The 446090-nt window shown below is 62.6% G+C and carries 420 protein-coding genes, 2 tRNA genes, 1 other RNA gene, 4 pseudogenes and 1 riboswitch (1 of these 428 running past the window's edge); of the genes and pseudogenes, 183 read left to right on the forward strand and 244 right to left on the reverse strand.

Features of this window, described 5'->3' with window-relative positions; genetic code table 11:
• The first annotated feature begins 40 nt into the window (after positions 1-40).
• The gene (locus tag LNV08_RS10005; protein WP_263533560.1) at positions 41-340 is read left to right on the forward strand and encodes an EamA family transporter; all 300 of its coding nucleotides are present in this window, start codon (positions 41-43) and stop codon (positions 338-340) included.
• A 66-nt stretch (positions 341-406) separates the two neighbouring features.
• Entirely contained in the window at positions 407-1063 is a 657-nt protein-coding gene (locus tag LNV08_RS10010) for a peroxiredoxin-like family protein (RefSeq protein ID WP_263533561.1), read from the forward strand.
• Positions 1064-1122: 59 nt separating this feature from the next.
• Here the strand turns inward: LNV08_RS10010 and LNV08_RS10015 are convergent, their stop codons facing one another.
• The 3 genes from LNV08_RS10015 to LNV08_RS10025 form a co-directional block, all read right to left on the reverse strand.
• Entirely contained in the window at positions 1123-1731 is a 609-nt protein-coding gene (locus tag LNV08_RS10015; protein WP_263533562.1) for a uracil-DNA glycosylase family protein, read from the reverse strand.
• Positions 1732-1767: 36 nt separating this feature from the next.
• Positions 1768-2229 (reverse strand): YHS domain-containing (seleno)protein, encoded by a 462-nt coding sequence (locus tag LNV08_RS10020; RefSeq protein ID WP_263533563.1) that lies wholly within the window; start codon positions 2227-2229, stop codon positions 1768-1770.
• Positions 2230-2349: 120 nt separating this feature from the next.
• Positions 2350-2901: a carboxymuconolactone decarboxylase family protein gene (locus LNV08_RS10025; RefSeq protein WP_263533564.1), complete on the reverse strand. Its 552-nt coding sequence runs from the start codon at positions 2899-2901 to the stop codon at positions 2350-2352.
• Between the two features lie 123 nt (positions 2902-3024).
• Between LNV08_RS10025 and LNV08_RS10030 the strand changes: the two genes are divergently transcribed.
• Positions 3025-3852, forward strand: coding sequence for an AraC family transcriptional regulator (locus LNV08_RS10030; RefSeq protein ID WP_263533565.1), 828 nt, complete (start codon positions 3025-3027; stop codon positions 3850-3852).
• Between the two features lie 374 nt (positions 3853-4226).
• Here LNV08_RS10030 and LNV08_RS10035 read toward each other — a convergent pair whose 3' ends face one another.
• On the reverse strand, positions 4227-4508 hold the full coding sequence (locus LNV08_RS10035; RefSeq protein WP_263533566.1) for a hypothetical protein: 282 nt from the start codon (positions 4506-4508) through the stop codon (positions 4227-4229).
• Entirely contained in the window at positions 4505-5050 is a 546-nt protein-coding gene (locus LNV08_RS10040; protein WP_263533567.1) for a transporter substrate-binding domain-containing protein, read from the reverse strand. Before LNV08_RS10040 ends, LNV08_RS10035 begins: the two co-directional genes overlap by 4 nt.
• 385 nt (positions 5051-5435) lie before the next feature.
• Here LNV08_RS10040 and LNV08_RS10045 point away from each other — a divergent pair, with 385 nt between their 5' ends.
• A complete protein-coding gene (locus tag LNV08_RS10045; protein ID WP_263533568.1) occupies positions 5436-6587 on the forward strand; it encodes a hypothetical protein in 1152 nt (383 codons plus the stop codon).
• A 34-nt stretch (positions 6588-6621) separates the two neighbouring features.
• Positions 6622-8235 carry an alpha/beta hydrolase gene (locus LNV08_RS10050; RefSeq protein ID WP_263533569.1) on the forward strand — a complete coding sequence of 538 codons (1614 nt, stop codon included), beginning with the start codon at positions 6622-6624 and terminating at the stop codon, positions 8233-8235.
• 351 nt (positions 8236-8586) lie between these two features.
• Here LNV08_RS10050 and LNV08_RS23145 read toward each other — a convergent pair.
• A pseudogene (locus tag LNV08_RS23145) lies at positions 8587-8801 on the reverse strand (transposase); the annotation flags it as partial.
• 241 nt (positions 8802-9042) lie between these two features.
• Here LNV08_RS23145 and LNV08_RS10065 point away from each other — a divergent pair.
• Complete coding sequence (locus LNV08_RS10065) at positions 9043-9546, forward strand: DinB family protein (protein ID WP_263533570.1); 504 nt, start codon at positions 9043-9045, stop codon at positions 9544-9546.
• 277 nt (positions 9547-9823) lie between these two features.
• Complete coding sequence (locus LNV08_RS10070; RefSeq protein WP_263533571.1) at positions 9824-11086, forward strand: M28 family metallopeptidase; 1263 nt, start codon at positions 9824-9826, stop codon at positions 11084-11086.
• 27 nt (positions 11087-11113) lie between these two features.
• Here the strand turns inward: LNV08_RS10070 and LNV08_RS10075 are convergent, their stop codons facing one another.
• The 3 genes from LNV08_RS10075 to LNV08_RS10085 all read right to left on the reverse strand — a co-directional run bounded on the left by LNV08_RS10075 (position 11114) and on the right by LNV08_RS10085 (position 16277).
• A complete protein-coding gene (locus LNV08_RS10075; protein WP_263533572.1) occupies positions 11114-13582 on the reverse strand; it encodes an alpha/beta hydrolase family protein in 2469 nt (822 codons plus the stop codon).
• Positions 13583-13596: 14 nt separating this feature from the next.
• The gene (locus tag LNV08_RS10080; RefSeq protein ID WP_263533573.1) at positions 13597-14646 is read right to left on the reverse strand and encodes an AEC family transporter; all 1050 of its coding nucleotides are present in this window, start codon (positions 14644-14646) and stop codon (positions 13597-13599) included.
• A 74-nt stretch (positions 14647-14720) separates the two neighbouring features.
• On the reverse strand, positions 14721-16277 hold the full coding sequence (locus LNV08_RS10085; RefSeq protein WP_263533574.1) for an alkaline phosphatase D family protein: 1557 nt from the start codon (positions 16275-16277) through the stop codon (positions 14721-14723).
• A 60-nt stretch (positions 16278-16337) separates the two neighbouring features.
• On the opposite strand from LNV08_RS10085, the gene LNV08_RS10090 reads away from it, so the two are divergent.
• The 3 genes from LNV08_RS10090 (at position 16338) to LNV08_RS10100 (ending at position 21399) form a co-directional block, all read left to right on the forward strand.
• Positions 16338-18416 carry an ATP-dependent helicase gene (locus LNV08_RS10090; RefSeq protein WP_263533575.1) on the forward strand — a complete coding sequence of 693 codons (2079 nt, stop codon included), beginning with the start codon at positions 16338-16340 and terminating at the stop codon, positions 18414-18416.
• Between the two features lie 155 nt (positions 18417-18571).
• A complete protein-coding gene (locus LNV08_RS10095) occupies positions 18572-20869 on the forward strand; it encodes a SulP family inorganic anion transporter (RefSeq protein WP_263533576.1) in 2298 nt (765 codons plus the stop codon).
• Positions 20870-20913: 44 nt separating this feature from the next.
• Positions 20914-21399: an FKBP-type peptidyl-prolyl cis-trans isomerase gene (locus LNV08_RS10100; protein ID WP_263533577.1), complete on the forward strand. Its 486-nt coding sequence runs from the start codon at positions 20914-20916 to the stop codon at positions 21397-21399.
• Positions 21400-21633: 234 nt separating this feature from the next.
• Here the strand turns inward: LNV08_RS10100 and LNV08_RS10105 are convergent, their stop codons facing one another.
• The gene (locus tag LNV08_RS10105) at positions 21634-21900 is read right to left on the reverse strand and encodes a hypothetical protein (protein ID WP_263533578.1); all 267 of its coding nucleotides are present in this window, start codon (positions 21898-21900) and stop codon (positions 21634-21636) included.
• Positions 21901-22507: 607 nt separating this feature from the next.
• Here LNV08_RS10105 and LNV08_RS10110 point away from each other — a divergent pair.
• Entirely contained in the window at positions 22508-22948 is a 441-nt protein-coding gene (locus LNV08_RS10110) for a hypothetical protein (RefSeq protein ID WP_263533579.1), read from the forward strand.
• Between the two features lie 66 nt (positions 22949-23014).
• On the opposite strand, the gene LNV08_RS10115 is transcribed toward LNV08_RS10110, so the two are convergent.
• From LNV08_RS10115 to LNV08_RS10135, 5 genes are all read right to left on the reverse strand, one after another.
• On the reverse strand, positions 23015-25387 hold the full coding sequence (locus LNV08_RS10115) for a tetratricopeptide repeat protein (protein WP_263533580.1): 2373 nt from the start codon (positions 25385-25387) through the stop codon (positions 23015-23017).
• 76 nt (positions 25388-25463) lie between these two features.
• Positions 25464-26504 (reverse strand): HAD family hydrolase, encoded by a 1041-nt coding sequence (locus LNV08_RS10120; protein WP_263533581.1) that lies wholly within the window; start codon positions 26502-26504, stop codon positions 25464-25466.
• A gap of 124 nt (positions 26505-26628) precedes the next feature.
• Complete coding sequence (locus LNV08_RS10125) at positions 26629-28188, reverse strand: arylsulfatase (RefSeq protein WP_263533582.1); 1560 nt, start codon at positions 28186-28188, stop codon at positions 26629-26631.
• A gap of 155 nt (positions 28189-28343) precedes the next feature.
• Positions 28344-28532 carry a penicillin acylase family protein gene (locus tag LNV08_RS10130; RefSeq protein WP_318014122.1) on the reverse strand — a complete coding sequence of 63 codons (189 nt, stop codon included), beginning with the start codon at positions 28530-28532 and terminating at the stop codon, positions 28344-28346.
• Positions 28528-28704: a cytochrome c family protein gene (locus LNV08_RS10135; RefSeq protein ID WP_263533583.1), complete on the reverse strand. Its 177-nt coding sequence runs from the start codon at positions 28702-28704 to the stop codon at positions 28528-28530. The genes LNV08_RS10130 and LNV08_RS10135 overlap by 5 nt, the downstream gene beginning before the upstream one ends.
• A 646-nt stretch (positions 28705-29350) precedes the next feature.
• On the opposite strand from LNV08_RS10135, the gene LNV08_RS10140 reads away from it, so the two are divergent.
• The gene (locus tag LNV08_RS10140; protein ID WP_263533584.1) at positions 29351-30937 is read left to right on the forward strand and encodes an arylsulfatase; all 1587 of its coding nucleotides are present in this window, start codon (positions 29351-29353) and stop codon (positions 30935-30937) included.
• Positions 30938-31019: 82 nt separating this feature from the next.
• Here LNV08_RS10140 and LNV08_RS10145 read toward each other — a convergent pair whose 3' ends face one another.
• Positions 31020-31820: a hypothetical protein gene (locus LNV08_RS10145; RefSeq protein WP_263533585.1), complete on the reverse strand. Its 801-nt coding sequence runs from the start codon at positions 31818-31820 to the stop codon at positions 31020-31022.
• A gap of 626 nt (positions 31821-32446) precedes the next feature.
• On the opposite strand from LNV08_RS10145, the gene LNV08_RS10150 reads away from it, so the two are divergent.
• Complete coding sequence (locus tag LNV08_RS10150) at positions 32447-33265, forward strand: transporter substrate-binding domain-containing protein (protein ID WP_263533586.1); 819 nt, start codon at positions 32447-32449, stop codon at positions 33263-33265.
• A gap of 55 nt (positions 33266-33320) precedes the next feature.
• Here LNV08_RS10150 and LNV08_RS10155 read toward each other — a convergent pair whose 3' ends face one another.
• The 5 genes from LNV08_RS10155 to LNV08_RS10175 form a co-directional block, all read right to left on the reverse strand.
• Positions 33321-34514 (reverse strand): PEP-CTERM sorting domain-containing protein, encoded by a 1194-nt coding sequence (locus LNV08_RS10155; RefSeq protein WP_263533587.1) that lies wholly within the window; start codon positions 34512-34514, stop codon positions 33321-33323.
• A 22-nt stretch (positions 34515-34536) separates the two neighbouring features.
• Positions 34537-35871: a PEP-CTERM sorting domain-containing protein gene (locus LNV08_RS10160; RefSeq protein WP_263533588.1), complete on the reverse strand. Its 1335-nt coding sequence runs from the start codon at positions 35869-35871 to the stop codon at positions 34537-34539.
• 144 nt (positions 35872-36015) lie between these two features.
• Positions 36016-37758: a LuxR C-terminal-related transcriptional regulator gene (locus LNV08_RS10165; protein ID WP_263533589.1), complete on the reverse strand. Its 1743-nt coding sequence runs from the start codon at positions 37756-37758 to the stop codon at positions 36016-36018.
• A 127-nt stretch (positions 37759-37885) separates the two neighbouring features.
• Entirely contained in the window at positions 37886-38785 is a 900-nt protein-coding gene (locus tag LNV08_RS10170; RefSeq protein ID WP_263533590.1) for a DUF2950 domain-containing protein, read from the reverse strand.
• Positions 38786-38817: 32 nt separating this feature from the next.
• Positions 38818-40158 carry a DUF3300 domain-containing protein gene (locus LNV08_RS10175; protein ID WP_263533591.1) on the reverse strand — a complete coding sequence of 447 codons (1341 nt, stop codon included), beginning with the start codon at positions 40156-40158 and terminating at the stop codon, positions 38818-38820.
• Between the two features lie 340 nt (positions 40159-40498).
• On the opposite strand from LNV08_RS10175, the gene LNV08_RS10180 reads away from it, so the two are divergent.
• Positions 40499-41344: a MipA/OmpV family protein gene (locus LNV08_RS10180; protein WP_263533592.1), complete on the forward strand. Its 846-nt coding sequence runs from the start codon at positions 40499-40501 to the stop codon at positions 41342-41344.
• Between the two features lie 205 nt (positions 41345-41549).
• Here LNV08_RS10180 and LNV08_RS10185 read toward each other — a convergent pair whose 3' ends face one another.
• The 7 genes from LNV08_RS10185 to LNV08_RS10215 form a co-directional block, all read right to left on the reverse strand.
• Positions 41550-42497, reverse strand: a complete 948-nt coding sequence (locus LNV08_RS10185; protein WP_263533593.1) for a carbohydrate kinase family protein — start codon at positions 42495-42497, stop codon at positions 41550-41552.
• The gene (locus LNV08_RS10190) at positions 42494-43741 is read right to left on the reverse strand and encodes an AGE family epimerase/isomerase (protein ID WP_263533594.1); all 1248 of its coding nucleotides are present in this window, start codon (positions 43739-43741) and stop codon (positions 42494-42496) included. Before LNV08_RS10190 ends, LNV08_RS10185 begins: the two co-directional genes overlap by 4 nt.
• Positions 43742-44080: 339 nt before the next feature.
• Positions 44081-47677: an ABC transporter permease/M1 family aminopeptidase gene (locus LNV08_RS10195; RefSeq protein ID WP_263533595.1), complete on the reverse strand. Its 3597-nt coding sequence runs from the start codon at positions 47675-47677 to the stop codon at positions 44081-44083.
• 11 nt (positions 47678-47688) lie between these two features.
• Entirely contained in the window at positions 47689-48591 is a 903-nt protein-coding gene (locus LNV08_RS10200; protein WP_263533596.1) for an ABC transporter ATP-binding protein, read from the reverse strand.
• Between the two features lie 168 nt (positions 48592-48759).
• The gene (locus tag LNV08_RS10205; RefSeq protein ID WP_263533597.1) at positions 48760-49635 is read right to left on the reverse strand and encodes a LytR/AlgR family response regulator transcription factor; all 876 of its coding nucleotides are present in this window, start codon (positions 49633-49635) and stop codon (positions 48760-48762) included.
• A 9-nt stretch (positions 49636-49644) separates the two neighbouring features.
• Entirely contained in the window at positions 49645-50070 is a 426-nt protein-coding gene (locus LNV08_RS10210) for a hypothetical protein (RefSeq protein ID WP_263533598.1), read from the reverse strand.
• Positions 50067-51494, reverse strand: a complete 1428-nt coding sequence (locus LNV08_RS10215; RefSeq protein ID WP_263533599.1) for a sensor histidine kinase — start codon at positions 51492-51494, stop codon at positions 50067-50069. Before LNV08_RS10215 ends, LNV08_RS10210 begins: the two co-directional genes overlap by 4 nt.
• A 122-nt stretch (positions 51495-51616) precedes the next feature.
• Here LNV08_RS10215 and LNV08_RS10220 point away from each other — a divergent pair, with 122 nt between their 5' ends.
• Together LNV08_RS10220 and LNV08_RS10225 are read left to right on the forward strand one after the other, a co-directional pair.
• The gene (locus tag LNV08_RS10220) at positions 51617-51958 is read left to right on the forward strand and encodes a hypothetical protein (RefSeq protein ID WP_263533600.1); all 342 of its coding nucleotides are present in this window, start codon (positions 51617-51619) and stop codon (positions 51956-51958) included.
• A 369-nt stretch (positions 51959-52327) separates the two neighbouring features.
• The gene (locus tag LNV08_RS10225; protein ID WP_263533601.1) at positions 52328-53041 is read left to right on the forward strand and encodes a PEP-CTERM sorting domain-containing protein; all 714 of its coding nucleotides are present in this window, start codon (positions 52328-52330) and stop codon (positions 53039-53041) included.
• A gap of 72 nt (positions 53042-53113) precedes the next feature.
• Here the strand turns inward: LNV08_RS10225 and LNV08_RS10230 are convergent, their stop codons facing one another.
• From LNV08_RS10230 to LNV08_RS10240, 3 genes are all read right to left on the reverse strand, one after another.
• Complete coding sequence (locus LNV08_RS10230; RefSeq protein WP_263533602.1) at positions 53114-53683, reverse strand: YceI family protein; 570 nt, start codon at positions 53681-53683, stop codon at positions 53114-53116.
• Positions 53684-53746: 63 nt separating this feature from the next.
• Positions 53747-54307, reverse strand: a complete 561-nt coding sequence (locus tag LNV08_RS10235) for a YceI family protein (protein WP_263533603.1) — start codon at positions 54305-54307, stop codon at positions 53747-53749.
• A complete protein-coding gene (locus LNV08_RS10240; protein WP_263533604.1) occupies positions 54304-54888 on the reverse strand; it encodes a cytochrome b in 585 nt (194 codons plus the stop codon). Before LNV08_RS10240 ends, LNV08_RS10235 begins: the two co-directional genes overlap by 4 nt.
• A gap of 180 nt (positions 54889-55068) precedes the next feature.
• Between LNV08_RS10240 and LNV08_RS10245 the strand changes: the two genes are divergently transcribed.
• Positions 55069-55656 carry an HD domain-containing protein gene (locus LNV08_RS10245; protein ID WP_263533605.1) on the forward strand — a complete coding sequence of 196 codons (588 nt, stop codon included), beginning with the start codon at positions 55069-55071 and terminating at the stop codon, positions 55654-55656.
• 255 nt (positions 55657-55911) lie between these two features.
• On the opposite strand, the gene LNV08_RS10250 is transcribed toward LNV08_RS10245, so the two are convergent.
• Positions 55912-56772, reverse strand: coding sequence for an MBL fold metallo-hydrolase (locus LNV08_RS10250; protein ID WP_263534068.1), 861 nt, complete (start codon positions 56770-56772; stop codon positions 55912-55914).
• Between the two features lie 416 nt (positions 56773-57188).
• Between LNV08_RS10250 and LNV08_RS10255 the strand changes: the two genes are divergently transcribed.
• From LNV08_RS10255 to LNV08_RS10300, 10 genes are all read left to right on the forward strand, one after another.
• Positions 57189-58607, forward strand: coding sequence for a patatin-like phospholipase family protein (locus LNV08_RS10255; protein ID WP_263533606.1), 1419 nt, complete (start codon positions 57189-57191; stop codon positions 58605-58607).
• A gap of 39 nt (positions 58608-58646) precedes the next feature.
• Positions 58647-60023, forward strand: coding sequence for a TolC family protein (locus LNV08_RS10260; RefSeq protein WP_263533607.1), 1377 nt, complete (start codon positions 58647-58649; stop codon positions 60021-60023).
• A 15-nt stretch (positions 60024-60038) separates the two neighbouring features.
• The gene (locus tag LNV08_RS10265; protein ID WP_263533608.1) at positions 60039-61010 is read left to right on the forward strand and encodes an HlyD family secretion protein; all 972 of its coding nucleotides are present in this window, start codon (positions 60039-60041) and stop codon (positions 61008-61010) included.
• 3 nt (positions 61011-61013) lie between these two features.
• Complete coding sequence (locus LNV08_RS10270; protein ID WP_263533609.1) at positions 61014-62168, forward strand: ABC transporter permease; 1155 nt, start codon at positions 61014-61016, stop codon at positions 62166-62168.
• 1 nt (position 62169) lies between these two features.
• A complete protein-coding gene (locus LNV08_RS10275) occupies positions 62170-63315 on the forward strand; it encodes an ABC transporter permease (protein WP_263533610.1) in 1146 nt (381 codons plus the stop codon).
• A 200-nt stretch (positions 63316-63515) separates the two neighbouring features.
• Positions 63516-65804, forward strand: a complete 2289-nt coding sequence (locus LNV08_RS10280) for an Orn/Lys/Arg decarboxylase N-terminal domain-containing protein (RefSeq protein ID WP_263533611.1) — start codon at positions 63516-63518, stop codon at positions 65802-65804.
• A 67-nt stretch (positions 65805-65871) separates the two neighbouring features.
• Positions 65872-67209: a putrescine-ornithine antiporter gene (potE, locus tag LNV08_RS10285; protein WP_263533612.1), complete on the forward strand. Its 1338-nt coding sequence runs from the start codon at positions 65872-65874 to the stop codon at positions 67207-67209.
• Positions 67210-67232: 23 nt separating this feature from the next.
• Positions 67233-68147: an amino acid ABC transporter substrate-binding protein gene (locus LNV08_RS10290; RefSeq protein ID WP_263533613.1), complete on the forward strand. Its 915-nt coding sequence runs from the start codon at positions 67233-67235 to the stop codon at positions 68145-68147.
• Positions 68148-68187: 40 nt separating this feature from the next.
• Positions 68188-70503 (forward strand): Orn/Lys/Arg decarboxylase N-terminal domain-containing protein, encoded by a 2316-nt coding sequence (locus LNV08_RS10295; protein ID WP_263533614.1) that lies wholly within the window; start codon positions 68188-68190, stop codon positions 70501-70503.
• A 146-nt stretch (positions 70504-70649) separates the two neighbouring features.
• A complete protein-coding gene (locus tag LNV08_RS10300; RefSeq protein WP_263533615.1) occupies positions 70650-71771 on the forward strand; it encodes a hypothetical protein in 1122 nt (373 codons plus the stop codon).
• 76 nt (positions 71772-71847) lie between these two features.
• Here the strand turns inward: LNV08_RS10300 and LNV08_RS10305 are convergent, their stop codons facing one another.
• Positions 71848-75417 carry an indolepyruvate ferredoxin oxidoreductase family protein gene (locus LNV08_RS10305; RefSeq protein WP_263533616.1) on the reverse strand — a complete coding sequence of 1190 codons (3570 nt, stop codon included), beginning with the start codon at positions 75415-75417 and terminating at the stop codon, positions 71848-71850.
• Between the two features lie 288 nt (positions 75418-75705).
• On the opposite strand from LNV08_RS10305, the gene LNV08_RS10310 reads away from it, so the two are divergent.
• From LNV08_RS10310 to LNV08_RS10320, 3 genes are all read left to right on the forward strand, one after another.
• Positions 75706-76209: an Lrp/AsnC family transcriptional regulator gene (locus LNV08_RS10310; RefSeq protein ID WP_263534069.1), complete on the forward strand. Its 504-nt coding sequence runs from the start codon at positions 75706-75708 to the stop codon at positions 76207-76209.
• Between the two features lie 36 nt (positions 76210-76245).
• Positions 76246-76848, forward strand: a complete 603-nt coding sequence (locus LNV08_RS10315; RefSeq protein ID WP_263533617.1) for a hypothetical protein — start codon at positions 76246-76248, stop codon at positions 76846-76848.
• A gap of 82 nt (positions 76849-76930) precedes the next feature.
• A complete protein-coding gene (locus LNV08_RS10320) occupies positions 76931-77542 on the forward strand; it encodes a DUF1566 domain-containing protein (protein WP_263533618.1) in 612 nt (203 codons plus the stop codon).
• Between the two features lie 83 nt (positions 77543-77625).
• Here the strand turns inward: LNV08_RS10320 and LNV08_RS10325 are convergent, their stop codons facing one another.
• Positions 77626-77784, reverse strand: coding sequence for a DUF3149 domain-containing protein (locus LNV08_RS10325; protein WP_263533619.1), 159 nt, complete (start codon positions 77782-77784; stop codon positions 77626-77628).
• A 143-nt stretch (positions 77785-77927) separates the two neighbouring features.
• Between LNV08_RS10325 and LNV08_RS10330 the strand changes: the two genes are divergently transcribed.
• On the forward strand, positions 77928-78827 hold the full coding sequence (locus tag LNV08_RS10330) for an EamA family transporter (protein ID WP_263533620.1): 900 nt from the start codon (positions 77928-77930) through the stop codon (positions 78825-78827).
• Between the two features lie 63 nt (positions 78828-78890).
• Positions 78891-80666 carry an arsenical pump-driving ATPase gene (gene arsA, locus LNV08_RS10335; RefSeq protein ID WP_263533621.1) on the forward strand — a complete coding sequence of 592 codons (1776 nt, stop codon included), beginning with the start codon at positions 78891-78893 and terminating at the stop codon, positions 80664-80666.
• A gap of 33 nt (positions 80667-80699) precedes the next feature.
• On the opposite strand, the gene LNV08_RS10340 is transcribed toward arsA, so the two are convergent.
• The 4 genes from LNV08_RS10340 to LNV08_RS10355 all read right to left on the reverse strand — a co-directional run bounded on the left by LNV08_RS10340 (position 80700) and on the right by LNV08_RS10355 (position 84231).
• Complete coding sequence (locus LNV08_RS10340) at positions 80700-81620, reverse strand: VirK/YbjX family protein (protein WP_263533622.1); 921 nt, start codon at positions 81618-81620, stop codon at positions 80700-80702.
• A 298-nt stretch (positions 81621-81918) separates the two neighbouring features.
• Positions 81919-82437: a tail fiber domain-containing protein gene (locus tag LNV08_RS10345; RefSeq protein WP_263533623.1), complete on the reverse strand. Its 519-nt coding sequence runs from the start codon at positions 82435-82437 to the stop codon at positions 81919-81921.
• A gap of 112 nt (positions 82438-82549) precedes the next feature.
• Positions 82550-83356: a PEP-CTERM sorting domain-containing protein gene (locus LNV08_RS10350; protein WP_263533624.1), complete on the reverse strand. Its 807-nt coding sequence runs from the start codon at positions 83354-83356 to the stop codon at positions 82550-82552.
• Between the two features lie 56 nt (positions 83357-83412).
• Positions 83413-84231 (reverse strand): PEP-CTERM sorting domain-containing protein, encoded by an 819-nt coding sequence (locus LNV08_RS10355; protein WP_263533625.1) that lies wholly within the window; start codon positions 84229-84231, stop codon positions 83413-83415.
• Positions 84232-84499: 268 nt separating this feature from the next.
• On the opposite strand from LNV08_RS10355, the gene LNV08_RS10360 reads away from it, so the two are divergent.
• From LNV08_RS10360 to LNV08_RS10380, 5 genes are all read left to right on the forward strand, one after another.
• Positions 84500-87490 (forward strand): ATP-binding protein, encoded by a 2991-nt coding sequence (locus LNV08_RS10360; RefSeq protein ID WP_263533626.1) that lies wholly within the window; start codon positions 84500-84502, stop codon positions 87488-87490.
• A gap of 16 nt (positions 87491-87506) precedes the next feature.
• On the forward strand, positions 87507-87854 hold the full coding sequence (locus LNV08_RS10365; RefSeq protein WP_263533627.1) for an Hpt domain-containing protein: 348 nt from the start codon (positions 87507-87509) through the stop codon (positions 87852-87854).
• Positions 87851-89149, forward strand: coding sequence for a response regulator (locus LNV08_RS10370; RefSeq protein WP_263533628.1), 1299 nt, complete (start codon positions 87851-87853; stop codon positions 89147-89149). Before LNV08_RS10365 ends, LNV08_RS10370 begins: the two co-directional genes overlap by 4 nt.
• A 39-nt stretch (positions 89150-89188) precedes the next feature.
• Positions 89189-89932, forward strand: coding sequence for a hypothetical protein (locus LNV08_RS10375; protein WP_263533629.1), 744 nt, complete (start codon positions 89189-89191; stop codon positions 89930-89932).
• An 88-nt stretch (positions 89933-90020) separates the two neighbouring features.
• Positions 90021-90194: a hypothetical protein gene (locus LNV08_RS10380; RefSeq protein WP_263533630.1), complete on the forward strand. Its 174-nt coding sequence runs from the start codon at positions 90021-90023 to the stop codon at positions 90192-90194.
• Positions 90195-90225: 31 nt separating this feature from the next.
• Here the strand turns inward: LNV08_RS10380 and LNV08_RS10385 are convergent, their stop codons facing one another.
• From LNV08_RS10385 to LNV08_RS10405, 5 genes are all read right to left on the reverse strand, one after another.
• Complete coding sequence (locus LNV08_RS10385) at positions 90226-91002, reverse strand: substrate-binding periplasmic protein (protein ID WP_263533631.1); 777 nt, start codon at positions 91000-91002, stop codon at positions 90226-90228.
• Positions 91003-91083: 81 nt separating this feature from the next.
• Positions 91084-93714, reverse strand: a complete 2631-nt coding sequence (locus LNV08_RS10390) for a TonB-dependent receptor (protein ID WP_263533632.1) — start codon at positions 93712-93714, stop codon at positions 91084-91086.
• A gap of 111 nt (positions 93715-93825) precedes the next feature.
• Complete coding sequence (locus LNV08_RS10395; RefSeq protein ID WP_263533633.1) at positions 93826-95109, reverse strand: MFS transporter; 1284 nt, start codon at positions 95107-95109, stop codon at positions 93826-93828.
• 3 nt (positions 95110-95112) lie between these two features.
• Positions 95113-96057: a carbohydrate kinase family protein gene (locus LNV08_RS10400; RefSeq protein WP_263533634.1), complete on the reverse strand. Its 945-nt coding sequence runs from the start codon at positions 96055-96057 to the stop codon at positions 95113-95115.
• An 88-nt stretch (positions 96058-96145) separates the two neighbouring features.
• The gene (locus LNV08_RS10405) at positions 96146-97396 is read right to left on the reverse strand and encodes an ROK family transcriptional regulator (RefSeq protein WP_263533635.1); all 1251 of its coding nucleotides are present in this window, start codon (positions 97394-97396) and stop codon (positions 96146-96148) included.
• Between the two features lie 354 nt (positions 97397-97750).
• Here LNV08_RS10405 and LNV08_RS10410 point away from each other — a divergent pair, with 354 nt between their 5' ends.
• A complete protein-coding gene (locus LNV08_RS10410) occupies positions 97751-99541 on the forward strand; it encodes a glycoside hydrolase family 9 protein (protein ID WP_263533636.1) in 1791 nt (596 codons plus the stop codon).
• Here LNV08_RS10410 and LNV08_RS10415 read toward each other — a convergent pair.
• Both LNV08_RS10415 and LNV08_RS10420 read right to left on the reverse strand, forming a co-directional pair.
• Entirely contained in the window at positions 99510-100202 is a 693-nt protein-coding gene (locus tag LNV08_RS10415) for an SDR family NAD(P)-dependent oxidoreductase (protein ID WP_263533637.1), read from the reverse strand. The two genes, LNV08_RS10410 and LNV08_RS10415, sit on opposite strands and share 32 nt — an antisense overlap.
• Positions 100203-100222: 20 nt before the next feature.
• Positions 100223-100462: a TIGR02450 family Trp-rich protein gene (locus LNV08_RS10420; protein ID WP_263533638.1), complete on the reverse strand. Its 240-nt coding sequence runs from the start codon at positions 100460-100462 to the stop codon at positions 100223-100225.
• Positions 100463-100612: 150 nt separating this feature from the next.
• On the opposite strand from LNV08_RS10420, the gene LNV08_RS10425 reads away from it, so the two are divergent.
• From LNV08_RS10425 to LNV08_RS10460, 8 genes are all read left to right on the forward strand, one after another.
• On the forward strand, positions 100613-101623 hold the full coding sequence (locus LNV08_RS10425; protein WP_263533639.1) for an NAD(P)/FAD-dependent oxidoreductase: 1011 nt from the start codon (positions 100613-100615) through the stop codon (positions 101621-101623).
• A 104-nt stretch (positions 101624-101727) separates the two neighbouring features.
• Positions 101728-104835: an EAL domain-containing protein gene (locus LNV08_RS10430; RefSeq protein WP_263533640.1), complete on the forward strand. Its 3108-nt coding sequence runs from the start codon at positions 101728-101730 to the stop codon at positions 104833-104835.
• Positions 104836-105195: 360 nt separating this feature from the next.
• A complete protein-coding gene (locus LNV08_RS10435) occupies positions 105196-106758 on the forward strand; it encodes an ABC transporter substrate-binding protein (RefSeq protein ID WP_263533641.1) in 1563 nt (520 codons plus the stop codon).
• Positions 106758-107768, forward strand: a complete 1011-nt coding sequence (locus LNV08_RS10440) for an ABC transporter permease (protein ID WP_263533642.1) — start codon at positions 106758-106760, stop codon at positions 107766-107768. Before LNV08_RS10435 ends, LNV08_RS10440 begins: the two co-directional genes overlap by 1 nt.
• 29 nt (positions 107769-107797) lie before the next feature.
• Positions 107798-108676 carry a nickel transporter permease gene (gene nikC, locus LNV08_RS10445; protein ID WP_263533643.1) on the forward strand — a complete coding sequence of 293 codons (879 nt, stop codon included), beginning with the start codon at positions 107798-107800 and terminating at the stop codon, positions 108674-108676.
• Positions 108673-109602: an ABC transporter ATP-binding protein gene (locus tag LNV08_RS10450; RefSeq protein WP_263533644.1), complete on the forward strand. Its 930-nt coding sequence runs from the start codon at positions 108673-108675 to the stop codon at positions 109600-109602. The genes nikC and LNV08_RS10450 overlap by 4 nt, the downstream gene beginning before the upstream one ends.
• A complete protein-coding gene (locus LNV08_RS10455) occupies positions 109599-110372 on the forward strand; it encodes an ABC transporter ATP-binding protein (protein ID WP_263533645.1) in 774 nt (257 codons plus the stop codon). Before LNV08_RS10450 ends, LNV08_RS10455 begins: the two co-directional genes overlap by 4 nt.
• Before the next feature lie 37 nt (positions 110373-110409).
• Positions 110410-110781 (forward strand): methylglyoxal synthase, encoded by a 372-nt coding sequence (locus LNV08_RS10460; protein ID WP_263533646.1) that lies wholly within the window; start codon positions 110410-110412, stop codon positions 110779-110781.
• Between the two features lie 5 nt (positions 110782-110786).
• Here LNV08_RS10460 and LNV08_RS10465 read toward each other — a convergent pair whose 3' ends face one another.
• Positions 110787-111083 (reverse strand): hypothetical protein, encoded by a 297-nt coding sequence (locus LNV08_RS10465; protein ID WP_263533647.1) that lies wholly within the window; start codon positions 111081-111083, stop codon positions 110787-110789.
• A gap of 356 nt (positions 111084-111439) precedes the next feature.
• Between LNV08_RS10465 and LNV08_RS10470 the strand changes: the two genes are divergently transcribed.
• On the forward strand, positions 111440-111607 hold the full coding sequence (locus tag LNV08_RS10470) for a hypothetical protein (RefSeq protein ID WP_263533648.1): 168 nt from the start codon (positions 111440-111442) through the stop codon (positions 111605-111607).
• Between the two features lie 148 nt (positions 111608-111755).
• Positions 111756-113426, forward strand: a complete 1671-nt coding sequence (locus tag LNV08_RS10475; RefSeq protein WP_263533649.1) for an NAD(P)/FAD-dependent oxidoreductase — start codon at positions 111756-111758, stop codon at positions 113424-113426.
• Between the two features lie 4 nt (positions 113427-113430).
• Here the strand turns inward: LNV08_RS10475 and LNV08_RS10480 are convergent, their stop codons facing one another.
• From LNV08_RS10480 to LNV08_RS10495, 4 genes are all read right to left on the reverse strand, one after another.
• Positions 113431-114297: a hypothetical protein gene (locus tag LNV08_RS10480; protein ID WP_263533650.1), complete on the reverse strand. Its 867-nt coding sequence runs from the start codon at positions 114295-114297 to the stop codon at positions 113431-113433.
• 114 nt (positions 114298-114411) lie between these two features.
• Complete coding sequence (locus LNV08_RS10485) at positions 114412-115290, reverse strand: TIGR02285 family protein (protein ID WP_263533651.1); 879 nt, start codon at positions 115288-115290, stop codon at positions 114412-114414.
• Between the two features lie 77 nt (positions 115291-115367).
• The gene (locus tag LNV08_RS10490) at positions 115368-116234 is read right to left on the reverse strand and encodes a TIGR02285 family protein (protein ID WP_263533652.1); all 867 of its coding nucleotides are present in this window, start codon (positions 116232-116234) and stop codon (positions 115368-115370) included.
• A gap of 62 nt (positions 116235-116296) precedes the next feature.
• A complete protein-coding gene (locus tag LNV08_RS10495; protein ID WP_263533653.1) occupies positions 116297-116536 on the reverse strand; it encodes a hypothetical protein in 240 nt (79 codons plus the stop codon).
• A 59-nt stretch (positions 116537-116595) separates the two neighbouring features.
• Here LNV08_RS10495 and LNV08_RS10500 point away from each other — a divergent pair, with 59 nt between their 5' ends.
• Positions 116596-116877 (forward strand): DUF427 domain-containing protein, encoded by a 282-nt coding sequence (locus tag LNV08_RS10500; protein WP_263533654.1) that lies wholly within the window; start codon positions 116596-116598, stop codon positions 116875-116877.
• 45 nt (positions 116878-116922) lie between these two features.
• Positions 116923-117867: a DedA family protein/thiosulfate sulfurtransferase GlpE gene (locus LNV08_RS10505; protein ID WP_263533656.1), complete on the forward strand. Its 945-nt coding sequence runs from the start codon at positions 116923-116925 to the stop codon at positions 117865-117867.
• Between the two features lie 48 nt (positions 117868-117915).
• On the opposite strand, the gene LNV08_RS10510 is transcribed toward LNV08_RS10505, so the two are convergent.
• Together LNV08_RS10510 and LNV08_RS10515 are read right to left on the reverse strand one after the other, a co-directional pair.
• On the reverse strand, positions 117916-118437 hold the full coding sequence (locus LNV08_RS10510) for a potassium channel family protein (RefSeq protein ID WP_263533657.1): 522 nt from the start codon (positions 118435-118437) through the stop codon (positions 117916-117918).
• A gap of 168 nt (positions 118438-118605) precedes the next feature.
• Positions 118606-119808 carry a murein transglycosylase A gene (locus LNV08_RS10515; protein ID WP_263533658.1) on the reverse strand — a complete coding sequence of 401 codons (1203 nt, stop codon included), beginning with the start codon at positions 119806-119808 and terminating at the stop codon, positions 118606-118608.
• Between LNV08_RS10515 and LNV08_RS10520 the strand changes: the two genes are divergently transcribed.
• Positions 119807-119941 (forward strand): hypothetical protein, encoded by a 135-nt coding sequence (locus tag LNV08_RS10520; protein WP_263533659.1) that lies wholly within the window; start codon positions 119807-119809, stop codon positions 119939-119941. The genes LNV08_RS10515 and LNV08_RS10520 overlap by 2 nt on opposite strands.
• Here LNV08_RS10520 and LNV08_RS10525 read toward each other — a convergent pair.
• Positions 119938-121962: a site-specific recombinase gene (locus LNV08_RS10525; protein ID WP_263533660.1), complete on the reverse strand. Its 2025-nt coding sequence runs from the start codon at positions 121960-121962 to the stop codon at positions 119938-119940. The two genes, LNV08_RS10520 and LNV08_RS10525, sit on opposite strands and share 4 nt — an antisense overlap.
• A complete protein-coding gene (gene apaG / locus LNV08_RS10530) occupies positions 121962-122336 on the reverse strand; it encodes a Co2+/Mg2+ efflux protein ApaG (RefSeq protein WP_263533661.1) in 375 nt (124 codons plus the stop codon). The genes LNV08_RS10525 and apaG overlap by 1 nt, the downstream gene beginning before the upstream one ends.
• 84 nt (positions 122337-122420) lie before the next feature.
• Here apaG and LNV08_RS10535 point away from each other — a divergent pair, with 84 nt between their 5' ends.
• Positions 122421-123056, forward strand: coding sequence for a DNA-3-methyladenine glycosylase I (locus tag LNV08_RS10535; RefSeq protein ID WP_263533662.1), 636 nt, complete (start codon positions 122421-122423; stop codon positions 123054-123056).
• 43 nt (positions 123057-123099) lie between these two features.
• Here the strand turns inward: LNV08_RS10535 and LNV08_RS10540 are convergent, their stop codons facing one another.
• Positions 123100-124071: a fasciclin domain-containing protein gene (locus LNV08_RS10540; protein WP_263533663.1), complete on the reverse strand. Its 972-nt coding sequence runs from the start codon at positions 124069-124071 to the stop codon at positions 123100-123102.
• A gap of 182 nt (positions 124072-124253) precedes the next feature.
• On the opposite strand from LNV08_RS10540, the gene LNV08_RS10545 reads away from it, so the two are divergent.
• Together LNV08_RS10545 and rpe are read left to right on the forward strand one after the other, a co-directional pair.
• Positions 124254-124949 carry a TetR/AcrR family transcriptional regulator gene (locus tag LNV08_RS10545; protein WP_263533664.1) on the forward strand — a complete coding sequence of 232 codons (696 nt, stop codon included), beginning with the start codon at positions 124254-124256 and terminating at the stop codon, positions 124947-124949.
• Positions 124950-125003: 54 nt separating this feature from the next.
• Positions 125004-125690, forward strand: a complete 687-nt coding sequence (gene rpe / locus LNV08_RS10550) for a ribulose-phosphate 3-epimerase (protein ID WP_263533665.1) — start codon at positions 125004-125006, stop codon at positions 125688-125690.
• An 18-nt stretch (positions 125691-125708) separates the two neighbouring features.
• Here the strand turns inward: rpe and LNV08_RS10555 are convergent, their stop codons facing one another.
• Positions 125709-126254, reverse strand: coding sequence for a hypothetical protein (locus tag LNV08_RS10555; protein WP_263533666.1), 546 nt, complete (start codon positions 126252-126254; stop codon positions 125709-125711).
• A gap of 30 nt (positions 126255-126284) precedes the next feature.
• Positions 126285-126572, reverse strand: coding sequence for a DUF2917 domain-containing protein (locus LNV08_RS10560; protein WP_263533667.1), 288 nt, complete (start codon positions 126570-126572; stop codon positions 126285-126287).
• 152 nt (positions 126573-126724) lie between these two features.
• Here LNV08_RS10560 and LNV08_RS10565 point away from each other — a divergent pair, with 152 nt between their 5' ends.
• Positions 126725-128182 (forward strand): PLP-dependent aminotransferase family protein, encoded by a 1458-nt coding sequence (locus LNV08_RS10565; protein ID WP_263533668.1) that lies wholly within the window; start codon positions 126725-126727, stop codon positions 128180-128182.
• Positions 128183-128210: 28 nt separating this feature from the next.
• On the opposite strand, the gene LNV08_RS10570 is transcribed toward LNV08_RS10565, so the two are convergent.
• Positions 128211-128552: a zinc ribbon domain-containing protein YjdM gene (locus LNV08_RS10570; RefSeq protein ID WP_263533669.1), complete on the reverse strand. Its 342-nt coding sequence runs from the start codon at positions 128550-128552 to the stop codon at positions 128211-128213.
• Between the two features lie 148 nt (positions 128553-128700).
• On the opposite strand from LNV08_RS10570, the gene LNV08_RS10575 reads away from it, so the two are divergent.
• Genes LNV08_RS10575 through LNV08_RS10590 form a run of 4 tightly spaced genes read left to right on the forward strand, consistent with a single transcriptional unit; the run spans position 128701 to position 132395 of the window.
• Positions 128701-129564 (forward strand): class I SAM-dependent methyltransferase, encoded by an 864-nt coding sequence (locus LNV08_RS10575; RefSeq protein WP_263533670.1) that lies wholly within the window; start codon positions 128701-128703, stop codon positions 129562-129564.
• Between the two features lie 10 nt (positions 129565-129574).
• A complete protein-coding gene (locus tag LNV08_RS10580; RefSeq protein ID WP_263533671.1) occupies positions 129575-130462 on the forward strand; it encodes a Rossmann-like and DUF2520 domain-containing protein in 888 nt (295 codons plus the stop codon).
• The gene (locus LNV08_RS10585) at positions 130459-131694 is read left to right on the forward strand and encodes a sensor domain-containing diguanylate cyclase (protein ID WP_263533672.1); all 1236 of its coding nucleotides are present in this window, start codon (positions 130459-130461) and stop codon (positions 131692-131694) included. The genes LNV08_RS10580 and LNV08_RS10585 overlap by 4 nt, the downstream gene beginning before the upstream one ends.
• A 5-nt stretch (positions 131695-131699) precedes the next feature.
• On the forward strand, positions 131700-132395 hold the full coding sequence (locus tag LNV08_RS10590) for an HPP family protein (RefSeq protein WP_263533673.1): 696 nt from the start codon (positions 131700-131702) through the stop codon (positions 132393-132395).
• A 9-nt stretch (positions 132396-132404) separates the two neighbouring features.
• Here LNV08_RS10590 and LNV08_RS10595 read toward each other — a convergent pair whose 3' ends face one another.
• Entirely contained in the window at positions 132405-133241 is an 837-nt protein-coding gene (locus LNV08_RS10595; RefSeq protein WP_263533674.1) for a zinc-dependent peptidase, read from the reverse strand.
• Between the two features lie 64 nt (positions 133242-133305).
• Here LNV08_RS10595 and LNV08_RS10600 point away from each other — a divergent pair, with 64 nt between their 5' ends.
• The gene (locus tag LNV08_RS10600; protein WP_263533675.1) at positions 133306-134496 is read left to right on the forward strand and encodes a YbfB/YjiJ family MFS transporter; all 1191 of its coding nucleotides are present in this window, start codon (positions 133306-133308) and stop codon (positions 134494-134496) included.
• Between the two features lie 15 nt (positions 134497-134511).
• Here LNV08_RS10600 and LNV08_RS10605 read toward each other — a convergent pair whose 3' ends face one another.
• Both LNV08_RS10605 and ylqF read right to left on the reverse strand, forming a co-directional pair.
• On the reverse strand, positions 134512-136185 hold the full coding sequence (locus tag LNV08_RS10605; RefSeq protein ID WP_263533676.1) for a sialidase family protein: 1674 nt from the start codon (positions 136183-136185) through the stop codon (positions 134512-134514).
• A 41-nt stretch (positions 136186-136226) separates the two neighbouring features.
• Positions 136227-137216, reverse strand: coding sequence for a ribosome biogenesis GTPase YlqF (gene ylqF, locus LNV08_RS10610; RefSeq protein WP_263533677.1), 990 nt, complete (start codon positions 137214-137216; stop codon positions 136227-136229).
• Between the two features lie 246 nt (positions 137217-137462).
• Here ylqF and LNV08_RS10615 point away from each other — a divergent pair, with 246 nt between their 5' ends.
• Entirely contained in the window at positions 137463-137870 is a 408-nt protein-coding gene (locus LNV08_RS10615; RefSeq protein ID WP_263533678.1) for a cold-shock protein, read from the forward strand.
• 19 nt (positions 137871-137889) lie between these two features.
• Here the strand turns inward: LNV08_RS10615 and LNV08_RS10620 are convergent, their stop codons facing one another.
• The 6 genes from LNV08_RS10620 to LNV08_RS10645 all read right to left on the reverse strand — a co-directional run bounded on the left by LNV08_RS10620 (position 137890) and on the right by LNV08_RS10645 (position 143448).
• Entirely contained in the window at positions 137890-138399 is a 510-nt protein-coding gene (locus LNV08_RS10620; RefSeq protein ID WP_263533679.1) for a hypothetical protein, read from the reverse strand.
• Between the two features lie 69 nt (positions 138400-138468).
• The gene (locus LNV08_RS10625) at positions 138469-138810 is read right to left on the reverse strand and encodes a TonB family protein (RefSeq protein WP_263533680.1); all 342 of its coding nucleotides are present in this window, start codon (positions 138808-138810) and stop codon (positions 138469-138471) included.
• A gap of 60 nt (positions 138811-138870) precedes the next feature.
• Positions 138871-140430: a methyl-accepting chemotaxis protein gene (locus LNV08_RS10630; protein ID WP_263533681.1), complete on the reverse strand. Its 1560-nt coding sequence runs from the start codon at positions 140428-140430 to the stop codon at positions 138871-138873.
• A gap of 341 nt (positions 140431-140771) precedes the next feature.
• Positions 140772-142043 carry a c-type cytochrome gene (locus tag LNV08_RS10635; protein ID WP_263533682.1) on the reverse strand — a complete coding sequence of 424 codons (1272 nt, stop codon included), beginning with the start codon at positions 142041-142043 and terminating at the stop codon, positions 140772-140774.
• Entirely contained in the window at positions 142040-142753 is a 714-nt protein-coding gene (locus LNV08_RS10640; protein ID WP_263533683.1) for a c-type cytochrome, read from the reverse strand. Before LNV08_RS10640 ends, LNV08_RS10635 begins: the two co-directional genes overlap by 4 nt.
• Positions 142750-143448: a YggS family pyridoxal phosphate-dependent enzyme gene (locus LNV08_RS10645; RefSeq protein ID WP_263533684.1), complete on the reverse strand. Its 699-nt coding sequence runs from the start codon at positions 143446-143448 to the stop codon at positions 142750-142752. Before LNV08_RS10645 ends, LNV08_RS10640 begins: the two co-directional genes overlap by 4 nt.
• 29 nt (positions 143449-143477) lie before the next feature.
• Between LNV08_RS10645 and LNV08_RS10650 the strand changes: the two genes are divergently transcribed.
• The 3 genes from LNV08_RS10650 to LNV08_RS10660 all read left to right on the forward strand — a co-directional run bounded on the left by LNV08_RS10650 (position 143478) and on the right by LNV08_RS10660 (position 146639).
• Positions 143478-144521 (forward strand): type IV pilus twitching motility protein PilT, encoded by a 1044-nt coding sequence (locus LNV08_RS10650; protein ID WP_263533685.1) that lies wholly within the window; start codon positions 143478-143480, stop codon positions 144519-144521.
• A 77-nt stretch (positions 144522-144598) separates the two neighbouring features.
• Positions 144599-145735: a PilT/PilU family type 4a pilus ATPase gene (locus tag LNV08_RS10655; RefSeq protein WP_263533686.1), complete on the forward strand. Its 1137-nt coding sequence runs from the start codon at positions 144599-144601 to the stop codon at positions 145733-145735.
• Positions 145736-145745: 10 nt separating this feature from the next.
• Positions 145746-146639, forward strand: coding sequence for an NAD(P)-dependent oxidoreductase (locus tag LNV08_RS10660; RefSeq protein ID WP_263533687.1), 894 nt, complete (start codon positions 145746-145748; stop codon positions 146637-146639).
• Between the two features lie 14 nt (positions 146640-146653).
• Here LNV08_RS10660 and LNV08_RS10665 read toward each other — a convergent pair whose 3' ends face one another.
• From LNV08_RS10665 to LNV08_RS10675, 3 genes are read right to left on the reverse strand one after another with little or no spacing between them, the layout of a single operon-like run.
• Positions 146654-147313 (reverse strand): BON domain-containing protein, encoded by a 660-nt coding sequence (locus LNV08_RS10665; protein ID WP_263533688.1) that lies wholly within the window; start codon positions 147311-147313, stop codon positions 146654-146656.
• Between the two features lie 24 nt (positions 147314-147337).
• Positions 147338-147913: an SIS domain-containing protein gene (locus LNV08_RS10670; RefSeq protein WP_263533689.1), complete on the reverse strand. Its 576-nt coding sequence runs from the start codon at positions 147911-147913 to the stop codon at positions 147338-147340.
• Positions 147914-147943: 30 nt separating this feature from the next.
• Entirely contained in the window at positions 147944-148324 is a 381-nt protein-coding gene (locus LNV08_RS10675; protein ID WP_263533690.1) for a YraN family protein, read from the reverse strand.
• On the opposite strand from LNV08_RS10675, the gene rsmI reads away from it, so the two are divergent.
• Positions 148317-149243 (forward strand): 16S rRNA (cytidine(1402)-2'-O)-methyltransferase, encoded by a 927-nt coding sequence (gene rsmI, locus LNV08_RS10680; protein ID WP_414858717.1) that lies wholly within the window; start codon positions 148317-148319, stop codon positions 149241-149243. The genes LNV08_RS10675 and rsmI overlap by 8 nt on opposite strands.
• 23 nt (positions 149244-149266) lie before the next feature.
• On the opposite strand, the gene LNV08_RS10685 is transcribed toward rsmI, so the two are convergent.
• Positions 149267-149764, reverse strand: a complete 498-nt coding sequence (locus LNV08_RS10685) for a DUF4188 domain-containing protein (RefSeq protein WP_318014114.1) — start codon at positions 149762-149764, stop codon at positions 149267-149269.
• Positions 149761-150747, reverse strand: coding sequence for an NAD-dependent epimerase/dehydratase family protein (locus LNV08_RS10690; RefSeq protein WP_263533691.1), 987 nt, complete (start codon positions 150745-150747; stop codon positions 149761-149763). The genes LNV08_RS10685 and LNV08_RS10690 overlap by 4 nt, the downstream gene beginning before the upstream one ends.
• A gap of 115 nt (positions 150748-150862) precedes the next feature.
• Between LNV08_RS10690 and LNV08_RS10695 the strand changes: the two genes are divergently transcribed.
• The 4 genes from LNV08_RS10695 (at position 150863) to LNV08_RS10710 (ending at position 154954) form a co-directional block, all read left to right on the forward strand.
• Positions 150863-151735 carry a LysR family transcriptional regulator gene (locus LNV08_RS10695; protein ID WP_263533692.1) on the forward strand — a complete coding sequence of 291 codons (873 nt, stop codon included), beginning with the start codon at positions 150863-150865 and terminating at the stop codon, positions 151733-151735.
• Positions 151736-151779: 44 nt separating this feature from the next.
• Positions 151780-153243: a metalloprotease TldD gene (tldD, locus tag LNV08_RS10700; RefSeq protein WP_263533693.1), complete on the forward strand. Its 1464-nt coding sequence runs from the start codon at positions 151780-151782 to the stop codon at positions 153241-153243.
• 226 nt (positions 153244-153469) lie between these two features.
• Positions 153470-154597 carry a 3-deoxy-7-phosphoheptulonate synthase gene (locus tag LNV08_RS10705; RefSeq protein WP_263533694.1) on the forward strand — a complete coding sequence of 376 codons (1128 nt, stop codon included), beginning with the start codon at positions 153470-153472 and terminating at the stop codon, positions 154595-154597.
• Between the two features lie 45 nt (positions 154598-154642).
• Positions 154643-154954 (forward strand): hypothetical protein, encoded by a 312-nt coding sequence (locus LNV08_RS10710; RefSeq protein WP_263533695.1) that lies wholly within the window; start codon positions 154643-154645, stop codon positions 154952-154954.
• Between the two features lie 2 nt (positions 154955-154956).
• Here the strand turns inward: LNV08_RS10710 and LNV08_RS10715 are convergent, their stop codons facing one another.
• Positions 154957-155628, reverse strand: coding sequence for a trimeric intracellular cation channel family protein (locus tag LNV08_RS10715; RefSeq protein ID WP_263533696.1), 672 nt, complete (start codon positions 155626-155628; stop codon positions 154957-154959).
• A 168-nt stretch (positions 155629-155796) separates the two neighbouring features.
• On the opposite strand from LNV08_RS10715, the gene htpG reads away from it, so the two are divergent.
• Positions 155797-157680 carry a molecular chaperone HtpG gene (gene htpG, locus LNV08_RS10720; protein WP_263533697.1) on the forward strand — a complete coding sequence of 628 codons (1884 nt, stop codon included), beginning with the start codon at positions 155797-155799 and terminating at the stop codon, positions 157678-157680.
• Between the two features lie 16 nt (positions 157681-157696).
• Here the strand turns inward: htpG and LNV08_RS10725 are convergent, their stop codons facing one another.
• The 3 genes from LNV08_RS10725 to LNV08_RS10735 form a co-directional block, all read right to left on the reverse strand.
• The gene (locus tag LNV08_RS10725; RefSeq protein ID WP_263533698.1) at positions 157697-158767 is read right to left on the reverse strand and encodes a serine/threonine protein kinase; all 1071 of its coding nucleotides are present in this window, start codon (positions 158765-158767) and stop codon (positions 157697-157699) included.
• 77 nt (positions 158768-158844) lie between these two features.
• On the reverse strand, positions 158845-159720 hold the full coding sequence (locus LNV08_RS10730) for a DUF2726 domain-containing protein (protein WP_263533699.1): 876 nt from the start codon (positions 159718-159720) through the stop codon (positions 158845-158847).
• A 128-nt stretch (positions 159721-159848) separates the two neighbouring features.
• Positions 159849-160487: a GNAT family N-acetyltransferase gene (locus tag LNV08_RS10735; RefSeq protein ID WP_263533700.1), complete on the reverse strand. Its 639-nt coding sequence runs from the start codon at positions 160485-160487 to the stop codon at positions 159849-159851.
• 495 nt (positions 160488-160982) lie between these two features.
• Here LNV08_RS10735 and rplM point away from each other — a divergent pair, with 495 nt between their 5' ends.
• The 3 genes from rplM (at position 160983) to erpA (ending at position 162419) form a co-directional block, all read left to right on the forward strand.
• The gene (gene rplM, locus LNV08_RS10740) at positions 160983-161411 is read left to right on the forward strand and encodes a 50S ribosomal protein L13 (protein ID WP_263533701.1); all 429 of its coding nucleotides are present in this window, start codon (positions 160983-160985) and stop codon (positions 161409-161411) included.
• 9 nt (positions 161412-161420) lie between these two features.
• Positions 161421-161813, forward strand: a complete 393-nt coding sequence (gene rpsI, locus LNV08_RS10745; RefSeq protein WP_263519022.1) for a 30S ribosomal protein S9 — start codon at positions 161421-161423, stop codon at positions 161811-161813.
• Positions 161814-162044: 231 nt separating this feature from the next.
• Positions 162045-162419, forward strand: coding sequence for an iron-sulfur cluster insertion protein ErpA (gene erpA / locus LNV08_RS10750; RefSeq protein ID WP_263533702.1), 375 nt, complete (start codon positions 162045-162047; stop codon positions 162417-162419).
• Positions 162420-162474: 55 nt separating this feature from the next.
• Here the strand turns inward: erpA and LNV08_RS10755 are convergent, their stop codons facing one another.
• Complete coding sequence (locus LNV08_RS10755; RefSeq protein ID WP_263533703.1) at positions 162475-163590, reverse strand: anhydro-N-acetylmuramic acid kinase; 1116 nt, start codon at positions 163588-163590, stop codon at positions 162475-162477.
• Positions 163591-163613: 23 nt separating this feature from the next.
• Complete coding sequence (locus LNV08_RS10760; protein ID WP_263533704.1) at positions 163614-164996, reverse strand: M23 family metallopeptidase; 1383 nt, start codon at positions 164994-164996, stop codon at positions 163614-163616.
• A 240-nt stretch (positions 164997-165236) separates the two neighbouring features.
• Here LNV08_RS10760 and tyrS point away from each other — a divergent pair, with 240 nt between their 5' ends.
• Complete coding sequence (tyrS, locus tag LNV08_RS10765) at positions 165237-166478, forward strand: tyrosine--tRNA ligase (protein ID WP_263533705.1); 1242 nt, start codon at positions 165237-165239, stop codon at positions 166476-166478.
• Here tyrS and LNV08_RS10770 read toward each other — a convergent pair.
• The 13 genes from LNV08_RS10770 to gspG all read right to left on the reverse strand — a co-directional run bounded on the left by LNV08_RS10770 (position 166475) and on the right by gspG (position 181420).
• On the reverse strand, positions 166475-169798 hold the full coding sequence (locus LNV08_RS10770; protein WP_263533706.1) for a S41 family peptidase: 3324 nt from the start codon (positions 169796-169798) through the stop codon (positions 166475-166477). The genes tyrS and LNV08_RS10770 overlap by 4 nt on opposite strands.
• A gap of 59 nt (positions 169799-169857) precedes the next feature.
• The gene (locus LNV08_RS10775) at positions 169858-170754 is read right to left on the reverse strand and encodes a 5'-nucleotidase (RefSeq protein WP_263533707.1); all 897 of its coding nucleotides are present in this window, start codon (positions 170752-170754) and stop codon (positions 169858-169860) included.
• A 3-nt stretch (positions 170755-170757) separates the two neighbouring features.
• Positions 170758-171969 (reverse strand): type II secretion system inner membrane protein GspF, encoded by a 1212-nt coding sequence (gene gspF / locus LNV08_RS10780; protein ID WP_263533708.1) that lies wholly within the window; start codon positions 171967-171969, stop codon positions 170758-170760.
• 5 nt (positions 171970-171974) lie between these two features.
• Positions 171975-173396: a type II secretion system ATPase GspE gene (gspE, locus tag LNV08_RS10785; protein WP_263533709.1), complete on the reverse strand. Its 1422-nt coding sequence runs from the start codon at positions 173394-173396 to the stop codon at positions 171975-171977.
• Between the two features lie 27 nt (positions 173397-173423).
• Positions 173424-175664: a type II secretion system secretin GspD gene (gspD, locus tag LNV08_RS10790; protein WP_414858718.1), complete on the reverse strand. Its 2241-nt coding sequence runs from the start codon at positions 175662-175664 to the stop codon at positions 173424-173426.
• Positions 175661-176581 (reverse strand): type II secretion system protein N, encoded by a 921-nt coding sequence (gene gspN, locus LNV08_RS10795; RefSeq protein WP_263533711.1) that lies wholly within the window; start codon positions 176579-176581, stop codon positions 175661-175663. Before gspN ends, gspD begins: the two co-directional genes overlap by 4 nt.
• The gene (locus LNV08_RS10800; protein ID WP_263533712.1) at positions 176578-177087 is read right to left on the reverse strand and encodes a type II secretion system protein M; all 510 of its coding nucleotides are present in this window, start codon (positions 177085-177087) and stop codon (positions 176578-176580) included. Before LNV08_RS10800 ends, gspN begins: the two co-directional genes overlap by 4 nt.
• Positions 177084-178364, reverse strand: coding sequence for a type II secretion system protein GspL (gene gspL / locus LNV08_RS10805; RefSeq protein ID WP_263533713.1), 1281 nt, complete (start codon positions 178362-178364; stop codon positions 177084-177086). Before gspL ends, LNV08_RS10800 begins: the two co-directional genes overlap by 4 nt.
• 107 nt (positions 178365-178471) lie before the next feature.
• Entirely contained in the window at positions 178472-179467 is a 996-nt protein-coding gene (gene gspK / locus LNV08_RS10810; protein ID WP_263533714.1) for a type II secretion system minor pseudopilin GspK, read from the reverse strand.
• Positions 179464-180117 (reverse strand): type II secretion system protein J, encoded by a 654-nt coding sequence (locus LNV08_RS10815; protein ID WP_263533715.1) that lies wholly within the window; start codon positions 180115-180117, stop codon positions 179464-179466. Before LNV08_RS10815 ends, gspK begins: the two co-directional genes overlap by 4 nt.
• A gap of 1 nt (position 180118) precedes the next feature.
• Positions 180119-180478: a type II secretion system minor pseudopilin GspI gene (gene gspI / locus LNV08_RS10820; protein WP_263533716.1), complete on the reverse strand. Its 360-nt coding sequence runs from the start codon at positions 180476-180478 to the stop codon at positions 180119-180121.
• Positions 180475-180933 (reverse strand): Tfp pilus assembly protein FimT/FimU, encoded by a 459-nt coding sequence (locus LNV08_RS10825; RefSeq protein ID WP_263533717.1) that lies wholly within the window; start codon positions 180931-180933, stop codon positions 180475-180477. Before LNV08_RS10825 ends, gspI begins: the two co-directional genes overlap by 4 nt.
• A gap of 28 nt (positions 180934-180961) precedes the next feature.
• Positions 180962-181420 (reverse strand): type II secretion system major pseudopilin GspG, encoded by a 459-nt coding sequence (gspG, locus tag LNV08_RS10830; RefSeq protein ID WP_263533718.1) that lies wholly within the window; start codon positions 181418-181420, stop codon positions 180962-180964.
• Between the two features lie 83 nt (positions 181421-181503).
• Here gspG and LNV08_RS10835 point away from each other — a divergent pair, with 83 nt between their 5' ends.
• Positions 181504-182079 carry a hypothetical protein gene (locus tag LNV08_RS10835; protein ID WP_263533719.1) on the forward strand — a complete coding sequence of 192 codons (576 nt, stop codon included), beginning with the start codon at positions 181504-181506 and terminating at the stop codon, positions 182077-182079.
• Here LNV08_RS10835 and LNV08_RS10840 read toward each other — a convergent pair.
• Entirely contained in the window at positions 182076-183092 is a 1017-nt protein-coding gene (locus LNV08_RS10840) for a nicotinate-nucleotide--dimethylbenzimidazole phosphoribosyltransferase (RefSeq protein WP_263533720.1), read from the reverse strand. The two genes, LNV08_RS10835 and LNV08_RS10840, sit on opposite strands and share 4 nt — an antisense overlap.
• A 93-nt stretch (positions 183093-183185) precedes the next feature.
• Positions 183186-184778: a threonine ammonia-lyase, biosynthetic gene (gene ilvA, locus LNV08_RS10845; RefSeq protein WP_263533721.1), complete on the reverse strand. Its 1593-nt coding sequence runs from the start codon at positions 184776-184778 to the stop codon at positions 183186-183188.
• A gap of 331 nt (positions 184779-185109) precedes the next feature.
• On the opposite strand from ilvA, the gene LNV08_RS10850 reads away from it, so the two are divergent.
• Entirely contained in the window at positions 185110-185532 is a 423-nt protein-coding gene (locus LNV08_RS10850) for an OsmC family protein (protein ID WP_263533722.1), read from the forward strand.
• Between the two features lie 13 nt (positions 185533-185545).
• Here the strand turns inward: LNV08_RS10850 and coq7 are convergent, their stop codons facing one another.
• Positions 185546-186193 carry a 2-polyprenyl-3-methyl-6-methoxy-1,4-benzoquinone monooxygenase gene (coq7, locus tag LNV08_RS10855; RefSeq protein ID WP_263533723.1) on the reverse strand — a complete coding sequence of 216 codons (648 nt, stop codon included), beginning with the start codon at positions 186191-186193 and terminating at the stop codon, positions 185546-185548.
• 262 nt (positions 186194-186455) lie between these two features.
• Between coq7 and LNV08_RS10860 the strand changes: the two genes are divergently transcribed.
• The 7 genes from LNV08_RS10860 to LNV08_RS10890 all read left to right on the forward strand — a co-directional run bounded on the left by LNV08_RS10860 (position 186456) and on the right by LNV08_RS10890 (position 193977).
• Positions 186456-187484 carry a porin gene (locus LNV08_RS10860; protein ID WP_263533724.1) on the forward strand — a complete coding sequence of 343 codons (1029 nt, stop codon included), beginning with the start codon at positions 186456-186458 and terminating at the stop codon, positions 187482-187484.
• Between the two features lie 192 nt (positions 187485-187676).
• Positions 187677-188918, forward strand: a complete 1242-nt coding sequence (locus LNV08_RS10865; RefSeq protein ID WP_263533725.1) for a porin — start codon at positions 187677-187679, stop codon at positions 188916-188918.
• 269 nt (positions 188919-189187) lie between these two features.
• Positions 189188-189841, forward strand: a complete 654-nt coding sequence (locus LNV08_RS10870) for a DUF3047 domain-containing protein (protein WP_263533726.1) — start codon at positions 189188-189190, stop codon at positions 189839-189841.
• A 191-nt stretch (positions 189842-190032) separates the two neighbouring features.
• Complete coding sequence (locus LNV08_RS10875; RefSeq protein WP_263533727.1) at positions 190033-191010, forward strand: ABC transporter permease; 978 nt, start codon at positions 190033-190035, stop codon at positions 191008-191010.
• A 46-nt stretch (positions 191011-191056) separates the two neighbouring features.
• A complete protein-coding gene (locus tag LNV08_RS10880; RefSeq protein WP_263533728.1) occupies positions 191057-191992 on the forward strand; it encodes an ABC transporter permease in 936 nt (311 codons plus the stop codon).
• Positions 191993-192010: 18 nt separating this feature from the next.
• Positions 192011-192994 carry an ABC transporter ATP-binding protein gene (locus LNV08_RS10885; RefSeq protein WP_263533729.1) on the forward strand — a complete coding sequence of 328 codons (984 nt, stop codon included), beginning with the start codon at positions 192011-192013 and terminating at the stop codon, positions 192992-192994.
• Entirely contained in the window at positions 192991-193977 is a 987-nt protein-coding gene (locus LNV08_RS10890; protein WP_263533730.1) for an ABC transporter ATP-binding protein, read from the forward strand. Before LNV08_RS10885 ends, LNV08_RS10890 begins: the two co-directional genes overlap by 4 nt.
• 7 nt (positions 193978-193984) lie before the next feature.
• Here LNV08_RS10890 and lptM read toward each other — a convergent pair whose 3' ends face one another.
• Positions 193985-194194, reverse strand: coding sequence for an LPS translocon maturation chaperone LptM (gene lptM, locus LNV08_RS23150; RefSeq protein ID WP_414858719.1), 210 nt, complete (start codon positions 194192-194194; stop codon positions 193985-193987).
• A 57-nt stretch (positions 194195-194251) separates the two neighbouring features.
• Between lptM and cyaY the strand changes: the two genes are divergently transcribed.
• A complete protein-coding gene (gene cyaY, locus LNV08_RS10895) occupies positions 194252-194581 on the forward strand; it encodes an iron donor protein CyaY (protein WP_263534072.1) in 330 nt (109 codons plus the stop codon).
• On the opposite strand, the gene LNV08_RS10900 is transcribed toward cyaY, so the two are convergent.
• On the reverse strand, positions 194571-196955 hold the full coding sequence (locus LNV08_RS10900; RefSeq protein ID WP_263533731.1) for a penicillin-binding protein 1A: 2385 nt from the start codon (positions 196953-196955) through the stop codon (positions 194571-194573). The two genes, cyaY and LNV08_RS10900, sit on opposite strands and share 11 nt — an antisense overlap.
• A 319-nt stretch (positions 196956-197274) precedes the next feature.
• Here LNV08_RS10900 and LNV08_RS10905 point away from each other — a divergent pair, with 319 nt between their 5' ends.
• From LNV08_RS10905 to LNV08_RS10960, 12 genes are all read left to right on the forward strand, one after another.
• Positions 197275-198312, forward strand: coding sequence for a pilus assembly protein PilM (locus tag LNV08_RS10905; RefSeq protein ID WP_263534073.1), 1038 nt, complete (start codon positions 197275-197277; stop codon positions 198310-198312).
• Positions 198309-198968, forward strand: a complete 660-nt coding sequence (locus LNV08_RS10910) for a PilN domain-containing protein (RefSeq protein WP_263533732.1) — start codon at positions 198309-198311, stop codon at positions 198966-198968. Before LNV08_RS10905 ends, LNV08_RS10910 begins: the two co-directional genes overlap by 4 nt.
• Positions 198969-198975: 7 nt before the next feature.
• On the forward strand, positions 198976-199674 hold the full coding sequence (locus LNV08_RS10915; protein ID WP_263533733.1) for a type 4a pilus biogenesis protein PilO: 699 nt from the start codon (positions 198976-198978) through the stop codon (positions 199672-199674).
• 20 nt (positions 199675-199694) lie between these two features.
• On the forward strand, positions 199695-200198 hold the full coding sequence (locus LNV08_RS10920; RefSeq protein WP_263534074.1) for a pilus assembly protein PilP: 504 nt from the start codon (positions 199695-199697) through the stop codon (positions 200196-200198).
• Positions 200195-202381: a type IV pilus secretin PilQ gene (gene pilQ, locus LNV08_RS10925; RefSeq protein ID WP_263533734.1), complete on the forward strand. Its 2187-nt coding sequence runs from the start codon at positions 200195-200197 to the stop codon at positions 202379-202381. Before LNV08_RS10920 ends, pilQ begins: the two co-directional genes overlap by 4 nt.
• 65 nt (positions 202382-202446) lie before the next feature.
• Entirely contained in the window at positions 202447-204882 is a 2436-nt protein-coding gene (locus tag LNV08_RS10930) for an Ig-like domain-containing protein (protein ID WP_263533735.1), read from the forward strand.
• Between the two features lie 17 nt (positions 204883-204899).
• Positions 204900-205460 (forward strand): shikimate kinase, encoded by a 561-nt coding sequence (locus LNV08_RS10935; RefSeq protein ID WP_263533736.1) that lies wholly within the window; start codon positions 204900-204902, stop codon positions 205458-205460.
• A gap of 57 nt (positions 205461-205517) precedes the next feature.
• Positions 205518-206639 (forward strand): 3-dehydroquinate synthase, encoded by a 1122-nt coding sequence (aroB, locus tag LNV08_RS10940; RefSeq protein ID WP_263533737.1) that lies wholly within the window; start codon positions 205518-205520, stop codon positions 206637-206639.
• Between the two features lie 10 nt (positions 206640-206649).
• Entirely contained in the window at positions 206650-207804 is a 1155-nt protein-coding gene (locus tag LNV08_RS10945; protein ID WP_263533738.1) for a deoxyguanosinetriphosphate triphosphohydrolase, read from the forward strand.
• A 68-nt stretch (positions 207805-207872) separates the two neighbouring features.
• Positions 207873-208595: an REP-associated tyrosine transposase gene (locus LNV08_RS10950; protein WP_263533739.1), complete on the forward strand. Its 723-nt coding sequence runs from the start codon at positions 207873-207875 to the stop codon at positions 208593-208595.
• Positions 208596-208712: 117 nt separating this feature from the next.
• Entirely contained in the window at positions 208713-213521 is a 4809-nt protein-coding gene (locus LNV08_RS10955; RefSeq protein WP_263533740.1) for a glutamate synthase-related protein, read from the forward strand.
• Between the two features lie 10 nt (positions 213522-213531).
• Positions 213532-215010 (forward strand): glutamate synthase subunit beta, encoded by a 1479-nt coding sequence (locus tag LNV08_RS10960; protein ID WP_263533741.1) that lies wholly within the window; start codon positions 213532-213534, stop codon positions 215008-215010.
• Between the two features lie 25 nt (positions 215011-215035).
• Here the strand turns inward: LNV08_RS10960 and LNV08_RS10965 are convergent, their stop codons facing one another.
• Genes LNV08_RS10965 through LNV08_RS10995 form a run of 7 tightly spaced genes read right to left on the reverse strand, consistent with a single transcriptional unit; the run spans position 215036 to position 223346 of the window.
• The gene (locus LNV08_RS10965) at positions 215036-215680 is read right to left on the reverse strand and encodes a hypothetical protein (RefSeq protein ID WP_263533742.1); all 645 of its coding nucleotides are present in this window, start codon (positions 215678-215680) and stop codon (positions 215036-215038) included.
• A 52-nt stretch (positions 215681-215732) separates the two neighbouring features.
• Complete coding sequence (locus tag LNV08_RS10970) at positions 215733-220013, reverse strand: pilus assembly protein (protein ID WP_263533743.1); 4281 nt, start codon at positions 220011-220013, stop codon at positions 215733-215735.
• A 49-nt stretch (positions 220014-220062) separates the two neighbouring features.
• Entirely contained in the window at positions 220063-220737 is a 675-nt protein-coding gene (locus LNV08_RS10975; RefSeq protein WP_263533744.1) for a hypothetical protein, read from the reverse strand.
• Positions 220731-221765: a PilW family protein gene (locus LNV08_RS10980; RefSeq protein ID WP_263533745.1), complete on the reverse strand. Its 1035-nt coding sequence runs from the start codon at positions 221763-221765 to the stop codon at positions 220731-220733. Before LNV08_RS10980 ends, LNV08_RS10975 begins: the two co-directional genes overlap by 7 nt.
• Before the next feature lie 9 nt (positions 221766-221774).
• Complete coding sequence (gene pilV / locus LNV08_RS10985; protein ID WP_263533746.1) at positions 221775-222281, reverse strand: type IV pilus modification protein PilV; 507 nt, start codon at positions 222279-222281, stop codon at positions 221775-221777.
• Positions 222282-222294: 13 nt separating this feature from the next.
• Positions 222295-222912 carry a GspH/FimT family pseudopilin gene (locus tag LNV08_RS10990; RefSeq protein WP_263533747.1) on the reverse strand — a complete coding sequence of 206 codons (618 nt, stop codon included), beginning with the start codon at positions 222910-222912 and terminating at the stop codon, positions 222295-222297.
• Entirely contained in the window at positions 222906-223346 is a 441-nt protein-coding gene (locus LNV08_RS10995; RefSeq protein WP_263533748.1) for a type IV pilin protein, read from the reverse strand. Before LNV08_RS10995 ends, LNV08_RS10990 begins: the two co-directional genes overlap by 7 nt.
• A gap of 295 nt (positions 223347-223641) precedes the next feature.
• Here LNV08_RS10995 and LNV08_RS11000 point away from each other — a divergent pair, with 295 nt between their 5' ends.
• The 6 genes from LNV08_RS11000 to LNV08_RS11025 all read left to right on the forward strand — a co-directional run bounded on the left by LNV08_RS11000 (position 223642) and on the right by LNV08_RS11025 (position 227601).
• Positions 223642-224478 (forward strand): ABC transporter ATP-binding protein, encoded by an 837-nt coding sequence (locus LNV08_RS11000; RefSeq protein ID WP_263533749.1) that lies wholly within the window; start codon positions 223642-223644, stop codon positions 224476-224478.
• Complete coding sequence (mlaE, locus tag LNV08_RS11005) at positions 224475-225263, forward strand: lipid asymmetry maintenance ABC transporter permease subunit MlaE (protein WP_263533750.1); 789 nt, start codon at positions 224475-224477, stop codon at positions 225261-225263. The genes LNV08_RS11000 and mlaE overlap by 4 nt, the downstream gene beginning before the upstream one ends.
• 25 nt (positions 225264-225288) lie before the next feature.
• Entirely contained in the window at positions 225289-225777 is a 489-nt protein-coding gene (gene mlaD / locus LNV08_RS11010; protein WP_263533751.1) for an outer membrane lipid asymmetry maintenance protein MlaD, read from the forward strand.
• Positions 225774-226550, forward strand: coding sequence for a VacJ family lipoprotein (locus tag LNV08_RS11015; RefSeq protein WP_263533752.1), 777 nt, complete (start codon positions 225774-225776; stop codon positions 226548-226550). The genes mlaD and LNV08_RS11015 overlap by 4 nt, the downstream gene beginning before the upstream one ends.
• 73 nt (positions 226551-226623) lie before the next feature.
• Positions 226624-227274: a phospholipid-binding protein MlaC gene (locus tag LNV08_RS11020; RefSeq protein WP_263533753.1), complete on the forward strand. Its 651-nt coding sequence runs from the start codon at positions 226624-226626 to the stop codon at positions 227272-227274.
• Between the two features lie 12 nt (positions 227275-227286).
• Complete coding sequence (locus LNV08_RS11025; protein ID WP_263533754.1) at positions 227287-227601, forward strand: lipid asymmetry maintenance protein MlaB; 315 nt, start codon at positions 227287-227289, stop codon at positions 227599-227601.
• Here the strand turns inward: LNV08_RS11025 and LNV08_RS11030 are convergent.
• On the reverse strand, positions 227598-228455 hold the full coding sequence (locus tag LNV08_RS11030) for a MurR/RpiR family transcriptional regulator (protein WP_263534075.1): 858 nt from the start codon (positions 228453-228455) through the stop codon (positions 227598-227600). The genes LNV08_RS11025 and LNV08_RS11030 overlap by 4 nt on opposite strands.
• A 2-nt stretch (positions 228456-228457) precedes the next feature.
• Positions 228458-229903, reverse strand: coding sequence for a glucose-6-phosphate dehydrogenase (zwf, locus tag LNV08_RS11035; RefSeq protein ID WP_263533755.1), 1446 nt, complete (start codon positions 229901-229903; stop codon positions 228458-228460).
• Positions 229904-230148: 245 nt separating this feature from the next.
• Between zwf and tal the strand changes: the two genes are divergently transcribed.
• The 3 genes from tal to LNV08_RS11050 are packed head-to-tail and all read left to right on the forward strand — an operon-like array spanning position 230149 to position 233346.
• Complete coding sequence (gene tal, locus LNV08_RS11040) at positions 230149-231093, forward strand: transaldolase (protein ID WP_318014115.1); 945 nt, start codon at positions 230149-230151, stop codon at positions 231091-231093.
• A 1-nt stretch (position 231094) separates the two neighbouring features.
• Complete coding sequence (gene pgi, locus LNV08_RS11045; RefSeq protein WP_263533756.1) at positions 231095-232738, forward strand: glucose-6-phosphate isomerase; 1644 nt, start codon at positions 231095-231097, stop codon at positions 232736-232738.
• The gene (locus tag LNV08_RS11050; RefSeq protein WP_263533757.1) at positions 232735-233346 is read left to right on the forward strand and encodes an HAD family hydrolase; all 612 of its coding nucleotides are present in this window, start codon (positions 232735-232737) and stop codon (positions 233344-233346) included. The genes pgi and LNV08_RS11050 overlap by 4 nt, the downstream gene beginning before the upstream one ends.
• On the opposite strand, the gene LNV08_RS11055 is transcribed toward LNV08_RS11050, so the two are convergent.
• From LNV08_RS11055 to LNV08_RS11095, 9 genes are all read right to left on the reverse strand, one after another.
• Positions 233335-233526 carry a DNA gyrase inhibitor YacG gene (locus LNV08_RS11055; RefSeq protein WP_263533758.1) on the reverse strand — a complete coding sequence of 64 codons (192 nt, stop codon included), beginning with the start codon at positions 233524-233526 and terminating at the stop codon, positions 233335-233337. The genes LNV08_RS11050 and LNV08_RS11055 overlap by 12 nt on opposite strands.
• Before the next feature lie 178 nt (positions 233527-233704).
• Complete coding sequence (gene zapD / locus LNV08_RS11060; RefSeq protein WP_263534077.1) at positions 233705-234460, reverse strand: cell division protein ZapD; 756 nt, start codon at positions 234458-234460, stop codon at positions 233705-233707.
• Between the two features lie 117 nt (positions 234461-234577).
• Positions 234578-235180 carry a dephospho-CoA kinase gene (coaE, locus tag LNV08_RS11065; RefSeq protein ID WP_263533759.1) on the reverse strand — a complete coding sequence of 201 codons (603 nt, stop codon included), beginning with the start codon at positions 235178-235180 and terminating at the stop codon, positions 234578-234580.
• Positions 235177-236103: a prepilin peptidase gene (locus tag LNV08_RS11070; protein WP_263533760.1), complete on the reverse strand. Its 927-nt coding sequence runs from the start codon at positions 236101-236103 to the stop codon at positions 235177-235179. Before LNV08_RS11070 ends, coaE begins: the two co-directional genes overlap by 4 nt.
• Positions 236104-236110: 7 nt before the next feature.
• Positions 236111-237325 carry a type II secretion system F family protein gene (locus tag LNV08_RS11075; RefSeq protein ID WP_263533761.1) on the reverse strand — a complete coding sequence of 405 codons (1215 nt, stop codon included), beginning with the start codon at positions 237323-237325 and terminating at the stop codon, positions 236111-236113.
• A 23-nt stretch (positions 237326-237348) separates the two neighbouring features.
• Complete coding sequence (gene pilB / locus LNV08_RS11080; protein ID WP_263533762.1) at positions 237349-239070, reverse strand: type IV-A pilus assembly ATPase PilB; 1722 nt, start codon at positions 239068-239070, stop codon at positions 237349-237351.
• Positions 239071-239208: 138 nt separating this feature from the next.
• The gene (locus tag LNV08_RS11085; RefSeq protein WP_263533763.1) at positions 239209-241989 is read right to left on the reverse strand and encodes a CHASE domain-containing protein; all 2781 of its coding nucleotides are present in this window, start codon (positions 241987-241989) and stop codon (positions 239209-239211) included.
• Complete coding sequence (locus LNV08_RS11090; protein ID WP_263533764.1) at positions 241989-244298, reverse strand: ATP-binding protein; 2310 nt, start codon at positions 244296-244298, stop codon at positions 241989-241991. The genes LNV08_RS11085 and LNV08_RS11090 overlap by 1 nt, the downstream gene beginning before the upstream one ends.
• A 31-nt stretch (positions 244299-244329) precedes the next feature.
• Positions 244330-245205, reverse strand: coding sequence for a phosphate/phosphite/phosphonate ABC transporter substrate-binding protein (locus LNV08_RS11095; protein ID WP_263533765.1), 876 nt, complete (start codon positions 245203-245205; stop codon positions 244330-244332).
• A 233-nt stretch (positions 245206-245438) separates the two neighbouring features.
• Here LNV08_RS11095 and LNV08_RS11100 point away from each other — a divergent pair, with 233 nt between their 5' ends.
• Positions 245439-245804, forward strand: a complete 366-nt coding sequence (locus tag LNV08_RS11100) for a response regulator transcription factor (RefSeq protein WP_263533766.1) — start codon at positions 245439-245441, stop codon at positions 245802-245804.
• Between the two features lie 11 nt (positions 245805-245815).
• Here LNV08_RS11100 and LNV08_RS11105 read toward each other — a convergent pair whose 3' ends face one another.
• The 15 genes and pseudogenes from LNV08_RS11105 to LNV08_RS11180 form a co-directional block, all read right to left on the reverse strand.
• Positions 245816-246988, reverse strand: a complete 1173-nt coding sequence (locus LNV08_RS11105) for a protein-glutamate methylesterase/protein-glutamine glutaminase (RefSeq protein ID WP_263533767.1) — start codon at positions 246986-246988, stop codon at positions 245816-245818.
• Positions 246985-247602: a chemotaxis protein CheD gene (locus LNV08_RS11110; RefSeq protein WP_263533768.1), complete on the reverse strand. Its 618-nt coding sequence runs from the start codon at positions 247600-247602 to the stop codon at positions 246985-246987. The genes LNV08_RS11105 and LNV08_RS11110 overlap by 4 nt, the downstream gene beginning before the upstream one ends.
• The gene (locus LNV08_RS11115; protein ID WP_263533769.1) at positions 247595-248407 is read right to left on the reverse strand and encodes a CheR family methyltransferase; all 813 of its coding nucleotides are present in this window, start codon (positions 248405-248407) and stop codon (positions 247595-247597) included. The genes LNV08_RS11110 and LNV08_RS11115 overlap by 8 nt, the downstream gene beginning before the upstream one ends.
• A 29-nt stretch (positions 248408-248436) precedes the next feature.
• Positions 248437-248985, reverse strand: coding sequence for a chemotaxis protein CheW (locus tag LNV08_RS11120; protein ID WP_263533770.1), 549 nt, complete (start codon positions 248983-248985; stop codon positions 248437-248439).
• 307 nt (positions 248986-249292) lie between these two features.
• Positions 249293-249970: pseudogene (locus LNV08_RS11125) on the reverse strand (methyl-accepting chemotaxis protein); the annotation flags it as partial.
• Between the two features lie 768 nt (positions 249971-250738).
• Positions 250739-251713 (reverse strand): annotated as a pseudogene (locus LNV08_RS23155) (PAS domain-containing protein); the annotation flags it as partial.
• A gap of 65 nt (positions 251714-251778) precedes the next feature.
• A complete protein-coding gene (locus LNV08_RS23160) occupies positions 251779-253500 on the reverse strand; it encodes a methyl-accepting chemotaxis protein (RefSeq protein WP_414858732.1) in 1722 nt (573 codons plus the stop codon).
• Positions 253492-254658 (reverse strand): annotated as a pseudogene (locus LNV08_RS23165) (HAMP domain-containing protein); the annotation flags it as partial. The gene LNV08_RS23160 and the pseudogene LNV08_RS23165, both read right to left, overlap by 9 nt.
• 63 nt (positions 254659-254721) lie before the next feature.
• On the reverse strand, positions 254722-257205 hold the full coding sequence (locus LNV08_RS23170) for a methyl-accepting chemotaxis protein (RefSeq protein ID WP_414858721.1): 2484 nt from the start codon (positions 257203-257205) through the stop codon (positions 254722-254724).
• A gap of 18 nt (positions 257206-257223) precedes the next feature.
• Positions 257224-259494, reverse strand: a complete 2271-nt coding sequence (locus LNV08_RS11155; RefSeq protein ID WP_263533771.1) for a chemotaxis protein CheA — start codon at positions 259492-259494, stop codon at positions 257224-257226.
• A complete protein-coding gene (locus tag LNV08_RS11160) occupies positions 259485-259874 on the reverse strand; it encodes a lipid asymmetry maintenance protein MlaB (protein ID WP_263533772.1) in 390 nt (129 codons plus the stop codon). Before LNV08_RS11160 ends, LNV08_RS11155 begins: the two co-directional genes overlap by 10 nt.
• Before the next feature lie 39 nt (positions 259875-259913).
• The gene (locus LNV08_RS11165; protein ID WP_263533773.1) at positions 259914-260276 is read right to left on the reverse strand and encodes a response regulator; all 363 of its coding nucleotides are present in this window, start codon (positions 260274-260276) and stop codon (positions 259914-259916) included.
• 41 nt (positions 260277-260317) lie between these two features.
• A complete protein-coding gene (locus LNV08_RS11170; protein WP_263533774.1) occupies positions 260318-260818 on the reverse strand; it encodes a hypothetical protein in 501 nt (166 codons plus the stop codon).
• A 422-nt stretch (positions 260819-261240) separates the two neighbouring features.
• On the reverse strand, positions 261241-261765 hold the full coding sequence (locus tag LNV08_RS11175) for a hypothetical protein (protein ID WP_263533775.1): 525 nt from the start codon (positions 261763-261765) through the stop codon (positions 261241-261243).
• A 100-nt stretch (positions 261766-261865) separates the two neighbouring features.
• Entirely contained in the window at positions 261866-262423 is a 558-nt protein-coding gene (locus LNV08_RS11180) for an HNH endonuclease (RefSeq protein ID WP_263533776.1), read from the reverse strand.
• A gap of 281 nt (positions 262424-262704) precedes the next feature.
• On the opposite strand from LNV08_RS11180, the gene LNV08_RS11185 reads away from it, so the two are divergent.
• The 7 genes from LNV08_RS11185 to LNV08_RS11215 all read left to right on the forward strand — a co-directional run bounded on the left by LNV08_RS11185 (position 262705) and on the right by LNV08_RS11215 (position 270823).
• On the forward strand, positions 262705-263436 hold the full coding sequence (locus tag LNV08_RS11185; protein WP_263533777.1) for a TetR/AcrR family transcriptional regulator: 732 nt from the start codon (positions 262705-262707) through the stop codon (positions 263434-263436).
• Between the two features lie 28 nt (positions 263437-263464).
• On the forward strand, positions 263465-265255 hold the full coding sequence (locus LNV08_RS11190; RefSeq protein WP_263533778.1) for an acyl-CoA dehydrogenase C-terminal domain-containing protein: 1791 nt from the start codon (positions 263465-263467) through the stop codon (positions 265253-265255).
• Between the two features lie 53 nt (positions 265256-265308).
• Positions 265309-265749, forward strand: a complete 441-nt coding sequence (locus LNV08_RS11195) for a DUF2147 domain-containing protein (RefSeq protein WP_263533779.1) — start codon at positions 265309-265311, stop codon at positions 265747-265749.
• Between the two features lie 59 nt (positions 265750-265808).
• Positions 265809-268205: a 3-hydroxyacyl-CoA dehydrogenase/enoyl-CoA hydratase family protein gene (locus tag LNV08_RS11200; RefSeq protein WP_263533780.1), complete on the forward strand. Its 2397-nt coding sequence runs from the start codon at positions 265809-265811 to the stop codon at positions 268203-268205.
• A gap of 66 nt (positions 268206-268271) precedes the next feature.
• On the forward strand, positions 268272-269486 hold the full coding sequence (locus LNV08_RS11205; protein ID WP_263533781.1) for an acetyl-CoA C-acyltransferase: 1215 nt from the start codon (positions 268272-268274) through the stop codon (positions 269484-269486).
• 1 nt (position 269487) lies between these two features.
• On the forward strand, positions 269488-270018 hold the full coding sequence (locus LNV08_RS11210) for a DUF1569 domain-containing protein (RefSeq protein ID WP_263533782.1): 531 nt from the start codon (positions 269488-269490) through the stop codon (positions 270016-270018).
• A gap of 40 nt (positions 270019-270058) precedes the next feature.
• Complete coding sequence (locus tag LNV08_RS11215; protein ID WP_263533783.1) at positions 270059-270823, forward strand: enoyl-CoA hydratase; 765 nt, start codon at positions 270059-270061, stop codon at positions 270821-270823.
• Here LNV08_RS11215 and LNV08_RS11220 read toward each other — a convergent pair.
• A complete protein-coding gene (locus LNV08_RS11220; protein WP_263533784.1) occupies positions 270807-271226 on the reverse strand; it encodes an acyl-CoA thioesterase in 420 nt (139 codons plus the stop codon). The two genes, LNV08_RS11215 and LNV08_RS11220, sit on opposite strands and share 17 nt — an antisense overlap.
• A gap of 61 nt (positions 271227-271287) precedes the next feature.
• Between LNV08_RS11220 and LNV08_RS11225 the strand changes: the two genes are divergently transcribed.
• The 6 genes from LNV08_RS11225 (at position 271288) to LNV08_RS11250 (ending at position 277348) form a co-directional block, all read left to right on the forward strand.
• Positions 271288-273144: an ABCB family ABC transporter ATP-binding protein/permease gene (locus LNV08_RS11225; RefSeq protein ID WP_263533785.1), complete on the forward strand. Its 1857-nt coding sequence runs from the start codon at positions 271288-271290 to the stop codon at positions 273142-273144.
• 18 nt (positions 273145-273162) lie between these two features.
• Positions 273163-274074 carry a LysR substrate-binding domain-containing protein gene (locus LNV08_RS11230; protein ID WP_263533786.1) on the forward strand — a complete coding sequence of 304 codons (912 nt, stop codon included), beginning with the start codon at positions 273163-273165 and terminating at the stop codon, positions 274072-274074.
• Between the two features lie 117 nt (positions 274075-274191).
• Positions 274192-275088: an amino acid ABC transporter substrate-binding protein gene (locus tag LNV08_RS11235; RefSeq protein WP_263533787.1), complete on the forward strand. Its 897-nt coding sequence runs from the start codon at positions 274192-274194 to the stop codon at positions 275086-275088.
• A 94-nt stretch (positions 275089-275182) separates the two neighbouring features.
• Positions 275183-275926: an amino acid ABC transporter permease gene (locus LNV08_RS11240; RefSeq protein ID WP_263533788.1), complete on the forward strand. Its 744-nt coding sequence runs from the start codon at positions 275183-275185 to the stop codon at positions 275924-275926.
• On the forward strand, positions 275926-276591 hold the full coding sequence (locus LNV08_RS11245; protein WP_263533789.1) for an amino acid ABC transporter permease: 666 nt from the start codon (positions 275926-275928) through the stop codon (positions 276589-276591). The genes LNV08_RS11240 and LNV08_RS11245 overlap by 1 nt, the downstream gene beginning before the upstream one ends.
• A gap of 22 nt (positions 276592-276613) precedes the next feature.
• Positions 276614-277348, forward strand: coding sequence for an amino acid ABC transporter ATP-binding protein (locus LNV08_RS11250; protein ID WP_263533790.1), 735 nt, complete (start codon positions 276614-276616; stop codon positions 277346-277348).
• A gap of 142 nt (positions 277349-277490) precedes the next feature.
• Here the strand turns inward: LNV08_RS11250 and LNV08_RS11255 are convergent, their stop codons facing one another.
• Positions 277491-278849 (reverse strand): methyl-accepting chemotaxis protein, encoded by a 1359-nt coding sequence (locus tag LNV08_RS11255; RefSeq protein WP_263533791.1) that lies wholly within the window; start codon positions 278847-278849, stop codon positions 277491-277493.
• Between the two features lie 277 nt (positions 278850-279126).
• Between LNV08_RS11255 and pyrC the strand changes: the two genes are divergently transcribed.
• From pyrC to LNV08_RS11275, 4 genes are all read left to right on the forward strand, one after another.
• Positions 279127-280185 carry a dihydroorotase gene (gene pyrC / locus LNV08_RS11260; protein ID WP_263533792.1) on the forward strand — a complete coding sequence of 353 codons (1059 nt, stop codon included), beginning with the start codon at positions 279127-279129 and terminating at the stop codon, positions 280183-280185.
• A 71-nt stretch (positions 280186-280256) separates the two neighbouring features.
• Positions 280257-280937, forward strand: coding sequence for a DUF3025 domain-containing protein (locus tag LNV08_RS11265; RefSeq protein ID WP_263533793.1), 681 nt, complete (start codon positions 280257-280259; stop codon positions 280935-280937).
• A gap of 26 nt (positions 280938-280963) precedes the next feature.
• The gene (locus LNV08_RS11270; protein ID WP_263533794.1) at positions 280964-282499 is read left to right on the forward strand and encodes a S1 family peptidase; all 1536 of its coding nucleotides are present in this window, start codon (positions 280964-280966) and stop codon (positions 282497-282499) included.
• The gene (locus tag LNV08_RS11275) at positions 282454-283476 is read left to right on the forward strand and encodes an FHA domain-containing protein (protein WP_263533795.1); all 1023 of its coding nucleotides are present in this window, start codon (positions 282454-282456) and stop codon (positions 283474-283476) included. Before LNV08_RS11270 ends, LNV08_RS11275 begins: the two co-directional genes overlap by 46 nt.
• Before the next feature lie 63 nt (positions 283477-283539).
• Here LNV08_RS11275 and LNV08_RS11280 read toward each other — a convergent pair whose 3' ends face one another.
• The 3 genes from LNV08_RS11280 to LNV08_RS11290 are packed head-to-tail and all read right to left on the reverse strand — an operon-like array spanning position 283540 to position 285693.
• Positions 283540-284430: a rhamnan synthesis F family protein gene (locus LNV08_RS11280; RefSeq protein WP_263533796.1), complete on the reverse strand. Its 891-nt coding sequence runs from the start codon at positions 284428-284430 to the stop codon at positions 283540-283542.
• A gap of 56 nt (positions 284431-284486) precedes the next feature.
• The gene (gene cysK, locus LNV08_RS11285; protein ID WP_263533797.1) at positions 284487-285404 is read right to left on the reverse strand and encodes a cysteine synthase A; all 918 of its coding nucleotides are present in this window, start codon (positions 285402-285404) and stop codon (positions 284487-284489) included.
• Entirely contained in the window at positions 285394-285693 is a 300-nt protein-coding gene (locus LNV08_RS11290) for a helix-turn-helix domain-containing protein (RefSeq protein ID WP_263533798.1), read from the reverse strand. The genes cysK and LNV08_RS11290 overlap by 11 nt, the downstream gene beginning before the upstream one ends.
• Positions 285694-285743: 50 nt before the next feature.
• Here LNV08_RS11290 and rnpB point away from each other — a divergent pair.
• An RNA gene (rnpB, locus tag LNV08_RS11295) (RNase P RNA component class A) lies at positions 285744-286120 on the forward strand.
• Here the strand turns inward: rnpB and LNV08_RS11300 are convergent.
• Positions 286115-287080 (reverse strand): Gfo/Idh/MocA family protein, encoded by a 966-nt coding sequence (locus tag LNV08_RS11300; protein WP_263533799.1) that lies wholly within the window; start codon positions 287078-287080, stop codon positions 286115-286117. The genes rnpB and LNV08_RS11300 overlap by 6 nt on opposite strands.
• Before the next feature lie 101 nt (positions 287081-287181).
• Here LNV08_RS11300 and LNV08_RS11305 point away from each other — a divergent pair, with 101 nt between their 5' ends.
• Positions 287182-288387 carry a multidrug effflux MFS transporter gene (locus tag LNV08_RS11305; protein WP_263533800.1) on the forward strand — a complete coding sequence of 402 codons (1206 nt, stop codon included), beginning with the start codon at positions 287182-287184 and terminating at the stop codon, positions 288385-288387.
• Between the two features lie 108 nt (positions 288388-288495).
• On the forward strand, positions 288496-289476 hold the full coding sequence (locus tag LNV08_RS11310) for a carbonic anhydrase (RefSeq protein WP_263533801.1): 981 nt from the start codon (positions 288496-288498) through the stop codon (positions 289474-289476).
• A 10-nt stretch (positions 289477-289486) separates the two neighbouring features.
• Here the strand turns inward: LNV08_RS11310 and LNV08_RS11315 are convergent, their stop codons facing one another.
• The 5 genes from LNV08_RS11315 to LNV08_RS11335 all read right to left on the reverse strand — a co-directional run bounded on the left by LNV08_RS11315 (position 289487) and on the right by LNV08_RS11335 (position 295557).
• Positions 289487-290221, reverse strand: a complete 735-nt coding sequence (locus LNV08_RS11315) for a substrate-binding periplasmic protein (protein WP_263533802.1) — start codon at positions 290219-290221, stop codon at positions 289487-289489.
• Positions 290222-290253: 32 nt separating this feature from the next.
• Positions 290254-292563 carry an ATP-binding protein gene (locus LNV08_RS11320; protein ID WP_263533803.1) on the reverse strand — a complete coding sequence of 770 codons (2310 nt, stop codon included), beginning with the start codon at positions 292561-292563 and terminating at the stop codon, positions 290254-290256.
• 150 nt (positions 292564-292713) lie between these two features.
• Complete coding sequence (locus LNV08_RS11325; RefSeq protein ID WP_263533804.1) at positions 292714-293283, reverse strand: DUF1415 domain-containing protein; 570 nt, start codon at positions 293281-293283, stop codon at positions 292714-292716.
• On the reverse strand, positions 293276-294364 hold the full coding sequence (locus LNV08_RS11330) for a M14 family metallopeptidase (RefSeq protein ID WP_263533805.1): 1089 nt from the start codon (positions 294362-294364) through the stop codon (positions 293276-293278). Before LNV08_RS11330 ends, LNV08_RS11325 begins: the two co-directional genes overlap by 8 nt.
• Positions 294361-295557 (reverse strand): M20 aminoacylase family protein, encoded by a 1197-nt coding sequence (locus LNV08_RS11335; protein WP_263533806.1) that lies wholly within the window; start codon positions 295555-295557, stop codon positions 294361-294363. The genes LNV08_RS11330 and LNV08_RS11335 overlap by 4 nt, the downstream gene beginning before the upstream one ends.
• A 147-nt stretch (positions 295558-295704) precedes the next feature.
• Here LNV08_RS11335 and LNV08_RS11340 point away from each other — a divergent pair, with 147 nt between their 5' ends.
• The 3 genes from LNV08_RS11340 to LNV08_RS11350 are packed head-to-tail and all read left to right on the forward strand — an operon-like array spanning position 295705 to position 299129.
• Positions 295705-297747 carry a molybdopterin-dependent oxidoreductase gene (locus LNV08_RS11340; RefSeq protein ID WP_263533807.1) on the forward strand — a complete coding sequence of 681 codons (2043 nt, stop codon included), beginning with the start codon at positions 295705-295707 and terminating at the stop codon, positions 297745-297747.
• Entirely contained in the window at positions 297744-298805 is a 1062-nt protein-coding gene (locus tag LNV08_RS11345; protein WP_318014117.1) for an aminopeptidase, read from the forward strand. Before LNV08_RS11340 ends, LNV08_RS11345 begins: the two co-directional genes overlap by 4 nt.
• Before the next feature lie 3 nt (positions 298806-298808).
• Entirely contained in the window at positions 298809-299129 is a 321-nt protein-coding gene (locus LNV08_RS11350) for a polyhydroxyalkanoic acid system family protein (protein ID WP_263533808.1), read from the forward strand.
• Between the two features lie 53 nt (positions 299130-299182).
• Here LNV08_RS11350 and LNV08_RS11355 read toward each other — a convergent pair whose 3' ends face one another.
• Positions 299183-299434, reverse strand: a complete 252-nt coding sequence (locus LNV08_RS11355) for an acyl-CoA-binding protein (RefSeq protein WP_263533809.1) — start codon at positions 299432-299434, stop codon at positions 299183-299185.
• A gap of 116 nt (positions 299435-299550) precedes the next feature.
• Here LNV08_RS11355 and LNV08_RS11360 point away from each other — a divergent pair, with 116 nt between their 5' ends.
• Positions 299551-300972: a wax ester/triacylglycerol synthase family O-acyltransferase gene (locus tag LNV08_RS11360; protein ID WP_263534079.1), complete on the forward strand. Its 1422-nt coding sequence runs from the start codon at positions 299551-299553 to the stop codon at positions 300970-300972.
• Between the two features lie 14 nt (positions 300973-300986).
• Here the strand turns inward: LNV08_RS11360 and LNV08_RS11365 are convergent, their stop codons facing one another.
• The 3 genes from LNV08_RS11365 to LNV08_RS11375 all read right to left on the reverse strand — a co-directional run bounded on the left by LNV08_RS11365 (position 300987) and on the right by LNV08_RS11375 (position 302997).
• Positions 300987-301337, reverse strand: coding sequence for a hypothetical protein (locus LNV08_RS11365; RefSeq protein WP_263533810.1), 351 nt, complete (start codon positions 301335-301337; stop codon positions 300987-300989).
• Positions 301338-301551: 214 nt separating this feature from the next.
• Positions 301552-302325: a hypothetical protein gene (locus LNV08_RS11370; RefSeq protein ID WP_263533811.1), complete on the reverse strand. Its 774-nt coding sequence runs from the start codon at positions 302323-302325 to the stop codon at positions 301552-301554.
• Positions 302326-302343: 18 nt separating this feature from the next.
• Positions 302344-302997 (reverse strand): TetR/AcrR family transcriptional regulator, encoded by a 654-nt coding sequence (locus tag LNV08_RS11375; protein WP_263533812.1) that lies wholly within the window; start codon positions 302995-302997, stop codon positions 302344-302346.
• A gap of 171 nt (positions 302998-303168) precedes the next feature.
• Here LNV08_RS11375 and LNV08_RS11380 point away from each other — a divergent pair, with 171 nt between their 5' ends.
• From LNV08_RS11380 to LNV08_RS11460, 17 genes are all read left to right on the forward strand, one after another.
• Positions 303169-304089: an ABC transporter ATP-binding protein gene (locus LNV08_RS11380; protein ID WP_263534080.1), complete on the forward strand. Its 921-nt coding sequence runs from the start codon at positions 303169-303171 to the stop codon at positions 304087-304089.
• Complete coding sequence (locus tag LNV08_RS11385) at positions 304086-304859, forward strand: ABC transporter permease (protein ID WP_263533813.1); 774 nt, start codon at positions 304086-304088, stop codon at positions 304857-304859. Before LNV08_RS11380 ends, LNV08_RS11385 begins: the two co-directional genes overlap by 4 nt.
• A 100-nt stretch (positions 304860-304959) precedes the next feature.
• Positions 304960-305226, forward strand: coding sequence for a BolA family protein (locus tag LNV08_RS11390; protein ID WP_263533814.1), 267 nt, complete (start codon positions 304960-304962; stop codon positions 305224-305226).
• Between the two features lie 62 nt (positions 305227-305288).
• On the forward strand, positions 305289-305927 hold the full coding sequence (gene hisG, locus LNV08_RS11395; RefSeq protein WP_263533815.1) for an ATP phosphoribosyltransferase: 639 nt from the start codon (positions 305289-305291) through the stop codon (positions 305925-305927).
• A gap of 18 nt (positions 305928-305945) precedes the next feature.
• Entirely contained in the window at positions 305946-307268 is a 1323-nt protein-coding gene (hisD, locus tag LNV08_RS11400) for a histidinol dehydrogenase (protein ID WP_263533816.1), read from the forward strand.
• 2 nt (positions 307269-307270) lie between these two features.
• Positions 307271-308155, forward strand: coding sequence for a substrate-binding periplasmic protein (locus LNV08_RS11405; RefSeq protein WP_263533817.1), 885 nt, complete (start codon positions 307271-307273; stop codon positions 308153-308155).
• A gap of 100 nt (positions 308156-308255) precedes the next feature.
• Positions 308256-308480 carry a CopG family transcriptional regulator gene (locus LNV08_RS11410; RefSeq protein WP_263533818.1) on the forward strand — a complete coding sequence of 75 codons (225 nt, stop codon included), beginning with the start codon at positions 308256-308258 and terminating at the stop codon, positions 308478-308480.
• Positions 308477-308923 carry a PIN domain-containing protein gene (locus tag LNV08_RS11415; protein ID WP_263533819.1) on the forward strand — a complete coding sequence of 149 codons (447 nt, stop codon included), beginning with the start codon at positions 308477-308479 and terminating at the stop codon, positions 308921-308923. The genes LNV08_RS11410 and LNV08_RS11415 overlap by 4 nt, the downstream gene beginning before the upstream one ends.
• A complete protein-coding gene (hisC, locus tag LNV08_RS11420; RefSeq protein WP_263533820.1) occupies positions 308920-310002 on the forward strand; it encodes a histidinol-phosphate transaminase in 1083 nt (360 codons plus the stop codon). Before LNV08_RS11415 ends, hisC begins: the two co-directional genes overlap by 4 nt.
• Positions 309999-310595 (forward strand): imidazoleglycerol-phosphate dehydratase HisB, encoded by a 597-nt coding sequence (gene hisB, locus LNV08_RS11425; RefSeq protein WP_263533821.1) that lies wholly within the window; start codon positions 309999-310001, stop codon positions 310593-310595. Before hisC ends, hisB begins: the two co-directional genes overlap by 4 nt.
• Positions 310596-310597: 2 nt before the next feature.
• Positions 310598-311245 carry an imidazole glycerol phosphate synthase subunit HisH gene (gene hisH, locus LNV08_RS11430; protein WP_263533822.1) on the forward strand — a complete coding sequence of 216 codons (648 nt, stop codon included), beginning with the start codon at positions 310598-310600 and terminating at the stop codon, positions 311243-311245.
• 21 nt (positions 311246-311266) lie between these two features.
• On the forward strand, positions 311267-312010 hold the full coding sequence (gene hisA, locus LNV08_RS11435) for a 1-(5-phosphoribosyl)-5-[(5-phosphoribosylamino)methylideneamino]imidazole-4-carboxamide isomerase (RefSeq protein WP_263533823.1): 744 nt from the start codon (positions 311267-311269) through the stop codon (positions 312008-312010).
• A 14-nt stretch (positions 312011-312024) separates the two neighbouring features.
• A complete protein-coding gene (gene hisF, locus LNV08_RS11440; RefSeq protein ID WP_263533824.1) occupies positions 312025-312804 on the forward strand; it encodes an imidazole glycerol phosphate synthase subunit HisF in 780 nt (259 codons plus the stop codon).
• On the forward strand, positions 312801-313424 hold the full coding sequence (gene rsmD, locus LNV08_RS11445) for a 16S rRNA (guanine(966)-N(2))-methyltransferase RsmD (protein WP_414858723.1): 624 nt from the start codon (positions 312801-312803) through the stop codon (positions 313422-313424). The genes hisF and rsmD overlap by 4 nt, the downstream gene beginning before the upstream one ends.
• A gap of 42 nt (positions 313425-313466) precedes the next feature.
• Positions 313467-313967 carry a pantetheine-phosphate adenylyltransferase gene (gene coaD / locus LNV08_RS11450; protein ID WP_263533826.1) on the forward strand — a complete coding sequence of 167 codons (501 nt, stop codon included), beginning with the start codon at positions 313467-313469 and terminating at the stop codon, positions 313965-313967.
• 10 nt (positions 313968-313977) lie between these two features.
• Positions 313978-314229 (forward strand): YfhL family 4Fe-4S dicluster ferredoxin, encoded by a 252-nt coding sequence (locus LNV08_RS11455; protein ID WP_263533827.1) that lies wholly within the window; start codon positions 313978-313980, stop codon positions 314227-314229.
• Positions 314230-314356: 127 nt separating this feature from the next.
• A complete protein-coding gene (locus LNV08_RS11460; protein ID WP_263533828.1) occupies positions 314357-314815 on the forward strand; it encodes a DoxX family protein in 459 nt (152 codons plus the stop codon).
• On the opposite strand, the gene LNV08_RS11465 is transcribed toward LNV08_RS11460, so the two are convergent.
• The 7 genes from LNV08_RS11465 to LNV08_RS11495 are packed head-to-tail and all read right to left on the reverse strand — an operon-like array spanning position 314805 to position 321688.
• Entirely contained in the window at positions 314805-315620 is an 816-nt protein-coding gene (locus LNV08_RS11465) for a 3-keto-5-aminohexanoate cleavage protein (protein ID WP_263533829.1), read from the reverse strand. The two genes, LNV08_RS11460 and LNV08_RS11465, sit on opposite strands and share 11 nt — an antisense overlap.
• On the reverse strand, positions 315617-316000 hold the full coding sequence (locus LNV08_RS11470) for a hotdog fold domain-containing protein (RefSeq protein ID WP_414858733.1): 384 nt from the start codon (positions 315998-316000) through the stop codon (positions 315617-315619). The genes LNV08_RS11465 and LNV08_RS11470 overlap by 4 nt, the downstream gene beginning before the upstream one ends.
• Before the next feature lie 8 nt (positions 316001-316008).
• Complete coding sequence (locus LNV08_RS11475) at positions 316009-316779, reverse strand: OAM dimerization domain-containing protein (RefSeq protein WP_263533831.1); 771 nt, start codon at positions 316777-316779, stop codon at positions 316009-316011.
• Position 316780: 1 nt separating this feature from the next.
• On the reverse strand, positions 316781-318328 hold the full coding sequence (locus LNV08_RS11480) for a lysine 5,6-aminomutase subunit alpha (RefSeq protein WP_263533832.1): 1548 nt from the start codon (positions 318326-318328) through the stop codon (positions 316781-316783).
• Positions 318309-319418, reverse strand: coding sequence for a hypothetical protein (locus tag LNV08_RS11485; RefSeq protein WP_263533833.1), 1110 nt, complete (start codon positions 319416-319418; stop codon positions 318309-318311). Before LNV08_RS11485 ends, LNV08_RS11480 begins: the two co-directional genes overlap by 20 nt.
• Positions 319411-320454, reverse strand: coding sequence for a zinc-binding dehydrogenase (locus LNV08_RS11490; RefSeq protein ID WP_263533834.1), 1044 nt, complete (start codon positions 320452-320454; stop codon positions 319411-319413). Before LNV08_RS11490 ends, LNV08_RS11485 begins: the two co-directional genes overlap by 8 nt.
• 19 nt (positions 320455-320473) lie before the next feature.
• A complete protein-coding gene (locus LNV08_RS11495) occupies positions 320474-321688 on the reverse strand; it encodes a KamA family radical SAM protein (RefSeq protein WP_263533835.1) in 1215 nt (404 codons plus the stop codon).
• A gap of 164 nt (positions 321689-321852) precedes the next feature.
• Between LNV08_RS11495 and LNV08_RS11500 the strand changes: the two genes are divergently transcribed.
• A complete protein-coding gene (locus tag LNV08_RS11500; RefSeq protein ID WP_263533836.1) occupies positions 321853-322320 on the forward strand; it encodes an Lrp/AsnC family transcriptional regulator in 468 nt (155 codons plus the stop codon).
• A 75-nt stretch (positions 322321-322395) separates the two neighbouring features.
• On the opposite strand, the gene LNV08_RS11505 is transcribed toward LNV08_RS11500, so the two are convergent.
• From LNV08_RS11505 to LNV08_RS11625, 24 genes are all read right to left on the reverse strand, one after another.
• Positions 322396-324138, reverse strand: coding sequence for an SUMF1/EgtB/PvdO family nonheme iron enzyme (locus tag LNV08_RS11505; RefSeq protein WP_263533837.1), 1743 nt, complete (start codon positions 324136-324138; stop codon positions 322396-322398).
• Positions 324139-324258: 120 nt separating this feature from the next.
• Positions 324259-324798: a histidine phosphatase family protein gene (locus LNV08_RS11510; RefSeq protein WP_263533838.1), complete on the reverse strand. Its 540-nt coding sequence runs from the start codon at positions 324796-324798 to the stop codon at positions 324259-324261.
• Positions 324788-325585, reverse strand: coding sequence for an adenosylcobinamide-GDP ribazoletransferase (gene cobS / locus LNV08_RS11515; RefSeq protein ID WP_263533839.1), 798 nt, complete (start codon positions 325583-325585; stop codon positions 324788-324790). Before cobS ends, LNV08_RS11510 begins: the two co-directional genes overlap by 11 nt.
• A 77-nt stretch (positions 325586-325662) precedes the next feature.
• Positions 325663-327213, reverse strand: coding sequence for a DUF3369 domain-containing protein (locus LNV08_RS23065; RefSeq protein WP_273599975.1), 1551 nt, complete (start codon positions 327211-327213; stop codon positions 325663-325665).
• A gap of 151 nt (positions 327214-327364) precedes the next feature.
• Positions 327365-328402: a nicotinate-nucleotide--dimethylbenzimidazole phosphoribosyltransferase gene (gene cobT / locus LNV08_RS11530; protein WP_263533840.1), complete on the reverse strand. Its 1038-nt coding sequence runs from the start codon at positions 328400-328402 to the stop codon at positions 327365-327367.
• Positions 328390-329190, reverse strand: coding sequence for an ABC transporter substrate-binding protein (locus LNV08_RS11535; protein WP_263533841.1), 801 nt, complete (start codon positions 329188-329190; stop codon positions 328390-328392). The genes cobT and LNV08_RS11535 overlap by 13 nt, the downstream gene beginning before the upstream one ends.
• Complete coding sequence (locus LNV08_RS11540; protein ID WP_263533842.1) at positions 329187-330671, reverse strand: cobyric acid synthase; 1485 nt, start codon at positions 330669-330671, stop codon at positions 329187-329189. Before LNV08_RS11540 ends, LNV08_RS11535 begins: the two co-directional genes overlap by 4 nt.
• Entirely contained in the window at positions 330668-331678 is a 1011-nt protein-coding gene (locus LNV08_RS11545; RefSeq protein ID WP_263533843.1) for an aminotransferase class I/II-fold pyridoxal phosphate-dependent enzyme, read from the reverse strand. Before LNV08_RS11545 ends, LNV08_RS11540 begins: the two co-directional genes overlap by 4 nt.
• Complete coding sequence (gene cbiB / locus LNV08_RS11550; RefSeq protein ID WP_263533844.1) at positions 331675-332619, reverse strand: adenosylcobinamide-phosphate synthase CbiB; 945 nt, start codon at positions 332617-332619, stop codon at positions 331675-331677. Before cbiB ends, LNV08_RS11545 begins: the two co-directional genes overlap by 4 nt.
• A 3-nt stretch (positions 332620-332622) precedes the next feature.
• A complete protein-coding gene (gene cobO / locus LNV08_RS11555; RefSeq protein WP_263533845.1) occupies positions 332623-333183 on the reverse strand; it encodes a cob(I)yrinic acid a,c-diamide adenosyltransferase in 561 nt (186 codons plus the stop codon).
• Positions 333184-333210: 27 nt separating this feature from the next.
• Positions 333211-334500 (reverse strand): cobyrinate a,c-diamide synthase, encoded by a 1290-nt coding sequence (locus tag LNV08_RS11560; protein ID WP_263533846.1) that lies wholly within the window; start codon positions 334498-334500, stop codon positions 333211-333213.
• Between the two features lie 5 nt (positions 334501-334505).
• Entirely contained in the window at positions 334506-335378 is an 873-nt protein-coding gene (locus tag LNV08_RS11565; protein ID WP_263533847.1) for an ABC transporter ATP-binding protein, read from the reverse strand.
• A complete protein-coding gene (locus LNV08_RS11570) occupies positions 335375-336379 on the reverse strand; it encodes a FecCD family ABC transporter permease (RefSeq protein WP_263533848.1) in 1005 nt (334 codons plus the stop codon). Before LNV08_RS11570 ends, LNV08_RS11565 begins: the two co-directional genes overlap by 4 nt.
• A gap of 10 nt (positions 336380-336389) precedes the next feature.
• Positions 336390-337289, reverse strand: a complete 900-nt coding sequence (locus LNV08_RS11575) for an ABC transporter substrate-binding protein (RefSeq protein ID WP_263533849.1) — start codon at positions 337287-337289, stop codon at positions 336390-336392.
• Positions 337286-337855 carry a bifunctional adenosylcobinamide kinase/adenosylcobinamide-phosphate guanylyltransferase gene (gene cobU, locus LNV08_RS11580; protein WP_263533850.1) on the reverse strand — a complete coding sequence of 190 codons (570 nt, stop codon included), beginning with the start codon at positions 337853-337855 and terminating at the stop codon, positions 337286-337288. Before cobU ends, LNV08_RS11575 begins: the two co-directional genes overlap by 4 nt.
• A 15-nt stretch (positions 337856-337870) precedes the next feature.
• Positions 337871-339715, reverse strand: a complete 1845-nt coding sequence (locus tag LNV08_RS11585; protein WP_263533851.1) for a TonB-dependent receptor plug domain-containing protein — start codon at positions 339713-339715, stop codon at positions 337871-337873.
• A 165-nt stretch (positions 339716-339880) separates the two neighbouring features.
• Positions 339881-340120, reverse strand: a riboswitch (cobalamin riboswitch).
• On the reverse strand, positions 340117-340620 hold the full coding sequence (locus LNV08_RS11590; RefSeq protein ID WP_263533852.1) for a hypothetical protein: 504 nt from the start codon (positions 340618-340620) through the stop codon (positions 340117-340119). (Overlaps the previous riboswitch by 4 nt.)
• Entirely contained in the window at positions 340617-341291 is a 675-nt protein-coding gene (pth, locus tag LNV08_RS11595; protein ID WP_263533853.1) for an aminoacyl-tRNA hydrolase, read from the reverse strand. The genes LNV08_RS11590 and pth overlap by 4 nt, the downstream gene beginning before the upstream one ends.
• 90 nt (positions 341292-341381) lie before the next feature.
• Complete coding sequence (locus LNV08_RS11600) at positions 341382-342002, reverse strand: 50S ribosomal protein L25/general stress protein Ctc (RefSeq protein ID WP_263533854.1); 621 nt, start codon at positions 342000-342002, stop codon at positions 341382-341384.
• A 157-nt stretch (positions 342003-342159) separates the two neighbouring features.
• Complete coding sequence (locus LNV08_RS11605; protein WP_263533855.1) at positions 342160-343122, reverse strand: ribose-phosphate pyrophosphokinase; 963 nt, start codon at positions 343120-343122, stop codon at positions 342160-342162.
• 85 nt (positions 343123-343207) lie between these two features.
• Positions 343208-343284: transfer RNA gene (locus tag LNV08_RS11610), tRNA-Gln, on the reverse strand.
• An 80-nt stretch (positions 343285-343364) separates the two neighbouring features.
• Positions 343365-344363, reverse strand: coding sequence for a 4-(cytidine 5'-diphospho)-2-C-methyl-D-erythritol kinase (gene ispE / locus LNV08_RS11615; RefSeq protein WP_263533856.1), 999 nt, complete (start codon positions 344361-344363; stop codon positions 343365-343367).
• A 25-nt stretch (positions 344364-344388) separates the two neighbouring features.
• Positions 344389-344928, reverse strand: coding sequence for a lipoprotein insertase outer membrane protein LolB (locus tag LNV08_RS11620; RefSeq protein ID WP_263533857.1), 540 nt, complete (start codon positions 344926-344928; stop codon positions 344389-344391).
• On the reverse strand, positions 344925-346733 hold the full coding sequence (locus tag LNV08_RS11625) for a tetratricopeptide repeat protein (protein ID WP_263533858.1): 1809 nt from the start codon (positions 346731-346733) through the stop codon (positions 344925-344927). The genes LNV08_RS11620 and LNV08_RS11625 overlap by 4 nt, the downstream gene beginning before the upstream one ends.
• Before the next feature lie 85 nt (positions 346734-346818).
• Here LNV08_RS11625 and mutM point away from each other — a divergent pair, with 85 nt between their 5' ends.
• From mutM to LNV08_RS11640, 3 genes are read left to right on the forward strand one after another with little or no spacing between them, the layout of a single operon-like run.
• Complete coding sequence (gene mutM / locus LNV08_RS11630) at positions 346819-347652, forward strand: bifunctional DNA-formamidopyrimidine glycosylase/DNA-(apurinic or apyrimidinic site) lyase (protein WP_263533859.1); 834 nt, start codon at positions 346819-346821, stop codon at positions 347650-347652.
• Positions 347637-348668 (forward strand): A/G-specific adenine glycosylase, encoded by a 1032-nt coding sequence (gene mutY, locus LNV08_RS11635; RefSeq protein WP_263533860.1) that lies wholly within the window; start codon positions 347637-347639, stop codon positions 348666-348668. The genes mutM and mutY overlap by 16 nt, the downstream gene beginning before the upstream one ends.
• Before the next feature lie 15 nt (positions 348669-348683).
• A complete protein-coding gene (locus LNV08_RS11640; RefSeq protein ID WP_263533861.1) occupies positions 348684-348992 on the forward strand; it encodes a hypothetical protein in 309 nt (102 codons plus the stop codon).
• A gap of 4 nt (positions 348993-348996) precedes the next feature.
• Here LNV08_RS11640 and rapZ read toward each other — a convergent pair whose 3' ends face one another.
• Genes rapZ through LNV08_RS11655 form a run of 3 tightly spaced genes read right to left on the reverse strand, consistent with a single transcriptional unit; the run spans position 348997 to position 352524 of the window.
• On the reverse strand, positions 348997-349923 hold the full coding sequence (gene rapZ / locus LNV08_RS11645) for an RNase adapter RapZ (RefSeq protein ID WP_263533862.1): 927 nt from the start codon (positions 349921-349923) through the stop codon (positions 348997-348999).
• Complete coding sequence (gene recN, locus LNV08_RS11650; RefSeq protein WP_263533863.1) at positions 349920-351614, reverse strand: DNA repair protein RecN; 1695 nt, start codon at positions 351612-351614, stop codon at positions 349920-349922. Before recN ends, rapZ begins: the two co-directional genes overlap by 4 nt.
• A gap of 34 nt (positions 351615-351648) precedes the next feature.
• Positions 351649-352524: an NAD kinase gene (locus LNV08_RS11655; RefSeq protein WP_263533864.1), complete on the reverse strand. Its 876-nt coding sequence runs from the start codon at positions 352522-352524 to the stop codon at positions 351649-351651.
• A gap of 82 nt (positions 352525-352606) precedes the next feature.
• Here LNV08_RS11655 and hrcA point away from each other — a divergent pair, with 82 nt between their 5' ends.
• Positions 352607-353626 (forward strand): heat-inducible transcriptional repressor HrcA, encoded by a 1020-nt coding sequence (hrcA, locus tag LNV08_RS11660; RefSeq protein ID WP_263534082.1) that lies wholly within the window; start codon positions 352607-352609, stop codon positions 353624-353626.
• Positions 353627-353702: 76 nt separating this feature from the next.
• Positions 353703-353779, forward strand: a tRNA-Ile gene (locus LNV08_RS11665).
• Positions 353780-354028: 249 nt separating this feature from the next.
• Here LNV08_RS11665 and LNV08_RS11670 read toward each other — a convergent pair.
• From LNV08_RS11670 to LNV08_RS11685, 4 genes are read right to left on the reverse strand one after another with little or no spacing between them, the layout of a single operon-like run.
• The gene (locus LNV08_RS11670; protein ID WP_263533865.1) at positions 354029-354328 is read right to left on the reverse strand and encodes a hypothetical protein; all 300 of its coding nucleotides are present in this window, start codon (positions 354326-354328) and stop codon (positions 354029-354031) included.
• Entirely contained in the window at positions 354325-355467 is a 1143-nt protein-coding gene (locus LNV08_RS11675; RefSeq protein ID WP_263533866.1) for a tail fiber domain-containing protein, read from the reverse strand. The genes LNV08_RS11670 and LNV08_RS11675 overlap by 4 nt, the downstream gene beginning before the upstream one ends.
• Complete coding sequence (locus LNV08_RS11680; RefSeq protein WP_263533867.1) at positions 355467-356360, reverse strand: hypothetical protein; 894 nt, start codon at positions 356358-356360, stop codon at positions 355467-355469. Before LNV08_RS11680 ends, LNV08_RS11675 begins: the two co-directional genes overlap by 1 nt.
• On the reverse strand, positions 356357-361273 hold the full coding sequence (locus LNV08_RS11685) for a tape measure protein (RefSeq protein WP_263533868.1): 4917 nt from the start codon (positions 361271-361273) through the stop codon (positions 356357-356359). Before LNV08_RS11685 ends, LNV08_RS11680 begins: the two co-directional genes overlap by 4 nt.
• A gap of 17 nt (positions 361274-361290) precedes the next feature.
• Between LNV08_RS11685 and LNV08_RS11690 the strand changes: the two genes are divergently transcribed.
• A complete protein-coding gene (locus LNV08_RS11690; protein WP_263533869.1) occupies positions 361291-361563 on the forward strand; it encodes a hypothetical protein in 273 nt (90 codons plus the stop codon).
• A gap of 18 nt (positions 361564-361581) precedes the next feature.
• Here LNV08_RS11690 and LNV08_RS23175 read toward each other — a convergent pair whose 3' ends face one another.
• The 16 genes from LNV08_RS23175 to LNV08_RS11765 all read right to left on the reverse strand — a co-directional run bounded on the left by LNV08_RS23175 (position 361582) and on the right by LNV08_RS11765 (position 374148).
• Positions 361582-361794 carry a DUF1799 domain-containing protein gene (locus LNV08_RS23175; protein WP_414858725.1) on the reverse strand — a complete coding sequence of 71 codons (213 nt, stop codon included), beginning with the start codon at positions 361792-361794 and terminating at the stop codon, positions 361582-361584.
• Between the two features lie 134 nt (positions 361795-361928).
• Positions 361929-362300, reverse strand: a complete 372-nt coding sequence (locus LNV08_RS11695) for a hypothetical protein (protein ID WP_263533870.1) — start codon at positions 362298-362300, stop codon at positions 361929-361931.
• Positions 362301-362381: 81 nt separating this feature from the next.
• Positions 362382-363353: a phage tail tube protein gene (locus LNV08_RS11700; protein ID WP_263533871.1), complete on the reverse strand. Its 972-nt coding sequence runs from the start codon at positions 363351-363353 to the stop codon at positions 362382-362384.
• Positions 363354-363432: 79 nt separating this feature from the next.
• Positions 363433-363654, reverse strand: a complete 222-nt coding sequence (locus LNV08_RS11705) for a hypothetical protein (RefSeq protein ID WP_263533872.1) — start codon at positions 363652-363654, stop codon at positions 363433-363435.
• A gap of 3 nt (positions 363655-363657) precedes the next feature.
• Positions 363658-364077, reverse strand: coding sequence for a hypothetical protein (locus tag LNV08_RS11710; RefSeq protein WP_263533873.1), 420 nt, complete (start codon positions 364075-364077; stop codon positions 363658-363660).
• Between the two features lie 12 nt (positions 364078-364089).
• Positions 364090-364521, reverse strand: a complete 432-nt coding sequence (locus LNV08_RS11715) for a gp436 family protein (protein WP_263533874.1) — start codon at positions 364519-364521, stop codon at positions 364090-364092.
• A 6-nt stretch (positions 364522-364527) separates the two neighbouring features.
• Positions 364528-364854 (reverse strand): hypothetical protein, encoded by a 327-nt coding sequence (locus LNV08_RS11720; RefSeq protein ID WP_263533875.1) that lies wholly within the window; start codon positions 364852-364854, stop codon positions 364528-364530.
• A gap of 12 nt (positions 364855-364866) precedes the next feature.
• Positions 364867-365820, reverse strand: coding sequence for a major capsid protein (locus tag LNV08_RS11725; protein WP_263533876.1), 954 nt, complete (start codon positions 365818-365820; stop codon positions 364867-364869).
• A 55-nt stretch (positions 365821-365875) separates the two neighbouring features.
• On the reverse strand, positions 365876-366331 hold the full coding sequence (locus LNV08_RS11730; RefSeq protein WP_263533877.1) for a capsid cement protein: 456 nt from the start codon (positions 366329-366331) through the stop codon (positions 365876-365878).
• 35 nt (positions 366332-366366) lie between these two features.
• On the reverse strand, positions 366367-367593 hold the full coding sequence (locus LNV08_RS11735) for a peptidase (protein WP_263533878.1): 1227 nt from the start codon (positions 367591-367593) through the stop codon (positions 366367-366369).
• 340 nt (positions 367594-367933) lie between these two features.
• Positions 367934-368521, reverse strand: a complete 588-nt coding sequence (locus tag LNV08_RS11740; RefSeq protein ID WP_263533879.1) for a phage virion morphogenesis protein — start codon at positions 368519-368521, stop codon at positions 367934-367936.
• Positions 368522-368537: 16 nt separating this feature from the next.
• Entirely contained in the window at positions 368538-368891 is a 354-nt protein-coding gene (locus LNV08_RS11745) for a hypothetical protein (protein WP_263533880.1), read from the reverse strand.
• Positions 368888-370498 carry a phage head morphogenesis protein gene (locus LNV08_RS11750; RefSeq protein WP_263533881.1) on the reverse strand — a complete coding sequence of 537 codons (1611 nt, stop codon included), beginning with the start codon at positions 370496-370498 and terminating at the stop codon, positions 368888-368890. The genes LNV08_RS11745 and LNV08_RS11750 overlap by 4 nt, the downstream gene beginning before the upstream one ends.
• Entirely contained in the window at positions 370498-371991 is a 1494-nt protein-coding gene (locus tag LNV08_RS11755; protein WP_263533882.1) for a DUF935 domain-containing protein, read from the reverse strand. The genes LNV08_RS11750 and LNV08_RS11755 overlap by 1 nt, the downstream gene beginning before the upstream one ends.
• Positions 371992-371994: 3 nt before the next feature.
• A complete protein-coding gene (terL, locus tag LNV08_RS11760) occupies positions 371995-373632 on the reverse strand; it encodes a phage terminase large subunit (RefSeq protein ID WP_263533883.1) in 1638 nt (545 codons plus the stop codon).
• Positions 373633-373644: 12 nt separating this feature from the next.
• Positions 373645-374148: a DUF1804 family protein gene (locus LNV08_RS11765; RefSeq protein WP_263533884.1), complete on the reverse strand. Its 504-nt coding sequence runs from the start codon at positions 374146-374148 to the stop codon at positions 373645-373647.
• Between the two features lie 67 nt (positions 374149-374215).
• Between LNV08_RS11765 and LNV08_RS11770 the strand changes: the two genes are divergently transcribed.
• The gene (locus LNV08_RS11770) at positions 374216-374413 is read left to right on the forward strand and encodes a hypothetical protein (protein WP_263533885.1); all 198 of its coding nucleotides are present in this window, start codon (positions 374216-374218) and stop codon (positions 374411-374413) included.
• Positions 374414-374578: 165 nt separating this feature from the next.
• On the opposite strand, the gene LNV08_RS11775 is transcribed toward LNV08_RS11770, so the two are convergent.
• The 8 genes from LNV08_RS11775 to LNV08_RS11810 all read right to left on the reverse strand — a co-directional run bounded on the left by LNV08_RS11775 (position 374579) and on the right by LNV08_RS11810 (position 378457).
• On the reverse strand, positions 374579-374842 hold the full coding sequence (locus LNV08_RS11775) for an ArsR family transcriptional regulator (RefSeq protein WP_263533886.1): 264 nt from the start codon (positions 374840-374842) through the stop codon (positions 374579-374581).
• Between the two features lie 32 nt (positions 374843-374874).
• A complete protein-coding gene (locus LNV08_RS11780) occupies positions 374875-375195 on the reverse strand; it encodes a hypothetical protein (protein ID WP_263533887.1) in 321 nt (106 codons plus the stop codon).
• A gap of 14 nt (positions 375196-375209) precedes the next feature.
• Positions 375210-375806: a hypothetical protein gene (locus LNV08_RS11785; protein ID WP_263533888.1), complete on the reverse strand. Its 597-nt coding sequence runs from the start codon at positions 375804-375806 to the stop codon at positions 375210-375212.
• The gene (locus tag LNV08_RS11790; protein WP_263533889.1) at positions 375799-376575 is read right to left on the reverse strand and encodes a transglycosylase SLT domain-containing protein; all 777 of its coding nucleotides are present in this window, start codon (positions 376573-376575) and stop codon (positions 375799-375801) included. The genes LNV08_RS11785 and LNV08_RS11790 overlap by 8 nt, the downstream gene beginning before the upstream one ends.
• Entirely contained in the window at positions 376572-376892 is a 321-nt protein-coding gene (locus tag LNV08_RS11795) for a putative holin (RefSeq protein ID WP_263533890.1), read from the reverse strand. The genes LNV08_RS11790 and LNV08_RS11795 overlap by 4 nt, the downstream gene beginning before the upstream one ends.
• A 124-nt stretch (positions 376893-377016) precedes the next feature.
• Positions 377017-377592: an ankyrin repeat domain-containing protein gene (locus LNV08_RS11800; RefSeq protein ID WP_263533891.1), complete on the reverse strand. Its 576-nt coding sequence runs from the start codon at positions 377590-377592 to the stop codon at positions 377017-377019.
• 293 nt (positions 377593-377885) lie between these two features.
• Positions 377886-378173: a hypothetical protein gene (locus LNV08_RS11805; protein WP_263533892.1), complete on the reverse strand. Its 288-nt coding sequence runs from the start codon at positions 378171-378173 to the stop codon at positions 377886-377888.
• Positions 378170-378457 carry a hypothetical protein gene (locus LNV08_RS11810; RefSeq protein ID WP_263533893.1) on the reverse strand — a complete coding sequence of 96 codons (288 nt, stop codon included), beginning with the start codon at positions 378455-378457 and terminating at the stop codon, positions 378170-378172. Before LNV08_RS11810 ends, LNV08_RS11805 begins: the two co-directional genes overlap by 4 nt.
• Before the next feature lie 72 nt (positions 378458-378529).
• Here LNV08_RS11810 and LNV08_RS11815 point away from each other — a divergent pair, with 72 nt between their 5' ends.
• The gene (locus tag LNV08_RS11815) at positions 378530-378694 is read left to right on the forward strand and encodes a hypothetical protein (protein ID WP_263533894.1); all 165 of its coding nucleotides are present in this window, start codon (positions 378530-378532) and stop codon (positions 378692-378694) included.
• A 5-nt stretch (positions 378695-378699) separates the two neighbouring features.
• Here LNV08_RS11815 and LNV08_RS11820 read toward each other — a convergent pair whose 3' ends face one another.
• The 11 genes from LNV08_RS11820 to LNV08_RS11870 form a co-directional block, all read right to left on the reverse strand.
• The gene (locus LNV08_RS11820) at positions 378700-379302 is read right to left on the reverse strand and encodes a DUF3164 family protein (protein ID WP_263534083.1); all 603 of its coding nucleotides are present in this window, start codon (positions 379300-379302) and stop codon (positions 378700-378702) included.
• On the reverse strand, positions 379235-379672 hold the full coding sequence (locus LNV08_RS11825; protein WP_263533895.1) for a hypothetical protein: 438 nt from the start codon (positions 379670-379672) through the stop codon (positions 379235-379237). Before LNV08_RS11825 ends, LNV08_RS11820 begins: the two co-directional genes overlap by 68 nt.
• 36 nt (positions 379673-379708) lie before the next feature.
• Complete coding sequence (locus LNV08_RS11830) at positions 379709-380233, reverse strand: hypothetical protein (RefSeq protein ID WP_263533896.1); 525 nt, start codon at positions 380231-380233, stop codon at positions 379709-379711.
• A 13-nt stretch (positions 380234-380246) separates the two neighbouring features.
• Positions 380247-380762, reverse strand: coding sequence for a regulatory protein GemA (locus LNV08_RS11835; protein WP_263533897.1), 516 nt, complete (start codon positions 380760-380762; stop codon positions 380247-380249).
• Positions 380759-381034 carry a hypothetical protein gene (locus LNV08_RS11840; RefSeq protein ID WP_263533898.1) on the reverse strand — a complete coding sequence of 92 codons (276 nt, stop codon included), beginning with the start codon at positions 381032-381034 and terminating at the stop codon, positions 380759-380761. Before LNV08_RS11840 ends, LNV08_RS11835 begins: the two co-directional genes overlap by 4 nt.
• Positions 381031-381678, reverse strand: a complete 648-nt coding sequence (locus LNV08_RS11845) for a hypothetical protein (protein WP_263533899.1) — start codon at positions 381676-381678, stop codon at positions 381031-381033. Before LNV08_RS11845 ends, LNV08_RS11840 begins: the two co-directional genes overlap by 4 nt.
• Positions 381675-382139 carry a hypothetical protein gene (locus LNV08_RS11850; RefSeq protein WP_263533900.1) on the reverse strand — a complete coding sequence of 155 codons (465 nt, stop codon included), beginning with the start codon at positions 382137-382139 and terminating at the stop codon, positions 381675-381677. Before LNV08_RS11850 ends, LNV08_RS11845 begins: the two co-directional genes overlap by 4 nt.
• Positions 382136-382879, reverse strand: a complete 744-nt coding sequence (locus tag LNV08_RS11855; RefSeq protein ID WP_263533901.1) for a hypothetical protein — start codon at positions 382877-382879, stop codon at positions 382136-382138. The genes LNV08_RS11850 and LNV08_RS11855 overlap by 4 nt, the downstream gene beginning before the upstream one ends.
• A gap of 80 nt (positions 382880-382959) precedes the next feature.
• The gene (locus LNV08_RS11860; protein WP_263533902.1) at positions 382960-384939 is read right to left on the reverse strand and encodes a Mu transposase C-terminal domain-containing protein; all 1980 of its coding nucleotides are present in this window, start codon (positions 384937-384939) and stop codon (positions 382960-382962) included.
• A gap of 212 nt (positions 384940-385151) precedes the next feature.
• On the reverse strand, positions 385152-385487 hold the full coding sequence (locus tag LNV08_RS11865) for a hypothetical protein (RefSeq protein ID WP_263533903.1): 336 nt from the start codon (positions 385485-385487) through the stop codon (positions 385152-385154).
• Positions 385484-385807, reverse strand: a complete 324-nt coding sequence (locus tag LNV08_RS11870) for a hypothetical protein (protein ID WP_263533904.1) — start codon at positions 385805-385807, stop codon at positions 385484-385486. Before LNV08_RS11870 ends, LNV08_RS11865 begins: the two co-directional genes overlap by 4 nt.
• A gap of 470 nt (positions 385808-386277) precedes the next feature.
• Here LNV08_RS11870 and LNV08_RS11875 point away from each other — a divergent pair, with 470 nt between their 5' ends.
• The 4 genes from LNV08_RS11875 (at position 386278) to LNV08_RS11890 (ending at position 389928) form a co-directional block, all read left to right on the forward strand.
• Positions 386278-386784, forward strand: coding sequence for a helix-turn-helix domain-containing protein (locus LNV08_RS11875; RefSeq protein WP_263533905.1), 507 nt, complete (start codon positions 386278-386280; stop codon positions 386782-386784).
• 463 nt (positions 386785-387247) lie between these two features.
• Positions 387248-388006 (forward strand): MerR family transcriptional regulator, encoded by a 759-nt coding sequence (locus LNV08_RS11880; RefSeq protein WP_263533906.1) that lies wholly within the window; start codon positions 387248-387250, stop codon positions 388004-388006.
• The gene (locus LNV08_RS11885) at positions 388003-389349 is read left to right on the forward strand and encodes an MFS transporter (RefSeq protein ID WP_263533907.1); all 1347 of its coding nucleotides are present in this window, start codon (positions 388003-388005) and stop codon (positions 389347-389349) included. The genes LNV08_RS11880 and LNV08_RS11885 overlap by 4 nt, the downstream gene beginning before the upstream one ends.
• A gap of 60 nt (positions 389350-389409) precedes the next feature.
• The gene (locus LNV08_RS11890) at positions 389410-389928 is read left to right on the forward strand and encodes a hypothetical protein (protein ID WP_263533908.1); all 519 of its coding nucleotides are present in this window, start codon (positions 389410-389412) and stop codon (positions 389926-389928) included.
• 117 nt (positions 389929-390045) lie between these two features.
• Here the strand turns inward: LNV08_RS11890 and LNV08_RS11895 are convergent, their stop codons facing one another.
• On the reverse strand, positions 390046-390456 hold the full coding sequence (locus LNV08_RS11895; protein ID WP_263533909.1) for a GFA family protein: 411 nt from the start codon (positions 390454-390456) through the stop codon (positions 390046-390048).
• 171 nt (positions 390457-390627) lie between these two features.
• Between LNV08_RS11895 and LNV08_RS11900 the strand changes: the two genes are divergently transcribed.
• Positions 390628-391449 carry an AraC family transcriptional regulator gene (locus LNV08_RS11900; RefSeq protein ID WP_263533910.1) on the forward strand — a complete coding sequence of 274 codons (822 nt, stop codon included), beginning with the start codon at positions 390628-390630 and terminating at the stop codon, positions 391447-391449.
• A gap of 3 nt (positions 391450-391452) precedes the next feature.
• On the opposite strand, the gene LNV08_RS11905 is transcribed toward LNV08_RS11900, so the two are convergent.
• Positions 391453-392061 (reverse strand): LysE family translocator, encoded by a 609-nt coding sequence (locus LNV08_RS11905; RefSeq protein ID WP_263533911.1) that lies wholly within the window; start codon positions 392059-392061, stop codon positions 391453-391455.
• Positions 392062-392155: 94 nt separating this feature from the next.
• A complete protein-coding gene (locus LNV08_RS11910) occupies positions 392156-393049 on the reverse strand; it encodes a dienelactone hydrolase family protein (RefSeq protein WP_263533912.1) in 894 nt (297 codons plus the stop codon).
• 185 nt (positions 393050-393234) lie between these two features.
• Between LNV08_RS11910 and LNV08_RS11915 the strand changes: the two genes are divergently transcribed.
• The 5 genes from LNV08_RS11915 (at position 393235) to LNV08_RS11935 (ending at position 397752) form a co-directional block, all read left to right on the forward strand.
• Complete coding sequence (locus LNV08_RS11915) at positions 393235-394155, forward strand: alpha/beta fold hydrolase (protein ID WP_263533913.1); 921 nt, start codon at positions 393235-393237, stop codon at positions 394153-394155.
• Between the two features lie 321 nt (positions 394156-394476).
• Positions 394477-395334 carry a phosphonate ABC transporter ATP-binding protein gene (gene phnC, locus LNV08_RS11920; protein ID WP_263534084.1) on the forward strand — a complete coding sequence of 286 codons (858 nt, stop codon included), beginning with the start codon at positions 394477-394479 and terminating at the stop codon, positions 395332-395334.
• A 46-nt stretch (positions 395335-395380) separates the two neighbouring features.
• A complete protein-coding gene (phnD, locus tag LNV08_RS11925) occupies positions 395381-396361 on the forward strand; it encodes a phosphonate ABC transporter substrate-binding protein (protein ID WP_263533914.1) in 981 nt (326 codons plus the stop codon).
• A gap of 27 nt (positions 396362-396388) precedes the next feature.
• Positions 396389-397186 (forward strand): phosphonate ABC transporter, permease protein PhnE, encoded by a 798-nt coding sequence (gene phnE / locus LNV08_RS11930; RefSeq protein WP_263533915.1) that lies wholly within the window; start codon positions 396389-396391, stop codon positions 397184-397186.
• A gap of 20 nt (positions 397187-397206) precedes the next feature.
• A complete protein-coding gene (locus LNV08_RS11935; protein WP_318014119.1) occupies positions 397207-397752 on the forward strand; it encodes a phosphohydrolase in 546 nt (181 codons plus the stop codon).
• Between the two features lie 434 nt (positions 397753-398186).
• Here LNV08_RS11935 and LNV08_RS11940 read toward each other — a convergent pair whose 3' ends face one another.
• The 9 genes from LNV08_RS11940 to phnG form a co-directional block, all read right to left on the reverse strand.
• Positions 398187-399149, reverse strand: coding sequence for a GIY-YIG nuclease family protein (locus LNV08_RS11940; RefSeq protein ID WP_263533916.1), 963 nt, complete (start codon positions 399147-399149; stop codon positions 398187-398189).
• Between the two features lie 496 nt (positions 399150-399645).
• On the reverse strand, positions 399646-400788 hold the full coding sequence (locus LNV08_RS11945; RefSeq protein ID WP_263533917.1) for an alpha-D-ribose 1-methylphosphonate 5-triphosphate diphosphatase: 1143 nt from the start codon (positions 400786-400788) through the stop codon (positions 399646-399648).
• Positions 400785-401558, reverse strand: coding sequence for a phosphonate C-P lyase system protein PhnL (phnL, locus tag LNV08_RS11950; RefSeq protein WP_414858734.1), 774 nt, complete (start codon positions 401556-401558; stop codon positions 400785-400787). Before phnL ends, LNV08_RS11945 begins: the two co-directional genes overlap by 4 nt.
• Positions 401559-401560: 2 nt before the next feature.
• Positions 401561-402352 carry a phosphonate C-P lyase system protein PhnK gene (phnK, locus tag LNV08_RS11955; RefSeq protein WP_263533919.1) on the reverse strand — a complete coding sequence of 264 codons (792 nt, stop codon included), beginning with the start codon at positions 402350-402352 and terminating at the stop codon, positions 401561-401563.
• Positions 402349-402807, reverse strand: a complete 459-nt coding sequence (locus LNV08_RS11960; RefSeq protein ID WP_263533920.1) for a GNAT family N-acetyltransferase — start codon at positions 402805-402807, stop codon at positions 402349-402351. Before LNV08_RS11960 ends, phnK begins: the two co-directional genes overlap by 4 nt.
• On the reverse strand, positions 402800-403666 hold the full coding sequence (locus tag LNV08_RS11965; protein WP_263533921.1) for an alpha-D-ribose 1-methylphosphonate 5-phosphate C-P-lyase PhnJ: 867 nt from the start codon (positions 403664-403666) through the stop codon (positions 402800-402802). Before LNV08_RS11965 ends, LNV08_RS11960 begins: the two co-directional genes overlap by 8 nt.
• Complete coding sequence (locus tag LNV08_RS11970) at positions 403663-404772, reverse strand: carbon-phosphorus lyase complex subunit PhnI (protein ID WP_263533922.1); 1110 nt, start codon at positions 404770-404772, stop codon at positions 403663-403665. Before LNV08_RS11970 ends, LNV08_RS11965 begins: the two co-directional genes overlap by 4 nt.
• Before the next feature lie 4 nt (positions 404773-404776).
• Positions 404777-405436: a phosphonate C-P lyase system protein PhnH gene (phnH, locus tag LNV08_RS11975; RefSeq protein ID WP_263533923.1), complete on the reverse strand. Its 660-nt coding sequence runs from the start codon at positions 405434-405436 to the stop codon at positions 404777-404779.
• Entirely contained in the window at positions 405433-405915 is a 483-nt protein-coding gene (gene phnG, locus LNV08_RS11980) for a phosphonate C-P lyase system protein PhnG (protein WP_263533924.1), read from the reverse strand. Before phnG ends, phnH begins: the two co-directional genes overlap by 4 nt.
• 77 nt (positions 405916-405992) lie before the next feature.
• Between phnG and phnF the strand changes: the two genes are divergently transcribed.
• From phnF to LNV08_RS11995, 3 genes are all read left to right on the forward strand, one after another.
• Entirely contained in the window at positions 405993-406754 is a 762-nt protein-coding gene (gene phnF, locus LNV08_RS11985; protein WP_263533925.1) for a phosphonate metabolism transcriptional regulator PhnF, read from the forward strand.
• On the forward strand, positions 406754-407431 hold the full coding sequence (locus tag LNV08_RS11990) for a DUF1045 domain-containing protein (protein WP_263533926.1): 678 nt from the start codon (positions 406754-406756) through the stop codon (positions 407429-407431). The genes phnF and LNV08_RS11990 overlap by 1 nt, the downstream gene beginning before the upstream one ends.
• A 139-nt stretch (positions 407432-407570) precedes the next feature.
• Positions 407571-408116 (forward strand): DUF2799 domain-containing protein, encoded by a 546-nt coding sequence (locus LNV08_RS11995; protein WP_263533927.1) that lies wholly within the window; start codon positions 407571-407573, stop codon positions 408114-408116.
• A 180-nt stretch (positions 408117-408296) separates the two neighbouring features.
• On the opposite strand, the gene LNV08_RS12000 is transcribed toward LNV08_RS11995, so the two are convergent.
• The 4 genes from LNV08_RS12000 to LNV08_RS12015 all read right to left on the reverse strand — a co-directional run bounded on the left by LNV08_RS12000 (position 408297) and on the right by LNV08_RS12015 (position 411979).
• Positions 408297-409175 carry a hypothetical protein gene (locus LNV08_RS12000; RefSeq protein ID WP_263533928.1) on the reverse strand — a complete coding sequence of 293 codons (879 nt, stop codon included), beginning with the start codon at positions 409173-409175 and terminating at the stop codon, positions 408297-408299.
• Positions 409176-409323: 148 nt separating this feature from the next.
• Complete coding sequence (gene chrA / locus LNV08_RS12005) at positions 409324-410685, reverse strand: chromate efflux transporter (RefSeq protein ID WP_263533929.1); 1362 nt, start codon at positions 410683-410685, stop codon at positions 409324-409326.
• A gap of 176 nt (positions 410686-410861) precedes the next feature.
• A complete protein-coding gene (locus LNV08_RS12010) occupies positions 410862-411536 on the reverse strand; it encodes a glutathione S-transferase family protein (protein ID WP_263533930.1) in 675 nt (224 codons plus the stop codon).
• Positions 411533-411979, reverse strand: coding sequence for a DoxX family protein (locus tag LNV08_RS12015; protein ID WP_263533931.1), 447 nt, complete (start codon positions 411977-411979; stop codon positions 411533-411535). Before LNV08_RS12015 ends, LNV08_RS12010 begins: the two co-directional genes overlap by 4 nt.
• Positions 411980-412057: 78 nt before the next feature.
• Between LNV08_RS12015 and LNV08_RS12020 the strand changes: the two genes are divergently transcribed.
• Positions 412058-412954, forward strand: coding sequence for a LysR family transcriptional regulator (locus tag LNV08_RS12020; protein ID WP_263533932.1), 897 nt, complete (start codon positions 412058-412060; stop codon positions 412952-412954).
• Between the two features lie 14 nt (positions 412955-412968).
• Here LNV08_RS12020 and LNV08_RS12025 read toward each other — a convergent pair whose 3' ends face one another.
• A complete protein-coding gene (locus LNV08_RS12025; protein WP_263533933.1) occupies positions 412969-413961 on the reverse strand; it encodes an LLM class flavin-dependent oxidoreductase in 993 nt (330 codons plus the stop codon).
• Positions 413962-414074: 113 nt separating this feature from the next.
• Between LNV08_RS12025 and LNV08_RS12030 the strand changes: the two genes are divergently transcribed.
• Complete coding sequence (locus LNV08_RS12030; protein WP_263533934.1) at positions 414075-415073, forward strand: 2-hydroxyacid dehydrogenase; 999 nt, start codon at positions 414075-414077, stop codon at positions 415071-415073.
• A 170-nt stretch (positions 415074-415243) separates the two neighbouring features.
• Here LNV08_RS12030 and LNV08_RS12035 read toward each other — a convergent pair whose 3' ends face one another.
• A complete protein-coding gene (locus LNV08_RS12035) occupies positions 415244-415975 on the reverse strand; it encodes an SDR family NAD(P)-dependent oxidoreductase (protein ID WP_263533935.1) in 732 nt (243 codons plus the stop codon).
• A gap of 205 nt (positions 415976-416180) precedes the next feature.
• On the opposite strand from LNV08_RS12035, the gene LNV08_RS12040 reads away from it, so the two are divergent.
• On the forward strand, positions 416181-417305 hold the full coding sequence (locus LNV08_RS12040) for an ABC transporter substrate-binding protein (protein ID WP_263533936.1): 1125 nt from the start codon (positions 416181-416183) through the stop codon (positions 417303-417305).
• Positions 417306-417317: 12 nt separating this feature from the next.
• Here LNV08_RS12040 and alkB read toward each other — a convergent pair whose 3' ends face one another.
• Positions 417318-417956 carry a DNA oxidative demethylase AlkB gene (alkB, locus tag LNV08_RS12045; RefSeq protein ID WP_263533937.1) on the reverse strand — a complete coding sequence of 213 codons (639 nt, stop codon included), beginning with the start codon at positions 417954-417956 and terminating at the stop codon, positions 417318-417320.
• Positions 417957-418017: 61 nt separating this feature from the next.
• Between alkB and LNV08_RS12050 the strand changes: the two genes are divergently transcribed.
• The 9 genes from LNV08_RS12050 (at position 418018) to LNV08_RS12090 (ending at position 435700) form a co-directional block, all read left to right on the forward strand.
• A complete protein-coding gene (locus LNV08_RS12050; RefSeq protein ID WP_263533938.1) occupies positions 418018-419418 on the forward strand; it encodes a hypothetical protein in 1401 nt (466 codons plus the stop codon).
• 92 nt (positions 419419-419510) lie between these two features.
• Positions 419511-422261, forward strand: a complete 2751-nt coding sequence (locus tag LNV08_RS12055) for a hypothetical protein (protein ID WP_263533939.1) — start codon at positions 419511-419513, stop codon at positions 422259-422261.
• Positions 422262-422397: 136 nt separating this feature from the next.
• On the forward strand, positions 422398-425925 hold the full coding sequence (gene recC, locus LNV08_RS12060) for an exodeoxyribonuclease V subunit gamma (RefSeq protein WP_263533940.1): 3528 nt from the start codon (positions 422398-422400) through the stop codon (positions 425923-425925).
• A complete protein-coding gene (gene recB / locus LNV08_RS12065) occupies positions 425922-429719 on the forward strand; it encodes an exodeoxyribonuclease V subunit beta (protein ID WP_263533941.1) in 3798 nt (1265 codons plus the stop codon). The genes recC and recB overlap by 4 nt, the downstream gene beginning before the upstream one ends.
• Positions 429716-431740, forward strand: coding sequence for an exodeoxyribonuclease V subunit alpha (recD, locus tag LNV08_RS12070; protein ID WP_263533942.1), 2025 nt, complete (start codon positions 429716-429718; stop codon positions 431738-431740). Before recB ends, recD begins: the two co-directional genes overlap by 4 nt.
• A gap of 2 nt (positions 431741-431742) precedes the next feature.
• Positions 431743-433017 (forward strand): metallophosphoesterase family protein, encoded by a 1275-nt coding sequence (locus LNV08_RS12075; RefSeq protein WP_263534086.1) that lies wholly within the window; start codon positions 431743-431745, stop codon positions 433015-433017.
• A gap of 70 nt (positions 433018-433087) precedes the next feature.
• Complete coding sequence (locus LNV08_RS12080) at positions 433088-433801, forward strand: DUF3313 domain-containing protein (RefSeq protein WP_263533943.1); 714 nt, start codon at positions 433088-433090, stop codon at positions 433799-433801.
• Positions 433802-433837: 36 nt separating this feature from the next.
• Positions 433838-434068, forward strand: coding sequence for a hypothetical protein (locus LNV08_RS12085; RefSeq protein ID WP_263533944.1), 231 nt, complete (start codon positions 433838-433840; stop codon positions 434066-434068).
• Positions 434069-434200: 132 nt separating this feature from the next.
• Positions 434201-435700, forward strand: a complete 1500-nt coding sequence (locus LNV08_RS12090) for a serine hydrolase domain-containing protein (RefSeq protein ID WP_263533945.1) — start codon at positions 434201-434203, stop codon at positions 435698-435700.
• A 120-nt stretch (positions 435701-435820) separates the two neighbouring features.
• Here LNV08_RS12090 and LNV08_RS12095 read toward each other — a convergent pair whose 3' ends face one another.
• From LNV08_RS12095 to LNV08_RS12120, 6 genes are all read right to left on the reverse strand, one after another.
• Positions 435821-436171 (reverse strand): hypothetical protein, encoded by a 351-nt coding sequence (locus LNV08_RS12095; protein ID WP_263533946.1) that lies wholly within the window; start codon positions 436169-436171, stop codon positions 435821-435823.
• A 43-nt stretch (positions 436172-436214) separates the two neighbouring features.
• On the reverse strand, positions 436215-436910 hold the full coding sequence (locus LNV08_RS12100) for a PEP-CTERM sorting domain-containing protein (protein WP_263533947.1): 696 nt from the start codon (positions 436908-436910) through the stop codon (positions 436215-436217).
• A gap of 482 nt (positions 436911-437392) precedes the next feature.
• Positions 437393-438607 (reverse strand): pyridoxal phosphate-dependent aminotransferase, encoded by a 1215-nt coding sequence (locus LNV08_RS12105; protein WP_263533948.1) that lies wholly within the window; start codon positions 438605-438607, stop codon positions 437393-437395.
• The gene (locus LNV08_RS12110) at positions 438604-439230 is read right to left on the reverse strand and encodes an RraA family protein (protein ID WP_263533949.1); all 627 of its coding nucleotides are present in this window, start codon (positions 439228-439230) and stop codon (positions 438604-438606) included. The genes LNV08_RS12105 and LNV08_RS12110 overlap by 4 nt, the downstream gene beginning before the upstream one ends.
• Positions 439227-439892: an RraA family protein gene (locus LNV08_RS12115; protein ID WP_263534087.1), complete on the reverse strand. Its 666-nt coding sequence runs from the start codon at positions 439890-439892 to the stop codon at positions 439227-439229. The genes LNV08_RS12110 and LNV08_RS12115 overlap by 4 nt, the downstream gene beginning before the upstream one ends.
• 11 nt (positions 439893-439903) lie before the next feature.
• Positions 439904-440569, reverse strand: a complete 666-nt coding sequence (locus LNV08_RS12120; RefSeq protein WP_263534088.1) for an RraA family protein — start codon at positions 440567-440569, stop codon at positions 439904-439906.
• A gap of 102 nt (positions 440570-440671) precedes the next feature.
• Here LNV08_RS12120 and LNV08_RS12125 point away from each other — a divergent pair, with 102 nt between their 5' ends.
• The gene (locus LNV08_RS12125; protein WP_263533950.1) at positions 440672-441598 is read left to right on the forward strand and encodes a LysR family transcriptional regulator; all 927 of its coding nucleotides are present in this window, start codon (positions 440672-440674) and stop codon (positions 441596-441598) included.
• A gap of 251 nt (positions 441599-441849) precedes the next feature.
• Here the strand turns inward: LNV08_RS12125 and LNV08_RS12130 are convergent, their stop codons facing one another.
• Together LNV08_RS12130 and LNV08_RS12135 are read right to left on the reverse strand one after the other, a co-directional pair.
• The gene (locus tag LNV08_RS12130) at positions 441850-442029 is read right to left on the reverse strand and encodes a hypothetical protein (protein ID WP_263533951.1); all 180 of its coding nucleotides are present in this window, start codon (positions 442027-442029) and stop codon (positions 441850-441852) included.
• Positions 442030-442234: 205 nt separating this feature from the next.
• Positions 442235-442837: a 2-hydroxychromene-2-carboxylate isomerase gene (locus LNV08_RS12135; protein WP_263533952.1), complete on the reverse strand. Its 603-nt coding sequence runs from the start codon at positions 442835-442837 to the stop codon at positions 442235-442237.
• Positions 442838-442946: 109 nt separating this feature from the next.
• On the opposite strand from LNV08_RS12135, the gene LNV08_RS12140 reads away from it, so the two are divergent.
• Positions 442947-446090 carry the 5' portion of an ATP-binding protein gene (locus tag LNV08_RS12140; protein ID WP_263533953.1) on the forward strand. Its footprint extends 357 nt past the window's final position, so the window shows 3144 of its 3501 coding nt (coding positions 1-3144); it begins with the start codon at positions 442947-442949; the stop codon falls past the right edge of the window.

Genomic DNA, 446090 nt, shown 5'->3' on the forward strand with positions numbered 1-446090 from the left:
GAGGTGGGCGAGTTTGCGGAGCGGGTTATGCAGCGGTCTCGTGGCAGAGGAAGCAATCCCGAAGGTCAGCGCCGTAGCAACTCCCGTGCTGCTGATTGAACTGCTGGTGCAGGGCCTGATTGCAGGCGCGGGCACGCTCTACACCTACTCCAAGATGGTGGCCTTGCTGGGCCCGGCGCGAGCCGCGGTGTTTCCGGCATTGGCGCCCGGTATTGCCGCCTTCCTGGCCTGGCCGGTGCTGGGGCAAATGCCCTCACGCATCGAGTTCGCGGGCTTGTTGATCGCCGTGATGGGTTTGTTGATCACCGTCACGGCAGGCGGCTTGGTGCGCGCGCGCTGACTGCGCTGCGCATTGCATTGCATCCCACTGTTTCTATTACATCGACCCGAAAAAGAGGATTTGAAAATGTCTAGCTTGCAAGAACAATTGGCCGACTATCAGACCGCCTTCAAACAACGCGCCCCCACCGAACGGGTCGCAATGATGGAGGCCGCTACTGCGCAGCTGCGTGCCAGCGGCATCGAGTCAGCAGCCTTGAGCGTTGGCGCCCAACTGCCGGCCTTGAGCCTGCCCGATGCGAGCGGAAACCCCGTTGATCTCAGGGCGCTGAACGCCGCTGGGCCGCTGGTGATCGTGTTCTATCGAGGCGCTTGGTGCCCGTACTGCAATTTGGAACTGCGCGAGTGGCAGCGCCTGCTGTCGCAGGTTCAAGCGCTGGGGGCCACACTGGTGGCCATCTCACCGCAGACGCCGGACAACTCGCTCTCGACCAGCGAAAAGAATGCGCTGGCCTTCCCGGTGCTGAGTGACAGCAGCCTGGCGGCGGCCAAGGCTTTCGGCATCATGTTCACTTTGAGCCCCGACTTGGTCGAACTCTACGCCGCCGCCGGCAATGACCTGCCTCGCTTGAACGGCAACGGTCAATGGGCACTGCCCATTCCTGCGACCTTCGTGATCGACCGGGCGGGTCTGCTCAGCTATGCGCATGTCGAGGCGGACTACCGGCAGCGGGCTGAGCCACAGGCCGTGCTGGACCAGCTGAGACTGGCCATCTCGAATTGAACGCGGCCGCTCCTCGGTTGATTCGTTGATTCGATAGCGAACTTGCCAGGCTTGCCAACTCACAGCGCATGCCGTCCCAGCACCGTCGCAACCCGTGCTTGCAGTGCCGGCACGACTTCTTGCTCGAACCAGGGGTTCGCCTTGAGCCAGATATTGTTGCGCGGGCTGGGGTGCGGCAGGGGCAGCAGTTGCGGCCAGTGCTTGCGCCAGTTGCGCACGGTTTCGGTCAACGTTGCTCCGGCTTTCTGCGGCAGATGCCAATCAATTGCGTACTGCCCAATCACCAACAGCAATTCAAGCTGGGGCATGGCGGCAAGCAGCGGTGCGCGCCACTGTGGCGCGCATTCCTTGCGGGGTGGCAAGTCTCCCGACTTGCCCGTGCCGGGGTAGCAAAATCCCATCGGCAGGATGGCTACTTGAGCCGGGTCGTAAAAGACGCTGGCGTCAACCCCCATCCAGTTGCGCAGGCGCGCCCCGCTGGCGTCGTCAAAAGGCAGACCGCTGGCGTGCACCTTGCGTCCGGGCGCTTGACCCGCCACCAGGATGCGAGCGCCAGCGGCGACCTGCAAGATCGGCCGCACACCGTCTGCCAAATGCGCCGCGCACAAGGTGCAGCTGCGCACTTCGCGCAAGAGCGCGGGGAGCTGAGCTGTCGCAGGCCTGGGCATTTGCGTGAGCAGTTCTGCGCGGATCAATCGACGAACTTACAGTTCAGACGGGCTGAGGTTGACGATCTTTTTCCAGTTGTCATCACCATGCTTGATACGGCCCGGCACGTCTTTGAGCCAGATGGCGCGAACCTTGCTGTCCAGGTTGAGGTAGAGCTTGCCGTCCACGATGTCGAACTGCTCAGGGTCTGACACGAACTTCTTGCTGACAGAGGCACCGTAGGCGCAATAGCCACCGTACTGCGGCAAAAACTTGCCGGGATTCGCCAGAAAGGTCTTCTTGTTTTCATCGGTGGCGAACACATAGGTCACGCCGTCGTGTTCAGCGACATGGTTGCCATTGCCGCGCTGCGGCTTTTCCTGACTGAAGTAGGTTGTCAGGTCATAGCCCGAAGCGCCAATGACGTTGTCACGCGGGCCGCCCGCCATGCTCAGGCCGGGCGACAAAAGCGCAACGCTGAACAAAAATCCAAAAACATGTTTCCAAATACTTCGCATGAAATGACTCCAGTGGGGATGTAATTCAACGGATCGGCGCCATCAAGCCGGCTTCAACAGGGTTGAAGCTGGACATGATGCGCTTGAATGACGCGTTTGAATGAAGCGTTTGTGTGATGTTCAGGCCGCCGCGAGCGCAGCGGCCTTGACCAGCGGGAAATCAACATCAGTGGCCGACACATGGTTGAAGTAGTTGGTGAAGATATTGGCTGCCACGGTGGCCACGATTTCCGTGATTTCCGCTTCCTGATAGCCGGCCGCGCGCACAAGTGCCAGGTCCGCATCGGAGATGCGCCCCCGCTCCGCCACGATCACCTTGGCAAAGGTCAAAGCGGCTTTGACTTTGGCGTCGCCGGAATCGCCGCGCAAATTGGCCGCCAGTTCAGGAGCTGCGATGCCAGCGCCTTTGCCCATCAGGGTGTGGGCAGAGGCGCAGTAATCGCATTCGTTTTCACCTGCGGTGACCAAGGCAATTTGTTCACGCAGGGCAGCAGAAATGCTGGTGCCTGAGAGCGCTTCGCTGCCACTCAGATAGAACTGAAGCACGGCCGGCGAGTGGGCGAAGGTCTTGAACAGATTGGGCACCATGCCCAGCTTGGCTTTGACCGCCGCCAGCATTGGCTGGCTTTGTGCGGGGGCGTCGACGGGGTTGAGAGCTGCAATACGCGACATAGGGTTCACCTTGAGATTTGGCTGTTTGTGCGGGTTTGCACAAGACAGACTTTGCCGGGGTGCGCCCTATCATGGGGCACTCAGCGTCTCGCTTTAGCCACCCTCAGTCTTCTTCGCTTGCTCATGGACCGTCTGTCCCTCTTGTTTGATCGCATGAATCTCAATGCCCGGATTTTTCATTCCGGCGCGCTTTGCGGCATTGCCAGCTTCTCCAATGACACGGGGCAATGCATGCTGCATGTTTTGAACCGGGGAGTGGTGCGCGTCAGCAATGCTCGGGCGGAAGAATCATTTGAAATCACGCAGCCCTCGCTGCTGTTCTACCCTGCTTCAAGCCCGCATCGTTTTGAGGTCAATGACGCCAGTGGCGCTGACTTGGTCTGCGCATTCATCGATTTTGGGCCTGGCATGGGTAAGCAGATTTTGCTCGGCATGCCCGAAAAATTGCTGGTACCGCTCGCCGCGATGGCGGGTGTCGAATCCACCCTTGCCTTGTTGTTTGATGAGGCTTTTGCCCAGCGTTCCGGTCGGGCGGCAGGCATCGAGCGCTTGGTCGAGTTCTTCACCATTCTGTTGCTGCGCCACACGCTGGACGCAGGCCTTGTCAACAGCGGCTTGTTGGCGGGGCTTGCCGACGAAAGATTGACCAAGGCCTTGATGGCTATGCAAGCCAGACCCGAGCATGCATGGGCCTTGGAGGAATTGGCTGCGACAGCCCATATGTCGCGCGCCCGCTTCGCCCTGCATTTTCATGCGATTGTCGGCGCTACCCCTTTGGACTATTTGACGGACTGGCGCATCAGCGTGGCGCAAGCGCTGCTCAAGCGCGGCAAGTCCCTCAAGATGGTGGCGCCCGCCGTGGGCTATACCAACCCTGCTGCCTTTGCCCGCGCTTTCGCCAAGCGCGTCGGTTCTTCTCCTGTGCAGTGGATGGCTCTGGAGGATGAATAGCTGGGGCACAGCACCTCAGGAAGTAGTGGCCCATTCGTCTGATGAAACTGATCGACCGCAGGCAGCATTTCGGCGTTGGACGAGCTCGAGCGATGGGCGACAGCAATGGGCACTCAGTCGCTACGCAGTCAGTGCCCTAGAAACGTCCCGTCCTGCACCAGGCCGACAGTTCTATCAAGCACCGCACAGCTGACGTTTGTTTCGCCGACCGTTTTTGTCAACGGCGGCGAACTGGCGGGGATTCGGCCTCACGGTCCTGCCTAGTTCTTGTCATTTGGATGCGCAGCGGGGGCAGCAGCAGGGGGCGCCTAGGCGTCTCTCGGTTGGTTCAAGTCACCGGTGCAATTGCGTGCATCGAGTGCATGACTCACTCTTCAGAAATCATGGCGTTTCTGGATGGCGGCAAGCACACCGGAGTGTTCAAGGCGTGCCTGTGCTTCGTCAAAGGCCTTGATGATCTTGTCGATCCCAGGCTTCATTTTTGAAAATGAAACGAAACAGTCAAGCGGATCAAGGTACCCTACGACTCGGAATCTTCCGGCAAGGGGCTTGAGGGCCGGTTCGGATGCCATGTTGAACGCCATGATGCGCTCTTCAAGAATGGCGTAGTCGGCGCGTTTCTTATTCAGCATCTGCAATGCGACCACGTCGTTCACTGCGTTCTCCAACTTAAGATGCGGCTGCGCAACGTAAAAATCATCCGCATAGGATAGCCGTTGACGGCTATCACCCGTAGCCCATAGAGATCGCTAAGCGTCAGATTTTCGGGGCCATCATCGGATCTGACCACGATTGCCATTTTTTGCCGCACGAATGGCTTGGAGTGCCAAGCATAGTCAGCAACAATTTTCTTGTTCTTCGCCGTCGTGAAGCAACCTGCGCCATTGCCGTACTTGGTTTGAACCATACAAGGGGCATAGGGCATCAAACGGTATTCGACATCGATCCTAGCCTCCAAGAATATGGCAGCGACCAGATCAAAGGCAAGTCCGACCGGCTTGCCGTTCTCGCTGCGGGAATATGGGCCCGCAGCGTTCTCCACATTGATGACGATGGGGGCAGGGGATTGCGCATAAGCACTCAGCCAAGACGCAAAGGCAAGTACGGCCATTGCAACTCGAAGCACGAAGACCCGCCTGTGATTCCTGTTTGCCAAGATCTGCTCCCAAGCAACTTTCACAATGATCGTGGGACGCATCTTGTCTCGTCGTAAGAGATTCGACAAGTCACAGCCTGTACAAGCAAGTTGAATCCATGCGATTGCCGCGGACGACCGAGCGCCTATCAGAGATAGCACGCCATTCTCACCTCAACATTGCGTTGAAGGAAGGCAGCATTGGGCACCCTGGCGCCGCCCCCCCTACGTGTCCGAAGGACAGAAATTGGCCAGGAACGCGAGGCCGCAACATCGCCAGTCAGCACCCGTTGACCAAAACGACCGGCAAACCGAACATCAGCTATGCGTCGCTTGGTCGAACTGTCGGCCCGGCGCAGGCCAGGACATTCCGGAGGCAATGAATGCTTAGCCAGCTGGCCGCATAACTCGCGTACTCTACGGCCTATAACCGACAGAAAATGCACGCATGAAAACATCGTCGAACACGCACCCATCTCCCGGCACATCCGCTGCTGTGCCCCCGCCACTCTGGCGCATCCGCCTGCAAGCGATTGCCTTGTTCGTGCTGGTCGCCGCGTTCGTCCTCGGACTGCCCATCCTCCTGGGTTGGGGCTATGGCCTGCTCACCCTGTTGGTGCTCGGCGCGGCGATACTCGCCGTCGCGAGCGCATGGGTCCTGCGACGATTCTCCCCCACAGCAGCAGGCCGACCGTTCGCGTTGGTCTGGTCGCGCAGCCTGATTGGCTGGACGCTGGTCCTCGGCGTCGTGGTGGCGGCGCCTTTCTACTATCTGATGGTCGTCACAGATACCCGGCCAGCAACGGTCCCGCAGGTGTCACTGACGAATGGCTCGAAACGCGTCGTTTTCCAGGGCATGCAGCACATCGGCTCCGAGCGCTTCTACCAGGCCGTCATTTACGACGTGGAGAAGGCGTTGTCGGAGGGCTATGTCAGCTACTACGAAGGCGTGCAGACCCCCACGCCGGAATCAAAGGCCTTTTTTGAAAAGCTGTCGCACGAACTCGTGGGCGGCAGCGACCTGAGCGGAACCTACAAGTCGATCGGTGAGGTCTGCGGGATGAAGTTCCAGCTCGACTACTTCGGCCTGCTGGAAGCCGACAAGGCCGAGCATCCGAAGCGCCACCTCGTGGCCGACGTCGATGCCATCGAGCTCAAGGCGGAGTACGACCGTCTGATGCGCGAGGATCCAGTCTTCGCGAAGGCGCATGCCAACGACTTCCAGCCCAAGCCTGCCGCGAACGACAACGCGTTCATGCTGAAGATGGTGGAATGGTTGAAGAGTGGGAGTGAGTCACAGAAGACACTCGGCGGCGTGACCTGCCGGGGGCTGTTCTCGCTCAACCAAGCCGCCGCAAGCACGACGCCGGGCCGAATGGAGCCAGTGATCCTGGACTTCCGCAACCGCGCCCTCGCGCAGCGCATCATGCAGTCGCCGGATGACAAGATCTTCATCACCTACGGGGCGGCGCACCTGCCCGGCCTGGTGGCTGAGTTGCGCAAGCTCGACCCGAAGTGGGAGGTCGGTTCGGTAAAGTGGCTGCGTACCATCGAGGCCCCCGAGCACATTGAGGGGCAACTTCGCGGCCTCGGGAACTGATCCCTGCAATCGACACCAACCGGAGAATCCAACGATGACGACACCTTCACGTCCAGCGCCCGGCCCGGGCCCCAGCATCCTCGCCGCGGGGCCGACACGCGCGCTGTTGCCTCGCTTCATGCTGCTGGGGATCACGGTCGGGGCTGTCCTGGCCGGCAGCCCTGCCGCACAGGCCGCGAACTTCGCCCGTGCCGAATTCGGTGCGGCATGGCAAACCGTCGACTGCAAGACCTTCGACATGCCTGCCGCCGTGGCGGCCAAGTCTGATTGCGGGTACGTCACGGCTCCGGAACAGCACGCATTGCCCAAGGGGCGCACCATCCAGCTTGCCGTCGTGCGCATCCGCAGCACCAGCAACAACCCTGCTGCCGACCCCCTGTTTGTTGAACAGGGCGGCCCGGGGGACTCCACCATCGGCGTGATCGTCGATTGGGCAGTGCCGTCTCTGCCCGAACTGCAAGCCGTGCTGAGGAGCCGTGACCTCGTCTTCGTCGAGGAACGGGGCACCCGGTATTCCAAACCTTTCTTGTCCTGCCCGGAGTACGACGCCAAGAACATCGCCGTCGCCAAGGGCGAGATGGCATACACCGACCCGAGCTGGTTCAAGACCTGCCAGGAGCGTTTCAAGGCGCAGGGCATCAACCTCAACGCCTTCAACACCCGCGAGAATGCAGCGGATGTCTATTTCGTCGCCGAGACCCTGGGCTACAAGGCATTCAACTACTACGGGGTTTCCTACGGCACGCTGCTGGGGCAATACGTCATCGCCCAGGCGGACAAGCACAAGGCGAAACTCCGGAGCGTGATCATCGATGGCGTCGTCCGGCCAGACATCGACTTCAATCTGGCGGGGGGGCACACACTGAGCTATGCCCTGCGCAACCTGTTTCACGCCTGCGCCCAGGATCAACGTTGCGGCCAGGCCTATCCCAACCTCGAGCAGAAGTTTCTGGCCATCGTCGATCAGCTCAACCAGAAGCCGGTTCCCCTGACCCTGACCACGCCGATGAGCAAGCAGGCAGTCGTGACCCAACTTGATGGCAATGCTTTTGCCACAGCCCTTTTGTCTCCGCTGGTCCGACCCTATTCCGGCAACACCGCCCGCGGCACGTCCATCCCCAAAAACATCCAGGCAGCAAGCCAGGGGAACTTCGGCTGGGTGGCAGACAACCTGTCCGCAGACCTGGAAAGCAGTGACGGCAGCGCCAAGGGGATGTACCACAGCGTGCTCTGCACTCGGGCCAAATCGGTGCAAGCGACGCCCACCCAGGTCTTACCCCCGCCCTTTCCGCAACTCATTGCTTGGGGCATTCGCGAAGGCGAAACGGTGGCGAAGGTCTGCTCCATCTTCCAAGCCGACTTGAAACCTCCCTTTGTTTACGAAAATCCCGAGATCCCGACGCTGGTGTTGAACGGCGCATACGACCCAGTGACTCCCCAGCCTTACGGGGAAGCCGTGGCAAGGAACCTGAAAAGTGCCTATGTCTACACCTTCCCCGGCCTAGGGCACGGGTCGTTCTTTCCGCCGCCGGGTATGCCGGCGACAGACTGTGTGATTCAGATCGCCACCGATTTTCTTGCCAAGCCCAAGCAAGCGCCCAACAGCAGTTGCCTCACGCAGATCAAGCCGCTCTTCGTGGTGGAGTAGGCCCGAATCGGTCAGGCGGCGGTCAATGTCGCCTCGATCGTGGCCTGCGTCCCACTCGCGCTGCGGATCAGGACTGCGAGCAAAGCGTTCGCTGCGCATGACCGTTTTTTAGACGGCTGCAGCGTCATCTGCTGGCGACGTGCCGAACAAAGTCAGCGCACTTGGCAAATGCACAAGATCCTCGGGCCCGTCGAGCGAGCTAGTCTGGCTCGAGAACTCCGTCCTGATCTGGTCGCAAGTCAGCGTGTGAGCCAGCATCTCGCGCGCAAGGTCGAATGCAGAGGATTGCATAGAGAGTCTTGCCTACCTGAAGGCGGTCGGTGGTGGCCGACAGCTTGTGGCCGGGTGGACATGCTGCTGCATGAATGCGTACTTCAACCGGACTCCCTGGCAAAGTACGCGGCGGCCTTTTTTAAGATGTCGCGCTCCTCGGTCGTGCGCTTTAGCTCTGCCTTGAGCTTGGCCATTTCACTGCGCAGGGATGCCGCCTCAGTGGCCGCCGGACCGCTATCCTGATCCTTGGCCTGCCTAACCCACAGGTACAAGCTTTTATCCGAAATCCCAAGGNGTCATCAGCAATGGGACCTAGTCATTTTCAGGCATTTGTTCAGGTCCGCTGTGTGGCAACGGCAAGCAGGTCAGCGCGTCAAGCGGACTGCGTACATTTGTGCCGCCCAGCTTCAGCACAAGCGTGTAACCTTGCGCTCGAATGGACCTCATCCAGCTGGCCGCGCTACGCTGCCTGTATATTTTCAGCACTGCGCGGCAAGCTGGCTCCGGCCCCTCGGCGTCAACGTTAGGCATCAAATGGAAATTTCATTGCTACTGAAGGCACTTGAATACAAGAGCTGGGCGGATCGAAGAACGCTGGATGCGGTAGGAACACTTGATTCAGTCCAAGGCGCCGCATCCCTCGCGTTTGCTCGACAACAACTCAATCACATGGTGAGAGTCGAAGAGAACTTTAGGGCGCGCCTCCTGTCGAAACCCGGTCTGCACTCGTCTACAAACACCGAAGTGGTCCCCGACCTCGCAGACCTTGATCAACGACTGACAGCTTCAAATACATGGCTGGCGAGCTATGCAGCGGAACTGCGAACAGATCAGGTTCACCAGAAACTGAGCTTCACATTTGTCGATGGCTTGCGGGGATCAATGACACCAGAGGAAATTCTGTTTCATATCGTCAATCATGGAACATATCACCGTGGTGCCATCGGTCATGCACTCGATCTCGCACGCGCAAAGCGGCCCGCCGATACATATACCGTATTCATTCACGCACTCGAGCCACAGCGCCGTGATGCCTAATCATTCTTTCAAACGGACACGTTGCGGCATGCGGTTAACTCGAACGTTGAACGAGTGCAGTCGGGTGATGCTCCGCACGCTCGCCGTTTCCGCCAGCGGCGTCTTGGTGCTGTTTCGCAGCTTGTGAAAGCTGTCGTTGGTACGGCCTGCGTCTCGCGCCTAGTGATTTGTGCGCATTTGCTGTTTGTTTTCTGGTTCGCTAACAACCCTGGAATTGCCGGTATAAACCTAGCTAAGCGGCCAAATGTCTTGGCTTCACTCAGCCCGAGCCCACGATATGGCCTTCCAAACTACCCGTGCCTGCGCCAAGCGACGCTTGGCTGTTATCTTCCTTGCGCAGACCTGCGCCGGCTCAATGGCTTTTGCGCAAGCGCAGCCCGCCCCGCTGGCCAACCCAGCAGACCCTGTCGCCGCGCTGGTCAGCCAACTCGATCTGGAAAAATACAAGGCCACCATCAAGGGCTTGACGCAGTTTGGTGACCGTCGCCAAGGCACCGAGCGCAACCGCAAGGCCCTGGATTGGATCGAGGCCCAGCTCAAGTCCTATGGCTGCAGCAATACCGAGCGCTTGCAATACCAATACACCGAGCCGGCCAAGCGCACGCCTGCCGCGCCGCAGCCTGCGCGCGCCGGCGGCCCCGCAGGGCAGGGCGGCAGCACCCTGTTCGGCCAGCGCGCCCCGACGGGCGTGAACACCGACCCGATGGCCCAGCCCGATGAGCGCCTGCGGGCACTCAATGCCGAGCCCACGCCGGTCGGCACCTCGCTGCGCGAAAACGTCTATTGCACCAAGGTCGGCAGCAGTCGCCCCGATGAGATGTACATCGTCGGCGCGCACATGGACGGCATTGGCTGGGGCGAGGCGGCCAATGATGATGGCTCGGGCACCGCCTTGGTGATGGAGTTGGCGCGCATCTTCAGCCAGCCCGGCGTCGCGACCGAGCGCTCGATACGCTTTGTGCTGTGGAACAACGAAGAGACCGGCCTGCAGGGTGCGTCGGCCTATGTGGCCCAGCGCAAGGACTTGCAAGGCATCGAGTCACCCAAAGGCTCGGGCTTGTATCCCGAGCCGAAATGGCTGGGCATGATCCAGCACGACATGATGTTGTTCGACCATGGCATGCCGGTGGCGCAAGTGGACGCCAAGGGCAAGACGGTGTTTGCGCCGCCCAAGGCCCAGCGCGCCGAAGCGGACGTCAATATCGAGTACCAATCAAGCTCAAAGTATGCGGACGGTGCCGCCGCGCTGGCCTGGGCCTTTCGCGCCGCCAATGACAAATACGCCAGCCATTACCCGGCCGCCGTCGGCTTTCATATGACGAACACCGACTCCACTCCGTTCATGGACTGGGTACCGGCGATTTCGCTGCGCGAGAACGAGCGTGGCATGCAGATAGGCGCCGGCTGGAACCCGCATTGGCACCAGCCGACCGACCTCTACTCGGCTTTTTCGGACCAGGATTTTTTACTCGGGCTCAACGCGGCTCAAACCACCTTGGCCGCCGTCGCGCAGTTGAGCGGGGCCAAGCTCAAGCCCTGAGTGGCCTGGTTTGGATAAACCCAAAACTCAGTGCAAGTCCCTGGGGTCGCCCAGGTGGGCGCGCAGCCATTGGCGCATTTCCCACTGCACATGGCCCACCGACTCGCGTGCGGTATAGCCATGTGCCTCCAGCGGCAGCAGCACATAACGCGCTGTGCCGCCGGTGCCAGAGAGCGCCTGGTAGAGCCGCTCGGACTGCATGGGCAGGGTGCCGGCGCGATCATCGACCTCGCCGTGGATCAGCAGCAGCGGCTCTTTGATCTGGTTGGCATACAAGAACGGCGATAGCTTCAAATAGCTGTCGCGCGCGTCCCAGAGTGAGCGCCGCTCGCTCTGGAAACCGAAAGGCGTCAGCGTGCGGTTGTAGGCCCCGCTGCGCGCGATGCCGGCCTTGAAGAGATCGGTGTGGGCCAGCAGATTGACGGCCATGAAAGCGCCATAACTGTGGCCGCCTATGGCCACCCGCTTGGGGTCGGTGACGCCCAGGTCCTCGGCCTTGTCGATGACGGCTTTTGCGCTCAGCGTTATCTGTTCGATGAAATCATCGTTGACGGATTTGGCATCGCCGACGATGGGCATGGTCGCATCCATCAGCACCACATAGCCGTCCAGCACCAGCATCAAGGGGCTGAGGCCGCTGAAGTTGGGGTAACGGTTGCTCGAGCCGCTGAGCTGGCCGGCCAGCGCCGGATCATTGAATTCCAGCGGGTAGGCCCAGACCAGCGTGGCCCGGGCTTCGCCCTCTTTGTAGTCGGGCGGCAGATACATCCAGAAGGACATGTCCACGCCATCGGCGCGCTTGAAGCTGATCAGCTCGCGGCGGATCTTGCGCATCAGCGGGTGCGGTGCGCGTGCCTTGGTCAAGGCTTGCGAAGCCACCCCTGGCGAGCCCAGTGCCTGTACATGCAAGCTGGGCGGCTGATTGGTGCTTTCTTGCAAGCTCAGCAGGCGGCCGTCACCGAGCAGCTCAAGCGGCTGCGTGTAGACGGCTTCGCCAGACTGGAACAAGCGCTGCACGCTGCCGTCCTGTAAATTCAAGCGGTCCAAAAAGGGCCGGTCGCCCTTGGGGCTGGCGCCCGCGCCTTGCAGCAGCAGGCCGCCGCCATGGGTTTGCGCCAGCAGGTGGCCGCCCGGCGACATGCGCATCATCGGGCTGCCGGGGTGGCGGTAGCGCTCGCGCTGGGAGTGATCAAACACCGTGCGTATGCTGCCGCCGCGCAGGGCCAGCAGGTAGCTGCGGGTCCAGGCGCGCAGGCCATCGTCTTCAGTGACCAAGGCATGCTGGCCATCGTCGATGAAGCGCATGGTGTTGAAGCGCTGTGGCAGGCGCAGCAGCTCCTGCGCCTCGCCCGTGTAGGGCGCGTCCAGGCGCATCAGGCGGTCGCGGTGCGCGACGCGGTTATTGGGGTTGCCGCCGTCCAGCGCCTCGACCCAATAGACCGCCGCGTCTTTGTTAGGCGAGGCGTAAAAAAGCCGCGGCCCCGGCAACACGCCGTTGATCGCCACGCCGCGCTTGAGCGGCAGCCGGGCAATCTCGCGCTGCACCACCCCGTCCGGGCGACGCACCTCCACCACCTGCGGAAAGTCATCCCAGGTCAGGCTGTAGCTGAAGGGGCGGGTGATGCGCTCGGTCAGCAGACCCTCGGCATCGCCCAGGCTGGCGACGCTGAAGAACAGGGCCGGCATGCCGAGTCTTTTGGTCTGCAGGCTGCGCAGGTCAACACGGACCAGCTGCGACAGCGCGTGATACTCCAGCAGGCGTTCGTCATGCGGGTTTTGCAGCAGGTCGGCATGGGTGCGCTCCGGTGATGCACGGCCGGTGGTTTCCCGGATCAAGGGCGCATTCGGCACGCTGGGCTGTTTGGGTGCTGCGCCGCGCCGCTCGACTTGGGCCAGCAGCACCAGCTCGGACGCATTCAGCCAGGCCAGCTCCCCTTGCGCCAGGGCGTTGTTGAGGCGCAGCCCCTTGATTTGTTGCAGCTCGCCGCTGCCGGCGTTGCCGACCCAGAGCTCATTGGCCTTGTCGCTGCGGCGTTCCAGCAAAAAGCGTTGGCCGTCCGGTGACCAGCTGAAGCTGTGGAAAAAGCTCTTGTCGGCGGCCTGGCCTTGGGCCAAGTCGATGATTTGCTCGGCAGCCTGCGGCTTGAACAGCGGCCGCAGGCGCAGGCGTGCGATGGCCGTGGTCTGGCTGGGCACGCTGCTGGCCTCGTCAAAGCGCAGGCCGGCCAGCTTGAGCGTCGGGCGGGCCAGCTCCGCCAGGCTGTTGAAGCGGCGCGGCTCCAGCAGCGCCAGATATTGCTTGTTGGGCGAGACCAGATGCTTGGGCAAAGCCGGCGTGTCCAGCAGCTCGCGCACCGACGCAGGCGCTTGCTGGTAGATGGCCTGCTGCGGCGCGGCCATGGCGCCCACGCCCAGCAGGGCCAGGCCCGCACCCGTCAAAGCAAGACGGGCAAAACGCTTGAAGTGAGGCAGCAAGAAGGGGAGTGAGGACAACATGGCGGCAAAGCGTATCAGACCGGGGCAGTCTGGCCGGCGGCCATCAGCCACCAAGCCAGCGCCGAGAAGCTCGCGAAGGCCAGCACCGTGGACGCCATGATGATGCGGGCCACGCGGCCGTTGTCGGCGCCATAGCGCTCCGCCAACAGCGACACATTGCTGGCGCTGGGCAGGGCGGCGGCCAGTGTCAGCACGGTCAGCTGAAACCCACTCAAAGGGGCGCCCAGGGCCTGCACCAAGCTGCCCAGGCCAAAAACCAGGCTCGGATGCAGCAGCAGCTTGAGCAGGGCCACCGGCAGATAAAGCCGCACAGGCGTGCGGCTGTGCGCATGCTGACCTGCCCGCCAGAGCACCGCGCCAATGGTGAACAAGGCCACCGGCGAGGCCGCGTCGCCGAGCATATTGACCACCGTCATCAGCGGCCCCGGCAAGCTCAGCCCCAAGCCAGCGACGCCCAGCCCCAGGGCAATCGACCAAGGCAGCGGATTGGAGAGCGCGCCACGCAAGGCCTGCAGCAGCGCTGTTTGAGGCGCAGCCGGCGCGGCGTCATGGCCGACCGTTTGGCCGACCGTGTGGCCGTCCGTTTTGTCGTTTGTCTTGCCGCTGATGTTCCCGCTTGTATTCCCGCTTGCCAGCGCGATGCACAAGGAGCTGGTCAGCAATAGATCGACCAAGATGGTGCAGATGACAGGCCCGGCCGCCGCCGCGCCCAGCAGCGCCACCAAGAGCGGCACGCCCATGAAGCCGGTGTTGGGGAAAGCGGCGACCAGCGCACCGAAGGCCGCGTCCTTCATCGGCACCCGCTCGGACCGGGTCAGGCGAATCGTCAGCGCCACCATGATCAGCGCCGCAGGTACATAAACCGCCAGCACCGCAGGGCTGAGCATGACGGCCAGCGAGGTGTTCAGGCCGAAGCGAAACAAGAGGCAGGGCAGGGCGAAGAACAGCACAAAGCCGTTCAAGCCGGGGATCGCCGCTTGCGCCAGCAGGCCGCGTTGGGCGGCCAGATAGCCGCACAAGATCAGCGCAAAAAAGGGCAGGGTGACGACAAGGATGGCTTGCATGCAGGGCGCGAGTATCGCAAGCCCGGCTTGCAGGGGGCTGAACGGGCCGCCCGCCCGGCGGGCGGATTGCCTCTTTAAACCGGGCTGGCGCCGGCCCGCCCAGCTTCCACCGCAAAGCGCGCCGATACGTCAACGGCGCTGTTGGCGTCCCAGAGTTCGCGCACCGTGCGCAATTCGACGCTCAGGCCGCCGGCCGCCAGATCGAAGCACATATAGCCATGCTGATCACCTCGGCCATAGCGCAGATGCGGGTTGTGCGGCAGCGCGCGATCAATGCGGGACTGATCCAGGCCCTGGCTGCTGATGGAAGTGCCGCAGAACTCGGTCGCCAGCACCCTGCTCTTGGCGTCGTTGAAGTCTTGCTTCAGGTCGGCCACGTAGTTGGCGTGCACATCGCCGCCCAGCACCACCGCGTTGGCCAGTTTCTTGTCGACCAGGCCTTGCAACAAGCGCTCGCGCGCGGCGGGGTAGCCGTCCCAGCCATCGGTCCAGTGCACACGAGGCGCGTCGGGGTTCTCTTGCCAGTTCATCTGCGCCATCAAGGTCGATTGCGCCAGCAAATTCCAGGGCCGCGTTGCGTCCCAGCTCTGCGCCAGCCAGCGCTCTTGCGGCAGACCCAGGAAGGTGCGCTGGGGGTCTAAAAAAGCCGGGCAGTCCTTGATCGACAGCGTGTTGGAGCCGCCGCGCCCCGGCTTCGGGCAGACCTGTGGGTCGCGGTACTGGCGGCAGTCCAGCGTCATGATGCGGGCCAGCTTGCCCCAGTCATAGCGTTCATGAATGCGGATCTCGTGCCCTTGGGGCCGCATCGCTTTCGGAAACGGCATGTGTTCCCAATAAGCCTTGGTGGCGGCCACGCGGCGCGCCGGGAAATCGGGCTCCAGGCCTTGCGAGCTGTCGCCGGCCCAGTCGTTGTCCACTTCATGATCATCCCAGGTGATGATCCAGGGGGCGCGCGCATGCATGGCTTGCAGAGCCGGGTCACTCTTGTACTGGGCATAACGCTGACGGTACTCGGGCAGCGTGCGGCACAGGCCGCCTATATGGACGCGCGGCGATGGGCCGCTGGCCGAGGCGTTCGAGATGGCGGCGCTCTCGTAGATGTAGTCGCCCAGGAACAGCACGAGATCGAGATCTTGTTTTGCCATATCGGCCCAAGCCGCATAACGGCCATGGTCCCAGCGCTGGCAAGAGGCGATGGCGAAGCGCAGCCGCGAGACGTCGGCATCGGCGGCGGGCGCGGTGCGGGTGCGCCCGACCATGCTGCGCGCGCCCAGGGCGCTGAAACGATAGAAATACCAGCGGTCGGGCTTCAAGCCTTGGGCTTCGGCGTGCACGCTGTGGGCATCTTCAACAATCGCTTGTTCGATGCCGCGTGCGGCAATGCGGCTGAAGGTTTCGTCCTCGGCCAACTCCCAACTTACCTCGGCCTTGGGCGGCAGGTCGGCGCCGGTCAGCCTGGTCCACAAAACCATGCCGCCCGGGCGCGGGCAACCGGAGGCCAGGCCCAGGGCGAAGCGATCGACCGCGTCGGCAGCAAAGGCGTGGCGGATGAAGAGCGGCGCGCTGGCGGCGGCAATGGAGGCTTGCAGCAAGCGGCGGCGACGGGAGTCTGGCGTGGTGATGAGGCTCATGCCCGACAGCATAACGGCCCCGCATGGCTATCATGCCGGGCTGCCCCCCCGCTCAAAGCCATGTCCGCCAAACCCGCCACCACGCTCAATCCCGCCCAGCTCGAAGCCGTCCACCATCTGGACGGCCCCTGCCTGGTGATTGCCGGTGCGGGCTCGGGCAAGACCAGCGTGATCACGCAAAAAATTGCGCGCCTGCTGCAAGCCGGTTACGCGGCCAAGCATATCGGCGCCATCACCTTCACCAACAAGGCCGCGCAGGAAATGCGCGAGCGGGCCAAGAGCCTGATCGGCGCGCGCGCCGCCAAGGACCTGGGTATCTCGACCTTTCACAGCTTGGGCGTGCGCATCCTGCGCCGCGAGGGGCCGCTGGTCGGGCTGAAGGAGCAGTTCTCGATTCTCGACAGCGATGATGTGCAGGGCGTGCTGCGCGACGCCGGCGGCACCTTGGACGCCAACCAGGCCAAGGCCTATCAGTGGACGATCTCGGGCTGGAAGAACCAGGGCTTGACGGCCAAACAGGCGCTGGCCATGGCCAAGGACGAACATGAGCGCGCCGCTGCCATCGTGATGGAGCGTTATCAAGAGCGGCTGGCGGCTTATCAGGCGGTTGACTTTGATGACCTGATCAGCCTGCCGCTGCGGCTCTTGAACGAACACGCCGAGGCGCGCGGCCGCTGGCAAGATCAGCTGCGCTACATCCTGGTGGACGAGTACCAGGACACCAACGCCGTGCAGTACGACTTGCTCAGGGCGCTGGTCGGCCCGCGCGCGATGTTCACGGCCGTCGGTGACGACGACCAGAGCATTTACGGCTGGCGCGGTGCCACGATCGAGAACCTCAAGCGTCTGCCGGTCGACTACCCTCGCTTGAAGGTGATCCCGCTGGAGCAGAACTACCGCTCGACCGGCGCCATCCTGCGCGCCGCCAACAACGTCATTGCGGTCAACCCGAAGATATTCGAGAAAAAGCTGTGGAGCGAGTTCGGCGATGGGGACCCGGTTTCGCTGGTCGAGTCAGACGGCGAGGAGCATGAGGCCGAGCGCGCGGTGCAGCGCATCCAGGCCTTGCGCGCGGAGGGCAAGGCGCAGCACTTTGCTGACTTCGCCATTCTTTACCGCGCCAACCACCAGGCCCGCAGCTTCGAGAAAGCGCTGCGCAAGGCCGAGATCCCCTACAAGGTCTCGGGTGGTCAGAGCTTCTTCGACAAGAGCGAGATCAAGGATCTCTGCGCCTGGTTGCGCCTGCTGGTCAACCAGGATGATGACCCGGCTTTCTTGCGCGCCATCACCACGCCCAAGCGCGGCATCGGCCACCAGACCCTGGGCTCGCTGAGCCAGTTCGCGGGGCGCTGGAAGAGCAGCATGTTCGAGGCGCTGTTTGCCGAGTCGCTGGGCGAAGTGATGAGTGCCAAGGCGCTGGGCTCGCTGCATGAGTTCGGCCGCTACATCACCGATCTGGAGTTCCGCGCCAAGCACACCGAGGGCAGCGAGCCGGCCAAGGCCTTGCTGCTGGAATGGGTCAAGGACATCGGCTACGAAGAACATCTGCTGGGCAGCGAGGACAACGAGAACGTCGCAATCGCGCGCTGGAACAATGTGCTCGACTTCATCGATTGGGTGGCCAAGCGCTGTGGCGGCCAAGTGACGCAGGACGGCGGCGCCACCGTCGAGAGCGAAAAGCAAACCGTGCTGCAGGTCGCGCAGACCATCAGCGTCATCATCTCCTTGGCCGAGCGCAATGAAGAGCAAGACCAAGTCACGCTGACGACGCTGCACGCGTCCAAGGGGCTGGAGTGGCCACATGTCTTTCTGGCCAGCGTCAACGAGGGGCTCTTGCCCTTCAAGGCCGACGATGAAGAAATGACCGCGCAGCGCTTGGAGGAAGAGCGCCGGCTGATGTATGTGGGCATCACGCGGGCGCGCAGCACGCTGGCTGTGGGCACGCTGCGCCGGCGCAAGAAGTCGCGCGAGACGGTGATGGGCATACCGAGTCGTTTCATCACCGAGATGCGCTTGAATGAAGGCAGCACCAAGGAAGACCCGCGTGAGAAGCTCAAGCGGCTGCGGGAATCCTTTGCCGCCAAGGGTGCGGCCTCAAACGCGGCGCAGGCGGCCGAAGGCAAGACGGGGCCGAATTAAACGCGGTCTTGCAGCGCAATGCCTGCATGGCTTGACGGCATAGCGGAAACAGGGTCAAGTCTTGCCCTCAGACTTCGTCCGTCCGTGCTTGGTGGTTTTTCCAGATCCTCAAGCTTGTCCTTCATGCCCGCAGATCGCAATCGACCGCAGCCGTTTTGACTTCGCCTATTGCCACCCCGAGCCATCGCCTCGCCTCTGTTTTAGCCTCGCTGCATGCCTTGTTGGGCGGTGCGGTGGGTGCGGTCGTAAGCCTGGCCATTGTGTTGACGCTGGGCGTGCTGGCGCTGGCGCCCATGGGCAGCCGAGCGGCTTTGATAGGTGTTCCCGCGGCCTTTGCCTGCGTGATCGTCGGCGCCGGGATTTTCTCCATTTGCAGCCGCAGTCGCATGGCGGCCGGTGGCCCCAGCTCTCCAACGGCCCTGATCATTGCCTTCTTGCTCAGCCAAGTCTTGCGCCAAGAGCAGGCCAGCGGTGGCGCGCTGGCGCTGACGCTGGTGTTGGCGGTCTTGAGTGCGGCGGTCATGGTCATGGGCCTGTTGCAAATGCTGATGGCGGCCATGAAGCTCGGGCGTCTCGCACGCTTTGTCCCGCAGCCGGTCTTGGCCGGGTTTATGAATGGGGTTGCCTTGCTGGTGCTGCTGGCCCAAGTGCCGGCCTTGCTGGCTGTGGCGCCCGAGCTGTGGCCGGGCCAAGGCTGGCGAGCGTTACAGCAAGCGCATGGCGGTGCCCTGGCTCTGGGCCTGGGGACGGCCGGGCTGGTTTGGCTGCTGGCTTGGCGGGCGCCGCGCTGGCCGGCGGCCTTGGCAGGCATGCTGCTGGGGCTCTTGGGCTTTCATCTGGCCAGCGCTACTTGGCCCGCGCTTGACCTCGGCGCCACGCTTGGTGCCTTGGAAGCCGAGCAATTTTTGTCGGGCTTGTTCGCCGTTTGGGCCGAGCCCGTGGCAACCCTGTCCTTGCTGGCCCCGCATGCCCGGGCCATAGGCCTAACGGCTATTTTGCTGGCCATGGTCGGCAGCCTGGAGTCTTTGCTGAATCTGCGCGCTGCTGATCAGCGCAGCGGCGAACAAAGTGATGAAAACCGCGAACTTTGGGCCTTGGGCCTGGCCAATATCGGTGGCGGCTTGTTTTGTGCTTTGCCAGTGACGCGTTCCCGAAGCCGAGCCATGGCCATCGAGATGGCCGGCGGGCGCGGCGGCCTTGGCGCCATCGGAGCTGTGCTTTGTTCGGCCTTGTTGGTCGGCTTTGCGGGAGATTGCTTGGCCTATTTGCCGCGTGCCGTCTTGGCTGGTGTGATGCTGACCGTCGCCTTCAGCCTCGTGGATCGCCGTTCGATCCAGCAGTTGTTGCAGCAGTTGTTGCAACAGCTGGGCCGGCCGAATAGCCCACACAGCCCGAGCAACTCGGATGGCAGAGCCAGACGGGAAGGCCTGCTCACCATGAGTCTGGTCTGTCTGTTGACGCTGTGGCAAGGGCCGGGTGCGGGCGTGATCTTGGGCTTGCTCTTGTCGATCTTGTTGTTCTTGCGTGGCCTGAACCGCAGCTTGGTGCGGGCTCGGTTTTCTGCGCAGCAGCGCCCCAGCCGGCGTGTTTATCCGCCGCAGGTGGAGCTGGCTTTGCGCGAGGCGCGGCCGCATATCTTGGTGGTGGAATGGGAGGGCGCGCTCTTTTTTGGCAATGCCGACCGTGTTCAAGATGAAGCCCGGCATGTGCCTGCCGACGCGCGCTGCTTGATCGTCGATTTGCAGCGTGTCTTGTCGATTGACGAGTCCGGTGCGATGGCCTTGCTGCAACTCCATGCCGCCTTGGCACGCAGAGCTTGTCGCCTGCTGCTGGCCGGGCTGGGGCCCAACAGCCCGCTGCGTAGCCAGCTGATGGACCATCTGCCCGAGGCCAAATCTGCCACTTCGGGCTTGATCTCAAACCAATGCCACCTGGATGTGGATCACGCGCTCGAAGCAGCCGAGCGGCAAGCCTTGCAGAAATGTCTTGGCTCGGGCCAAGTGCATGAATTGGGCGGCGCTGTGCCCCTGGCACAAAGCAGTCTCTTGCGAGACTTGTCCGCCGCGCAGCAGACCGTCGCCACGGTCTACCTGCAGCCGCTGAGTTTGAAGGCCGGCGAGCGCCTGTTCAGCGAGGGTGAGCTCGGTAATGGCGTCTATGTGCTAACGCGTGGTTCGATCAGTATTGTGAGCGGCAGCGGCCAGCGTTTCATGAGCTTTTCTGCCGGCACGATGTTGGGCGAGCTGGCCCTGCTGGACGGCCAAGGCCGCAGCGCCGACGCTGTGGCCGACCAAGATGCGGAGCTCTTTTTGCTGACGTCGCAAGCGCTGAGTGCCATGGCTGCCGCCGACCCTTTGCTGTGCAGCCAGCTCTACCGCAATATGGCGCTTCATCTGGCCACGCGCCTGCGGGTGGCGACCAGCGCTTGGCGCAGTGCGGCCGGGCTGCAATGACTTGCAAGCCTGCGATGATGATCGCTTTGCCGGAAACCCAATCTATGACCAAGTCAACACTGGCCGTTCTGGCCTTGCTCCTATCGTTTGGCGCTGCGGCCGCCACTGCCAAGAAGCCTGCCAAAGCAGGCTCCGCCCCCGAAGCTTCGGCATCGGCGGCGTCCGCGCCGGCCGCGACTGCAGCGCAGGCCGTGACGACCGCCTCCGGCCTGCGCTTCGAGCCGCTTACCGTGGGCAAGGGGCCGCACCCGACGGCCACCGACAAGGTGCGCGTGCACTATGTAGGCCGCTTCCTGGACGGGCGTGAGTTTGACAGCTCGATCAAGCGCGGCGAGCCGGCCGAGTTCCCACTCAACCGTGTCATCAAATGCTGGACCGAGGGCGTGCAACTGATGCAGGTCGGTGGCAAGGCGCGCCTGCATTGCCCCTCAAGCATCGCCTACGGCGAGCGCGGTGCGGGTGGCGGCGAGATCCCGCCGAACACGCCGCTGGTGTTCGAGGTGGAACTGTTGGCGATTGTGGGCAATTGAGAGCTAGCCCGCGTAGGCCCTGTAGCCAAAATGGATAGAACGTCGAAGCGAAGGAACGTCGTGCCCATCGGTGCTGTGGAGCAGCCGGGGCCGACCCCGTGAAATATCCGGGCTAGCGCAAGGCGCGCCGCTCGCTGGCGCGTTGATGGCGCTTCAAAGGCCGTTCTGTGCCCAATGCGGGGGCATTGCTTGAGTGTGCGGGTTAGAAACTCCAAACCAAGAGACTGGCCGCGCTCAGGGCCGACGCCGCACAGTTTTCCTCTGTTCGAGGTTGATCCACCAAAGGCTGAGGCGCCAAGCCAGGGCCAAGCTGCCGGCCGCGACCGCAAAAACCCTCACCGCCGTTTGAAAATCCCTGATGAACCAGCTGATGCAGACCACGGCCAGTGATCCTGCGACAGCCAGCAGATAGGACATCAGAAGCACGAATCCATTGGCGCCATTGACGCCATTCCTGATGCCTCCAACTTCTATGGCGGTTGAACCAAAAGCCAAGATCAAGGCAAGGATCGCCCAAGCCCACCAAAGCCACTCCATTTTTCAACCCTCGTTCATTTCTGCCTTTGAAGTCGTCATGACGGCCACCAGGCGATGAGCAACTGCTGCGTTGGGCGCAGACGACGGATGCGCAATTCAACTTTTCGTGCTCAGTGTGCCCGAGTTTGGCTCGAACATACGCTGCGCTCCTTTTCAGTACGGCCGACATTGCCTGAGCAAAACAGGGCGCAAACAAGGCGCCCTTGTTCAGCTGACGGCCTGGCAACTCAGCGCCCATAGCGGCCGGCCCCATCTTCGGCCTTGCGGTCGTCGACAGTGCGTTATGGAACTTTCTCGATCATTTGCAGCCGGCCGGAGGCGGCTTCACTCGAGCCAGGTCCAGCCGACCGCTCGCCTCTGATAGGGGCTGTTCGAGTCGGAGAGGCCGCCGCATGGCTCCAATCTCCAAGAGTCAGCATCTAAGGATGCACTCAACTCTTGTCGGTGGCCACCCCGACCCTCGGGCCCTTGACGACCCCTCGGCGTGCCTACAGGCACAATCCAGCTGATCGGGGCGATCCTGGCGTCAGGCCTGCTGGGAAGCCCGCCGTAAAAAAATGGAGCAGCATCAATGGCACTGACGAAGAAGGGCGAGTTCTGGTACGGGACGACGTCCGGCGACACCCAAGCCGAGCTGCGCAGCTATAGCGTTGCGAATCGCCATGAGGCCGTCCGGTTTGCCGCGTCAAAATGCGATTGCGGGTGCCGTACCTTCGCGTTGCAGACCGATGAAGAAGCCGGCGTGGCGATCCGCACCTGCACCGACTGCGGGCAGGAACACCTGATGGGCGACAGCGCGGACCACCTTGAACAAGCCGCGCCCGAAGCGCACGAGTGCGTGTGCGAGAACGAGGTGTTCGAGCTGATGTCCGGCGTCTCCGTGTACGAGGGCACACATGACGTACGTTGGTACTACATCGCTTGCCGCTGTGTGGAATGCAATCTGGTCGGGGTCTTCGCAGACTGGAAGTGTGAAGCGGGTGATGCGGCGGCCTTCCTCGCCAAGGTATGAGCGGCCAAGGGCCGTCATGAAGTGGTCGGCGGACTTGGCTGTATCAATGACGGCTAGCGTGCCCAGCTATTCCCCTCTTTTTAGCCGTGCAATGAACTGCTCCAACTGCGCATCCGGAGCCCCAGGCCGGCGCATCTTCTCTGCCCATTGAATGGCCTGCGCACGCTGGCCGCCTTGCGCATAGAAGACCGCCAAGGCATAAGCCATGGATGGGTCGGCAGGCTCCAGCTTTTGCGCCGTCAGCAGCGCGCTTTCGGCCTGCTTGCGCTGGCCCAGGCCTTGATGGACCAGGCCCAAGTTGTAGTGCACTTTGGCGCGCTCGGGCAGCAGTTTGGCGGCGCGGGTCAGCGCTGTAGCCGCCTCGGGCATGCGCTTCTCTTCGGCCAAGAGCAGGCCCAAGGAATACTGCAGCTCACCGAGTGCAGGCATGCGCGTTAGACCTTCGACCAGCACGGCCTCGGCCTTGGCGTTGCGGCCGGTGGCGCTGTAGAGCTGGCTGAGGTTGGCGCGGGCCGGCGTGAAGTCGGGGTCTATCTTCAGCGCGGTCAGGTAATGCTGCTCGGCTAAATCGTTAGCGCCTTGGTTTTGCCGAATAACGGCCAAATTCAGTTGCGCGCCGGGCATGTCGAGCGAGACGTTTTGCGTGGCGATGTACTCGGCCAAGGCGGCGTCGAAAGCCGGCTTCAGGCTGAAGCCTATCTCGTTGGCGGGCAAGCTGGACAAGCTGCGTGCGGCGGCGATGCGCACCGCCCGCACTGGGTCGCTCAGCATCGGCCCCAGAGTGGCCAGGCGTTGGGCGGCGGGCGCGGCCTCCAGGCTGTCGGCGGAGGCGGCGCGCACTTCGGGGCTCTTGTCGCGGCTGGCGTCCATCTTGATGTCCAGCCCCACATCGGCGGCATAGCGCAACTCGGCCAGGGCGGTGGCACGCACGATGGACGGCTGGCTCAGGTTCGCGGCCAGCTCGATCAAGCCGGGTGTGGCCTCGGCCTTGCCGGCGCGCGCGGCTGAAAGGGTCTCGGCGAAATGGGGCCGCTGTGAACTCGATTTAGGCCCGTACCACTTCAGCACCCAGTCGGCCGCCCATTGCGCCGGTTTGTCCGAATGGCATTGAGTACAGGCGTTAGGTGTGCCGAGCTTGACGCTGAGGTCGGGGCGCGGTATGCGCAGGCTGTGGTCGGGCCGCGCCTGTATCTGCATATAGTTGGTCGACGGCATATGGCAGGCCACGCATTGCGCGCCGGCCGAACCTTGCTTGTGGAAGTGATGGGCCGGGCCGTCGTACTCGCCGCTGGCACTGGCGAACTTCTGGTTCTGTGCCGGCTTCGGGCTCGCCGCCGGCGCATGGCATTGCAAGCACAGCTGATTGCCCGGCAGTTTCACTTTGCCGGTATGGGCGTTGTGGCAGTTGATGCAGGTCACGCCCATCTGATGCATCTTGCTTTGTCGGAAGGAACCGTCGACAAAGACCTCGTCTTGCTGCTGGCCGTCGGCGTGGTACAGGCCGCTGGTGAGCAGTGTGGGCAAGACGTTATCCAGCAGCGGCTGGCCGGCGAAGGGCTTGCCGTCCAGCTCGGTGCGGCGGGCATGGCAGCTGACGCAAATTTCGCCCTGTTTGGCGCCGTCCTGAACCTTGGTGTCGACGTTGAGGCCGTAGTTGGCCACGCTGGTCGGCGCTTTGCCCGCGGCTTTCAGTGCCGCCCATTCCACATGCGACTTACCCGGCCCATGGCAGGCCTGGCAACTCACATTCGGCTCGCTCCAGCGCGAGGCGAACGTGTCGGTCTTGGCGTCGTAGTTCTTTTCAAAGTTGGTGGTATGGCAGCCAATGCACATGGTGTTGGCGGTCTGGTAGCGGCCGGTCCAGTGCAGCACGTCGCCGGCCGGTGCTTTCTCTTTGGGCAGCAGATGGAACCATTGCTTTTTAGGCGCATCCCAGGCGATCTGCAGCGGCTGCAGGCGCCCGCCGGGCATCTCGATCAGGTATTGCTGCAGCGGATCGTGGCCGAAGGCGTACTTGATCTCGAAGTCAGCCAACTTGCCGTCCGGCCCGTCCGTATTGACGAAGAATTTACCCTCGCGCATGAAGAAACGGGTCTTGATGCCTTGGTGCTTGAACTCGGTGTTATTGAAGTCACCGCGCACTGACTCTGGGCTAGCCGCCGCCATCGCCTTGGCGTGATGCGAGCCCTCCCACTGCTTTGCTTGATCCGCATGGCAGCTCAGGCATTGTTTGTTGTCCACATAGGCGGCGTGGCCGACGGGCATGCTGGCGCCGGCAGCCGCAGTTTGCAACAACTGTGCCGGTGGGCTGTTGAGGGCGCTCAGCCACCACCACGCCGCGAGGCCCAGCATGCTCGCGAAGGCCATCATGCCGATGATCCAGGCTCGTTTGTGGGCGCGGGGTGGGGTGGTCGGGCTGGCTACGGTTTTCTTGCTCATCTTCTTCTATCGATCAAACGCCAGCTTCGATTCAAAGCTGGGTGCAGCGCGCACTGTACCCAGCTTTGGCAAGGGATTAGCGCGCGGGCGCGAACACCTGTGTCCAATCCGACTTCATGCTGACCACCGTCCAGCCGCGCGCGCCAGCCGCATCCAGCCCGCGTGCGAGGCGGCCGACCTTGGACTCACGGTCATAGGCATATTCGCGCGTGCCATCGTCGTGGTGAATGATGGCCGACAGGCGCGGGCCGGGGCCGGCGCTGGTCCATTCCAACATCTGAAAGTCGCCGTCGGAGTTGCCGAAGGCCATGATGGGGCGCCTGCCGATATGGCGCTGGATGCCGACCGGCTTGCCTTCCTTGTCGTCATTGAGCACCAGCTGAGCCGTCTTGATCAGCACCGGTTTGCCGTCACGGAGCTCGTATTTGAGCCCCAGGCTGGAGCCGACCACCTGCTCGGGCGGAATGCCATAGGTCTTCTCGGCCCAGGGGCGCATGAAGTCGATGCCGCCGCCGGACACGATGAAGGTCTTGAAACCATTGCCGCGCAGATAACTGAGCAGTTCCAGCATGGGCTGGTAGACCATGGAGGTGAAGGGCCGGCCCGTTGTTGGATGCTTGGCGGTGGCGATCCATTCGGACACAGAGCGTTCGAATTCCTCGCTTGTCATGCCGGTATGGGTGGCGGCGAGCAGGGCCAGCAGGCCTTTTTCACCGCCGGCCGCTACGGCTTTAAGGTCGCCCTTCAGCAAGGAGGCAAAGGGTTGCTTGGTTTTCCATTCCGGATGCTTGGGTGCCAAGGCCTTGATGCGGTCCATCACGAAAAATGCCTGGAAGTACATCGGCTGCTCGGCCCACAGCGTGCCGTCGTTATCGAACACGGCGATGCGCTCGGCCGGTGGCACATAGTCAGGTCCGCCGGATTCGGTCACGGCGGCGACGAAGGCCAGAATTCGTGCCTTGGCAGGGCCGGCGTTCCAACTTGGCAGCGGGTCAGTGGCTTGGGCGCTGGCCATGCCGGGCCTGAGGCCCAATCCGGCCAAACCCGCCCAGGCGGCTGCACCGATCAAACAATCCCGACGAGTCTGCCCCTCAGGGGCGAATACCTTGTTCTTCATTGCGCGCTCCTCAAAAAGTTGTTTGAAAGAATGAAGGAAGAAAAAAAGAAAGCCTCGCTCCAGGGCTGAAGCGAGGCTTGCGGGTCACCAGCCTCGGTGTGGTTTGGGGCTCGGCTTGCCCGGCTTACTTGCCGCCGGCGCTGGCTTTCAGTTGTTCTTCAATTTTGCTCAAATTGAAAGAACCAGCGGTGGCGCTCGGGGGGTAGTCCTTCATTGACAGCAGGAACTTGGCCGCCATGGCCTGGATAGGCACACCCACAAAGGAGCGCTCCAGGAACCAGTCGTTGTAGACGGTGGCATTGTGCTGAGCCTTCTCGAACGGGTCGCGGCGCAGATTCGTCAACAAGGGAATACGCAACTCAACAAAGGGCTCACGCCAAACCTCGAAGGCCTGACCGCGGTTCTCCAGGAAGGTCAACTTCCAGTCTTGGTAGCGAGCGGCGACGATCTGGCCGTCGTCGTTGACATACCAGAACTCATTGCGGGGCGACTTGTCGGTCTTGCCGCTCAGGTAGTCGAGCTGGTTGTAGCCGTCAATGTGGTTCTTGTAGCTGCGGCCGTTGATGGCGGTGCCCTTCAGCAGGCGCTCTTTCACGTCGGTGTCGCCTGCGGCTGCTGCGAAGGTCGGCAGCCAGTCTTCATGCGACACGATGCCGTTGAGCGTCTTGCCGGCAGGGAAATGGTCGGGCCAGCGAACGAAAGTCGGCACGCGGTAGGCACCTTCCCAGTTCGAGTTCTTCTCGCTGCGGAACGGGGTCGTGCCGGCATCGGGCCAGGTGTTGTAGTGCGGGCCGTTGTCGGTCGAATACATCACGATGGTGTCTTTGCCCAGGCCCAGCTCATCGATCAAAGCGAGCAGCTCACCGACATGGCGGTCATGCTCGACCATGCCGTCGCTGTACTCGTCTTGACCCGACTTGCCGCGGTTCTCGGCCTTCACATGGGTGCGGAAATGCATGCGGGTGGCGTTCCACCAAGTGAAGAAGGGTTTGCCGGCCTTGGCCTGCGTGGTGATGAAGAGCTTGGCGGCCGCCATGGTCTCGTCGTCGACCGTCTCCATGCGCTTCTTGGTCAGCGGACCGGTGTTCTCGATCCGCTGGCCACCCTTGCCGTCGGCCCAGGTGTGCAGCACGCCGCGTGGGCCGAACTTCTTCAGGAAGGCCGGGTCCTTGGGGTAGTCCATGTTTTCGGGCTCTTCCTCGGCATTGAGGTGATACAGATTGCCGAAGAATTCGTCAAAGCCGTGCATTGTGGGCAGATGCTCATCGCGATCGCCCTGGTGGTTCTTGCCGAACTGGCCGGTCATATAGCCGCGGCCCTTGAGCACGGTGGCCATCGTCACATCGACCTTCTTCCAGCCTTCGGCGGCGCCGGGCAGGCCGACCTTGGTCATGCCCGAGCGCACCGGCACCGAGCCGCCGATGAAGGCCGCACGACCCGCCGTGCAGCTCTGCTGCGCGTAGTAATCGGTGAAGGCGACGCCTTCTTTGGCGATGCGGTCGATGTTCGGGGTCTGGTAACCCATCATGCCGCGGTTGTTGTGGCTGATGTTCCAGGTGCCGATATCGTCACCCCAGATCACCAGAATATTGGGTTTTTTGGCCGCTGCCGGGGCCTGAGCATGGGCGCTTGACGCCACGCCGACCACCGCCACCAGCAAGGCCGCGAATTTCTTCAAAAACATAGGAGGTCCCCTTTTCTGGAAAATTTGCGTCAATCATCGCGCGGCTGACGGGCTCAGCCAGTGATTAACGCGCGAACAGCATAACCCAGGTGTGAGACGGATACCCCCTAGAACATGAATGAACTCTTGATCTTGGCGGCCAGGCCACTCGCGCCTCAGCGCGGCGGCTGCAAGCTCAGCGTGCAGCGCGTGTGCGCCGCTACATCGGCCTTGTCCAGGTGTTGCCGGCGGTACTGGCCTTGTGCATGCAGTTGGGCCTGATCGGCAAAGTGCTTGTCTCCCCAGACTCCGCTTTGGCCCACCGGGTTGAGGCCAAGCGACTCGGTCGGCTTGGCCAGATCAATAGTGCGCCGCGTCGACGGGCTGCAAACAACAGCTCAGGGCGCCGCGCACGGTCTCCGGGCCGGCGGCCGCCATTGCCTTCGCGTGGTGGGACTGCTGCCACTGAGTGGCTTGGTCAGCATGGCAGCTCAGGCATTGCTTGTTGTCCACATAGGCGGCGTGGCCGACCGGCATATTTCCGACGGTGGCTGAAAGTGAGCTTGGGGCTGCTGCTGGCGCTGCTTCGCCCCAATTGGCTCGACTACCACCAACTGGCGGAGGCCAGCAGCAAGCTCTAGAGACCCAGCAGGCCCAAGACGAGGCCGCGTTTCGAGGCTGGCGCGGTGGCCGGAGTTTCAGTTGGCGGGGCTCTTTTGCTCATTGTTCCAAAAATCCAGTAGCTACAGCTGTGAAGTGCGACCAAGCCGTGCACTGTCCCCAACTTCAGATACAAGGGCGTTGAATTTTTTTGGCTGCCCTTCACTCATCGGCGCCAGCGCAGGATGCACTGCATAACGCTTCATGGCGTTTGCCGGTCGGGCTTAGGGCGGACTGCAGCGTTGGATCTACCGCAGTTGGCTGCAGAACGCGTTTTGACTCCCGCCCCGATCCTCACTGAACTTGTTCACCTTGAGTTATGTCGAGCACCCGCATTGCCCCCGGGAAGAACTTGATATCACAGCTAGGCTGCGGACTCTAAATACACCGTTGCATGTTAAATTGGTCGGGCATGGGTAGGCGGACTAACTCGCAATATCCCCGCAAGAACGAGTCTTGCCAAATTAGCGCTAAGAGATTGGCCTTGCGGGCTACCAATCAATGATCGAACAAGGAGTTCAATGTGAAGAAATATGCGCTGCTATTGATAGGCCTGCTGGGAGCGAACATCGCCGCACCAGCGCTGGCTGCCCCCCCGGCGAGTAAACCAAACATTCTGGTTATCTGGGGTGACGATATAGGCTGGCAAAACGTCAGCGCTTACGGTATGGGCACGATGGGCTACACCACGCCCAATATCGACCGCATCGGCAAGGAAGGCGTGCGCTTCACCGACCATTACGCGCAGCCTTCTTGCACGGCCGGCCGCGCCGCCTTCATCACCGGCCAATATCCGATCCGCTCAGGCATGACGACGGTGGGTATGCCCGGCGACAAGCTGGGCCTGCAGGCCGCTTCGCCGAGTCTGGCTGAAGTGATGAAAAAAGCCGGCTATCGCACCGGCCACTTTGGTAAAAATCACCTCGGGGACCGCAACGAACACCTGCCTACCGTGCATGGCTTCGACGAGTTCTTCGGCAATCTCTATCACCTGAACACCCAGGAAGAGTCTGAGCAACGCGACTACAAAGCTTTCGCCAAGGCCTACCCTGGTGGCATCGAGGCGTACGAGAAGAAATTCGGCACGCGCGGCGTGCTTCACACCTTCGCCACAAGCCAAGACGACGCCACCGTGGACTCACGCTTTGGCAAGGTCGGCCGCCAGACCATCAAGGACACCGGCCCGCTGACGTCCGAGCGCATGAAAGACTTTGACGCCGCCGAGACCATCCCCAAGGCGACCGATTTCATGAAGAAATCCAAGGCCGATGGCAAGCCCTTCTTTGTGTGGCTGAACACCACGCGCATGCACTTGTACACGCGCCTGAATGACAAATGGCGCTATGCCGCCGAGAAGCACACCAGCGAGGCCGACACCCACGGCAGCGGCATGATGCAGCATGACCACGACATCGGTCTGGTGCTGGCCTTCCTGAAGGAAAACGGGCTCGACGAGAACACGGTTATTTGGTACTCGACCGACAACGGCCCCGAGCACTCCTCATGGCCGCATGGCGGCACGACGCCGTTCCGGGGCGAGAAAATGTCCACCTACGAAGGCGGCATTCGCGTCGTCTCGATGCTGCGTTATCCCGGTGCCGTGCAGCCCGGTACGGTGCTCAACGGCATTCAGGGGCATCAGGATATGTTCACCAGCCTGGCCGCTGTGGCCGGCGTGAAGGATGTCGCCAAGGACATGATGGCCGAGAAAAAGCAGTACATCGACGGCCTCAACAACGTCGATTACTGGACCGGCAAGTCCCCCGAGTCGGCCCGCAATCACATCTTCCATTACTACGAAAACAAGCTGATGGCGGTGCGTATGGGGCCGTGGAAGTTCCACTTCTCGACCAAGGACGACTACTACGCCAATGTGGTGCCGCGCACCATGCCTTTGCTGTTCAATCTGCGCATGGACCCGTTCGAGTCTTATGGCACCACCGATTCCTACGGCCACCTCTTGCAAAAAGTGTCCTGGCTGTCGGCTCCGATGGGTGAACTGATGGGTGCGCATCTGAAGACCTTGGCGGACTATCCACCGGTGCAGGGCGGCAATAGCTTCGATATGTCCAACGTAGTGCAAGACTTCCTCAAGAAGTCCCAACAGTAAATTGGGCTTGGCGAGTTGAACAGGGGCGGCGCTGAGCCGCCCCTTTTTCATTGGGATGCAACTCCGTGACGGGGCCTCTTGCTCAGAAGCCAATCAGCTTGTAGCCCAACTCAACACCCCAATCCCCCGGCCGATCAGCGCCGGCAAAGGCAGAGGGTTTGACAAACACAATGCTATTGCCCCCGAACGCCTTGCCGATCACACGGCCCATCGTGACGGCCAAACTCACAAAGCGCTTGTCGTGCTCCCAGTCAAAATTGAGTGCCGGGTCCAAGGTCATCAGGTTGTGAGGATCGGAAAACTTGGGCACATAGTAGAAATCGATGGTCGTGGTGTTGACCTTGGGGCGATTTTTATCACCTGAGAAGCTATTGCTCTGCACGAAAGCAGGCGCAAAGATGGACCCGTCTTTCAGGAATTTTGCATAGATCAAGGTACCTTTGAAGACGTTCTTGCCAGTCCCCAACTCTTTTCGTTGTGCGCTGTCGAAGGTCAGCTCGCCTTGCGCGACAAAGCCATGCTCTTTCGTCAAGCCAAAAACATGTGCAAGCTGAATCGATACGTCACCGAGTTCATGCCTGTCGTTCCCGAGTGTGTTGACGCGCGTGATCGGTGCACGAAAACGTAGGCTGTAGTCCTGCTTTTCACCCAAGGGCTGGGTGTAACTCAACCTCAGTGCGCCACTGCTGAATCCGTCATTCAGATCCAGGTACTCATACTTCGCTTCCGCCAACTTGGAAAACTTGGTGGGGTCGGTACCGTTGTCAACAGCCTTGGCTGCTTCCTGTCCCGCTTGTTCCTTTTTTTCTGTTTGCTGCCCAAACGCGGCGCTAACGAGCAAACTGCAGGCGACCAGGACCATGCTTGAAAGATGCAAATTCATGTCTAGTTCACCTTTGTTGGTGTGAGTAAAGCTAGCACCTGCGTAGCTTGTTTGTTGACTTCACCGCTTTGAAGCGCGGCTCTACTTTGTTTGGTGTTTTCGATCATTTTGATGTCTTTGAGCTTAAGGCTGCGTCGTGACGATAGTCGATTCGTGAGGCTAATTTGCGTCACGTATTGTTGCATCCAAGGCCAGGCCGCCGTACTGCCCGGTCGACGTAGCAGTTGAATTCAACCAGTTCTTGCAAAACCTTTTGACCCGTTGAAAAGGCAGCAGAAGTTGAAACCCGACCATGAGTGAGGCCCAGCTAGCTGTAAAGATGCAGGCCACCGACACTGCACTTCAAATAGGGGTCGCCGTGCCGGGTGGAAGTCGCGTTAGAGCATACCAGCGAGAGGCCCATGCCCTCGTTTTTCGAATGCAGGATTGACAGCGAAATGAGGCTTGAGGTGACCACCGACGAAGCGGCCTTGCTGAGTCTAGTCAGGCCCTTTTGACGTCGGCCGGGTGTTAAGCAACCGTGCAGCGCAGCCCAGAAACTGATTGGCTGGTCGCACCTTGGGCAGGAGCCGCCCCTTGGCCCGGCAAGGCCATAACTGCCGAAAATAGAGTGTGAATCATCGGGTATGCTGGCGCGCATGCGGCACCTGATGCATAACCTTCCATACCATTGGGCGTGCTCGATGTTCGGCGCGGTGCTTTCGGTCGGTGCTCAAGCAGCAATGGCGCAGGAAGCCTCAAACCTGCCGCTCAGCCGACATTGGCGTGTGTGCCTGGGCGTACCCGTACCGCCCTTTGTGACGCTTGATGCGAAGCACCCTGGCTTCTCAGAGAAGCTATTGGTGGAGTCGGCCAATCAAGCTGGTTTGAGCGTCGAGATCGAAGCCTATCCGCTCAAGCGTTGCCGCCAGCGACTGGCCTTAGGGCAGACAGATGCCACGATGGCGGCAGCAACTGCCAACAATCAGGCCGAGTTGCAATTTCCAATGCAAGCCGGCGAGGTGGATACCAACCGAAGAGTCACGAAGATTCAGCTCTTGTGGATTAAACGAAAAGACTCCGCATTGGATTGGGATGGCCAAAGCTTGCGGGGCGGCGATGCCGACCAAGTCGTGGTCGGAACACGCGCTTCGTTTCGTGCCGCCACTGAGGCCTTGATGAAGCTTGGCCTGAAAGTGGATGATGTTGCCTTCGATGTACCTCAGCTATTGCGCAAGCTCGCGGCTGGACGGGTTGATCTTGCGGTCGTGGCGAAAGCAGAAATGCAAACCCATCTACCCAATCCTGAGCGAGAGGGTTTGCAAGTTCTGGCCACTCCCTTCTTGACCAACAATCTATATCTGGCCCTGCGCCCCGGGCAATCCGCCGCACGCCAGGCTCAAGCTGAAGCTTGGTGGGATGTCATTGGCAGATTGCGCGAGAAAGCTGAGTTTTTGCCGCGTTAGCAAGCTGGCAGTTGGCAGTTGGCAGTTGGGCCGCATACTCAATGCCGAGCGTCCCTCAGACCGACTTGCGGCGCTTGGCCAGCCAAGCCAATGCAAACAAGCCGCCTGCCAGCATCACATAACTCGACGGCTCCGGCACCGCCGCGGCGATATTGACGATAAAGCCCACCGATGAAGGCGAGCCGTTGACGTTGCCAAAGCCGACAAAGGTCTTGCCATCGGCCGACATCGCCAGCGGCGTGCTGAAGTTGAAGCTGTCGCCGACGTCAATGCCGTAGCTGGCCAAGAATGCATCAAAACTCTTCATACCGGCAGCGGCGGTCCAGATGAAGCCCTTGCCAAAGGAGGCGGAGGCGGCACCCTGCGGACGCTCATAGCCCAGCACTGTCATGCCGTCTTCGCTGACGGCCGTGGCCGAGCCGACGGCGCCAAGGGGCATGAGCGTGCCGAGATCGACCGTGCCGGTCGCGGCGCTCCAGCGCCAGGCTTGCTTGGCATTGCCCGTGCTGCCCATCCCGACCACCCATTTGCCATCGGACGACATATCGGTCGCTTCGCTCAAGGCGCCGCCGCTGGACGACATGATCTCGGTGCGCACATAACTCCCGTCGCCGTCGGCATCCGTCCACAGCATCGGACGGCGGCCCAGGCCCCAACCCACCACCGTCTTGCCGTCATTGCTGACGGCGGCAGCGCGGGTCGAGTTGTTGCCGCCGGTGATGCCGGAGTCACCGAGATTGGTGATGGCGTTGCTGCTGGCGCTCCAGACCGATGCACGGCCACGGCCGGTGGCGGTGCCGGGCGCCCAGGCGGCACCGGCGACGAACTGGCCGTTGTCGCTGATCGCCCAGCCGGCCGACACTTCCACCGTCGTTGTGCCGTTGCTGCCGCCGATGCCGCCCAGCGTCGTCCATTGACCCGTCGACATATTGCGATAGGCCATTTCATAGCTGTTGTTGGCGGCATTGAGGGCGACGCCGCTGACCCGGCTGGCATCGGCCGAAATACGCGGCGAGCCGCCGACGCCATTGCCGGCCGCTTTGCCGCCGATATCGACCAAGCCCGCCTCGGCCGTCCAGCTGAAGTAATGGCCGCTGACGGCATTGCTGCCGACAACGACGCGGCCATCGGCGCTGACGTCGGTGGCCAGCAGGCCGGCACCGGTTTGGGTGAATGACGCCGCTTGCGCGAGGCCGCTCGCCAGCAGCATGGCGGCGGCGAGGGGGCTGAGTTGTTTGCTGATCAACATGACTGAATCCTGTTTGGTTTGTTTAGGCTTGTGTCGAAACTTGGCTCGAAACCTGATTTTTGGCGGCGCGGCGCAGCATCAACAAAGGCAGCGCCAAGGCAAACAGCAGCACGGTGGCCGGCTCGGGCACGGCGGTGGTGTGCAGAATGAAGGCCGAAGTGGTGCCGGTCGCTTTATCAAAATACAAGCCGCTGATGGCCGAGCCGTCGGCCGCCATCGAAGTCAGGCTCCAGACATGCTTGTCCGCGCCCAGGCCCATGCCAATGTCCGTCAAGTAGCCGTCAAAGGACTTGGTGACGCCGCTGTTGTTGTCATAGATCCATGTATCGGCCGTCAAGGTGCCGGCGTTGGTGCCGGGGAAGAACAGAGAAAAGCTGCCGATCACCAGGCCGTTGTCGGAGACGCCGGTGACGACCGCCTTGTTGTTTCTAAACAGATCCACGGCAGCCGGATTGGTGAAGTCGGGCACTGCGTCAAAAGGGATCAGCTTGCCGGAGTTGCTGGCCACATCCCAGAAGGTCGCCTGGCTATAGGTCATGGTGAAGCCCGAACCGGGCGGGGCGTAATTGGTGGCCAAGCCATTGATCGAGCCACCGGCGCCGTACTTGCCATTCGCGCTGAGTGCGGCGACCTGGATGTTCACCGCTGTGCCGGCGGCATTGTTGACGGTGGGCGTGCTGACCGCGTAGCTGTTGGTCGCCGCATTCCACTGCCAGAGCCTGTCTTGGTTGGCCTGGCCGGCGCGCAAGGTGCCCGCGACGACGCTGCCCTGGTCGCTGATGGCAAAGGCGCGGCCGGCGCCGACGGTGGCGGTCGGGGTCAGGTCAATCACGCTGCCGTTCTTGAACACCACCGCGTGCGCGACCGAGCTGGGGGTGCCGGCGGCGGAATAGAACGCTTGGCCCGCCACAGCGCTGCCGTCGGCAGAGATCGCGAAGGCCATGCTTTGCTGCTTCAGCGTCGAGCCTGCGATCACGGTGTTTGAGTTGACGCCCAAGCTGCCCAGGGTCGTCCAGGACTGCGTGGCGGTCGAGTAGGTGGCTGCCTGGCTGAAGCCATTGGCGGCGGTTGCGTTGCTGCTAATGACCAAGCCATTAGCGCTGATGCCGGTCGAGCCGCCAAAATTCTGAGCGGCGGAATTGCCGCCGATGTTCGTGATGAGGCCGCTCGCGGCGCTGTAATGCAGATTGCCGGCCGTGCTCGCCGTGACCGCGCCCGCACCATGGGCGGCCAAGCCAGACCAGCTGTGATTGACGGGGGGCGCAAACACCTCCATTTGGTAGCCGGCTTGCGCCATCATGGCTGCGGCGGCGAGGGTCGAGAAGACAAATGCCTTAGGCAAAAACGTGGTGGACATGGGAGACCTTTCAGTGGGCATGTCCAAATTGTCAGAGCGCGAACCGACCGCGTCACTCGGGTCTAACTCGCTTCGCTCCCCCCCCGACTCCCCCCCATCGGGCTTGACCAAGGCTTGCTTCACCCCTCAGATGAGGGGGGCAGCTCACTGGCCCGTCAGCAGCCCAAGCGTATGCGCGCGCATCACCGCCTCGCGGCGCGACTTGACGGCGAGCTTTTTGTACAGGCCCTTCAAATGCCATTTGGTGGTTTCGTCGCTGACGCCCAAGGCCTGCGCAATGTCCCGGTTGGCATAACCGCGCGCCAGCAGTTGCAGCACGGCCGCCTCCTTCGGTGTCGGCAGCATCAGGTCCGGCGCGCCGCCGCTCTGTGCAAGTTCAGCCAGGGCCGCCTGCTCCGGCTCGGCATTCGGGCCATTTTTGGCACCTACATAACCCAATAGTTGCAGCACCGCCTGTGGATTCTTGAGGTGCAACATCCCGTTCTGTGCGCCGGCCAGATGCGCCATGCGTGAATAGGAATAGGCCTGCGCCATGTGGTCGGCCTCGGCCCAGGCGTCGGCAATAAAGGCCAACAGCGCCGACGGCGGCCGCCAGCCCTGCAAACCCATGCCCCGGTCCAAGGCCGTTTGTGCAAAGTGGACGGTGGCCGTCGGCGCCGTCATCCCCGTTGGCTCGGGCAATTTGCGGTGCCGGTGCACCTCGGCCAAGGCTTCGCTGACGTCGATCGCCACGGCCGCATAGCCGTAGCGCTCGATCAGGCCTTGCGCCTCCTCGATGGCAGCGATGGCTTCACCGACTCGCCCAGCTTCGGCCAGTGCGCGCCCTTGGCGCGCCAAGAGCTTGGCCAGATTGGCATTCGACTTGGCCTCGCGGTGCAGGCGGATCGCCTCGGCCATCACGTCAATCGCCTCCAAGGGCCGGTCCAAGCCAGCCAAGGTCAAGGCCATTTCACTGCAGGCAAAGGCGCTCGCCCCGCCGGCTGGGGCCACGCGCAACATCGTCAAGGCATCGCTGAGCACCGCCCGGCTTTCCTCAAAGCGGCCCAGATGGCGCAGGACACGGCCGATCTGAATCTGGCTGGTGCCGACCAAAACCGGCCAGCGGCTGTGCCGGGCCATTTCGGCGGCGGCCTCGAAGCAAGTCGTGGCCTGATCCAGCTCACCCAGCTCCAGCCACGCATTGCCCTCATTCATCTTCACCACGCAAGCCAAGCGCAGCAGCCCCATATCTTGGGCCATGGGCGCGGCGCGCGCGAACAAGGCGGCCGCCTCGGCCGGCTCACGCAGGCACAGCGGCAGCGCCTGCGCGACCAAATCAAGCGCCTGACAGGCAGCATCAGCGGCCAGGGTGCTGGCGGCACGAAGCAAATCCGCCTGCGCCGTATCTGCTTGGGCGGTGCTGACGCTGGTCTCGCAGCGCAACAGGCCCTGGGCAATCCCGCTGCGCTGGGCATCCTGACCCTGGGCAAAAAAGTCCCTGGCCTGTTCGAGCGCCCGCAACTCGCGCTCACGCAGGCTGGCCGCTTTGGCAACACTGGCTTCGATCAGCAGCGCATCACCTTCGGCATCGGGGTCGATGGCCGGCGTCAAGTGCTCGCGGGCACGTGCCAGCAAACCCTCCGCCTCGCTCAGGCGTGAAAACAAGGCCGAGATCTCGCTCGCCGCCAAGCAAAGCCGGGCCGTCAAGGCGCTGCTGACCGCAGCGTCCAAGGGGTGCGAGCGCAAGCGCCGTTCCGCCTCGGCGATCAAGCTCATCGCTCGCAGGCTGTCGCGTTGGCGCAAATGCCAGGCCAGCTCGGTCTGGGCCTGCACGCGCGCACCGCGCGTGGCCGACTCCAGGCTTTGCTCAAGCAAGCTCAGTTCTTGCTCCGTAATCGCGAACTTCATGGGACTATTTTAGAGGCCGCCCACCGACGGCTCGATGCCGGCTTCGGCGAGGCCGTCTGACCCTTGGCTCGCCCAACGAATTGCAGCACTCAGGCCGAGGCGGCCAAAAAGTCGAGTGCCTCGGTCATCAAGGCAGCACGACCGCCTGCCATCCCGGGCTAGGATTAAAGCTTGTGATTGCCGCCGCAGCCTTGGCCGAATTCGGGCCCAGATCGGCCTCGAACACCTGGCCGGCCTGGTTGACCATGAAGCTCATCACACCGCTATCGCCATACTTCAGCGGCCAGGCCAGCATCGCAAAGCCGGTCTCCATGCGCTTGCCGATCAGGTAGCTGCGTGCGCCACCCTTGGCTGCGTCGCCCTGCGCGGTCAGCAGCTTGAAGCGGTAGCCGTGATAGCCCTCGCCAGCTTTCTTGGGCAAGAAGGCTTCACCCAAAGGGCTTTCATCGCCCAGGCTGGCGGGCCAAATCAGACCGTCCCGCTGGCCTGCCGTGCTGATGATGCGCTGGGCATACTCGAGCACACCGTCGCCATTGCGATCGACCGACGCATACTCGCGCTGGGCATCGACCGAGGCCAACAAGGCCTGGATGGTGGCGTGCTCATTGGCGCCAATGCGGCGCTCCAGCACATTGAGTTTGCCGCCCGCCATATCAAAGCGCCACTGGCCGTCTTTGCCCTGCAGCAGCGGAATCGGCAGCGCCCAAGGGTCGGTGCCGACGAGCATCTCGCCCAGGCCTTGCTTGACCGTGACCGAGCGGGCTTGATGGGCTTTTTCCAAGAAGGTGTAGCGATCATCGGCCGACACTTCGCCCAGCGGCATCAGCTTGGCCCAGTCTTTGCCCAAGACCTTTTTGAGCGCGACAGGGTCACTGCTCGCGACCGCGTCGATGAAGGCATCGGCCGCCGCTTCCGGCTTGGCGAAGGCGGTCTGTGCGTGTGCAGCACCGCTAAGCGCCAGACCAGCAACCAAGGCCAGGTGGCGGAGTTTAAGCAGAGGCTTGAGGGATGTTGTTCTGAAATTCATGGCTATTCCTTTTGCTTTTCTGTGGCCCGTGCTCAGCGATGCCGTCCGCCGCCGCCGCCGGCACGCCCGCCGCCACCGGCTGGCCTGCCGCCACCCCCCGAATGCTGGCTCATGGAGCCACGGCTCGCTTGGCCGCGCGAAGCATTGGCCCGCGAGGCACCGCTGTCATGCACGCCCGACAGCGCGCCGCTATGGCTATTGCTGCCGCCACTGCTGCCACGGTTGGCCGCCCTGTTCGAGGCTGAGGTGTCGCGCTGAGTTGGGCGACTGTCAGCGCCGCCCCGATCCACCTTGTTGACGGCCTGATGGGCCTTGTCACGGTCGGCACCTTGCAACTTCTCGCGCCCGGCGACCGGATCGGCACCGCGGTCCTTCAAGGTGTCAGCGGCGCGCGCGCGGTCCGCATCCCGTTGGCCGTCCTTGCCTTTGAAGGCATCGCGGTCCTTGCCACCTGCTGCTTGAGCCTTGTTGCCATACTGCTCGCGGCTCTTGGCATCGCGGTAAGGCACATCTTTGCGCCGCTCGGGGTTGTGCTTGAAGCTGTTGTTATTGTTGGTGATGTGGCGGTTGCTGACGTTGATATTGTTGTAACGATTGACGTTGATATCGACGCTGTGGTGGCCCCAGTTATAGCCACCCCACAGGGAATTGTGAATGCCGACAATGGCCGCACCCCACACCACGCCCGCAACAAATGCGCCGCCTGGATAGTAGTAAGGGGGCGGCGCCCAGTAGTAAGGCGGGTAGGTCGGATACCACCAGCTGCCGTACACCACAGTCGGCTGATAGACCGGCACATAAACCGTCTGCGGCTGCGTCGGCTCGATGATGATGACTTGCTTGTTGTTCTCGGTCTGGGTCGTGACCTTTTGCTGTTCGTTCGCCTTCAGGTTGCCGGCTTCTTGCGCCTTCTTGCGCATGAACTGCACCCGGTCCATCAAGTGAGCAGGGTCGGCCAAAAAGGCGTCGCCCAGGCGCTGCACATCGCCGGGGTTGGCGTCCATCATCGCCAAGACCTGCGGGAAGGCGACCAGCGATTGCACGGAGGGCTCCCAGGGCTTGGTCTCGATCTGCTTGACCGCAGCGTCACCTTTTTCATCCGGATGGGCTTTGGACCAGGCGGCAGCTTCCTTGACGTCGCTGGGGTAGGTCGAGGCCATCAAGATCTGCGACAGCAGCGAGTCCGGATAGAGCGCAATCGGCGCCAACATCTGGTCCAGCTCTTCATCCTTGAAAGTCGCATCGGCAGAGCGCGCAGCGCCCATCATGCCGATGGCGCATAAAGTTAGCATCAGCAGGGCGCGCAATAAACGCCCCCAGCTCGGGCCCCAATTTGGGCCTGCGGCAGTTCGATGTAAGGCAGCAGTCTTCATATTCCGTTCCTTCGAAGGACAGTCATTCTTTTGAGCATCGGTAATATAAGCGATCGAGGGCTGTGTAGAAACAGGGTTATGAGTGGCCGGTGAAACGGCCTTTAAGCTGCTCTCAATCTGCCCTCAATCTACTCTACCGGGCTCCGAAAAACGCGGGCCAGAAGTGGTGGGGCGCCGATTCGAGACGGGAGGGCCGCGCTGAACCGCTTTACCATTCGGCCCGTCGAGCGCAGTCGCGCTTCTGACTTAGTCGCCCTGCAGACCAATTTCGGGACACCCTCGCGCCTTGAGCAAGCCACATGGCGGCGAGCGCCCTCACTGATCAAAGCATCGAACTCCAATGCACAACTTCAAATCCAATTCAAGCCAGATCAAGGTCGCGGCTTGCCGTAGCAACTCACTCGCGGCCTTGCTTGCGCTTGGCCTTTGTAGTGCGATGCCGGCGGCGCATGCCGATGATTTGTTGGCCATCAGGGCCATGTTGGGCGACACAGAGCGCTCGCCGGTGCCGGGCGGTTGGACAGTGGGCGGCGTGGCCTACACCGGCTCTTCGGTCTACAAGGACGGGCCCAACACGACGCTGCCCGTCCCCGGCGGCATCTATATCGGCAAAGACTTTATGTATCTGGGCGACCGCGCTTTCTACACCTTTGCGCGCCAGGGGTCCATGCAGTTTTACGGTCGCCTCAGGCTGCGTTTGGGTAATCTCGATCCGGCGGATACGTCCAAATGGGAAGGGATGGAAAAGCGCAAGGGCCAGCTTGAGGCGGGTTTGGGCGTGGGCCTGGTCAGCGACGTTGGCCTCTGGACCGCGCGCTTCAGCAGCGACGTCAGCGGCCGCAGCAAGGGCACGGAGTTGCTCTTCAACTGGTCGGCGCCCTTGGTGCATGAACGCTGGATGGTGATGCCGGGCGTGGGCGCGATGTGGCGCCAAGACAAGCTGGCCAACTACTTTTTTGGCGGCGTCTCGGCGGCCGAGGCGGCGCCCGGTCGGCCGGCTTACAACGTCGGCCATGCATGGTCTGTTGTGCCCAGTTTGGTGGCGTCGTACCGAATCAACCCGCAATGGTTGATCGGCGGCGTGCTGAGCGCTGATGTGTTCTCTGACACGATCAAGAACAGCCCGCTGGTGCAGCAAAGAGCACGCTACGACATTTTGTTCGGCGTGGGATACGTCTGGCGCTGATTGGCCAGGGGCTGCGCTTCTAGGGGGGGCATGTCGCTCAAATGGCGCAGGGGCTGGCAAGCGTCAGTCAGCTGTGAAAGCGCATGCCTCGCAAAAACCACCCTGCAGCGATTCTGGGCAGCCCAGGCCCAATCTCCAAACGAGTCAACAGCGCGGAAAAAAACAGTATTTCTCGGCCTCAACCTGTCAGTTCTGACAGTTGAATTCAGACCCGAACACAGCTATTCGACACCTCGCTGACCACAACTTGACCCGCCAACAGCGCCAGTTGCTGCAGGCTCAAGGGCGCCGCCCCCGCCACTTGGCAAGCGGCCGCGCCGGCTGCTACCGCCCAACGCAGATGTTGCTGCGGCGGCGCTCCGATGGGTTCGCGCAGCAGACTGAACAGCAAGCCGGCCATGGCGGCATCGCCGGCGCCGACCGTGTCAACCACGTCTATCTCCGGTGGGCGCGCCTGCACTTCTCCTTCATCATGAAATAGACTCGCCCCGTCAGCACCACGCGTTAGCAGCACCAGCGCATGCGGATTCCAATCGGTGATTTGCGCCAGCCCGAGCCTATGGTCGGGGCTGCGGAACAGGCCGCAGAGGTCTTCGTCCGAGACCTTGATCACGTCGGCGATGCGGCACATGCGCTGTAGCGTAGCGTCGTATCGCGCATCCATGGCCATGGCGCGGAAGTTCGGGTCATAGCTGATGCGCTTGCCCGCGCTTTTCAGCGACTCGGCCAAATCGAGCAGGCGCGCAGCCAATGGTTCGCGCGTCAGGCTGATGCCGCCGAAATGCGCCCACAACAGATCGTCGCGCCAGCCACGGGGTAGCGCATCCGGCTGAAAGTACAGGTCGGCGCTGTCGTCGCCGACAAAGAAATACTGCGGCGGCGCGGTCTCGTGCACCACGGCCAGCAAGGGCGACTTATGGGCTAACTGCTGAGTGAAGCGCATATCGAGGCCGGCAGCTTGGGCTGCCTGCCACAGCGCCTGGCCGAACACATCGGCGCTGATCGCTCCGCCAAAGGCCGTGGGCACACCCAAGCCCGCCAGCGCTCTCGCCAGATTCCACGGTGCGCCGCCGCAGACCGAAGTCCATTGCTCGGGCCCGCTGCGTATCAGGTCGGTCAGCGCCTCGCCGAAGGAAACCACGCTTGGCATCATGATGCCGCCCGCTCCAGCGCGGCCAGCATCTCATAGCAGGCGCCCATGGTGTGGTAGTCGGTCTTGCCGGCCGGGCTCTTCTCGTCGCTATAGGCGCTGTTGTCCGGCTTGAGGATGCGAAACCATGCGCCGTGCTGATGGTCGATCATGTGATCCCAGGCGTAAGACCAAATCAAGTCGTACCAGGCCCAGTACTGGGCCTCGCCGGTGCGCAAGGCCAAGAGGCCGGCGGCGGCCAGGCTTTCGGCCTGCACCCAGAAATACTTGTCGGCATCGCAGACCTCGCCGTCTGGGGCAAAGCCGTAGACCAGGCCGCCATGCTCGCGGTCCCAGGCGTGGCGCATCGCCTGGCTGAACAAGGCCTGCGCACGCGGCAGCAGCCAGTCGCCGTCGTCTGCCAGCAAAGCGCGGTGGCGCTCCAGCGTCAGCAAGAGCTTGGCCCATTCGCTCAAATGACCCGGCTGTATGCCCCAGGGGCGGAAGATATTCGTCTTGTCTTCGCGGTTGTAGTCCCAATCGGGCAGCCAGTCGGATTTGTAATGCTCCCAGATCTGGCCATCGGACAGTGCTGCTTGGCGCATGGTGATATTGCGCGCCAGGGTTTCGGCGCGCAGCAAATAGCGCTGATCGGCCGTTGCGTCAAAGGCCGCCAGCATCGCTTCACAGGCATGCATATTGGCGTTCTGACCTCGGTAGGGGTCAAGTCTTGACCAATCTGCGCTGGCCACGTCGGCATACAAGCCGGCCTCGGGGTTCCAGAACCGCGCCTCCATCAAAGCCCAGGTTTCGTCCATCCAAGCCACGGCTTCGGGCTCACCCGCCAGCGCAGCATGGGCATAGGCCAGCATCACAAAGGCCAGGCCGTAGCAATGGTTGTCGGCGTCAATGGGCTGTGCAGCGCCGTCTTGCCAGCGCAAGCACCACAGGTAGCCGCCAGTGTCGGGTTGGCGATGGGCGTCGCGCAGGAAGCGCAGACCGTGACGCATCATCTGCCGGTATTGCTCGCCCCCAAAGTGACGATAGGCCATCGCATAGTTGAAAACAAAGCGAGTGCTGCTGACCAGATGGCGGGTTTGTGAGTCATAGACCCTTCCGTCATCGCGGTAGAAGTGGAAGAAGCCGCCACTTGCATCGACGCACACCGGATCGTAAAAACTCAAGGCGTGGCGCACATGGGCGCGCAAGGTGGCGGGGTCGCGAAAATTCGGGGAGTCCGGCTGACCGGTTTTTGCAGGCGTATTCATTCGGCAATTAGAAGCCAGGATAGGCCCCAATAGTGACTGCACCCTGCGAGCCTTGCTAGCCCTTATCCTTAGAAATGCTGCGCTTTGAGTTTGCCAAAGGGCTGCTTGCGGACCTGCTTCGGACATGCGATCGCCGAGTCGCTGAACGGCCGGACTCGAAGGAAGCTGCTATGGACTACCTGAAAATGAGCGTCAGCAATTGGCCTAACGCTAGATTTGGGCGAGCTTCGGCAAAGGGCACTTTGATGCCATTTTTCGCCCTTTTCCGCCCTTTTCCGCCCATTCCCGCCCGCATCAGCGCTAAGTTGGCTGGCTGGCTGGCCGCCAGCAGCCAGCCCCTTACTGCACCTCCACCTTGCTCAAGTTGTCATCCGAGTTCCGGTCGATCCGCATGTTGTAGGGGTCGACGCCGACCCAGGCAGGCGCTTTGTCGAGCAGCAAGGTAATCTGCTGCTTGCCCGACTTCAGCGGCCGGCGCTCCATCAATAACACCGAGTCCCGTGTGAAGCCCTTTTTGCCCGGCTCGGCGCTGAAGGCGCCAATGTCCAGTGCCTCGTTCAGCGGACTCTCGGTCTCGCGGCCCTTGCCGTCGGCATACAGCTTCTTGGCCTCGACGGTGAAAGTGACTTCGAACTTGCCGTCGGTGCGCTTGCTGGCTTTGGCGTCCGTCGCCTTCAGATCCAAGAGCGTGATTTTCTCGAACAGGTCAACGATCAAGGCCTCATGTTCCGGCCCGGCCTCGGCGCGCAAGAGGCGCAGAAAGTCGCGCGTGTCGGCATAGGGCGCGGCCTTGAAGGCGAACTCGGCCAGCAGCTTTTGCAGTGCCCGGTTGACCTTCTCTTCGCCTATCAGCTCTTTGAGCGAATACATCACCACAGCGCCTTTGCGGTAATGGATATAGGCCTGGTTCTCGACGCGGGCCAGTGGCAGCTCTTCCACCGCCTCGCCGGCACGTCCGCTCAGGTAACGGTCCAGTTCATATTTTAGGAATTTGCGGATCTGGGCCTTGCCATAGAGCTTTTCCATTACCAGCAGCGCCGAGTACTGGGCGAAGGACTCGCTCAGCAGCGTCATGCCTTGCTTCTCGGCACCATTGATTTGGTGGCCCCACCACTGGTGTGCCATCTCGTGGGCGGTGACGAAGGTGACCAGATCCACTTTTTCGTCACGATCCGCGTCCTTGAAGTTCTGGATGAAGCCGATCGCTTCAGAGAAAGGCACCGTGCCCGCGAACGCCTGGGCGAAGCGCTCATAGGCGGGGAACTCCATGATGCGGGCCTGGCCGAACTGGTAGGGCGAAAACTGCTCGCTGTACAGATCCAAAGAGGCCTTCATCGCCGTGAACATGCGCTGCACATTGGTGTTATGGGCCGGGTGGTGATAGATCTCCAGCGCCACCGCTTTGCCGTCCTTGCCGGCCCAGCTGTCCTGCGCTTTTTGATAGCGGGCCGATTGCATCGAGAAGAAGTGGGCGGTCGGCGCATCGCTGCGGGTGACGATGGTGCGCCGGCCATGGGCCGTGCTGTCGCTGATGGTGGTGCCGGGGGCAATCGGGGTTTGATCGGCATCGGTGCTCAGCGTGATCTCGGCGTTGACCAGATCGCTGTCATGGCGCAGATAGTTGTGGGTATTGGCGCCTTCGTCCTCCAGTTTGGCGACGCGCAACTCGGGCGGCAGCCCGTGCTTGCGGCGAATGGCGCGGTCTTGCAGCAGCAGGCCGCGCGGCACGCCCAGCATGGGCGCGAACTGCTGGTTGCTGATGAAGCTGCCGTTGGGAGCGATCTGCGTCTGCGGCCTGCCGTTGACAAAACCTACTTGCTCCATGCGGATGGCAAAGCTCAGGCCGAGCTTCTCGCCCGCTTGCAGCGGTTTGCTGAGTCGGTAGATGCGGTGCGCCAGGTCTTTGTATTCCTTCTCCAGCACGGCATCGTCCAGCGCCATGGCCTGCACCTTCAGACCCGGCGCCCATTGCACATGCACCTGGCTGATGGGTTTGCCGCTGCGGTTCTCCATTTGGTAGCTGCCCTCAATGTCGGCGCGGGCTTGGTTCGGGTAGAGCTCGACCTTGAGCTTGACGTCGGTGATGGTGGGTTGCGGCAGCTCGGCAAAACCCCATAGGGTCTTCTCGTAGTCCGCCTGGCGCTGTTCCTGTGCGGGGGCGGTGACGTACTCGTTCAGCACATTGCTGTTGTAGTAGATGTAGGCGCCGGTGCCTACCCAAGCCAGCGTGGCCGCGCCCAAGAGCAGGCCCGGCGTGCCGGCCAGGCGTTGGCGCAAGAGGTTCAGGCGTGGCTGCAGCCGGGTCTCAACCCCGCGCCGCCACATCAGGTGGGTGGCGACCAGGAGCATGGCGCCAAAAGCCAGCCAATAGGCCTGGTGCCAGGCGCGGCCTATCCAGAAGCGGCCCATCTCGTTCATGTCCGACAGCGGCACCTCCGGCATGCCGGCATAGGTGTAGAGCTTGTGCTCAAACCCCATGCTGCCCATCACCATGCCCAAGACCATCAAGACCATCATCACGGCCCAGCCGACGAATTTGTGCGGCACCATGGCCTGCACAAAGATCGAGAGAATTGCCAGCAAGACGGCCGAAATCAGGCCCGGCAAGACCAGCCACAGCAGATAGGCCGCCGGCTGAATCTGGGTGAAGCCATGGCCCAGCTGGAACAAGATGCCGGTCAGCATGGCGGTCAAGTAACAAGCCAGCAGCACGCCACTGATGGCCAGCACTTTGGGCAGTAAAAAGGCCCAGTTCGGCGCCGCGCTGGCGTCCACAATCTCGTGCATGCGGCGCTCGCGGTCCCGCCAGACCAACTCGCCCGCGTAGTAGATCGCGATCAAGAGCGGGATGATGCCAAAGCTGCCTTCCAGCGCATCCACCACCGACCTTGTCACAGGCAAATAGGCAACGCCACGCTCCGAGGTGGTTAAAAGCAGACCAGCCATTGCGTTCAACACGCCGATGGCCAGCAGCACAAAAAAGGCCGGACTCTTGAACACAAAGCGCATATCGAAGCGGGTCAGCGCGCGCAACTGCAGCCAGGCGGTACTGCCGCCATGGCTGGGGCTGGCCAGACGCTTAGGGCTTGGCAATGCGTCGCTCTTGTCAATCTTCTCGGCCTTGGCTGCAGCTTTGGCGGGCGTCTCGAACTGGAACAAACGGTAGGCCAGGCCAAACAGCGCGGCGGCCACACTCAGCCAGATCAGCCGGTTGTAGAGCAGCATGCCGCTCAAGCTCGGCAGCAGGGTGTTGCGGTCGGCGGCGGTCCAGTACTTGGTCACGCGGTTCAAGGCGCCGATGGCGAAGGGGTCGGCCAGGCCCGAGGCGAGGTCCAGCGAGGGGTCCTTCAGCAAGACCCGCGAGGCACCGAACAGGACGATGAAGGCGACAGCGCCGACATAGGTCCACATCATCGAGCGCGTGATGGTGGCCAGCGCGAAGAAGCCCGCGCCCAGCACCAATAAGGTGGGCACGCTCATCACCAGTTGGCCGAAGATGTAATGGCTCAGCACCAATGGGCCTAACTGCTCTGCGTCCAGCCAAGGCATCATGGAGCCGATCAGAATGGCCAGGGGCACGGCGGTGGTGACCAAAAATGCCACAAACATCGCGCCCAAGAAGCGGCCAATCAGATAGTCGAATTTGCTCACGCGCGTGGAGCGCAGGATGGACGCGAAGCCGAATTCCTCGTCGCGGACCACCACATTGGCCACAAAGGCGGTGACGATGAAGATCGCCATCAGGTTCATGGTGACGACGATCTGCAAAATGGCAAAAGGCGAGTTGAGATTGCTGGCACCCTTGGGGCCGCCGATCTGAATATCGGTCGAGACGATGGCGCCAAAGCTCATCAGGAAGAAGATCACAAAACTGATCAGGAACAGCGGCGAGCGCAGTTGGTAGCGCGCCTCGAAGGCGAAGATTTTGCTGAGCATCTCTTGCTCCCTCAAGCCGCAGCGGCTGGGTTTGCTGCACTGGACTTGCGCGCTTGCACCAGTGTGGCGAAGTAGAGGTCCTCCAGGTCCCCATCGACCGCCTCGAAGCCAGCCTCGGGCGCCGAGTCGGCCAGCACATGGATGACGGTCTGGCCGCCGCGCAGACGGTTGGAGATGACATTCAGTTCGACCTGGTAGCGCGGCAGCGAAGCGCTGTCGACGGTGCGCCGCCAGACTCGGCCCTGCAACTCGCGGCTCAACTCCAGCGGTGCGCCGGTCTGCACAATCTTGCCGTTATTGATGATGGCCATGCGCGGGCACAGATCGGCCACATCCTCGACGATATGGGTGGATAAAATCACCACCACGTTCTCGCCGATCTCGGCCAACAGATTGTTGAAACGGTTGCGCTCCTCCGGGTCGAGGCCGGCAGTCGGCTCGTCGACGATGACCAGCGTGGGGTTGCCGATCAAGGCTTGCGCGACACCGAAGCGCTGGCGCATGCCGCCCGAATAGCCGGCCACTGCCTTTTTTCGCACGCCCCACAAATTGACCTGCGCCAGCAGGGTTTCGACGGTGTCTTTGCGCTCGCCTGCGTTGGCGATGCCTTTCAAGACGGCCAGATGGTCGAGCAACTCGTAGGCGGAGACGCGGGGGTAGACACCAAAGTCCTGCGGCAGATAGCCCAGCGTAGCGCGCAGCTTTTCGGGCTGCTTGACCACGTCAATGTCACCAAACTGGATGCTGCCGGAACTGGGGGTTTGCAGTGTCGCGATGCAGCGCATCAAAGAGGACTTGCCGGCGCCGTTGGGGCCAAGCAGGCCGAACATGCCCTTGGGAATTTCAAGATTGACGCCATCCAGCGCTTTGGTCCCGTTGGGGTAGACGTGGGTGAGATTGGTGAGTTGTAGCATCGGTGAGCGCCTGGTGTTTTTGCTGAAGCAGCGTTGAGTGGCGCCAGTTTGCTCGCTGCCGATTCGCAAATCCAAGGCCTTGCGACACACTGCAAAAAATTTGGCCCGAGTTGCATCTGGTGCAACTCGGGCCAAATAGGCTTGGTGTTCAGCGCAACGAAGCGGCGCTTACATGCCCTTGAACAAATGCGTGTAGCTGCGGCTGACTTCGAGCTTCTCCGTCAGGCCTTTGACGCCGACCATCTGGCGGCCCCGGAAGTCGCGGGTGATGCCGTCGATGGCGCGGGCATTGACCAGGGTCGAGCGGTGCACCTGCCAGAACAGCGCCGGGTCCAGCTCGTCCACCAGCTCCTTGATCGGCTTGCGGATCAGGGCCTCGACGCGCGCCGTCTGCACCCGCGTGTACTTCTCGTCGCTGATGAAGAACAGCACGTCCTCGACCGGGATCATCTGGATCGCTTGGCCCACGGTGGCCTGAATCCACTGCAGATACTTCGGTGCGGAGGCGGGGTTGATTTGGGCGGAGAGCTTGTGCAGCAATTGCTGCAGCGGTGCGGCGGCCCGGCTGTCGCCGGGCGCATCGGCTGCTGCCGGGCCATCGCTGCCATCGCGCATGGCCAGGCGTTTCTTGATGCGCTGCACGGTCAGCGCCAAACGATCACGCTCGGCCGGCTTGAGCACATAGTCGGCCACACCTTGCTCGAAGGCTTCGACCGCGTATTGGTCATAGGCGGTGATGAAGACGATCTCGGGCAACACCCAGTCTTCACCCTCGGGCACATCATCGCCGCCGCCCATCTGGGCGATCTGGCGTGCGGCGTCGACGCCGGTCAGGCCAGGCATGCGAATGTCCAGAAAGACCAGGTCCGGCCGGTGCTGCCGCACCAATTCGACGGCTTCGAGACCATTTTTGGCCTCGGCCACAATCTCCAGATCGGGCCAGACTTCGCTCAGGCGGGCGCGCAGTTGCTCGCGCATCAGGCGCTCATCGTCGGCCAAGACGGCGCGTATGCGCGGGGAGTCGGAATGTTGGGTTGAATTCATCGGGCAATGCTAACGGGTGTGGGCTGGTGTGGGTGGGTTTGCTCGGCGCGGTGACCTTGGGCGCTTGTTTCGCAGCACCAGCCACAGCAGCAGCCCCAAAATGATGACTGGCGAGAACAACATCGCACCGAGGCTGAGCAGGCCCACGGCCACAAAGCCCAAGATCAGCACCGTCAGCAGCAGCGGCAAGCCGACGCTGAAGAGCAAGACCAGCGGTATCACCAGGCACAGCACGGCGCCGGTCGCCAAAACTCCCAAGACGGCGCCGACCCCGGACATCGCGTGTAGCCCCTCGATGTCCAGATCCTCGCCATTGATGCTGATGCTGACACCGGGCTGGGCCATCAACTCCTGCCATAAGGCGCCGCCCGCCAGCAGCCCCAGCAAGGCCAGCCCCAGGCTCAGAATCAGCAGCCATCTGAAAGTTGTTTTCATACCGAAGCTCCTTGTTTGTCATCAGAATCATGGCCGCGGCTGCGGTAGGGCACGGTGATCGTCACCTTGGTGCCGCTGGGCTGGTTTTCGCTGACGGTGACGCTGGCCTTGGCGCCGTAGAGCAGCATCAAACGCTCGCGGATATTGGCCAGACCGACGCCGGTGCCGCCGGTGGCAGCGCGGCCAAAGCCCAGGCCGGTGTCGGCCACTGTGACCGCCAGCTTGCCATGGTTGATCTCGGCCTTGACCGTCAGCATGCCGCCTTCGGCTTTGGGCTCCAGGCCATGCTTGATCGCGTTCTCCACCAGGCTTTGCATCATCATTGGCGGGAACTCGGCCGACAGCAGGCCCTCGGGCACATCGATCGAGGTCATCAGCCGCTCTTCCATGCGCACCTTGAGAATCTCCAGATAAGGCTTGATGACGGCCAGCTCGCGGCCCAAGTCACGCACGCCGCTGGCATTGGCTTCGCGCATGGTCGGCATCGAGGCGCGCAAGAGCGCGATCAAATTCTTCTGCATCTGCGAGGCACGCGGCGGGTCGGTTTCGATCAGATGATCAATCGAGGCCAGGGTGTTGAAGAGGAAGTGCGGCTCGACCTGCGCTTGCATCGCGGCCATGCGGGCCTCGACGACTTGGCGTTTGAGCGACTCGGCCTCGGCCGTTTCGGTCGCCTGCGCGGCCTTCACTTCGGCCTGCAGCCGTCCCTTGTACGTCACCTTGATGAGGGCCGAACCGAGCGCAAAGAAGAAGGCCAGCTTGACCAGAAAGTCACCCAGATGCACAACCGTGGTGTGGCGTCGCGGCTGGCGCTGCGCTTCGCGAGCAGCGCGGCGGGCTTCTACGGCGGCTTCATGGGCGCTGGTCTTGGCCGCTTCAGCGGCAGCCTCCAATGCTTGTTCGATACCCGACTTGGCCTCTTCGATCGCCCGCTTGACCTCGGCCGACTTGGCCTCCTTGGGCAGCTTGATGGAAATCGAGGGCAGGTCAGGGTCGACCTCCGTGTTCTCGACGTCAGCCGACTCGGCAGACGACGCGGCGGCGTCTGGGGCCGAGGCGCCTGACTTGGCCTTGCGCGGCTGCACCTTGACGCCGTTCTCGTCGATGGTGATTTCGTAGTGAATCGGCTTGTCCGACTTGAGCAGCGGCTTGGCGGCGCGACGCGCCTCGGCCGAGGGCGCAGGCGGCGCCGGCGGCTCAGGTTCGGCGGGCTCGAAGACTTCGTCCGGCGTGATGGTGGAGCTGATGCGCCAAGTGAAGGGCGGCAGGTCCTGCAAGATATTGACGCCAATCATCAGCGCGATGGCGTAGACGACAAAGCGCTTCCAGCTGATGCTGACCAGCCAGCCGGCATAGACGTGAAAGACCCGCAGCACGGCGGCGGAGAGTCGTTGCCAGCGCTGATAAAGCGTGGGCTGATTCATGGACGAGGGACCTTGTTGCATGGCCCGCACTGTACTGAAGGCTTTGGCTGATGGCGGCCTGAGAGCGATACAGCGCAGGTCTGAGTGGCCGAAATGCACCGAAACGCGACAGTCGGCATACCTTGTCGCGAGGCGCTGGTACCGTTGGCGGCGGCACATCGGCACTGCTGCGCTTTGATCTGAGTACCTTGCCGCCGGCCGTCACGGCCGCCAAACTGGTCAAGGCCAGCTTGGTGATGTATGTCAACAGGGTCGGTGCGCCGGGTGCCATCGGCATCAAGTCCTGGACTGGCCAGGCGACGAAGACGGTCATGAGTGCTGCAAGCTACAGCGCCATCGGGCCGAATGCCTTGTTGACCTTGGGCGCCGGCCAGCGCATCAGCGCGACCGGGACATGTTGCAACTGTTCATATCGCTCACATCGTGCCCTCGGCCCAATCTGTGGATGGCGCGCCGCTGATTGACTGAGTTGCGGGCATGCGCGCGCCATTTCCCTGTGGCGCCCCCCTGGCAGCGCATTCCTTGGGGCTTGCTCGAGCTTGCGCAAAAGCCTAACAGCAGATTCAAAGTGCGATCAGCATCTGGCGTCGCTGCGGCGAGGATTAGCTCGGGCATGGCGCTAACGTCGCTCTAAGACGGGGTGATGTCAGGGCTCCAATTTGACACCTGCAAAGGAAATATTCACTTAACTCACGAGCGCACCCCCTGAATGAGGGGGGGTGTATGCGTTGGATATCGAGGTTAGACAAATATGATGCCGGCCGACGCAGAGTGGCCTGTGAGGGGGCCAAAAATTTGCGTCGGAAGTCATTTCAATATTCTCAGGGAAATTCATGAAACGTACATTTATTTTGGCTATAGCCGCCGTTTGCAACCTGGCCAACGCGGCTGTTCTTTTTGACAACGGGCCGGTTGTCAATGCGCAAAAAAAATCGGTTATCGCTGTCGGTGAAACCACAACTGGTCTCGGCGCCAATGGTCCACTCTATGTGGCCGACGACTTCAGCATCGAAGCCGGCAAGAGCTGGAATGTCACCAGCATCGATTTCTTCGCATATCAAACCAACGCCGCTGGATTCACTTTTGGCAATGCCAATTGGAGCATCGTTAAGGATGATGTGAACGGCGCGGTGGTGGCCTCTGGCACGACGGCGGTGACAAACGGTGGCCTTGTGGGCTATCGCGTGTCCAGCAGCCAACAGAACGCTACCACTCGCCCGATTTATGACCTGAATGCGGATATCGCTGACCAGAAATTGGATGCCGGCAACTATTGGCTGCGTTGGAATCTGACTGGTACCTTGTCTTCCGGCCCCTGGGTTGCCGTTACCTCGGACAATCGCCCAGGCAACGCGGCCCAAAAGACCTCGGTCAACGGGATTTTCAATACATGGCAAGAGTCCTCTACAAAAAGGAAGCATGATCTGCCTTTCGTCTTGAACGGCAATGTGGTTGCGGTGCCAGAACCACAAACCTATGCCTTGATGCTGGGCGGCCTGGCCTTGTTGGCCGGCGCGGCTCGCCGTCGCGGCAGCAAGCAAGCGTAATTTGTGCGCTGAGTTCGGCAATTAGAAAAGCGACCCTCGGGTCGCTTTTTTCTATCTTGAGCCGGTCTTTGTTTATTGCTTGACCGCTTCCACTTGAATGATCAGTTTGACGTTCTTGGGGAAGCCCCAGGCCAGGCCGTAGTCCACGCCCCACTGGGTGCGATCAATGGTGGCTTCAAAATCGCCGCCGCAGACTTCGCGCTTGAGCATGGGGTTGTCATAACAGTTGAAATGCGAGGCTTTGAGCGTGACCGGGTTGGTCTTGCCCATCAAGGTCAGCTGACCCTGCACTTCGCTGACCTTGTCGCCGTCAAAGACGAATTTGTCGCCGACGAACTTGGCGGTCGGGAACTTCTCGGCGTTCAGCAACTCGGCGCTGAGCAAGTGGGTGTTCATCGGTGCGAAGCCGGTGTTGGCCGAGGCGATCTCGAAGCTCACTTCAACGCGGCCGGTCTTTGCGGCGCGGTCAAACTGCACCGACCCTTCTTTCTTGTCAAAGCGGCCACGGTTGGTGGAGGTGCCGAAGTGGGTGATCTCGTAGGTCACAAAAGTGTGGCTGGGATCGATGGCATAGGTCGCTGGGGCGGCTTGGCAAAGGCCGGCGCTTGCGGCCAGGGCAAAAGTCAGAAGAAATTGTTTCATGCTGAGGATCTCGTGAGGAGTGGGAATTGAGGGTTGAGGGTCAAGGGGGAGGGAAGAGAAAAACTACAGTGCAGGGACGCCGTTGAAGGCGAGCTTGAACTTCACTTGCACCTCGTTGGCGACCAAGGAGGTGTCGGCCCATTCGCCGTCGCCGATCTTGAATTCGAGGCGTTTGAGTACAAAGCCGCCGCTGGCTGCGGTGATGCCGCCGGCCTGGGCCAACTGAACCGGTACGACGATGTCGCGGCTGAGGCCCTTGATGGTCAGCTTGCCGGCGACATCGAATTGATTGCTGCCTCGGGCCTTGATGGAGCTGCTTTGAAAATGCGCCAGCGGCAGCTTTTTGCTGTCAAACCAGGACGCTTTGGCGAGCTCGGACTCAAGCTCAGGCGCACCCAGGCTCACGCTGCCTAACTCGATATTGAAACTGACCTGACCGGCTTCGGGTTTCTTGGGGTCAAAGTTCAGCTTGGCGTCGAAGCGCTTGAAGCGGCCTTCTACCGGCACGCCCATCTGGCGGCTGGTGAAGCTGAGTTCGCTCAAGGCCGGCGCCAAATCCGCCGCGCTGGCGGGGCCGGCCGCGCTGGCCAGGCCGATCAAAAAAAGGGCAAGAAGGTTTCTCATGGGGCAGTTTTCCGCGTTTGCTTGAAAGGCGACATGCGTTGCAGCAGGCCGTCACGGTCGATGAAGTGATGTTTGAGGGCGGCGCCCAGATGCGCCAAGATCAGCGCGGCCAAGCCATAGGCCAGCAGTTGGTGGGCCTGCTTGAAGCTGGCCGCCAGCGCCTTGTCAACCGGCACAAAATCCGGCAGAGGCAAGACCCCGAACCACACGATGGGGAAACCCGCCGCCGAGCTGTAAGCCCAGCCCGCCAAGGGCACCGCAAAAAACAGCAGGTAGAGCAGACCGTGGGTCATATGCGCAGCCCGCGCTTGCCAGGCAGGCATGGGCAGCTCAGCCGGCGGGCGATGTGTCAAACGCCAAAGCAGGCGCAAGGCCGACAGCAGCAAGATGCTCACGCCCGCCCATTTATGCCAGTTGTACAGCTTCAGCCGGCTGGGCGAGAAGGGCAGGTCGCTCATATACAGGCCCAGGCCCAGCGCGCCGATGATGGCGATGGCGAGCAGCCAATGCAGGGCAATTGCGATTGCGCTGTAACGCAGGGGCTTGGCCTTAGCTGCGATGGGTGAGAGCTGTTGATCCATAGCCTGCAGTGTGCGTGATGGACCTCTGCGCATGGTTCAGCAGGCTTGTGTCTACTGTTCATGGTTTTTGAATGATCCGCGGCGTAACCATTCACGTTCACCGCGAATTCACCGTTTTGTCACGGTGCGGTCATCGCACGGCAGGCAAGATGGCGACACTGATTTTCAGAGGTGAGCGCAATGGACGTGGTACGCAAGATCGAGGCGCTGTTCGAGCGCCGGGGCGCATCGATTTACACCGGGCAGCGCCTGGAGCGGCGGGAAAGCGTGTCCGCGCTGGAGCATGCTTTGCAATGCGCGCAACTGGCCGAGTGGGCTTATGCCGACAACGCCTTGGTGGCTGCGGCCTTGCTGCATGATCTGGGGCAGTTGATCGATGCGCCGGCCGAAGCGAGCCTGTACAGCGACGAACATGAGCTGCGCGCACTCAATATGCTGGCGGCCGGCGGGTTCGGAAGCGATGTGCTGGAGCCTATCCGCTTGCACGTACAGGCAAAGCGTTACCTGATCTCCACCGACGAGCGTTACGCGGAGGGCTTGTCGGCGGCATCTCTGCATTCATTGGGCATGCAAGGTGGCCGCATGAATGCCGAGGAACGCCTCATCTTCATGGCCCAAACACAGTCTTCGCGCGCCTTGCAGCTGCGCCGCTGGGATGATTTGGCCAAACAGCCGGGCAAGCGCACGCCGCCGCTGGCCTATTACTTGAATCTGCTGGACGAGGTCTTGCGCGCAGCGCGTCAGCCGGCGCGGGTCGTGCTGGCCTGAGTGCCTGCGCAGCACGCATCCTACTTGAGGGGGATGGCGCTTTGTCAGAGCAAGCCAGATACTAGCAACCGATCGATACGCCGCCTGGACCTCGGCGTGTTGGTTGAAGGGGGAGGACGACGACGCCGACAAGCAAAGCCCGCAAGGGCCCCGCTTGTCGGCTTAGTTTTTTGTGCCGCCCGTTTTGTCTCCACCTGCGAGACTCGCTGCGGAGTCCTCATCGGGCCTTGACTGCCGCAAGCCGAGCCCACGGGCTCACCATTTCATTTCGCCCTTGTTGACCTTGGCGCCGATCTCCAAAGCGATGTCCAGGCCCGCCTGTGGGTAGGCTGTCTTCATGGTCTTGATCAGGGTTGCGGCGTCTGCTGCCTTGGGCAACTCGGTCTCGAAGCGCTGCAAATAGTTGATGGTGGCGGGGATGTGGCTGGCGTCCCAGTTGCTGCCCGGCAGCATATGACCAGGCACCACCACCTGCGGCTGCAAGGCGGCCATGCTGCCCAGCTTGCTGATCCAGGCTGCGCGTTCGGCGGCAGTTTGGGTGTCGGCCGTCCAGGCATGCAGGCCGCCGAAAACATTGACGCCGCCGACCACTGCCTTGATGGAAGGAATCCAAACATAGCTGCGATGCGCCAGACTGTCGTCCAGGCCGCGCACTTCCAGCGTCTGGCCTTCCAGTGTCAGCTGATTACCGACCAGGGCTTCCGGTAAGACCGGCGTGCGCGGCGCGTTGGCGCCCAGGCGTGGGCCCCAAACCTTGAGTTTGTTCGGCAGGGACGCTTCAATCTTCTTCAGCGTCGGCGCGGCAGCAAGGATGCGGGCCTGCGGAAACTCAGCGTGCAAGACCTCCAGGCCGAAGTAGAAGTCCGGGTCGGCTGCCGACACATAGATGGTGCTGAGCGTCTTGCCGCTGTCCAGCACCGCCGCCGCGACGCGCAGCGCATCGGCACGGGTGAAGCCGGCGTCCAGGAGGATGGCTTCCTTGGCACCCATCACCAGGACCGAGTTGACGTGAAAACTCTGTGGACCGTGATTGATCACCTTGAGACTGAGTGCGGCTGGGGCCGGGCTGGTGGCAGTGGCCGAGGCTGTGTTTGTTTGCGCCTGGGCGCCGACCATGCCGCTGGCCAAAAGCCCGGCGATGCCGAACTGCTTGAGCAGGCGAGGCAATTGCAAAAGCGTTGTGCGGGAGAGAGCTGGCTTGTTCATGTCTGATCCATTCGTTTGCGATGGGTCAGACTGTATTTGCGCGAAAACAATTGATAAACAGCGAATGCAGGACTAGTTTGTTGTCAAATTCGGGCGAATCCAACGGGGTGGCGGCACTGCTTTGAACAGGTACTCAGCGGTGCAAAGCCCGAGCGCGAGCCCCAGCTTGCGAGCGCGACAGAGGGCTGCAATCACTGCGTTCTTTGCACCGAAGCGGCCGCGCAAATGGACGGGCTCGGTTATGCTGCGCGCCGACTGCTGAGATGAGTTTTAGCCTCAGCGAGCGTGCCGCAGCCACCGTGGAACTTTAGTCAGGCTAACCCGCAATGTGCATTGACCTTTTTGCCCCTCAATACCTGCGTCGCGGGCTCGGGGTGCTGCTGCTGCTGATCAGCGGCTGCGCTTCGCGGCCCGCTAATCCGCCCCTGCTCAAACAAGATCATGAGCATGGCTACCGCTTGTCGAGCTGGCAGGCCGAGCGCGGCGACCCCGAATTTGGCCTGGTGGTGGCGATGTCGGGCGGCGGCACGCGTGCGGCGGCGTTCTCTTACGGCATCTTGGAGGAGTTGCGTCGCACCCCGGTGCCAACGCCCTCAGGGCAGGGCCGCATGCTGGACGACGTCAATATCGTGACGGGCATTTCCGGCGGCAGCTTCACCGCCCTGTCTTATGCGCTTTACGGCGAGCGCCTGTTTGACGAGTTCGAGACGCGCTTTCTCAAGCGCGATGTGCAGGGCGACTTGATGCGCCTGGTGCTCAATCCGCTGTCTTGGCCGCAGATGGCGGGCGGCAGCTTCACGCGCACCGATCTGGCCGCCGACTATTACGACCGCATCCTGTTCGAGGGCGCCACCTTTGGCGACCTGCGCAAGCGCGGCGGCCCGTTCACCAATGTCGCGGCGACCGAAGTCAGCACCGGCTCGCGCATCACCTTCAACCAAAACACTTTCGATCTCTTGTGCGCCGACTTGAGCCAGGTTCGGCTGGCGCGAGCGGCGGCCGCGTCGTCGGCGGTGCCGGGGCTGTTCGCGCCAATAGGCTTTGACAACTACGCGGGCAGTTGCGGCTTTGATTTGGGTGCCAATGTGGCTCGGGTGTTCGGCAACAAGGTCGACAAGGACGCGACCGGTCGCGTCAGCTTGCGCGACCGCGAGTTTGTCGCCTTGCAAGACGGCACACAGCATCGTTACTTGCACCTGATCGACGGTGGCCTGTCCGATAACGTGGGCCTGCGTTCGCTGTTGGAAGGGCTGGAGGCCTCGGTCGCCAGCGAGCGCTTCCGCGATGTATCGGGCTTCAACAAGCTCAAGCGCATCGCCGTGATTGCCGTCAATTCGCTGGCCGACGGTGAGAACGATTGGGGCATGCATGAAGCGCCGCCGAATATGCTGTCCATGCTGGTGCGCGCCGCCGGCGTGCCGATTGACCGCTACAGCTATGAGCAGATCGAGCTGCTGCGCAATTTTGTGCGCACCTTGCAGCATCTGAAGGGGCCGGACGGGCAGCCGATCGCGGTCGAGTTCTACGCCATCGACATCAATTTCGACCAGATCACCGACCCTGAAGAAAAGCGCTACTTCCGCAATTTGCCCACCAGTTTTGTGCTCAGCGCCGAGCAGGTGGACCGGCTGCGCGAGATGGCAGGGCGCTTGCTGCGCCAGTCGCCCGACTACCAGCGCCTGCTGCGCGACCTGAGCGCCAGCGCCCTGGCCGAAGCCCCGCCGACATCCAAAACTCAGCCCTGAATCGGTTATGCTCCGCGCAACCATATGCTTAGCTTGCGGATGAAAACTGTCTCCATCTTGTCACTGTGTTTGCTGTGGGCTTCTGGCGTTAGCGCCGAGGCGCTGAGCTGGCACGAGGCCACTCAGCTGCTGCGGCAAAACTCGGATCAAATGGCCGGCGCCCGCGCTGCGGTGGACAGCGCGCAAGCCCGCTCCGAAGGCATCGCCCGCGCCGGCGGCCCCATTGTCAGCGTCTACGGTGCGGCCTACAGCTACAAGGCCAGTGTCGATCTGAATCTGGACCCGCTCAACCACGGCTTGGGCAATGTGATCAGCCTGCTGCCGCCGGGCTTGGCAAGCCAGTTACCACCCTTGCCACCGCTGCCGCACAACACCACGCTCTCACACAGCAATACCAATCAAGCCGCCTTGGTGAATGCGGTCTGGCCTATCTACCTGGGCGGGGCGACCGATGCGCTGCGCGGTGTGGCGGCGGGGCAAACCGCCGAGGCGCAGGCCGAGCTGAGCCATACCGAAGAAGAGGCGCTGGCACTGCTGGCGCAGCGCTACTTCCAGACCCAGATGGCGCGCCGCGCTGCCAGCCTGCGCGAGGCGGCCGCCGCCGGCGTGTCCGAACATGACGCTGCGGCCGAGAAGATGCTGCAGGCCGGCGTGGCCTCCAAGCTGGAGCGCCTGCAAGCGCGCGCCGCCTTGCAAGATGCACAGCACCAGGCCCGCAAGGCGCGCAGCGACGCAGAGCTGGTCGCGGCCGCCCTGGCCCGAACCGTCAAAATAGACGGCGTGCCGACGCCCAGCACGCCTTTGTCGGTCAGCTCGCAGCCGCTGCCCCCGCTGCAAGACTTCATCAACACCGCGATGACCCTTCACCCTGGCCTGGCCAAGGTGGCCGCCAAGCGTACTCAGGCCGAGCAACTGAAGGCAGGCTCCAAGGCGCTGGAGCGCCCGCAGGTGTTCGCCTTCGGCCAACGTTCGCTGACGCATAACGGCGACTGGCTGGCCGGTGTGGGCATACGCGTCAACCTCTGGGATTCGCTAGACCACGACGCGCTGGATCGGTCACACCTGAAGCAGATCGCGCAAGTCGACGCGGCCGATGCGCAGGCGCGCAGCGACATCGCCTTGCTGGTCGAGCGCCAATGGCGCAGCGCCGAGCAGGCGCGCTCGCAATACCTGAGCCTGGCCGCGCAAGACGAATTGGGTCAGGAAATCTTGCATCTGCGCCGGGTAGGCCTCAAGCAAGGCAGCAGCACGACGCTGGATCTGATCGACGCCGAGCTGAACCTGGCCAAGCTGCGTACCGAGCGCGCGCAGGTCGCCTATGAACATGTGATGGCCTTGGTCGGCCTGTTGCAAGCCAGCGGTCAGCTCGAGAGTCTGGGCGACTACCTGGCCCGCGCCGATGTGCGCGTCGAATAGAACAAGAGATTGCCGATGAATTTGCCTAAGTTTTTAGTGCCGGCTATTGCCGTGACCGCGCTGGGAGTTGCTGTCTACGCGATGCTGCAGCACAACCCTCCTGCGCCTGAGCAGCTGCAAGGCATGATGGAAGCGCGCGAGACCGATATCGCGCCCAAGCTGACCGGCCGAGTGCTTGAGCTCTTGGTGCAAGAAGGCCAGCGCATCGAAAAAGGCGCGCTGATCCTGCGCATCGACAGCCCCGAGGTGGCGGCCAAGATGGCGCAGGCCAGCAATGCGGCCTCGGCGGCAGCTGCGGTCGCTCAAAAAGCCAAGAACGGCGCGCGCCCTGAAGAAATCCGCATGGCGCAAGCTAACTTCGAGCGTGCGCAGGTCGGGGTTGATTTGGCCCGCAAGAGTTTCGAGCGAGTTGACGGCCTTTACAAAGAAGGCCTGGTGTCGGCGCAAAAGCGCGACGAGGCGGAGGCGAATTGGCGTGCGTCGCAAGGGCTGGCCAATGCGGCTCGTGCCCAGGCCGATATGGCCCGTGCCGGCGCGCGCAGCGAAGACCAGGCCGCCGCTAACGCCCAAGCTGCTCAGGTGAAGGGCGCCGTGCAAGAGGTGGAAGTGGCCCGCGCCGAGACCGAGCTGAAAAGCCCGGTGGCGGGCGAGGTGGCCAAGCTTTTGGCCAAGGTGGGCGAGCTGTCGCCGGCCGGCGTGCCGGTGATCACGGTGGTGGATCTGGCCGATCAATGGATGCTCTTGAACGTGCGTGAAGATCAGCTGCAGCGCTTTGCCGTCGGCCAGGAGTTCGACGCCACGCTGCCGGCGCTGCCGAATCAGACCGTGCGTTTCAAGGTCCTTGCCTCGCAGGCGCTGCCCGACTTCGCCACCTGGCGCGCCACCCGCAGCAACCAGGGCTATGACCTGCGCACCTTCGAGATCAAGGCGCAGCCGCTCAAACCGATTGCGCGCGCGCGGCCCGGCATGAGCGTGCTGGTCAAGTAAATCATGGGCACTTTGGCGAGGGAATGGGCGCGGCTGCGTGCCAGCCCTTTCGATTTGGCCATGTTGTCTTGGTTGCCGCTGCTGATGGGGCTCTTGCTGATCTGGACCTTTGCTGCGGGCTTGCCGACGCGGCTACCGATTGGCATCCTGGACGCTGATCACAGCGCGCTGTCGCGCCAGCTCGGTCGCATGCTGGACGCTGCACCTGGCCTGCAGCTGGCGGCGCAGTTCAGCGACGAAGGCGAGATGCAAAGGGCGCTGCGCGCCGGCCATGTGTACGGCGCGCTGGTGATTCCGGCCGGCATGAGTCGCGACATCAAACAGGGCAGAGCGGCGCAATTGGCCCTTTTGCATAACGCCCAGTTCGCCACCCACTCGGGCCTGATTCAAAAAGACGTGCGCACGGTGGTGGGCACGCTGTCGGCCGGCATCGAGATCGTCTCGCGCGAGAAGCGAGGCCAGAGCATGCAGGCGGCTAGCCAAGGCTTCGAGCCCATGCGCGCCAATTTGCAGGCGATCTACAACCCGACGCTGAACTATCAGCAGTTTCTCGCCGCTGTGCTGCTGCCGGCGCTGCTGCATATGCTGGCGATGGTGGGCGGCGCCTGGGCCGTCGGCAGCGAGCTGCGCGATGGGACGGCGCCCGCTTGGCTGGCTGCGGCCAAGGGTCAAGTCTTGCCTGCCGTGCTGCTCAAGCTGCTGCCGGCGATGTTGCTGCTGAACGGCGTCAATCTGATCTTGTGGCTGCTGATGCAGCAGCTGGGCTTGGTGCCAGCTGCAGCCATGCCGGTCTTGCTGAGCCTGCACGCGGTGATGCTGGCCTTGTACTGGGGCTTGGGTGGCTTTGTCGCCTTGGCCAGCAGCAGCTTGCGCACGGCGCTGTCGGCGGCCGGCTTCATCACCGCGCCGGCCTTTGCCTTCTCAGGCCTGGCTTTCCCCTTGATGGCCATGCCAGTCAGCGCGCGCCAATGGGCCGAGGCCTTGTCGCTGACCTGGGTGCTGGAGGGACAGGTGGGCTTGCTGCAACAGGGCCGCGAGGCGGCCGCGCTCTTGCCGCTGGCGGGCTGGCTCAGCCTGGCTGCCGCGCTCTTTCTGCTGGCCTGCGCTGCGCTGCTCAAGCGCGCCGCCGTGACACCGGCCTGCTGGGGGAAGCGCTGAAATGTGGGCCTGGTTTAAGACGGTGGGTCTCACCTGGCGCAGCGCGCTGACGGACAAGGGCACGCTCTTGATGTTCATCGTCGCCCCCATCATTTATGCCTTCTTCTACCCCTGGCCCTATCTGACGCAGGAACTGCGCCGCGTACCGGTGGCCATCGTCGATCAGGACCACAGCAATATCGCCCGCCAGATCGGCCGCTTCACCCAGGCCAGCCCGCGTCTGGACCTGCGCTTTGTCACCAGCAGTGAGGCGGAGGCCAAGGCGGCGCTGGCAAGGCGCGAGATTGAGGGCTATGTGCTGCTGCCCCAGGGGCTCAAGCGTGATGTGTTGCGAGGCCAGGCGGTGGTGGCACCGGTCTTGGCCGACGGTGCGTATTTCTTGATTAACAAGGTGGTGCTGAGCGGCTTCGGCGAGGTGCTGGGCACCGTCTCGGCCGGCATCGAGTTGCGCCAGTTGCAAGCCAAGGGGGCGTCGCCCTTGGGCGCAGCAGCCAGCCGCAGCCCTTTGAATCTGAGTACGGTAGCGCTTTACAACAAGACCCAGGGTTATGGCAGTTATGTGGTGCCGGCGGTGGCGGTGCTGATCATCCAGCAGCTGATGCTGATCGGCACAGCGATGTGGGTCGGCACCTGGTTTGAGAGGAGGCGCCCGGACGCCGACTCGCTCGCCACCTGGGCTGCCCGCACCTTGGCCTTTGCTTGTCTGGGTCTGCTCTCGGCGGCCTGGTTCTTCGGCCCGGTGTTCCGCTTTTTTGACTACGGTCACAGCGGCAATGTGGCCGGCGCGGCATTGCTGCTGCTGCCCTATTGCTGGGGCATCGCGGCCCTGGGCGTGGCGCTGGGCGCCTTGCTGGCCGACCGAGAGCGCAGCATGCAAGCGCTCTTGTGCACCTCGCTGCCGATTGCTTTTTTGAGCGGCTTCTCCTGGCCGCGCGAGGCGCTGCCGGCACCGCTGTTCGCGCTGGGGGACTTCATACCAGCGGTGGTGGGCATCCAGACCTTTGTGCGGCTGAACCAGATGGGCGCCACACTGGCCGAGGTGCGGCCGTTTGCTGAAATTTTGCTGCTGCAAGCGCTGGGTTTCAGCGTGCTGGCGGCATGGGCGCTGCGCAGGCGCCAGATGGGCGAAGCAAAGAACGTGGCCTGATTCGGAGCTGCGAGCCGTCGGGCGCTTCAATGAGGCATCGGTACAAACCCTGGACTTTCTTGCTGGCCACAGAAAGTTCACTTTGACCTAGACGTTAGGCGTTAGCATCGCCATCAAATACAAAAAGAATAGGTCTGTCGTAGGCTAAATCCGGCCGAGCAGCACATCTGCCTGCAGGGCCAAAACCAGGGGTAGTGGAAATGGGTCAAGGCACATTGATCGTCGGCATGAAGGTGCTGGTCATCAGCGATGAGTTTGGCGGCCAGACGGCGGTGGGCCGCACGGTGCGCTCGCTGGCGCAGGCGCTCGCCGAGCGTGATATCGAAGTGTTGGAGGCCACCTCGGCCGAAGATGCGCGCGCGGTGATTCTGTCCGACCCCTCGATCCAAAGCGTCTTGCTGAGCTGGACGCTGGGCAGCCAAGACCCGCAGCATCACGCGGCGCAGGCCTTGCTGGATTTGATCCGCTCGCGCAATACCGATGTGCCTGTGTTCCTGATGGCCGACAAAGACGGTGCGGCGCTGACGGCCGCCGTGATGCGCCAGGTCGATGAGCTGATCTGGTTCCTGGAGGACACCACTGGCTTCATCGCCGGCCGCGTGTTGGCCGCCATCCAGCGCTATCGTGAGGCGGTGGCTCCCCCGTTCACCAAGGCGCTGATCCAGTTCGCGCAGAAGTATGAGTACTCCTGGCACACGCCGGGCCATGCCGGCGGCACGGCCTTTCTGAAGTCACCGGTGGGCCGCGCCTTCCATGACTATTTTGGCGAGAACCTCTTGCGCTCGGATCTTTCGATCTCGGTTGGCGAGTTGGGCTCCCTGCTGGACCACAGCGGCCCTATCGGCGAGAGCGAGAAGTATTGCGCCAAGATCTTCGGCGCCGACCGAGCCTACACGGTGACGAATGGCTCCTCGATGTCGAACCGGGTCATCATGATGTCTTCGGTGACCCGTGGAGATTACGCCTTATGTGATCGCAATGCCCACAAGTCCACCGAGCAGGCGCTGACCATGACGGGGGTGGTGCCGACCTATCTGGTGCCTTCGCGCAACCACCTCGGCATCATCGGTCCGATCTACGCCAAGACGCTCAGCGAAGAAGGGGTGCAGGCGGCTATCGCAGTCAATCCGCTGGCCAAGGACAAGGCGCAAAAAGCGGTGCACGCCATCGTCACCAACTCGACCTATGACGGTCTGATTTACCTGGTGCCGCGCGTGGTGGAGCTCCTCGACAAGAGCGTCGACCGCATCCACTTTGACGAGGCCTGGTACGGCTATGCGCGCTTCAACCCGCTCTACCGCAACCGCTTCGGCATGTATGGCGAGGCCAAAGACTACCCGCGCGACAAGCCGACCATCTTCACCACCACCTCCACGCACAAGCTGCTGGCTGCGATCAGCCAATCCTCGCTGATCAGCGTGCGCGACGGCCGCAACCCGGTGCCGCATGCGCGCTTCAACGAGAGCTACATGATGCACGGCTCGACCTCGCCGCTGTACGCGATCATCGCGTCTAACGAGGTCTCGGCGGCGATGATGAGCGGCGTGGGCGGCCGCACGCTGACGACCGAATCGATCCAGGAGGCCGTGTCCTTCCGCAAGGCGGTGCGCACGATCAAGCGCGACGCAGAAACCACCGGCGACTGGTTCTTCAGCACCTGGAATGCCGACACCGTCACCGACCCGGTCAGCGGTGCGCAAATCGCGTTCGAAGATGCGCCAAACGAGCTGCTGATTAGCGAGCCCGACTGCTGGACCCTGCATCCGGGCGCGGCCTGGCATGGCTTCAAGGACATCGAGGCTGGCTACTGCATGCTGGACCCGATCAAGGTCTCCATCGTCAGCCCCGGTGTGGCCAGTGACGGCACATTCGAGCAGATGGGCATCCCGGCGATGCTGGTCACTGCCTTCTTGAGCAAGCGCGGTATCCAGGTCGAGAAGACCACCGACTTCACCATCCTGGTGCTTTTCTCGCTGGGCGTCACACGTGGCAAGTTCGGCACGCTGGTGAATGCGCTCTTGCGCTTCAAAGATGCCTACGACGCCAACACGCCAGTGGCCGAGGTCTTGTTTGAGCATGTGGCCGATGCACCGGCGCAGTACGCGGGCATGGGCTTGCAAGATTTGGCCCGCGCCATGTTCGAGCAGATGAAGGCGAGCGACATCTTGCGCGCTCAGGCGCAGGCCTTCTCCAGCCTGCCGGTGCCGGTGATGACGCCGGCCGATGCTTACTCCAAGCTGGTGCACAACGAGATCGAGGAAGTGGCGCTGGAGAACCTGGCCGGGCGCGTGATCGCCACCGCCGTGGTGCCCTATCCACCGGGCATCCCGATGTTGATGCCGGGCGAGTTGGCCGGGCCGGACGATGGCCCCTTCATCGGCTATCTGCGCGGCCTTCAGGACTGGGGCAATCGCTTCCCCGGCTTCGGCCATGACACCCACGGCGTCGAGGACCGCGACGGCCGCTACTACGTTCAGTGCCTGAAATAAGGCGTTAGGCCCCACGCCAAGGCATCAGCGTTGGCGCTGTCCAAGACATTCAAACCAGGAGGCCTGCATGGCTGACTCCAGCAAGAAAATGAGCCTGATGGGACTGACCACCATCGTGGCGGTCAATATGATGGGCTCCGGCATCATCATGCTGCCGGCAAATATGGCGCAGATCGGCGCTGTGTCGCTGCTCTCATGGGCGATCACCGCCGTCGGCTCGATGGCGATTGCCTACAGCTTTGCGCAATGCGGGCTGTTCTGCAGTCGCTCGGGCGGCATGTCGGCCTATACCGAAGAGGCGCATGGCAAGTCGGGCTTCTTCATGGCTTCCTTCTTGTATTACCTGTCCTTGGCGATCGGCAATGTGGCCATCGCCATCTCGGCGGTCGGCTACATCACGCCCTTCATCCCTTGGCTGGGCACCGGAGCTACTCCGCTGTTCGTCGGCGTGGTGGGGCTGCTGTGGCTGACCACGGTGGCCAATTTCGGTGGCCCCAAGGTCACGGGCAAGATCGGCGCCATCACCGTCTGGGGCGTCATCATCCCGGTCGCTGGTTTGTCGGTGATAGGCTGGTTTTGGTTCAAGTCGGATGTGTTCGCGCAGGCCTGGAACCCGCATAACGTGCCCATGGCCGAGGCGATCTCGTCCAGCATTCCGCTGACTCTCTGGGCCTTCCTGGGCATGGAGTCGGCGGCCGCCAACTCCGACGCGGTCGAGAACCCCAAGCGCAATGTGCCACTGGCCTGCTTGTTCGGCACCGGCGGCGCGGCGGTGGTCTACATTCTTTCCACCACGGTGATTCAGGGCATCGTGCCAAATGCCGAACTGGCCAATTCGACGGCACCATTCGCGCTGGTCTACTCGACCATGTTCTCGCCCATGGTCGGCAATGTGATTCTGTTCCTGGCGGTGGCGGCCTGCGTGGGCTCGCTCTTGGGCTGGCAGTTCACGCTGGCGCAGGTGTCCAAGGCAGCGGCCGAGCAGCGCATGTTCCCCAAGTTCTTTGCCCGCGTGACTGCGGCCGACGCGCCCATCATCGGCATGGTGGTGGCCGGTGTGTTGCAGACGCTGATGGCGGTGTCGACGATGTCGCCCGATGCAGCGGCGCAGTTCGGCAAGCTGGTCAATCTGGCAGCGGTCACCAACTTGATTCCTTATGTGACGGCGCTGTCGGCGCTGATGATCATCATGCACAAGGCCGACGTCACGCCGGCGCTGTTCAAGCGCAATGTAGCGGTCTTGATGGTCGCCATGATCTACAGCTTTTATGCGCTCTACGCCTCGGGCCAGGAGGCGGTGTTCGGCGGCATGATCGTGATGGCGATCGGTTACTTGATCTACGGTTTCATTGCCAACCGGTTCATCGCGCAGCCAAGCGCGGTAGCAGCCGCAGCTCGGCCATGAACCCCATCAGCAGGAATCCCATCATGAGTAACTTTCGCAAACTTTGTACCGGCCTGCTTGGCCTGGGTCTCCTGGCCAGTTTGGTCACGCCGTTCGCCGCCTCTGCCCAGACGCTGGATCGCATCAAAAAGGCCGAGACCATCAAGCTCGGTTTCATCGACCGCGCCGCACCTTACTCATCGCTGGGCGCCGACGGCAAACCGGTCGGTTACGCGATCGAAGTCTGCCAAGTGGTGGTCGAGGCCATCAAAGCCAAGCTGTCCCAGCCCGGCTTGAATGTGCGTTATGTGGCGTTGAAGGCCGAAGACGCCGAGGAGACGGTCAGCCAGGGCGGCGTTGATCTGCTGTGCACCGCGACGGTCGAGACGCTCAAGCGCCGCGAGCGCATGTCTTACTCGATCCCTGTCGTCAGCGGCGGCATCGGCGTGCTGTTGCGCACCGACGCGGCGAGCAGCTTGCGCGACGTGTTGAGCGGCAAGCCGGCGCGCAGCGGCCCGGTGTGGCGCGGCACCGTCAATGGCGGCTTGGCCAACCACACCTACGCGGTACGCGCCGGCACCACCACCGAGGCGTGGGTGCGCGAGCAAACCCGCCGCCTGGGCGTGACCGTCAGCGCGATCACGGTAGACGACTACGGCAAGGGCATCGAGCTGGTGCGTGCCCGCCAGGCTGACGCCTTCTTCGGCGAGCGAGCGCTTCTGAAGGACTATGTGCAGCGCAACAAACTGAGCGGCGAGGTGGTGGTGCTGGAGCGCCGCTTTGCGGCCGAACCGCTGGGGCTGGCGATGGCGCGCAACGACGATGACTTGCGCCTGTTGGTGGACGGTGCTTTGAGCCGCTTGCTCAAGAGCCCTGACTTTGCCAAGCTGTACGAGCGTCATTTCGGGCCGCTGGACGAAGCCAGTCGCTTGATTTACACCGGCTTCGCGCTGCCTTGAACTGAAGCACTCAACCGCCATTCCGATCAGGACTTCAATCATGGCCAGCTCCAACTCGATCCCCTCCCGCGTGCTCTGTGTTGACGGCGATCTCGCCGGCGAATCGAGCACCGCCAGCCGGCGCATCCGCGCCATCGTGGACGCGCTGCGCGAGCATGGCGTTGAAGTGATCGAGTCGCTGTCTTATGAAGACGGGCTGGCCAATCTGGTGTCGGACACCGCCATTCACTGCCTGCTGCTGGATTGGTCCTTGGGGGCGAATGACGAAGGCAGCCATGCGGCGGCCACCGAGCTCTTGCGCAAGCTGCGCAAGCGCAATGAGGCCATGCCGGTGTTCTTGATGGCCGATCGCAAGGCCTTGAGCGGGCCGATGACGGTCGAGGTGGCCAGCCTGGCGGATGAATTCATCTGGACGCTGGAAGACAGCCCGGCCTTTATCGCGCGCCGCGTTGAAGCGGCGCTGGATCGTTACTTCGACGGGCTGCTGCCGCCCTTTGCCCGCGCGCTGGTCAACTACAACCGCGATGCCGAGTACTCCTGGGCGGCGCCCGGTCACCAAGGCGGCGTAGCGTTTACCAAGTCGCCGATCGGCCGGCTTTTTCACGACGCCTACGGCGAGACGCTGTTCCGCACCGATATGGGCATCGAGCGCGGCGCTTTGGGTTCGCTGCTCTCGCACAGCGGCCCGATCGGTGAGAGCGAGCAATACGCGGCCCGTGTGTTCGGTAGCGACCGCAGCTACTCGGTGCTGAACGGCACCTCGGCGTCCAACCGCACCATCATGTCGGCCTGCATCGGCGAGCAGCAGATCGCCTTGTGCGACCGCAACTGCCACAAGTCGATCGAGCAGGGCCTCGCTATCACCGGCGGCATCCCCGTCTTCTTGCAGGCCGGCCGCAACCGCTATGGCGTGATCGGCCCCATCCACCCCGATCAGATGACGCCCGCCGCGATTGCCGCCAAGATCGCAGCCAACCCGCTGGCGGCGCAGGCCCGAAACGGGTCGCAAGCGCAGCGCGCCGTCTACAGCGTCGTGACCAATTGCACCTATGACGGCATGTGCTACGACGCCAAGAGCGCGGAAAGCCTGCTGGGCCAGAGCGTTGACCGCATTCATTTCGACGAAGCCTGGTATGGCTACGCTCGCTTCAACCCCATGTACAGGGACCGTTATGCGATGCGCGGCGCGGCGTCCAGCCATGCCGATGACGGCCCGACCGTCTACGCTACGCACTCGACCCACAAGCTCTTGGCGGCGCTGTCGCAGACTTCCTTCATCCATGTGCGCGACGGGCGCGGCGCCATCGATCATGGCCGCTTCAACGAAGCCTATGGCGCGCAGGCTTCAACCTCGCCGCTGTATGCGTTGATCGCCAGCAATGAAGTCGCGGCGGCGATGATGGCCGGGCCGTCCGGTGAGGCCTTGACGCAGGACGTGATCGATGAAGCGATTGCCTGCCGCCAGGCCGTGGCCCAGGTGCAGCGCGAGCTGGCCGCAAAGGGTGAATGGTTCTTCACGCCCTGGAACGCGCCCGAGGTCACCGACCCCGCCACGGGTGTGCGTTATGCCTTCGCCGACGCGCCGGCCGACTTGCTCGCGCATGAGCCCTCGTGCTGGGTGCTGCATCCGGGCGAAAGCTGGCATGGCTTTGATGCATTGCCCGACGGCTGGTGCCTGCTCGACCCGATCAAGTTCGCCGTGGTGGCGCCCGGCATGCAGGCTGACGGCCAACTGGCCGAGCAAGGCATTCCCTGCGACTTGGTGACGGCCTATCTGGGCCAGCACGGCATCGTGCCATCGCGCACCACCGCGCACATGGTGCTGTTCCTGTTCTCGATGGGCGTGACCAAGGGCAAGTGGGGCACCTTGATCAACACCTTGCTGGACTTCAAGCGCGACTACGACGCCAACAAGCCGCTGGCCGAGGTCTTGCCGCGCGTGCTGGCCGCTGCGCCGGCGCGTTATGCGGGTTTGGGTTTGAAGGACCTGGGTGATCAGATGTGGGCCGAGCTGCGCGCCGGCCGCATGGGGCATTGGGAGGCCGAGGCCTATGCGCAGTTGCCGCTGCCGGTCTGTACCCCGCGCGTCGCCTTCCAGGCCTTGATGGCCGGCGAGGTGGAGTTGGTGCCGCTGAATGAGATGGCGAATCGCGTCGTTACCGTCGGCGTGATCCCTTATCCACCTGGCATCCCCATCGTGATGCCGGGCGAGAACATCGGCCCGGCCGACGGCGCCTGGATCAGTTATTTGCGCGTGCTGCAGCATTGGGCCGAAGCCTTCCCCGGCTTCGCCAAGGAGGTCGAGGGCACGATAGAAAAGGACGGCGTGTACAGCGTCTATTGTTTGAAGTCGTGATCTTTGGAACAGTCCGAGAAGAGCTGATTTAGGTCAAACCGCTAGCGCGCCCAAGCTTTATCGTTAGGGGGAAGGCGGCATCTTTGTGCGATTTGCCGCCCGAGTTCTCAGCTATGAACAAGGGGGCAAGGATGAAGCGCTTCTCGATGACTTTGCTGGCAAGCCATCTGTTGATGGCCTTGGGCGCAGGTAACGCGGCTGCGGCCAGCAGCTGGACCATCACCGATCTGGGCTCGGCCTATAACGTGCAAACCATGGCCTTGAACGATCAAGGCGCGGTCATCCTGGGCAACCGCATTCTGAGCCCCGTGGCCGGCGGCGGTTACGCGGTCACAGAAGTCTTCAATGCGCAGGGCAATGCCAATAACTTCGCCCTCTACGGCATCAATAACAGCAACACCGTGATCGGGGTGGATCGCAACGCGGGCTCGTCGCAAGCCTTTGTCTGGCAAGCCGGTGTCAGGACCAATTTGCCGCGCTTGGCGAATTGGGATCACTATGTCTATTCCGAAGTGCGGCAAATCAATGCCAAGGGTCAGATCATCGGCAACACCGGTGATGGTGCTGCGATCTGGACGCCCGATGGCAGCGGCGGCTATGCCATCACGGAACTGGATAAATGGAGCACGGGCAGTGCCATCAATGACGCCGGCATGGGCCTGATGAGCAATTTCAATTCACCCACGGCTAGTTTCCAAACTGGCTATTCAAACGGGGTGGGCGGCACGACTTTTGTGCCCGAGCGGGCTGGCTATAGGCCGGCGGGCGCGGCCATCAACAATTCGAACACGGTGGCCGGCGCGGCTTTTTATGAAGCGGCGGGCTATAGCTGGAACCAGACCTATGTCTGGCAGGGCAGCACGGTGACGCCCTTGCCGGTCAGTGCCACGGCGGCCAATTGGCAGATGAATGTCGGCGGTGTCGGCGGCATCAACGAAGCCAACACCATCGTCGGTTATGGCTCTTACGGCCCCTATGACGAGCGGGCCATGATGTGGACACCGGGCGCCTTGGGCTGGAACGAGATCGACCTGAATACCGTGGCCTACACGGGGGCAAGTTTTGGCAAGCTGACCCAAGCAAGAGCCATCAATGAGAGCGGGCAAATCCTCGGCGCCGGTGATTACTTCGACAAGGCCAGCGGCCAATGGGGCCAGCATGTTTTCTTGCTCACGCCGGTGCCGGAGGCGACCAGTTCGGCCATGTTCGTGGTGGGCTTGCTGAGCCTGTTTGGATTGATGCGGCGGCGGCAGCTTCGCGCCGGGTAAGACTCGCAGCCCCCAAAAGAGAAACCCGCAGGGCTTGCGCGCTGCGGGTTTCCTTTTTACTTCATGCCGGCTCAGTTCAAGCAGCGGCCTTCCACTGCGCCATCAGCCCGTCCCACTTGCTGCGGGCCGCATGCACATGGCGCTCCTTGACATGGCCGTAACCGCGAATCTCCTCGGGGATGCGGGCAATCTCGGTAGCCAAGCTCAGGCGCTCAGTTGTCAAGCCCTTGGCCAGAATCGCTTCGATGCTGGCGCGGTACTCTTCAATCAAGGCGCGTTCCATCTTGCGCTCGGCTGTGTAGCCGAAGATGTCAAACGTGCCGCCGCGCAGGCCCTTGAACTTGGCCAGCAGGCCAAACGCAGGGCGGATCCAGCCGCCCATCTGCTGCTTGATCAACTCGCCCTTGGCGTTCTTCTTGGCCAAGAGTGGTGGCGCCAAATGATGGACCAGCTTGTAGTCGCCTTCGAACTGGCTGGCCACTTGATCCAGGAACTTCTGGTCGGTGTGCAGGCGCGCGACTTCGTACTCGTCCTTGTAGGCCATCAGCTTGAACAGATATCGGGCCACCGCCTCGGTCAGCTTGTTCGAGACGCCACCCAACTTGTCTTCGGCTGCGCGCACCTTCTCGACGAAGGCTTTGTAGCTCTCTGCATAGGCCGGGTCTTGGTAGTCAACCAAGAAGTCGATGCGCTTGGAGAACATCTCGTCCAGCGCTGGGCGCTTGACGATGTTGATGATCTGGCGCGCCTCGAACAGCGCCCGCACGGCAGCCAGATCCTGCGCGCAGTGACGGCCCCATTCAAAGGCGATCTTGTTGTTCTCGATCTGCACATTGTTCAGCTCGATCGCCCGCATCAGCGCCGCATAGCTCAAGGGCACGCGGCCTTGCTGCCAAGCATAGCCCAGCATCAGCGGGTTGGTGTAGAGCGAGTCGCCGACCAGCTTGACCGCTACTTCCTCAGCGTCAAACATGCCGACGCCGGCCTTGCCAACGGCCGCCGCCACGGCGCTCTCGCAAGCAGCGCCTGGGAATGACCAGTTAGCGTCATTGACCAGCGCGGCGGTCGGCGAGCCATGGGTGTTCAGGGCGACAAAGGTGCGGCCCTCGCGCATCACCGCCAGCGTGGTCTTGTTGGCGGCGACGATGGAGTCGCAAGCGATCACCAGGTCGGCTTCGGCCGTGCCGACCTTGGTGCAGTGGATCGCGTCTTCGCTATTGGCGATCTGGATATGGCTCCAAGTGCTGCCGCCCTTTTGCGCCAAACCGGCCGCGTCTTGGGTGATCACGCCCTTGCCTTCCAGGTGCGCGGCCATGCCCAGCAGCTGGCCGATGGTGATGACGCCGGTGCCGCCGACGCCGGCGACAACGATGCCCCAGGCTTTCTCGGGGTTAGGAATCAAAGGCAGGGGCAGGGCGCCCAAAGCGGCGTCGAAGGGGCTCAGGCGCTTGTCCTTCTTGGGCTTCTTGAGCTGGCCGCCTTCAACGGTGACGAAGCTCGGGCAAAAGCCCTTGACGCAGGAATAGTCCTTGTTGCAGCTGTTCTGGTTGATCTGGCGTTTGCGGCCGAAGTCGGTGTCCAGCGGCTCGATGCTCAGGCAGTTGGACTGCACCGAGCAATCGCCGCAGCCTTCGCAGACCAGGTCGTTGATCACAACGCGCTTGGCTGGATCGACCAGCTTGCCCCGCTTGCGGCGGCGGCGCTTTTCGGTCGCGCAGGTCTGGTCATAGATGATGGCCGAGGTGCCGACGATCTCGCGGAACTCGCGCTGGATCGCATCCAGCTCATCCCGGTGATGCACGGTCACGCCGGGCAGCAGCGCCACACCGTCGTACTTCTGCGGCTCATCCGTCACGATGCTGAGTTTGGCCACGCCTTCCGAGATCACGCTTTGCATGATTTGCAAGACGCTGTGGCCTTCCGCGCGCTCGCCCACTTGCTGGCCGCCGGTCATCGCGACCGCGTCGTTGTAGAGAATCTTGTAGGTGATGTTGACGCCGGCAGCGATCGACTGGCGGATCGCCAGGATGCCGCTGTGGAAGTAGGTGCCGTCGCCGAGGTTGGAGAAGATGTGCTTCTCGTCGGTGAAGGCCGACTGGCCTACCCATGGCACGCCTTCGCCGCCCATCTGCGTGAAGGTGGCGGTGTTGCGGCCGGGCATCCAGGTGACCATATAGTGGCAGCCGATGCCACCCACTGCACGCGAACCTTCGGGCACGCGGGTGGAAGTGTTGTGTGGGCAGCCGCTGCAGAACCACGGCGTGCGGTCGGCACCGGCGGCTGTTTTTTCCTCGGCCTTGAGGGCATTCTCTTTGGCGTCAATGATGGCGACGCGGGCGTCCAAACGTGCCATCACATCGGCGTCGACGCCGAGCTTTTTGAGGCGTTTGGCGATTGCGCGGGCGATGATGGCCGGCGTCAGATCGGCCTGTGGGCGTAAGAGCCAGTTCTTGCTCGGGCTGGCCATGCCCCATTCGCCGCCCAGGGCACCCGAATCGGCGTCGTCATCGAACTTGCCCAGCACATGCGGGCGCACATCTGGTCGCCAGTTGTAGAGCTGCTCTTTGATTTGATACTCGATGACCTGGCGCTTTTCTTCCACCACCAGAATCTCTTGCAGGCCGTCGGCAAAGTCGCGCGTGATCGTCGCCTCTAATGGCCAAACCACATTGACCTTGTGGACGCGGATACCGAGCCGGCGGCAGGTGTCGTCGTCCAGGCCCAGGTCGTGCAAGGCCTGGCGGGTGTCGTTATAGGCCTTGCCGGAGGCGATCAGACCAAAGCGATCCTGTTGGGTCGAGATCACGTTGTAGTTGAGCTTGTTGGCGCGCACATAGGCCAGGGCGGCGTACCACTTGTGGTCCATCATCCGTGCTTCTTGCTCCAGCGGCGCGTCGGGCCAGCGGATGTGAAGGCCGCCGGCCGGCATGGGGAAGTCCTCCGGCATGATGATCTTGACGCGGTCCGGGTCGACGCTGACCGAGGCCCCCGATTCGACGATTTCCTGAATCGTCTTCATGCCCGACCACAGACCCGAAAAGCGGCTCATCGCGAACGCGTGTACACCCATGTCCAGGATGCCTTGCACGCTGCTCGGGAAGAAGACCGGGAAGCCGGCCGCCTTGAAGACGTGGTCGCTCTGGTGGGCGGCGGTGGAACTCTTGGCGATATGGTCATCGGCGGCGATCGCGATCACGCCGCCATGCTTGGAGGTGCCGGCCATATTGGCATGCTTGAAGACGTCGATGCTGCGGTCCACACCCGGGCCCTTGCCGTACCAGATGCCGAACACGCCGTCGAACTTGGCCTTCTCGGGGAACAGGTCGAGTTGCTGCGAGCCCCACACCGCAGTGGCGCCAAGTTCCTCGTTGACGCCGGGCTGGAACACGATGTGCTGCTTGGCCAGATGCTTTTTGGCTGATTGCAGCGCCTGGTCATAACCACCCAGTGGCGAGCCCCGGTAGCCGGATATGAAACCGGCGGTGTTGAGGCCGGCCAGCGCGTCGCGTGTGCGTTGCAGCATCGGCAGGCGCACAAGGGCCTGCACCCCGCTCATGAACGCGCGACCGGAGTCCAGCGCGTATTTGTCGTCCAGCGTGACTTTTTCTAGCGCGCGCAGGATGTGATCGGGCAAGGGTGCATTCATGGTGGTGTCGCTTGTCTCTTGGTTTGGGGCAGGGCTGGCGCAGGTCGCTTGTGGCGACTTCGCCCCCAACGGGTATGGGCAGTATTACCGGGTAGGGCAGTGTAGGGAAAGCGCGGCGTCAGGTGCTTGCTTTTTGCTGTTGCATTTTTGATTCAAGCGCAATAATCATGCTGTAAACATCAAAAGGAGTGCAGATTGGCATCTCGAAAGCCGGAAACAGGGCATGGCCGGGCGAAAGCCTTGGCCAAAACAGCGCTGAACATTGCGCCGTCGGCGGCTGGCAGCCCAATGCTGGATGGCGAAGGCGCCGGTGGCGACACCCTGGATCGCTTCCACATCGCCATCCTGGCCGAGCTGCAACGCGATGCGCGCTTGTCGAATGCCGAGCTGTCGGCGCGCATTGGCCTGTCCACCGCGCCGACCTGGCGGCGGGTGCGTTGGCTGGAAGAGCAGGGCTTCATCACCGGCTACCGCGCCGAGATCGACCGCCGCAAGATCGGCCTGGGCGTGCTGGCCTTTGTGCGTTTGGACGCCGATCGCAACACGGGCGCCTCGACCAAGCCGCTGGAAGATGCGATCCGGCAGTTGCCCGAGGTGATCTCCTGCCACTACATCTCGGGCGCCGGCACCTTCGAGCTGCAGGTCTTGGCGACCGACCTCGATGCCTTCAGCCGCTTTACCATCGACACCTTGTTGAATCTGCCTAACGTCAAAGATGTACACACCAGTTTTTCGCTTGGCGAGGTGAAGGCCAGTGGCGGTGTGCCCTTGGCGCATCTGGGTGGCGGCTGAGGTCGCAACTGTGTTTATGCTTAAAAAGGAATGCCTATGTTCGTGACCTCACTAGGGGCCAAGGATTTGGAGGCGATGCCGAGGCTTGCGTGGTTAAAGAAAGGTTCCCGCTGGGCGGGCGCCCTCTTGCTTTTGTCACTGTTCTTGATCCTCGGGCCTCTGCATTTGAAGGAGCCCTGGAACTTCGTTTCCTACTTTGGGGCTTATTTCAGCGGCGTCGTTTTGCTGCTGCGCGTGTATACCTTGCCCGCCAAGCAATGGTGGACGAAGCTGATCAAGATCCTTGTGCTTCTGCTGATGGGCCTGATCTTGCTGGTGCTTACTTTTGTGATTCCTTTGTCACTTTCCCTCATGGCGACACCGGGCAGGATCCAAGACATAGATTGCGGCCCTTCGCTGGAATGCCGCGTGTACCACCGGGGTGCTTTCGGAAAATACTGGCAAGACCTGGTCCAGCGTCAGCGATACCTGGGCTTCATCTATGTGGAAACGCCATTGACGCAGTTTGACCGTGAGGTCGTCAACAGCTTGCGTTTCGATGCGCAGGCGCAAGGCCTGATTCTGGAGGTGGAGGAATATGGGCAGGCGCCGCGCACGGTGAATATTGCTTTGCCTCTGCCGGCCCGGGCGGTTCAGTGATCCGCGGCTCAGCTTTTCAGCGGCCTATTCGGGTATCAAGCGCTACATTTGAAGCCCAAGACCTTGCCTTTGCTGCCCGCCCATGGAACTCCTGAAACCAACTTGGATGAGCGCTGTCGCAGCGGCAGCAGCAGCGATCGCTGTCTGGGCGAGCCCTGCAGCCTGGGCCGCCCAGCCTGAAGCGCCAGCAAACTGGGCGCCGTCGGAAGATGGCGCTGCTGTGATCGACACAGCGACTCAGCAGATCTGGCAGCGCTGTGTGGCCGGGATGCAGTGGACGGGCAAGACCTGTGTTGGCGAGGCCCTCTTGATGACGCGTGCCGAGGCCGGCGCATGGGCCCTTAGCGCGGCCAAGGCTGAGGGCCTGAGTTGGCGCCTACCCCGGGTGCCTGAGTTGAAGCGACTGGCGGCACATTCAGCCCATTCGGCCCCTGCGGGCGAGCGAGCCGGCGCGCAGCAGGCACTCTTCCCGGCGGCGCCCAGCGGCTGGTATTGGTCTGTCACGGTCAGCATCAACACCACGCCCGTCAACCAATACGACTATGCCAATATCGCCCGAGGCCGGACGAACGAGAACGCCGACCGGCTGTCCGTCCGCCAAGGCTGGGCCGTCAACTTGGCCAGTGGCGAAGCGCGGGCCGACACCGACAAGCAGCGCAAGCTGGCCGTGCGCCTTGTGCGCTCAGCGCCCTGAGGGACGCAGTGTTGAGCGGTGGACGCCTCGCCACCGTCCCTGCATCGCACCGCGCGGAGGGTGGCGGGAACTAGGCATTTAGCTCAATGCCTTGGGCTTTGGGCTGCGGCGCGGGCTTCGTCCGCATGCATATGGGTGATGAAGTAGCGCACAAAGAAGGCGCCCATGCCGAGCACGATGCCTATGGTGGCGACGCTGAAAAGACCGACATCGCTGCTGAAGAGATCCATGAAGAGTTTCATCTGTGCGCCTTGGGGTTTGAAGGTGTGAACTGATTGGATGCCTCAGCGCGTGCCGCGTCTCTGACTTGGCGCAAGCTTTTTGCAGGCCTTGCGCTCTGACGAAAACTTTGGGCATGGCGTCGGCTAGCCCTCAGAATTCGCGCATGAGTTCAAGTGCCCGTCTACCTTTCAAGCATTTTTTGTTGGCCTTGGCCGTGGTGGCCATCTGGGGCAGTAACTTCGTCGTCATACGGCTCGGGCTGAACGCCTTGCCGCCGCTGCTGTTCGCAACTCTGAGATTCAGCTTCGCGGTATTGCCGGCGATCTTCTTCCTCAAGAAACCCGATCTGCCCTGGCGCCATCTGGCCAGCTACGGGCTTTTGATCGGCGTTGGCCAGTTCGGCCTGTTGTTCTTGGCCATGCGCAGCAATATCTCGCCCGGCCTGGCCTCCTTGGTGATACAGACACAAGTCTTCTTCACGCTGATGCTGTCGATGCGGCTGAACAAGGAAGGCGTGCAGGGCTATCAATGGTTGGCCTTGGCTCTGGCGGCCGGCGGCATCGGGTTGATTGCCAGCCATACGGACGGCAGCGCTACGCCGCTGGGGCTGGTGATGATTCTGGCCGCCGCCTTCAGCTGGGCCTGCGCGAATATGCTCGGCAAGAAAGCCGGCCGGGTCAATATGCTGGCCTATATGGTCTGGACCAGCGTCTTCGCCGTGCCGCCTTTGCTGGTGCTGTCTTTGATTGTCGAAGGGCCGGCGGCGATGTCCGCCGGCTTGGCCCGGGCTGACGCGACGACCTGGGCCGCCGTGCTCTGGCAAGCCGTCGGCAACACCTTGTTCGGCTATGCCGCCTGGGGTTGGCTGCTGGCTCGCCACGCGCCGGCCACTGTTGTGCCCATGGCCTTGCTGGTGCCGGTGTTCGGCATGAGCACGGCGGCCTTGGTGCTGGGCGAGAGCCTGCCGGCCTGGAAGCTGATCGCAGCCGGCCTGGTGTTGAGTGGCCTGGCGCTGAATCTGCTGTGGCCGCTGCGGCCGTGGCGGGTTCGCGCCGTACATTGATCTAAAGCAGGCGGCGCTCATTGGCTGGGATTTGGCGGGCGGGCTGGAGATTAGGATGGAGCGATGAACTCCTCATACCCACTCGCCTTGCTCAAGCACCCGCCCCGCTACTTGTTCTTCACCGGCAAGGGCGGCGTGGGCAAGACTTCTTGCTCGACGGCGGTGGCGCTGGCCTTGGCGGACAGCGGGCTGCGGGTCCTGCTGGTCAGCACCGACGCGGCCTCCAATTTGGACGAGATGCTGAACGTGCCGCTGCGCAACCACCCGGTGGCTGTGCCCGGCGCTTTGGGTTTGTCGGTCTTGAATATCGACCCGAATCAAGCCGCCGAGGAATACCGCCTGCGGGTGCTGGCTCAGTTGGCAGTTGACGTTAGCGAGTCCGAGCGAGGCACGGTGCGCGAACAGTTGTCGGGCGCCTGCACGACCGAGATTGCCGCTTTTGACGAGTTCGCGACGCTGCTGGCCGAGCCGCCGGCGGACTTTGATCACATCATTTTTGATACCGCGCCAACCGGTCATACGCTGCGCTTGCTGAGCCTGCCCAAGGCCTGGAGCGGATTCCTGGCCGACAACGACCGAGGTGCTTCCTGCTTGGGTCCGCATTCGGGCCTGAAGATGCAAGAGCAGCGCTTTCAAGCGGCCTTGGCCGCCCTGACCGACCCGGCCTTGACCGAGGTGGTGCTGGTGACGCGGGCCGAGGTGGCGGCCTTGGCCGAGGCCGGCCGCACATCTGCGGAGCTGCGCGAACTGGGTTTGAACCGTCAACGCTTGCTGGTCAATGGTGTATTCAAGGCCAGCGATCGAAGCGATGCAGTCGCGCTGGCGCTGGAGGCGCAAGCTGAAACCTCGCTCGCGGCGATGCCGGCGGCCTTGCGCGAGTTGCCGCGTGACCAAGTGCCGCTGCGCTCTTTCGACACCGTGGGTTTGGTGGCCTTGCGTGGCTTGTTGAGTGAGTCGCCCGTTGGCCATCCGACTTCAGCCGCTTTGTCGCCTCCCGCTCAACTCGACGCCGCCAGCCTGGGCGTGCTCTGCGATGACTTGGCTGCCGCCGGCCATGGCCTGATCATGGTGATGGGCAAGGGCGGCGTCGGCAAGACCACAATCGCGGCGGCGCTGGCCATTGGCCTAGTGCAGCGCGGCCATGCGGTGCACCTGACCACCACCGATCCGGCCGCCCATGTGCTGCCGACCGTGCACGGCGATTTGGCCGGGCTGCGCGTCGACTGCATAGACCCCAAGCGCGAAACCGAGATGTACATCGCCAAGATCATGGCGGCGCGTGGGCGCACGCTTGACGATGCTGGGCGCGCGCTCTTGCTGGAGGACTTGCAATCACCTTGCACCGAGGAGGTCGCGGTGTTTCATGCCTTCTCGCGCGTGGTCAGCGAAGCGCGCAGCGCCTTTGTGGTGATGGACACCGCGCCGACGGGCCACTCGCTGCTCCTGATGGACGCCACCGGCGCCTACCACCGCCAGATGATGCGCGAGTTCGAGGGCCGCAACTCGGCGGGCAGGGTACTGACGCCGCTGATGCGGCTGCAAGACCCGCATCACACCCGCATCATCATTGCGACGCTGGCCGAGCAGACGCCGGTGTCGCAGGCGGCGGCGCTGCAAGACGATCTCAAACGCGCCGGCATCACGCCGTTTGCCTGGGTCATCAACCGCAGCCTGCTGGCCGCTGGCGCGCGTGACCCTTTGCTAACGGCTCGGCTGATCGGTGAGCAGCGCCAGGTGCAACGCATCCGGGCCGGCCTGGCCGAGCGGCTCTATGTATTGCCTTGGTCGGCCACACCGCCGGTGGGCGTGGCGGCCTTGGCGGGTTTGACGGCCTCGTGAATCGCCGCAGCTCGTGAGTGCAAGCAAACGGCTTCAGTTCGCGTGCTCGTGCGTATGCGTATGCACCGTTTGAGCTTGCAGGCCGTTGCTCAAGGCATGGGCCAGCGCGAGCAAGGTATCAAAGCGCTTGCGAGCCTCGGAACGCTTCTTCGAGGCGATCGCAGTCAGGTCGGGCGGGCTCAGCGGCTCGCAGCTCAATTGATAGTCGCCGTCCGCGCGTTGTCGCGCCCCCATTTCTTTCCATAGGCTGTTGTAGTCGGCAAAAATCTTGCCCTTGCGCGCAGCGCTTCGATGGGCGAGGTTGGCGTTGCCAACCAGCAATAGCTGGCGACAACCATAGCCATGACCTAAATGTGCCAGCAGTCGCAGCATCAGGCATTTGGGACGCAGGCCATGGAAGTCTTGAGTGGCTTGGCGGATGTGTTGGAGGCCGTCTTCGCCCTGCGGCCCTTGCATGCAGCCTATGCCCAGCGCCAGCTGGGTGCCCTCGCGGAAGAAAGAAAACGCCGCCGAGTAGATCAGCGTCTCGCCTTGCACCAGGCGCAGCACCAGTTCGCCTTCACGTTCGAGTGGCGCGATCGCCGACAACTCAATGCCGTAGCTCGCGCCGCTTTTGCCCTCGACTTGGGCCAGTAGCACTGCTTGCTGCGCGGCGCGCACGACCAAGGGGGCCAGGCCTTGACTGAAGATGAAGTGGTAATGCGCCTGCAGCAAAGCCAACCTTTGGCTGCAGTTCAGGGTGTTGCTCAGGTAGGGGCGGTAGATCTTCAAGACCAAGCTCGGCTTGTGCTTGACCAGCTCGCTGAAGGGTGAGTGGGCATTCAGCAACTGCAACCAGGCGGAAGTGGCCGGCCGGTTGGCGAAAGCTCGCCAGCCGATCTTGATGCTTTCACGTAAACGGGGCAGGCCTTGCCTTCCGCTCAGGCCCGAATTGAGGGTGATGGTTTGCGACAAAGTGGGGTCTTCAGCGTGGCGGTGGACGGCCGCGGATGGAGCAGCTGGTGCGATGGAGGTCTAGGACGCGAGGGGCAAGACTTCTTGCTGGTCTGTGGCCCCAAGGTAATGAATTGTAAATCTTTGTGTTTTGGTAAAACTGCCTTGACACCCCCTCTGATGGGGGGTGTCGGGCGGCAAATCGTCACGATTCAAGGCATGTTTCGCGTCAGCTCCAGCTCCAGCACCAGCTGGGCCATGCAGCCCATACTGAAGAGCGACCCGGGCCAAGCGGAGTTCCGGCGCGTCCCCATCCCGGCTAACGCCGCTGGGCTGCGACCCATTGTTCGAGCGTGACAAGTTCAAGCCCGAGGCGCTGATAATCCACCGCGAGATGCCCGTCCGGGGCCACCGTCACGGCCTCAGGTACCGCCACCGCAACTTCTTGAGCCAGCACGCCGACATAGACGGTGTCGCTCCAGACGTAGCGATAGGCGTACAGGCCCAGTCCCGCAGGTGTGCGCTCCAGCAAGCTGATGTCTTGCTTCAGGCCTTGGTCTGAAAGCCAATACCAGCATGCGCGAACGGGGCCGGCGTAGCTGCTATTGCTGCCCCAAAAACCGTTGGGCGACTTGCGCGGCGATTTGAGCTCGGCTTGGGCGGCATTTTTGTGCTTTGTGATCTGTAGCCGAGCTTGGTTTGAATGCCCGCCAGTTGCCGAGGCTTGCCAAGCTTCGGCCGAGCGCGGCTCGCCGGCGGCTTTTGCGGTGCCGGTGACGGCTGCCGCCAGAAGGCAAAGCAATGTGGCGCAATGCCTCAGGGTAAGGGTCGTTTCCATAGGGAGTCCTTGTTGTTCAGTGGTCTATCAGCGCGGGGCGACGGGGCGACAAATTGGCGAAAGTGCGAGACGCCTCGCGCTTGAAGGCCGATCGCCGCCTGGGCTGCCAATCTCAGCCGCGCCGCCGATGAATCGCGCCAGCGCCGATGGCCAGCAAGCCCAGCCCCATCAAGGCCCAGGTGCCGGGCTCGGGCACGGCTGTGATGTTGTAGGTGATGTCCTGCTCAAAGGTCCACTGGCCCGCAAACGGGCCGGTCGGCGAAGAATTGACCGTCCAGCGCACTTGATGATTGCCTGCGGACAGTCCCTCCATCGCGATCAGGTAGCCATCCGAAATGGCCGGGAAGATGCCGGCAGGCCAGCCGCCCAGATTGTCTGCGCCGACATGCAGCGGGAACAAGTCGGTTGATTGGCGGAATTGGCCCAGCGACGAATAGCCGGCTGGCAGCAAGGCGGGCGCGCCGTCGACGGTGATTGACATGCTGTTGATCGTGCCCAATACATGGCCGGCTATGAAGCGAAGGTCAGCTTCGGTTTCGTTAGCGTCGGGCCAGCCGGTCACGACCTGAAGATTCAGCAGCAGGGTCTGGTCAGGGCGCACAGTCACGTTGCGAACAACCGGGGTCGCGTTGAAGGAGCCTGGCAGAAAGAAATACCCACCTTGGTCGCCGAGCTGTGTGTTGGCGCCGGGCCCGTCGAGGAGGGGGTTGGTTGCGGCTGGAATCGAGATCCACCATTGGCTGAACTGGGCTAATCTGAAGCGCTGGTCGTAGCCGGCGACGAGGGCGTCGGGCGCGATCAGCTGCTGTGCCAGCGAGGGGCCGGCCGCGATGGCAAGCAGGGCGGCCGCAGCCAGCGGCAGCAGTTGGCGCCCGACGCCGTGAGCTGCGTGGCCATGTTGTGTTGCTAAGTTTGTCATGTCGTACATCCTTTGAATTGAGGTTCGAAGATGGTTCTCGGCCTGCGCCGCCAAGCTCAAGCGCGCCGGCGGTGCAGCGTGCCGGCGCCGATGGCCAGCAGGCCCAGGCCCATCAAGGCCCAAGTGCCTGGCTCGGGCACGGCGGTGATGTTGTAGGTGACGTCGTACGAGGTCGGCGGGCCACCGGCGTAGGGGCCGGTGGAGACAAAGGTCGAGGTGAAGCGCAGCTGATGTTGGCCGGCAGTCAGACCCTCCAAGGCAAAGGTGTAGCCCAAGGTGACGGCCGGAAAAATGCCCGGTGGATAGCCCCACATGGTGTCAATAATGCCGCCGGGTGGCAGGCTCAGCGGAAACAAGGGGCTGGCTTGCAGGAACGGATTTCGCGAGCCGGGGTCATTGGACAATAGGTCCGCACCATCAACCGTCACCGTCAGACTGCTGACGTCGCCAAGTGCGTAGGCGGCATGTGTGCGCATATCCGCCTCGGTGAAGACCTGGGCATCCGCCCAGTAGAGGATGGTGACCGGGCTGAACACCAGCGTTTGATCTGTGCGCACGGTCACATTGCGGACCACGGGAGCTTGTGAAAACGTGGAGGCTAGAAAGAAGTAGCTGCCATGATCGCCTTGCGCGGTATGGGCGCCGGTCATGTCCAGTATGGGGTTGGTCGCCGCGGGGATGGAGAACTCCCATTGCGCCATCTGGGCCGACAGGAAGCTCTGGCTGTAGCCGCCAACCATGGCGTTGGGTGCGATCATTTGCTGCGCCCGCAATGGCGCAGCCGAGATGGCGAGCAGGGCCGCCGCGGCCAACGGCAGCAGTTGCCGCACCAGGCTAGGGGCGGCTTGGCGATGTGAAGCGTGTTGGTGTGACATTTTATTCATCCCTTGAATCTGGGCTTGAGGGTTGGCGGCAGCGTGCACTGCCTCGGGCACGGCGAAGTTCGTTTGCCGTGATGCCAATGTCCTACTTGGCCGGCGCGTCGTACTTAAAGCGTCTGAAACGGCACTTAAAAATTCTTAAAGTTTGCGGCCAGCGTTCAGATGCCGTGCTTTGGATCCCTATGATCGGCAGCGCTGTGTCCGGGAGTTAGTCTCCGCGCCAGCTTCTCAGTCCGCCAAGATTTCCGAGGAGTAGCCCGCCATGCCAATGGACTCTGCCAGTCTCGATGTGCCAGCAGCGCCGGCCACAGCTTTGGCGCCAGCGCCTGCCGGCCCTAACGATGCGCTGCGCTGGAAGGTGCTCTTGCTCGCCTTTTGCCTGATTTGCGGCGGCCTGCGTTTGTGGGCCTTGGCCTACATCGATCGCAGCGTCGTGGCCGAGGCTGCGGGTGGGATGGGGGCGGAGTTCAATTGGAAGTTCAAGGGCTTGCTGTGGATGAACGAGGTGGTGAGCGTTGAGCCCGACTCGGACTTGGCCCGTCAAGGGGTACGGCCGGGCGACCGTATCTCCTATGACCTGCCGGCAGACACCTGGCGATACAAGGGCATCGGGGAGCCGATCGCGGTCACGATCGAGTCGCAGGGTCAGCTCCGGCACCTGACTGTGCTGACCATTCCAGACCCAGGCCGCATAACGCCGCTTGCCGTGGCGGCCTTGCTGGGTGACTGGATCGACAGTTGTATGGCCCTGCTCGTCGCAACGATCTTGGCTTGGCGCGGCGCGGCAAACAAGCCGATACGCGCGCTTTCAATCGCGCTGGCCATCTACAGTGTGGTTGGCATGACCCAAGGTTTGCCGGGAGGCATGGTGCAAAACCTACTTTCCGTATTCAGCATGAACGTTCTGTTCGTGCTGAGTACGGGGGCTTACCTGTATTTCGCCATCACGTTTGGGGATAGACAAAATCGACTGTCACAGACGTGGGTGCACAGAGGTTTTGTCGTGCTGATGGGCTTGGGCTTGATCATTGCTCTGTTTGATGCGGGCTTGCTGCTGCGTTGGTGGCCGCTGCCGGCTGAATGGAAGCGTTTCAGTGAAACCTTGACGAACAACTATGCAGCGTTCATCAACGTGATCTCCTTGACCTTCCTGTTTTCGACATGGCGCCGAGCCGCAGGGGCCGAACGATATCGTGCCGCATGGGTAGGTATCTGCGTGGGCCTATTGCTCTTGAGCGGCATGGTGTTCGGCGTGGCGTCGGCGCTCATAGTGCGAACTTTTGAGAATGAATTCATGGTCAGGCTGGCCCAGGTCGGCTTGGACATTGTCGCCATGCTTGGCCTCGCCTACGCCGTCCTGCGCCACCGTGTCTTCGGCTTCGGTTTCGCGCTCAACCGCGCCTTGGTCTGGGGCCTAGTGCTAGCGGTCCTGCTGGCCGGGGTGGCCTTGCTGCGCCTGCTGGGTGCGCGCTGGCCCGTGCTGGCCGACCCCAGGGTGGCAGCCGGCGTGACCGTGCCGCTGGCGCTGCTGTTCGCAGGCGCCGTGCCGCGCTTGCGCGGCTGGGCCGACGGTGTCGTGCAGCAACTCTTCTTCAGCAATTGGCGCAACCGGGAGGAGCAGCTCTGGATGGCCGCGCGGTCGGCCGCCACCCTGCAGGGGCAGGACGCGCTGTTGCAGCATTACCTGGCTGCGATCGGCGGCTTTGCCGACGGCGCACGGGCGGCGGTGTATCGCGTCGGCGCCGAGCAATGCGAACGCTTGGCCTCGACGGCAGCCTCGGCAGCCAGCGCGCCCGAGCTGCCCGTTGACCTGACGCTGACGCCAGCTGATCTGCGCGGCATCCTCGCCCACCGCCTGCCGGCCGCGCTGGCAGCGCTGGTCGGTGTGGACGGCCTGGCCATTCCAATCAAACACCGCGAGCTTTTGAGCGGATTCTTGTTGTTGAATACAAGGCCGGATGCGGCGCCGTATCGACCCGACGAGGTGCGCGCCTTGGCCCGCGCTACCGAGATGATGCAAGAGGATTTGCAGGCCGATGCTGGGCGCTCGCAAGCGCAGCTGCTGGAGCAAAAGCTGGCCGCCGAGTTGGCCGCGCGCGAGGCGGCGCAATCGGCCAATGCGGCCAAGAGTGCGTTCTTGGCGACCGTCAGCCACGAGATCCGCACGCCTATGAATGGGGTGATAGGCATGAGCGGCCTCTTGCTCAGCTCGACTCTCAGCGAGGAGCAGCGCGACAACGCGCAAACCATCCGCGACTCGGCCGAAGCCCTGCTAACCATCATCAACGACGTGCTCGATTTCTCCAAGATCGAGGCCGGCAAGATGGAGCTGGAGGCGCAGCCTTTTGACCTACGCGAATGCGTGCGGCTGGCGCTTGACCTCGTCAGCGTACGTGCCGGCCAAAAGGGTTTGCGCCTGAGCTGCCATATCGGCGCGGAGGTGCCAGTGGCCGTGGTCGGCGATGCAGCGCACCTGCGCCAGATCCTGCTCAATTTGCTCAGCAATGCGGTCAAGTTCACCGATGCCGGTGAGGTGGCACTCTGCGTGACGGCGCCACGCAGCGGGCGGCTGGCGTTTGAGGTTCGCGACACCGGCATCGGCCTGAGCGAGGCCGGCCGCGCGCGGCTGTTTCAACGCTTCAGCCAAGCCGACAGCAGCATCAGCAGCCGCTACGGCGGCACCGGCCTGGGCCTGGCCATCAGCCGCCAGCTTGCCGAGCTGATGGGTGGAGCGATGGGTGTGGAGAGTGCGGGGCTCGGCCAGGGTTGCCGTTTTCATTTCGAGATCGACGCGCCGGCCGCCGACGCCGCCTTGTTGCCCCAGCGCAGCGCCGCGCCACCCAGGGCGCTGGACCCGCAGATGGCAGCGCGCCATCCGCTGCGCATTCTCTTGGCCGAAGACAACGGTGTGAACCAGAAGTTGGCGCTGCGCCTGCTGGAGCAGATGGGCTACCGGGCCGATCTGGCTGGCAATGGGCGCGAGGCGCTGGACTGCGTGGCGCGCCAGCCCTATGACCTGGTGTTGATGGATGTGCGCATGCCGGTGATGGACGGGCTGGAGGCGACCCGCGCCATCACGGCGCGCTGGGCGGCCGGGCAGCGCCCGCGCATCGTCGCGATGACGGCCAACGCCCTCAACGGCGACCGGCCACAATGCCTCAGTGCTGGCATGGATGAGCACTTGAGCAAGCCTTTGCGCGTCGAGGCTTTGATCGCCGAGCTGAGCGCTACAGCCCGTAGAGTTGATGCGTAATGTCGAGATGAGAGCCATGAACCCGCCCTTGATAGATCCGCTAGTTTTCGAAGCCCTGCAGGCCAATGCCGGCGCCGATTTCGTGCTGCAACTTATCGAAGCTTTCGCCGAGGAGGCACCGCTGTTGGCGCAGCAATTGCGCGAGGCGGCGGCTGCCGGCGACAGCGCTCAGTTCGAGACCATCGCGCACAGCTTGAAGAGCAATGGTGTGACCTTTGGTGCCGCGCGCTTGGCTGAGCTGGCCGGCCGCTTGGAGTGGCAAGGCTTGGCGACGGGTGGCGCGGCCACAAGCGCGGCGATCGATGAATTGACGGCCGAGATTGCTGCCGCCTTGCTGGCCCTGCAAGCGGCTGCGCGCGCATGAACGGCGGCCCTGCTTCGAGACTGGTGTTCCGCCATATTGAGCTGCGCCTGGACGAGCGCCGCGTGCTGGTCGATGGCCAAACCGTCGCCTTGGGCAGCCGCAGCTTTGATCTGCTCAAGGCTTTGGTCAACAAGCGCGAACGCGTCGTCAGCAAGGAGGAGTTGCTCGACGAGGTGTGGCCAGGCCTGGTCGTCGAGGAAAACAATCTGCAGGTGCAGATCTCGGGCCTGCGCCGTGTGCTGGGCGCGTCCGCGATCGCGACGGTGCCGGCCCTGGGCTACCAATTCACGCTGCCTTTGGGGCCGGCCGAAACTGCAGATACTGCCGAAACAGCAGACGCTAGCGAAAAGAGGCAACAAGCCCAACAGGCGCAACATAAGACGCCGGCTTTGGCGGGCAGCCTGTCCGCGCGCGTGCTGGTGGCCGATGACAACCGGGTCAATCGGCTGCTGCTGTGCCGCTCGCTGGAGCTGATGGGGCATCAGGTCAGCGCAGCCGCCAATGGTCGCGCGGCGCTCGACTTGCTCAGGCAGCAGCCTTTTGACCTGCTGCTGCTCGACCTCGCGATGCCCGAGTTGGATGGATTTGGTTTGCTGCAAGAGCGGGCCGGTGACGCGGCGCTGCGCGAGGTGGCGGTGATCGTGACCAGCGCCTTGGGCGGCGTGGCGCCGGTGGCGCGCTGCATCGAGCTGGGGGTGGAGGACTTTCTGCACAAGCCGGTCGATCCCTGGCTGCTCAAGGCGCGGGTCGATGCCAGCTTGAACGCCAAGCTGCAACGCGACAGCCAGCGCGCCGCGCTGCGCCGCTTGATGCCCGGCGGCCCCAGCGAAGCCCGCAGCTTGCCCGATGTGACGGTGTTGGTCGTCGGTCTGCATGGCTTGGCCGCGCTGGAGTTCTTGCCCGAACAGATGCAAGAACTGCTTAGCGACTGGTGCACGCTGATGTTTGACGCTGTCGAGGGGCGCGCTGGCGAGGTGGCGCAGTTTTGCGGCGATAGCCTGATGGCTTTGTTTCGCACGCCGCAGGCGGCTGTATTGGCGGCGCAGGACATAGGCGAGCTGATGGGCGCATTCAATGAAGAACGGCTGGCCGCCGGTTTGGCGGCTGTCAGCTCGGGCTGCGGCCTGGCGCGCGGTCAGATCCTGGCCTGCACAGCGGCCGCCAGCAGTCGCGCGGCCTATGCCTGCATAGGTACACCGGTGGCGCAGGCGCAGCGGCTGGCGCGAGCCAGCGGGGAGGGCGGCCAGGGCTTTTTGATGGATGAAGCGGTGCGGGCCGGGCTGGCTGATCAATGAGGCGGCCGCGAGCCAGGATTTGGCGGGTATGCTGATGCAATGAAGATTCAGCCTGCATGGGCCTCGGCGCTGGCCTTGTTCGCGCTCTCGTCAGTGGCGGTCGACGTGCTTGCCGAGGCTGGCGGTTCCAGCGCCGCTCAGCAAAACCTCTGGGTCGAAGTGCGCTGGGTGGACAGCGCGCTCAGCGGCGCGGCGCTGTCTGCGGTGCGCGAGGGCTCGGTCGTGGTGGGCACGGCCGGTTCGGTGTCGGCGCGGGGCAGCGTTGGCTTCAACACGCAGCGGCGTGATGATCAGCAGGTGCAGCGCCTCTTGGTGCTCAACGGCCATCAAGCCTCGGTGCAGCTGACCGAATCGACGCCGGTGCAGTGGGTGGATTTCGCTGTGCCCTTCAATGCCGGGGGCGGCGCAGGTGGGGCTGTGCCTTTGCCGGCGGCGGGCGCTGGGGCGAACTCGAACCCAGGCTGGGCCATGCCGCGTAACGGTGTAACCGAGCAGACTCAGGGTTTCACTGTCACGCCCCATTGGCCGGGCGGCCAGCAAGCGGTGCGGGTGGAGTTGCGCGCGCAGGGAACGAGCGGCTCCGGCTCGCTGCTGCAAGGCCAGACTCAAACTCAGACGCAGGCACAAGTCATCAGCACCGTTTCGGTGAGTCTGGGTCAATGGCTGACCGTAGCGCGCAGCGGCGCGGCCACCCAGCGTCAAGAGCGCGGCGTCATCAGCAGCCGCAGCGCCGAGACACAGAGCACGCGCGAGCTGCAGCTGCGGGTGGATTTGGCGCCTTGAAAAACAAGCGTGGCGCTTGGCCGGCTTCGAGCAGCTATGCTCAGCCACCGGTCGCGCGGGTCGCGAAGTCAATCGTTAGGACTGCCCCATGACCCTTTGCCCAATCGCTATCGCCGTCGGATGCCGCAAATGCCCGATCTTCAAGCTCTGCCCGGTTAAGGGTTTGATTGGCGATATGGGGGATTCGGGGGACACCCCCGCCGCCCCTGAAAAGCCCAAGGCCGCTGCCAAGAAGACCAGCGCCGCCAAAAAGAAGGCTTAGCCGCTGTTGCTGCCGCAGCTTTTCCCCTGCGCTACTGCATGCCGTAATTGCGCCTGATCTGCTTGAGCACACCGCGTGCTTCAAGGCGCTCGGCGGCGGCGTCGAGCAGCGAGACATCGGCCTCGGGCACGGTCTTCTTGTTGAACATCATGTGGACCGGCGCGTGCGAGATGTTGTGGGGCAGCGGGGTCAGGTCCATTTTGAGCCGTGCCGCTTCGGTCAGCAGCGTGGCGTGGTCGGCCATGATCAGCTCGCCGCGTTCCTTGCTCAGCATGACCAGGCCTTGCGCGAAGCCCTCGAAGGTGGAGCTGAGCTTGGCCTCGCGCAGCCGGACTATGTATTGCTCGTAGGCCGGCCCGAACCAACCCGAATTCAGGCTCAAGAGGGTGATGCGGCGATTCAGCACATCTTCAAAACCACGCACATCGCGGTAGCGCTCCAGCTTGGCCGGCAAGGTAAAGAAGCTGACCGTTTCGTTGCGATAGGGCTTTGAGAACCAAGCATATTCACGCCGCTCCGGCGTATCGGACGAGCCCGGGATCATGTCGAGCTCGCCGGCCATGAACATGGCCAAGCGGCGCTTGCGCGGCACTTCCTCGCCGATCTCCAGCTTGCAGCCGGCCTCTTTGAAGATGGCCTGCATGATCTCGACATCACCGCCGACGGCGGAGCCGAGATCGCCGGCGTAGAAGTAGGGCGGCCAGGCCATCATGGCCACCCGCACCGGCTTGGAGCAGGCCTGTGCCGCAGGGGTCCACAGGCCCAGCATCGAGAGGGCAAGGGCAGATGCAGCGGCGGCAAACTTCATGCTTGTGATCCTCACGCCATGTGTCGGTCATTCCTGCACCGATTTTGCGCTTGAATCGCCGCCCTCAAAGCCCAAAGCTCATCAATAGTCGATGCCAACCCTCAGGCCATACATGCGTGGGTCGTTCCACATCGCCCGCACAAAGCCACCGCCGTCCTGGGCCGAGTTCTTGGTGTACTTGTTGGTGGCGTTGAAGACATAGACCTCGGCATACCAGCTCTTGGGCGCCGACAGCTTGATCGAGGCGTCGATCTTGGTGAAGGCTTTTTGCGCATCCGAGATATGCGGGTTGTCGAGGTTGCGCAGGGTGAAGTACATCTTGTCCTGCCACTTCAGGGCCAACCAAGGTGTCACCGAATAGCCGTCACCGAAATCGAATTTCTGCGAGAAGTTGACGCCCAGGCTGTACTTGGGTGAGAAGGGCAGGTGGTTGCCGGTGATGTCATAGATATTGCGGCCAATCAGATTCGGGTCGGTGCCCTCGTTCGCCGGCGGGCAGTCCGGTGCGCCCATCTCGTGGCGGTAGTCGCAGTTCCAGGTGTCGCTGAAGTTAGGAAAGTCTTTCACCTTGGAGTTGATGTAGGTGAAGAAGCCGCCGATTCGCCCGCCTGCCCATGGCTTGTAGTCGAACTCCAACTCCAGGCCGGGGATATCGACCTTGCCGACGTTGATGGTCTGGTACTTCTTAACCAGGTCGCAGTCAAAGGTATTGGGCGTGCAGCCGGCTTCGGGCTTGACCTTGGCCGAGAAGAACTCGTCTGTGACCTGCATGTCCTTGTAGCGGCTGAAAAACGCCGTGGCGGAAATGCTCAGGCGGTTGCTCAGCATCAGCCCCTTGTAGCCGAACTCCAGGTTGGTGACGGTCTCGGGCTTGTAGGGGAAGAAGGTGTACTGGGGCGACGGGCCTTCAACGCAAGTCTTGTCACCGCAGCGGTCGTCCTTGTCACCGAAGCCACCGGCCTTGTAGCCGGTCGACAAGGAGCTATAGACCATGTCCTTGGGTGTGATCTGCGTCATCAGCCCTAAGCGATAGGTGAACTTGCGCCAGGATTCGGAGTGGTCGTTCTGCGCTGGATCGCCCCAGTGCGAATAGGCGCCGGTGCCGGCGAAGGGGCCCATGGCATTGGTCAAATTGGCACTGTTGTGCGGGCGGAACTCGGGCGTGCCGGGGTGGCCTGGGTCGAAGTGGCCGTTGTAATAGGCGTCGCTATCGTCGGCCCAGCCGCCGAAGACCTTGCCGCCTTGGTCGGTCTTGCTATCCCAGCTGTAGCGCCCGCCGACGGTGGCCGTCCAGGTCGGTGCAAACTTCCAGTCCATCTGGCCGAACAAGGCCTTGGCATCGATCTGGCGATTCGGCTGGTTGTAGAACTGGCTGTTGGGCAAGCCCCAGTTGTTGTTGGTCAAGAATTCCTGTGCGTAGTCAATGGCATTCTTCTCGCGCATCCAGAATCCGCCGACCACGTATTGCAAGGTGTCGGTTCTTTGCTTGTATTGCAGCTCCTGGACCAGGGACTTGTAGCGGGAGTTCAGCGTGATCGAGGAGTTGTCTTGCACCGGCCAAACGCCGGGCTGCAGGCCTTCGGCGGTCCACTCAGCCGTGACCTGGCTGGACAGGCGGTGATAACCCGCATCATCATCGGTCTGCTGGCTGCGCCGCTGATCGGCATAGGCAAAGTTGTATTCCAGGCTGCTGGACTTGGACAGATTCCAGTTCAGGCCTCCGCGCACGGTGTCGATCGACATATCGATCTTGCCGGGTAAATTGACATTGACGTCCCATTGGCTGCCTGGGCAGGCAAAGCGCGTGCCGGCGGCTTGAGCGCAGTCTTTCAGCGCGATCTCGCCAGCGCCGGAGTTCTGGAATTTTTCATAGCTCAGCGAAGCCTCGAAGTCGGGGGTGACTCTCCAGCGGCCGGACAGGCGACCCGCCCATTGGTCCTTGTTGTTGTAGGCTTCGGCCTTGCTGACCGGCGTGTTGCGGCGCTGGTCCACATCGGGGATGCCGTCTTTGTGGAAGCCATGCTCGGGCATGTCGATATCGGTCTTGTCCTGCGTCTGGTTCAACCAGCTGTCGCGGGTCAGATGCATCAGCGTGGCGCGCAGCGCGAAGTTCTCGCCGATGCCGATGTTCTGGATCACATTGAGCTGGCGCTTGTTCAAATTGCCCAGGTCCAGCTCGGCGCTGCCGTAGCTTGCGCCGTACTCGGGCTTGGCCGGCATGATGTTGATGGCGCCGGCCGTGGAGTTACGGCCGAACAAAGTGCCCTGCGGGCCGCGCAGCACTTCGACCTGCTCCAGGTCGAACATCAAAGCCATCGCACCCTGCGGGCGTGGCGAATACAGGCCGCCCACATGCAGGCCAACTGCCGGGTCGCCGATCTCGGTGAAGTTGTTCGAGCTGATGCCGCGGATGGCGATCTGCACGCCGGAGTCGGCGCCGGTCGAGAACTGCAAATTGGGCACCGTGCCGGCCAGGCCGCGCACATCGGTGACGCCTTCGCGGGTCAGCCGGTCCTGCGTGATCGCCGTGACGGCGACCGGCGTTTGCAGCAGGCTGGAGCTGACGCGTGTGGCGGTCACCACCACCGTTTCCAGCTCGTTCTTGTTCTGTGCAGGCTGCGCAGTCTGTGCGTTCGCATGCTGGGCAATGCAGCCCAATGCCGCTGTAGCCAATGCCGTCAAGGCCAGGCGGGAGGGGTGGCTATTCTTCATTGAAGTCTCCTGAAAAAATTCAAAGTGTTTGAGGACAGGCGAAGGCGGCTATGCCTTGGCGGCACGGGACGGGCAAGAGTCAGGGAAAGAAAACGAAAATCAGGGCGAAAATCAGGGCGGGTTCTGGGCAGGCGATGCCGCCGGACGGCGGCGGCTGCTCAAGAGCTCGGTCAGTCGGACGGTCTTGTTAGCGACCAGGGGGCGGGCCCAAAAGGCCACGCTCAGGATGTAGGCCAGCGAGATGAAAACGCTGCTCATCGCCAGGCGCAGACCTATCACTTCGCCCAACTGCCCGACCAGCATGGGCAGCACCGCACCACCCAAGATGCCGGTGCACAAGATGCCGGAGAAGGCGCCGTGATGCATGGGCACCGAATTCAAGGCCAGGGAAAACAGCACCGAGAACATCACCGAGAGGCAAAATCCCGCCGCCGGAAAGGCCCACAAGGCCGTGGCCGCCGGCCCGTAGAGTGCTGCGGCCACGCAGGCCATCGCCCCCAGCACGAACAGCATCAGCACCCGGCGCGAATCCATCAGTTTGAGCAGCAAGAGGCCAAGCAGGCAGCCCAGCGACATCAGGCCCCAGAACTGCCCGACCGCATCGGCGCCTTCGGCCGTGGCGGACAAGCCATGTTGGCTGCTGAGGAACTGCGACATCCAGTTGGCCAGTGTCTGCTCGGTGCCCACATAGGCGACGATGGCGAGGAAGTAGAGCCAGACATCGGCGCGCGACAAGAGTTCGCGGTAGGCCTTCATGCCGCCCATGCGCTCGTCATCTTTCAGATCCACGGTCGGCAAGGGTAGGCGCTGGTTGAGCAGCAGCAGGGCCACGAAGGCGGCGACAAAAGCCCAGTAGAAATCGACCCACACCAGGCCGCCGGGCGCAGTCACCGGGCGCGTCATCATCCACTGAAAGACCCAGGGGCTGATGAAGGAGGCCAGGCCGAACACCAATTGGCCCATCACAGAGAAGAAGGCGAAATTTGCCTCGCCGCCTGCGGTGCGCATCAGCGGGTTGATGACGACTTGCAGCAGCGCCATCCCCAGCCCAATGACGAACAGGCCGCCGATCACGACGGCAAATACCGGCTGCACGGCGATCGCCAGCGCACCGATCAGATTCAGCGCAAAGGCCAGCATCAAGGTGAACCTAGCGCCCCGGCGTTCGACCAGGATGCCGCCCGGAATCGACACCAAACCGTAGGCCAAAAAGAAGGAGAAGGGCAGGAAGCCCGCCATGCCCAAGCTGAGCTTGAAATCCTGGATCAGCACCGGCATCAGCGGCCCGATCAAGTTGGTCACGAAGGAGATCGCGAACCAGATGACCAGTATGTAGATCACGATGCCATAACGCTGCGCCATATTGCTCATCTTGTCGCTCACCTTCTTGCTCAACAATTAAGCCGGCAGTGCCAGCAGATCACTGAATTCACCCGGCTTGATGGTCTGGCGCGGAAAGCGCGAGAGCACCGCCGTGGCGATACTGCAGGCACTGGACAGCGCTTGCGCAAGCGAGGCACCTTGCAAGAGCGCCGCCAGATAGCCGGCATTGAAACTGTCGCCCGCGCCTATGGTGTCAAACACATCGGCAGCCTGCGTGGCCTGACTCAGCTGCTGCGTCCCTTGGCATGCCAGGGCGCCGCGTGCGCCGGCTTTGACGACCAGGGTGGCCTCGGGGCGCAGCCAGGTCTGCAGCAGGGGCATGGCCTGGGCGACCTCGTCGACGTCGGCCAATTTGCAGACCTCCAGCTCATTGAGCAGCAGGTGATCGCATTGGCTCAGCCAGCCCCGGACCTCGGCGCGAACGGCCGGTGTCCAGCCTTCGCTGGGCCAGCCGGTGTCCAGGGCCACTTGGTAGCCCCGCGCGCGCAGCTCGCTCAGCAGCGTGGCGTAATGGGCGCGCAGGCCCGGCAGCAAAAACACGCCAGTCAGCAGCGCCAAACTGCCCGGCACGGCCTCGGGCAGTTGACTGAGCACCTGTTCCAGCGTCAGTGCCGCCAGATGCCCCTCGGTGGTGAAGAAATTGCGTTCGCTGCAACTGTGCATCAGGCCGACCGACACCGTCGATGCGCAAGGGCAGACAGCGAGGCGTGCATCGACGCCGTGGAACTGCGCGCTCAGCCAGCGGCCGAAGTCATCATTGCCCACGGCAGACACCAGCCGAGCCGGCACGCCGAGATGGCGCAAGGCCAGCACGGCATTGCCGGCCGAGCCACCTGCGCGCAACTCGCTGCGCGGCAGGATCAGCTCGGTGCCGATTTGTGGCCATTGTTCGAGCATGCCCATGACGAGGTCGACGCCGACATCGCCTATGACACAAATAAAAGGGTTGTTGCGTTCCATGGGGGCGACTATAGGGCGCCATTTATCTCCGTGTCAATAAATAAAACCAATGGATGTGTTTATTTATTTGCAGGTGCGTTGGCGGCCTTTATCCGCCCCAGCGCCCCCCGCTGCGGTGCCCCAGCAGCTCCGCCACATCGGTATCGGGCCGCCTGTCCTGCTGTACCGTTTCCAGCCGGGGAGAGAGCATTTCGTAGATCGGCAGCACGGCCGCGCCGAGGATGGAGCTGTCTCCTTGATGCTTGGACAGCAGCAGGCGCAGCTGCGGGTCGCTGACGCCGCCGCGCACCGAGCGGCGCAGGGGAAGTGCTGCGGCCATGAGGCGTTCGACCAGCGCCTTGGGTGCGGCGCCGCCGATGATGATGGCGCCGGGGTCGAGCATGTTTTCAATCATGCAAATGGCGTCCCGCAGGCGTTCGCCGGCCTGGCGGCACCAGGCGTTGACGGTTTCGTCGCTGCTGTCTTCCAGCCGCGCCAGCAACTCGGGCGAATGCAGTTGCGGGTCTTCAATGCCCAGTGCTTCGGCCAGCGCATGCATGGAGACATAGCGTTCCAGGCAGCCCGAATTGCCGCAGTAGCAGGGCAGGCCGCCCGGCACCACCGGCACATGGCCGAGCTCGGTTGCATTGCCGTTGGAGCCTCGGTAGGCCGTCCGATTGACGACCAGCGCCCCGCCCAGACCCAGACCCAGGTGGAGGTAGAAAAAGTTATCCAGCGATTTGGCGACCCCGAACAGCGTCTCGCCCAGGGCGCCGGCCACGCTGTCCACGCTATAGAACAGGGGCAGGCGGACCGCCTCGCGGAGCTCGTCCAGCAAAGACAAATCTGCCCAGCCCTCCATGGCCGTAGGCCCAAGAAAGCTGATGTCGGTGGCCCCCAGGGGCCCGGGCAGCGCGACGCCTATGCCCCATAGGCGCTCTCTGGCCCCTTTGCGCAGCTGCGTCACCTGGGTCAGCATGGTGGCCAGCAGCTGTTGCCGGTGGCTGGTGTTGACCGCAGTTTCGGTGCGCTCCAGCACGTCTCCGACCAGGTTGACTCTTGCCGCCGATACGCGCCCGGGCTCCAGACTGATGCCGATGGCATGCCCGCCTTCGGGGTTCAGCTCGAAGGCCATTGGGGGCTGGCCCCGCAATTTGTCGCCTTTTTGGCGGCGCGACACGATCAGGCCTATCGACTCCAGGTCATTGGTGATGTTGACCACGGTCTGCGGGCTGAGCGAGACCATATCGGTGATGTCTTTGCGCGAGGCAGCGCCTTGCTGCCGAATGAAATCCAGCACCACGCGCCGGTTATAGGGCGCGCTCGATTGTTGGGTGGCGCCACGGCCGATATTTCGCATGAATGAGGTCCTGATCAGCTAGGGCAAATGATATGGCAGGGCTACCTGCAGCCGCCTTCAATGGCCGGCTTCGTTTTGCAATTATCTTATTACTTCTAGTGGTTGTATGTATTGACGAATGAAAAACTGCTTGCTATGGTTGCCCGCGACCGGTCGATTGTCGGCCCACTCAATTCTGCTCAGCGAGACTCGCCGATGTTCCTGCTTTTATCTTCTCGATTCAGTCCTGCCGCTCGCCCCTTTCGACGCGCTCTTCGACGCGTCCTTTGGGCCGCCCTGCATTGCGCATGCCTGAGCCAGGGCGTCGCGGCTGCAAGCCCGCGTGTTGTCAAAGCAGAGAAGGTGGAGGGCTTGGTGAGCCTGCCCAGCGCTGCGCTGCAAGTGCATATCAATCAGGTCGCGCTGGAGCGTTTAGGCCCCAAGGTGGCCGTGGTGAGCGCCAAAGGCCCTGCTGTGTCGGGCCGTTACCGCGTGCTGCGCGATGGCCAGGTGCAACTCGAAGGAGAGCTCACCGCGCTGCCGGCCTTTGAGGCCTGGACGCCGGGGCGCCAGCATTTTGAGCTCGACTTTTCGCAGCTGACGCAGCCCGGGCGCTATCAGCTTGAGGTCTGGGTTGGCGGGCGCCATGCCCGCTCGGCCCCCGTGCAGGTCGAAGATCAAGCGCTGTTTAAGCGCACCGCTGCGGGCTTGCTCGATTACTTCAAGCAGTCCAGGCATACCGATGCCGGTGACCACCGTCGCCGCGTGTTTGAGACCGATCGCTATGTCGATGTCTGGGGCGGCTGGAATGATGCGGGTGGTGACACCGGCAAATACCTGTCCCATCTGGGCTACGCCAACTACTTCAACCCGCAGCAAGCGCCCATGGCCGCCTGGGTGCTGGCTCACAGCGCGCATGAGTCGGCCGCGCTCTACGCCCGCGCCGGGCTGCTGCGCCAAGCGCAGGATGAAGCATTCTGGGGCGCCGACTATCTGCACCGGGTGCTGGACCCGGCCGGCTATTTCTACACCACCGTCTTTGACAAATGGGGCGCCGAGGGCGCCGAGCGCATGGTCGTGGGCTACGAGGGTGAGGACGGCGTTTACACCAGCGGCTACCGCAGCGCTTACCGGGCCGGCGGCGGCATGGCGATCGCGGCCTTGGCGCGGGCCGCCATATTGGCCAAGAGTTCCGGGCGCCAGGGCGAGTTTTCGGCGCAGACCTATCTGGATGATGCCCGCCGCGCCTTTGCCCATCTGCAAACCCACAACATCGGCTACACCGCCAATGGGCAGGAGAACCTGATCGACGACTACACCGCCTTGCTGGCGGCCGTGGAGTTGCAACGCGCCACCGGTGAGGAGGAATACCTCCAAGCCGCCCGCGAGCGGGTCGCGCAGATGCTCAAGCGCCAGGACGCCGATGGGCATTTCTACAGCGACGCGATTGGGCAGCGGCCTTACTACCATGCGGTTGAAGCCGGCTTGCCCGTGATCGGTCTGAGCCACTATCTGAGCATCGAGCCCGACGCCGCACGGCAAGCCATCGCCCGCCAGGGCATTGGCAAGGCTTTGGAGGCGCAGCAGCGCCTGGATCAAGCAGTCGCTAACCCCTATGCCTACGCTCGCCAGCGCTTCCGCCAAGCCGCCCCGGGCACCGAGCCCGGCCCCGTCCAGAGCGGCTTCTTCATTCCGCATCGCAATGAAACCGGCTATTGGTGGCAGGGCGAAAGCGCGCGCCTGGCTTCACTCAGCACGGCCGCCGTGCTGGGTGGCAGGGCTCTCGATGCCGTGAACGGCCAAGCGGCGCCGAGTGGGGCTGCCAACTTCGGCGTGACTGCCGCACAAGCGCGCAGCGCCCAAGCGCAGCTCGACTGGACCCTGGGCCGCAACCCTTATGGCATCTCGATGTTGTACGGCTTTGGTGCGCTCAATCCGCCGGCTGCGCCTAGCGCGGCCGGCGTGATGCTGCGCGGCGGCGTCTCCAACGGCATCACCGGCGCGCCCGACAGCGATGGTGGCACAGGCATCGCCTTTGCCAACGGCCCCACCGACGACCAATGGCGCTGGAACGAGCAATGGCTGCCGCACACGGCTTGGCTGTTGATGGCCGCTGTGACGATGGCCCAGCCACCTACCAAGGCAGGCGCTCACCCGAGTAACTGATGAACTGGCCGGTGTCAGCCGGGCTCAGCCCGTCCAGCACCGCCAGCATCTCGGCCACTGCGACATCGGCGGGCCGGCCAATCTCGGCGCCGCGAAACGGTGCCGATAGCGCCGAGCTGACCGTGCCCGGATGCAGCGCCACCAGCACGGTCTGCGGCTGGCTGCGACGCAACTCAATGGCGGCGGTTTTGATCAGCATATTCAGCGCCGCTTTGGATGCGCGGTAGCTGTACCAACCGCCCAAGCGGTTGTCCTCGATGCTGCCGACCTTGGCCGACAGCATGGCCATCACGCCACGCCGACGGTCCAGCAAGGGGCTGAAGTGGCGCAGCAGCAGGGCGGGGCCCAAGGTGTTCACGGTGAAGCTGCTGAGCAGCTGCTCGTAGCTGAGCTGGCCGAGCTGCTTTTCGGGCATGAAACCGGGGCGGTGCAAGACGCCGGCGGCGTTGATGATGAGCTGAAACTGCCCTTGCGGCGCCAGCTCGGCTGCGGCTGCGGCTGCGGCGATGCTGCTCTCTTGCTCGAAATCAATCGCCGGCAACGTCTTGCGCCCCAGGCCCAGCACCAGGGCGCAGCGTGGGTCAGCTTGAAGCTTTTGGACAAACGCCGCCCCGATCGCGCCGCTGGCGCCTAGCACCAGCGCCCGGTAAGCCTCGGGCATGGAGGCGAGCAGCGGCCCGCTCACAGCCAACCCTGGCGCCACTGCGCCGAGTCTTGCAGTTCGCGCCAGTCAATGCGCTGGCTGCGCTTGGACATCACCGCCTCCAACTCGACCGCTTCCACCGCGAGAGTTGCTTGAAGGCGCCCGGGCAGGGGGTCGGCATGGATGACGCGGGTCACAAGAAAATGCTTTTCTTTGGCCTGGGGCCGCACGGCCGTCCATTTACTCAGGTGCAGCTTCTTGGGATGTATCGGATTCATGGTCTTGAGGCTAGCCGAAATCGAAACCTTGAGCCTCCGGCCGGCGCTATACCTGGTCGGGCCGGCGGGGGATCGCGCCCAAGCAGCCGCGAGAATGGCGGGCGAAGCAAGAATGCCGAGCCGAGGATGCTTAAACAGGAGTTTTTATCTATGCCTTCAGCTCAGCATGTGGCCGTCATCGGCGCCGGCCTGGCCGGCTTGTCTTGCGCGACGGCGCTGCAGGCGGCGGGTCACCGGGTAACGGTTTTTGACAAAAGTCGGGGCGTGGCCGGACGCATGAGCACCCGGCGCGGCGAGGGCTGGGCCTGCGACCATGGCGCTCAGTACTTCACCGCTCGCGACGGCGCGTTCGTCGCCGAGCTGGCGCGTTGGCGCCAAGCGGGGGTGGCGGCCGTCTGGTCGCCGCGCTTGGCGGTGTTTGGCGAGGCTGAGCAGCACCGGCAGGACGGGGCCTTGCAGCGTTTCGTGGGTACACCGCATATGACGGCGCCGGCCCAATGGTTGGCCGGAAATTTGGCGCAAGCGGTGCGTTTAAGTCAGCAGATTGAGGCGATCTTGCCTGCGGCCAAGGGCTGGCGGCTGCAGGCCGGCGGTACTGCGCTGGACGATGTTTTTGACGCGGTCGTGCTGGCGCTGCCCGCGCCTCAGGCCGCGGCGCTGCTGCAGGGGTGTGCGCCTGAGCTGGCGCAGCAAGCGGCGGCGGTGCGCATGCGTGCCAGCTGGGCCGTGATGTTGACCTACGAGCAAGCGCTGGAACTGGGCTTCGACGCCGGTTTCGTCAATGCCGGGCCGCTGCGCTGGCTGGCGCGCAACAGCAGCAAGCCGGGCCGCATGGGTGCGGAAAGCTGGCTGCTGCATGCGCAAGCCGAGTGGAGCGAGGCCAATCTGCAAACGCCGCCCGAGCAGGTGGCGGCCGAGCTGCAACAAGCCTTCAAGGCGCTGGGCGGGGTCGTGAGCGAGCGCTGGACGGCGCACCGCTGGCTCTACGCGGACATGGCGCCGAACCCGACGGGCGTGGCCGAGCTTGGCTCGGCCGGCCCAGCGATCTGGGACGCGCGTCTGAGCCTGGGTTTGTGTGGCGATTGGCTGGGTGGCGGCAAGGTCGAGGGCGCCTGGCTGAGCGGGCAGGCCGCAGCGCGGCGGGTGATTGCTGGCGCTTGAATTGGCAAAAAACCCAATTGGGGCGAACACGAGTAGGCGGCGCACTTTGTTGCTTCACAATATGCCGTCGAAAGTCAATGCTATGTAGCCCTGAGGTTTGATTGATGAAACCAGCCCAAGCCCAGCCCAAGCCAGAGCGGGACTCGAAGCAGGATGCACAGCAGCACAAAGAGCAGGAGTCAGCGCGACTGAGCGCCCTGCAGGCCCTGCAAGTGCTGGACAGCCCGCCCGAGCCTGAGTTCGACGCCTTGGTGCAGGCCGCCGCCCTGGCTTGCGCCGTGCCGATCGCACGCATAGGCCTGGTTGACGAGCAGCGGGTCTGGTTCAAGGCCGGTGTTGGGCTGGAGGGGCTGGATGAGCTGCCCCGCCATGAAGCGTTTTGCGCGCTGACGATTTTGCAAGATGACATCTTCGAAGTGGAAGATGCCAGTCACGATGAGCGCTTTCGCCAGCTGCCGGCCATTGCCGGCCCGGTCGGGCTGCGTTTTTATGCAGGAGCGGCCTTGCGCTTGAGCGGGGGCCAGATCGTGGGCACCTTGTGCGTGCTGGATGTGCAGCCGCGCAAACTCAATCAAGCGCAGCGCGACGTGTTGCTGCACCTGGCTCAGGCCGTGGTGCATGCCCTGGAGTTGCGGCGCAGCGCCCTGGCCGAGCGGCAAGCCGCGAACGCTTTGGCCGAGCGCAATGCCTGGTTTCAAACGCTCAATGAGGCGGCGCCTATCGGGATCTTTCACAGCAATACCAGCGGTGCTTGCAGCTATACCAACCCACGCTGGCAAGAGATCTTCGGCTTGGCTGCGGAGCAAGTGTTGGGGCAGGGCTGGTCGCAGACGATCCACCCTCAAGACCGGGCGCGGGTTGTCGAACATTGGTTGAGCTGCGCCCGCTCGCAGCGCGAGTTCGAGATGGAGTTTCGTGTGCATGCGGCTGGCTCGGGCCTGCGCCATGTGCATGTGCGTAGCCGGCCGGTGCTGGGGGCGGCGGGTGAGTTCATAGGGCATGTCGGCGCGGTGGAAGACATCACCGAGCGCATCCGCTCGCAGGCAGAGCTGGCGGCCAGCCAAGCGCGCTTGAGCATGGCGCTGGACAGCGGCCGCATCGGCATCTGGGAGCTTGATCTGCATAGCGGTCAGCTTGTCTGGGATGACTGGATGCACCGTCTTTATGGGCTTGAGCCCAGCGGCAAGCCGATGACTTACTCCGCTTGGGCGGCCTGCCTGCATCCGGATGATTTGCGGCGCGCCGAGCATGAGGTGCAGCAGGCGATCAAGGGCCTGAAGCCTTTTGATACCGAGTTCCGCGTGGTCTGGCCTGATGCCAGCGTGCATCATCTGCGCGGCTCGGCGCGGCTGATGTTTGATGAGCAGGGCCGGGCGCTGCGCATGGTGGGCGCCAACTGGGATTTGACCCAGATTCGCCAGCTGGCCGAAGAAATGGCCGCGCGCATGGGCTCGGTGCTGGCCGAGCAGCATGAACTGCTCTTGGTCACGCTGCGCTCGATCGGGGACGCGGTCATCACGGTTGACTCATCAAGCCAGGTGGTTTGGCTGAATCCCGCGGCCGAACAGCTGACCGGCTGGGCGGCCGAGGAGGCACGCGGGCGGCCGCTGGAGCAGGTTTATCACATCGTCAATGAACAGTCCCGCATGCCGGTCGAGAACCCGGTGCTGGCTTGTTTGAAAGAAGGCCGCAAGATCGCGCAGTCCGCCCCGATCTTGCTGATCTCCCGCACCGGCGAGGAATATGGCGTGCAGGATTCGGTGGCGCCGATCCGCAATGATCAGGGCGCCATCTTTGGGGTCGTGCTGGTTTTTCATGATGTCACCGAGCAGCGCCGGCTGAGCGGCGAGATGACTTACCGCGCCACCCATGATGCCTTGACGGGCTTGATCAACCGCTCGGAGTTTGAGCTGCGCCTGCGCCGCGTCCTGGAGCAAGCGCAGGGCGACCGCAGCCAACATGCCTTGCTCTATATCGATTTGGATCAATTCAAACTGGTCAATGACGCCTGCGGGCACGCGGTCGGGGATCAGCTGCTCAAGCAAGTGGCCGGCATCTTGGCGGCTGCGGTGCGCAACCGCGATACCTTGGCGCGGCTGGGCGGCGATGAGTTTGCGGCGCTGCTGGAGCATTGCTCGCCCGCGCAGGCGCAGCGAGTGGCGCAGCAGATTTGTGATCGCATGGAAGAGTTTCGCTTCGCCCACGAAGAGCGCCGTTACCGCATCGGTGCCAGCATAGGCCTGGTGCCGATCAGCGGGCGCTGGCCCTCGGCGGCGGCGATTTTGCAAGCCGCAGATACCTCTTGTTATGCCGCCAAAGAGCAGGGGCGCAACCGCGTGCATACCTGGTTCGACACCGATCTGGCGATGCGGGCGCGCCACGGTGAGATGCAGTGGACCGGGCGCATCGAGCAAGCCCTCGATGAAGACCGCTTTGTGCTGTATGCGCAGCGCATCGAGGCCTTGCATCTGGCGCCGGTGGCCAGCACGGCGCAAGCGTCTGCCTTGCCCGTCTTGCCTGCCGCTGGCCTGCACGCCGAGATCTTGTTGCGCATGGTGGAGCCGAGCGGGGCCTTGGTCTTGCCGGGCGTGTTTTTGCCTGCGGCCGAGCGCTTTAACCTGGCCACCCGGATAGACCGCTGGGTTTTGCGTCATGTGCTGGACTGGATGGCGGCCGAACCCGAGCTGGCGGCGATCAAGATGCTCAGCGTCAATTTGAGCGGGCAGTCGATCGGTGACCGGGCCTTCCATCGCTGGGCCATTGCGGCCTTGACCGAGGCCGGGCCGGCCTTGTGTGGCCGGCTGTGCATAGAAATTACCGAGACGGCCGCCATCACCAGCTTGGCCGATGCGGTGCTTTTCATCGAGCAGGTGCGTGCGCTGGGCGTGCGCGGCGCGCTGGATGACTTTGGCGCCGGCGCCTCGTCTTTTGGCTATCTGAAGCATTTGCCGGTCGACTATCTGAAGATCGACGGGCAGTTTGTGCGCGACCTTGTCAATGACGCGCTGGACGAGGCCGCCGTGCGTTGCTTTGTCGACGTGGCGCAAGTGGTGGGCATGCAGACGGTGGCCGAGTATGTGGACAGCCCGGCGGTCTTGGCGCGGCTGCGCGAAATCGGGGTGAACTTTTCGCAGGGATTTTTGCAGCATGAACCCATGCCGCTGAGCGAGCTGATTGGCTCCAGGCTCAATGCGCTGCCGCAACCGGCGTGAGTCGCCGGCGCGAGCGGGCCGGAGCAAGCCATGCATTTGCCGCACAATGCGGGCCTTCGCCGCAGCCCCTCACGCTTGATCCTAGATTCGGCAGTTGACCGCTCCCCAATGTGAATAGACATCGATGACCATTGAGAACACTCGCGTTTACGAAATTCACCAATCAGGTGAGAACGCTAATCGCCCGCCTGAGCCGAACCGGAACTCGCTGTACAGCGTTGCTTCTCCTCGTGGGCAGGAGCCCACTTCGTCGTCGCGCCTTGCCAGCAAGCCCCGGCTCGACTCCTTCGGGTGCTTTCAACTGCCGAATCTAGGATGAGTTCTCCAAATCCTGATCGCCGTCGCCTTCTGAGCAGCGCCATGCTGCTGGCCACGGGTGGCCTGACCGCTTGCGGCCATGTCGGCACGCCCAAGGACACGCTGGTGCAGGCCTTCGCCTTCGATGACATCACCAGCATGGACCCGGCCACGTCCTTCGAGATCTCCGGCGGTGAGATCCTGGGCAACACCTACGAGCGCCTGGTGGGCTTTGATCTGGATGAACCCAGCCGCATCGTCGGGGTCTTGGCCGAGTCCTGGCAGATCTCAGCCGACGGGCTGGAGATCAGCTTCCAACTCAAGCCGGGCCTGCGTTTCGCTTCGGGCAATCCGCTCGGCGCCGAGGATGTGGTGTTCTCCTGGCAGCGGGCGGTGCGCATGGACAAGACGCCGGCCTTCATCTTGACCCAACTGGGTCTGAGCAAAAGCAATGTGGGCGAGCGCGTGCTGCAGACCGGCCCGCTGGCGCTGACGCTGCGCATCGGCAAGCCCTTTGCGCCCAGCTTTGTCTTGAATTGCCTGACCGCAACGGTGGCCTCGGTGCTGGACAAGCGGCTGCTCTTGGCCAAGGAGAAGGACGGCGATTTGGGTGCCGGCTGGCTGAAGCTCAACCACGCCGGCTCCGGCCCCTGGAAGCTGCGCGACTGGCGCGCTAACGAGATTTTGGTCATCGAACGTAATGATGTATTTCATGGCCCCAAGCCGGCGCTGACCCGCGTGATTTACCGCCATGTGAAGGAGGCCGCGACGCAGCGCCTGCTGCTGGAAAAAGGCGATGTGGACATCGCCCGCAACCTGGCGCCGCAAGATCTCGGCCCGCTGGCGGCGCAGCCAGGCATCTTGCTGACCCAGCAGGCCAAGGGCGTGGTGTATTACCTGGGGCTTAACCAGAGCAACCCGCTGCTGGCCAAGCCTGAGGTGCGCGAAGCCTTCAAATGGTTGGTGGACTACGACGCCATTGGCGCCACCTTGATCAAGGGTATTGGCCGGCCGCATCAGAACTTTTTGCCGCAGGGACTGTTGGGTGCCAGCAGTGAGCAGCCCTTCAGGCTGGATGTGGCCAAGGCGCGCGCGCTGCTGGCCAAGGCCGGGCTGGCGGACGGCTTCAAGATCACGATGGATGTGCGCACGATTCAGCCGGTGATGGGCATTGCCGAGGCCGTGCAGCAAACCGCTGCCCGCGCCGGCATAGCGATCGAGATCATCCCCGGTGACGGCAAGCAGGTGCTGACCAAATACCGCCAGCGTCGCCACGATATTTTCATCGGCGACTGGGGCACAGATTATTGGGACCCGCACAGCAATGCCGATACCTTCACTCGCAACCCCGATAACAGCGACGGCGCCAAGAACAAGCCGCTGAGTTGGCGCAATAGCTGGGACATCCCCGAGCTAACGCGTCAGACCGACGCTGCCGTGCTGGAGCATGACGGCGAGCGGCGGGTGCAGATGTATGCGGCGCTGCAGGCCGAGTTCCGCAAGACCAGCCCCTTTGTGATGCTGTTCCAGCAGACGCAGGTGGCGGCGCTGCGCAAAGGCGTGCAGGGCTTCCGCTTGGGGCCCACTTCAGATACGACCTATATGGCGCCGGTGAGCAAGCTGTGATGCCTTTTCTTAAAGCCCTGATTCGCTTCTTGCCGGTCGTTGCGCTGACCTATCTGGGTCTTTTGGCCGTTACCTTCTTCATCGGCCGGGTGGTGCCGGTGGACCCGGTGCTGGCCGTGTTGGGTGACCGCGCGACCGAGGACCAGATGGCGCAGATGCGCGAGACCATGGGCCTCAACAAGCCCCTGTGGGAGCAGTTCGGCAGTTACGTGGCCAAGGTCGCGCAGGGCGACTTCGGCGTCTCGGTGCTGACCGCACGTCCGGTGCTGGACGACATCGTCCGTGTCTTCCCTGCTACGCTGGAGTTGGCGACGCTGGGCATCCTGATCGGCGTCGGCGTTGGCGTGCCGCTGGGGGTGTGGGCGGCGGTTCGTCGTGGCCGTCTGGCCGACCAGCTGGTGCGGGTAATGGGTTTGATTGGTTACTCGGTGCCCATCTTCTGGCTCGGACTGATGGGCTTGGTGCTGTTTTATGCCAAGCTCGATTGGGTCAGCGGCCCCGGGCGTATAGGCATCGCCTTCGAGTACAGCGTGCCCCGCGTCAGCGGCCTGATGCTGCTGGACTGCGCCTTGGCCGGCGAATGGCAGGCCTTCAGGAGCGCGCTCTCGCATCTGGCCCTGCCCGCAGGTTTGCTCGGCTACTTCTCGCTCGCCTATATCAGCCGCATGACGCGCAGCTTCATGCTGAAGGAGCTGAGCCAGGAATACATCGTGGCGGCGCGCGCCAAGGGCTTGAGCGAGGCGACCATCATCTGGCGCCATGCGCTGCGCAATGCGGCCGTGCCTTTGGTGACGGTGATCGCGCTGTCCTACGCGGGTCTGCTGGAAGGCTCGGTGCTGACCGAGACGGTGTTCGCTTGGCCGGGTCTGGGTCTCTACATCACCAACTCGCTGCAGAACGCCGATATGAACGCGGTACTGGGCGGCACGCTGGTGGTCGGCTCCATCTTCATTGCTTTGAATCTGTTCTCCGACCTTATGTATCGTTTACTGGACCCGCGCACAAGATGAGCGGAGCGTCTTCTTTTCACCGTTGGTTGATGAGCGAGCAGCCGGGCTCGCGGCGGCAGGCTGCGTTTGGCCGTGCGTACGCCGGCTGGCGAGCTTTTGCTCGCAACCGGCTGGCCTTGGTAGGCCTGGCCATCGTGCTCGGGCTCGTGCTGGTGGCCGCCTTGGCCCCATGGCTGGCGCCCTATGCACCGAATGTCGGCGACCTCATGACGACGCGCCTGCTGCCGCCGTCGGCAAGCCATTGGCTGGGCACCGATGACCAGGGCCGCGATATCTTGTCGCGCATCCTGCATGGCTCGCGCATTACCTTGTTTGTGGTCACCTTGGTGGCCTTGTTGGCGGCACCGATTGGCTTGTTGGTCGGTACCGTGGCTGGCTATTTCGGCGGCGTGGTCGATGCGGCGCTGATGCGGGTGACCGATATCTTCTTGGCCTTCCCGCGCCTGATTCTGGCCCTGGCCTTTGTTGCTGCGCTTGGCCCCGGCATCGAGAACGCAGTGCTGGCGATTGCCATCACCTCCTGGCCGGCCTATGCCCGCATCGCTCGCGCCGAGACGCTAACGATTCGCCATGCCGACTACATCGCCGCCGCGCAACTGCTGGGCGCCTCGCGCTGGCGGATTGTGTGGCGCCACATCATGCCTTTGTGCCTGCCTTCGGTGATCGTGCGCGTCACCTTGGACATGGCCGGCATCATCCTGACCGCCGCCGGCCTCGGCTTCTTGGGTCTGGGTGCGCAGCCGCCCAGCCCCGAATGGGGCGCGATGATCGCGGCCGGCCGGCAATATGTGCTGGACCAATGGTGGGTGGCGGCGGGGCCGGGTCTTGCCATCTTCATCGTCAGCCTAGGCTTCAACTTGCTCGGCGATGGCCTGCGGGACGCGCTTGACCCTAAGGCTGGCGAATGAGTGATTCGAAAAACATGCTGGAAGTCGAAAACCTGCGGGTGAGCTTTCCGAATCGCGACGGGACGTTCAGCGAAGCGGTGCGCGGCGTGTCTTTCCAGCTCGGCCGCGAGCGTTTGGGCATCGTTGGCGAATCCGGTTCGGGCAAGTCGCAGACCGGTCGCGCCATCTTGGGCCTGTCGGCGCCCGAGGCGCGGGTCAGTGCGGATCGCCTGCGCTTTGACGGCATTGATCTCTTGGCCTGCAGCCCGAAGGAGCGCCGCAGCCTGCGCGGCCGGCGCATCGCCATGGTTTTGCAAGATCCGAAGTATTCGCTCAACCCGGTGATGCGCATAGGCGCGCAGATCGCCGAGACCTTGCTCGCGCATCAGCGTTTGGCAAAGGACGAGGTGCAGCGCCGGGTGATGCAGGCGCTGGCCGATGTGGCGATCGAAGATCCCGAGCGGGTGGCGCGTCTCTACCCGCATGAGGTGTCCGGCGGCATGGGGCAGCGGGTGATGATGGCGATGATGCTGATCGCCGAGCCACAGCTCTTGATCGCCGATGAGCCGACCTCGGCCCTGGACGTCACCGTGCAGCTGCAGGTGCTGGGCATTCTCGACAAATTGGTAAGGGCTGATCGACCCCTGGGCCTGGGCGAAGCGCAGGCCGTCCCTCAAGGGGAGTCGGGCGGCTTGGGTCGGCCCGGCACCGCCCAGCGCGGCATGGGCCTGATCTTCATCTCGCACGATCTGCGCTTGGTGGCGACGTTTTGCGACCGCATCCTGGTCATGTATGCGGGCCGGGTCGTCGAAGAGGTCAAGGCCAGCGAGCTGCATGCGGCCCAACATCCTTACACGCAAGGCTTGCTGAATTGCCTGCCGCAGCTGGGGGCGCCGCGCCATCCGCTGCCGACGCTGCAGCGCCAAGAGGCCTGGAAAACATCATGAGCATAGGCTTGAAAATCAGCGGCCTGCAGGTGCGCTTCGGCGCTTTCACCGCCGTGCATGACTTGAACCTGGAACTCGCGCCGGGTGAGAGTTTTGGCCTGGTCGGTGAGTCGGGCTCGGGCAAGTCCACCGTGCTGCGGGCGATTTGCGGCTTGGCGCCCCTGGCAGCAGGCGCGGTCCAGCTGACCGGCGCTGGTGAGCTGCCAACTCCCGGTAGCAAGGCCTTCAGGCGCGCGGTGCAGATGGTGTTTCAAGACCCTTATGGCTCACTGCATCCGCGCCAAACGGTCGACAGCATGTTGGCCGAGGCGCTGGCCATCCACGCGATAGGAGATGCCGAGCGGCGCATCGAAGCGGTGCTGGGCGCGGTCGGGCTGGGGGCGGGCTTTCGATTCCGTTACCCGCATCAGCTCTCCGGCGGCCAACGCCAGCGTGTTGCGATTGCGCGGGCGTTGATTCTGGAGCCCAAGGTTTTGCTGCTGGACGAGCCGACCTCGGCGCTTGATGCCTCGGTGCAGGCCGAGGTCTTGAACCTGTTGGAGCGCCTGCGCGCCGAGCGCGGCCTGACGTTTTTGATGGTCAGCCATGACTTGGCCGTGGTCACGCATTTGTGCGAGCGCCTGATGGTGATGCGGCAGGGGCGCGCGGTCGAGAGCCTCAGCGCCGCCGATTTGGCCGAGCGGCGCGTCAGCGCCGACTACACCCGTCAGCTGATGCAGGCCTCGGCCGGTTTTGTGCGTGGCGCCTCTCTTGGCCCTTCTTCGTCTTGACGCTGCGCTGTAACCGCCAGTCTCTAAGATGAGCGCCATGAAACTCGCACTGATCGCCCACGACGGCAAAAAGAACGATATGGTGGCCCTGGCCGCCAAGCACCTCGCCTTGCTGCAGACTTGCAGCCTGATGGCCACCGGCACCACCGGCCGCCGCTTGAGTTCGGAGTTGGGCCTGACGGTCGACTGCCTGCTCAGCGGCCCGCATGGCGGTGACCTGCAAATCGGTGCCCGCCTGGCGGTGGGCGAGGTGGATGCAGTGATTTTTTTGCGCGACCCGATGACGCCGCAGCCGCATGAGCCCGATATCAATGCGCTGGTGCGCGCCTGTGACGTTCACGATGTGCCCTGCGCCACCAATCTGGCCGGTGCCGAGTTGATGCTGCAGGCCTGGACGCAGCGAGCCTGAGGGTTTCAGTCCGGCGCCGGGCCGGCTGGGGCACCCAGCACGGCCTTGATCAGCCGGTTCAAAAAGCTGTCAGGTGCCAATTCTTTGCTGGCGCTGGGCTTTCTGGCCTCAATGGCCAGCTTGCGGTAAAGCGCTTGTTGTTCCTCGTTGACGCCCAGGCTTTGCCAGCCGTCGGCGGTCAGCTCGAAGTTGTTGGCGATTCTTTCGCGCTCGGCCCGGGCCGCCTGCAGGTCGGCGGGTGAGGCCGCACAACCTGCCAGGGCGAGGGCGATCAACAGGGCTTGCAGTAGGGCTTGTTTCAATGGAGGGCGAGAGTTTGGCTGGACTTGCGCCAGTCTTGCCTTGGAGTGCGGGCGCGGCAAGCGGGTTCGTCAAAGTGCAGATTTCAGCCCTGCAAGAGGGCGTTTTGGGGCACCTTGGCGGCGGCGACTGCACAAAAATATGCGTGCGGCTTGGGCGAATCTCGTTTCCAAAGTAAAATGCCGGATTCTCTCCAACTCAGCCGGGTTGAAATTGGGCGCATTTGAGGCCCGATCGCGACTGCGGCTTCCGCTGAGCGTGCTTGCATTCAAGCAGCGCCTGAGTGGAAAAGGGGTTGGTGAATTTTTGCATTCAGCTTCGCTGTCAGCTTTATCAATCCTTTGTACTGGAGCCACTCATGGGCAACAAAATCATCACCGAAGCCGCTCGTCGTGCTACTCCTCGTCCTGCCGCTCCTGTTGGCGTGACTTTCACCGCCGGCCACGGCCAGAAGTGCAGCCTTGAGCGCGGTGTGCACACTCGCAGCAAGAAGAACCCGGGCAAGCGCCCAAGCAAGGGCGGCTGATTGGCCGAAACCCTGTGGCACCAACATCCGGCGAGGATTTGGTGCCCGCGATAAGAATTGACACGAGGCCCTGGACGGGGCCTTTTGTCATTTCTGCAACAGCTTTTCATCAGATCGGGTTTGCAGCCCAAGCCCTTGAGCGACCACCATGCTTCGCATCACCGAACTCCGCCTGCCCTTGAACCATGCCGAGGACGCACTGCGCCCGGCGATCGTTCAGCGCCTGGGTGTGCTTGATGCGGACCTGCGAGCCTTCACCGTTTTCAAACGCAGCTACGACGCACGCAAAAAGTCGGCCATCGTGCTGACCTATACGGTGGACTGCGAGTTGACCGGTGAAGCTGTGGTGTTGCAGCGTTTCGCCGGCGACAGCCATATCAAGCCGACGCCGAACACCGACTACCATTTCGTCGCTCAGGCGCCTGCGAGCTTTTATGCCGGGTCGAATCCGCAGCCGCGACCCCTCGTCATCGGCTTTGGTCCCTGCGGTATTTTTGCGGCGCTCATCTTGGCGCAGATGGGTCTTCGCCCTATCGTGCTGGAGCGCGGCAAGGACGTGCGCCAGCGCACCAAAGACACCTGGGGCCTGTGGCGCCAGGGCGAGTTGGACCCGGAATCCAACGTGCAATTTGGTGAGGGCGGGGCCGGCACCTTCTCGGACGGCAAGCTCTGGAGCCAGATTTCCGACCCACGCTTTCTGACCCGCAAGGTCTTGACCGAGTTCGTCAAGGCCGGCGCGCCGGAAGAAATTCTCTACGTCAACAAGCCGCATATCGGCACCTTTCGTTTGGTGTCGATGGTGATCAAGATGCGGGCCGAGATCGAGGCCTTGGGCGGCGAGATCCGTTTCGAGCAGAAGGTCTCGGATGTGTTGATTGAGGATGGCCCCGATGGTCAACATATTCGCGGTGTGACGCTGGCCTCGGGCGAGCAGATCGCCAGCAACCAGGTGGTGCTGGCGCTGGGGCATAGCGCGCGCGACACCTTCACGATGCTGCATCAACGCGGCGTCTATATGGAAGCCAAGCCGTTTTCTATCGGCTACCGCATCGAGCACCCGCAAAGCATCATCGACGCGGCTCGTTTTGGCGCCAGCGCCGGCCACCCTATCCTGGGTGCTGCCGATTACAAGCTGGTGCATCACGCCAAGAACGGCCGCTCGGTCTACAGCTTTTGCATGTGCCCCGGCGGTACGGTGGTGGCGGCGACCTCGGAGCCCAACCGTGTCGTCACCAATGGCATGAGCCAATACTCGCGCAATGAGCGCAATGCTAATGCCGGCATCGTCGTCGGCATCAACCCGCAAGATTACCGCCAGGATGGCAAGGCAGATGGCCCCGTCAATCCGCTCGACGGCATGGCCTTCCAGCGCATCTGGGAGAGCCGCGCCTACGAGTTGGGCGAGGGCGGCTACAAGGCGCCCGGCGCGCTGGTGGGCGACTTCATCAAGCGCCAACGCAGCAAGGTGTTTGGCAATGTCGAGCCGTCCTACAAGCCCGGCGTGACGCTGACTGACCTGCAGCAAAAAGGCCATGGCAGCTTGCCCGACTACGCGCTTGAGGCGATCCGCGAGGCGCTGCCGGCCTTCGAGCGCCAGATCAAGGGTTTCTCCATGGCCGACGCGGTCTTGACCGGCGTCGAGACGCGCACCTCATCGCCGCTGCGCATCACGCGCGGCCGTGACTACCAAAGCCTCAACGTCAAGGGCCTGTACCCCGCCGGTGAAGGTGCGGGTTATGCCGGCGGCATCATGTCGGCCGGGGTGGACGGCATTGAAGTGGCCGAGGCCTTGGGCGCGGCCATGCTGCAGCCATCTTGAGGAATCATTCGCTGTAGTGCGGCTTGCTGCGGCGCAGATAGAACTGCTCGATTTGCGGTTTCAGTCGCTCTAGCGCCGCTCCGCTGAACCAGTCGGCGCTTGTTTTTCGCATATGAGCCGCGCCGGCGGGCGTGCCGAGCACCTGGTCGATCGCCTTGACGGCGGCCAGCCCCCAGGCCGTGCGAGGGCAGGCAATGCCCAGCACCAGCGGCTCAGAAGCGCCTTGGATGGGCAGATCGACGAAGGGCTTGACGTCAATATTGCGGGCGCTCATCTGCGCCAAAGCGCCATTCGATTCGATCAGATAGTCGGCGCGATCACGCGCCAGCATGTCTTGCAAGCGCGAGCCATAGCCTGCCATTGAATAGTCGACCAATTGCTTGTTTTGGCCTTGGCTGGCCAGCAGGCGGTCAATAGCCTCGCCGTAGCTGCGCCCGCGGGCATATGCACCGCGCAAAGAACCTTTGTTGATCAGTAGTTCCAGATCGACCTCACCCGCTGAGTTGCGCGGCACAAGTGCCAGTTTGTCGCGCCGCACCAGCAACTCTGCCGGCGGCGCTAGATGGGTGTCGGCAAAGTAAGCTTGCTGCTCGCGCTGTGCGGTGCGCACCGTCACCGGGCGGCAGGCATGTTCGCCGCGCTCAATCATCTGCCAACTGCGCAGCGCGTTCACCGACAAGTATTCATGCTGAATCGCCGGCAGGCGCTCGACTATATAGGCCGTCGCCGGGTTGATTGCTTTGGCGTCGGCCTTCATCCAGATGATGCGTTCAAGCGCGGGCGGCTGCGCGTCGGGCTGCGAGATGCCTTGTGAAGCCAAAGCCGTCAATGGCCAGGCGAACAAAGCCAGCAGCAGCGCAGGCAACTTCATTTTGATGGCCTCCATGGCTGAGTGGCTTGGTGCGGACCAGTTTAGAGCATGTTCTTGGCCGCGCAATCCCCGCAATCCCCGCAGTTGGCGCAGCGCCTGGAGTGCCTAGGGTGCTTAAGGGTAATGCGTTAGTTTGCTGCGCTCTTTGTAGAACTGCTCCAAGCGGGGCCCATAGATGCGCAAGATCTCCGGTGTGGCCCAGCGCGTGCCGGCGCTTCTGAGCAGGCCCAAGCCGGCCGGTGAGGACATCAGCTTGTCGATCTGCCGAATCGCGCTCAAACCCCAGGCATTGCGTGGGCAGGCGATGCCGACAACGAGCGGTTCACTGGCTCCTTGAATCGGTAGGCCGACGAGCTGACTGCGCGCTATGCCGCGTTCGTCCAGTGTGCGCAGCGCGACATCAAAATCGACGGTGAAGTCGGCATGCCCTTTGAGCACCATCTGCAGCACATTGTCACCAAAGCCTTGGGAAGAGAAGAACTTCAGCGTCCCGCCGGCCGGGCGGCTTGCCACCGCTGCGTCTACCGCTGCACCATAGCTTCGCCCTTCGACCAGAGCCCCTTGCAAGTTGCCCTGGCGCAGCATCTGAGGCAGATCGACTTCACCCTTGGTGTTGAGCGGCAGCGCCGCCAGATGAGCTCGGTTGACGATCAATTGAGCGGGTAGCACCAGCAAGATATCGCTGAAATAGGCCAGCTTTTCGCGCTCGGCGGTGTGCACGGCGGTGGTGTGGCAGGCCGGCTCGCCATTGCCTATCATCTGCCAGCTGCGCTTGGAATTGGCCGTGAGCAACTGATGCTGAACTTGCGGCCATTCGCTGTCCATGAAGGCGATCAGCAGCTCGGTGATACCGTAGCTCGGCCCCTTGCTTTTGTGGGCGGGCGCGTCGGATGAGAGCCATTGGATGTGGCTCACCACGTCGCTGGCCGCACGGCTGCTCCCGGTCGGGCACGCACCGAGTATCAGCAGGGCGAGGGCGGCAGCAAAGCGCATGGGTTAGGCTCTCCTTGATCGCTGCGCTGAAGCCTAGGCAGCGGTGGAAGTATCGGTCCAAATTTCTTGGGCTTGATTCAGGGGCCAAACTGGGTCGCTTGAGCGCGGCTCTTGTAAAACGCGTCGATCTGCACGGCAAAGCGCGGCAGTTCATCTCCAGTGGCCCAGCGTGCACTCGTTTGCCTCAACATGGCGACACCCGCGGGTGTGCTCAGCGCCGCGTCTATCAGCTGAATCGCAGCCAATCCCCAGTGGTTGCGCGGGCAGGCCACGCCAACCAGCATCAGCTCGGAAACGCCTGCAATGGGGAAGCTCAGCAAGGTTTGCTGCCGATTTTCAACCATCAACATCGCTTGGTGGTACTCGATGGTGTAGTCCGCCCGGTCGCGCGCGATCATTTGCAGCACTTGAACGCCGAAGTCGCTGGGCGTTATCACGCTGATGGCCTGGTTCGGCGGTCGCTCGGCCAGCAGCTTATCAATGGCTGTGCCGTAGCTGCGTTGGTTCACCAAAGTGCCGCGCAGCTGCGTCGTATTCAATAGTGAGCCCAAGTCCACTTCGCCGAACTTGTTCAGTGGCAAGGCAGCCGCCTTGTCTTTGCGCACGATCAATCGCAGCGGCGGCGTCAGTTCTGTGTTCGAAAAGTAGGCCAAGCGTTCACGCTCAGGATTTCGCACTGCCGATGCAATGCAAATTCGGTCGCCCTGCCGCAACAATTGCCAGCTGCGTTTGGCATTGGCGGTGATGAGCTGATGACTGATCTGGGGTGTTTGCTGCTTGATGAATTCAAGCATTGGGTCGACAGAGCCCGCGCTGCGCAAAAAGTCTTTCGACATGGATGACTCGGACTTTAACCATGTAATGCTGTCGAACGTGACCGTTTGAGCCTGCGCGAGCAAGGTGCTGGCGCATAGCATCGAGGCAACGAGGGCTTTGACGATCATGGCTTTCAGGTCTTTGTCTGTTTGTTTGTTTTTCTTGCTTACTTGCTTGCTCGGCCAGTCCTTTAGCTTTGTTGCAGCATCTCGATCAGCTCCTTCAAAAAAGCCAGCGCTTCTTCCGGCGTGGCAAAGTAATACTCGCCGCCCAGGTCGGCGGCATCGCCGTCGGGGCCGATATGCACGACCGACCAGCCCTGTGCGCCGCCGTCGATGGCACAGATGCCGAATGAGCCGGGGCTGAGGTCCTTGGCAGAGCCGGAGGTGACAAAAATGTCGCGGTCAAGGTGGGAGTGGTAGCGTTTCACCGCTGCATTGTCGGCTGTCCTATAGTCCGCCCCATATTGTTCATGGCAGGAGACTCAAGATGAAAGCAATTTGGCAGGGTGTGGTCGTGGCCGAAAGCCACAAAACGGTTGTGATCGAAGGCAACCACTACTTCCCGCCCGAGTCGCTCAAGCGTGAATACACGACTTTCAGCAACCACCGCACTGGCTGTGCCTGGAAGGGCCAGGCCCATTACCTGAGCCTTTTCGTCAACGGCGAGATGAACCCGGATGCGGTCTGGTTCTACCCTGAGCCGACCGAAGCTGCCGCCGAGATCAAGGGTCACTATGCGTTTTGGAAGGGCGTGCAGATTCAGGAGTGATGGTGCACTTGAGCGCTCGCCGGCTGGACGCAGTCAAGGACGCTGATGCGCGAATTGATTGAGCTTTTGGTCGCGCATGGCGTGCTGCTGGTCTTTCTCGTGACCCTGACCGCAAGAGCCGGCCTGCCGCTGCCGGCCGCGCCCATGTTGGTGGTGGTGGGCGGCTTGGCGGCCGAGGGCCAACTCTCGGGCTCGGCATCGCTGGTGGCGGCCGTGCTGGCCAATATCGGCGGCGATGTGATCTGGTTTGTGGCCGGGCGGCGCCATGGCTACCGCGTCATGAAGCTGCTTTGCCGCATTTCGCTATCGCCCGATGCCTGCGTGCGCCAAAGCGAGGGCCTCATCTTGCGCTGGGGCGGGCAGGCTTTGCTGGCGGCCAAGTTTTTGCCCGGCGTGTCGGTGGTGGCCGCACCGATGGCCGGCGCCCTGGGTTTCAGTTGGCGGCGCTTTATTGCCTATGACTTTGTTGCCGGCCTGCTGTGGAGTGGCACTTTTCTGCTCTTGGGTTGGATGCTGTCGGATCAGATTCAACAGGTCTTGGACATGCTGGCCAGCGCTGGCTTTTTTGCGCTAGTGGCACTGGCCTTGATTGTTGTCGGTTTGGTTTTGCGCCGCTTGTGGCAGCGCCGTCGTTTTGCCCGTCGCATTGTGGGCGCACGCATCACGGTGGCCGAGGCCGCGGCGCTGCAAGACAGCGGCGCCGGGCCGGTTTTCATTGATGTGCGCGCCGCCGGCGGCCGGGCGGTGGACCCTCGTCACATTGCTGGCGCGCTGCTGCTGGAAATTGACCAGCTCAAGGCACAGGCCGCCAGGCTGCCGCGCGACCGCGAATTGGTCTTGTATTGCAACTGTCCTAACGAAGTCAGCGCGGCCCTGGCGGTGACGGTGCTGGCCGAGCAGGGCCTGCCGCGTGCGCGTGCCTTGGTGGGCGGCTTGGACGCTTGGGCGCAGGCGGGCCGGGCGGTGGTGGCAGACCCGAGTCCCATTTGAAACCTCCGCATAGCGGCGAGGGAGAGATCTTGTCTCGGTGTCTAAAGCCTATCGAGTTTTTGGGGCTTCTTGGTCTCTGGCCGGAAAGATCACCCGGCTAAAAATCAGCGTAATGAAGATGCCGAAATGGGTCGAGCCGATGATGGACTCGGCGATGAACAGCATCTTGCCGTGGGCATTGCAGGGTAGGAAGTCGCCGAAGCCAACGGTTGCGAAGATCGTGGTCGAGAAATACAGCGAATCAAGAAAGTCGGTGTTGTTATTGCAGCCCGCGCTCGTGCCGTAGACATCAAAGACTTGCCAGCCTGCCGCAAAGGTCAGGATCAGCAAAACATTGCTGAGCAGAAAAAGCCAGACTGCTTGTGCCGGATGCAGGCCCATTTGCATGCGCTGGCCGTAAGCGATGCTGAAGATGAAGGACAGGTAATTGATGTAGGTCGCGGCAATAAACCAATACAGCGTCGTGCCGCCCGGGTCCAGAATTTTCGATCTGATCAAAAATGGCCAGAGGAACATGAACACCAGCGTGTAGAGCGGTATTTGCCGCCAATCTATGTTTTTGAATGACATCGGGGCGCGCGCTTTTTTGGGGGCGAACGGGTTGATTGCTGAGTTTTAGGCCGGCATTACCGGCGTCGCCTTGCCCGCTCAACAAAGAGCTGGAGTGCGGCAGCATACACAGCTTTGCGACCCAAGAGACCTGGCGGCCGAGCGGGATTTCCCGCAAGCGAGGCAGGCTTACATGGCCCCTACCGGCCACAAGGCCCACAGCCGCAGCGGCTGCTTCATGCGCCCGGCCTGCTGTTCCGCTTCACCACCCCAGCCCCAGAAATAATCGGCCCGCACCGCGCCGGTGATGGCGCTGCCGGTGTCTTGTGCCATCGCCAATTTGCGCAAGGGCTGCTTGGACAGCGGCTCGGTGGCGTCCAGCCAGACCGGCGTGCCGTAGGGGATGCTGGCGCGGTCCACCGCGATCGAGCGGCCCGGCGTCAAGGCCACGCCTTGTGCACCGCGCGGGCCGATGGCCGGGTCGGGCAACGCTTCTTCGCGGAAGAAAACATAGCGTGGATTGCTCCACAGCAACTCTTTCGCTAACGCTGGATTGCGGCGCAGCCAGTCGCGAATAAGGGGCCAGGACGCTTCGCCGGCACGCAGCTCGCCGCGCTCGATCAAGGCCTTGCCGATGGACTGATAGGGATGATCGTTATGACCGGCAAAAGCCATGCGTACCCATTGCGTGCGCCCGCTCGCGTCGCTGACGCGCAAACGCCCCGAACCTTGGATCTGCAGTACCAGCAAGTCCAGCGGATCTTCCAAAAAGGCCAGCTCGTGCGCCTTCAGGCGCGCCCGCAGCGCGGCATCGGATTCGATTTGCTGGCGGGTGAAATAGGGACGGCGCTGCATCAGGTCGGCGGGTGCTGCATGCACCGGCACCTGAAAGCTCGCTTGTGGGCGACGTGTGGCCTCCAGCATCGGCTCGAAGTAGCCGGTGAGTAGGCCCACGGCTTCGCCTTGATGCGACTCAACCCGGTAGGGGCGCAGATGCTGCATCAACCAAAGCGAAGCTTGGGCGTCATCGGCGGGCGCGGCGTTGCTCTTGGCCTGCGCGCAAACCTCGGCCCAGCCTTCAGCCGGACGCGCGCAGCCGCGCAGCAGCGCCGGCCACAGCTCGGCCGCGCGGTCGCCGCCCCAGCCGGGCAATTCGCTCCAGTCGGCCTCGACCCAGCGGGCCCGCTCGCGCAGCAGCACGGCGCGCTGGCGCGTGGGGTCACCATTGGCAGCGGGCGCGGGCGCGGTCGCTGCGGCTTCGCCCGCCGGGCTGGGCTGCAGCGGTTTGGGCGGGCTGCTGCAGCCGGCGACCAAGCCCCCTAGAATCGCGGCCACTGCGGCAGTCCGCCGCAGGACGTTGAATTTGTAGATCATCGAGGTGGCCGCAGCCATGACATTGCTTTTGTTGGAGGCGCTGGGGGCCTTGTGTGTTTTCGTGTTCATCATCTGGTGGACGATGTTTTCAGGCCGCAAGGGCGGCGAGCGGCGGCTGCCGGATGAAGACGGCAGCGACAAAAAGGATTAGGACGCTGGTGGGGAGGCATCGCTGCTGGCCTTGGGCGGCAGTAGAAAGCTGCGCGGTTGCTCGCGCAGGCGCCGCCAGATGGCCGAACTAACCCGGGCTCGGTCGGCCAAACGGATGCCGCGCGAACGCAGCGCCACCTTCAGCGCCAGGTAGAAGCTAACGCTCAGATTCAAGATGCCGGTGACCGCAATGCCGGCCACGCACCACCAAAAGTCGGCCAAGCGGAAGATGTCTGTGCCCAGCGCGCCGACGGCGGCTGCCAATTGACCGGTCGAGAGCGTGACGTGCCGCACATCGAGCGGCAGCCCAATGAAGTCCAGCAGCACCGGCACCAGGCCCAGCATCATGCCCAGCGAGACATTGGCGGCGATGCCGGATACATTGTCCCGCCACCATTTGGCCCAGCGCTGGGCCCGCGAGGCGCCCAGCCGCGCGATGATGGCCGGATTCCAGGCGATGGCACTCTCCAGTCGGTGCAGTACAAACCAGTTCTCGAACCAACCCGCCACCATGGAGCTGGCAAACAGCAGCACGCCGGTGAAGGCTGCGTACAGCGCCGAGGGGCCCAGCAGGGTCAGCGAATGCAGGACGTAATGGGCCGACTTTTCGCCGACCAAGGGTGAGCCGAAGAGCAAGCTGCTGAGCAATTGCACGCCCAGCACGACCGGGGCGACCACGGCCAGATTGCCCAGGATGCCGGCAAACTGCGAACGCAAGAGATTGGCCACCTCGTCGACAAAGCTTTGCAGATCGGCGTCGCGCTCGATGTGTTCAAGCTTTTGCGCCATCGCCGGTGCGGTCATGGCGGGCTGCTTGGTGGCGACCGTCCAGTGCAAGAGATGGATGATCAAAAAGCTCATTGCATAGTTGGCGCCGGCCCAAAAGCCGGTCCAAAAAGCACTCATGCCGATGGCGATGACGGTGAATTTGGCAAAAGTGGTGCCCACGATGATGGCGCCGCCGCCGGCCGCATGCTTGAGCATATGGCCATAGTCGGCGCGGTCGCGGGTGATGTAGTGCTCGCCGGTTTCGGCACTGCGCTCGGCGACCTTGCGCGCCAGCAGCGAATAATGGCTGGAGAACAGCTGTGTGATGCTGCGCCGCTCATGCACCACGCGCACCAGGCTGGCCAGCAAACGCGCCAGTTCGCGTTGCGGCTGCTCAGCCACCAGGCAGATCAGCAGCGCTTCGATACGTTCGATGCGCGCTTGCATCTGTTCCAGCGCGAAGACGATTTCGACCGAGACGCCATGAGCTTCCAGATGGTCGGGGATGGTGGCAGCGGCTGCCCGGCAGGCTTCCAGCAAGGCGCGCAGGTACTGCAAGGCTTGCCCGGTTTTATCGGCGTCCCCGGCGCGCAAGGCGTCGACCATATCGTCGCAGGCGCTGGCCAGTTGCTCAAAGGGCTGATTGGCCAGCAAGTCGGCGCTCATGCGCCGGCGCAGCGTGGCGGATAGACCAGAAGCCCGCACCGTGCTGACCAAGGTGGTCAGCCCGCTGAGCATGGGTGCTTGCCAGGCTTTGTTGCGCGCCTGCCCCAGCAGCACATGGCTCAGGCGTTGCAGCAATTCATCATCGAGTGCCAGCAGCCACTGCTCGTCGGCCTGCTCGGGGAAGAGCAGGTCGAACAGTTCGGCCAGGTCGGTGGTGTCGGCGGTACGCGGCAGCAAATGCTGGCGCAGGCGGTGCACAAACTCGCCCCACAAGGCCACCCGCGGCGCGAAGCCGACATCGGCAAACAAGCCGATGGCGTCCACATCGCGCCAGATCGAGGTTAATACGCCGGCGAAGGCCCGGGCATGTTCGGGGTTGCGCTCCAGCACATTGAGCAGGTGCTTGATCCGCAACACCGGCAGCAGCGTGGTGCCCGTGCTGGCCTCATCGCGGGATACCGGGTGGCGCAGCCACTCAAGCAGGCGCGCCAGCCAGAGATTGCGTTTGGCCAGGCTTGCGCGGGGTTCGGCGGCATTCAGCAGCGCGGTCAAGTCCCAACCGGGTGCCGCTCGAAAGAGTCCGAACATCAATGCAGCGCGCCGCTGTCGGCCAGCATGAATTCAGGGACCTCGGTGTAGAAGATTTCTGCCTCCTCGGTCACGCACAGCAAGCGCCCATGCATGCTGCCTTGGGGCGTGGCGATTTGCGCCCAGCTGCTGTATTGAAATTTTTGGCCCGGCGCCAGCAGCGGTTGATGGCCGACCAGGGCCAGCCCGTCCACGGTTTGCTCGAAGCCGCGCGCATCGGTGATATGCCAGTGCCGCGCGATGACCTGGGCGGCGATGTCACCGGTGTTCTCCAAGGTGATTGCGTAGCTGAAGGCGTAGACGCCTTGCTGTGCATCGGTTTGCTCGGGCAGGACTTGCACGAGCACGGTGCATTTGATTTGCGGATTAGCCATGGCTGGATTCTAGGGGCGCCGGTAAACCCATGCCCTGGGCGGGGCGCTATGCTGCGCGGGTTCAAGCCGATCCGACCTTCAGCCATGAGTGCAACCCAACCCCTTTTCTTGCCCAGCGACGGCCAGCCGCGCTGTTTGTGGTGTGCCGCTGCGGCGGGTGACGCCGGCTACCTGCGCTATCACGACGAGGAATGGGGTTTTCCGGTCGACGAGGATAGACGCCTGTTTGAAAAGCTCTGCTTGGAAGGTTTTCAGTCCGGCCTGTCCTGGCGCACCATTCTGAACAAGCGTGAAGCCTTCAGGGCCGCGTTTGCCAACTTCGAAATTGAGCGGATGGCGCGATTCGATGGCGCTGACATCGGGCGTTTGCTCCAAGACGCCGGCATCGTGCGGCATCGCGGCAAGATCGAGGCGGTCATCAATAACGCGCAGCGCTGTATCGAGCTGGTCGCCGAGCAAGGCAGCTTGGCCGCCTATATATGGAGTTTTGAGCCGGCCGCGTTGGATCAGCCGCTGATGGCGACCGAGTCGGAGGCTTCGCGCGCGCTTTCCAAGGATTTGAAGCGGCGCGGCTGGAAGTTTGTCGGGCCTACCACCATGTATGCCTTTATGCAGTCCATGGGTTTGTTCAACGACCATGCGCTGGGCTGCGTCACCCGCAGCCGGGTTGATTTGGCGCGTCAGCGTTTCAAACCGCCAAAGGTCTCTGTGCGGGCCTGAGCCAGCCCTGCGCTCAGAGAAGGCAGGGCCGAGTCGAATGCTGTCAGGCCAGGCTATTCGGGCAGGCCAAGCGATGCAGCACGCCATTGTTGGCAATTCTGTCACTGCCCGGATGCAGCGACTGGGGCTGGGCCCAGCTTGATGGGCCACAACTGATCAGCCCCAAGGGGCTCAGGCTGACGGCCTCACCGCTTAGGTTGGGGATTTGGCCGCCCCAGGGTATTTCGTCGCTGAGCCAGCGGCCCGCCACGAGGTGGCGGCCAAGCATATCTTCCAAGCGAAACGCAGCGCGAGCCTCGGCGGCGGCATATTGGCCAGCTTCCACTTGCGCGGCCCAAGCGCTATTGCAGGGGGCCAACACGGTGATGGGGCCTCCCCCGCTGAGCCAGCTGCTCAGGCCGGTGCTGCGCAGCGCCTGAAGAAAATCGCTGTGCGCGGGACTGTCGGCCAGCAGATCCAGCAGACCGCGCTCGGCGGGGCGCAACACGCGATCGATCAGATGGGCGACGGGCCCAAGCTTTTGCCGCGGGGCGATGACGCCGAGCGTCTGGGCATGCCGGCCCAGGGCGTCACGCAAGCGGCCGTCTCCGAGCAATTGCAGCACGCCTTGGTCGGCGGTGCGCAGCAAGGCGCCGGGGCGCGCGGCCGTCAGGGCTGAGCCGTCCATCAGCACATGACCCAATAAGAGGCGACGCAGGCGCGGCAGATCCGCACAAAGCTCAGGCCAGCTCAGCTTCAGCTCATGCAATAAATCAAGGAAGGCGCGGTCGCTGGGCACCAGCAGGGCAAGGTTGCCGGGGCTGTGCATCAGGCTGCTCAGGCCGGCGGCCTGCAGGGCCTCGCGCCAACAGCCATCGCCCAAGTCCAGCGCCGCCGGGTGCCGCAGCGCTCGCGCAGGCGGGTCCAGCAGGATTGCCGCGGAAGACGCAGAGCTTGGTGATGGCGATGATTCGATCAAGCGTGAAGCAGGGCGCGCCGGCGAGGGCTGAGCGGTGTTCTTGAGCCAGTTCAACATGGTGGGTGCTTTCGATGGGTGTCTGCAGATGGGGGTCTGGAGCGACCGGAGCAGCATTAGCGATTGGCGTAAATGTGAACGATGTAGTTCAAAATGTCAACTGTGCGGTACATATTGTGAATTATCGGTTCTTGTAAAGACTGGTTTGTATTTTTTGTGGGTAGGCAGCCTAGAATGGCGGCATGGCAAAAACCTCCTTCCGTGAACAACAGCTGCAGCTGCGCGAAGACGCGATCGTGGCGTCGGTCAACCGTTTGCTGGCCGAAAAAGGCTTCGATCTGATGACGGTTGACGAGGTGGTGGCCGACGTCGGCATTGCCAAGGCCAGCCTGTACAAGCACTTCAACTCCAAGGAGGATCTGGCCGCTGCGGCCATGGTGCGGGTGCTGGAGCGGGCATTGGCCGAGTTGGCCCGGCTGCGCGAGCAAGAGCCCGCTGCGCCTGCCCTGGTGCAACTCAAAGCGGTGGCGCGCTGGACCATGCAGGTCCAGCTGGCAGGCGAGATGCCCTCGCTGCCGGCACAGAATTCCAGCTTGCGGGCGGCGTTGCTGGGGCACAAGGTCTATTTGGACCGCTTGATGTGCTTGTCCGATGAACTGGGCGTTTGGATCACAGCGGCGCAGGCCGCCGGAGACTTGCGGCCCGAGCTGCCTCCTGAAGTAGTGCTCTACACCTTGTTTGCCCGGGCCTGCGACCCGGTGCTGGGTTTGCTCAAGGCCGGCGGCCAATACAGCGATGAGCAGATCATCGAGATCTTGCTGCTGAGCTGTTTCGGAGGTCTCGCGGCAGCGCAGCCTCTGTTCGAAAGCGAGCCCAAGGCTGCGCTTGCGCCGGTGAAAAAGCGCGCGCCTGCAAGCCGTGGTCGCGCCAGTCCTTAAAATCCGCCATCGCCCAATTCAACGCGCAGGCCGCACAGGCCCCGCCATATCGCCATGAGCAAGAGCAATTTCTGTATCGCCCCCAGCCTGTTGTCCGCTGACTTTGCCCGCTTGGGCGAGGAGGTGCGCAATGTGTTGGCGGCCGGCGCCGACTGGATTCACTTCGACGTGATGGACAACCATTACGTGCCCAATCTGACCTTCGGGCCCATGGTCTGCGAGGCTCTGCGCAAGCACTCGGTCAAGCCCGACGGTACGTCCGCGATGATAGACGTGCACCTGATGGTGGAGCCGGTGGATGCCCTGGCTGTCGCCTTCGCCAAGGCCGGCGCCGACATGATCACTTTCCATCCCGACGCATCCAAGCATGTGGATCGCACGCTGCAGTTGATCAAGGCTGAGGGCAAGCAAGCAGGCTTGGTGTTCAATCCGGCCGAACCGCTGGATGTGCTGGAGTGGGTGATCGACAAGGTCGACATGATTTTGATCATGAGCGTCAACCCCGGTTTTGGCGGGCAGAGCTTTTTGCCCAGTGCCTTGAAAAAGCTTGAGCAAGCGCGCCGCATCATCGAGCAAAGTGGCCGTGCCATCCGCCTGGAGATCGACGGCGGCGTCAAGATCGACAACATCCGGCAAATCAAAGATGCCGGCGCCGACACCTTTGTGGCCGGTTCAGCCATCTTCGGCAAGCCGGACTACAAGGCTGTCATCGACGCGATGCGCGCCGAGTTGGCACGGTAAAACTTGCCGGCACCCGCATCAGGGCGCGCTTGCTTCCGGCCCAAACATATTCAAGACCGCCTTGTCGCCATAGAGCGATTCATAGTGCAGCGTGAGTTGCAGCCTGGACAAGAGCAGCTTCAATTCCTCTGAAGTTTTGGCGCAGCGCTTGTCTAGCGTCCTCAACACCTGCTGGCGCTGGTTGACGCGGTAGAAATGCACCAGGCTGCCGGTGCCATAGCATTCCGCCGGTTCACCCAAGGCCTTGAGCGCGTCGCTCAAACCTTCAACTGCCTTGCCGTCGACCCGGTAGTCGACGCGCAACACCTTGGCCGGGCCGAGGCCGCTGTTGAGTACATAGCTCTCCCACCGGCCGTCAGCGTCGGTGTTGATCTCTTCGTCCAGAATCGGCTGCACCATCAAGCGGTTGTGCTTTTGAATCGTGTAACCCTGCCAGAGCGAGGTGCCCAAGGCGCAGAGCGCGATGATCATCGTGCGGGCGCGAATCGCCGATATCGTGGCCCAGCGATGACTACTGCGCGGCAGCGGTGCTGCCTCGTTGTTGGACTCGGAATTGCTGCTCATGAAAGCGGCTCATGAAGTAGGAATTGGGCATTATCGAGGTGCCGACCAAGAGGTCACCGCCGCATCTGCCGGGCCGAAGGCGCCCAAGCGGTAATTGCCCGGCTCTTGCAATTGCAAGCGTGAGCCTGGTGGCAGGATGATGTCATCGAGCTCCCCGTCCCGCGTCAGCCACAGCCAGCCCTGGCTGACCTGCACCAGCAGGCTTTGGCCACACCGCAGCTGCAACAATTGGCTGGCGGCATTGGCAGGCAGTTTGAGCTGCTTGCACAGCGAGCCCGGTTCAGGGGTGATGTCGGTTCGGGTCAGGGTGTTGTCCATGGCCTTGACTTTGCGGCCTTTGTGCCTGTTCAGCCAGCCACAGACGCCGACCAATCTGTACCGTACAGACTCTGTGTTGCGCTGGGCTGTATGGCTCGGCTTGCCCATCATCTGTACTGCTCGCAATACCGGAGCCTGGTACAGAATGCGGCATGGATGATGTCTCGAACGAGGGCCCGCTGTACCTGCAGATCGCTGAACGCTTGGCGCGCGCCATTCGCGCAGGTACCTTGAAGCGGGGCGAGCGGCTGGCCTCGGTGCGTGAACTGGCGTCGCAGCAGGCGGTGTCGGCATCCACGGCGGTGCAGGCGCTGCGTTGGCTGGAGGATGCCCGACTGATCGTCGCCAAGCCGCGCTCGGGTTACTTTGTGGCCAGCCGGCCGACGGCCTTGCCCGAGCCGCAGCTGTCGCGCGCACGACCGCGCTCGCGGGTGGTGCATTTGGACGAGCTTGGACAGGAAGTTCTGCGGCAATCGGCTGTGCCGGGCCTGATCTCCTTTGGCGCGGCCTGCCCGGAGCCCGAGCTTTTTGACCAGGACCGCGTGCGCCGGGCCTTCACGAAAGTGGTGCAACGCCACCGCGAACTCCTGTGCACCTACCCGCTGGGGCCTGGGCGAGAGGAAGTACGCCGCGCTGTTGCCCGATACGCACTCGGGCTGGGATGTGAATTGCAGGCCGGCGACCTGGTCATGACCAATAGCTGCATGGAAGCGATCACGCTATGCCTGAAGGCTGTCACCAAGCCTGGCGATGTAGTGGCCCTGGAGTCGCCGACCTATTTTGGCTTTCTCGAGATCTTGCAGAGCCTGCATCTGCGCGCCTTGGAAATTCCTACCCATCCGCGCCACGGTATCTCGCTGGACGCCCTGCAGCTGGCGCTGGATACGCAGGCCATCAAGGCCTTGTTGGTGGTGCCTACGCTGTCCAACCCGATGGGCTCTTGCATGCCCTTGGCAGAGCGCAAACGGCTGGCGCAGATGGTTGCCCGGCACGATATCGCCTTGGTCGAAGATGTGATCTACAACGACTTGGCTGAGCAGGAGGACAAGCGGCGCGCCGTGCGCTCTTTCGACAACACCGGCCATGTGATGCTTTGCGGGTCCTTCAGCAAGACCATGGCTCCTGGCCTGCGCCTGGGTTGGGTGGATGGTGGGCGCTGGGCGCAAGCCATTCACAAAATCCAGTCGGTGCAAGCCGGCGCGCAAACAGCTGTGGTGGAGCTGGCTCTGGCCGATCTCCTGAACCAGGCCGGGGCGGCCGCAGCACTGCGGCAATTGCGCGCCAACTTGGCTCGGCGGGTTGACGAGGCGCGCAGCCTGATCGCCGGCAGCTTCCCCAGAGGAACGCGCGTCAGTGACCCGGGCGGGGGCTTCATTCTGTGGGTGGAGTTGCCGGCCGGGCTGGATGCGGTGGCCTTGTACGAGGCCTGTATGGCAGAAAACATCTGTATCGCACCGGGCTCAATGTTCAGCGCCAGCCCGCGCTTTCGGCATTGCCTCAGGCTGAGTGTGGGTGGGCGCTGGGGCAAGGAGCATCCGCAAGCCTTGTGCCGAATCGGCGCCTTGGCCACACAGATGTTGGAAGCGGCTTTGCGCAGCCGCGCAGCCTGAGGCTGCCTCAGGCTTGCTTCAGTCCGGCTCAGGCTTTTTTCAAAAACTCTGACTTCAGCATCAGGCTGACGCCGTCGATCTTGCAGTCAACGTCATGGTCACCATCGACCAGGCGTATGCCCTTGGCCTTGGCGCCTTTTTTGAGCGTGATGGACGAGCCCTTGACCTTCAGGTCCTTGACCAAGATGACCGAGTCGCCATCGACCAGAATCTGGCCATTGGCGTCGCGCACGACCTTGGCGCCTTCGTCAGCTGGGGCCGCTTCGGCCGCATCGCTCCACTCATGGCCGCAGTCGGGGCAGATGTTCATGTCGCCGTCGCGGTAGGTGTTTTCAAGTGTGCAGACGGGGCAGGCGGAGGGCGTGGGCATGGTCAATGTTCGGAACAAGATGCGGGGCGTCTAATGTACGCGAGCGCAGGTTCCCTCAGCAGGTGGCGATGCCTTTCGGCACAAGTCACCGACACACGTCATACTGCGGCTGGCAAAATTTTTGCAAGTAAACAGTCGGAGCATCATCATGACCTTGACATTGAAAACGAGCCGCAACTTGACTTCGGGCCTGCTTATCGCTTGCTCGGCCTTTGCCGCCTTGAGCTTGACCGCGACAGCGCGGGCTGCAGCGGCAGAACCGGTGGATCAAGCCTTGAAGGCCGCGATTGCCGCGCCGCATCGCACGCCTGCCAATGTGGCCCGCGACTCGGCTCGCCACCCCTACGAAACGCTGAGCTTCTTCGGCATCAAGCCGAACTACACCGTGGTCGAGTTGTCGCCAGGGGGTGGTTGGTATACCGAAATCTTGGCGCCCTATTTGCGCGACAAGGGGCAGCTGATCCTGGCAGGTGATGATCCCAGCTCCGAGATTCCTTACTTCCAGCGCAGTGCCGCCCGCATGAAGGAAAAATTAGCGGCCCTGCCGGCCGTCTATGACAAGGCGCAGGTGACGGTGTTTGCGGCCGGCGCCGGCAAGCTGGATTACGCCAAGCCCGGCTCGGCCGACCTGGTGCTGACCTTCCGCAATGTGCACAACTGGATAGGCAATGGCGAAGAGAAGACGCAAGCCGTGTTCAAGAGTGCCTTCACTGCGCTCAAACCCGGCGGCACGTTTGGCGTCGTCGAGCATCGCCGCCCGGCTTCGGCCAAGCAGGACGAAAAGGCCGAGAGCGGCTATGTGCACCAGGCTTATGTGATCCGCATGGCCGAAAGCGTGGGCTTCAAGCTGCTTGCAAGTTCCGAGATCAATGCCAACCCCAAGGACACGGCTGACCACGAGGGTGGTGTGTGGTCTCTGCCGCCCAGCTACGCGCTGAAGGACAAAGACCGGGCCAAGTTCGAGGCGATCGGCGAAAGCGACCGTATGACGCTGAAGTTCGTCAAACCCTGAGTTCACACGGATGAGCAGGCCCTTGTCGAGCCGTCGCATCGCCTTCATCGGCGCCGGTCGCCTGGGCCAGACCTTGGCGCGGGCCTTCTGCGCTGCGGGCTTGGACGTCGTCGCGGTTGCTAGCCGCAGCGCCGAGGCCGCCAAGGCGCTGGCGGCCCAAAGCCCTGACTGCCGGGCGGTGGCAGCAGCCGAGGCGGTGGCGGCTGCGGACCTGATCTTTCTCACCGTGCCCGACGATGCGATCGCTTCGCTGGCCGCCACACTGCCTTGGGGCCCGGCCAAAAGCGCCGTGCATTGCAGCGGCGCCACCGAGTTGACGGCGCTGAGGCCGGCCGCAGCGGCCGGCGCCCAGACGGGTGGATTCCACCCGCTGCAGATTTTTTCAGACCCCACGCGCGCGGTCGCCTTGCTGGCCGGCAGTGCGGTGGCTATCGAAGTTAGCCTTGACTCACCGGCCTTGGCGTCCGACTTGCATGAGCTGGCCCGTCTGCTGCAGATGAATCCGCTGCAGCTGCAGCCCGGCACGCGAGCGGCCTATCACGGTGCGGCCAGTTTTGCGGCCAGCTTTTTGCTGTCGATGTTGGATGAAGCGACCCAGGTGTGGGCGCAGATCGGCTTACCGCCCGAGGCCGCGCTGCAAGCGCTGCTGCCGCTGGCGCGCGGCACCTTGGACGCGGCCGGGTCGCGGGGCTTGGCCGGCGCCTTGTCCGGCCCGATTTCGCGCGGCGACCAAGGCGTGGTGGGTGCGCATTTGCAGGCCTTCGACCGGCTCGGCGGCGCGCATGGTGAGTTCTACCGCGAGCTGGCCCGGCGCCAGCTCGGCCTGGCGCGCGCAAGCGGACGCTTGGACGAAGCCGCTTTGCAACATATGGCCAGGCTTCTAGAATCCAGGCCATGACGCTGGACCCTGCGACGCTCTACCTGGTGCTGACCGTGGTCGGCCTCTTGATGGCGTTCTGGGTTTGTTTCATGGCCTGGGGCCAGCCTCTCGGTCATGCGCTTTGGGCCTGGGCGCTGGCGCTGCTGGCCTACACGGCAAGCCATGTCATTTTCGGCCTGCAAGCGCTGCTGCCGGAGCTGGTTTTTTTGGTCGGCGGCAGCACGGCTTATGCGGTCTCCCTGGTCTTGATGCTGCAAGCAGTGCGGCGGTTTCAGGGGGTTGAGCAGCTCAGCCGCTGGTACATGGCGCCCTTGCTGCTGGTGCCGCTCGTTTGCATCACGCTGGCGCAACACAGCACTTTGCGGGTGGTCATCTCCGCCTTGATTTACGTCTGGCAAATCGGCCTCATCATGGCGTCCTTGTTGGACCGGAGGCAGCCCCAGCATGGTCGCGGCCGCTACATCCTGGTCGGCGCATTTGCGACCATGCTGCTGATGCTCTTGGCGCGCGCTCTGTCGGCGATGTTTGGTTTGATCGACACCCATAATCTGAGCGCCAGCAGTGCCAGCTTGGGCCCGGTCTTTTTGGTTTCACTGTGCGCCGTCTTGAGCATCACGCTGGGCTTCGTCTATATGACCATGGAGCGGGCCGAGCGGCGCAACTTCGAGCTGGCGATGAAGGATATGTTGACCGGCCTGGCCAATCGCCGCGCGATCGGCGACCAACTGGCGTCCACGGTCGCCCGGGCGCAACGCCAAGGGCAGTACCTGAGTGTGTTGATGTTGGACATTGATCATTTCAAACGCGTCAATGACAGCTACGGACACCAAGCCGGCGATGTGGTCCTGCGCAGCGTCGCCCAGGCCTTGCAGAGCCGCTTGCGGGCACAAGATCAGATCGGGCGCTTCGGCGGCGAGGAGTTTTTGGCCATCCTGCCCGACACCAGCTTGGACGGTGCGCTGGTGCTGGCCGAGGCGCTGCGCGTGGCCGTCGAGGCGACGCCGACCCAGTGGGGCGCCCACCGTATTGCCACCACCATCAGCATAGGCGTGCGCGGCGGCGCCATCACCGGCAGCGACACGGCGGACAGCCTGGTGGCGGCCGCCGATGCGGCGCTGTACCGGGCCAAGCAAGGCGGGCGCAACCGGGTCGAGGTGGGCCACGCGCTGGTGCTGCCGTCGGCCTTTGATCTGGCGCCAGCCAATGCCTCAACGCTGGCCCCCGCACATGACATGAATAGCGAGGCCTGAGCACTATGTTTACCGTCTACGGCCTCAATGGGCGCATCTTCAGCGGCAGGCTCGAAGGCCTGCGTGAGCTCAGCGCCGTGCAGTCGGTGGCGCGGGTGCGGGCGGTTGAGGCCGTCACAAGGCGCGGGGACGACGCAGCAAGCGGTGTGATTCTGGCCGGGCCAGCGCCCGACACTACCTTGGCCGCGCTGGGCGGCGCGGAGCCGGCGCCACGGGCCGCCATTGCCGCTTACACACAGGCGCAGGCACTCACCGTCGACGGCGGGGCCGAGCGACGCGTCTTGAGTTGGGTCGAGCAGTTGATGAGCCTGGAATTGCACACGGTGCCGCTGGCCTCGACCGTGGCGCAGGGCTTGGCCATACTCAGTCAAGCCCGCGTCGGCCAAGCGCCCGTGGTGAACGAGCAGGGCCGCTTGGTGGGCCTGCTTTTGCGGGCCGACCTGTTGCCGGAGCCGGCTAACTTTCAAGATGCGCTGGCTTGGAGCGAGTGGTTGGCCGCGCCGGTGTCGGCCGTGATGTGGAGCCCGGTGCCGGCGGCAAGACCCGACACGCCGATCCGGGAAGTGGCCCAGGCCCTGCTAGAGCTGCGTCTGCCGGGCCTGCCCGTGGTGGACGACCGGGGCGATATGCTGGGCTTTCTATCTCGCACCGATATTCTGCGAGCCTTGACCCGCGAAGCGCCCTTGAATCTTTGGAGCTGAAGCCTTGGCTTATTGCCAGGTCAGCGGATTGATCCGGTAATAGTCGCTCAACACGCCGTAGAGCTCCGGGTGCTGCTGAGCCAGATCCAGCGGCCGTTCGAAGAACAACTCGCTGCTGACGGCGAAAAACTCTGCCGGGTCTGTAGCGCCATAAGCGTCAATCAGGCCCGGCTCACCTGTGCTTAGCCGAGCGCGCAAGGCGTCGTATTCGTTTTGCATCACCGTCGACCAGACTCGGTAGGCCCGTTTATTGGCCAGCTGTGGCGCGCCATTGGCATGTCCCTTGGCTTGATCGAGTTGGTGGGCGAATTCATGGATGACCACGTTGTGGCCATCATCCGGGTCGGCAGCACCTGCCTGCACATCGCTCCAGGACAGCAAGACCTGACCCTGCACCCAGCTCTCGCCGGCCAGGGCTCGGCGCTGCTCCATCTGCACACCGCCCGCCTGATTGACCGGCCTGTCCACCACAAACGCGCCCGGGTAAAGCAGGATTTGCTTCAGCTTGGGGTAGTAGCCGCGGCGCGCGCCCAAGAGCGGCAAGCAGGCCTGGGCGGCGATGCTGACGCGCATTTCATCGGTGACCGTCAGGCCGCCGCAACCCAAGATGGGTTTTTCGGCCAGAAACACCTGGATATCCTGCTTCAGGCGCATTTGCAGGTTGGCCGGCAGGCGCTGGAACAAGGGCATGCGCCGCCGCAAAATGCGCCGCCAGGCTTGGGGGAAGGGCTGTTCCCGCAGCTTTTGGCGGCGCCGGCGCTGCAATAGCGGGCCGCCGGCCAGCCAGCCGATCAGGCCCAAGCCAAAGGCGATGGTGAGCAACAGTGGCAGGGCGTTGATGTCCATGGCTCACCACATGGGCGCGTTTGTGTTGATTGCAAGGGTGACTCAATGCCTTAGGCTTGGGGTCATGCAAAGCCCCAGCTCACTCACCACAGCGCGGCCACTACAGGCTTGGCAAGTCATCGTGGGCGGCATCTGCGGCCTGATTCTGACCATAGGCTTGGCGCGCTTTGCCTACACGCCCTTGCTGCCCCTGATGCAGGTGCAGGCGGGCTTGTCCGATGTGGCAGGCGGTTGGCTGGCCTCGATCAATTACCTCGGTTATATGAGCGGCGCGCTGCTGGCTGCCTGGATTGATGATGCCCGGCTGCGCCAGCGCCTCTACAGCGGCGGGCTGATCTTGAGCTTGGTTGTCACCGCACTGATGGGCCTCAGTGGCAACTTCTGGGTCTGGGCCCTATCGCGTTACCTGGGCGGCTTGTGCGGCGCGGCTGGCATGTTGCTGGGTTCCGGCCTGGTGCTGAATTGGTTGATGCGCCATGGTCGCCGGCCCGAGCTGGGCCTGCATTTCACCGGCCTGGGGCTGGGCATTGTGGTGTCGGCGCTGGGTGCCTTTGTGATGAGCGGGCTGTTGATGACTTGGGCGCAGCAATGGTTGGGCTTTGCGAGCCTGGGCCTGCTGTTTTTGCTGCCTGCTTGGGCCTGGCGGCCGCCAGTGCCCCCCGCCCTGACCGGCACACATGCGGCGCCGAGTGCCCCGTCTAGGCGCTGGATGGGTTTGATGACCTTGATGTATTTTTGTGCAGGTTGGGGCTTTGTGATCAGTGCCACCTTTACCGTTGCCATCGTCGAGCGCCAACCCTTGCTGGCGGGCCAAGGCCCCTGGGCCTGGGCGCTGGTGGGTCTGGCCGCCACGCCGGCGGTGTTCTTGTGGGACAAGCTGGCCCGCCGCTGGAGCGAGCTGACGGCCTTGCTGCTGGCTTTCGCGCTGCAGACGCTGTCGGTGCTCTTGCCGGCCTGGTCCAACAGCCTGGGCGCCGCGCTGGCGGGTGCCTTTTTGTACGGCGCAACCTTTATCGGCATTGTCAGCCTGACCTTGGCCTTGGTCGGCCGCCGCGCCCCCAACAACCCCGGCAAGGCGATGGCCAGGCTGACGCTCAGCTACGGATTGGCGCAGGTCTGTGCGCCGGCTTTGGCGGGGGCTATGGCGCAGGCCAGCGGCAGCTATCGCGGCGCGCTGTGGATCACGGCGGCGGTGCTGTTCTTGGGCATGGGCTTGTTGCTGCTGTTGCTGCGCGAAGTCGCGCAAAACCCTTGAGCTGAAAAAACGCGATCAAGGCTCGACCGGCACAAGCCCGCTGCGCCTGGCCCAGCCGGGTAGGCGGCGTTCCATGGCGGTGACGATTGCAGCGTGCCGGGCGCGTGCAAACGCTTCATCGCTGAGCCCGGCAGCGGGCTTTGTCGCGGGCATAGTGCGCGCCAAAATCTTCGCCCTGGGTGCGTTGCTGGCGCTGGCACTGGCCGTTGGCATGACGCGTAGCGCGTAAATGTCGCTGCGGTTATTGCTGTCTTGGCCGGACAGGGCCAGCACGGGCAAGAAGCCGCCTCTGCTGCCGACCAGACCTTGATAGTCGCCCAGAAAGAGCCCGCGCGCATCGGCCGCCTGGGCCATGTCGAAGGGGCTCCAGATTTTGGTTTCGACCCAGTTGACGCCGTTGCGCGAGCTTAGCAACCAGGCGCCGGCGAGCAAGGTCGAGGCGTCGGCGGTGTCGGCGCGCAAATCGTAGTGGCTGATGGCAACGAGGCCATCGGCATTGACGGCCACCGCCGGCGTGAAGGCGGCCACATTGGGGTCGCGGTTGATCGCGACCGGCGCCGACCAGCTGAGGCCGCCGTCGCTCGAATGCGCGACAGCAATCGCATCGCGCAGGCCGCCGCTGAAGCGAGCATCCTGCCAGGTCAGCCACAAGCTGCCGGCGAGACCAACGGCGATGGAGGCCAGCGTCGCGCCGTCCCGAATAGCCTTGCCGGTTTGCGGGTCGCGGGCGCCAACGGCCTGGACATCGCTGATGCGAATCGGCGCCGACCAAGTCAGGCCTTTGTCACTGGAGCGCAGCACGCCTAACCAGCTACTCGACTGAGCGCCGACCGTGTCGATTTGTGTGAACAGATTGACCAACGTGCCGTCTTGCAGCACGACGATGCGGTTGCCTATGGTCTGGCTGATGCCGCCACTGACGCTGGGGCTGTAGATGATGCGGGCCTGCTCCCAACTGGCGCCACTGTCGATCGAACGGGCCAGCAGCGTCGGCCCGAAATTCGTCGCTTCCAAGCGGTCCCAAACGGCGTAAACATAGCGCGCATCGGTCGGGTCGGCGGTCAGTGTGTTCTTGTCGTTAAAGAGCGTCTCGCCGTCGCGCAAGAGCGTGGCCGGCGTGCTCCAGCTCAGGCCGCCATCGACTGAGCGGCTGGCCAGCAGGGCCGAGCTGGCGCCTGGCGTGAAGGAAGTGCCGGTGAAGGCCAGCGCCATCGAATACATCACGCCGCTGGGGCCTATATCGACCCAGGGGTCGCTGGCGCGCTCGTAGTCACCGCTGCTCCCTGTTGCCGCGCCGCCGCAGCGCGAGAAGGGCAAGAGGTGGCGGGTCCAGGTGTTGCCGGCGTCGCTCGACACGGCGGTGACCAAGGCGCGCGCGCCGCCATTGCTCCAGCGGTCTTGCTGCCAGGCGCTGATCAATACATTGGGATTGCCGGGGTGGGCGGCGACGAAGGGTTCGACCTCCGCATTGGCGTACAAGCTGCCGCCACTCGTGCCACCGGTGCAGCCTGCGGCGACCGGGCTGTCGGCGCTGATGCGCGTGCTGGGCAGCGCAGGGGCGGGGTTTGGCGCGGGGGCCGGTGCAGGTGCCGGAGTACTGGCATCGCCGCCACCTCCGCCGCCGCAGCTACTCAGGCCCAAGCCGGCAAGCGCCAAGGCCGCGAGGCCGACACATCTGTGCAAACTCATGGCAGTCTCCCATTGGCATGCAGCGCCCCAAAGGCGCATTTTCAATCGTCGGCGCCTTCTTCCTTGCTGCGCTCATTTTCGCTGTTTGGCTGTGCCGCCATGGGCGCGCGCTCTTCGGCAGCTTTCTTTCTGCGCTTGCTGGTTTTGTCCTTGCGGGCTTCTTCGGCTGCGTCGGCGGCCGCCGACCATTGCTTGAACTCGTCCGGCGTCTCCAGCGTGATGCGCCCGAGTATGCATTGGCGGAATTCGTAAATCAGCACCTCGGCGGCTTTTTGCAAATTGACGCGGCCGCCGCTGAGCATGGCGCCGCGTTTGCGGCCGATGGCGGTCAGTAACTCCTCGTCGCTCAGGCCGGCCACATCGCCGAGCTTGTAGCGCTCTTCCACCTGGCCGGCATAGTGCTGGCGCAAGCGTGCCAATAGCTCCAAGGCCACCTCTTCTTCTTCAAAGGCATTGCGGCCAATCGCGCCACTGGCGGCCAGGTTGTAGCCGCTTTCTTCGATCGTGATGCGGGGCCACAGCATGCCGGGCGTGTCGAAGAGGTAGAAATCATTCTCCAGCACGATCTTCTGTTCGATCTTGGTGATGCCGGGCTCGTCGCCGGTCTTGGCGATGCGCTTGGTCGTGATGGTGTTGATCAGCGTGGACTTGCCCACGTTCGGAATGCCGCAGATCAACACCCGCACCGGCTTGACCATGCCACCACGCAGCGGCGCCAACTCGCGGCAGGCCTTGATCAAAGCTTGGGCGGGCGCTTTGATCGAGGCGTCCAGGCCAATTGCGCGCGTGTCGGGCAAGGCGTTGTAATGGTCCAGCCACATGGCGGTGCGCTCGGGGTCGGCCAGGTCTTGCTTGTTCAGCAGCTTGAGCGTGGGCTTGCCCTCGGTCAGCTTGGCCAGCAGCGGGTTGGCGCTGGAGCCGGGCAGGCGCGCGTCCAGCAGCTCGATCACCACGTCGAGGCCGGCCTTCATGCGATCGTTGATCGCATTGCGGGTCGAGTTCATATGCCCGGGGAACCAGTGGATGGCCATTGTTCTTGTGTCTTTCTAAAGCGCGAGCTCGTTGTCGCAGGCTGTCGCGGCCAGGTGGCCGGACGAATTCAAGAGCCGATTGTCGCGGGTCGGCGCCTGAAACATTGCTTACCTGTTGTTGCATCGTTGCCGCGCTGCCGCTGCAAGATGGTGGCACAGGTAAAAATGAGAGGCGCCCCCAATGGGCTAGGCCTCGCTCCTAAGGCTCAAAGAGGTCAGGGGGTTTCAGAGTGAGTGAGGTCCATCATGCGTTTTGAAGGCAATCTGACGGTCTGGCATATCGATCGAGGCTATGGCGCGGTCACGCCCGATCAAGGCGGGCAAGAACTGTTTATTCACGTCTCGGCCTTCCCGCCCGAGGGGCCGCAGCCGGTCGTGGGTGAGCGGCTGAGCTTCGAAGTTGTGAGCGGACGCAACAATCAGAAACAGGCCTGCCGTGTGCAGAGACTCAAATCCAGCATGGCAACGCCGCCGGCCTTGGCGCCTGCGCGCAGTCACGCCCGGCGGCCACCACTTAAATCGGAGCGCCCGACCTTGGCCTATGTCTTGCTGGGTTTGGCGCTGGCGGCCGGCGTGCTGAGCTGGTTTGAGTTCAGCCAAGCGGATGGGCGGCACTTCGCCCGCCTGGTGAACAGCAGCACTACCTTGCGCTGAGCCTGTACCGTCGGTCGGTTCAGTCCGTGTGCTTGCCCCAGGGCAGTGAAGCGGCCTTGCGGTCCGCGCCCTTGCGGGTTCGCAGTACCGCATCAAAAGCCTGATTGGCGCCGTTGACGACGCTGGTGAGCAGACCCACGACGTCCTCTTGGCTGAGTGCATCGGCATCACGCCGAAACTGTTTGATGGCCATGGCCAGCATCTCGCGTGAGACCGCCGGGTGAGTGACGACCACCGCCTGCATCGCGTTGAAAAGATCGGGGAAACGCCCGCACAAGGCCTTGATGCGGCGCAATGACTGGGCCGGCGTGCTGCGCCCGCCTGGGGCGATCCAGCTCAACTCCTCGTCGGCTGCCTTGAGGCTGAGCTCAAGGCAGCGGATGCGGGTCAGCAGGTATTCGGTATCGCGCGCCTCGACCGCTTGCAACTCGGCCTCATCATCGCTCTCGGCCTCGAAGTAGCGCTGATGCACCATGGTGGCCAGGGCGGCCTCCAGTTCGGGCAGGGTGAGGCGGCGTGCTGCATCCATAGGGGCTGTGGTCTAGCGACTTGATCGCTGTATTTCGGCCTCTGGGTGCAGGACTTGAGCGCCCGGCAATCAATCTTCGTTATTGAACACCAGCTTGACTTCGTGCGACTGCTTTTCGCCGCTGGCTTCAAAGCGCCAGTCCATCAAGGCGCGGGTGACGGCCTTGTCGAAGACCTTGCGCGGCTGCGCTTCCAGGATGTCAACGCCGGTAACGGCACCTTCCGCATCAATCGACATCTTGGCTTTGACCACGCCATTGGAAACCGAGGCCTTGGCGGCTTCGGCTGGAAACTCGGGCGGCACTTTCTTCATGATCTTTGGCGCGGCCGCTTGGGCGCTGAAGGCTAGGGCCAGGCCGGTGCAGAAGAGGGTGGCGGCGCGTGTCAGGGTCGAGCTTGTAGTCTTGGACATGATGATTTTCTAGAACAGGGAAAGGAAAAAAGGGGAAGGGAAATAAAGGGAGTGCTGGCCTTAGGCCAAGGCGTCGGCCGCTCGGAAGAAGCCAACGGCGTCCAGCAGGCGGGAGGAGCTGTTCTTCAAGGCGTCGGTGGAGCGACCCAGGTCGTCTACCAGCGTGGTGTTTTGCTGAGTGGCACGGTCCAACTCGTTCATCGCGTTATTGACCACGCCCACACCGGCCGCTTGCTCATGAGCGGAGTGCGAGATTTCCTCGATCAGCTGGCCCATATTGTTGACCTCGTCGACGACGCTGCGGATGGTGATGCCAGCGTTGTTGACCAGAGCAGTGCCGTTCTCGACCTTGACCGAGGATTCCTGGATCAAGACCTTGATTTCTTTGGCCGCCGAAGCCGAGCGCGAAGCCAGGGCGCGCACCTCGGAGGCGACCACCGCGAAGCCGCGGCCATGCTCACCCGCGCGCGCCGCTTCCACCGCCGCGTTCAGCGCCAGGATATTGGTTTGGAATGCGATGCCGTCGATCACGCCGATGATGTCGCCGATCTTCTTCGAGCTGGCGCTGATGTCTTCCATCGTCGCGACCACTTTGGAGACGACCGCGCCACCCGCCGTAGCGGACTGGCGGGCCTTGGTGGCGATGTCGGCGGCCCGGCGCGTAAGGTCGCTGGCGCCGTTCAAGTTGGCGGCAATCTGTTCCACCGAGGCGGCAGTGTTTTGCAGGCTGGCGGCGGAACGGGCGGTGCGGTCGGACAGATTGACATTGCTGTCAGCGATATCAGACGAGTTCTGCACCACTTCGCCGGCGGCTTCGCTGACGCTATTGACCACGCCCGACAAGGCGCGCTGCATTTCCTGCATCGCGCGGAGCATCTGCGAGAGCTCGTCCTGGCCATGTGCCTGAATGACTTGCGTGAGGTCGCCGGCGGCGATGGCCTCGGCAGCGGCCTGCGCTTGCTGTGCCGGCAGCACGATGGAGCGGGCAATCACCAAGCCGCCGCCGATGCCGATCACCGCTGCGACCGCCACCAACACTGCGGTCAGGAGTACCGAGGAGCGCGCCAACTCGCCGCCACTGACGGCCAGGTCACGCGCGGAGTCGAACTGCAGGTCGACCAGGCCTTTGAGGCCGTCTTGATAGCTTTGCTGGGCCGGGCGCACGTCGGTGATCAGGCTCTCGCGTGCCTCGTCCGGGCTGCCGTCCTTTTGAATCTTTTGGAACTTGGCCACGGCGGCGAAGAACTTGGCCTGGTTGGCCCGCACTTGACTGATCAGCTCTTTTTCCTTGCTGCCGTCGAGGCTTGCTTCCAAGGCGCTCAGCTGCTTTTCACTCTCTTGCAGCGCGCCTTCGATGGCGGCTTTTTGCTTCTTGATCTGGCGCGCTTCGTCGAGCAGCAGCAGGTCGCGGGAAGCACGTGCGATCACATTGACTTGACCTTCTAGCCCATTGGCCGAGGCAATCTTGACCAGGCTGATATTGGCCGTGTGGTCCAGATCCTTGGCCAGGTGGCTGGCGGTGCCGGCGCCGTAGCTGCCAATCGCGACCAGCAGCAAAATCAGCAGGCCATAGCTGACCGCCAGGCGCTGGCTGATGCGTAGTTTCGTCAGTAGATTCATTTATCGGGACCCTCGTCAACGATTGTTTCTTTTTGGCGCCTTTGGCACCTCTTCGGCAATTTGTGCGCTTTCGGCCCGGCTTGCTCAAGACTTGAGAGCTTGTCGCTCGCCGCACATTGGCTTCGTGAAATTTGACGCATTTCAGAGTCGGCAGTGCAGGTCTGGCTTGAGGCTGTCGGCGCCAAAAAACGCGGCAGAGGCAGTGTCGGAGGGTTTGACTGTTTTGTGACCAAAGCTATCCGCCACATGCGTGACAAAGTACCCGCTTGGTGCGGGGGAAACCCCCGAATGGGGGCTTGCGCGCAGCGGCGCTTGGCTGGGAGGCCGGGCGCAGCCGGGTTTCAGTTGACGCGTTGGGTCTTCAGTTGCAAGACGTCAAGCGGCCGCACGTCGGCGGCCTGGTTACCCCAGGCATTGCGTACAAAACTGGCCAAGGCGGCCTGCTCGGTGTCGCTCAAGATGCCGGCAAAGGGCGGCATGCCGTAGGGGCGTGGATTGCCGGCGGTAGCGGGGGCGAAACCGCCGCGTTGAATGATGCGTAAAAGATTGGCCGGGTTTTGCATTTGCACGCTGCGGCTGCCTGCCAGCGCGGGGTAAGCGGCTTTGACGCCCTCGCCTTGCTCGCCATGACAGCGTGCGCAATGGTCGGCGTACAAGGCTTTCCCGAGTTCGCGCAGCGCCGGCTCGGGTCGCCTCTGCGTGCTTTTAGCGGCAGCATGTTGCGGCAGGCTTTGCAGATAAGTGGCCATGGCCGCCAGATCAGCCTCGTTCAAAAACTGCGTGCTGCCCAGAATCACCTCGCCCATGGGGCCGAGCGCGCTTGAGCTTGCGCTGCTGCCCGTCTTCAGCCATTGCCGCAAGTCTTGCGCCGGCCAGTCGGCCACACCGGCTTCGGCGGGGTCGTGCAGCGACGGGGCATACCAAGCCAAGGGCGCCAGCATGCCGCCCGAGAAATCGGTGGCCGCTGGCGTGGCGCCCAGGCTGTTGCGCGGCGCGTGGCAGGCATTGCAGTGGCCCAGGCCTTGAGTCAGGTAGGCGCCCCGGTTCCATTCGGCGCTGCGTCCGGCGTCGGGTTTGAATACGGCCGGGCGGAAATAGAGGGCGCGCCAGACCGCCATGGCCGGCTGGGTGTTGTAGGGGAAGCGCAGCTCATGGGCGCGATTCGCCTGGGCGACGGCCGGCAAGCTTTGAAGATAGGCGAACAAGGCATCGGCATCTTCACGCGTGACCAAGGCGTAGTTGGTGTAGGGGAAGGCGGGCGTCAGCAAGCGGCCGTCTTTGCTGCGGCCGTTGTGCAGCGCAGCCCAGAAATCATTGCTCGTCCATTGACCCAGGCCGGTCGCCGGGTCGGGCGTCAGATTGGGCGCGAAGACGTCGCCAAAAGGTGTGGGCAAGGCGCGCCCGCCCGCATAGGGGGCGCCGCCGCGCTGGGTATGGCAGCCCATGCAGTTGCCGGCGCGGGCCAGGTAGGCGCCGCGCTCGACCATGGCCGGGCTTGTTGCCGCGGCGCTTTGAGTTGGCGCGGCCTCGTCCAGATGATTGAGCCCGTAGACCACCGCGCCGGCGAGCGCCAGCGCAGCGAGCAAGGCCACAGCAAGCAGACGGGCCTTCATTGCAGACCACCGCATTCAAGCGGCAGGGCCGCGGGCAGGCTTGCCAGTGAAGCCAGCGCCGGTTTGCTGCCCAGGGCCAGGTCTTGCCCTGCCAACCAATGCGAGATCGCGTTGATCTCCTCGGGCTGCAACTGCTTGGCAATCTTGGCCATACAGTCCGGTGCGACGGCGCTGCGCTGGCCGCTGCGCCAAGCTCCTAACTGCCCATTCAGATAGTCGCGCGGCAGGCCCAGCAGGCCGGGGATGAAGGGCTGCACGCCCGTCAAAGCCTGACCGTGGCATTGCACGCAGGCAGGTAGCTTGCGGGCCGCATCACCATTGAAAATCAGCTGCTTGCCCTTGGCCAAGGCCGCGGCGTCCAGACCGGGCTTTTGCGCCGGCGGATAGGGCAGGCTCAAGCCCGCGAAGTAGCCGGCCAACTCATTCAAATAAGCGTCGCTCAAGGGGTCGATCAGATCGCTCATCAAGCCGTAATGGCGTCGGCCATCGCGAAAATTCAGCAATTGCTTGTAGAGATAGCCCTGCGGCTTGCCGGCCAGGCGCGGGTAATAGCCGTCTGCCGCCGCGCGGCCTTCTCGCCCGTGGCACAGCGTGCAAGCTTGCGCGCGCTGGGCGATCGAGTCCTCGAACTTGGCCGGCTCGGCCTGGCTGCGTGGTGCCTGCAACAAGGCCGCAAAGACCGCCAAGGCGTAGATGAGTTTTGTACTCATCCGTATTGGCGCGCGCCAAAGATCGCCGAGCCCACGCGTACCAGCGTCGCGCCCTCGGCAACCGCCGCTTCCAGATCGGCGCTCATGCCCATAGACAGGCTGTCCATCTGCAGGCCGAGTTGCTGATTCACCTCGGTCAGCAAGGTGGCCAGGGCGCGGTGCGCTTGCCGCTGAGTTTCGAAGTCAGCGGCCGGCTCAGGAATAGCCATCAAGCCGCGCAGACGAAGGCGAGGCAGTTCGCTAACGGCCAAGGCCAGCGCCGCCACCTCAGCCGGCAACAGTCCGCTTTTGCTGGCCTCGCCGCTGATATTGACTTGCAAGCAGACATTCAAGGGCGGCAGTTCGGCAGGGCGTTGCTCGGCCAGACGTTGCGCGGTCTTGAGCCTGTCCACGCTATGCACCCAATCGAAGTTCTCGGCTACCGGCCGGGTCTTGTTGCTCTGCAGCGGGCCGATCAAATGCCACTCCAGCTGCTGGCGCAGCGCGCTCAACTCTGCGATTTTGTCCAGACCCTCTTGCACATAGTTCTCGCCAAAGCGCCGCTCGCCGGCTTCATAAGCTGCTTGCACCGCGCTGGCCGGAAAAGTCTTGCTGACGACCAGCAATGTGACGCTTTGCACGGCTCGCCCGGCTTGGGTGCAGGCCCGATTGATGCGCTCGTGCTGTTCTTGTATGTTTTTTGCGATCGTCGCCATAATGGCCCTCAGCTCATCTGCCCACACATATGGACATCACTCAATTACTGGCATTCTCGGTCAAGAACAAGGCCTCCGACCTGCACCTCTCGGCCGGCCTGCCGCCGATGATCCGCGTCAACGGCGACGTGCGCCGTATCAATGTCGAGGCGCTCGAGCACAAAGATGTGCACGATATGGTCTACGACATCATGAACGACTCGCAGCGCAAGGCATACGAGGAGATTCTTGAGGTCGACTTCTCGTTCGAGATTCAGGGTCTGGCGCGCTTTCGTGTCAATGCCTTCAACCACAACCGCGGTGCCGGCGCGGTGTTCCGGACCATCCCGTCCAAGATCTTGTCGCTTGAGCAGCTCAACGCGCCGAAGATTTTTGCCGAGCTGGCCCTGCGCCCACGCGGCTTGGTGCTGGTGACCGGGCCGACTGGCTCGGGTAAATCGACCACGCTGGCCGGCATGGTCAATCACCTGAACGAAAACGAATACGGCCACATCCTCACCATCGAGGATCCGATCGAATTCGTGCATGAATCAAAAAAGAGCCTGATCAACCAGCGCGAGGTCGGGCCGCACACGATGAGCTTTGCCAACGCCCTGAAGTCGGCGCTGCGCGAAGACCCGGACGCGGTGCTGGTCGGTGAAATGCGCGATCTGGAGACGATACGGCTGGCGCTGACTGCGGCTGAGACCGGCCACTTGGTCTTCGGCACCCTGCACACCAGCTCCGCCGCCAAGACGGTGGACCGTATCGTTGACGTCTTCCCGGCGGCTGAAAAAGAAATGGTGCGGGCGATGGTGTCGGAGTCGCTGGTCGGCGTGATCTCGCAAAGCCTGTGCAAACTGAAGGACGGTACCGGCCGAGTGGCAGCGCATGAGATCATGCTGGGCACCTCGGCGATCCGCAATCTGATCCGCGAGAACAAGGTGGCGCAGATGTATTCGTCCATCCAGACGGGCAATAGCCAGGGCATGCAGACCTTGGATCAGAATCTGACCGATCTGGTGCGGCGCAACATCATTGCGCCGTCGGAAGCCCGAGCCAAGGCGAAGTTTCCGGAGAACTTTCCGGGCTAATCACTCGATCTATTTTTGGTGGCACCGCTATATTGCGGCGGGTCAAATGATGCTTCGCTCAGGGAAACGCAAAAATCATGGAACGCGATCAAGCCACCAAATTCATCAACGACCTCTTGCGTTTGATGATCTCCCGAAAAGGCTCGGACCTATTTTTGACGGCGGAATTCCCGCCTGCCATCAAGGTTGACGGCAAGGTCACCAAGGTCTCGCCCCAGCCCTTGACCGGCCAGCACACGCTGCAACTGGCGCGCGCCATCATGAACGACAAGCAGGCGGCCGAGTTCGAGCGCAGCAAGGAATGCAATTTCGCTATTTCGCCGCAAGGTGTCGGGCGCTTCCGGGCTAACGCCTTTATTCAACAGGGCTCGGTCGGTCTGGTGTTGCGCACGATTCCGGCCGATGTACCGACCATTACCTCGCTGGACTTGCCGCCCGTGCTCCGCAAAGTGGTGCAAGAGAAACGCGGCCTGGTGATCGTGGTCGGAGCCACTGGCTCGGGCAAGAGCACTTCGCTGGCGGCCATGGTCGATGAGCGCAACCAGACGACCTTCGGCCACATCATCACGATCGAAGACCCCATCGAGTTCGTGCACCCGCACAAGAACTGCATCATCACCCAGCGCGAAGTCGGCATCGACACCGACAGTTGGGAGCAGGCGCTGAAGAACACACTGCGGCAAGCGCCCGATGTGATCCTGATGGGTGAGGTGCGCGATCGCGAGACCATGGAGCACGCAGTCGCCTTCGCCGAGACCGGTCACCTCTGCATGGCCACGCTGCACGCCAACAGCGCCAACCAGGCGCTGGACCGCATCATCAACTTCTTCCCCGAGGAGCGCCGCGCCCAGCTGCTGATGGATTTGTCGCTGAACTTGCGCGCCTTGGTGTCGCAGCGCCTGCTGCCGCGTCGCGAAGGCAAGGGCCGAGTCGCGGCGGTCGAGATCATGCTCAACTCACCGTTGATCTCCGACTTGATCTTCAAGGGCGAGATCGGCGAGATCAAGGAAATCATGAAGCGCTCGCGTGAGCAAGGCATGCAGACTTTTGACCAGGCCTTGTTTGATCTTTACGAGACCGGCAAGGTCACCTACGAAGATGCGCTACGCAACGCCGACTCAGTCAATGATTTGCGCCTGCAGATCAAGCTCAATAGCGAGCGGGCCCGCTCCGAAGACATGTCGGCCGGGACCGAACATTTCACGATTGTTTAGATAGTTGTCTATGAACACAAGAACCTACGAATCCGTTGCACCCCTCAAACTTGCCTTCTTGGGCCTGGGCGTCATGGGCTACCCCATGGCCGGCCATTTGCAGCGCGCCGGCCATGCGGTGACGGTCTACAACCGCACGGCGGCCAAGGCGCAGGCCTGGGTGGCTGAATACGGCGGCGCCTCGGCCGCCACGCCGGCCGAGGCCGCGGCGGGCGCTGACATGGTGTTCGCCTGCGTCGGCAATGATGACGATCTGCGCTGGGTGGTGTTGAGCACGCAAGGCGCATTCGCTGGCATGAAGTCGGGTGCGATCTTTGTTGACCACACGACCGCCTCGGCGGAAGTTGCGCGCGAACTGCATGCCGAAGCAAAAAAGCGGGCCTTGCATTTTGTCGATGCGCCGGTGTCGGGCGGGCAAGCTGGCGCCGTCAATGGGGCGTTGACGGTGATGTGCGGCGGTGACGCAGGCCCATTCGAGGCCATGCAGCCGGTGGCGATGGCCTACTCCAAGGCGGTCACGCGGGTCGGCGAATCGGGCGCTGGGCAGTTGGCCAAGATGGTCAATCAGATCTGTATCGCCGGCCTGGTTCAGGGCTTGGCCGAGGCGATTGCCTTTGGGGACAAGGCTGGCCTGGACATGAAGCAGGTGCTGGACGTGATCGGCAAGGGCGCGGCGCAGAGCTGGCAGATGGACAACCGTGGCAAGACCATGGTGGACGGCAAGTTCGACTTCGGCTTTGCCGTCGACTGGATGCGCAAGGATCTGGGTCTGGTGCTGGATGAGGCGCGCCGCAACGGCGCAAGGCTGCCGGCGACCGCCCTGGTTGATCAGTTCTATGCCGATGTTCAAGCGGCGGGTGGTGGCAGGCTGGATACCTCCAGCCTGATCAAACGTTTGACTTGAGCGTGACTTGAGTTTTACTTTGCTGCCTCGGCCTTAGCAGGCTTGGGCAGCATCCGCGCCAACTCTTCTTCGCTGATGATCTCAACGGCGCGCACCACTTTTGTCACGCCGCTGACGCCGCGCGCAATACTGACCGCACGAGCAGCCTCGCGCTCGGTGACCCGGCCCATGATGAAGACCTCACCGCGTTCGACCACGATGTAAAAGGCGTTTGAGATCAAGTCGGGCGCATCGACCAAGCTGGCCTTGACCTTGGTGGCAATCAACACATCGTTGGAGCGGCTGGTGTAGGAGCTCAGGAAGGTCACGGCCGTCTCGTTCAGCACACGGCTGACGTTTTCAACGCCGGCGACGATTTGCTCTAACTTGGCGCGGTCGGCTTCGGTTTTCGTCTCACCGGTAATCAATACCATGCGGTTATAGCTGTTGACGTTGACGTGCACTCGGTCGCCGAGTTGCTCGCGGATGCGAGCGCCGGCCTTGTATTCGATGCCCTCGTCTTCCACCTGGGCGCCCGATGTGCGGCGATCGGTCGCCATCAAGCCGCCGCCGACCATGGCGCCGCCCACGGCCAGCGGCACGCAGGCGCTGCTGACGACGGCGCCTGCCAAGGCGAGCAAGAGCACCGGGAGGCGCGAAAGCTTGTGGAGTGATGAGGCAGCTCGAATAGTCATGGTTTTCCTGGAGAAAGGGCCGGCTTATTCGCCGTCACCCAGCAATTGAACATCGACCGCATCGCACAAGCAGTGGGCGAGCAAGCGCTGCGCCTCGGCGACGCGGGCGCTGCGGGGGTGATGGACGCGAATTTGTACATCGGTGTCGCGCAGCAAGCCTTGCAGCTCATCGTTGGCGCTGCCGGTGATGGCGATCACGCTCATGTCTTGCTCATGCGCGGCCCCAAGAACCTCGGCCCATTGGCCCAAACCCGTTTGGCGCGAGTCAAAGATTAGCAGCAGATCGCCCGGGTGCCCATGTGCCTGTATCTGGCGCGTTAGGGCTGCCAGCTCCGAGCTGCTGCCATGGGCTTGGGTGTCCAGGCTCCATGCGGCCAAGCCCGGCCTATCCTGCTCGAAGCGGCCGACCAGCAGAGCGGCCATATAGCTGGCGTCAAGTGCCGAAAGACCCTGGCCGCAGCACAGTACGCGGCCGCCGCCGGTGATGCCGTCCAGCAGCATTTGCGCGGCGCTGGCCAGCGGGCGTGACAGGGTCTCGGCGGCCTGATACAGCAGGTCGGCGCTCTCGAAGAATTGTTGTTGGATGCGTTGCTCTAGCATGGGGCGCGATCATAAGCGAGGGAGAGGTTCTCAGCCTCCGAGCTCAAATGCCGCCTGAATCCACTCGATGGCTTCACCGTCTATCGCCAGCACATCAAAGCGGCAGGGCGGCGGACTGGCTTTGCTTAAGAGGTAATGCTGCGCGGCGTAGATCAGCCGGCGCTGCTTGGCCGGCGTGACGCTGGCCGCTGCGCCGCCATGTGAGAGGCTGGCGCGGGCACGTACCTCGACGAACACCAGCGTGCCGTCCTTGTCGCCCAGAATCAGATCGACTTCACCGCCGCGCGCGCCCGGGCCGGCGGCGACCCGATAATTACGCTCCACCAGGCGCAGACCGCGCTGCTGCAAGTAGCGCAGCGCCAGGTCTTCCGCCGCCGATCCGAGAATCTTGGGAGAGCCCCACTTGAACATAGTTGCCGATGCCTCCCTGCTGATGATGCAGGCCGCCGCCGCTGCGGCCGGGAGTCAGCAGTATCCCGCGTCCACGCTGTATGTGGTGGCCACGCCGATCGGGAATCTGGCCGACATCACCTTCCGCGCCGCCCATGTGCTGGGGTTGGTTGACGCAGTGGCTTGCGAGGACACCCGGGTCAGCGCTGGCCTGCTGCGCCATCTCGGCCTGCACAAGCCGCTTTTGAAGCTGCACCAGCACAACGAGCATGAGGCCAGCGCGAGTCTGGTGGATCGACTCAAACAGGGCGAGCGCATCGCCTATATCAGCGACGCAGGCACGCCCGCCATCTCCGACCCCGGCGCGGTGCTGGTGGCGGCGGTGGCCGCAGCAGGTCTGCGAGTTTTTCCCGTTCCCGGCGCCAGCAGCACGGTGACGGCGCTGAGCGTGGCGGGCGACACGGTGGCGCAGGGCTTCGAGTTCGCTGGCTTCTTGCCGACCAAGGCGGCCGAGCGTCGCACGGTTTTGCTGACGCTGTGTGGCCGGCCGCGCAGTCAGGTCTTGTTTGAAGCGCCGCACCGCATCAAAGCGGTGATCGAGCTCTTGGCCGAAGTCTGTCCGGCGCAGAAGGTCACCGTCAGTCGTGAGCTGACCAAGCAGTTTGAAACCGTCCACACGGCCTTGGCGGCCGAGTTGCCGGCCTGGATGGCTGCGGACGCTCAGCGTGAGCGTGGCGAGTTTGTGCTGGTGCTGCATGCGCTCAAGCCGGAAGCAGCTTCTGAGGGCGAGCTGCCTGCCGAGGCGCTGCGCGTGCTGGCGCTGCTCAGCGCCGAGTTGCCCTTGAAGCAGGCGGTGGCGCTGGCGGCCGAAATCAGCGGCAGCTCGCGCAACCGGCTGTATGACTTCGCTTTGGCGCAGAAAAAAGCACGCGAGCAATAGGCGAGGTCGGCGCGTCGCCACGGCTATTGAGGCGCCCTTGCCTGGCTCTTGCGGGCCCGATCCAAACGCGCTGCAGCCGATTTCATCTCCCCCGAAGCCGAGTGCAAGCTGCCGGCCTTTCCGAGGCCAAAGGCCGGCATATTGACGTAGATGTTCTCGTAGCTGCCTGGGCTGGCCGCATAGGTTTCATGCCAGATGCCGACCGAGCCATCGTCGCCTATGGCCTTGTTGAAGGCCGTCCAGGCCGGCAAGTGCGCGGCTTCACGGTTCTTGGCGTAGGCCAGCAGATGTTCCATCGAGCGCCAATACTGCACCATGATCAGGGTGCGAGAAAACCAGCTTTCGCCATGCAAGAAGCCCAGCTCGGGGTTTTTTTCGAGCTCGCTCAACATGCGCGGCATGGCGGCCGCCACCGGCCACCATTTGTGCACCTTGAGGGGCTTGTTGATGCGCATACCTATCATGAAGACGACGAAATCGCCGTCCAGTTTGGCGGTAAGTCGGGCGGCATTGATCATCATGCTGTCGCTCCTGCCGTTGCCCCTGCTGACCCTGCTGCCACCCCTGCGGCAGGCATGCCGAGTGCGACCAGACTGTCTTGCAGCGCGGTGACCAGCCGCGTTTGAGGCGGCTCACCGATCAGCAGGCGCAGCTCGGTGTCATCCAAACGGTGCGGACGCAGCCACAGGTAGCGCATCTCGGCGATCGCGCGCCAGCTGGCGACGAATGGAGATCCGAGGCGAATCGCCAGCCAAGGCAAACCGCCTGTCTTCAAAGGCTGGCCCCAGGCTTGCTCCAAGGCTTGCTGCATGACTCGACCTTCGACCGAGTGGCCGGCGTAGTGCAGGCGGTGATGGCCGCTCAAGTCACTGCGCTTTTCAGCGACGCGCACAAAGCATTCGGCCAGATCGGGCAGATAGGCCCAGGCATGGGTCTGGTCCAGCGGGCCGGGATAGATGAAACGGCCGCTTTTGAGCTTGGAGGCCAGGGCCAGATCGAACCAACTGCCAGTCCCCGGACCACCAAAGAAATCACCGGCCCGCAGCACCACTGAGTCCAAGCCCGGCTCAGCAGCCATGCGCGCCTCCATCTCGATGCGCAGGCCGGCTTTAGGGGTGTTGGCTCGCTCGGGTGTGTTGGGCGTCAGCACGCTGGGCAATTCGCTGCCGAAGTTGTAGACATTGCCGGGCAACATCAGCAAAGCGCCGAGTGCCTTGGCCGTCGCTTGCGCCGCGTCGGCCAGCGGCAGCAGCAATTGATGCCATTCGGTATAGGGCGGGTTCAAGGCGTTGATGACGACGGTGGCACCTTGTGCGCCCTTGAGCAGGGCGGCTCGGTCAAGCGCGTCGCAGTTCAGCGTGCGTACATTGGCGAGTTTGCTCAATTCATCCGGCAGCGGCTTACGTGCCTGCGCGATCACCTGCCAGCCGGCTGCGGCGAAGGTGCGCGTCAAACATTGGCCAAGGCGGCCGGCCGCACCAAGAATCAAAATGGAGGTTTGCATAGCGAGTCCTGCTGTTGTTATCACGATTGCTTGGGCTGCAGTTTGAGTCGCTTGAGGTCAATTCGGAAGTGGCTATCATGCAATTCAGGTATTCAAAAATGAATGGCGAGGCCGTGTGCTTGATTGGTCGCAGGTTCAGATTTTTTTAGGGCTGGCTGAAGCGGGCTCTTTGAGTCGCGCCGTGGGCTTGCTGGGTCAGAGTCAGCCGACCTTGAGTCGGCAGTTGTCGGCCTTGGAGGCCTCACTTGGCCAAAGCTTGTTCGAGCGTCACCCGCGAGGTCTGAGCTTGACGGCAGCAGGCCAAGCGCTGCTGCCGGCCGCAAGGCGCATGCGCGAGGGTGCGCAAGAGCTGAGCATGGCGCTGGCGGCTCGAGAAAAGAGCCTGGCCGGCACGGTGCGCATCACTGCCAGCGAGATCGTCTGCTGCTATTTTTTGCCCGAGTTCTTGGCGCAGATGCGGCTCGACCATCCGGAGATTCAGCTTGAGCTGGTCGCCAGCGACGAGGTCGAAAATTTGCTGGAGCGCAGCGCCGACATTGCGCTGCGCATGGTGCGGCCCGAGCAAGGCATGTTGGTGGCGCGCAAGCTGGCTGACTGGCCGCTAGGGCTCTATGCGCACCGGCGCTATTTGGCCCGCCACGGCGTGCCGACGGTGGCAACGATGGGCCAGCACCAATGGCTGGGCTATGACCGCTCCGACCAGTTGCTGCGCGGCTTTGCGGCGGCAGGGTTTCCGGTGACGCGCGAGTTTTTCGGTTTGCGCAGCGACAGCCACGTGGCGATCTGGGAGGCGATGCGGGCCGGCTGTGGTATCGCCGTGGGGCTGCAGCGCGGGGCCGCGCGCGATCCAGATCTTCAACAAGTGTTGCCCGAAATGCCGATAGCGCCGCTGCCGCTGTGGTTGACCGCTCACCGCGAACTGCGCGATACGCCGCGCCTGCGTTTGGTGTTCGAGGCCTTGGCGGCTTGGGCCCTTGCGAGCCCGTGATTTGCCTTTGAGCGAACTGGACCGGTCCCTCCTACAATGAAGTCATGATTTCGCGCGAACCCACCCTTGCCCGCCTGGTAGCAGCCCGTAGCCAATTGCTGGAGCCTTACGGCCTCAGCGAGCCCTTGCTGGCCAAAGCGCTGCGGCTGATCACCGAGCATCGCGTCGACGACGCCGACCTCTACTTCCAGCACACCCGCTCCCAGGGATGGAGCCTGGAAGAGGGCATCGTCAAGAGCGGCAGCTTCAGCATCGACCAAGGCGTGGGCGTGCGCGCCGTGGCCGGCGAGAAGACCGCGTTCGCCTATTCCGACGATATCTCCGAGGCCGCCATCATCGATGCGGCCCTGACGGTGCGCTCGATTGCCGCCGCCGGCCAAAGCCGCCGCGTCAAGGTGCCCGCCAACCCTACCGTGTCGAAGAGCCGCTCGCTGTACGGCCCGGCCGACCCGATTGCCAGCCTCGACAGCACCGAAAAGGTTGCTTTGCTTGAGCGTACCGAGCGCATGGCGCGCGGCAAAGACCCGCGGGTGGCGCAGGTGATGGCAGGCCTGGCCGCCGAGCATGAGGTGATCCTAGTAGCACGCGCGGACGGCACCTTGGCCGCCGATGTGCGGCCGCTGGTGCGCCTGAGCGTGACCGTGATTGCCGAAAGCAACGGCCGGCGTGAGGTCGGCTCGGGCGGCGGCGGCGGGCGCTTTGGCTTGGCCTATTTCACCGACGAAATGATCTCCAGCTATGTCGATCAAGCCGTCAATGCGGCGCTGACGAATCTCGAGTCACGCCCGGCCCCGGCCGGCGAGATGACCGTGGTGCTTGGCCCCGGCTGGCCCGGTGTGCTCTTGCACGAGGCGATCGGCCATGGCCTGGAAGGTGACTTCAACCGCAAGGGTTCGAGCGCTTTTGCCGGCCGCATCGGCCAGCGCGTGGCGGCCAAGGGTGTGACGGTCTTGGACGATGGCACGCTGGCGGATCGCCGTGGTTCACTGAATGTCGACGACGAAGGTTGCGCCTCGCAGCGCAATGTCTTGATCGAAGACGGCATCCTGAAGGGCTATATCCAGGACGCCATGAATGCGCGCCTGATGAAGGTGGCGCCGACCGGCAACGGCCGACGTGAGAGTTATGCCCATGTGCCGATGCCGCGCATGACCAACACCTATATGCTCGGCGGCGACAAGGATCCCAAGGAAATCATCGCCAGCATCAAGAAGGGCATCTACGCGACCAATTTCGGCGGTGGTCAGGTCGACATCACTTCGGGCAAATTCGTGTTCTCGGCCAGTGAGGCCTTTTGGGTCGAAAACGGCCAGATTCAGTACCCGGTCAAGGGCGCCACCATCATCGGCAGCGGCCCCGAGGCGCTGACCCGCGTCACCATGATTGGCAACGATATGCAACTCGACACCGGCGTCGGCGTCTGCGGTAAAGAGGGTCAGAGCGTGCCGGTCGGCGTCGGTCAGCCAACGCTGCGTATTGACGGCCTGACGGTCGGCGGCACGGCTTGATTGTTGCGCGCTAGCCGCAGTGCGGCTGGGCTGCAATATTCGCGTGCTACATTCAAGTCATGCCTACGCAAAAGTTTTATACATTCTTTTGGTTCTCATACCGCACCGGCGGCAGAGAGGCGAACGCGTAAACCAAAAACGCAAATCAAATTTCTGAAAACCGCCGGGTTCACCCCCGGCGGTTTTTTTTTGCTCATCGAATCAGAATCAGAAAGACCGCCACGATATGAACGCCAAGAATGTGAAAGCTGAGGCCACCGCCGAACGTTGGTACTCGCCGCAGGACAAAACCAGCGAGACCGATGACCAGCGCATCGTCGACGTCACGCCGCTGCCGCCGCCGGAACACCTGATCCGCTTCTTCCCGATTCGCGGCACGCCGATGGAGCCGCTGATTGCCGGCACACGCGCCAAGATCCGCAAGATCATGCAGCGCAAGGATGACCGTTTGCTGGTCATCATCGGCCCCTGCTCCATCCACGATCCGGCCGCTGCGATCGAGTACGCCCGCAAGCTGCAGGTGCAGCGCGAGAAATACGCCGACACGCTGGAGATCGTCATGCGCGTCTACTTCGAGAAGCCGCGCACCACGGTGGGCTGGAAGGGTTTGATCAACGACCCCTACTTGGACGAGAGCTACCGCATCGACGAAGGCCTGCGCATCGCGCGCCAGTTGCTGTTGGAGATCAACCGCTTGGGCATGCCGGCCGGCTCCGAGTTCCTCGATGTGATTTCGCCGCAATACATTGGCGACCTGATTTCCTGGGGCGCGATCGGCGCACGCACGACCGAAAGCCAGGTGCACCGCGAGTTGGCCTCGGGCCTGTCCGCACCGATCGGTTTCAAGAATGGCACCGACGGCAATATCAAGATCGCCACCGATGCCATCCAGGCCGCGGCCCGCCCGCACCACTTTTTGTCGGTGCACAAGAATGGTCAGGTCGCCATCGTCGAGACCAAGGGCAATAAGGATTGCCATGTGATTTTGCGCGGCGGCAAGGCGCCCAATTACGACGCCGAGAACGTGGCAGCCGCTTGCAAGGATCTGGCCGCGTCCAAGCTCGATACCACGCTGATGGTGGATTGCTCGCATGCCAACAGCTCCAAGCAGCACCTGAGGCAGGTGGACGTTGCTGCCGACGTTGCGGCGCAGATCAAGGCCGGCAGCACCAGCATCTTTGGTGTGATGGTTGAAAGCCATCTGATCGACGGTGCGCAGAAGTTCACCCCCGGCAAGGACGACGCTAAGAAGTTGGAATACGGCAAGAGCATCACCGACGCTTGCTTGGGCTGGGACGATTCGCTCAAGGTGATGGAATTGCTCAGTGATGCTGTAAAAGCGGCACGCGGCTGATTTCTAGGCCAGAATCGGCGCGTCACAAGCCCACAAAGGCCAGCGATGCGCAGTCTCGTGAAGGTCGTTTTTAGTCCGATTCAGCAGTTCGATTTGGTCGTTGACGAGGCCGAAGTCTTGAGCTTCGAAGCCGCCCGTCAATGGCTGGATGAGCAATTCATCCAGCATGATTGCGCGCCTATGCGGGGCACCGGCAAGGTCTTGCTGGCCGACAAAATCCTGGGCGTTGCCAGCACGGCGGGGCCGGCTGCTTTTGCAGATGCCGCCTGGGCACTCGACTTCGCGCGAGCCACCAGCAGCGCCTTGAGCAAGGCGCTGCTGCGGGTTGATGTGGCCAAGCGGACGCTGTCTTACTGAATTTATTGGCTGAGCTGCGGCGCAGGCAACTGCCAGCCGTAGTGCAGCGCCGCCAGTCGCAGCGCCACCACCGTCAACATGCCGGCAAAAAAGGCCAGCTGGCGCGGCACCCCTAAGGCCCGCAGCAGCAGATAGGCGCTGATGCCACCGATGGCCGCACTCGCATAGATGTCGCGGCGCAGCAGCAGCGGCACTTGGCCCGTCATCAGGTCGCGCAGTACGCCGCCGCCGCTGGCGGTGATGGTGCCCAGCAGCACGACGACAAGGCGCGGCTTGCCGGCCTCCTCGGCAATTTCGGCGCCACACAGGGCGAACAAGGCCAGGCCGAGGGTGTCGGCGATCAAGAGTGCGCCATTGCCGGTCTGCAAGACTTGACCCCAGCCGCTGGCCATCTGGGTGGCCAAGGCGGTCAGCATTGCGGTCAGGCCGATCACCTTGATGTAGCGGGTGTCGCGCATCCAGAAGATCGGATGCCGGCCTAAGAGCATGTCACGCAGCGTGCCGCCGCCGATCGCGGTGATCGCGGCCAGCACCAAGACGCCGAATAGATCGAGCCTGGCCTGCATCGCAGCCAAGGCGCCGCTGATGGCAAATACGGCCACGCCGGCCAGATCCATCCAGTACAGGACGACGCGCGCTTTTGGGGTCAGAGACTCATTGGGGGAATTGCTCATGGGCGGCATTCTGGCAGTGATGTGGGCAAGTGCTGCTGTCGGCGTGCAATAGGTCTTGAAGCCGGCCGAGACGACCCCACATCGGGTGCACGGGCGCAAGCTCAGGTGGGTGGTGGCTCAAGCCGACCGCTCATCACCGTTTTCAGCCATTTGAAAGAAGCGCAAATCATGACAAAGCAAACCCATGCCTTCCAGGCCGAGGTCAAGCAGATCCTGCACCTGGTCACTCATTCGCTCTATTCCAACAAGGAAATTTTCCTGCGCGAGCTGGTCTCCAATGCGTCGGACGCTTGCGACAAGCTGCGCTTCGAAGCGCTCGACAACGCCGCCTTGTTTGAAGACGCACCGAACCTGGAAGTACGCGTCAGCTTTGACGAGGCCGCCCGCACCGTCACCATCAGCGACAACGGCATCGGCATGAGCGAGGAAGAGGCGATCTCGCATCTGGGCACCATCGCCAAGAGCGGCACGCGTGAGTTCATGGCCAAGCTTGAAGGCGACCAGAAGAAGGACGCCAATCTGATCGGCCAGTTCGGCGTCGGTTTCTACTCGGGCTTTATCGTCGCCGACCGCATCACCGTTGAAACCCGCCGCGCCGGCGTCGCCGCCGATGCCGCAGTGCGCTGGACCTCGGAAGGCACCGGCGACTACGAAGTCGAGACCATCACCAAGCTCGGCCGCGGCACCGATGTGATCTTGCATCTGCGTGAAGGCGAGGAAGAATTCCTCAAGACCTGGCGCCTCAAGTCGGTCATCAGCAAGTACTCCGACCACATCTCGCTGCCCATCCTGATGCGCAAGGAAGAGTGGGATCCGGAGGCGTCCACCCAAGTCCTGAAGGACGAGTGGGAGCCGGTGAACAAGGCCTCAGCGCTGTGGTCGCGCTCGAAGAGCGAAGTTACGCAAGAACAGTACGACGAGTTTTACAAGCAGATCAGCTACGACACCGAAGCGCCGCTGGCCCACACGCACAACCGCGTTGAAGGCCGCAGCGAGTACACGCAGCTGCTCTACATCCCCAAGAAGGCACCGTTTGATCTGTGGAACCGTGACAAGCGCGGTGGCGTCAAGCTCTATGTGAAGCGTGTCTTCATCATGGACGATGCCGAGGCGCTGATGCCGGTCTACCTGCGCTTTGTGAAGGGTGTGATCGACTCGGCCGACCTGCCGCTGAACGTTTCGCGTGAGCTGCTGCAAGAAAGCCGTGACGTCAAGGCGATCCGCGAAGGCTCGACCAAGCGCGTCTTGTCGATGCTGGAAACGCTGGCCGACAGCGAAGATGCGGCCGAGCGCGCTAAGTACGCCGACTTCTGGAAGGACTTCGGCTCGGTCTTGAAGGAAGGCATTGGCGAGGATCACGCCAACCAGGAACGCCTGGCCAAGCTCTTGCGCTTTGCCTCGACGCACGCCGACGAGGGCGTCTCGCTGGCCGACTATCTGAAGCGCGCTAAGGACGATCAGGAAGCGATTTACTACATCACTGCCGACTCTTTAAGCGCCGCCAAGAACAGCCCGCAGCTGGAGATCTTCCGCAAGAAGGGCATCGAGGTCTTGCTGCTGGTCGACCGTGTCGACGAGTGGATGCTCTCGCATCTGTATGAGTTCGAAGGCAAGGCGCTGCAGTCGGTCGCCAAGGGCTCCATCGATCTGGGCAAGCTGCAAGACGAGGACGAAAAGAAGAAGGCCGAGGCCGATGCCGAGACCTTCAAGCCGCTGCTGGATCGTCTGAAGGAAACGCTCAAGGCCCGCGCCAAGGATGTGCGCGTGTCGACACGCCTAGTCGACTCGCCCGCCTGTATCGTCGTTGAAGAGGGCGATATGAGTGGCCACTTGGCGCGCCTGCTCAAGCAAGCCGGTCAAGCCGCACCTGTGAGCCTGCCGACGCTGGAGATCAACGCGGAGCATGCGCTGGTGAAGAAGCTGAGCAGCAGTGAGGCTCATTTCGACGACCTCGCTAACGTGATCTTCGATCAGGCTGTGCTCGCCGAAGGCGGCCATCTGGAAGACCCGGCCGCTTATGTGCGGCGTGTCAACGCGATGCTGCTGGGCTGATGGTTTTTGACGGGGGCTATTTGAAGCCCTCGTCAAAGGCGATGTCGTCGTCTCTGAAGTTGTCCAGCACGACTTCATCCGCTGGCCGCATCGCCTCCAGTTGTTCATTCAGCTTGGCGACTTGGTCGTGCCAGTAGTTGGGCGTGCCGAACCAGGGGAAGGCACGCGGGAAGGCCGGATCGCCCCAGCGCTTGGCCAGCCAGGCGCTGTGATGAATCATGCGCAGCGTGCGCAGCGGCTCAATCAGCTTCAGCTCGCGGCGGTCAAACTTGGCGACCGTTTCGTAGCCCTCCAGCACACAGGCTAGCTGCTGTCGCGTGGCCAGCGCGTCGCCCGACAAGAGCATCCATAGGTCTTGTACGGCCGGGCCGGTGACGGCGTCGTCCAAGTCGACAAAATGGGGGCCGTGGTCGGGCGTCCAGAGAATGTTGCCGGGATGGCAGTCACCATGCAGGCGCAGCAGTTGCAAATCCGGAATTGCATCAAACGCGGTTTGAATGCGGGCCAAGCAAGCATTGACGACCGTTTCCCAGGCACTTGCGACTTCAACCGGCAGTGTTTGGTTGGCGAGTAGCCAATCTCGGGCGATTTGACCCGGTTCAGCCCCAACCCAGCTCAAGCGATGTTCAAACGGCCGTTGCCGGCCCACCAGATGCAGGCGCGCGAGCAGGCGACCTATCCAGGTCAATACTTCGGGATCATCTAGCTCCGGTGCGCGGCCACCCTGGCGCGGTGTGACGGCAAAGCGCTGATCGCCAAAATGGGCCAGCGTTGCCGGCCTGCCACTCAGTTTCAACTGACCCTTGATGTCGGCAAGCGTCCAGGGTGAAGCCACCGGTACTTCCGCCGCGGCCAACTCCAAGGCGAATAGGTGTTCTTCGAGAATCTGCGTGTCGGTCCAGCGGCCGGGCCGGTAAAACTTGGCGACCGCAATCCGCCCATCTTCCAGATGCAACTGCAGCACGCGGTTCTCATACGAGTTCAGCTGCAGCATGCGGCCGTCGCCGTAAAGGCCGGCGGCGTCGAGGGCGTCCAGCATGAATTCGGGCGTCAGGTTGCCGAAGCTGCGATCGAGGTCTGGGGTCATTGAGTGGCAGAAAAAGAAACGGCGTCAGACCGACTGGCCTGACGCCCTAGTATCAGCGCAAATTTTCGCTGCAACGCTTAACGAGGCAAGCGGCCACCATAGCGGGGGGAATCAACTACCAGACCGACGATGTCATTGGGTGCTTCATCGGGGTAACGCGACTCGCCACCCAAGGCTTCACCAAACGGCGTCACGCTGTGTGCGCCTGCGCTGCTATTGCGTGCCATGCGAGGCAGGTCGGGCCCTGCAGCAGTGTCAAAGCGGCTATCCGGCGCGAAGAAAGAGTCATGAAAGACGGCAGAGTCTTGCCAAAGACTGTTGCGGCCTTTGGTGCTGGCCGCATTGCCGCCGGCAATCGATTGAGTACTCGCGCCGCTGCGGCGTGGAGTCGAACCATTGATGGGGCTGCGCGCATTGATTGCACTGTGGGGCGCGGGAGCAGGTTGAGGGCCGCGCGAATTGCTGTTGCTGAAGGGCACCAAGAGCTGCAATTCGGCAGCGCTGGGCAAATTGTCGATAGCGCAGCGCAGATAGCGCACCCGGCAGGCGCCCAGCACCGATTGTTTGATTTGGAGGCCTCGCCCGGAAATACCGCGCTCGCTGTCCAGGTCAACAGCGGCCAAGACGCGGCCGTTGGGGCTGCAAATCGCGAAAGTCACGTTAATAGCGCCCAGCAACTCGAACCAATAGCGCACTTCGCTGGCTTCGGTGGGCTGGCAAAACCGCACCATCGGCAGTTTGGCCAAAATCACATGGTGAGGCAGCGCTTCTTTGAGCAAGCGGTAGACGCGGCGTTCGTCGGCGCTGAAGACTGGACGTGCCGTCAGCGCCCATTCGGTAGGCAGGGGCTTGTTGGCGGCGTTCTTCGGGCGACGCAAGACCCATGCCGCAAGAAAGGCAAGCAGGCTGCTGCCCACGACCAAAGCGACTATCCACGGAATGGTGATTTGCATTGCCCTCGACCGCCATTTATTAGGTTTGCACTGTATGTCCAGTGCTTATTCGGGCAATGTAGCGCATCGTTGTGACAAATAGGCTTGGTAGCTACCCCCGGTTTGGGTGGTGGGCGGCCGAAAATTTTTTACAGCTTGGCGGCCTTGCCGGCCTCGCTGAACTTGGACTTCACCTCGGCCACGCCGTCGATGATTTGCCCAATGACACGCACATGGCGTTTGAACTGAAAGTCCAGTTCGGCCATATGGCGCTCAATGGCTTCGCCAACATGGGATGACACGGTGTCGGGCGGCAGGCGCAGCCAAGCTTCTGATTCCGAGCCGTCGCGTTCCACCGTCGCGCCGGCGTTGCGTGCGATTTTGAGCATGGCGCCGTTCTCGCTCAGCGCATGGATGAAGAGCGTGTCGATGCCGCGGTTGCGTGCGTGTAGCGCAGCGCGCTCAAACAGGCGCGCGCCCAAGCCGCGGCCCCGCGCCTGACTCAAGACCGAAACGCCAAACTCGGCCATGGCGGGCAGGCCGGCGCGTTGCGGCTGTGGGGAGTAAGCCAGGTGCGCCATCGCAATGAGTTCGAGTTTGCGATTGAAGATGCCGAAAACTTCGTCCCGGTCAAAATCCATCGCCATCGCGTAGCGACTGATTTGATCGTCTCCCGCTGCATAGCCAAAGCGCAGGTAGCGGTCACGCTCGGTCAGCGCCAGCAAGTGCAAAGCAATCCGCTTGCGATGTTGCCGGCCCAGAGAGCGAATCGGTATCCAATTGCTCATGCGCTTCAAAGCGGCCGAGGGTGCCCATGCGGCAAGCGTACCGACGTTTGAACTTGCGGGTTCAGGCGGCGTTGTGCTGTTGCTTGGATTGGGCTTGGACTTCATGCGATGGTGCGAGGCTAGAGGGGAGGCTGAATTATTGGTGTTAACCCTAATTTTAACCCAGAGTCGGTCAAAGCCGGCTCGGAGGTCGATTTGTGTCGCAGGCCTGCCAAGCCTAGTAATTTTCGGCGACATCCTGCTAGAATGGTCGGCTTTTCCGTATTTGGCTGCGGGGAAGAAGTTTTTGCGTTCAGCGTGAGAGGTTGCGAGAGCGGGGTAGTTGGGGCGGCATCAAGCTGCTTTGGCGGGCCTAGTTCCCAATAAGCAACACCGAGCGAAGTCGAAACGTTGGCCGGGCTCTTGCCTGGTGGGCGAAAGTAAATGGACGCAAAAATCTAAATCAGCCATCCGACCGCTGAGTTCCGTTTTGGAGCCAGCATTCGAAAGTAACTCATGAAGACCTTCAGCGCCAAACCGGCAGAAGTGACGCACGAGTGGTTTGTGATTGACGCCACCGATAAGGTGCTCGGACGTGTTGCCAGCGAAGTGGCACTCCGTTTGCGCGGCAAGCATAAAGCCATTTATACGCCTCACGTAGATACCGGCGATTTCATCGTCATCATCAACGCAGAAAAACTGCGTGTCACTGGCAACAAGGCCAATGACAAGGTGTACTACCGTCATTCGGGCTTCCCAGGCGGCATTCACGCCACGAAGTTCAAGGACATGCAAGCCAAGCATCCAGGCCGCGCGCTGGAGAAGGCTGTCAAGGGCATGCTGCCCAAGGGTCCTTTGGGCTACGCCATGGTGAAGAAGCTGAAGGTCTATGCCGGTGACACGCATCCGCATGCCGCTCAGCAGCCCAAGGCTCTGGAAATCTAAGGAACGATGATGATCGGAAACTGGAACTACGGTACAGGCCGCCGCAAGTCGTCGGTCGCTCGCGTCTTCATCAAGAAGGGCACTGGCCAAATCGTCGTCAATGGCAAAGCCATCGGTGACTATTTTGGTCGTCAAACCTCCATCATGATCGCCAAGCAGCCTTTGCTGTTGACGAACCATGGTGAGACTTTTGACATCAAGGTGAACGTTCATGGTGGTGGTGAGTCGGGTCAAGCCGGTGCATTGCGCCACGGCATCACACGCGCTCTGATCGACTATGACGCAACCCTGAAGTCCGAACTGAGCCGCGCCGGCTTCGTCACGCGTGATGCGCGTGAAGTCGAGCGTAAGAAGGTCGGTCTGCACGGCGCCCGTCGCAGGAAGCAGTTCAGCAAGCGCTGATCCTGCTCGGTTTGCCGTCTTGGACTTGGTTCAGCGACGGCAAGCTCACAACAAAGCCGCTCCCGTTTACGAGGGCGGCTTTTTTTTGAATTGAGCATTTCGGCCTGCTCGCGAATAACCCTGTTCCAGTACGGGCTCGCCGAGCATGGCATCATCCGGACAGAGGTCAAATATTTGTCTTTTGTTTGCATGGACAATAGCGGCCGAAGTGCAATTACATCAGGAATCCATATGAGCGCAGTTCTTGAATCTCCAGCGGCCGATGCCGATGCAATGCCCGTGCCCTTGATCTTCACCGATAGCGCCGCCGAAAAGGTAGCCGACTTGGTGGCCGAGGAAGGCAATCCTGAGCTGAAGCTGCGTGTCTTCGTGCAAGGTGGCGGCTGCTCTGGCTTCCAGTACGGCTTCACCTTCGATGAAGCGGTCAACGAAGACGATACACAGATGCATAAAAATGGCGTGACCCTGCTGATCGATGCGATGAGCTTGCAGTACCTGGTCGGCGCGGAAATCGATTACAAGGAAGATTTGCAAGGTGCGCAGTTCGTGATTAAGAATCCGAATGCAACGACGACTTGTGGCTGCGGATCGAGCTTTTCGGCCTGATCGCGGGCATTTGCCCTCAATAAAAAACCGCCAAATTCAGGCGGTTTTTTTATGCTCAGGCGGGATAGAGGGCGCCCAATAGGCGAGGTCCCAGAGCGCCGGTTGCCGCAGCCAAGTTGCCCGGCAGTTGACGCAGATGACGCATGGCCAGCCAGGCAAAGGCCGCCGCTTCCACTTGCATGACCGGCAGCCCTCGCGCATCGCTGGTCATGACCTGTGTGTGCGGCAGCAGGGCCTGCATCCGCGTCATCAACTGCGTGTTAAAGGCGCCGCCACCGCAGACCAGCAGTTCTGTGGTATTCGGGCTGTGCTGCAGAAGACTTTGCGCGATCGTCTGCGCGCTCAACTCCAGCAGGCTGGCTTGCACATCTTCCTGGCGCAGATCGGCGTGCTGCAGTCGGCTGTCCAACCAAGCCCGGTTGAACAGATCTCGCCCCGTGCTGCGCGGAGGCGGCAAAGTGAAGAAGGGCTCGGCAAGCAGTCTGTCCAGCAGCGCTGTCGAAACCTGACCCAGCGCCGCCCAGGCGCCGCTCGCGTCAAATTCGTGACCCAGATGTTCTTGGATCCAAGCGTCCATCAAACAGTTGCCCGGCCCGCAGTCAAAGCCCAAGGTACTGCCGTCTGCGCCCAGCAGGCTGATATTGCTGATGCCACCGATATTGACAACGGCAATGTCGCGCCCGGTCTGGCCAAATTGCGCCCGGTGAAACGCCGGTACCAGGGGCGCGCCTTGCCCCCCGGCCGCCACATCGCGGCTGCGCAGATCACAGACCACGGCCACGCCGCTTTGCTCCGCCAGTAAGGCGCCGTTCAAGAGTTGTGTGGTGTAGCCACAGCCATCGAATTCGCCGGGTCTATGCCTGACGGTCTGGCCATGGGCGCCGAGCGCGGCGACTTCGCTTGCGACGACGCCGCAGGCCTCCAGCAGCTGAGCTACCAGATCCGCGTAGCTGCGGGCCAGTGCATTGGCCGCCAAGGCAGCTCGGTGCAGTTCGTTGTGACCAGGACTGTTGAGTGCCAACAGCTCGTCTCGCAGCGGTTTGCTGAAGGGTTGATGCAGGTGACCTAGCACTTGCATGGCTGTGCCGTCTGCAGGGAATCGCGCCAATAGCGCGTCCACTCCGTCCAGCGAGGTGCCGGACATCAAGCCAATGAAGAGCTCGCTACTCATTTGCGGCGAGCCGCCAATGGGTTTCAGTCTGCGCCGCTGACGCCGCCGTCCATGGTCTGAGCGACGCTCAGCTGCGTCTTCACGCTGGCGACGGTCTGCTTGAACTGCGTACGAGCGTAATTGGGCAGGGTGACGGCTTCCGAGGCGCGTGCGATTACGCGCGGGTCTTGGTGGCTGCCCTTGACGCGGAATTCAAAGTGCAGATGCGGGCCGGTGGCCCAGCCCGTTGCACCGACGGCGCCAACTTTCTGGCCCTGTTCAATGCGTTGACCCTTCTTGACGTCGATGCGGCTCAGGTGAGCGTAGACCGTTGTGCGATCGCCGCTGTGGCGAACATGGACGACATTGCCGAAACCATTTTGCCAACCGGCAAACTCGACCGACCCATCTCCGACGGTGCGCACGGGCGTCCCGGTGGGGGCGCCGTAGTCAACGCCGAGGTGCTGGCGCCAGGTTTGAAGTATCGGGTGAAAGCGCATCGAGAACCCGGAGGTCACGCGCGAAAACTCCATCGGGCTGGCCAAAAAGGCGCGGCGCTTGCTTTGGCCGTCAAAGCTGTAGAAATTGCCTTTGCCGGTGGCGTTGTCCTTGAACCAAACGGCCGAATGGGTGCGCCCGTTGTTGATGAATTCACCTGCGATCAGCCGGCCCGCGGAGTTGTCCCAGCTGACGTTTTCTCCGTCGGCGGTCATGCTTTCATAAACGACGGAAAAACGGTCGCCCTTGCGCAGCTCGCGGTGGAAGTCGATCTCGCCCGAGAACATATCGGCCATCTGAGAGGCGATCGCATCCGGGATACGCGCCTCGTCGGTGGCAGCGAACAGCGAGCTTTGGATGCTGCCGCTGCCCAAGCGAATTTGTGCCTGCAGCGCTGCCGTTTCCAGCTTGGAGACAAAGCCCTTGCCTTCGCGTGTGATGCTCAGACGGCTGAAATGAGTCGCTTGCTGTTCAGCCTTTTCGGCCGGAAAGCGCACCACCATTGTTTGAACAATGCCCGAGGCATCGGCCGTCAATTGCACCGACTTGCCGGCGCGGCCTTGCAGCGTGCGCCGGGCCAAAGGGTCGTTGCGCAAGAACTGGGCGGCAGCCGGATCGAAAGCACCGAGACGCTTGAACAGGCTTTCAACCGTGTCACTGCTACGAGTCAATTCGCTGCGGCTCAGACCAATCTGATGTTCGGCCAAGGCTGAAAGCTGTGCTTCTAGGTCATTTGTCTGCACCAACTCCGCCAGCGTGCGCTGAGGCAGGTCGCGTGCATCGGGTGCGAGCGGGGCAATACCAAAGGCGGTCACGGCGAAGCCGGTCAACAAACCCACCACGGTGCCGGTCAGCGCGCGTGGGTGGCGAGCGGCAAAGGCGTCGGCTCGCGCAAAGGCCTGGGCCGCGGCCACTTTCACTTCAGTCATCCGGTCGGTCACGTTGCAGAATCCCTCGTTGCTCAGTCAGTGGCGATAGCCGATGCTGGCTGACAAAAAGCGGCGCATCTTTGTTCGAGTCGCGTCCACTAGAATTGGTGTCTTTGCTGCCGCCCCCCTACTTTTGGGGGTGCCGGCTTCAAGCTAGGCGCGAGTATACCGAGTTGATCGGCGCGTCAAACTCTAGAAAACCCCATATATCAAGGCTTTAGCCGAGGCTCGACTGCTGCTATGTCCGAAATCCGAACTTCCGTGACACCTGCTTTTCCCGTCACCGACCGCGTCCGCGAAGCCTTTGCCGTCAGCAAGCGCGCCTGCGATGAGCTTTTGCCCGAAGCCGACTGGCTGCAAAAGCTGGCCAAATCCGAGGCCACCGGCGTGCCGCTGCGTATCAAACTGGGTCTCGACCCGACCGCGCCCGACATCCACCTTGGTCATACCGTGGTGCTTAATAAGCTGCGCCAGTTGCAGGACTTGGGCCATCAGGTGATTTTTCTGATCGGCGACTTCACTTCGATGATCGGCGACCCGTCAGGCCGCAACGCAACGCGCCCGCCGCTGACGCAAGAGCAGATCAAGGCCAATGCCGAGACCTATTACGCTCAGGCCAGCCTGGTGCTGGATCCGGCCAGGACCGAAATTCGCTACAACTCCGAGTGGAGCGACCCGCTGGGCGCACGCGGCATGATCCAGTTGGCGGCCAAATACACGGTGGCGCGGATGATGGAGCGCGACGACTTCACCAAGCGCTTCGCCGCGCAAACGCCGATCTCGGTGCATGAGTTTCTGTACCCGTTGATGCAGGGCTATGACTCGGTCGCCTTGAAGAGCGATATCGAGTTGGGCGGCACCGATCAAAAGTTCAATCTTTTGATGGGTCGGCATCTGCAGCAGGAATATGGCCAAGAGCCGCAGTGCATCTTGACCATGCCGCTGCTGGAAGGTCTGGACGGCATCGAGAAGATGTCCAAGTCCAAGAACAACTACATCGGTATCAGCGAGCCGGCCAACAGCATGTTCGCCAAGGTCTTGTCGATCAGCGATGTGTTGATGTGGAAGTGGTTCGCGCTGCTGAGTTTCAAGAGCGAGGCCGAGATTGCGGCGCTGAAGGCCGAAGTTGATGCCGGCCGCAACCCCAAAGAAGCCAAGGTCTTGCTGGCTAAGGAGATCACCGCTCGCTTCCACAGCGCCGATGCGGCCGATGCGGCGGAGGCCGACTTCAACAACCGTGCGCGCGGCGGTATTCCGGACGATATTCCTGAAGTCACGCTGAGCGGTGCGCCTTTGGGCGTTGGCGCGATGCTCAAAGCGGCCGGCTTGGTCTCCTCAGGTGGTGAGGCCACCCGCATGATCGAGCAGGGTGGCGTCAAGATCGACGGCGTCACCATCAGTGACAAGGCCTTGAAGCTGGAAGCCGGCAGTTTTGTCGCTCAGGTGGGCAAACGCAAGTTTGCCCGTGTAGCGCTCAGTTAAGGCATTTTGATCGGCCGGGGATAGGCGCCAGGCTTTGGCATGACCTTAGGCTTGGAGGCCATCTCCTGCTTCAGATGGGCGATCGCCGCATCCAGCTGCGCGTCGCCACCCAGGAAGGTGGCGCGTGGTGGGTTGTCCACCTCAATGTCCGGCTTGACGCCTATGCCCTCGATGATGAATTGACCATCGGCCGTCATCTGGCCGCTCTCGGCTGCCCGCATGATGCCGTTGTCCAGCAAGCGGTTCTGATCCGACAGCCAGACGCCCGCGCCCGAGGTCGTCTTGCCTATCACCGGTGCCAGCCCTAAGCGCTTGATGCCCTCGGCAAAGGTCTCGCCGTCGGAGTAGGTCTCCTCGTTGGCCAGCACCACCAAATGGCCCCGGAAGGCGTGCTGCATATTCGAGCTGGCCGGCGGCGCGCCTTCGGGCGAGCGGCGCTGCCAGAAGGCCCAGGCGCGGCGCATGAGCTTCTCCAGAATCCAGCTGTCGATATTGCCGCCGCCGTTGAAGCGCACATCGATGATCAGCCCCTCGCGGTCGCTGTGGGCATAGAACTCGCGGGCAAAGTCGGCAATATCCTCGCGCCCCATCGCGCGCAGATGTAAATAGCCGATGCGGCCGTCCGAGGCGGCCTCGACGGCGCGTGCGCGTGCGTAGCGCCAGTCACCATAGCGCAATTGCTGTTCGCGCCGCTGCGCCACCGGGGTGACGACGGCCTGCTTGTCTTTGCCATCGGCGCTAAGCAGTTGCAGCAGTACCTGCTTGCCAGCCTGGCCGCGCAGCAGCTCGGACGGATGGGCGGCGTCCAAGGCCTTGCGTCCATTCACGGTGGTGATCACATCGCCGACCTGGATGCTGACGCCGGGCGCGGCCAAGGGCGAGGCCTCGCTCGGCAGCTCCGGGTCGCTGCGGTAAATCTGCTCGACGCGCCAGCCGTTTGGCGCGCGCCCAAGCCGGGCGCCCAGACCCGCCAAACCAGGTGCAGCGGGCTCCTCGGCGGCAGCCCGCACATCGCCGGCACCCACCTGGCTGTGCAAGGCGCTCAACTCGCCGACCATCTGCGCCATCAGTTCGGCCAGCTCAAGGCGGTCGGTCACGCGCGCCACCAGCGGCTCGTACTTGGCCCGCATGGCCTGCCAATCGACGCCGTGCATCTGCTTGTCGTAGAAATAGTCGCGTTGCATGCGCCAGCCGTCGGCAAACATCTGCTGCCACTCCAGCTTGGGGTCGGTGGCGATCTGCCAATCGCTCCACTTGATTTGAAATTTGGCCGTCTCGGGCGGTAACTTGGCTGTCGCCTCGACCAGCAAGATCTCCGACGCCGCGCCCGGCGCCGCTGCGCGCACCAGCATCAACTTCTTGCCGTCTGCGCTGAGTTCGAACTCGCGCACATCGGAAGCGACCGTTTCGGGCGAGGCTCCCAGCCGGTCGATGGTGACCGTCTTCAGGCTGCTCTTGCGCTCGGGCGAGCTGCTCGCTTCGCTTTCCAGCCACCACAGGCGCTTGCCATCAACGCGCAGCTCGCCGTAATTGGCCGCAGGCAGCGGCAGCTCAAACAAGCGCTCGGCCAGACCGGCCCAAACGATGGCGGGTTTGGAGGCGGGTTTGGCGTCTGCCTTGATGTCAGGTTTGGCCTCCGCTTTGGCTTCACTCGGGGTCAACTCATCCCGGGGGGCGAAGGGGAAGCTCTGGCCCGGCTGCAGGGCCAGTGCATAGAGCTTGCTGCGCTTGTCAAAGAAGGGGCCCATATTGCGGTCGCCCCAGGGGCCGCTATTGCCGGTGACCGAGAAGTTGCGCTGAGAGGCGAAGTAGAGCCAGCGCCCATCGGGGCTGAAGGCCGGCGCTGCGCTTTCATAACGATCACTGCTGACGGTGCGGGTCTTGCCGTCCGCGACGCTGTAGAGCCGCAGCTGAGCCCGCCCGACCGCGCGCAGCGGCTGCGTGAAGGCGAGCGCTTGGCTGTCGGGCGACCAAGTCAGGTGCTCGATGTCTGCGGCCAGCTTGTCATGGCCGATCAGCCGGGTGGCTGCCGTGCCGCTGGCCTTCAGATCGGTCAGGAACAAGTGCCCTTCCTTGTCGGTATGGGCCAGGTAGCGGCCATCGGGCGAGGGCTGCAGATCGCTGCGCTGAGCGGTGGCTCCAAAAGTGATTTGTTCGCCGCCACCCAGGCCGTCGGCGGGCAAGCGCCAGACCTCGCGCTCGCCGCTGAAGTCGCACAGCGCAAACACCTGGCTGCTGTCGGCGCTGAACACGCTATTGTGGCAGCGGCTGGCGGCCGGCTGCACCAGCTCGGCCCGGCGCAAGTTGCCGGTGCCTTGCGTGGCTAGGCGGCCGCGGCTGGCCAAGAGCACGCGCTCGCCGTTCGGGGCCAGCGTGGTGCCGGTCAGAAAGTCTTGCGGCTTCTTGATCCAGCGTTGACGCTGCTGGTCAAAGTCACCCGTCAAAGTGAGCTTCAAGCGCTGGCCCTGGTCGGCTGTGGCAGCTTCCAAGTCGAGCAAATAGATGTCGGCACCGACCGCGACGCTGACGCGCGTGCCGTCGATCGAGGCATGGCGAATGTCCCAACCCTTGAAGCGGCTGTGCTGGCGCAGGTCCTGGCCCTGGGGGTTGACCGACCAGAGATTGACGGTGCCGTCGCGGTCGGACAAAAAGGCGACCCGCTCACCCGTGGCGCTGCGGTAGGGCAGCGGCCGAGAGTCGTTTGCACCCTCGGCAAGCAGCGGCCGGGCTTCGGCGCTGCCGCTCAAATCCATCGTCCAGAGCCGCGCGATCGCACCGCCCCGGTATTGCCGGGCGTTGTCGCCGCGCAGGCCGTTGCGGGTGAAATAGAGCTGCTTGCCGTCGGCGCTGAGCGCGCCGTCGCTGGCCTGGCCCACCGGCAAGGCGCGGCGCTGTGCGGTCTTGGGGTCCACCGCATAGAGCTGATTGATCGGTTGGCCCGATTGCGAGGGGCCGCTGTAAATCACTTCGCCGGCCGGGCCGAAGCCCCAGACCTTCTGGGCCGAGCCTTCCCAGCTGAGTCGTTTGGGCACACCGCCTTGGATGGGCATGATGTAGACATCGGCGGGGCCGTCGTACTGGGCTACAAAAGCAAGCCATTGGCCGTCGGCCGACACGGCGGGCATGCTCTCGGCGCCGGGGTGCGTGGTCAAGCGCTCGGCCCGGCCGCCGTCGGTGGCGGCGCGCCAAATGTCACCCTCGGCGACCAGCAAGAGCTGGGTACCTCGCAACGCCGGCTGGCGATAAAAACCTTCGGTCTGTGCCTGGGCCGGCAATTGCAATGCGACCAAACAGGCCGCCGTGAGAAGACGCAATTTCATCAAGCAATTCCTTGTGGGAGGATGTGTGCGGCGGCGCTGGTGGCGCAGCCGAGGCATTGTCAGCGATTCGAGATGCCCGAGGTGACGTGGCCTGCCGGTACATGGGGCGCGGCGTTTGCGACATGACCGGCCTGGTCATCGAAGAAGAAATCGGGCTCGAACTCGCGCAGGAATTCGCCCTTGGCAAGGCCGCCCAGGAACATCGCCTCATCAACCTCGATCTGCCAGTTCATCAGCGTGCGGATGGCGCGTTCATGCGCCGGCGCGCTGCGGGCCGTTACCAGCGCGGTGCGCACCCGCATGTCGCCATTTGGTTGATGCTGCAAACGCTGCAAAGCCTGCAGCACCGGCTTGAACGGTCCGGCCGCCAGAGGCGTGTTGGCGTGGGTGGTCTCATGGCTTTGAAAGGCATTCAGGCCGTCGCGCTGAAAGACCTGCTCGGCCTCGTCGGAGAACAAGACGGCGTCGCCGTCGAAGGCGATGCGCAGTTCGCGCGGGTGTTCGGCCGAGGCGCGTGCCGACAGCGGCAGCACCCGTGCGGCGGCCACGCCGGCGGCGAGCGCGGAGCGCACATCGGCCTCGTTGGTGGACAAAAACAGCTGCGCCTTCAAGGGCCGCAAATAACGCCAGGGTGACTCGCCCCGCGTGAACACGCCGCGCTGCAGCCCCAAGCCGTACTGCGCGGCCGAACGGAACACCCGCATGCCCGAGACCGGGTCATTGCGCGACAGCACGACGATCTCGACTTGCGCTTGCTCGGGGGTATTGAAGGCCAGGAGTTTGTTGACCAACGAGAAGGCGACGCCTGGCTTGGCCGGCAGATCTAGCCGGCTTTCTTGCAAGGCCATATAGGCGCGATCATCGCCGGCCTCGAACAGCTCGTTCTCTTCTTCAAAATCAAACAGCGCGCGGGACGAGATGGCGACGACCAACTGCCCGTCCAGATTGGCTGCCATGGTTTACTTGACCCAGGTGTTCAACTGGATGATAGGCATCAAGACGGCCAAGACAATCATCAAGACGATGGCTCCCATCACCACAATCAGAATCGGCTCCAGCAAGGTGGCGGCGGCCATCGAGCGGCGTTGCACCTCGACGCTGAGCTGCTTGGCGGCGCGCTCCAGCATCTGCGGCAATTGCCCGGTCTGCTCACCCAGGCGGGCGAACATCGCCAGGATGCCGGGGAAGCGCTTCTTGCCGGCCAAGGCCGAGCCCAGTGGCGCACCTTCGCGCACCTGCACCAGCGCGTCGAGCGCGTCGGCCCGCATCGCGCGGTTCGAGAGCGTCTCGGCCGCCGCCTGCAAGGCTTTCAAAATCGGCACACCGGCGCCCGCCAGCATCGCCAGGGTGCTGGCGAAGCGGGCTGCGTTATAGCCACGCGCTAGACGCCCGAGCAGGGGGAGTTGCAAGACGCCGGCATCAAAGCGCTGCCTGAAGGCTTCGCCGCGCAGCGCCGCCGACAAGCCCATGCCGCCGGCGACCAGGGTCAAAATCATCAGCCAGCCCCACTGCCGCACAAAGGCGCTGATGGCTAGCATGGCGACCGTCAGAAACGGCAAGGCCCGCTTGGAATTCGTGAACACGGTTGCGATCTGCGGCACCACATAGGTGACCAGAAAGATCACGATCATTACCGAGATCAGCGACACGATGGCCGGGTAGGCCATCGCACCGACCAGCTTGCCGGACAGGTCTTGGCGCTCCTCCAAATCGTCGGCAAGCTTTTCCAGTACATGGCCGAGCGCGCCACTTTGCTCGCCCGCCGCCACCACGCCGCAGAAGACCTCGTCGAACTCGCGCGGCGCCGTCGCCAAGGCGCGTGCAAACGAAGCGCCGGCATTGACCTCGGCCTTGAGTTGCGACAGCAGCTCGCGCTGACGGGCATCCTCGCATTCGTCGGTCAAGGCGGTCAGCGCCCGCTCGACGGGCAGGCCGGAGCCGACCAGACCGGCCAACTGCCTTGTCCAAACGGCCAAAGCCGTTGCATTGAAGACCCGCCTGGTGAAGCGGCTGCCGCTGGCCTGGCCATGCTGCTGCACCGTCTGTAGGGTCAAGGGCACCTGGCCTTGCGCGCGCAAGAGCGCACGCGCGGCGCGCGGTGTATCGGCCTCGATCAGGCCGCTGACGCTGCGCCCGGAGGCGTTGAGGGCTTCGTATTTATAGGCCGGCATGTTTTCTATTCACGCGTGACCCGAATCACTTCTTCGGCGGACGTAATGCCGGCCGCCACCAGGCGAGCACCGTCGTCGCGCATTGAGCGCAGTCCGCCCGCTTGCGCCGCCGCCAGCAATTCGCTCTCGGCCGCTTGGCTGTGAATCAGTCCACGCACCTTGTCATTGGCGATCATCAATTCATAGACGCCGGTGCGGCCCTTGTAGCCGGTCTGGCTGCAGGCATCGCAGCCAACGGGATGGTAGTGGCCATGTTCATCCGCGCGCTTGCACACCGGACATAACTTGCGAACCAAGCGTTGCGCGAGCACGCCCAAGAGACTGGAGCTGAGCAAGAAAGGCTCTATGCCCATATCGGTCAAACGTGTCACCGCGCTCACCGCGTCATTGGTGTGCAGCGTGGCCAGCACCAAGTGGCCGGTCAGCGAGGCCTGGATGGCGATTTGCGCGGTTTCATGGTCGCGGATTTCGCCGATCATGATGACGTCCGGGTCCTGCCGCAGGATTGCGCGCAGCGCCTTGGCGAAGGTCAGGTCGATCTTGGCATTGACCTGTGTCTGGCCGATGCCGCCCAGCTCGTACTCGATCGGGTCTTCCACGGTCAGCACATTGGTCGTGCCCGTGTCCACCGTCTGCAAGGAGGCATAGAGGCTGGTGGTCTTGCCGCTACCGGTCGGGCCCGTCACCAAGACGATGCCGTGCGGCTGCTGCACCAGGCGCTTGAAGCTGCTCAGCACATCGCCGCTCATGCCTAAGCCCTCGAGCGTGAACTTTGATTCGCTCTTGTCCAGCAGTCGCAACACGGCTCGCTCGCCATGCGCCGAGGGTAGGGTTGAGACCCGCACATCGATGGCGCGCCCGCCGATGCGCAGCGAGATGCGGCCGTCTTGCGGCAAGCGCTTCTCGGCGATATCCAACTCTGCCATGATCTTCAGGCGCGAGATCAGCGCGGCATGCAGACCACGGTTGGGCTGCACCACCTCGCGCAGCGTGCCGTCGACGCGAAAGCGCACCGAGCTGGCGCGCTCATAGGGTTCGATATGGATGTCGCTAGCGCCATCCTTGGCGGCCTGCGTCAGTAATGCGTTAAGCATGCGGATGATGGGGGCGTCGTTGGCGGCCTCCAGCAAGTCCTCAACTGCCGGCAAGTCCTGCATCATGCGGCTCAGATCGACAGCGCTCTCAACCTCGCCGATCACCACCGCCGCGCTCGACTCAGAGCCCGCATAGGCCGCGTTGATGCGTTCGCTCAGGGTGCTGCGAGGCTCTTGCTCGAAGCGGTCAACGACGTAGAGCCGCTGCACCTCGGACAAGGTGGCCAAGCTGACCTCGGGCGGCGCCCACAGCACCAGGGTGCTGCCGTCGTCTTCCAGCAGCACGGAATTGGCCTTGGCAAAGGCGTAGGGCAGGGGGTGGCGGATGGCCATCGGATATCAATCTAAAAGGATGGGCGATCAGGGCTGCTGCTGTGGCTGCGGATCAACCACGGCCTTGGGCGGCTTCATGCCTTCGGTGGCTGAGGCCGAACCCGGCAGAGCCGGCAACACCGGCACGCCGGTATCGGGCAGCACAAAGCTGGGGGCCGGCTGGGATTTTTGCTGCACAGCGCGAATCGACTCGTAGCGATCCAGCGTCATCTGGTCGGCTGTTTGCTGGTCACGCATCACCACAGGGCGCAGGAAAACCATCAAATTGGTCTTCACCCGCTTGCGGTTTTCGCTCTTGAACAGCGCACCCACCAGCGGCAAATTGCCCAGTCCAGGCACCTTGTCGTCACCGTCGCTGTATTCGTCCTTGAGCAGGCCGCCCAGCACAATCGTCTGTCCATCGTCGACCACCACGGTGGTTTCGATTGAAGCCTTGTCGGTGGTCGGCCCCAGGCTGGAGGTGCCCGGCACAACGGCGGAGTTTTCTTGGAACACCGTCATGCGCACAGTCCCGTTTTCACCGATCTGGCTGCGAATGCGCAGCGTCAGGCCGACGTCCTTGCGATCAACGGTTTGAAAGGGGTTGACGGCGCCGCCGGCGCTGCCGGTATTGGAGAAGGATCCGGACAAGAAGGGCACGTTCTGGCCGATCACGATCTTGGCTTCTTCATTGTCCAGCGAGACCAGATTTGGCGTTGACAACACGTTGGCGCCGGCCTGTGACTCCAGGAAGTTGGCGATCGCGCCCAGCGTGTAAAAGCTGCCCAGCTTCTTGAGGAATCCCAGATTGAAGCCCAGCGGTGCGGGGCTTGCGGTGAGCGCTTTCCCGACGCCTTCTCGGCCGCCTGCAACCGCCAAGGAGCCATTGATGATATTGCTAGATCCAGTGCCGAAATTGGTGCCCACGCCCGTAATGACGCTGTCGCCCTGGTTGCCGAACAGGTTTTGCCACTGCACGCCGAATTGCGCCGCCTTGCTGGCATCGACCTTGACGATCATGGTTTCGACATAGACCTGCGCGCGGCGCGAGTCCAGTTGGTCAATGACGCCACGGATCTGGCGGTAGAACGGGCCTGAGGCCGTGATGATCAGCGAGTTGGTGGCCGGATCGGCCTGCACAAAGCCGCCGGTCGAGGGCCCTTGGCTTTGCGCCACCGGCGTGGTGGCCGCCGTGGAGGGGCCGCTGTTATTGCCCTGGCCCGCGCCGGTCAGCGCGGAGCCACCCAGGTTGCTGCCGATGCCGCCGCTGTTGCTGCCGCTGCCCGAGGCATTGCCCAAACCGCTGCTTGCGCCGCTCGCTCCACCGGACCCGCCCGCAAAAGCAGCCCTGAGCACGGTGGCTAGCTTGGTCGCGTCTGCATTCTTCAGATAGACGACATGGATATTGCTGCCGGTGCCGCCGTCGGTGGGTGGCTGATCGAGCTTGTCTATCATGCCGCGCGCCATCGCCATCCGAGCCGGATTGGAGGCGCGCAGGATCAAGGCATTGCTGCGCGGATCTACCAACACGCTCAGTGACCCGCCGGCTTGGCCTGGCACTGCAGCGGCGCCGCCATCGGCGAGTTTTTGCACCAAGGCGGCGAGGTCGGAGGCGACCGCGTGTTTGAGCGGGACCACTTCCAGATCTGTGCTGCCTGGTGTGTCCATGGTCGCGATGATGCGGCCCAGGCGCTGCAGATTTTCCGCGTAGTCGGTGATCACCAAGCTGTTATTGCCCGGATTGGCGTTGATGGTGTTATTGGGGCTGATCAGCGGGCGTAACACGGCCACCAGGTTGTTGGCGTTCTCGTGGTTGAGGCGGAAGATCTGCGTGATGATTTGATCGCCACGCACATTGCTGGCGCCAACTGCGACCGATCCCGCCTGCAGCTTGGCATCGGCTTCGGGCACGACCTTGTACATGCCGGTGTTCTCCACCACCGTGAAGCCCAGGCCGCGCAACGCCGCCAGGTAGTTCAGGTAGGCCTCGCGCACGGTCAGGGGTTGCTCGCTGTAGAGCGTGATCTGGCCCTTGACGCGCGGGTCGATGATGAACTGGCGATCCATCATCACGCCGATGGCGCGGGTGACGGCCTCGATGTCGGCATTGACGAAGTTCAGTGTCACCGGCGTTTGGGCCTTCAAGGCTGGGCCGCGTGTGCGAGTGCTGGTCTGCGGCAAGCCGCTCGCGGGCTGAGCCCAAGTGGGGTTGACCAAGGCCAAAGCCAACAGCGAGAGTCCAGCCTGCCGAGCTCGGCGCGCAATTTGCGGGCGCATTTTCATTGTCATCCGATCGAAATGACGGAGCGCGCGCCTTGGCGGCGTCCGATGATATTCAGTAAGTTATTCAGGGCCGCTTCGCGTCCCGGTGCGGCCGAGGCCTCGCCCAGAAAGCGGGCCTTGCCTGCCCCCATGGTGCCTTCGCCCGACAGTAGCAGGGCGCCGTCCAGCGTGATCAATGTGAGCGTGCTGATGCCTGCCTTGGATTCGTCGCTGCTTTGCGCTGCCAGCGTGAAACGATAGCTGCCCAAGGGGGCCAGCGTGGAGATGCGCGAGGATAAATTGATCAGATCCAAGTCCAGCTGACCAAACTGGCGCCAGCGCCCTTGCACCCACTCCAGCTTGAAGTCCCGTGCAGTCAAACGGATAGATCCGCCCAGCTGCAAGGTGTTCCAAGGCGTGCCCAGGCCCGCCAGCAAGCCGGCCGGCCAACGAGCGAGCCAATCCGCATGGCTGATCAGCGCGACCTCAAACCGACCCCAACCGGGCCGAATCTGCAGTTGCAACTCGCCGTTGATACAGCAGTCTTGGCTGGCCTTTAATGCCAGCGCCATCCCTTGCACATGCATGGACCAGCGCAGCCGGCCGGGAAGCAGACTGGCGTCGCGGCTGTCCAGGCCGCCGGTCAAGACCAGCACGCCGCTGCCGTTCCAGATGCTGCCGCGGGTGTCGGTGATCAAGACATGGCCATTGCTGGCCGAGGCCACGCCATGGGCCAACCAACTGGCCGGCGCAAACATGATCAATGAAAGCAGACCACCGAGTACGGCGCCGGCGATGCTCCAGCGCAGATTGGTTTGGGTGCGGCCGCGCCAAGTCGGCTCGATCTGACGCGAGTCTTGCCATTGGGTTGGCGCCAACTCGGTCAGCGGCGCCTCGTTGCGGCGGCGTCGGCTGAACCATGATTTCATCGAGAAGGCAGTCATGGTGTGGCTCCGCTGAGCATCAGCACGATGGTGCCGGTATAGCCATTCGGGCTGCGTTGCAATTTGGCTTCCAGCGGCCGGGCGCGTGCGGCGCTGCGCACTTCGCCGAGCCAAGCCTGCAGAGGCTCCGCACCGACGCCGTTGACGCTCAACACCGCCCGGTCGCCGTTGACGCTGAGCTTGGCGGCCGGACCGAGATGCTCGCTGGCTGCTTGCAAGGCCTGGGCGGCGAGGGCGATCGGCACAGCCGGTGTGGCGCGCAGTTCGCGGGCCTCGGCGGCCAGTGCTTGCATCTCCTGCAACTGCAGCTCCAGCGCTTCCAACTGCGCCGGTGCCTGGCGCAGGCTGCGCAGACCGGGCTGAATGGCAATCAGCCATAGCAGCAGCAGAGCCAAGATCCAGGCGACAAACTGTAGCGCCAGCTGCTCGCGGTCGGCCAGCGCCTGCCAGCGCGTTAGTGCCTGGGCTTTCAGCGCCGGCCAGTTGAGGGTTTTGGGCTGGTTCATATTTTGTTTGCGCTCAGGGCGTTACCGCCGCTCAGGCCTTGCATTCGGCTCAGCGTCAGGCGACCTTCAACAGCGTCGAGCTGCCAGCCTTCACTGCTCAACTGGCTGCGGAACTGCTGGATATGGGCCTCGCTCCATCCCGTCGACGAGAGGGTCAGTCGGCCGGATTCGAAGGACAGCGTTTCGACCGGGCCGCGCTCGGACGGCCAAGCGGTGGCGGCGGCAGCCAGCAAGGCTTCCAGGTCCTGATCGCTGCTGCGACCCGCCATGGCACGCAGCTGATCGGTTTCGCGCTGCATCTGTACCGGTGCATCGCGGATCGCTCGCACCTGCGGGAAGCTGGCCGTGAGCGTGCTATCCATCGCGGCGCGCTTGGCTTTGAGTTGCTGGTTTTGCTGCCAAGCGAGCAGATTCAGGCCCAAGACCTGCACCGCCACCAGACCGGCCAAGCCCCAGCGCACCGGCCGCCAATTGCGCCGCATCAGGCCGCGCAGCAGATGGCGCAAGGCCCGAATGCCACGGGTGCGCGGTGCCAGTTCGAACTGGCGCAAGTTCCAGGGGCTGTCGATCACGGCCAGGGCACGCTCGGCGGGCGTGATCACATTGACGGCCGTGCCCAGCCAGCGTTCGGACTGAGCCGCCACTTCGGGTGCGGCCGTCCAATGCGACATCTGCACCAACGAGGCCGGAAAAAGTTGGCGCGACAGGCTGCCATCCAGCGGCAAATTGGTCACCCCCTCGGGGTGGCTCCAGCGCAGAGCGATCGGCGTCAACTCGTTGCCGGTTTCGTAAAAATGCCCGCGCGGTGGCGCATCGGGCCAGGCCAGCGGCGACACTCGGTCCACAAAGACCTGGGCTGCCTCCAAGGCCGTCAAATGCTGTTGCAGCCATGCCCGCGAGGTGATCGCGACCCAGGCTACGTCACCCCCGGAGGCCTCCGATTCAACCGCGAAATGCAGGCTATCTGCATCGTCAAGCAAGGACTCTTCCAACATGCCCGCCAGCGCGGAGCGCATTTGCCGGCCCGCGCGCGGCAGGGTCACGCGCTGCCAAGAGAGATCGGATTCAGCCGGAATGGCAATCACCACATCTGCGTGTGGCAACTGTGCCGCCGCGCGGCTGCCTTGGGCCGAGATGCTGCTGCCGTCGGTGGTCAACACATAGTCGTAGTCGCGCCCGGGCACGGCGCGGCCCAGGCCTTCAAGGGTCTGGATGCTGCGGCCTTGGGCATGCAGGCGACTGCGGGCTGGCAGGAAGAGGAGTAATGTCGTACTCATGGATGCGGTGGAGCCTATCTCATTCTAGAAGTCTGACAATTTCAAGTCCTCTGAAATCAAAGACTTAGAGCGGCTATTTGTAGTGCGCACGCAGCAATTCTGAGGCATCAAGGTTTAGTTTCCAGTCGGGGTACTACGCGTTGACGGTCCAGCACAATGATTTCTAAATCGCGCCTTTGTACCAAAGAACGTTCCTCCAGCACCCGCTCCTCCAGACGCAGGCGCCCGTTGACGATGAAGAAGGCGGAGTTCACCGAGGCCCGCTCGGCCGTCACCACCACACCCTTGGGGAAGAAGTCGGCGCTATCTTCCAGCTTGCTCAGGGGCTTTGACTGCCGGGCCTGCACCAAGCGTTCGGCAGAGGCCAGATCCATGCCGTCGAACAAGGCAGCAATGACCTCGCGCGGCGCGGTGTTGAGATTGACGGGCGTGGGGATGGGCAAGAGGGTCAGCAGCGGACTCAGGCGCTCGATGGTGTCGGCACTCAGGCCGAACCAAGCGAGCTGGGCGATGTTCTTCGGCTGCAAGGGTATCTCGGCTTTATCTCCGCTTGATGACGGACCTTCAGATTCGGCCTTGACGGCATAGGCGCTGCGCAGCTTGCTGATGATCAGGGCCGCCGTGCCAGGCGCCGCACCGGCGCTGATGACCAAGCGTTCCAGGACTTTTTGCTCCAAGGGCGGCACCACCTTGCCGCTGAGCAGGTGACGAAGGTTGTAGCGAGACTGGGCGTCTTGCAGGCTGCCGGACAAAAAGGCCTCCGGACCGTCGTCAGCATTGTTTTTGTCGGCAGCTAAAAAGGTCGAAAGGCGGGCCTCGGCAAGCGGCACGGACCAGACTTCACCCAGGTGATCGACGGCCTGCTCGCCCCGCCGCTGCGCGTCACGGTCGGCGCGTGCGTCTTCGCGCAGGATCAAACGGGCCCAATCCAGCGAGCCTTGCAAAATCCAGCTGGCCTGGGCGCGAGCACGCTCGGCCGCCTCGATTTGCACCGCGCGGTACTGGCGCCAGACCATGGCCGAGGCCAGCGTCGCGACCAGGGTGACGATGATCATCGCGGTCAGTAAGGCCGCACCTTGCTGGGATCTAAACCGCCGCTTCATGGCTGCGGCCTCAGTTCAACCTGGCGCGTCAAGGGCCCGCCAAAGCCGCTGCCCGGGCCGAATTGGATCAGCATGCGAATGCCGCTGGGTAGGGCCTGGCGGGGCTTTTCCGGCGGGGCCGCGCCCGATGCGCCGGACGCAGGCGGCAGCGGCGGGGCAGTCTCGTCGTTGCCGCTGGACAGGCAATTGCTCCAGCTATTGCCCCGGTAGCAGTAGAGCTGCCAGCCTGAGACGCCTTCCAGCGCGCGCAACTGGCCCGCATCTTGGGCCAGCAACTGCGCGCCGCGCTTGAAATTCTCTTCCAAGGGGCCCACCGTTTGCACGGGTTTGCTTTCCCAGCGATTCAGAGCGCCGCCGCGCACCGTCCAGACGACGACTTGGATGCCTTGCGGGTGCTGGCGCGTCAGGCGCAGGCTGGCACCGTCAAAATTCAAGGCATCGACGCTGCCGCTGTCTTGAATCGAGCGGAGATCCTGTTCCCACTGAGCCAAGACGGTTTGAAGGCGTGCGCTTTGATCGAGGTTGGTTTGCGCGATCTCGCGGCTCTTGATCAAGGCATCAAGACCGCGCCACGCCATCATGGCCAGGGTGGACATCACGACCAGGGCGACCAGCACCTCGATCAAGGTAAAACCTCGGGCCCGCTGCATATCAGTAGCGGCCCATGATGGTCGAGATCAGCAGCAGTTGATTGCCGGCCTCGTCACGAATGGCGGCATCGACACGGCGAAAGCTCGGGTTAGGCGTTGGGCGCACGGTGACCTGGCCTTTGTAGCTTTCGCCGAATTGTTCGCAGGCGAAATCGCTGTCGCCGACGCTGGGGAATTGTTTGGACAGCCGCAGCTCGGTCAGCTGATTTTCGGCGCACCACTGCGCCGCGCTGATGGTGCGCAAGCGCCCAGCGTTCAAGGTCAAAGCGCCGGCAGCCTTGACGCCGGCGGTCAATGCAATCGCCACGATCACCAGCGCGACCAAGACTTCTATCAAAGTAAAACCGCGCACTGGCTTCATGGCGTTGGTGCTGGGGCCACTTCGAACGCCGACAAGCCATCGGTCGCCAAGACGATCTGCTGAGTGCCCAGGCTGAGCTGCAGGCGCTGCGCGCCAATCATCGGCTCCGGGCCTAGGTTGATGACGTTCGCCCCGGCAATCTGCACGGCGACCGGCTCACCGAGCCAGCGCTGCGGCAATATGATCCGTTTGGGCAGACCGAGGAACTGGAAGTCGTCGCCAGTGTCTTTTTTGCTCGGCGCCCATTGCACAGGCAGCCCAGCGGCGCGGCTTTCGGCGCGGGCGGTTTCGAACAAGGCGGTCAGGCGCTCCGCCTCGCGCTCCAACTGGGCGGCGGCCGGGTCGCGCAAAGACAGGCTGACGGTGGCCGTCGCGATCGCGATCAAGGCCACGACCACCAAAAGCTCGATCAGAGTGAAGCCATGAGCCCCAAGGCGACGGCCGGCTGCGATCACAGAGTCACTGCCCAGAGCGGCACAACACTTATTGCCAAGAACCGATGTCGGCGTCATTGCCCTCGCCACCGGCGCGGCCATCGGCACCGAAGCTGTAGACATCGATCTCACCCTTGATGCCGGGGTTGGCATATTGGTAGGGCTGCTTCCACGGATCCAGCGGCAGCTTCTCGACATAAGGCTTCCAGTTCGGCGGCGGCGTGCCGGCGGTGGGCTTGCGCACCAAGGCCTCCAGGCCTTGCTCGGCGCTGGGGTAACGTTGGTTGTCGAGCTTGTACAGCTTCAAGGCCTGCATCAGATTGTTGACGTCGGTGCGGGCGGCGGTGACGCGGGCCTCGTCGGCACGGTCCAGCACATTGGGCACCACCAGCGCTGCCAGCACGCCGATGATGACCAGTACGACCAGCAATTCGATCAGGGTGAAACCGGCGCTGCGGCGGAGGTTTCGGCGGCGCGGGATTGAAGGCAGCGTTGCTTGGATATGCATTTGAGCGTGAGCTTGTTGTGGCGAAGATGAAGCGAATGAAACCCACCTGATGAGTGGGCCAGCGGATGAATCATAATCTGCTCATGCTTGCACGAATGATTGCTTTTTTGGTGTGGGGTTTGCTCGCCTGTAGCGGCGGCTATTGGTTGATCCAATTGCTGGCCAGACCCATTCAAGTGCCGGCTCAGGCTCAACCGGCGCTGGAGCAGCGTGCGGGCCAAGCCGATTTGACCCGCTTGTTCGGCGCGGCAGCGGCTGTGGCGGCCGAGGCGGCGCCGGCCGTTGAGAGCCGTTTCAAACTGCTGGGCGTGGTGGCGCCTAAAAATGCCGGTGCGAGTCAGGCTGGCGGTGAAGGTGTGGCCTTGATCGCCGTCGACGGCGTGGCCCGTACTGTCCGCGTTGGTGCCTTGGTGGACGGCAATCTGCAACTCTTGTATGTGGACGGGCGCTCGGCCAGTTTGGGTGAGGCGGGTGTGGTCAGCATGACCCTGCAGATCGCACCGCTGGCTGCTGCCGCGACCGGTGCTTTGCCTGCTGCTCAGCCCTCACCGGTGGTGCTGGGCTCCTACGCGCCGCCGCCCCTGGCGCCAGCACAAGCGCCGCTCGAGAGCCAGCCTCGGCCTTTGCATGATCCGGCCGGGCCGTCCTCTACACATTAAGCATTCAGCTCATTTAAGTCGGTCAGCAGGGCCGCTGCGCTGCGAATCATTGGCCAGGCCAAGGCCGCGCCGGTGCCGTCGGCACTGTCCATACCGAGTTCCAGCAAGGCCGAGGCATGAAACATGGCCAGCGCCTCATCCAAACCACGGCGCCCATGGCTGCGGCAAAAGACCGCGTAGTCGGTCACCGGAGGCGCAATCTTGGCGGCAATTTTCAAGGCCGCGCAGGCGGTCATGCCGTCGACGATGATCAGGCTGCGCTTAGACGCGGCGACCAGCATCGCGCCCACCATCACGGCGGTCTCGAAGCCACCAAAGGCCGCCAAGACCTCCATGGGGTCGTTGACATTGCGGTGTCGGGCCTGCGCCGCCTGCAAGACGTTCAGCAAATGGGCAAGGTTGTCCTGGCGCATATCGGGGCCAGAGATGACAAAGTCTCGCAAGGGGCAGTCCATCAAGCGCGCCAAGACCAGCGACGAGCTCTCGTCCGAGCCTTGGCCCATGCCAGCACAGGCCAGCACATTGCCGGTGAGCTTGTCGGCAATCTCCATGCCGACGCGCACACCTGCATGGGCTTGCTCCAGGCTCATGGCGGCCGTGACCCGCGCATTGCGGGTGCCGTGAGCGATCTTTCGCGCCAGCAGTCTTGCGTGCGGTGCCAGCGCTTCCGCGATACCGCAATCGACCAGCACCAACTGCAAGCCCTGCAGGCGCGCAAAGACGGCCAGTGGCAGGCGGTTTTGCAGGGCCAGCAGAGCTTGCTCGCGTGTGCTGCGGCCCCATTGGCTGCCAATGCCGTCGACCGCCAACCCATGGTCGGCAGCAAAGAGCGTCAAGGCCGGGTCGCGAAAGCGCGGCGTGAGGGAGTTCTGAATCAGTCCGAGTCGCACCGCCAGCGGCTCCAACTCGCCCAGCCCGCCGGCAATTTCCCCATGTCGATCAACCTGGTCTCGCAGTGCCTTTTCCAGTGCTGGATTGGCCGTCGGACTGATCAGAGACTGTTGAATGGGCATTGACGGTCGGGCGCGCTGCAAATGAGGAGGCTGGATTTTGAGGGCGGGGCCGCGTTTTGCGCATCCGCACTTGCCCCTGTCCGCGCTGAAGCTTTATCCCAGGAATTGCTTGTAGACAGGGTTGTTGGACTCGTCCACAAAGGGGTAGTTCAAGGAGTCCAAAAATGCGCGCAGTGCGGTGTTGTCGCCGCGCGGAACCTGGATGCCGACCAAGATGCGACCGTAGTCGGCGCCCTGGTTGCGGTAGTGAAACAGGCTGATGTTCCAGTCTGGGTGCATGGAACTCAAAAAGCGCATCAAGGCGCCGGGCCGTTCCGGAAATATGAAGCGGTACAGGCGCTCGTTGCGGGCCAACTCGGAGCGGCCGCCGACCATATGGCGAATATGCAGCTTGGCCAACTCATCGTCGCTCAGGTCCAGTGTCTCGAAGCCATGTTTGGCGAAGGTCTTGGCCAGCTTCAAGGACTCTTCACGCTTCTGGGTGGCGATGCCGACAAAGATATGGGCCTTGTTGGCGTCCGAAATGCGGTAATTGAATTCGGTCACGCTGCGTGGGCCCAGCAGCTCGCAAAAGCGTTTGAAACTGCCGCGCTCCTCTGGGATGGTGATGGCGAACAGCGCCTCGCGGTGCTCGCCCACCTCGGCACGCTCGGCCACAAAGCGCAGGCGGTCGAAGTTCATATTGGCGCCGCAGGTGATGGCGACGAAGGTCTGGCCCTTGCAGCCATACTCGGCCACATACTGCTTGATGGCCGCGACGCCCAAGGCGCCGGCCGGCTCCAAAATGCTGCGGGTGTCTTCAAAGACATCCTTGATAGCGGCACATACCGCGTCGGTCTCCACCAGCACAAAGTCGTCCACCAACTCGCGAGTGATGCGGAAGGTTTCTTCGCCCACCAGTTTGACGGCCGTGCCGTCGGAGAAGAGACCCACATCCGCGAGCGTGACGCGCTTGCCGGCCTTGACCGAGCGCACCATGGCGTCTGAGTCTTTGGTCTGTACGCCTATGACCTTGATTTCGGGGCGCAGCGCCTTGATGTAGGCCGCGACCCCCGAAATCAGCCCGCCACCACCAATGGCAACAAAAACCGCGTCAATCGGGCCTTGATGCTGGCGCAAGATCTCCATCGCCACCGTGCCCTGACCCGCAATCACATCGGGGTCATCGAAGGGGTGTACAAAAGTCAGCCCTTGCTCGCGCTCGAGCTCCAGCGCGCGCCCGTAGGCATCGGTGAAACTGTCGCCATGCAAAACGACTTCACCGCCAAAGGACAAGACTGCATCAATCTTGACCTTGGGCGTCGTGACCGGCATCACGATGACTGCGCGGCAGCCGAGCTTTTTCGCCGACAACGCCACACCCTGCGCATGGTTGCCGGCGGAGGCGCAGATCACGCCTTTGGCCAGGCTTCCGGCGCTCAGGTTCACCATCTTGTTGTAGGCGCCGCGCAGCTTGAAGCTGAAGACCGGTTGCTCGTCTTCGCGCTTTAAAAAGACCTTGTTACCCAAGCGTTTGGACAGGCTTTTGGCCGGTGACAGCGAGGTTTCGATGGCGACGTCATAGACGCGCGCGTTCAAAATCCGTTGCAAATAGCTGTTGTCGCTGGGAATCAATGCTGGCAGTGCGGACTTGCTAGCCTTGGTGGCCTTTGCGGGCCGAGGTCTTGCGGGGGAGGGGCCACCCATGAAATCTCCGATGCCAAACTATTGCGGTGCAGCATGATAAGCGAGCGCTCTCATCTCATTGCTGTCCAGTCGGGGCAAAAAAAAGCCCAAGCTTTTGCAAGCTTGGGCTGAATCCACCATGGAGGCGGTGGAGGAGACAATCGGTGCGAGGCAAGCAGTTCGGTATCACATCAGGATACCGATCGGAAAATACCGCTTAGAGACCACTTGCGGATTTCGCTCGGGTCTGATTTTAGCCGGAAGTTATGCTGCGCTGCAATATTTCCTGATGAATACTTGAGTCCCTGTGAAGAAACGCTGCCGCAGAGGCGGCAAAAAATGGAGAATTCGTATGGAGTGCACGATCAATTGGATGGGCGCAGGTGGTATGGCTTTTGTGGCCGAAACCGGCAGCGGTCACATGCTGGCGATGGACGGTGCGCCGGACGGCGGCGGTCGAAATTTGGCGCCTCGTCCCATGGAAACCGTGTTGGCCGGCACGGGCGGTTGCACCGCCTATGACGTGGTGTTGATCCTCAAACGCGGGCGCCATGATGTGACCGGTTGCCAAGTCAAACTGACTGCCGAACGGGCGCCGACCGAACCCAAGGTCTTTACCGCCATCCATATGCATTTCCTGGTGACTGGGCGCGGGCTCAAGCAAGATGTGGTGGAGCGCGCGGTAGCTCTGTCGCATGAAAAATACTGCTCGGCCAGCATCATGTTGGGCAAAACGGCGGCGATGACGACCTCGGTCGAGCTGATCGAAGGATGAGCTGCGGGGCTTGCTAAATGTAATGTGCGGTGCGGGTCATCACGCATGCCGCCAAACGCATCAGTTTGCCCAGCGGGGCCGACAAGGGGCGCGCACCGGCGTCCAGGGCTTCTGCGGCGTGGCGGGCCTCTTCCTCTTTCATTTGAGTAACGATGGCGCGCGAGCGCAGGTCATTGAGTGGCAGGCGTTCGAGGTGAGTGGCCAGATGCTGCTCCACCTGGCGTTCGGTTTCGACCACAAACCCCAAACTGTTGCGGTCGCCGGCCAGGCCCGCCAAGCTGCCAATCGCAAAGGCGCCGCCGTACCACAGCGGGCTCAAACGACTGGTGTGGCTGCCCAATTCATCAATGCGTTGCTGCGTCCATGCGAGGTGATCCAACTCTTCTTTGGCGGCTTGGGCAAAGTGGGCGCGTAAATCAGGGTCGCGTGTCAGCAGCGCTTGCGACTGATACAGCGCCTGCGCGCAAATCTCACCCACATGATTGACCCGCATCAGCGCTGCGGCGAGTTGCACTTCAGCGGGGCTCAAGGCGGACTCGTCGACAATGGATTTCGCAGGGGAGGCACGCGCGGCCGGTGGTTTGCCGAATACAGTCCTCAGCCCATGGTCGGCGCTGGCCAGTAGCAGGTCCAGTTTTGAGAGCTTGATGCGAGAGGTCATGGGTGTTGGTGGGGGGGGGCGAAGAAGCGGGTCTAAAGCCCGCAGTCTACGGGGCGCTCGGTCAAAACCACCGAATGTGACGATGTTGTGATGCCTGTTTTTTGTTGTGAGTCAACAACGCAAACCCTAGTTTTATCGGCCCTGTTGTCGAAAAGTGGCATTCATCTGGTGCAATACGGCAACTTCCGATGAAGGGAGTGGGTCCGGCGAGCGCTAAGTGGTGTTTGCAGATCGGCCCTTTTTGAACACTTAGGAGTATCGAATGAAGAAATCTATTGTTGCTTTGGCCGTACTCGGCTCGTTCGCTGGCGTCGCAGCTGCTCAATCGTCGGTGACCTTGTTCGGCGTGGTTGACGCTGCTATGCGTTACACCGATGCCAACGGCAAGAGCGTGTACAGCCTGGCTTCCGGTGGCAACACCACCAGCCGTTTCGGCGTGCGTGGCGTTGAAGACCTCGGCGGCGATCTGAAGGCTGGCTTCTGGCTGGAAGGCGCTGTTAACACTGACACCGGTGCAGCTGATTCCGCTTTCTGGGCTCGCCGCGCTACCGTCAGCCTGATCTCGGCCAGCATGGGCGAAGTGCGCCTGGGTCGTTTCAAGACCATCACCAAGATCACTGTTGAAGATTTCGATCCTGTCAGCGCCACTGGCCTGGGTTCGGTCTACAACCTGTACAGCACGCTGGGCGCGACTGGCCTGAACACAAGCCGCACCGACAACCAAGTGTCGTACTCCGCTCCAGCTAATCTGGGTGGTTTCTACGGCACGCTGGAAGCTTCGGCCGGCGAAGGCACGAATGAGTTGAACAAGAGCGTTGGTGGCCGCGTGGGCTACAAGGCTGGCGCGTTCAATGTGGCTGCTGCCTACACTGAGTTCGGCACCAACACGAAGTTCAAGTTCATGAGCTTGGGCGGTTCGTATGACTTCGGCATGGCCAAGGTCAGCGGTCTGTACTCGACCAACGAGTTTGGTGAGCACAGCCAAGACCTGTACACCATCGCCGTGACTGCACCTATCGGTGCCGGCTCGGTCTGGGCTTCGTACACCGACGCCAGCTACAGCAAGAGCAATGCCAAGACTGTTGCCGTTGCTGGTGACTCTTCGCAGCTGGCTGCTGGCTATGTGCACAACCTGTCCAAGCGCACTGCGCTGTACACGACCGTGTCTTACATCGACAACAAGGCCGGTGCTAGCTTCGGTGTCAACGGTACTGGCGCCAGTGCTAACCCTGCAGTCGTCAAGGACGGCCGTTCCGGCGGTGTCGACGTCGGCGTGCGTCACAGCTTCTAAGCAATACGGCTGATGGGCTTTCGGGCCTGTTGACCAGCAAGCCGCCTTCGGGCGGCTTTTTTGTGTCCGGTAGCAAAGCAAGTCACATGGGTGACAGGGTTAGCGCCTGTGGGTGTCGAGCAACACAGCCCCCTATGAGTCGATTGAATACTTCAAAATCAAGTCATTCGAATTTGATAACAGGAGACATCCATGAAGAAGACCTATCTCGCCCTCAGCTTGTTGGCTGCCAGCACTTCCGCCGCTTGGGCGCAGTCCAGCAGCGTGACGCTGTACGGCATCGTCGACGCCGGTGTGACTTACACCTCGGGTGTGCGTGGCGGCAATGTCACGCAGGTGGTCAGCGGCATCATGGACGGCTCCCGCCTGGGCGTGCGCGGCACCGAAGATCTGGGTGGCGGTTTTAGCGCCGGCTTCACCTTGGAAAATCGCCTTGAGGCCGACACCGGCGGAACCAGCAACCGCCCTGTCAGCGGTGGACAGCTGCCCGATCGCTTGAGTCAGGCCAAGCTGCTGGGCTTGCCGGCGGCATTGCAGCCCATTGTGAACGGCGTCGCTGCGAATCTCGGTAATAGCTTTGGCGTCAACGTCGCCAACAACTTCTGGGATCGGCAGGCCTTTGTTCGCCTGGTGACGCCGGTCGGTGCGGTATCCGCTGGCCGCCAGTACACGCCCGCTTATTTGATGCAGGCCGAGTTTGACATCATGCAAACCCAGTCCAGCCTGGCGGCGGGTCAAGTGGCCAGCTTCCCACCTGCGATCGACATCCGCCAGAGCAACTCGGTGCAATACGGCATTCAAACGGGCGGATTCACCGCGGCTGCCATGGTTGCTGCCGGAGAAGGGTCTGCTGCGCAGGGCCATTTCATGGGCCTGCTGAGCTACTACCGCTCGGATGCTTTCACCGTGGGTTTTGGCTATCAAGAGCGTGAAAACGAAAACGGCCAGAAGTCGCTGAAAAATCTTGTCGTCGGCGCATCTGCAGCATTGGGCCCGGGCAAGCTGAGCGCGATGTACATCACCGCCAAGGATGACAATCCTTCCGGCTTGGGTGGCATCCGCGCGTCTTTGCTGGCAAGTCCGTCCACGGCGCCTTTTGCCGGTTTGGTGTCGAATGCCTATATCAATGCCTTGAAGCAAGACTCGGTGTTGATGCACATTGGTTACAAGATGACGATGGGCGCGAATACCTTCTACACGGCGTATTCGAAGCTTGACGACAAGACGAAATCCAATGCCGATACCCAGTCTTACGGGGTTGCTTACACCTACTCCTTCTCCAAGCGCACCGATGTCAATATGGTGCTGACTCACTTCGACAATACCGGTCTGGGCCAGATGGCTCCTGGTGGCGCTGGCTTCTTGGGCGGCGTGACCACCAGTGCCGGTACCGATTCCAACAGCTTCGGCGTCGGCTTGCGTCACCGCTTCTGATCGTTTTTATCGCTGTATTTCGGGCGCGCTCAAGATGAGCGGCCTGTCTTGAAAAAGGGTCGCAGAGCGACCCTTTTCTTTTTTTAGGCAGATTTTTGGGGCGATCCCGGCCTTCGTATACTGTGCAAATGCCTGAGCAAAGCCCGCCGTCACCCTTATCGCTGAGGTCTTTTGGCCTATTGCTTGCCGCAGTCGGAATACTTCTGGCTTGTGCCTCGCCTGCGCCTCCACACATCAAGCCAATCGAGGCCTACGCTCCAGTCGAATCCATGCCGGAGGCGCTGGTGGATTGGTCGGCTAAAGAGTTGCCGGGCAAGCGCGTCACGCAGTATTCCTTGGCCAAGCGGGGTGGACAGGATTGTGTGTTGGCACAGGCCGCCGAATCCGTCAGCCTGTGGCGCCGTGAGCTGAAGATCGAACCCGAGCAGCTCGAGGCGGTGCAATTCGATTGGTGGATACATGCACTGGACGCGCGCTCATCGGTCCAAGAGGCTGACACCGATGACGCGCCGGCGCGCCTGCTTTTGGGCTTTGCTGGCGATGAAGGCAGCTTGTCCTTGCGTAACCGCATGCAGTTCGAGTTGGTGCAGACCCTGACCGGTGAGGCGCCTCCGTTTGCGACGCTGATGTATGTATGGGATGCCCATGCCGCGCCGGAGACGGTGCTGATCAGCACGCGCAGCGACCGCGTTCGAAAGATTGTCGTCGGCTCCGGCGAGGGTGGGCGAGGAACTTGGCAACGTCTGCGGCGCAATGTGCGTGCCGACTATATGAAGGCTTTTGGCGAGGAGCCCGGTCGGCTCACCTCAATGGCTATGATGACCGACGGCGACAATACACGCAGTCGCGCCGAAGCCTGTTACGGCAATATTCTGTTGCTGGATGCCCATCAGCAGGCGCTCAAGGGGAGCTTGCAATTTTGATCTCACGCAGGCTCATTAGACTGCTCTAAGGGCTTACCCGTTTGTGGCGAGGTACGCTCTTCGCCATCATGTGGTAGCTTTTCCTTTGCGCCGGTTTTAAAGCCGGCGCACGCTTGGCTCTACTCCTATAGTCTTCTTGGCCGCCCGCGATTGCGTCGCTCGTCGGGCAGCCACCGGTCCATGCACAACCCATGCTAGTTTTCATTCTCAGACGCCTTGCCCAAGCCATCATTGTGATGTTGACGGTGGCTTTTATCGCCTTCATGTTGTTTCAGTATGTGGGCGACCCGGTGACTAATTTACTCGGGCAAGACGCGACCGAGGAACAGCGCGTGGCCCTGCGCCATGACCTCGGTCTCGACGCGCCGTTCCCGGTCCAGTTCGCCCGCTTCATCGGCAATGCGCTGCAGGGCGAGTTCGGGCTCAGCCTTCGTCAGGGTCGCAAGGTCTCCAGCTTGATCGTCGAGCGTTTCCCTGCAACCTTGGAGTTATCGATGGTGGCCGGTCTGATTGCACTTGGCGTAGGCATTCCGCTGGGCGTTTATGCGGCCCTAAGGCGTGGCCGGGCCAGCTCGCAGTTGCTGATGATGTTCTCGCTTTTGGGCGTTTCGCTGCCGACCTTTTTGATCGGCATCTTGCTGATCCTGGTCTTCGCGGTCTGGCTGAAATGGTTGCCCAGCTTCGGGCGCGGTGACGTGACCGCGTTCGGCACTTGGACCACCGGCCTGCTGACCGCTGACGGCCTGCGTCACGTCTTGCTGCCGGCGATCACGCTGTCGGTGTTTCAGCTGACCTTGATCATGCGTTTGGTCCGTGCGGAGATGTTGGAGGTACTGCGCACCGACTACATCAAGTTCGCGCGGGCACGCGGCTTGAGCAATCGCAGTGTCTACTTCGGCCATGCGCTGAAGAACACCTTGGTGCCGGTGATCACCATCACGGGCCTGCAGCTCGGCTCCTTGATTGCTTTCGCCATCATCACCGAGACCGTGTTCCAGTGGCCGGGCATGGGGCTGCTCTTCATTCAGGCGGTGCAGTTCGCCGACATCCCGGTGATGGCGGCCTATCTGTGCCTGATCTCCTTCATTTTCGTGACCATCAACCTGCTGGTTGACTTGCTCTATTTCGCGGTCGACCCGCGTTTGCGTGTCGAAGGCAAGGCGCATTGATGATGTCACCCGCCAAACCCCGTCTTCTTGCCGAGTTTCTTCACGCATGAGTTCTCTTTCTTCGACTGCTGCGCCGGGTGCGCTGAGCCGTTTTTTTGCAGGCGACGTCTGGCATTCTTTCCGCTCGTCGCCGGTGGCGATGATGGCGGCGGTGATTGCCTTTGTTTGCATTTTCTGTGCGCTGTTTGCGGAATTCATTGCCCCGCACAACCCCTTTGATTTGGCTTCGCTGGAATTGATGGATGCGCGCCTGCCACCCGCTTGGATGGAAGGCGGCAGCAGCAAATACCTGCTCGGCACCGATGATCAGGGGCGCGATTTGCTCTCGGCGCTGATGTATGGCGCGCGCATCTCTCTGTTCGTCGGCTTTGCCTCGGTGCTGCTGTCGATGACGATTGGCGTTGGCTTGGGTCTGCTGTCGGGCTTTGTGGGCGGCAAGGTCGATGCCTTCATCATGCGCATCTGCGATGTGATGCTGTCCTTTCCGTCCATCTTGATCGCCTTGCTGATCGACGGCGTCGGCCGCGCGATGTTCCCGAACGCGCATGACAGCTTGGCTTTTTTGGTCCTGATTCTGGCGATCTCGTTGACCGGTTGGGTGCAGTACGCGCGCACGGTGCGAGGCACGACCATGGTGGAGCGCAACAAGGAATATGTGCAGGCGGCCCGCGTGATCGGCGTGGCGCCTGGGCGCATCATGCGCCGCCATGTCTTGCCCAATGTCCTGGGCCCGGTGCTGGTGTTGGCGACCATTCAAGTGGCGGCCGCCATCATCACCGAGGCTACGCTGTCATTTCTCGGTGTCGGTGTGCCACCGACCAGCCCCTCGCTGGGGACCTTGATCCGCGTTGGCAATGACTTCTTGTTCTCGGGCGAATGGTGGATCACCATCTGGCCCGGCGCCATGCTGGTGCTGATCGCGCTGAGCGTGAACCTGCTTGGCGACTGGCTGCGCGATGCGCTCAACCCTCGCCTGCGTTGATAGATAACTCCTTCCCTCATGACCCAAGCTCTTCTTGAAGTCCGCCATCTGCGGGTCGAATTCCCCACCCGCCACGGCACTTTGCTGGCGCTGGATGACATCAGTTTCGATATTGCGCCGGGCGAGATCCTGGGCGTGGTGGGGGAGTCCGGTGCGGGCAAGTCACTGACCGGCGCGGCCATCATCGGCCTGCTCGACCCACCTGGCCGTATCGCCTCGGGCGAGATCCTGCTTGAAGGCCGGCGCATCGACAACTTGCCTTACGACGAGATGCGCAAGATCCGTGGCCGCCAGATCGGTGCCATTTTTCAGGACCCGCTGACCTCGCTGAATCCGCTCTACACGGTCGGGCGTCAGCTGATCGAAACCATCACCACGCACTTGAACTTGAGTGAAGCGCAGGCGCGCAAACGTGCCATCGAGCTGCTGGAGCAAACCGGTATACCTGCGGCGGAAGCGCGCATCGACCAGTACCCGCATCAGTTCTCGGGCGGCATGCGTCAGCGGGTGGTGATCGCGCTGGCGCTGGCCGGCAGCCCGAAGTTGATCGTCGCGGATGAGCCGACCACCGCCCTGGACGTATCCATCCAGGCACAGATCATTGCTCTGCTCAAACGCGTCTGCAAAGAGCAGGGCGCAGCGGTGATGCTGGTCACGCACGATATGGGCGTGATCGCCGAGACTTGCGACCGGGTGGCCGTGCTCTATGCCGGCCGGGTCGCCGAAATCGGGCCGGTGCACAGTGTCATCCATAAGCCTGCCCACCCCTATACCGCCGGCCTGATGGGTGCCATCCCTGTGATGGACGAGGACCGCGAGCGCTTGTTGCAGATTGACGGCGCGATGCCGCGCCTGAACGCGATTCCAAAGGGCTGCGCCTACAACCCGCGTTGTCCGCAGGTGTTCGATCGCTGCCGGGTCGAACGGCCGGAGCTGACTATCGTTGGTGACACCGGTGCCGCTTGCTGGCTGCACAGCGCAACTCAAGGAGTAGCAGTATGAGCGCGCCCTTGGTTGAGGTGAAGGACCTGGCGAAGATTTTCGATGTTTCGCCGCCCTGGTTGAACCGCGTGATCGAGCGCAAGCCCCGCCAGTTTGTGCATGCGGTGGACGGCATCAGCTTCAGCATCGAGCGCGGCAAGACGCTGGCCCTGGTGGGTGAGTCGGGCTGCGGCAAGAGCACGGTGGCGCGGCTGCTGGTGGGCTTGTATGAGCCGACCCGAGGCACGGTGGTGTTTGACGGCATTGATACCGCTAAGACGCTGGCCTCAAGCGGTGCCCTGGCCCTGCGCCGGCGCATGCAGATGATTTTCCAGGACCCTTACGCGTCTTTGAATCCGCGCTGGAAGGTTCAAGACATCGTGGCCGAGCCGCTGCGTGAGCATGGCTTGGTGGCGGGCTTGGAGGCGCAGCGAGCGCGGGTCGGCGAACTGCTGACTTCGGTCGGTTTGTCGCCACTGGACCGCGAGAAGTTCCCGCATCAATTCTCCGGTGGTCAGCGGCAGCGCATTTCGATCGCGCGCGCGCTGGCGACGCAGCCCGAGTTCTTGGTCTGCGATGAGCCGACTTCGGCGCTCGACGTGTCGGTGCAGGCGCAGGTGCTCAACATCATGAAGGACTTGCAGCGCAGCAATGGGCTGACTTATCTCTTCATCTCGCACAATCTGGCGGTGGTGCGGCATGTGGCGGATCAGGTCGGCGTGATGTATCTCGGCCGCTTGGTCGAGTTGGCCGACAAGGCCGAGCTATTCGCTCGGCCGCGACATCCCTACACGCGCATGTTGCTGGATGCGATTCCCGACATCCATATGACGGGCCGGGCGCGCACGCCGGTACAGGGCGAAGTGCCCAATCCGCTCAATCCGCCGAGTGGCTGCAGTTTTCACCCGCGCTGCCCGCTGGCGACCGAGCGCTGCAAGCTAGAGCGCCCGCTGATGCGTCAGTTCAAGGGTGTGTCGGTCGCTTGCCACGAGGCCAGCGCTTAAGCCTTCTTCAAGGCTTTGCCGGGCTGGCCGCTGCCGAGGCCGCCGGCGCCGGCTCGGGCAGGCGCAGCGGGCCCTTTTGACCGCAGCCCTGTAGCAAGGCCGAACATGCCAGCAGAGTCAGCAGCAGGGCGGCCGGCTGGCGTCGTTTTGACCCTGTACGCGCAACGGCCAAGTTTGGCGGGAATACACTGACCAGCATCTTGTACGTTTTCATCATTGCGGAAGTTTATCGCCCATGTCTGCTCCTACCCCATCAACGCCTCCGGCCACGCCACTGACTGACGTCGAGTACCTTGCCAAAACGCGGGCGATGCTGGATCACATTGAGGCCAAAATTGACGAATGGCTGGACAGTGATGTGATCGATATCGATAGTCATCGCAGCGGTGGTTTGCTGGAGTTGAGTCTGCCGGGCGGCAGCAAGATCATTCTCAACACCCAGGCCCCCTTGCAGGAACTGTGGATGGCCGCACGCGCGGGCGGCTTCCACTTTCGCTTTGTGGACGGGCTGTGGCTGGACACCAAAACCGGCGCCGAGTTTCTCAGCATGCTTGCCGCCCAGGCCAGCGCCCAAGGCGGTAAGCCGCTGAACTTCAGCGTTTGAACATATCGAGAATGCTTTTCTTCTCGTCTTCGCCGGCTGCTTTGGGTAGGTGAGCCTCGTCGTCACTGAGTGCAGGCACGCCATCTTTGCCGCTGAATTCGTCGAAGTACCACTCGCCGTTGACGTTCAACACACCTTCGGGCGCCGAGGGTTCTGAAACCGCCACGCCGCGCAGCGCAAAGCCCATGTATTCGATCCAGATCGGCAGCGACAAGCCGCCGCCGGTCTCGCGGTCACCTAGCTTGCGTGGCTGGTCGTAGCCAATCCAGACCACCGCCACCACTTCTTTTTGGTAGCCGGCAAACCAGGCGTCCATCGAGTCATTGGTGGTGCCGGTTTTGCCATAGATGTCTGGGCGCTTGAGCTGCGCCTGCGCCTTGGCGGCGGTGCCGCTGCGCGTCACTTCTTGCAGCAAGCTGGTCATCAAGAAGGCGTTTCTTGCTTCAATCGCCCGCGACTCTTCGCCCAGTTGGGTGGGCGGCGCCTCGAACAGCACCCGGCCCTTGTTGTCCGTCAACTTGGCGATCAGTTGCGGCGCGACCCGGTAGCCGCCGTTGGCGAACACCGCATAGCCCTGCGCCATCTGCATCGGTGTGACCGAGCCCGCTCCGAGCGCCATCGTCAAATAGGCCGGGTGCTTCTCTGCCTCGAAACCAAAGCGAGTCAGCCATTGCTGGGCAAAGCCGACGCCGATCGAATTGAGGATGCGGATCGAGACCATGTTCTTGGACTTGGCCAGGGCCCGGCGCAAGGGCATGGCGCCCTCGAAGGTGCCGTCATAGTTCTTCGGTTCCCAAGGCTGGCTGCCGGTGGTGGACGCGCTGAAAAACAGCGGCGCGTCGTTGACCACGGTGCTTGGCGTGAAGCCTTTTTCCAGCGCTGCGGAATAGATGAAGGGCTTGAAGCTGGAGCCGGGTTGGCGCCAGGCCTGCGTCACATGGTTGAATTTGTTCTTGGCGTAGTCGAAACCTCCGACCATCGCGCGGATGCGTCCGTCGCGCGGGTCCATGGCAACAAAGGCGCCTTCAACCTCGGGCAATTGCGTGATCGTCCATTCATCCTTGCCGCCTTTGGTGGACTTGATGACGCGAATCACGGCGCCGCGGCGAATGCGGGTCTTGGGGTTGCCTTTGTCGCTTAAGCCCGAGGTCGCGGGTTTGAGGCCTTCACCGCTCAGCGTCAGGGTTTCGCCACTTTGCAGCGCTGCAACGACCTTGCGGGGGTCGGCTTCAAGCACCACAGCGGCCAACAACTCGTCATTGGCCGGATGGTCCGCCAAGGCTTCGGCGACACGCACGTCGAGGGCCTTGGGGTCTTTGGGCAGATCAATATAGGCTTCGGGTCCACGGTAGACTTGGCGGCGCTCGAAATCCATGATGCCGCGGCGCAGCGCCCGGTAAGCAGCTGTCTGTTCGTCTGAGCGCAGAGTCAAGTAGACGTTCAAGCCGCGCGTGTAAGCCTCGTCACCGTACTGGTTGAACATCAACATGCGCGCGGCCTCGGCGACATACTCAGCATGCTGCGGCGATTCACTGATCGGCTTAAAGACCAGTTTTTCGGCCTTGGCAGCGTCGCGTTGCTCTTCGGTGATGAAGCCGTTCTCCAGCATCCGCTCGATGATGTATTGCTGGCGGATGGTGGCGCGCTTGAGGTTGTTGATTGGGTTGTAGGCGGACGGCGCCTTGGGAAGCCCGGCCAACATCGCGGCTTCCGCGACCGAGATGTCGCGCAGCGGCTTGCCGAAATAGACCTCGCTGGCTGCAGCGAAACCGTAGGCCCGGTGCCCCAGAAAAATCTGGTTCATATAGATCTCGAGAATCTCATCCTTGCTGAGCGCGTTCTCGATTTTCAGCGACAGCAAAATCTCGTAGATCTTGCGGGTCAAGGTCTTCTCGGTCGAGAGATAGAAATTGCGCGCCACCTGCATCGTGATCGTCGATGCGCCCTGGCTGCGCGACTCGCCAAAATTTGCCATTCCGGCGCGAATGACGCCCAGATAGTCGACGCCGCCATGCTGATAAAAGCGCGCGTCCTCAATCGCCAGCACGGCATCCTGCATGCGCTTGGGAATCTCTTTGATGGTCAGGAAGTTGCGGCGCTCCTCGCCAAACTCCCCCAGCAAAACGCCGTCGCGGGACAAGATGCGCATGGGCAGCTTGGGCCGGTAGTCGGTCAAGCCGCTGATGTCGGGAAGGTTCGGGTAGGCCATCGCCAGCGCCAGGGCGATCAGCAGCAGCCCCGAAAACACGGCGGCCAGCGTCAAACCAATCAGCCAAGAAACCGTGCGGCCAAGGACGGACAAGGCGGTGCGCCGGTGTACGGGTGGAGTCTCGGACGTGGAAGTTCGAGGGGCAGTCTTTTTGGCTTCGCTCATGGGCCTCCGCATTGGGTCGGCGGATTATAGAAAGCTCGCCCGGCAGTTCCCTGCAGCTCGGTGAAATGTCGGTGCGAATGGGTCGATTTGCTGTTGTTTTGCTCAAGCTCTCGTTTCCCCCGCTTTTTCGGCCCTTCAGGCCGGCCGGAAGGCGTGTATGTTTCGCAACGTGGCGTTACTTGCTGTGACCTTGTTTCCGTAGGGCTCCAAGGTCTTTGCTGCTAGCATTCAAATAACTTATTAATAGTCCGGCGATAAACGTTGGGGGATTCACGTCGTGGGAATACTTGACGTCTTGAAAGGCCGTAAACATCCGGCCATGATTGGCCTCGATATCAGTTCGTCCAGTGTCAAATTGGTCGAGTTGGGGCGCAACGCCAGCGGCGAAATGGTGCTGGAACGTTTTGCGACCGAGCCGTTCGAGAAAGGCTGGATTACCGACGGCCAGATCGAGAAATTCGATGAAGTGGCCGACGCGGTGCGCCGCGTCGTGGCCCGCAGTGGCAGCAAAACCCGCGATGCGGTGTTGGCGATGCCGCAGTCCGCCGTCATTACCAAGAAGATCATGTTGCCGGCCGGTTTACGTGATGAGGAGTTGGAGATTCAGGTTGAGGCCGAAGCCAACCAATACATTCCTTTCTCACTTGATGAGGTCAGTCTGGACTTTTGTGTGATCGGCCCCAGTCCTACCTCCGTCGGCGATGTTGAGGTCTTGATCGCGGCTTCACGCAAAGATCGGGTGCAAGACCGCCAAGGTCTGGCTGAGGCTGCGGGCCTGCGGCCGGTGATTCTGGATATCGAATCGCACGCTTCGCGCATGGCGATGGGCCGCTTGATTGCCAATCTGCCGAATGAAGGTAAAGATGCTTTGGTGGCTTTGTTTGAGATCGGCGCCGATACGACCAGCCTTAAGGTCTTGCGCGACGACGAAATGTTGTACGACCGTGACCAGGCTTTCGGCGGCTCGCAGCTGACGCAGCTGATTTCGCGTCAATATGGTTTTTCTTTCGAAGAAGCCGAGCAAAAGAAACTCAACAACGATTTGCCCGAGGACTTCAGCACGGCGGTTTTGAATCCCTTTGTTGATAGCCTCTCGCAAGAAATTGGCCGTGCCTTGCAGTATTTCTTCACCAGCACGCCTCACCATAAAGTGCATTACGTGATGCTGGCCGGCGGCACGGCGACGCTGTCGGGCTTGAAGGAGCGCGTCACCGAGTTGACGGGTTTCGCCTGCATGGTGGTCAATCCTTTTGAGAATATGGCGCTGGGTGCGCTGATTCGTGAACCTAAATTGCGCCGTGAAGCGCCGGCCTATTTGACGGCTTGCGGCTTGGCCATGCGGAGGTTCTTCCAGTGATTCTGATCAACCTGCTTCCTTACCGGGAAGAAAAGCGCAAACGTCGCAAGGCCGCGTTCTTTGTCGGGCTTGGTGTCGCAGCCGCAGTCGGCGCCGCCATCGTGGCTGCTGCCTATATGCTGGTGCAGCATATGACCTCGGAGCAGCAGCGCCGTAATGAGTTCTTGAGGGTGGAGATCGGTCGGCTTGACGATCAGATCAAAGATATTGCCAATTTACGCTCTGAGATCGAATCGCTAAAGTCTCGTCAACGGGCGGTCGAGGATTTGCAGACTGATCGCAATACGCCGGTGCAATTGTTGAACGAGTTGGCTCGCCACACGCCCGAGGGCGTTTACTTGACCTCGATTCGGCAAGCCGACAAGGTCGTCACCATCACCGGCATCGCGCAAACCAATGAGCGCGTGTCTGAGTTCTTGCGCAATACCTCGCGCAATTCAGAATGGCTGGATAAGCCTGAACTGGTCGAAATCAAGGTGGCGAATTTGAGTACCAACAGCCGCGATCAGAAGCGTTTGTACGATTTCTCGATGCGGGTTTCGATCAAGGAGCCGAACCGCGAAGCAGGTGGCAAGCCCGGTGCGCCAGGTTCGTCGGCTTCGGGTGCGGCAGGTATGTCGGCTGCAGCGAGCCCGCTCGCGCCCAACCAGTCCTGAGGCAAGCATGGCGACCAAGGCGTTTTCAGTGAAGTTCGAGCCCGGAGTCTGGTTCGAGGGCGTGGCCGATCAGTTTCGTGGCCTGAATACCAGCGAGCCGGGGCAATGGCCTTGGGCGCCGAAGCTGGCCGCGTTTGCGGCGGTGGCCGTGCTGGTGATGGTGCTGGGCTGGGTGTTTATGTTGGCGGATGTGCAGTCGGCGCTGGACGCCGAGCGTGAGCGCGAACCCGTCCTGCAGCAAGATTACAAAGGCAAGCTGGCCCAGGCGGTCAATTTGCCGGAATTGCGCAAGCAAAAAAGCCAGGTTGAGGAATATGTGACTCAGCTGGAAAAGCAATTGCCCGGCAAGGCCGAGATGGATGCGCTGCTTTCCGATATCAACCAGGCAGGCATTGGTCGCGGCCTGCAGTTCGAGTTGTTCCGCCCAGGCCAAGTGGTGGTGAAAGACTATTACGCCGAGTTGCCCATTGCGCTGCGGGTGTCCGGGCGCTACCACGACATCGGCGCTTTTGCTGCCGACGTTTCCAATTTGTCACGGATTGTGACCTTGCACAATTTGAACGTTTTGGCCCCCACCGGCAAGGATGCAGCCAGCGGCAACCTGAGCATGGAGGCGACCGCCAGAACCTACCGCTACCTTGATGCGCTTGAGGTGGCCGATCAGAAAAAGACTGCGGCCAAGGCTGCAGCGGGAGCCAAAAAGTGAAGGCGCGACTGATCACCGTGATGCTGCTGGGCAGTTTGTTGGCGGCTTGCTCGGCCGATATGGACGAGCTGAGCCAATGGATGGAACAGCAAAAACGCGAAGCCAAGCCCACCATCAAACCCCTTGTGCCGCCCAAGAAGTTTCTGCCGCAACCCTATGAGGCCGCGGCCGGTGTAGACCCCTATAGCCCTCAAAAGCTCAGTGTTGCGATCAAGCAGGAAGCGGCTCAGCCCAATTCTCTACTCAGCGCTGAAATGAATCGGCGCCGCGAGCCCTTGGAAGCCTATCCGCTGGACAGCATGTCCATGGTCGGCAGCATGATGCGCCAAGGGCAGCGTTATGCCTTGTTGAGAGCCGACAACCTGCTTTACCGCGTCAAAGACGGTGAGCATCTGGGCTTGAACTTTGGCCGGGTGATGAAAATTTCAGAAACCGAAATCACGCTGCGCGAGGTCGTTCAAGACGCCGCCGGTGAATGGGTAGAACGCACAAGTACCCTCCAGCTTCAGGAGCAGGGACGATGAAAATATTGCAGCAGGAGACATTCGGCATGGGCCATTGGCGCGCGTTGAGAATAGGTGTAGCAGCATTGTTCAGCGTATTGCTGGCGACGCAGGCGCAGGCTCAAATCAGTATTCGTTCAATCAACAGCGTGCAACAAGCGGGCGTAGAAGTGGTGCGCATCGAGATGTCGCAGCCCTTGACCGAGTTGCCCAAGGGCTTCACGGTTCAAACGCCCCCGCGCATCGCTATTGACTTGCCTGGCGTTGTGAACGGCATCGGGCGCTCCTTGGTGGAGGTCAATCAAGGCAATCTGCGCTCTGCCAATGTGGCGCAAGCCGGCGATCGCACGCGGGTGGTGTTGAATCTGCGCCAGGCTTCGGGCTACCGCGCGGAGTTGCAGGACAATGCTTTGTTACTGGTGTTGGAGTCGGCCCCTGGTGTGGCCAAGAGCCCAGGCGAGCCGCTTCATTTTGCCGCGAGCTTGAATGCAGAAACGCAGTTGCTGCGCGATATTGACTTCCGCCGTGGCCAAGACAATGCGGGCCGCATTGTGGTCAATCTGCCCAGCAATCAGGTTGGCGTCGACATTCAGCAGCAGGGTCAGAATTTGGTCGTGGAGTTTTTGCGATCCACTCTGCCTGAGGGCTTGCGCCGCAAGCTCGATGTGTCGGATTTCGGCAGCCCGGTGCAGACGATCTCGACCTCGCAAGTGGGTGACCGCGTGCGCATGGTGGTGGAGCCCAAGGGTGCTTGGGAACACAGCGCCTACCAAAGTGACAACCAGTTTGTACTGGAGCTCCGGCCGCAGAAGCTCGACCCGAACAAGTTGACGACCGGTCCCGGCTTTGCTGGAGATAAGCTGTCCTTGAACTTTCAGAATATTGAAGTACGCGCCCTGCTGCAGGTGATTGCCGACTTCACCAACTTCAATGTGGTCACCAGTGACTCGGTGACGGGCAATGTGACCTTGCGCCTGAAAGATGTGCCTTGGGACCAGGCGCTGGACATCATCATGCAGGCTAAAGGCTTGGGCCTGCGCAAGTCCGGCAATGTGCTGTGGATTGCCCCCAAGGACGAATTGGCCGCCAAGGAAAAACTGGACTTGGAGTCTCGCGCCCAGATATCACTGTTGGAGCCCGTGCGCACGCAAGCCATCCAACTCAACTACACCAAGGCTGAAGAGGTGGCCAAGGGTTTGAATGGCCAAAATGTAGGCGGCAGTAGCAGCGGCGGCGGGGCCGGCGGCCAGAACTCTTCACGCATCTTGTCGCCGCGCGGCAGTGTGATGTTTGAGACGCGAACCAATCAATTGTTCGTGACCGATATCCCGGCTAAGTTGGAAGAAGTGCTGGCCATGATTGCCAAAATCGACATTCCAGTGCGGCAGGTTTTGATTGAGGCGCGCATTGTTGAAGCGGATGACAAGTTCGGCCGCTCTTTGGGTGTCAAGCTGGGCTTCAATGATTTGCGTGGTCAGCAAGGCGGCATACCGGGCCGCAATGTAGGCGGCAATCAATATGTGGTGGCCGGCGGTAACTACAACGGCGTTGGATTCAGCACCAAGCAGACGGGCGAAAACAACTTTGCCAACACGCAGTTTGTCAACTTGCCAGCCAATGTGTCCTCCGACGCTTTCGGTGGCGCAACAGCCGCAAACTTTGCACTGTCGCTGTTCAGTTCTACTGCCAATCGCTTCTTGAACCTTGAATTGTCGGCACTGGAATCCGACGGCAAGGGCAAGATTATCTCCAGCCCGCGGGTGATTACCGCCGATCAGGTCAAGGCCTTGATCGAGCAGGGCGAGGAGCTGCCCTATCAGGTGGCCACGGCCAGTGGCGCCACCTCGATTCAGTTCCGCAAGGCAAATCTGAAACTGGAAGTGACGCCGCAAATCACGCCCGAGGGCAACGTGATTCTGAATGTGGACATCAACAAGGACAGCCGCGGCACATTGACGCCACAAGGTTTTGCCATCAACACCAAGCATGTGCAAACGACGGTGCTGGTTGAAAACGGCGGCACGGTGGTGATTGGCGGCATCTTTACGCAAGACGAACGGGATGATATTTCCAAGGTGCCGGTCCTGGGTGACGTGCCATACCTGGGCAACTTATTCAAGACCAAGTCGCGCTCGTCGATAAAGACCGAGTTGCTGATCTTCCTGACACCCAAGGTGGTCAGTGATAGGGCAACCGTTCGATAAACGGCGACAAATAAATTGGGAGTTGCCGCATGAAATTGATGCGCGCATTGCAGGAGTAAGCAGAGATGAGTAGCAGTAAAACGTTTGAAAGCCTTGGCCGCCGCTGTGCGCAAGCTTTGCTGGGCCTGGCTATGGCTGCGGTTTTAGCTGCATGTGGTGGTGGCGGCGGAGATGCAGGCAAACCGATATTTCAAGATCCCAATACGCCGGTAACGCCGCCTGTGGCATCGAGCTTGGTGGACTTGGCCTTGGTGGTGGACAAGCAAACGGTGCCCAATACTGGCGCGGAGGTGGTCACATACACCGTCACGGCGCTCGGAGCAGGCAATGCCGCATTGATTGGCGCAGAAGTGCCGGTTACGGTTGAAGTGGATGCCGGGGCCGTCGTGACACCTTCTGCCAAGACAACCGATAAGACCACGGCCAAGATAACTGCCGTCGTGGCATTGATCGATAAGACAAGTCGTACTGTCACATTGACGGCAAAGAGCGGCACTGTCAGCAAGAAGCTCAGTTTCAATGTGGTGGACAGTGTCACCGGCAGTGCCGTAGCGGATCTTTCGGTCGTAGTGGACAAGGTCTCTATCCCCAATACGGGCACCGAAGACGCCAGCATCACAGTCACGACGCTGGACGCGGCTCGGTCGGCGATTGGCGGCGTTGCGGTCACCATGCAAGTGGTCGATGTCGGTGACGCGGTGGTGCTTGATCCAGGTAATACGACGACCAGCGTGAGTTCCGGGCAATTGACGCGTCGCTTGAAACTGCAAAACATCAAGACCAAGCGAACAATTGCCGTCAAGGCTACCAGCGGGACCGTGTCGCGCACCATCACGGTGGATGTCGTTGATCCTCCGGCTGGCACCGTCTTGACTGCCAGCGATCTGACGCTGTCCATCAGCAAAAACAGCATCAATAACTCCGGCAGTGAAACGGTCGATGTGATTGCACGTGCGGTTGACGTCAATCGCAATGCCTTGGCAGGCATCGATGTGATCTTCCGGGTTGATAGTGATGCGGTGCTCACGCCAATCTCTACCAAGACCGACGCAAAAGGAGAGGTCAGGGCCACTGTGGGCATAGGTGCGAATCGCACCGTACGGACCATTACCGTGTCGGCCGAGAGCGGCTCTCTGAAAGGTGTGCGTTTGTTGAGTGTGACCGGAGCAAAACTGCAGGCAACCGTTAATCAACCTAATCGCTTGGTGGGTGAGCAGGGCACGGTCGATTACAGCTTGTTGGATGTGAATGGCAGTCCAATCGATGGCGTAGAGATTGTCGCCACGGGCCCAGGTGCGGCCACCGGTCGGGGTGTGACGAATGGGCAAGGCAAGTGGACATATTCCTATAAGGCCGAGGGCAACGGAAAGATGTCGATCAAGGCAGTGGGCGGCGCTGGGGATACTCCGGTCGAATCCTTTGTTAATGTCGCCTCAAAGCCTGCCGCACTGGATCCGGCAGTGAAGATTTTGTCGGCAACCATGACCATGGATACCCTGGTGGTTAAAGTCAACGAGATTGGAAAAGACGTAAATCGAGCCGAGATCAGGATTTTGTTCCGCGGTGAAAAAAATGCGCCGATTGAGAATGTTCGTGTCCATATTGGATTGGGTGCGAATAATAGTTCGACCGATGGGCGTTTTAGCGTGAATGAGAGTGATCCGCCATTGTTGTCGGATAAGAATGGTTTGGTTACATTGAGCTTCATTCCCGGAGAGCGCGCTAGCCCGACCGAGGGCGTAAAGATTCAAGGTTGTTATGGAAGAACAGACGATCTGGGTACGACGGCGAGTGGTTGTCTGAACGGCCTCGCGATAAATCCGGTGAACTTGACCATAGTCGAGACGCCCGTTTCAATCTCTATCGGCGGCGATGATGTACTCACGATTGGTGATGCCGGTTTGACCTATATTGCCAAGTTCACCGTGCTGGTTGTTGACTCGGCGGGTAACCCAAAGTCGGATGTCCAGGTTACACCGGTCGTTGACTTATTGGGTTATGGCAAGGGCTACTATGTATATGATGGGACCAGTAAGAAATGGGGCATTCCGCTGGATTTGACATTCGTGCCTATATTTCTGCAGTGCCCAAATGAAGATAGACTGGATCCTGATGGAGCAAGAAATGGCACCCTTGAGGCGGGTGAGGATATCAACGGAAATCTCCAGCTTGATCCTCGAAAGTCAGATGTTTCAGTTGCTTTGGAAGGTAGTACAAAAACCGATAAGAACGGTTTGGCGACTTTGAGGATTGAATATCCAAAAAGTATGGCCTCTTGGGTTCGGTATATGATTAAGGTCAGTGCGCCCGGTGTACTGAGTCCACCAGCTTGGTATGGTCGCTATGAAGAGCGCTGGTTGCCGACATTGACTGCTGCGATCAAGAATGAGAGCGCACCAGCGTTTCAAATCAGCCCATACGGGATTGATACGTCCGGTTATGTCAATAGTTCGACCGATCCTTTGGTTCCGATCGGCGCCGGTTGCTTCAGCAAGAAGTAGTTTGCGGGATTAGTCGTTTGATCATCTCTCTCGTCGGCATGCCCGGCGGTGGCAAATCCACCGTCGGTCGTGCCCTGGCTCGCCAGTTGGGCATGCGCTTTGTCGATACCGATGCTGAAATTGAAGCCCGGCTGGGCGAGGCTATTCGCAGCTTTTTCGACCGCTCGGGCGAGGCGGCCTTCAGGGACATCGAGTCTGAAGTGCTGAGCGAGATACTCGCCCGGGAGGGCGAGTTTGTCTTGGCCACCGGCGGGGGGATTGTTCTGCGCGATGCCAATCGCGATTTGCTGCACCGTCATTCCACGGTTTTGTATTTGCGCTCCACGCCGGAAGAGCTGTTTCGGCGCTTGCGCCACGACACCCAGCGCCCGCTGCTGCAGGTGCGCGATCCGCTGGCGAAGTTGCGAGAGCTCTATTTGCAGCGCAATCCACTCTATCGACGTTGCGCTCATTTCGTGCTGGAAACCGGCCGTCCCTCGGTCAACGGTCTCGTCAATATGGCGCTGATGCAGTTGGAGTTGGCGGGTCTGGTGGACCCTGGCCGGGTAGCCGCCACGGTGGGGGCGGAAAAGCATTGATGGGGGTTCCTTGAGTGTCCGCCGGGTGAGTGCTCCTCGCCCCGTACACTTGTCGCTATGACAGCCTCCAAGACCCCTTCTTTCGCAGTTCAGCCTCAGATTGTTCCTATCGCCCTTGATGAGGGGCAGCGAGGCTATGACATTCTTATCGGTGCAGGCCTGCTGGATGAGGCTGCAGCTTGGGAGGGCCTGCCCAAGGCCGCTGCGGCCTTGATTGTCAGCAATGAGACCGTTGCGCCGCTCTATCTGGCGCGTTTACAGCTTCGTCTGGCTGCGCAATATGCGCGCGTGGAAACCGTGCTTCTGCCCGACGGCGAGCGCTACAAGGATTGGGCATCTCTGAACCTGATCTTCGATCACCTGCTTGAGACCGCGTCCGACCGAAAAACCGTGCTGTTTGCACTCGGCGGCGGCGTGATTGGCGATATGGCCGGCTTTGCGGCCTCGGTTTATATGCGTGGCGTGCCGTTTGTCCAAGTGCCGACGACCTTGTTGGCGCAGGTTGATTCTTCGGTCGGCGGCAAGACCGCGATCAATCATCCGCTGGGCAAGAATATGCTTGGCGCGTTTTATCAGCCGGCGCGTGTGATTGCCGATCTGGATACCTTGGACAGCTTGCCGCAGCGAGAGTTGTCGGCGGGTTTGGCCGAGGTCATCAAGTACGGGCCGATTGCCGACGCCGCTTTTTTGGCATGGATTGAGCTGAATCTTGACGCCTTGCTGGCGCGCGACAAATCGGCGCTGGCCTATGCCGTCAAGCGCTGCTGCGAGATCAAGGCTTGGGTGGTGGGGCAGGACGAGCGCGAGCAAGGGCTGCGGGCCATTCTCAATTTCGGGCATACCTTTGGCCATGCCATCGAAACCGGTCTCGGTTATGGCGAATGGCTGCACGGCGAGGCGGTTGGCTGCGGCATGGTGATGGCGAGCGATTTGGCTGTGCGTTTGGGCTTGATGCCGGGTGAGTTTTTGCCTCGTATGCGCACGCTGATTGAACGCGCTGGGCTGCCAGTTGTCGGGCCTGCTTTGGGGGCGCAGCGTTATCTGGAATTGATGCGGGTCGACAAGAAGGCCGAGGGTGGGGCGATTCGCTTCGTTTTGCCTGAAGGGCTGGGCAAGGCCGGCATGCATGCGGCGCCCGATGACTTGGTGGCGCAAGTATTGGCCAGCCACGTCGCCTGACCACGTGGGTATGCCCGCAGTGCTTGTGCCTCAACTCGCGCCTTACGCCTGCGACCCTGCGCGCAGCCGCGGCCGCCGAGTCTACGAGATGCCAGCGCCAACGCGCAGCGAATTTCAGCGCGACCGGGATCGCATCATCCACAGCACCGCATTCAGGCGCCTCGTCTACAAGACGCAGGTGTTTCTGAATCACGAGGGCGATCTGTTTCGCACCCGTCTGACCCATTCGCTGGAGGTGGCGCAACTGGGTCGCTCAATTGGCCGCAGCTTGCGCCTCGACGAGGACTTGATCGAGGCCATTGCCTTGGCGCATGACCTGGGTCACACGCCGTTTGGCCACGCCGGGCAGGATGTGTTGGACGAATGCATGAAAGCCCACGGTGGCTTCGAGCACAATCTGCAGTCGCTGCGCGTTGTGGATAAGTTGGAGCAGCGCTACCCGGCGTTTGACGGCCTCAATCTGTGTTTTGAAACCCGTGAAGGCATTTTGAAACATTGCGCACGTCGCAATGCGCTGCTGTTAGAGGCGGCAGAGCCCGGAGGGGTGGGTGAGCGTTTCTTGCTCGGCCAACAACCGAGTTTGGAGGCGCAACTCTGCAATTTGGCCGATGAAGTCGCCTACAACGCTCACGATATTGACGACGGTGTGCGCTCGGGCTTGTTGGCTTTGGAACAGTTAGAAACGGTGCCACTGGTTCAGACCTATTTGCGCGAGGCGCTGCAGGCCTACCCCGGCTTGAAAGGCAAGCGACTGCTGGCTGAGACCATTCGGCGCATGCTCTCCGCGCAGGTGTACGACATCATTGACGCCACCACTGCGGCCTTGGTGGACCTGGCGCCAGCAGATGTCCAGGCGGTACGCGGGGCTGGCCCGCTGCTGCGCTTCTGCGCCGAAATGCGCGCCGCCAGCACCGAGTTGAAGCGATTTTTGTTCGCACAGCTGTACCGGCATAGCCAGGTTCAGTCCACCCGGCAACGCGCCGAGCAAGTGCTGCGCGATCTGTTTGGCATCTACGCAGCCGACCCGCAGCAAATGCCGGCCGAGTATCTGCAAGAGATCGATCAAAGCGACCTGCCGCGCGCTTGCGCCGACTACATCGCTGGCATGACAGATCGCTTTGCGATTAGAGAGCACCACCGATTGACTGGGCAGTCCTTGTTCTAGCAAGTCCTAGCAGGACTTTAAAATGGGGTCAGGTTCATTTATTGCGCCCCTCAGCCGGGCGGATCCCCATGGCCAGACTCCCTCGCCTCATGCTTGCCGGGCAGACGCACCACGTCATTCAGCGCGGTAACAATCATCAGCCCATCGTTCTCGACGATGCGGATCGCCAGCATTATTTGAATCAACTGCATGAGTGCGCTGCGACGCACAAGGTGGCGATTCACGCCTATGTATTGATGGACAACCATCTTCATTTGCTGGCGACGCCCGAGGTGGACCAGGGCATTAGCCAGATGATGCAGGCGCTCGGGCGCCGCTACGTGGTCTGGTTCAATCACAAGTACGGCCGCAGCGGCACGCTGTGGGAAGGGCGCTTCCGGGCCGCCTTGATCGACAGCGAGCGCTACTTGATGGCATGCATGCGCTATATCGAATTGAATCCGGTGCGGGCTGGCATGTGCGCAAGCGCAGAGGCCTACCCCTGGTCCAGTTGCGCCCATCATTTGGGGCGGCGCAGCGATCCTCTGATCAATGACCATGCCTTGTTCTGGTCTTTGGGCAACACGCCGTTCGAACGTGAGCTGGCTTATCGGGAGTTGCTGGACCAAGGGTTGCCCGAGCCAGAGCGCCTGCAGTTCCATGATGCGGCGATGAAGGGGAGGCCCATCGGTTCTCCAGAATTTTTGAAGAGTTTGGCCGACAAGACCTTGTTGCCGCTTGCGCTCAGGCCCCGCGGCCGCCCTAGAAAAACTCAATCGGAAGCCGAATTAAATGAACCTGACCCTATTTAAATGAGGTTTTGGGTGTGTCTGGGAAATTAACTGAACCTGACCCTATTTAATTTGACTTGATGACTTTGCTGCGCTGCAGTAACCTTCGGGCCGTAATGGATTACCGAGGACCGCGCCATGACCCGATCGACCCAGGCCGAAGCATTGCAGCAAACGCAAGCGCTTGTGCAGCAACAAGCTGAAAAGCAAGATTTGGCCGCCCATGGCCTGTACCGGCCACAGAACGAGAAAGACGCTTGCGGGCTCGGCTTCGTGGCGCACATCAAGGGCCAGAAGGCGCACTCGATTGTTCAGCAGGGCCTGAAGATCCTCGAAAACCTCGATCACCGGGGCGCGGTTGGTGCCGACAAGTTGATGGGGGACGGCGCCGGCATCTTGATCCAGATCCCGGATGAGTACTTCCGTGCCGAGATGGCCCGCGCCGGCACAGGCCCCGATGGATCGGTGGGCGTGGAGCTGCCCCCTCCCGGCGAATACGGCGTTGGCATGATCTTCCTGCCCAAGGAGCATGCGTCGCGCTTGGCTTGCGAACAAGAGTTGGCTCGCGCAATCAAGGCCGAAGGTCAGGTCTTGCTGGGCTGGCGCGATGTGCCGGTTGATGCCGAAATGCCGATGTCGCCGACCGTGCGCGCCAAAGAGCCGATCATTCGGCAAATCTTCATCGGCCGTGGCCCGGACATCATTGTTCCCGATGCCTTGGAGCGCAAGCTCTACGTCATCCGCAAGACAGCGTCCAGCGCTATCCAGGCGCTGCAACTGACCCACAGCCGCGAGTACTACGTGCCCAGCATGAGCTGCCGCACCATCATCTACAAAGGCCTCTTGCTGGCCGACCAAGTAGGCAGTTACTACAAAGACCTGGCCGACCCGCGTGTGGTCTCCGCGATCGCCTTGGTGCATCAGCGCTTCTCGACCAATACCTTCCCCGAGTGGCCACTCGCCCACCCCTACCGCATGGTCGCCCATAACGGTGAGATCAACACGGTCAAGGGCAACTTCAATTGGATGCGCGCCCGTGAAGGCGTGATGAAGTCGCCGGTGCTGGGTGACGATCTCGACAAGCTCTACCCAATCAGCTTCGAGCACCAGTCCGACACAGCGACCTTCGACAACGCAATCGAGTTGTTGACCATGGCCGGCTATCCGCTGGCGCACGCCGCCATGATGATGATCCCGGAAGCCTGGGAGCAGCACGAGATGATGGATCAGCGTCGCCGTGCGTTCTATGAATACCACGCCGCGATGATGGAGCCCTGGGACGGCCCGGCCGCCATGGTCTTCACCGACGGCCGCCAAGTCTGCGCTGCGCTCGACCGCAATGGCCTGCGTCCGGCGCGCTACTGCATCACCGATGACGACTTGGTCATCCTCGCCTCCGAGAGCGGCGTGCTGCCAATTCCTGAGAACAAGATCGTCAAGAAATGGCGTCTGCAGCCCGGCAAGATGTTCCTGATCGACCTGGAACAGGGTCGCATCATTGACGACGAAGAGCTGAAGAATCAATACGCTAACGCCCGCCCTTATCGGCAGTGGATCGAGAACGTGCGCGTCAAGCTCGACGACATCGCGGTGCTTGACGCCAAGCCGGTCGCCTTTGAGTCAACGCTCTTGGACCGTCAGCAAGCCTTTGGCTTCACACAGGAAGACATCAAGTTCTTGATGGCGCCTATGGCCATCAACGGCGAGGAAGCGCTGGGCTCCATGGGCAATGACTCGCCCTTGGCCGTCTTGTCATCCAAGGACAAGCCGCTGTTCAACTACTTCAAGCAGTTGTTCGCCCAGGTCACCAACCCGCCGATCGACCCGATCCGCGAGGCGATCGTGATGTCGCTGAACAGCTTCATCGGCCCAAAGCCGAATCTGCTGGACATCAATGCGGTCAACCCGCCGATGCGCCTGGAAGTGTCGCAGCCGGTGCTGGACTTCAAGGATATGGCGCGCCTGCGTCAGATCGAAGCGCATACCCACGGCAAGTTCAAGCCCTATGAGCTGGACATCACTTATCCGCTCGCCTGGGGCCATGAAGGCGTCGAGGCGCAGCTCGCTTCGCTTTGCGCCGAGTCGGTCGACGCGATCAAGAGCGGCCACAACATCCTCATCATCACCGACCGTGGTTTGAGCGAGAGCCGGGTGGCTATCCCTGCTTTGCTGGCGCTGTCCGCCATCCATCACCACTTGGTGCGCGAAGGCCGCCGTACGACAGCCGGTTTGGTGGTTGAAACCGGCAGCGCCCGCGAAGTGCACCACTTCGCCGTACTGGCTGGCTTCGGTGCCGAGGCGGTCCACCCCTATCTGGCACTGGAAACGCTGAGCGAAATCGCTGCTGGTTTGCCGGGCGACCTGTCGGCCGACAAAGCCATCTACAACTACATCAAGGGCATCGGCAAGGGCCTGTCCAAGATCATGTCCAAGATGGGCATCTCGACCTATATGTCTTACTGCGGCGCGCAGATCTTCGAGGCCATCGGCCTGAAGAGCGACTTCGTCGAGAAGTACTTCCGCGGCACGCCAACGCAAGTCGGCGGCATCGGCGTGTTCGAGGTGGCCGAAGAAGCGATCCGCTTGCACCGCGCTGCTTACGGCGACGACCCGGTGCTGGACAGCATGCTGGACGCCGGCGGCGAGTACGCCTGGCGGGCGCGCGGCGAAGAGCATATGTGGACGCCGGACGCGATCGCCAAGCTGCAGCACAGCGCACGCAGTGGCAAGTTCGACACCTACAAGGAATACGCGCAGATCATCAATGACCAGAGCAAGCGTCACATGACCTTGCGCGGACTGTTCGAGTTCAAGTTCGACCCGAGCAAGGCAATCCCGCTTGACGAAGTCGAGTCGGCGAAAGAAATCGTCAAGCGTTTCGCCACCGGCGCGATGTCGCTGGGCTCGATCAGCACCGAGGCGCATGCGACGCTTGCCGTCGCGATGAACCGCATCGGGGGAAAGAGCAATACCGGTGAAGGTGGCGAGGATCCTGCGCGCTATCGCAATGAGCTCAAGGGAATCAAGATCGTCGCCGGCACCAAGGTGTCCGACGTGATTGGCAACAAGGTCATCGCGGTCGACTACGAGCTCAAGGAAGGCGATTCGCTGCGCTCCAAGATCAAGCAGGTCGCGTCCGGCCGCTTTGGTGTGACGACCGAATACTTGGTCAGCGCCGACCAGATCCAGATCAAGATGGCCCAGGGCGCCAAGCCGGGCGAGGGCGGTCAACTGCCGGGCGGCAAGGTGTCGGAGTACATCGGCATGTTGCGTTACTCGGTGCCGGGCGTTGGCTTGATTTCGCCGCCGCCGCACCATGACATCTATTCGATCGAGGACTTGGCGCAGCTGATTCACGATCTGAAGAACGTCAACCCGCGCGCCGATGTGTCGGTCAAGCTGGTGTCTGAAGTCGGCGTCGGCACGATTGCTGCGGGCGTCACCAAGGCCAAGGCCGATCACCTGGTGATCGCCGGCCATGACGGCGGCACCGGTGCATCGCCTTGGTCCTCGATCAAGCATGCCGGCACGCCTTGGGAGTTGGGCCTGGCCGAAACGCAGCAGACCCTGGTCCTGAACCGTCTGCGCGGCCGTGTGCGTGTGCAGGCCGACGGCCAGATGAAGACCGGCCGCGACGTCGTGATCGGTGCGCTCTTGGGCGCCGACGAATTTGGCTTCGCCACAGCGCCGCTGGTGGCCGAAGGTTGCATCATGATGCGCAAATGCCATCTGAACACCTGCCCGGTCGGCGTCGCCACGCAAGACCCTGTCCTGCGCGCCAAGTTCACCGGCAAGCCCGAGCATGTCGTCAACTTCTTCTTCTTCATCGCCGAAGAAGCGCGTCAGATCATGGCCCAACTGGGCATGCGCAAGTTCGATGAGTTGATCGGCCGCAGCGACCTGCTGGACACTAAAAAGGGCATCTCGCACTGGAAGGCCAAGGGCCTGGACTTCAGCCGCGTCTTCCACCGGCCCGCGCTGGCACTGGACGTCGCGCGCATCCACAACGATGTGCAAGACCATGGCCTGGAGCGCGCGCTTGATGTCAAGCTGATCGAGAAATGCTTGCCTGCGTTTGAGAAGGGTGAGAAGGTTCAGTTCATGCAAGAGGTGACGAATGTGCGCCGCACCGTCGGCGCCATGCTGTCGGGCGAACTGATTCGCCGCCGCCCCGAGGGCTTGCCGGACCACACCATCTTCATCCAGATGGAAGGCACCGGCGGCCAGAGCTACGGCGCCTTCCTGGCGCAGGGCATTACTTTCTACTTGATTGGTGACGCGAACGACTACACCGGCAAGGGTTTGTCGGGCGGCCGCGTGGTGGTTCGCCCCAGCATCGACTTCCGGGGCGATGCGACCAAGAACATCATCGTCGGCAACACCGTCTTGTACGGTGCGACGCGCGGTGAGGCATTCTTCCGTGGTGTGGCCGGCGAGCGCTTTGCGGTTCGCCTGTCGGGCGCCTCGGCGGTGGTCGAAGGCACCGGCGACCATGGTTGTGAATACATGACCGGCGGCACCGTCGTCGTCTTGGGCAAGACCGGCCGCAACTTCGCTGCTGGCATGAGTGGCGGCATCGCCTATGTGTATGACGAGGACGGCTTGTTCGCCAAGCGTTGCAACCCATCCATGGTGGCGCTCGACAAACTGCTGCCCGCCGCCGAGCAAGAAGCCACGGTCGACCGCGCAGTCTGGCATCACCTGGGCGAAGCGCCGGCTCAGACCGACGAGGCCATCCTGAAGAAGATGCTGGAAGACCACCACCGTTGGACCGGCAGCCAGCGCGCCCGTGATCTGCTCGACCACTGGGCCGATTCACGCGCCAAGTTCGTCAAGGTGTTCCCGCACGAATACCGCCGCGCCTTGGGCGAGATGCACGCCGCCAAGCAAACAGTCGAAACCATTGAGCAAGCCAAAGCGCCTGCAAGCAAGCCAGTCAAGGCCTAAGGGGAAAGTCATGGGAAAAATCACCGGCTTCATGGAAATCGAGCGTCTGGAAGAGGGCTATGAGCCCGTCAGTGCGCGCGTCAAGAATTACAAAGAATTCGTCATCGGCTTGAGCGCCGATCAGGCCAAGCTGCAAAGTGCGCGCTGCATGGACTGCGGCACGCCGTTTTGCAACAGCGGCTGCCCGGTCAACAACATCATTCCGGACTTCAACGATCTGGTCTATCAAGGCGACTGGGCTAACGCCATCACCGTGCTGCACAGCACCAACAACTTCCCCGAGTTCACCGGCCGCATCTGCCCCGCACCCTGCGAGGCCGCCTGCACGCTGAACGTCAATGATGACGCGGTCGGCATCAAGTCGATCGAGCACGCCATCATCGACCGCGCCTGGTCCGAGGGTTGGGTCAAGCCGGTGCTGCCCAAGGTCAAGACGGGCAAGACCGTGGCCATCGTCGGCTCCGGCCCGGCCGGCATGGCCGCAGCGCAGCAGTTGGCGCGCGCCGGCCATAGCGTGACGCTGTTCGAGAAGAACGACCGCGTCGGCGGCCTGCTGCGTTACGGCATCCCCGACTTCAAGATGGAGAAGAGCCACATCGACCGCCGCGTTGCGCAGATGGAGGCCGAAGGCGTGGTTTTCCGTACCGGCGTGCTGGTCGGCACGATGCCCGCAGACTCCAAGGTCACCAACTGGGCCAAGGAAAGCATCAGCCCCGACGAGCTGAAGGCGCAATTCGACGCCGTGCTGCTGACCGGCGGCGCCGAAAATTCGCGTGACTTGCCCATGCCCGGCCGCGAGCTGAGCGGCATCCATTTCGCGATGGAATTCCTGCCGCAGCAGAACAAGGTCAATGCCGGAGACAAGTTGAAGGGTCAACTGCGCGCCGACGGAAAGCATGTCGTCGTCATCGGCGGCGGAGACACCGGCAGCGACTGCGTGGGAACGAGCAACCGCCATGGTGCCAAGAGCGTCACCCAGTTCGAGGTGATGCCGCAGCCGCCTGCAGAAGAGGACCGGCCCATGACTTGGCCTTACTGGCCGCTCAAGCTGCGCACCTCCAGCAGCCACGAAGAAGGCTGCGAGCGCGAGTTCGCGATCTCGACCAAGGAATTCTTGGGCGGCGAAGGTAAAGACAAAGGCAAGCTGACCGGCGTCAAGACCGTACGGGTCGAATGGCAGGGCGGCAAGATGGTTGAAGTGGCCGGCTCCGAGCAAGTCATCAAAGCCGATCTGGTCTTCTTGGCCATGGGTTTTGTATCGCCAGTGGCGACCGTTCTGGATGCTTTTGGCGTCAACAAAGACGCCCGCGGCAACGCCAAGGCCACCACCGACTTCACCGGCGGTTACAAGACCAATGTGGACAAGGTTTTTGCCGCCGGCGATATGCGGCGCGGCCAGTCACTGGTGGTCTGGGCGATTCGCGAAGGCCGCCAAGCGGCGCGGGCGGTCGATGAGTTCCTGATGGGCGGGAGCGACTTGCCGCGTTGATGGTCGTTTTGTTTAGCCAACAGGGCTATTCCGACAAACAGCGCTGCGAAGTCGCAATCGCAGGTTCCAGCGGGCGGATCTCCACCGCCTGCTGTTCCACGAACAGCACTTCAAGACATAGGCGTGCGCTTTGAGCTACTTGCCCTGCCATGCCGGGTGCAAATCGTACTGCGGCCAGTCCGTCCTTGACGGCGGTGACGAAGGGCTTGTAGACCTGATCTCCGGCGCGTGCGTCGCGCAGTGCGGGTGGCAGGGCCAAGGTCTCAATGGAGTTCATGGCTCCAGTGGCATCAAGGCCAACCAAGACCCGCAAGCGTAGGCGCCCACCAGGCAGCGGCGCATCGGGATATGCGATCAGGACCTGATCTTGTTCGGCGGCCAGCAGCACAGGCCAGCTGTCAAGCTCGGCAGCCTGTGCTGTATCGCTTGCCTGGGCTTGGATGGTTTCTGCGGGAGCCGGCCGCTCATTCTTCGAGTTAGTCGCCCCAGGTTCAGGCGCGGTATGCGCTTGAAGCTGCAGGCCTTGCGGTGGCGGCAGCAATCTGAGCGCTGTTTGATGACTGCCGAACGAGCCACGACGCGGTGTTTCACTCGCCCCGCCCGACCCTTGCCATTTCATCGTCAAAAAGCCTGCGTGCAGCAGCAAGGCCAGCGCCGCGGACCACAGCAAGCTTTTCGAATGAGTGCGGCGGCTCGGCGGCATCGGTGGGCGGCAATGCAGCTTAGTTTTGAATCAGGTCTCGCCAGGACAGACGTCGGGTGGCGCTGGTTGAAGGACTGACCGGCGCGGGCGTCGAGACCGTACGATTGTCCGACAGTCGGCTCACGCTGATCACCTTGTTATTGGGTAGCTTGATCAAGGCCGGCCGCGTAGCGATCGCGTTGCCCAGCGGGACGCTGACGACGCCATTGGCGGTCGAAACAGGCGCGCCGGTGGCGTAGTCGAGAAAGTTGGCGAAGCTCGAACCACCGACCTTGCAAACATTGCCCGTTTCGATCACGTTGGAGTTGACCACCAAGGTGCCCAGTGCCAGCTGCGGGTCGGTGTTGACGCGTTCGCGCGAGGAGGGCAGATCCACATACCAACCGCCGTCGCTGGCCAGATTGACGACCTTTGGCACTTCAACCGTACGCACATCCGTGCTTTCCACGCAGGCCGAGCTATTGGCCGGGCACTTCTTGCCGCCGGTGATGACTTGCTGCACAAATTTATTGGCCGGCAGGCGGGGGTCGCCAAAGTCGCTGGCGCTCAGTCTGTCCTTGACAGCGTAGATGGACTGCTGCTCGGCATCGCTCAGGTCAGACACGCCCAAGTAGCGGCCGGTGCCCACATAGACCATCGCGTAACTGCCGACTTGGCCCAGTTCAGGGCGTGACGTGATGGGCTGAGCCGTGCCGGCTTCATTCTTCAAGGTGGCGAGTCGTTGCGCGTTATAGCCTCCGCCGAGGATGCCGTTGACGTCGAAGCGCCACAAATTGCCGAACTCATCTCCGCCGTAGACGCGCTGCACGGTGTTGTCCACGTCGCCGTTGTCGACCCAAGCGCGGATATGCGTCATGCCGCTGGCTGAGCCGGTGCCGCCGGCGCTGGTGGCGATGCTGCGTATCAATGTGCCGGTGGTGGCGTTGAGCACAAACAGCCGCCCCTTGCCGTCGCCCGGTGAGGTGTTGTTATAGCCAGATCCGAAGAACACCGCCCAAGTGCCATCCTTGAGTTTGCCGATTTCGGGCTTGCCCACGCTCAGACCCAAGTTGTCGTCGGTGAACTCCCACAATGCTTTCGGATCTGCCGGGTCTGTCACGTCCAGTGCGTAGTAGCCCCGGCCGCCGGCGCCCAAACCGCCCACCAAGAGGGTGCGCCATTGCGTCCCGTCATAGACGTCTTGCACGGTCGGGGTGCCGTCCACGAAGTACTCGTGCTTGGTCGCGTATTCCATGTCGGCCAGCCGATAGAGCTTGGGCAGCATCAGCGTCGGGATGAAGGCCCAGGCCTCCTCGCCGGTAGCCGAATTGAAGGCATGCAGCATGCCGTCATTGGCGCCGACGTAAACCATGCCTGCGCGAGCATCGACGGTGGCCTTGTGGGTCTCGTAACCGGCGTCGGTGTAGGTGAATGAAGCCTTGTCCACAAAAACGGCTTCGGAGTTGACGATGTCACCGAGCAGATGGGCCCGCCGACGGAAGTACTTCAGGGGCTGGCCTACCTCGGTCAGCTCGCCTTCATTGCTGCGTTCGCCGCGCAAGTACTTCACCAGCGCCTCGCCGCCCGCGGCGGTTTGCTCGGTGTCGGCCAGGCAATACGGGCCGAAGCTGCAGAACTGGCTCAGTTCCCGGCCGCTTGTTTTGACATAGCTCTTTGAGAAAAAGTCCTTCTCGCTGGCGCTCAGCGTGCCCCAGGTGAAGAGCTTGCGCTTCTTTGACTCTCCTGCCGCGAACATATAGATGGTGCGGCTGGTGTTCGCATTGAGCTTGTCTCGCGCGGACCAATCGTAGGTGCTGCCATCAACAGTACCGAACTCGATGTCGAGGCGCTGGCTTTGCAGTTCCCCCGACCACTCGCCCGAACTGAAGTTCGAGACGAACACCTGGTTGTCGCCGGCCGCCACATTCGGGTTGCTGGTGGTGGCCGCAGCTGCCGCTTTGGTCTGTACGTCAATGGCCGCCAGCGCGCTGGCCAAGCCGGTGAAAAGCGTGGTCGGGTCGGAAGCGCTGAAATAGGTGCCATCGCCGTTGACCGCAGCGTGCCAAAGGTCATCGATTGTCGTCAGCGTGTTGCTGATTGGGCTCGGCCAGGTGCAGCTTCCTGTGGTCTGCCAGCTGCAGACGCCACCCGACGGGTTGGCGGGCGAACCTTCCCGCACCGCGTAGAAGTCACCGCTGGTGTCGGTCCGGTAGGTCGAGCGGAACTGCATATAGCCCGATGCGCCAAGACCCAGCGTGAAAGTCTTCATGTTCTGAACGACGTCAGCGCCACTGGGGCCGGCGCCGTTGCCGCATACATCGGTGGTGCCGTTCAAACAGGCAGCGCTGTTGTTGGCGCCTGTGCGCAGATCGGTCCTGAAGTAATAGGACGCCACATCGGCCAGGGTGTTGCCGGTACCGGTGGTGTCCAGCATCGGGCGCGCCAAGGCACTGTCTTGGTCGCCGATTTCGGTGCTGTTGTCGAGCTGCAGCGGATCACTGCTTTCATTCCAGAAGCCGTCGGTAGAGAGAATCGTGAAGTTTCTCTGGCAGGAGTATTCCATCGGGTCGGTCACGGTCACGCCGTTGAGGCTGCTGCCGTTGTATTTGCCGCCATACAGTCGACCGGCCTTGGACAGCGCGCTGCGCAGAGGCGTCGAATTATTGGGTTTGGCCTTGTTCAGTTTGCTAAACCAGTTGGTTTTCTGCGTGCTCTCAAAGACGCCCAGATTGAGGAAATCGGAGCCCGTGTTGTTGTTGATGCTCATATAGCCAACGCGCCGGTTGTTGGTCACCGGCGCGAAGGCGCGGCTGGCCGAGGACTTCATCGATTGCATGCGCGTGTGATAGTAAGTCCACCAATTGGCGAAATTGGTCATCTCTTCGGCGTAGCTGCATGTCGCGCCGGCGCAGTCTTTGCGGCTGGCCGCTTTAGGGTAGCTTGTACGCGAGGGAATGATGTCGACGCGTTCGAAATTCCCCGGAAAGCCAGCCGGGATCGCCGCAACCTCAGGGACTTCTGCGGTGTAACCTGAAAATGCCACTGGGCTAGGTGAGACGGAGATGATGCAGGAGGAGTTGGAGCCCGCTGATCTGGTCATCGAGACCGAACCGGTGAAATCACCGGCCGACAGCGGCGCCGAAATGGTCACTTTGCTGCTGCTGACCACCGCTGTGTAGCCGGTGGAGCCTGATCTGCTATTGATGCCGTCTCTGACTGATGTGGCCAGAGTGCTGGACGAGTTGGTGGTCCCGGTAGCGACGCCTCCGAGCAAGTCCACGCCTGTCACCACAACGCTGCCAATGCCTGCCTTCTTGCTGCTGCTGCAGCCGGACAATGAAAACGTGAACGAGGCCTTGGCGGGATTTGCCGGTACAGCGTCGACCTTGGCGACACCTGACGACGCGTACTTGGTCGGATAGCGCGCCGCCGTGTAGACGTCGGTTCGAACTGCTTGGCAGCTACCCGCCGCCGGCGTGATGGCGCGTGCGTTGGTATCGCTATTACACCAGCGCACCGGCGCCGGAATTGTGAATGCGCCACCCGCCCCAGATTGGCAATTGCGCAGATTGTCGGAGTCGCAATACTCGGACGGCAGGATACGGTAGTAATGTGGGCCCCAGCTTTGATTGGTCACAACTGTGGCGGCATCGGGCGCGCCGGTCGCCAGCTTGCCGGTGCCGCTGGCCGTGGTGGCGTTGAACTTGGTGTAGAGCTTGCCATCGACCCTGCCTGGCAAGACATAGTTGCCGTTGCGCAGGCAGTCGGAAAAGGTGCCGTCGTCCACACACCATTCGGTGTCCGGATATTGGGTCAGCAGATTGATGCTGGAGCTGTTCTGCACCAGGTAGGCGTCGTTGCGAACACTGGTCCAACTGGTCTGGCTGGCCAGGACGGTGCCGGTGGCATCCACCGGCGGTAGATAGACGGTGGCCGGGTTGTAGGCCATGCCGTTGAAACTGCTGGTCAGGAAGGGCGGGTGGCCGCGCCTGCTGCCGAACGGGGCGGTGCCGCTCCAGCAGGTGGTCGAGGTGTTGCCGCCCTGGCAGCAGCTGTTGCCGAAGTCACCGGTGTAGGTGGCACCGGTGTTGATGCCGGCGCCCTTGGATCGGCACAGCCCGCCTGCCGTGTGGTCGGGCATGAAGTCGAAATCCATCGAGCCCGAGTCATCCAGGATGAATAGCAGGTTCGCTTTGACGCTTGTCGGCGAGGCGACCAGCAAGGGCGAGGAGGAAATGTCGGTCGCACGAGCGCTTGGCAAGCCTAGGCTCAGGGCAACCGCAAGCAAGGCGCCAAAGCGCAAGGAGTTGAAGAGTTTCATGGGAACCTCATGAGCGGGCTGATTCGGGCATGCTGCTGGGGACATAGCATCAGATTGCGACCACGGCTTGGACGAAGCTGACCGCATTGCGCGGGCCTTGGACACGCACCGTGATGCGGTAATAGGTCTGGCTAGGCACCAACAACTTGATGCCGCTGGACTTGCTGCTGGTCTGCGTTGACGAACTCAGCGTGGCCGAGCTCTCGCAATTGCTCGCCAGTGGGTCGCCGGCGAATGCGCACAGCCTGTGAATGACGAAGGACACGGTATTGCCTGCGGCATCTACCGGCAGTGTGTTGACCAAGTTGTTGGCGACCAACGTGGCATTCCAGAAGGCTTCCCAAGTTTGCTGCGTCACCGGATCGGGGTCAGCACGGGAGGCGCGGTAGCTGTAGGGCTCGGCGCCGCCTGCTGTGATGTTCCCAAACAACTTGTTCGCGGGCGTCGGCGGCGCTGTGGGCTTGGCGGGGTCAATGGTCTGTTCGCGTGACTTTTGTTCCAGCCAAGCGACTGCCCGCTCGACGCCCATATCTGAGGATTGCGTGGCCGACTGCTGGAACGCCAAATTGCCGGCAACGCGGTTGCTCGTCAGTACCGAACGCATCAGTCCTATGGTGGCCAGTGACATCGCGACCAAGACAATGATGGCCAGCAGCAGGACGATGCCGCGCTGCTGCTGGCGCACGGGAGCGACAGCAGCCTCATGGAGTTTTGAGTTCAACATCCCGTGGGTACTCCCTGCCAAGCCACATTGCGCAGCGGCACCGTGGTTTCAAAGGTCTTGTAGCGGTATCGTTTCCAGTTGCCGGTGAGCCCGATGGGCGCGCTGGCGCCAGCCGCCCAGGTCGGTGCAGAGGCGGTGACATCACTGGATTCGAGTTGGCCATTGCGGGCCACCAGCACCAGGCGTGTGGCCAGAATGCAGTTCCAGCCGGCCGCTGTGGTGGGTGTGGTCTGGTCATAGCCATCAAGCACAGCATCTGGGGGAAGGGTGCTGTCGCGGCCATATTCGGCCCGCAAACTGACCACGCCGTCCGCAACCTCAGCCCAGTTGGCTGCCGTGGTCAGGCGGCAGTTCTGGGTCAGGAAATCGCAAGTCGTCAGACGTCCGTTGCGCACCGCATAGGCGACGACGCGGGGAGTCGTGCCCCAGTTGTAAAGAGTGCCGTTGGCAACGCCGGCCGTGCCGAAAGCGACAGTGACATTCGGCGCCACAGGGGCAGCAGCAACATTGCTCAGCAGCAGCCCGCAAGGCGCTTGACGCACGGCTGGCGCGGCAATGACGAGGTCGCCGACGCGAAACGCCGATGGTGTGCTGACCGAATAGATCGCCGCACCCGCCTGGGTATTGATGCGGTCGCCTTCGGGCGATCCCAGTCCGCTGCCGTAAACGATCAAGAGGGTATCGGTGCCGGCGTCGCCAGCAGGGATGTCGGCATGATTGATGGTCAAAGGCGCCAGCCCGTTGAGGGTGACACCGGCTCGCAGCAGCAAGTCGCAGTTCAGTAAATTGGGATTGGTCAGGCCCTGGCCAGCTTGGCGCAGGTCACGCTGCAGCACTGTCAGGGCGATCGCGCCAATCGTCTGCGCGTCGTCGCCGCCTGTGGTAGTGCGCCGGGCACCCTCTGACATCTTGAAAACTTGCATCACGACGATCACGGCGGCCATCGCAACGACGATGCCCACCATCAGCTCTATCAAGCTGAAGCCCTTAGACCGCCTGTGGCGCTGTTGTAAGTATGTGGCCTGCACCTTGAACTCCTATTTGATTTCTGTGACCACAATCAAGTTGCTGGGCGGGTCGCCGCTCGGATCCGAAGGTGATTTCCAGCGCAAGGTAATGGTGACCCGGTTGCTTGGGGTCAGCCCAACGGCAGGTGCGCTGGCGCCGCCCCCGACCAAGGCGGGCAGCGGGTTGACCTGCGCAATGGTTACCAGCGGCGGGTAAGTCGCGGCGCCCGGCAGTGCGGCGGCCACGCGGGCCTTCCAAGCCGTGTACTGGGCGCCACCAGCGGCGCTTCCAAAGCCAGCCGTCAACGCGGCAAAGCTGCGGTTAGAGACCCACATGGTCCCGATCATTTCGTTTGCCAACAGCGTGGCGTCGGCTCGGTACTTGGCTTGGCCGGATTGTTTGACCGCATTTGCTTGCAGGCCTACCAGGCCGAGCACACCGAGTGCGAAGATCAGCAGTGCGACCAGCACCTCGAGCAGCATGAAGCCGCTGCAGCCGGCTGCAGCCGAACTTTGATGAGGGGTTTTGCGTGTCATTTTCTTCCCCTGCTCAGCAAGCTTGCGGGTCGCCGGCGGGATACCGGGGGTTGCACATGCGCACTTGGCCGGCGGGAGAGATGACCACGCGCAAACAGGTCAGGTTTCCGCCGCCGGCGGCACAGTCGTCATCGCTGTTGGTGTTGTTGACGTTAATGGTGATTGCTGCAGCTGGCGCTGGCGCCAAACGACCCAGGCCGTTGAAGATGACGTTGCTCGCGCTTGCGGTCACGGTGGTGTTGCCGGAGCCGTCGCGGCCGGCGCGTGTTTGCAATATCGCGGGCTGAACGGTGTCGGACGGCGCTGAGTTGCAACTACCCTCGACCGAGTCGTTTGCGGCACCGGCATCGGCCAGATCCACGACCCAGCTCGTACCATTTGGACTCAGCACGCAGGAAGCATCCACTGAACTGGTCAGCTGAAAGCGCACCGTCGTGTTGCGGGTGGTTGCCTCTGATTTGGCGTACTGCAGGCCCGACACGATGGACTCAGCGGTTGTGCGGATGCGGGTGTTTTGCAACCAAGTCGAAAAGGCTGGCGCGCCAACAGCCATCAGGACCGCAGCGATAGTGAGGGTCACCATCAGCTCGATCAGCGTCATGCCGCGAAACTGATGCTTCATATTCAACATATGCCGCCCTTCTTGGTCACCCAGCAACTGGTGGATGTACTCCAGCCGGAGGGCACCGAGCTGGTCGCCTTGCTGCCGGTTTGGTTGACAGTGAAGGTGAAGCCGGACATGGCGTCCTTGCCGACGGCTTGCAGGGAAAACGCCGTCGCGCTCGCGCTGGCGCAGCTGAAATCGAAAAACCTGCTGGTGCTGCTGTCGGTGGTGCAGCCCGGCGCATTCACATAGGTACGGTTGTCTTGGTAAAACTGTTCCATCTGCACTTGCAAGGTGGCTAAACGGGCGGTGGCGTCCGGGATGCGGCCACGCACCACATAGTCGGAGTAAGCCGGAATAGCCACAGCGGCCAAGATACCGACGATTGCCACCGTGACCATCAATTCGATCAAGGTGAAGGCGCGTTGACGGGTCTTGGCGGCAGGCTTTTGGTGCTTCATGGTGAGAGTTCTCCGTTGCTTGGGTGAATTGTGGATGGGCTCGAATCAACTGGCTTGCCGCCCATCGTCACGATGAATGCGCTCATCGGCTCAAGGTTTTCAGTCGTGAAAATCTTCACGAAATCGACAAATTGTTTCAAGCGCGCCTTGCGTCGCGAGCCGCGCCACGGGGCAGACCGGCGTCTCGCGCGGGGTTTGCAAATGGCCTCGACGGGCCTGGAAAGCAGCTACTCGTACTTTCCCCTATGATTGAGTTCTTTGCATCGCGGGGCTGCAGACCTCGGTTACGCGCCCCATGGCACTCAAGTCCCCTCTATCGGCAGATAACGCCGTGCCATTAATCGAATTGCGTGATGTCACCTGTGGCTACGGTGATCGGATCATCTTGGAGCAGGTCAATCTGGTCGTGCCTCGCGGCAAGGTGCTGGCGCTGATCGGCACCTCGGGCGGCGGCAAAACTACCGTGTTGCGCTTGCTTGGCCGGCAGATTCGCCCAATCAAAGGGCAGGTCTTGTTTGATGGCCTGGACATTGCGCCCTTGAACCTCACCGACCTTTACGCCGTTCGGCGCCGCATGGGCACTTTGTTTCAGTTCGGTGCCTTGTTCACCGATCTGTCGGTGTTCGAGAACGTCGCATTTCCCTTGCGTGAGCACACCAAGCTGCCCGAGGCCATGATCCGCGATCTGGTGCTGATGAAACTCAACGCGGTGGGCCTGCGCGGCGCTCGGGATTTGATGCCGTCCGAGATTTCCGGCGGCATGGCCCGGCGGGTGGCCTTGGCGCGCGCCATCGCTTTGGATCCCGATCTGGTGCTGTATGACGAGCCCTTCGCTGGTCTGGACCCGATTTCGCTGGGCGTGGCGGCGCGTTTGATCCGTGATTTGAATGACGCCCTGGGCCTGACCAGCATCATCGTGTCGCACGATCTGCATGAAACCTTCGCGATTGCCGATGAGGTCGCCATGATCGCCAACGGCCGGGTGGTGGCGCAAGGCGCGCCGGACGAATTGCGGCGCAGTGAAGACCCGTTGGTGCGCCAGTTCGTGGGTGCCGAGCCCGAGGGCCCGGTGCATTTCCATCAGCCGGCCATGCCTGTGATGGATGACTTTGGTCTGGGTGCGCGCGCATGACGATAATTTCAAGCAAGCTGGCGCTTATTGGCCGCGCGCTGCGACTCAAGCTGGCCGATATTGGCGCGGCCACGCGTTTGTTTTTTCAGATTCTGGCCCGTTTGCCGCAAAGCCTGCTGCGCTTTGGTTTGGTGCGCGATCAGGTGTATTTCCTCGGCAATCACTCGGTGTCATTGATAGGGGTGGCAGGCCTGTTTGTCGGCTTTGTGCTGGCGTTGCAGGGCTATTACACGCTGCAGCGCTATGGTTCGGCCGAGGCGGTGGGCTTGTTGGTAGCCCTGAGCTTGGTGCGGGAGTTGGGCCCGGTGGTGGCTGCGCTCTTGTTTGCGGGCCGGGCCGGCACTTCGCTGACGGCCGAGATTGGTTTGATGAAGGCGGGCGAGCAGTTGACGGCGATGGAGATGATGGCCGTCGACCCGCTGACACGGGTCTTGGCGCCGCGCTTTTGGGGCGGAGTGATTGCGATGCCTTTGCTGGCCGCTTTGTTTTCGGCCATCGGCGTGGTTGGCGGCTGGCTGGTGGCGGTGGTGCTGATCGGCATCGACGACGGCTCGTTCTGGTCGCAGATGCAGGGCGGTGTTGATGTCTGGGCCGATGTCGGCAACGGCGTCATCAAGAGCTTGGTGTTTGGTGTGACGGTGACGTTTGTGGCGCTCTTGCAGGGCTATACGGCCAAGCCGACACCCGAGGGTGTGGCGCAAGCGACAACGCGTACCGTGGTGGTTTCTTCCTTGGCGGTTTTGGCACTCGACTTTGTGCTGACCGCCATGATGTTCTCGATTTAGTTTTTGTTGGAATTTGGAGTTGAGCATGCAACAAGCCTCCAGGCATGACGCAGCGGTTGGATTTTTCGTGCTCTTGGGCGGCGCAGCGCTGTTGTTCCTGGCGCTGAAGGCCGGCAATTTGCTGAGCCTGAACTTTGACGAAACCTATCAGGTCAGTGCCAAATTCGACAATATTGGCGGTTTGAAGAGCCGCGCCTCGGTCAAAAGCGCCGGCGTGGTGATTGGACGGGTCGAGTCGATCACCTTTGACGACAAGACGTTCCAGGCTAAGGTCTTGATCAGTCTGAACAAAAAAGTAGCCTTCCCCAAAGACAGTTCGGCGAAGATCTTGACTGCCGGCCTGCTCGGCGAGCAATACATCGGCCTAGAAGCCGGGGCGGGCGAGAAGAATTTGGGTCCAGGCGATGCGATCAAACAGACTCAATCGGCGATTGTGTTGGAAAACCTGATCGGTCAATTCTTGTACAACAAGGCCGCAGACTCGGGTTCGGCCGCGGGAGAGGCCAAGCCATGAACGTCGCGGGCTTTCCGGCTGCGCACAACTTGCCTTGGCGAGCTTTACTGCTCTGCCTTGTGTTGGTCTTGAGCGGTTGCGCCAGCTTGCGCAGTGCCCCGGGTAGCGCCGGTCAAAAGCTCGATCCCTGGGAGCCGTGGAACCGCAAGGTCTTCGCCTTCAACGAATCGGTGGATGAGAATTTGCTCAAGCCTGTGGCGACCGTCTACAGCAATATCGTGCCTGCTCCGATTCGCCAGTCGGTCGATAACTTTGTCAACAATGTGGCCGACGCTTGGACGACCGTCAACCTAGTACTGCAGTGGCGCCTGAAGGCCAGTGTTGAGCAAGGTATGCGCTTTGCGGTCAATTCGACCCTGGGTTTTGGCGGCCTGATCGACATTGCGACCGAAGTTGGCCTGGAGCGTAAAACCGAAGATTTGGGCAAGACTTTTGGCCGCTGGGGCACGGGCACCGGCGCCTATATTGTCTGGCCGCTGCTTGGCCCCTCCTCGGTGCGAGACACCTTGGCCATGCCGTTTGACTGGCAGATGTCGCCGGCCTTTTTGTTCCGCGATGGCAGTAGCAAGCTGGCGATTTACAGCCTGCAGACCATCAACGCACGGTCAAATTTTTTACGCGCCAGCGAGATGCTCGAAGGCATCGCTCTGGATAAGTACACCTTTTACCGGGACGCTTTCTTGCAGCGACGCGGCAATATCGGGACTGATGACGAGTTTGAAGTCCTGGTTCCCGAAACAAAGCCGGAGAGCAATCCGCAAGCTGGCCCCTAAGTGGTGCAAGTGAAACCAATCCTGGGCTGAGGCGTTGGATGCTTCGGCCTGTTGAAACGAAGGAACCGAATTGATGAACGCTAGCAATTTTTCTTTGACCAAACGTGTGTTCTTGGGCGCTGCCTTGGCGGCGGCCATGAGTTTGGGTGCGCCGGCGATGGCGGCCGACGCCAGTGCACCGGATCTGCTGATACGTCAGCTTTCCTTGGAGACCCTGGAGGCCGTCAAGGCCGATAAGTCGATTCAAGGCGGGGACCTGCAAAAGATCATCGCTCTGGTGGACGGCAAGGTGATGCCGCATGTGAACTTTCAGCGCATGACGGCGTCGGCAGTTGGGCGCTTTTGGCGCCAGGCCACGCCCGAGCAGCAAAAGCGCCTGCAAGATGAGTTCAAGACCTTGCTGGTGCGCACCTACGCCGGCGCCTTGACCCAGGTGAAAGATCAAACCATCGCCCTGAAGCCTTTGCGCGCAGGAGCCGACGACACCGAGGTGGTGGTGCGGACCGAGATTCGCGGCAAGGGCGACCCGATTCAGCTGGACTATCGCCTGGAAAAGGTCTCAGGCGTCTGGATGATTTTTGATGTCAATGTGCTGGGCATCTGGTTGGCCGATCAGTACCGCAATAGCTTCGCGCAGGAGATCGGTGCCAATGGCATTGACGGTTTGATCAAGACCTTGGCCGACAAGAACCAAAAGGCTTCCAGCGCGGCGGTCAAGGTCTGAATGTCGGCCCATATGCTCAAACTCCCGGCTTCGGTGCGAGTCGACGCGGCGCCCGCATTGTGGGCCGGCCTGCAGTCCAGTCTGCGGGCCGAGGCGGCTCAAATCGTCAATGGCGCCGGCGCTGAGCTCAATGTCGATGCTGGTGAGTTGCAGCAGTTCGATTCGGTCGTGTTGACGCTCTTGCTCAGCGCCGCTCGCCTTTGCAAGGAGCTTGGCGTGCAGTTGCGGGTGCTCAATGTACCGGCCAAGCTGCAAGAGCTGGCGCGTGTTTATGGCGTGGCCGAACTGCTTTGGCCCGAATCGCCTGAAGCCGGGCAGGGCGCTTAAACGTAGCGTTTGCTGCGCAGGTTCTTCTTGATCTCTTGCAGCATGGGCCGCAGGGTAGACCCCAGACGCAGCGCCACGCCGGTGGTCAGGATGTCGATCGCGATCAGGTGCAAGAGCCTCGACACCATCGGGCTGTAACGATCAAAATCCTCGGGGTGATCGACGGCCAGCAAGACCTGACCCTGGCTCAAGCCCACAGCAGCCAGCGGTGAGCCGCTGGCGGTGATGATGATGATGGTGGCGCCCTTTTTGCGCGCGATCTCGGCAGCGTCCAGCAGGTCGCGGCTGCGGCCCGAGTTGCTGATGATGACGGCGCAGTCGCCTGGCTGCAGCATGGTCGCACTCATCAATTGCACATGACCGTCGCTGCAAGCGGCGGTGTTGACGCCTAAGCGGAAGAACTTGTGCTGCGCGTCCTGCGCCACGATGCCGGAGTTGCCCACGCCGTAGAACTCGATCCGGCGCCCATTGCGGCCAGCCTCGGCCAGCGCGTTGATGGCGATCTCGAAGGCATGGCTGGCGGCGTCGTTACGGTAATGCAGCAAGGCCGCGACCGCGTTGTCGACCACCTTGACGATCAGGTCGGCCGGCTTCTCGTCCTCGTCCACCGCCCGGTGCACAAAGGGCACGCCCTCGTTGACGCTGCCGGCCAGCTTGCGCTTGAAGTCGGTCAGGCCGTCATAGCCGACACTGCGGCAAAAGCGCACCACCGTTGGCTTGGAAACATGGGCCCGGTCGGCCAACTCGCTGACCGGCAGATTGGCAAACGAGCGCGCATCGCTGAGCAATAACTTGGCGACACGCTGCTCGGCCGGCGGCAGGGCGGGCAATGCCGCCTTGACTCGCTCCAATATGCTCACTGCTCTTCCGCCCATGCAAAGCCATCTCGTGCGACCAAGGCACTGGCCGCTGCAGGGCCCCAGGATCCGGCCGAATACGGACGCGGGCCGGTGCTGTCTTGCTTCCAGGCGTCCAGAATCGGCTCGACCCAGCGCCAGGCCTGCTCTTGCTCGTCACTGCGCACGAACAGGTTCAGTCGGCCGGCGATAGCGTCCAAGAGCAAGCGCTCGTAAGCGCCGACGCGGTTGGCCGCAAAAGCCTTGTCGAAGTCCAGATCCAGTGACACTGGCGTCAATGCCTCGTTGTCGGCGCCGCCCTTGTGGGCCAGCAATTGCAACTCCAGCCCGTCTTCCGGCTGCAGCTTGATGACCAGGCGATTGGGCTGATTGGCGCCCGGGAAGATCGGGTGTGGCACCGGCCGGAAATTGATGACGATTTGCGCATCGCGCGCGGCCAGGCGCTTGCCGGTACGCAGGTAAAAGGGCACACCGGCCCAGCGCCAGTTTTGCACCTCGGTGCGCAAGGCGACAAAGGTCTCGCATTGGCTGTCGGCAGGCACTTTGGCTTCGTCCAAATAGCCGGGTACGGCCTGCCCGCCGTTGTTGCCGGCGCGGTATTGGCCGCGCACCACATCTCTGGCCACGCTTTCGACCGTGAAAGGCTTGAGCGAGCGCAGTACCTTGAGCTTTTCGTCGCGGATCGCGTCGGCGTTATTGGTCGACGGCGGCTCCATCGCGATCATGGTCAGCAACTGCAGGGCATGGTTTTGAATCATGTCGCGCAGCGCACCGGTGCCGTCATAGAAAGCGCCACGCGTGCCCACGCCCAGGCCTTCGGCCAAGGTGATCTGGATATTGGCGATGCTCTCGCGGCGCCACAGCGGCTCGAACAAAGCGTTGCCGAAACGCAGCGCCATCAGGTTTTGCACCGAAGGCTTGCCCAGGTAATGGTCGATGCGGAAGGCCTGCTCTTCGGCGAACACCGAGCGCACCACACGGTTGATCTCCTGCGCGCTGGCCAGGTCATGGCCAAGCGGCTTCTCCAACACCACGCGCACGCGCTTCTCGTTCAGGCCGGCGGCGCCGAGCTGCTCGCAGATTTGGGTGAACAGATGCGGGCTGGTGGCCAGGTAGAGCACCACCGTGTCGGCCGCGCGCTCGCCCAACCACTCCTTCAAGCGCTGGTAATGCTCGGGTTGCGACAAGTCCATGCGGCGGTAATGCAGCAGCGCGGCGAACTTCTCGAACTCTTCGTCATTTGGGCGCTTGGAGCCGTCGACTTCCCGGAAGCGCTCTTTCAGCCATTCGCGGTAACGCTCGTCACTCATCTCGTCACGGGCCACCGCCAAAATGCGGCCGCCGGCCGGCAGCTTGCCGTGGCGGAAGGCCTGGAACAGCGCCGGCATCAGCTTTCTCCAAGTGAGATCGCCGGTACCGCCGAAGAAAACGAGATCGAATGACATGAGTCAGGCCTTATCTATTGCAGCGCGCCAAGAATTTTCAGGCGGCACTTGATGTAACTAAGTTTCTAGTTTTATGATGCCGGAGTTTCTTGCAAAGGTCAATACCGAAGTCCCTAGAGGCGGTGTTCATGGGGCTATTTCTTTTTTTGATCGTGTAACTGGCGTCCTTGTCTCGCCTATTGGCGAGGTGCGAACAGCGGTTCTAATACGGTCTGGCTAGCCTTTTTGCAGAAAGACAAACAATCATGAATCAACTGGACCAACTCAAATCCCTGACCACCGTGGTGGCCGACACCGGCAACTTCTTGCAGCTGGCGCAGTTTGCGCCGCGTGACGCCACCACCAATCCGTCCTTGATCCTGAAGGCGGTGCAGTCTGCCGACTATGCGCCGCTGCTGACCGACACGGTCGCCGCCCACAAGGGTTTGGCGCTGGACGAGATCGTGGACCGGGTGCTGGTGCGCTTTGGTCTGGAGATTTTGAAGGTGGTGCCGGGCCGCGTCTCGACCGAAGTGGACGCACGCCTGAGCTTTGACAAGGTCGCCACCCTGGCACGCGCCCGCCGCATCATCGGCCTGTACGAGGCCGCCGGTATCTCGCGCGAACGCGTGCTGATCAAGATCGCCTCGACCTGGGAAGGCATTCAAGCCGCCCGCGAATTGGAGCTGGAAGGCATTCACTGCAACCTGACTCTGCTGTTCTCCTTCTGCCAGGCTGTTGCCTGCGGTGAGGCTGGTATCCAGCTGATCTCGCCTTTTGTCGGCCGAATCTACGACTGGTACAAAAAGAACGCCGGGGCGGCCTGGGACGAGGGGCAACAAGCCGGCGCCAATGACCCCGGCGTCAAGTCGGTCGCGCAGATCTTCAACTATTACAAAAAGCATGGTATCCAGACCGAAGTGATGGGTGCGAGCTTCCGCAATGTCGGCCAGATCCAGGCCTTGGCCGGCTGCGACTTGCTGACCATCAGCCCCGATTTGCTGTCCCAGTTGCAAAAGCTCGACGCCGCCTTGCCGCTGGCGCTGGACGCCGCTGCGGCCAAGCAGTTGGACTTGCCAAAAGTTTCTTTCGATGAAGCGGCGTTCCGCTTCGCCCTCAACCAGGATGCCATGGCGACAGAAAAGCTGGCCGAAGGCATCCGCCTGTTTGCTGTTGACTCGGCCAAACTGGATCAGATGATTGTGAGTTGATATGTCTTCTTCTTCGCCCGTCGCATCGCGTTGTGACCAAAGCCCCACCTGGGGCCTGCTGAAGCAGCATTTCCAAGCCGCCGGCCAGCGCTTCGATCTGCGCCAGGCCTTTGCCGCCGACGCCGGGCGTTATGCCGCCTGGATGTTGCAGGCGCCGGAGCTGTTCGCTGATTTGTCCAAGAACCGCATCGATGCCGACACCCAGGCTTTGTTGCTGCAATTGGCCAGAGACTGCGGCTTGGAGGCCAAGCGCGATGCGATGCTGGCGGGTGAGGCCATCAACCTGACCGAGGGCCGCGCGGTGCTGCACACGGCGCTGCGTGCGCCGGCAGGGCCGGAATTTTTGTTCAGCGAGGAGGTGCAAGCCTCGCTCAGCAGCATGCTGACCTTTGCCGAAAGCGTGCGGGACACGGCCAAGAGCGGCTTCACCGACGTCGTCCACATCGGCATCGGCGGCTCGGACCTGGGCCCGGCGATGGTGGTGCGGGCCTTGCAAGCCTACACGCAGCAGGGATTGAAGCTGCACTTTGTCTCCAACGTCGACGGCCATGATTTGGCGCCGGTGTTGCGCGACTTGAAGCCAGAGACGACGCTGTTCGTGATCGCCTCCAAGACCTTCACGACGCAAGAAACCTTGGCCAATGCCATGGCCGCCAAGGCCTGGTTTTTGGCCGCCGGTGGCGCCGATGTGGCGCGCCATTTCGTCGCCACCAGCAGCAACACGGCGGCGGCCGGCGCCTTCGGCATCACGACGACCTTTGGCTTTTGGGACTGGGTCGGTGGGCGTTATTCGCTCTGGTCGGTGATCGGCCTGCCGATCGCGATCGCCGTCGGTGTCGACAATTTCCGCGCCTTGCTGGCCGGCGCGCATGCGATGGATCAGCATTTCGCTCACACGCCGCTGGAGCAGAACCTGCCTGTGCAGTTGGGCTTGCTGGACATCTGGTATCGCAACTTCCACGGCTTCAGCAGCCGCAGCGTGGCGCCTTATCACCAGGGCCTGGGTCGTTTGCCGGCCTATTTGCAGCAGTTGGAGATGGAGAGCAATGGCAAGGGCGTCGACCTGGAGGGTCAGGCCTTGCCTTACGCGACCAGCCCGGTGGTCTGGGGCGAGGCCGGCACCAATGGCCAGCATGCTTACTTTCAGATGCTGCACCAAGGCACGGATGTGATTCCAGTCGAGTTCATCGCGGTCAAGACACCCAATTTCGGCGCCGAGGTGCAGGGCGAGCTGAAGACCTTGTTGCAGGACCAGCATCGCAAGCTCTTGGCCAATTGCCTGGCGCAATCGCAAGCGCTGATGCAAGGAAAGTCTTGTGATGAAGCGCTGCAGGAATCGGCGCCGACGGCATCCAAAGAGTTGGACGCCGCGACCGTGGCGCGCCACCGCAGTTTCCCCGGCAACCGGCCGAGCACGACGCTGGTGCTGGAGCGGCTAACACCCAGTTCCCTGGGTGCTTTGATTGCGCTGTACGAGCAGCGCGTGTTTGTCAGCGGTGCGCTGTGGGGTATCAACAGTTTTGATCAATGGGGTGTCGAGTTGGGCAAGGCCTTGTGCGGAGCTTTGCTGCCTCGCTTGAGCAGCGGTGACACCAGCGGCCTTGATGCCTCTACCGCTGGACTCTTGAAACACCTGACAGCATGAATATCGTCTTTGATTTTGGTGGCGTGGTGTTTCGCTGGCACCCGGCCAGCTTCTTGGCGCGGGTCTGGCCGCATCGGGTTGCTGACCTGGAACAGGGCGCTACTGTGGCGGAGCAGTTCTTCGAGAACTACGGCGGCGACTGGGGAGCGTTTGATCAGGGTTTGATTGATGCAGACACTGTCATCCAGCGGATCGCCGCGCGTACCGGATGGCCGGAGGCCGAGGTCGCGCAGGTCCTGGCTGCAGTGCCGGATGAGCTGCAATTGCAATCAGATATGGCCGCGCTGATCAACGAGCTGAAGCAGGCCGGCCATCGGCTGTTCTACTTGTCGAATATGCCCGAGCCCTATGCCGATCATCTGGAGCAAGCTCACCCGCTGCGCGAGTGGTTCGAGGCTGGTGTCTTCTCGGGTCGGGTCAAGCATTCCAAGCCGCGCACAGAGATCTTCAAGATTGCGTCGGAGCTCTTTGGCCTGGCGCCCGAAGCCTGCGTGTTTCTGGATGACCATCCGGCCAATATCGAGGCGGCTCACGCCTTGGGCTGGCAGGCCCTGCTGTTCACGACCGCCGCGCAGGCCCGGCAGGACTTGTCCGCCTTAATGCGGTAGCGAGTCGTCTTCCACCGGCGGGCTGGCCGGCACAGCGAAACTCTCGCTGGCCCAGGCGCCGAGGTCGATCTGCCGGCAGCGTTCGCTGCAAAAAGGCCGCCATAGATTGCTGGGCGCAAAAATCGAGTCGCCGCCGCAGGTCGGGCAGCGGACGATCTTGGGTGAGGGGGCGGGTGTCATCGCGATGTTGTCTGTGTTGCCGAGTGGCGCCCATGGAACCGGCTTTGCCGGGCCATCGGGCGCGCCACGGCACAGAGGCCTTGGCCGTCGCCAGGCACAGGCAGTCCACAGGACTGCTTGTGTCCGGGCAACGCCCCCTTGAGGGGGTGGCGCGAAGCGCCTACGGGGGTGGGCCAAGTCATGCGCACAGCGTCAGCTCAAAGCTGGCGTCCTGCTGGGTGGATTTGAGGCGGCCGTCTTCGTCCTGGCGCATCATACGGATCGAGATCATCAGGCGGTGCCCGCTGATCTCGGGTACTAGACCCAAGCTCGGGTCAATGCGCATGCGCAGCAGCTGGAATACCCGACCGGCGCCCAGACTTTGCTGGAATTGCCCGGCCACGGCCGCCACCTTGTGCGGTGTGCCGGAGTCACGCAGCAGGCCCAAGAGCACTTGCAGCGCTTCGGCAAGAGGCATCAGGCTCTGCGTCCACAGCATCAGGTCGTTACGCCGGCGCACCGGCAAGAACTGCTGCCAAGTGTAGTAGGCCGGCAGATCGAATTCGCAAGTGCCGCCGGGAATGCTGATGCGGCTGCGAATGCTCATCAGCCATTCATTCGTGCTCAGGCAGGCGCCGGCCTTGCCGACCAGTTGATTCAAGCCTGCATAGGCCTTGTCGATGCGGGCGATCACGTCGTCCAGCAGCCCTTCGGCAACGCCGGGGTTGCCTCGATAGCCATTGAGCTGGGTTTTGTGACGCTCCAGCTCCTTGAGCAGATCTGACTTCAGATCGGCCCGCGAGGCCACATCGATGATCTCGAACATCGTGACCAGGGCGAAGTGGTGATCGAGCGGAGTTTCGCGCGCCATCAGCTGACCGAGGCGGTCGAACAGATGCTCCAGACGCAGCATCGTGCGGATGCTTTCGTTGAATGGGTACTCGTATAGGACCAAGGCGGTCATCCCTATCGATCAGCTTGAGGTCATGGTGCCGTGCACGCTGCACAGCTAACCCGCTAATTGTTTCACAGGCCGGGCAGCCTTAGCCAACAATGTCACGCTGGCTCGCGGTTATTTAGCAGGGTGCCAACGGTCGGCCAGGTGCAGGACTTGCGCTTTGAGGGCCGCGAGGCTCAGCCCCTCGTTGTAGATGATGGCATCCGCACTGGCGCGTCGCTGTGCTCGGCTGGCTTGGGCCGCGAGCACAGCTGCGGCCGCAGCAAGCGTCCAGCCCGGGCGAGCAGCGACCCTGTCCAATTGCGTCTGCTCTGTACAGTCGACCACCAGCACCCGCGCAACGCGATGGCGCCAACGGCCGGATTCGACCAATAAAGGCACATCAAAGATGATCAACCGGGCGCCGGCCTGCTCGGCTGCCGCGCTCTCGGCCAGAGTCTGCGCGCCGATCAGCGGATGCAAAACAGCCTCCAAGCGCTGCTTTGCGCTGGGGTCTGAAAAGGCCAAATCACGCATGGCGACCCGGTTCAGGGCGCCCTCTGTAGTCAGCATCGCGGGGCCAAATTCGGTGGCGATGGCCGGCATGGCCGCTCCCCCCGGTCCGCTGAGCTGACGCGCTATCGCATCGGTGTCGATCACGGCCGCGCCGGCCTCACGCAAGAAATTCGCAACCGTGCTTTTGCCGCTGCCTATGCCGCCGGTCAAACCGATTTTCATGCCCAGCCAAGCCACCCGAGTACGCGTGGGGCACCGGCAAAAAGCACCACAAAACCGCCGCCGGCCAAGAAGGGGCCGAAGGGCACATAGCGGCCTTCACGCAGATTGGCATTCATCTTCATGCCAATGCCGACGATGGCGCCAATCACCGAGGCGCCCAACACAATCGGCAGCACCATCTGCCAGCCGAGCCAAGCACCTAAGGCCGCCAGCAATTTGAAGTCGCCATAACCCATGCCCTCTTTGCCGGTGGCCAGCTTGAACAGCCAATAGACCGACCACAAAGACAGATAACCGACCAAGGCACCTGTCAGCGCATCGCCCAAAGGAATGGTCAGGCCCAGCAGCGACGCGGCCAGACCTGCCCAAAGCAGCGGCTGATTGAGGGAGTCGGGTAGGAGTGTGGTGTCCCAATCGATCGCAGCCAAGGCCAATAAAGTGGCGCCGAAGCCGCACCAAAGCAGTGTGCTGGGCTGTGCACCAAAACGCCAGGACAGGGCGGCAAAGAGCAGGCCGCAGCTCAGCTCAATCAAGGGGTAGCGGGCGGAGATGGGGGCCTTGCAGGCCGAGCATTTACCACCCAGCCGCAGCCAGCCAAGCAAGGGTAAGTTTTCATGCCAAGCCAGTTGATGGCCGCATTTGGGGCAGCGCGAGCGGGGCAGGGCTATGCCCAATGTCGGCAGCTTGCCCAGCCGTTCGCTCAAAGCGTTAGCGGCGCCGGCGAGCTTTTCGGCCTCCGGCTTGGGCAGGCCGCTGGCACGGCTGAGTTCAGCCGCATCGCCCAATTGGGCGGCGGCATCCGCCAGCCACTGCCGCTCAAGAATCAGCGGTGTGCGGTGGATCAACACATTGAGAAAGCTGCCTATGCACAGGCCGAGCAGACCCAGGACCCAGGGCGAAAGCAGGAATTCGTAGTCTTGCATGAGTGGATTAAACGACTTGTCCGAGTTTGAAAATAGGCAGATACATGGCCACCACAATGCCGCCGATGATGGTGCCCAGAATCACGATGATGAAGGGCTCCATCAAGCTGGCCAGCGCATTGACGGCCTCATCAACCTCGTCCTCAAAGAACTCGGCCGACTTGGCCAGCATATGGTCGAGCGAGCCCGACTCTTCGCCGATGGCGGCCATCTGCAAGACCATGCTGGGGAAGATGCCGGTGGCCTGCATCGAGGTGGTCAAGGCAGTGCCGGTCGACACGTCGCGTTGAATCTTCTCGGTTGCTTCCGAAAAAACGGCATTGCCGGCCGCACCGCCGACCGAGTCCAGCGCCTCCACCAGCGGCACACCGGCGGCAAACATGGTGGACAGCGTGCGGGTCCAGCGTGCCACCGCCGATTTGTAGAGCAGATCGCCAAACACGGGGATTTTCAACAAGATGCGGTCCATGGTGGCCTGCATCTTGACCGAGCGCTTCCAGGACTGGAAGAAGAAATAGAGCCCGCCGCCGAGCCCGCCAAAAATCGCCCACCAGTAGGAGACGAAAAACTCAGACATGGCGATAACAACCAAGGTCGGAGTGGGCAAGGTGGCACCAAATGAGTTGAAAACGTCCTTGAAGGCCGGCACCACGAAGATCATGATCACGGCCACCACCACAAATGCCACCGACAAGACGGCGATTGGGTAGGTCAGCGCCGACTTGATCTTGTTTTTGAGCGCCATGGTTTTTTCTTGATAGACCGCCAAGCGGTCCAGCAGCGACTCCAAGATGCCGGCCGCCTCGCCGGCTTCGACCAAATTGCAATACAGCGCATCAAAATACAGCGGGTGCTTGCGCAAGGCGGTCGACAAACTGGTGCCGGTTTCCACGTCTTGGCGGATGTCGCTCAACAGGCGGGTGAGTTGCGGGTTGGTGCTGCCGCGCCCGACGATCTCGAATGACTGCAAGAGCGGCACGCCGGCCCGCATCATGGTGGCGAGTTGACGGGTGAAGATGGCGATGTCTTTTTGCTTGATCGCTTTGCCGCCGCTGGTTCGGCGTTTTTTGACCTTGCTGACCAAGATGCCTTGGCGGCGCAGCGTGGCGCTGACCATGGCCTCGCCGCCGGCGCGGATCTCGCCCCGCACAACTTTGCCGTTACGGTCCTTGCCTTCCCACTCGAAAGTGGCTTCGTTAACCGGTTTGGGTTTTGTCGCCATATCCATCCACTCCCGGATTCAATTTATTCATTGGTGGCCGCCAAGACCTCTTCCAGCGTGGTCACGCCCAGCTTGACCTTGACCAAGCCGAACTGGCGCAGGTCGCGCACGCCCTCGGACCGGGCCTGCACCGCGATATCCATGGCCGAGCCTTCGGCCAGGATGATGCGCTGAATCGGCTCAGAAATTGGCATCACTTGGTAAAGTCCCACCCGTCCCCGGTAACCGCTGTTACAACTTGAACAACCGACCGCACGGTATTGCTTCCAACTGCCGTCCAGTTCTTCTTCCAGAAAGCCCGCCCGCAGCAAAGCCTCACGCGGATATTCGGCCGGCGCCTTGCAGTTTTCACAGAGCCGGCGCACCAGACGTTGCGCAGTAATCAGCAGCACGCTGGAGGCGATATTGAAAGGTGCCACGCCCATATTCAAGAGCCGGGTCAGCGTCTTTGGTGCGTCATTGGTGTGCAGAGTCGACATCACCATATGACCGGTTTGTGCGGCCTTGATGGCAATGTCGGCGGTCTCCAGGTCCCGAATCTCGCCCACCATGATGATGTCCGGGTCCTGGCGCAGAAATGACTTCAGCGCGGCCGAAAAGCTCAAACCCGCCTTGTCGTTGACATTGACCTGGTTGATGCCGGGCAAGTTGATTTCGGCCGGGTCTTCGACGGTCGAGATATTGACGCCCGGTTGATTGAGGATGTTCAAGCAGGTGTATAGCGACACCGTTTTGCCGGAGCCGGTAGGTCCCGTCACCAACACCATGCCGTAGGGGCGCGAGATGCAGGCGAGCAAGCGCTCCTTCTCGATCTTCTCGTAGCCCAGCGCTTCAATACCTAACTTTGCAGATGAAGGGTCCAAAATCCGGATCACGATTTTCTCGCCGAACAGCGTCGGCAGCGTGCTGATGCGGAAGTCGATCGACTTGGCGCCGAACTTCAGCTTCATTCGGCCGTCTTGCGGCACCCGGCGTTCGGCAATGTCCAGCCTTGAAAGCACCTTGATGCGCGAGGCCAGCTTGTCCTTGATGGCGATAGGCGGCTGGGTAATTTCGCGCAGCTCGCCGTCGACCCGAAAGCGCACACGGTAGTGATACTCGTAGGGCTCGAAGTGCAAGTCCGAGGCGCGCATATTGATCGCGTCGACCAGCATCTTCTGCAGAAAGCGCACGACCGGCGCATCTTCCACATCGCCGAGTTCGGCGGCCTCTGGCGCTGGACTGGCTTCGCCCTCATCGATGTCGAAATCAAAGTCGCCGCCGGCCATGGACTCCAGCGTCTCGCTCGCAGTGCTGCTCGAGCCGGCCAGCATCTTGGCCAGCTTGTCATGCTCGACAATGATCCATTCTGGTGCTAACTGGGTGGCAAACTTGATGCGCTCCACCACTTCCTGATCGGTCGGGTCTGCGCCGCCGATGAAGAGCCGGCTGCCGCGCCGGCCCAGCACCACCACCTGATATTGCAAGGCCAGCTTGCTGTCGATGATGTTGTGCGGCATGCGCTGCGCATCCATCGCATTCAGATCGAGCAGCGGCAAGGCCAGCGCCGTCGACAGTGTGTGCGCCAAGTCGCTGGATGACACCACGCCGGCCGCGATCACCGAGTTGACGAAGCTGATCTTTTTCTCGCGTGCTTGGCGGGCCAAGTCCTCGGCCACCTTGGGCGCCAGCTTGCCCGCATGTACCAACATGCGTGCCACGCCCGAGAGGGCTGACTGGGGCGGTTCGGCCAAGGTGGCATCCATGGGAAGGGGGCTTCAGTCTAAAAATGTTTGCATTTCACACTGTAAACCGCCAGGCAGCGGCGCGCAGCATGTCGAGTGTGTCTAAGCTCACGATTAGGCCAGCACATCTTGAGTCATGGACGCCAGAACAACAAGGGTTTAGCCCGGTTGGAGCGTCGATTGAGGCGGGCTGAGCTCGGCCTGACTGATCGGCAGCAACACGCGCACCGTGCTGCCTAGCCCCGGCTCGCTGGTGATTTTCAGTTCTCCGCCTTGCAAGTCGAGGATGTCTTTGACGATGCTCATGCCCAGCCCGGCGCCCAAGACCGTGCCGGATTTGTCGGCGCGGTAAAAGCGCTCGGTGATGTGCGAGAGCTGCTCGGCGCTCATGCCGATGCCGTGATCCTGCACCTCGATGCAAACCTGTGTGGCCGTGGAGCCCAGCATGCGCAACTGCACCGCGCCACCGGCGGGAGAATATTTGTAAGCGTTCGAGAGCAGGTTGCGCAACACATGCAGCACGCTGTTGGCGTCGATCTTGACGAAGCAGGGAGCCGCAGCCAGGTCGAGCTCCACCGCGGCCCGGCCCTCGGGCACTTCGAACTGTTCCACCGCCTGTGCCAGCACCGCACCGAGTTCGACTCGCTGCAAGTTGAGGTCCTTGTCGCCGCGCGCCTCCATACGCGCCAGGTCGAGCAAGTCATTGATGATGGCCACCATCACCTGGCTTTGGCTGTAGATCTTCTTCAGGAACTGCTTTTGCCGCTCAGGCGCCATATCGCGCGAAATCAGCAGCTCGCTGAAGCCGTAAATGCTCGCCATCGGCGTGCGCAACTCATGCGCAGCGGTATGCAGGAACTCGCTTTTCATTCTGTCGACCTCGACCTGGTGGCTGACGTCGCGCAGCTGCAAGACCTGTGCGATCTCGATGCTTTGGCCTTGGCGCAAGGTCAGCTCCAGCACCCTGTGCGTGGGCCGTTCGAGTTCGATCAAATGGCTGGCCTCATGGAGCTGGGCCATGCTCACGCTGGCGGCAGTCTCAGCCCCTTGCTGCGCCAGCAAGGCCAGCAAAGCGTCGGCGCCCAGGCCCAGCACGGCGGCGCTGCTCAGGCCGGTCAGCGTGTTGAAGGCCGGGCTGATGTAGCGCACCATGTGCTGCGCATCGAAGGACACAAAGCCGTCCGGGCTGAGCGCAAAGATGGCGGCCAGTTGCTCGCTGCGCAGGCGCATCTCGGTTTCGGCCTGTTTTTGCCGGCTGATGTCGGTATGGATGGCCACAAAGCGTTCAACTTGACCGCTGGCGTCGAGAAATGGTGCGATGGTGGTTTTGACCCAGTAGGCCTGCCCTTGTTTATTCAAATGACCCAGCTCGCCCGACCAGAGCTTGCCCCGAAAGATCTGCCCGCGTGCTTCGTTCAAGGTCGCCAGTGACTCCGGCAGGGTGGCCACCATATCGAAGCGCTCACCCAGCAACTCATCTCTGCGGTATCCGCTGACCAGGCAAAACTCGTCATTGGCATAGGTGAACAAGCCCTTGGCGTCGGCGCTGGAGACCAGCGAGTGGTGCTTGAGGGTGTCGAGCAAAAACTGGTGTTCGCGCAGCGCGGCTTCGGCCTCGGTGTTGGCCTGGCGAAAACCGGCCGTCATTTCGTCGGCGATGAACAAGGCGCGGGCGCGGCCGATACCAAACAACCACAGCACCATCACGCTCATCATGCTCAGGGCGACCCCGCCCACGCCGGCCCAAAAAGGCTTGCCTTCGATCACCAAGGCGTCAAATTGATGGGTGCTGGTCAGCAGCAAGGTCAGCGGCTGCCCGCCAACGAAAATGGTCTGCGAGACTTGGAACATATGCTCTTGCTGGTCGGCGCCCGAGGCCGGGCCTGGTGCTTCCCGGGGTCGCTCGCCGTCAAGTTCAAACAGCAAGGCCGCAGGCACTGTGTTGCTGCCTTCGAACAACTTGAAGCTCAGCAGGCCTTGCGTGTTGTGGCCGATATCGGCGAGCAGTTCGCTCAGCTTGATCGGCGCATAGAGCAGGCCGGCGCTGGCAGCTAGGCGCTGCGGCTCGGTGCTCAGGTCGGCTCCGATGTGATGCAAGGGCAAAAGAAACAAAAAGTCCGAGGATCGGATGCTGCTTTGCGGGTTGGGGATGGGCTTGAGAAAAGGTGTCAACGTAGCTTGCCCGCTGCGCAGCGCGCGCTCGGCGGCGGCGCGGCGCACCGGCTCGGCGCCAAGATCGAAGCCCAGCGCGGGCAAGTTGTTCTCCAGCGGTTCGATGTATTTGACGATGAAGAGATCGGCGGCGTCACCGGACGTTGAGAGCTTGAGCTCATGTGTGCGTGTTTGTTCACGCTGCAAGAAGTTCTCCAACTCGTCCCGCTCGACTCGCTCGATGAAGCCGAAGCCGCGCACACCTGGGAAGTCCCGCAGCATATTGCGGGCCACCACATAACGCCTGAATTCATCTTCATAAAACTGCAGCCGAGCCTCGAACAGGGCGGCCAGCCCACGCAAGCCCTTGGCGGGCAGATCAAAGCGCAGCTTGACATCACCGGCCAGCAGCTCCACCAGGTGATCGAAGCGTGCTTGCGCGGTGCTTTTGACGCTTTCAATCTGGTAATGCACCAGGCCTGCGCTCAGCGTCAGGCCCAGCGCGAAGACGGCGCAGCAATTCAAAATCAGCGGGCGCAGGCGTCGGCCTACCCGCTCCGTCATGCTTTGCCTGGCCAGCCGAATGCCGCGCCATACCATCAAGGCGCAAACCGGCAATGTGTAGAGCAGCAGCTCCGCCCAAACGCCCAGCTCCCAACGCTGCTCCTCCAGGGCTGACCTGAGCCAGAGTCGCTGCAGCACATAGGCCAGCAAGAACAAGCCGGCCACTTCCAGCAAGACGCGCAGCGGGTAGGCCCTGCTATGAAGCCACTGCAAGCCCTGGCGCATCACGTGCCCTCTGTGAGCGAGGCATCCAGCCTTGGCAAGCTCAGGCGCACCGTGGTGCCTTGGCCGGGTTCGCTGCTCAAGCTCATCTGGCCGCCAAGCAGGTCAATGATTTCTTTGACGATGCTCATGCCCAGCCCGGTGCCGAGTACGGTGCCGGACTTATCGGCGCGGTAGAAGCGCTCGCTGACATGCGACAGCTCCTCCGGCGTCATGCCTATGCCTTGATCCTGCACTTCGATGCAGACGCACCTGCTGTCTTCGGCCGGGTCGGCAAACACCTGCACCCTGACTTCGCCGCCATCGGGTGAGTATTTGTAGGCGTTGGAGAGCAAATTGCGCAGCACCTGCTGCAGCTTCTTGCGGTCCACATGGACCTGGACCTGTGGCAAAGCGAAATTCAGCAGCGGCGCGTTGCGCTCGGCCGGCGGCGGGTAGTCCTGCACCACCTCATCCACCAAGCTGTTGAGCTCGCAGCGCTCAAGTTCGAAGTCCTTGCCTCGGCGCGCTTCGATGCGGGCCAGATCGAGCAACTCATTGAGGATGGCGATCATCGCTTCGCATTGACGGTAAATGCGCGCGAGCATCAGCTTTTGCTTCTCGGGCGACACCTCGCGCGTCATCAACAGTTCGGTGAAGCCGTAGATGCTGGCCATCGGCGTGCGCAACTCATGCGCGGCGGTGGACAAGAACTCGCTCTTCATCTGTTCAACTTCGACCTGATGGGTGACATCGCTCAGGTGCAGCAGCTGAGAGACGTTTTTTTCTTGCCCCTCGACCTGGTTTTCCCCCGGCCTGCCTTCATGCAGGCTCAACTCCAGCACCCGACGGGTCGGCCGCTCCAGTTCGATGCGCTGCTTGCCCTGGCGCAGCTGAGAAAACTCCAGTCGCAGCGCGCTTGGCGGGCAGTTGGCCGTCATTTGCTGCATCAGCTCATCTTCGTGCAGGCCCAGCCCGGTTCCGGCTGCGAGCCCGGCCAAACGTGCGAAAGCGGGGCTGATGTAACGCGTCACCCGATCGGCATCGAAGGACACAAAGCCGTCCGGGCTGAGCGCAAAAATGGTCGCGAGTTGCTCGCCCCGCTCGCGCAGGCTGGCCAGCAGGGTCTGCACCAACTGCAGGACGGCGCTGATGTCGTCGCTGCTGCTGCTGCTCTGCGTGCCGCTGGCGGGCGCCTGCAACATGCTGCGCAAGGTCTGCAAAGCACTGGCTCGCTCGCTCAACTCGCTCTGCAGGCGGTCCTCGAGCGCTTGTTGCTCGGTGATGTCCCGGAATGCCAGCACATAGCCGGCCACCTGGCCGTCTGCACCGCTGATCAAAGACACGCTCAGATCCAGCACCTTGAAGCGGCCCATGGCCTGTGTCTTGGTTGGAGCAATGGCTTGCGCGTGGGCGGGGCGCACGCGCACAGTCCAGCTCTTGGCTGTGCCCGAATCGCGTGGCAGCTCGGCAGGCAACTCGGGCACCAAGCTTTGAATCAATTGCCCCAATAGAGCCGCTTGCGTGCGCCCCAGCATCTCGGCCAAGACCGGGTTGGCCAGCATGATCAGCCCCGCTGCGTCGGTGGTGGCGATGCCGTCGCCGATGGCCGCCAAGGTGACGGCCGCCCGCTCACGCTCCAACTGCAAGGAGTGCGCCGCTTGATTCAGCACCTCAAAGGTTTTGCGGAACTCCAGCGGCGCATCCTCCGACAGCATCGGGCTCAGGACCCCGCCCGCCACCTGCATCTGCTCACCAAAGGCCTGAATTTGGCCCAAATTCCCTAACCAGTGTTTCAGGGGCCACCAGACCAGGCCCAGGCTGGCCAGCAGGCTCAGGCCCGCCAAGCTCAGGGCGAAGATCGTCTGCTGCCAAAAATCGCTGGCGATCTGCTCGCTGTTGAAGTGCAGGCGCAGCACGCCATAGTCCTTGCCACCCGCAGCGATGGTGAGGTTGAGGTCACCGAGTTGCTCGTCGATGTCATGCTCCAACCAGAGCGGAGCCCGCGAGCGAGGCGTCGCATGGGCGCGCCGCTCGATGCGCCCGCCCTTCAGGTCGATGAAGAGCGCGGCGCCGATGTCGGCATGTTTGGCGCTGCGCTCCAGAGCTCGCTCAATCGTCTCGTAGTCTCCGATCACGGCCGAATCGCTGACCACGGGCCCGAGCAGGCTGATCAGGGTATCGGCCGAATCTTGTGCGCTGTTGATGCTGTTGCTATAGCTGCGGGAGGCATACCAGCCCATCGCCCCGCCCATGAAGATCAGCATCGAGATCAAATAAAGCAGGAACACCCGCCCGATCAAACTGGACGGTAGCAAACGGCTGAGCAGCATGGCGGAGGATCAAGCCTGGAGGATGCCTTGCCTAGCGCAACTGCGCCGGGGCCGTTTGGTAGAACTTGCGATAAGGCGCGTACTCGCTGCCATCGGAGTTGATGAAGTAGGCCTCTTGGGTCAGACCAATATGCTTGGAGACTTCTTGCAAAATGGCCTGGCCTTTGGGGTCTTTGTGCATGCCGGCGAAGGCCTTGGCCACGGCCTGAACGTCTTTTTCCGGCACCTTGGCCGCAGCCATCAAAGCCAGGTCGTGCAAAGGCTCCGAGCTCCACAGCACCCGAAACTTCTTGCCCTCGCGGCGGGCGTAGTTCTCGGCCAGCTGAGAGTTGACGCCGGCTGCTGCGACCCGGCCGCTGAAGAGCTGGGCCAAGGCGCTGTCGGTATTGCCGGCAAACACAACCTTGGCATCGACTTTTTGGTTCAAGAGCTGGGCGTAAGGCACTTTGTAGGACACAAATGCCTCGGGGCCGGGGTAGACCACGTCTTTGCCGCCGAGCTGGGTCAGGTCGGTGATGGTGGACTCGGCCGGCACGATCAGCTGGCCGTGGATGGGCGGCGTCAAGCGGCGCCCGAAGACCTTCCAGCCGAGCTTGTCGCGTTCCGGGCTGAACAGATGGTTGCTGAATACAAACTCCACCTCTTGGGCCAGCACATAGGCGGTGGTGTCGGCCGAAGTGCGGCCGATTTTGAGCACCAGCTTGACGCCGCTCTTTTCCGACACATAGGCGACGATGGGGTTCCAGTAGTCTGCCGACAAGGCGATGCTGGCTTGATTGACCGGCGAGAAGCGGTAGGCCTGCTCTTCGGCGGCCTGCGCTGTCAAGCCGCACAAGGGCAGGGCCAAGCCGATTGCCAGCTTCATTGCCAAGCGCTTGGCGGCGGAAAAAACAGGGTTGGTCTTCATGCGACTTGGCTCCGGTCGGATTCTTTTGAGAAGGCGCGCAAGCTGCGCAGCCATGCGCGGCACGCTCCAGGTATACCCATGGCTTTCGGCCTCACTCGGTGCAAACTTTAGCCGGGCGAAAAGAGCTTGTCTTTCGGGTGCAGTTTGACCGATGTCAGGCCGATTTGGTGGCCCTGTAACCGTAAATTTCAGGCATTATTCGAGGCAATGACTATTCGGCTCAGGACGCGTCTATGAAGAAGATTTTGATCGTTGAAGACCAAGACGAAATCCGCGAGCTGATTCGTGTGACCTTGGAGTTTGACGATTACGAGATCGATGAAGCGCCTAACGGCGATATCGGACTGGCCAAGGCCGGCAGCTTCTTGCCTGACTTGATCTTGCTGGATGTGATGATGCCCGGCGGGCTCAACGGCCTGCAGGTCTGCGAGAAGGTCAAGGCCGACCCGGTGATGCGTGCCTCCAAGGTCATTTTGTTGACCGCACGCGGGCAAGAAAGCGACCGTCAAGCCGGCTTGAGCGCCGGTGCGGACGAGTACCTGATCAAGCCTTTCAGCCCGATGGAGCTGATGAAGGTCATCGACAAGGTGCTGGCCTGAGCGGCGCAGCCTCATGAGCCAAAGCTAACAGCTCCCGGCGCCATACCGCTTAATTTGAGCAGAGCCGCGGCCATATCGCTCAAGGCCACCACATGCTGTGCAGCGCCGAGCTCGGCGGCTGCCTTGGGCATGCCGTAGACCACACAGCTGGCTTCATCTTGCGCCAAGGTCATGGCGCCGGCTTTGCGCATCTCCAACAGGCCGCGTGCGCCGTCGTCGCCCATGCCGGTGAAGATCGCCCCGATGGCATTGCGCCCGGCGCAATGTGCGACCGATTTGAACAAGATGTCGACCGAAGGCTTGTGGTGGTTGACCAGCGGCCCATCGCGCACTTCCACCACATATTGGGCGCCGCTGCGCTTGAGCTGCATATGCCGCCCGCCCGGGGCGACCAGCACGCGGCCATTGATGACGCGGTCGCCGTCCTTGGCTTCCATCACTTCCAGGTCGGTCACGGTGTTGAGCCGGGCCGCAAAAGAATGGGTGAATTTCTCCGGCATATGTTGCACCAGCACGATGCCTGGGCAGGTGCGGGGCAGTTGCTTGAGCACAGATTCAATGGTCTGTACCCCGCCGGTGGAGCTGCCGAAGGCAATCACGCGGTCGGTGGTTTCGGCCATGGCCATGGCGCTGATGGCCATGATGGGGGAGGGCCGACTCGCGCGGCCCGCACTCATTTGCTGGGTTTGCAGGCCTGAGCCCTGGCCGGCGATTTGACCGGCCATTTGAGCGGCTATTTGACCGGCCATCTGGCTGGGCAAGGCGCGCACATTGGCGCGCGCCGCTGCCCGCACCGCGCCCACCAGGCCATTGCCCGGGTCTTCCAGAAAGTCGCGCAAGCCAATCTTGGGTTTGGTGACAAAGCCGACCGCGCCGGCCGCCAAGGCCTGCATGGTGGTTTCGCAGCCGGCCTCGGTCAGCGTCGAGCACATCACCACCGGCATCGGGTGTTCGCTCATCACGCGCTTCAAAAACGTAATGCCGTCCATGCGCGGCATCTCGACGTCCAGCACCAGCACGTCGGGCCAATCGGCCTCTAATTTGGGCCAGGCGAACAAGGGGTCGCTGGCGGTGATGCTGACCCGGATGCCGGCGGCCTCCAACAAGCCGCTGAGGTGCTTGCGCACCACGGCCGAGTCGTCAATGATGGCGACGCGCAAGGGCGCTTGGTTGGGTGCACTCATTTGCGGGCGCCCAGGGTACCCGGCGCGCCTGGCGCTTGGCTGCGTTTGACCTCGACCCGGCCGCTGGCCAGATCAATCACGACGGTGCGCGGCACGTTGTCGCCGACATCGACATCCTTGAGCTGAAAGCCGTTGTTGTCGATCAAGGCCCAGCCTTGCTCGATATTGCGCTCGCCGACATTGAACTTGACGTTCATGCCGTCGGGCATGGTGTCGGCCCCGCCGTAAAGATGGGCGATGTAGTCACTCGGCTTGGTGCCGGTGCGGGCGATGCTCTGCAGCAATAGCTCCACCGCCTCGTCTCCATAGCGGCCATCCAAAGGGCCTTGGCCTCGGCTGGCCCGGCTGGGCAAGAGGAAATGGCACATGCCGCCGTAGCGCTTGAGCGGATGCCACAGCGTGATCGCAACACAGGAACCCAGCAGGGTCTTGAGCGTGGCGCCTTGACCAAAATGCCATTGCCCCGGCATTAGGTTGATGATTTGCGGGATCGCGTTGAGGGTTGAAAACGCTGAAAGCGGAGCTTTCACCGCAGCGGCGGGACGCACGGGCGGCGCATGCTGCCCGAGAGGTGTGTTCCCTGCCGCTGAAGGGGTTGGCTTGTGCTTATGCATGTTGATAGATTGCCGGTGCTATAGCCTTGAGAGGAAGGTTCAGCGCCGCGAGTGACTCCGCATGTCCAGGGTATAGCACGCCACCGGGCTTGAGTCGTTCGATCACCCGGGTGACGATGGCGGTTTTGGCGGGTCCGTCGAAATAGATCAAGACATTGCGTAAAAAAATCACGTCAAACATGGGCAAGGCCGGCAGCGTTTGCATCAGGTTGGCGCATTGGAACTGCACCCTGGCGCGCAGTTCGCGCTGAATCAAAATTTGCCCTTCATAGGGACCGAAGCCTTGCAGGCAAAAGCGCTTCAAAAAATCCTGCGGCACATTGCGCGCGCGCTCCATCGGGTAGAGGCCCTGGCGTGCACTCTCCACCACGCTGGTGGAAAGGTCGGTGCCGCGGATGGACCAGGGCCGGCTGCCCTTGTTCAGGCCAAACTTGTCGGCCAAGGTCATGGCGATGCTGTAGGCCTCTTCGCCCGAGGACGAGGCGCCGCTCCAGACCAAAAACTCCGAGCCGTCACGGTGCGCCTCGGCCCGCTTGGCCAGGTCTTCAAAATGCTGCGGCTCACGGAAGAAATAGGTCTCGTTGGTGGTCAGCTTGTCCACCACGCTGACCAGCATGGCCTCGGGCATCTGCCCACGCACCATTTTTTGAACGAAGACATTGATGTCGTCTTCGCCCGAGTCGGTGCTGAGTTTTTGCAAGCGGCTTTGCACCAAGGCATGCTTGCTTTCGACCAACTTGATGCCGGAGATACGGTGGAACAGCGCCGTGATGGCGTTGAAGGATTCGACGGTGAGTTGGGACATGATGGCTGCGAGGGACTGTTTAGGCTTGTTCAGGCCAGCTGCGCATCGGCGATCAAGGCCGAAAGGGCCACCGGCGACAAGACTTGATCTAGATTGAGCAGCGCCGCGTAACCACTCGCCACATTGACCATGCCGGCCAGAAACTCGCCCGCCACGCCCACGCCCAAGCTGGGCACAGGCTCGATCCGTTTGGAGTCCACGTCCAGAACCTCGAACACCGCGTCCACCAGCACGCCGGCAATCAAGCGGTCGAAGTCGTCATCGCCCTTAGCCTCCACCACGATGATGGCGGAGCGGCGGCCTATCACGGTGGGGCCAAAGCCAAAGCGCGCACTGAGGTCGATCACCGGCACCACCGCGCCGCGCAGATTCATCACCCCGCGCACAAAGTCGGGGGTCTGCGGCAGCGGCGTCATGCGCCCCACTTCGAGGATTTCGCGCACCGCCTCAATCGGCACCACCAGGGTTTCATGCCCGACGGCCAAGCGCAGCATCTGGCACATGGGGCCGGCAGCGGCTTGTTCGGCGATAGCGCCGCGCAGGCGGTCGGCCGGGGCTTCGCGTGTGGATCTGCTCATGCTGAGTCCTCAATCAAAAACGTTTGAAAAACGATTCATCCACTTCGCCCCCGCCGGGCTTGACGGGCTTGCTCGGTCTGCCCTGGCTGCTGGCGGCTGGGGCCGGGCTGGGTGAGGCGCCCTGTGTGTTGCCTTGTGAGCTGCCATTTGAGCTGCCGCTTGGCGCTTTGTATTGCTGCAACTTTTGCGCAACCGATTGAGGGCGCTTGGGCGCCGCCATGCCGGCCTTGCCTGGGGCACTGTGATGGGGAGTGAACTTGTCGGCGCTGTTGTCGGTATGGCGCGCGGCCCTGTCATCGGCCAGCTTGAAAAAGGCCATCTGGTCTTGCAACTGCGCCGCTTGCGCCGACAGCTGCTCGGCCGTGGCCGACAGTTGCTCGGAGGCCGAGGCGGTTTGCTGCGTGGTGGCCGACAGATGGTTCATCGCCGCATTGATCTGCGCCACGCCCTCGGCTTGCTCGCTGGACGCAGCCGAAATCTCCTGCACCAGCTCCGAGGTCTTCTGGATCGAGGGCACCATATTGCTGAGCAGCGTGCCGGCCTGCTCGGCCATTTGCACGCTGTTTCCCGCCAGCGTGCCGATTTCCTGTGCGGCCACCTGGCTGCGCTCGGCCAGCTTGCGCACCTCGGCCGCCACCACAGCAAAGCCCTTGCCATGTTCACCCGCTCTGGCCGCTTCAATCGCCGCATTCAGGGCCAGCAGATTGGTTTGATAGGCGATGTCATCGATGATGGAAATCTTGGTGGCGATTTGCTTCATCGCCTCGACCGTTTGATTGACGGCTTGCCCGCCTTGTATCGCCTCTTTGGCCGCCTGCGTAGCCATGCCGTCGGTCAGGTTGGCGCTGTCGGAGTTCTGTTTCACCGACGCAGCCATCTCATGCAGCTGCGCCGTGGTCTCTTCGACGCTGGCGGCTTGCTGCGAGGCCGAGTGCGACAGGCTCTGCGAGGTTTGTGACACCTGATCCGAGGCGCCGCTCAGTTGATCGGCCGCAGTGCGTACCTCGCGGATGGTGCTGCTGACGGTATCGACCAGGGTGTTGAACTTCTCGCCCAGCATGCGGAAGAAGGGCTCCTTGCCTTCGAGCGGTACACGCTGCGCGAAGTCGCCATGGGTGGCGCCGTCGACCATGCCACCGATCTCGTTTTCCACCGCAACTTCCAGCGTGCGGTCTTTCCACTCCACCACCGTGCCCAGGCGCACGCCTGCGCTGTCATTGATCGGGTTGGCGGTCAAGCCGAAGGTGAGGCTGCTGACCTTCAGCTCGGTCTTGTACTCGCCCTTCAAAGCGCCGAGCAGATTGCGCTGATGCGCCGGGTTACGGTGGAACTGGTCGAAGTTGGAGCCGACGATGGCGCGCGCATTGAATTGCGGCAAGACCTTGCGCAGCTCGCCCTCGTTGCGTTGCATCATCTGGGCGGCCGAAGCGTTGTTGTAGATGATGTTGCCGTCGGGGTCGGCGATCATCACATTGGTGGAGCAGATGTCCAGTGCCTGCTTGACCCGCGAGTTTTCCGCCGCCAGCAAGGCCTCGCGCTCCAGCGCCGCCAACTCGGCCGTCATGTCCTTCCACTCGACTACCGTGCCCAGGCGTTTGCCGGCAGTGATCACCGGATTGACGATCAAGTCAAAGCGCCGCCCGCCGATGTTCAAGCGGGTTTTGTGAGCGCCTGTCAGGCGATCCAGCATGCCGCGTTGATGGGCCGGGTTCTTGTGGAATCCGTCGATATTGGTGCCCATCAAGGTGGCCGCGTTGAAGTTCGGCAGGTCTTTGCGGATGTCGGCTTCGGCGGCAGCCAGCATCGCGCGCAGCGAGGCGTTGCCGTAAATGATGTTGTAGCCGGGGTCGGCCACCATCATATTGGTGGCGGCAACGTCCAAGGCCTGGCGGATGCGCACGGCATCATCACCGCGCTTTTTGGTGTCGGCGAACTCGAAGCCCAACCGCGTCTGCACCCGCTTGAGCGCCAGCATCATCGCCGCTAACTCATCACGGCCACTGACCTCAACGACGCCGTCAAAGCGACCCTGGCCGAATTGCTCGAACTGGCCGGCCGCGCGGCCCAGCGTGCCGGTCAGTCGGGTGGCCGTGGCCCGCAAGCTCCATGCGCCCAGCAAGGCCAAGGCCAAGGCCGGTCCACCCAAGCTCAGATTCATGGTCGGCCAAGCCAAACCCAGGCCCAAGCCTCCCAGCATCAGCAGCAGCGCGCAAAACAAGGTCTTGCTGCCTAAACTCAAAGTACCCAAGCTGCGCTGCATGCTGTCCACCAGCCCCGTGCGCACGCCCTGGCCCTCGCGTATCACCCAGCCTTGGGCCTGCCCATCCTTGAACTTGCGGTAGAGCGCGTCGGCGGCGGCGACTTGCTCGCGCTCGGGTCGGGTGCGCACCGACATATAGCCGACCACCGCCTCGCCCTCCTTGACCGGCGTCGCATTGGCCAGCACCCAGTAGAAGTTGCCGTTCTTGCAGCGGTTCTTAACCAGACCGGTCCAGGGCCTGCCGTCCTTCAACACCTTCCACATATCGTCGAAGGCTTCTTCCGGCATGTCCGGGTGGCGCACCAGATTGTGTGGCTGGCCAATCAACTCGGCTTCCGCGAAGCCGCTGGCCTCGATGAAGTCATCGTTGATATAGGTGATGCGGCCCTTCAGGTCGGTGCGTGACACGATGGTCATGCCTTCTCTCAGCACATATTCCTGCTGAGTGACGGGGAGATTGCTGCGCATATTGCTGTCTCGCTTTCTTATTGCTGTTTTTCTCGCTCGCTGTGAAACCTGATGCGAACTTCCCTTCAGTGCCGGCTTGGCCTGCGTTTGTTGCCGGAGGCGGCAGCGGCTGCACCGTCGTCATCGGCCAGCCTGAAAAACGCCATCTGCTCTTGCAACTGTGCTGCTTGTGCAGACAACTCCTCAGCCGTGGCCGACAATTGCTCGGAGGCCGACGCCGTCTGCTGCGTCGCGGTGGAGAGGTGGTTCATCGCACCATTGATCTGCGCCACGCCTTGCGACTGCTCGCCCGAGGCGGCCGCAATCTCCTGCACCAGCTCCGAGGTCTTCTGGATCGAGGGCACCATATTTGTGAGCAGCGTGCCGGCTTTTTCGGCCAGCTTGACGCTGTTGGTCGCTAGCGTGCCGATCTCTTGCGCGGCCACCTGGCTGCGTTCGGCCAGCTTCCTGACCTCGGCCGCCACCACCGCAAAGCCCTTGCCATGCTCGCCGGCGCGGGCCGCTTCGATCGCGGCGTTCAAGGCCAGCAGATTGGTCTGGTAGGCGATGTCATCAATGATGGAAATCTTGGTGGCAATTTGTTTCATCGCGTCGACCGTCTGGCCGACTGCTTGGCCGCCTTCGATGGCCTCGCGTGCCGCCTTGGTGGCCATGCCGTCGGTCACATTGGCGCTGTCAGAGTTCTGCTTCACGGAAGCCGCCATCTCCTGCAGCGAGGCGGTGGTTTCTTCGACGCTGGCAGCCTGCTGCGAGGCCGAGTGCGACAGGCTTTGCGAAGTCTGCGAGACCTGATCCGAGGCGCCGCCGAGCTGATCGGCCGACACCCGCACCTCGCGGATGGTGTTGCTGACGGTCTCGACCAGCGAGTTGAACTTCTCGCCCAGCATCTTGAAGAACTCGGCCTTGCCTTCCAAGGCGATGCGTTGGGTGAAGTCGCCGCCATTGGCCGCGTCCACCATGGCGCCCACCTCGACCTCGGCCGCGAGTTCGGCCGTGCGGTCGCGCCATTCCACCACCGTGCCCAGGCGCGCGCCGTCGGTGCCCATGATGGGGCTGGCGGTCAGGCGGAAGCTCGCCGAGGCGACCTTGATGTCGGCCACATGCTCGGACGTCAGCCGTTCGATCAGCCCACGCTGGTGGGCTGGATTCTTGTGGAAGCGATCGAAGTTCATGCCGATCAAACGATTCGAATCAAACTGCGGCAGCTGCTTGCGGATCTCGGCCTCATTGCCGCGCAACATTTGCACCAGCGACTTGTTCATGAAGACGATCACGCCGTCGGCGTCGGCAATCATCACATTGCTGCTGGTTGCGTCGAGTGCTTGCTGCACGCGCTGGCCCTCGCGGCCTTTTTGCAGCTCGCGTTCCAGCGCCGCCAGCTCATCGGTGCGGTCGTTCCATTCCAAAATCGTGCCCGTGCGCTGGCCCTGATCATTGCGAACATGGTTGATGACCAAATCAAAGGTGCGGCTGCCGGCCTTGAGGCGAGCAGTGTGCGGGCCTTGCATGCGCTCCAGTACGGCGCGCTGGTGGCTCGGGTTTTTGTGCATATCGTCGACCGTTTTGCCGATGATGTTGTGCACATCGAAGTTGGGTGCGGCTTGTTTGAAGTCGACTTCGAATTTCTTCAGCATGGTCATCAGAGCGCGGTTGCCATAGATGATCCGGTAATGCTCATCGGTCAGCATCACGTTGGTGCTGGTGTTGTCCAGCGCTTCTTTCACCCGGCCGTTCTCGGCGCTGATCAAGGCGTCGCGCTCAATGCGCTCGCGCAGATTGCTCTGCATCTGCCCCAAGCTGCTGAGCAAATTGCCGGCCTCGTCGCGGCTGCCGTCCTCGGTGTTGAAGGCCAGATCACCTGAGGCGACGGCGCGCGCCGCATTCACCGCTCGTTGCAGTGGTTGTGTCACCGAGCGCACGATGGCCGTGCCTAAGAACATCGCGAGCAAAACCAGGATGCCCAGCGCCAAGCCACCCATATTGCGCTGCCAAGTCAAATGCTTGACGCGCTCATGCAGCAGCGTCTCCAGATTGTCTGTGGCGCCCTTGAACAGTGCGAACTGGGCATCGGTCGCCACCGTGCCTTGGGCGAACAAGTCAGCGGCACTGATGCTGGGCTTGCCGCTGGCAATTTGTTGATCAACTTGTTTGAGAAAGTCCTCGGCCGACTTCTGCGCTGTTTGGGTGCTTTGATTCAAGGCCTTGGCCAGATCCGGGTCGCTCTTCAGTGCTTTTTCCATTTGCCGCTGGCTGCGCAGGCGCCAGAAATCTGACTTCTCACGCAGGCCATGCAGCGCTGCCATTTCGTTGGCGCTGATGGTTTGGCCGCTGCTCATCTGCTTGATCAAGCCGACACCCTTGCCGCGCACCAAGGCGATGGACTCGGTCAGTTGCGGTATGTATTCGGCCACGGCGGTGATCAAGAAATAGGTGGCTTCCTCGGGGTCCAGCGATAGGCCGGAGGCGTCCGCAATACCTTCGATCAGCAGCAGGGCTTCGCCGACCAGCTCGGTGTGCGCCGCAAAACTCGCTGGGCCGTCTATGCTTTTGGCCGACACCTGCTCTTGCAGCTTGACCGTGCTGGCTTGCAGCGCCGTGGCGCGCTGCAGCGTGGGCTTGTAGGCGTCTTCGCCCTGGGGAAAGGCCTTCAACAATACCGCCAGCTGGCTGTTCAGCTCCGCCTGTGTGCTGCTGAGCTTGGCTTGCGCCGAAGCGTCACCGATCAAGACCAGACCCGATAGGCCGCGCTGGATCTGCAAGGAACGCATCACCTGTGCCGTGGAGCGCAATGGGTCTAGCCCCAAATCCTCGGCCTTGGCGGTGTCGACTTGCTGCATCAGGTTTTTCAGCACCATCGTTGAAGGAACGCCGCAGGCCAATAGGGCGATGAGGGCTAACAACACAAAGCGTTGCCAAAGCATGAGTTTGCGCAGCATTGAAAGCATGATCGGACTTCCTTCTTTTTTGACGATGACTTTGAGGATGTAACTGAGGTGTTTGGTCTGGCTTCAGCGTCGGCCGTTCGATGGTCTGTGGCTTGCGGCAGTGCGGCTCGCACGCGAGTCGTCGGCCAGCTTGAAGAAGGCCATCTGCTCTTGCAACTGCGCCGCCTGGGCGGACAGTTGCTCGGCGGTGGCCGACAACTCTTCCGAGGCCGAGGCCGTCTGCTGGGTCGCGGTGGACAGATGATTCATCGCGCCATTGATCTGCGAGACGCCTTGCGACTGCTCGCCCGAGGCAGCCGCAATTTCCTGCACTAGCTCTGAGGTCTTCTGGATCGAGGGCACCATATTCGTCAGCAGGGTGCCGGCCTTCTCGGCCAGCTGCACGCTGTGGCTGGCCAGCGTGCCGATCTCTTGCGCGGCCACCTGGCTGCGCTCGGCCAGCTTGCGCACCTCGGCCGCCACGACGGCAAAGCCCTTGCCGTGCTCGCCCGCTCTGGCCGCTTCGATCGCGGCGTTAAGCGCCAAGAGATTGGTCTGGTAGGCGATGTCATCAATGATGGAAATTTTGGTGGCGATTTGCTTCATCGCATCCACCGTCTGGCTCACCGCTTGCCCGCCTTCCATCGCCTCGCGCGCGGCCTTGGTGGCCATGCCGTCGGTGATATTGGCGCTGTCGGAGTTTTGCTTCACGGAAGCTGCCATCTCTTGCAGCGAGGCCGTGGTTTCTTCAACGCTGGCGGCTTGCTGCGAGGCCGAATGCGACAGACTTTGCGAGGTCTGCGAGACCTGATCCGAGGCGCCGCCCAGCTGATCCGCCGAGGTGCGCACTTCCTGGATGGTGCTGCTGATGGTGGCTATCAGACCGTTGAACTTCTCGCCGATCTGACGGAAGAAGCCTTGCTTGCCGTCCAGCGCAATGCGCTGGCTTAGGTCGCCGCTGGTGGCGGCGCTGGTCAGGCTGTCGAACTCGGCCTCGGCTGCGAGTTGGTCGGTGCGGTCCAACCATTGGCCCACGGTGCCTACAGTTTTTCCTTCTGCGTCGCGAATCGGTGAGGTGGTGATGTCGTAGTTGCGGCCGCCCAGCAGCATCGAGCTGTAGGCAGTTTCGCGCAGGTTCGTCAGGCGCTCGATGGCGGCAGCCGAGTCGCGGTAGAACATGCCGATCGAGCCGCCCAAGACGCGGTTCACGTCAAAGCCGGGCAGCTCGCTGCGGAAGGCCGCTTCATCGCGACGCAGCACTGTCATCAGCGCATCGTTGATGTAAACGATGGTGCCGTCCGCTGCGGAAATCCGCACCGGCATGGCCGCCACATCGAGTGCTTGCTTGATGCGGGCGTTTTCGGCTGCCAGCGCTTGTTCCGCCTGGCGGGCGGCCAGCTCCTGCGTGATGTCACGCCATTCCACCACCGTGCCCAGGCGCTGGCCGGAGGCGTCGATGATGGGGTTGGCCATCAGGCTGAAGTCCAGCTTGGAGACCTGGATTTGGGTTTTGTATTCGCTCTGCAACTTGGCCAGCATGCCGCGCTGGTGACCGGGGTTCTTGTGGAAGCCGTCGATATTGGTGCCTATCAACTGCCTGGCGTTGAAGTTAGGCAATGACTTTTTCAGCTCAGCCTCGTTGGCCTGCATCATCTGAGTGACCGAGCGGTTCATATAGACGATGTTGAGCTCGGTGTCGGCAATCATCACATTGGTGGAGCAAACATCCAGCGCTTGCTTGATGCGGCCGTTTTCGGCCAGCAGCAGCGCGTCGCGCTCATTGCGGGCACGCAGCTGGTCTTGCATATCGGCCAGTGAAGCCAGCAGCCGGCCCGGTTCGTCTTGGCCGTCGGTCGGAATGTCATTGTTCAAGTCGCCCTGGCCCACGGCGGAAGCGGTCTTGATGGCCCGAACCAGCGGCTGCGTGATGCTGCGCGTGACTGCCCAGGCGGCGCTGATGGCGATGACAAAGGACGCCAGGGTCAGGCCGATCAGCAAAGTTCGGGTCGAGGCATATTCTTTGGCCGAATCTTCCGCATCGGCGCGGGCGTCATCGACCTGCAGCTTGACGGCCTTGTCGACGGTGGCTTGCAAAGCCTTGCCGGCCGGGCTGGCTTGTTCCAGCAAAATTTTGGCGGCTTCTTCGTCCTTGTTCAACGCGGCCAAGTCCATCACCTGGTTCACCAATCCGCGCGCCTTGGCGGCTTGGCTGCGGGCCAGCTCCAGCACTTTCTTGTCTTCATCTCGGATCGAGTTTTTCACCAGGGCGCGCTCTGCTTCGTCAAACAGCAGCCGCGCATCCATGATTTTTTTGCGCTCGCCGGCAATAGCTTCTTTGTCGCTGTACAGAATCATGCTGCGCACGACGCGCTGCTCGATATGGCTTTGTTCCGACAAGGTATTGAGCTCCACCATGCGGCTGAAGTTCTCGTCGATCACATGCTCCAGAGCATGGTTGGAGGCTGCCAAATCACGCAGTGCCAAGATGGCCGTTGCGGCAAAAAGCGCCAGTACCAAGGCAAATGCCAAGCCCAGTCTTTGGCCGACTTTCATGTTCTTCAACACCATGATGCTTCCTTGCGACGGTTAGCGTTGCTTGTCCGCCAGAGCGGACTGATTTACCTGTGTGGCCCCTGCGCCATGGCGCTGGCCGCCCTTGATGGCTGCCGCGAACAGGCCCGATACATCCAACAAAAGTGCGACCTCGCCCGAGCCCAGAATGGTCGAACCCGCCAGCGCTTTGAGGTGCTGGAAAATGCCCGACAGTGGCTTGATGACGGTCTGGTGCTCGCCCAGCAAGCGGTCAACGATGAGGCCTATGCGGGTCGGCCCGTCGCGCACCACCACTACGCTGCGACGGCGGCCATGTTCGGCCTCATGGCCGCTTGCGCTGATGCCGTAAAAGCGCGCCAGATCCAACCATGGCAGGATTTCGCCGCGCAAATTGAAGGTGCCGCTGACGTGCCCGGTCTGCTTGGCGCATTCGGCCGGCACATCGATGCACTCGGACACCGCCGCCAGTGGCAGTACATAGTTGACGCCGCCGACCATGGTCAAGAAGCCGTCGATCATCGCCAGCGTCAGCGGCAGCCGGATCTGCGTCAAGGTGCCGTGGCCGGCCGTGCTGCTCAGCGTGATGGTGCCGCGCAGCGACTCAATGCTGCGCTTGACCACGTCCATGCCGACGCCGCGCCCTGAGAGATCGGTGACTTGTTCGGCCGTGGAGAAGCCGGGCTGGAAGATCAGCTGCCAAACCTCGTGGTCGGACAGCACTTGGCCCGGTGCAATCAGCTCCCGCTCGACCGCTTTTTTCAGGATGCGATCACGCGCCAGGCCGCGCCCATCGTCGCTGACCTCGATCACGACCGCGCCGGCCTCGTGATAGGCGTTCAGTGCCAAGCGTCCGGCGGCGGGCTTGCCGGTGGCCAAGCGCTCATCGAAGGTTTCCAGGCCATGGTCCATGCTGTTGCGCACCAGGTGCATCAGCGGATCGGCAATCGAGTCCACCATGGACTTGTCCATCTCGGTGTCACCACCGCTGACGACCAGGTCGACTTCTTTGCCAAGCTGCTTGGAGACATCGCGCACAACGCGCTGGAAGCGCGCAAAGGTTTCGCCAATCGGCACCATGCGCAGAGCCAAGGTGCCGTCGCGGGTTTCTTGCACCAGGTCCATCACGCGCTGGGTCGCTTCCAGCAAGACCTCGGCGCCTTCTTGGTGGGCAATCATTTGCGCGCCGGAGCCGGCAATCACCAACTCGCCGATCAGGTCGATCAATTTATCGAGCTTGTCGGCACGGACGCGCACAAAGCGGGTTTCATCGCCGGCACGGCGGTCGCGGCCCCCTTCGCGGCGCTCACCTTCACCGCTGCGGCGGTCGCTGACTTTTCTTTGCGCCCCTTCAGCGGGTGCGGCGCGGCGCTCGATATGGGGCACCAAAACGGGTGCTTCTTCGCTGGCCGGCGTGCCCACCACTTCGACGCGCAGATCGAAATGCATGCCCATCGCGCGCCAGCAGTCGAACAGGCCCGCACGCGCCTCGGCATCGTCACCGCAGCGCAGCGTGGCGAGGGTCTCAAAAGCGGCCGGGGCGGCGTCGGGCGGCAGGATCTGGATGCTGCTGTCTTCGGCCGCGAACTCAAAGACGCGGGAGATTTCTTCCAGGCTGGCGGGGCTTTCAAAACGCAGCTCAAAGCCCAGATAGCAGGCCTCGGCGTCGAGTGCCTCCAAGGCGGGCAAGGTCTCCGTCAGGGCAGTGATCGCCTTCACCTCGCCGAGGGTGGCCAGGTAGCGCAAGAAGGATAAGGGGTCCAGGCCATTGCGCAGCGCGTCCGCAAAAAAGCGCAGTGACAAATGCCAGTACTGCTGGGTTTGCGCCGCTGCAGTTGCGGCAGCAGGGGCTACAGACGCTTCGGCAACTGCGGCAGGCGGGGCGGCGGCTTCGGGTGCGCCCAAGAGTGCACGCAAGCGACTGGCCAGGGCGGCGCTGCTGGCGGCCACGGCCGGGTCGCTCTCGCCGCTTTGCACTTCGCCCAGCAGCAGTTCGATTTGGTCGCGACTCTCCAGCAGCGCGGCGACGACATCGCCGTCCAGCTGGCGCTGGTTGGAGCGCAAGGCCTCCAGCAAGGTCTCGGCTTCATGGGTGAAGGTGACCACCGCGTCGCAGCCGAACATGCCGGCCGTGCCCTTGATGGTGTGGGCTGCGCGGAAGGCCGAGTTAAGGCTTTCCGAATCATCCGGGTTGTTCTCCAGCACCAGCAGGCCTTCTTCGAACTGGCGCAGCATTTCTTGCGCCTCGTCCAGAAACCCGGCCCTGGCAATGGCCAGAATCTCGGCATCGTCGTCGGTCATTGACATGGGAGCTCCTCGCTAGCGGTGCCACCTGCGCCCAGCTCTGCGCTGGTCGAAGGCCTCAGGTTCTTCAAGTCGGCGCCCAGGCCGTAGCAGCGCAGTGCGGCCAGAACCACGGCGCTCGGCGCCTGCAGCGTCAACTGCCGCTCGCGCTCTTGCATGCTGCGCTGCGTGGCCAGCAGCAACTGCACGGCAGAGCTGTCGAAATCGCTGACGCCGCTGAGGTCTAGGCTGAGGTTGCGCCCATCCAGCCGGCTCAGGGTTTCCAGCAGCAGGCCATGGGTGTCGGCCGCTTGCGCAATGGTCAGCTCAGGGCCGAGGACCAAGCTGTGGGGCAGGTCAGGGGCGGCCATATCGGCCGCTTGATCGTCATTCGAGTCCGACATGGCTGGCTCCGCTTGAATTCAACACAAGGTTGGCAGTGCTTACACGCAGAGCTTGTTGACCGCATCAACCAGTTGCGAGGGCTGGAAGGGCTTGGTGATCCAGGCCTTGGCGCCGGCCGCGCGGCCTTCCGCCTTTTTGGCTTCTTGCGATTCGGTCGTCAGCATGATCACCGGGGTGAACTTGTAGGCGGCAATCGTCTTCACATGGCGCAGGAACTCCAAGCCGTCCATATTGGGCATATTGACGTCGCAGACGATCAGGTTGATCTTGCCGTCGAGCTTGGTGCAGGCGTCTTTGCCATCGACGGCCTCGATGACGGTGTAGCCGGCTTTCATCAGCGCCAATTTCACGACGGTGCGGAAGCTGCCGGAGTCGTCTACTACCAAAATGGTTTTACTCATGGTGGGTCCTCTTCTAGTGCTTGCTAATTTGCAGTGGGGAATCAGAAATATTCGACGTTGTCTTGCCGAGGCGGTGGCGGCTTGCCGTGGTGGAACAGGTGTTGCTCTTCGGTCGTGAAGCTGGCCTCGAAAGCGGCCGCCCAAGCCTGCCGCTCGGCCTCGCCGGCGGTGTTCATATGGGGTAACTCGGCGCTGAAGCGCTCGATGTTTTTGTGCAGGATGTCGACCATCTGGGACAAGCGATCGGCGAACTGCAGGCCGTGCAAAGCACGTTCGCACTGGGCTTGGAGGTCGGTGTCGATTTGATGCAGCGCTTCGGTGTGTGCGCTGTCTGGGGGCAGTTCGGCGAACTTGCAGTGCAGCTGATCCTGCAGCTCAAAAATGCTGGCGAAGTTGCTCAACAACTCGACCGAGCCGCTGTGCAGCGTGGCCTGAATCGCCTCCAACTGACGTGCCCAGATGGGCGCGATGTACTCGGCCATCGGCGCCACACCATGGGCGGCCGGGTCTGGATGCATTGCCGCTGCGGGGCTATGACTCATTCACTGCCTTTCAAGGACAGACCATGACTTGTCGTTGCGGCTGGCACAACACCGCATCAGTTCGCTAGTTTCACCGCTGCGCACTCCCGGTGAAGCCAGGAAATGTGATCAATTTAACAAGCAATACGGCGGATGTAATCAAAAAAACCGTTCCCGCGCTGCCGCTGGTGCTCGCAGCAACACCGCAGGCGCGAACGGCTCCAATAGACGGCCAAACAGATTGGACGGTCCTTAGCGCAAAACTGTAAAAGGGCTGCCGAGCGGCGGTAATCGGACGCACACCTGAGTCTGCGGGCGAAAACACCTGAGGGCAGGCAGGCCCGGCGCATCCCGCGCCGGCCGCAAAATTTTCAGATCAGCGGCGCGCCCCGCTGGGAGCGCGGGGCGCGGGCTTCAAGGATCAGAGCGAGGTGGGTGCCGGCTCAGTGGCTGGCGGCGGGCGCGGCTTGCGGCACGCTGGAGTTCGCGTTGGCGCTGGCGGCCAACTCGGGCGCCCGCGTCACACGGGTCTTGCCGCTGGTGGTGATCAAAATGACTGCGTCACCGGGCTTGAAGTTGTCGGCGCCCTTGGCTTGCACGACGGCACGCCGTTCGCCGTTGCGCAGCTGCAGCAAGATCTCTACCGCTTGCTCCTGCGTGCCATTGCGTTCGATGGCATTGCCAATCATGGCGCCTGCGACAGCGCCCAGCACGCCAATGATCTGGCCCTCCACCCGGCCGCCGACCGTGGCGCCGGCAATGCCGCCGACCACGCCGCCCGCGACGGCGCCGCCACCGCTTTGCGAACCCTCGACCGTGACATTGCGGACCGACAAGACGCTGGCGTCAAGCACCTGCGAAAGGCTTTGGGTGTCGCGGCGTTGGATCACGTCCGGGCTGCTGGTCGAGCAAGCACTCAATGCTGCCAAGGCGATCAGGCCGGCTGTGACAAGGGCGAATTTCTTCATCTGACGGTACTCCAGGGAACTTGACTTCGCTCAACGCGGCGCAAGCGGCCGTCGTTGACAGACGAAGATTGTCCTTCAGGATCCGAAAAAGACCGGAGCGTCAGCCATGCAAGCGACTGGACCGCGGCACGCTGGCCAGCAAGAACTCCATCTGATCGGCCAAGATACGGCGGCCCCGCAGAATCATGTCTTCATGCAAGCTCGGCACATAGGGCAGATAAAGCAGGCTCATATGCGCCTCCTCGGGCAGGCGGCTGCCCTTGCGGCCGTTGCAGCCTCGGCAGGCGGTGATGCAATTCATCCAGCTGTCGGAGCCGCCGCGCGAGCTGGGCTGGATATGTTCGCAAGTCAGCGCATCGACGTGAAAGCTGTGGCCGCAGTAGGCGCAGATATAGCGGTCCCGTGCGAATAACTTGGCATTCGAGAGTGCCGGGGCCTGGCGCCAAGCCCGACTGGGGACGCTGCCGCGCACCGCGATGATGGGGTGGACCTCGATGCGTGACTGCATGCCGGTGCGGCGCTGCAGGCCGCCGCGCATCACTTGGCAAGGGTCGCCCAAGGTCCAGGCCACGCCGTCGCTGGCGTAGATCATGGCCGCTTCACGCGTCGTGATCCAAGCTTGTGGTCGACCAGAAATATCCAGTTGAAGCACGTCCAAGGCGATGACCTCCTAAGCGGAGCGTACTTCATTACCGCGCACCGACTCAAGTGCAATGCGGGCGAGGGCTGATCGGTGGATGCGAAGCCACGCTGTCAAAGCTCGGTCACGAAGACTGCCGAAACTATTGCGCCGCGTGAACTTCTAGGCGGCGGCCCCTAAAAATTTGCAGCAAATAGTTAGGCGTTCTTCTCCAAGTTTCTGCAAAATAGAACGATCGTTCGTTTTATTATGACGACCCTGACTTCACGAGAACATTGCCTGTGTCTGCTTTTGCACCCATGAACACCTCGCCTGACTCGGCCGCTGAGCCTGGGCTCAAGCCTGCGCGGGTGGTGCGTTCGCTGCAAAAAGGCATGCACACCCGCGCCATCATTCTGGAGGCGGCCCTGGGGCTGGCCTCGCATATGGGGCTGGAGGGGCTGTCCATCGGCGCCTTGGCCGATGTAACCAAGATGAGCAAGTCGGGCGTGTTCGCCCACTTCGGCTCACGCGAAGAGCTGCAGATCGCGGTGGTGAAGGAATATCACGCCAAGTTCGAGGAGGAGGTGTTCTTCACCGCCATCCGTGAGGAGCGTGGCCTGCCGCGGCTGCGTGCTTTGTACGAGCGCTGGGTCCGCCGCGTCTCGGTCGAAGTCGACTCGGGCTGCATCTATATCAGCGGCGCGGTCGAATTTGACGACAGGCCCGGCCCGGTGCGCGACGCCTTGGTCGCGATGGTGCGTGACTGGCATGGCGCGCTGCACAAGGCGATCGTGCTGGCACAAGAGGCCGGCCATTTGCACGCTGACGCCGACGTCTACCAAATCTTGTTCGAGCTGCATGGGCTGATTTTGTCCCTGCATCACGATGCCCGTTTCATGCGCAACCCCGGCGCCGTGAGCCGTGCCGGCCTGGGCTTCGAGCGCACGATTCAGTTTTATGCCACGCCGCTTGGGCTGCAAATAGACGAGCAGACCAAGCCCAAATCCAAATCAGCCAAACCTCGGGTCGCAGCCAAGAAGCGCGCCTGATTTCACTCGTTTCAACCTGGAGTAAGACATGCCGATCTACAACCCCCCACTGCGCGACATGCAATTTGTGATGCACGAAGTGCTGAACGTGGTCGACGAGCTCAAAATGCTGCCGGCGCATGCCGACATCGACGCCGACACCATCAACGCGGTACTGGAAGAGGGCGGCAAGTTCGCCGCTGAGGTGCTGGCACCGCTAAATCTGAGTGGTGACTCCGAAGGTTGCAAACTGGACAAGGCCACCCATGAGGTGACCCCGCCCAAGGGCTTCAAGGAAGCCTATGCCAAGTATGTCGAGGGCGGCTGGCCGGCGCTGGGTTGTGACCCCGAATACGGCGGCCAAGGCCTGCCGCTGGTGGTCAATCAGTCTTTTTACGAGATGATGAACTCGGCCAACCAGGCCTGGACCATGTACCCGGGTCTGAGCCACGGCGCCTACGAATGCCTGCATGCCCATGGCACGCCAGAGCAAAAGGCGATCTATCTGCCCAAGCTGACCAGCGGTGAGTGGACCGGCACCATGTGCCTGACCGAGCCGCATTGCGGCACCGATTTGGGCATGCTGCGCAGCAAGGCCCAGCCGCAGGCGGATGGCACATACAAGATCAGCGGCGCCAAGATCTTCATCTCGGCCGGTGAGCATGACATGGTCGAGAACATCGTCCACTTGGTGCTGGCCCGCCTGCCCGACGCACCGGAAGGCTCCAAAGGCATTTCGCTCTTCATCGTGCCGAAGTTTTTGGTCAATGCCGATGGCAGCATCGGTGCTCGCAACGGTATCTTCTGCGCCGGCCTTGAGCACAAGATGGGCATCCACGCCAACTCGACCTGCCAGATGGTCTTGGAAGACGCTGTCGGCACCTTGGTCGGTCAGCCCAACAAGGGCCTGGCGGCGATGTTCGTGATGATGAACGCGGCCCGCCTCGGTGTGGGTAACCAGTCACTCGGACTGACCGAAGTGGCTTATCAAAATGCCGCCGCCTACGCCAAGGATCGCATCCAGATGCGCGCGCTGAGCGGGCCAAAGTCGCCCGAGAAGGCGGCCGACTCAATCATCGTGCACCCCGATGTGCGCAAGATGCTGCTGACCGCGCGTGCCTACGCCGAAGGCGGCCGTGCGCTTGCCATCTATGTGGCCATGACGCTGGACCGCGCGATCAGCTCGGACGATGAAGACGAGCGCAAGGAAGCCGAGGCCGAAGTCTCGCTGCTGACGCCCATCATCAAGGCCTTCATCACCGACAACGGCTGGATCGCCACCTCGAATTGCATGCAGGTGTTCGGCGGCCACGGCTATATCCACGAGTGGGGCATGGAGCAGTTCGTGCGCGACTCGCGCATCAATATGCTGTACGAGGGCACCAACACCATCCAGTCGCTGGACCTGCTGGGTCGCAAGGTGCTGGGCGATAACGGCGCCAAGCTGCGCAAGTTCGGCGCCAAGATTGCCGCTTTTGTTGAAGCCGAGGGCACCAATGAGGCGATGCAGGAGTTCATCAATCCGCTGGCCGACTTGGGCGACAAGGTCACCAAGCTGACGACCGAAATCGGCATGAAGGCCTTCGCCAACCCGGATGAAGTCGGCGCCGCAGCGGTGGACTATCTGCGCGTCGTGGGTCACCTGACTTTTGCCTACTTCTGGGCCCGCATGGCCAAGGTGGCTTTGGAAAAACAAGGCAGTGGCGACAAGTTCTATACCGCCAAGCTCTCGACAGCGCGCTTCTATTTTGCGAAGCTGCTGCCCGAGACGGCAATGCTGATTCGCACCGCGCGCGCCGGCCTGCCTTCCTTGATGGAAATGGAAGAAGAGTTGTTCTGATTCGCCAAGGCCTAACAAGCCCCTTTTGAGTTCAAGAAACCATTGGAGACACCATGAAATCACTGATTGCTGCTGCTGTTTTGAGCCTTGTTGCCAACGTCGCGATGGCGCAAGCCAACCCGACCGGTTTGTGGAAGACGATTGACGATGAAACCAAGGCCGAGAAGTCCCTGGTGCGTGTCAGCGAGACAGGTGGCGTGTTTACTGCCGTGATCGAAAAGCTGCTGGACCCCGCCAAGGCTGAGGCCAAGTGCGACAAGTGCAGCGATGATCGCAAGGACAAGCCTGTCATGGGCATGACGATTTTGCGTGACGTCAAAAAGAGCAGCAGCGACAGTGATCTGTGGGATGGTGGTGACATCCTCGATCCCAATAATGGCAAGGTCTACAAGGTGCGCCTGAAGCCGGTGGATGGCGGCAAGAAGATGGAAGTGCGTGGCTATATCGGCATGCCGATGTTGGGCCGCACGCAAACCTGGATTCGCGTCGAGTAAGGCTTGGGTTTTTGACGAGTCCTGCGGGGCTCGTTATCCGTATTTGTCAGGAGAATTCTGTGAGTCGTTTTCAAGTTCGTAAAGTCGCCGTGCTCGGCGCTGGCGTGATGGGCGCGCAAATCGCCGCCCATCTGGTCAACCTCAAAGTCCCGGTGATCCTGTTTGATCTGCCGGCCAAAGAAGGTGCCAAGAATGGCATCGTCACCAAGGCCATCGAAGGCCTGAAGAAACTCAAGCCCGCGCCGCTGGGCGTGGTTGAAGACGCCGCGCTTATCCAGGCCGCCAATTACGAAGAGCATCTGGCGCTGCTGGGCGAGTGCGATCTGATCATCGAGGCGATTGCCGAGCGCATGGACTGGAAGCTTGATCTCTACAAGAAGATCGCTCCTTTCGTTGCCGGCCACGCCATCGTCGCCTCCAACACCTCGGGCCTGTCGATCACCAAGCTGGCCGAAGCGCTGCCGGAAGAAATCAAGCCGCGTTTTTGCGGCATCCATTTCTTCAACCCACCGCGCTATATGTACTTGGTCGAGTTGATCAATACGCCGACGACATTGCCGGCCGTGATCGATCAGTTGGAGTCCTTCGTGACTTCGGGTCTGGGCAAGGGCGTTGTGCGCGCCAATGACACACCTAACTTCGTCGCCAATCGGGTCGGTATCGCCGGCATGATGGCCACGATGATCGAGGCCGAGAAGTTTGGCTTGAGCGTCGATCTGGTTGACGACCTGACCGGCAAGAAGCTCGGTCGCGCGTCCAGCGGCACCTTCCGCACGGCGGACGTGGTGGGCCTGGACACGATGGCCCATGTCGTCAAGACCATGCAAGAGAATCTGAAGGATGACCCCTTCTATTCGACTTATGCGACCCCGGCCGTGCTGGCCGGTTTGATCGAGAAGGGTGCTTTGGGTCAGAAGACCGGTGCGGGCTTCTACAAAAAGGTCGGCAAAGACATCATGCGTCTGGACGGCGCAACCGGTGAATACGTCGCCGGCGGCAAAAAGGCCGACGAGATCGTCGCCCGCATGCTCAAGAAGCCCGCCGCCGACCGCATCAAGCTGCTGCGCGAATCGACCAATCCACAGGCCCAGTTCCTGTGGGCCATCCTGCGCGACAGCTTTCACTACTGTGCCGTGCACCTGGACACCGTGGCCGACACCGCCCGCGAGATCGACTTCGCGATGCGCTGGGGCTTCGGTTCGTCCCAAGGGCCGTTCGAACTCTGGCAACAAGCCGGCTGGAAGCAAGTGGCCGAGTGGGTGGCTGAAGACATCGCCGCCGGCAAGACCTTGTCCAGCGCTGCGCTGCCAGCCTGGGTGACTGAAGGACCTGTGGCCGACAACGGCGGCGTGCACAGCGCCGCCGGTTCCTGGAGTGCGGCCGAGGGTAAATTCAAGCCCCGCACCGAGTTGCCGGTGTATCAGCGTCAAGCTTTCCCCGAGGCCTTGTTCGGCGAAGGTTCTGTTGACGCATTGAAGGCCGGTACCGAGCTGTTCAAGAACGAAGAGCTGCGTGTCTGGACCTTGGACAACGAGGTTGTGATCGCTTCGATCACCGCCAAGTTGCACCTGATCAGCCCGACCGTGACCGAAGGTTTGTTGAAGGCTGTCGAAATCGCCGAAGCCGGCTACAAGGGCTTGGTGATCTGGTCGCCGGACGATGTGTTCTCGGCCGGCGCCAACCTTGAAGCGCTGATGCCTGTCTTCATGAAGTCGGGCGCCAAGGGCATCGCTCCGGAAGAGAAGAAGCTGCAAGACGCAATGCTGCGCATCCGCTATGCGAGCGTGCCGGTGGTGGCCGCGATGCGCGGCCTGGCGTTGGGCGGCGGCTGCGAGTTGGCTGTGCATTGCGCACGCCGTGTCGCGCATATGGAGAGTTATGTCGGTCTGGTCGAAGTTGGCGTTGGGCTCATCCCCGGCGCCGGCGGCCTGACCTATATCGCTCGCCGTGCGGCCGAGATGGCAGCGGCCGGCAATGCCAATGCCGACATCTTCGCCTTCCTGAAAGACGGCTTCACGACCGCCGCCACGGCCAAGGTCGCGACCTCGGCATTGGAAGCACGCAAGAACGGTTTCTTGCTCGACAGCGATGTGATCGTGCCGAACAAGGACGAGTTGCTGCATGTCGCCACGGCACAAGTCAAGGCGATGGCCGAGTCCGGCTACCGCGCGCCGCTGCGGGCGCTGTTCCCGGTCGCGGGCCGCTCCGGCATCGCCACCATCAAGGGCCAGTTGGCCAATATGCGTGACGGTGGTTTCATCAGCGCACATGACTTCTACCTCGCCAGCCTGATCGCCGATGTGGTCTGCGGCGGCGCGGTCGAGGCCGGCTCGCTGGTGTCCGAGGAGTATTTGATGTCGCTGGAGCGCAAGCATTTCTGCAGCTTGCTGGAGCACCCCAAGACGCAAGAGCGAATCATGGGCATGTTGCAAACCGGCAAGCCAGTTCGCAACTAACGGCTTCATGTGACGGGGCTCGGATAGCCCCGTCACCTACCGATCAAGAGAATTGGAAAGAACATCATGAGCAAGCAAGTTCAAGAAGCGTATATCTGCGCCGCCACCCGTCTGCCTATCGGCAAGTCGGGCCGGGGCTATTACAAAAACACCCGTCCGGACGAAATGCTGGCGCGCGTCATTCAAGCCGCCTTGGCACAAGTGCCGGGGCTCGATCCGTCCGCCATCGAGGATGCCATCGTCGGCTGCTCCTTCCCCGAAGGCGAGCAGGGCATGAATATCGCCCGCGTTGGCGCGGTGCTGGCCGGCCTGCCCAACACGGTCGGCGGCGTCACCGTCAATCGCTACTGCGCATCGGGCATCACTGCCTTGCAAATGGCCGCCGACCGCATCCGCGTCGGTGAGGCCGAGGTGATGATCGCCGCCGGCGTCGAGTCGATGAGCATGGTGCCCATGGGCGGCTACAAGCCTTCCCTGTCGCCCGCCATCTTCGAGCGTGACGAAAACCTGGGCCTGGCTTACGGCATGGGCCTGACGGCCGAGAAGGTCGCTCAGCAGTGGAAGATCAGCCGCGAAGCGCAAGACGAATTTGCGCTGCAATCGCATCTGCGTGCTTTGGCCGCGATCGAATCTGGCGCCTTCAAGGACGAGATGACGCCGTTCGAGATCATCGAGCGCCTGCCCAATTTGCTGGACGGCTCCATCAACGAGCGTCGCCGCATGGTCGAGATCGACGAAGGCCCACGCCGGGACACCACGCTGGAAGGCCTGGCCAAGCTGCGCGCGGTGTTCGCCGCCAAGGGTTCAGTCACCGCCGGCAACAGCTCGCAGACCTCGGACGGTTCCGGCGCCTTGATCGTTGCGTCTGAAGCCGCCGTCAAGCGCTTCGGCCTGACACCGTTGGCTCGCTTCGTTAGCTTCGCAGTGCGTGGCGTGCCGCCCGAGATCATGGGCATTGGCCCGATCGAGGCCATCCCTGCGGCCTTGAAGTTGGCCGGCCTGAAGGCTCAGGACCTGGGCTGGATCGAGTTGAACGAAGCTTTTGCCGCGCAGTCGCTGGCCGTCTTGAATGACCTCGACAGCAAGGGCATCGTGCTCGACCGTAGCAAGGTGAACCCGAACGGCGGCGCGATCGCCTTGGGTCACCCGCTGGGCGCCACCGGCGCCATCCGTGCCGCCTCGGTGATTCACGGCCTGCGCCGCACCGGCCAGAAGTACGGCATGGTGACGATGTGCGTCGGCGCCGGTCAAGGTGCTGCTGGCATCATTGAAAGGCTCTGACATGGCAAACCGGCGAACGGTTCTGCGCGGCGCAGTTGTGCTGGCCGCGCCGGCAATGCTCGCCGGTTGCCAGGGCGACCTCAACCCCGCCTTTGCGACCTGGAAGCAGGCGCGCAAGGCGGTGTTCGAGTTGCTGTTCAGCCCGCCCAAGGTGCAGGACAACGCCTGGACGCTGGCGCAGCTGCTGCAGCATCTGGCGCAAAGCATTGAGTTCTCCATCAGCGGATTCCCCGAGCTGAAACCGGCTTGGTTCCGCTCCAGCGTGGGTGCTGCGGCCTGGGCCTTGTTCAATGCCCGCGGCAAGATGTCGCACAGCTTGGATGAGCCGATTCCCGGCGCGCCGGCGCTGGACGGCGAGCGCAGCCTGAAGTCCTCGGTGCAGCGCCTGCTTGATGCGATGGATGCGTTCGCGGCGCACAAGGGCCCATTGGCACCGCATTTCGCCTATGGTCCGCTGAGTCGCGAAGAATATGAGCGGGCACACCTGATGCATCTGGCCAATCACTGGCAACAACTTGTCCGCGCCGCTTGAATTGCTGCGTCACAATCCCACGAAATTTGGAGACTGCCCCATGAGCATCAAAACCGCCATCGTCAACGGTGTGGCCACGATCGAGATCGCCCGCCCCGAAAAGAAAAACGCCCTGACCCGCGTGATGTACCAGGAGATGGCCGATGCGCTGATCGCTGCCAACACCGACAAGACGGTGCGCGCGGTCTTGATCCAGGGTCAGCCCACGGTCTTCACCTCCGGCAATGACATCGAAGACTTCATGAGCAGCCCGCCGCGCGATGAAGACGCGCCGGTGTTTCAGTTCATGCGCGCGCTGCTGGGTTGCGAGAAGCCAGTGATTGCGGCCGTCAACGGCGCGGCGATTGGCATCGGCACCACCATGCTCTTGCATTGCGACTTTGTTTATGTGGCCGACGATTCGCGCCTGGCCATGCCTTTTGTGGGCTTGGGCCTGGTGCCCGAGTTCGGCTCCAGCCTGATCGTGCCCAGCTTGATGGGTCACGCCAAGGCGGCCGAAAAGTTATTGCTCGGTGACCCCTTCACCGGCGCCGACGCCGTGGAATGCGGCATCGCCAATGGCGTTCTGGCAGCCGGCGAAGTGGTGGCTTATGCACGCCGCGTGGCCGAGCGCTTCAATGCCTTGGCACCGAGTGCTGTGCGCGAAAGCAAGCGCCTGATGCGCCGCCACAGCGCCGCGCAGGTGATCGAAACGATCAAGGTCGAGGCCGAGATTTTTGGCGCCCGCCTGCGTTCACCCGAGGCGATGGAGGCGTTTCAGGCCTTCTTCCAGAAGCGCCAGCCGGACTTCACGAAGTTTGATTGAACTGACGCGGCTTGCCCGTGTTGTCGATCGCAACAAAGGTCAGCTGCGCCTCGGTCACCTTGACCACTTCTGGATTCGCCGGGTTGCGCTCGGCCATCACCTCGACCTGCACGGTGATCGAGGTGCGCCCGACGCGCACGATTTGTGAATAGAAGGACAGCAAGTCGCCGATCGACACCGGCTGCTTGAACAAGAACTCCTTCACCGCCACGGTCGCTACGCGCCCTTTGGACAGTCGGGCCGGTAAGACCGAGCCGGCGATGTCCACCTGCGCCATGATCCAGCCGCCAAAAACATCGCCGTTGTGATTGGCGTCGGCCGGCATGGGCATCACGCGCAAGACCAATTCACGCGGGTAGGGGCTTGTTGCCTCGGGGCTTGCTGGGGTGCTCGTATCGGTCATGGTGGTTCCTGAGAGAATTGCCTTGCCATTCTCGGCCACAGCTCAAGAATTAAAACAACACATGCGAAGTAGCCCTGCACTTCCTCCCCATTCAGACGGCAACACCGCTGCGCTGCCAGCGGCCCCGCGCAGCGACTGGGCCACGATCAACAAGCTCTTGCCCTATTTGTGGCGCTATCGCTGGCGCGTCGGTTTTGCGCTGAGCTTTATGCTGTTTGCCAAGCTGAGCAATGTGGCCGTGCCGCTGCTCTTGAAGTCGCTGGTCGATAACCTGGCCATCAAACCTGGCTCGGCCGCCAGTGTTGCGGTGGTGCCCTTGGGCCTGCTGGTAGCTTATGGCGCGCTGCGCTTGATGACTTCGCTGTTCACCGAGCTGCGCGAGCTGATCTTCGCCAAGGCGACGGAAGGCACGGCGCGCAGCATCTCCTTGCAAGTATTCCGTCATTTGCACGCACTCAGTCTGCGCTTCCACCTGGAGCGCCAGACCGGCGGCATGACGCGCGACATCGAGCGTGGTACCCGCGCCGTGCATTCGCTGATCTCCTATTCGCTCTACAGCATCGTGCCCACGCTGATCGAGGTGACGCTGGTGCTGACGCTGCTGGCGGTCAAGTTCGACGCTTGGTTCGCCTACATCACGCTGGCTGCTTTGGCGCTCTACATCAGCTTCACCATCATCGTGACCGAGTGGCGCACCAAGTTTCGCAAGCAGCTCAATGAGCTGGACTCGGTCGCACACAGCCGGGCGATCGACGCCTTGCTGAATTACGAGACGGTCAAATACTTCAATAACGAAGACTTCGAAACAAGCCGCTATGACGAAAGCCTGGAGAAGCTGCGCCGCGCGCAGCTGAAAGCACAGTCGACGCTGTCCTTGCTGAACACCGGCCAGCAACTGATCATCGCCACCGCCTTGGTTTTGATGCTGTGGCGTGCCACGGTCGGCGTGGTGTCCGGCACGATGAGCCTGGGTGACTTGGTGATGGTCAATGCTTTCATGATCCAGCTCTACATTCCGTTGAATTTCCTCGGCGTGATCTACCGCGAGATCAAGCAGAGCCTGACCGACTTGGACAAGATGTTTGGCCTCTTGGAGCGCGAGCGTGAAGTTGCCGATGTGCCTGGGGCTGCGGAGTTAGCCGTCAGTGGTGCGGCGGTGCGTTTCGAGTCGGTCAGCTTTTCTTATGACAAGGCGCGGCCGATTCTGCATGACGTCAGCTTCGAGATTCCGGCCGGTAAGAAGGTCGCCGTGGTGGGGCCGAGCGGCTCGGGCAAGAGTACGCTGGCTCGCCTGCTTTATCGCTTCTACGATATTGACGCCGGCCGCATCACCATCGACGGGCAAGAGTTGCGCAAGGTGACCCAAAGCAGCTTGCGCCGCTCGATTGGCATCGTGCCGCAGGACACGGTCTTGTTCAATGACACGGTGGCTTACAACATCGCTTACGGCCGGCCCGGTGCGAGCCAAGCGGAGGTCGAGGCGGCGGCGCGTGCAGCGCATATCCACAACTTCATCAGTTCCATGCCCAATGGCTATGCCACCATGGTGGGTGAGCGTGGGCTCAAGCTCAGCGGCGGCGAGAAGCAACGCGTCGCGATCGCCCGCACGCTGCTGAAGAACCCGCCGCTGCTGATCTTTGACGAGGCCACCTCGGCCTTGGATTCAAGCAACGAGCGCGCCATTCAAGCGGAGTTGGAAGCGGCAGCGCAAGACAAGACCGTGCTGGTGATCGCGCACCGCCTGTCCACGGTGGTCGATGCGCATGAAATTCTGGTCCTGGAGGCGGGGCGCATTGTCGAGCGCGGCCATCATGAAGCATTGCTGGCGCAGCAAGGCACTTACGCCCGGATGTGGCGCTTGCAGCAAAGCGGCGGTGAGCAGGTGGTGGCTGCGCCGCCTGCCGGGCAGGCCGAATAGGCCAGATACACTGAGCACGTGGAAACCAAATGGCTTGAAGATTTCGTCAGCTTGGCCGAGACGCGCAGCTTTTCGCGCTCCGCCCAAGTTCGGCATGTGACCCAACCGGCGTTCTCGCGCCGTATCCAGGCGCTGGAGGCTTGGGCGGGGGTGGACCTGGTGGATCGCTCCTCCTACCCAACGCGTTTGACTGGGGCCGGTGAGACCCTGCTCGGCCAAGCGGTTGAGATCCTGAGCAATCTGCAGGCGACGCGCAATATGCTGCGCAGCCATCAGTCGGCCGGTCAGGACATGATCGAGTTTGCCGTGCCGCATTCGCTTGCCTTCAGCTTCTTCCCGCATTGGCTGATGGACCTGCGCCAGCGTTTCGGGGCGCTCAAATGCCGGCTCAACGCGCTCAATGTGCATGACGCGATGCTGCAGCTGAGCGAGGGTAATTGCGATCTCTTGATCGTCTATCACCACGCCAGCCAGCCCTTGCAACTGGACCCTGAGCGTTATCAGATGGCCTCGCTGGGGCAAGAGACGCTGGCCGCCTATGCCAAGGCCGATGCCAATGGCGAGCCGATGTTTCGCCTGCCCGGCCGGCCCGGGCAGAAGATTCCTTTCCTCAGCTATGCCTCGGGCGCTTACCTGGGGCGCTTGGTCGAGTTGATCGCCAAGGCTTCGACCGTGCCGCTCAACCTTGATGCCATTTACGAAACCGATATGGCCGAGGGGCTGAAGGCGATGGCGCTGGAAGGGCATGGCCTGACCTTTTTGCCTGCCAGTTCGGTCAAAAAGGAGCTGGCCGCCAAGAATCTGGTGCGGGCTGCCGCTGCTGGGGAGTTTGAGCTGACCATGGAGTTGCGCATCTACCGTGAGCGTCCCGAGCTCACCCGGCGCAGCAAGCCAGCAGCTCAGGCCTTGTGGAAATTTTTGACCGAATAGTGCGTCAGGCGTACATGCGTGAAAACACGTATTCGACACAGGTCTCACCGGGGCGGCCTAGCCCCTAAGATGAGGCCTGAGATTTACATTGAATCCTTCATTCATTCCGGAGTGTTTATGACCAAGAAGACATTGCTCGTCCTGGCCCTGGCTGCCGTCGCAGGCATGGCCCAGGCTGAAGATACCTTGAAGAAAATCAAGGACAGCGGCAGCGTCACCATGGGTGTGCGTGAGTCCTCGGGTGCTTTGTCATACACCTTGGGTGATGGCAAGTTCGTTGGCTACCACGTTGAGATCTGCGAGAACGTGTTGCGCGATGTCCGCAAGCAATTGGGCATGAGCGCGATGGCCGTTAAGTACCAGCCGGTGACTTCGCAAAACCGCATCCCTTTGGTCCAGAACGGCACCGTCGATATCGAGTGCGGTTCCACCACCAATAACGCGACACGGCAAAAAGATGTGGCCTTCGCGGTCACAACCTTTGTCGAGGAGGTTCGTATCCTCGTGAAGGCCAACTCCGGTATCACCGCGATTGCGCAACTGAACGGCCGCAATGTTGCGACGACAACCGGGACCACCTCGGTGCAGACGCTGCGCAAGAATGAGCGCGCCACCGGCGTTGACTTCAAGGAAGTCTTCGGCAAGGACCATGCAGACAGCTTCTTGCTGCTGGAGTCGGGCCGCGCCGATGCCTTCGTGATGGACGGCGCAATTTTGGCTGGCCTGGTGGCCAAGTCCAAGGCACCAGCTGACTTCAAAGTGGTCGGAGAAGTGCTCTCGGTCGAGCCCATCGCCATCATGATCCGTAGGGATGACCCGGCCTTCAAGAAGGCGGTGGATGACAGCATCAAGGCGCAGATGAAGTCCGGTGACATCGCCAAGACTTGGAGCAAATGGTTCGAGCAGCCGATTCCTCCGACCAACACCAAGGTCGGCATGGCTCCCAACGAAAACACCAAGCACGCTTGGGCGAACCCGAACGACAAGCCGGCCGAGGACTACGCCAAGAAGTAAGTCGTTAGCGCTTTAGTACGCTGACCACAAGCAAAAAAAGGCCGCCCGGCAAGCGCTCGGGCGGCCTTGTGTTTTATTCGACAGGAGAGCTGCCTTGGCAACTTGGGATTGGCAGGTGTTCTGCAGGGACACCATAGATCAGCAGGATGTGCCGCGCTGCTTTGGCAGTGGCGGCGCAATCACCTATCTGGATTGGATGATGTCGGCCTGGGGATGGACCTTGTCGGTGTCAGGTTTGGCGTTGATTTTGGCGCTCTTTTTTGGCGTGCTGATGGGCATTCTGCGCACCACGCCAAACAAGCGGCTTGTCTTGCTGGGTGACGCATGGACCGAGTTGTTTCGCAACATCCCGGTGCTGGTGCAGGTCTTTCTTTGGTACTTCGTCGTGCCCGAGTTGCTGCCGGTGATGAAGCAGATCCCAAGTTTTTTGTTGGTGGTGTTGGGCCTGGGGTTTTTTACCTCGGCGCGCATCTCCGAGCAGGTCAAGGCCGGCATTCAAAGCCTGCCCAAGGGCCAAACCTACGCTGGTTTGGCGGTCGGCATGACGCTGCCGCAAACCTACCGTTATGTTTTGCTGCCGGTGGCCCTGCGCATCGTGATCCCACCGCTGACCAGTGAAGCCATGGGCATCGTCAAGAACTCGGCGGTTGCGTTTGCTGTGTCGGTGCCCGAGCTGATCATGTTTGCCCGCCAGGCGCAGGAGGAAACCTCCAAAGGCATCGAGATCTACCTGGCGGTGACGGGGCTGTACTTCGTCTCGTCGATAGCGATCTTTGCGATCGCCCGCTTTATTGAGCTGCGTGCGCGCGTGCCCGGCATGGTGGGGAGCAGCCAATAATGAATCTCGACTTTGCTTTTCTCTCTTGGGGCGTGGTCGGCAGCTATGTGCTGCAAGGCCTCTATTTCTCGATTCAGTTGACCTTGATCGCAATGGTTGGCGGGATTGCTTTGGGCACCGTCTTGGCTTTGATGCGTTTGTCCGGCAAGCCAATGCTGGCGGTGCCGGCGGCCGCTTATATCAACACCATGCGCAGCATTCCGTTGGTGATGGTGATTCTGTGGTTCTTCCTGCTGATCCCATTTTTGATCGGCCGTCCGCTCGGCGCCGAAATCTCGGCCATCGTGACCTTCACGCTGTTCGAGGCTGCTTATTACGCCGAGATCATGCGGGCCGGTATTCAGAGCGTACCGAAGGGCCAAACCTACGCCGGCTACGCAGTTGGCATGAGTTATGGGCAGACGATGCAGTTGGTGGTCTTGCCGCAGGCTTTCCGCAATATGTTGCCGGTGCTGCTCACGCAGACCATCATCTTGTTCCAGGATACCTCGCTGGTTTATGCCATCGGTGCTTATGACTTGCTGAAGGGTTTTGAGACGGCGGGGCGCAACTTCAACCGTCCGATTGAGACCTATCTGGTCGCCGCCGCTGTTTACTTCGCCATCTGCTTTGGCATGTCGATGCTGGTGCGCCGACTGCAAAAGAAAATTGCCATCATCCGCTGATGCTGGAGAGGAGATTTTTCAAATGATCGATATCAAGAACGTCAACAAGTGGTACGGCAACTTTCAAGTGCTGACCGACTGCACGACCAGCATCAAAAAGGGTGAAGTCGTGGTGGTGTGCGGGCCGTCCGGCTCGGGCAAGTCCACGCTGATCAAGACCGTCAATGCCCTGGAGCCATTCCAGAAGGGCGACATCATTGTTGACGGCATCTCGCTGGCCGACCCCAAGACCAACTTGCCCAAGCTGCGTTCGCGCGTTGGCATGGTGTTTCAGCATTTCGAGTTGTTCCCGCACCTGAGCGTGACCGAGAACCTGACGATTGCGCAGATCAAGGTCTTGGGCCGCACGCCCGATGAGGCCAAGGTGCGCGGTCTGAAGATGCTCGACCGAGTGGGCCTGTCGGCGCACAAGGACAAGTTCCCGGGGCAGCTCTCCGGCGGCCAGCAGCAGCGCGTCGCGATTGCGCGCGCGCTGTCGATGGATCCGATCGTGATGCTATTCGACGAGCCGACTTCGGCGCTTGATCCCGAGATGGTCGGCGAGGTGCTGGATGTGATGGTCAAGCTGGCCGAAGAGGGCATGACCATGATGTGCGTGACCCATGAAATGGGCTTCGCCAAGAAGGTCAGCCACCGGGTCATCTTCATGGATGCCGGCAAGATCGTCGAGGACTGCAAGCGTGAAGAGTTCTTCGGCCATCCCGAGCAGCGCTCGGCACGGGCGCGGGAGTTCTTGGACAAGATCTTGCAGCATTGAAGTCAGCGGCGCAGGTTCTGCTTGGTCGCTTGCGCTCAGCAGGGGTGCTTCTATACATGGGTGCGAAGTTCATAGACTGCGCCTTGCAACCCATCTCGCGATCAGAACGAATCGGTATCGCCCCGAGTTGTGAAGAGCTTTACTAGACCTTGTAGACCCCGCAGCCGATCAGCAAATCGCCCGGCAAGCCTTGAACGAATGACATCTTCTCGTTGACCGCGCCGGAAGCGGGGTTGACGGTTTGGTAATCGACCCAGCCGCCGCCCTGATCGACGCAGTCAAAGCCGTCTTTCAGCAAACGCTGCCACTGCAAGCCTTGGACTTCGCGCAAATGCTTGCCCGTTAGCGCTGGGTTGGGACCGAAGGCGGTGAACAGGCCCTGACGGTTGAATACAAAGATATACATATCGCGATCGAAGAACTCGCTGTTGCGGTCTAAGAAGCTGTTCACCGCCTTGCTCATGCCGGCGCGCTTGATCAGCGCGCAGGCCTTGTCGACCAGGGCTCTCGCTTCATCGGCGGCGCCCTGGCGCAAGCGAATGGTGCGCACCGCGCTGGTGAGCAGGGCCGTTCTTTGTTCCAGTTCGCGGGCTGCATGTGCAGAAGCGCCGACCATCTCGGCATTGCGCTGCGTCAAGGCGTCGGCCGCGTTCACCGCGCTGGCGATCTGAGCCAATTCCTTGCATTGCTCCTCGCTGCCCCCAGAAATGTTTTCAACCTGCTGCGCCAGTTCACGCACGCCCAGCACGATCTCGCCAAGCGCCTGCCCAACTTGCTCAATCCGCTTCACACCGGTCTCGACCTGTTCGGCCGATTGCGCAATCAGCTTCTTGACCTCGGCCGCCGAAGCCGCGCTGCGCTGCGCTAGATTTCGCACCTCGCTGGCCACCACGGCAAATCCGCGCCCTTGCTCGCCAGCCCTGGCCGCCTCGACCGCAGCGTTCAGGGCCAGGATATTGGTTTGGAAAGCGATGCTGTCGATCACGGCGATGATTTCGCTCATCTCGCGCGAGCTGCCTTCGATCTTGCGCACCTGGGAGACGGCATCTTGCATCAACGATTCCCCCGATTCGGCTACCCGGCGCATAGCGGTGGAGACCTTGTTGGCTTCGCGGGCCGACTCGGCATTTCGCTCCAAAAGACCGCCCAGATGCTCCATCTGTGCCGCGGCTTGCGATAGATTTTTGGCCTGTTGATCGGTGCGTTCGGCCAGATCGCGAGTGCCCCGGGCCAACTCGGAGCCGGCCATGGCGGCGATGCTGGCGTTGCTGCGAATCTGCGCCACTCGACTCGACAAGGAGGTGCACATCGCGTTGAAGCGCGCGCTCAGTCCGGGTAGATGCGCGGGGGCATTGTGGGACAGGTCCCCGCGCTCGGCGGCAGCCAGGCCTTGGCTCAGGGCCTGGTCTTCGGAGCCAGCTCGGGCAGCGCCAAGCATCCAACTCAGCCAAGCAGGGCGGGCATTCGATTTTCGACGGGCTTGCTTCGATTGTTCGGACATGGCGGTGGACCTGGATTTCTTCTGCTTTCTGAGGCGGAGGCGCTCAAGCCGGCACGAAAGCGCTTGTGTCTTTCGCATAGGCTCGAAGGCCGGGCACGCAGCTACTGACTGCGGCACACGAGCATCGCCCACCTTAGCAAAGCCGCAGCCGGGCTCGTACCTGAAAAACGGCGCAAATCCCTTGCAAATCTGCGGCCCGGCCGCACCAACTTTCCTCCAAAGGTCGATGAGCCAAGTTTTGACCCAGCGCATCATGGAGTTTTGGGACAATCCCCCCATGGCCCAAATCCCTACCCCTACCGCCGCTCCCCAGGAGCTCAGTCTCACCCGCCCCGACGACTGGCATTTGCATGTGCGCGACGAAGGCGCGATGCAGAGCGTGATTCCGTTCACGGCACGCCAGTTCGCCCGCGCCATCATCATGCCTAACTTGCGGCCTCCTGTGACCAGCGCTGCGCAGGCGGTGGCCTACCGCGAGCGCATCTTGGCGGCAGTGCCAGCCGGCATGAGCTTTCAGCCCCTGATGACGCTGTACCTGACCGACGTGACGCCGGTCGACGAGATCAAGCGAGCCAAGGATGCGGGCGTGGTGGCACTCAAGCTCTATCCAGCCGGCGCCACCACCAATAGCGATGCCGGCGTGACCGATATCCGCAAGACCTACAAGACGCTGGAAGCGATGCAGCGCGAAGGCCTCTTGCTGCTGGTGCACGGCGAGGTGACCGACGCCGACATCGATGTGTTCGACCGTGAGGCCGTTTTTATCGACCGCGTAATGCTGCCCTTGCGCCGCGATATGCCGGAGCTCAAGGTCGTTTTTGAGCACATCACGACCAAGGAGGCGGCCGACTATGTGGCCGGCGCCGATGCCTTCACCGCCGCGACCCTGACGCCGCAACACCTGCTCTACAACCGCAACGCCATCTTCACCGGCGGCCTGCGCCCGCATTACTACTGCCTGCCGGTGCTTAAGCGCGAGGTCCACCGCCAAGCACTGATCAAGGCGGCCACCTCGGGCAGCCCCAAGTTCTTCCTCGGCACCGATAGCGCGCCGCATGCTTCGCAGATGAAAGAGAACTCGGTTTGCGGCGCTGGCTGCTTCACGGCCGCCTCGGCGATGGAGTTGTATGCCGAGGCTTTTGAGGCGATGGGCGCCTTGGACAAGCTCGAAGCCTTCGCCAGCTTCAACGGCGCCGATTTTTACGGTCTGCCGCGCAACACCCAGCGCGTGACGCTGCGCAAGCAAGACTGGACGCTGCCCAGCGCCGTGCCCTTTGGCGAGGCGCAGCTGAAGCCTTTGCGTGGCGGCGAGACGCTGAGCTGGAAGCTGCTCTGAACCCAAGCCTGGACTGGAGCGCCGCCTGGCTGGCGCCCTATCGCCAAACGGGCGAGGCCTTGTCGGCAGACATGGCGGCAGGCGCATCGGTTGCCGATGCGCTGAACAAGCAGTTGCAAGGCCGGCCGATTCGTTTGGCCCATGGTGATCTGCGTTTCGTGCAGCAGTCCGAACTGCCCGAGGGCGAGGCCTACGAGGCCTTTATTCATCGCAGCGCCCGCGTGCCCACGCGCGAGAACCAGCATGACTTGCTCAATGGCCTGATCTGGCTGCATTGGCCCTTGCTCAAGGCGGGCTTGAATGCCGCCCATATCGATGCGCTGAAGCGCAGCGGCGGTGTGCAGGCGCAACGCGGACCCTTGCGCGATGCCTTGACGGTGGTGGACGAGAATGCCGCGCTGATGTGGGCACCGCCCGAGCTGTGCGAGGCCTTGGAGCAGCGCGATTGGCCGGGACTGTTCATTCGGCTGCGGCCCTTGTGGACGCAGGTGAGGCTAGATTTGATCGGCCACGCCTTGCTGGAGAAGTTGATGCAACCGCGCAAGCCGATTTGCGCCCATGTTCTGTTGATGCCTATGGGCAGCGTGTCTACCCAGCAGGATGCCGCGCTCGACCCCGCGTGGTTGGCAAGCAAGCCTTTTTTGCCGCTGCCGGTCCTGGGCGTGCCGGGCTGGTGGGCCGCCAATGAAGCCGAGAGCTTCTATGCAGACACCGGTGTTTTTCGCCCGGCAGCGCGCGCGCAAACCGGCTAGCATCGCGCACAGATGAAATGAGGGGGATGAACTTGCTGACAATGTTTGCCGCTTCGGGCGCGCGGCCAAGCTTGCGCTTCGGGCTCTTGGCCTGGCTGCTCTTGGCCGTGGCCACCGGGGCGCAGGCACAACAGGACCCTGGGCCTAAACCGCTAGCAGCGCCAGCAGCGGCAGCCGTGGCCGCCCCCGCCGCATCAGCGCCGGCAGCCGTGGTTTCGGCCAGCGCGCGGCGGATTTATGAAGATGCCCGGGCGCAGCTGTTGCAGATCCGCACGCTGCTCAAGACGCAGAACAGCCAGGCCTCGGTCGGCTCCGGGTTTTTGGTCAGTGCCGACGGTCATGTGTTGAGCAACTACCACGTCATCAGCCAGTTCGCGCTGGAACCCGAGCGCTACCGCCTGCGATTTGCCAGCACCGATGGGCAAGAGGGGGCGCTGGAGTTGCTCGACTTTGATGTGCGCCGCGATCTGGCTTTGTTGCGCGTGGTGCCGGGCAGCCTGGGCGGCTTGGACCATGGCTTGACCGGGCGCGGCGCCTTGACCTTTCGCCCGGCTGCCATGCCGCTGGCCAAGGGAGAGCGCATCTACTCGATGGGTAACCCGCATGACATTGCTTTTGCCGTTGTCGAGGGTAATTACAACGGCTTGGTCGAACGCAGCTTTGACCCGCTGATTTACTTTTCCGGCGGCATCAATCCCGGCATGAGTGGTGGGCCGGTGGTGGACGAAGAGGGTCGCGTGGTCGGCGTCAATGTGTCGGTGATGTCGTTTGCGCAGCAGATGAGCTTTCTGGTGCCAGGGCAATATGCCCAAGCCTTGCTGGAGCGCGGCCGCAAGGCCAAGCCGGTCACGGCGCCGGCTTGGCCGCGCTTGCGCGAGCAACTGATGGTGTTTCAAGATGAGTTGACGCAGCGCTTTTTGGCTCAGCCCTGGGCCAGCGCCGGCCATGCGCATTACCAGTTACCTGTGCCGCAGGAGCAGTTCATGCGCTGCTGGGGGAGGGGCACGCCGGCCGACACCAAGGGGCTGGAGTTCCAGCGCTCGCAATGCCGGATGGAGCATGCGGTGTTCGTCAATGATGCGATACAGACCGGCTACCTGTCCATGTCTCACGAAGCCTATGACGGCGCCAAGCTCGGCGCGATCCGCTTCGCCAAGCAGTATTCGGGGAGTTTTCGCAATGAGCGCCTGGGCCGCGAGGACAAGTTCCGCACCGCGCCTTTTTGCAAAGAGGAGTTCATAGAGGGTGGAGCCCCCAGACCCGACGCTGTGCGCCAGGCCCCCCGAGGGGGTGCGGAGAGCTCGGGGGCGGCCCTTCGCTCTCCTGGAGACGGCCTCCCCCTGCGCGCGGTCGTCTGCCTGCGCGCCTACCGCAAGCTGGCCGGCCTGCATGACTTGAGCGTGTTGGTCACCACGGTCGACGGGGCCACCGAGGGCGCGCTGGGCCGCTTTGACGCCCGCGGTGTCAGCTTTGACAACGCCTTGAAATTGAGCGCGCATTACCTGGAGGGCTTCGCGTGGATCAGCAAGAACAAGAACAAAGAATCGCGAGAATTGCGGTAATCGAAGTCCTTGGGCGCGACGGCCTGGTGCGCCAGGTTCAGCGCATCACGCGCTGGCCGGCTCGCATTGGCCGCTCCCCCAATTGCGAGGTGGTGCTGGATGACACCCATCTGGCCGCCGAGCACGCGCTGCTTCAATGGAACGAGGGTGGTGCAGCCAGCCTGGTGCTCATGCCGAGTTTGAACGGAGGCTGGCTGGGTGAGCGGCGCTTGCGGGCGGGTGATGCGGCAGCCCTCAAAGGCAGCGCCACCTTCCAACTCGGCGCCAGCCATCTGCGCTGGCGCAGCAATGCCGAGGCCTTGGCGCCGGAGCAGCCCATGCAGCAACACCAGCAACGCGCCGCCAAGGTGGCCGGCGCCTGGGTGCCCGCGCTGCTATTGCTGTGGCTGGCCTTGTTGTGGTTTGACCGCTGGTCCGAACTCAACCCCGGCTCACCGTGGGTTGACTACAGCAGCGCCGTCCTTGGGCCCTTGGTGGTGATCTTGGGCTGGGCTGCGCTATGGTCCTTGGTGACGCAGTTATTCCAGCATCGCTTTCCTTTTTTCACCCATTTGCGCCGGGCCTTGATCGTCGTGACCGGCTTGCACTTGATCGGCATTGCAATGCCGCTGCTGGCTTTTGCGCTGTCCTGGCCGCGCTTGATGGTCCTGGATGCGGTGGTCTTCCCGGCCGGCTTGGCGGCGCTGCTGTGGTGGCATGCCAGCCTGGTGTGGCCGCGTGCACGGCGCTGGTTGGCGCTCGCGGCGCTGTCGGGCTTGGCGACCTTGCTCGTGCTGACCGTGGCGCCCCGCCAGGAGCAGCAGTACTGGTTGGGCCCGGCCTATCTCAGCGCCTTGCCGCCACCTGCGTTGCGCCTCGTGGAGCCCAAGCAGCCGCAAGACTTGATCGAGGCCCTGCGCCCTCTTGAGGCCGAGTTGGCGCGCCAAGCCAACAAGGACAACGAGTCGCCCAGCACGGAAGGTGGGGGCGAGGAATAGGCCGCAAGCTTGGTGTCTAAGGGCGGCGAAAGCCGCCCTCAGCGAGACTGTCGGCGGCGTACTTCAGCCGCGTTGAAACAGGCGCACGCCAGGTTGCGGGATAAATTCTGCGGGCACCGCACCGCGAAGCTGGGCCGTGCCGGCGTATCGGTCCAGGATGCTGGTCTTGATATAAGGAAAGCCGCTTTCAATGAGTTTGTCCCACCTGAGAATGGTGTCGTCCGAACTGTGCCGGTCATTTGACAAGGGTGGGAACAAGGCCATGCAGCTCAGGCCATGCTGCTTCAATGTCCCCGTCAGGCGGGTTTCGTAGACATCGATGACCTGGGATTTGCAGGGCAGGCTGAGCATCCGACTGAACACTCGTTGGGTCACCGGGTTCCTCAGTGCACTTGCGTTCAGAACGAGAAAATAGCTCTGCAAATGATGCTGTGGAGCCTGAACCTCGGTAAGCCCCAGTACATCTGCATCAGAGCCACGTGCACGCGCCATCAATTGGTCAAAGTGCTTGGTGTTGAGTGGCCCGACGATGCTGTCGTTGATGAGGAACAGACGTGTCCAGTTTTGAGTGTCCTGGCATAAGGCGAACACCTGTGCCCAGGCGGCAAAGTCAAAGCCCACGTTTTCGCGCAAGTAAACGCCGCTGAGCCTTGCCAGCAACTGCTCCTCCAGCACGACATGCTCCGGCGCGAGCTCAGAATTCAAAATCAAGACGACCTTCAGCCCTGCACGCAACAGATGGTCCAGATGAACTTCAACATGGTGTTTGAGCTGCGGCTGCGTGGCATGGCTGACGAAGAAACAGACCTCGTTGCTGAGCGTGCTCGAAAGCGGCTTGAGCGCGTGCAATTGCGCTTGCGAGGCCAGTGGTGCCGAATAGGCCAAGCCTTCTATCGCGGCGTTGAATCTTCTGAGCGAGGCGCTGTGCTCGCGTCTACGCACATAGGGCAGCATGGCCTTGAAACTGCGGCGCCATTTGCGGAAGGTGTCGTTAAAGTTGCTCATACTCACTAAACCGGCAAGAAGCCCTCGATCGACAGATAGCGCTCGCCGGTGTCGTAGTTAAAGCCCAGCACCCGCGCGCCGGCGGGCAGCTCGGCCAGTTTCTTGGCGATGGCGGCCAAGGTGGCACCGCTGGAGATGCCGACCAGCAAGCCTTCTTGGGCAGCGCTGCGGCGTGCATATTCGCGCGCTTCTTCGGCCTCGACCTGAATCACCCCGTCGAGCAGGTCGGTGTGCAGATTGGTCGGGATGAAGCCGGCGCCTATGCCCTGGATTGGGTGAGGCGCAGGCGCGCCGCCGCTGATGACTGGCGAGGCGCTGGGCTCAACTGCAAACACCTTCAAGTTCGGCCAGGCTTTTTTCAGCACTTGCGCGCAGCCGGTGATGTGGCCGCCGGTGCCCACGCCGGTGATCAAGGCGTCCAGGCCTTCGGGGAAGTCGCGCAGGATTTCTTCCGCCGTGCTGCGCACGTGGACGGCGATATTGGCCGGGTTCTCGAACTGCTGCGGCATCCATGAGCCAGGGTTTTCGGCCACCAGCTCTTGGGCGCGGGCGATCGCGCCCTTCATGCCTTTTTCGCGCGGGGTCAAATCAAAGCTGGCGCCATAGGCCAGCATCAAACGGCGGCGCTCGACCGACATGCTGTCCGGCATCACCAGAATCAGCTTATAGCCCTTGACGGCTGCGACCATGGCCAGACCCACGCCGGTATTGCCCGAGGTCGGTTCGATGATGGTCGCACCCGGCTTGAGCAGGCCGCGCGCTTCGGCGTCCTCCACCATGGCCAGGGCAATACGGTCCTTGATCGAGCCGCCCGGATTGCTGCGCTCTGACTTGATCCAAACCTGCGCCTGTGCGCCGAACAGGCGCTGCATGCGGATATGCGGGGTGTTGCCGATGGTGGCGAGAACGTTATCAACTTTCATGGGATTCACTCCTTGGGGATGATGGGTCGCGGCCGAGCAAGTGCCAGCTCGGGTGTTGTTGGGTCAAGAGCTGAAACATGGCAAAGATGGGTCCTGGCATATTGCGCGGGTCGCTGGCACTTTCAAGGGCCTGCCAAGTACGCGATTGCAGGCCACCGCGGCTGCCCGGCTGCACCGGGTAAGCCATGAGCTGAGCGGCTTCAACCTGGCTCAGGCCGGCGGCCAGGCGGGCGGCCTTGAGCTCATCACCGCTGGGTGAGGGCATGTCGATATGGGTGATCTTTGGCATGGCGGGGCTTAACAAACGAAGCTCGAATCGTAGGCGATAATCCTAGTTGTGAAGCAAGCTAGACCGCCGCTGGCCCGAGCGTGGAAACATGGGGCTGGAGGAAGGTCCGGACTGCATAGAGCGGCGTAGCAGTTAACGGCTGTCCGGCGTGAGCCGAGGATCAGAGCAACAGAGACGAGTCGATCAAACGTGCCGGGTGTCAAAACTCGGCGGGACCGCAAGCGCAGCCTGCGGGATCGGGTGAAACGGGCAATCTCTACGCGCAGCAACACCAAGTAGGCCAGTATTGATGCGGCTCGCAGAGCTGGCGGGTAGGTGGCACCGAGCCGGGCAGTGATGCCCGGCCAAGAGGAATGGCGGTCACATCATCCCAGCCCGCAAGGGCATGGATGGTGCACAGAATCCGGCCTATCGGCTTGCTTCACTCTTTATTTTTGGATGGGTTCAGCAGCGACTCTATGGTCTGCTGCACAGCCAGGGCTTCGGCGTAGCCGGGCAGGCTGTGCGGGCGGCCTTCGATCATGGCCGCCCATTGATCAAGCTGGTCGATTTGGGCAAGCTGTGCCGGAATTTGAGCCTCGCAGCCGCGCTGCTCAATCTCGCTGAACCATTGCTTCAGTTCGAGCTCGCGCTCGCCTGTGCTCCATAGCATGCGGTTTTGGTCATCCATATCGTCGCCAACCTTGCCGCCTACCTTGCCGCTGATGCCTACCGCAACGCCGGCGACATCCAAGTCGGCACGCAGCTCGGTTTCGGCGCTGCGCCCGTCTTGGGGGTATGTGGCGACGCTGCTCAGTACCCTGGCCGGACCCAAGACGCGCTGCAGCACGAAGATGAAATGCGAGAGCACCTCGCGGGTGAAGCCGCCTTCTGCCCGTTCGCCCAGCCACGCGCCGGCCGCCGCCTGCCAAGGGCGCGGCCAGCGGGCAAAGCTCACTTCAAGTTCAACCCGGCGCCAGTCCTCGCGCGGCGACGCCAGCAGCAGGCCCAGGCCCTTGGAGGAGGCGAGGGCAAAGTTGACGGCAGCGCGTTGGCCCTCAAGCGCTATGCGATCGATGCATAGTCGCGCTGCGGCGAAGTCCACCGTCAGCGGCTTCTCGCAAAAAACCGCCAGCCCGGCGTCAAAGGCCAGCTCCGTCAACGCCATATGCGGGGCCGGCGGCGTCGCGATATAGAGGCTGTGCAGGCCGGGCGCGGCGATCAATTGCGCGGCGCTGGTGGCTGCCTTCAATTGCGGGTATTGCTGTAGCGTCTTCGCGAGAGCCGCCGGATTGGCGTCCCAGATGAGCGTGGGCTGCAATTGCGGGTGCGCGGCCAGGCGCGCCAACATGCGCTGCCCCATCACCCCCAGGCCAATCACGCCGACATTCAGTTGCTGATGGTTCATTGATTGTTCGCAGAGCAGGTGCTTTAGAGGGCGCCAGTTTAGGGTCGCCCTTACACTGAACAGCTGCTCAGAACATTCGCCTTAGTCGCGGCTCATCTTTTATGAATCCAGAAGCCGGTCATTTGTGGCGCGCCCCGCGTTGGGCCTTGGCTGTGTTGTTGGCCGGCTTGGGCATGATCGGGCCGTTTTCTATCGACACCTATTTGCCTGCCTTTGCCGGCATCGCGGCGGCCCTGCACGCCACGCCGGTCGAGATGCAGCAAACGCTGTCGAGCTATCTGTTCGGCTTTGCGCTGATGAATTTGTTCCACGGGGCTTTGTCCGACAGCTTCGGGCGCCGCCCGGTGGTGCTCTGGGGCATGGCGGTGTTTACGTTGGCTTCGGTCGGCTGCGCCTTGTCGGGCAGCATCGGGCAGTTGGTGTTCTGGCGCACGGTGCAGGGCATGTCGGCGGGTGCAGGCATGGTGGTGTCGCGCGCCATCATCCGCGATATGTTCCCGCCGTCCGAGGCGCAGCGGGTGATGTCGCAGGTGACGATTTTCTTCGGCGTTGCGCCGGCCATCGCGCCGATGATTGGCGGCTTTTTGTTCGTGCATACCGACTGGCACGCAATCTTCTGGTTTCTTGTCTTGGTTGGGGTGATTCTGTTCGTCGCCAACTGGCGCTTGCTGCCCGAGACCTTGCATGCGGACATGGTGCAGCCCTTTCATGTGCGGCCGCTGCTGCGCGGCTACTGGCAGCTCTGCTCGAACCGGCGCTTTATCTTGCTGGCGCTGGCCAGCGGCATTCCCTTCAACGGCATGTTTCTTTATGTCTTGGCTGCGCCGGTATTCGTCGGCGAGCATTTGAAGCTGGCGCCGACGCAGTTCTTCTGGTTTTTCTGCTTCGCCATCGGCGGCATCATGGCGGGTGCATGGTTGAGCGGCCGGCTGGCCGGCAGGATCAAGCCCAAACAGCAGATCCGGCGCGGCTTCATCATCATGTTTGTGTTCTCCGCGCTCAATGTGAGCTTGAACCTGCTGTTGCCGCCGAGCCCGTTTTGGGCCTTGCCGGTGATCGGTGCCTTCTCTTTCGGCTGGTCCTTGATGGTGCCGGTGGTGACGCTGCTGGCGCTGGATGAGGTGCCCGAGCGGCGCGGTATGGCGTCGTCGCTGCAAGCCTGTATTGGCAGCGCTGCCAATGGCGTGGTGGCCGGCGTGGTGGCGCCCTTGGTGATGCATTCCACCTTGGCCTTGGCGCTGACCTCGATGGGCCTGATGAGCATAGGGCTGATGGCCTGGCTCGCCGTGAAGCGGCAGCTCAAATAGGCTTGCCGGCTCAAGTCTGAGCCAAATCGACCGATGACTAATGCCTCAGAGCGCACCGAGTTGCGGGAGCATGGCATGGCATTTAAATTCAAACAAAAGAGGGCGAGGATGCTAGCGCAAGCCGGCATCATCGCGCTGGTTTGCTGCGGCATGGGCCCGGTGCGGGCCAATGAGCCCAAGCCCAAGGCGGCGGCTTCTACTGCTGCCAAAGCGGACGGTGAAGAGTCTTTGGACGTGCTGCGCCAGCGCTTGGCCGAGCGCTTGAGCAATAAGGCGGAAGCCTCGAGCGGCGCGATGAAGGTCAAGAACGCCGGCGGCCATGATGAAGGGGGCAAGCCTTCTAAGTCAGGCTCGTCGGCCAAGGGCGCCAAGGCGGCCGAGCCAGCGGCCCATGCGGCCGCAGAGCATGTCCATTGGGGCTATACCGGCGACGGAGCGCCCGAGCGTTGGGGCGAGCTGAGCCCTGAAAACCGCCAATGTGCGATCGGCACTCGTCAAAGCCCGATCGACATCCGTGAAGGCATACGTGTCGATCTGGAGAAAATCAATTTCGATTACCGACCGAGCAATTTCGCGGTGCTGGACAACGGCCACACGATTCAAGTCAATGTCGCACCCGGCAATGCCTTGCAGGTGATGGGGCGGCGCTTCGAGTTGCTGCAGTTCCATTTCCATCGCCCCAGTGAAGAGCGCATCAACGGCCGTCAATACGATATGGTGGCCCATCTGGTGCACAAAGACCCCGATGGCAAGCTCGGCGTGGTGGCGGTCCTGCTGGAGCGCGGGCGTGACCAGGCGCTGATACAGACGATCTGGAACAACCTGCCGCTGGAAAAGGGCCAGGCCTTGGCCGCGCCCGGCCTGCTCGATCTGAACCAGCTGCTGCCCGAGGATCGCAGCTACTTCACCTATATGGGCTCATTGACCACGCCGCCTTGTTCCGAAGGCGTGCTCTGGATGGTGATGCGCAGCCCGGTGCAACTGTCGGCGAATCAAATTTCGATCTTCTCGCGCCTGTATCCGATGAATGCGCGGCCGATTCAGGCCGGCTCCGGGCGTTTGATCAAAGAGTCGTCCGGCGGGCCTTGATCGGATCCCGTCAAGGCGTGTAGCCAAAGCCGGCGTAGATCTTCTTGATCACGCCCTGCTTGTCGAGGCTGAGCAGGCCGGCATTGAGCCGTTTGACCAAGTCATCGGGCATCTGCAGATTGCAGGCCAGGTACATCTCGCTGCGTTTGAAGTTGAGCACCGGCGTGATCCCTTGAATGCCCTGCTGCTGCAGCCGGTACTGGCCGATCAAGCGGCCGGTGGCCCAGTAGTCGATGCGGCCCATCTGCAGCTTCTTGGGGTTGACCTCGTCCGAGGGGGCCACATCCACGCGGTGGCCGCGCGTTTGCAAATAGCTGACGATGGCGTCGCCTTGGTAGCTGCCTATGCGCGCATCCATCAGGTCCTCCAGCCGCGTGGGGCGCGGCTCTTGGATTTTGTCCGTGAGCGCGAACAGTGCCCAGTCGTTATAGACCAGCGGGCCTATCCATTTGTAAAGCGACTCGCGCTCCGGCGTGCGTGACATCGAATAGACGCAGGTATTGGGCTGGGCCCGCGCCATCGAAATCGCCCGCGCCCAGGGGTAGATGGTGACATCGTGCTTCAGGCCGGCCTCGGCCAGCAAGGCCTTGACGATCTGGGTCGAAATGCCGCCGACCTGACCCTTGGCCTCGCTCATGTTGTAGGGCGGGTATTCCTCGGTGACGAGGCTCAGTTGCTGAGCATTGGCGGGCGCCATCAAGCCTAAGCCCAGCAGACTCAAGGCCGTGACGATGGACTTGTACATGGCAAAGCTCCTGCTTGGCTGGCGGCGCAAATTCAGAGTGTGCGATGTTTTGCGTTGCGACTCAACCACATGTGCAAAGTGGCGAAAAGCTGCTCGGCGACCACGGGCTTGGCTACATGGTCGTTCATGCCGGCGTCCAGGCAACGCTGGCGCTCTTCGGCAAAGGCGTTGGCCGTCATGGCCAAAATCGGTGTGTGTTTGCCATGTGCGCTGCCGCGAATGGCGCGGGTGGCCGCCAAGCCGTCCATCAGCGGCATCTGCACGTCCATCAGGATCAAGGCGTAGTCGTACTCACTGGCCATGCGCAAGGCTTCTTGCCCGTCGCCGGCCACGTCAACGATCAAGCCGGCGCTGCCCAACATCGCCACCGCCACCTCTTGATTGACGGCATTGTCTTCGGCCAGCAGCACGCGCGTGCCCTTGAACTGTTGCAGCAGCTCACGCGCCGCCACGCCCCGCGAGGCCTGCGCCGGAGGGGCCAGCGAAGCCATGCTGCTCTTGTCAATCTTGAGCGTGAACCAGAAGCGGCTGCCAAGGCCAGGGCTGCTCTGTACGCCGACCTCGCCATGCATCAAGGCGGCCAAACGTCGACAAATGGCCAAGCCCAGACCGGTGCCGCCGTAACGCCGCGTGGTGGAACTGTCGGCCTGCTCGAAGTCTTGAAACAAGCGGGCCTGCGCTTCCTGGCTGATGCCGATGCCGCTGTCCTGAACCTCGAAGCGCAGCTGCAAGGCGCTGCCCAAATCGGCCTCGATGGTGGCGGCCAACTTGACGCCGCCCTTGTCGGTGAACTTGACCGCATTGCCGGCGAAGTTGAGCAAGATCTCGGTGATGCGTTGGGCATCGCCGGTCAGTATCTGGGTCGTGAGCGGCTTGTCCACCTCGACCTGCACCTGCAGGCCTTTGTCGTTGGCGCGCTGCGCCAGCATGCTGGCAACGTTGTCGAGTACCTGCGCCACATTGAAGTCGCTGTGGCCGAGTTGCATCTTGCCCGCCTCGATCTTGGAGAAGTCCAAGACGTTGTTGATGATGGCCAGCAGGTGCTCGGCCGCATCCGCCACTTTTTGCAGCCGCTGCTGTTGGGCTGGCTCGGTGCTGTCGCTTTGAACCAGGTAGGTCAGGCCGATGATGGCGTTCATCGGTGTGCGGATTTCATGACTCATATTGGCCAGGAAGGCGCTCTTGGCCAAGCTGGCCGCCTGCGCCGCCTTGGTTGCGTCAGCCAACTCTGCGGTGCGCGCTTCGACCAGCTCTTCCAGATGCAGGCGGTAGCGGACCAATTCCAGGGCATCACGCCGTTGATGCGAAATATCGGTCAAGAAGCCATGCCAGAGCACGCTGCCGCCCGGCTCCAACTGGGCGATGGCATTGCCGTAGATCCAGCGTTCGCTACCGTCGTCTTGATGGGCTCTGAACTCTTGCTGCCAGGGTGTCAAGGCGCGCGCAGAGACCAGCAGCGAGTCGCGCACCAACGCACGATCGGCTGCTGCAATTTGTTCGAACCAGGGCTCGGCGCTCAGCTCCAGCTTGGCGCCGGAGAGATTGAAATAATCCTTCACCGCCTCGCTGATATAGGCGAAGGAGAAGCGGCCGTCCGAGCCGAGTCGCAGCTGGTAGACCACGCCGGGCACCGTCTCGGCCATGCCGCGCAGCCGCTCGATCAGCGCGCGCTCGGCATCGAACTGCTGCTGCAATGCATCGCGCATATGTTCCAGATGGCCGCCGAGCAAGCCGATTTCATCCTTGCGGCCCGCAGGCAATTGGGCGCTGAAGCGGCCCTGCGCCAAGTCATTGGCAAAGCGGCCTAACTCGCGCAGGGGACGCATCAATCTGGAATTCAGCAGTGCCAGGATCAGGGCCAGGGAAGCCAGCAACTGGCCGCCTACTGTGGCGCCGTACAGCCAACGCTGACGCGTCAACGCAGCGGTGCTGAGGTGGTCATCGACCTCGATGCGCAAATGTCCAATGCGTGCCACGCCGCGAAAAATCTCGCGTTCGCCCTTGACGCTGAGGCCTTTTTGGCGCTCGGGGAAACTCATTTCGATGAAGGGCGCGCCTTGCGAGGCGTCGCGCACGGTTACTCGCACCACATCGGGTGACTTCATGACGGCAGCCACCACCTCGCGGGCGGCGACCGTGTCCAGATTCCACAGCAGCTCCGGCAGGCTGCTGACCAGCACATCGAGCTTGGCCTCCAAGTCGCGCTGCAGCGCCGCCTCTGCGGCCTGCGGCTCGCGCAGGCCAATCAACAATCCGCCGACGATCAGGGCCGGCAGCAGCAAGCCAATGCTGGCGCCGAGCGCGATCGCTACGAACAGTGAGCTGGATTTTGTTCTGCTCAAAAGGGCCTCTTCAGTCTCGTCGAACACCGTAGCCCAACTGCTCACGGTGCCTTGATTTTCAAAGCCTTGCCCGACGTTTGGTGCGCCGATATGAGCTGCATTCTGGCTTGAATTGGGCGGCTTACGCTGGTTTTCTGATCGAGAGAGAAATCAGCCGCCGCTGACCTTCAAACCCAGCGCACGCCAACCGTCCAAGCCCAGCTTCTCCAGCGTAGCCATATTGGCTTCGTAAATCGCGTCGGTATCGGCCATGGTTTCGGTGGCGCGTTCTATGCTCGATTCGCGCAGCAGATGCAGGGTCGGGTAGGGCGAGCGGTTGCTGTAGTTGCTGATGTCTTCGGGCTCCGTGCCGCCGAACTGATAGTCGGGGTGAAAGCTCGCGATCTGCAAGATGCCGTCCAACTCCAGGTCTTCCACCAGCGCGTCGGCCGCGCCCAAAAAGTCGTTGAAGTCGAGGAAGTCGGTCAGCACCAAGGGGTGAATCAGCAGCGTCGTCTCGACCTCGTCCGGGTCGGCGCGCATCAGGCTCAAGAGCTCATGGGCCAGCTCCTTCAGCAGGGCTTCCGGCGTGGCGGCCTGGCTGACCACATAACGCAACCTTTGGTTGACATGCACGCTCTTGGCAAAAGGGCAGAGGTTCAGGCCAATGACGGCTTTTTCCAGCCAGTCCTGGGTTTCTTCTTGAATGCTGGCGCTGCGGGCCGGGCTGAGTTCAGTCATGAGGGGTCAATCCTTTCAGGGCTTGCTCGCAGGCTTCGCGGGCCTGGGCTAGCAGTTGCTGCTTCCACTCGTCGGTATCGACATAGAAAGCATCGCGAATTTGGTGTTTGATGGCCGCAGCCTGCGCGGCGGGTGCTTGCGGGTGCGCCTCCAGCCAATGATCGGCGCGCAAGGCCTGCAGCATGTCGGCTAAGGGCAAGGTGCCAAACTCGAGCGCGATGCCGGTGTACTCGGCCGCCGGGAATAGCTCGGGCACCACGCTCCACATCAAGCCGACCAAGGGCGCGGAGCTGGAGCTGCCGTCGGCCAGCGAGGTAACGCCCCGGCCCCACCAAGCCCGCGCACGGGCCAGCGACTGGCCATCATCGTGGCCGGCAAAAATGCGCTCGCCATGGCCGCTAGGCCCTAAGCCGGTGTGCAAGTCAATCCAGGCTATGGCCTCGGCGTCTTGAACATGCTCTTGCAAGATATGGCGCAGGGTTTGCTGGCTCCAGGTCTGGGCGCGGCCGCCGTAGAAGAGGCCCAGTTCATGCGCGTATTGCCCGCCGGTGACGGCTTGCTGCAGCGCCTTGTCGCCATGCAGCGCGGCGTAATCGCCCAGCACGGCCTCGTTGGCCGCGCTGGGCGGCCATTGCGCCGGGATCAAGGCGCTGGCGATGCCGTCGTAGCCGGCGTTGTGCGGCAGCGGCTGGTGAAAATCATGCCAGTTTCGGTTCAGATCGACACCTTCTTGCGTCACCCGCCGCAGCCAAGAAAAGCCGTGCGGATTGAGGGCGTGCAAATAGAGCACGCGAATGTCTTGCCTGGCAACTTCAGCCAGCCAGGCCGGGTCACTCAACAGCCCCGTTTGTATGCCGCTGCCGGCGAAGCCTTCAACCCCGTGGCAAGCGCTGCTGATGATCAAGACCCGACGGCTTTTGTTTGGGCCTTGGCGGACGACATCCAATGCCAAGCGTTCGCCGTCGCGCCCCATCAAGGGATGCCAATGCGGCTCAGGGTCCAGGCCCGCTGCCTCGGCTGCGGCCAAGAACTTGGCCCTGGCCTCGGCATAGCTTTGTGAGAAGAATTGCGCCGCGCTCATGGCCGGGGGCTGTTCAACCAGCGTTCGGCCAGTTGCACCCACATCGAGCCGCCCAGCGGGATCAGCTCGTCGTTGAAGTCGTAGCTGGGGTTGTGCAGGGTGCATGGCCCCATGCCATGACCACCATCGCGGTGGCTGCCGTCGCCATTGCCGATCAGGAAGTAGCAGCCGGGCATTTCTTGCAAAAAGAAACTGAAGTCCTCGGCGCCCATGGTGGGCTCAAAGACCTGCACATTGCTGCTGCCGACCATATCGCTCAAGGCTTGGCGGACGAACTCGCTTTCCACCGGGTGGTTGATGGTGGGCGGGTAGTTGCGCCTGAACTCGAACTCGCAGCGCAACTCGAAGGCTTGCGCGGTGGCTTCGGCCATCTGCTGCATGCGCCGCTGAATCATGTCCAGCACCTCCAGCGTGAAGGTGCGCACCGTGCCTTCGATCACGCAGCTATCTGGGATCACATTGGTGGCTTCGCCGGTGTGGATCATGGTGACGGAGATAACGCCGGCGTCGCTCGGTCGCTTGTTGCGGCTGATGATGGTTTGAAAGCCCTGCACCAGCTGGCAGGCGGCCGGCACCGGGTCAAGCCCCAGATTCGGCATCGCCGCGTGTGCGCCCTTGCCGTGCAGCGTGATTTTGAATTCATTGCTGGACGCAAACACCGGCCCGCTCTTGACGGCAAACTGCCCAGCCGCCATGCCGGGCCAGTTGTGCGCGCCAAACATCGCCTCCATCGGGAAGAGTTTGAACAAACCGTCCTTGATCATCTCGCGGGCGCCGCCGCCGCCTTCTTCGGCCGGCTGGAAGACCAGATAGATCGTGCCGTCGAAGTTGCGCTGGGTCGCTAAATGCTTGGCCGCCGCCAAGAGCATGGCGGTGTGGCCGTCGTGGCCGCAGGCGTGCATCTTGCCCGCATAGGTGCTGGCATGGGCGAATTGGTTGTGCTCGGTCATCGGCAGTGCGTCGATGTCGGCGCGCAGGCCAATGGCGCGCGAGGAGCTGCCTCCTTTGATGATGCCGACCACCCCGGTCGTGCCCAGGCCACGGTGCACCGGGATGCCCCAGTCGCTCAGCGCCTTAGCGATCAAGTCCGAGGTGCGCTGCTCTTGAAAGCACAACTCCGGGTGTGCGTGGATATCGCGTCGCAAGGCGGCAATGCCGGGCGCGTCGGCCAAGATGGAATCGATCAGCTTCATGGTGTCTCCGTGAGGGGTGCATGCCTGGCGGTGGACCTTGCCCGCACCCTTAAGCGCCAAGTTTAATGCCGTGCTTGAGCTCAAGCTCGGCTGCATTTCGATGGCCCTTCGCGTCGGCGTGAGCGGCCGATGTGCAATAGTTCGGCCATGCAAACCATCATCAAGGGTGCCTGCCCGCACGACTGCCCCGATACCTGTGCCTTGGCGTTGACGGTTGAGAACGGCCGGGTCATCAAGGTGCAAGGCCGCGCCGACCACCCCAGCACCCATGGCGCCCTGTGTACCAAGGTGTCGCGCTATGCCGAGCGCACCTATCACGCCGAGCGAGTTCTGCAGCCCCTCAAACGCATCAGTGCCAAGCATGAGGCTCCGCGCTTCGAGCCCGTCTCTTGGGCCGCCGCCCTGACCGATATCGCGTCTCGCCTGAGTGCGATTGCCGCACGCGACGCGCAAGCGGTGCTGCCCTATAGCTATGCCGGCACCATGGGCTTGCTGCAGGGCGAGGCGATGGCGGGGCGTTTCTTCAACCGCCTGGGTGCTTCGCAACTGGACCGCACGATTTGCGCCTCGGCCGGCGCCGCCGCGCTGACTGCAACCTATGGCCACAAGCTCGGCATGCACCTGCCTTTCTTTGCCGAGAGCCGCTTGATTCTGATCTGGGGCAGCAACTCGATCGCTTCTAACCTGCATTTCTGGACCTATGCCAACCAGGCCAAGCGCGCTGGTGCCAAGCTGATTTGCATAGACCCGCGCAAGACCGAGACGGCCGATAAATGCCATCAACACATTGCGCTGATGCCCGGCACCGATGGCGCCTTGGCCTTGGGGCTGATGCAGCAACTGATCACGCAGGACTGGCTGGACCACGACTATCTGCGCGAGCATGTCGATGGCTGGGAGGGGACCGGGGGCCTGCGCGAACGGGCGCTGGCCTGGCCCCCTGAGCGGGTGGCCGAGGTTTGCGGCATCAGCGCTGACGAGGTGCGCGGTTTGGCGCGCGACTATGCGCAGACCGCGCCTGCCGCGATCCGGCTCAACTACGGTATGCAGCGGGTGCGCGGCGGCGGCAATGCGGTGCGTTTGATCGCCCTGCTGCCCTGTCTGACGGGCGCTTGGCGCCACCGGGCCGGCGGCCTGCTGCTGTCCAGCTCGGGCTGGTTTGCGCCCTATAAACGCGGCGATCTGGAGCGCCCCGAGCTACGCGCAGGCCGTGCTTCGCGCAGCATCAATATGAGCACGATTGGCGACGATCTGCTGCGTCCGGCCAGCCCCGAGTTCGGCCCGCAGATCGAGGCGCTGATCGTCTACAACAGCAATCCGGTCGCGGTGGCGCCGGAGTCACCCAAGGTGGTGCGGGGCTTTCAGCGCGCCGATTTGTTCACGGTGGTGCTTGAGCATTTCATGACCGATACCGCCGATCTGGCGGACTACGTCTTGCCGGCGACCACGCAGATGGAACATCTGGACGTGCACACCAGCTACGGCCACACCGATGTCTTGATCAATGAGCAAGCGGTGGCGCCACTGGGCGAGGCCAAGCCAAATACGCAGATCTTTAGGGAGTTGGCGGCGGCCATGGGTTTCACCGACGCTTGCTTTGCCGACAGCGATGAGCAAATGGCGCGCCAAGCCTTCAGCAAAGACATTGACTTTGACGCCTTGCGCGCCCAAGGCTGGCAAAGCCTGCCGTTGGCCGAGGCGCCGTTTGCCAATGGTGGCTTCATGACCGCCAACGGCCGTGCGCAATGCGGCGATGCCGATCATGTGCCGAATTACGAAAGCGCAGCCTCCAGCCCCGAGTTGGCGGCGCGTTATCCATTGGCGATGATCTCGCCGCCGGCGCGCAATTTCCTCAATTCCAGCTTCGTCAATGTGAAGAGCTTGCGCGATATTGAGGGCGAGCCGCTGGTGGAAATCCATGCGACGGATGCCGCCGTGCGCGGCTTGGCCGACGGGGCGATGGTGCGCATCTTCAACGACCGGGGCAGCTACCCCTGCCGCGCGCGCATCAGCACGCGGGCGCGACCCGGCGTCGTCAACGGCCTGGGGGTCTGGTGGCGCAAGCTCGGCGTGGCCGGCAGCAATGTCAATGAGGTCACCCATCAACGCTTGACCGATATGGGTGCGGCGCCGAGTTTTTACGATTGCCTGGTTGACATCGAGGCCTGGGCGGGAGCCGGCGCGGCGTGAGCGTGGTCAAGCTGGTTTGGCTGGCGCCACTGGCCCTGCTCTTGAGCGCCTGCACGCAGAGCGCTTATCTGGGCCAGTCTGTCGGCGGCCATCTGAGCTTGATGGCGGCGGCCAAGCCGGTCGACAAGCTTTTGGCCGAGCCTGAGCTGGCCGCAGACTTGCGCGAACGCCTGCTGCTGAGCCAGCGCCTGCGCGACTATGCGGTGGATACGCTCAAGCTGCCTGACAACGACAGCTATCGCCGTTATGCCGACCTGGGCCGCTCGGCAGCGGTCTGGAATGTGGTGGCCACGCCCGAGCTTGGTTTGACGCTGAAGACCTGGTGCTTCCCGGTGATGGGCTGCGTCGGCTACCGGGGTTATTTTGACCGTGCCGAGGCGGACGCTTATGCGGCGCAGCTGCGCGCCGAGGGCCTGGAGGTTCTGGTTTACGGCGTGCCGGCCTACTCGACGCTGGGCTGGAGTAATTTTTTTGGCGGTGATCCACTGCTCAATACCTTCATCAAATACCCGTCGGGCGAGCTGGCCGGCATGCTGTTTCATGAGTTGGCGCACCAAGTCGCCTATGCGCCTGACGACACGCAGTTCAACGAGTCATTTGCGACCTTGGTGGAGCGGCGCGGCGCCGAGGCTTGGCTGCGCACATATGCCAGCGCGGCCGAGCGCGAGGCTTTTGCGCTACGCCTGCAGCGGCGCGAGCAGTTTCGCGCCCTGACCGGCGAGTACCGGCGCCGATTGGCCGAGTTGTATGCACAGGCCATCAGCGATGAAGCCAAGCGTGCGGCCAAGGCTGGCTTGCTGGAGGAAATGCGCCAAGACTACGCGCGCTTGAAGGCTGAGTCTTGGGGCGGAGATACTGCGTATGACGGCTGGTTTGCGCGTGCCAACAATGCCAGTTTTGCGCTGCTGGCGGCCTATTCCGACTTGACCCCGGCCTTTGACACCTTGCTGGCGCGCCAGGGGCAGGATTGGCCGCGCTTTTATGCCGAGGTCAAGCGCCTGGCGGCTTTGCCCAAGACCGAACGTCTATCCGAATTACTGAAGCAAACAGGAGACTAATCAATGGCCGATATCCATATTCACCGGGACCACGCTTTGGGGTTGGCGCGGGCACGCGAGATTGCTTGGGCCTGGGCCGAGCAGGTCGAAGCTAAGTTCGATATGGCGTGCACCGTGCTGGAGGGCGAGACCAGCGACACCGTGGAGTTCAGCCGTTCGGGCGTCAAGGGGCAGCTGATCGTGGCGGCCAAGCATTTCGAGTTGAGCGCCAAGCTGGGTTTTTTGCTGGGTGCCTTCAGGGGCACCATCGAGGGCGAGATTCAGAAAGAGCTCGACACTTTGTTGAGTGCTGCGCCGCTAAAGAAGCCCAAGGCCAAAAAATAAAGCCGAGCTGAAAGGCTCAGCTCGGCTCGAATCGGCTGCGCCGAAGATGCGAATTACTTCAGCGACTCGATCAGGTCGATATAGCTTTGCTTGGCTTCGTCCTGGCTCTGGCCCTTGAGCTCGTTCCAGGCATCCCATTTCGCGCGGCCCACCATATCGGTGAAGCCGGGGCGCGAGCCTTCCACATCGCCGCTGCTGCCTTGCTTGAACAAGGCATAGAGCTTGAGCAAGGTCATATTGTCCGGGCGCTCCGGCAGCTGCTTGGATCCAGCCACCGCAGCATCGAATTGGTCCTGAAGGCTCATGAGTATTCCTTGAGTAGTAGTGACAATCGGGATAGACAGCTTCAATGTTAACCAGCATTGTGTAGAGCGAACACACCAAATTCTAGGAGACTGTTTTGTCGCACGCGATTGAACGCATGTCCAAGGTTGACACCGCTTGGCTACGCATGGACACCGAGTCCAATTTGATGATGATTGTGGGCGTTTGGTATATCCGCCCGTCCATCACTTTGGAGGCATTGAAGGAGCGCGTGCAGGCGCGGCTGCTGCAATACACGCGCTTTCACCAGCGCGTGGTCGAGGATGCGCTCGGCGCTCAATGGGTGGATGACGAGGATTTTGATATCGACCGCCACGTGGTGGCCGAGGTGCTGATGCCGGTGCGCGGCAAACCCGGCCAGCTTGGGCAAGAGGCCTTGAAGGAGCGGGTGGCTGAGCTGGCGATGGAGCCGCTGAACCCGGCGCACCCGCTGTGGCAATTTCATCTGATCGAAGATTTGGGCGGCGACGGCGAGGATGAGCAGGCCAGCAGCGGCCTGATCATGCGAATTCACCACTGCATCGGCGACGGCATCGCCCTGACCTCGGTGATGATGTCCATCACCGACGGTGGCCGCACGCCGCCGAAGCGCGAGCAGCAGCCGCGCGATGACCGCGATTGGCTGACCGACAGCCTGCTGCGGCCGATGGCCGATTTGGCGATCAAGGCCATCGGGGCGGCGGGGTCTGGCATGGCCAAGTCGGTCGATGCCTGGAGCCAACCCCATCATCCGCTGGATGCCTCTGTGGACATGGCGCGCATCGGCTATCAAGCGGTCAACGACGTGGCCGCTTTTGCCTTCATGCCTGACGACTCGCACACGCAGCTGAAGGGCAAGCCAGGCAAACGCAAGCGCGTCGCCTGGAGCAATGCCTTGCCGCTCGACGCCGTCAAGGCGGTGGGCAAGGGGCTGGGCGCTTCGATCAATGATGTCTTGCTCAGCTGTGTGGCCGGTGCCATAGGCAGTTACCTGCAGAGCAAGGGCGAGGTGGTCGCTGGCAAGGAAATTCGCGCCATGGTGCCGGTGAATTTGCGGCCCTTGGCGAATAGCTACCAGCTAGGCAATCGCTTCGGTCTGGTGCCGCTGGTGCTGCCGATCGGCATAGACAATCCCGTCGAGCGCTTGTACGCGGTGAAGTCGCGCATGAATGATCTGAAAGGCAGCTTTCAGCCGGTGCTGGCCTTTGGCCTGCTGTCGGTGGCGGGTTTGTTGATCAAGCCGGTGCAGACGGCGATGTTGAACATCTTTGCCAAGAAGGCCACGGCGGTGATGACCAATGTGCCGGGGCCAACCGAGCCGCTGCAGATGCTGGGCTCGCAGGTCGAGCGCCTGATGTTCTGGGTGCCGCAGTCGGGTGATATTGGCGTCGGCGTCAGCATCCTGACCTATGCCGGCCGGGTGCAGTTCGGCTTGATCACCGACAGCACGCTATGCCCCGACCCCGAGGCCATCATCGATCGCTTCGAGCCGGAGTTCAACAAACTCCTGCTGCTGGCGATGATGCTGCCCTGGGAGTAGGGCAGCAGTTCGACTTACTTGGCCTTGTCGGCCTGGCCTGCCAGGTTGGGCTTGATATTGGGCTTGATATTGGGGCGGCCGGCAGCGGTCGGGTAGGCCGCCATCACGCGTGTCGGGTCGACGCTGGCCAGATAGCCGCTGTACTGTGCATCGTTGCAGCCGATCAGCTTGCCGTTTTGCTTCTCGCCGCGGTACTCGCCCTTGCTGTAGACGAATTGGTACTCTTTGGCCGCGCCGGCATTGGCTTCGGTGACAGGGGCCATCTTGGCGGCGCATTCCACCCGCAGCGCGGTCGCTTCCGGCGACTGAGCCATGGACAGGGCGGCCAAAGGAGTCAGGATCAGGGCCAACAATGTGCGTTTCATGATGTTCAAACCTCGGTGAAAAATTGCAGATGGGGCTGTGAAGTGCTTGCTATTGGCTCAAGCCAATTGGAGGCAATGCGGTAGTTCAGGATGCACAGCTTAACCACAGTGGGGCCTCTTCGCCACGCGTGAGTGCGGGGGGTAAGCGGCCTATTTCTGCCGCTGAGCGTGAAAAAGAGCACGGCCAAGCGCAGTTTGGGTCCGGTTCTTTGTTTCAATCCTCGAGTTCTTCTCGGGCCATCTGGACGTCGAGGTATTCCATCGCATCCATGGGCTCGCAAGCGGCCGCCTCGGCGTACAGCGCCTCGGCTTCCTTCATGCGTTTGTCGCCTTCCAGCATCACCAAGCCGTTGGCGCGCTCGATCATGGCGATGGCGCTGCCGGGGTTGAGCTTCAAGGCTTGCTCGAACATTTTGAGACCGGTGGAACTGTCAGCGCCCTGTGTGCGACCCAGCAGTTTGCCGACCTTGTCGATCACCTCGGCGTGGAAGGCGCCCAGCGCGATATGGGCGTCGGCATGCTTGGGCGCCAGCGCTATGGTGGTTTCCAAGGCATTCTTGACCTTGCTGCCCAAACCCTGCGCCAGGGCCTTGGCCACGCTGATGCCCTGGCCGTAACGGCCTATGGCATAGGCTTGCCAGTAATAGGCATTGGGGTTTTTGGGCTCTTCGGCTTGTTGGGCGGCGGCGCGTTCGGCCACTTCGAGGAACATCTCCAGCTTGCCCTTTTCCTTCTTCTCTAAGTAGTTGGCGTAGATGGCCTGGGCCTTGTTGGCGACGCAGATGCCGGCGCTGCCGGCGGCCAGGCCGGCGTCATAGGCCTGCTGGAACTCGCCCGCATGGAAGTGGATCCAGGCCGCCACCACGGCCGCGTCCTTGGGCCAGGGTTCCGCGTCCCCGGTGTGCAGGCGCGCCCAGTGCTTTTTCAGCGATGCCGGGCTGTATTGAAAGGCGCTGTTGTCATGCGGGAAGGCGGTCCATTTGGCCATTTTTGTCTCCGTTGGGGGCTACTGGTATTGATTGGCAAGTGCGAACAGATGCTCTTTGGAGGCGGGCTCCAGATAGGGCAACAACAAACTCAAGACATGGAAGGCGCCGCGCATCAGCGCAGGGCCGGCTTGGTCGGGCTCGAGCGCATGGCGGGGGTCACGCACATATTCGAAGCTGAGCCAATAGCTCAAGAGCACCACCATGGCATTGGCGGTGGGGGGCGCCTCGCGCGCCTCCATTTTGAGCGCGCCACCATGTTGCAAACCCGCCAGCACCTGCCGCATGGCCTGAGATTTTTGGGTCAAGACAGTCTGGAAATGCATCTCTAGCCGCCTGTTCTTGGACAGTAAATCGTTCAAGTCGCGGTAGAGAAAGCGATGCTTCCAGATCAGCTCATACAGCATGTGGAAAAACAGCCATGCGTCTTCGACGTTAGCCACATTCTCTGCGGCCGCGAGCAAATCAATTAACTCCCGCTCGTAGCGGTTGAACAGCGAGTTGATCAGCTCGTCTTTGGCCGGGTAATGGTAATAAAGGTTGCCGGGGCTGATGCCCAGCTCGGCCGAGATCAGCGTGGTCGAGACATTGGGCTCTCCAAAGCGATTGAACAGATCGAGCGTGACTTCAAGAATGCGTTCGGCGGTGCGGCGCGGCGGTTTTTTGGTGGCCATGGGTCTGCTTGTCTCCTGGCTTGATTCTGGCATCAAGCTAGGGCCTTGCTCTAGGTAATTGGCTCCATAGCCACGCGTTCGTGGACGTGCAACAACCTTGGCTCGGCGCGTCTTGCCAGCTGTTCCTACAATCACCCCATGCAATCTCCAGCTTCCTCCCATGCCGGCACCATGCCGGCTATTTCGTTTCAAAACGTCAGCAAAACCTACCGAGGGGGGCAGGTCAAGGCCTTGGACGGTGTCTCATTCGATATTCAGCAGGGCGAATTCTTCGGCCTTTTAGGCCCCAACGGTGCCGGCAAGACCAGCTTGATCAGCATCCTGGCCGGCCTGTCGCAAGCCAGCGGCGGGCGCGTGCTGGTGCAGGGCCACGATGTGGTGAGCGACTTTGCCGCCGCACGCCGCGCGCTTGGCATCGTGCCGCAGGAATTGGTGTTCGATCCGTTTTTCAATGTGCGCGAGGCCTTGCGTTTCCAGGGTGGTTACTTTGGCGTGCACAACAACGAGGCCTGGATCGACGAATTGCTGGAGAACTTAGGCCTGGCCGACAAGGCCAATGCCAATATGCGCCAACTCTCGGGCGGCATGAAGCGCCGCGTCTTGGTCGCGCAAGCGTTGGTGCATCGCCCGCCGGTCATCGTGCTGGATGAGCCGACTGCCGGCGTCGATGTGGAGTTGCGCCAAACCTTGTGGCAATTCATTGCACGCCTGAACCGCGAGGGCCACACCGTCTTGCTGACCACCCATTACCTGGAGGAAGCCGAGGCACTGTGCGGGCGTATCGCCATGCTCAAGCAAGGCCGGGTGGTGGCGCTGGAGCGCACCTCGGAGCTGCTCAAGGGCAGGGCCTCGACCATGCTGCGCTTCAAGACCGATGCCACGCTGCCAGAAAGCTTGGCCGCGCAGGCCCGCATGACCGGCCGTATTGTGCAGATCAAGGCGCACGACGCGGCCGAGGTCGAGACGATTCTGACCAAGCTGCGGGCGGCCAACTGCCCGGTTGAAGACCTGGAGATCGGCCGCGCTGATCTGGAAGATGTGTTCCTGGAAATCATGCAGGAAGAAGAACAAGACAAAGGAGTGCGAGCATGAGCGGCGCTATTCAATTGAAAGGCGCCGGCACGCTGTTCTACAAAGAAGTGCTGCGTTTTTGGAAGGTTAGCTTTCAGACCGTTGCGGCGCCGGTGCTGACCGCCGTGCTGTATTTGCTGGTCTTCGGTCATGTGCTGGAAGATCATGTCAAGGTCTACGGCACGGTCGGCTACACCAGCTTTTTGATCCCCGGGCTGGTGATGATGAGCATCTTGCAGAATGCTTTTGCCAATTCATCAAGCAGCCTGATTCAGAGCAAGGTGACCGGCAATCTGGTCTTCTTGCTGGTGACGCCCTTGTCGCACTGGGCCTGGTTCGTCGCCTATGTGGGTGCGGCCATGGTGCGCGGCATGATGGTGGGCTTGGGCGTGATGGTGGTGACGGTTTGGTTCGCGCCGCCGGGTGTCAGCCAGCCGCTGTGGATTCTGGCCTTTGCACTTTTGGGTGCGGCAATGATGGGCACCTTGGGCCTGATCGCCGGCCTGTGGGCCGAGAAGTTCGACCAATTGGCGGGCTTCCAGAACTTCATCATCATGCCGATGACGTTTTTGTCCGGCGTGTTCTATTCGGTCGGCTCCTTGCCACCGTTCTGGCAGGGTGTTAGCCACTTGAATCCGTTTTTCTACATGATTGACGGCTTTCGCCACGGCTTTTTCGGCGTCAGTGATGCCTCGCCCTGGCTGAGCTTGGCTGTGGTTGGCGGCAGCTTTTTGCTGGTGGCGGGCATTGCCTTGGAACTGCTGCGGCGCGGCTACAAGATCCGCAGCTGAGTAGGCCAAATCTTCCACAAACTAGGACCCGCTCTATCAGTTGGTGCCAGAGCTACTCGTTGCCCTCGGGCGGTCTGGCACACAAAGCTAAAATGACTCAATGGCCGACCCTACTCCAGCTGAAGTTCAGCAATACATTGCCTCCGGGCTGCCCTGCCACCACTGTGAAGTCGAGGGCGACGGGCGGCATTTCTTTGCCACCATCGTGTCGGCCGAGTTTGATGGCCTCAACCGCGTGCGCCGTCATCAGCGCGTTTATCAAGCCTTGGGGGAGCGCATGCGCGAGCAGATCCATGCGCTGTCTATGAAGACGCTGACGCCCGCCGAATGGGCGGCCGACCCGACGCCGCAGTCGTCGGCACGCTGATAAATTTTGCCCGCGGCCCGGTCCGCCGGGCCGCCTCCCCGAATGCCTGTGAGTGCCAACCCATGATCACCCTAGCCCTGTCCAAAGGCCGCATCTTTGAAGAAACCCTGCCGCTGCTCAAAGCTGCCGGCATCGAGGTGCTGGACAACCCGGAAACCTCGCGCAAGCTGATCCTGGCCACCAACAGCCCCGAGGTGCAGGTCGTGCTGGTGCGCGCCAGCGACGTGCCGACCTATGTCCAGTACGGCGGCGCCGACCTCGGCGTGGCCGGGCGTGACGTGTTGATCGAGCATGGGCTGGACGGCATGTACCAGCCGCTGGATCTGAACATCGCCCGCTGCCGCATGAGCGTGGCGGTGCGTGATGATTTTGATTACGCCGCCGCCATCAAGCAGGGTTCGCGCATCCGCGTCGCCACCAAGTACACGCAGATTGCGCGTCAGCATTTTTCCGACAAGGGTGTGCATGTCGACCTGATCAAGCTTTACGGTTCGATGGAACTGGCGCCGCTGACCGGGCTGGCCGACGCCATCGTCGACTTGGTCTCGACCGGCAATACGCTCAAGGCCAATCATCTGGTCGAGGTCGAGAAGGTGATGGAGATATCGTCGCGCCTCGTCGTCAATCAAGCCGCGCTCAAGCTCAAGCGTGAGCCGCTGCGTCGCATGATCGACGCCTTTGCCTCAGCCACTCCAAAGTAACGCAAAGTAGATTCGTCAATGAAACTCCGCCATCTCAGTACCGCTGCCGCCGACTTTGAAGCCGAGTTCCAGCGCGTGCTGCATTGGTCGGCCGAGACCGATTCTGCGATCGAGCTGCGCGTGGCCGAGATCCTGGCCGATGTGCGCCAGCGCGGCGATGCCGCCTTGCTCGACTACACCGCCCGCTTCGACCATTTGCAGGCCGCCAGCGTGGCCGAGCTGGAGCTGACGCGGGAAGAATTGAAAGCCGCTTTCGACGCCATCACGCCGGCCCAGCGCGCTGCCTTGCAGGCGGCCGCCGAGCGGGTCAGGAGCTATCACGAGCGCCAAAAGCAGGCCAGCGGCCTGAGCTGGAGCTACCGCGATGAAGACGGCACGCTCTTGGGTCAGAAGGTCACGCCGCTGGACCGGGTTGGCATCTATGTGCCGGGCGGCAAGGCGGCCTATCCGAGCAGCGTGTTGATGAATGCCATCCCCGCTCACGTAGCCGGCGTGCCCGAGATCATCATGGTGGTGCCGACACCGCGCGGCGAGAGAAACCCGCTGGTGCTGGCCGCAGCCTATATCGCCGGCGTGCACCGCGTCTTCACGCTAGGTGGCGCGCAGGCGGTGGCGGCGCTGGCCTATGGCACGGCGACGGTGCCCAAGGTCGATAAAATCACCGGCCCCGGCAACGCCTATGTGGCCAGCGCCAAGAAGCATGTGTTTGGCCAGGTCGGCATCGACATGATTGCCGGGCCCAGCGAGATCTTGGTCTTGGCCGACGGCACAACACCGCCCGCTTGGGTGGCGATGGATTTGTTCAGTCAAGCCGAGCATGACGAGATGGCGCAAAGCATTCTGCTGTGCCCGGACGCCGAGTACGTCGCACTGGTACGAGAGGCTATCGACAGGCTCTTGCCCGAGATGCCACGCCGCGACGTGATCCGCGCCTCGCTGGAAGGGCGCGGCGCGCTGATCCTGACGCGCTCGATGGAGGAAGCTTGCGAGATCTCCAACCGCATCGCGCCCGAGCATCTGGAGGTTTCCAGTGCCAATCCCCATGCCTGGGAGCCGCTCTTGCGCCACGCCGGTGCGATCTTTTTGGGCGCTTACACCAGTGAGTCGCTGGGCGACTATTGCGCCGGGCCGAATCACGTCTTGCCGACGGCGGGTACCGCGCGCTTTTCCTCACCGCTGGGTGTCTATGACTTCCAAAAGCGCAGCAGCCTGATCGAGGTCAGCGCGGCCGGCGCACAAAAGCTCGGGCCGATCGCGGCCGAGCTGGCCTACGGCGAAGGCTTGCAAGGACATGCGCGTGCGGCCGAGATGCGGCTGCAAGCGACGCCAAGCTCGGACTGAGCATGAGCTGCAGGCGCCGTCAGTTTTTGCCGGTGCTGCCTGCGCTCTTGACGACGACGGCTGCGGTCGAAGCTTCACCCGCTGCTGCCCTTGTAGCGCCGCCGCTGCGTGTGGTCTATCCGCGCCCGGTGCGAGATGTCGATCGCAGCAGCTTGTTCCCGCTGCAATTGTTGAAGCTGGCGCTTGACGCCTCGGGCGTGCGCTGCGAGCTCAGCGCCTCCAAAGACCTGATGGTGCAAAGCCGCGCACTCAAGGAGTTAGAGGCGCCGCAGGATCATCTGCATATCGCTTGGTCCATGACCAGCGTGCAGCGAGAGCAGAGCTTGTTGCCGGTGCGCATTCCCATCTTCAAAGGGCTTTATGGCTGGCGAGTGCTTTTGATCAAGCAGGGGCAGCAGGCGGCTTGGAGTGAGGTGGACGGGCTGGACGGCTTGAAGCGATTCACGCTGGTGCAAGGCCATGATTGGCCAGATACCGAGATCCTGCGCGCCAACGGCTTAACCGTGACTACGGGCTCTTCCTTTGCGGCTTTGTTCAAGATGCTCGATATGGGCCGGGCCCAGGCATTTCCGCGCTCGGTGCTGGAGGCGGGCTGGGAGCAGGAAGGCCAAAAGCAGCTGTTCGCCGTCGAGCCCAAGCTGGTCTTGCACTACCCGACCGCGGTCTATTTCTTTGTACGTCCCGGCGATCAACGCTTGGCCGCTTTGGTCGAGTTGGGTCTGAACCGCTTGCTGGCCAACGGCGGCTTTGACCGTTTGTTCGACGCACACCATGCCGAGCCGCTGCGCCAAGCCGGCTTGCACAAGCGCCGCGTGATCGAGTTGCACAACCCCTTATTGCCCGAGCAGACGCCGCTGGCGCGCAAGGAGCTTTGGCGCTTGCCCTAAGAGCTGCGATCGGCCTTGCTCAAGCACCTTGTGCGAGTCTTTAGCTGGCTTCAAGTCACACGAACTTCGTGTTGCACGAACTTCGTGTAGACTTCGGGCTGTGAAGAATGTGACCATCAGCATGGAAGACAGCGTCGCCGAATGGGCCCGTTTGGAGGCCGCGCGGCGCAATACCAGCGTGTCGCGCTTGGTCGGCGAAATGCTGGCCGAGAAGATGCGCCACGACGATGCCTATGAGCGAGCCTTGCAAGATTGGGTGCACCGCGAGCGCACCTGGGCCTCGGATGGTGCCGCTTACCCCCAGCGCAGCGAGTTGAGCAAATGACTGAGCTGGTCTTTGTCGACACCTCGGTCTTGATCCTCAGCGAAGACGGCGCCGACCGTGGCGCCCGCGATCAAGCGATGACCTGGCTGCGCGAGCTCTGGCTGCGCCGCAGCGGTCGGCTCTCGACCCAGGTCTTGAACGATTTCTATGCTTCGGTGACCACCCGCATCAGCCCGCCGATGCCCAACGGCGACGCACGCGCTGAAGTGCGCCGTTATCAACGCTGGCAGCCCTGGGCGATTGACCATGCGACGGTAGAAAGCGCCTGGTCGATCGAAAGCCGCTTCGGCCTGCTCTATGCCGACGCCTTGATCGTCGCCGCCGCCAAGGCGCAGGGCTGCACCTTGCTTTTGAGTCTGGAGCTGCCTCATTTGGCGGTGTTTGACAGCGTGACCATCCTCGACCCGACGCTGCTCGGGCCGGAAAGATTGAACATCCCATGAATGCTGACCTGAAGCAGGCCTTGGCTTGCATACGCGACGATGTGCGTGCCTCCCAGGCCTACCCGGTTGCATCCAGCGCCGGCATGGTCAAGCTCGACGTCATGGAGAACCCGTTTCGCCTGCCACCCGAGCTGCAAGCCGCACTGGGCGCGCGCCTCGGCGCCGTAGCGATCAACCGTTATCCGGCCGAGCGCACCCAGGATTTGGCCGCCGCGCTGGCGCTTCACGCCGGCATGCCGGCTGGCTGCGCCATCACCCTGGGCAATGGCTCGGACGAGTTGATCAGCATGCTCAGCATGGCCATCAGCAAGCCTGGCGCCAAGATCTTGTCGCCCAGCCCCAGCTTTGTGATGTATGAGCTGTCGGCTCGTTATCAAAACCTGGGCTTTGTGGGTGTGCCGCTGCGCGCTCACGATTTCGAACTGGATGGCCCGGCCATGCTGGCGGCGATTGCTGAGCATCAGCCGGCGCTGATTTACCTGTCCTATCCCAATAATCCGACCGGCAATCTCTGGGACGCGGGCGTGATCGCGCAGATCATCGAAGCAGCGCCTGGCTTGGTGGTGATGGACGAGGCCTATCAGCCCTTTGCCGCCAGTGACTCGATGGCACTGCTGGCGCGCTACCCGCAGGTGCTGGTGATGCGCACCATGAGCAAGTTCGGCCTGGCCGGTGTGCGTATTGGTTACTTGATCGGACAGGCAGCGCTGATCGCCGAGGTTGACAAGCTGCGCCCGCCTTTCAATATCAGCGTGCTGAATGCCGAAGCCGGCTTGTTTGCGCTTGAACATGCCGAGGTCTACGCGTCCCAGGCGGCCACGCTGCGGGCCGAGCGCGAGCGGGTATTCAAGGCGCTGCAAGCGATGCCCGGCGTGGAACCTTTCCCCAGCCAGGGCAATATGATTTTGGCGCGGGTGGTGGATGCGGCCGCGACCTTTGCCGGCATGAAGGCACGTGGCGTCTTGATCAAAAATTCATCCGCCGCTCATCCGCTGCTGGCCAACTGCCTGCGCATCACCATAGGCACGGCCGAAGAAAACCAGGCCATGCTGGCCGCATTGAAAGAAAGCCTCTCATGAGCACCGATCGCATCGCAGCAGTCAGCCGCAACACCAAAGAAACGCAAATCACCGTGCGCGTCAATCTGGACGGCACGGGCGAAGCCAAGCTCAATACCGGCATCGGCTTCTTCGACCACATGCTGGACCAGATCGCCCGCCACGGCTTGATCGATCTGGACATTCAGGCGGTGGGCGACTTGCACATCGACGGCCATCACACGGTTGAGGATGTGGGCATCACCTTGGGCTTGGCCATCGCGCAGGCGGTCGGTGACAAAAAGGGTTTGACCCGTTATGGCCATAGCTATGTGCCGCTGGACGAGGCGCTGTCTCGCGTGGTGATCGACTTCTCGGGCCGGCCGGGCTTGGAAATGGACGTCAAATTCACGGCGGGGTCTATCGGTGCTTTTGACACCCAGCTGGCCTTCGAGTTCTTCCAGGGCTTCTCGAACCATGCGCTGGTGTCACTGCATATCGACAATCTGAAGGGACACAACGCCCATCACCAGTGTGAGACGATTTTCAAGGCTTTCGGCCGGGCGCTGCGGATGGCAATGACGCTAGATCCACGCTCCATCGGCATGATTCCTTCTACTAAAGGAAGCCTCTAGTCATGGCAAGAACAGTAGCCGTCGTCGACTACGGCATGGGCAATCTGCGCTCGGTCTCGCAGGCGGTGCTGCATGTGGCTGCGGGCACGGGCCTGGAGGTCGTCATAACGGCCAATCCGGACGAGGTCTTGGCGGCCGAGCGGGTGGTGCTGCCGGGGCAGGGCGCGATGGCTGAATGCATGCGTGAGCTGCGCGACTCGGGCCTGCGCGAAGCGGTGCTGCACGCTGCCGCCAACAAGCCCTTGATGGGCGTCTGCGTGGGCATGCAAATGCTCTTGGACCACAGCGAAGAGCAGGACACGCCGGGTCTGGGTTTGATTCCTGGCCTTGTGAAGCGCTTCCAGTTGGAAGGGCAGATGCAAGCCGATGGCAGCCGCTACAAGGTGCCGCAGATGGGCTGGAACCGGGTTCGGCAGTCGCAGCCTCATCCGGTCTGGGGCGAGGTGCCTGATGACAGCTACTTCTATTTCGTTCACAGCTTTTATGCCGCGCCGTTAGAAGCGCGCCACAGTGTCGGTGAAACCGATTACGGCGCTCGCTTTACCTCGGCCATCGCCCGGGATAATATTTTTGCCACACAATTTCACCCCGAGAAAAGCGCCGCCCATGGGTTGGCGCTGTATCGGAACTTCCTTGTTTGGAACCCTTGATTATTTTTAGCCGCTCCCGTCATGTTGCTGATCCCCGCTATTGACCTGAAAGATGGTCGCTGTGTCCGCCTCAAGCAAGGCGATATGAATGACTCCACCACCTTCGGCGAAGACCCGGCCGCGATGGCCCGCCGCTGGATCGATGCGGGTGCGCGGCGCCTGCATCTGGTCGATCTGAACGGCGCCTTTGCCGGCAAGCCGGTCAACGAGGGCGCGATCAAGGCCATCTTGCGGGAAGTGAATGGCGAGATCCCGGTGCAACTGGGTGGCGGCATCCGCGACCTCGACACCATCGAGCGCTATTTGGACGCGGGCCTGAGCTACATCATCATCGGCACCGCCGCAGTGAAGAACCCAGGCTTTTTGCAAGACGCGGCGACGGCTTTTGGCGGCCACATCATCGTCGGCCTGGATGCCAAAGACGGCAAAGTCGCGACTGACGGCTGGAGCAAGCTGACCGGCCACGAAGTGATCGATCTGGCGCGCAAGTTCGAGGGCTACGGCATCGAAGGCGTGATCTACACCGACATCGGCCGCGACGGCATGCTCAGCGGCATCAATATCGAAGCGACGGTCAAGCTGGCTCAGGCGCTGACCATTCCCGTCATCGCCTCGGGTGGCCTGGCCAATTTGGCCGATATTGACGCGCTCTGCGCGGTCGAAGAAGAGGGCATCGAGGGCGTGATCTGCGGCCGGGCGATCTATACCGGCGATCTGGACTTTACGGCCGGTCAAGCGCGTGCCGACGAACTCGGCCTCGGCTGAGTCGGCCCTGTTCCATGCTGGCTAAACGCATCATTCCCTGCCTTGACGTGACCGGCGGTCGGGTCGTCAAGGGCATCAATTTCACCGAACTGCGTGACGCCGGCGATCCTGTCGAGATCGCCGCCCGCTACAACGAGCAGGGCGCCGACGAGCTGACTTTTCTGGACATCACCGCGACCAGCGACGGGCGCGATCTGATCCTGCACATCATCGAGGCGGTGGCCTCGCAGGTCTTCATCCCGCTGACGGTCGGTGGCGGCGTGCGTGAAGTCGCCGATGTGCGGCGCTTGCTGAATGCCGGCGCCGACAAGGTGTCGTTCAATTCGGCCGCAATCGCTAACCCGCAAGTCATACGGGATTCGTCCGAAAAATACGGCGCTCAGTGCATCGTCGTCGCGATCGACGCCAAGCGTCGGCAAGGCGATGACCTGGCTGCGCGGGGCCCCGGCTGGGATATCTACAGCCATGGTGGACGCAAAAACGTTGGGCTGGATGCGGTGGCCTGGGCGCGCCAGATGGCCGAGTACGGCGCCGGCGAGATATTGCTGACCAGCATGGACCGCGACGGCACCCGCAGCGGTTTTGACTTGGAATTGACCCGCGCCGTCAGCGACGCGGTGGCGGTGCCGGTGATCGCCTCGGGCGGTGTCGGCTCGCTCGAAGACTTGGCCGACGGCGTGCAGATCGGCGGCGCCGATGCGGTCTTGGCCGCCAGCATTTTTCATTACGGCCACCACACTGTCGCCGAGGCCAAGGCCTTGATGGCGGCGCGCGGCATTCCGGTGCGCTTGTGAATCGGCCCAGATCCAGTACGGCAGCCAAGGCGATTTCGGCGCAAACGCAAAAAGCTGCGGGCGCTCCGCGCATGGGCGCCCGCGAGGTACGCATCATTGGCGGACAGTGGAAACGCTCCAAGCTGCCGGTGGCCGACAAGCCCGGCTTGCGCCCCACACCTGACCGCGTGCGCGAAACGCTGTTCAATTGGCTGGGCCAAGACCTGGACGGCTGGCGCGTGCTGGACGCCTTCGCCGGCAGCGGCGCTTTGGGCTTTGAGGCTGCCTCGCGCGGCGCCACCGAGGTCTTGCTGCTGGAGCGCGACGCGGAGTTGGCGCGCAGCCTGAGCGCCAGCAAACTCAGGTTGAAGGCCGACCATCTACGCGTTGAATGCAGCGATGCCTTGGGCTGGATGGGTCGCTGTGCGCCGGCCCGCTTCGAGCTGATCTTGCTCGACCCACCGTTCCAGCAAGAGCTGTTCTTGCCGGCTTTGCGGGCGGCGGCGCCCTTGTTGGTGCCGGGTGGTTTTGTCTATCTGGAGGCGCCCGACTTGATCGCGGCGCCGGCCGAGTTGGGCCTGGAGGCCTGGCGTTCCGGCAAAGCCGGCGCGGTGCAATTCCAGCTGCTGCGCAAGGTTTGAGTGACAAGGGATAATCGGGGCCACTGAATCCAGGAGCCTCGATTGACCTCTGTGACCCCTCTCACCGCCGTCTATCCCGGCACCTTTGACCCGATGACCCTGGGGCACGAAGATTTGATGCGCCGCGCCAGCCGTTTGTTTGAGCGCTTGATCATTGCAGTGGCGGCCGGGCACCATAAAAAGACCATGTTCTCCACCGAAGAGCGCTTGGAAATTGCACGTGAATTGGCGGCCAAATATCCCAATGTTGAGGTGCTGCCCTTCAATGGACTGTTGAGCAGTTTTGTGGCGAGCCAAGGCGGCAAGGTGCTGGTGCGTGGCCTGCGTGCCGCCAGCGATTTCGACTACGAGTTCCAGATGGCAGGCATGAATCGCCAACTGATGGCCGACGTGGAGACGGTGTTCATGCTGCCTTCAGACCAATATCAATTTATATCGAGCACCTTTGTGCGCGAGATTGCCAGCCTCGGCGGTGATGTTTCCAAGTTCGTGTCGGCCTCGGTGCTCCAGCGCTTGAAGAAGCGCTTGCAGGCGGAAAGTTGAAGGGGCTGATATGGCTTTGATGATCACTGATGAGTGCATTAACTGCGATGTCTGCGAGCCCGAATGCCCGAACGAGGCGATTTCGATGGGCGAGGAGTTCTACCAGATCGACCACAGCAAATGCACCGAATGCGTCGGCCATTTCGACGAGCCGCAATGTGTGCAGCTTTGCCCGGTCGCCTGCATCCCGGTCAACCCGGCCCATGTGGAAAGCAAAGAGACGCTGATGGGCAAATACTTGCGTTTGACCCAAATCGCCTGAGTTGCTGGTTTCACTTGGGCGTCAATTGGACGCCGATAAACCGTCGCTCATCGCCAAGGGGCTGGTTGGCGCGGCCTTGCATCTTTAGCATCCGCTGGTCTTTGCTAACAAGCCCTCGGCTACGACCATGTCTTTCCTGAACCGAATCATCTCGCCCGCGCGCTTTGGGCCCGATCTGCTGCGGCTGGTCTTGTGCGCCATCGTCTTTGTCCATGGCATCTACCGTTATGACGAAGGCAGCCTGCCCATCATGGGCAAGCTGTTGGAACTCAGTGGCTTTCCCAAGGGTAGCGGCTACTTCCTGGCCTGTGTTGTGAACCTGGTTGAAACCTTTGGCGCGTTGTTTTTGGCGCTGCGCATCATGGTGTGGCCGCTGTGCGCGGCCTTCTCGGTGATTTACTTCACCGGCATCGTCATCTTCCATGCCCAAGCCGGCTTCTTTGTGGTCGGGCCGGGAACGGATGGCTGGGAATACAGCGCGCTGCTGATTACCTGCTTTGTGGCCGTGGCTTGGGACAACCGCAGCGACCGGTACTGGCCGCTCGGCGAAGCCGGTTGGGTCAAACCCTCAACCCTTAGCGTTTGATCCCCAGCATTGCCCGAGCTTCGTCTGGCGTGGCCACCGGCCGGTCCAACTGCTGCGCGATCAAGGCGATGCGCTCGACTAACTGAGCATTGCTGCGGGCCAGTTCGCCCTTGCGGAAGTAGATATTGTCCTCAAAGCCGACCCGCACATGGCCGCCCAGCACGATGGCCAAGGTGGCCAAGGGCAGTTGCGCCGCGCCAATGCCGGCCACCGTCCAGCTGCTGTCTGGCGGCAATTGCGAGCGCAGATACATCAAGGCTTCCGGCGTGCCGGCCATGCCGCCGGGGATGCCCAGCACGAAGTCGAAGTGCAGCGGGCCATGAACAACACCTCTTTTGAGCCAGCGCAGCGTCGTCGTCAGCATGCCGCTGTCGAAGATCTCGAACTCGGGCTTGACGCCGTATTCGCTCATCGCCTTGGCAAACACTTCCATATCGGCCGGATGGTTCATGAACACATCGCCGCCGAAGTTGACCGTGCCCATCGACAGCGTCGCCATCTCCGGGCGCAGCGTTACCGGAGCCAGCCGTTCTTGCGGCGTCATGCCGACGGCGCCGCCGGTGGAGACCTGCACGATCACATCGCAGCGCTCGCGCGTCTTCTCGATGATTTGGCGGTAGATCTCTTTGTCTTGCGTCGAGCTGCCATCGGCCAAGCGGCCGTGCACATGGACGATGGCCGCGCCCTTGAGTGCGCACTCGGCCGCAGCGTCGGCGATCTCGTCGGGCGTGATCGGCAGCGCCGGCTGCTGCTCGCGGGTGACCTCGGCGCCGGTCAGTGCGGCGGTGATGATCAGCTTATTCATTTGCGTTGGAATCCGACCGGCACCACACAAGTGCCCGAGGCGCGGCAAACCACGATGGGTTCGGCCAAGACATCGGCGGCCGACACCTGACCCGCGACTTGAGCGGCGCTGATCACCTTGCGCGCCTCGAACACCATCCTCCTCGAGGACTTGCCCATGGACACGATATGCCCGACGGCTTCGATAAAGTCTCCTGCAAACACCGGCGCCAAAAACTCAACCTTGTCATAGGCAACGAACAGGCCTTCATCGCCATCGCTGCGGATCAGAAGCTCGGTGGCCACATCGCCGAACAGGCCCAACATGCGCGAACCGTCGACCAAGTTGCCGGCGTAATGGGCGTCGTGGGCGCTCATGCGCAGGCGAATGAGGCTGGTGATTTTTTCAGTCATGCTGCTTTCCGTTTGATCCACTCATGGATGGCGAATGACGCCACATCTTCGGCGTAGGTCTTGGTGCCAAACCCGGCGTCGTAGCCCAGCTCCTTGGCCAACTCATGGCTGATGCGTGGGCCGCCGACGATCAAGATCACTTTGTCGCGCAGGCCTTCGGCTTCGAGCAAATCGGAAAGCTTGGTCAGATTGTCGAGGTGGATATTCTTCTGCGTCACCACCTGCGAGACCAGGATCACATCGGCCTTTTCTTCGATCACGCGGCTGATCAGATCTTCCGAGTCGACCTGCGCGCCGAGGTTGATGGCGCGGATTTCGTGATAGCTCTCCAAGCCCTTGTGGCCGTTATAGCCCTTCATATTCATGATCGCATCGATGCCGACGGTGTGCGCATCGGTCTCGATGCAGGCGCCCACCACCACCATGCGGCGGCCCATTTTCTCGGCGATCAGCGCGTCGATGCCGGCCTTGTCAAGCACCTCGAACTCTGGCTTGGCGACCTTGAGTTTGCTCAAATCAACCCGGTGCTTGCTCTGGCCGTAAACGACGAAGAATGAGAAGCCGCTGCCCATCGCCTCGGCATGCACAACGGCCGGCTCTTCCAGACCCATCTGCAGCGCCAGCATCTTGGCGCCTTCCTTGGCGGTTTCGTCCAGCGGCACCGGCAAGGTGAAGGACAGCTGTACGCGGCCATCGTCCAGCGTGTCGCCGTAAGGCTTGACCCATTGCTCGGGAATCTGGTCGTTAGTCATGATTGGTTCGGACATCTCACAGCCCTCCCTTCAACATCAAGGCAGGGAAGGGGTTGAAGTAGTCGGCCGCTTTGGCAATCACGCCGTCCAGGCCCTTGCCGCCGGTCGGCGTACGCGAGATCTCGGCAAAAGTCCCCTTGCTGATCGCGGCCGGCAAACCCGTCTGCTCGATCTGCGCCAGGATGGCCTCGGTCTCGGCCAGCACTTCCTGCGCCCGCAGCTCGATCTTGCCGCCGCGCTTGAACTCGATCTCGGAATTGAGATCCTTCATGGTGCCGAACACATAACGCGCATTTTGAATGGCGAGGAAGCGGTCCTGAATGAAGGGCGTGTGGATGGCCTCGGTCATCATGCCCAGCAGATGGATGTTCTGGTTGGTCAGCGTGCTGACCACATTGAACAAGGTGTCCTGCACATGGCCTTTGAAGATATTGCCGGTCATATGTTTGGTCGGCGGCATGTACTTCAGGCAGGCATCGGGGAAGACCTGACGCACCAGCTGCGCATGCGCGATCTCCCACAGGAATCCGTTCTCCAGCTCGGGGTGAATCTCGAACGCATGGCCCAGGCCCATCTGATCGGGCTGCAGGCCCGACAGATAGGCGAACTGCTCGTTGATCAGCTGCGAAGCCAAGACGGTGTGTGCGGCCTCATAGGCATCGGCCGTGGTCAGGTAATTGTCTTCGCCGGTGTTGATGATGATGCCGGCGTAGGCATTGACCATGCGCGAGAAGAACTGGTCAATGAAGGTGCGTTTCATATTGATGTCGCGGAAGATGATGCCGTACATCGAGTCGTTCAGCATCATGTCCAGCCGCTCCATCGCGCCCATGGCGGCGATCTCGGGCATGCACAGGCCGGAGCAGTAATTGGTCAGCCGGATGTAGCGGTTCAGCTTCTTGCCGACGGCGTCCAGCGCCGTGCGCATCAGGCGGAAGTTCTCCTGCGTCGCATAAGTGCCACCGAAGCCTTCGGTGGTGGCGCCGTATGGCACATAGTCCAAGAGGCTCTGGCCGGTCGAGCGGATCACCGCGATGATGTCGGCGCCTTGCTCGGCGGCGGCGCAGGCCTGCGTCACGTCTTCATAAATATTGCCGGTGGCAACGATCAGGTAGAGCCAAGGCGTTGGAGCTTCGCCATTGTTCTTGATCTCATTGGCACGGTAGCTGCGCTGGCCGGCGATCTGCTCGCAGCGGCTTTGCGCCTCTGCCTCGGCCTTGCGGCGAGCGGCTGCGCCGTCCTTAGGCGAAGTTAGCGTCAGCGCGCCGGCGGCCACGGCCTCGGCCACGCCTTGGGCGCTCAAACCCTGCTCCAGCATCGCGCCGGCGACGATCCAGGCGGAACCATGTTGCAACAGGTTTTGCTCCTGCAAATGGCTGACCAGGCGGTTCGGCAGCGGCACATAGTTTTCGTCGACACCGTCCACGCCGAGCAAACGCAGCGTGGCGCGCTCCACCGTGGTGGTGGTGAACTGGCTCATCTCGTCGAAGACGTTGCGCGCAATCCGGCGCGCCGATTCGCGGGCGCGGTCTATCTGCGCGCTATCAAGTTGAAGTTGCGACATCGCGGTCGGCTCCTTGTTTTAGTTGTAGTTGTTGTTTGTGTTCCGACAGCATCACATCGCATACATCGTAGCCGGGCAAAGCCGCCTCGGCGTTTGCGAGGAACTCTGCGCCGTCGAAGCTGCCGCCCATCGGTGAAAACGGGTTCAGCGTCAGGCCCAGGATGCGTATGTTGCGGTAGCCAAAGAGGCTGCCGCCTTGTTTGCAAAAGGCCTGCACATCGAGCGCATCGACAAAGAGCTTGGTGCCGTCGGCCACAACGATGTTGAGACCTGGCTTCATAGCCCCCAGGCTGGACATCGCGCGCCAGAGCTGGCGGCCCACCGCACCGCTGACCGCGATGGTGCCCACGTCTTGCTCGGCGAAACCCATCAGCACGGAGGCGGCATTCAAGCTGGCAATTTCGGCCTGGAACAGCGGCGAGCCGTCGCGCGCCCAGATCGCCACGCCGCCCTTGTCAAACAAGTCCTGCACGCGCGCGCCCAGCTCGGCTGGTACGCGCGCAATGCCCAGAATCGCCAGGCGGTCACGGGTCTTGCGGATCACATCTTGAATGCCACCGCCAATCGCCGCGCCGGTGGCCAGGATCACGCCGTCGGCAATTGCCGGCGAGGCATGGTGGCTGCGGCCCAAGGCGCCGTCCAAGACCACCAACTCGCAGCCGGCCTGGCGCAGACGTTGAATGACTTTCAGCTGATCGCTGCTGCGCGAGGCGCCGGCGATCTCCATCTCGCCGTATTCCAGTGCCTTGACGATGACGATCTCGCCCATCGGCGAATCGATGCCGGTATTGCCCAGCAGCTTGAAGCGCAGTTTGGAACGCACCAAGGTGTCGCGCGCGGTGGCGACCAGGCTGCCGGGCCAGATCAGGACCGGCGGCTTGGGGAACAAGAAGACCTGATCGCGGTCCTCACCGTCGCGCCCGATCGAGGTCACGCCGACCGCCACCTGCGCGGCATGGGCCTGCGCCAAGACATGGTTCAGTGCCACCGTCTTGCCGGTGTTCTTGGCCATGCCCATCACGGCCAGCGTCGCTATGCCGCTTTGCCGGATGCGACTCCAGAGCGGCGATGAGGCTCCGAAACTAGACATATTGCTCATCGAACAGTTGGCGCAGCTTGGGGCTCTCGCGCAGCAGCGCCAAGGCGAACTTGGCATGATCGCGCGCATACCCATTGCCGACGATCATCTCGATATCCTTGCCCACACCCTCCGCGCCCAGGGCGGCGGCGGTGAAGCTGGTGGCCATCGAGAAGAAATAGATCTTGCCGCCATCGCGTGTGGACAGGATGCTGGCCATCTCGGTGTTCTGGATATTGACGCAGTTGATCACCACATCGGCCATCCGCCCACCCGTCACGCCGCTAACTGCTTCCATCAGCGCCACCGCGTCGGTCGCGTCGACTTGAAGGGCGTGGTCAACCCAGCCCAGCTCGCGCATGCGCTGGCAGTCCTTGGCAAACGGCGACACGCCGATCACCATGCCGGCCGGGCCGACGCGCTTTTTGGCCTCGTACACACACAGCGTGCCCGACTTGCCGCCGCCGCCGATCACGACCACGGTGTGGCCGGCCTGCACCAGCCGTGCGGTTTGCGCCGGCGCACCGGCCACGTCCAGAATCGCCAGCGCCACGTTCTCGGGGATGTCGGCCGGCAGCTTGGCGAACAGGCCGGTTTCGAACAAGACGGCACGGCCTTCGATCTCGATCTGGTCCTTGTCCAGATGAATCTTCTTGACCGCATCGATGCGCAGCGGCGTCAGCGACAGCGACACCAGCGTGGCGATCTTGTCGCCCACTTGCAAGTCGATCTTGCCCGCCAACTTGGCGCCGATTTGCAGCACCGTGCCGATCAACATGCCGCCCGAACCGGTGATGGGGTTGTGCATCTTGCCGCGCTCGGTGACGGTGCGCCGCACGATCGCCTCCACGCGGGCCGCATCACCTGCGGCCTCTTTTTTGATCTGCGTGAAGCTGGCCGAATCGATGTTCAGCGCCGACACGTCGATGAGGATTTCGTTGTCGAAAATCTCCATCGTGTTGTCGATCTTCCAGGCGGGCTGCGGCAGCACGCCCTTGGGTTCGATGACGCGGTGGATGCCGTAGGGCGAAGCAGTCGTCAGAGTCATATTTTTCGCCAACGCTCTATCAGTTGCTGCGAGTAGGAAGACTGTAGTTCTGCCCCAGCCCCGGCATCTCGACCGTCTTGCCGGCGTAGTTGCGGCACTTGATCGTCGTGCCGGTGCCGTCATCCAGCACTTCTTCCTTGACGTAGCTCGGGATGATGGGCAGCTTGCCCAGGCCGCCCAAGCCGTCAACGATGAAGGTCGGCACTGCAGGGCCGCTGATCCAGCCCCGCAGGCCTTCATACAGCTCGATCATGCGGTGATGCGGCACGATGAAATGGTGGGCGCCCTCGACCATATCGGTCGAGTAGACGTAATAAGGCCTAACGCCCATTTCGATCGACTGCATGAAGAGCTCACGCATCACTTCGACGTCATCATTGACACCCTTCAGACAGACCGTTTGCAAGCCCATCATGATGCCGGCTTTTTGGATCATCTTGACCCGCTCGCGCAGCAGCGGGGTGATTTCCTTGGGGTGGTTGATGTGGATATTGATCATCTGCACCCGGTGCTTTTCCAGCACTGCGCAGAGCTCGGGCGTGATGCGCGTGGGCAGCTGCACCACCATGCGCGAGCCCATGCGCAGGAAGCGCACATGCGGGGCGCGGCGGCGCAGCTCGCCGAGGATGTAGTCCAGGCGCTCGTCGGTGAAGGTCAGCGGGTCGCCGCCCGACAGCAGCACGTCCTGGATCAGCGGGTTGCCGGCGATGTAGTCGATCGAGGCTTCGATCTCGTCCTTGTGCACCGAGCCAGCCGGCTGCGAGACCATGCGCTTGCGGGTGCAAAAGCGGCACAGCGTGGCGCAGGTATTGGAGACCAGGAACAGCACGCGGCGTGGGTAGCGGTGCACGATGCTGGTGCCGGGAATGGTGTCGCCTTCTTCGCCGAGCTGGTCCAGCATGGTGGCGAAGCCGGGTATGGTTTGCTCGTGGTGGCTAGGCAGGTATTGCAGACGGATCGGGCAGGCCGGATCGCTCTTGTCCATCAGCTGCGCCATATAAGGCGTCAAGGCCACGGCGAACTTGCTGTAGACCGTCTCGTCGACGTTCTCGACGCCGTCCAGAACGCCGTTCAGCTCGGAGTGGTGCGTGTAGCGGCGGGCGAACTGCTTTTGCCAGGACTCGGCGCGCGGGTCGTAGGCGTCCAGCTCAGGGCGGGTCATCAGCTTGCCGCTGGCGCCGGCGCTTGGGGTCGCGGTGGAAGGGGCTTTGATCTCGACGACTTTTTGCAACATGTGATGTCTCCTGGTGGTCCCCTGATTGCCCATGCGCAGCCTGAGGGTATTGCAGGAATTCTAGAAATCAGTTCGGCCGATGCCTACGCGCAAAGTGACGTTACCGCCATGTTTTGGTCGGTCATAATGATTGACATAAAGACAAAGTGACTGGTGGTCCGCAAGTGGCAACAGGAAATTCGGGAGAACCCGTAGCGGGTCTGGACGGGCTGGACCGGCAGCTTTTGGAGTTGTTGCGCGTCAATGCGCGGCTGCCGGTGGTCAAGTTAGCCAAGGCCTTGGGTTGCGCGCGCAGCACGGTTCAGCTGCGTCTGAAGGCCTTGGAAGATGGCGGTCACATCACCGGTTACACCATCAGCGTCGCTCAAAGCCGTGCGCGGCCGGGCATCAGGGCGATGGTCCTGATCACGGTCGATTCCAAGCTCGAGCCCGAGGTAGCCCGCGAGCTGACGCGCCGGCACGAGATCCACAAGCTCTATGCAGTCAGTGGGCGCTTTGATTTATGCGCGATGCTGACGACCGAGTCGACCGAAGAGCTGGATACGCTGCTGGACCGGATTCGGGCGATCAAGGGCGTTGTCGATACGGTGTCGACGATTCTGCTGAGTAATAAGTTGGATAGGCCGGAGTAGGGGGGGCGACAGCCGCAGGTCTTGACGGGGCGCCTTGCACCTTGCTAGCACCCCACCAAGCAAGCCAACTCCGAGTTAGTCGGTCAGATCCACCGAGAACCAGTTGAGCTTCCAGCCCGCGTCAACGGCTCGAACGCGCAGCACATGGAGGCCTGCCTCCAGACGGATCGGGCCAGCCCCGGTCACGGTCTGCCAGTTTTTGAACCCACCCGTTGCGGGCACGGCCTGCTCCAACACGGGCTGCCCATCCACGCTCAAGGCCAGGCCCTTGCTGCCGGGCAGGCTGGCAACGCGGAAGCTGAAGCGGTAGTTGCCAGCACGCTGGACCTCAACGCTGTATTCGGTCCAACTGTCCTTGGCCATACCGGGTGCTCCACCAGTCAAGTTCAAGCCAGCTTGGCCGCCAGCGTCTTCCATATCCTCTTGCGCCGCGACCTTGCCGATGGAGGCCTTGTCCATCCGGTTGAAGTCCTCCGCCTGGATGCGGCCGGGCAGCGCATGCACCTGGTCGGCCGTCAACACCGGCGCACTGAACTCACTGAAACGATCGCGGTTGACGGCCACTACCGCATAGCTGTGCTTGCGCGCTTGGGAGGCCTCATCCACATAGCGCTGCGTCTTGAGGTCTGAGGCAATCCGCACAAAGTCGCCGCCGACGCTGTCACTGCGGTAGACGTGATAGCCGAGCACCTTGGGATCGGGGCTGGCAGCCCAAGTCAGCTGAACGTTTCCTTTGTCTCCACTCTGCGTCAGCTGCAAGCCCAGCGGCGGCTGCGGAAAGGGCTGCAAGCTCGCGCGGCGTGCTCGTTCCACGGCTTGCGCCTGCGCCAGCTCTTTCTCAAAGGCCAAGGCTGTCGGTGCCGAGCGCTGGTCGGCGGGCTTGTCCAGACTCTGGGCCAGACGGAAGCCTTCAATCACACCCACCCAATCGAGCGGCATCGCGCCGCGCTGGGTGGCGGTGTTGCCGCGCCAGTGCCAAGCGCCGCCGCGCCCGACGCGCATCTTGCAGTCGCCATCCAGCCGCGCGCTGCCGTCCGCCGGTGCGCCCTCGTAGTTCTCGCTCCAGCAATCTTGCAAATACTCGGACACATTGCCGATCAGGTCGTGCAGTCCCAGCGGGTTGGGCTTGTACATGCCCACGATGCTGGCAAAACCGGCGCCGTCATCGCACGGAGAAATGCCACCCATAAAGCCTTGGTAGCTGGCGCCAAAACGCTTCAAGCCAGCATGCTCGGCCGACTGGTCGGACACATTGGCGTACTCGCAGATGCGCTTCTGGTCGAGGTTTTCGCCGAAAGGGAAGTCGGCCTTGCCTTTGCCCGCGCTGGCCGCGTACTCCCACTCGGCCTCGCTGGCCAGGCGGTAGCTCTTGCCGGTTTGCTGGGATAGCCATTTGGTATAGGCGTCGGCGCCGGCCCAGCCTATGCAGACCGCCGGTTGGAACTCGCTGGTGGTCAGCTCGTTCTTGTCCCATGAGCCGGGCGTGGGCCCTTGGCCGAACCAGCCCTGATTCGGCTGATGTATGCATTTGTCAGGCGCCTTGTAGCCGGTCGCTTCAATGAAGCGCCGGAATTCGGCCACGGTGACTTCGTATTTGGCCAGCTTGAAGGCCTTGACCTTGACCTTGTGGATGGGCAGGGCGCTGGCGTCTTGCGCGGCCTCGCCCATATAGGGTTTGCCGCCGCCCATTTGGAATTCGCCGCCGGGGACGGCCACCATCGGCGGCTCGATGTAGGCAGCCGGTGCAGGAACTGCAGCAAGGGCTTGTTGGATGCTCAGGCCAAGGAGCGATAGGGCCAGGATGTGAGGTGTTTTCATGGCCTCATTCTGCGAATTCGTCGGCCGGCCCGCTGGGCCAAGCGACGAAAGCGCCCGCAATGCGGATGAAATCGTTTGGGCTGCGACGAGTTCGGCGCGATGCTGATGCTTGCGTTAGCTCTACAGCCGCCACAAGTCCCCATAGCGCGGCGGTCTGGGCCAAATTGCAGCAGTCGGCAAGACCTGACCCTGCTCGGCCTGCCAACGTCGCGCCAGCATCCAACCGCCGTGGCTGATCACCAAACAAGCACCAGCTTGCGGCTGCCAGTTACCGGCGCGCACCAGCAGCTCGGCGAGCGTCTCGCCGCCGCCCGGCGCGTAGGCCACAAAGTCGGCCACCCAGGCATCGACCTCGGCGCGCGCGATCTGCTCCCAGGCGCGGCCATCCCAAGCGCCGAAGTCCAGCTCCAGCAAGGCTGAGTGTTGCTGATGGCGCCAGCCCCAGGCCTTCAGCCAGGCGCCGACTTCGGCACAGCGGCGTAGCGGCGAGCTGTAGATGATTTTGGGCAGGCGTTCACGCTGCGCCAGCTTTTGAATTCGCCTGGCCAGGCGTTTGCTGCGCCGCCAATGCACCGGCAAGTCGGTGCCTGCGCCTATGCAGCGGCCGGTCGCTCCGTCGGGCCGTGCATGACGCCACACCCACAGGCCTTCAGAAGACATTCAACAGGGCCAAAAAGCTCAACAAGACGCCCAGCTCCACCACTTGCTGGGTGGCGCCGAGGTTGTCGCCGGTGTAGCCGCCCAAACGGCGATCCAGCCAGCCCTGCATATAAAGCGTTAGGCCGGCGGCGCTCAAAAGGGCGAACATCAGGCTTGGCAACAGCTGCGGCATCAAAACCAGCAAGCCCAGGCCAGCGGCCATGACCCAGGCAAACGCGACGCTCAGCGTCAGGCCGTCTGCCTGCGTGGCCAGCGGCTTCGCTTTTGCATGCTCGGCGTCGCCGGCATAGCTGAGGCTGTGCATCAGCCAAACCGGTGCGGCGCGCGAGGTGCCATGCGCCCAAATCGTCAACAAGGCAGCCAACTCCGGACTGGCTTCAACAAGTGCCAACAGCGCCGCGGCCTTCAGCCCCAGCATCAGGATCAGGCCGAGTGAGCCGTAGCTGCCGATGCGGGAGTCTTTCATGATGGTCAGCGCACGTTCGCGGCTGACGCTGCCTCCGAGACCGTCGCAGGTGTCGGCCCAACCATCTTCGTGAAAGCCGCCGGTCATCCAGACGCTGGCCGCCATGCTCAGGCCCACGGCGACGGCGGGCGGCCACACCCACAAGGCCAGCCAGAGCACCAGGCCGGCGAAGGTGCCAATGAACAAACCGATGGCGGGGAAGTAGCGCGCGCATTGCTGCAACCAGATCGGCTCGAATCCCACCCAGGCCGGCGTGGGGCAACGGCTGAAGAATTGCAGGGCGATGAAGAAGAGACGCAGTTCGTGCAGCAGATAAGTCATGGAAGAAGGGGCGACCCCAAGGCAGGGCGGGTGCTCAGGCAGGCCCGCACTCTACCTCGACCCATGACGCTGTGCGCTCAAGCGTCCGGGTAGCGCCTGTAGATCTCGTGCACGGCATCCAAGTTGTCAAACAACTGCTGCACCAGACCCGGGTCAAACTGCTTGCCGGATTGCTCGGTGATATAGCCCAAAGCGGCATCGAATTCCCAGGCCTCTTTGTAGCAACGCCCACTGACCAAGGCATCAAGCACATCGGCCAGCGCCACGATGCGCCCGGCGATATTGATCTGGTCGCCGATCAGGCCGCGTGGGTAGCCCGCGCCGTCCCAGCGTTCATGGTGCTCATGCGCAATGATGGCGCCGAGTTGCAGGATGCGTTTATCGGACTTGCTGAGCAACTCGAAGCCGATGCGCGCGTGGGTTTGCATGACTTCCCATTCCTCGGCGTCGAGCTTGCCGGGCTTGTTCAAGACCCGGTCTGGAATGCCGATTTTGCCCACGTCATGCAGCGGAGCGGCTTGCCGCATGAATTCGACGTCACTGGCCCGCATGCCCGAGGTTTCGGCCAGCAAGGCGGAGAGTTCACCGACCCGTCGCACATGGGCGCCGGTTTCCTTGGAGCGGCGCTCTACCGCTTCGCCGAGTATGAAAACGGTGGAGCGCTGGGTTTCTTGGATTTCCTCGCGCAGCAACAGCGACTCATAGGTGATGGCGACATTGGCGCAAAAGATTTCGAGCAGTTCGCGTGCTTGCGCGTCAACCGGGTCGGAGAACTGCATATAGAGCAGGGTCTCGTTGTCGGTGCTGCTGCGGTAGTAACCGATGAAATGGTGGGCGTCAAAGTAGCCGGTCTGGTCGATCAGCGCGCGATCCAAGGCGGTTTTGACTTCGGGCGGCAGATTGCAGATTTCGTCGTCGACCAGCAGGCGCGAATAGTCGGCGGTGGCTGCCAGTACCTTCAGATGACCTTCGCAGTTACTGGCCGCGTAGGCCGACACCCGGCTGGCGCACAGTGCCCGCGCATCCATGCCCAGCAGATGAGTCACTTGCTCCAGCACGGCCGAGGCAAAGCGGCGCAGGTTTTGCGAGTCATAGACGCGCGTAATCGCGTCGATCGAGCGGCGCAGCGCCTGGCGCGACTGCTCGATGATCATGATGTCGCGGTAGCTGCGCAGCGCCGCGTAAAACACCGTGATCAGCTTGCGCTTGGTCAGCTCGGTTTTTTCTTTGTAGTCATTGATGTCATAGGTCTTGATGACATGCTCTTCCGGCGCCTGGCCCGGTTGCCCGGTGCGCAGCACGATGCGTACATGGTTGTTCTTCAACTCATCGCGGATGTAGCGGGCCACGTCCAGGCCGGCATGTTCGGACTCCATCACCACGTCGAGCAGGATCAAAGCCACATCGTTGCGGGATTTCAGCAACTCGCGCGCTTCGATGCCGCTGTAGGCATCAAGGAACTGCAGACGCCGACCCGAGAACTCGAAGTCCGCCATCACCAACTGCGTCACCTGATGCACGGCGACGTCGTCGTCCACAATCATCACCACCCAGGGCTCAAGCGGCTTCGGCGCCGCCTCGTCGCTGTCCGGCGCCGGCAATTCGTCTGCAAAAACCAAGTCTGTCATGGGACGCCTTTTGTTTGAGCGGGGCGGAGCTGCTTGCAGGCAGCAGCTCCGAATCTAGGGATTGTGCGAAAGCTATTGCGCTGATTATGGCCATGCTTTGGCCGAAGTAAACAGGGATATGGCAGGAATCCCGTGCAGATTCAGCGGCAAATCAAGCTTGCTGACTGACCCCCGCTGACTCGAAGCTGGCCATCTCGCTCAGAATCAGGCAAGCCGAGCTCAGCAGCGGCCAAGCCAGGGCCGCTCCGGAGCCTTCGCCCAGGCGCAGGCCCAAGTCCAGCAGCGGCTCAGCGCCCAGCGCCTCCAGCATCAAGCGGTGCCCCGATTCTTCCGAGCGGTGTGCAAACACGCAACGCTCCAGCACGGCCGGCTGCAAAGCGGCCGCCACCAGCACGGCCGCGCTGGCGATGAAGCCGTCCACCACGATCACGCGCCGCTCCAGTGCGGCTTGCAGCACCGCGCCCACCATCATGGCGATCTCGAAACCACCAAAAGCCGCCAGGGCTTGCAGCGGTTCGCTGGCTTGCGCGTGGCGCTGCAGCACGGCGCCCAGCGTGTCCAGCTTGCGCTGCAGACCGGCGTCGTCCAGGCCAGTGCCGCGGCCGGTGCAGCGCTCGATAGGCAGGTTTTGCAAACGCGCCAGCAGCAGCGCAGCGCTGGAGGTGTTGCCAATGCCCATCTCTCCCAGCAGCAAGGCATTGCCGGGCTGCCTGGCCAGCAAGGTCTTGCCGGCCGCGATGGCCGTGGCACATTGATCCGTCGTCATCGCCGGATGCTCCGCGCTGTCCGCCGTGCCGGCGGCAATCTTGGCGATGAGCAGGCCGGCGCGCGGCGCGAAGTCATGCGCGACGCCGGCGTCCACCACCGTCAGCTTCAGGCCATGCTGGCGTGCGAGAACGCTGACCGCCGCCCCGCCGGCCAGAAAGTTCTCCACCATCTGCCAAGTCACATCGCTGGGGTAGGCGGACACACCGCGCCGCGCGAGGCCATGGTCGCCGGCAAACACCATCAACTGCGGCTCGCGCAAGGCGGGCGTCTCGCTGCCCAGGATCAGGCCGATGCGCAGCATCAGGCGCTCCAAGTGACCGAGGGCGCCCAGCGGCTTGGTCTTGCCGTCGATACGGCGCTGCAGGGCAGCACTCAGAGCGGGGTTTTGCAGCGAGGGGATTTGGGGGATCAGGTTTTGCATATAGGGATAGAACTGTCTGAGACAAAAGCTTGGATGGCGGCCAGCACTTGGACGGCCCCGCGTTCGATGGCCATAGGGCCGGGGGCCAGGATGTCGGCCGATTTGATTTCAAGCAGGCGCGCGCCCAGTTCGGCAAAGCCCGGGCGAGCCAGAACCTTGTCCGGCACAAAGCGCTTGCCGCACCAGCTGCCGAGAATCAGCTCCGGTCTGCGGGCGAGGATGTCCTCGGCGCTCACGATGCGGTCGCGCGCCAAGCCGGCACGCGCCTTGTCGGCAAAGATGTCGATGCCACCGGCCAATTCGATGATTTCACTGACCCAGCCGATGCCGCAGATGATGGGCTCGTCCCACTCCTCGAACAGCACGCGCGGTCGGCGCGGCAGCAGCGCGGCTGCGGCGGCAATGCCGTCCTGGCAGGCTTGCAATTGTTCACACAAGGCTTTGGCTGCGGCCTCTTTTTCGACCAAGTCGCCCAGCCGCAGCACCATGGCGTGGATGCCTGCCAGGTCGCGGTGGTTGAACCACAAGGTGGCCAGGCCGGCTCGCTCGCACTCGTCCAGCAGCGGCCGCTGCAGGTCAGAAAATCCGATCACCAGATCCGGCTGCACCGCCAGGATCTTGTCCAATTTCATGCTGGTGAAGCCGCTGATCTTGGGCTTTTCCTGGCGCGCCTCGGGCGGGTAGACGGTGTAGCCGGAGATGCCGGCGATATGGTGTTGCGCGCCCAGTCGGTAAAGCGTGTCGACCGCCTCGGTGGACAGACAGGCAATGCGGCGAGGCACGCTCATGGCTGGGCCTCTTGCTTGAGCAATCCCATCAGCACGCCGGGCTGAAAATGCTGTTCGATGAAGTCGGCCAGGCCGTCGAAGACCGCGTCCAGCCCCGGCTGCTCGGCGCCGAACAAGGCACGCATGACCGCGTCTTGCTCGAACAGGCCGTGGGCGTAACAGCCCAGCACCGAGCCTTGGCTCCAGCCTATCGCGTCACCGAGCTCATTGCGCACGGCGACCACAGCGGCGGCCATGGCCGGATGCTGCGCGGTGCGGCCGTGATGAATCTCATAACCCGCAGCCTCGACGCCCGCGAGCGCGCCCCAGGGCTCGGCGAGCGCGCCCCAGGGCTCGGCGAGCGCGCCGAAACGCAGCGCGCAAGGCTTGAGGAGTTTGTCCCGCTCAAACTGCGTGACCAGTGGCAGCAGACCCAGGCCGGGCGCATTGCCGTCGAGCTGATAGGGGTCGAGCAGACTTTCACCGAGCATTTGCAGGCCGCCGCAGATGCCCAGCAGCGCCTTGCCGGCCGCCGCATGTTGGGCAATGGGCAGATCGAGCTTTTGCGAGCGCAGCCAAGCGAGGTCGGCCGCCACCGCCTTGGAGCCCGGCAGGATGATCCAGTCGGCGCCTTCTAGCTGCGCCGGCGTGCGCGCCCAACTCAGGCGCACATTCGGCAGCGAGCGCAGGGGCTGGAACTCGTCCAGATTGGACATGCGCGGGTAGGCGACGATGGCGATCTTCAAACCGCTGCCGGTCGGTGTGTCGTCAAAGACTCCGTCCTCTTCGGGCAGGCCGTGGCCGCGCCACATCGGCAGCACGGCGACGGTGGGCACGCCGGTCAGCGCCTGCAACTGCTCGGGTCCTGGCGCCAGCAGCGACGCGTCCCCTCGGAAGCGATTCAGCACATAACCCTTGATCAAAGCGCGCTCATGCGGGGGCAGCAGCTGATGCGTGCCGTAGAGATGGGCAAAGGCACCGCCGCGGTCGATATCGGTGACCAGCAGGCAGGCGGCTCGGGCCTCCAGCGCGCAGCGCATATTGACGTAATCGCTGCTGTGCAGATTGATCTCGGCCGGTGAGCCTGCACCCTCAATGACGACCACATCGTTCTCGGCCAGCAATTCATGCAGGGGCGGCTGTGCGCGCAGCCAGAGCAACTCGCTGCGCTGGCGCCAAGGCATATCGGTCAGGGCGCTGTCCACCTCGCCCAGCACGATCACCTGCGAGGCCGTGTCTTTTTCGGGTTTGAGCAAGACCGGGTTCATGCGCACCTCGGGTGTGCGGCGCGCGGCCAGCGCTTGGAAGTACTGCGCCGAGCCGATCTCGCCCATTGAGCCATTGAGGCCAGGCACGACACGAGCGTTGTTGCTCATGTTTTGGGCTTTGTAGGGCGCGACCTTCAAGCCTTGGCGGGCGTAGTAGCGGCACAGCGCGGTGGCCAGCCAGCTTTTGCCCGCGCCGCTGGTCGTGCCCAGCACCATCACTGCCTTGGCTGTCATGTTTGCAATTCCTTCAGCGCATATTGCAGCGCATGTTGTGCCTCGGGCATTTGAGTCGACAGACGCACCCAGCCGGGCAGGCCAAAAGATGTTGCATCGCGCAGCTTGATGCCGCGCTCGCGCAGCGGGCCCAGCAAGCCCGCTTGACCCGGCTTGGCAAGCCAGAAGTTGGTGCATGTGGGGCGCTGCTGCCAACCCAATGCGGCCAGCATCTCCCGCTGATCAGCACGCCAGGTGAGCAACTGCGCCTTGGCCTGGCGCAGATGGCTGAGCGTCGCGTCGCTATGCCAATGCATCAGCAGACTGAGCCCCTCGCTGGACAAGACCCAGCTGGCAGCGAGGCCGGCCACTTCAGGACTCAAGCGTCCCGAGGCCGGCGCCAGCAGATAGGCCGCGCGCACGCCGGTCAGGGCCAGCGCCTTGTTGGGGCAGACCAGGCGCCAAGCCTGTTCCGCCATGGCTTGAGGCAGGCAGTCGTTGCCGTCCAGGCGCAGGGGCTCATAAGCGCAGTCGATCGCCAGCAGCGCGCCGCTGCGCTGCAAGGCGGCGTCCAGGGCGAGCCAGTCGGCGGCCTTGAGGCTATCTCCCGTCGGGTTGCAGGGCTCGCACACCCACACCAAGGCGGGCGTTCGCAGAGCCTGGCTCAGAGCCTGCACGTCGGCATAACGATGCACCTGCAGGCCCAGGGCGCTTGCCGCCGCCGCATAGTCGCCAAAACCGGGCTGCGGTACCCAGACCTCGCTCAGACCGCTGAGCCGCGCGGCGAGGCTCAGGCGCCGTATCGCTTCGGCGCCGCCCGAGGCCGGCAAGACGCGGTGAGTGCCCACCTCCTCGGCCACAGCGAGATGCGCGCGCAGTGCCGCGTAGCTGGGGTCGGGGTAGCGGCTGCGGTCGGCCGTCAAGACCGCCTGCAGCAAGAGCGGCGGCGCGCCCAGCGGGCTGGCGTTGCTGGAGAAATCAAAGGCAGCAGCGGGGCCGCTGTCGCTGCCGCCATGCTCTGTATTCACAGGCCACCTCTCAATGCAGCAGCGCCCAGCATCAGCATCAGTGCAGACGCCAGCATCGCTTTGAGCGCCAGGGCTTGCGCGCGGGCGATGTCGCCGCTGGCCGCTTCGGCGCCGGCCTCGTTCAAGACATAGACGCCCGGCTTGGCCAGGCGCAGCTGCAAGCGCAGCGCCATCGCGGCCATCGGCCAGCCGCTATTGGGCGACGGCGTCTTGCGTGCTTGCCGCCACAACGCTCCCATAAGCGGAGGGCGCAGCCCCAACAGAGCCAAGCCGGTGATGCGGGCCGGCAGCCAAGACAGCACATCGTCGGCACGGGCGGCCCATTTGCCGGCCCATTCCCACTCGCCCCGATAGCCCCACATCGCATCCGCCGTGTTGGCAAAGCGGTAAATCGCAGCCCCCGGCAGGCCGGCCAGCATGAACCAGAACAGCGGCGCGACGACCGAGTCGTTGAGGTTCTCGGCCAAGGTTTCGATCGCGGCCTCGCGCACCTGTGAGGCATTCAAGTTACCGGTATCCCGGCTGACCAGACGCGCCAAGCGAGCCCGACCGGCCGGCAGTGATTCGGCCAACGCCCGCTCCACCGCGCCGACCTCGTCGCTGAGCATCCGCCAGGCCAGCATGGGCTTCAAGAGCAGGCCCAAGAGCAGCGCGCAGCCCAGTAACCCCACCCAGCCCTCCCAGGGCTTGAAGGCATAGATCAGCGAGGTCTCCAGCAGCGCAGCGAGCACGCCGATATTGAGGGCGCCGACCCACCAGATCACAGCGCCAGCCGTCAAGGCGGCGCTGGGTGCCAGCGTCAGCAGGCGCCTGGAGAAGAGGCCCAAGAAGCGACCAAAGCCCACCACTGGATGCCAGCGCGCCGGCGGCTCGCCCCAGGCGCGGTCAACGCATAGCGCGACCAGCATGGCAAGCGGCAGTCGCCAGGGCATCAGATCCATTCTTCAATCCTCGATGCCGCGTTGCGCCGGCACACCGGCCTTGAAATGATGTTTGACCAAGCTCATCTCGGTGACGGTGTCGGCCAGCGCAATCAGCTCATCCGGCGCGTTACGTCCGGTCAAGACCACATGCACATGGGCGGGGCGCTCGCGCAGCGCCTGCAAGACCGGCTCTAGAGGCAGCCAGCCATAGCGCAGCGGATACATGATCTCGTCCAGCACGACCAGGAAATGTTCGCCGGCGCGAATCGTTGCCTCGGCGCGCGCCCAGCCGTCACGCGCCAACTGCCCGGAGTGCTCCAGGTCCTTGCTCTTCCAGGAGAACCCGTCGCCCAGACCTTCGATCGGGACGCCCAACTGCTCGAACATGCGGTGCTCGCCGAAGCGGGCGCTGGGCACCTTCATAAATTGATAGATCTTGACCGCCTTGCCGCGCCCATGGGCGCGCAGCGCCAGGCCAAAGGCGGCCGTGCTCTTGCCCTTGCCGTCGCCGGTGTGGACGAAGATCAGGCCGCGGCGTTCGGCGGTCGGGATGACGCGTTCGCGATCGACGGGGGGGGGCAATGATTTCCATGGATTTGCTGCGCCGGTTCAGCCGGCAAAGAAGGTGGCAACGGCCGCCGGGTTGGAGGGGAAGTAATGGTGGATATAGCTGGCGCGCAGGCTGCCCTGTTGGTAGATCGCCTCAGCGGCCCTGCCTGCATTGGGATTGCTGGCGATGGCGATAGGCGGCAGCGGCGTGACCAGGCTGGAGTAGTGAAAGGTATGGCCACGCAATTCACCCTCGGGCCAGCCAATGCTTTGCAGCCCTAGGGCCGAGAGCTTTTTGTTCATCAAGGCTTGACCCGGCAAGAGACCGGCCATGGGGTGGACTTGGCCATCGCCGTCGGTCAAAGAAATGCCCAGGCAAAGCATGCCGCCGCATTCGGCCAGCAGCGGTTTGCCGGCCTCGCAATGTGCGCGCAGATCGGCAAACAGGCTCGGGTGCTCGCGCAGCGTTTGGGCATGCAGCTCCGGGTAGCCCCCTGGCAGCCAGAGCGCATCGCAGTCGGGCAAGTCCTCACCCTTGAGCGGCGAGAAGCTCAGCAGCTCGGCGCCGAGTTTGCGCAGGCAATCCAGATTGGCCGGGTAGATGAAACTGAAGGCCGCGTCCTGGGCAACCGCAATGCGGCGGCCTTGTAAAAGCGGCGGGGTGGTGGTCGTCTCCGCGGGCTTAAAACGCAGCGAGGCAAACTCGAAGCCGGGTTTGACCGCCGCGCCCCAGGCATCGGCCCAGCCGTCCAAGAGTTCGTCCAGCCCCGGCAGCTCGATCGCCTGCACCAGGCCCAGATGGCGTTCGGGCAAGGTCAAAGCGGCATTGCAAGGCAGGGCGGCGATCAGGGGTAAATCGGCGGGCAGGCCCTCACCGACCATCACGCCATGGCCGGCACTGCCGACCCGGTTGGCGACCACGCCGCATAGCTTGATATCGCTGCGGTACTGCTTCAGTCCCAGGGCCAAGGCGCCGAAGGTCTGCGCCATCGCCGACGCGTCGATCACAGCCAGTACCGGCAAGCCAAAGGCAGCCGCCAGATCGGCGCTGCTGGGCGCGCCGTCGAACAAGCCCATTACGCCTTCGACCAAAATCAGATCCGCATCAAGAGCCGCCTCGGCCAGCAAGGCGCGGCAATGTTCCAGCCCACCCATGAAGAGATCGAGCTGGTAGACGGCATGGCCGCTAGCGCGCTGCAAGATCATCGGGTCCAGATAGTCGGGCCCGGTTTTGAAGACGCGCACCTTCAGACCCTGGCGAGCATGCCAGCGAGCGATGGCCGCGGTGATGCTGGTCTTGCCCGAGCCCGAAGAAGGCGCGCTGATCAGCAGCGCTTTGCAGGTTGTCATCAAAGTCATTCGCTTGCTCGCTTCAGCGGCAAGACATTGGTATTGGCATTGATGAATGCTTTGGGCTCCGAGCGGGCCGGCGCCAGCGCAGCGGGCAGGGCCAGCCATTGCCCCTGAACCTCGATCAAATGCAGGCGATCGTCGAACACCGCCTGCAGCGCTGCCCTGGTGTCGGCCCTCTGCGGCGCGCCGTGGCTGCTGACGCGGCCGGCCTGCATCACCACCAGGCTGTCGGCCTGCAAGGCCATATTGAGCTCATGCAGCACGCTGACCACGGCAACGCCCGAGGCGACCAGTTCGCGCATCAGGCCTAGCCAGTCGGCTTGATGGGGCGGATCAAGATGGGCGAGCGGTTCGTCCATCAGGAGTACCTGGGCTTGCACGGCGAGTGCGCGCGCAAGCAGAACGCGTTGGCGCTCGCCGCCCGACAAGCGGCCCAGCGGGCGTTCCCGCCAGTCCCAGCTCTGGGTCTGCTGCATCGCCTGCACCACGGCCGCATGGTCGGCGCTGCTGGGTGGCGCCAGCCAGGCCTGATGCGGCAGGCGGCCCAACATCACTACTTCATAGGCGCTCAACACATCGGAGCTGGCTTCGTTCTGGCCCAGCCAAGCCAGTTGACGCGCCCGTTCACGGGCCGCCACTGTGTTCCAGTCCTGCCCAAACAGCTGCACGCGGCCGCGCATCGGCAGCAGGCCCGCCAGGGCACGCAAGAGCGTGGACTTGCCGGCGCCGTTGGGGCCAACGATGGCAGTCCAGGCGCCTGCTTTGAGCTGCAGGCCGATCTCGCCCAGCACGGGCTGACCCTGCAAATGCACGGACTCGATCAGCGCGCTGAGCGCATTCGTTCCGGCTGAGTCTTGGGCTGAAGCTGACTTCATGTGCGAGTCTCCAACATCGGTTTGCGGTGCATCAACCAGAGCAAATAGGCACCGCCCAAGACGGTGGTGACCACACCGACCGGCAGCTCCTGAGGAGCGACTAACCAGCGCGACAAGATGTCGGCCGCCAAGAGCAAGGCGCCGCCGGTCAGGGTCGAGAGCAAGAGCAGCCAGCTGTGTGTGCAGTGCAGGCGGCTGCGCACCAGATGTGGAGCCACCAGGCCGACAAAACCGATCAAGCCTGCTTGCGCCACCGCCGCGCCGGTGGCCAGGGCCAGCACGCCGATCAGCAGCAGCCGTATCGTTTGCAGGCGCACCCCCAGCGAAGCGGCGGTCGATTCGCCCAGCGTCATCGCATCAAGGGCGCGACTGCAGGCCATGGCCGCAAGCAGGCACAGCAGCAAGAGCGGCGCCATGATGAGCACGCTGTTCCAGCCCAAAAAGCCGGTGCTGCCCATCACGAAGGCCTGCATGGGCCGCATGATGTCCGGCGCCAACATAATCATCAAGGTGGTGGCCGAGCCCAAGACCACACCGACGATGACGCCGGCCAGCAGCAAGCGCATGGTTTGCTCCACTCCGCGCGCCAGCACCAAGGTCAAGAGCACCGCGCCGATCGCGCCAAAAAACGCCGCGCCGGTCAAGCCCATGCGCAGCCACAGCGAGGCTGCCGCCGGTGAAGTGCCGGCCAGGACCAGGAGCAGGGCCACGCCCAGGCCCGCACCGGAGGATGCGCCGAGCAGATAGGGGTCGGCCAGTGCATTGCGGAACAGCCCTTGCGCCACCGCGCCGGCCAGGCCCAACAAGGCGCCGGCCACCCAGGCGCCGCTGGAACGAGGCAGGCGGATCTGCCAGAGGATTTGCTGCTGAATGGCGTCGCTGCTGTCCAGCCAGCTCAGGCCAAAGCCGGTGCTGCCTACGGCAACGCCGAGCAGCACCAATGCGCTGCTGATCAGCGTTAGCGCCAGCAGCAGAGTCAGCGGTTTGCTTGGGCGGCTCATGCGGCTTGGCTCATGGCTTTGCTAGCGGCTTCGTCTTGGTGACGGCCAGGCCGCGCAAGCAGCGTGCCATCCAGCCGGCAGCCTCGCCCATGCGGGGGCCGGGGCGGCCCATCACCTCGGACTCTTCTTTTGCGAACACGCACAGGCGCTGTTCGCGCAGCGCGCGTATGCCGGCCCAGCCTGGGCGGCTGGGCAGATTGACCGAGCTGCGCTGCGCCACCATGATGATTTGCGGATCGGCGCGAACGATGAACTCGGGGTTCAGTTTCGGAAAAGGACCCAGCTCCTTGCCGACGATGTTTTTAAGCCCTAAGCGCGCCAATGTCTCGCCAATGAAAGAGGACTCGCCAGCCGCAAAGGGCGCGCTATCGACCTCGTAGTAGACGCTCATGCCCTTGACCTCGGCCGGCACGCTGGCGGCTGCCTGGGCAATCGCCGCATCGATACTGAGCCAGACTTTTTGCGGCTCGCTCACGCCCAGCATCTCACCGACCTTGCCCAGCACGCGCCTGACATCCTCTTGGCTGCGCGTTTCCAGCACCAGCACCTTCAGACCTAAGCTGCTCAGCCGGTCTTGCACCCGCGAGGAGGGCGCAACTATCACCACATCGGGGCGCAGGGCCACCACGGTCTCGATTTGGGTGTCGTCCAGGCCGCCCAGCTTGGGCAACTTGTTGACCGATTCGGGGTAGTTGGAATAACGATCTACGCCGACCAGCCGGTCGCAGGCGCCGAGTGCACAGACCGTTTCGGTCAACGAAGGCAGCAGCGTGATGATGCGGCGCGGCGGCTCGCTCAAACGCAAGGTGTGGCCGGCGTCATCGACGATGTTGATGGGCGCGGCCACAGCATCAGCGTTGGCGCCAAACACTGCCGCAGCGAGCAGAGCGGTGGTGATGATTCTGTTCATGGTTTGCGTCCTTGCTCCACCGGCCGGGTCCAGGCCTGACCGGCCACCATCAGGGTCAGGTCTTGACAGGCTTGCGCCACTTGCTGGTTCAAGCGGCCCAGCTCGTCCACATAAAAGCGCGCCTCGCTGGACATCGGCGAGACGCCCCAGCCGACTTCGTTCGAGACAAACAGCACCGGCGAAGCGAGCTTTGGCAAGACATCCAGCAGCGCTTGCAGCTCGGCCTCCCAAGCGGCCAGATCGGGCGGGCCCGACATTGGCATCAGCCAGTTGGTCAGCCATAGGGTCAGGCAGTCGACCAGCAAAAGTCGCTGAGGGGCGGCGTTAGCCTGCAATGCCGCCGCCAGCCGCAAGGGCGACTCAACGCAAGCAAAACCGGCGGGCCGATCTTGCTGGTGGCGCGCGATGCGGGCTTGCATCTCGCTGTCCAAAGCCAAGGCAGTGGCGATCACGCAGACTTCCTTGTCCGGCCCAGATGCAGCCCAAGCAAGCGCCAGCCTCTCGGCCTGGCGAGACTTGCCGCTGCGTTGGCCACCGACGATCAGGTGATGAGCTGACGCTGCCATGATCGCCTTGCCTGCTTAAAGGGACACGCCGTGGCGCAGTCCGATGAAGAACTGACGTGGCGCGCTGGCATAGCCGCCGGCTGTTTGATATGCCTTGTCGAGGGCGTTGTCCAGCTTCAGCTGCAGTTGCAGATCGCGACCCAGCTTGTATTGGGCATCCAGACCCAGCAAGGCATAACCGCCCAAACGCTTGGTGTTGGCCGCATCGTCATAGCGCATGCCGCTGGCCACAACTTGGGCGCCCAAGGTCCACAGCCCCAAGTCGGTGTCGGCGCGCAAGCTGCCGTGCTGCTTGCTGCGGCGGGTGAGCAGCTTGCCGTAGTTTGCGTAGCCCGGGGTGTCGGTGACGTCCTTGGGGGATTGCATGTCCAGCGAGCCGCTCAGACGCAGGCTGCCAATAGCGCTTGCTCCCGTCAGCGTCAGGCCTTGCAGGCGTGCTTGGTTGACGTTTTGATAGCAGCCATACTCGCTGCGGCACAGGCCCGGCGCGCCAAAAATGATCAGGTTGTCGACCAGATTGCGGTAAACGGTCAGGCCCAGCCCGTGCACGCCTTCGCTGAACTTGATTCCGATTTCAGCGTTCTTGCCTTCTTCGGCGATCAGCTTGGGGTTGCCATAATCGCTGAAACGCTGGTACAGCGTTGGTGCGCGGAAGGCCGTGCCCAAGGAGCTCAGCACACGCCATTGTGGTGTGACTTGGTAGCCGATGGCTGCAGTGCCGGTATCGCTGCCGCCGAACTCGCTGTCCTTGTCATGGCGGCCATGCAGTTGTAGCGACAGCGGACCTGATCCCCAGATGTAGCCGGCACCAATTGCATCTTGGTGGCGTTCGGCCCTGCCCGGCGTCGGGCTTGCGGAGAGACCGCTGTTGTTGAGCCGGTCTTCCCTGCGTTCCAAGAGAGCGTTGATTTGACCATCGCCGATTTTGTAGCTGCCGTTCAAGCTGTAGCTGCGCAGCTTGGTTTCGGTCAGGTAAGGGCTGGGCCGGGTTTCGTAGCGTTCCATGGACTCACCGACGCTGAAATTGCTGTTCAGCTCGGGGTTCCACTGGGCCGTCCAGCCGGCCCGCAGGGCGCGGGTATCGGAGAGGGTCTGGTCATCGGTTTTTGGCTTGGCGGTGGCGTCGTACTGCGCATCGACATGGCTGTTCAGGCCGGTCAGCTCCAGTCTATGAGCTGCGTTCAGCTGAGCGCCCAGACGCAGGCTGGCGTTGCGGTTGCGGTAGCCGTCGTCGTCGGGGGTGAACTTGGGGTCATTCAGAACGGGGCGGGCATTGAAGCCATTGCTTTGCTCTGCGGCCACCGATACGGCGTAGTCCACGATGCCGCTGAGGCCGCTGATGGCCGCGTCCAGCTTGACCAGGCCGAGGTTGCCTGCGCCCAAGCCGAGGTCGACCTGTGGCCGGCTGTCGCCCCTGCGGGTGAAGATCTGCACCACGCCGCCGATTGCATCCGAGCCCCAGATGGCGCTGGCTGCGCCGCGCACGATTTCGACGCGGTCAATTTGAGCCAGCGGAATGGCGGCCCAAGATGCGCCGCTGCTGGCCTGCGAGTCGATGCGCTGGCCGTCGATGATGACGACGGTGTGGCGGGTGTCGGCGCCGCGTACAAACATGCTGGTGTTGGCGCCTGCTCCTCCGTTCCGGACCATCTCGAAGCCGGGTTGGCTGCGCAAGAGATCGGCCAGGCTGCCGATGGCTTGGCGCTCGATATCGGCACGGGTCAATACGGTCACATCGGACAAGACCTGGCCGAGTGCTTGCGGGCTGCGCGTCGCGGTGACGACGACACTGCCGAGTTTGTTGGGGCCAGCTCCGGGGCTGGACTGAGCCCAGGCTGCGCTTTGAACGAGGCTGGACATTAGCGCAAAAGCGAAGGGAGCCGTCGCGGACGAGGTCGCGCGAAAGGTGGGGCGTGGAAGACGCCGAGCAGAAGAAGTCATCAGGGAAAAGGCCAAACAAAGCAACCAGACATCAGCTCACCCGCTGAGGGTCTGAGGAACGGAATACCACGATCAAAGATGGTCGCGGTTCTCCACGTTGTTGGCCGGTATCCGGGCTGGTGGAGCGAAACCTGTGTCCTTCCCAGCGCTTGAAAAGCACCAGTGGAATATTGACAGGCCTTGAAACGCTGACGCGTTCCGTCCACTTACCGTTGCGGGGACAGCTCAGTTTGGGCTTGCTCCGTGGGAGCGTTGCCGTTCTGATTCCCGTTTAACTGCGCAGGCTTGAAGTTCTGCACGAGCACCAACAGCGGGGGATTCTAACCGGCCTGCTTATCCCCATTTGGCGCTTTTGGCGTTTTTGGCGTTTTTGGCGTTTTTGGAGGTTTCGGGGCTTTGGGCGCTTTAGGGGCGTGAGGCGCCTTAGGTGCATGGGTCGACGCAGGCGTTTTGGCGGCAGGAGAGCTGGCTGTCGCGCCCGGCGCCGACCCAGCAGTCTTGAGCCCGTCAATGCCGACAGTGGCGCCATTGCGCCGCCTTGCGTCGGCCTCAAGCTTCAAGCGCGCTGATTCCATGGTGTCGGCGCGTTTGGCGTCGGCCGCCACCTGCTCTTTGTTGGCCTTGGCCTGGCCGGCGCTTGGCTGATCGAACTGCAGCTGCGAGCTGCTCGCCGGCAGTTGACTCGGGCAGGGCGAGTCACGTAGATCGCGGCCTTCGGCGCCGCAGCGGTAGACGGGTATGCTGCGGGTCGTGGTTTGCGCCGCACAGACGCTGACATAAGCCGTTAGGAGGACTGTCAGAACTATGTGCGGCGTGAGCTTCATGGCAGGCTCTCGTTCAAGGGTTGAGGCTTGGCGGCCAGTTTGACTTCTGCCGTGGCTTCGGGATTGGCGGGCTTGGCCGGCTTAGGTCTTGGCGGCTTGGCGTGAATTTTGGCCAGGGCCTTGTCCATCTGGCCCGAGAGCATCAACTCGACCGAGGCCATCGATTTATCAATGCAGTCATCCACTAAATGACGCTCGGTCAGCGGCGGCTTGCGCAGCACATAGCCAGCCACTTCATCCTTGTGACCGGGGTGGCCTATCCCTAGGCGCAAGCGCCAAAAATTGGCCGAGCCGAGTTGGGCCTGCATGTCCTTCAAACCGTTGTGACCGCCGTTGCCCCCACCCTGTTTGAATTTCATTTGACCCGGCTCCAAGTCAAGCTCGTCATGAATGGCCAGAATTTCTTCCGGGGCAATCTTGAAGAAGCGCGCCAAGGGTGCGACCGACTTGCCCGATAGATTCATAAAAGTCATCGGCTGCAACAGCCAGATGGGCCCCGGCGCGCCCGGCGCGTTGTTGACCCTGGCACAAAGGCCGAAGTAGTTGCGCTCGACTTGAAGCGAGGCGCCGAGCTTGCGCGCCAAGCTATCTATCCACCAAAAACCGGCGTTATGGCGGGTGTGCTCGTATTCGGTGCCCGGATTGCCGAGGCCAACAAAGAGTCGAATCATGTTTTGATTTTATGGCGCGGGTCGTAGAACGTAAAAAGGCCCCGCAGAGCAGGGCCTTTCGAGCAAGACAGAGAAGGAAGGAAGAAAGACTTACTTCTTCTTCTTCTTCTTGCCGTCGTCCACAGGAGCTGCGGCAACGACGATGATTTCTTCGGCGGCTGGATCAACCGGTGTAGCAACCACGGGGTTTGGCTTGCCGTGTGTGACGACCTTGATGCCGGCTGGCAATGTCAGGTCATTGACGTGCACCGAGTGACCCTTTGTCAGGCCGGCCAGGTTCACTTCGATGAACTCAGGCAATTGCTGAGCCAAGCAGGTGATCAGCAATTCGGTGATCACGTGGTTGACGGTGCAAGAGTCGGTCTTGACGGCGGCCGAAGTCTCTTCGCCCACGAAGTGCAAAGGCACCTTCTTGGTGATCTTGGTCGTGTTGTCAACGCGCTGGAAGTCTGCGTGCAGAACTTGCGGCTTGTACGGGTGCATCTGGAAATCGCGCAGCAGCACTTGCGAAACGGCGCCGTTCAGTTCCATCTCGAGGATGGTGCTGTGGAAGGCTTCCTTCTTCAAGGCGTGGAACAGCGCGTTGTGATCCATTTCGATCATCGCTGGTTCGCCGGCGGCAAACACGATACCTGGGACGCGGCCAGCAACTCGCAGGCGGCGGCTCGCTCCGGTCCCCTGCAACTTGCGGTCAAAAGCTGTGAATTTCATAGTGACTCCAAAAAGGCTGAACACCCTTGAGGGTGTTCATGGTGCTGAACGCCCTTGCGGGTGTTCATGGTGTTGAGCGCCCGCGACCAGGCTGCTCGGGATGTGCGGTGTTGCGACCGCGTTTCAAATCGTCGCCAAGGTTGCCCTCGGCGCAGATTCAGAAGTTGTTGTTCTGTTCGCTGAACAGGGACGTGACCGACTCGCCGTCCGAAATCCGGCGGATCGTCTCGGCGAACAGGAAGGCCACCGACAGCTGGCGAATCTTGCCGCAGGCCTTGGCCGCGTCGTTCAGAGGAATCGTGTTGGTGATGACGACTTCGTCGATCAGAGATTTGGAGATGCGCTCAATCGCAGGGCCCGACAGAATCGGGTGGGTGCAATAGGCAAACACGCTCTTGGCGCCTCTGTCCTTCAAGACTTCGGCGGCCTTAACCAAGGTGCCTGCGGTGTCTATCATGTCATCCATGATCACGCAGTTGCGGCCATCGATCTCACCGATCACATGCATCACTTCGGACACATTGGCGGCCGGGCGGCGCTTGTCGATGATGGCCAGATCGCAACCGAGTTGCTTGGCCAGGGCGCGTGCGCGCACCACGCCGCCGACGTCGGGGCTGACCACCACCAGGTTCGAATAGTTGCGTGCCTTCAGGTCCGACAACAAAACCGGCGAGGCGTAGATGTTGTCGACCGGGATGTTGAAGAAGCCCTGGATCTGGTCGGCGTGCAAGTCCATTGTCAGCACGCGTTCGACGCCGACTTTTTCCAGCAAATCGGCCACCACCTTGGCGCTGATCGGCACACGGGTTGAGCGTGGGCGGCGATCTTGGCGGGCGTAACCGTAGTAGGGGATCACGGCGGTGATGCGACGAGCGCTGGCGCGCTTCAGGGCATCAACCATGATCAGCAATTCCATCAGGTTCTCGTTCGTCGGCGAGCAAGTTGGCTGAACGACGAAGACGTCGCGAGCGCGGACGTTTTGCTGAATCTCGACGGTGACTTCACCATCGGAGAATCGACCGACCAAGGCTTTTCCGAGGTCGAGGCCTAGATGGGTAGCAATTTCTTGGGAGAGAACCGGGTTTGCGTTGCCGGTGAAGAGGACGGTATTGAGTAGCACGAGCCATCCTTTTTAAAAGGACCCGTGGCCAGCCAGCGTGTCCGGGGTATTTCTTAAAGACCTAGCGTCTTAGCGCAAAAAACTTTGGCAGGGGAAGAAGGATTCGAACCTTCGCATGACGGAATCAAAATCCGTTGCCTTAACCAACTTGGCGACTCCCCTACACAGGACACAGCAGAGCTGCTGCACCCTATAACTTGTCTGCAATTCCTTCGAATATCTTCTCTAGAAACTGCTTCAGCTTATTTTTCATCAGCGGCCCAACCTTGCAGTGGGTGCCTATCTAAGCTGCGGCAAATTCTACCAGACCAATCTGCAGGTAAACCCTGCAACTTCGAAAAAATTTTCTGATTTAACAGATTTTCTTCCTGCTCATTCGCTGGAGTTTTAACTCTGGCGAATACTGCGCTGCCGGAGCCCGTCATTCGACTATTGCCAAACTCGGATTCCAATATATGCAGTGCTTGAACAACTTCGGCGCAGTTTGCTTCGGCTGGTTTTTGCAAGTCGTTTCTACCGAAACTTCTTGTTGAGTCGCCGAGTAACTTTGCAAGTCCTTCGTTATCCAAACTTATCAATTCTTCGTGACTCACCGTTTCGTGATTCAGCGAGCTTTCGCCCGTTTTTTTGCCTGAAGAATTGTTTGCAGGAAAGCCCGCTACTATAGCCACGTTTTTTGATCTTGCCAAGAGGGGGCTCGAAAAAATTTCTTGAGTGGAGATGCTCTGGCTCGGTTTGAGGACGGCAAACGTCAGTGGCGGCAGCTCGATCGGATGAAGAATTTCACCGATGCCTTCTACGAATGCGTGGCTGCCGCCGAGAAAAAATGGCACATCTGCACCTAGCTTCAGGCCCAGCGGCATCAGCTTGGCGAGGGGCCAGTTCAGCCCCCAGAGCCGGTTCAGGGCGAGCAGCGTGGAGGCTGCATCGCTGGAGCCGCCGCCCATGCCGGCGCCGGCCGGAATGCGTTTTTCGATCTGAATATCTACGCCGTAAGTGCAGCCGCTTTGGGCTTGCAGCAGCCGCGCTGCGCGCAGGCATAAATCATCGGGCGGCAGGCTGGCGCCCAGGTCGTGGCGCAGCAGTTGGCCGTCGCTGCGTCGCTCGAAATGCAAGGTGTCGGCCCAGTCGATCAGCGTGAAGATGGACTGCAGGAGGTGGTAGCCGTCCGGCCTTTTGCCCACCACATGCAAGAAAAGATTGAGCTTGGCCGGAGCGGGAACGTCGTAAATGGCTTGCATGAAAGAAAAAGGTCGGGAGTTTGGTTCAGGGCTCGACGCGGGCGCGCAGCGTCACTGCGGGCTCGGCCGAACGGGTTGCCACGATCAGGCCGTCTTGCAGGCCAGCCAGGTCGATGCGCCAGCCAAGCTGGCTGAAGCCGACGCCGTCTTGCCAGATCTCGCTGGGTGTTTGCGGCCAAGGGTGGCCGCGCAGCCAATCAAACAGCGCCGCCACCGGAATCGCTTCGCCCAGCAGTTCGCGGGTCAGCGCGTCAAGGTCGGAAAAGCTGCGCTCGGCGCCAGGCGTTTGCAGCATTGCTTCGCCCGGCCCCCAGCTGGCGCGGGCGAGCAGGCTGCCCAGCGGCGTGCTCAGTTCCAGTTGGCCGGCGCGCGGGTTGCCGCTGAGCTCAAAGCCGGCATTGCCGCCCGAGGCGCGGCCGGTGCTGCCGGCCACTTGCACGCTGAGCCTGCCGCTCAAGCGTACATCGCCTTCGGCCCGGATCTCGGCGGGTTTGGGTGCGACCGTGGCGCAGCCACTGAGCAGCAAGCTAGCCGCCGCAAAAAGTGTGATGAGGGTATTTTTCATGGCTGGGCCTTGAGACGTTTGACGGTTTCGCGCAGCGCTTCATTCTTGGGGTCGCGCAGCGCTCCTTCGCTCCAGATGCGCTGTGCCTCTTCACGTTGACCGCCGATCCACAAGACCTCGCCCAGATGGGCGGCGATCTCTGCATCGGGCCTGGCTGCATAGCTCAGGCGCAGCAAGCGCTGCGCCTCGGCCAAATTGCCCAAGCGGTATTCCACCCAGCCCATGCTGTCGAGAATAAAAGGCTCGGACGGCACGAAGCTGAGCGCCTTGGCGATCAGGCTTTTGGCTTCGTCCAGCCGTACATTGCGCTCGGCGAGCGAATAGCCCAGCGCGTTGTAAGCGTGGTGATGATCGGGCTTGATGGCGATAACCTTGCGCAACAAGATCTCCATCGCATCCAGTCGGTCGAGCTTCTCGGCCATCATCGCTTGTTCGTAGAGGAGGTCGGGGTCATTGGGAAAGCGCTCAACGGCTGTTGCCAGCACCTGATGCGCCGCCGACCAGTCCTGTGCGTCGCGCAGCAGCTGTGACTCGGCCAGCAGCTTGGCACGCAGTTCTTCCGGACTGGTTTCGGGCAGTGCCTGCAGCAGTTGGCGAGCTTCGCTCAATTTGCCCTGGCGGGCCAGCAAGGAGGCGCGCCGAAAGCTGGCTTCCAGCTGGCGCTGCGGCAAGTCCACCTTGAGCAGCCAGGCATCGGCCGCTTTGAGGTCGCCGCGCATTTCGGCCGCTTGGGCGAGCAAAAGCCAAGTTTGTTGCCGCGCTTCATTCGTGGCTTGCGGGTCCGCCTTGTCCTCGCCTTCACCCTCCGCCTTGAGCTGATCATTCGCCGGCGCTGACTTGCTGTCTTCAAGCTGCCTCAGGTACTCGCGCAAAGCCTTTTCCGCAGCTTCCGCGTGGCGCAGGTCCAGCTCTAGCGTGCCGAGCGCAAACCAGGCGCTGCTGGTGCTGGGTGAGGCCAGCGTGATGGCGCGAAACTCGCGCGCCGCTTCGGCCGGTCTTTGCGCACGGGCCAGCGCGCGGCCATAGGCTAGGCGAAGCGCTACGTTGTCCGGCTTGGCTCGCAGGCGCTGGGTAATCAGGGCCTCGGCCTCGCTTTGTTGGGGCAGCAACTCCAGGGCCAGTTGCATGGGCTGATCGGACAGCGGCGCGAAGCCGTCGATTTCTTGGGCCAGGGCCATCGCGCGTTTGCTGTCGCCGGCGGCCATTGCCAGTCGGGCCAAGGCTGTCTTGGCGGCCAGCTTGGTAGCGTCCTCTTGTGCAGCATTGTTCAGAACCGGCTCCAAGGCAGCCAGCACGCGCTTGGGTTCCGGGGCGCGTTGAAACAAGCCCGGCAGCGGCTCCAGCACAGCAGACCGCTGAGCCTCCGGCGTGAGGGCCAGCAGTGAGCGCAGGGGCTCCACCGCATCGGCCGGGCGGTTCAACAAGGCCAGCAACTGGATCACCATATGGTGGGCGGCGCTTGATTTGGGTTGCGACTCGCGCCAGGCTTTGGCGGCAATCAAGGCCTGATCGCCGGCACGGGCCTGCAGCGCGATATTGATGACGCGCTGAAACAAAGCTTCATCGCCGGTGCGGCGCGCCGCGTCCAGCAGTACCTGATAGGCAACACCGGGCTGGCCGGTGTTCAATTCCATCTCACCCACCAGCAATTGGTAGAACAGCGGTGCGTCCATCTCTGAATTCATGGGCGAGGGCGCCACCGCCGCGGGCGTGGCGCCGGCCCGCGCATCCGGGCTCAGCAGACTGGCCAGCAAGGCGCCGATGGCGAAGGCCCCGGCAGCGTTGCGGCGAAATTTCTCGGGCATGAAGGCTCCTGCATCAATACAAACCTGGCTCAGCGCTGAAGGGCCGAGAGGTGAGGGGGCATTCTGCCCCGATATCATGCAGGCCATGCCCGAGCTCCCCGAAGTCGAAGTCACCCGCCGCAGTTTTGCCGACGCCATTGAAGGCGCCACCGTCTTGCAGGCGCGCCTGGGCAAGCCGCTGCGCTGGCCGCTGGGCTTGGGACCGGAGCAACTGACGGGAGCACGGGTCGGTGCAGTCAGCCGGCGTGGCAAGTATCTGTGGCTGCCCTTGTCAAGGCCGGCGGCCAGCGGCGGCCTGCTCCTGCATCTGGGCATGTCGGGATCACTGGCCTTTACCCCGGGCACTGGCGCAGCTGCGGCCGGCGCCCATGATCATTTCGACTTGCAGACCGATCGCGGCCTCTTGCGCCTGACCGACCCGCGCCGCTTCGGTGCGGTGGTCTGGTCCGAGGCCTTGGCCGCCAACCCGGCGGCCAAGCTGCTGGGCGGCTTGGGGCTGGAGCCCTTTGACCCGCGCTTTGACGGCGCCCATCTGCATGCGGGCTTGAGCGGGCGGCGGGTCGCCATCAAGCTGGCCTTGTTGGCCGGCGATATCGTCGTCGGCGCCGGCAATATCTATGCGTGCGAGGCCTTGTTTCTGGCCGGTATTGATCCGCGCCTGGCTGCTTCCAAGCTCAGTCGACCGCGTGCCCAGCGCTTGGCGCAAGCGGTGCGTGGGGTGTTGGCGCAGGCCTTGGAGGCGGGCGGTACAACCTTGCGAGACTTCAAGGACGCGCATGGCGTGGCCGGCAGTTTTCAGATGCAGGCGCGCGTTTACGGCCGGGAGGGCCAGCCCTGCCTGACTTGCGGCACACCCATCCGGCGCATCGTGCAAGGCCAGCGCTCCACTTTTTTCTGTCCTCAATGTCAAAAGCGATAAACCTGCCTCAGCAATTTGCGCCGACCCTGGTTGCTTGGCAGCGCAGCCATGGCCGGCATGAGCTGCCCTGGCAAAACACCCGTGACCCTTACCGCGTCTGGCTCTCCGAGATCATGTTGCAGCAGACGCAGGTGGCAACGGTGCTGGGCTATTACCAGCGCTTTTTGGAGCGCTTTCCCGAGGTTGCCGATCTCGCTGCGGCCAGCCTGGATGAGGTGTTAGCACTTTGGGCCGGCCTGGGTTACTACAGCCGCGCGCGCAATCTGCATGCCTGTGCGCGGGCGGTGGTGGCGCTGCACGGCGGGCAGTTCCCCGGCAATGCGGCCGCGCTGCAAACCCTGCCCGGCATCGGCCGCTCGACGGCAGCGGCGGTGGCGGTGTTTTGCTTCGGCGAGCGGGTGGCGATTCTGGACGGCAATGTCAAACGGGTGTTGGGCCGCTTGCTGGCTTTTGAGGGCGACCTCGCCAGCAGTGCCGAAGAAAAACGTCTCTGGGTCTTGGCCACCGAGCTGGCGCCTGCCGAGGGCATCGTGGCTTACACGCAGGGCTTGATGGACCTGGGGTCTTCGATCTGCAGCACGCGCTCGCCGCAATGCCTGCTGTGCCCGGTGGCCGATTTATGCGCCGGTCGGCTCGAAGGCGACCCGACTCGCTACCCCATCAAGACCCGCAAACTCAAGCGTGGTCGGCGTGAGAACTGGTGGTTGTGGTTGGAGCGTGAGGGTCAGGTCTTGCTGCAGCAGCGGCCCGCCACCGGCGTGTGGGCGGGTTTGTGGAGCTTGCCGCTTTATGACGACGAGGCCGCCCTACAAGCGGCCGCCGACGCCGTCGGCGCCAAGTTGGAAGTGATGCCGCGCATCAATCATGTGCTGACTCATTTTGATTGGATACTGCACACCCGGCGCGGCGATGTGCTCAGCAAGATGAATGATGCTGAGCCCGGCGGCGTGTGGGTGGCACGAGAGCGCTTGGCCGAGTACGCATTGCCGGCGCCCTTGAAAAAAATGATTGCTTGATCCAGGCTTGAAGCTATGAACGCTGCTACCAAAAATGCTGTCGAATCCGCGCTGGTCGCCTTGTTGGCGGCAGCTTGCTGCCTGTGGTTTTTGATCTCGGCCGCCAACGCCGAAGGCGAGCCGTCGGCCGCTCTGTTGACGTTTTTGAGTCTGGGTATTGCGGCCGGGCTGATGGCCCATTGGGTCTTCATGGGCCAAGCCTTGAAGCGCAGCGGACGGCGCTTATTGCCCTGGATGCTGGCCCTGGTTTTGCTGGCGCCTTTGGCTTCGGTGGCGCTGCTGGTGCTGCTGTATTCGGACGACGAAAAACAACAGCAAGTGTGACCGCCTACTTGGCGTCCAACTCACGGTGCCGTTTCAGCACCTGGCCATGGTGCGCGAATTGTTGCGCCAAAGTTTCCACCAGATAGACCGAACGATGTTGGCCGCCGGTGCAGCCAATGGCTACCGTCAAATAGCTGCGCTGATCGGCGGCAAAGTTGGGCAGCCATTGCGCCATGAAAGCACCGATCTGACTCAGCATCAGGTTCACCTCGGGCTGGGCCGCCAAGTAGTCGGCGACCGGCTGGTCGCGCCCGTTGAGAGGGCGTAACTCCCGCTCGTAATAGGGGTTAGGCAAGACGCGTACATCAAACACAAAATCGGCGTCACTGGGCACACCATGCTTGAAGGCAAAGGACTCGAACACCAGCGTCAGCGAGTTGCCGTCCACCACGACCAGATCGCGCACCCAGGCGCGCAGCTGGGCCGGGCGAAGTTGGCTGGAGTCCAGCACGGTGGACTCGGCGCGCAAGGCGGCTAGCAGCTCGCGCTCAAGTGTGATGGCCTCCAGCAGCGCCCGGTGGCCTTCGTCCTTGCTTGTCGCGTTCTGCTCTTGACGCAAGGGATGGGGCCGGCGCGTTTCCGAGAAGCGGCGCATCAAGGTCTCGGTGTTGGCATCAAAAAAGATAGAGCGAATCGCAACCCCGTCGGCACGCAATTGCTTGAACAGGGGCAGCAACAGCGGCAAGGAGCCGGCGCTGCGCACATCCACCGCAATCGCGACCCTGCGCTCGCCGCGCTGCTGCTCAAGGCGCAAAAAGTCCAGCAAGAGGTCGGCCGGCAAATTGTCGACACAGAAGAAACCGGCGTCTTCCAGCGCGTGCATGGCCTCCGACTTGCCGCCGCCGGACATGCCGGTGACCAACACAACATTGCTTTGTATCGCCGCGTCCTGGGCTGCGGGTTCCAGCGGCTGGGCTGATAGGCGGGTCATGACTTGGCTTTCTTTGATCGCGTTTTGGTGGAAGGGGAGGCGGATAGGTCGAGCATCTCCTGTGCATGGGCCAGGCTGGTGGACGAGAGGCGCTCGCCCCCCAGCATGCGGGCAATTTCGGCCACACGGGCTTCGCCCGCCACGGCCTGCACCGTGCTCAGCGTCAGGCCTGCGTGCTGGGCTTTGGCGACCAGCAAATGCTGATCCGCGCAAGCCGCGACCTGAGGCAGATGGGTCACGGCCAGGACCTGGCGCTCGCGCCCTAACTGCTTCATCAGGCGGCCGACGATCTCGGCCACAGCGCCGCCGACACCGGCGTCGATTTCATCAAAAATCAAGGTGCCCACACCTCCGCTGTCTTGCTGGCAGGTGGTGACGGCAATGGCCAGCGCGATGCGCGACAACTCGCCGCCGGAGGCCACCTTGGCCAAGGGTCGGGGCGTGCTGCCGGCGTGCCCGGCGACCAAAAACTCGGCCGATTCCAGGCCAAAGCTTTGTGGCTGCTCTTGCTTCAGCAGGCTGACCTCGAACAGGCCGCCACTCATGCCCAGCTGCTGCATCGCCTGCGTGATGGCGGCAGCCAGTTTGGGCGCGGCATTGGCGCGCTCGCGGCTGACGCGCTGAGCTTCTTGCTCGAACATGCCGCGCGCCGCAGACAAGGCGGCGTTCAGCGCGGCCAGATCGGTGGCGGCGTCAAGTGCTTGCAATTCGCTCTGCCATTGGCTCAGCAAGTGCGCCAGTTCAGCGGGAGGGCGGCGGTAGCGGCGGGCCAAGGTCAGCCAAGCGGAAATGCGCTCGTCCAGCTCCTGCATGCGGGCGGGCTCCAGCTCGGTGCCGTGCATATAGGCGCTTAGCGTATGGCCGGCGTCTTGCAGCTGCGCCTGTGCCCCGCGCAAGGCTTCGACGGCCGGCAGCAGTCGGGCGTCATAGTCCAAGACCTTCTCAAGCAGGGTCAGGGCACCGTCGGTCTGCGATTCGGCGCTAGGCTCGGCTTCAGTCAGTGCCTCCAAGGCGCCGCGCACCGCGTCCAGCAGCGAAGCGGCATGAGCCAGGCGTTGATGTTCGGTATTGAGGGCATCCCATTCATCCAGGCCGGGCGACAACCTGGCGACTTCGCCGATTTGCCAGGCCAGCCGTTCCCGCTCACGTAACAAGTCAGTCTGGCGTGTCTCGGCGGCGGCCAAATTGTCGCTGGCCTGCTTCCAGGCGCCGTAGGCCCGACCCAAGGCCGAAGTATCCAGACCGGCATAGTTGTCCAGCAGTGCCCGCACGGCCGGCGCGCGGGTCAGGCCCTGCCAAGCGTGCTGGCCGTGGATGTCCAGCAAGCTGTCGGCCAGTTCGCGCAACTGGGACACGGTGGCCGAACTGCCATTGATCCAGGCGCGGCTCTTGCCCTGTGAGTCGATCACGCGGCGCAGCAGCAGCGTGCCGCCGCCGTCCTCAAAGCCGGCTTCTTCTAGCCAGTCGTTCAGATGGGCGGGGCGGTCAAATTCGGCGGAAATCTCGGCCCGCGCCGCGCCTTCACGCACCACGCCGGCGTCACCCCGGCTACCCAGCGCCAGTTGCAGCGCATCGACCAGGATCGATTTGCCGGCGCCAGTCTCACCGGTCAACACCGAAAAGCCGGCAGCGAAGTCCAGCTCCAGCTCGGGCACGATGACAAAGTCGCGCAGGTTCAGGCGGCGCAGCATTAACGAGCTCCCGATCGCATTGCAAAGGAGTTCATCAACTCACTCCCTCATACCAGCGCAGCTTTCTGCGCAAGGTGGCGTAATAGCTCCAGCCCTTGGGATGCAAGAAGCAAACCTTGTGGGCCGAGCGGCGCACGCTGATGCGGTCACCATGCAGCAAGCTGGCCAGGCTTTGCATATCGAAATTGACGCTGGCGTCGCGGCCGGCAACGATCTCCAGCGTCACGTCGCCGGTGTCCGGCAAGACGATGGGGCGGTTGGACAGCGTGTGCGAAGCAATCGGCACCAGCAGCCAGCCGGCAATGCTGGGATGCAGAATTGGCCCGCCGGCCGACAGCGAATAGGCGGTAGAACCGGTCGGCGAAGCAACGATCACCCCGTCGGCCCGCATATTGGCAACGAACTCGTCGCCAACATCGATGCGCAACTCCACCATGCTGGCCGTAGCACCCCGGCTCACCACCACGTCATTGAGCGCCAGTCCTTCAAAAATGCTGCGCTCGTCGCGCCAGACTTCGCCTTCGAGCATATTGCGATGCTCCATCTCGTAGTCGCCGGCCAAGATGGGTGGGAGCGCTTCGCGAAAGCGCTCCATCGAGATGTCGGTGATGAAGCCCAGTCGCCCTTGGTTGATGCCCACCAGCGGCACGCCAAAGCGGGCCATCTCGCGCGCAAATCCCAGCATCGTGCCGTCGCCGCCGACGACGATGGCCAGGTCACATTGCGCGCCCAACTGCTCATTCGACAGCGCGTCGTAATTGGTCATGCCGGTGTTCAGGGCGGTCTCTTGTTGAAGAGAAACGTCGAGGCCTTGCCGAGTGACGAACTCGGCAATCTCCTCAAGAATCGGGCGTATGCCCAGGGCCTGATGCTTGCCCACAATTGCCACATGCTGGAAACGTTTGGCCATAGCGCGGAATTACACCACAGCACTATGACGTTACGGGGAAGCCCGCGTGCTGGCCATGCAGCAGGAACCTACAATGCAAAGCATGCTTGACGAGCGATCCAAATCACTGCTGAAAACCCTGGTCGAGCGCTATATCGCCGACGGCCAGCCCATAGGCTCCCGCACGCTCTCCAAGGCCTCCGGTCTGGAGCTGAGCCCGGCCACCATCCGCAATGTGATGGCTGATCTGGAGGAACTCGGCCTCATCGCCAGCCCCCACACCAGTGCCGGGCGCATCCCGACCGCACGCGGCTACCGCTTGTTTGTCGACACCATGCTGACGGCGCAGCCGGCCCTGCTGGGCGCCGATGCCAAACCCATAGACACGCAGCTGCAGCCCGACCAGCCCCAGCGCGTGATCGCCAGCGCGGCCCATCTGCTGTCCAGCCTGTCCAACTTTGTCGGCGTGGTGACGGCGCCGCGCAAGCCCGGCGTTTTCCACCACATCGAGTTTTTGCGTCTGGGCGATAGGCGCGTCTTGGTCATCATGGTGTCGCCCGACGGTGATGTGCAGAACCGTGTCATCTTCACCGCCCAAGACCTCAGCCAAACCGAGTTGGCCGAAGCCAGCAATCGCCTCAACGCCCATTACGCGGGCCTGAGCCTGGAGGCGGTGCGCGAGCGCTTGAAGAACGAGGTTGACGAGTTGCGCGGTGAAATCGCCAGCTTGATGAGCGCGGCCGTGCAAGCGGGCACCGAGGCCATGGCCGATGAGGAAGAGCGGGTGGTCATCTCCGGCGAGCGCAACTTGCTCACCGTGCAAGATTTTGGTAACGATATGGGCAGCCTGCGGCGCTTGTTCGATGTGTTCGAGCAAAAGACACAGCTGATGCGCTTGTTGGACGTGTCCAGCCGCGCCGAGGGTGTGCGCATCTATATTGGTGGCGAGAGTCAGGTTGTGCCTTTCGAGGAACTGTCCATCGTTTCGGCGCCCTACGAGGTGAATGGCCAGGTCGTCGGCACCTTGGGCGTCATTGGGCCGACGCGCATGGCCTATGACCGGATGATTCAGATCGTTGACATTACTTCCAGAATGATCAGCCAAGCGCTGTCGCAGAAGTAGCCGGCGCGCGGCGTTGAAGCGCTCCTATACAATCGCGCGCTTCCGCTGTAGCGGTGGAAGCGAAGAAACCCCCAGGGGGCCGTTAGCTCAGTTGGTTAGAGCAGAGGACTCATAATCCTTTGGTCATAGGTTCAAGTCCTATACGGCCTACCAAGTAAATCAAGCACTTAGCGCGAATCAGCTCTGAGTGCTTTTTTGATTCCGGGTGCTTGGTGCCAGTCCTGTGCCACTGCTTGCCGGATTGCACCGTTTGCCATCCCCGTCATCTCCGTATGACTGTACGGACGCGAACGCTTTGAACCACTTTTGCGCGCCATTTGACGCAGGCGCCTAGCGCCTTGCTTCTCTAGGCCGGCCCGCTCTGTGCTTCGCTAAGAGAGCGCATCCTTTGGAGCTGTTGGATCATGCCAACACGTTCAGCAAGGAATGAGCAGCCAACCCTATCAGGATGCCAGGCAACGCGGTGGCGGCGGCGTCCCAGTACTCGACGCCGTGCATGGGCGTGCCCGTGCTGCGGTTGTCCAGCCAGTCGGCGCCTTCTTTTGTGATTCCTGCCACCAAAGCCGCTAGCGCGGCTGCAGCTGGTGCGCCGGCTATTGGGGCCAAACCAATTGCAGCGAGGCTAGCCCACACCAGTAGCGCGAAAGCCGCCACTGCTGATCCGATGCCGAAGTGCATGAGTTTGTCGCGGGGGATATTCATGATGCTTGCTCCAATACTGCGACTCGCGTAGTTAAACGATCGATTAGGGCTTGCTGCTCTTGCACGGCCTTGATAAGCATAGGCACAAATACTGAATACTTGACAGACTTGGTGACTTCGCCAGTTAGCTCGCGCTCTGTGTATTCCTCCTGTCGCACGGTAGCTGGCGAAACAATCTCGCCGTCTTCACCAAGTACAGCTGGAACCTCAACCTCGTGGGTTTTAGTTATCTCATGCGAATCATGGGACTCTTCCACTAGCCCGGGGAATATCAGCTCAAGCTCCTGGGCGATAACGCCGAGTTGTTTTACTTCTGGTTGATCTTTGAGCTTGTAATTAACTACGCGAACGCGCATCAAATCTTCCAGCTTAGGACTGGCGTCCGTAATATCCTCTTTTAACTTAATATCAGAAATCGCCCCGTAACTATTATTCGTGTTGGTGACGTTACCTTGCCCGCCAACGCGAAAAACGGAAACACTGTTGCTAAACGCATCAATGTGGTTCCAGGTAGCCCCTGTCGCAGCGGTGGATGCACTACTTACAGATAGACCGTATCCACTCGCTCCACTTTGGTTGTAAACCTCTGCAGCGTAGTTGCTTGAGTTATTCTTAACAAGCCTATGAAACGAACCACTTGTAACGCCCGCAAGAAAATTCCCGCTTGAGTCAATGCGAGCGCTGCCAAATCCATTAGTACCGAGTATCAAGTTTCCGGTCGCATGTCTATTAAGAACTAAGGCATCCCCATTGAGGTCTTGGCGCAATAAGAACGAGGTACCACCTGCTGTATTGCCACCGCCAGCAAGATCAATATTAGCGTTGGCCCCAGCACCAGCACGCACAAAGAAACTGCAGTTACCACCAAGGCCAACACGAGAAACATCAAGGGCTGCCGTAGGCGAAGATGTACCGAGACCGACATTGCCTGCCGCATCCGTAACTACTGCACCGCTCCCAAAATTCACCTGCCCCGAGACAGTAAAACTACCCGTCACAGCACCGGCAACAGCCTGCGGCACCATGGCGTTGAATTGGGTAACGAAATTGGCCAGAGCCGCAAAGAAGGCATCAGCCCGGGCCGCGAAATTGGCAGGGTCGGACCGCTGTGGCGGCGTGGGTAGTGCGGTGATAGGCATTAGGTAAGTCCTTCAATTTCTAAATTGCAGGCGCTGTAGGTTTGAAACTCCACAACGATGGAGAAATCTCGGTAAAAGCCAAAAACAATCAGCGCCTGGTATTGCGCGCCAGGCGAGCCGATCCAGACACAAGGGGTGGCACGCAAGGCCCCGATCAGCTGCTGGACCTTGCTGACCTGCGCAGTGGGCAGGCTCAAAGACACCGACATGCGCTTGCTGTAGGCCCGCTTCACGAATGTGGTGATCCCGAAGGCATCGGTGTCCTTGCGGCTGTAGTCGATGACGCCAATCCTTGCGCCAGGGCGTGTGTCGCCCAGCTCATAGACAGTGCCGACCACCAGCCCGCCGCAAGCCACCGACCCGCCGCCGGTGATGCTCACGATGACGCGTGCGTTGATGTAGGGCGGCAAGTCGGTCAACACCAGTTCGGTGAGCGGGTTGAACGCCTCCCACACGTACTGATACCAATCAGCGATCAACGTACCGTCCAGCTGCACGGTTTGGTTGTAGACCGTAGCGCCGCCTGGGCCATCGGTCACCGTCACCGTCGCGGCACCGCCGACGAGTGCCAGCAAGGCCACGCTGTTGACATAGCCGGGCGCCAAGGTCACATTGAGCGGGCTGGCCAGGACCGTAGCGGTGCTGATTTGCTGATCAAAGCAGGCCCAGCGGTTGGTAGGCCCTACGTCCAGCCACCAGGTGGCGTTACTGTCGGGTGCATGCCCGGTATTGGCGGCTTGCAAGCTTTCATAAATGCGGTGCGTGCTGGCCAGGATGACACGCGCCCCGAGCGCGTAGGCCGTGCCAGCGCCCCAGGCCGGGTAGTCGTTCTCAGGCGCGGTGCTGCTGACCAGAATCGCGTCAGTTACGGCAATAGGCTTGATGACTTTCATATGGACGGCATCGTGATCAAGCCATTCGGGCCTTCCAGGCGAGCCAGAATGCGGGCAGTGGCTTGCGTGGCCTCGGCGATGGAGATCAGACCGCGCTCGGTGGAGTCGCGCAGCGCCCTGATTTCCGCCGCGTAGGCCACCGCTGCCAGGTCTTGCGCCGTCATCGCCTTGGTGCCCGGCCCAGTGGGGTCATCGATCTTGACGCGCCGGTCAATCACCAGCGCCAAGCCGGTGATGGCATCGGTCAGTGGCGCATTGGCAAAGTCAACTTTGCCGCTGAGCAGCAGCGAGCTGTTCGCCTTGCCCGCGATCGCGTCGATCAGCGTGCGCTCGCCAGCGGTCAGCGCCGAGCTATCAAGCAGGGTCTTGACGGTCTTGGCCACGGTTTGATCTGCCTGCACAAGCATCAAATACTGCTCTTGCGTCAGCGCACCCACACTGATGGCGGACTGGATGACACGCGACACCGTGGTATCGGTGGCCAGCAAGGCGGCGCGATCGGTCGCCGAGAGCTGACCCGCAAATGCAGCGCTCAGGCCAATGGAGCGGGCGCCGGTGGTCTCAGCGTTGACCAGCAGCGCTTTGAGCGCATCGGGCACGTTGGCGGCCATGATGCCGCTGACGGTCACTGCGTAACTGCCTTCACGCGCCAGGATCACGCGCTTGATTTCGTCGGGCAGATTGGAGTCTGTGGTGATCTGCAAGGTGGCGCGGATTTCACCCAAGGCCGTGCCGAAGGCCTTGGCCAGCGCACCGCCGGCCTGCGTGTTGTCATCCAACACGTCCAGCTTTTGCAGCATCGTCACTTGCCATGCCACCACGGCCGGCAAGGCCTGCAACTGCACGGCGATGCGCGAGGTCTCGCGGGCCAGGGCCACAGGGTCGCTGGCAGCATTGCGGGCCGCTTCTATCAGCGCCTTGGCGCTGCCCACCACGCGCCCGCTGGCGTCGGCATCGCCGCCCTGGGCGGCGCTGAGATCAGCGTTGTAGGTGGCGCGAGCCGTGCTCAGGCCCGCGCCGGCAGTGCTGCCCAGCAGCTCAGCGATAAAGCTGGCGATGCCTTGGCCCGCGCTGGCCAGCTTGTTGAATGCGGCATCGGCCGCATCGGCAACTTTGGCAAACCCGTCTGACAAGGCGAGCACCTGGCCCAGCATCTTGCGGCCGGCGTCGCTGCTCGCGTCGATGCCGCGCACCAGGTCCACAAAGGCCGTGCGGGTGCTGGGCATCGCCAAGCCCAGTTTGGCAAAGTCAGCCCGCACGCCCGCAGTGACGCCGGCCAGGCGTTCAGCATCGGACAAGAAGTTGTCGCTGAAGCTCTTGAGCGCGCTTTGCAAGCCTTCCAGACCACCTGCGCCGCGTAACAAGCTGCTGCTGACCGCATCCCCCTTTACGCCGATCTGGCTCAGCGAGGTGCGCGCAGCAAGCAGCGACTTGTAAGTGTCAGCCAGCTCGGTCGCCGTGCCGTCCATCACAGACATGATCTCGCCCAGCCCTGACAACTTGCCGCCCATCAGGCGCTGGAAGATATTGCCCGTGCCGGCAATGCGCTCGCTGGCCAGCACGCTCTGGCGCAGCAGCTCGGCACCCACATCGCCCTGCTTGTTGACGATCGCCGCAAAGTCCACCGCTTTGAGCCCCAAACGCTCCAGCGCATCTTTGGCCACCTCGACGCCCGAGGCGACACGGGCGACGGTTTGCAAGTAACCCTCCCCCACTTTCTGGAACTGATCCAGGCCGGGCAGCGCCGCATGGGCGATGTTGTCGCCAGCTGCACCGAGCACGGCGCTGAGTTTTTCTTGAATCTGCGCGCCGCTCAGGCCGGCCAGGTCAATCTTGCCGATATCGACCACGAAGCCATTGAGACGCGACTGCACTTCGCCCAGCGCCAAGCCCAGCGGCCCGGCCGCAGCCAGGGCCGTGTCGGCGAAGCTTTTGAAGATCAGGCCCAGCTGCTGCTCCAGCTCCGCACCGGCAGGCGTCAGCTTGCTGCCGCTGCTGCTGCCATACGTGATGCCCAGGAACTTGTCCTTGGTCTTGGTGTCGGTGTAGTAACTGGCATCAAAGCCACCCGCAGCAATGGCCGCCAGTGACTGCGGTGCGGCGCTGATGCCGTTGCCGGTGATGCTTGTTTTGCTGCCAAACAAGCCGCCCAGCAAATTGCCCACCAAGGGCACGCCAGCAAGCACTTGGCCTAGGGCATTGGACTTGAAGCCGGTCTGCACCCCGGCAGCCGCAGCGTCAAGCCCGCCGGTGCGCAAAATCAGGTTGGTCAGCCCGCCAATGCTGGATTCAATCGCGCGCAAGGATTGCAGCATTTGAGCGCTGTAGCGCATGGTCAGCGTGTCCACCTCGCGCAGCGCTTCGATGCTTTTGGCGATGGACTCGCTCTTGCCGCCCGCGTCTCCAAACACCGTGCCGGTGCCGGTGTTCGTCACGGCCGCGCCACCGCCACCGCCCGAGAAGGCACCGCCCAGCACGGCGGCGATGGCGACACCCGCTGCAGCCATGCCCCAGGGACCAAGCGCCGACATGAAGCTCATGAACACGCCGGGCACCTTGGCCGCGTTGCGAGCTGTTTCACCGGCCACCACCGCCGAGGTCTCAACAGCCTGGCCAGCCACGGCCGCTGTGGCCACTGTGCCGATCAAGCCGGCTTTGGTGAGCGCGCTTTGCACCGCCAAGCCCAGCTCGATCGCGCGGAAGCCTCGCTCGGCGATCTCCATGGTCTTGTAGCCCTTGGAGCCTTCGTTGAAGAAGCCCTTGGCGGCGCCGGCCAGCGTGCCGTAGCCATTGATTTGCGCCTTGAAGTTCTTGGCGTCGATCTGCGCAAGCAGGGTCGCATCGCTGCCGGCATCCAGGCGGGCTTTGTTGTAAGCCTCTTGGGCCGCGATCAGTGCGCTAAAGCCGGTGACGAAAGCGCTCAGCGACTGGCTGGCTTTGTCGAACCCTTCCGCCACTTGACCGCCGATGTTTCCATCGAGGTAAGCGCGGGCGTCTTTGCGGCCAGTCAGCTCAGCCAGCTCGCGGCGCGACTTTATCTCGGCTTCGATGGCTGCGGCTTGCTCGGCGTTGCCATTGGCGCGCGCCTTGTCGGCCTGGTCTTGCAGGCGCGCGACGTGCACCACCTCCAGCGCTTGCGCGAGCGAGATGTGCTGCGCGGCCACAATGCGCAGCGCTTGCTCTTCGTCTTGCATGCCTTGCACGGTCGCGGCGACCGAAAGCGCGCTGGTGATCGCCGCTTCAGCCAGGCTGGCATTGAACTTGTCGGTTTCCTCGGTGGCCTTTCTGCGGGCCTCTTTCCATGCGTGATCAACGGCCGCGCTTCGCTCTTCGGCGATGGCCAGGGCGAAAGCCGCATTGGCGGCGTCGTTCATGCCAGGGATGCTGGCGTTGATGGCGTAAGCAGCGCTGGCGCGGTATTCATTCGCCTTTCGCTGCGCCTCCGTCCAGCCGTTCTCGGTGGCGATGGCTTTAGCGGTTAGGGAGGCGGCCTCTTCCATGGCCTTTTCCCATACCTTGGCGGCATCTTGCTCGGCCGCAAAGGCATTGCCCGGCTTAGAGTCTCCCCCGCCCTTACCGCCAGTCAACACGGGCTTGGTGGCCAGTAGCGCGGCGTCTCTGGCCGCTTGGTCGGCGCCGCCACCGCGCTCGAAGAGTGCCAGCCGAACCTTGCGCTCGGCACGGGCCTTGATTTCTGCCTCGACCGCGCCTTGGTATTTGCCGAGGTTCTTGTAGATGCCAGCGATGTCGGCGTTGTAGCCTGCATCGAGTGCGGCCTGCTCGGCGTCGAACTGCGCCTTGATCGCATCGCGGCCTTTGCCGCCAGTCAACTGGCTGTCGGCCACCAGCGCGGCTTGCCGGCGCAGATAAAGCGAGCCCGAGTTGTAAATGCCTTCGAACTCTCGCTTAACGCCCCGGGCGCTGGACCAAACAAGGTTCAGCCCTTCGCCTGCCACGGCAACGGCGCGCGCCACCGTGTCGGCCCACTCAGGCCACGCTTCGCTGTTGGATTTAAGGATTTCAGACACCGAGGTCAGGCCAATGTCCAGGCCCTTCAAGGTCTCATTCGTCTGCGGGCTGTTGTTCAGGGCGAGCAACAGGCCCGTCCAGGCCGAGGAGAGGCGGTTCATATTGGCCTGCACGCTGTCAGCCGCAGCCGCCACGCTGCCAGCCATGTCGGTGCGCATCTGCGCTGCAAAGCGGGGCAAGAAAACATCGGTGGCCACTTGGCCTTGCTCCAGCATCTTGCCGAGCTCGCCGGTCGTGACGCCCATCGCGCGAGCCGCCGTCTGGAATGCGCCCGGTAAGCGCTCCCCGAGCTGGCCCCTCAATTCTTCGGACGCCACAGTACCTTTGCTGATCATTTGTCCTATGGCCAGCAAAACACCAGATGTGTCTTCGGCGCTCAAGCCCATGACGGTGCTGGCTTTGGCAACCGCATCAAACACGCTGCGCACACCCTCACCTTCAAGGCCGGTATTTTTGGCAGATGCTGCGACTTTTGCGAAGCCGTCGCCAGCGCTTTTGAGGTCAAGCCCCAACTCGCGCACCTTGGCCCGCAGAAACTCGCTGTTGTCGGCAAAAGCTTTGCCGCTGCCGCTGGCAAACTCCAGGGTGCGGTTCATCTTGTCCACTGCCAAAGCGGCGGCATTGGCTTCCTTGGATAAGCTCGCAACCGTGCCCACCAAAGCCAAGAAACCCAGACTAGCTTTGACCGTCTGTTCCAAGGCTTGCAACTGCTGGCTGATGCTCTGAACGCCACGGCTCGCAGCACCCATGCCCCTATTGGCGTTTTCGCCAGCTCTTTGCGCACTATCGCCAAAGGCTTGAGCGCTGGCGCCTGCGCTATTCAGGCCAGTGTTGACGGCAGCGGTGCCGGAAATACTCAGTTTGACTGCAACTTCAGTCGCCATAGCGCATACTCCGGCTCATGTTCGAAACTGCCTTCTTATTGATCAGCATTGCGGGCGTCTTTGCATTTGCTCCCCGCGTCGGAGCAGCGAAGGCTTGGCCAGGTGGTGCGTTTCCTTGGGTCTCGCCGGCCTTGCATGTGTCGGACTGGACGCTCGCGGGCACCGTGTTCGTCATGGTGCCGATGACGTATTTCAACTTGCATTCGCCGCTTTGGCTGCTCGGCCTGCTTACGGGAAGTTTTTCACTGTGGGTGGTTTGGGCATGGCTTGTATCGGCTTGGCGCGCCTGAAGCTTCGCTCGGCTGGCGTTACTTTTCACGCATTTCAGCCCACCCCTGTAGCGCGCCACGCTCCATTGCCTGCAACTGCAAAAACCGCAGCTTTGGCCGCATGACGCGCTTGATGCGCATGAGGGCCTCAACGCCGGCATAGTCAAGCCCCGTTGGCCCTGCCATGCTGACCTGCCATTGCGTTTGCACTTGCATCCACAACTCGAACGCGGGCACATGCTCAGGCCACAAGTAATACGGCTCATCGACAGGAACAACGACCTCGGCCTTGAGGCCAAAGGCAGCAAGCGCGTCGTCGACATCAGCTGCAGCTTCATCGTTGTGGCTTTTGAGTTCGCCGCGTGCCCACAGCCGCGCGGCCTCACTTAGTTTTTTGCTTTCTCCGCCAAGCTGTCCGCTTGCACAACAGCGCGTAGATAGGCATTCAAAATCAGCTGCTCTATGCCCACCAGCGACAACATGCAGTCGAAGGCCTCGGCCGTGAACTCTGCCATTTCGCCGGAGCCGTTTTGCACCAGCCTTTGACCACGCCAACCGACGATCTGCTGTTGCAACAGATCCTTTGTGGGCAGATCGGTATCATTCATGGCGGCACGCAGGGCTGCTTGGTCCATGCGTTTTGCGCGCAGATGAAAGAAGAACTCGGTCTTCTTGCCGATCTGGTTTTGATCACTGTCGGAGGTGCTGAACTTGATCGGCAATTCGATTACAGGGGCGACGGTGAGGGTGTAAGACATAGCGATTGAATTGGTTTTTAGTGAAAAGTGTCGAAGTCAGTAACGCCGTAACTGAGCGTTTTTAGTTGTAATGAGTGAGGCCTATTGCGTCACGATGCGCAGTTCGTCATTGCCCGCGCCACCTGCCGAGGGCACCAAGCGCAGGTCATACCCGCACAGCGCCGAGCCGTTGAGTTCCACGGTCGTTGGGCTGATCAACTGGACCGCCGGAGCGTGCAGGATGATCTTGTTGCCGGCCGCCAGGCCGATGGTCAGCGCCAAGCTTTGCGTGGTGTTGGCTTTGACGGTGGCCATGAAGGTGACAGCCTGGGCGGCGGTAAGGTCCAAGTCGACATGGCCGGTCATTGCACGATCGGTGATGTCCACCCGCTCCGAGCTCAACAGCGGCGTGTAACTGACCTGGTTGCCAAACTGAATCTCCAGACCCGTGCTGGGGTAGATAACACCGCTGGCGATGGCGCCGAGCGAATAGGTGGCGCCCAGGGTGATGTCCACAACATTGGCCTTTGTCATGGCTGGCGGCGTCTTCCACGGCGTCATCGTGGGGGATGCATTGGCGACGGCACTGACGCCACCGTCCAAGCCGATGAACTCAAACTTCAAGACGGGCCGCTCGCCCACTTTGGCGCTCAGCGAACAAGTGCCCATCGCGCCCAGCAGCTTGTGCAGCACGCCGTCCAGGTGGTAGTAGATCGTCAAGGTCTTGAGCAGCGTGGACACCGGCGTGTACTCGACACGGTTTGGCGTAGCCAGTAGCGCCTCGGCCATCGCGCAGCCAATCAGCAAATCACCCCAAGCCGGCGCCGTAGCCGCCGTGCCTGAGCCGGCCAACTCGACCGTGAACGCGCACTTGACAGAAGCAGGCCCGGTCAGCTGTTCAGCACCGCCAAAGTAGCCGCGCGTCAAAGCGCGATCAATGTTTTTGGCATCCAGCGGCGTGATGCTCATGTCACTGATCAAGACAGCATCAGCCGCGCCGGTGGGCGCAGCATCGGTGCCAGGCGTAACTTCGACCTTGGCCAAAATGACGGTGTTGCGGATATAGCGGGCCATGCGGGCCTCCTGTTTCTAAATTAATGGGGTGCTGGTATGCGCCGCGTTAGGCCGCTGGCGCAGTTGCGGGCGCTGCTGCTTACGCGGCATCAGGCCCAGGCTCATTGGCCACCCAAGCACCCGGCGCGGCCGAGTCCCAGCGCCAAGAGCCGCCGCCCGGCGGATTCGAGGTGGGTTCCAGCACCTCGGGGCTCGTGGGCAGCTCGGCGGCGCTGGAAGCCACGCCGGCTGCAGCGTTTGGCTCAGTGCCAGGCTGACCCGATGCAGTAACGCCGGGAAGGTCTTTATTCGTCTTGGCCATGGTTCAAATCCTGTAATCAGTTTTCACACGAAACTCGTCTGTCCACCAGAGCTGCTGGTTTTCAAACCTCAAAATTCGCCCTGACGTGAAGCTCACTGGCTCGCCGTTGCTGGCGTCAGGCACCCAGCCCATCAGCGCTGCACGCAGGGCGATGCGCTTGGCCGCCAGGTCGGCAGCGGCTGCCGTGCCGGTGGCGTCGCGCAAATTGCTGATCACCAGCACCACGCCAAACTCCTGCGCGATGCGCTGGTGATGCACACCCAGCATGTCCGGCCCCTCGGCCGACTCCGCCAAGGGCAGGCAGTAGGCCGCTGGCGCCACCGAGGTGCTGGCGATGGCGGCATCCAAGTCGGCCACCCCACTGATCAGCACAAAGCCGGTCAGTTGTGCCTTGAGGCGGGCAATGATGGGCGTCATGTCCATATCAAGGACACCTCATTGCGGCGGCGCAAACCGGTCCAGCAGCGCACTGCCGAACTGCTGCGCTGGCGCCCGCACGGCCACCGCTTGCGCGCCAGCGGCTGGCGCCAGCAGCGCAGCCGTGGGCAGCGCGATCGCGCCGCTGCCAATCTTGTCCAGCACCGCCACCGCCTCTTTGTAGCGATTGCGCACCTGCTCGGTTGCTCGCAGGTCGGCCAAATAGTAACGCGCCAAATCAGCAGCCACTCTCACCAGCACGGCCGGCACACTGCCCAGGGGCAGCGAATAGCGCACAGCCAAGCGGGTGTCAATGTCGGCATCTGCGTCAGCCAGGGCTCGCGCCACCGTCACCACATTGATCGTGACGCCGGCCGTCGGGTCGGTCAGTTGCGCCAGCTCTTGGGAGCCGAAGCGATCAACGAGGTCTTGTTGGGTGGCGTAGGTCATGGCAAGTTACTTGCGGGCTGGCTTTGGCTTTGTTTCTGAGGCTGGCTGCGACTCAGGCGCAGCCACAGGCTCGGACGCAGGCGCAGGCTCAGGCTCAGATTCGGGCTTGGGCAAAGGCGCAGGCTCGCGCGCGGGCACCTCGCCCCCGGACTCTGCCGAGGCAAGCTGGGCCACCAGCTCAACGCGCGGTGGCGCTTCCTGGGCAGCGCCGATGGCGAGCAGTTCGCCCGCACCGCGCAAACTAATCCCGTGGTCCCGAGGCTCGAATTCGTCGCCCGGCTCCAAAGTCATGTCAGCCGCCACGCGTATGGCTTCAATTGCAATCAAGCGCATTTGGCAGCTCCCTCAGTTAGGCGTCTGGATGATGTAGCCCGCAGCAATGCCGCTGAGCACCGCTGCGCGTTCCATCTCGACGGGGTACTTCCAAGACGCCTTGTCGTTGTCCCAGAACGGCTCTTCAGCCATGGGGTGGCCCTGCATGACGTAGGTGTAGCCAAAGCTGGGGTCATAGCGGCTGCGCAAACCTTGGCCGTTCTGTGGCACATAGGCCAACACGGCGTAATTGCCCCAGATGTCCTGAGCTACGCCAACGTCGTTCCAATACACGGCAGCACCCACCACCACTTTGCCTACATTGAACAGGCCGGCCAACATCGCGGGCGTGATCTGCGTGGCGTCCATTCCGTTTTGGCCGTTGTATTGAAACCGATTGACCACGTTGGGGTTGTTCTTGCAAGCATTGAACACCGGCGCACTCATCACCAGCACATTGGGATAGAGGCCGCAAGCTGCGCGAACCGCTTCCCGGCCGGCGTCCACGTCGGTCAAAGGCGTGCCGGTGGCTGCGCTCCATTTGGCAGCGCCGGCCAGCACGGCCGATTTGTTCGCTGCACCGTAGTTACCGGGCGTGAATGCCAAATTGGCCTGCTCGACTTCCAGTGCCAAGCGGATCGCCCGCATCGTGCCTTCAATGCCTACCTGGTCAAGCGCAATACCAGCCACGGCCGATGCGTCGCGCTGGTGTTCCCGAGGGATGACGCCTTGCAGCCGATGATTGGCCAGCGCAAAAGGCTTGCCCGAGTAGCCGAACAAAATTTCACGGGTGCTGCCGCCCGGCGAGCGGCGGGTGGTGTACAGGCGAAAGGCGTCGCGGTCGAACTCCACGATCTGCCCGCCTGCTGCGCCGACATAGACTTCAGGGAACAAATTGTTGCCCACGAATTCCATGCTGGAATAGCCTTGGGCGATATTGGTCAGGATGGGATCAACGATCCGCGCGCCTGCGTTGCTGGTTGGCATTTTGGTGCTCCGTTAAGAAGGGAAGATGGGGCGAAAAGAGCGCAGTGGGGCGCGATCAGTTCATCAAGATTTCGATGAATTCACCGGCAGCGCCGGCAGCCTGCAACGCATAGCCGACGATGTACTGAGGCAGGTCACCACCCGTGAAGGTCGGGGCGCCGGAAACCGAGCCCGCGCCGTTGGCCACTGCCGATGTCACGGCTGTACCGCCTGCCGCTACGGCCAAGGTGCCCACCGCGCCGGTCAGCGCACTGGCCGTGATCACCCGCCCGGCGGCGTCCATGGCCAGCGCTGCCCCTACCGCAATGGCGGCCCCGGCCTCACAGACGGCGGTGCCCTTGGTCACTACCTCCAACTCGGTGCCCGAAGCGCCAGGTCGGCGTGAGATGCCCATGACCTTTTGGCCGGCAACGGTGGCTTGTGCCTGGTTAAAGCCGACGCCCCGGTACACAGCGATTGCGCCGACGGCCACGATTGACAGGCAAAGCAGTGGGATTCCTTGTTGCGACATGGTGTTTTGTCTTTCTAAAAGTTACGGAGGAGTGCTCAGGCGCCAACAGCGCGGCAGGCCGCTACAAAATCAGTGCCCGGATGGGCGCGCTGGTAGTCCTGGACTTTGACTAGCAAGGCGCCTCGCTCAGGTCGCACGATGGCGCCGGGAGGCGCTGCGAAGGCCACTGGGCCCTCTTGCTCACCGCCAGCTGCGCGGCCGTTTGTAGCGCGCATGCCGCCCTCCACCAAAGGCGGGCGTGCACTCAACAAGGCCTTGAAGGCAGGCAGCAGCGGCGCTTTGGCTTCGCCTTCGCCAAACTGCAACACCGCGCCCGAGGACTCAGCGTGAGCGGCGATCGCATCCAAGGCGCTCACCACAACTTCAATTTCGGCGCTGCCCAGAATTTTCTGGGCCGCCAAGCCCTCGGCGAACGCCACGCCTTCGGCATGCGCGGCGTCAAGCCGGGCTTTGGCGGCGGCCGTGGCGGCGTTGGCCAGCTCTTGGCGCAGGCGTGTGTTTTCAGCTTCGAGGGTGGCTTTTTCTTCAGGGGTCACGGTGATCTCCGTTGGGTGGATAGGGGCCGCAAATGCCGGCAAGGCGGCGGGCGCCGGGGCGACTGCGGTTTGAGCTGCAGCCAATTCGGCCTGAGCGCCGCGCTCAACGCTGGCGACCAGGTAGGGAGGAATGGCGCTGTCAGCGTCGGCCGCGCCGAACTTGGTCAGCAGCCAGTCACGCAGGCCGCGCCACAGCGAGGCGTTGTCCACGTCGTCCCACTCGCTGAACTCCACCACGCCTTCGCTGTCGGCGGCGTCGGCGCTGAATGCGGCCGTGAGCGTCGGCGTGCGCATGCCTTTCACGGCAGGTGCTGCGCCACCCAAGAAACCCACATGGCGCAGGTAGTAAACGCCCGGTACCGGATTGCCCGGCGAATTGGGCGACCAAAATGCCGCGCTGATCTTCTTATATGTACCTGCGTTCACCGCGTCGGCAAATTCGGGCATTACTTGCTGGGGGGTGGCCTCCAGTGCGCCATCGGTAAATGCCAACTGCGACACCCAGCCATAGGCCGGGCCGTCCAGTTCGGGGTGGCCCACCACCAGCGGCGCTTCATGCAAGGCCGGGTCGTAGGCGGCCGCGCTGGCGGCCAAGTCGCTGGCAGCGAACTGCAGCGTGTTGCCGTTCATGGCCGTGTGGCGGCCAGGCTTGAAGCATTGCAGCGTAGCCGGTGCAAGGTTCGCAGCGGTCGGTGTAATCAGGGTGATGGGCTTGGCGGCAGGCATGGGCCGAACTTTGATCGGCGCCAAGCATTGTGGCCATGACGAGCTGCTTCACCAGTCTAGGGTTTCGGTTTGGCCTCACGCGCGCGCGGCGCATGGCCGGCTGGTGGGTGTCGGGTTGTGGGCCACTGCCCCGATAAGCCCGATAGCCCCGATTGGGTCAGAGCGTGCCAAATTCACGCCCAGCCGGGCTGCTGACCCTTGCCCCTGAATGCCAATGCCCCTAGACCCGCGTAACTTTCGCCTATGCCGCGTTACTCCACCTTCGGTGCGGGGGTAGTAGCCTAAAGGGGCTAAAAAGCCTTAAACGGGCTATAAATCAAAACGCACTTAAATCGGGTTGTCAAGCCACTTTGCCGGTACTGAGCCAGGCACTGATCTGGGCCATGATCTCTGCCTGCTCGGCGGGGTACAAAGTGCCATCATCCTTCACTGGCATGAAGGGGCGCGCCGGGATGATGATGCTGTGAGCCTTGGCCTCAAAGCTGCGCTCAAGCGCACGTTTATGGCTTTTCTTGGCAAAGATCAGCCCCTTGCCATTCATGATGGCGCTGCGCAGCAAATTACCCTTCGCGTCGGTGCGGTGGCGCACGGTGACTTGCTTGGCCGGCCGGTCAATCTTGCCGCCGAACTGATGAATGGCCGCATAGGGCGTGCCGGCCCGCACTGTCAGCGCCTGCCGGTCAGCGCTGGCAGTGATCTGCTGGCGCAGCCGGCCTGTTTTGCCCACCAGGGTTTTGCGGCTGTCGGCATGCTTCTTGGGCAGCCAGCTGCGCCCATCCGGCCCGGTGCTGGATTCAAACCGATGCTCGGCCCGCTGGGTGATTTCTTCACCGATTACACGCAAGGCGGGCTGCATATTTGTGACCCGCTCACTTAAAGCAGTGAGTGCGGCTTGCACGGCTTGGTCGTGAACTTCAATGTTCAGCATGGTGCGGCTCGTCGGCTCAATAAATCAACTGATCTCGCCCGATATGTCCAACACCGTCAGCGTCAACATAAGTGAATTCGGGAATGCTCTCATCTTCTTCCCACACTGGGTAGTACTGGACCAGCTCGGGCGGCAAGTTCCAATATGAGCCCACGACAGCGGCCATGTCCGTGTAGCTCTTGAGCGGGTCGGGCCCCAGCGTCCAGGCCCAGGGCGTCGGGTGTGCCGGCACACTGCCCCATGTGGCCATCTTGCGCACTTCGTCAGCGTCGGGGCCAGAGACCTCGCCGGTCAGCGGGTTCCACGAAAAGACCAACCCCGGCATCAGCGGATTGCCACTTTGCGATCGGCAGTTGAAATCAAACTTCATGGTTTCCAATGATGTAACAGGCCCACAACCAGGTCAAACATTTCTCTGTCCGCTGACCACAGCTGGCTGAAGCTGCGTTCGGCCTTACCCCAACTCGCCGAAGGGCCACCGGCCGCGCCCAGTACCGACTCAAACGCCATGGTCATGACCTCAAGCGCACCGCGCGGTCCATATTCCTTGCCCTGATAGGGGTTGATATAGCCGTCTTCGCGGGTCAGCTCATTGGACTTGTAACGCATTTCTGGCTTCAAGTCCATCAGTCGTTTCAGCGGCTGGCCGGCGGTGCGACGGGCGTGCAGGTCTCTAAAGAGTTGATCCAGCTCGGGCAAAGCCGCCTGCAGCCGATGGGCGTATTCATGCACAGCATTGCCGAGGTCGCCCGTGCGCACTTCCATCATGCCTTCGCCTTGCAAGATGCTGCGGACCGAACCAAACGGGTCTCTTATCCGGGGGTAGTCTTTATCAGCCGTCCAGGCAAAGCCGCGCGACCCCGCCTTGGCCCGAACCTTGAGCGGTCCCATCGCATCGGCCGCAGCGTTCCAACTCGCCGGGTAGAGTTTGGAGGCTTCTTTGACCAGAGTTGCCCCGAGGCCTTTGCCATCCACAGCGCAGGCCGTGCCGGTGATGCCTGCACGGCGCAATTGGTCCTGCAGGGATTGCAGGCAAGCGGCTGGGTTGGCGGCCCCATCGGGCAAGGCGTTGGTCACTGTGCGCCCGGCGGCAATGATTTCGTCCAGCGACTTGGGCGTGATGGACGGTGCGACCTTGGCCCTTATTGCCGATGACGAAGCGTTTGCCGCCACCGCTAGCGCCTGCTCTGCCGCCTGTGCTTCCCTGGCCAGTGTGGGCGCCATGGCACGCCTGAGTGCATCGGCCAGCGGTGTGTCGAGCTTGATCAGCTTTTGGTCTATCAATGCCTGCAGCGGCGTGGCCACGTTTGCCCCAGGCGCATAGTCAAAGCCCCTGTCAATGCCCACTTGCACGCCAGTCTTGGGGTCGATCTGCTCCCATCCGGCGGGCGGCTCGGTGGCGGCGCCGGTCGCCGGGGCGGCCACCGGGTGGATCTCGCAGCGGCAGCCCCAGCCGTTGGGTGCGAAGTGGGTTTTCCAAAACGGGTGCTCGATGGGCAGGGTCAGGCCGTGCCAGGCCAAGTGCAGGTGCCGGGGGTGCAACTGGCTGTCACTGTGCACATACTTCCAGAATGGGCGAAGTTTGGCGAACTCGGGCTCGGTGAGCTGCTGATAGCGGCCGGCTGCGTAACTGGTGCTCAAGTTGGTCTGGTAGATCACCTTAGTGCGCCAGGCCTCGCCCCGGACGCTGCCTTCGCCGGTCCAGCCCGACCAGCCGTGCTTGGCCACAATGGCCTTGAAGTTCTGGCGAAAGGCGTGCAGGCCGTCTTTTTCAATCACGGCGTCCACCGCGCCGCGCAGGTCTTGCAGCAGGTCAGCCTTGGCCGCACCGGCCACGATGAAGGCACGGTCATGGGCGCGGGTCTTGATGTCGTCCCATACCTCGGTGGGCAAGTTGAGTTTGGCGCGGAAGAAGGCCAAGCCTTCAGCGAAAGGCGTACCGAAACCAAATTCAGCCGAAGCAGCGGCCTTTGGCATCAGACCGCCTCGGCCTGGCTGCGCACGGCGTTCATGCCCTTCAGTTCAGCCAACGCAAAGGCGGCAGCCATCAGCTTGACCAGCTCATCAGTGGGCAGGCCCCCATAAGTCGCCACCAGCAGGTTTTGCAGCTCGGCTGTGTCACCGGCCTGGTCAACAAGCAAGCTCACCTGGTCGAGCAATTGGCCCCAGACGGGTGCTGCGGCGCTGGCCAGCGCGTCTTGCTCGGCCTGCGTGGGGTCGGATGGCTCGGTGGCTAAAGCGGCGGCGGCTTGAGCAGCAAACGCGACGGCGTTCAATTGGCCGGGCTTGGTCGGCATGGCCACAGGCGGTGCAGCGTCCACCAGGTCCGACTCCTGATAGCCATAGTTACGCATCCAGAACGATTTGGTGAAGGTCGCACCCGCCTCATGGTTGCTTTTGTCGCGCGCGGCCTGCAACTCGTCCTTGGCCGCCTGGTCCCACAGGCTGAAGGTGGGCGCGGCTTGGCCTGGCCAGTTCATGGCCACCGTCCAGCGAATCAGCTGATTGACGGCTGCGGCCACGATTTCGCCGTCAGCGTCGCGCAAGTCGCCGGCCACATCCATGCCGGCGTGGGCGCTGGCCTTGTTGGCGCTGGCTTCTACAGTTTGATTGGTGCCGGTGAGCACAATGCTGATCTCACCCCGGCAGTGCAGCACCAGGCGCTCATACAAGTCGGAACTGGCGGACTTGCTGCCCGATTCCAGCGGTGCCACGCTGCCGTCTTCGGGGATCACGCCCACGCCGTTCTGAATCAGTGCCTCCAGGTCACTCAGCAGCGTCTGGCGCTCGGCCGCGTCGGCGCTGCGGGGTAGCTTGCCGTAAAGAAAGGTGGAGCCGAACTTCTCGGCAAAGTTCAGCCAGAACTTCATGCCGCCTTTTTTGAAGATGGTGGGCCAGTAGCACAGCGCCAGGTCCCCCAGTCCGTAGGGGTTCTGGTAGGTGGCGTCTTGGCGCGGCAACAAGAATTTACGCTCGGGTAGTAGCTCGCCATACAGCGGCGAGGCGCGGGTTTTGAAGCGAAGGTTGTTCTCTGAGTCAAAGCAAAACCACTCGGGCGGCAATGCAATCACGTCAGCTGCCCAGGTGCCCTTGAAGCGCCCGCCAGCACCGCCGCGCCAGTCAATCTCCATCGGGGCGTAACCAAACAGCGCCGCGTCCAAGGCATTGCCAATGATGCGCTCCATGTCCAGGTCGGCCAGCATGTCGGCGATGGCCTTGGCCACACGGGCTGGCGCTTGGCCCCGGTCAAGCCCCCATTGCAGCGCCTTCACGGCGCTCTTGCGGCGGCGGATGCAGGCACCCACATGGCTGTCGCGCGCAATGTCGCGGTAGGTCTTGATGTCTTTGCCGGTGGCTTTGAGGATGGGGTCAGGGTTGGGCAGCAGCAGGCCCATGAAGTTGTAATCCAGCGCATCAATGCGCCGGGCCACTTGGCCGCTGGTGAGGGCACGGGATTGGATCGGGTTCATGAATCAATAGCCTCTGAGGTCTGGACGGTCGCGGTCATTGCGGTGCTGGCCTGGTCGGCTGGCCACGCCCACTTGGCTCAGGCCACTGGTGGCGGCCATCCACAGCATTTGCAGCGCGTCGGGGCCATCGTCGTGGTCGGCCTTGGGGAAGTGGCGCAACTGCTCTACCAGCGTTGTCTGCGAGCTGTGCAGCAAGATTTGTTGGTTTTGCATATGAGGCTGCAGCGACTCAATGCGCAGCAGCTTGTCGCTGGACGGGCTGATGGCCCGCGCGGGCATGGGCACGCTGGCCGCATGGGCGCGCTTGATCAGCTCGGTGCGCAAGAACTCCTGAAACTGCACCGACTCCACCACCCAGAGTGCACAGCGGTAACGCCGTTGCAGCTCGATCACGTCACTGATGATCTTGTCGGGCAGGCGCTTTTTGATCAAAGCCTCCACCACATAGAGCACGCCTGTCGGCCGGTGCAAGGCGCCCACCAGCAAGGCGGATGGGTCGCGGCTGGCGCCAGCCTTGCCCAGGCTGGGGTCCACCGCGCCAAAGAAGATCAGCTCGGCCGGCCTGCAATCGGGCAAGCTCGCCCAGTAGCTGATGGCGCTGGCGAAGGGCGCGCTGTCGCCCGCCACGGGGTCGTTTTGATACTCGGAGTCAAAGGTGTGGTGGCCGTCGCGGGCGCGGATTTTCATCAACACCAAAAGCGGGCGAGCCGCCCAGCTGACGGCGCTACCGGCATCCATGGCTTGCTGGTGCGCGGCGTAAAAGGCGTCAGCCGCGGCTTCGCCGAAATTGCGCAGCGCTTCTTCCCAGCGCTCCCACAGGGTCATGTCCTGGGGCCAGGCCAGCAGCGCTTTGAAGCGAGCCGCGCGCCACAGCGGGTTGGCCAAGGTGCGACTCAAGACCGAGTCGTAATGCAAGATGGTGCCGATGTAGACCACATCGAACTTGGCGCCCGCGCCGCCCAAGGGCAGCACGGTTTTGCTCAGCCAGGCTTGCAGCTTGTCGCGCTGGTCAGGGTTGCGCACCTGGTCGTCGTTCTCGATATCGTCCAACACGCAAAGGTCCGGCCGGTAAGGGCCATGCCGCAAGCCCCGTAACTTTTTGCCCGAGCCGGCTACTTGCACTTTGGCATCGCCCCGCGTCACGATGGTGCCAGCCTGCCAGACGCGGCCCTGGCCCACCTGCTCGGGGAAGTCCAGCGCAAGGCGAGGGTTGAACTCCAGCTCGGCCTTGATGGCCTCCAGCATCGGGTAAGCCTGGTCGATGCTGTCCATCACGATGACGGGGTAACGCTTGCGCTTGGTGACCAGGCACCACAGCACAAACAGCTGGCTGACCAAGGTGCTCTTGGCCTCGCCGCGCGGGGCGGCGATCGCATCGGTTTGCCCGGTCGGTGCTGCCACGATCTCGGGCAGGCGTGCAAACAAATAATCATGCAGCCGGCTGCGGTGCGGGCTGCGGATGTAGTGCGGAAAGTAAGTCAGCGTGAAATAGCCAAAGTCGTCTTGCGCCTGCAAGCGGCGCGATTGAACTGCGGCCGCATCGGGGCTGAAGCCCGTGACTTCGGCTTCAATGCGCTGGCGCAGCGAGGCGGCGAGTTCGGCCAGGTCGGCCGTGAAGGTGGATTTGCGGGTCTTAGCCATGGTCAGCAGCCATCAGCCGTAAGCCTTGCCCAGCTCCACGCCGAAGGCCTCTATCAACTCCACCAGCTCGGCCGCAAACGCGCCGGGTTTCTTGGCCATGGTGTGCTCGGCCAGGCGCTTGAGTACGTCCATGGCCACGGCGTAACGGTCGGTCACCGGCATCAGGCGCTTGGCGGCGGCATGCGCTTTGGCGAGGCTGTCGGTCAAGCTGGCCACGGCTTTGGTGGCTTCGATGGGGTCGATCTCGGCATCCTGCGCAATGCGATCCAGCAGCGCTTCACAGCGCAGCAATACGCCAGCGGCGACCCGGCCCATGGCCTGGTCAAACCCGCCGCCGGCCACGATCAAGCTGGCGGCCTGAAACTTGTCCCAGTCGTCACCCTTGGATGCGGCGGCCGCCTTCCAGCGCCGCGCAGTTGCCAGTGGCACGTCGGCCTTGAGGGCGGCCTGCTCAATGGGCAAGCCGCCTAAAAAGGCGGCGCGCAGGGCATGGCGGGTTTCTTGGGGGTGGGACATAGGCTGTTGGCGTAACTTTCAAATCTTGCGGGTAGAGTCGGTCGCATTAACAATCGGAGTTGCACCTATGGCGCTATCAACCTGCCCTAAATGCCCAAGCCACGCCTTCGAGATGAAGGAGGCTGAGCCCAATGGCTCAAAGTTCAAACTGATGTTTGTTCAATGTGCTTCATGCGGTGCAGTCGTCGGGGTCACCGACTACTTCAACACAAGCAGCTTGCTGGACAAGATCGCCGACAAGCTGGGCATCCGGCTGCATGGCTGAAGGCAAAAGTGCGCAAGAGCGCGCTTGGCAGCCCTCAACACCCAGCTCGGCAAGCGCTTGCTGGGTGAATGCGGACGCGTGGTTGGCCTTGTCGGCCGGCAACATGCGTAAATTCATGGGGCGAACTCCTGTGTGAGGCGATTGAGGCGATGGTTGGGCCGGGCTTCACTCGCCTGGCCAGGCCGCCGCGCCGCGCACCACATCGGCGCCGCGCTCGGTGGTTTTGGCCATGTCTTGGCTGAACTGCACAAATCCTTGTTCTTGCAGCCAGGTCAAATCACCTCGCACCTGGTCGGCGCTGGCATTGATGCTGCTCAGCGTCAGCAGCTCGCGCTGCAACCACTGCACATTGGCGGTGCTCGCGGGGGCAAACCAAAGCGTGGCCAGCACATGGCGGCGTCTTGCGGCGGCTAAATCACGGTGTGACATGAGGGGTGGGTTCCAGGGCAAGGCGGCTCAGCTCAACGCAATTGCTGAGACAGCAACTGGCGCAGCAGCTGCGTGATTTGCCGCTGCTCGCCGAGCATGGTGTGCACCTGCTCGGCCAAGTCCTTGATTTCGCGGTACACATCGGCCAGGTGCTCGTAGGTGATGGTTGTTTTGAGCAGCGCGGCTTGGTTGGCCAGCTCGTCGTCGTGGCCATCCAGCCGGGTTTTGAGGCTGGCCTCCATGCTGTCTAGCCGAGCTGTGGCAGCCTTGGTGTGGCTGGCCCGCAGCGACAGCAGCGTGAGCAACAGGTTGGACAGGGCCACGCAGGCAATGATGATTTCGTAAAAAGTCATGGGCGGGTTTGAACTCAAGGGGTGGGCGGGTGGGCTTGGGTCTCGTAGTCGATCAAGGCATCCAGGCGAGCCCGGCAGGCCTCGTACTGGGCACCGGCGTTCAATATCCAATGGGCGACGGCGCGGTCACTGCTGACCCATTCGTCAGGCTCGCCGAGTTTTGTGGACTCGGCAAGTTCGCCGGGCTCGCGGGCTGCGCCGGGATGGGAGGCAGCGGTCCCACCCGGATCAGCAGGCCGGGCGGCGCCGCTGGGCAGCTCGGCAACACGTAGGCCGGGGGCGCCGTTGAGCACCCGCAGAGCACGCCCGCCCAGGCAAGGGCGATCAAAAGTGGCTTGTTGAAGTGCAAGGGTTTTCTCCTGCGTGAGGGTGGCATTGGTTTGCAGCAGCGCGGCCAAGCGGGCCTGCGAACTGTCGGCAGCGGCGCGGGCGATCTGCTCAGCCGCCAGTGCGGTTTGCACCGCTTGGGCGCGCTGTTGCGCGTGCTCGGCTTGCAGCCCGGCGAGTTGCGCCTTGGCGCGCAGGCCACCGCAGTAGGCGCCAGCCGCGAAGAGCAGCAGCGCCACAGCGCCTGCACCAGCAAGGCGGGCGGCTAGGCTGGCGTTACTCATTGCGCACCCACACCGATTTGCCCCAGGCCCCGTAACGCGGCTGCAGCACCACCATGATGCGGCGCGGGTAGCTCAGGTTTTCATCACAGAACTGCACATTGCGTCGGGCGCGGCCACAGGCGGCGTCGACCTTTAATCGCTGGGTGCTGCCAGCCAAAGCGCTCTCGGCCTGCCAGTGGCCCAAGCCACCGTTGTAGGCGCGCAGCATGGCCCAAACCCGGTCAGCCTCGGCAAGGTCGGCCGGCAAGCGGTCCCACAGCCATTTGTCATAGCCGGCCAAGGCGCGCAGCGCCCAGGTCGGGTTATCGGGTTGGCAATCTTGGGGCGAGCTTGCGCTGCCAGGCCTCGCGCACCACCAGGCCGCAGTGGCCGGCATGAACTGAGCCATGCCGCGCGCACCGGCACGGCTGACGGCCGCAGGGTTCCAGCCGCTTTCTTGGTGAACCTGTGCGGCCAGCACGGCAACGGGGGCATCCAGCCCCCATTGGGTTTGCGATGCGCGCAACAAGGCGGCGCGGTAGGTGTGCGCAGCCGCAGGCGGGCTGGCCAGCTCTGGCGCGCCCTGCGCCTGGGCCGTGGCGCTCAAAACCAGCAGCAGCGGCAGCAGCAAGGCCCATGCGGCCAACAGGGCCAGCGCCGCCAGCGCAGAGCCCCACACCGCCACGGTGCCGAGCATCAGCCAACACCAAGCGCGCCCGCCGGCCCCGGCGCCGGGAACAAACCCAGGCGCCGGGGGCTTGCCGCTACTGCTGCCGTGGTTGTATTTCACGCGCCGAGCCCCATCGCCAACATCGCCGCTGCCACGATCACGGCGCGGCGCAGCATGGCGGCAGCGATCACGGCGTCACCCATGCAGCGCGCGACCTTGTCAGGCCGGGCGTAAGGGAACAAGCCCCGGTCCAGCCAGTAGCCGGCCACGGCCGCTATCGTCACCAGCGTGAGCTTGTACAGCGTCACCGGCAACTGCTGCGGCGCGATGGCCCACACGGCCACCAGCAAGAGCAGCGCGACCACCAGCCCAGCGCTGAAGCGGGGCAGCTTCGGCGCACGAAGCCAAGATTTGAGGGATAGGAAGATGCGATTCATGCCGCGCATCGTGCTCGCGCGCGCGCGGCCCCGCCATGGTGAGCGGCTCCATCACCCAGGCATCAAAAAACCCGCCGGGCATTAAAGCCGGGCGGGCTGGACGGAGTAACCTGGTGTGGTTTGACTAACTTTCGGCGCGTAACATCGTCCCTAGTTCGTCGTTGGAAGCAAGCTGAAACGGACGTAGGCCATTCCCGTTCACGTTACCCCTATCAGCTCCAGCTGAAAGTAGAAGGCTTGCGGCACTTGTCAAACCATAACTTGCGGCGACGTGCAGCAAAGAATTGCCGTTCATTCTGCTTTTCGCTGCCACGATTGAAGCTTGCTCGCCGGCTTGCTTCGCAAGAATTTCAACGTCGTGCGGGGAAATTACTGAACCTTGAATGAAGGCTTGCAAGAGTTCGGGCTGCAATGTTGAACTTGCTGCTGCGACAGCAGTGGTTGCGGCTGGAACCCTTGTGGCGAGCGATCCGAAGCCCACAAAAATTGAGCCTAAGAGTAGTGACAGTCCAGCGCCGTAAAACATCATTCGGCGATCTTCTAAAAGCCCGATGTTCTGGATGCGCGACTGCGGTACGGTGACAGCGTAGTCGCCACTGCCGATCGTTTGCCCTCCAGCCTCCACCGTGGTGTCCATGTTCAGGGCTACGCCGCCAATGACAAGCCCTAATGCAAAAAGCAAATATCCGAAAAATTTCATGTTACGTCGCCTATGAGGAAAATCATTGAGGTCTAAGTGGTGAACTCGGGATGCGCCCAATTTGTTTAAGCGCGATGCCGCACGCGCAGCATTCCGCCATCCTATTGGTCCGCATGAAATGTTCGCAGCCAATGATGACGCGACATGAACGCAGACCTTTGGCAGACGCAGGTTTGACGGCAGCAGCATCTGCTGACTTACGCACCGCGCTCATTGCATTTTGGGCTTTTTGCAGCGGCCATGTCCGCTGCCGCTGCAAAAAGCCCCCGGGCTGTGGCCCAGGGTGACGCGCTTCAATCAGGATTGGCTGCCATGTGCGCCGCCGGGCGTTCCACGATCTGACTCGGCAACGCCGAGTGGTAAGCCAATCGAGGCACGCCAGTGATGTAGTACTTGCTATCTGGGGTGGCCCAATCCGTTTCAAGTTGAAGGGCTGCCTCCATTACCTCAATCAGCTTCAAGCCCTGCGCAACCGGTAGCAGGAAGTGCTCGTAGCCAATGGTTACGCGACACATGCGCACACCTTTGGCGGGCGCAGGTTTGGCGGTAGCAGCACCTGCTGACTTACGCGCCGCGCTCATTGCAGCCTACCCCCAGCGGGCATGTGAACGAACTTGCAGCGCCGGGCCATGAAGTTGTCCAACGCCGTCTTCAGGCCCAGGGCATCGCACCGTGCGTGGGCCAGCACGATGACGCTGAGCTCGTTGGCCATGCTCTGCACCACCGCATTGGCCTCGGCCAGCTCGGCGCGCAGCGCCACCACGCTGATTTCGGCTTGCAGCAGCGCTTGCTGCAAGGCGGTCACGTCAGCGTAGGGGCCCAGCTCGGCGGTGCCGGTGCCCTCGCGTTCAAGCGGCGCACTCATGCGTCCACCTCGTAATGCCCAATGCCCAGGTCAGCAAAGCCGCCCGCAATGGGACCCACCGCTCGGAAGCGCGTGTCCACAAAGGCCGGGGCGATCGTGATGCGGGTGGCGGGTGGCGGGAGTCGTGATGGGCTCCAGCGCGGCCTGGTTTGCGGCTCTTTTGGCGGCCCGGTCACTGCCACGCTTGGCATCGATGGCGCGGCGGTCGGCCAGTTTGGCCGCCGTGGCGGTGTTTGATCTGCTCATGTTGCGCTCACGTCCAAGGGGATGGCCACGTATTCGCCCGTGGCTTCAACGCGCTGGTAGAAGCGCAAATAGGCCTTGCTGCTGGCGGTCTTCATGCTGTCGGCGATGGCTTCCATGGCCTGGCTCCACTTGTCGTCTTGAATGTCCAACTGGCGCAGCGAGAGCACGCGGGCGGTGCTGACCTTGCCTTCTTTGTCCACCTGAAACGCGTGGTTGATCAAGGCTTGGATGTTCTTGCTTGCGCCCTTGGCCCACAAGTGCACGCATTCGTCGATCAAGCTTTTGGCGACTTGCAGGCGCTCATCGAAGACGATAGTTTCTTGCATGGCGCGCAGCACTTTGAAGCGGCCGTCAAAGCTCACCAAGGTGATGTTGCCCTTTTTACCGCCCAGCTTGGTGTCGTACTCGGCGGCGCTGAGCTGCACAAAGGCTTCGATCTCGGCCAGGGCGGCGGCCTTGAACTGGGCCAGGGTGGTGCTCATCTTGAGCGCCTGGTCCACCATCAGGGTGACGGCGCGGTGGCGGGCTTTGTCAATGTCCTTGATCTTGGCCAGCGGGATCAGCGCGCCGTTGGCGTCTTGCCAGTAGCCTTTCGGAATGGCCTGGGTGAGCGCCGTTTCGGGTGTCTCGGGTGTCGGCGATGAGGTGGTTGTCGTCATGGTGGTCTCCTTGGGGTAATGTGTCATAGGTGATGCGGCTAGGTTGGTGGCCGTGCGCCCTGATCTCGTTGAGCAGTTGGGCATAGGCACACAGCTTGGCCAAGTCAACTAGGCCGCTGCCCACGATCAGGCGTAACTGCTCGCAAGCGATCTCAACGCGGCCGATGGCCGTGGCGGCTTGGTCTGCGGCGGCAAAGCCGCAGTCCAGCCCCTGCAACGCTTCAAGCAGCGCGCGGCTGGCGCTTTGGGCGCTGTTGACGCAGTGCCGGGCGCCAAGTTGTTCCAGCGCTTCCTTGTAGGCAATTTGCATGGGGGCCTCGCTCGTTCAGGGTTGGGGTTCAATGCTTCAAACTTCATCAAACAGCGGCAAGTTGAAGGGCACGTTGAGCGGCAGGCCGCTGGCGTCGGCGCTGTCAATGGCTTGCTCAATGCTGCGGTTGTTCATGGGCTCGCCGGCCCGCGCCAACTCGATGCCCAACTGCTCGATGGCGTGGTTTTTGGACAAGCCGCCGGGCCCGGTGGTCAGCACATCAAAGCCCGCACGCAGCCAGCGGCGGCGTCGCTCGCAGCGCAGCGCCGCGCAGGTGTTGATCTCCAGCGCAAACCCGCCAAACTGGGCCGCCAGCAGCGCCGTGGCCTCAGGCCCCACCAGCTCCACCAGTTGGGCCCAGCGCCGCGCGCCGTGGCGGTTGCTGTTCGCGGCCTTGGGCACGGGCAGGGTGATGCCGGGCAAGGCGTTGAGCAGCGTCACAGCGGCCTGCGCACCGATGACCCGCACCAATTCGCGGGCCGACGCGGGCAACAAATGGCCCAGCGCATGCAGGTCATACACGCTCAGGTGGCGGGCAGGCAAGGGAGGCTGGCGAGTCATGGCGGCTTGTCCTTCAGGTTGTTGGCCGGGGCGGCTTGCTGGGCTGCGGCGCGGCCGGCTTCAGCTTGGCTCGCAAGGTGCGAGACAGGGCGCCCACCAAGCTGTGCAGGCCGGCCGCGCTGCAAAAGTCAATGCGCTCGGCCCAGCCGTTACGCTTGCAAATGGCGTCGGCATAGTTCAGTGTGTGCGGCGTGCCGGTAACGCGACCCAACTCGGTGAGCAGAGCGTTCACCTTGGCCAGCAAAGCCACTTTGTCCAGGGTCGGTGTGCCGCGCTTGCGCCCGCCGTCGCGGGTGGCTTGGCGTTTGGCCTCGGCCGGGTTGGTGGCCCCTTGGCTGCGCAGGTAGTCCAGCACCCGGGCCTGCTCGGTCAGGTTGAGCAGGCTGGCGCTGCGCTTGCCGGTTTGAGCCTCTAGCATGGTGCGGTAAACATCGTCATCCAGTCCCAACTGGGCTTGCGCGGCCTTGATGGCTTGGATGCCGCGCTTGCGGCGCAGCTCCAGCAGGTCACCCGCAAATTTGGCGCTCATCGCTCGCCCCCGGTCGCCACGATCTCAGGGCTTTGCTCCAGCGGCAGGTTCAGCAACGGGCCGCACACTTCGTCGTAACGGCCCAGCACCAGCTGCGCGGTCACAGCCGCAGACTTGGCGCGGGTCAGCTCGGCGGCCAGGTCGTTCAAGTGGCGCTCCATCGTCAGCTGCGCCAGCAGCAGGCCGGCCGTGAAGGCCATCACCACTGGCAAGACATGGTGCTCAACGAACTCGGCGATGGCCGCCGACCGGGTGGGGGTGATCTTGATCATGCGGGGGCTCCTGGGATTTCGGGCGTTGCAGGGCTTGAGGGGATCGCGAGCGCTGCTGGGCCGCGATCGGCCAGCTTGGCGAGATCGGCGGCGCCGGCGCTCCAGCGGGCCCGGCGGGCGGCGGCGCGTTGGTCCCGGGCCACCAGTTGGGCCGCGCCCCGGGCGGCACGCTTGGCATCCAGCTTTCTTTGAGCAAGCGCCGTCGAGCGGTCATGGTCAGCGGCCAAGGCCGTAGCCCGCTCTTCGCCCTTCATCGGGCAGTTGCGGCATGCCCGCCAATGCGCAACCTCAAAATGGCTGACCTGGGCGTAACTGCGCGCTGCATAAGTTGCGCATTCGGTGGGCGTGATGCTTGCACCCAAGTACGGGCATTCAACCCGCATCAGGTACAGCTCCACCCGCTGGATGAACTTGGCCGGCGGGCGCGCCGTCAAGTCGCCATTGGCTACGCGGCTGACATAGGCACGCGTGCAGGCACCGCCCATGCGCTCGGCCACGCCGGCCTTGCCGCGCGGGTCGGTGGCGATCGCCGCATCCAGCGCACGGCGCCAGGCGGGCACGGGGTCCACGTTGGCCGCGCCCTCGGGCTGTACTGGCGCGGGCAGCGGCAAAGGCAAGGTGTAGGTGTCGCCGGGCTGGATCATGCTGGGGTCTCTTGCTGGTCTGGGTTGTTTAGAGTTCGGTCATCTGCTGCAGGCGAGCCCGGGGGGCGCAGCAAAGCCCCGCTGTTGGGGTCCAGCAGCTCTTGCTGTTTGGGCCGCCACACAGGTGCTGCGCGACCCAGGTCACGCGCCACGCGCCAAATCACATGGCCATTGCTGGTCAGGGTGTTGCCCGGCGCGCGACGCTTGAGCCGCGCCAGCACGCCCACCCGCTCCAACGCCGTGATGTATTTCTGCAGGTTCGACGGGGCGTCTTTGTACGTGCCGTCGGCCAGGGTGGTCAGCAGGTCATCCCGCGTGAATTGGCCCTTTTGCCGCATCACCCACCAAGCCCGCTCGCGCAGGCCGCTGGATTTTTTGGCGGGCGGCTTGCCCCGGCCGCGTTTGCAAGCCACCGTCATGCGGGCGACCGCTGGCTTCGCCCTGATCAGCGCATCTGTCATGCTTTGCCCCCTGCGCGCGCAGCCTTGGGCGTCGGCGTGCGGCGCACCAGGTTGAAGTCTTCACACAAGGCGTAACCGGCCAAGTCAGCGGCGGCCACCGAAGTTTTGCCGGCCGCGCGGGCCACCCGCTCAGACAGGTGGATGCCCTCCACAATCAGCCGCATGCGCGCGCCGCTGTCGTGCCAGATGCGCTCCACCAGGTCGGCGGCAAAGTCCAGCTCGGTGAGCTGCGCACAGGCCGTCTTCACGTCTTCCACCGTGCTGGCGCCAAACGGGCACAGCGTGGCGCGGCTGGTGATCTGGTCATGCTGCTTGAGCCGCGACATATCGCGCTCCATCACGGCCATCACCAGCAAAGTGCCGCTTTTGTCGGTGATGGAGCGCAGCCGCTCCAGGCAGGCCGCGTTATCAGCCAGCGCAAAGCCGGCTTCATCAATGACCAGGTTCACCTCTTCGGCACCAATGCGCGCTTCCACCGCCGCTTCCCACGGGCCTTTGACCACGATCTGGAATTGCTCGGCCAGCTCCACCATCATGCGGCGCACCGTCCAGGCCGGATTGGCCGTCAGCATCACCGCATTGCAGGCGCTGGCCCAGTTGTGCAGCGTGCGGGTTTTGCCCTCACCGGCCCGGCCGTGCACCACGATCAGGCCGCTCTCGGCCGCGCCGCGAGATTCCTTTTGCTTCAGTGCGGCGCGAAAGCGCTTGTCGTTATCGGTTTTGACGAACTCTTTTTTCATGTGGCAAACTCTCTCTTGTTTTGAAACTTGCTTTGCAAAACTCGGCCGTCTTGGGCTGCAACCCTTGACGGCCACCCCAATCAACCCAGTGCCTCGCGGCCCTGCTGCGCCTCCAAGGCGTCCAGCGCTTGCAGCGTCTCCAGCCAGCTCATGCGCGGCGCTTCTTCCTGCGGCGTAACTTCAGGCAGCTCCGGCGCCAACTCAATCCACGTCGCCCTGGGCTGCACGTCTTGTTCGACGGTCTGCATCAACTCGTCATCGGCGCGCTGGATGTTTTCAGCGGCGCGGGCCTTGATGCCCTTGGCCCGCTCTTCACGCTTGGTTTCGATGTAAGGCACCGGGAAGGCCGCGCTGCGGTTGCCCTCCCAGGTGGCCAAGCCCAGCGCCTGCCCGTCCATCGCCAGCACCAGCACGGTTTCGGCGCGATGGATGTCAAAGCGCACGCGCACCTGCTCGCCCTCGGGCAGGCTCTCCAGCAGGCTTGGCAAGAAGTACTTGTTGCCGAACAGCTCAATCAGCCCGCGCCTCGGTGTGCGCGCCACTTCAGGCAGCCACAGCGCATGGATTTCCGCGTCATCCACCGCAAACACCAGCGAGTCGGCGTCCATGTACTGCTGATACGCCTGCTCGGGCGTGAGCCCTGCCAGCGCGCTGTGCTTGTGCTGGGTGTTGTAGGCCTCGATGTGCGCGGCCAGGTCGGCGATGAAGGTGCGCCAGCTCGGCAGCAAGGCGCTCACCTTGCCGGCCCGCTGATCCTTGACGACTTGAATTTGCGCCTTGCGCACCGTCTCCGGGTCAGCCTGGTTGCCCATGAAGGTGGGGTAGGTCGAAGCAAACGGGATGATCACCGTCTGCCAAATCCGCTCCATCACGCCGCGCCCCTGCGGGTTGCCCGGTATGCCGGTTTCGCTGGCAATGCCTTGGCGCGCCAGCGTGCCGTGCACCTCGCAATCGATCAGCTTGCCGGTCTGGCCCGAGCCGTTGTCGCGGTAATAAACCAGCGGGCGCGCCCGGGTGCGCAGCTGCGCGTCGCGGAACGCCGCGCTCACGGCCAGCGTGCTTTCTGCCAGGTCAACGCTCCAGCCCACAATCTTGCGGCTGCGCCAGTCAATCACCAGCGTGATTTCGGGCCGGAACGCTTTGCCGTGGATCGGGCTCTGCACCCGCGCCCTGAAGGTGTGGCCGTCGCCCACCCAGATGTCATTGCTCTTGAACATGCTGACATCGCGGCTGCGGTGCGGCATCAAAGCCTTCCAGGCACTGCCGGTAAAGCGGCCCCGGCACTTCACGGCCACCGGGAATTCTTTCTCCAGCCGGTAAAACGTGTCTTTGGCTGGCCGCTCAAAACCATGCGCCTCGTACCAGGCCAGCGAAGCCACCCAAGCCTGCATCACCGTGGGCCGCGTCGGCTTGCAATAGTGGGCGAGGAAGGCATGTTTATCTTCCGTGCGCATGGCCTCCAGCCCCTTGGGCGTGCGGGCGGGCACCAAGTAACGCGCCGGGTCGCCTACGGCCACGCCGGCCATGTAAAAGCCATACAGCCGCTCCAGCCGCGTCTGCAGCGCACGGGGCAAGCCCACACCCAGTGGATCGGCCGCACTTTGGCGCGGGCGCTGGTAAGTCACCTGCGCGGCCGCCACCAGTTCGCCAAAGGCCCGCCCGTCATGCAGGCGCTGCGCCAGGTCGGCGCAGGCTTTCTTGGCCGAGCAGCCCGTCACGCCTCGCGCCTCATCCACCGCCACGCACAGCACCAGCGTGGCGTCCAGAATCGCCCGCTCTTTGCTGGTCAATATGCCCAGGTCCGTCACCACACGGCGCGTTTGGCCGCTTTGGTATAGCGCAGGGGGCGTGGCACTGCGGCTGGCGGGCACGGCAAGAGCGGCAGGCACGGCCACCGCAGGCACGGCAGCTGCGGGTGGCAAGGTGGGCGTAGCTGTGGGCATCAGCGCTTGGGCGGGCGCAGGGGTTACTGCGGCAGGCTGCGCCTCAGGCAGTGGCAAGGCCACACGCTGCTGCGCAGCCTTGGCCAGCGCCAAGCGTTGCTGCACTTGGCCCCGCATTTGCGCGGCATTCAGGGCGGTTTGTACTTCGGCCGGGAGGCTGGCAATTGGATACCAACGCTTTTGTCCGCCGCGCTGGGTAGTTGTATTAAACGGCCAGCCGCCAGATTCCGCCCGGCGTCGGACATTACGTTCAATTATTCCAAGAGCTGCCGCGATTTCAAATGAATCCACAGCAGCCGCAACAGATTGAGCCAACGCCAGGGCAACCATTAGAGTGCACCTGCCTGTGGCTGAGCCGGTTCAACCCGCGCGAACCCAGTGAGTTGGTGGTAAGGCGTTAATTGCGCATCTAGCCCGGCCAGGGTTGTGCTCACGACATTTGAAATAATCTCGCTCAGGTAAAAATATACCCAGTCCGGTATTTGGCGCGGGCCGTATTTATCCACGGCCTGGCTGATCAGCGCCAAACCCAGTAATTGCCTGAAAGCCACTTCAAAAGTTAATGTCTCGGCATCGGCAACCAGGTCAAGATACCTATCGGTCGCTCCAGCGTCCAATTCTTGCGTTCCCAAGCTGGGATGCTGTGAATTGGCGCTGCTGTTCATACTGCACCCCCTGCATCGGCGCCTGAGATTGAATCTGCTGAGGTGTGATGGCCTGCGGCAATCTTCAAAGCCTTGGCCGGCTGGCGCGGGCCCTTTTGCCGGGCAGCTTCCAGCGGGCGATTGATCACCCCCGCCTTAATACCCAGCAGCACCGCAATCTGGTGGCTCTGCCCCCGGTGGCAAGGTTTCTTGCCCTCCAGGATTTGCCGCGTCAGCGACGCGCCCACTTGGTGCTGTCGGCACCACTCGGCAATGCTCAAGCCTTGGGCGGTAAACCACGCCCGCGCCTCACTCGGAGATTTCAATACATGGTTCTTCATGGTGTTATATGCTGTTGTTTGGTGTTGATCAAATTGAGCGGCTACAGGGGCGGGCACACGGACCAAGGCGACGAAGCAAGCAAATATTGGGAGCACGTAGCGGGCTGAACAGCCGAGGGCTTGACCCTGCGGGTGCTGACGGGCGATGAGGCAGCAGGCGCAATCAATGTGCCAACCCGGTCTTTCAACGTTCTCATGTGCTTCTTACCTTTCGCCATCTACTCCCCCTTCTAGGGGGGTTCGCATTGGTCGCCGATGTGCGCCAATGATGGCAATGATAGATGCTTATTTGCATCCAGTCAACGAAGCAAGGATGCTTTTTATTCTTTTCCGGCTTTGCCCGACTTTCGTTGCCGTTCCGAAAGCCGACGTAAGTCAAATTACTGAATGAAATCAAATGCTTAAGATAAAGACGGGCAGCAGGACAGGTGCCCATGAGGATTGCCCGGCTTTGCAACTGAAAGTCGGTCATGTCTGAAATCGGCAAACGTCTAGCTACATGGCGCGGTGAACTCGATTTGTCGCAGGCTGCATTTGCGGCGCAGATAAGCATCCATCTGGGCCAACTAAAGAAATACGAGCAGGGAGTTACGACACCAGGCGGCGAGGCGTTAGCCGCCATCGCTAGTACTGGCGTCAATCTGAATTGGTTGCTTACCGGCCAAGGCCTAATGCGAGCGCCGCAGCAAGCCCAGGCCTTGCCTGCCGAGATGGCAGCAGCAGGCGACATCGCTCGCGCGGTCGCCGATCTGCCTGAAGCAGCCAATGCGCCGAAGAAGAACGTGCTGCCGCCGCACCTCAAGCACCTGGAGCACAGGCTCTATGCCTTGGTGGGTCTGCTTGACCAAATGCCCGATGCGGAGGCTGACGCACTCGTCGCCGAGTTCGGCTCTCGCGCTCATACGCTGCAACAGCTAGCCGAGTTGCGCTCAACCGTACAGCAGCTACGCTCTGCAAAGGGTGGCAAGCGCGCCTGACGTTGCGGCAGCAGCGATCGCGTTACCCCACGGCCATCCCGGCCCTTCGCTCACGCGAAAAGTAACGCGCCGGCCTCCCGTCGGCGCCCCAGAGCGGTGACTCCCGCCTGGCAGGTCCGTGCTTTGTTCAAAAAGCACCGAACCTAGGACTGAATGGCTCAGTCCCGAATCATTTCAATCGCAAATCTGCTCATTTTTTCGGCCTCCCAGCCATTTCGTGTCGCATAGCCCGAATTGCCTTGCACTGTTCTAAGTGCTTGTCAGGCAACGTTTTTATTGCATTCCCAAATTTTCTCTCAGCCCACCCCCTGCATCAAAACGAGCACCACCCCACATGACGCCAACTGATGCAGATGCCCGCATGCCGGATCCTGCAGAGCCAAGCAAAAAAAGCGCTTGACCCTCACCTTAGGTCAGGCTTCATGATTCGGTTCTTGTTGAACCAAGGAATCGGCTTTCTGCCATGGAATACACCGTCGGTGATCTGGCCAAGCGTTGCGGCTTGACTGTGCGCGCTTTGCATCACTATGAAAAGCTCGGGCTGCTGACGCCTTCGGGCCGCAGCGAGGCCGGCTATCGCCTCTACAACGATGCCGATGTTTTGCGTCTGCATCGTTTGTTGGCCTACAGGCAGTCTGGCCTGGCGCTGAAAGATATCGCGCCGCTCTTGGACGCTGAAAGCCCGCCGCTTGTGGAGGTGCTGACGCGCCATATTGCCGATGTGGAGTTGCAACTGCAGCGCCAACAGCGCCTGCTGCGTGCGCTCAGGCATGTGGCCGAGTGCGCCGCTCTGCCTGAAGGTGAGGCCGGCGTTACCGAGCACCTGTTGGCCACCATGGGCATGATGCGCCGCTACGAAAAATACTTCAGCGAAGCCGACTTGGCCCGGCTTGAGGGTCGCCGCGTCGAGCTGGGGGCCGAGGCGCTGCGCGCCAGCGAGGCCGAATGGCCGGCGCTGATCAAGGCCGTCCACAAAGAAATGGCACGCGGCACGGACCCGGCCTCGGCGCGCGTGCGGGCCTTGGTCACTCGCTGGCAGGCCTTGATGGCGCAGTTCACCGGAGATGACGCTGAGGTCAGGGCGAAGTTTCAAACCATGTGGGCGAACGAGCCGGCCATGCAGCGAGACACCGGCGTCACGCCGGAGTTGATCGCTTATTTGCGCGCTTCAGCGGCATCTGCCGCCAAGACCGAAGCAAGGACAAAAGGAACAAAACAATGAAGCCCGCTGCAACAGCGCCCGCAACAGCCACCACCCCCGATGCAGCCAAGGACGCGCGCCGCGCTCTGTTCGCTAACGCCAATTTCCGCTGGCTGTTGGGCGGCGGCGCGCTGTCGATGCTGGGCGATCAGTTCACTCTAATTGCCTTGCCCTGGCTGGTGCTCAAGCTGAGCAACGATCCCTTGGAGTTGGGCCTGGTGCTGGCCATCGTCGGCCTGCCGCGCGCGCTTTTCATTCTGATCGGCGGCGCCATCGTGGATCGCTACTCGCCCAAGACCGTACTGATGTGGACCAAGCTGCTCAACGCCAGCTTGCTTGGCTTGCTGGCCTTGTTGGTCTGGACCAGCGCGGTGCAGTTGTGGATGGTCTATTCGCTGGCCTTGGCCATTGGGCTGGTGACGGCATTCAGCTTCCCTGCCGGCAGTTCTATCCTGCCCAGGACGCTGCCGGCCGAGGCCTTGCAAACGGCCAATGGGACCTTGATGGCCTTGCGGCAGTTGACGGCCTTGCTCGGGCCGCTGATGGCAGGCCTGTTGATTGCAGCCTTTAGCGAGCAAGCGGCGGGCTTGGCCAATGCGCAAGGGCTGGGCCTGGCTTTCGCCCTTGATGCGGCCAGCTTCGCCATTTCAGCCTGGACCTTGAGCAAGGTGCGTTCCTTTGAGTCCGCTCAGTTGGCCGATCAGCAATCGGTATTGGGGGCGGTGGCCGAGGCCATGCGGCTGATGTGGGCCGATCGCGAGTTGCGCACGCTGTGCCTGTATTTCGCGGCGATCGCCTTCTTTGTCGGCGGCCCGATACAGGTTGCATTGCCGGTGCTGGCCAGCACGCAAGTGGCCGGCGGCGCGGCGGCCTTGGGCCTCTTGTTGGCCGGGCACGGCGTGGGTAGTTTGATCGGCATGCTTGTTGCTGGCATGCGGCCGACTTGGCGGCTGGGGACGCTGGGTTTGACGGTGCTGGCGATCGACGGCGTGGCCGGCCTGGTGTTCTTGCCCTTCGGCCATATCACGGCAGTCTGGCAGGGCTTGGCGCTGCTGGCGCCGCTGGGCGCCTTGGCCGGCTTCGTTCAGGTGGCGGTGTTCACCTGGATGCAAAAGCGCGTGCCGCCGGCCATGCTGGGGCGGGCCATGAGTGTCTTCATGTTCATCTTCATGGGTTTGGCGCCGCTGGCGGCCGCCGCCGCCGGGGCGGCGCTGCGGCTGATCTCACCGGCGGCGCTGTTCACAGCCTGCGGCCTGGCCCTGCTCTTGATCGTGCTGTTGGGTCTGACGGTGACGCCGATCCGGCGTATCAATGACCGGCCGGCGGCCGGGCCCGGGACCGGCGCCGGCGCTGCGCTGGTTTGAAGCCTGCCCGAATAGAATCCGCCCTTGATAGTGACGGCACAGCAGAGGGCGTAGGCGCAAATGATTGAAGTATTCAAAACCATAGACAAGTTCGAGAACATTGTCACCACCCTGCTCGAAGAAGAGGGGTTTTGGGTGCGGCACAAGTTCAAGGTTAGCGTCAGCCTGGAAGAGAAGAAGCAAATCGGTAAGCAGTCCGCGCCAAAGCCCGAGATCGATATGCTGGCCTTCAATTTGAGGACCAACGAAGTGCTGGCGCTGGACGTCAAGGCATACCTGGACTCACCCGGCGCCAAGCTGTCGCTGCTGCAAGAAGAGCATGAGGTGCCGACCGGGCGTTTCAAGCTCTTCACCTCCGAGCGCTACCGCAATCTGGTGCTGGCTCGGCTCTTGCAAGACTTGATCGCGCTGGGTATGGCTAACGCCGAGACCAAGGTGCGGCTGGGCATGATTGCCGGCAAGGTCAATCAGGGCCAGAGCGAAGCGATTCGCGCGCATATGCAGCAGCATGACTGGCTGTTCTGGTCGCCCGAAGACGTCAAGGCCAAGGTGGCGGCACGCAATCAGGTCAAATCCTGACGCTCCTCAAGCACCCGCGCATGCGCGGGCGCTGAAGCAGCGGGAAGGTACGTGAGCTGAGCTTGGACAGCAAGAGGCTACACCTGTCTGGCGCCAACTTGAATGCAGCGGAAGCCCTCAGCGCCCCGGCTCGTGGCCGTCATAGCGAGGCAGTTCCGCATCCATCTCCTCCCACGAGGCCTTTGACGATACAAAGTTATGCGAGATGGGGCGCTCGGCGATGTCAGAGTCCAGGATGCCCAAGCGTAGCCTGAGTCGATCAGAATCCGCGCTGTTCGAGCTGAACAGCGGCGACGCGCAGATGCCGCAGAAATGCCGGCTGCGACCCGGCGCACCCTCGTAGCTGCGAATGTTCTGTTCACCCCGCGTAATCTTCAAGCCACCTGAGCGAATGAAGCCATTGGTCGCGAAGGCCGTGCCACTCGCCTTGCGGCACTTGGAACAATGGCAATGAATGATGGCCTCAATGCCTCCCTCAATTTCCAATGCCACCGCGCCACACAAGCAAGTTCCGAGGTAGGGGCTCATGGCTTCAATACTACTTTCGTGGCTGGTCGTGACCGGTGATTGGGTGCCGATTCTTGCATGTCGACCGGCGAGATTCCATCAGCTTGAATCTAGGATGATGACTTGGGCAGGTTTTGCCAGTGTCTTTGCAAGCCCGCGCGGGAGACTTTTTGGCATGAGGAGAAGTTGGCTATGAAGGCCGGTGCCAGCACCTTGTTTTGGCGCGATCAGAGCTTGCCGTTTTTGGAGTTGCGCAGCTTTCTAGGCTGCTCGGCCATCGGCTACGCCAAGCATGCTCACGATGAGTTCTCTATCGGCGCCGTCACTGGCGGCAGCAGCATCTATCTGCATGGTGATGTGCAGGAGCAGGTTGACGTGGGCGCGGTGGTGCTGATGAATCCAGGCGAGGCGCATGCTTGCAATCCCCTGGCCGGCGCGCCTTGGACCTATCGCATGTTGTATGTCGACGCGTCTTGGCTGGGCAGTTTGCAGCGTGAGCTGAATTGCGGCAATGCGGGCGGATTCAAGCCTATACCCTTCGCCCTGACTTACGACGAAGCGCTCTACCGTGGCTTGCTGGGCCTGTGCGATGTGTTGGACGACGGTGGCGTGACCGTGCCGCAGAAAGAGGCTGCCGCCTTGGCATTTTTCTCCGGCCTGATGCTGCAGTCCGCTCCCTTGGCACAGCCGAGGCCGGCGCCAAGCGCCAAGCTATTGGCGGCGTCGGACTTTATTGATGCGCAATTCCGCAGGGACCTGAGTCTGGACGAGATCGCGGCCTGCGCGGGCCTGTCGGTTTCCTACCTGATCCGCGCCTTCAAGCAGCAGTTCGGCCTGACGCCGCATGTTTACCAGGTGAACCGGCGGGTGCAGTTCTGCCGCGAGCAACTGCGCGCTGGGCGTGGCTCGATTGTGGATATAGCGATCGAGGCGGGCTTTGCCGACCAGGCCCATTTGCAGCGCGCCTTCAAGCGCGTGGTGGCGGTGACGCCGGGGCAATACCGGCAAAGATGAATTTCAAACCATATAGAGGGCAGCCAGCAGTAGAAAGGCGGCCAGCGTCCGGTTGAAGAACATCAGCTTGCGCGGCTCGTTCAGGTGCCGGCGCAGCGAGGCGCCGGCCCAGGCCCAACTGGCCAGCGAGGCATAGCAAATCACAAAATAGATGGCGGCGAACTGCCAGACCAGCAAGCCGTCGCCGCTTGAGGCGTAGGCTGCCATGCCGGCCAGCGAGGCGATCCAGGCCTTGGGGTTCAGCCATTGCATAGTGGCGCCGTAGAGGTAGGAGGGCTTGGCGCGCTGCGCCTCGCTACTAGCTGACTTGCTACTGCCTAACTTGCCATCACTGCGGGCCAGTTGCCAGGCCATATAGACCAGAAAGCTCAAGCCGCCCCAGCGCAGCACAAGCAACAGGCTGGGCCCGTAGCCGCTGCGGGCGATCAGCTCGTTCAGCCCCAGGCCGATCAGCAGCAACAAAGCCGTGAAACCTACGGTGGCGCCGGTCACGTGGCGCAGGCCGGCGCGCAGGCCATGCTGGGCACCCGCGCTCAGCGCGACGAGATTGACCGGGCCGGGGGAGATGGACGAAGCCAGCGCGAAGGCGGCCATGGACAGATAAACACTCATCGTTTTGTTCAATCAACAGCAGCAGGAGGACCCAAAGATAGGGCTTTGGGTCGCCGTCGTATTGAACAAAATCGCCCCGGCCAGGGGCGCTGAGCTAGATGCCTTGCAAGTTCTGCTTGAAGAATTCCAGCGTGCGTTCCCAGGCCAGCTTGGCTGCTGCGGCGTCAAAGCGTGGCGTGGTGTCGTTGTTGAAACCGTGCTGGGTGCCGGCATATTGGTGCGCGGTATAGGGCACGCCGGCGGCCTTCAGTGCAGCCTCGTAAGCCGGCCAGGCCGCGTTGATGCGCTCGTCCACGGCGGCGAAGTGAATCAGCAGGGGCGCCTTGACCTTGGCCGCGTCTTCGAGTGCGGGGTGATTGCCATAGAAGGGCACAGCAGCGGCCAAGTCGGGCAAGCGGGTTGACAGCATATGGACCATGCCGCCGCCATAGCAAAAGCCCACCGCGCCGAGCTTGCCCGTGCTGTCTGGCCGGGCCTTGAGCCAGGCCGCGCTGGCGAGGAAGTCCTCTCGCGTCTTGGCTTGGTCCAGCTTGGCGAAGAGTTCGCGGGCCTTGTCCTCGTTGCCGGGGTAGCCGCCCAGGGGACTGAGGGCATCTGGAGCCAAGACGAGATAGCCATCCAGGGCCAAGCGACGCGCAATGTCTTCGATATGCGGGTTGAGCCCGCGGTTCTCATGCACCACCAAGATTGCGGGCAGCTTGCCCTTCGCCTCGGCGGGCCGCGCCAGATAGCCCTTGATGCTGCCGTTGCCGCTCGGAGACGGAATTTCGACCATTTCGGTCTTCACGCGGGCATCGTCCTTGGGTACCACTTGGCCCATCGCGAAGTCGGGGGACAGCGAGGCCAGCAAGGCCGTGGCCGTCAGGCCGCCGACCGCGAACTTCTGTGCACGCTCCAGGAAGCCGCGCCGGTCCAGCGTGCCGTGAACATAGGCGTCAAACAAAATCAGCAGGTCTTGGTCGAAATCCTGTGCGGTTTTGCGCTGCATGGCGGCTCCTGAATATGAAGGCTGGAGCATATCCAAAATCGCACGAATGAGTGCGCGCCCCCAAGCTTGAGCGGGGGCCTCGCTATGCGGCCTGCCCCTGCATGTGAACGGTCTGTCGCAAGCCGCGCGACCTGTGCGGAGCGAATTGATACAAACGCGGCTCCCTCTTCTGACTCACTTGTTCCATGCCTATCAATATCGTTAGCTCCTATAGACCCAGTGCCAGCCCGTTCATGCGCACCTGCGCGCTCGCTGTGCTCACCTTGCTGGCGACCGTCTTGGCCGGCCTCGGCAGCGCGCATGCCAGCGAGGCGGCAGCGATGCCGGCGCTGGCTCGCCTGCATGGACAGGAGATCGAGCAGTTGAGCATCAAGGCCCCTGAGGCGCCGGGGACGCTGGTGTTCGAGAACGGATCGCGTGCCGAAATGGAGGGCTGGAACGCCGTCATCGGCGCCTTCGCGACTTCGGCCCAGCAGTATCAGTTGACTCAGCAGTCGGCTCCGGGAAGCGCCAAAGCCTGGTCGCTGTTTGCCTATGACCGCCCCGGCATCGGCCGCAGCGAAGCCACCGAACGCCCGCGCGATGGGCGCCAAATCGTCGCCGATTTGCGTGAGTTGTTGCAGCAGCAAGGCCACAAGCCGCCTTACGTTTTAGTCGGCCATTCGCTCGGTGGGCTGTATATGCAGCTCTTTGCGCGCCAATACCCGAGCGAGGTCAAAGGGCTGGTGCTGGTGGATTCGCTATACCCAGGCATCATCAAAAAGCCCGAAGACTTTCCGCTCTACACGCGCTGGGCCAAGGCCGTCTTCATGAGCCGCATGGCCGCTCGCGAGATCGACGCGATCCACGCCACCGGCGAGGCGGTGCTCGCTTTGCCTTGGTCGGCGCAGATTCCGGTCACCCGTTTGGTCAACGTGCCAAAGGGTGCGGGCGCGATCGCTGTGGACTTCGGCGTCGTCAATGCTGACGAGGCCACGATTGCCCGCGTGCGTGCGCTTTACCCCGGCGCCAAGACCGTGGTGCTGGATTCCGATCACCAGATCCAGAAAGCCAATCCGGAGGCGGTTGTGCAAGCGATTCAGGAAATGATGATCAGTGCGCGCTGATGGCCTTTGGTCGAGGCGATGTTCTGCCGGTACACGATGTAGACCTAGCGGCCGACGGAGCCGACCACAAAGCCGCGGGACACCAAGCCCCCAAGGGCATGTTCTTTCAGCTTGACCGAGCTCGGGCAGTTCTTCTCCTTGTCTTGGGTCTGCGCGCTGTGATCTGCCGCTTGGTCTGCTGGCGACCCTTCATCGCCGCCCAGCGTGGCTGCGGGGCAGGGCGCTTCGTCCTGCAACTGTCACGCAAGCATCACCGCCCCGTCACATGTCATCTAGATGATTGCGGCTTGACTTTGGAGTCGGGCAGTGAGTCATCCTCAAATTCCTCTTGTGATCGATGTGCAAGGCCTGCGCAAGACCTTCGGCGCGGGCAAGGCGCCCGCCTTGCGTGATGTGGAGCTGCAAGTGCGGCGCGGCGAGATGGTCGCTTTGCTGGGTGCGTCCGGCTCCGGCAAGTCGACCCTGCTGCGCCACCTCAGCGGCCTGCACCGCGCCGACGCGGGCAGCCGCTCGGTCGTGACCATCCTGGGCCGCGAGCTGCAAAGCGGCGGCCGCTTGGCCGGCGATGTGCGCGCCTCGCGCGCCAAGGTGGCGACCGTGTTTCAGCAGTTCAATCTGGTCGAGCGCCTGCCGGTGATGACGAATGTCTTGGCCGGCGCGCTGCACCGCCTGCCGCTGTGGCGTGGGCTTTTGGGCTTGTTCCCGCGCGCCGAGCAAGAGCGTGCCTATGCCGCGCTGGCGCGCGTGGGCATCGAGGCTTGCGCCTGGCAGCGTGCGTCAACCTTGTCGGGCGGGCAGCAGCAGAGGGCCGCGATCTCGCGCGCGCTGGTGCAGGGCGCCGAGATCATTCTGGCCGACGAACCCATCGCGTCGCTGGACCCTGAATCTTCGCGTCGCGTGATGAGCTTGCTGGCGGAGCTGAACCGGGAGCTCGGCGTCACCGTCGTCGTGTCGCTGCACCAGGTCGACTATGCCTTTGCTTTTTGCCCGCGCACCGTCGCGCTGCGCCAGGGCCAGGTCGTGTTCGATGGGCCGACGCAAGAACTGACCCCGCTCAAACTGCGCGAGCTCTATGGCAGCCAGATCGATGAGTTGATCACCCCTGTCTCACCGGGCTTGGCGCCGGCCGTTCCCGCGCAGTCGCCGAGTTACTCACTGGACGGCTTGCGCGCCGCCTGAATTCCAAACCCCAGTTTCCTTAATACAACCCCGCATCGGAGTCATCATGAATCGCCGCCTTGCCCTGACTTTTTCCTTGCTGGCCGCCGGCCTGCTGACCCAGCCCGTGCTGGCCCAAAGCCCCACCAAGGAACTCAACTTCGGCATCATCTCGACCGAATCGAGCAATAACCTGAAGGCCGCTTGGCAGCCGCTGCTGGATGACATGCAAAAGTCCACCGGCATCAAGATCAATACTTTTTTCGCGCCCGACTATGCCGGCGTGATCGAGGGCATGCGCTTCAACAAGGTGCAACTCGCCTGGATGGGCAACAAGTCGGCGATGGAAGCGGTCGACCGCGCGCAAGGCGAGGTCTTCGCCAAGGTCGTCAATCTGGACGGCTCCCAGGGCTATCACAGTCTGATGATCGTGCACAAGGACAGCCCGCTGCGCAGCCTCGACGATGTGATCAAGGCGCGCGCCGGCTTGAACCTCGGCTTGGGCGACCCGAACTCGACCAGCGGCACCTTGGTGCCGGGCTTCTATGCCTTTGCGCCGAGCAAGGTAGACCCGACGCGCGACTTCAAGCGCACCGTGCGTGCCAACCACGAGACCAACATCCTGGCCGTGGCGGCCAAGCAGGTCGATGTAGCGGCTGTCGCCAGCGACGGTATCGAGCGCATGAAGATAAAGATGCCCGAGAAGGCGGCCGAGCTGCGCGAAGTCTGGCGCTCGCCGCTGATCGCCAGCGACCCGCTGGTTTGGCGCAAGGATGTTGACGCCGATGCGAAAAAGAAGATTGCCGACTTCTTCGCCAGCTATGGCCGTGATCAGCGCGAAAAAGACAATCTGAAGACGCTGACCTATAGCGGCTTTGTGCGCTCCGACAACGCGCAGCTGACCCCCATCCGTCAGCTCGCCCTGGCGGCCGAGCGCGGCAAGATCGAAGCCGACGCGAACCTGAGCGCGGAAGAAAAGAGCCGCAAGCTGCAAGACGTCGAGCGCCGCCTGGATGAGCTGGGCCGCCAGACCGCCAGCGCCAAGTAAATCCGAGTTCAAGGTCTAACAATAAAAATGAGCGCAGCCGTGATCGCCAGCCGGGCCATGCCAGAACCACCCCGCAAGACCTTGACCAGTCTGCTGACCTGGGGTGTGTTGCTCGCCTTGCTGGCCGGCAGTTGGAAGGGGGCCGATATGCGCCCGGCCGAGCTGTGGCGCGACAGCGGCAATATGCTGCAGTTCGCCCGGAGCTTCTTCCCGCCTGATTTGCATGACTGGCGCTATTACCTGCAAGAGCTGGTGATCACGCTGCAAATTGCGCTCTGGGGCACGGCGCTGGCCGTCGTTTGCGCCGCGCCGCTGTCCTTGCTGGCAGCAGCTAACTTGACGCCCTGGTGGGTACGGCAGCCGGTGCGCCGTCTGCTGGATGCTTTTCGTTCGATCAACGAGATGGTGTTCGCGCTGATCTTTGTCGTCGCCGTGGGCCTGGGGCCGTTTGCCGGTGTGCTGGCGCTGTGGGTGCACACGACCGGCATCTTGGCCAAGCTGTTCTCCGAGGCCGTCGAGGCGATCGACCCGCAGCCGGTCGAAGGCATCCGGGCGACCGGGGCCCACCCGCTGGCCGAGATCATCTACGGCGTGATCCCACAGGTCTTGCCGCTGTGGATTTCCTACGCCTTGTATCGGCTGGAGTCGAATGTGCGCTCGGCTTCGGTGGTCGGCATGGTGGGCGCGGGCGGCATCGGCATGGTGCTGTGGGATGTGATGCGCGGTTTTCAGTACCAGCAGACTTGCACGGTGCTGATGATGCTGGTGCTCAGCGTGTCGGTGATCGATGTGTTGTCGGCGCAGGTGCGCAAACGTCTGATTTAAGCGGTGAGTGAAACCTGACGATGAGTGTTGAACAGATCGAACGGCTTTTGCTGGAGAACGCCGAGGTCGTTTATGAAGGCGACCGTGCCGAGCCGGTCAGCAGCTTGGCTCACGCCCTGCAATGCGCGCAGCTGGCCGAATGGGCCGGCGCGCCGGCGCCCCTGGTGGCGGCGGCTTTGTTGCATGACATTGGGCACTTCATTGAAACGGTGGGTATTGCCGATGATATCGACGATGTGCATGAGGCTCGTGCGCAGCCCTTGTTGATGCGGGTCTTTGGCCCGGCGGTGGCGGAGCCGGTGCGCTGGCATGTGGCGGCCAAGCGCTATTTGGTGGCGGTGGATGTCGGCTATGCGGCGCAACTGACCCCCGCCTCGGTGCATTCGCTGGGCTTGCAGGGCGGGGCGATGACGGCGGCTGAAGCAGCGGCCTTCGAGGCCTTGCCGTTTGCGCAGGATGCGATTGCATTGCGGCGTTGGGATGATCAGGCGAAGTTGCCGGGGCAGGTGACGCCGGGCTTGGACTATTACTTGGCCTTGTTGAACGAGTTGCGTTTGGCGTACTAGTTAGGCAATTCGCCGGCAATCACTTCATTGCTCTATCGGCACGATGCCGGGAGTTCGTCCCGGCGGCCGACTCACTTTTCTTGCTTTGCCAAGAAAAGTAAGCAAAAGAAGGCGACCCTGCCGCATGGCCCTGCGGGTCCGCTCGGTGCTCAAATTTGCCGGGCCGCGCCCAACTCGCTGCGCGCCCTAACGGCCGCTACGCTCAGACAAGGGGCGCGAAGTCAGATGTTGAAGTCGCTGCGCGACGCCCGGCAAATTCTCCGCTCCTCGCCCATGCAGAAGGGGTGAACACCCAAGAACACGGCTCGCTGCGCGTCGCCTCGAAGGGTGCTGCGCTGCGCGCTTGCACCTCGCAAGCCGAAATGCAGTGGTGCCTCAGATTCGAACCTCCCGAATGTGCCCATAACTGAAATTCTGATCCATGGTGTCGGAAGTCATGCGCTGCTGACGCTGTATGTGTTTCGCGCCAACCGGTTCTCGAAATCTGTGAAGCTCACCCCGTTTGGTGTTTTCCAGTTGTCGCGGCCATTAATTGAATAACCAACTACCACTGCTGCGGCTTGAGAAGGACTCCGAAATAGCTGGTCTCTTGAAAACTTGAGTTTCGAGCCGCTTCCAATCAAAACGCCTGAGGAGATCAATTGCTCGCGCAACGTGCGGTAACCAACGGAAAGACTGTTCTGAACAGCGGATGCTGCTTCAGAATTTGCGAGGACCACTAGCCCTTCATCTGTTCGTACTGCTGTTGCTATGAGATTGCTAACGCGAAGTTGAAACGTCTGCGTTTGAGATGGCAGCAATGCAAAATTGGCCGACGGTTCGAATATAGGTTGAATGGCAGCTTGTGTCCCTGGCACTACTTCATGGGTTAATGCGATTCCTGCGCGCTCGACCAATGGCTCAAGAACTCGATGGCCTAACACGCCCAGCAATGTTTGAATTCCTCCGATGAATTCCTCCATCGCGTCGCGGTCTGCTCTCGGCAACGAAGGTAGTTGGGGAGACGCCGAATTTTCAATCGCATAACGTCCAGCATGGGTGGCCACAGAAACCAGTCGGGACTCCAGGTAACGGACATGCGCCTTCGTTAAGTTGTCGTCTTTGCTCGTAAATGCGACAAGCTCAGTCCAAAAGTCCTTGCCACTGATGTGTGAACACAGTCGATCAAAAACCACCTCGGCTTCCCCAATATATACAGAGTCTTGCCCAGACTCATCATCTTGGCCGAAGAGGAAATAGATTCCTGGGCGTTTGGCCTCGGTCCACTCCCTGAGCTCCTGGAAGCGAGTTCTGGGGCACGCAATGGCCTGGCCTGTCCAATTGACAATCTCACCGTGACGTAAGCCTGTCACCCCGCCATCAGCGAGATAGATTCGAATGCTTTTGCCTAGCGCCATGGATGACTCACTTTTGACTTTCAACGTGTCGTGTGCCGATTGTTCACGATTTCTTTGTCAGTATTTGAGCATGCAATTGGTTCGGGGCTAGGTCTCAAAAATATAGGCAAGACCTGACCCATATTGCATCTACTTGCGAGGTGCATGCGCGCAGCGCAGCACCCATCGAGGCGACGCGCAGCGAGCCGAGTTCTTTGGAGTGCCCCTTCTGCATGGGCGAGGAGCGGAGAATTTGCCGGGCGTCGCGCAGCGACTTCGAGAACTGACTTCGCGCCCCTTGTCTGAACGGAGCGTAGCGCAGTGAGTTGGGCGCGGCCCGGTAAATTTGAGCACTGAGCGGACCCGCAGGGCCATGCGGCAGGGTCGCCTTCTCTTGCCTCCTTCTCTTGGCGAGACAAGAGAAGGGGGTCGGCCGCCGGGACGAACTCCCGGCATCTCACCGACCATCATGTGTGTCGTGAATAGCCCAGCCGCCTGCGGAAAAACCTGCCAGACGTTATGCCACCCGCCGCCCCCGCACAAACACCTCGCAAACCACCGGCTGCCCCACCACCTCCCGCACCCGCACCAAATCCCCCCGCAGCCCTAAGCCAATTTCCCCACGGTCAGCCAGCCCACAAGCCAAGGCCGGCCTCCGGCTGACGACCGCCAGAGCTTCGGGCAGGCTGAACCCCGCATCGCGCCGCAGCAACCAGGCCGATTGCAACAAGCTGGATGGCACATAGTCGGAGCTCAGCGCATCCAATACACCGGCGCGGGCCAAGTCCAGCGCCGAGACATTGCCCGAGTGCGAGCCGCCGCGCAGTACATTCGGTGCACCCGCCACCGTGCACAGGCCCAGCCTATGCGCATGCTGTGCCGCCGCCAAGGTGGTGGGGAATTCGCTCATGCCCGCACCCAAGGCCCGCGCCTCGTCGACATGGGCAATAGTCGTGTCGTCATGCGTTGCTAATGCTACCGAGTGACGGCGCGCAAAGTCGGCAAACCAGGCCCGATTCGGCTCGGCATGCTCGGCCTGACGTTGTGGCGCAAGGGCGACTTCGCGTTCCCAGACTGCATCGCTCCAGCCCTTCTTGCCGGTGTAATAGGTCTTGGCATGGTCCAGATTGGTCCATTGGCGCTGGCCCGGCGTGTGGTCCATCAGCGAAATCAGGCGCAGACGCGGGTGCTCGGCAAAGGGCTCGAACAGCTCGCGCGCGTTCGGCGCCGGCAGCTCGCAGCGCACATGGATCAGGTGATCGGCCTTCAATACACCGGCCGCCTGCATTTGATCCAACACGTCCAACAAGGCGCTCTGGTCGCGCGCACGAAAGCCATCGCCATACGGGTCGCCGACGCCGATGGCGTCGAGCACGGTGGTGATGCCGACCGAGGCAATCTCGGCGTCATGGGCCATCACGGCACCCAGCATCGGAAAGATGACCTTGGGCCTGGGCATCACGTGCCGCTCAAGATTGTCGGTATGTACCTCGACCAGACCCGGCAGCAGATAGTCACCGCCCAGGTCGATGGCTCCTGCAACCGCGCTGCCGCCCTGGCCGATTTCGGTGATCACGCCATCCTGCACGCGCAGATGGCCACGGATGACTTCTTTGCCCAGCACCAAGAGCGCGTTCGTCAACAACAGATCATTCTTCATACAGGGCTTCTTTCTGGCTGGGCGGCAGCCGGCAGGCTGACGCAGCGCGTGGCGACCGCCTCGCGCACTTCCTCGTCATGGAAGATGCCGACGATGGCGCTGCCGGCGGCCTTGGCGGCGGCAATCATATCGATCACGACGCGCCGGTTCATTGCATCCAGCGAGGCGGTCGGCTCGTCCAGCAAGAGCAGGCGGGCCGGCTGCACAAAGCCGCGCGCGATATTGACGCGCTGTTGCTCGCCGCCCGAGAAGGTGGCCGGCGGTAAGTCCCAGATCGCTTGGGGCAGATTCAGGCGCGCGAACAGCTCGGCCACCTGAGCCCGCGCTGCCTGCTGCGCGGCCCGCCAGCGAGCCTCATCGGCGCGGCCAGATTGCAACTCGGGGTCGGCCTGCAGCAGGCGCTCGGCCACCACATCGAGCGCGCCGACGCGCGGCAGCGCACGCAGGAACTGGCTGACATAGGCCAGCTCGCGCCGGCGCAGCGCCAGCACTTGCTGCGGCTGGGCCTGGGCAAGATCGAGCGGCTCGCTGCCCGGCTGCTCGCCGGCAAACAGGATGCGGCCACTGTCGACGCCGTAGCTGCCGTACAGGCATTTGATCAAGGTGGACTTGCCCTGGCCCGAGGCGCCGACCAGGGCCACGCATTCGCCCGCCCGTACATCCAGCGAGACGCCGTGCAGGACCGGCAGCGCCTGGCCGCTGCGCAGATGCAGGGTGAAATGCTTGCGCACATCTTGCACGCTCAAAACAGGCGTTATTGAATTCGTCATCATCATGGCGCCACCACCGAGGCGACCAGTAGCTGGGTGTAGGGGTGCTGAGGGTCGTCCAGCACGCGGTCGGTGAGTCCCTCTTCAACGATGCGGCCTTCGCGCATCACCAGCGTGCGATGCGCGAGCAGGCGCGCCACGCCCAGGTCATGGGTGACGATCAGCGCGGACAGATGCATGCGCGCGACCAGCAGCCGGATCAGATCCAGCAGCTTGGCCTGCACCGACACATCCAGCCCCGAGGTCGGCTCGTCCATCAGGACCAGGCGCGGCTTGGTGACCAGATTGCGAGCAATTTGAAGGCGCTGGCGCATGCCACCGGAGAAGCCGCGCGGTGAGTCGTCGATGCGCAGCGGGTCAAGCTCGACGCGGCTCATCCAGTCCTCGCCGGTGGCGCGCAGCTGGCTGTAATGGCGCAGGCCGGCGCCCATCAGGCGCTCGCCGATATTGGCGCCGGCGCTGACGTTCATGCGCAGGCCATCGGCCGCATGCTGCTCGACAAAGCCCCATTCGGTGCGGGCCAGCAGGCGGCGTTGGCGCTCGCTGATGCGGTGTACGTCCACCTGCTCACCGGCCGCGCTGCGGTACAGCACCTGGCCGGCAGCGGGTTGCAAGCGCGCAGCGATGCAGTTCAAGAGCGTGCTCTTGCCCGAACCGGACTCGCCCACAATCGCCACCACCTCGCCGGGAAACAGGCTCAGTGAGGCCTCGCTGACCGCCGCGCGGGTTTGCCCGGCGGCATTGAAACGGTGCGTTAGCCCCGTCACTTGCAAAAGAGGTTGAGCGGCGGTCATGGCTTCAACTCAATCTGGAAGCTCTTGCCATGCTGCTCGAAGCCCAGCTTTTCGTAGAAAGCATGGGCCTCGGTGCGGCGCAGATTGGACGACAGCGCGAGCTTGTAGCAACCCGCCGCCGCCGCCAGATCAACAGCGTCTTGCATCAAGGCGCGGCCGACGCCCTGGCCCTGCAGATCGGCCGCGACGCCGACGCTTTCCACCACCGCCGAGGGCGTGCCCTGGTGCGAGAGCATGGGCAGGATGAACAGCGTCAGCGTGCCGACCAAATGCCCAGCCGTTTCGGCCAGGCGCACTCGGGCCAAGGGCAGGGCTTGAATCTGCTGCCAGGCTTGTTCAAGCCGAGCAAGGTCAGCGTTCCCTGGGCCGTCCAGGCCGCTGCTTTGGTACAGCGCCAACAAGGCCGGCAGGTCGCCAATCTGCGCATCACGAATCGTTAAGGGGTGCTCATTCATGGTTGTGCTTTCGCTCCATTTGCGCGGCGCACCAGTCGCTGTCCGAACAGGTCCACAGCGTCATTCCTTCGCTTTGCACGACCTCGTCTAGAAAGCTGGTCGTGCAGCCGCACAGCTCGCAGGCGTGCCCCTGCGGCTTGATCTCAAACGGGTGGTCCTCGAAGTCGAGGCTGCGCACGCTGGTGTAGGGCGGCACCGCATAGAGCCGCTTCTCGCGCCCGGCGCCGAACAGCTGCAGCGCCGGCATCCGGTCCATCTTGGGGTTATCAAAAGCCGGAATCGGACTGGGCGCCATCACATAGCGGCCGTTCACCAGCACGGGGTAGTCGTAAGCCGTCTCGACCCGGCCCCATTGCGCGATGTCCTCGTACAGCTTCACATTCATCAGCCCATATTCCTCGGCCGCGTGCAGGCTCTCGCATTCGGCCCGGTTCGGCTCCAGCCGGTACAAGGGTTCGGGCTGCGGCACCTGGTAGACCAAGACCTGGCCCTCGCGCAGCGGCGTCTCGGGGATGCGGTGGCGAGTCTGGATCAGCGTCGCGTCCACCGTGCGGGTTGTGGTCGCGACGCCGGTCGTGCGGGCGAAGAAGTCGCGGATATTGACGGCGTTGGTGGTGTCGTCGCTGCCCTGGTCGATCACCTTCAAGACATCGTCCTGGCCGATCACGGCGGCCGTGACCTGGATGCCGCCTGTGCCCCAACCATAGGCCAGCGGCATCTCGCGCGAGCCAAACGGCACTTGGTGGCCGGGGATGGCCACCGCCTTCAACAAGGCGCGGCGGATCATCCGCTTGCTTCGCTCGTCGAGATAGGCGAAGTTATAGCCTTCGGCGCTTTGTTGCTTGATGCTTTCGCTCATGGCTGCTCCGCTGCTTGTCTGTCGCTGCGCTCTTGGCGCAGCTGCCGTATCAGTTGCAACTCGGACTCGAAGGTCACGTAATGCGGCAGTTTCAGATGCTGCACAAATCCCGAGGCCTCGACGCTGTCACCTTGCGGCAGCGCGAACTCCTGTTGCTGCGCCGGGCTGCTGACCTGCTCGCCGAACTCATCGGCACGCAGCGCGCGGTCCAGCAGCGACATTGCCATCGCCTTGCGCTCGCCGTGGCCGAACACCAGGCCGTAGCCGCGCGTGAACTGCGGCGGCGCGCCCTCGCTGCCGACAAACTGGTTCAGCATCTGGCATTCGGTCAGCTCGACTTCACCGACCTCGATCTCGAAGTCCAGCTCATCCGGCTGCAGCGACACGGTCACCGCGCCGAAGCGGATGTCGCCGGCAAAAGGGTGCGTAAAAGCGTAACCGCGCTGGGTCGAATAGGCCAGGCCCAAGACCCAGCCCTCGTCGGCGCGCGCCAGCATTTGCAGGCGGCCGCAGCGCGGCAGTGGGTAGCGCGGCGGGTCGCGGGTGATGTCCAGCGGCTCGGGGTCGCCGTCGGGCGGCAGTGCGGGCTCGATCAGGCCTTGGGCGGATAGCGCCTCCAGTGCATTGCTGATCACGCTCTGTGCTTGTTCAGGTGCCTGCTCCGGCTGCACTTGTTGATCCACTGCTGCCGGCGCATCGCCGCGCAGCAAATTGAAATCTAGCAGGCGCTGCGTGTAGTCATAAGTCGGCCCCAGCACTTGGCCCCCGGGCAGGTCTTTGAAAATCGCCGAGATGCGGCGCTGCGGACGCATGGCGTCGCAATTGAGCGGTGCGCTGAAGGCCAGGCGCGGCAAGGTGCTGCGGTAGGCGCGCAGCAAAAAAGCGGCCTCGATCGCGTCGCCCTGCGCCTGCACCAAGGCCAAGGCGGCCAGCTCGGGGTCGTAGAGTGAGGCCTCGGCCATCACCCGCCCGACCAGCAAGCCCATTTGCTCCTGCACCTGCGCCACGCCGATGGCAGGCAGATTCAGGTCGCCCCGGCGTGCGGCGGCGAGCAGATCGCGCGAGGCTTTGATGGCTGACTCACCACCCTTGACGGCGATATACATGGCCTCAGCCCTCCAGAGTGATCAAAGTTGAACGGGGAATCGCGGCCAAGCGCGTGCCGCAGCACAGCAACAGGTCGATGCCGCGCGGAAAGTCCGCCGCCAGCGCCTGGCGCCAGCGCCAGAATTCGGTCGGCAAGCCTTGCACCGCCAGCGTTTGCTGCGTCGCAATGCCCGGCCCGCGCAGCGTCAGCAAGCTCGCGCCGGCCAGCGCCGTTTGCTCATCCAGGCCCTTAACTTCCAGCAAGAGCGTGCCGCCTAGTTGCGGCTGCTCATCGCTGCCCAGCGGCAATGCCTGCCATTGTTGAGCGTCGAGTTGCATCGCCTTGAAGGCCGAGAACTGGGCCTGCTGTGGCTCGGCCAACTTGGCGCCGCAGTGAAATCGAAAATAGGCTTGAGCCGCCTTGCTGTCTAACTCCGCACTCAGATGGAGCGGGCTCTCGGCATCCAGCAGCGTCAACAGGCCCAGCGTCATGGCCAGACCGAAGGTCTCGCTGGGTGCTTGCACACCGCTGTCCACGGCTGCCAGCTCATGTACGCGGCCGGGCAGGGACATCGCGTCGAGCAAATGTCTGAAGACCTGCTGCGCGCCGAACACCGGCTCGGTGAAACCGCGCTTCAGCGTAGCCAGATCATCAATGCCGTCTAAATGAGTGGCTAGCGTCATGGCGCTTTCTCCGCGCTCTCCGCCTGCAAGGTGTAGAACTGCACGCGGCTGGCCGCCGTCTGGCTGGCCTGCTGGGCGCGCCTGGTTTGCGTCAAAGCCCGTAGCGGGGCGATCAATTCGGCCTGCAGGCGCTCAACCCAAGCCGGCTGCTGCAACAAGGCATCGGCCTGCGCGACCCAGCTGGCGCGGTCGACGTCGCGGCCCAGCACATAGCCGACGCCGACGCTGACGCGATCCTCAAGCTGAAAGCGCAAAACGCAGCGGGTCAGCGTGGCCTCGCCCAGATTGAAGCGCTCGCCGCTGTTGCCGGCGCGCGCGCGCAGCATGGCCAGGCCGACCTCCGGCGCGCGCAGCGGCTCAAACTGCAAGCCTGTCATCAAGGGGAAAAGCAATTGCTGCAGACTTTCACGCGGCGCATGGGCCAGTACGGACAGCCATTGTTGGCGCTCGCTCGCGGGCAATTCGGCTGAGGAGTTCATGGTGATGTCATCTAGACGACTTTAAGATGCAGCCAGTATCACAGCGGCCGGTGACAGTTTCTTGACCGATTCAAATCATGTTGAATGAAGAACCTCATTTCTCCTTGCAAGCCGAGCCCCAGGGCACGCGCTGGGAGGCGATCGCCGCAGACCTGCGGGTCGACATCGTGCAAGGCGTTTTCCCTCCCGGCTCGCGACTGCCCAACGAAGCGGCGCTGGCCGAGCGCTTTCAGGTCAATCGCCACACCTTGCGCCATGCGATGCAGAGCCTGGCGCGCGAGGGTTTTGTGCAGGTGCGGCATGGCAGCGGCACTTTTGTGCGCGAACTGGTGCTGGACTACGCCTTGCAGCGCCGCACCCGCATGAGCGAGAACCTGGCCGAGGCCGGCGAGCAAGGCCGGCGCGAGTTGCTGAGCCACAGCGAGGGACTGGCCGGCAGCCTCTGGGCCAATCGTCTGCGCCTCAGCCCGCGCGCGCCGGTGCTGCAAATGAGCACGCGCGCGCTGGTGCGGGGCCGCCCGGTCAGCCTGTGCAGCGCCGCCTATCCGCTGCCACGCCTGGGCGCCATGGCTCAGGCCTTCGCACGCCTGGGCAGCATCACCGCCGCCTTGGCCGAGTTGGGTGTGACTGACTACACGCGAGAACGCAGCGTTATTTCAAGCCGCCTGCCCAGCCAGCAAGAAGCGGATGCGCTGGCCCGCCCGGTCACGCAGCCGGTCTTGGTGGTCGACTACTGCAATGTGGACGCCGCCGGTGTGCCGGTGGAAGCCGGCCGCACCTTGTTTGCCGCCGACGCCGTGCAGCTGACGGTGGGCCCCGATGGCTGGGAGCGTTCATGATGAGTGCTGCCGCAGCTGGATCACGTTATGCCGTCTATTGGGCGCCCGAGCCGCAAAGCGCGCTGGCCCAAGTTGGCGAGCAATGGCTGAGCCAGAATGCGGCCGATGCTCGGGTGGCCGAGCCCGCCTTGTACGGTTTTCACGCCACGCTGAAGCCACCGTTCAGCTTGGCGGCTGCCTATACAGAAGCAGAGTTGCTGGCGCAGGTGAAAGCTTTGGCCCAGCGCCATCCAGCTTTTGACATGCCCAGCTTGCAAGTGGACTGGCTGCACGGGTTTCTTGCCTTGAGACCGAGGCAGCCGATCGCGCCTGCGCATCCGCTGTGGCGTTTGGCCGATGCCTGCGTCACCGAGCTGGATGGTTTTCGTCGGTCCCCCAATGAGGCTGAGCTGCAGAAGCGCCGTGCGGCAGGCTTGGATTCGCAGCAAGAGGCGCTGCTTCTGCGCTGGGGCTACCCGCATGTGCTGCAGCGCTGGCGCTTTCACATGACGCTGACTAACTCTATTTCTGAGCGGCAAGCACAGCCAAGCTCCGCTGCTGAGGCGCTGCAGGCTCGCTTGCGGGCCTTGTTTGCGCCAGCGCTGAAGCAAACGCTGCGCTGCGACTCGATTTGCATCTTTCAGCAAAGTGAAGCCGGCCAGGCATTTCGGCTGAGTCACCGCTTCGGGCTTGGCTAGGCGAGCGGTTGTTTGTGAGCCTTGCGCCCCATAAAATCGGGTCACAGATATAAATTCCAGGAGTTCATTTATGCGCGCGAGTCTCAGCCGCTTAGCCTTGGCCCCATTTTTCGGGGCCTTGCTCACCTCTTGCGCGACCATGTCCCCGGAGGAATGCAAGCTCGCCGACTGGGCGCAGATCGGCCAGCGCGATGGGTCCGAAGGCAAGACACTCGCCCAACTCAATGACCGGGCCGAGGATTGCGCCAAGGTCGGCGTCAGCATCAACACCCAGGTCTATCAACAGGGCCGTGATCTTGGCCTTCGCAGCTACTGCCGCCCGGATAACGCCATACACGTGGGTTTGAGCGGAGGCTATTATTTTGGCGTTTGTCCACCCGAATCTCATGCGGCCTTTCAGCAGGGCTACGAAGCTGCACGCTATGTTTATGGCCTGCGCAGCGAACTGAGCAATCTGGATCAGCGCATCGAAACCCTTGAGCGCCGCCTGCGCGACGTCAACCGAGGTGAAGAAAAGCGCCTGGCGGACGCGACGAGCGATGAGCAGCGCAAGGCCATCCGCAAAGCGATCGACGACGAGCGTCGGGACATTCGCAACGACCTCAGCGAAACGGATCGGCGCCTGCGCCGCAAGCGCGACGAATTGCGCTCGGCCGAGTTTTCTTTGAGCAATTTGCGTTACTGAGAATCGCTGCGCTCAAGCACTCAGCCTGGCGTCTCGCATTGGCATTGATCCCCTGCATCCCCTCCATCCTGGCGAATACTTTTTGGCCTGGATGGAGGGGATGGAAGGGATAGAAGAGCATTTGCTGAGCGGCCACGATCGTTGCCCGTGCCAGCTACTTGCTCAAAGCGCTTGCAGACTTCAGGCGGGTGGGCGCCTTGCCTTGATGCCATCGATCAGCTTCTGTGCAGCTACTTCCGCTTGGGCCTTCTGCGCGTCGGTGGGCGGCGCCATGTTCGTGATTGCCCCGTTTTGGAGAAGTCCCTTGAGGTGAGCCAGGTTGCCCGGTCCAAGGGACGCGTAAACCGCCAAGTAGCTCAGCCGTTCTTCGTCGCTGAAGCCCCAAGCCTTGCCGGAGAGAGCCGTGTTCAAAAGCGTCATGGCGTCGCCCGCCCCCGCGTCGGCACGTATTGCGCCGCCCAACTCGGCTTGCATAGCCGGCTCAAGCGTGCTGAAGTTGACCTGGCCCGCATACACGGCTGCGGCTCCGACGACTTGGCCACGCATGGCTTTCAAAGCCAGGGCGGGCAACAAGGCACGATGTTGCGCGACCACCGTCTGGCAGCGCCGACCCTCTACCCGAGTGTCTTGCAGTTGCTGAGCGATGGCCGCAGCAGCATCTTTGGGGAGCGTTGCGCTGTCCAAGATTAACTGGAAGTGCTGTTCATTCGTGTTGTTGATGGCGCATTGCTGTAGCCAAGTGACCGCCTGCCAGGCAGACTTGGGGTCATCGCCCAGATGAGCTCGGTCGATATGGGGGGCATAACCTTCAGAACCTATGGGGTTTAACTGGTTTGGTGCCTTGACGAAGTCATTGTTCGAAACCGCGCTGGCCGCTAGCGCCAGTGGCAAAGCGATGGGCGAGGATGCGGCAGTTGATGGCAGTGCGACGGGCGCTGTGGTGCTTGTGGTGGCTATGGTGGGTTGCCGATCTTGCGCCGCCGGCCAATAGCTATAGGCGCCGAAGAGTAAGGCGGCGAGGGCGATTGCGCCCATGAACTTGGCAAATGTAGGTGACATGCTCAGTCTGGCTCTATGGATTGCTAAGGCGGGTGGTAATGTCGGCCGCTGCAGGCCTGTACGTTCTGCAGAGCGCTTGGACTGTAGCCGCATTGAGTCACCGAGACGCACGCTGGTAGCGACCAGTTCGCAGCGTCTTTGGCTGCGATCAAATCAGGCTTGGAGCCAACCAAGTCACAGCCAAACCAAGTGCCGCACAAGCGCCCAACAAGGGCAGCACGCCGATCCTGAATCGGAACAGCGCCAGCACGGCGGTCAATGCGATCGATGCCGAGACCCAGTCGAAGTGGCCGCCAAATCCGGTGGGCCACAGCACATGGTAGGCAAAGAACAAGGCCAGATTGACAATCACGCCGACCACCGCCGCTGTGATGGCTGACAGCGGCGCGGTAAAGCCCAGCTTGCCATGGGTGGCCTCGACCAGAGGGCCACCGGCCAGGATGAAGACGAAGGACGGCAAGAAGGTGAAATAGGTGACGACGGTGGCCGCCACCGCGCCCGACCAGAACAGGCTGTCGGGCCCGAATACAGGCTGCAGCCAAGCGCCGACAAAGCCGACAAAAGCGACCACCATGATCAGCGGGCCGGGCGTCGTTTCGCCCAGTGCCAGGCCGTCCATCATCTGCGCGGCGCTCAGCCATTGATGCTGCTCGACGGCACCCTGGTAGACATAGGGCAGCACGGCATAAGCGCCGCCGAAGGTCATCAGCGCGGCCTTGGTGAAGAACCATCCCATCTGCGTCAGCAGGCCTTCAAAACCTTGGGTCAGCAAGAGCCAGCCCATGGCGGCCAGCCAGAGGCTGGCACCGATGGCTAAGACCCGAATCAAGCGGCTGCGGGTGAAGCGCGCATGCGCCGGTGTGGGTGTGTCGTCGTCAATCAGCGCCGGGCCGTAGCCGGCCTTGGCCGCAGCATGGCCGCCTCCGAGCGCGAAGACCTGCGGAGCCCAGCGCGCGCCGGCGCTGCCGATCAAGGCGGCGACCAAGACGATGACGGGGAAGGGTGTGTCGAGCGCAAAGATCGCCACAAATGCTGCAGTCGCGATGCTCCACATCCAGCGGTTTTTCAGCGCGCGGCTGCCGATGCGGTGTGCGGCATGTAGCACCAGCGCGGTGACGGCGGGCTTGAGGCCGTAGAAGATGCCGGCCACGAGGGGCAAGTCACCAAAGCGCATATAGACCCACGCCAGGGCGATCAGGATGAACAGCGAGGGCAGCACGAACAGCGCTCCCGCCACGATGCCTCCTCGCGTGCGGTGCATCAGCCAGCCGATATAGGTGGCGAGTTGCTGCGCCTCGGGGCCTGGCAGCAGCATGCAGTAATTCAGGGCATGCAAAAAGCGTTTCTCGCTGATCCAGCGCCGGCGCTCTACCAACTCGGTGTGCATGATGGCGATCTGCCCGGCCGGGCCGCCGAAGCTGATGAAGCCCAGCTTGAGCCAGAAGGCAAAGGCCTGCCAGAAGCTGACGGGCGAGGGTGGCGTGAGGCGGGCGGTTTCTTGGGTCGTCATACTGCATTTGCAAGTTGCGGCGCAGAGGCGGCGGCCGAGGCGGATCGGCATCATAGTGGCGGGTGCTCTTGCCCGAGATCGACCGAGTTTGACCGAGCTTGCCCGGAGGCCACGCTTGCTTGAGGTCGCCTTTGAGTTTTGCCCTTGGCGCCGCTGCATGGCCAGCGCTTGAAGTTCTATTTGCGCGTCGCCAGCATGCGGCCCGCCAAAGCACTCTGGCGGGCGAGCAAGAATTCCTGCAAGCGCTGCGGGTAGTCGGGTCGCACGGCAGCGATGACCGAGGGCCGTGCGGCCAACTGCCGGCGCCAGCGCTGCAGCTTGGGCAGGCCGGTCCAGAAGCCGAAGTCGGCACTGTCTTCGAATACATCGAAGTAGCGAAATACCGGTCCGAACACCGCATCGACAAGGCTGAAACTGGCTCCTGCGAAGTACGGCCCCTCTCCGAGCTGCGCCTCAAGCTGCTCGAAACGCCGCTTGATCTCGGCTCCACGGGCGGCTAGCGCAGCCTCGTCCGCCGCGTTGTAGAAGCCCGCAATCGTGTTCAGCAAGGCCGAGCCAAACTCCATCCAGGCTCGGTGTTGGGCGCGCAGCAAGGCATTGCTGGGGTGCAGACGGGGCAGGGCGGTCTCCTCCAGGTACTCGCAAATCACCGCCGATTCGAAGATGGCCGCGTCGCCGTCCAGCAGCAGCGGCGTCTTGCCTAAAGGCGAGAGCTTCAAAAACCAATCGGGCTTGTGGGCGAGGTCTATGTCGCGCCGTTCGAAGGCGAGGCCCTTCTCGGCCAAGACGATGGCCACGCGTTGCACATAGGGGCAGAGCAGGTGCGAGACCAGCAGCAAGGGGCCGCTCATTTTGCTACATCCATTGCGTCACCGAAGAAGAAGGCCGGCAACAGCGCCGGGCTGCGCTTGAGTGCGGCGGCGCCGTCACCCAGCAAGTACAGCGCAAGCGACGCGGCCATCAGAAAGACCGGGTACTCCCAGCCGCCGCCGGCGCTGGTGTGAACCCAGCCATTGGGCAGGTGCACCCAGGCCGCCACCGCCATCACCGGCAGCAGCGCCAGTGCAACCTGGCGGGCGTAGAAGCCGAGCAAGAGTGCCATGCCGCCCAGCAACTCGAAGGCAAAAACCGGGTAGGCGAGCCAGCCGGCAAAGCCGATGCTCGCGAAGTATTGCGCGGTGCCGGGCAGTGTGAATACCAGCAGCTTGAGCAGCGCATGCGAGATCCACACGGCGGCCAGGCTGAGGCGCAGGACGGTGATGCCGAGTTGTTGAGAGGCGGCAGATGTATACATGAAGAAACTCCTGGTGGGTAGACAGGGCTTCACTGTAGGATTGCGTTAACGAAATTGGAATATGCGGATAATCAGACAATGATTGCAAAAGCGCAATACAAAATGACACCGGGCGACTTGGCCGTGGTGCTGGCCTTGGTGCGCGGCAGCAGCCTGGCCGGTGCGGGCGAGCGCGTCGGCGCCGATGCCTCGACGGTGTTCCGCTCGCTGCAGCGCATCGAGCGCGGCTTGGGGCGGGCCTTGTTCGAGCGGACGCGTGCCGGCTATATCGCGACCGAGCTGGCAACGCAGCTGGCCGAACATGCCGAACAACTGGAGGCGACGCTGGAGGCCGCACGCTCGGCCGTCGAAACGGCGCCGGCGCAGGTGTCCGGCATGGTGCGCATCAGCAGCACCGACACCATCTTGCACGGCCTGGTGGCACCGGCCTTGCGTAGCTTGCAGCAAGTCCATCCTTTGCTGGGTTTTGACTTGCACACAGGTAACGAGTTGGTCAGCCTGACCCGGCGCGATGCCGACATCGCGGTACGCGCCACCAAGCGTCCGCCCCAGCATCTGGTGGGCAAGCAGATCGGGCCGATCCGGGTCGCGCTCTATGCGGCCAAAGCCAAACAATCCGCCAAGCCGAACTTCAATCTGGCCGATGTCGAAGCCGGCCGGGTCGACTGGATCGCGCCCGACGAGGCGCTGCCCGAGCATCCATCGGTGGTCTGGCGTAGACGAAATTTCCCCAAGGCCCAGCCGCGCTACCGGGTCAGCAGCATCTTGTCGGTGCTGGAATTGGTGGCGCTGGGCATGGGTGTCGGCATCGCGCCGCTGTTCCTGGCCGAAGGGCGCAGCGATGTGGTCCGTTTGACCGAGCCGCTGGACGATTGCGAGACCGAGTTATGGCTGCTGACTCACCCCGAGTCGCGCCATCTGCGCCGCGTGTCCGTCGTCTATGGCCATCTGGCGCAGACCCTGCAGATGCCTTGAGCCAGACCGTTAGCTCAAGCCGTGGGATTCAACTCCGCCAGCAACTCGTAGGAACGCAATCTGGCATGTGCGTCGTGCACCGCGCAGGCAACGATGAATTCGTCCACGCCGGTACGCGCCTGCGTCGCCCGCAGGCCGGCGGCCACCGTGGCGGGCGAGCCGATCAGGGACTCGGCCAACATGCGCGCCACACCGGCCTGCTCTGCTGCCGTCCACAAGCCCGCCATGCTGTCCACCGGGCGCGGCAGCAGGCCGCGCTTGCCGCGTTGCATGCCCAAAAAACGCTGTTGCAGCGAGGTGAATAAATAGGCGGCTTCGGCGTCGCTGGTGGCGGTGATGATGTTGATGCCCATCATGGCGTAGGGCTTGGGATGCTGGACGCTGGGCCGGTACTGGGCGCGGTAGATGTCCAGGGCCTGCATCAGCAGTTCGGGCGCGAAGTGCGAGGCGAAGGCAAAGGGCAGGCCCAGATAGGCGGCGAGCTGCGCGCTGTAAAGGCTGGAGCCGAGCAACCAGATCGGCACCTCGGTGCCTTGGCCCGGAATCGCCCGCACGACCTGACCCTCGCGCTCAGGCGCCAGATAACTCTGCAGCTCGACGACGTCTTCGGGGAAGCGATCTTCGCCCGCGCGGTCCAGGTGGCGGCGCAGTGCGCGCATCGTCGGCCCGTCGGTGCCGGGCGCGCGGCCCAGGCCCAGATCGATGCGGCCGGGGAAGAAGGTCGCCAGGGTGCCGAACTGCTCGGCGATCACCAGGGGCGCATGGTTGGGCAGCATGATGCCGCCTGAGCCGACCCTTATGCTCTGCGTCGCTGCCGCCAATTGGCCGATCACGACCGCCGTGGCCGAGCTGGCGATGCCGTCCATATTGTGGTGCTCGGCCACCCAGAAGCGTTTGTAGCCCAAGTGCTCGGCGTGGCGGGCCAGGGCAATGCTGTTGGCCAGAGCCGCAGCAGCGTTGCTGCCTTCGACGATGGGGGCGAGGTCAAGAATGGACAGCGGAGTCATGCCTGCATCTTACGCAGACTTGCCCGCAATGCCCGTCTTACGGATATCAGTGAGCGCCATGCCATAGTGTCAAGGGCGCCAAGCATGCGGGCCTAGTTCAGGAGAGTCAAGGAATGAAGATTGCCGTATTCAGCGCCAAGCGCTATGACCGAGAGTTTTTAAGCGCGGCCAATGAGAAGGCGCAGGCCGGCCATCAGCTGCACTTTATCGATGCGCCGCTGGATATGGATGCCGTGGCGGTGGCGGCGGGCCACGAGGCTGTCTGCATCTTCGTCAATGACAAGGCCGACGCCGAGGTGCTCAAGGCTTTGGCGCAAGGCGGCACCAGGCTGGTGGCGCTGCGTTGCACCGGCTTCAACAATGTTGATTTGAAAGTGGCAGCCGCCTTGGGGCTCAAGGTCGTGCGGGTGGTGACGTACTCGCCTTATTCGGTGGCCGAGCATGCGGTGGCGCTCTTGCTGGCGATCAACCGCAAGGTGCATCGCGCCTACGCCCGCACGCGGGATTCGAACTTCGCGCTCGACGGCTTGATGGGTTTTGATCTGCACGGCAAGACCGTCGCCGTGGTCGGCACCGGCAAGATAGGCCTGGTGTTCGCGCGCATCATGCTGGGCTTTGGCTGCGAGGTGATCGGCTATGACAAGTTCCCCTCGCAGGCTTTTTTGGATCTTGGCGCCCGCTATGTCGGGGCCGGCGAGATCGGCGCCCGTGCCGACATCATTTCGCTGCACTGCCCCTTGACTCCGGAAACGCAGCACATCATCAATGAGGAGACTTTGGCGCGCATGAAGCGTGGCGCTTTGTTGATCAACACCAGCCGGGGCGGCTTGGTTGATACCGAGGCCGCGATTGAGGCGCTCAAGAGCGGTCAGCTGGGCGGCCTGGGGCTGGACGTTTACGAGCAAGAGGCCGATCTGTTTTTTCGCGATCTGTCCAGCACCATCATTTCCGATGATGTGTTCCAGCGCCTGCTCTCATTCCCTAACGTGATCGTCACCGGGCATCAGGCCTTCTTCACCGAGGAGGCCATCAGCACCATTTGCGAAACCACCATCGACAGCGTGACGCAGTTCGCCACGGGTCAGGCCTTGAGCGATGAGATCAAGATTTAGAACTTGTCCGTAAATAACCGGGGTCGGCTGACGGTCGATTTGAACCCATAGCTGCGTTGCAGATCCTCGCGATACCTACGGGTATCGCTGTGGTCTGCGCCTTGCTCTGCGCTCAAATCGCCTCGTCATCCTCTGACCCGGCTATTTACGGACAAGTTCTTAGCGCCAAGCTAGATCTGCACATGCGCCACCGAGCCGCCGTCCACATACCAGTTGGCGCCGGCTACAAAGCTGGCGGCCGGGCTGCAAACAAAGGCCACAACGCGGGCAATCTCTTGCGGGCTGGCCAGCCGGCCCAGGGGGTTGCGAGCCAGCACCTTTTGGTAGGCCGCAGGATCTTCCAGCCGCACCTTGTCCCACAGCCCGCCCGGCGCCAAGGTGTCACCGGGTGACACCGTGTTGACGCGAATCGAAGGCAGCAGCCGCAGGGCCAGCGACTTCATATAGTGCGCCATTGCCGCCTTGGCGGCGCCATAGGCGGCGGAATGGGGTGCGGCCAGCGAACCGGCTTTGGAGCCGATATAGGTGATGGCAGCGTTCGGCGAATCCTGCAGATAGGCAATCGCCGCTTCGGTCACCGCGACGGTGGCATTGATATCGGTCGCGATCGCGTTAGCCCAGTTGGCGGATAGCGCACTCACATTGGGGATGAAGATGTCAAACGAGGCGAGTTCTGAAAACCATTGCTCGACCCGGGCCGTGTCGGCCACATCAAGTGCCACGCCTTGCACGCGGCCGGGCAAGGCCGCGCAGTCGGCCATTGCGGCATCGACACCGGCCTGAGCGCGCGCGCAGAAGGAGACTCGGCAGCCTTCCTCGGCGAGTGTGCGAACGATGGCTGCACCGATGCCGGATGAGCCGCCGGTGACGACGGCGTGCAGGCCAGCGAGTTTGAGGTCCATGGGGTCTTTCTTTATGCAGTCGGGTTTGAGTGCTGCCGATCCGGTCAGCCCCAAACCAGCGCGCGCAGCATAGCCGGCAATCCTTCACTGCGGGGACCCCAAGCGTGCGGCGCATTCGGCGTAGACTGAACCACACGCGCTTGACCGTCCGCCCGACGGCGGTGTTAGCAGCTGTTTTTAGCCCAGCCCCAGGCCCAAAGCCCCGATGTCCAAACTCCTTGCCCTGTGTCTGAAGATGAGCCTGGCCTTGATGGCCTGCGGGGCTTGGGCAGTCGCTGGGGCGGCAGAGCGCGGCGGGGCCGAAATTCGGATCGGCAGTTCGGCGGCCTTGAGCGGCCCAGCGGCGATCTTGGGTCGGCGCTTTCATGTGGGTGCGGGGGCTGCCTTTGCGCATGGCAATGCGCACGGCGGCTTGCATGGCCAAAAATTGAGCCTTGAGTTGCTTGACGATGCCTATGAGCAGGGCCGGGCCGAGGCCAATACCCAAACCTTGATCGATGACGCGCGCGTGCTGGCCTTGTTCGGCTATATCGGCACGCCGACCAGCTGGGCGGCGCTGCCCGCCGTCAAGCGCAGCCAGATCGCTTTTGTCGGCGCCTACACCGGGGCCGAGATGCTGCGCGAGCCGGCCAACCCCTATGTGTTCAATGTCAGAGCCAGCTATGTTGACGAGGCGAACAAATTGGCCGCAGCGATGCAGGCGGCCGGCGTCAAAAGCATCAATGTGCTCTACCAGGCTGATGTGTTTGGGCGCAGCGGCCTGGAGGCGATCAGGGCCGCGACAAGCCCGCTAGGCATTCAAGTCAAGGCCGTCGCCAGCATCAAGCGCAACAGCGCCGAAGTCGCTGCCGAGGTAAGGCAACTGGTCAAGGACAGCCGCAGCGACGCGATCTTCATGGTCAGCAGCTATGCGACCTGCGCCGCCTTCATCGGTGCGGCGCGCCAGGCGGGCTACGCCGGGCATTTCTATACCCTGTCTTTTGCCGGCCGTGAGCCCTTGTGGAGTGCTTTGGGCAAGCAACTGGGTGGCGTGACGATTGCGCAAGTCGTGCCCGATGCGCAGGACGCATCCATTGCCGTGGTGGCGGCTTATCAAAAGGCGATGCGTGAGGCCGGTGACAAGCACTTTGACTCGATCAGCCTGGAGGGCTATATCGCCGCCACAGTGCTGATGGAGGGGCTGCGCCGCAGCAAGTTGCCGCTGACGCGGGCCTCGCTGTTGGCCGGCATGGCCTCGCTGGGCCGGCTCGACCTGGATGGCTTTGTGCTCAATGATGGGCCGGGCAAGTGCTGTGGCTCGCAGTTTGTCGAGCTCAAGGTCAAGCCCTGAGTACTCTCCCCATCAAGCGGCGCGCCTCAGCGTCAGGTTAAGCCGCTGGCGACCCAGGAGCGGGTGCTCGCCATCGTCCAGCGGCAGCACACCGTGAAAGCGCAGCCGTGAGGGGCCACCCCAGACCAGCACATCGCCGTGGCGCAAGGTCAGCCGAGCGGGTTTGTCGGCCCTGCTCAGGCCGCCGAACAAAAATGTGGCGGGCAGGCCCAGCGAGATCGACACAATTGGTTGGCTGAAATCACGCTCGTCGCGGTCCTGGTGCAGGCTCAGGCGATTGCCGGGCAAATAGCGGTTGATCAAGCAAGCGTCGGCGTCAAAAGATGCATAGCCGGCGCGCGCGGCGGCTTCCCGGGCCAGCCCGGCGATCAGCGGGGGTAGGGCAGGCCAAGTCCGGCCGGACAGCGGGTCCAAGGCCTGATAGCGATAGCCACGCGCATCCGAGACCCAGCCCAGCGGGCCGCAATTGCTCATCGCCACTTGCATCACCTGGCCCCCGGGCGTGTGCAGATGGCGCAGCGGCGCCTCGACCAGCACCGCTTCGACGGCCTCCCGCAAAGCCGCCGCTGCATCCAGGGCAAAGCCGGGCAGCAGCCAGGCGCCGTCGGCGATGGCCAGGTCGGTCTCGAGGGGGAAGAGTTCAGCGTTCATTGCTGCAGGCGGGTGGCTGCCAAGTAGACTGCGTTCAATTCAGGATTTAGCTCGACTTCCATTGTTCCTCAAGCACATCATCCCCAAGGCAGCGCAAGGCGGTTCTTTGCCGGCGGCCAACGGCCAGCTGGGCCAATGCCTGCTCTTGGCCGTATTGCTGCATCTCTGGTTGGTGCTGATGTTGGGCAATGCGACCGGCACCGCAAAGCCCGGTGACGGCGTCTGGGGCCGGCTCAACGTTACCTTGGCCGGCAACAAGGGCGAAACCGGCAAGGCGGCAGCACAGCCCTTGCCCCCTCTGCCCGAAGTTAGCCCCGGGCCGCCCGGCCAGGCCAAGCAGCAGCGTTATGGGGGCAGGGTGCGCCCGCAGGATGACCCGGCCCGGCGCGCCCCCAGGCCGACGACACCGGGTGCGGCCGAAGTCGGTCCTTGGCGCGCCGAGCGTGTGGAGGCGCCCAGCAGTGCCGAAGCGGCCCAGGCGGGCCAAGCTGCCAAAGCTGCTGAAGTCGCAGAGCTGGCGCAAGCTCTGCCCAGCCCTGCGCCGCTGCAGATGGCCGCGCCCGCCGCCCAGCAGGCGTTAACGCGCCTCAAGTCCAAGCCTGTGACCGGATTGGACTCCCCGCCGGTCGCCCCTCATCTCTTGGATCAGCTGCCGCTGCCGCAGGCGCGGGTGAGGGTGATGGAAGCGGCGCCGGTGGTGCCGCTTGCGCGCGCCAAGGCCGAGGCGATTGAACGAGTTGGCCCATTGCCCAGCGCGCCGCGCCCGGCCAGCCGGCTCACGCCAGCCTTGATCGCTGCAACGCCACAGCCCGCCTTGCCGCAGTTCAAACCGGACAGCTTGCCGGCACTAGCGGCACCAGCGGCACCGTCTGAGCCTCCTGCCGCCTCAGCCGCGCCGATTGTTGAGTCAGCCCCGGCTCCCCCAGCTCCTCTAGCTCCCCCAGCCGAGCCCGTCAACAAGCAGATGGCGGCGCCGCCGGCCTTGTTGAGCCGCCAGGAACGCAAGGAGGTGCAAGCCTTGCCGGCCAATTCACCGGCTCAAAATGCGACCCAAACACAGGCAGTCGCGCCATTGGCCGCCATGGCTGCCTCGGCGGTGAGCGTCAGCAATGCGCCGGCCGCCACGCCGAGTTTGGTGTCGGCCGTGCCGAGTCCGGGCACCCCGGAGGCCGGGCCGCGACTGGGTCAAGATGTCGCCACGCCCGCCTCGGCGGCCGCCAAACCGCCGCCCCTGAATCTCAATCTGCCGCGCGCGCGCGGTGGCGAGTTGTCGAGCCGGGGCTCGAGTGGGGTTTTGCAACTGCTGCCCACGCCGCCCGAGCAAAAGTCCAAATTGACGCAGGATATGGAGAAGGCCGCCCGGGAAGACTGTCGCAAAGCTTATGGCGAACAGCTTGGGCTCTTGGCCGTGGTGCCGCTGGCGCTGGATGCGGCCAAGGGCAACAAGGGCTGCCGCTGGTAAAAATACCGACTCTGTGCGGGTGGGCTTTAATTGTGGCGGCGTAGGGGCTTCTACGCTGCAAGGGCGGCAAGTCGCGCGGGCACAATGTGGGCATGACGGCGCACGACGGCTTTGACCCCAATTCGATACTTCAGGATTTCACCGAAATGCTGCGCGAGCGCGACAAGCCGGTGGACCTGTCGATCTCGCAAGAGACCTTGAAAGCCAATAGCGCGCCCAAGGCGGGAGCGGCTGCGCACAAGGCTTCTGCTACCCAGGCCGCGCGCCCCAGTCCGCGTGCCGGCGGGCGGCCGGGCGCGGGGCGCTGGGATATGCATGACGTCACCGATGTTGAAGATTTGCGCGAGCGTCGGTCTGCCCTCGGCGCCCCGCTTGAGCCGGAGCTGCTTGAAGAAGTCGTGCCCGAAACTGCGCCCGAACTTGTGCCGCCAAGCGAAGCCGATGAGCTGCTTGAGCTGGAACGCGAGGCTGCCGCTGCCGCTCTGCAGGCGACCTTGGCCGCCGAGCGACTCGCCGAGCGGCGCCAGGCGCTCGCGGCAGCGCAAGAAGCTGCGGCGCGAGAAGCTATAGCGAAACAAGCCGCTGCTGAGGCTGCAAGAGAAGCGGCGAGAGAAGCAGCGGAAAGAGCGGCCGCCGAGCGCGCCGCACAAGAGCTGGCTGCAATGGAGCGGGCTGCAATAGAGCAAGCTGAAAAAGAGCGAGCCGAAAAAGAGCGAGCAGATAAAGAGCGAGCAGAAAAAGAGCGCCTGGCAGCCGAGCAGGCAGAGCAGGCCCGTTTGGCGGCCGAACAGGCTGAACAAGAGCGAGCCGCTGCCGCTCGCTTGCTGGCTGAACGCTTGGCGGCCGAGCGCTTGGCGGCCGAGCTTCAGGCGGCAAAGCTTGCTGCACAGCAGCGGGCCGCCGAGCAAGAGAAATTGGCCCAGCAGCAACTGCTGGCAGAGCAGGCCCGTGTCGCGGCGGCGGAACGCGAGGCTCGCGAGCAGGCCGCCCGTGCTGCCGCTGAAGCTGCTGCCGAAGCTGCCGCAGAACTAGCCGCCCAAGTCGCAGCCCAGTTGGCCGCTAGGGAGGCCGCTAAAGAGGCCGCTAAACAGGCCGCTAAGGAAGCCAAGATCAAGCAGGCCGCTGAAGCTGCTGCCCGGGCTGCGGCTGTGCGGCAAGCGACCCAGGAACGGGCGAAACAGCTTGCTCAGCAGGCGGCTCAAGCCAAGGCGCTGAAAAAGCAGGCGGAGCTGGAAGCCAAAGCGGCGCGCCAGGCCCAGCTGGCTGCCGAGAAGCAACAGTTGGCGGAACAAAAAGCCGCGGCCCGCGCGGCGGAAGCCGCCGAGAAAGCCGAGAAGCTCAAAAGAGCGCAAGCCAGCAAGCTGACACTTGAGCAAAAGAAAGAAGCGGCGGCCGCTGAGGCCGCCCGAGCAGCGGCGCAGTTGGCTGAGGAAAAAGCCGCCGAGCAAGCCGCAAAGAAGGCCGCCGAGCAAGCCGCTATAGAGGCCGCAGAGCAAAGCAAGCGCGAGCAGGCCCAGCGGCAGTTGGCGCAAGAGTTGGCTGAAAAACAGGCCAGGCAGCAAGCCAAACAAGAGGCCGAGCGCCTGCGGGAAGAACAGGCGGCTCGCGAAAAGGCCGAGGCCGAAGCTGCTGCCGAGGCGCGTGTACAAGCACAGGCCCAGGCCGCAGCACAAGCCAGGCTGGCAGAGCAGGCTGCGCGGCAGGCGGCGGAGAAGTTGGAGCGCGAGCGCTTGGCGGCGCAGCGGCTCGAGGCGGAAAAGTTGCTGGCCGAGCAGCAGGCGCTGCGTGAGCAGGCCGAGGCTGAGGCACGGGCTCAGGCCCTGGCTTTAGCCCAAGCGCAGGCCCAAGCCCAAGCAAAGCTTGATCAGCAAAAGGCGCGCGAGGCCAGCGAGGCAAGGGCAGCCAAGCAGGCGCAGCAGGCCTTGGCGCTGCAAAAGCAGGCCGAGCAGCAGCGGGAAGCGCAGCGACTGCTTGATGAACATGTGCGTGCCGAACAAGCACGTGCCGAACAAGCGCGTGCGAAACAGTTGCTGGCCGAGCAAGAAGCGATGCGCGAGCGGGCCGAGGCCGCGGCGCGCGCACAAGCCTTGGCAGAGGCACAGGCACAGGCACAGGCACAGCAAGAGGCGCAGGCCAAGGCAAAGGCAAAGGCCGACGCTGAGGCTGAAGCTGAGGCCATGCGGCTTGCTCAGGTCAAGCTGGCTGAACAAGCGGCCCGCGAGTTGGCTCTGGAGCGCCAAGCCCAGCAGCAGCGCGAGGCCGCTTTGCAGCAAGCTAGGGCCGAACAACAAGCGCAACACGATCTCGCCGAAGCCGCCGCGCAGGCCCAAGCCCAAGCCCAAGCGCGCGCTGCCGCCCAGGCCCAGGCCATGGCTAAAGCAAAAGCCGAAGCCGCAGCCGCAGCCGCAGCCGCAGCCGCTGCTGAGGCGGCCGCTCAAGCCCAGGCCCTGGCCCAGGCCCAAGCGGAGGCCGAGGCCCAAGCCAAGGCGCGCGCCGAAGCCAAAGCCAAGCTTGAGGCGCAGGCCAAGCTCGATGCGGCGCCGTTTTTGCGGGTGGATTTGCCGCGCAGCGCTGCACGCGCCGATTTGGATTTGTCCAGCATCAACCTGCCCAAGATGGCCGCGCCGGCAAGCAGCCCGGCCGACGCCAATTTGGACTTGGGCGGCTTGTTGGCGCAGGTCGCCGGCACGGCCCGTCAAGCGCCGCAGGAAGCGCCGGCCTGGCAGCCGGGCGCGGCCTTGCGCGAGGCGCTGGATGAGCAGCGCCGGCCGCGCGGTCACGAGGATCTGGATCTGGGGGCCTTGACGGTCGACCCCGCCAAGCTCAAGCCCCGCAAAGGCTAAAGATTAGGTCTGAGCTTGAGCTGGCTGCTCTGCCCGCCAAAGGCCGCGTCGCGCTTGGCCCCACAATGCCAGGCCCAAGACTCAAAGCATGGCCGGCCATTCGCGCGACAGCGACCGATCAGGGATTTCTCGATAGATGACAACAACAATCACCCCGGGGCTGCTGGTCCTGCATGGCAACCGCGCCGAACTGCTCGGCGAGGCGGTGTTCGAGTGGCTGCGGCGTCAGCCTCTGGACCCGCTGGAGGAAGAAATCTTCCTGGTGCAAAGCAATGGCGTGGCCGAGTGGCTGAAGATGACGCTGGCCGAAGCGAGCGGCATCTGCGCCGCCACCCGGGTCGAGTTGCCGGGGCGCTTTTTGTGGCGCTCGTATCGGCAGCTCTTGGGTCGGGAGGCGGTACCGGCGCAGTCGCGGCTGGACAAGCTGCCGCTGACTTGGGGGCTGATGCGTCTCTTGCCCGAGCTGATGGAGCGGCCCGGCTTCGAGCCCTTGGCCGGTTTTTTGCGTCTGGGCGGCATGGAGCGGCGGCTGCAGCTGGCCTCGGCGCTGGCCGATTTGTTCGACCAATACCAGGTCTATCGCAGCGACTGGCTGGCCGCTTGGGGCGCGGGGCAAGATGTGTTGCCGCGCTCGCTCGACGAAGACGCCCGCAGCGCCCAGGCCTTGCCGCCCGACCAGGCTTGGCAGGCGGCGTTGTGGCGCGAGCTGCAAGCGCCGCTGAGTGAAACCGAGCGGGCCAGCTCGCGGCCGCAGCTGCACCAGCGTTTTGTCGCGGCGCTGCAGGACGGTCAAGCGCCGCACGGGGCAAGGGAGAGCCCGCTGGCCCGGCGCGTTATTCTGTTCGGCATGACCCACGTGCCTATGCAGACGCTGCAGGCGCTGGCGGCCCTGTCCGAGCATTGCCAAGTGGTGCTGGCGATCCCCAACCCCTGCCGCTATCACTGGGCCGACATCATGGACGGGCGCGAGTTGTTGCGCGCCGAGAGGCGCCGCCAGCCGCTGCGCCAAGGGCTGGATCTGGCCACCTTGTCCCTTGAAGAAATGCATGCCCACGCTCATCCCTTGCTGGCCAGCTGGGGGCGCCAGGGGCGCGACTTTGTGCGCCAGCTGGACGTGTTTGATGATGTGCTGCAGGCGCAGGAGCGCTTCCAGGTCAGCAAGGTCGATTTGTTTGATGAAGCGCCGGGCAAGAGCTTGTTGGCCCAGGTGCAAGCGCATATCCGCGACCTGACACCGCTGGCCGAGCATCCGCGCCCGGCCTTGGCGCCGGATGACTACTCGATCGTCTTTCACATCGCGCACAGCGCGCAGCGCGAGGTCGAGATCCTGCATGACCAGCTGCTGACCCTGCTGGCGCAGGCGGGGGGCAGCATCACGCCCAGAGACATCGTCGTCATGGTGCCCGATATCGAAGCCTTCGCGCCGGCAATACGCTCGGTGTTTGGGCAGTTCGGTTTTGGCGCGCGCAGCAGCGACAAGCGCTTCATCCCCTATGACATCGCCGATCTGAAGGAGCGTGCCAACAACCCGCTCCTGGTCGCGCTGGAATGGCTGCTGCGCCTGCCGCAGCAGCGCTGCCGCCTGAGTGAGTTGCAGGCCTTGCTGGAGGTGCCGGCGATTGCCGCGCGCTTTGGCCTGGACCTGGACGATTTGCCGCGCCTGAACCAATGGATGGAGGGCGCCGGCATCAGATGGGGCCTGGGCGCTGAGCAGCGCGCCGAGATGGGCTTGGGCGCTTGCGGCGAGCAAAACAGCCTGGTCTTTGGCCTGCGCCGCATCTTGCTGGGCTATGGCAGCGGCGAAGGGCCGGCCTTTCAGGGCATACAGCCCTATGCAGAGGTTGGCGGATTGAGTGCGGGTCTGGCCGGCTCCTTGGCCGATCTGGCTGCTGCACTGGATGCCTGGTGGCAGCTGATCGCTGAGGGCGCTACGCCCGCCGTTTGGGCCGAACGCTGCCGGGCCTTGCTGGCGGACTTTTTTTCGGCCAGCAGCGAGGCCGACAGCCTGGTGTTGGCGGCCGCTGCTGCGGGCCTGAATGCCTGGCTGGAGGTTTGTGCGCTGGCAGGCTTTGAGGAGGCCATCGAGCTGGCCGTGGTGCGCGAAGCCTGGCTGGAGAGCCTGGACGCGCCGACGCTGAATCGCCGCTTCAAGGCCGGCGGCGTGACCTTTTGCAGCTTGATGCCTATGCGCGCCGTGCCCTTCGAGGTGGTCTGCCTCTTGGGCATGAATGACGGCGACTACCCGCGCCGCGCCAGTCGCAGCGATTTCGATCTGATGGGCTTGCCCGGCCTGGCTCGCCCCGGCGACCGCTCGCGCCGCGATGACGACAGGCAGCTGATGCTGGAGGCCTTGCTGTCTGCGCGGGCCAAGCTCTACATCAGCTGGAGCGGCCGCAGCGTGCGCGACAACAGCGAGCAGCCGCCCTCGGTGCTGGTCTCGCAGCTGCGCGACTATCTGCAGGCCGGCTGGCACAAAGATGTGTTGCAGCGCCTGAGCACCGAGCATCCGCTGCAGCCCTTCAGCCGGCGCTATTTCGAAGCCACTCAGCCGGGCTTGTTCACCCATGCCCGTGAATGGCGCGATGCCCATGTGCAGCTGCAGACAGCGGACGGTCTGGAGCCAGCGCCACCGGCGGATGAACGCGCGGAGTCGCCGTCACCCTTGAACGTCAGCAGCCTGGCAGCGTTTTTGAAGAACCCGGTCAAAGCTTTCTTCAAGCAGCGCTTGCTGGTGCAGTTTGACAGCCAGGCACTTGCGGCCGAGGACGATGAGGCCTTTGCCGTTGCCGGGCTGCTGGAATATTCGATGCTGCGCAACTTGCTGGACGAGCTGCTGGTGGGCCTGAACACCGAACAGGATTTGCCCGAGCGGGTGGCGGCCTACACCGCGCGCCTGCGCCGTGCGGGCAATTTACCCATGGCCGAGCAGGGCTTGCGGGTGGAGCGAAAGCTGGTCGCGACCCTGACGCCGATGTTGCAGGCCTGGCTGGCGCTGCAGACCTTGTACCCGCTGGCGGCGCCCAAGGACTTGCTGCGTTTCCCTTTTGATGCGACAGAGGAGGCGACAGAGGACGGGGCAGCTGTTTTTGAGGATTGGTTGGCCGATGTGCGCTGCCAGGAACTGGGCGGGCAGCGCGTCTGGATTGAGCTCACGAGCAGCCGGCTTTGCCTGAACGAGAAGACTCAAGCGGTGCAGCCGGAGCGTTTGCTGGAGGCCTGGGTGCGGCTGCTGGCGGCGAGTGCTTGCGGCGTGACGCTGCGCGGCGTGCTGGTCGGCAAGGACGCGACCGTGACGCTGGAGCCGCTGCCCCACGATCAGGCCCAAGCCTTGCTGAGCGATCTCTTGCTGGCCTGGAGCGAAGGTATGCATGGAGGCATGAATGGTGCCAATGCGCCCTTGCCGCTGGCGCTGAGTACCGGCCTGGCGCTGCTCAGCGGCAAGGGTGATGCAGCCTTGGTCTATGAGGGTGGCTTCCGCAGCGACGGGGAGGGCGAGGAGCCCTGCCTGGCAAGGCTGTTCCCCGACTTTGCGGCGCTCAGCGCCGACGGGCGCTTCGAGGTTCTGGCGCGGCGCTTGTACGAACCTTTTCAGCAATGGGTGAAGAGCTGCGCCAAGCTGGAATTGCATCAGGCGGCGAATCTCTTGGAGGCCGCACAGGCATGAGTGAGAACAACAGCCATCAGCTGCTGGACGCCGGCAGCTTCCCTTTGTGGGGCAGCCGGCTGATCGAGGCCAGCGCCGGTACCGGCAAGACCTGGACCATTGCCGCGCTCTACTTGCGCCTGGTGCTGGGCCATGGCGGTGAAAACGGTTTTGCTCGGCCCCTGTTGCCGGCTGAAATCTTGGTGATGACCTTCACCCGCGCCGCCACGCGCGAGTTGTCGGACCGCATTCGCGCGCGCTTGCTGGAGGCGGCCCAGTGCTTTCGAGGCGAGGCCCAGGTCGCTGCCCATGACGGCTTTTTGCAGGGCTTGCTGGCAGGCTACGCAGACCCGGCCCTGCGCAGCATCGCCGCGCGGCGCTTGAGCCTGGCGGCCGAGAGCATGGATGACGCGGCCGTGCACACCATCGATGCCTGGTGCCAGCGGATGTTGCGCGAGCATGCTTTTGACAGCGGCTGCTTGTTTGATGAAGCGTTGATCGGCGACGAGCAGGCGATGTTGCTGGAAGCGACTCAAGACTATTGGCGCGCCCAGCTCTACCCGCTCGGCGGCCCGGCCTTGGATCACGCGCTGGCGGTCTTCGGCACGGTCGAGGCCTTGAACACAGACGCCCGTGCTCTCTTGGGCGCGGGCCTGCCGGCCGAAGCAGCGCAGCTGGCGCAAGAGCCCTTGGCTGTTTTGATTGAGCGGGTGGCGGGCGAGCGGGCAGACGGGCTGCAGGTCTTGAAGCAGGGCTGGGCCGAACGAGCTGTCGCCATGCAAGACTGGCTGGAGGGGCAGATGGCGGCCGACAAGGCTTGCCCCTTCAATAAATCCAAGCTGAGGCCCAACTTCTATCAGCCCTGGTTGCGGGCGCTGGCGGCGTGGAGCCAGGACGCGGCGATGGAGGAGATAGAGATTTCGGGCGCCGGGCGTGCTCGGCTCACGCCGGGCGGTTTGGCCGAGGCATTGAAGGCCGACGCCGCCTTGCCTGAGCTGCCTGCTGATTTCGCCGCCTTTGAGGCCTTGTTGGCAGCCTTGGAGGCGCTGCCCGCGCTGGCGCCGCCGCTGCGCCTGCATGCGGCCAGCCGTATTGCGCAGCGTCTTGCGGGCTTGAAGGCGGCCGCCGGCCTCTTCGGCTTTGCCGATATGTTGACGCGCTTGGATCAGGCGCTGGACCCCGCGCTAGGCCTCAGCGCCGAGCGCTTGCGCGCGCGCATCTTGGCGCAGTACCCGGTCGCCTTGATCGACGAGTTCCAGGACACTTCGCCCTTGCAGACGCGCATCTTCGACCGCCTCTACCGGATTGAAGAGGAGGCTCGCGGCAGCACCTTGCTGCTGATCGGCGACCCCAAGCAGGCGATTTATGGCTTTCGTGGCGCCGACATTTACAGTTATCTGGACGTGCGCGCCAAGACCGCTGGCCGCCACTATGTGCTGGGCACCAATCACCGCTCCACCGAAGCCTTGGTGGCGGCGGTCAACCAGGTCTTCGAGTTTGCCGAGGCGCGCGCAGGCGAGGGCGCATTCAGGTTCCGCGAGCTTGGCTCCGGGCTCAACCCCTTGCCTTTCGCGGGCGTGGCGGCGCGTGGTCGGGCCGAGCGCTTTGTTGAGGCGGGCGGCACAGTGCCGGCGCTCAGCTGGGTGGTCGACGAGAGCCTGCTCGACGCGGGCAGCAGCCAGCGCCTGTTCGCTGCACGCTGTGCCGAGCAAATGGTGGCTTACTTGAATGACCCCGAGGCCGGTTTTTTTGATGCCGGCAAGGGTGAGTTCAAACGGCTGGCGCCGGCCGATATGGCGGTCCTGGTGCGCACCGGCCGCGAGGCCGCTGCGGTGCGCCGGGAGCTGCGCCGGCGCGGGGTCGCCTCTGTCTATTTGTCGGACAAGGACTCGGTCTTTGCCAGTGCCGAGGCCAGCGATCTTTTGCGCTGCCTACAGGCGGTGGCCGCGCCGCTGGATATGCGTTTGGTGCGCGCTGCGCTCGCGACCCGCTTGCTGGGCTTGAGCCTGGCCGAGCTGAGCGCCCTGGCCGCAGACGACGAAGCCTTCGATGCGCGCAGCGATGAGTTCAAGGCCTTGCAATGCATTTGGCAGACGCAGGGCGTGCTGGCGATGTTGCGCCAGCTCCTGCACCGACTGCAATTGCCGGCGCTGTGGTTAAAGCAAGGCAATGCCGGCAATGCCGGTGCAGGCGGTGAAGGCGGCCAAGGCGAGCGCCGTTTGACCAATTACCTGCATCTGGCCGAATTGCTGCAGGCCGCCAGCGGCCTGCAAAGCGGCGAGGCCGGACTGATCCGCTGGTTGGCGGCGCAGATCGAGCAAAGCGGCCAGCCCGGCGCCAGCGCGGCGGAAGACGCGGTCGTGCGCCTGGAAAGCGACGCCGATTTAGTCAAAGTTGTCACCGTGCACAAGTCCAAGGGCCTGGAGTACCCGCTGGTCTTCCTGCCTTTCGCCAGCAGCTTTCGAGCCGTCAACAAGGCCCGTACCTCCTACGTCAAGCAGCAGGGCGCCGAGGGTCAGCTCTCTTTGCAGCCCAGCGATGAGGAGATCGAGACGGCCGACATCGCCCGGCAGCGCGAAGACTTGCGGCTTTTGTATGTGGCGCTGACACGGGCGCGGCATGCGCTGTGGATAGGCGTCAGCGCGCTCAAGGTCGGGCAGGCCAAGGACTGCATGACTTACCGCAGCGCCATCGGCTATATCTTGGGCGGCGTGCAGCCTTTTGAGGCACAGCAGCTGCCGCTGCTGGCGCGCGAGCTGGCAGGTGCTAACCCGCAAATTGCGCTGTTGCCGGCCGCGCGCGCGCCGTCGCTGGGCCCGACCCTGATGCAGGCACGCGGCGCGCCGCCGCCGCTGCAGGAGGCGACGGCCTATAACGCTGAATTCGAGCGGCGCTGGGGCATTGGTAGCTTCTCGGCCTTGGTGCGGGCCTTGCCCAGCCAGGCCTTGTTGTCGAACGCTGCGGCGCGCATCGATGAGCCGGCCATGCCGCCTATGCCGTCCATGCCGTCCGTGCCCGCCATTCCCGCCGAACTCGGCCTTGCCGCGCCTGAGCTGCCGCTCCCTCAGCCCTGGCACAGTTTCCCGCGCGGCGCGCTGCCGGGTAACTTCTTGCATGATCAGCTGGAATGGCTGGCCGAGGAGGGCTTCCATCGGCTGGCCGAATCGCAGGAGCTGCAAGCTCAGCTGCTGCGTCGCTGCGAGCGCCAGGGCTGGGGCCTGCATGCGCAGGACGTCTTGAGCTGGCTGCTGCAGCTCTGCGCCACGCCGCTGCCCGAGGTCGGTGCGGCCCTGAGCGATCTGCGCCGCCCGCTGCCCGAGATGGAGTTTTGGTTCCCTTCGGATCAGCTGCAGTCGCAAGCATTGGACGCGATCTGCCGCCGGCATTTGCTCGGCGACTTGGCCCGCCCGGCGCTGCCGCAGCGCCAGATGCATGGGCTCTTGATGGGTTTTGCCGACCTGGTGTTCGAGCATCAGGGGCGCTATTTTGTGCTGGACTACAAGTCCAATTTCCTCGGTGCCGGCGACGCCGACTACGAGCCGCCTGCGCTGGCCGCGGCCATGGCCGAACATCGCTATGACCTGCAGGCCGCGCTCTATCTCTTGGCCCTGCATAGGTTGCTGCGCGCCCGCCTGGGGGCAAGCTACGAGCCGCAAAAGCAGCTCGGCGGCGCGGTCTATTTCTTCTTGCGCGGCTTGCAAGCACCCAGCCGGGGCTGCTGCGTGGTGGTGCCGCCGCTGCAGATGCTGGATGAGCTTGATCAGCTGATGCAAGGCCTGCAAGTTCAACAATTTTCGGTCGGGAGCGAGGCATGACGGCCGCCTTGGTAGTTTTGGCAGCATTGAAACAATGGAGTGAGCAGGGCTGGCTGCGCCGGCTGGACGCAGCTTTTGCGCGCTTTGCAGCCGAGCAACAGCCGGACGCGAGGGCTCCGCTGCTCCTGGCGGCCGCCTTGGTCGCGCATATGGAAGGGCGCGGTCACAGCTGTGTGGAGCTTGATCTATTGCTGCAAGACAGCGAGGCACTGCTGGGCTGGAAGGCGGACGCGGCGGGCGCCTTGCGCCAGTTGATGAAGGAGCAGCTGCCGGCCGATCTGCCCAGCTGGCTGGCCGCGCTGCGGGCGAGCCCGCTGGTTTGGGTGGAAAAGGCTGGGGATGACCGCCAAGGCGGGGCCGAACCCTTGGTCCTGAGCGGCTCCAAGCTCTATCTGCGCCGCATGTGGTCTTGCGAGCAAAAGGTCGCCGCGCAGGTGTTGGCGCGGGTGGCCGTGGCGGAAAAGCCCCAGCAGGCGGACGTTCGGCGCTGGCTGGACTTGTTGTTCCCCGAGGCAGCGTCCCAAAGCGAAGTTGAGCCGGCCGACTTTGACTGGCAAAAGCTGGCCTGCGGCCTGGCTTTGAACGGCCGCATGTCGCTGATCACCGGCGGCCCGGGCACCGGCAAGACCTACACCGTCGCGCGCCTGCTTGCGCTGCTGTTTGCCGTGGACCCCGAGCCGCAGCGCCTGCGCGTGGGCCTGGCCGCACCCACCGGCAAGGCGGCGGCGCGCCTCAAACAGGCGATCGACTCGGCGCTGGGCGACTTGCAGACGCAGCTGGGCAGCAACTTGCCGCTGCAGCAGTTGGCGACACAGATCGGCCCGGCGCGGACCTTGCATTCGATGTTGGGCGCACGCCCTGACACGCGCAAATTCAAGGCCGATGCGGCCCACCCGCTGGCGCTGGATGTGTTGATCGTCGACGAAGCTTCGATGATTCATCTGGAGATGATGTCGGCCTTGCTGGAGGCTTTGCCTGCCGGCTGTCGCTTGATTCTGCTGGGCGACAAGGATCAGCTGGCCTCGGTCGAGGCGGGCGCGGTCCTGGGTGACCTTTGCACCGACGCTGAGCTGGGCCGTTACTTGCCCGCAACGGCCGCCTACGCGCAAGCCGTCACCGGGCAGGCTATCGCGCCCGAATACCAGGCGAGCCAAGCTTCCAAGCTGGCCCAGCAAACCGTGATGCTGCGCCGCAGCCACCGTTTCGGCGGGCCGATCGGCCAGTTGGCCTTGGCCGTCAACCGCGGCGACGCCCGCGCGGCGAGCGAGCTGTTGCGCCTCGGCGAGCGCGAAATCTTGCATGAGTTGCAGCCACCCAATTTGGCCGCTCTGCTGCGTCTGGCGGTGCAGGGCCGGCCCGGCGCCGAGGGCGGCTACCGCCGCTATCTGGAGCTGGTCAAACAAGGCCCGGCCCAGCCAGACGCGGCCGGCTTTGAACAATGGGTGGGGCAGATCTTGACGGCCTTCGAGCGCTTTCGTCTCTTGTGTGCGGTGCGCGAGGGGCAGTTCGGCGCCATAGTCCTGAATCAGGCGGTCGAGCAGGCCTTGTCCGAGCAGCGGCTCTTGGTCAAACGCGGTGAATGGTATGAGGGCCGGCCGGTGATGGTGACGCGCAATGATGTCAGCCTGGGCGTCTTCAACGGCGACATCGGCATTGTCTTGCGGCCGCAGCGAGAGTCCGCTGGCGCGGAAGGCTCGGCTCAGCGCCTGCGTGCTTATTTCTCCGACGGCGCCAAGCTGCGCTCGGTGGCGGTGAGCCGGCTGGCCGATGTGGAAACCGCGTTTGCGATGACGGTGCACAAGTCGCAGGGCTCGGAGTTTGAGCACACGGTCTTGGTGTTGCCGACCGAGCCCAGCCGCGTGCTAGCGCGCGAGCTGGTCTACACCGGCATCACCCGCGCCCGCAAGGCCTTTACCCTGGTCAACGGCTGGCCACCGGGTTTCGCCAAGGCGCTGGCGCAGCGCACGCGGCGCGCCAGCGGGCTGTTGGAACGTCTGGCCGGGAGCCGGGAGCAAAGCTGATGATCAAATTTATCCACACCGCCGACATCCACCTGGACAGCCCTTTGTGCGGCCTGGCCAGCTATCAGAACGCTCCGGCGCAGGCGCTGCGCGGCGCCAGCCGAGAGGCCTTCACCAGGCTGGTCGATACGGCCATCGACGAGGCGGTGGACTTTATGGTGATCGCGGGCGACCTTTACGACGGCAACTGGCGCGACTACAACACCGGGCATTTCTTCGTGCGCGAGATGGGCCGGCTGAACCAGGCCGGCATCCCCGTCTATCTGCTCTACGGTAACCACGATGCCGAGAGCGAGATGACGCGGCGCCTGACGCTGCCGGCCAATGTCCATCTGTTCGACAGCCGCAAGGCGATAACGCACAAGATAGACGCCTTGCGGGTCGCGCTGCATGGCCGCAGTTTCAAGGAGGCTGCCACGACCGAGAACCTGGCCCTTGGCTACCCGGCGGCCGTGCCCGGTTGGCTCAATATCGGCGTCTTGCACACGGCGCTGGAAGGCTACGCTGCGCATGCCCGTTATGCGCCTTGTTCTGTCCAGGAGCTGCAGGCCAAGGCTTATGACTATTGGGCGCTCGGCCATGTGCATGAGTATGCGGTGCTGAGCGAGGCGCCCTGGGTGGTTTTCCCCGGCAATCTGCAGGGGCGCCATATCCGCGAGGCCGGGCCGCGCGGTGCGGTCATGGTCACAGCCAGCGAGGCCGGCATTCAAAGCGTGGAGCGGCTGATCGTTGATGTCTTGCGCTGGGAGCGGCTGGAAGTAGAGGTGGGCGGGGCGGCCGATCTGCCGGCAGTGGTCAGCTTGGCGGGCCAGGCGCTGGAGGCTTTGCTGCTCGCGCAAACCGGAGCCTGGCCGCTGGCGGTGCGTGTGACGCTGGTCGGGCGCACGCCGGCGCATGGCGCCTTGTTCGGCCTGGAGGCGCAGTTGCGCGAGGAGGTCTTGGCGCAGGCCGCCGCCCTGAGCGGCGACAGGTTGTGGATAGAAAAACTCAGGATAGAGACCACGCCCGCCCTGGATGCGGCGCAGATCAGCGCGCGCGCCGACGCCATCGCCGACTTGCAAGCGCTGCTGGCCGAGGTGCCGCAAGACGGCGACTTCATGCGCAGCCTGACTGAGGACTTGCAGCAGCTCACCGCCAAGGCGCCGCTGGAATTGATTGAAGCCTTGCCCGAATTCAAGGCCATTCGCGCCGGCGATATGGCGGGCATTGTGGCGGCCGTCACGCCGGCGTTGCTGGCTCAGCTGGCGCAGGCGGAGCAGGGCCAGGCGGGAAGCTAACGAGGGTTTCCGGTGCAGAATGATGTGTGGCTGAGGTCGCCACCGGTTGCCTTTAAGGAGGAGTTATTTCATGCGTCAATTCCATTTAAACTTTCCCAAGTTCTTTTCCTTGACCTTGTGTTTGATGATGGTCGCAGCGCCCTTGCAGGCAGGCGCCGCGAGCAGGGCCGACAGTAAAGCGGCAGTCAAGGAGCAGCTGAGTCATGACGGGCTGGAGCAGCGCAAGTCCAAGGACGCGGATCTGGTTTACGCCCGGCCGGGCGCTTCATTGGCGGGCTATAGCAAGGTGATGCTGGGGCCGGTTGATGTGGCCTTCTCCAAAAACTGGGACCCCAAACGCCCCGGCAGCAATTTCAGGATCACCGCCGAGGAACGCGAGGAAATTCGCTCCGGCGTGGCCAATCTGGTGCGGGATGAATTCGTCAAGGCCTTGCAGGCCAAGGAAGGCTATCAGGTCGTGGACACGGCCGGGCCGGATGTGCTCAAGCTCAAGGTCAGCATCATCGAGCTCTATGTCAACGCCCCCGATGTGGCAACTGCCGCACGGACCAAGACTTATGTCACGTCCGCCGGCGAGATGACGCTTTTTCTGGAGGCCTTTGACTCCGAAACCGGCCAGGTCTTGGCGCGAGTGGTCGACCGTCAGGAGTCGAATATCCGGGGCGGTCAGCTGAGCTGGACCAACCGCGTGATGAATCAGAGCGAGGGTGAATTGATCGCCTCGGGCTGGGCGCGAAAATTGCGCAAAGCACTCGACAAGGCGCATGCCGTCGGTAAACAGTAAAGTAGCGCCCAATTCAATCGCCACAGGAGTGCCAGCATGGCCACACAATCCCCCGCCCAGAAGATCGACATCAAGGCCATTGCCTCGGACAGCGGTGTCGCCGTTGAGGCCTATGACACCTATGACACCGATGAGGAAACGCTGGCCGCAGCACACCGCTTTGCTGCCGGCCTGTTGAACCGGGTTGCCGCAATTTGCGAGCAAAGCCCGGGCAAGACCCTGGATGCGGCCGCCCTGCGCAAGCTGGCGCAGGGCTTGCTGGGCTAAGCGGCGAAGCCAACGCCAAAGGCTCACTGGATCTGGCAGCAGGCTGAGAAATCAGGGCTAACGCCAAGTTTGCTTGTTGTGCCGGCTGCTATAGGATGCCTCTGCCCGCTTGGTGAGCAGAGGAAACGCAAGATGCATTCAAGATCCGTCCGGTGGAGCCGCCTGGCACTGGCCTGTACCTTTTTGCTGGCCGGCGCTGCCGCTGCGCAGCAGGCCAGCAACCCTGTTTTGAGCGCTGCCGCGCCAGCGGCGCCGCCATCCGCACCGCCGACCCAGCCGCAAGACGTGTTGCGGCTGCTGGACCTCTGGCTCGATGCGCAAGTGGCCTACGAACGTGTCCCGGCGCTCTCGGTGGCGCTGCAGCATGGCCCCGAGCTCTTGTGGAAAAAGGGCTACGGCAAGCTCGATGCCGCCGGCAAGCTCCCAGCCGGCACCGACACCATCTACGGCATCTGCTCCATCTCCAAGCTGTTCACCTCGGTGGCGGTGATGCAGTTGTGGGAGCAGGGCAAGTTCTCGCTCGACGATGACATCGGCAAGCTGCTGCCCGGCTTCACGCTGCAGCGAACGGACCCCGACAGCGGCCCCATCAGCGTGCGCAGCCTGCTGACGCATTCGTCCGGCTTGCCGCGCGAGGCCGACTTTGCCTACTGGACTCCGCCCTATTTCAAGTTCCCCACGCGCGAGCAAATGATGCAAGCCTTGGCGGGGCAAAGCAGCTTTATGCGGGCGGCGGATCGCTTCCAGTACAGCAATCTGGGCATGTCCTTGCTGGGTGAGTTGGTCACCCAGTTGTCGGGCATGCCTTACGAGGACTATGTGCAGCGCCATATCCTGGCGCCGCTGCAGTTGGCTGACACGCGCACCGCCTTGCCCACCGAACTGCAGGGCAAGCGGCTGGCCCAAGGTTGGAGTGCGCCGCGTCGTGACGGCGCACGTGAGGCGCTCAAGCCCTATGCCGCAGGCGGCATAACACCGGCGGCCGGGTTCAGCTCCACGGTGGAAGACTTGGCGCGCTTTGCAGCCTGGCAATTCCGCTTGCGCAAGCAGGGCGGCAGCGAGTTGTTGAAGGTGTCCACCTTGCGGGAGATGCAGCGCGTGCAATGGACCAACCCGGATGGCAAGGAGACCTGGGGTCTGGGCTTTGCGGTCTACCGTGATGGCAACCAGACGCTGGCCGGCCACAGCGGTCTGTGCCCTGGCTACCAGTCGAGTCTGGCGCTGGTATTGGAGGATGAACTGGCCGTGGCCGCCATGAGCAATGCCAATGAAACCGAGGACTTTGGCCCCCGCTTTACCAAGCCGATCCGCAAGCTGATGGAGAAGGGCATGAAGCTGCCCGTGGGAAGCGCTGATTTGCTGGCTTATGCCGGCCGCTACAACGCCCAGCCCTGGGCGAGTGAAATGGTGATCGTGCCCTGGGGCGAGCAAATGGCACTGCTGGCTTTGCCCACCCATGACCCGGCGGGCGACATGCAAGTGCTCAAATCAATGGGCAAGGACGAATTTCGCGTGCTGCGTGATGACGGCAGCCTGGGCGAAGCCTTTCGGTTTCGTCGCGATGCCGCAGGGCAGGTGGACGGCGTGGAAAACTGGAGTCAGTTGATGCTGCGCCTGGGCGCATTGCGCTGAATCGCTCTGTTCTCTCGTTCCTTGCGACGAGGCGCAGGCGAGGTCTCAAATTGCTCGCGTAGACCCTTCCGTATCGTGCGGGTAGCGCCGATGAGGAGTCAAAACCGAGCCGCCGCCCGCCTATCGCGGCAAGAGTGGGGGGGAAAGATCAGGCATTGGCTCTTTCTGCTCGAACGCCAGATTCAGGCGGTTGCAATTGGCATTTTGCATTCGTGGTCCAAGGTCGGTGGTGTGCCCAAACCGGGCATTCGCAGCCAAGCTTGAAGCCCAGCGTAAAGCGTTGAGCAGGTGTGCCAACTCTCCCGAGCCAGCAGATCCAAGCACAGTGCCCGGCACGTATTTGTAATTGCGCGAGAAGCCTGCCACCAGCTTCTCCATATGCACCGTCAAGTCCAACGCCGCCTTGTAAATCGGCGGATGTTCGTACCGTGCCATGACTGTGCAAAAAAGAAGATTGGGGGCTAGCGCCACCAACCCCCCTCAAAAGACCCAAAGAGACCGAAGCTTCAAATCCTCAAAGTACTCGCCGCCGACGTGCCAACAGTACGCCAGTCAACCCAATCAAGGTCAAGGCTAGAGTTTGTGGCTCCGGCACCGGGCTAGCCACATCACCATCGCGCACGGCCATGGCATATGCTCCTGTGGAAATAAAGCCAGGGTAACTGTCTTGATGTCCGTTGTAGCCGTTTCCATAGAGGTTGGGGGAAAAAACTCTTTTCCTGTCGTAAGCGCCGGAATCTGGTACGGACGTGCTCGTCCAATACAGATAGGTCTCTAAATGGACGAATCCCCCGACCTTACGCTCCGTGCTCTGAAATGCATTACCCAGACTCACATAGTAAAGCTGCCCCATCTCGCCAGAGGTACAGCTGAAGCCTGTGCATGGTGCGCTGCCATCGCGATTCAATGCGCTGGGAAGCCGCCAATCGTCAAAGCCGCCGACTTGAAGGTTCGCAACCCATTCCATGGCCGAATACCAACTGCTGAGTCCTCCCATGCCGTTGTAAGTACCCTCTGGTGTCCGCCCCCTGACATTGGCATCGGCCAACCAGGTGATGTTGAGGGCCGGGTCATAGAAAGCTTCTGGGCCGTTGTCAACGTTGCCATCTAGGTCACGAGCTTGCAGCCCGACCATGGGACCCGCATGAGCAGCACCCACCAGAGTCAATGTACTCAGGAACACAAGCGCATTCAAAACCTTCAACGTCATAAAGCTATGCATAGATTTTTTCCCTAATAAATCAATTTTCCTGCGCCCAAGCAATTGCCACGGCGAAGATAGGCATGCAGAAATCGCGTTGCAGTGTAGCTACTGGGAAGCTGATCAGTCCCACCCACTTAGGGGGCTTGAGGAATGGAATCTTGCGCGTCTTTCCGCTCGAAGGGCAGCCCCTGCCTTTGTCGATGGCAAGCTTTGGTGGCAACTCCGGGCACGGAGTTGCAACGCACTCAGGGCCCTCGAAATGTCCCGGCCGGCGCCAGGCCGACAGTTCGAACAGGCGCCGCAAAGCTGGCGTTCGGTTCTCCAACCGTTTTGGTCAACGGCGGCTTACTGGCGACGATGCAGCCTCACGGTCCCGGCCAGTTCTTGTCATTCGGATGAGCAAAGTGGGCGCCGGCACGGTGCCCGTAGCAGTCGCTCGATCCGGCGCTCAAACTCACGAAGGGGCGTCATGGCGTTGTGATCCGACATCAGCTCGTCGAATCGGCGAATTCTTGAATCGCCGTGCAGGCCTTGTCGAGCGAGGCCTCGTCCATCGCGTAGGCGATGCGCAGATACGGCCCCAGCCCGAAGGCACTGCCTGGCATGACGGCGACACCTTTCTCGTCCAGCATGGCCAACGCCACATCTTCGTCTGATGTGAGCAGGCGCCCCGCGGCGCTGCGACGCCCGATCAGCCCCTCGCAGGACGCGAAGGCATAGAACGCGCCTGCCGGTTTCGCACAACGCAGACCACGAATGCGATTCAGGCGGGTTGCCACCGCATCGCGTCGGCGCTCGAAGACGGCGCGGGTGCACTCCACGAAATCCTGCGGCCCGGTCAGCGCGGCCAGGGCTGCATGTTGCGAGATGGAACAGGCGCCTGAGGTCTGCTGGCCCTGCAACTTCTCCATGGCTTGCAGCAACCAGGCCGGCCCGGTCGCAAAGCCGATCCGCCAGCCGGTCATGGCATAAGCTTTGGAGACCCCGTTCATCGTCAACGTGCGCTCGCGCATGCGGGGTTCTGCCTGCGCCATCGTGGCGAAGTGTGCGCCGTCGAAGATCAGGTGTTCGTAGATGTCGTCGCTGAGCACCAGCACATGGGGCTGGCACAGCAGCACCTCGGCCAGTGCCTGCAGTTCTTCGGCGGTGTACACGGCGCCGGTAGGGTTAGAAGGCGAATTGAGGATGAGCCAGCGCGTGCGCGGCGTGACTGCATCGGCAAGGGCCTGCGGCGTCAGCTTGAAGCCGCTGGACTCGCTGCAGGCGACGACGACAGCCTTGGCGCCGCACAACTGCACCATCTCCGGGTAGCTGACCCAGTACGGCGCCGGAACGATGACTTCGTCTCCGGCGTTCAGCGTGGCGGCCAGTGCGTTGTAAATCACCTGCTTGCCGCCGCTGCACACCAGCGTGTCCTGCCACCGCGTGTCGATGCCGTTCTCAACGCGGAACTTCGCTGCAATCGCCTCGCGCAAGGCACGCAGGCCGGCCACCTGGGTGTACCTGGTGTGGCCATCGTTGATGGCGTCGATGGCCGCTTGGCGCACATGGGTCGGGGTGTCGAAGTCCGGCTCGCCGGCATTCAGCGAGATCACGGGTGCGCCGGATGCTCTGCGTTCGGCCACGCGGTCGATCATCCGGTACGTTGCTGACGGCTGCGCGGCCGCAAGATGGACATTCAAACGCTGCGTCGTTTCGTTCATACGCTCGCCCGCCATGCCGAAAGCCCGAGCAGATCCACGGTCGTCTCGCCGCGGGCCAGTCGTGCCATGAAGTCAGCTTCCTTCTGTGACCTTGCTTCACCAGCCGCCAGGATGTCGTCGATCCGGGCACTTGGAAGGACGACCACACCATCTTCATCGGCGACCACCATGTCGCCGGCGGCGATCTGAACCCCGGTCATCAGGATCTGCTGGCCGACCGATGGCACGCTCGCCTTGATCGTGCCGCACACGGAAATGCCGCGCGAGAAGACCGGGAAGCGACGGCGCGCCATCGCCGCGACGTCGCGCACGCCGCCGTCAATCACCAGGCCCACGATGCCTGCGGCCTCAGCGGCGACGGTAAGCACCTCGCCCCAATAGCCCGCCAGGAAGTCGTCGGTGGTGACGACGAGCACGCTGCCCCGCGGCGCCCGCTCCACTGCAAGGTGAATGGCGAGGTTATCTCCAGGGGAGCAGCGCACCGGGTAGGCCGGGGCAGCGACCGCAGCGCCAGTCCACACCGGACGGATTGCAGGGTCGAGCGCGCATGGCAGACCGGATGCTTCGTAGAGGGTTGATGCGCCGAGGGCGAGCGCAAGGGCGCTCTGGGATGCGTGGCTCATGCGTTCCTCGTCTGCAGCCGGTGGTAGCCAAGCCGCGCGCGGGCTTCGCCCAGCGTCTGCCCTTGCGCGATCAACTCGCGGATCTGCGATTCCGCGGCCTCAATTCGGTGCGCTTCCCCGGCCACCTCGGCCGCCCTTGCGCGCGGTACGACGACCACGCCGTTGGCGTCGGCCACCACGATGTCCCGGGACACCACGCGCGCCGTGCCGATGGCCACCGGCTGGTTCACTGCAAGCACCTCGACACGTTCCTTGCCTGTGCGCATGAACCGGCCGCGAGTGAATAGCGGATAGCCGTCCCCCAGCGCCTTGGCCACGTCGCGGCAGACGCCGTCGATCACGGTGGCGGCAATGCCACGCAAGCCAGCGTACTGGGTCATGATGTCGCCCCAGACAGTGGCGTCGGTGCGACCATCGTTGTCAATGACGATCACGTCGCCTTCGGCCACGTCGTCGATGAAGTCACCGACCGTGCCAGCGGGCTGACCGCAGCTCACGTATTTGACGGTGAAAGCCGGGCCGACCACGGCGCCACGGTATTCGGTCAGCGGCATGATGCCCAGGCACTGGCCCGGAATGCCGAGCTTGTCCAGTGCATCGGAGACGCCCGGCGTGTCCAAACCCTCGAAGAGGGCGACCAATTCGCGATCTTGTGCGTTCATTTCTCGTGAGTTCATTTCGGGGCTCCCGAGTTGATGGCTTCGAATTCCTTGTCGTGCATGACGTCTTCGACCGAACGACCGGCACGAACGGCCTGGGCCATGCCGTCCTGGCGTCGCGCGATTCGCTCTGCCAGATCCAACACCTCATCGATACGTGATGCTGGGACAAATACCGAGCCGCAGCGGTCGGCGATCACATAGTCCCCTTCCGCCACAGTGACGCCCGCCACGTTGATGGGTTGCCCGGCATTGACTTGCACCACGCGATTGCGTGCGCTGACCATCGTGGCACCTCGCCCGTATATCGGGTATGCAATCTCCTCATTGGCGTCGATGTCGCGGCTGAAGCCGTCGATTACCGTGCCACGGATGCCCTTGACCTTGGCCGCGTTGGCCAGGATGTCACCCCAGCAGGAGACACCGTCGATGCCGCCAGTAATCACCAGGATCCGGTCGCCGGCGGTGATAGCGGCGATCACAGGCGAAATCAGATGCACCGTCGGTGAGCTATCGGTCTTAGGGCCTAGCTGTACGGTGCTGGCACGGCCCACGATGCGGGGGCAATTCCACAGGGGGCGCAGGCCCACGGTGGCGCCGGGCAGGGAGAGGAAGTCAAGCGCGTCCGAGACAGTGGTGGTGTCCAGGCGCTCCAGTCGGGCAAGGAAGTCTGCAGGCATGACGGTGTGACTAAAGTTGATGTCACTACTGTCGGTCGGCGTGATCATTCTGTAAATTCCGATATCAGGATCGTTCTGATATGCCCAACCTATGAATAAACCATGATCAATTTCCGCCTCATGCGTCACCTATGGCTGTTCCTCGCGGTGGCGGAGGAGCAGAACTTTGGCCGCGCCGCCAAGCGTTTGGGTATGTCACAGCCGCCACTGACCGAACAGATACAAGTCCTAGAGCAGGCACTCAAAGCAAAGCTATTCGTGCGTTCGCGCTTGGGGACCCAGCTGACCCCAGTTGGGCAGGCCATCCTGCCAGCGGTGCGCAAATTCCTGCTGCAAATGGAGCAGTTGGAGCTGGCGGTGCAAGAGGCCATTGCAGGTCAGACAGGCATGCTGACCATTGGCGCCATATCTTCAGCCATGTTGGACGTACTACCACCCTTTCTGGAGCGGCTTCGCCAACAGCACCCAAAATTGACCCTTTCGGTTCGTGAGATCGACACCGTCGACGCCATTCCGGCGCTGCTTGCAGGGGATGTGGACTTGGCCTTTGCTCGCTTGGAGGGGGATCTTGGGAGCGATGTGCAAACCTTCACGATGGCGCAGGACCAACTGCTTGTCGCACTGCCTGCCCAGCACCGCCTAGCCCGGCGCCGGCGCATCGCGCTTTCAGATCTTGCTGCGGACTCTTTCGTGATGTTCAGCCGCCGCGTAAGCCCGATCTTCTTCGACCGCATCATTGCGCTGTGCCAGGCCAGCGGCTTCTCGCCGCGCATCCTCCATGAAGTGCGCAGCGTGACCACGCAAGTCGCCTCGGTAGGCTGTGGCCAGGGCATCGCACTAGTTCCGGCGACGCTCAAGCGCATGGCGCCAGACAGCGTGGTGTTTAAGCCCTTAGCCCAGATGGTGGAGGTTGTAACCACCGCCGCGGCATGGAGCTCGAAATCAACCAACCCCGCCTTGTCTTCTGCGCTGGAGATTCTGAAGATCACCCCAACCGTTCCGCGGGCCAGGCGCTCTAGCAGAGTCTAGGCACCTGCCTGAGGCGGTCTCCACAGGTTTGCAGCGTGCGAGACCGGCAGAAACGCGAACTGCCTTGTCGTAGCACCGACAGCCGTTACTCTAGCGCCCCACCGGCGCTCGTGTACCAACGCTGAAAGATGCGCAGGCAAGCGCTGGTGGCCCACTTACAAGTGGCGGCTTATCTGGCAAAAGATATGGCGCGGAGAGGTTCAGCTTTTCGCGCCCCCCCCCATCTGAGCTTGCGGATGACCGCAACAGGGCTATTGCGTGAGTTGATCGAGCCCCGGCGAATAGCCGCTTTGGGCAAAAGAGGAGTCCATCGCTTGCGAAACGGCGTAAACAAGGTTCTGCTCAAGCCCCAGCTGTGCCAGCTTCGCAGCAATCTTTTTTCTTATCCACTCTATCCCCTCCAGCCAGGCTCCGATTTCTTGCTCGTACAAGTCGTTCGGAAATCGTTATTTAGGCGAAGACTAGTGGCGGCTGCACCGGAGGAAATTTTCGGCCAGGATGAAGGGGACGAAAGGGATAAAAGAAAAACGGGCGAGACAGGCATAGGCGAGAGGGTCAGGCTTTGCGTATTGCCTCCAAGCAGCCAAGACCGCCTGGTAGCTCCAGGCACTTTTCAGTCAACCGGTTCAGCTTCCCTCAGTAAGGCCCGCTGGCCAACCAACGCTCCAGCTGCGGCAGCCGGTCATTGCCCCAGAAGCGCTCGCCTTCAACGATGAAGAAGGGCGAGCCGAAAACGCCGCGGGCTTCGGCCATGTCAACCTCGGCCTTCAGGCGCGAGCGGCTGGCCGGGTTGGCGCTGGCTTCGGCGAAGTCTTCGGTGCTCATACCCATCTCGGTGCACAGCGCTTCCAGCACTTCTTCGGAGGCGATGTTCTGGTCGTCGACGAAATAGGCCTTCATGACGCGGCTGGCGAAGTCCCGGCCCCGCTGAGGTTGGCGGTCATGTATCCAGTGAAAAATCCTGGCGGCTTGCTCGGTATGGGCGCCCAGATTGCTGGGGGTGCGGTATTCCACACCGTAAAAAGCGGCCAGCCGTTCGGCATCACGGCGGATGTAGTCGCTGCGCATGATGTTGTTGGGGATGCGGATGCGCTCCAGCGACTGGAAGTTTGCATCCAGCACGATGGCACGCCAAGTCACCGTGCGGCCATGGCGAGCGGCGATCTGGTCGATCTGCTCCGAGGCAATATAGCCATAGGGCGAGGCAAAGTCGAAATAGAAGTCGATGGGCGCTGTCATGGGGATTCACTCCGGTGATTTGGCGCGGATTGTAGGGCGCAAGCAGGGCTTGAGCTTGGCTTACCATCGCCGCCATGTCTGAGCCGCGAAAACAAGCCGAAACCTACCCATGCGCATCCAAGAACTAGACCTGCTTCGCTACGGCAAGTTCACCGATCAGCGCCTGGAGTTCCCTGCCCCCGGCGCTACCCCAGCAGCGCCAATTGCTCGCGATTTTCATTTTGTCGTCGGTGCCAATGAGGCCGGTAAGTCAACCACCCGCAACGCCATCCTCGACCTGCTGTTCGGCATCGAGACGCGCTCCAGCTACGACTTTTTGCATGCCAAGGCCGATATGCGCTTGGGGGCGATCTTGTCGCTGGGTGAGTTGAAGCTGCAATTTGAGCGCAGCAAGGCGCGCAACAAGTCTTTGTTCGACGCGCGGGGTCAGGTCTTGCCCGAGTCGGCCCTGGCGGCCTTCTTGGGGTCCAGCGACCGGAGCTTTTTTGAGCAGATGTTCGGGCTGGACCACGGGCGGCTGGAGGCAGGCGGCAAGGCGATTCTGAGCGCCTCCAACGATTTGGGGCAGATTCTGTTCCAGTCGGCTGCCGGCATCGGCAGTTTGGGCGCGGTGCGCGAGCGGCTCGATGCCGAGGCCGACAAGCTCTGGGCCAAGCGCCGCTCCGGTGAGCGTGCTTATTACGCCGCCAGCGACGATTTGGCCGCGGCCGACCTGGCCTTGAAGGCCGCCACCGTGCGCACCAAAGAATGGTTGGACGCGCGCGCCAAAGTGGCCGAGCTGGAGCAAGCCCGGCAGGCGCTGCGCACCCAGATGCACGGACTGGCCTTGCAGCGCAGCGTGTTTGAGCGTGTACGCCGGGTGGCGCCTAGCCTGCGGCAGATCGCCGCTGCGCAGGCCAGCCTGACGGAGCTGCAGCATGTGGTCTTGCTGCCGGCGGATGCGGCGCTTGTGCTGGGCGAGCTTGAACTGGAGTTGGCCACTGCTGGGCGCACGCAGGAGCTGTTGATGGGCCAGGCGCAGGCGGCGGCGGAGCGGCTCGCGGCGCTGCAGGTGGATGAGGACTTGCTGCGCCAAGAGGGGGAAATCTTGGCGCTGGAGCAGCGCCGCCAGCAGGTGCGCGGCCATGGCCGGGAAATCGAGGCCTGCCGCGCCGAGTTGAGCGGTCACTGGCAGCAGATTGCGGCCCAGCTGCGCCGCCTGGGGTGGCCCGAGCTGGATGAGCAAGCCTTAACGCTGCGCGTGCCGCCGTTGCCGGTGCGCGCCGGCTTTGCCGCTTTGGCCAAGCGTTATGGTCTGCTCGACCTTGCATGCCGCACCGCGCTCAGCGCCGAGGCCGACAAGGCGGCCGAGCTGCAGGCCTTGGCTTTGCAGGCCCAAGGGCAAGGGCAAGGCGGGGTCAAGCTGCCGGCCAGCTTGGGTTTGGCCCTGAGCCGAGCCCGAGCGCTGGGCGACGTGCGCGCCACGCTGGCCCGGGTGGAGCTCAGGCGCCAGCGCGCCGAGCGGGAGCTCTTGAACGCACGCAGCGGTCTGGGCGCCTGGGGCCGGGCCGATCTGGATATGGCGGCGCTGCGCGCGCTGAGCCTGCCCTCCGAGGCGGCGATGCAGCAGCGCTTGCAGCGCCAGCTTGATGCACAAAGCAAGTTGCAGGCTCTGCAGGAGCGGCTCGCCGAGCTGCGGGCCGATGAGTCGGCACTCGAGCTGGAGATCAAGCAATACACCCAGGCCCATCAACCGGTTTCTTCCGCCGATCTGGCGCAGGCGCGCGAACAGCGTAACGCCCAATGGCAGCGCATCAAGCTGGGCGAGGCGGCGCTGCAGCAGGCTGCTCAAGGCTTCGAGGCCAGCATGGCGCAGGCCGACGGTATGGCCGACCAGCGTCACGCCAAAGCGCGCGAGGCCAGCGAGTTGCAGGCCAAATTGGACGCTTTGGCCAGGCTGCGCCAGCAGAGGGAGGCAATGGCGCTGGCGCATGGCCAGCAGGCCGACCTTGCCTCAGCGCTGGCCGCCGAGTGGCAGGCTCTGAGCGAAAGCCTGGGCCTGGGCGGGCTGGCGGCTTTGGACCTGGAAGCCTTGCGGCAGGCGCGTCAGCGCGTGTTGGAAGCGCAGGATCAGTTGGAGGAGGCCGTGCAAGAGCAGCAGGCTGTCAGCCAGCAGGCGGCCGAGGCCTGGGCGGGTTTGGCCGGCGGCTTGCGCGCAGCCCAGATTGCTTTTGACCAGGCCGAGGCGCTGGAGACCCTGATGCTGATGGCCGACCAAGCCATGGGCGCGGCGGCGGCGGCCACGGTGCGCGCCGAGGCTTTGTCGCGGCAAATCGAGCAGGGCCGCCATGCCGCCAGCCAGCTGCTGGACAAGCGGCAGGCTGCACAGGCCGAGTTTGCCCAGTGGCAGCAGGCTTGGGCGCAGGCCTTGCAAGCAATGAGCTTGCCCGAGACGGTGCTGGCGGATGCCGCCGAGCAGGTCTGCGCGTCTTGGTCGGACATCGACGCCGGCTTGCAGCAGATGCGCGATCTGCGCCTGCGGCGGATCGAGCGCATGCAACGCGAGCTGAGCGACTTCGAGCTGGAGTGGCAGGCTTGTGCGCGCAGCTTGAAGCTGGACCTCGGCGGCCCGGTCGATGCGAGCGTGCAGACCTTGCTGAGCCAGTTGGGAGCCGCCCAGCGTGCCCAGGAAGAAGCGCAGCGCCTGCGCCTGGAGCTGGCCGGCCTGCAAAACAAGGCGGATGCGGCCGGGCTGCGGCTGAGCGAAGCTAGGGCGCGTTTACAGCCGCTCTTGCGGCAGGCCGGTGTGAGCGAGCTGGCCGGCCTGCGGGATTGCATCGCGAGTTCTGACCAGCGCCGTGTGGCCGAAGCCGCGCTGCGGGCTGCGCAGAGCGCGCTGGCCGAGGGCGATGATGGGCTCAGCCTCGCTGCGCTCGAGGCCGAGGTAGCGGGCGTGGATGGGACGCAGATCTCGGTGGCTGTGGCCGAGCTGGCGCGCCAGATCGTTGAAGCGCAACAGCAAAGCGAGGGCTTGAGCGCCGAACTCGATAAAGCGCAGACGGCTCTGGGCCTGATTGCGGGGCAGGACGATGCTGCGCGCGCCGAGGGTCAGCGCCAAGACGCGTTGGCCAAGATGGCCAATGCGGCCGAGCGCTATGTCAAGGTCTACACCGCCTCACGCCTGCTGAAATGGGCCATCGATCGTTACCGCGAAACCAAGCAGGGTCCGATGTTGGGGCGGGCCGGCGAAATATTTGCCGCGCTGACCCTGGGC

This window comes from Paucibacter sp. TC2R-5 (assembly GCF_025717605.1).
GTDB classification, from domain to species: Bacteria; Pseudomonadota; Gammaproteobacteria; order Burkholderiales; family Burkholderiaceae_C; genus Paucibacter_A; species Paucibacter_A albus.

Excerpts from the sequence above, each read along its gene's own strand:
- LNV08_RS10010 (WP_263533561.1), top strand. The coding sequence starts at position 407 with ATGTCTAGCTTGCAAGAACAATTGGCCGACTATCAGACCGCCTTCAAA.
- LNV08_RS10015 (WP_263533562.1), bottom strand. The coding sequence starts at position 1,731 with ATGCCCAGGCCTGCGACAGCTCAGCTCCCCGCGCTCTTGCGCGAAGTG.
- LNV08_RS10020 (WP_263533563.1), bottom strand. The coding sequence starts at position 2,229 with ATGCGAAGTATTTGGAAACATGTTTTTGGATTTTTGTTCAGCGTTGCG.
- LNV08_RS10025 (WP_263533564.1), bottom strand. The coding sequence starts at position 2,901 with ATGTCGCGTATTGCAGCTCTCAACCCCGTCGACGCCCCCGCACAAAGC.
- LNV08_RS10030 (WP_263533565.1), top strand. The coding sequence starts at position 3,025 with ATGGACCGTCTGTCCCTCTTGTTTGATCGCATGAATCTCAATGCCCGG.
- LNV08_RS10040 (WP_263533567.1), bottom strand. The coding sequence starts at position 5,050 with ATGCGTCCCACGATCATTGTGAAAGTTGCTTGGGAGCAGATCTTGGCA.
- LNV08_RS10045 (WP_263533568.1), top strand. The coding sequence starts at position 5,436 with ATGAAAACATCGTCGAACACGCACCCATCTCCCGGCACATCCGCTGCT.
- LNV08_RS10050 (WP_263533569.1), top strand. The coding sequence starts at position 6,622 with ATGACGACACCTTCACGTCCAGCGCCCGGCCCGGGCCCCAGCATCCTC.
- LNV08_RS10065 (WP_263533570.1), top strand. The coding sequence starts at position 9,043 with ATGGAAATTTCATTGCTACTGAAGGCACTTGAATACAAGAGCTGGGCG.
- LNV08_RS10070 (WP_263533571.1), top strand. The coding sequence starts at position 9,824 with ATGGCCTTCCAAACTACCCGTGCCTGCGCCAAGCGACGCTTGGCTGTT.
- LNV08_RS10075 (WP_263533572.1), bottom strand. The coding sequence starts at position 13,582 with ATGTTGTCCTCACTCCCCTTCTTGCTGCCTCACTTCAAGCGTTTTGCC.
- LNV08_RS10080 (WP_263533573.1), bottom strand. The coding sequence starts at position 14,646 with ATGCAAGCCATCCTTGTCGTCACCCTGCCCTTTTTTGCGCTGATCTTG.
- LNV08_RS10085 (WP_263533574.1), bottom strand. The coding sequence starts at position 16,277 with ATGAGCCTCATCACCACGCCAGACTCCCGTCGCCGCCGCTTGCTGCAA.
- LNV08_RS10090 (WP_263533575.1), top strand. The coding sequence starts at position 16,338 with ATGTCCGCCAAACCCGCCACCACGCTCAATCCCGCCCAGCTCGAAGCC.
- LNV08_RS10100 (WP_263533577.1), top strand. The coding sequence starts at position 20,914 with ATGACCAAGTCAACACTGGCCGTTCTGGCCTTGCTCCTATCGTTTGGC.
- LNV08_RS10110 (WP_263533579.1), top strand. The coding sequence starts at position 22,508 with ATGGCACTGACGAAGAAGGGCGAGTTCTGGTACGGGACGACGTCCGGC.
- LNV08_RS10115 (WP_263533580.1), bottom strand. The coding sequence starts at position 25,387 with ATGAGCAAGAAAACCGTAGCCAGCCCGACCACCCCACCCCGCGCCCAC.
- LNV08_RS10120 (WP_263533581.1), bottom strand. The coding sequence starts at position 26,504 with ATGAAGAACAAGGTATTCGCCCCTGAGGGGCAGACTCGTCGGGATTGT.
- LNV08_RS10125 (WP_263533582.1), bottom strand. The coding sequence starts at position 28,188 with ATGTTTTTGAAGAAATTCGCGGCCTTGCTGGTGGCGGTGGTCGGCGTG.
- LNV08_RS10135 (WP_263533583.1), bottom strand. The coding sequence starts at position 28,704 with ATGCCGGTCGGCCACGCCGCCTATGTGGACAACAAGCAATGCCTGAGC.
- LNV08_RS10145 (WP_263533585.1), bottom strand. The coding sequence starts at position 31,820 with ATGAATTTGCATCTTTCAAGCATGGTCCTGGTCGCCTGCAGTTTGCTC.
- LNV08_RS10150 (WP_263533586.1), top strand. The coding sequence starts at position 32,447 with ATGCTGGCGCGCATGCGGCACCTGATGCATAACCTTCCATACCATTGG.
- LNV08_RS10155 (WP_263533587.1), bottom strand. The coding sequence starts at position 34,514 with ATGTTGATCAGCAAACAACTCAGCCCCCTCGCCGCCGCCATGCTGCTG.
- LNV08_RS10160 (WP_263533588.1), bottom strand. The coding sequence starts at position 35,871 with ATGTCCACCACGTTTTTGCCTAAGGCATTTGTCTTCTCGACCCTCGCC.
- LNV08_RS10165 (WP_263533589.1), bottom strand. The coding sequence starts at position 37,758 with ATGAAGTTCGCGATTACGGAGCAAGAACTGAGCTTGCTTGAGCAAAGC.
- LNV08_RS10170 (WP_263533590.1), bottom strand. The coding sequence starts at position 38,785 with ATGAATTTCAGAACAACATCCCTCAAGCCTCTGCTTAAACTCCGCCAC.
- LNV08_RS10175 (WP_263533591.1), bottom strand. The coding sequence starts at position 40,158 with ATGAAGACTGCTGCCTTACATCGAACTGCCGCAGGCCCAAATTGGGGC.
- LNV08_RS10180 (WP_263533592.1), top strand. The coding sequence starts at position 40,499 with ATGCACAACTTCAAATCCAATTCAAGCCAGATCAAGGTCGCGGCTTGC.
- LNV08_RS10185 (WP_263533593.1), bottom strand. The coding sequence starts at position 42,497 with ATGATGCCAAGCGTGGTTTCCTTCGGCGAGGCGCTGACCGACCTGATA.
- LNV08_RS10190 (WP_263533594.1), bottom strand. The coding sequence starts at position 43,741 with ATGAATACGCCTGCAAAAACCGGTCAGCCGGACTCCCCGAATTTTCGC.
- LNV08_RS10195 (WP_263533595.1), bottom strand. The coding sequence starts at position 47,677 with ATGCTCAGCAAAATCTTCGCCTTCGAGGCGCGCTACCAACTGCGCTCG.
- LNV08_RS10200 (WP_263533596.1), bottom strand. The coding sequence starts at position 48,591 with ATGCTACAACTCACCAATCTCACCCACGTCTACCCCAACGGGACCAAA.
- LNV08_RS10205 (WP_263533597.1), bottom strand. The coding sequence starts at position 49,635 with ATGAATTCAACCCAACATTCCGACTCCCCGCGCATACGCGCCGTCTTG.
- LNV08_RS10210 (WP_263533598.1), bottom strand. The coding sequence starts at position 50,070 with ATGAAAACAACTTTCAGATGGCTGCTGATTCTGAGCCTGGGGCTGGCC.
- LNV08_RS10215 (WP_263533599.1), bottom strand. The coding sequence starts at position 51,494 with ATGAATCAGCCCACGCTTTATCAGCGCTGGCAACGACTCTCCGCCGCC.
- LNV08_RS10225 (WP_263533601.1), top strand. The coding sequence starts at position 52,328 with ATGAAACGTACATTTATTTTGGCTATAGCCGCCGTTTGCAACCTGGCC.
- LNV08_RS10230 (WP_263533602.1), bottom strand. The coding sequence starts at position 53,683 with ATGAAACAATTTCTTCTGACTTTTGCCCTGGCCGCAAGCGCCGGCCTT.
- LNV08_RS10235 (WP_263533603.1), bottom strand. The coding sequence starts at position 54,307 with ATGAGAAACCTTCTTGCCCTTTTTTTGATCGGCCTGGCCAGCGCGGCC.
- LNV08_RS10240 (WP_263533604.1), bottom strand. The coding sequence starts at position 54,888 with ATGGATCAACAGCTCTCACCCATCGCAGCTAAGGCCAAGCCCCTGCGT.
- LNV08_RS10245 (WP_263533605.1), top strand. The coding sequence starts at position 55,069 with ATGGACGTGGTACGCAAGATCGAGGCGCTGTTCGAGCGCCGGGGCGCA.
- LNV08_RS10250 (WP_263534068.1), bottom strand. The coding sequence starts at position 56,772 with ATGGTCGGCGCCCAGGCGCAAACAAACACAGCCTCGGCCACTGCCACC.
- LNV08_RS10255 (WP_263533606.1), top strand. The coding sequence starts at position 57,189 with ATGTGCATTGACCTTTTTGCCCCTCAATACCTGCGTCGCGGGCTCGGG.
- LNV08_RS10260 (WP_263533607.1), top strand. The coding sequence starts at position 58,647 with ATGAAAACTGTCTCCATCTTGTCACTGTGTTTGCTGTGGGCTTCTGGC.
- LNV08_RS10265 (WP_263533608.1), top strand. The coding sequence starts at position 60,039 with ATGAATTTGCCTAAGTTTTTAGTGCCGGCTATTGCCGTGACCGCGCTG.
- LNV08_RS10270 (WP_263533609.1), top strand. The coding sequence starts at position 61,014 with ATGGGCACTTTGGCGAGGGAATGGGCGCGGCTGCGTGCCAGCCCTTTC.
- LNV08_RS10275 (WP_263533610.1), top strand. The coding sequence starts at position 62,170 with ATGTGGGCCTGGTTTAAGACGGTGGGTCTCACCTGGCGCAGCGCGCTG.
- LNV08_RS10280 (WP_263533611.1), top strand. The coding sequence starts at position 63,516 with ATGGGTCAAGGCACATTGATCGTCGGCATGAAGGTGCTGGTCATCAGC.
- potE (WP_263533612.1), top strand. The coding sequence starts at position 65,872 with ATGGCTGACTCCAGCAAGAAAATGAGCCTGATGGGACTGACCACCATC.
- LNV08_RS10290 (WP_263533613.1), top strand. The coding sequence starts at position 67,233 with ATGAGTAACTTTCGCAAACTTTGTACCGGCCTGCTTGGCCTGGGTCTC.
- LNV08_RS10295 (WP_263533614.1), top strand. The coding sequence starts at position 68,188 with ATGGCCAGCTCCAACTCGATCCCCTCCCGCGTGCTCTGTGTTGACGGC.
- LNV08_RS10300 (WP_263533615.1), top strand. The coding sequence starts at position 70,650 with ATGACTTTGCTGGCAAGCCATCTGTTGATGGCCTTGGGCGCAGGTAAC.
- LNV08_RS10305 (WP_263533616.1), bottom strand. The coding sequence starts at position 75,417 with ATGAATGCACCCTTGCCCGATCACATCCTGCGCGCGCTAGAAAAAGTC.
- LNV08_RS10310 (WP_263534069.1), top strand. The coding sequence starts at position 75,706 with ATGCTGGATGGCGAAGGCGCCGGTGGCGACACCCTGGATCGCTTCCAC.
- LNV08_RS10315 (WP_263533617.1), top strand. The coding sequence starts at position 76,246 with ATGTTCGTGACCTCACTAGGGGCCAAGGATTTGGAGGCGATGCCGAGG.
- LNV08_RS10320 (WP_263533618.1), top strand. The coding sequence starts at position 76,931 with ATGGAACTCCTGAAACCAACTTGGATGAGCGCTGTCGCAGCGGCAGCA.
- LNV08_RS10325 (WP_263533619.1), bottom strand. The coding sequence starts at position 77,784 with ATGAAACTCTTCATGGATCTCTTCAGCAGCGATGTCGGTCTTTTCAGC.
- LNV08_RS10330 (WP_263533620.1), top strand. The coding sequence starts at position 77,928 with ATGAGTTCAAGTGCCCGTCTACCTTTCAAGCATTTTTTGTTGGCCTTG.
- arsA (WP_263533621.1), top strand. The coding sequence starts at position 78,891 with ATGAACTCCTCATACCCACTCGCCTTGCTCAAGCACCCGCCCCGCTAC.
- LNV08_RS10345 (WP_263533623.1), bottom strand. The coding sequence starts at position 82,437 with ATGGAAACGACCCTTACCCTGAGGCATTGCGCCACATTGCTTTGCCTT.
- LNV08_RS10350 (WP_263533624.1), bottom strand. The coding sequence starts at position 83,356 with ATGACAAACTTAGCAACACAACATGGCCACGCAGCTCACGGCGTCGGG.
- LNV08_RS10355 (WP_263533625.1), bottom strand. The coding sequence starts at position 84,231 with ATGTCACACCAACACGCTTCACATCGCCAAGCCGCCCCTAGCCTGGTG.
- LNV08_RS10360 (WP_263533626.1), top strand. The coding sequence starts at position 84,500 with ATGCCAATGGACTCTGCCAGTCTCGATGTGCCAGCAGCGCCGGCCACA.
- LNV08_RS10365 (WP_263533627.1), top strand. The coding sequence starts at position 87,507 with ATGAACCCGCCCTTGATAGATCCGCTAGTTTTCGAAGCCCTGCAGGCC.
- LNV08_RS10370 (WP_263533628.1), top strand. The coding sequence starts at position 87,851 with ATGAACGGCGGCCCTGCTTCGAGACTGGTGTTCCGCCATATTGAGCTG.
- LNV08_RS10375 (WP_263533629.1), top strand. The coding sequence starts at position 89,189 with ATGAAGATTCAGCCTGCATGGGCCTCGGCGCTGGCCTTGTTCGCGCTC.
- LNV08_RS10380 (WP_263533630.1), top strand. The coding sequence starts at position 90,021 with ATGACCCTTTGCCCAATCGCTATCGCCGTCGGATGCCGCAAATGCCCG.
- LNV08_RS10385 (WP_263533631.1), bottom strand. The coding sequence starts at position 91,002 with ATGAAGTTTGCCGCCGCTGCATCTGCCCTTGCCCTCTCGATGCTGGGC.
- LNV08_RS10390 (WP_263533632.1), bottom strand. The coding sequence starts at position 93,714 with ATGAAGAATAGCCACCCCTCCCGCCTGGCCTTGACGGCATTGGCTACA.
- LNV08_RS10400 (WP_263533634.1), bottom strand. The coding sequence starts at position 96,057 with ATGGAACGCAACAACCCTTTTATTTGTGTCATAGGCGATGTCGGCGTC.
- LNV08_RS10405 (WP_263533635.1), bottom strand. The coding sequence starts at position 97,396 with ATGCGAAATATCGGCCGTGGCGCCACCCAACAATCGAGCGCGCCCTAT.
- LNV08_RS10415 (WP_263533637.1), bottom strand. The coding sequence starts at position 100,202 with ATGCCCGAGGCTTACCGGGCGCTGGTGCTAGGCGCCAGCGGCGCGATC.
- LNV08_RS10420 (WP_263533638.1), bottom strand. The coding sequence starts at position 100,462 with ATGAATCCGATACATCCCAAGAAGCTGCACCTGAGTAAATGGACGGCC.
- LNV08_RS10425 (WP_263533639.1), top strand. The coding sequence starts at position 100,613 with ATGCCTTCAGCTCAGCATGTGGCCGTCATCGGCGCCGGCCTGGCCGGC.
- LNV08_RS10430 (WP_263533640.1), top strand. The coding sequence starts at position 101,728 with ATGAAACCAGCCCAAGCCCAGCCCAAGCCAGAGCGGGACTCGAAGCAG.
- LNV08_RS10435 (WP_263533641.1), top strand. The coding sequence starts at position 105,196 with ATGCTGCTGGCCACGGGTGGCCTGACCGCTTGCGGCCATGTCGGCACG.
- LNV08_RS10440 (WP_263533642.1), top strand. The coding sequence starts at position 106,758 with ATGCCTTTTCTTAAAGCCCTGATTCGCTTCTTGCCGGTCGTTGCGCTG.
- nikC (WP_263533643.1), top strand. The coding sequence starts at position 107,798 with ATGAGCGAGCAGCCGGGCTCGCGGCGGCAGGCTGCGTTTGGCCGTGCG.
- LNV08_RS10450 (WP_263533644.1), top strand. The coding sequence starts at position 108,673 with ATGAGTGATTCGAAAAACATGCTGGAAGTCGAAAACCTGCGGGTGAGC.
- LNV08_RS10455 (WP_263533645.1), top strand. The coding sequence starts at position 109,599 with ATGAGCATAGGCTTGAAAATCAGCGGCCTGCAGGTGCGCTTCGGCGCT.
- LNV08_RS10460 (WP_263533646.1), top strand. The coding sequence starts at position 110,410 with ATGAAACTCGCACTGATCGCCCACGACGGCAAAAAGAACGATATGGTG.
- LNV08_RS10470 (WP_263533648.1), top strand. The coding sequence starts at position 111,440 with ATGGGCAACAAAATCATCACCGAAGCCGCTCGTCGTGCTACTCCTCGT.
- LNV08_RS10475 (WP_263533649.1), top strand. The coding sequence starts at position 111,756 with ATGCTTCGCATCACCGAACTCCGCCTGCCCTTGAACCATGCCGAGGAC.
- LNV08_RS10480 (WP_263533650.1), bottom strand. The coding sequence starts at position 114,297 with ATGAAGTTGCCTGCGCTGCTGCTGGCTTTGTTCGCCTGGCCATTGACG.
- LNV08_RS10485 (WP_263533651.1), bottom strand. The coding sequence starts at position 115,290 with ATGCGCTTTGCTGCCGCCCTCGCCCTGCTGATACTCGGTGCGTGCCCG.
- LNV08_RS10490 (WP_263533652.1), bottom strand. The coding sequence starts at position 116,234 with ATGATCGTCAAAGCCCTCGTTGCCTCGATGCTATGCGCCAGCACCTTG.
- LNV08_RS10500 (WP_263533654.1), top strand. The coding sequence starts at position 116,596 with ATGAAAGCAATTTGGCAGGGTGTGGTCGTGGCCGAAAGCCACAAAACG.
- LNV08_RS10505 (WP_263533656.1), top strand. The coding sequence starts at position 116,923 with ATGCGCGAATTGATTGAGCTTTTGGTCGCGCATGGCGTGCTGCTGGTC.
- LNV08_RS10510 (WP_263533657.1), bottom strand. The coding sequence starts at position 118,437 with ATGTCATTCAAAAACATAGATTGGCGGCAAATACCGCTCTACACGCTG.
- LNV08_RS10520 (WP_263533659.1), top strand. The coding sequence starts at position 119,807 with ATGACATTGCTTTTGTTGGAGGCGCTGGGGGCCTTGTGTGTTTTCGTG.
- LNV08_RS10515 (WP_263533658.1), bottom strand. The coding sequence starts at position 119,808 with ATGGCTGCGGCCACCTCGATGATCTACAAATTCAACGTCCTGCGGCGG.
- LNV08_RS10525 (WP_263533660.1), bottom strand. The coding sequence starts at position 121,962 with ATGTTCGGACTCTTTCGAGCGGCACCCGGTTGGGACTTGACCGCGCTG.
- apaG (WP_263533661.1), bottom strand. The coding sequence starts at position 122,336 with ATGGCTAATCCGCAAATCAAATGCACCGTGCTCGTGCAAGTCCTGCCC.
- LNV08_RS10535 (WP_263533662.1), top strand. The coding sequence starts at position 122,421 with ATGAGTGCAACCCAACCCCTTTTCTTGCCCAGCGACGGCCAGCCGCGC.
- LNV08_RS10540 (WP_263533663.1), bottom strand. The coding sequence starts at position 124,071 with ATGTTGAACTGGCTCAAGAACACCGCTCAGCCCTCGCCGGCGCGCCCT.
- LNV08_RS10545 (WP_263533664.1), top strand. The coding sequence starts at position 124,254 with ATGGCAAAAACCTCCTTCCGTGAACAACAGCTGCAGCTGCGCGAAGAC.
- rpe (WP_263533665.1), top strand. The coding sequence starts at position 125,004 with ATGAGCAAGAGCAATTTCTGTATCGCCCCCAGCCTGTTGTCCGCTGAC.
- LNV08_RS10555 (WP_263533666.1), bottom strand. The coding sequence starts at position 126,254 with ATGAGCAGCAATTCCGAGTCCAACAACGAGGCAGCACCGCTGCCGCGC.
- LNV08_RS10560 (WP_263533667.1), bottom strand. The coding sequence starts at position 126,572 with ATGGACAACACCCTGACCCGAACCGACATCACCCCTGAACCGGGCTCG.
- LNV08_RS10565 (WP_263533668.1), top strand. The coding sequence starts at position 126,725 with ATGGATGATGTCTCGAACGAGGGCCCGCTGTACCTGCAGATCGCTGAA.
- LNV08_RS10570 (WP_263533669.1), bottom strand. The coding sequence starts at position 128,552 with ATGCCCACGCCCTCCGCCTGCCCCGTCTGCACACTTGAAAACACCTAC.
- LNV08_RS10575 (WP_263533670.1), top strand. The coding sequence starts at position 128,701 with ATGACCTTGACATTGAAAACGAGCCGCAACTTGACTTCGGGCCTGCTT.
- LNV08_RS10580 (WP_263533671.1), top strand. The coding sequence starts at position 129,575 with ATGAGCAGGCCCTTGTCGAGCCGTCGCATCGCCTTCATCGGCGCCGGT.
- LNV08_RS10585 (WP_263533672.1), top strand. The coding sequence starts at position 130,459 with ATGACGCTGGACCCTGCGACGCTCTACCTGGTGCTGACCGTGGTCGGC.
- LNV08_RS10590 (WP_263533673.1), top strand. The coding sequence starts at position 131,700 with ATGTTTACCGTCTACGGCCTCAATGGGCGCATCTTCAGCGGCAGGCTC.
- LNV08_RS10595 (WP_263533674.1), bottom strand. The coding sequence starts at position 133,241 with ATGGACATCAACGCCCTGCCACTGTTGCTCACCATCGCCTTTGGCTTG.
- LNV08_RS10600 (WP_263533675.1), top strand. The coding sequence starts at position 133,306 with ATGCAAAGCCCCAGCTCACTCACCACAGCGCGGCCACTACAGGCTTGG.
- LNV08_RS10605 (WP_263533676.1), bottom strand. The coding sequence starts at position 136,185 with ATGAGTTTGCACAGATGTGTCGGCCTCGCGGCCTTGGCGCTTGCCGGC.
- ylqF (WP_263533677.1), bottom strand. The coding sequence starts at position 137,216 with ATGGCCATCCACTGGTTCCCCGGGCATATGAACTCGACCCGCAATGCG.
- LNV08_RS10615 (WP_263533678.1), top strand. The coding sequence starts at position 137,463 with ATGCGTTTTGAAGGCAATCTGACGGTCTGGCATATCGATCGAGGCTAT.
- LNV08_RS10620 (WP_263533679.1), bottom strand. The coding sequence starts at position 138,399 with ATGGATGCAGCACGCCGCCTCACCCTGCCCGAACTGGAGGCCGCCCTG.
- LNV08_RS10625 (WP_263533680.1), bottom strand. The coding sequence starts at position 138,810 with ATGTCCAAGACTACAAGCTCGACCCTGACACGCGCCGCCACCCTCTTC.
- LNV08_RS10630 (WP_263533681.1), bottom strand. The coding sequence starts at position 140,430 with ATGAATCTACTGACGAAACTACGCATCAGCCAGCGCCTGGCGGTCAGC.
- LNV08_RS10635 (WP_263533682.1), bottom strand. The coding sequence starts at position 142,043 with ATGAAGGCCCGTCTGCTTGCTGTGGCCTTGCTCGCTGCGCTGGCGCTC.
- LNV08_RS10640 (WP_263533683.1), bottom strand. The coding sequence starts at position 142,753 with ATGAGTACAAAACTCATCTACGCCTTGGCGGTCTTTGCGGCCTTGTTG.
- LNV08_RS10645 (WP_263533684.1), bottom strand. The coding sequence starts at position 143,448 with ATGGCGACGATCGCAAAAAACATACAAGAACAGCACGAGCGCATCAAT.
- LNV08_RS10650 (WP_263533685.1), top strand. The coding sequence starts at position 143,478 with ATGGACATCACTCAATTACTGGCATTCTCGGTCAAGAACAAGGCCTCC.
- LNV08_RS10655 (WP_263533686.1), top strand. The coding sequence starts at position 144,599 with ATGGAACGCGATCAAGCCACCAAATTCATCAACGACCTCTTGCGTTTG.
- LNV08_RS10660 (WP_263533687.1), top strand. The coding sequence starts at position 145,746 with ATGAACACAAGAACCTACGAATCCGTTGCACCCCTCAAACTTGCCTTC.
- LNV08_RS10665 (WP_263533688.1), bottom strand. The coding sequence starts at position 147,313 with ATGACTATTCGAGCTGCCTCATCACTCCACAAGCTTTCGCGCCTCCCG.
- LNV08_RS10670 (WP_263533689.1), bottom strand. The coding sequence starts at position 147,913 with ATGCTAGAGCAACGCATCCAACAACAATTCTTCGAGAGCGCCGACCTG.
- LNV08_RS10675 (WP_263533690.1), bottom strand. The coding sequence starts at position 148,324 with ATGTTCAAGTGGGGCTCTCCCAAGATTCTCGGATCGGCGGCGGAAGAC.
- LNV08_RS10685 (WP_318014114.1), bottom strand. The coding sequence starts at position 149,764 with ATGATGATCAATGCCGCCCGACTTACCGCCAAACTGGACGGCGATTTC.
- LNV08_RS10690 (WP_263533691.1), bottom strand. The coding sequence starts at position 150,747 with ATGCAAACCTCCATTTTGATTCTTGGTGCGGCCGGCCGCCTTGGCCAA.
- tldD (WP_263533693.1), top strand. The coding sequence starts at position 151,780 with ATGATTTCGCGCGAACCCACCCTTGCCCGCCTGGTAGCAGCCCGTAGC.
- LNV08_RS10705 (WP_263533694.1), top strand. The coding sequence starts at position 153,470 with ATGAACGCCAAGAATGTGAAAGCTGAGGCCACCGCCGAACGTTGGTAC.
- LNV08_RS10710 (WP_263533695.1), top strand. The coding sequence starts at position 154,643 with ATGCGCAGTCTCGTGAAGGTCGTTTTTAGTCCGATTCAGCAGTTCGAT.
- LNV08_RS10715 (WP_263533696.1), bottom strand. The coding sequence starts at position 155,628 with ATGAGCAATTCCCCCAATGAGTCTCTGACCCCAAAAGCGCGCGTCGTC.
- htpG (WP_263533697.1), top strand. The coding sequence starts at position 155,797 with ATGACAAAGCAAACCCATGCCTTCCAGGCCGAGGTCAAGCAGATCCTG.
- LNV08_RS10725 (WP_263533698.1), bottom strand. The coding sequence starts at position 158,767 with ATGACCCCAGACCTCGATCGCAGCTTCGGCAACCTGACGCCCGAATTC.
- LNV08_RS10730 (WP_263533699.1), bottom strand. The coding sequence starts at position 159,720 with ATGCAAATCACCATTCCGTGGATAGTCGCTTTGGTCGTGGGCAGCAGC.
- LNV08_RS10735 (WP_263533700.1), bottom strand. The coding sequence starts at position 160,487 with ATGAGCAATTGGATACCGATTCGCTCTCTGGGCCGGCAACATCGCAAG.
- rplM (WP_263533701.1), top strand. The coding sequence starts at position 160,983 with ATGAAGACCTTCAGCGCCAAACCGGCAGAAGTGACGCACGAGTGGTTT.
- rpsI (WP_263519022.1), top strand. The coding sequence starts at position 161,421 with ATGATCGGAAACTGGAACTACGGTACAGGCCGCCGCAAGTCGTCGGTC.
- erpA (WP_263533702.1), top strand. The coding sequence starts at position 162,045 with ATGAGCGCAGTTCTTGAATCTCCAGCGGCCGATGCCGATGCAATGCCC.
- LNV08_RS10755 (WP_263533703.1), bottom strand. The coding sequence starts at position 163,590 with ATGAGTAGCGAGCTCTTCATTGGCTTGATGTCCGGCACCTCGCTGGAC.
- LNV08_RS10760 (WP_263533704.1), bottom strand. The coding sequence starts at position 164,996 with ATGACTGAAGTGAAAGTGGCCGCGGCCCAGGCCTTTGCGCGAGCCGAC.
- tyrS (WP_263533705.1), top strand. The coding sequence starts at position 165,237 with ATGTCCGAAATCCGAACTTCCGTGACACCTGCTTTTCCCGTCACCGAC.
- LNV08_RS10770 (WP_263533706.1), bottom strand. The coding sequence starts at position 169,798 with ATGAAATTGCGTCTTCTCACGGCGGCCTGTTTGGTCGCATTGCAATTG.
- LNV08_RS10775 (WP_263533707.1), bottom strand. The coding sequence starts at position 170,754 with ATGGCAGCCAATCTGGACGGGCAGTTGGTCGTCGCCATCTCGTCCCGC.
- gspF (WP_263533708.1), bottom strand. The coding sequence starts at position 171,969 with ATGCCGGCCTATAAATACGAAGCCCTCAACGCCTCCGGGCGCAGCGTC.
- gspE (WP_263533709.1), bottom strand. The coding sequence starts at position 173,396 with ATGGCCATCCGCCACCCCCTGCCCTACGCCTTTGCCAAGGCCAATTCC.
- gspD (WP_414858718.1), bottom strand. The coding sequence starts at position 175,664 with ATGACAATGAAAATGCGCCCGCAAATTGCGCGCCGAGCTCGGCAGGCT.
- gspN (WP_263533711.1), bottom strand. The coding sequence starts at position 176,581 with ATGACTGCCTTCTCGATGAAATCATGGTTCAGCCGACGCCGCCGCAAC.
- LNV08_RS10800 (WP_263533712.1), bottom strand. The coding sequence starts at position 177,087 with ATGAACCAGCCCAAAACCCTCAACTGGCCGGCGCTGAAAGCCCAGGCA.
- gspL (WP_263533713.1), bottom strand. The coding sequence starts at position 178,364 with ATGAGTACGACATTACTCCTCTTCCTGCCAGCCCGCAGTCGCCTGCAT.
- gspK (WP_263533714.1), bottom strand. The coding sequence starts at position 179,467 with ATGAAGCGGCGGTTTAGATCCCAGCAAGGTGCGGCCTTACTGACCGCG.
- LNV08_RS10815 (WP_263533715.1), bottom strand. The coding sequence starts at position 180,117 with ATGCAGCGGGCCCGAGGTTTTACCTTGATCGAGGTGCTGGTCGCCCTG.
- gspI (WP_263533716.1), bottom strand. The coding sequence starts at position 180,478 with ATGAAGCCAGTGCGCGGTTTTACTTTGATAGAAGTCTTGGTCGCGCTG.
- gspG (WP_263533718.1), bottom strand. The coding sequence starts at position 181,420 with ATGCATATCCAAGCAACGCTGCCTTCAATCCCGCGCCGCCGAAACCTC.
- LNV08_RS10835 (WP_263533719.1), top strand. The coding sequence starts at position 181,504 with ATGCTTGCACGAATGATTGCTTTTTTGGTGTGGGGTTTGCTCGCCTGT.
- LNV08_RS10840 (WP_263533720.1), bottom strand. The coding sequence starts at position 183,092 with ATGCCCATTCAACAGTCTCTGATCAGTCCGACGGCCAATCCAGCACTG.
- ilvA (WP_263533721.1), bottom strand. The coding sequence starts at position 184,778 with ATGGGTGGCCCCTCCCCCGCAAGACCTCGGCCCGCAAAGGCCACCAAG.
- LNV08_RS10850 (WP_263533722.1), top strand. The coding sequence starts at position 185,110 with ATGGAGTGCACGATCAATTGGATGGGCGCAGGTGGTATGGCTTTTGTG.
- coq7 (WP_263533723.1), bottom strand. The coding sequence starts at position 186,193 with ATGACCTCTCGCATCAAGCTCTCAAAACTGGACCTGCTACTGGCCAGC.
- LNV08_RS10860 (WP_263533724.1), top strand. The coding sequence starts at position 186,456 with ATGAAGAAATCTATTGTTGCTTTGGCCGTACTCGGCTCGTTCGCTGGC.
- LNV08_RS10865 (WP_263533725.1), top strand. The coding sequence starts at position 187,677 with ATGAAGAAGACCTATCTCGCCCTCAGCTTGTTGGCTGCCAGCACTTCC.
- LNV08_RS10870 (WP_263533726.1), top strand. The coding sequence starts at position 189,188 with ATGCCGGAGGCGCTGGTGGATTGGTCGGCTAAAGAGTTGCCGGGCAAG.
- LNV08_RS10875 (WP_263533727.1), top strand. The coding sequence starts at position 190,033 with ATGCTAGTTTTCATTCTCAGACGCCTTGCCCAAGCCATCATTGTGATG.
- LNV08_RS10880 (WP_263533728.1), top strand. The coding sequence starts at position 191,057 with ATGAGTTCTCTTTCTTCGACTGCTGCGCCGGGTGCGCTGAGCCGTTTT.
- LNV08_RS10885 (WP_263533729.1), top strand. The coding sequence starts at position 192,011 with ATGACCCAAGCTCTTCTTGAAGTCCGCCATCTGCGGGTCGAATTCCCC.
- LNV08_RS10890 (WP_263533730.1), top strand. The coding sequence starts at position 192,991 with ATGAGCGCGCCCTTGGTTGAGGTGAAGGACCTGGCGAAGATTTTCGAT.
- lptM (WP_414858719.1), bottom strand. The coding sequence starts at position 194,194 with ATGATGAAAACGTACAAGATGCTGGTCAGTGTATTCCCGCCAAACTTG.
- LNV08_RS10900 (WP_263533731.1), bottom strand. The coding sequence starts at position 196,955 with ATGAGCGAAGCCAAAAAGACTGCCCCTCGAACTTCCACGTCCGAGACT.
- LNV08_RS10905 (WP_263534073.1), top strand. The coding sequence starts at position 197,275 with ATGATTGGCCTCGATATCAGTTCGTCCAGTGTCAAATTGGTCGAGTTG.
- LNV08_RS10915 (WP_263533733.1), top strand. The coding sequence starts at position 198,976 with ATGGCGACCAAGGCGTTTTCAGTGAAGTTCGAGCCCGGAGTCTGGTTC.
- LNV08_RS10920 (WP_263534074.1), top strand. The coding sequence starts at position 199,695 with ATGCTGCTGGGCAGTTTGTTGGCGGCTTGCTCGGCCGATATGGACGAG.
- pilQ (WP_263533734.1), top strand. The coding sequence starts at position 200,195 with ATGAAAATATTGCAGCAGGAGACATTCGGCATGGGCCATTGGCGCGCG.
- LNV08_RS10930 (WP_263533735.1), top strand. The coding sequence starts at position 202,447 with ATGAGTAGCAGTAAAACGTTTGAAAGCCTTGGCCGCCGCTGTGCGCAA.
- aroB (WP_263533737.1), top strand. The coding sequence starts at position 205,518 with ATGACAGCCTCCAAGACCCCTTCTTTCGCAGTTCAGCCTCAGATTGTT.
- LNV08_RS10945 (WP_263533738.1), top strand. The coding sequence starts at position 206,650 with ATGCCCGCAGTGCTTGTGCCTCAACTCGCGCCTTACGCCTGCGACCCT.
- LNV08_RS10950 (WP_263533739.1), top strand. The coding sequence starts at position 207,873 with ATGGCCAGACTCCCTCGCCTCATGCTTGCCGGGCAGACGCACCACGTC.
- LNV08_RS10955 (WP_263533740.1), top strand. The coding sequence starts at position 208,713 with ATGACCCGATCGACCCAGGCCGAAGCATTGCAGCAAACGCAAGCGCTT.
- LNV08_RS10960 (WP_263533741.1), top strand. The coding sequence starts at position 213,532 with ATGGGAAAAATCACCGGCTTCATGGAAATCGAGCGTCTGGAAGAGGGC.
- LNV08_RS10970 (WP_263533743.1), bottom strand. The coding sequence starts at position 220,013 with ATGAAACTCTTCAACTCCTTGCGCTTTGGCGCCTTGCTTGCGGTTGCC.
- LNV08_RS10975 (WP_263533744.1), bottom strand. The coding sequence starts at position 220,737 with ATGTTGAACTCAAAACTCCATGAGGCTGCTGTCGCTCCCGTGCGCCAG.
- pilV (WP_263533746.1), bottom strand. The coding sequence starts at position 222,281 with ATGACACGCAAAACCCCTCATCAAAGTTCGGCTGCAGCCGGCTGCAGC.
- LNV08_RS10990 (WP_263533747.1), bottom strand. The coding sequence starts at position 222,912 with ATGTTGAATATGAAGCATCAGTTTCGCGGCATGACGCTGATCGAGCTG.
- LNV08_RS10995 (WP_263533748.1), bottom strand. The coding sequence starts at position 223,346 with ATGAAGCACCAAAAGCCTGCCGCCAAGACCCGTCAACGCGCCTTCACC.
- LNV08_RS11000 (WP_263533749.1), top strand. The coding sequence starts at position 223,642 with ATGGCACTCAAGTCCCCTCTATCGGCAGATAACGCCGTGCCATTAATC.
- mlaE (WP_263533750.1), top strand. The coding sequence starts at position 224,475 with ATGACGATAATTTCAAGCAAGCTGGCGCTTATTGGCCGCGCGCTGCGA.
- mlaD (WP_263533751.1), top strand. The coding sequence starts at position 225,289 with ATGCAACAAGCCTCCAGGCATGACGCAGCGGTTGGATTTTTCGTGCTC.
- LNV08_RS11015 (WP_263533752.1), top strand. The coding sequence starts at position 225,774 with ATGAACGTCGCGGGCTTTCCGGCTGCGCACAACTTGCCTTGGCGAGCT.
- LNV08_RS11020 (WP_263533753.1), top strand. The coding sequence starts at position 226,624 with ATGAACGCTAGCAATTTTTCTTTGACCAAACGTGTGTTCTTGGGCGCT.
- LNV08_RS11025 (WP_263533754.1), top strand. The coding sequence starts at position 227,287 with ATGCTCAAACTCCCGGCTTCGGTGCGAGTCGACGCGGCGCCCGCATTG.
- zwf (WP_263533755.1), bottom strand. The coding sequence starts at position 229,903 with ATGTCATTCGATCTCGTTTTCTTCGGCGGTACCGGCGATCTCACTTGG.
- tal (WP_318014115.1), top strand. The coding sequence starts at position 230,149 with ATGAATCAACTGGACCAACTCAAATCCCTGACCACCGTGGTGGCCGAC.
- pgi (WP_263533756.1), top strand. The coding sequence starts at position 231,095 with ATGTCTTCTTCTTCGCCCGTCGCATCGCGTTGTGACCAAAGCCCCACC.
- LNV08_RS11050 (WP_263533757.1), top strand. The coding sequence starts at position 232,735 with ATGAATATCGTCTTTGATTTTGGTGGCGTGGTGTTTCGCTGGCACCCG.
- LNV08_RS11055 (WP_263533758.1), bottom strand. The coding sequence starts at position 233,526 with ATGACACCCGCCCCCTCACCCAAGATCGTCCGCTGCCCGACCTGCGGC.
- coaE (WP_263533759.1), bottom strand. The coding sequence starts at position 235,180 with ATGAAAATCGGTTTGACCGGCGGCATAGGCAGCGGCAAAAGCACGGTT.
- LNV08_RS11070 (WP_263533760.1), bottom strand. The coding sequence starts at position 236,103 with ATGCAAGACTACGAATTCCTGCTTTCGCCCTGGGTCCTGGGTCTGCTC.
- LNV08_RS11075 (WP_263533761.1), bottom strand. The coding sequence starts at position 237,325 with ATGGCGACAAAACCCAAACCGGTTAACGAAGCCACTTTCGAGTGGGAA.
- pilB (WP_263533762.1), bottom strand. The coding sequence starts at position 239,070 with ATGGATGCCACCTTGGCCGAACCGCCCCAGTCAGCCCTCTCGGGCGTG.
- LNV08_RS11085 (WP_263533763.1), bottom strand. The coding sequence starts at position 241,989 with ATGCGCCAGGGCTTGCAGTGGCTTCATAGCAGGGCCTACCCGCTGCGC.
- LNV08_RS11090 (WP_263533764.1), bottom strand. The coding sequence starts at position 244,298 with ATGCTGCTCAGCCGTTTGCTACCGTCCAGTTTGATCGGGCGGGTGTTC.
- LNV08_RS11095 (WP_263533765.1), bottom strand. The coding sequence starts at position 245,205 with ATGAAGACCAACCCTGTTTTTTCCGCCGCCAAGCGCTTGGCAATGAAG.
- LNV08_RS11100 (WP_263533766.1), top strand. The coding sequence starts at position 245,439 with ATGAAGAAGATTTTGATCGTTGAAGACCAAGACGAAATCCGCGAGCTG.
- LNV08_RS11105 (WP_263533767.1), bottom strand. The coding sequence starts at position 246,988 with ATGAGTGCACCCAACCAAGCGCCCTTGCGCGTCGCCATCATTGACGAC.
- LNV08_RS11110 (WP_263533768.1), bottom strand. The coding sequence starts at position 247,602 with ATGCATAAGCACAAGCCAACCCCTTCAGCGGCAGGGAACACACCTCTC.
- LNV08_RS11115 (WP_263533769.1), bottom strand. The coding sequence starts at position 248,407 with ATGTCCCAACTCACCGTCGAATCCTTCAACGCCATCACGGCGCTGTTC.
- LNV08_RS11120 (WP_263533770.1), bottom strand. The coding sequence starts at position 248,985 with ATGAGCAGATCCACACGCGAAGCCCCGGCCGACCGCCTGCGCGGCGCT.
- LNV08_RS23160 (WP_414858732.1), bottom strand. The coding sequence starts at position 253,500 with ATGCAGAGCAATCTGCGCGAGCGCATTGAGCGCGACGCCTTGATCAGC.
- LNV08_RS23170 (WP_414858721.1), bottom strand. The coding sequence starts at position 257,205 with ATGGTGTTGAAGAACATGAAAGTCGGCCAAAGACTGGGCTTGGCATTT.
- LNV08_RS11155 (WP_263533771.1), bottom strand. The coding sequence starts at position 259,494 with ATGTCAATGACCGACGACGATGCCGAGATTCTGGCCATTGCCAGGGCC.
- LNV08_RS11160 (WP_263533772.1), bottom strand. The coding sequence starts at position 259,874 with ATGTCGGACTCGAATGACGATCAAGCGGCCGATATGGCCGCCCCTGAC.
- LNV08_RS11165 (WP_263533773.1), bottom strand. The coding sequence starts at position 260,276 with ATGAGTAAAACCATTTTGGTAGTAGACGACTCCGGCAGCTTCCGCACC.
- LNV08_RS11170 (WP_263533774.1), bottom strand. The coding sequence starts at position 260,818 with ATGAGTCATAGCCCCGCAGCGGCAATGCATCCAGACCCGGCCGCCCAT.
- LNV08_RS11175 (WP_263533775.1), bottom strand. The coding sequence starts at position 261,765 with ATGAAGAAATTCGCCCTTGTCACAGCCGGCCTGATCGCCTTGGCAGCA.
- LNV08_RS11185 (WP_263533777.1), top strand. The coding sequence starts at position 262,705 with ATGAACACCTCGCCTGACTCGGCCGCTGAGCCTGGGCTCAAGCCTGCG.
- LNV08_RS11190 (WP_263533778.1), top strand. The coding sequence starts at position 263,465 with ATGCCGATCTACAACCCCCCACTGCGCGACATGCAATTTGTGATGCAC.
- LNV08_RS11195 (WP_263533779.1), top strand. The coding sequence starts at position 265,309 with ATGAAATCACTGATTGCTGCTGCTGTTTTGAGCCTTGTTGCCAACGTC.
- LNV08_RS11205 (WP_263533781.1), top strand. The coding sequence starts at position 268,272 with ATGAGCAAGCAAGTTCAAGAAGCGTATATCTGCGCCGCCACCCGTCTG.
- LNV08_RS11210 (WP_263533782.1), top strand. The coding sequence starts at position 269,488 with ATGGCAAACCGGCGAACGGTTCTGCGCGGCGCAGTTGTGCTGGCCGCG.
- LNV08_RS11215 (WP_263533783.1), top strand. The coding sequence starts at position 270,059 with ATGAGCATCAAAACCGCCATCGTCAACGGTGTGGCCACGATCGAGATC.
- LNV08_RS11220 (WP_263533784.1), bottom strand. The coding sequence starts at position 271,226 with ATGACCGATACGAGCACCCCAGCAAGCCCCGAGGCAACAAGCCCCTAC.
- LNV08_RS11225 (WP_263533785.1), top strand. The coding sequence starts at position 271,288 with ATGCGAAGTAGCCCTGCACTTCCTCCCCATTCAGACGGCAACACCGCT.
- LNV08_RS11235 (WP_263533787.1), top strand. The coding sequence starts at position 274,192 with ATGACCAAGAAGACATTGCTCGTCCTGGCCCTGGCTGCCGTCGCAGGC.
- LNV08_RS11245 (WP_263533789.1), top strand. The coding sequence starts at position 275,926 with ATGAATCTCGACTTTGCTTTTCTCTCTTGGGGCGTGGTCGGCAGCTAT.
- LNV08_RS11250 (WP_263533790.1), top strand. The coding sequence starts at position 276,614 with ATGATCGATATCAAGAACGTCAACAAGTGGTACGGCAACTTTCAAGTG.
- LNV08_RS11255 (WP_263533791.1), bottom strand. The coding sequence starts at position 278,849 with ATGTCCGAACAATCGAAGCAAGCCCGTCGAAAATCGAATGCCCGCCCT.
- pyrC (WP_263533792.1), top strand. The coding sequence starts at position 279,127 with ATGGCCCAAATCCCTACCCCTACCGCCGCTCCCCAGGAGCTCAGTCTC.
- LNV08_RS11265 (WP_263533793.1), top strand. The coding sequence starts at position 280,257 with ATGGCGGCAGGCGCATCGGTTGCCGATGCGCTGAACAAGCAGTTGCAA.
- LNV08_RS11270 (WP_263533794.1), top strand. The coding sequence starts at position 280,964 with ATGAACTTGCTGACAATGTTTGCCGCTTCGGGCGCGCGGCCAAGCTTG.
- LNV08_RS11280 (WP_263533796.1), bottom strand. The coding sequence starts at position 284,430 with ATGCTGCCCTATGTGCGTAGACGCGAGCACAGCGCCTCGCTCAGAAGA.
- cysK (WP_263533797.1), bottom strand. The coding sequence starts at position 285,404 with ATGAAAGTTGATAACGTTCTCGCCACCATCGGCAACACCCCGCATATC.
- LNV08_RS11290 (WP_263533798.1), bottom strand. The coding sequence starts at position 285,693 with ATGCCAAAGATCACCCATATCGACATGCCCTCACCCAGCGGTGATGAG.
- LNV08_RS11300 (WP_263533799.1), bottom strand. The coding sequence starts at position 287,080 with ATGAACCATCAGCAACTGAATGTCGGCGTGATTGGCCTGGGGGTGATG.
- LNV08_RS11305 (WP_263533800.1), top strand. The coding sequence starts at position 287,182 with ATGAATCCAGAAGCCGGTCATTTGTGGCGCGCCCCGCGTTGGGCCTTG.
- LNV08_RS11310 (WP_263533801.1), top strand. The coding sequence starts at position 288,496 with ATGCTAGCGCAAGCCGGCATCATCGCGCTGGTTTGCTGCGGCATGGGC.
- LNV08_RS11315 (WP_263533802.1), bottom strand. The coding sequence starts at position 290,221 with ATGTACAAGTCCATCGTCACGGCCTTGAGTCTGCTGGGCTTAGGCTTG.
- LNV08_RS11325 (WP_263533804.1), bottom strand. The coding sequence starts at position 293,283 with ATGACTGAACTCAGCCCGGCCCGCAGCGCCAGCATTCAAGAAGAAACC.
- LNV08_RS11330 (WP_263533805.1), bottom strand. The coding sequence starts at position 294,364 with ATGAGCGCGGCGCAATTCTTCTCACAAAGCTATGCCGAGGCCAGGGCC.
- LNV08_RS11335 (WP_263533806.1), bottom strand. The coding sequence starts at position 295,557 with ATGAAGCTGATCGATTCCATCTTGGCCGACGCGCCCGGCATTGCCGCC.
- LNV08_RS11340 (WP_263533807.1), top strand. The coding sequence starts at position 295,705 with ATGCAAACCATCATCAAGGGTGCCTGCCCGCACGACTGCCCCGATACC.
- LNV08_RS11350 (WP_263533808.1), top strand. The coding sequence starts at position 298,809 with ATGGCCGATATCCATATTCACCGGGACCACGCTTTGGGGTTGGCGCGG.
- LNV08_RS11355 (WP_263533809.1), bottom strand. The coding sequence starts at position 299,434 with ATGAGCCTTCAGGACCAATTCGATGCTGCGGTGGCTGGATCCAAGCAG.
- LNV08_RS11360 (WP_263534079.1), top strand. The coding sequence starts at position 299,551 with ATGTCCAAGGTTGACACCGCTTGGCTACGCATGGACACCGAGTCCAAT.
- LNV08_RS11365 (WP_263533810.1), bottom strand. The coding sequence starts at position 301,337 with ATGAAACGCACATTGTTGGCCCTGATCCTGACTCCTTTGGCCGCCCTG.
- LNV08_RS11370 (WP_263533811.1), bottom strand. The coding sequence starts at position 302,325 with ATGGCCAAATGGACCGCCTTCCCGCATGACAACAGCGCCTTTCAATAC.
- LNV08_RS11375 (WP_263533812.1), bottom strand. The coding sequence starts at position 302,997 with ATGGCCACCAAAAAACCGCCGCGCCGCACCGCCGAACGCATTCTTGAA.
- LNV08_RS11380 (WP_263534080.1), top strand. The coding sequence starts at position 303,169 with ATGCCGGCTATTTCGTTTCAAAACGTCAGCAAAACCTACCGAGGGGGG.
- LNV08_RS11385 (WP_263533813.1), top strand. The coding sequence starts at position 304,086 with ATGAGCGGCGCTATTCAATTGAAAGGCGCCGGCACGCTGTTCTACAAA.
- LNV08_RS11390 (WP_263533814.1), top strand. The coding sequence starts at position 304,960 with ATGGCCGACCCTACTCCAGCTGAAGTTCAGCAATACATTGCCTCCGGG.
- hisG (WP_263533815.1), top strand. The coding sequence starts at position 305,289 with ATGATCACCCTAGCCCTGTCCAAAGGCCGCATCTTTGAAGAAACCCTG.
- hisD (WP_263533816.1), top strand. The coding sequence starts at position 305,946 with ATGAAACTCCGCCATCTCAGTACCGCTGCCGCCGACTTTGAAGCCGAG.
- LNV08_RS11405 (WP_263533817.1), top strand. The coding sequence starts at position 307,271 with ATGAGCTGCAGGCGCCGTCAGTTTTTGCCGGTGCTGCCTGCGCTCTTG.
- LNV08_RS11415 (WP_263533819.1), top strand. The coding sequence starts at position 308,477 with ATGACTGAGCTGGTCTTTGTCGACACCTCGGTCTTGATCCTCAGCGAA.
- hisC (WP_263533820.1), top strand. The coding sequence starts at position 308,920 with ATGAATGCTGACCTGAAGCAGGCCTTGGCTTGCATACGCGACGATGTG.
- hisB (WP_263533821.1), top strand. The coding sequence starts at position 309,999 with ATGAGCACCGATCGCATCGCAGCAGTCAGCCGCAACACCAAAGAAACG.
- hisH (WP_263533822.1), top strand. The coding sequence starts at position 310,598 with ATGGCAAGAACAGTAGCCGTCGTCGACTACGGCATGGGCAATCTGCGC.
- hisA (WP_263533823.1), top strand. The coding sequence starts at position 311,267 with ATGTTGCTGATCCCCGCTATTGACCTGAAAGATGGTCGCTGTGTCCGC.
- hisF (WP_263533824.1), top strand. The coding sequence starts at position 312,025 with ATGCTGGCTAAACGCATCATTCCCTGCCTTGACGTGACCGGCGGTCGG.
- LNV08_RS11455 (WP_263533827.1), top strand. The coding sequence starts at position 313,978 with ATGGCTTTGATGATCACTGATGAGTGCATTAACTGCGATGTCTGCGAG.
- LNV08_RS11460 (WP_263533828.1), top strand. The coding sequence starts at position 314,357 with ATGTCTTTCCTGAACCGAATCATCTCGCCCGCGCGCTTTGGGCCCGAT.
- LNV08_RS11465 (WP_263533829.1), bottom strand. The coding sequence starts at position 315,620 with ATGAATAAGCTGATCATCACCGCCGCACTGACCGGCGCCGAGGTCACC.
- LNV08_RS11475 (WP_263533831.1), bottom strand. The coding sequence starts at position 316,779 with ATGTCCGAACCAATCATGACTAACGACCAGATTCCCGAGCAATGGGTC.
- LNV08_RS11480 (WP_263533832.1), bottom strand. The coding sequence starts at position 318,328 with ATGTCGCAACTTCAACTTGATAGCGCGCAGATAGACCGCGCCCGCGAA.
- LNV08_RS11485 (WP_263533833.1), bottom strand. The coding sequence starts at position 319,418 with ATGTCTAGTTTCGGAGCCTCATCGCCGCTCTGGAGTCGCATCCGGCAA.
- LNV08_RS11490 (WP_263533834.1), bottom strand. The coding sequence starts at position 320,454 with ATGACTCTGACGACTGCTTCGCCCTACGGCATCCACCGCGTCATCGAA.
- LNV08_RS11495 (WP_263533835.1), bottom strand. The coding sequence starts at position 321,688 with ATGTTGCAAAAAGTCGTCGAGATCAAAGCCCCTTCCACCGCGACCCCA.
- LNV08_RS11505 (WP_263533837.1), bottom strand. The coding sequence starts at position 324,138 with ATGAAAACACCTCACATCCTGGCCCTATCGCTCCTTGGCCTGAGCATC.
- LNV08_RS11510 (WP_263533838.1), bottom strand. The coding sequence starts at position 324,798 with ATGTCTTCTGAAGGCCTGTGGGTGTGGCGTCATGCACGGCCCGACGGA.
- cobS (WP_263533839.1), bottom strand. The coding sequence starts at position 325,585 with ATGACTTATCTGCTGCACGAACTGCGTCTCTTCTTCATCGCCCTGCAA.
- LNV08_RS23065 (WP_273599975.1), bottom strand. The coding sequence starts at position 327,213 with ATGACAGACTTGGTTTTTGCAGACGAATTGCCGGCGCCGGACAGCGAC.
- cobT (WP_263533840.1), bottom strand. The coding sequence starts at position 328,402 with ATGCAAAACCTGATCCCCCAAATCCCCTCGCTGCAAAACCCCGCTCTG.
- LNV08_RS11535 (WP_263533841.1), bottom strand. The coding sequence starts at position 329,190 with ATGAGCGTGCCTCGCCGCATTGCCTGTCTGTCCACCGAGGCGGTCGAC.
- LNV08_RS11540 (WP_263533842.1), bottom strand. The coding sequence starts at position 330,671 with ATGACAGCCAAGGCAGTGATGGTGCTGGGCACGACCAGCGGCGCGGGC.
- cbiB (WP_263533844.1), bottom strand. The coding sequence starts at position 332,619 with ATGGATCTGATGCCCTGGCGACTGCCGCTTGCCATGCTGGTCGCGCTA.
- LNV08_RS11560 (WP_263533846.1), bottom strand. The coding sequence starts at position 334,500 with ATGACAACCTGCAAAGCGCTGCTGATCAGCGCGCCTTCTTCGGGCTCG.
- LNV08_RS11565 (WP_263533847.1), bottom strand. The coding sequence starts at position 335,378 with ATGAAGTCAGCTTCAGCCCAAGACTCAGCCGGAACGAATGCGCTCAGC.
- LNV08_RS11570 (WP_263533848.1), bottom strand. The coding sequence starts at position 336,379 with ATGAGCCGCCCAAGCAAACCGCTGACTCTGCTGCTGGCGCTAACGCTG.
- LNV08_RS11575 (WP_263533849.1), bottom strand. The coding sequence starts at position 337,289 with ATGAACAGAATCATCACCACCGCTCTGCTCGCTGCGGCAGTGTTTGGC.
- cobU (WP_263533850.1), bottom strand. The coding sequence starts at position 337,855 with ATGGCAGCGTCAGCTCATCACCTGATCGTCGGTGGCCAACGCAGCGGC.
- LNV08_RS11585 (WP_263533851.1), bottom strand. The coding sequence starts at position 339,715 with ATGTCCAGCCTCGTTCAAAGCGCAGCCTGGGCTCAGTCCAGCCCCGGA.
- LNV08_RS11590 (WP_263533852.1), bottom strand. The coding sequence starts at position 340,620 with ATGAAGCTCACGCCGCACATAGTTCTGACAGTCCTCCTAACGGCTTAT.
- pth (WP_263533853.1), bottom strand. The coding sequence starts at position 341,291 with ATGATTCGACTCTTTGTTGGCCTCGGCAATCCGGGCACCGAATACGAG.
- LNV08_RS11600 (WP_263533854.1), bottom strand. The coding sequence starts at position 342,002 with ATGAAATTCACAGCTTTTGACCGCAAGTTGCAGGGGACCGGAGCGAGC.
- ispE (WP_263533856.1), bottom strand. The coding sequence starts at position 344,363 with ATGCAAGCCATTTACGACGTTCCCGCTCCGGCCAAGCTCAATCTTTTC.
- LNV08_RS11620 (WP_263533857.1), bottom strand. The coding sequence starts at position 344,928 with ATGAAAAATACCCTCATCACACTTTTTGCGGCGGCTAGCTTGCTGCTC.
- LNV08_RS11625 (WP_263533858.1), bottom strand. The coding sequence starts at position 346,733 with ATGCCCGAGAAATTTCGCCGCAACGCTGCCGGGGCCTTCGCCATCGGC.
- mutM (WP_263533859.1), top strand. The coding sequence starts at position 346,819 with ATGCCCGAGCTCCCCGAAGTCGAAGTCACCCGCCGCAGTTTTGCCGAC.
- mutY (WP_263533860.1), top strand. The coding sequence starts at position 347,637 with ATGTCAAAAGCGATAAACCTGCCTCAGCAATTTGCGCCGACCCTGGTT.
- LNV08_RS11640 (WP_263533861.1), top strand. The coding sequence starts at position 348,684 with ATGAACGCTGCTACCAAAAATGCTGTCGAATCCGCGCTGGTCGCCTTG.
- rapZ (WP_263533862.1), bottom strand. The coding sequence starts at position 349,923 with ATGACCCGCCTATCAGCCCAGCCGCTGGAACCCGCAGCCCAGGACGCG.
- recN (WP_263533863.1), bottom strand. The coding sequence starts at position 351,614 with ATGCTGCGCCGCCTGAACCTGCGCGACTTTGTCATCGTGCCCGAGCTG.
- LNV08_RS11655 (WP_263533864.1), bottom strand. The coding sequence starts at position 352,524 with ATGGCCAAACGTTTCCAGCATGTGGCAATTGTGGGCAAGCATCAGGCC.
- hrcA (WP_263534082.1), top strand. The coding sequence starts at position 352,607 with ATGCTTGACGAGCGATCCAAATCACTGCTGAAAACCCTGGTCGAGCGC.
- LNV08_RS11670 (WP_263533865.1), bottom strand. The coding sequence starts at position 354,328 with ATGAATATCCCCCGCGACAAACTCATGCACTTCGGCATCGGATCAGCA.
- LNV08_RS11675 (WP_263533866.1), bottom strand. The coding sequence starts at position 355,467 with ATGCCTATCACCGCACTACCCACGCCGCCACAGCGGTCCGACCCTGCC.
- LNV08_RS11680 (WP_263533867.1), bottom strand. The coding sequence starts at position 356,360 with ATGAAAGTCATCAAGCCTATTGCCGTAACTGACGCGATTCTGGTCAGC.
- LNV08_RS11685 (WP_263533868.1), bottom strand. The coding sequence starts at position 361,273 with ATGGCGACTGAAGTTGCAGTCAAACTGAGTATTTCCGGCACCGCTGCC.
- LNV08_RS11690 (WP_263533869.1), top strand. The coding sequence starts at position 361,291 with ATGTTCGAAACTGCCTTCTTATTGATCAGCATTGCGGGCGTCTTTGCA.
- LNV08_RS11695 (WP_263533870.1), bottom strand. The coding sequence starts at position 362,300 with ATGTCTTACACCCTCACCGTCGCCCCTGTAATCGAATTGCCGATCAAG.
- LNV08_RS11700 (WP_263533871.1), bottom strand. The coding sequence starts at position 363,353 with ATGGCCCGCTATATCCGCAACACCGTCATTTTGGCCAAGGTCGAAGTT.
- LNV08_RS11705 (WP_263533872.1), bottom strand. The coding sequence starts at position 363,654 with ATGGCCAAGACGAATAAAGACCTTCCCGGCGTTACTGCATCGGGTCAG.
- LNV08_RS11710 (WP_263533873.1), bottom strand. The coding sequence starts at position 364,077 with ATGGACATGACGCCCATCATTGCCCGCCTCAAGGCACAACTGACCGGC.
- LNV08_RS11715 (WP_263533874.1), bottom strand. The coding sequence starts at position 364,521 with ATGACCTACGCCACCCAACAAGACCTCGTTGATCGCTTCGGCTCCCAA.
- LNV08_RS11720 (WP_263533875.1), bottom strand. The coding sequence starts at position 364,854 with ATGCGCTTGATTGCAATTGAAGCCATACGCGTGGCGGCTGACATGACT.
- LNV08_RS11725 (WP_263533876.1), bottom strand. The coding sequence starts at position 365,820 with ATGCCAACCAGCAACGCAGGCGCGCGGATCGTTGATCCCATCCTGACC.
- LNV08_RS11730 (WP_263533877.1), bottom strand. The coding sequence starts at position 366,331 with ATGTCGCAACAAGGAATCCCACTGCTTTGCCTGTCAATCGTGGCCGTC.
- LNV08_RS11735 (WP_263533878.1), bottom strand. The coding sequence starts at position 367,593 with ATGCCTGCCGCCAAGCCCATCACCCTGATTACACCGACCGCTGCGAAC.
- LNV08_RS11740 (WP_263533879.1), bottom strand. The coding sequence starts at position 368,521 with ATGCTGAACATTGAAGTTCACGACCAAGCCGTGCAAGCCGCACTCACT.
- LNV08_RS11745 (WP_263533880.1), bottom strand. The coding sequence starts at position 368,891 with ATGAAGTTTGATTTCAACTGCCGATCGCAAAGTGGCAATCCGCTGATG.
- LNV08_RS11750 (WP_263533881.1), bottom strand. The coding sequence starts at position 370,498 with ATGCCAAAGGCCGCTGCTTCGGCTGAATTTGGTTTCGGTACGCCTTTC.
- LNV08_RS11755 (WP_263533882.1), bottom strand. The coding sequence starts at position 371,991 with ATGAACCCGATCCAATCCCGTGCCCTCACCAGCGGCCAAGTGGCCCGG.
- terL (WP_263533883.1), bottom strand. The coding sequence starts at position 373,632 with ATGGCTAAGACCCGCAAATCCACCTTCACGGCCGACCTGGCCGAACTC.
- LNV08_RS11765 (WP_263533884.1), bottom strand. The coding sequence starts at position 374,148 with ATGTCCCACCCCCAAGAAACCCGCCATGCCCTGCGCGCCGCCTTTTTA.
- LNV08_RS11770 (WP_263533885.1), top strand. The coding sequence starts at position 374,216 with ATGGCGCTATCAACCTGCCCTAAATGCCCAAGCCACGCCTTCGAGATG.
- LNV08_RS11775 (WP_263533886.1), bottom strand. The coding sequence starts at position 374,842 with ATGTCACACCGTGATTTAGCCGCCGCAAGACGCCGCCATGTGCTGGCC.
- LNV08_RS11780 (WP_263533887.1), bottom strand. The coding sequence starts at position 375,195 with ATGACTTTTTACGAAATCATCATTGCCTGCGTGGCCCTGTCCAACCTG.
- LNV08_RS11785 (WP_263533888.1), bottom strand. The coding sequence starts at position 375,806 with ATGAGTAACGCCAGCCTAGCCGCCCGCCTTGCTGGTGCAGGCGCTGTG.
- LNV08_RS11795 (WP_263533890.1), bottom strand. The coding sequence starts at position 376,892 with ATGAATCGCATCTTCCTATCCCTCAAATCTTGGCTTCGTGCGCCGAAG.
- LNV08_RS11800 (WP_263533891.1), bottom strand. The coding sequence starts at position 377,592 with ATGAAATTTTTCGGATATTTGCTTTTTGCATTAGGGCTTGTCATTGGC.
- LNV08_RS11805 (WP_263533892.1), bottom strand. The coding sequence starts at position 378,173 with ATGAGCGCGGCGCGTAAGTCAGCAGGTGCTGCTACCGCCAAACCTGCG.
- LNV08_RS11810 (WP_263533893.1), bottom strand. The coding sequence starts at position 378,457 with ATGAGTGCGCCGCTTGAACGCGAGGGCACCGGCACCGCCGAGCTGGGC.
- LNV08_RS11825 (WP_263533895.1), bottom strand. The coding sequence starts at position 379,672 with ATGCAAATTGCCTACAAGGAAGCGCTGGAACAACTTGGCGCCCGGCAC.
- LNV08_RS11830 (WP_263533896.1), bottom strand. The coding sequence starts at position 380,233 with ATGACTCGCCAGCCTCCCTTGCCTGCCCGCCACCTGAGCGTGTATGAC.
- LNV08_RS11835 (WP_263533897.1), bottom strand. The coding sequence starts at position 380,762 with ATGAGCGCCAAATTTGCGGGTGACCTGCTGGAGCTGCGCCGCAAGCGC.
- LNV08_RS11840 (WP_263533898.1), bottom strand. The coding sequence starts at position 381,034 with ATGATCAAGATCACCCCCACCCGGTCGGCGGCCATCGCCGAGTTCGTT.
- LNV08_RS11845 (WP_263533899.1), bottom strand. The coding sequence starts at position 381,678 with ATGATCCAGCCCGGCGACACCTACACCTTGCCTTTGCCGCTGCCCGCG.
- LNV08_RS11850 (WP_263533900.1), bottom strand. The coding sequence starts at position 382,139 with ATGACAGATGCGCTGATCAGGGCGAAGCCAGCGGTCGCCCGCATGACG.
- LNV08_RS11855 (WP_263533901.1), bottom strand. The coding sequence starts at position 382,879 with ATGAAAAAAGAGTTCGTCAAAACCGATAACGACAAGCGCTTTCGCGCC.
- LNV08_RS11860 (WP_263533902.1), bottom strand. The coding sequence starts at position 384,939 with ATGCGGGGCCAAGTGCAGCAACGCTTGGCGCTGGCCAAGGCTGCGCAG.
- LNV08_RS11865 (WP_263533903.1), bottom strand. The coding sequence starts at position 385,487 with ATGAACAGCAGCGCCAATTCACAGCATCCCAGCTTGGGAACGCAAGAA.
- LNV08_RS11870 (WP_263533904.1), bottom strand. The coding sequence starts at position 385,807 with ATGAAGAACCATGTATTGAAATCTCCGAGTGAGGCGCGGGCGTGGTTT.
- LNV08_RS11875 (WP_263533905.1), top strand. The coding sequence starts at position 386,278 with ATGTCTGAAATCGGCAAACGTCTAGCTACATGGCGCGGTGAACTCGAT.
- LNV08_RS11880 (WP_263533906.1), top strand. The coding sequence starts at position 387,248 with ATGGAATACACCGTCGGTGATCTGGCCAAGCGTTGCGGCTTGACTGTG.
- LNV08_RS11885 (WP_263533907.1), top strand. The coding sequence starts at position 388,003 with ATGAAGCCCGCTGCAACAGCGCCCGCAACAGCCACCACCCCCGATGCA.
- LNV08_RS11890 (WP_263533908.1), top strand. The coding sequence starts at position 389,410 with ATGATTGAAGTATTCAAAACCATAGACAAGTTCGAGAACATTGTCACC.
- LNV08_RS11895 (WP_263533909.1), bottom strand. The coding sequence starts at position 390,456 with ATGAGCCCCTACCTCGGAACTTGCTTGTGTGGCGCGGTGGCATTGGAA.
- LNV08_RS11900 (WP_263533910.1), top strand. The coding sequence starts at position 390,628 with ATGAAGGCCGGTGCCAGCACCTTGTTTTGGCGCGATCAGAGCTTGCCG.
- LNV08_RS11905 (WP_263533911.1), bottom strand. The coding sequence starts at position 392,061 with ATGAGTGTTTATCTGTCCATGGCCGCCTTCGCGCTGGCTTCGTCCATC.
- LNV08_RS11910 (WP_263533912.1), bottom strand. The coding sequence starts at position 393,049 with ATGCAGCGCAAAACCGCACAGGATTTCGACCAAGACCTGCTGATTTTG.
- LNV08_RS11915 (WP_263533913.1), top strand. The coding sequence starts at position 393,235 with ATGCCTATCAATATCGTTAGCTCCTATAGACCCAGTGCCAGCCCGTTC.
- phnD (WP_263533914.1), top strand. The coding sequence starts at position 395,381 with ATGAATCGCCGCCTTGCCCTGACTTTTTCCTTGCTGGCCGCCGGCCTG.
- phnE (WP_263533915.1), top strand. The coding sequence starts at position 396,389 with ATGAGCGCAGCCGTGATCGCCAGCCGGGCCATGCCAGAACCACCCCGC.
- LNV08_RS11935 (WP_318014119.1), top strand. The coding sequence starts at position 397,207 with ATGAGTGTTGAACAGATCGAACGGCTTTTGCTGGAGAACGCCGAGGTC.
- LNV08_RS11940 (WP_263533916.1), bottom strand. The coding sequence starts at position 399,149 with ATGGCGCTAGGCAAAAGCATTCGAATCTATCTCGCTGATGGCGGGGTG.
- LNV08_RS11945 (WP_263533917.1), bottom strand. The coding sequence starts at position 400,788 with ATGAAGAATGATCTGTTGTTGACGAACGCGCTCTTGGTGCTGGGCAAA.
- phnL (WP_414858734.1), bottom strand. The coding sequence starts at position 401,558 with ATGACGAATTCAATAACGCCTGTTTTGAGCGTGCAAGATGTGCGCAAG.
- phnK (WP_263533919.1), bottom strand. The coding sequence starts at position 402,352 with ATGACCGCCGCTCAACCTCTTTTGCAAGTGACGGGGCTAACGCACCGT.
- LNV08_RS11960 (WP_263533920.1), bottom strand. The coding sequence starts at position 402,807 with ATGAATGAGCACCCCTTAACGATTCGTGATGCGCAGATTGGCGACCTG.
- LNV08_RS11965 (WP_263533921.1), bottom strand. The coding sequence starts at position 403,666 with ATGAGCGAAAGCATCAAGCAACAAAGCGCCGAAGGCTATAACTTCGCC.
- LNV08_RS11970 (WP_263533922.1), bottom strand. The coding sequence starts at position 404,772 with ATGTATATCGCCGTCAAGGGTGGTGAGTCAGCCATCAAAGCCTCGCGC.
- phnH (WP_263533923.1), bottom strand. The coding sequence starts at position 405,436 with ATGACGCTAGCCACTCATTTAGACGGCATTGATGATCTGGCTACGCTG.
- phnG (WP_263533924.1), bottom strand. The coding sequence starts at position 405,915 with ATGAACTCCTCAGCCGAATTGCCCGCGAGCGAGCGCCAACAATGGCTG.
- phnF (WP_263533925.1), top strand. The coding sequence starts at position 405,993 with ATGTTGAATGAAGAACCTCATTTCTCCTTGCAAGCCGAGCCCCAGGGC.
- LNV08_RS11990 (WP_263533926.1), top strand. The coding sequence starts at position 406,754 with ATGAGTGCTGCCGCAGCTGGATCACGTTATGCCGTCTATTGGGCGCCC.
- LNV08_RS11995 (WP_263533927.1), top strand. The coding sequence starts at position 407,571 with ATGTCCCCGGAGGAATGCAAGCTCGCCGACTGGGCGCAGATCGGCCAG.
- LNV08_RS12000 (WP_263533928.1), bottom strand. The coding sequence starts at position 409,175 with ATGTCACCTACATTTGCCAAGTTCATGGGCGCAATCGCCCTCGCCGCC.
- chrA (WP_263533929.1), bottom strand. The coding sequence starts at position 410,685 with ATGACGACCCAAGAAACCGCCCGCCTCACGCCACCCTCGCCCGTCAGC.
- LNV08_RS12010 (WP_263533930.1), bottom strand. The coding sequence starts at position 411,536 with ATGAGCGGCCCCTTGCTGCTGGTCTCGCACCTGCTCTGCCCCTATGTG.
- LNV08_RS12015 (WP_263533931.1), bottom strand. The coding sequence starts at position 411,979 with ATGTATACATCTGCCGCCTCTCAACAACTCGGCATCACCGTCCTGCGC.
- LNV08_RS12020 (WP_263533932.1), top strand. The coding sequence starts at position 412,058 with ATGATTGCAAAAGCGCAATACAAAATGACACCGGGCGACTTGGCCGTG.
- LNV08_RS12025 (WP_263533933.1), bottom strand. The coding sequence starts at position 413,961 with ATGACTCCGCTGTCCATTCTTGACCTCGCCCCCATCGTCGAAGGCAGC.
- LNV08_RS12030 (WP_263533934.1), top strand. The coding sequence starts at position 414,075 with ATGAAGATTGCCGTATTCAGCGCCAAGCGCTATGACCGAGAGTTTTTA.
- LNV08_RS12035 (WP_263533935.1), bottom strand. The coding sequence starts at position 415,975 with ATGGACCTCAAACTCGCTGGCCTGCACGCCGTCGTCACCGGCGGCTCA.
- LNV08_RS12040 (WP_263533936.1), top strand. The coding sequence starts at position 416,181 with ATGTCCAAACTCCTTGCCCTGTGTCTGAAGATGAGCCTGGCCTTGATG.
- alkB (WP_263533937.1), bottom strand. The coding sequence starts at position 417,956 with ATGAACGCTGAACTCTTCCCCCTCGAGACCGACCTGGCCATCGCCGAC.
- LNV08_RS12055 (WP_263533939.1), top strand. The coding sequence starts at position 419,511 with ATGACGGCGCACGACGGCTTTGACCCCAATTCGATACTTCAGGATTTC.
- recC (WP_263533940.1), top strand. The coding sequence starts at position 422,398 with ATGACAACAACAATCACCCCGGGGCTGCTGGTCCTGCATGGCAACCGC.
- recB (WP_263533941.1), top strand. The coding sequence starts at position 425,922 with ATGAGTGAGAACAACAGCCATCAGCTGCTGGACGCCGGCAGCTTCCCT.
- recD (WP_263533942.1), top strand. The coding sequence starts at position 429,716 with ATGACGGCCGCCTTGGTAGTTTTGGCAGCATTGAAACAATGGAGTGAG.
- LNV08_RS12080 (WP_263533943.1), top strand. The coding sequence starts at position 433,088 with ATGCGTCAATTCCATTTAAACTTTCCCAAGTTCTTTTCCTTGACCTTG.
- LNV08_RS12085 (WP_263533944.1), top strand. The coding sequence starts at position 433,838 with ATGGCCACACAATCCCCCGCCCAGAAGATCGACATCAAGGCCATTGCC.
- LNV08_RS12090 (WP_263533945.1), top strand. The coding sequence starts at position 434,201 with ATGCATTCAAGATCCGTCCGGTGGAGCCGCCTGGCACTGGCCTGTACC.
- LNV08_RS12100 (WP_263533947.1), bottom strand. The coding sequence starts at position 436,910 with ATGACGTTGAAGGTTTTGAATGCGCTTGTGTTCCTGAGTACATTGACT.
- LNV08_RS12105 (WP_263533948.1), bottom strand. The coding sequence starts at position 438,607 with ATGAACGAAACGACGCAGCGTTTGAATGTCCATCTTGCGGCCGCGCAG.
- LNV08_RS12110 (WP_263533949.1), bottom strand. The coding sequence starts at position 439,230 with ATGAGCCACGCATCCCAGAGCGCCCTTGCGCTCGCCCTCGGCGCATCA.
- LNV08_RS12115 (WP_263534087.1), bottom strand. The coding sequence starts at position 439,892 with ATGAACGCACAAGATCGCGAATTGGTCGCCCTCTTCGAGGGTTTGGAC.
- LNV08_RS12120 (WP_263534088.1), bottom strand. The coding sequence starts at position 440,569 with ATGCCTGCAGACTTCCTTGCCCGACTGGAGCGCCTGGACACCACCACT.
- LNV08_RS12125 (WP_263533950.1), top strand. The coding sequence starts at position 440,672 with ATGATCAATTTCCGCCTCATGCGTCACCTATGGCTGTTCCTCGCGGTG.
- LNV08_RS12135 (WP_263533952.1), bottom strand. The coding sequence starts at position 442,837 with ATGACAGCGCCCATCGACTTCTATTTCGACTTTGCCTCGCCCTATGGC.